Genomic DNA, 461,373 nt, shown 5'->3' with positions numbered 1-461,373 from the left:
GCTCAAGCTCCGCTTCGCGTTCGACCACCACGTCAACCTGCGCCCGTCGAAGCTCCTTCCGGGCGTCTCGACCCCGCTCGCGGGTGAGCCGGACATCGACTTCGTCGTCGTCCGCGAGGGCACCGAGGGCCCCTACACGGGCAACGGCGGTGTGATCCGCAAGGGCACGCCGGCCGAGGTCGCCACCGAGGTCTCCGTCAACACGGCCTTCGGTGTCGAGCGCGTGGTCCGTGACGCCTTCGCCCGTGCGCAGGCCCGCCCCCGCAAGAAGCTCACGCTGGTCCACAAGAACAACGTGCTGACCTTCGCGGGCCACCTGTGGACGAACATCTTCAACAAGGTGGCCAAGGAGTTCCCCGAGGTCACCACCGACTACATCCACGTCGACGCGGCGACGATCTACCTCGTCACCGACCCGGCGCGGTTCGACGTGATCGTCACCGACAACCTCTTCGGCGACATCATCACCGACCTCGCCGCGGCCGTCTCCGGCGGCATCGGCGTCGCGGCCTCCGGGAACATCAACCCGAGCCGCGAGTTCCCGTCCATGTTCGAGCCCGTGCACGGCTCGGCCCCGGACATCGCGGGCCAGGGCAAGGCCGACCCGAGCGCCACGATCCTCTCGGTCGCCCTCCTCCTGCGCCACCTCGGCTACGAGGCCGAGGCCGCCCGCATCGAGACCGCGGTCTCCGCGGACCTCGGCGAGCGCGGCGACGCCGTGCGCTCCACCGACGAGATCGGTGACGCCCTCGTCGCCCGAGTAGTAGCCGGCTGACCCGGCGCTCACCATCACGGCAGCAGCCGCCGGGTCGCACAGCGCACCCGGCGGCTGTTCCTGTGCGGCCCCTGGGTGCGACCATCAATCCCATGGGCCGCTTCACGCACCCGTACTCGTCAGGTCTCCACCGGGGCCGTTTCGAGCACACCGCTCCCCGCGCGATAATCGAACGTGGGGCCGCGGTGTACGGCGAAGCTCGGACTTCCTAGTACCGGAGTGCAAGCGTGAACGCGGTCCGTCACAACCAACGGTGAAGGACACGCAACCATGACGACGCCCACGATCGAGCTCAAGCCCACCGCCACCCCGCTGTCCGCCGCGCAGCGCGAGGAGATCCTGGCCAACCCGGGATTCGGCCGCCACTTCACCGATCACATGGTGACGGTCAAGTGGACCGAGGGGCGGGGCTGGCACGACGGGCAGCTGGTGCCCTACGGACCGCTCTCCCTCGACCCGGCCACGAACGTCCTGCACTACGCGCAGGAGATCTTCGAGGGCCTGAAGGCCTACCGCCGCCCCGACGGTTCGGTCGCCACCTTCCGGCCCGACATGAACGCCAAGCGCTTCCAGCACTCCGCCTGGCGCCTCGGCATGCCCGAGGTGCCGGTCGAGACCTTTGTCGAGGCCTGTGACCTGCTCGTCCAGCAGGACAAGGACTGGGTGCCCGCGCACGGCGGCGAGGAGTCCCTCTACCTGCGCCCGTTCATGATCGCGACGGAGATCGGGCTGGGCGTGAAGCCCGCCAACGAGTACCTCTTCATCGTCATCGCCTCGCCCGCCGGCGCGTACTTCCCCGGCGGCGTGAAGCCCGTCTCCATCTGGCTCTCCGAGGACCGCGTGCGCGCCGTCCCCGGCGGCGTCGGCGACGCCAAGACCGGCGGCAACTACGCGGCGTCCCTGCTCGCGCAGGCCGAGGCCGCGGCCAAGGGCTGCGACCAGGTCGCCTACCTCGACGCCGTCGAGCACAAGTGGGTCGAGGAACTGGGCGGCATGAACCTGTACTTCGTGTACGGCAACAAGATCGTCACCCCGACCCTCACCGGTTCGCTGCTCGCGGGCGTCACCCGTGACTCGCTCCTCCAGGTCGCCCGCGACCTCGGCTACGAGTCGGAGGAGCGCCGCGTCTCCATCGACGAGTGGCAGGCCGCCACGGAGTCCGGCGAGCTGACCGAGGTCTTCGCGTGCGGCACCGCCGCCGTCATCACGCCGGTCGGCACGGTCAAGCGCGCGGGCGCCGAGTGGACCCAGTCCGGCGGCGAGGCCGGCGAGGTCACCATGAAGCTGCGCAACGCGCTCCTGGACATCCAGCGCGGCAAGGCCGAGGACAAGCACGGCTGGATGCACGAGCTCGGCTAGTCCGGTTGATACGTACGAAGTCCGGCCCCCGTCCCGCGTCCGCGAGACGGGGGCCGGCGCATGTCCGGGGCCCGGTCAGTCCCCGTCGTCGGACGATCCGCTCGACCGGCTGCCCGAGCCCTTCCTCGAGGCCTGGCCCAGCGCGCCCAGAACGATGAGCAGGACCTGCGCGCAGCGCAGCAGTGCGGCGCCGGTGTACTTCGCCGCGCGGATCGCCTTCGTCCGGGCGGGGGATCTGGTGGTCTCCGTCATGGCTCGCATGGTCCCAGCTCCCGGCTGCCCCTGTCATTGGAATGGCGCTCTATGTGCACGCGGCCACCAGACAACCGGAAGCTGACTCTCCGGGTCCGATAGGTTTAGAGTGACGTTCTAAGAACGACGAGGAGGCGTGACGGCGTGAGACTGACCCCCACGGAACGCGACCGGCTGCTGCTGTTCGGCGCCGCCGAGCTCGCGCGGGCCCGCAAGGCCCGCGGGCTGCGGCTCAACGTGCCGGAGGCCACCGCCCTGATCGCGGACACCGTCTGCGAGGCCGCCCGCGACGGGAAGCGGCTCGCCGAGGCGATCGACGCGGCGCGCTCCGCGCTCGGCCCCGGCGACGTGCTGCCGGGCGTCGCCGAGGTGGTGACCGAGGTGCACGTGGAGGCGGTCTTCGACGACGGTTCGCGGCTCGCGGTCGTGAGCGACCCGATCGGCGCCACCGAAGGGGACGCGGGCCCCGGCGCCCTGCTGCCGGGCCCCGAACACGAGGACCCCCGGCCCGAGTTGACGCTGACCGTCACCAACACGGCGACCGTCCCCGTCTCCGTCACCTCCCACTTCCACTTCTTCGAGGCCAACCCGCGCCTGGACTTCGTACGGGACAAGGCCTACGGGATGCGGCTCGCGGTGCCCGCGGGTTCTTCGGTGCGGTTCGGGCCGGGGGAGACGCAGGACGTCGGGCTGCTGCCGATCGGCGGGGCCCGGGTCGCCATCGGGTTCGCGGGCCTCGTCGACGGACCGCTGGACGCGCCCGGCGCCCGCGAGGAAGCCCTGCGCCGCGCCGCCGCCTGCGGATACCTGGGCGTACCGGACACGACCGAAGAGGAGGCCGGTCGATGAGCCGCCCCGGAGGCCACGCCGCCGAAGCCCGCCGACTGACCCCGTACGAGTACGCGGGGACGCACGGCCCGCGCGCCGGTGACCGCGTCCGGCTCGGGGACTCGGGGCTCACCATCGAGGTCGAGTCCGACTCCCAGGCCTACGGGGACGAGTTCCTCGCCGGATTCGGCAAGACCGCGCGCGACGGGCTGCACCTGAAGGCCGCCGCGGTCCGCGACACCTGCGACATCGTGATCAGCAACGTCGTGGTGATCGACGCCGCGCTGGGGATCAGGAAGGTCTCCATCGGCATCCGCGAAGGGCGCGTCCACGCCGTCGGCCGGGCCGGAAACCCGGACACGTTGGACGGCGTCGACGTCGTGGTCGGCACGGGCACCACGATCGTCTCCGGCGAGGGCATGATCGCCACCGCAGGGGCCGTCGACACCCATGTGCACCTGCTGTCGCCGCGCATCATGGAGGCCTCGCTCGCCTCCGGCGTGACGACGATCATCGGCCAGGAGTTCGGCCCGGTCTGGGGCGTCGGCGTCAACTCGCCGTGGGCGCTCAAGCACGCGTTCTCCGCCTTCGACGCCTGGCCGGTCAACATCGGCTTCCTGGGCCGGGGTTCGTCCTCCGACGGCGCACCGCTGGTCGAGGCGCTCGCCGAGGGCGGCGCCTGCGGGTTCAAGGTGCACGAGGACATGGGCGCGCACACCCGCGCCCTGGACACGGCGCTGCGCGTCGCCGAGGAGCACGACGTCCAAGTCGCCCTGCACAGCGACGGGTTGAACGAATGCCTGTCGGTCGAGGACACCCTGAAGGTCCTCGAAGGCCGCACCATCCACGCCTTCCACATCGAGGGCTGCGGCGGCGGCCACGTCCCGAACGTCCTGAAGATGGCAGGCGTCCCGAACGTCATCGGCTCCTCCACGAACCCCACCCTCCCCTTCGGGCGGGACGCCGTCGCCGAGCACTACGGCATGATCGTCTCCGTCCACGACCTGAAGACGGACCTGCCCGGCGACGCCGCGATGGCCCGCGACCGGATCCGCGCCGGGACGATGGGCGCCGAGGACGTGCTGCACGACCTGGGCGCCATCGGCATCACGTCGTCCGACGCGCAGGGCATGGGCCGCGCGGGGGAGACCGTGCGCCGTACGTTCGCGATGGCCGGGAAGATGAAGGGCGAACTCGGCGACCCGGGCGTCGGCCACGACAACGAGCGCGTCCTGCGCTACATGGCGAAGCTCACCATCAACCCCGCCATCGCGCACGGCCTCTCGCACGAGATCGGCTCCCTCGAGCCCGGCAAGATGGCCGACATCGTGCTGTGGCGCCCCGAGTACTTCGGCGCGAAGCCGCAGCTCGTCCTGAAGTCCGGCTTCCCCGCGTACGGGGTGGTGGGCGACCCCAACGCCGCCACCGACACCTGCGAACCGCTCGTCCTCGGCCCGCAGTTCGGGGCGTACGGCGCGACGGCCGCCGAGCTGTCGGTCGCCTTCGTCGCGCAGGCCGCCGTCGACGACGGGCACGACACGATGCCCACCCGCAGGCGCCGCGTCGCGGTGCGCGGCACCCGCGGCATCGGCCCGGCCGACCTGCGCCTCAACTCCCGTACGGGAGCGGTCGACGTGGACCAGCGCACCGGCCTCGTCACCCTCGACGGCGACCCGCTCCGCTCCGAGCCGGCCGAGTCCGTCTCCCTCAACCGCCTCTACTTCCTCTAAGGGGTCACCTGATGTCGATGCCGTATGTGATGCCGCCCGAGTGGGCCCCGCACGAGCGCACGTGGATGGCGTGGCCGGGCCCCAACCCGACCTTCTCCGACGAGGCCGAACTGGCCGGGGCGCGGGCCGCGTGGGCGAAGGTCGCCAACACGGTGCGCCGCCACGAGCCGCTGACGATGATCGTCGGCACGGGCCAGTCGGAGTCCGCGAGAGCGCTCCTCGATCCGTCGGTGGAACTGGTCGAGCGGGACCTGGACGACGCGTGGATGCGCGACATCGGCCCTACGTTCGTGAAGTCCGCGGCCGGTGAACTGGCCGCCGTGGACTGGACGTTCAACGGCTGGGGCGCGCAGAGCTGGGCCCGCTGGGAGCACGACGCGAAGATCGCGCGCCATGTCGCGGACCTCGCCGGCGTGCCCGTGCACGCGACGTCGCTCGTCAACGAGGGCGGCGGCATCCACGTCGACGGCGAGGGCACGGTGCTTCTGACGGAGACCGTCCAGCTGGACGCGGGCCGCAACCCGGACCGCTCCAAGGAGGACGTCGAGGCCGAGATCCACGCCCGGATCGGCACGTCCAAGGCGATCTGGCTGCCGCGCGGACTCACCGCGGACTACGGCGAGTTCGGCACGCGTGGACATGTCGACATCGTGGCGGCCTTCGCGGCGCCGGGTGTCGTCCTCGTCCACTCCCAGCGGGACCCGGCGCACCCGGACTTCGAGGTCAGCCGCGAGATCATCGGCGCCCTCTCCGGGCAGACCGACGCGCAGGGCAGGCCCCTGGAGATCGTCGAGGTCCCCGCGCCGACCGTCCTCACGGACGAGGACGGCGACTGGGTCGACTACTCGTACATCAACCACTACCTCTGCAACGACGGCGTCGTGCTGTGCGGCTTCGACGACCCGAACGACGAGGAGGCCGCGGCCATCTTCCGCAAGCTGTTCCCGTCCCGGACCGTCACCCTCGTCGACGCCCGCACGATCTTCGCGGCGGGCGGCGGCATCCACTGCATCACCCAGCAGCAGCCGGTCGCGGGGGCCTGAGCGGTGACCGGGACGCAGCGCCGGCGCACACCGGCGCCGCCGCGCGAGGACGTGCTCGCCGCGACCATGGCGATGATCGCCGAACACGGTCTTGAGCGGCTGACCCTCGCCGCGCTCGGCCGCGAGGTCGGCATGAGCAGCGGACACCTCGCGTACCACTTCGGCAGCAAGGACGAATTGCTGCTGCGCACGCTGGAGTGGAGCGAGGGCCGACTCGGCGCGCGGCGGCGGGAGTTGCTCGTGCGCGTGGCCGGGGCGCGCGACCGTCTCGACGCGTACGTGGATCTGTACGTGCCGGACGCGCCGCGCGACCCGCACTGGACGCTGTGGCTGGAGGTGTTCAACCGCTCGCGGAACGCCGACGACGACGCGCGCGCCCGCCAGGCCGCCATCGAGGGGGCCTGGCACCGCGACCTCGTGGCGCTGCTGGCGGAGGGAATCTCGCACGGCGAGTTCCGCCCGCTCGACCCGGACCGCTTCGCGACCCGGCTGCGGGCGCTGCTCGACGGCTTCTCCATCGCGGTGGCGATCGGCCTGCGCGCGGACCGGGACCATGTCATGGGCCACGTACGGGAGTTCCTGGACGAGAGCGTGGAACGAACCTAGAGGGTGAACCGGAGCGGCGTGCCGGGCGCCGCCTGGGCCGCCGCGCCGAGGGCGTCCTCGTCCACGACGGCGATCACCGGGTAACCGCCGGTCGTCGGGTGGTCGTGGAGGAACACCACGGGCCGCCCGTCCGGCGGCACCTGCACCGCGCCGAGCACCATCCCCTCACTGGGCAGCTCACCGTCCAACTCCCGCTCAAGGGCGGGCCCTTCGGTCCGCAGCCCGATCCGGTTGCTGTTGCCCGAGACGGTGTACGTGGCGGTGACGAAGGTCCGGTGCGCGGCCTCCGTGAACCAGTCCGCACGGGGCCCGAACCGCACCGGCAGCACGAGTTCGACCGGGGGAGCGGGCCACGGCGCGGCCACCGGCGTGGCGGGCCGCGCAAAGGGTGCCTCCCCGACGGGCAGCACGTCCCCCGCGCTCAAGGGCGCCGGCCCGAGCCCCGACAGCAGATCGGTGGACCGGCTGCCGAGCACGGGCTCGACGGCGATGCCACCGGCGACGGCGACGTAGGACCGCACACCGGCACTGACGGCCCCCACGTCCAGGGTCGCCCCGGCCGGTACGTACACGGGAACTCCCCAGGCCGCGGGCGCGCCGTCGACGGTGACCGGGCAGGGCGCCCCGCCCACGACGACGGTGACGCCACGGTCGGGGCGCAGCGCGCACCCGGTGAGCGTGGTCTCGAGGACGGCGGCGTCCTCGGGATTCCCGACGAGCCGGTTGCCGAGCCGGACGGCCTCCACATCCAGCGCCCCTGAACGGGGCACCCCCAGATACGCATGACCGACGCGCCCAAGATCCTGCACGGTGGTGAGCGCCCCGGCCCGAACGACCCCGACCTTGAGCGTCATCACTGGTGCCCCGATCCAGGTATTTCAAGCCCCGCCGGCGATTGAGGCGCGGGGTCCGGGGCAGCGCCCCGAGTCGTCAACCCCGCAGCGGCGAAACGAACCCGGGTACCAGGGGCCAAAAGCGCCGCCGGCTCCCGCGACGGATCCCACAGCCCCGCAGGGTCCGGCATGGTTCCGATCAACTGCCACCCACCCGGCGTAGACCGGGGATACACAGCCGAGTACGGCCCGGCAAGGGCAACCGCCCCCGCGGGAACCCGCGTTCGCGGAGTCGCCCGCCGCGGCACACGCAACTCCTCCGGCAACCCGGCCAGATACCCGAACCCGGGCGCGAACCCGCAGAACGCCACCCGGTACTCGTACGAGGAGTGCAGCGCGGCGACCTCCTCCTCGGACACCCCCCAGAACCCCGCCACCTCGGCCAGATCCGGACCGTCGTACACGACGGGAATCGTCACGACGTCCCCGTCCGCCACGGCCCCCAACGGCACCTCCCACTCGCCCAGTTGACGCGCGAGCGCATCCCGCTCCGCCACCCCGTCGAGCAGCACCGTCCGCGCCCCCGGCACGATCTCCCGCACCGGCGGCAGCACCCCCGCGCCCCGCCTGCGCAGCACCTCCGCGTGGAACGCCCCCGCGTGCTCGGCGTCGGCGAACTCCACCAGCAGCGCGTGCCGCCCGGCGGGCCGTACGCGCAGGCCCGCGCGCTCGCTCACGCTCACGCGAACGCCCCGACCTTGACCCCGGCGCCCTCGAGCGCGACCCGCACCCGCGCCGCGATCGCCGCCGCGCCCGGGGTGTCACCGTGCACGCACAACGACCTGGCGGCGACGGCGACATGGGACCCGTCGACCGCCTCGACCCCGCCGTCCACCGCGAACGCGACGGACCGGCGCACCACGGCGTCCGCGTCCTCGACGACGGCGCCCGGCTCGCGGCGCGGCACGAGCGTGCCCTCGGGGGTGTAGGCACGATCGGCGAAGGCCTCACGCACACCCCGCAGCCCCAACTCCTCGGCAGCGCAAAGCAATTGAGACCCGGGAAGCCCGAGAACCGGCAGCCCCCCACCCGCGAGCCGGACACCCTCGACGACCGCGCGGGCCTGCTCCGCGTCGCGCACGGTCCGGTTGTAGAGCGCCCCGTGCGGCTTCACGTACGACACCTCGGCCCCGGCAGCCTCGGCGAACACCCGCAACGCCCCGATCTGGTACGCCACTTCGGCGGCGAGCTCGTCCGGCGGCACGTCCATCGCGCGCCGCCCGAACCCGGCGAGGTCCCGGTACGAGACCTGCGCCCCGATCCGTACGCCCCGCTCGGCGGCCAGGTCGCAGACCCGGCGCATCACGGAGGGATCGCCGGCGTGGAAGCCGCAGGCGACGTTGGCACTGGTCACCACGGAGAGCAGGGCCTCGTCGTCGGTGAGGGTCCACCGGCCGAAGCCTTCGCCGAGGTCGGCATTGAGGTCGATGACGTCCTGGATCACGGACTCAACGTAAAGGATTGTTGAACGATCCGACAAGGGTCGAGGTCGGCGCCTCTTTTGGATGTCCGAATTCCGGAACCTCTTGTTAGATCGTTGAACGATCCCCTAAGGTCCGTGCATCTCTCATCCACATCTCTCATCCATAAGTGCGTCCCTCATCGAAAAGGCCGCCGCATGATCGTTCTGCTCGGCGTGCTCGTGGTGATCCTCGGATTCGTCACGCGCCGCAATCCCGTTCTCGTGGTCGGTGTCGCCGGCATCGTCACCGGGCTGCTCGGCAAGATGAACCCGCTGGAGATCCTCGCCGCCTTCGGCACCTCCTTCGCCGACAGCCGCTCCGTCACCGTCTTCGCCATCGTGCTGCCGGTGATCGGCCTCCTGGAGCGCTACGGACTGCGCGAACAGGCCCGCACCCTCATCGGGAAACTCGGCAAGCTCAGCGCCGGCCGCTTCCTCACCGCGTATCTGCTGGTCCGCCAGGTCACCGCCGCCTTCGGCCTCAACAACCTCGGCGGCCCCGCCCAGGCGGTCCGCCCGCTCGTCGCGCCGATGGCCGAGGCCGCCGCCGAACGCAAGGCGGGAGCCGTGCTGCCGGACAAGCTGCGCGAGAAGGTCCGCTCCTACTCGGCGTCCGCCGACACCGTCGGCGTCTTCTTCGGTGAGGACTGCTTCATCGCGATCGGCTCGATCCTGCTGATCACCGGATTCGTGAACTCGACGTACCACGAGCACCTCGAGCCCACCCAGCTCGCGCTGTGGGCCATCCCGCTGGCCGTCTGCGCCTTCGTCATCCACGGCGCCCGGCTGCTGCTCCTCGACAGGAAGCTGGAGCGCGAGATGGCGCTCGCCGCCGCCGAACACGAGATCCCGCTGCCGAAGGAGCGCTCGAAGTGATCAAGGTCGAATGGCTCTACTGGCTGATCGGTCTCGTCTTCGTCGTCATGGCGGTGCAGATGGCGAGGGACCGGACCAACCCCAAGCGCTGGACGTCGGCCGCCTTCTGGGGGCTGCTCGGACTGACCTTCCCCTACGGCACCGGGGTCGCGGGCGGCTCGAAGGCGCTGCCCGCCGAACCGCTCGGCGTCGCGGTCCTCGCGCTGATCGCCCTGGCCGGGTTCAACTTCATAGGCAAGGGCGAACCGGTCACCACCACGCAGGAGCAGCGCGAGAAGTCGGCGGCGCGCCTCGGCAACAAGCTCTTCATCCCGGCGCTCACCATCCCGCTCGTCGCGATCATCTGCGCCTCCTTCCTCGACGACTCGGGCATCTTCGAGACGGGCCAGGCGACCCTCCTCGGGCTCGGCGTCGGCTGCGTCGTGGCGCTCGTCGTCGGGATGTTCGTCACCGGCGAGCGCAAGGTGTCGACGCCGATCCACTCCGGCCGCTCGATGCTGGAGGCGATGGGATCCGCGCTGCTGCTCCCGCAGCTGCTCTCGGTCCTCGGCTCGATCTTCGCGGTCGCCGGCGTCGGCACCCAGGTCGGGAAGATCACCAACGCGGTGCTGCCGGACAACTCCAAGTACTTCGCCGTGATCGCGTACTGCGTCGGCATGTTCCTGTTCACCGTGATCATGGGCAACGCCTTCGCGGCGTTCCCCGTCATGACGGCGGCGATCGGCTGGCCGGTGCTCATCCAGCAGATGCACGGCAACGAGGTGGCGATCCTCGCGATCGGCATGCTCGCCGGTTTCAGCGGCACGCTCGTCACGCCCATGGCCGCCAACTTCAACATCGTCCCGGCGACACTCCTCGAACTGAAGGACCAGTACGGGCCGATCAAGGCGCAACTCCCCACGGGGTTCGCGCTCCTCGGCTGCTGCACCGTGATCATGGCGTTCTTCGCGTTCTAGGAGGTCCAGAGATGACTCGGGTGCTGCTCACCGGGTTCGAACCGTTCGGCGGGGAGTCCGTGAACCCCTCCTGGCAGGCCGCGGAGGCGGTCGCCGCCGCGCCGCCGGAGGGCCTGTCCGTCTCGGCGGTCCAACTCCCGTGCGTCTTCGGTGAGTCGATCGCGGCGCTGCGGACTGCGGTGGCGGAGGTGGCGCCCGACCTGGTCGTCTGCCTCGGCCAGGCGGGCAGCCGCCCCGGCGTCACCGTCGAGCGGATCGCCATCAACGTCGACGACGCCCGCATCCCCGACAACGCCGGAGCCCAGCCGATCGACGTACCGGTGGTGCCGGGCGGCCCGGCCGCGTACTTCTCCACGCTGCCGGTGAAGGCGTGCGTGGCGGCGATGCGGGAGGCGGGGGTCCCGGCGGCGTTGTCCAACACGGCCGGAACGTTCACGTGCAACCACGTGGCGTACGGCCTCGCGCACCTTCTGGCCACGGAACTCCCGGGCGTCCGGGGCGGTTTCGTCCACGTGCCGTGGGCGCCGGAACAGGTCACGGACGGCACGGCGCCCGCCCTCCCGTTCGAAACGGTGGCCACCGGCATCCGGGCGCTGCTGCTCGCGGCGGCATCGACCACGGACGACCTCCGGGTAACGGAGGGCGCGACGCACTGATCTCTTGGGGGCGCGGGGAACTGCGCGAACCGGACCACAGCAGCACCGCACCCGGCGACGAACCGAAACGGACACGACATGCTCACCCGCGACGAAACCGCCAAGCTGGCGGCAGCCAACGTCACCCGCGAATACCCCAACTTCACCGCCCATCTCACCACTTCCCCAGACGACCAGCCCCGACCGTCCGACCTCCACCCCGCCTTCTACGGCGCCTACGACTGGCACAGCGCCGTGCACATGCACTGGCTGTTGCTGCGGACCCGGCCCGAGGTCCACTCCGACGTACTGGACCGCCACCTCACCCGCGAGAACCTCGCCCGGGAAGCCGAATACCTCCTCGCCCGGCCGAGTTTCGAGCGCCCCTACGGCTGGGCCTGGCTGATCGCGCTCGCGGCGCAGTGCCACGGGACGCGCTGGTCCGACGCCTTCGCCCCCGCCGTGGACGCCGTCGACCGCCTCCTCACGGACTGGCTCCCGAAGGCCACGTATCCCGTCCGCCACGGCAACCATCCCAACAGCGCCTTCGCCCTCGGCCTGATCCTCGACACGGGGGAGCGGGCCGGACTGCCCGCCCGCACGCTCGACGCCGTACGGGACCGTCTGCGCAGCTGGTTCGCCGACGACCACGACGCGCCCGCCCACTGGGAGCCCTCCGGCCAGGACTTCCTGTCGCCGTCCCTGACGGAGGCCGACGCGATGCGCCGCGTATTCGGGAACGCCGACGACTTCGCCGCCTGGCTGGACCGCTTCCTCCCGGCCCTCGCCGCCGACGCGCCCTGCCCCCTGCTCGACGTACCGGTCGTCTCCGACCACAGCGACCCGCAGATCGGCCACCTCCTCGGCCTCGCGCTCTCCCGCGCCGCCGCCCTCCGCGCGATCGCGAACGCGCTGCCCGACGGACTCGTACGCGAGCGGCTCACGAAGGCCGCGCAGGAGCACCTCGACGCGGGCCTCCCGGCCGTGGAGAGCGGCGATTTCACGACCGACCACTGGCTCGCGACGTTCGCCGAACTCGCCCGTGAACAGAATGAACGCAAGTAAGCGCGATCGTTGTCAGGTACACCCTTGCCCTGAGCAGGACGTTTCCCGCATCGTGCCGATCATGGGACGAGAACAATGGAAGAAGGTCCTGGTCGGCTCGGCCGGGAACATGGTCGAGTGGTTCGACTGGTTCGTGTACGCGAGCTTCGCGACGTACTTCGCGGGATCCTTCTTCCCGAGCGGCAATCCGACCGCCCAGCTGATGAACACCGCCGGCATCTTCGCCGTCGGCTTCTTCATGCGCCCCGTGGGCGGCTGGCTGCTCGGCCGGGTCGGTGACAGGAAGGGCCGCAAGGCGGCACTGACGCTCACGGTCACCCTGATGTCCGCGTCGGCGGTCCTCATCGCCGTCGCGCCGACCTACGCGGTGGCCGGATACGGCGGCGCCGTCGTGCTGCTCATCGCCCGACTGCTCCAGGGCCTTTCGGTCGGCGGCGAGTACGCGGCCAGCGCCACGTACCTCACCGAGGCCTCTTCGCCCGAGAAGCGCGGCTTCGCCTCCAGCTTCCAGTACGTGTCGATGACCGCCGGCCAGATCGTCGGCCTGGGCCTGCAGATCCTGCTCCAGAACACGATGTCCGACGACGCGCTGCACAGCTGGGGCTGGCGCATCCCGTTCATCATCGGCGCCCTCGGGGCGGCGATCATCTTCTACCTGCGCCGCAGCATGCTGGAGACCGACGTCTACGAGGAGTCGGCCGACGACGACGCCACCGTGGGCGGCGACGACAAGGGCACCATCAAGGCGCTGTGGGCGCACAAGCGCGAGGCGTTCCTGGTCATCGCGCTGACCATGGGCGGCACCGTCGCGTACTACACGTACACGACATACCTGACGAAGTACCTGTCCAACTCGGCGGGCCTGAGCAAGCAGACGGCCACGCTCGTGTCGTTCTGCGCGCTCGTCGTCTTCGCCTGCCTTCAGCCGGTCGCGGGCGCGCTCTCGGACCGGATCGGCCGCCGCCCGCTCCTGATCACCTTCGCGGTCGGCTCCACCTTCCTGACCGTGCCGATCATGACGCTGCTCCAGCACGCGGGTTCCTTCTGGCCGGCCCTGGGCCTGTCGCTGCTCGCCCTCGTCATCGTCACCGGCTACACGTCGATCAACGCCTGCGTGAAGGCCGAGCTGTTCCCGACGGGCATCCGCGCCCTCGGCGTCGCCCTCCCGTACGCCATCGCCAACGCGCTGTTCGGCGGCACCGCCGAATACGTGGCGCTCTGGTTCAAGGAGGCGGGCGTCGAGTCCGGCTTCTACTGGTACGTCGCCGGCTGCGCGGCCGTCTCGCTGATCGTCTACCTGTCGATGCGCGAGACCCGGGACATCGACCTGAACCGGGTCAAGTCCGGGGAAACCAGCACCGAACCGGCCAAGCAGGTCGCCTGACCGCATGGTGAGACCACAGCCCGGTCCTTGACCGGGCTGTGGCAGACTGCGGGCGTGCTCTCGTTCGCCACGATTATTGGCAGCAGGCGCGCCGGTCCGCAGTGACCACCTCGTACGACCCGGTACAGGTGGACACCGTCGTCCTCGACCCGCGCGCAGACCTCTCGCACCCGCGAGAGGTTTTTCTGTTTCTGGCCCACCCACAGCCAGTCGGAGAGCGCGAGGGATCATAGATGGACGGTGGAGCCGGTCATTCCGGTAGACCGAGAATCCCCATCAGGAGCCAGATCAGCATGAGCAGCAGCCTCAGTGAACGTCCCAGTGCACAGCCCACTGAACTCGACGATTCCTCCGACGCTTTCCACGTCTTCGACACCACGTTGCGCGACGGCGCGCAGCGCGAGGGCATCAACCTCACCGTCGCGGACAAGCTGACCATTGCACGGCACCTGGACGAGTTCGGCGTGGGCTTCATCGAGGGCGGCTGGCCCGGCGCCAACCCCCGCGACACCGAGTTCTTCGCCCGCGCGCAGGAAGAGATCGACTTCAAGCACGCGCAGCTCGTCGCCTTCGGCGCCACCCGCAGGGCGAACGCCAAGGCGAGCGAGGACCCGCAGGTACGGGCCCTTCTGGAGTCCGGCGCCCCGGTGGTCTGCCTGGTCGCCAAGTCGCACGACCGGCACGTCGAGCTGGCCCTGCGCACGACCCTCGAAGAGAACCTGGAGATGGTCCGCGACACGGTCTCGTACCTGGTCGCGCAGGGCCGCCGGGTCTTCGTCGACTGCGAGCACTTCTTCGACGGCTACCGCGCCAACGCCGAGTACGCGAAGTCCGTCGTCCGGGCCGCGCACGAGGCCGGCGCCTCCGTCGTCGTCCTCTGCGACACCAACGGCGGCTTCCTGCCCGCCCAGGTCCAGGCCGTCGTCTCCACCGTCCTCGCCGACACCGGCGCCCGGCTCGGCATCCACGCCCAGGACGACACGGGTTGTGCGGTGGCGAACACCCTCGCCGCGGTGGACGCGGGCGCGACCCACGTCCAGTGCACGGCGAACGGCTACGGCGAGCGCGTCGGCAACTCCAACCTCTTCCCGGTCGTCGCCGCCCTCGAGCTCAAGTACGGCAAGAAGGTCCTCCCCGAGGGCTCGCTGCGCGAGATGACCCGCATCTCGCACGCCATCGCCGAGGTCGTGAACCTCACCCCGTCCACGCACCAGCCGTACGTCGGTGTCTCGGCGTTCGCGCACAAGGCGGGCCTGCACGCCTCCGCGATCAAGGTCGACCCGGACCTGTACCAGCACATCGACCCGGACCTCGTCGGCAACCACATCCGGATGCTGGTCTCCGACATGGCGGGCCGCGCCTCCATCGAGCTCAAGGGCAAGGAGCTCGGCGTCGACCTCGGCGGCGACCGCGAGCTGGTCGGCCGGGTCGTCGAGCGGGTCAAGGAGCGCGAGCTCCAGGGCTACACGTACGAGGCCGCGGACGCCTCGTTCGAGCTGCTGATGCGCGCCGAGGTCGAGGGCAAGGAGCGCAAGTACTTCCGCGTCGAGTCCTGGCGCGCGATCGTCGAGGACCGCCCCGACGGCTCCCACGCCAACGAGGCCACCGTGAAGCTGTGGGCCAAGGGTGAGCGCATCGTCGCCACGGCGGAGGGCAACGGCCCGGTGAACGCCCTCGACCGAGCGCTCCGCGTCGGCCTGGAGCGGATCTACCCGCAGCTCGCGAAGCTGGAGCTGCTCGACTACAAGGTCCGCATCCTGGAGGGCAAGCACGGCACGTCCTCCACGACCCGCGTCCTGATCTCCACGGGCGACGGCACCGGCGAGTGGTCCACGGTCGGCGTCGCCGAGAACGTGATCGCGGCGTCGTGGGGCGCGCTGGAGGACGCGTACACGTACGGTCTGCTGCGGGCGGGCGTGGAACCGGTCGAGTAGGCCGGATCGGGCTCCGTTGAGCTAGCGTCGAGGGCATGAGGCCCTACCTCGCAGCCCTCGCCGCCCCGCTCCTCGTCCTGGGCGCCACCCTCGCGGTGGCGCCACCCGCCTCGGCCGCCACGGACGTCTCCACGGTGGCGGCCGCCTTGCAGAAGAGTCCCGTCTACGTCGCGCCCGGCGCGGCCGACGGGCTGACGTCGGACGACGTCGACGCGCTCAAGAACAAGATCAAGGACGCTGACAAGCCGGTGATGGTGGCGGTGCTGCCCGCCGACTTCCCCAAGCAGGACCTGTTCACCGACCTGCGGACGAAGACCGGGATCGTGGGCGTGTACGGGGTGCGGCTCGGTGACGCGTTCGACGCGCGAGCCGACCATGAGGTGATGTCGCAGCAGGCCGTCAAGAGCGCGGCGAGCAGCGTGCGGCGCCAGTCGGCCAAGAGCCAGCTCGACGATTTCGTCAGCATCTCGCTCCGCACGGCGAAGGGCTCCGCGCCCTCCTCCTGGGGCGGCGGCGACGACGACGGCGTCTCCGCCGGTCCCCTGATCGGCGTGGGCGCGGTCGTGGTGCTCGGCGGAGCCGGTGTGTACGCCCTGAGCAGGCGCAACCGGCGCAAGCGCGAGGAGGAGCGGCGCGAGGCCCTCGACAAGCTGCGGGTCGTGGTGGACGAGGACATCACGGCGTTCGGCGAGGAACTCGACCGGCTCGACTTCCACCCGGCCGAGGCCGGTGCCGACGACGCGATGCGCGCGGACTTCGAGCGGGCGCTCGACGCGTACGAGAAGGCCAAGCAGTACATGAGCGACGCCCAGCGCCCCGACGACGTACGCGGCGTGACGCAGGCCCTCGAGGACGGCCGGTTCTCTCGCGCAGCTCGCCGCGCGCCGCGAGGGCCGCCCGCTGCCCGAGCGCAGGGCGCCCTGCTTCTTCGACCCGCGCCACGGCCCCTCCACCGAGGACGCGCTGTGGACGCCGCCCGGCGGCTCGTCCCGCGAGGTCCCGGTCTGCGCGGCGGACGCGGCGCGGCTGCGGGACGGCGAGGACCCGCACGTGCGCACCGTCGACGCGGGCGCGGGGGAGCGCCGCCCGTACTACGACGCCGGTCCTGCCTACGGCCCGTGGGCCGGCGGCTACTTCGGCGGCGGCATGCTGCCGGGCCTGCTGGTCGGCACCGTGCTCGGCTCCATGCTGGCGAGCCCCGCCTACGCGTCGGACTACGGCGGCGGTGACTTCGGCGGCGGCTTCGAGGGCGGCGACGTCTCCGGCTCCGACTTCGACCCGGGTGATTTCGGTGGCGGGTTCGGTGACGGTGGGGGTGGCGGCGACTTCGGTGGTGGTGGCGGCGACTTCGGCGGAGGGTTCTAGCGGTCCGACGTCTCGGGGCTCCGCCCCGGACCCCGCGCCTCAATCGCCGGCGGGGCTTGATCGGCGAACATCCACCGCGACAGCGCCACCCGCAGCCGCCGCGCCGCCCGTACCCGGCGGCGTACGCCGTGCTCGTCCTCGGCCGGGAGGGGGTCCAGGGCGGCGGGCTGTTCGTGCTGGGTGAGACGGTAGGACTCGCCCTGGTCCAGGGGTTCGTGGACCTCGACGTACTCGCCGTGGGGGAGGCGCTTGATCAGGCCCGTCTCCCGGCCGTGGAGGACCTTCTCCTGGTCGCGCCGCTGGAGCCCGAGGCACAGCCGCTTCGTCACGACGAACGCGAGGACGGGTCCGGCGAACAGCGCCACCCGCGCGAACCAGGTGATGGCGTTCACCGAGAGGTGGAAGTGGGTGGCCCAGAGGTCGTTGCCGCCGGCCGCCATCGCGACGAGGAAGCCGGTCAGCCAGGCCACCCCGAGCGCCGTACGGACGGGGCGGTTCCGCGGCCGGTCCAGGAGATGGTGCTCGCGCTTGTCGCCGGTGATCCACGCCTCCACGAACGGGTACACCCCGATCAGCACCAGCCACAGCGGGAACGCCAGGAACGGCACGAGGATGCCGAGCGCGAGCGTGTGGCCGCCCACCACGACCTCCCAGCCCGGCATCACGCGCACGAGCCCCTCCGCGAACCCCAGGTACCAGTCCGGCTGGGCCCCCGTGGAGACATGGTCCGGGCGGTAAGGGCCGTACACCCAGACCGGGTTGATCGACGCGACCGCCGAGACGAGCGTCACCACGCCGAACACGAGGAAGAAGAAGCCGCCGGCCTTGGCGACGTAGTTCGGGAAGAACGGCTCGCCCACGACGGTGCGTTCGGTCTTTCCCGGGCCCGGATACTGGGTGTGCTTGTGGTAGAAGACCAGGATCAGGTGGAGGACGACGAGCGCCGCCATGATGCCGGGCAGCAGCAGGATGTGGATCGAGTAGAAGCGGGCCACGATGTCGTGCCCCGGGAACTCGCCGCCGAACAGGAAGAACGACAGATACGTGCCGACGACCGGGACGGCGAGCGTCATGCCCTCGATCAGCCGCATGCCCGCGCCGGAGAGCATGTCGTCGGGGAGCGAGTAGCCGAGCAGGCCCTCGAAGAGCGCGAGGAACAGCAGCAGCCAGCCGAACAGCCAGTTCAGCTCGCGGGGTTTGCGGAACGAGCCGGTGAAGAAGTGCCGCATCATGTGCACGAACATCGCCGCGACGAAGATCAGCGCCGACCAGTGGTGGATCTGCCGGATGAGCAGACCGCCGCGCACGTCGAAGCTCAGGTCGAGCGTCGACGAGTACGCCTCCGACATCCGGATGCCCTTCAGCGGCACGTAACTGCCGTTGTACGTCACCTCGTTCATCGACGGATGGAAGAAGAGCGTCAGGTAGACGCCGGTGAGGATCAGGATGAGGAAGGTGTAGAGACAGATCTCGCCCAGCATGAACGACCAGTGGTCGGGAAACACCTTGCGCAGATACGCGCGGCCGAGTCCGTGGATCCCGAGCCGCCCGTCGGCCCAGTCGGCGAGGCGTTCACCTGTGGCGGGGGTGTGGGTGGTGCGTTCCGTGCGTGCGGACATGCGGTTCCTCCCGTGAGCTGCTCACGGAGGAGACGGACCGGGGCGCGCGGATTGTGACACGGCGACGCGGGAATGTGGCACGCGTCACGTGCGGCTACCCCCTGCTGAGTGTCCGCGTCACCCCGGCGACGAGCGTCGTCGTCAGGATCCAGCCGACCGCGATCAGCGCGTACGCGAGGCCCTGCACGCCCGCCTCGGCCCAGTGCCAGCCGTCCCGCTGCCCGAGGCCGCCGACCGGCACCAGCAGATCGAGGGTGTACGCGACCGGGTTGAACGGAGCGCCCTCGCCCGGCTTGTTCGGCACGGGCCTGTGCGCGTGGAAGACGAGCGAGCCGAGGAGCGTGAGCAGCCCGAGCCAGATCCCGGCGATCCAGGGACGGTACCCGTACCCGACGGTCCCGTCGAGCAGCCGACCCCACGCCTTCCCGGCCGGTCCGAGCGTGCCCCGCCGTGTGCGCTCCCGTACGAGGAGGACCCGGCGCGCCTCGTCCTCGTGGCCGGACCGCCGGTAGTGCGCGGCGAGTTGCTCGTAGGGCTGCGGCGCGTAGACGGGCTGGCGGCGCAGCCAGGCGAGGCGGCGCGTGACGTCCTCGCGGCGGTTCGGGGCGACGTCGCCCAGCCAGTCGTACGTCAGTCCGTCGAGGCCCAGCGTCGCGGGCCAGGTGGAGGGGGAGTCCTGGAGCCTGACCACGTAGGCGTTCCGCAGGTTCACCCCGCCCGCAGGCGTGCGCGCGAACGCAAGGTCGAGGGCCTCGGCGCGCAGGCCGACGCACATCAACGACGAGCCGGTACCGCCGAGTTCGGCGTCCTGGAACGAGACGAGGTCCGTCACCCTCGCCCCGCGCAGCCGGACCCTGCCGTCCACCCGCAGGCCCTGGCACCGTACGTTCGAGGCGCTGAGACCGTCGCCCTGGAACGCGTACGCGTCTGCCGCTCCCACCCGTATCCGTGCCCCGCGCATCCACAGTCCGCCCGGCAACTCGGCGCCGGGGAAGCCGACTTCGCCCTCGGCGACGAATCCGGGCTCGCAGAACACGCCGCCGCGCACGACGGCCCCGCCGCCCTCCAGGGCGACCCGTCCCGGCGCCACCAGGTGTGCCCCGTCGAGCCGGACGCCGCCCGCGATGTCGGCGTGCACCAGGTCCACCGCGCTCTCGGCCCCGTCGCGCTCGCCGATCGTCGACCGCGGCAGGTCGACGCGTCCGCCGAACCGGGCCGTCGAGGCCCGCAGCCCCGGCAGTACGCATTCCGTGAACGCTATGCCGAGCGTGCTCGCGCCTTCGAGGCTCACCGCTTCGTCGAACCGGCACGTCTCGAACCGCACGGCCCGCCGGACCTCCGCGCCGTCGAGCCGCAGCACGCCGGTGACGCGGGTGTCGCGCAGCACGTAGGGTGCGGAGCCCGCGCCCTCGTCGAGGATCTCCCGTCGGACGCTCTCGGCGTCGACGTTCCGCTCACGTGCCGGCGTCATCGGGTCCAGGCGGGGTTCATCGTTCTCCGGGCGGTCGGTCCGACGGTGCCCGCAGCATTCCACACCCCCGCGCTCAGGTCACCCGTGCCGAACGGGACGCCCGCAACGCCGAGTTGGCGGCCACGCAATCCGTGACCGCCGCAACTCGTGGCTGAACCTCAGACCTCCTTGATGGCCGAGATGTCGAAGTTCAGCTTGATCTTGTCCGAGATCAGGACGCCACCGGTCTCCAGCGCGGCGTTCCAGCTCAGGCCCCAGTCCGAACGGAGGATCTCGGACTTGCCCTCGAAGCCCACGCGCTCGTTGCCGAACGGGTCCTTCGCGACGCCGTTGAACTCCAGGTCGATGCTGATCGGCTTGGTGGTGCCGAGGATCGTCAGGTCACCCGTGATGCGGTAGTCGTCGCCGCCCAGGGACTCGGCGGAGGTCGACCGGAAGGTCATCGTCGGGAACTCGTCGATCTTGAAGAAGTCGGCGCTCTTCAGGTGGCCGTCCCGGTCCTCGTTACCGGTCGAGATGCTCGCCATCTGCACGTCGAACGAGGCGGTGGACTTCGCCGGGTCCGAGCCGTCCAGGTGCAGCGAGCCGGTGAAGTCGCTGAAGCTGCCCTTCACGTTGGTCACCATGGCGTGCCGGGCGACGAAGCCGAGCGTGGTGTGAGCGGGGTCGACGGTGTACTCGCCGGTGACGGCGGCGAGGTCCGGGTTGGCCGCCGCGGCGGCGTCGGGGGTGGCGGTGGACTCGTTCTTGCGGCCGAAGATGCCCATGACGTGCTCCTTGGGGACGGGCGGCACGGGTGGTGCCAAAGGGAGTGATGCAGTGATGTTGAACGTTGAACCATCAACTGCTCCGACTGTAGCGCGATGATGTTCAACTTTCAACATCAAACAGTGCGTACTCCTTTGATTACAGCGCGATCCGGTCAAGGTCGCCCTTTCGGGTGTGCGCGGGTGCGCTGTCGTCGAGGCGGTGTGAGGCGGTGTGAGGCGGGTCTCAGGGCGCGGCTTTGTGTGACGTCTACAAGGCGGACCCGTGCTGAGCAGTCACTTCGGGCCTCTGGCGACAGGGTTCTGTTCAGGGCTACCAGGAAAACGGGCCGGAGACTGTACGGAGTCGACGGACCGTTTTCAGGGGTGCGTTTCGTAAGGTCACTACATGACCGTTTTGGACGACAGCGCCTCGAACCCGGGGGACGAGCCCACCGATGCCCGTGGACGTGTGGCCGAGCTGCACGCGATCCGTGCGCAGGCCATCGCCGGGCCGAGTGAGAAGGCGACCGACGCCCAGCACGCGAAGGGCAAGCTGACGGCGCGCGAGCGCATCGAGCTGCTTCTCGACGAGGGCTCGTTCAACGAGGTCGAGCAGCTGCGCCGGCACCGCGCCACCGGCTTCGGCCTGGAGGCCAAGAAGCCGCACACCGACGGTGTCATCACCGGCTGGGGCACGGTCGAGGGCCGCACGGTCTTCGTCTACGCGCACGACTTCCGGATCTTCGGCGGCGCCCTGGGCGAGGCCCACGCCACGAAGATCCACAAGATCATGGACATGGCCATCGCGGCCGGTGCCCCGCTGGTCTCCCTCAACGACGGCGCGGGCGCCCGTATCCAGGAGGGCGTCTCCGCGCTCGCCGGCTACGGCGGCATCTTCCAGCGCAACACCAAGGCGTCCGGCGTCATCCCGCAGATCAGCGTGATGCTCGGCCCGTGCGCGGGCGGCGCGGCCTACAGCCCGGCGCTCACCGACTTCGTGTTCATGGTCCGCGAGACCTCGCAGATGTTCATCACCGGTCCCGATGTCGTCAAGGCGGTGACGGGCGAGAACATCACGCAGAACGGGCTCGGCGGCGCCGACGTCCACGCGGAGACCTCCGGCGTCTCGCACTTCGCGTACGACGACGAGGAGACCTGCCTCGCCGAGGTCCGCTACCTGCTCTCGATGCTCCCGCAGAACAACCGGGAGAACCCGCCGACCGTCGAGTCCGACGACCCGGCGGAGCGTCGCGGCGACGTCCTGCTCGACCTGGTCCCGGCCGACGGCAACCGTCCGTACGACATGACCAAGGTGATCGAGGAGCTCGTCGACGACGGCGACTACCTGGAGATCCACGAGCGCTGGGCGCGCAACATCATCTGCGCCCTGGCCCGGCTCGACGGCCAGGTCGTCGGCATCGTCGCCAACCAGCCGCAGGCCCTCGCGGGCGTCCTGGACATCGAGGCCTCGGAGAAGGCCGCCCGCTTCGTCCAGATGTGCGATGCTTTCAATATCCCCATCGTGACCCTGCTCGACGTCCCCGGCTTCCTGCCCGGCGTCGACCAGGAGCACGGCGGCATCATCCGGCACGGCGCCAAGCTGCTGTACGCGTACTGCAACGCCACCGTGCCCCGGATCTCGCTGATCCTGCGCAAGGCGTACGGAGGTGCGTACATCGTCATGGACTCCCAGTCCATCGGCGCCGACCTCACCTATGCCTGGCCGACCAACGAGATCGCGGTCATGGGCGCCGAGGGCGCGGCCAACGTGATCTTCCGCCGGCAGATCGCCGAGGCCGAGGACCCCGAGGCGATGCGCCAGAAGATGGTCAAGGAGTACAAGGCCGAGCTGATGCACCCGTACTACGCGGCGGAGCGCGGCCTGGTCGACGACGTGATCGACCCCGCCGAGACGCGTGAGGTGCTGATCAGGTCCCTGGCGATGCTGCGCACCAAGCACGCCGACCTGCCGTCCCGCAAGCACGGCAACCCGCCGCAGTAACCGGCCCCAGTCGTAGGAGACCTGCCACATGTCCATGCCTGACATCCGTGTCGAGAAGGGCCACGCCGAGCCCGAGGAGGTCGCGGCCATCACCGCGATCCTGCTCGCCCGTGCCTCCGCCACCCCCGAGGCCGCTCCGGCGCACCACGTCCGCCAGAACCGCGCCGGGTGGCGCCGCCTGGAGCGCGAGCCCGGCTTCCGCGCCCCGCACAGCTGGCGCTGACCCGGTTACACGTCTGAGGCCCTCCTCCCGTTTCGGGAGGAGGGCCTCAGTGCGTTTCGGGCAAGCAATCAAGCCCCGCCGGCGATTGAGGCGCGGGGTCCGGGGCAGAGCCCCGCGACCGCACGCCCGTTGCCGTGAATGCTTACCGGAGCCGCGCCATCAACGCATGCTCCACCAGCGTGATCAACGTCGACTTCGCGTCCGCGCGGTGCCGGGCGTCCGTCGTGATGATCGGGGTGTCCGGGCCGATCTGGAGAGCCTCGCGCACCTCGTCCGGGTTGTACGGCTGCGCGCCGTCGAAGCCGTTGAGGGCGATGACGAACGGGAGGCCGGAGTTCTCGAAGTAGTCGACCGCGGGGAAGCAGTCGGCGAGGCGGCGGGTGTCGACGAGGACGACGGCGCCGATCGCGCCGCGCACCAGGTCGTCCCACATGAACCAGAAGCGGTCCTGGCCCGGCGTACCGAAGAGGTACAGGATCAGGTCCTGGTCGAGCGTGATGCGGCCGAAGTCCATGGCGACCGTCGTGGTCGTCTTGTCCCCGGTGTGAGTGAGGTCGTCGATGCCCGCCGACGCGGACGTCATGACGGCCTCGGTGCGCAGCGGGTTGATCTCGGAGACGGCGCCCACGAACGTGGTCTTGCCGACGCCGAAACCACCTGCCACCACGATCTTCGCCGATGTGGTGGAACGGCTTGGAGCAGCCGGCCCTCCGCTAGAGCTTGCGAAGTCCACTGAGCACCCTTTCGAGCAATGTCACGTCTGGCTGGCCGCCGGCGCTCTCGTCGCCGCCGGGCTGATGGATGGCGACCAGTCCCGCCTCCGCGAGGTCGGCGACGAGAATCCTGGCCACGCCGAGAGGGATCGTGAGCAGGGCCGAGATCTCGGCCACCGACTTGATCTCCCGGCACAGATTGCAGATCCGCTGGTGCTCGGGCAGTTGGCCCTGCAACTGGTGCGGCTGCGCGGTGGTGTGCACCAGCGCCTCGATGGCGAGCTGGTACCGCGGCCTGGTGCGGCCGCCCGTCATGGCGTACGGGCGCACCAGGGGGTTGTTCTTCGCGGCGGGTGCGGGATTCGCGTCGGGACGCGGCTGCGGCTGCACGGGCTGGATGCGCGGCGCGGGCGGCTGGTCGTAGGGACCGGGCTGCCGGGTCGGCCGGGCGTGGTTCGCCGACGAGGGGGAAGACGGGAAGTTGTACCGGTTCTGGGATCCGTCGTCACCCATGCCCGCCTGGCCGCGCCCCTGGCCGTGGCCGTAGGGCGGCCACCCGGCCGACGAACCGCTCGGGGGTGTTGCTGAACCAGACACGAACTTCCTCCTCCGACTGCGCTGGGCACCATCACTGTGGAGCCGCGTCCCGAAACCTTACGGCCCCGGGGCGCGAATACGCACTGCCTGTCTGTTAGTTGAGAAGGCTTCCCTGAAGCTCCGCCCGCAGGTCCGGCGTGAGAACCGTGCCCGCCCGGTCGACAAGAAGGGCCATCTCGTACCCAACGAGGCCAATGTCCGCCTCGGGGTGTGCAAGGACGGCGAGAGAAGAGCCGTCGGAGATGGACATGATGAAGAGGAATCCTCGCTCCATCTCCACAACTGTCTGGTTCACCGGGCCGCCTTCGAAGATGCGGGAGGCGCCCGCGGTCAACGAGGTCAGACCCGAGGCGACGGCCGCCAGCTGGTCGGCGCGGTCGCGGGGGAACCCTTCGGACATCGCCAGAAGGAGTCCGTCGGCGGAGACCACCACCGTGTGGGACACACCGGGGGTGTTGTCCACGAAGTTGGTGATCAACCAGTTCAGGTTCTGTGCCGCCTGGCTCATCGGGCTCACACTAACGCTCCTGGTTGTAGGTGCTGTCAGGGCCGAAGCCCTGGCCGTTCGTATCACTGCTGCCCTCGCTGCGTCCCCGCTGTACGCCGCGACGCAGGTTGCTGAGCCTGCCCCGGACGTCCTCGGGGGCGCGGGAGACCTGTGGGCCGCCCTGCGGCGTCGACTCCGCCGTGCCCTCGACCAGGTTGGCCTTGGGTACCCGGCGCGGCAGACCGGACGCGGTGACCCCGCCCGCCTTCGGCTTCTTGAGCTGCTCCGCGCGCTCCCACCGGGCGTCGTTGGCCGAGCGCCAGGTGGTGTCCTCGTCGGAGCGGGTCTCGGGAGCCTGCTGAGGGGTCGGCGCGGGCTCCTGAGGGGCACCGCCACCGCGCCGCGGCAGACCGGCGTCGGTCAGCGCGTGGGGGCTGGAGGGGGCCGGTCCGGTCGGATCCGCCGAGGGGGTGGCGCCGTGTCCGTCGAAGCCTACGCGTTCCCGGTCCGCCGCGGCAGTGCCCTGAGCGGATTCCGCTTCGGGACCGAACGGGCCCTGGAAATCACCCTGGTAGGGCTCCCGGTAGGCGTCCTGCGCCTGCCAGTCGGCCCGCGGAGAGGACGGCTCGAAGGGGTTGTACGTCTCCCGGGGAGCTTCCGCATAGTCGTCCTGCGGGGCGTACCCGGAGTCGAACCCGTCCGGCTGCCCGGTGTCGTGGGTCGGCTGCACCGGGACGAACCCGTCGAACCCGCCGAACCCATCGAAACTGCCCTGCTGCCGGCCGTCGTAGCCGGCCTGGTGCTCGTCGTAGACGCCCTGCTGCGGGTCGTCGTAGGCGAGCCGCTGACGGTTGTCGTACGGGGCCTGCCGGTTGTCGTACGCGTTCTGCTCCGCGAAGGGCGGTTGGTCCTGCTGCGGCTGCTGTGGCTGGAAGTCGTCCCGGAAGAGCGGGCGTTCCTGCGGGGGCTGCTGCTGGTCCTGCGCCGGGTCGTGCTGCTGCGCCTCCAGGGCCGCGCGGCGCTCCTCACGCATGAGGGAACGGCCGACCGGGTCCAACTCGCGGGCGTCGTCCGGGACTTCGTAGCGGCTGTCGTCGAAACCGAGCTCGGCGGCCGTGCGCAGCGGGGTGTGCTCGAACGCGGCCTGCTTCGGGATCATCGTCGAGACGGTGAACTCCGAAAGCTCGGAGTTCTCCTGGATCCCGCCACCGCCACCGTGCGTGATCGCCTCGGGCAGCATGACGAGCGACGTCGTGCCCGCCTGCTCGCCCGAGGGGCGCAGCTGCACGCGGATGCCGTGCCGGTCGGAGAGGCGGCCGACCACGAACAGGCCCATGCGCTGGGAGATCGCGGCGTCCACCGTCGGCGGGTTGGCCAGCTTGTGGTTGATGTCCGCGAAGTCCTCGGCGGTGAGGCCGATGCCCTTGTCGTGGATCTCGATCATCACGCGGCCGTCGGGGAGACGGGTCGCGGTGACGCGGACCTTGGTCTGCGGGGAGGAGAACGTCGTGGCGTTCTCCAGGAGCTCGGCGAGCAGGTGCACGAGGTCGGTGACCGCGCGGCCGTGGATCTCGGCCTCGGGGACGCCGGCCAGCTCGATGCGCTCGTACTGCTCCACCTCGGAGGTCGCGGCGCGCAGCACGTCGACCAGCGGGACCGGCTGGTCCCAGCGGCGGCCGGGCTCCTCGCCCGCGAGCACCAGGAGGTTCTCGCCGTTGCGGCGCATACGGGTCGCGAGGTGGTCCAGGCGGAAGAGGTTCTCCAGCTGGTCCGGGTCGGCCTCGTTGTTCTCCAGGTCGGTGATGAGGGTCAGCTGGCCCTCGATCAGCGACTGGTTGCGGCGCGACAGGTTGGTGAAGATCGCGTTGATGTTGCCGCGGAGCAGCGCCTGCTCGGCGGCGAGCCGGACGGCCTCGCGGTGCACCTGGTCGAAGGCGCGGGCGACCTCGCCGATCTCGTCCGTCGTGACGATCGGGATCGGCTGTACGCGGGTGTCGACCCGGCCGGGCTCGGTGCGCGAGAGCTGGTCGACGAGCATCGGCAGGCGCTGCTCGGCCACGTCGAAGGCGGCGGAGCGCAGCCGGCGCATCGAGCGGGACATCTGCCGGGCCATCTGGCCGGCGATCAGGACGGCGACGAGCAGGGCGATCACGACGGCGGCGCCGATGATGATCGCCTCGCGCTTGGCGTCGGCGGCGATCCCGGAGGCCTCGGTCACGGCCTTGTCCGCCAGGTTCGACTCGATCGTGCGATAGGCGTCGAACTTCGCGGTGTTGACCGCCCACCAGTTCTGGGGCGTGACACCCTGCTGGGCCAGCGCGAGCCGGGCGCTCGGCTGGGTGCTGGGCAGCGCCACCACGGCGGCGACCATCTTGGTGTTCTCGGGCGGCGGGACGTACGAGGGGTCCTTGGCCTTGGCCGTGGCGGCCTGCTTGGCGCCGTCCGACTTCAGCTTCTTGATGGTGTCCTGGAGCTTGTTGAGGTCCTCGGACGTACCACCGCCCTTGTACTCCTCGATGGCGATGTTCTCGAGGTAGGCGTAGCTGCCGAGCGCGGTGCGCTGACGGTTCAGGGTCGCGGCGCCGGGGCCCGGCTTCACCAGGAGGTGCATGCCGATGGACCGCTCCAGCGAGAGCGCCGCCTTGGTCAGCGAGATCGCGTAGACGGTGCGGCCGTAGCTGGTGATGTTGCCGGTGCCGAGGCCGAGCTCGTTGGCGAACTCCATCAGCGGGTGCTGGATGGCGACGTAGCCCTCTTCGGTCTGCACACCGGGCAGCTTCGAGGTGTAGGCGGCGGCGCGCAGCTTCTTCAGCTGGGGCTCGACCTTGGTGAACTGCGCCATGCGGCGCTCAAGGCCCTCCTTGCGCGGCATGTTCTCGGCCGCGGCGTGGAACTTGTCGGCGGCGGCGTCGGTGGCCGCGCGGACCTTGGCGACCTTCGGGTCGTCCGTCTTGCCCTGGAGGAGGGGCGCGGCGCTGACGTCGCGCTCCTCGATGAGGCGGTTGCCGTACGTCAGCGAGGCCTGCACGAGACGCGCGGTGCTCTCGGCGTCCTCGGCCTCCTGCCAGGTGTCGATCGAGTTCTTCACCTGGAAGCCACCCATGACGAGGCCGACGACCACGGGTATGAGGAGGATGGCATTCAGCTTGGTGGGTACACGCCAGTTACGGGGCGACATGCGTCCGCCCGACGACGCCGGCGCCGCGGCCTCGGCCGCCGGTGCGGTCCGCGCCGCGTCGCGCGGGGGCGGGGTGAAGTTGCCCCGCGCCGAGACCGGCTCGGGACTGTTCTTGCTTCGCCTCACTCGACCAACAACCTCTCGGCGTCGGCACCTACGTTGTGCCGCTGTATGTCTCCAGGCCCATTGCTACTGGGCAGTTCAGCGCATTCCAGCACGTCAGGAGGCGCACTTCCAAACAGTCGGAAGCGGAAGCTCCGCGTGACGCACACCCCAGATAAAACGGTCATAAAGAGCGAGCCCCGCCAAAAGGCGGGGCTCTTGTGAGCGCAGTGGAACCGGCTGTGCGCGACGTGTGTCGGTGCCCTGCGAATTCTCTTTCGAAACGTTATGAACAGCACGGCCCGGCGTGTCAAAGGCCACAGGAACCGCCGAAGAGGCTACGACAACTGCCGTATGGATCCAGCCACTTGATGACCGAGATCCGACCGCTTCTGACAGTCGCCGACTACTTCAAGCGGGCCATGAGGGCGTGCTCGACCAGCGTGATCAGACCGCTCTTCGCGTCGGCGCGGTGCCGGGCGTCGGTCGTGATGATCGGGGTGTCCGGGCCGATCTGGAGGGCCTCGCGCACCTCTTCGGGGGTGTACGGCTGGTGCCCGTCGAAGCCGTTGAGGGCGATGACGAAGGGCAGGCCGGAGTTCTCGAAGTAGTCCACGGCCGGGAAGCAGTCCGCGAGGCGGCGGGTGTCGACGAGGACGACGGCGCCGATCGCGCCGCGCACCAGGTCGTCCCACATGAACCAGAAGCGGTCCTGGCCCGGCGTACCGAAGAGGTACAGGATCAGGTCCTGGTCGAGCGTGATGCGGCCGAAGTCCATGGCGACGGTGGTCGTCGTCTTGTCTCCGGTGTGAGTGAGGTCGTCGATCCCGGCGCTCGCCGAGGTCATCACGGCCTCGGTGCGCAGCGGGTTGATCTCGGAGACGGCGCCCACGAACGTGGTCTTGCCGACGCCGAAGCCGCCCGCCACCACGATCTTCGCCGACGTGGTCGCGCGGGCGGTTCCCACGGAGCCGTCAGAGCTTGCGAAGTCCACTGAGCACCCTTTCGAGCAGAGTCACGTCCGGCGCACCGCCGTTGGCCTCGTCGCCGCCCGGCTGGTGAATGGCGACCAGCCCGGCCTCGGCCAGGTCCGCGACGAGGATCCGGGCCACACCCAGCGGCATCGAAAGCAGCGCCGAGACCTCGGCCACCGACTTCACCTCGCGGCACAGGTGGCAGATCCGCTGGTGCTCGGGAAGCAGCGTCATCAGGGCCGCGGGGTCGGCCGTCGTGCTCACCAGCGCCTCGATGGCGAGCTGGTAGCGCGGGCGGGTCCGGCCACCGGTCATCGCGTAGGGGCGGACCAGGGGCTGGTCGCCCTCGAAGCCGTACGCGGCGTGGGCGGTGGCGCCGTACGGGTCGTGTGAGTCGGTGGGCGGGGTCATGGATCCTCCGGGCGGGACGACAAGTGCGGGGGCCTGCCGTCTGGGGGTGGGCCGGTGGGGGGATTGTGACGGCGGAACATCGGGTGTGCGGATTGCGTGCGCTGACTGGATTCCTGGGCTGCCGATGAAGCAGACTGCGGGGGGCCGGGGTTACCGGCCGTAACGGACCTCAGTGCAGCAGGCTGCCCTGGAGCTCCGCGCGCAGGTCGGGGGTGAGCACGGAACCCGCCCGGTCGACCATCAGCGCCATCTCGTAGCCGACGAGGCCGATGTCGCAGTCGGGGTGCGCGAGCACGGCGAGCGACGAGCCGTCCGAGATGGACATGATGAAGAGAAAGCCGCGCTCCATCTCCACGACCGTCTGATTCACCGGGCCGCCCTCGAAGATCCGGGACGCGCCGGCCGTGAGCGAGGTGAGACCCGACGCCACGGCCGCCAACTGGTCCGCGCGATCGCGCGGGAACCCCTCGGACATCGCGAGCAGCAGCCCGTCCGCGGACACCACGACCGTGTGCGAGACACCCGGCGTGTTGTCCACGAAGTTCGTGATCAACCAGTTCAGGTTCTGTGCCGCCTGGCTCATCTGGCTCAACTAACGCTCCTGCTGGTGAGTGGGGCGGGGGTAGCTGCCGGTGTTGCCGGCCTGCCGCCCCTGCTGGATGCCCCGACGGAGATTGGTCAGCCGACCGCGCACCTCGTCGGGCGCGCGCGAGACCTGGGGACCGGTCTGAGTCTGCTGCTCCTGGGCGGTTCCCGCCACAAGGTTCGCCCTCGGCACACGGCGAGGCAGACCGGAGTGGGTGACGCCGCCCGCGGCGGGCTTGCGCACCCGCTCGGCCTGACGCATCAGGTCGTCGTTGGGGGACTGCCGCCAGTTGGCCTCGGCCGGGTCCGGGGACGCGGCGGGGCGCGAGGGGGCGGCCGAGGGAGCCTGTGCCTGCGGTCGCTGCGGGAGGCCCTGGTCGGGGCGCCCGCCCGGCGACTGCATGCTCTGGCTGCGGCCCTGGCCGTTCTGGTTCCGACCGTTCTGGCTCGGGTTCTGGTTCTGCCCCTGGTTCTGGTTCTGGCCGTTCTGGCCGTGGAACCAGTTCGTCTCCAGCGTGTCGTACAGCGGCGTACGGCCGTCACCGCCCGACGCGTCGCCCGGCGGCAGGAAGTCCTCCTGCGAGGGCTGCGCCGGGATGCTCGGGCCCTGACCGGCGTTGCGCTGAGGCGGCTTCGGGGGCGTGAACTCGAACTGACCGGTGGCCGAGCGGCCCTGCGGCGGCTGGCTGTACTGGCCGGTGTTCGCCGGGTCGCTCGGGGGACGGTTGTACTGGCCGCTGCCGGACGAGGGGTCCTGCGGGCGTTGGTGCCGACCGGTGGCCGACGGGTCGCCCTGCGGCGGCTGGCTGTACTGGCCGGTGTTGGCCGGGTCGCTCGGCGGGCGGTTGTACTGGCCGCTGCCGGACGAGTCCTGCGGCTGGCTGAACCGGCCGGTGGCGGACGGGTCGTCCTGGATGCGCGGGAACTGAGCGGTGCTCGACGGCTCCTGCGGGTTCTGGAACCGGCCCGTGGCCGACGGGTCGCCCTGCGCCTGGTTGAACTGGCCCGTGGCGGACGGGGCCTGCGGGCGCTGGTGCCGGCCGGTGGTCGGGCGGTCGCCCTGCGGCTGGTCGAACCGGCCGACGCCGGACGGGTCCTGGCGGCCGCCCGTGAGGCCGCCGTCCCGGAAGCCGTTCGCCGCGTCGGGGCCGCCGGCGTTGCCGTCACGCGGGCCGAAGACGTCCGAGCGGACGAACTGGCCGGAGTCCTGCGCCGGGCCGCGGCCACCCTGCTGGGGCGGGCCCTGGCGGTCGTCGCGGACGCGCGGGAAGGGGGCCGTGGAGTCCGGCTCGTCGTGACCGCGCGGAGCGTCCAGGTTCGGCTGCGCGTTCTCGTCGCCCCAACTGGGCGTACGGGGCTGCGGGTTGCCGCCCGGCAGCTCGGCGCGCGGGCCACCGCGCGGGGGCAGCACCGGGCGTCGGCCCTGCGGCTCGTTCGGGTCGCTGTGGGTGCGCTGCTGCGGCGGCACGGGACCGCCGGGAGCCTGCCCCTTGCCGAACGCGTCAGGAGCGGAAGGACCGGAGGAGGCCGAGGGGCCCACGGGGCCCGAAGGGCTGCCCGCACCGGCACCGGCCGACGCCTGCGGGCCACCGCCGCGCCCGGGCAGCGCCGCACGCGGCCCATTCGTACCGGCACCGACCTGCGGCCGCCCGCCGGGGGCACCGGAGCCGCCACCGAGGAGACCGGCCGGACCGCCCGCGTTGCCGGGCGCCTGGCCGCGCCGCGCGGCGGCGACGCCGGCCGCGGCCTGCGCGGCGGCCGGACCACCGGAACCACCGGGGCCGCCCTTGCCGGAAGGCTTCTTGCCGCCCTGCGCGACGTCCACGGGAAGCATGACCAGCGCGGTCGTACCACCGGAGTCGGAGGGGCGGAGCTGGATGCGGATGCCGTGGCGCTGCGAAAGGCGGCCGACCACGAACAGACCCATGCGGCGGGAGACGGAGACGTCCACGGTGGGCGGCGAGGCGAGCCGCTCGTTGATCGCGGCGAGGTCCTCGGGGGAGAGGCCGATGCCGGTGTCGTGGATCTCGATCAGTACGCGGCCGTCGGGCAGCGCGTGACCGGTGACCTTGACCTTGGTCTGCGGCGAGGAGAACGAGGTCGCGTTCTCGAGCAGCTCGGCGAGCAGGTGCACGAGGTCGTTGACGACGCGTCCGGCGACCTCGGTCGCGGGCACGGCGGCCAGCTCGATGCGCTCGTACTGCTCCACCTCGGACGCGGCGGCACGCAGCACGTCGACGAGCGGCACGGGCCGCGTCCAGCGGCGGCCGGGCTCCTCACCGGCGAGAACGAGCAGGTTCTCGCCGTTACGGCGCATGCGGGTCGCGAGGTGGTCGAGCTTGAACAGCGACGAGAGCTGGTCCGGGTCGGCCTCGCGGGACTCCAGCTCGGAGATGAGCGACAGCTGACGCTGGATGAGGCCCTGCGAACGGCGCGAGAGGTTGGTGAACATCGCGTTGACGTTGCCCCGGAGGAGGGCCTGCTCGGCGGCGAGACGCACGGCCTCGCGGTGCACGTCGTCGAAGGCCGCGGCGACCTTGCCGATCTCGTCGCGCGAGTGCACGCCGACCGACTCCACGGACGTGTCGATGTCCTGCGGGTCGGACTCGGACAGCTCGCGGACCAGCTCGGGCAGGCGGTCCTGGGCGACCTTGGTCGCGGTGTCCTGGAGCCGGCGCAGCGAGCGGATCATGGACCGGGCCACGACGAAGGCGCCGACGAGCGAGACGCCGAGCACGAGCAGGATCAGCGCACCGTTGATGATGGCCGAGCGCTCGGAGGCGTTGCGCAGCTCGCGGGCCTGCTGCTCCATCTGGTTGAGCAGCGTCAGCTCGATCTTGGACATTTCCTGGATGCGCGTGGTGTCCGCGTCGACCCAGTCCTTGTACGAGCGCTTGTCCTGCGACTTGATGCCGTCGGACTTCTGCAGCACACGGTTCGCGTAGGTGTCCGCGGCCTTGATCGTGGAGTTGTTCTCCTCGATCGGCTTCAGCAGCTCCTGCGCGGGCACCGCGCCGTAGACGGCCTTGAACGACTGGATCTGCGATTCCTGGTTCTCGGCTGCCGCGAGACCGTACTGCCGGTCGGTCTCCGAGAGCCTGCCGAACCGGGCGCTGTTCGGGGGCAGTCCGGCCGCGATGATGGCGCGCTGCTCGGAGGCGTACTCCTTGGCGGAGGAGAAGGCCGAGAGTGCGCGCGTGCGCTGGATCATCTCGGGGCTGCTGGTCGCCTGCGCCATGTCCGTGGACAGGGAGAGCAGTTCGTCGATGATGCGGGCGTAGGAGTCGACGGTCTGCGAGGAGTTCGACTTGTCCGCGTACGCCCCCTGCCGGATCTTGTTGAGGTTGATCAGCTCGTGGGCGATCTGCACCGCGTGCTCTCGCACACCGTTGAGGCTGCCGGTCTCGCCGTCGGCCTTGATGTCGGTGGTGCTCTGCAGGAACGTGTCCTGGGCGCGGTCGGTCTTCTCCCGCGTCGACTTGACGCTGAAGTCGCTCGCCGACGAGCCGTTCGACAGCGGGCCCGCCGCCTGGTCGCGCTCCTCCTGGAGCGCGGAGGCCAGCTCCGTGGCCTGCTTGGTCATCTCGGTCAGCAGCTTCATGTTGTCGAGCTGCTGGATGTCGTTCAGGGACTCGGCGATGCGCAGCGCGCCCAGCGAGGTCGCCGCGACCACGGGCAGCGCGAGCAGCGAGACGAGTCGCGTGGAGATGCGCCAGTTGCGCAGCGCCATCCGCGAACCGGGCCCCGAGGGGCCCTTGGGCCTCGCCGAAGGCGGCGTGGCCGAGCCCGGAGCGCCGCTCCGGCCGTCCGCCTCCGAGGTGTCGACGGACGCGGTGCGTCCCGGGTTCTGGGCGTGCGGGGGCCGGGTGCCGCCGGCTGTCGGACCGGTCCCGCCGCGCGGCTCCGGCTCCGCCGCAGCGCTGCCATCCCTGTTCTTACGTCCCTGCACTAGCGTCGCAACCTCTGGACCAGGCGCCCCGCCCGTATGCACGGACAAGACGGTGTCGGCGTCGTTCGGGGGGCGACCTGAAACGTCCCCCTGTGGTCGTGAGTGACCGGCGCTGGTTCCCCCTCTCCGCCGCTGCTCGGCGCTTGTGTTGCGCCCGTGCGCGCCGGTTCTGTACCTGCGGCGGTCCACGCGATTCCAGCACAGAGCAGGATCTCCAACAAGGCCCGAGGTGCCTGTCGCACCCTGTGTGACGCGACGTAAGAGGAGAGTCACGTGGCGTGCGATCCGACCTGCCCCAACCCGGTCATTGCGGGGCTTTCCGTGTACACCTGGGGGGTGTCCCGGCCGCCGTGATCGCGAGCGGAATAGTGGCTTCAGTCGGGTAATGTCCGTTTCCCGTGCGGGAGTTGGCGGCCCGATGTGCCCTATTTGCGAGGTGCCCCGTGAGCAAACTCACATGCGGGCGACCGCAACTTCCCGGCTTTCGGCGGGAATCAGATGTTTAGCCTGACGTTGAAAAGGGTTGGCCCAGCAGACTGCCCGACCAGACTACGGAGAAGGTTCCGAGCACAGTCATGACGAAGACGATGATGTTCCAGAACATTGCCAACCCGCGGCGCACGACGCTGGCGCACCTCGCGGACGCCGACGAGATCCAGGCCGCGCCGGCCGTCCCCGAGCACTCGGCGACGCTCCCCACGAACACGGCCAACCCGAAGCGCACGATCCTGATGAAGGCGCCGGAGACCGCCCCGGCGGCGTAACAACCGGTCCGACGGCGGCGGCCCCACCGCGTTAGCCTGGGTCGGTCACATCCCACCCGGGCCAACGCCAGAAAAAAGGGGCGCAGCAGACCGTGCGCATCGCCAGATTCTCCATCGACGGGAACGTCGCCTTCGGCGCGGTCGAGGGCGACAAGCCAGACGAGCTCGTCCTCGACATCATCAAGGGCATCCCGTTCGCGGACTGCGAACTCTCCGGTACCAAGGTCCCGGTCAGCAAGGTCCGGCTGCTGCCCCCCGTGCTCCCGAACAAGGTGATCGCCTTCGGCCGCAACTACGCGGAGCACGCGAAGGAGCTGGGCAACGAGGTACCGGACACCCCCTTCGCCTTCTTCAAGCCGTCGACGTCGGTGATCGGCCCGGACGCCGAGATCCAGTACCCCTCCTTCTCGCAGGAGCTGCACCACGAGGCGGAGCTCGCCGTCGTCATCGGCCGCATGTGCCGCGAGGTCCCGCGCGAGCGCGTCAAGGACGTCGTCTTCGGCTACACGGCCGCCAACGACGTCACCGCCCGCGACGTCCAGAAGCGCGAGAAGCAGTGGGCGCGTGCGAAGGGCTTCGACACGTCCTGCCCGCTGGGCCCCTGGGTCGAGACCGACCTCTCCCTGGAGCAGGCCTCCGACCTCACGATCCAGTGCACGGTCAACGGCCAGCAGCGCCAGCTCGGCCGCACGTCGCAGATGATCACGTCCATCGAGGACCTGGTCGTCAACATCTCCGAGGCCATGACGCTGCTCCCCGGCGACGTCATCCTCACGGGCACCCCGGAAGGGGTCGGCCCGCTCAGCGTCGGCGACGAGGTCGCCGTCAGCATCGAAGGCATCGGCACTCTCACCAACAAGGTTGTCAAGCGTGGCTAGCGCATCCTCCCCAGCAGTCCGTGTCCGTTTCTGCCCCTCGCCCACCGGTAACCCCCACGTGGGCCTGGTCCGCACCGCCCTGTTCAACTGGGCCTTCGCGCGCCACAACCAGGGCACTCTCGTCTTCCGCATCGAGGACACCGACGCGGCCCGCGACAGCGAGGAGTCGTACAACCAGCTCCTCGACTCGATGCGCTGGCTCGGCTTCGACTGGGACGAGGGCCCGGAGGTCGGCGGCCCGCACGCGCCGTACCGCCAGTCCGAGCGGATGGACATCTACAAGGACATCGCCGCCAAGCTCGTCGAGGCCGGCCGGGCGTACCCCTGCTACTGCTCCACCGAGGAGCTGGACGAGCGCCGCGAGGCGGCCCGCGCCGCCGGCAAGCCCTCCGGCTACGACGGCCACTGCCGTGACCTCACCGCCGAGCAGAATCAGGCCTACGAGGCCGAGGGCCGCAAGCCCATCACGCGCTTCCGCATGCCCGACGAGCGGATCACGTTCAACGACCTGGTCCGCGGCGAGATCAGCTACGAGCCGGAGAACGTCCCGGACTACGGCATCGTCCGGGCGAACGGCGCCCCGCTCTACACGCTCGTCAACCCGGTCGACGACGCGCTGATGGAGATCACCCACGTCCTGCGCGGCGAGGACCTGCTCTCCTCCACCCCGCGCCAGATCGCCCTCTACTGGGCGCTCAAGGACCTGGGGATCGCCAAGCTGGTGCCCGAGTTCGGCCACCTCCCGTACGTCATGGGCGAGGGCAACAAGAAGCTCAGCAAGCGCGACCCGCAGAGCTCCCTGAACCTCTACCGCGAGCGCGGCTTCCTCCCGGAGGGCCTGCTCAACTACCTCTCGCTCCTCGGCTGGTCCCTCTCCGCCGACCGCGACATCTTCTCCATCGACGAGATGGTCGCGGCCTTCGACGTCAAGGACGTCCAGCCGAACCCGGCCCGCTTCGACCTCAAGAAGTGCGAGTCGATCAACGGCGACCACATCCGCCTGCTCGACCCGAAGGACTTCGCGGAGCGCTGCGCCCCGTGGCTGAAGGCCCCCTTCGCGCCGTGGGCCCCGGAGGACTTCGACGAGGCGAAGTGGGCGGCGATCGCCCCCCACGCCCAGACCCGCCTCAAGGTCCTCTCCGAGATCACGGACAACGTGGACTTCCTCTTCCTCCCGGAGCCGGTCTTCGACGAGGCGAGCTGGACGAAGGCCATGAAGGAGGGCAGCGACGCCCTCCTCCGCACGGCCCGCGAGAAGCTGGACGCGGCCGACTGGAACTCGCCCGAGTCCCTCAAGGAGGCCGTCCTGGCCGCCGGCGAGGCCCACGGCCTCAAGCTCGGCAAGGCCCAGGCCCCGGTCCGGGTGGCCGTCACCGGCCGCACGATCGGCCTGCCCCTCTTCGAGTCCCTCGAGATCCTGGGCAAGGAGACGACCTTCGCCCGCATCGACGCGGCCCTGTCGAAGCTGACCGCGTAACCACGCGCGCGCAGCCCCCGAAAGACCCGGAAGCAAACCGCTTCCGGGTCTTCCGTGGTTACGGCCTCGGGGGTGCCCGCTCCGGTTACGGTCGTCGTATGTCTATCCGAGCCATCGTCTGGGACATCGACACTGCATTCTTCGGGGGATGACCCCCGAGCCCCCAGCCGGGGGCTGCGCGTGGGTCGGAGTCGTCGCGTGATCTCGCGGCCGGGCTCTCGGGGGTGCCGGCTGCGGTTACGGTCGTCTCATGTCTATCCGCGCCATCGTCTGGGACATCGACACTGCATTCTTCGGGGGATGACCCCCGAGCCCCCAGCCGGGGGCTGCGCGTGGGTCGGAGTCGTCGCGTGATCTCGCGGCCGGGCTCTCGGGGGTGCCGGCTCCGGTTACGGTCGTCGTATGTCTATCCGCGCCATCGTCTGGGACATCGACGACACACTCTTCGACTACGCGACCGCCGACACCGTGGGCATGCGGGAGCACCTCGCCGTGGAAGGGCTGCTCGACGGGTTCGGGAGCGTCGAGGAGGCGCTCGTGCGGTGGCGGGCCGTCACGCGGGAGAACTGGGCCCGGTTCGAGGCGGGGGAGGCCTCCTGGGAGGGGCAGCGCAGGGACCGCGTGCGCGGCTTCGTGGGGCGCGCGATGGAGGACGAGGAGGCCGACGGCTGGTTCGCCCGCTACCTCGGCCACTACGAGGCCGCGTGGAGCCTCTTCCCCGACACCGTCCCGGCCCTCGACACCCTCGCCGACGGCTACCGGCACGCGGTGCTGTCCAATTCCTCCCTGCACAACCAGGACCGCAAACTGCGCGCCCTCGGCGTACGCGACCGCTTCGAGGCCGTCCTGTGCGCCGCCGAACTCGGTGTCGCCAAGCCCGAAGCGGCCGCCTTCCACGCCGTCTGCGAGGAGCTCTCCCTGGAGCCGCACGAGATCGCGTACGTCGGCGACCAGCCGGACACGGACGCCCGCGGAGCCGTCGACGCGGGCCTGAGCGGAATCTGGCTCGACCGCGCGGAACTGGGCGGCAGGCCCGAACTCGTACGCATCACGGGGCTCGGGCAACTGCCTGCGCTGTTGGCCGGGGATACCCGTTTTGGAGCGCAGTCCACCTTCGGGTAATGTTCTTTCTGCGCCAAGGGGAGCGGGCCGAAAAGCCCGGGTCCCGGAAGCGCAAGCCAAGCAAGATCCCCCCGGGGGTTGCGTTTCGGTGGCCTATGGTGTAATTGGCAGCACGACGGTTTCTGGTTCCGTTAGTCTAGGTTCGAGTCCTGGTAGGCCAGCTCGCAGAGCTCATCTGCACTCGTGGACATGGCGTCCACAAAGCCCCCGTTGTGTAGCGGCCTAGCACGCCGCCCTCTCAAGGCGGTAGCGCCGGTTCGAATCCGGTCGGGGGTACAGATCCTTCCCGCGGGGACGGCCTGGGTAGCTCCCACCGACTCTGATGCAGGATCGCTAGGGCCCCCGTTGTGTAGCGGCCTAGCACGCCGCCCTCTCAAGGCGGTAGCGCCGGTTCGAATCCGGTCGGGGGTACGCACTGAGTTCGCAGGCTGCGAGGCCTTGAACTTCTGTGGTCTATGGTGTAATTGGCAACACTACGGTTTCTGGTACCGTCATTCTAGGTTCGAGTCCTGGTAGACCAGCTCGATCACGCAAGTGGTCAAGGCCCCCGTTGTGTAGCGGCCTAGCACGCCGCCCTCTCAAGGCGGTAGCGCCGGTTCGAATCCGGTCGGGGGTACTCGCGAACGATCAAGGCCCTTCCCGAAGTCGGGAAGGGCCCTTTTCGTGTGCGGTGCCATGCGCGGGCGTACGTACGGGAGTTGAAGCCAGGAGCGGACAACTCCGGCCGGTCGCTGCGGCGTTGGAGCGACCGGCCGGGAACGGGCGGGGAACGTAAGGGGAGTTGGGGCGGCCGGATCAACCGGTGCGGCGCAGGGCCTCGGAGAGGCGTCCCGCGGCGTCGATGACCGCCTGGGCGTGCATGCGGCCCGGGTGGCGCGTGAGGCGCTCGATCGGTCCGGAGACCGAGACCGCCGCCACGACGCGGTTCGAGGGGCCGCGGACGGGCGCGGAGACGGACGCGACGCCCGGCTCCCGCTCGCCGATCGACTGGGCCCAGCCGCGGCGCCTGACGCCCGACAGGGCCGTCGCCGTGAAGCGGGCGCCCTGGAGGCCGCGGTGCAGGCGCTCCGGCTCCTCCCAGGCCATCAGGATCTGCGCGGAGGAACCCGCCTTCATCGTGAGGGTGGAGCCCACCGGAACCGTGTCCCGCAGCCCGGAGAGCCGCTCCGCCGCGGCGACGCAGATGCGCATGTCGCCCTGGCGGCGGTAGAGCTGGGCGCTCTCGCCCGTGACGTCCCGCAGGTGTGTGAGCACCGGGCCCGCCGTCGCGAGGAGGCGGTCCTCGCCGGCCGCCGCCGAGAGCTCCGACAGGCGCGGGCCGAGAATGAAACGGCCCTGCATGTCGCGCGCCACCATGCGGTGGTGCTCCAGGGCCACCGCCAGGCGGTGGGCTGTGGGTCTTGCCAGTCCGGTGGCCGCGACAAGGCCTGCGAGGGTCGCGGGTCCGGACTCCAGGGCGCCCAGGACAAGGGCTGCCTTGTCCAGAACGCCGACGCCGCTACTGTTGTCCATGCGTCGATACTCCCGTCTCACTCTGTGAAACGCAAGTTCAATTTTCCGTGGAACTTGCCACCCTGTACGTCACACCGGCCCGTGGACCAAACGGGCCCGGCCGTTGACGTCCGGCACGAGGGGTACGGGCGACGGCGATCCGAAATCTCTAGTTGGGCCGGCGCACCTCAAGCCGGCCGGAGGGAAAGCGATGGGTAGGACACTCGCGGAGAAGGTCTGGGACGACCACGTCGTCCGGCGCGCCGAGGGCGAGCCCGACCTCCTCTTCATCGATCTGCACCTGCTGCACGAGGTGACCAGCCCGCAGGCCTTCGACGGCCTCCGCCAGGCGGGCCGTCAGGTGCGGCGCACCGACCTCACCATCGCCACCGAGGATCACAACACCCCGACCCTCGACATCGACAAGCCGATCGCCGACCCGGTCTCGCGCGTGCAGCTGGAGACGCTGCGCAAGAACGCGGCCGAGTTCGGGGTCCGGCTGCACTCGCTGGGCGACGTCGAGCAGGGCGTCGTGCACGTGGTCGGTCCGCAACTGGGTCTGACGCAGCCGGGCACCACCGTCGTCTGTGGCGACTCGCACACCTCGACGCACGGCGCCTTCGGCGGTCTGGCGTTCGGCATCGGCACCTCGCAGGTCGAGCACGTGCTGGCCACGCAGACGCTGCCGATGGCCCGCCCGAAGACGATGGCGATCACGGTCGAGGGCGAACTGCCCGAGGGTGTCACCGCAAAGGACCTGATCCTCGCCATCATCGCGAGGATCGGCACCGGTGGCGGCCAGGGCTACATCCTGGAGTACCGCGGCTCGGCCATCGAGAAGCTGTCGATGGAAGCGCGGATGACCATCTGCAACATGTCCATCGAGGCCGGTGCCCGCGCGGGCATGGTCGCCCCCGACGAGACCACCTTCGCGTACCTGGAGGGCCGTCCGCACGCCCCCAAGGGCGCCGAGTGGGACGCCGCGGTCGAGTACTGGAAGACGCTGAAGACGGACGACGACGCGGTCTTCGACGCCGAGGTCTTCATCAAGGCCGACGAGCTGTCCCCGTTCGTCACCTGGGGCACCAACCCCGGTCAGGGAGCGCCCCTTTCGGCGAACATCCCCGACCCGGCTTCGTACGAAGACGCTTCGGAGCGGTTCGCCGCCGAAAAGGCCCTGGAGTACATGGGGTTGGAGGCCGGGCAGGCGCTGCGCGACGTCAAGGTCGACACCGTCTTCGTAGGCTCGTGCACCAACGGCCGCATGGAGGACCTGCGCGCCGTCGCCGAGATCCTCAAGGGCCGCAAAATCGCCGACGGCGTACGGATGCTGGTCGTTCCCGGCTCCGCGCGCGTGGGCCTGCAGGCCGTCGACGAGGGCCTGGACAAGGTCTTCAAGGAGGCCGGCGCCGAATGGCGCTACGCGGGCTGCTCCATGTGCCTGGGCATGAACCCGGACCAACTCGCTCCCGGCGAGCGCTCCGCGTCCACCTCCAACCGCAACTTCGAGGGCCGGCAGGGCAAGGGCGGCCGTACGCACCTGGTGTCGCCCCAGGTCGCCGCGGCCACCGCCATCGTGGGTCACCTGGCCTCGCCCGCCGACCTGTCGGAATCGACGCACGCCCCCAAGCCTGCTGGAGTCTGAGAGTCATGGAAGCATTCACCACGCACACCGGCCGGGCCGTCCCGCTGCGCCGCAGCAACGTCGACACCGACCAGATCATCCCCGCCCACTGGCTCAAGAAGGTGACGCGGGACGGGTTCGAGGACGGGCTGTTCGAGGCCTGGCGCAAGGACTCCGAGTTCGTGCTCAACAAGCCCGAGCGCGAGGGCGCCACCGTCCTGGTGGCCGGTCCCGACTTCGGCACCGGCTCCTCCCGTGAGCACGCCGTCTGGGCCCTGCAGAACTACGGCTTCAAGACCGTCATCTCCTCCCGCTTCGCGGACATCTTCCGCGGCAACTCCCTCAAGAACGGTCTGCTGACCGTGGTCCTGGACCAGAAGGTCGTGGACCGGCTGATGGAGCTGGTGGAGAACGACCCGCAGGCCGAGATCACGGTCGACCTGCAGGAGCGCGAAGTTCGGGCCGAGGGCGTCACCGCGTCCTTCGAACTGGACGAGAACTCCCGCTGGCGGCTGCTCAACGGGCTCGACGACATCAGCATCACGCTGCGCAACGAAGAGGACATCGCCGCCTACGAGGCGAAGCGCCCGTCCTTCAAGCCGCAGACGGTCCAGGTCTGAACCGACCCGGTTCCTACGGCTCGCTAACGGATCCGTAGCCCGGCAAGGCTTATTCAGGCCACATCCGCAGGGCCCCGTACCCCCAATCGTGCATCGGTTGGGGGTACTTCCGTGTCGGGCTCCCGACCCCCTTCCGGGGCCCGCGGGCGGGGGTGCCGAGGTGCCTCAACTCCCTTGAATACCAAGGGTGTTCCCGGGGTACGCGTGCGTTGGCGACGCTTCGGGAGAGCGTGTCGTGCGAGGCCTCAGAAGGGCCTTCTGGGGCGGGAGTTGCACCCTGCGGAGGCGACAACTCGCCCCAGATGGCACAATCTGTGCATGGAACACGACGGCCAACTCCAGCTGTACGCGGCGGTCGCGGACCAACTCAAGGAAGCGCACGCCAGAGTGCGCACACTGCAAGTCCCGGAGGGCGTACGGATGGCGCTGACCCGGAAGCTGTTGGCCGTCACGGCCGCGGCCAAACACGATCTCGCCGGTGCGGCAAGACGTCTGGAGCGATTCATGACGGACCTCGACGACTTCGAAGAGGGCTCCATCACTGAAGAGGAACTCTGAGACTGTCCAGTTCGTTGCGGCACAAGGGTGATTAGCCCGTTTCGCGTTTGATTTGCGGTATATATCTGCCTAACGTGCGAAAAAGCCGGTGCGAAAGAGATTCGTTCCGGCAATGTCTCCGAAGGGGAAGACGTGAACAAGGCGCAGCTCGTAGAAGCCATTGCCGACAAGGTCGGTGGTCGTCAGCAGGCCGCTGACGCCGTCGACGCCGTACTTGACGCCATCGTGCGTTCCGTGGTCAGCGGTGACCGTGTCTCGGTCACGGGCTTCGGCTCGTTCGAGAAGGTCGACCGCCCGGCCCGCTACGCCCGCAACCCGCAGACCGGGGAGCGTGTCCGGGTCAAGAAGACGTCGGTGCCGCGCTTCCGTGCGGGCCAGGGCTTCAAGGACCTCGTCGCGGGTTCGAAGAAGCTCCCGAAGAACGACGTCGCGGTCAAGAAGGCGCCCAAGGGCAGCCTGAGCGGCGGCGCTTCGGCGACGGTCAAGAAGGCGGCGGCCAAGAAGGCCACGACCGCCAAGAAGGCCACGGCGAAGAAGACCACGGCCAAGAAGGCGGCCCCGGCCAAGAAGGCCGCCACCGCCAAGAAGGCCACGGCGAAGAAGACCACGGCCAAGAAGGCGGCCCCGGCCAAGAAGGCCGCCACCGCCAAGAAGGCCACGGCGAAGAAGACGACCGCCAAGAAGGCGGCCCCGGCCAAGAAGGCGACCGCCAAGAAGACGGCGCCCGCCACGAAGGCCACGGCCAAGAAGGCGCCCGCCAAGAAGTCGACGGCGCGCAAGACCACCGCCAAGAAGGCCACCGCCCGCAAGAAGTAAGTCGCTTCTCGGGCGTACGCCACAAGGTTGCTCACGCGTCGGGCCGGGCTCCCTCCGGGGAGACCGGCCCGCGGTGTGTCCAGGGGGCCTCAGCCGGGCCCTACGGGGGTTTTCAGAAGGTCTGCAGGGTTACGAGCGTGATCTGCAGTGCGTCGGCCGCGCCCTCGGTGTCCTGCACCTCGATGCGCACCCGCTGACCGGGGCGCAGCAGCCGCAGGCCGCCCGCGTCGAAGGCGGCGGCATCGAAGGGGACGGGCGTGCCGTCGTCCAGAAGGACGCTGCCGGCACGGGTTTCGGAGTCGTACGTGTAAGCGGTGGCCTGCATACGGGCAGCGTACTCAGTGCTTCGTTCCCTACGGGATTCAGTCCGTGACTCCGTACGGGATTCAGTCCGGGATCAGGAGCCCCGCCGCGGCCTTCGCGGTGTGCGGGCCCACGCCGAGGGCGAGCGCCGCTCGCAGGTCGTCGCCGGTGTCGACGTCCTGGCGTACGGAGTGGACGCCTTCGAGGGGGAGTTCCGCGGCTCCGGACGCCGTGTGGCGGGCGCGCGAGGCCCCGCCGAATGCGGGCAGCAATTCCGTGCCGGGGGCCGCGGACAAGAACGTTGTGCCGATTCCGGCGGCATCGGGCAGAAATGCGCGCGGAAATGCGGCGGCCGTCGCGAGAACGCGAGCCAATTCGGACGGGCGCAGCGCCGGCAGATCGGCGTTCAGGGCCGCCACGGCGGCGGCCGGGTGTCCGGAGCGCACGAACGCCTCTCCGTGCGCGAGAGCGGCGTTGAGGCCCGCCTGCGGGCTGTCCGGGACCACGTGGGCGCCCAGGGCCGCCAGTTCGCGCTCCGCGCGGGAATCGTCCGTGACGACCACCACATCCCGCACCGCCGCACAGGCCACCACGGCGGCCACGGTGTCCTGGGCGAACGCCAGGGCGAGGCTTGGGCGCAGGGCGTCTCCCGCCGTCGGGGCCAGCCTGCTCTTGGCCCGCACCAGCGGTTTCAGCGGTATCACCAGGGTCCACTGCACGCGCCCATTGTGACCTGTGCATGAGGTGCGGCTGTCCGCGCGGGCGTACGGTGTTCTCGACAGACCGGTGGGCCGGGGCGACACTTGCGCAGCCCCCGGGCTCCCCTAGAGGAAGGTGTCCGAGTGTCCCGCCGCAGAATCGGCTTCTGGTACCGCTTCGCCGCGGTCCTCTGCAAACCACCGCTGGTGGTTCTGTTCAAGCGGGACTGGCGTGGAATGGAGAACATTCCGGCCGACGGAGGCTTTATCACCGCGGTCAACCACAATTCGCATCTGGATCCGTTCCTCTACGCCCACTTTCAGTACAACACGGGGCGGGTCCCGCGTTTCCTCGCGAAGCACGGCCTCTTCAGGAAGGGGTTCGTGGGCGCCGCGATGCGTGGCACCGGGCAGATTCCCGTCTATCGCGAGTCCACGAACGCGCTGAGCGCCTTCCGCGCCGCGATCGACGCCGTGGAGCGCGGTGAGTGCGTGGCCTTCTATCCGGAAGGAACGCTCACTCGCGATCCCCAACTGTGGCCGATGACCGGTAAGACCGGTGTCGCGCGCGTGGCGCTGCAGACGAAGTGCCCGGTGATTCCGGTCGGCCAGTGGGGCGCCACCGAAGCACTCGCGCCGTATTCCAAGAAGCCGGACTTCTTCCCGCGCAAGACGCACCACGTGCTCGCCGGTGCCCCGGTCGACCTGTCCGCGTACTACGACAGGGAGATCACGCCCGACCTCCTGAAGGAGGTGACCGAGGTCATCATGACCGCGATCACCGCCGAGGTGGAGGAGCTGCGCGGCGAGAAGGCCCCGCAGAAGCGTTACGACCCGCGTGAAGCGCGCATCGAGCAGCGCCGCAAGGCGCAGGCGCGCAACGCCAAGTCGCAGGCGGAGACCGAAAGTTCGGCAGTGAGCGGCACGACCGAGGAGAGCAGCAAGTGACCCGACCCGTGAAGGCCGCCGTCTTCGGCACCGGCTCCTGGGGCACCGCCTTCGCGATGGTGCTCGCGGACGCGGGCTGCGACGTCACCCTCTGGGCCCGCCGCGCCGAACTCGCCGAGGCCGTCAACTCCACGCGTACGAACCCGGATTACCTGCCCGGCGTGGAACTCCCGGAGAACGTGCGGGCGACCGCCGACCCGGCCGAGGCCGCGGCGGACGCCGACTTCACGGTGCTCGCCGTCCCCTCGCAGACGCTGCGCCGGAACCTGGGGGAGTGGGCGCCGCTGCTCGCCCGCGACACCGTCCTCGTCTCGCTCATGAAGGGCGTCGAGCTCGGCTCGGCGATGCGTATGAGCGAGGTCATCGAGGACGTCACGAAGGTCGGCGAGGACCGCGTCGCGATCGTCACCGGGCCCAACCTCGCGCGCGAGATCGCAGCCCGGCAGCCCGCCGCCGCGGTCGTCGCCTGCCGCGACGAGTCCGTGGCCCAGCGGCTCCAAGTCGCCAGCCACACCCCGTACTTCAGGCCGTACACCAACACCGACGTGATCGGCTGCGAGCTCGGCGGCGCCGTCAAGAACGTCATCGGGCTCGCCGTCGGCATCGCGGACGGCATGGGGCTCGGCGACAACACGAAGGGCTCGCTGATCACGCGCGGGCTCGCGGAGACGACCCGGCTCGGGCTCGCGATGGGCGCCGACCCGCTGACGTTCTCCGGACTCGCGGGCCTCGGCGACCTGGTGGCCACCTGCTCCTCGCCGCTGTCGCGCAACCACACCTTCGGCACGAACCTCGGCAAGGGCATGACCCTGCAGGAGACCATCGCGGTCACCAAGCAGACCGCCGAGGGCGTCAAGTCCTGTGAGTCGGTGCTCGATCTGGCGCGTCGCCACGGTGTCGACATGCCGATCACGGAGACGGTCGTCGCGATCGTCCACGAGGGCAAGTCCCCGGTCGTCGCGGTGAAGGAGCTCATGTCGCGCTCCGCGAAGCCGGAACGACGCTGAGCGACGGCGGGAGTTTGACGACAGGCCCCAGGCTCTGCGGGCGCTGACTCTCGTACTACCAGCAGGTACGCTCAACGCGATATGAGCAGCGAGAACCTCCCCCAGAGCCCTGCGTCCGCTCCTTCATCGGCGAGCGGCAGCAAGCCGCGTGTGGCCGTCGTCTTCGGTGGTCGCAGCTCCGAACACGGCGTCTCCGTCGTCACGGCGGGCGCCGTGCTGCGCGCCATCGACCGCTCCAAGTACGACGTGCTGCCGGTCGGCATCACGCGCGAGGGGCGTTGGGCGCTGACGGCGGACGATCCCGAGCGGATGGCCATCACCGACCGCCAGGTGCCGGACGTCGCCGATCTCGCCGAGTCGCCCGAGGGCGGCGTGGTGCTCCCGGTCGACCCGAGTTCCCGTGAAGTCGTCTACAACGAGCCGGGATCCGTCCCCAAGGCCCTCGGCGAGGTCGACGTCGTCTTCCCCGTGCTGCACGGCCCGTACGGCGAGGACGGCACCATCCAGGGCCTTCTGGACCTCTCCGGGACCCCGTACGTCGGCTGCGGTGTGCTCTCCTCGGCCGTCGGCCAGGACAAGGAGTACATGAAGCGCATCTTCACGTCCTTCGGGCTGAAGGTGGGGCCCTATCTCGTCGTGCGTCCGCGCGAGTGGGAGCAGGACCAGGAAGGCGCCCGCCGCCGCGTCGCCGACTTCGTCGGGGACCACGGCTGGCCGCTGTTCATCAAGCCCGCGCGCGCGGGTTCGTCGATCGGCATCACGAAGGTCGACTCCTTCGACGGGCTCGACGAGGCGATCGAGACCGCCCGCGAGCACGACCCGAAGGTGATCATCGAGGCCGGCATCGTCGGGCGCGAGATCGAGTGCGGGGTCCTGGAGTTCGAGGACGGGCCGCGCGCCTCCGTGCCCGCCGAGATCCCCCCGGCCGACTCCCACGCCTTCTACGACTTCGAGGCGAAGTACATCGACTCCGCGGCCGGCATCGTGCCCGCGTCGCTGAGCGAGGAGCAGACCGCCGAGGTCCGCAGGCTCGCCGTCGACGCCTTCGAGGCCATGTCCTGCGAGGGGCTCGTGCGGGCGGACTTCTTCCTCGACGAGGACGGGGAGTTCGTCATCAACGAGATCAACACCCTGCCGGGCTTCACGCCGATCTCCATGTACCCGCGGATGTGGCAGGAGAGCGGGGTCGGCTACCCGGAGCTGGTGGACCGGCTCATCCAGGCGGCGCTGCGGCGGTCGACCGGACTGCGGTAGACCGCGCTTCCATGTCGGGTGTTCTAGTCGGCGATCCCCTTGGGGATCGCCTTCTTGATGGGTCCCGCCAGGTCGACCAGGGAGCCCGCCCCGTTCTTGGCGACCTCGTCCTTGGGGATCGTCACCTCCACGTAGGCGAGGCGGCCGCCCGTCGTCATGCGCTGCGCGCCGCCCGGGAGTTCGTCCGCCACCCAGCCGACGCCGTCGATCGTCGCCGTATTGCTGCTCGCCTTCAACGCAGCGTCGGGCCACGGCACGCCGCAGCGCAGTATGATCGCGGGGCTTCCCCATGCCGCGGTGAGCTCCGAGCCCGGTTCGGGATCGTTGCGCTCGAGTCCGTCGACCTTCTCCGGCAGGACCTCGTCCAGGTTCCGGCACAGCTTGGCGGCCTTCGCGTCCGGAGTGGGAACCGCCGCCTTGGGTGCCTCGTCCGTCGAAGCGCAGCCCGCGGTGGCGATCAGCAAGGAGAGCGAGGGCACCGCGATGGACAGGCGGCTCAGCCGGCCGTGCCGGATCCGGTGACGATATGACTTCACCGGCACAGCGTAGACGGGGGCTACAGGTGGACGACCGGGCAGGTCAGAGTGCGCGTGATGCCGTCCACTTGCTGGACCTTGGCGACCACCATGCGGCCCAGTTCGTCGACCGTGTCGGCCTGCGCGCGCACGATCACGTCGTAGGGGCCGGTGACGTCCTCGGCCTGGATCACTCCTGGAATCTTCCCGATCAGCTCGGCGACGGTCGACGCCTTGCCTACTTCGGTCTGGATCAGGATGTACGCCTGTACCACGGAACCTCCAGGGCGGCCACGAGGATCATCACGAGGATCATGTGGGGAGAAGGGACGCCACGTTATCGCGTCACCGCTCGCCGCGGGGAGACCCGGTGGCGGCTGTGGCGCCCGACGGACGTGGAAGGCAGGCCCGTGACAAGAACCGTACCCATGACAGAGTCGGCCCGCGACCGCAAGCGGGCCGGGGCATACGGCCCTGGCGGGCGGCAGCGAACCGGGGCAGAAAGGGCAGCACGCGCATGAAGGGCACCGTCGGCGAGTTGGGGGAGTTCGGTCTCATCCGAGAGCTCACCTCTCGGCTCACCACCACCCCGGCCGTACGCATCGGTCCCGGCGACGACGCCGCCGTGATCGCGGCACCGGACCGCAGGGTCGTCGCCAGCACGGACGTCCTGCTGGAGAACCGGCACTTCAGGCGGGACTGGTCCACCGCATACGACGTAGGACGCAAGGCCGCCGCGCAGAACCTCGCCGACATCGCGGCCATGGGCGCCGTGCCCACCGCGCTGCTCCTCGGCCTCGTGGTCCCCGCCGAGCTGCCCGCGTCCTGGCCGTCCGAGCTGATGGACGGGCTGCGTGACGAGTGTCAGGTGGCCGGCGCCGCCGTCGTCGGCGGCGATGTCGTGCGCGGCGACACGATCACCGTGGCGATCACCGCGCTCGGCGACATGCAGGGCCACGAGCCGGTGACCCGCTCCGGCGCACGGCCCGGCGACGTCGTGGCCGTGACCGGCTGGCTCGGCTGGTCCGCCGCCGGATACGCGGTGCTCTCGCGCGGCTTCCGCTCGCCCCGCGCCTTCGTGGAGGCGCACCGGCGCCCCGAACCGCCGTACCACGCGGGTCCCGCCGCGGCCGGACTCGGCGCCACCGCCATGTGTGACGTGAGCGACGGGCTGATCGCCGATCTGGGCCACATCGCCGAGTCGAGCAAGGTCCGCATCGACATCAAGTCGGGGCAGGTGGATGTGCCCTCGCAGATGAAGGACATCGGCCAGGCCGTCGGCGTCGACCCGCTGCAGTGGGTGCTGACCGGGGGAGAGGACCACGCGATCGTGGCCACCTTCCCGCCGGACGTGAAGCTGCCCGCCCGCTGGAAGGTGATCGGCGAGGTGCTCGGCCCCTCGGCGCTGTCCCAGGTGACCGTGGACGGGGCGCCCTGGGCGAACCAGGGTGGCTGGGATCACTTCGGGGACGGGTATCCCGGAGAGATCGAGTAGGCGAGGCCCGGGCGTGCAGGGGACGTGCGGGCATACGAAAGAGCCGGTCCCCGAGGGGACCGGCTCTTTCAAGCAACCAGCTAGGTGGCCGCGCTAGGCGTAACGTCAGCGCGAGACCTTGCCGGCCTTGATGCACGAGGTGCAGGCGTTGAGGCGCTTCGGCGTCCCACTGATCACGGCACGCACACGCTGGATGTTCGGGTTCCAGCGACGGGGCGTACGGCGGTGCGAGTGGGAGATGCTGTTGCCGAAGCCCGGCCCCTTGCCACAGACGTCGCAGTTGGCAGCCACGGGTCACTCCAAAGACTTCAGATGCTCTTACGGTTGATCCCGGCATGCCGGGATCAGGATCGGAGGATCTGAGTGGCGGTGCCAGGGGATGGCCCAATGAATATTGGGCAACCCGAGCAGCATACAACGGCTGCGTCGGTAGAACGAAACTACCATGGCTGGTCGGACGGCCCGCCCGCGCTCAGGACCAGGTCGGACCAGGTCGGACCACGCTTTCGGGCCCGGCCCTCTTTCCGGACTCTCACCTTCCGCGGTCTACTCTGCGGTGCCAGTCCAGCTGCTCTAGGAGGCGCAGGTGCCGCAGGTGCTCGACGTGATCGCGGTGCGCGCCTGGTGCTCACTCGCCCTGGAGGCGCTCGGCCGCGACCGCGCGGAGATAGACGCGATCAACGTGTATCCGGTCGCCGACGGGGACACCGGCACCAACCTCTATCTGACCGTCGAGTCCGCGCATCAGGCGGTCGAGGCGGTCTTCGCCGGTCTGGAGGCGGGGCCCGAACCGGCCGCTCCCGCGCTCCCCGAAGTGATGCGCGCCATGGCGCACGGCGCCCTCATAGGCGCCCGGGGCAACTCCGGGACGATCCTCGCGCAGCTCCTGCGGGGCATGGCGCAGGTCCTCACCGAGGGCGGGACAGGTGAGGGAGATCACGCGGCGGGGGCCGACGCCGACGCCCTTCGGCTTGCGCTGGGCCGGGCCGCCGAGTCCGCGCGCGAGGCCGTCGCCCACCCCGTGGAGGGCACCGTCCTGACCGTGGCGACGGCGGCCGCGGAGGCCGCCTCCGGGGTCGACGGGGACTGCCGGGACGTCGTCCGTGCCGCCTACGAAGGCGCGTGCGCGGCCCTGGACGCGACGCCGGGGCAGCTCGCGGCCCTGGGCAGCGCCGGGGTCGTGGACGCGGGCGGTCGGGGGCTCGTGGTCGTCCTGGGGGCGCTGAGTGAGGCGGTCTCGGGGGAGGCGGCGCCGGTGCGCCGGGGTGGAGGCGCCGTCCACGCGCGCGTGGACGCCGTACCCGATGGCGTGCTGCTCGAATGTCCCGAGGACGAAGGCGCCGCGGGCCCAGCCTTCGAGGTCATCTACCTGCTCGAAGCGGACGACGGGGCGGTGGCCCGGCTGCGGAGCCGGCTCGACGCCCTCGGGGACTCGCTGGTCGTCGTCGGCGGGGACGGCCTGTGGAACGTCCACGTACACGTCGACGACGCGGGCGCGGCCGTGGAGGCGGGCGTCGAGGCCGGGCGTCCGTACCGCATCCGCATCACCCACTTCGGGCTCGGCGACGTGCACGCGACGCATGCTTCCGCGCCGCGTGAGCGGGCGGAGAGGGCCGTTGTCGCGGTCGTGCCGGGCGACGGGCTCGCAGGGCTCTACCGGGAGGCGGGCGCCACGACCGTGCCGGACCGGCCCGGGGACCGCCCGCCAGCGGGGAGCTCGTCGACGCGATACGGCGGGCCCACGCGCGCGAGGTGGTGCTGTTGCCGAACGACGCCGAGCTGCGGCACACCGCCGCGGCGGCGGCCGAGCAGGCCCGTTCCGAGGGCATCCGGATCGCGCTCATCCCGACCCGCTCGGCGGTCCAGGGCATCGCAGCGCTCGCCGTCCACGAGCCCGACCGGCGCTTCGACGAGGACGTCGTGGCGATGACCTCGGCCGCGGGGGCGACCCGGTACGGCGAACTGGCCGTCGCCGAGCGGCAGTCGTGGACCATGGCGGGCATCTGTCAGGCCGGCGATGTCCTCGGCCTCATCGACGGCGACGTGGCGGTCATCGGCGGCGAGGTCCCGGCGACGGCCCGCACGGTCCTCGACCGGATGCTGGCGGCGGGCGGCGAACTCGTCACGCTCGTCCTCGGTGAGGAGGTCTCCGACGAGGTCGCCGCCGGGCTCGAACAGCACGTCCGCCGGTCCCACTTGGCCGTGGACACGGTCGTGTACCGCGGCGGGCGGCAGTCGGCGCTGATGCTGATCGGCGTCGAGTAGCGCGAGCGCGGCACCCCCGGAATCACATACGCAAGCCTTGTCTACGTACGTAGACGCGTGCCAGGATCCGGTCATGTCTGACTCTGAGAAGCACCGGATCTCCGAGGTGCGCGTGACGCCGGTGGCCTTCCGCGACCTTCCGCTGCTCAACTCCGTAGGTGTGCACGAGCCGTTCGCCCTGCGCTCGGTCGTCGAGGTGGTGACCGACAGCGGCCTGTGCGGGCTCGGTGAGTCCTACGGGGACCTGCCGCATCTGGGTCGCCTGGAGCGGGCGGGGCAGCGGCTGATCGGCACGGACGTCTTCGACCTCAACGGCGTCTGGCGCGCCGTCAACGAATCGCTGGCAGCCGACAGCGGTGTGGGCGGGCACGGGATGAGCGGGATGGTGACCGACAGCTCCCTCGCCGACCGGGTCGTCTCGCCGTTCGAGGTCGCCGCGCTCGACCTTCAGGGCAAGGCCGTCGGCCGCCCGGTGAGCGACCTGCTGGGCGGCGCCGTGCGCGACCGCGTCGCCTACAGCGCGTACCTCTTCTACAAGTGGGCCGGGCACCCCGGGCAGGACGAGGACGGGTGGGGTGCGGCGCTCGACCCCGAGGGCCTGGTCCGGCAGGCGCGGCGCATCATCGACGCGTACGGGTTCGGCGCGATCAAGCTGAAGGGCGGCGTCTTCCCGCCCGAGGAGGAGATCGAGGCGGTCCGGGCGCTGCGCGCCGCCTTCCCCGGGCTACCGCTCCGGCTGGATCCCAACGGGGCCTGGAACGTGGCCAGTTCGGTCAAGGTCGGCCAGGAACTCGACGGGGTCGTCGAGTATCTGGAGGACCCGACGCCCGGCATCGAGGGCATGGCCCGCGTCGCGCGCGAGGTGTCGATGCCGCTCGCCACCAACATGTGCGTGGTCGCCTTCAAGCACCTGCCGCCCGCCGTGCGGCAGGACGCCGTCCAGGTGGTGCTGTCCGACCACCATTTCTGGGGCGGCCTGCGGCGGTCCCAGCGGCTCGGCGCGATCTGCGAGACGTTCGGCATGGGGCTCTCCATGCACTCCAACTCGCACCTGGGCATCAGCCTCGCGGCCATGACCCACCTCGCCTCCGCCACCCCGAACCTCGACTACGCCTGCGATACGCACTGGCCGTGGAAGGACCCCGCGGAGGACGTCGTCGTGCCGGGCGCGCTCACGTTCGAGGACGGCGCGGTCGCGGTGCCCACCGCCCCCGGCCTCGGCGTCGAACTCGACCGTGACGCGCTCGCCCGGCTGCACGAGCAGTACCTCACCAGCGGCATCCGCGAGCGCGACGACACCGCCTACATGCGCCGCTTCCGGCCGGAGTTCGACCCGACGGTGCCCCGGTGGTGAGCGGGGGAGCGGTGCGGCCGCTGGAGGTCCTGGTCACCGAACCGGTCATGGAGCGGTTCAGGGACGTGCTCACCGAAGGCGGCGCACACCGCTGGACCTTCGCGTACGGGGACGATCCCGTGGCCCGCGCCGCCGCCGCGGCCACCGCCGACGTCCTCGTGTGCTCCGCGGCCGACCGCGAACTCCTCGCCGGGATGGACCGGCTGCGGCTGCTGCACGTCACCGGGGCCGGCTACGACAGGATCCCGCTGGCCGCGCTGCGGCCCGGGGTGCGGGTGGCGAACACCTTCCACCACGGCCGCTCCATCGCCGAGCACGTGGTGATGGTGTCGATGATGCTGCTGCGTGACGTCGCGCGCGGGGAGCGGGACCTGCGGGCCGGCGTCTGGCGCAACGTGGTCGTCGACCGGTCCTACCCCTTCGGAGGCGTCCTCGCGGGGCGCACGATCGGCGTCCTCGGCATGGGCGAGATCGGTGGCGAAGTGGCCAGGGTGGCGGGCGCGTTGGGCATGCGCGTGCGCACGGTGCGCCGCGACCCGGGCGCGCCGCCGCCTGCCGGGGTCGACCTGGAGTGGGTGGGCGGGCAGGACCGGCTGCACGAGATGCTCGGCGCCTGCGACGTGGTCGTGGTGACGGTGCCGCTGAGCGAGGAGACGCGCGGGCTGGTCGACGCCGCCGCGCTCGCCGCGATGAAACGGTCCGCCGTGCTCGTCAACGTCGCCCGGGGCGCGGTCGTCGACGAGAAGGCGCTGCACGCGGCGCTGAGCGACGGCACGATCGCGGGCGCCGGCCTCGACGTCTGGTGGCGCAACCCGCGCGAGCCCGCGGCGCCGCCGCCCTCGCACCTGGACTTCACCGGGTTCGACAACGTGGTGCTCACGCCGCACCAGTCGGGCCACACCGAGGAGACCTTCCGCGGCCGGGCCGAGGACATCAGGGCCAACGTCGACGCGCTCGCCGAGGGACGCCCGCTGCGCAACGTCGTAGTGGAGTGAGTGAGGCACCCCGCTGGGGGGGGGCCGGTCTCACACCAGCTGCTCCCCGATCAGCAGCACCGCCCCCAGCGCCGACACCCCGATCGCGGCCCAGCGCAGTCGGCGGGCGTCCATGAAGCGGTTCACGTAGCGCGAGAGGGCGTAGCCGATGACCGGCGCGGGGGCCAGCACGGCCGACATCAGGAGCGTGTGCGTACCGATGGCGCCCGTGGACGCGAGCGTCGCGACGGAGAGCACCGAGCCGATGAGGAAGAACCCGCTCATGGTGCCGCGCAGCACGGGTGCGTCCTTGCCCTGCCAGACGAGGGCCATCGGCGGGCCGCCGATCGAGGTCGCGGTGCCGAGGAGCCCGGACGCGGACCCGGCGAGCACCAGGGCCGGACGGCGTGGTCGCGGTGCCCAGCCGAAGCAGGTCAGTACGACGCCCAGGAGCACCACGCCGGACAGCATCAGGGCGAGGCTCTGGGGCGGCAGCGCGGCCACGAGCAGTGCTCCCGCGACGGTGCCTGGCACCCGGCCGACCAGCGCCCAGCCGGTGCCCCGCAGGTCGATGTGCTGCCGCTCGGCCACCGTCACGAGGAGGGTGAGCACGCCCGCCTGAATGATCAGCGTTCCCGGTACGAGGGACGGGTCCACGACGGCGACCACGGGCGCGGCGAGCATCCCCATGCCGAAGCCGATGGACGCCTGGAGGCAGGCGGCGACCACCATCGCGACCGAGACGACCAGATAGCCGGTGAGCGTCACAGGCCGCCCCCGCCCGCGGCCACCAGACCGGACGTGTCCTCCAGCGGATGGAAGCAGGCCGCCGTGTGGCCCGGGTCCTGTGGGTCGACGGCCGTGTCGGGCGCGGCCGAGGCGCACGCGTCGGTCGCCTTCCAGCAGCGGGTGCGGAACCGGCAGCCGGACGGCGGCGCCAGCGGCGAGGGCAACTCGCCCTGGAGGACGATGTGTTCGCGGCGCGCGTCGGCGTCGAGGGACGGCGCCGCCGACATCAGCGCCGAACTGTACGGGTGCAGGGCGCGCTCGAAGACGGACTCCGTGTCGCCCTGTTCCACGACGCCGCCCAGGTACATCACCATCACGCGGTCCGCGACGTGCCGGACCACCGACAGGTCGTGGGAGATGAAGAGATAGCTGACGCCGAGCTGTCGTTGCAGATCGTTGAGGAGGTTGAGCACCTGCGCCTGCACGGACAGGTCGAGCGCGGAGACCGGCTCGTCGCAGATGATCACGTCGGGGGAGAGGGCGAGCGCGCGGGCGATGCCGATGCGCTGGCGCTGGCCGCCGGAGAACTCCTGCGGGTAGCGCTGCTCGTCGCCCTTGCGCAGCCCCACGAGATCGAGCAACTCCCTTACGCGGGCGGCGCGTTCGACCGCCGTCGGGTGCAGGGACCTGTGGGTGCGCCACGGTTCGCCGATGATCTCGCCCGCCGTCATCCGGGCGTTGAGCGAGGCGAACGGGTCCTGGAAGACCATCTGCACCCGGCGCCGCCACGCCAGCAGCTCCGCGCCCTTGAGCGCGAACGGGTCCACGCCGTCGAAGCGGACCTCGCCGCTGTCGGGCCGCTCCAGCATGAGCAGCGTGCGCGCCAGCGTGGACTTGCCGCAGCCCGACTCCCCGACGAGGCCGAGGGTCTCGCCGCGCTTCAGATCGAAGGAGACGCCGTTCAGGGCGCGCAGCCCGCGCTTCTTGCCCGCGCCCTGGACCTGGAACGTCTTGGTGAGCTCGCGTACGCGGAGAAGAGGCTCGTGGTTCATCGGGTCACCTCGTCGGAGAAGTGGCAGGCGGCCGTGCGGCCAGGCGCGACCTCGGCAGGCTGGGGGCGTCGTTCCCGGCACAGGTCGCGCACCAGCGGGCAGCGGTCCTGGTAGACACAGCCGGACGGGATCGAGTGCAGGTCCGGCGGGGCGCCGCCGATGGACCTCAGCTCCTCGCCGCGGGCCGCGTGCACCGGCACCGAGTCCAACAGGCCCTTCGTGTACGGGTGGCGGGGCGCGCCGAACACCTCGCGCACGGGCCCGGACTCGACGACGGTGCCCGCGTACATCACCACGACCTCGTCGGCCTGCTCGGAGACGAGGGCCAGATCGTGGGTGATCAGTACGACACTCATGTCCCGCTCCTCGCGCAGGTCCCGCAGCAGCTGCATGATCTGCGCCTGCACGGTGACGTCGAGCGCGGTGGTCGGCTCGTCGGCGAGGAGCACGGACGGCGAGAGCGCGACCGCGATGGCGATCAGGAGACGCTGGCGCATACCGCCCGAGAACTGGTGCGGATAGGCGTCCACCCGGCTCTCCGGCTCCGGGATGCCGACCCGGTCCATCAGCTCGACGGCCTCCTTGCGGGCCTGTCGGCGGGACATCCCGCGGTGGATCCGGAACGGCTCGGCGAGCTGGGTGCCCACCGTGTAGACCGGGTTGAGGGCGGTGAGCGCGTCCTGGAAGACGATGGCGAGTTCGGGTCCCGCGAGCGCGCGCCGGGTCCGCTCGTCGGCCGCGACCAGGTCCGTGCCGTCGAGCAGAACCCGGCCCTCGCTCACCTCGGCGGCCGGGTCGAGCAGCGACATGACGGCCTGCGCGGTCATCGACTTGCCGCAGCCGGACTCGCCGAGCAGGGCGAGCGTACGGCCGCGCCGCGCCCGGAAGCTGACCTTGTCCACGGCGCGTACGGTGCCGTGCGGGGTGCGGATGTCGACGCTGAGGCCGTCGACTTCAAGGGCGGTTGCGGTCACGACGTGGCCTCCTGGCGAGCCGGGGCGGCGCGGCGCCGCGCCTTGCGGGGCAGCGCGAGACGCCAGCGCTGCGCGGGGTCGGTGGCGAGCCGCGCCCACGAGGCGAGCACGGTCGCGGAGACCGTCGTGACGATGATGGCGAGCCCGGGGAAGAAGGTCAGCCACCATGCGCTCTGCAAGTACGTACGCCCCTGCGAGACCATCAACCCCCAGCTCACGTCGGGTGGTTGGATGCCGATGCCGAGGAAGCTCAGCGAGGACTCCGCGAGCATCACGTAGCAGAATTCGAGGGTGGCGAGGGTCAGCAGCGTCGGCAGCACGATCGGGAAGACGTGCCGGCGGATGATCGCCCCGCTGGACGTGCCGAAGGTCCGCGCCGCGTCGACGAACAGGCGGCTCTGCAACTCCGACGACTCCGAGCGGGCGGTGCGCAGATAGACCGGGAGCCGGGTGACGGTCAGCACCAGGACGAGGTTGGCGATGCTCGGCGAGAAGACGTACAGCACGACGACCGCCATGAGCAGTGAAGGGAAGCTCATGATGACGTCGGCCACGCGCATCGCGACCGTCTCCCGGCGCCCGCGGTGGTAGCCCGCCCACATGCCGATCACCGAGCCGACGGCCAGCGCCAGCAGCACCGCGGGTACGGCCACGCTGAACGTGGTGCGGGCGGCGACGATCAGCCGGGCCAGCATGCTCTGGCCGAGCGGATCGGTGCCGAGGATCCCCAGCCAGCCGTGGTCGAGGGAGAACGGCGCCTGGTTGGCGTTCTTCAGGTCCTGGTCGGTGGCGGAGTCGCCGAGCAGCGGCGGGCCGAGGACCGCGGTGAGCGCGATCAGGACGAGCAGTACGGCGGCCACGGTGGCGACCCGGTCGCGCAACAGCATTCGCCACAAGGGGATTTGGCTGCCGCGCGGTGCGGAGGGCGCGGCAGCGGCGGGCTTGTCGGTCGAGGTACTCACGGCGTCCTCCTCAGGCCGTCGCCGTCTCGCGCACGCGCGCGTCGAGCAGCGCGTAGCAGACGTCGATGACGATGTTGAGCGCGAAGATGGTGATCGCGGTGATCAGCACCGCGGCCTGCAGCACCGCGAAGTCGCGGCCCAGGATGGAGTCGATCATCAGCTTCCCGATGCCCGGCCAGCCGAAGATCGTCTCCACCACCACGGCACCGTTGACCAGCGAGACGGCGAGGTCGCCCGCGACGGTGAGCGCGGGCGCGGCGGCGTTGCGCAGCGCGTGATGGCTGACCACGCGGACGCTGCCGGCTCCCTTGCTGCGGGCAAGGCGTATGTACGGGGCGGAGAGCGCGGAGACCATGGCGCCGCGCACCACCTGCGTGAGCACGCCGAGCGGCCGGATCACCAGCGTCGCCACGGGCAGCACCCACGACAGCATGCCGTCGGTGACGCCCGAGGTGGGCAGCGCGCCGAGGGTGACGGCGAAGATCCATACGCCGGTGATCGCGAACCAGAAGTCGGGGACGCTCGCCGCGGTCATGGACAGGAACGAAGAGACGCGGTCGGCAAGGGAGTTGGGCCGGAACGCGGCCCAGCTGCCGATGACCACCGCGCCGACGACGGCGATCAGCATCGTCGCGAAGGCGAGCTGAAGCGTGGCGGGGAAGGCCCGCAGCGCCATCGTCGCCGCGGACTCGCCGGTGCGCAGCGACTCACCGAAGTCGAGCTGGAACACGCCGCCGAAGTAGTCGGCGATCTGCTGCCAGATCGAGTGGTCGAAGCCGTTGCGGGCGGCGAACGCGGCGCGCTGGGCCGGGGTGGCGGATTCGGGCAGGTACAAGGACGAAGGGTCGCCGGTGAGCCGCGCGAGGACGAAGACCCCGAGGAGCACCGCGACCAGCGGCAGGATGCTGGTCAGCGTGCGGCGTCGAAGAAACTGGAACATCGCTGTCCCTAGGTCGGAGGGGCGGGCGGGCTTTCAAGCCCTGGCGGGCGGGTGGGTCCGGGCAGATCCAGCCCCGCCGGCGTTTGAGGCGCGGGGTCCGGGCGGAGCCCCGAGGGCGGGGTGGACGCGCCGCCCTGTCAGTCGGCGTGCGTGAACTCGGCCAGGCGCATCTCGTCGCCCGTCGCGGAGTCGGGCCGATACCGGACCCCGTCCGCGAGCGAGACGATCCCGTACATGTGCGCCACGTACGCGTACTGGGCGATCTCGGTCGGCTCCTGGCCGAAGATCCGGCCCAGCGCCTCTTGGCGCTCGTCCCCGGTGAGGGCCTCCGCCGCCCGGATCCTCCGGTCGAAGGCGGCCGTGCCACCGGAACTCTGGAACCCCTTGCTCAGCAGGTACTGATCCATGGAGAACGCCGCGTCACCGGCCTGGTTCCCGTGCTGGATGAGCAGCAGATACGGGCCCGTGTTCTTGGGAAACGGCCGCTCCTGGAACTCCGTGCTGCCCGCGGTGTCCTTCATCTGGATCTTGACGTTGAGGCCGAGCTTCGCCAGCTCGTTCTGGATGACCTGCACGGTCTCGTCGACCTTCGGGAAGAGCGCGGTCCGGCTGATCAGCCGGATCTGCTTCCCGGTATCGACGCCGTCGGCCTTCGCCTCTGCGAGCAGCTTCCGCGCCTTCGCGAGGTCGGTCGGCCAGGGCTTCAGCCCCTTGTCGTGGCCGGTGATCCCGGAGGGCACGAGCTGGGACGCGACCTTGGCGTCGCCCTGGTAGAGGGAGTCGACGATGCCCTTGCGGTCGATCGCGTAGTTGATCGCCTCGCGCACCCGCTGGTCGTTCAGCGGCGCCTCGCCGAGCTGCATGCGCAGCGCGGTGGTCTCGTTGTTCGGATACGTGACCGCGGTGTCGCCCGCCCCGTCCTGCGGACCGAGCGAAGTAGCCACGTCCGCCTCGCCGTTGGTGACCATGGCGGCGCGGACGCTGCCTTCGGGACGCCACTGGTAGAGGGCCTTGCGGTAGGCGGGGGCCTTGCCCCAGTACCGCTTGTTGGCGGCGAGGGAGAGCCTGAGGCCCGGCTCCCAGTCGGCAATCCGGTACGGGCCCGTGCCGATGGGCTCGCGCACCTTCTTCTTCGCGTCGGTCGACGTCGGCACCATCTCGATGAAGGAGAGCCGCAGCGGCAGGATCGGGTCCGCCTCGGGGGTCGACACCTTGAGGGTGTGAGCGTCGGGCGTCGACAGCTTCACGTCCATGTCCCCGAAGACGTAGCCCTCGACATTGCAGCCGAGCTTCGAGTTGACCGCGCGGTCGATGGAGTACGCCGCGTCCTTCGCGTCGAACCGCGAACCGTCGCTGAACCGGACGCCCTCGCGGATGGTGTACGTCCACTGGGTGGCGGAAGTGCGCTTCCAGGCGGTCGCGAGCTTCGGCCGGAGACTGCCCGACCGCGGATCGCGCTCGGTCAGCGGCTCGGTGATGTTGGAGCGCACCACCACACCGGTGGAGGTCAGCGAGGACTCGCAGGGTTCGAGTGTGGGCGGCTCCTCCGGCAGCACGACGCGCAGCGTGTCCTTGCCCGCCGTCACCGACGCGCTGTTGGCCACGGTGCAGCCGCTCGCGGCGAGTGTGCAGACGAGCGCCGACGCGAGTGCCGCCCGCCGGCGGAGCGCACCGGCGCGGGCCCGACCGGGTATGGGAACAGGGGGCATGGGGCTTCCTCCACCGCGACAGGCTCAGCATGTCTACGGATGTCCACGGATGTAGACGCCGTTTCGATTTGTGGACGCACGGTAAGTGTGGGTTCTGAGGCGCGTCAAGAGATCGCGCAGGCACGGAAGTTGGGCGCCCGGCCGCCGCGAGACAGGATCGGCGTTCTTATATGTAGACGTCATTCCCATCCGTGATCATCGTCTGTTAGCTTGCGGACGGCCGCCCTCATCCGCCAACACCCCGATCAGCCAATGCCCTTGGAGATCCCCATGGCCCGTTTCTCGCCCGATGATCTGCGCCGCGTCCTGGGCTCCGGTCTGCTGTCCTTCCCCGTCACCCACACCAGGCCCGACCACTCCTTCGACGAGCCGGCCTACCGCGCGCACCTGCAGCGCCTGTCCGGGTACGACGTGGCGGGCCTGTTCGCCCCGGGCGGCACCGGCGAGTTCTTCTCGCTCAGCCACACCGACGTCGACGCGGTGCTGCGGGCGACCGTCGCCGAGGCACGGGACGGGCTGCCGATCATCGGGGCGGCCGGATACGGCACGGCGACCGCCGTGGAGATGGCCCGGCGGGCGGAGGAGGGCGGCGCCGACGGCATCCTGCTGCTGCCGCCCTATCTCACCGAGGTCGGTCAGGAGGGGCTCTACGAACACGTGGCCCGGGTCTGCGCGGCCACCTCGCTCGGCGTGATCGTCTACCACCGGGCCAACGCCCGTTTCAAGGCGGCGACGGTCGACCGGCTCGTCGCCCGGTTCCCCAACTTCATCGGGTTCAAGGACGGCGTCTGCGACATCGACCTCATGGCCCGGCTGCACGCCGAGCACGACGGGCGGCTCGTCCTCATCGGCGGCCTCCCGACGGCCGAGACCTACGCGCTGCCCTACCTCGAACTCGGCGCCACCACCTACTCGTCGGCCATCTTCAACTTCGCCCCGCAATGGGCCTGCGACTTCTACGCGGCCGTGCGCGCCCACGACAAGACGCAGGTCTACGAGCGGCTGCGCGAGTTCGTCCTGCCGTACATCGCGCTGCGCGACCGGCAGCCCGGCTACGCGGTGTCGATCGTGAAGGCCGGCCTCACCGTCTCCGGCCACGGCGCGGGCCCGGTGCGCCCACCGCTGACCGACCTCACCGAGGCGGAGCACGCCGAACTCGCCACGCTCGTGAAGAAGGTGATCTGACATGGCTCCCACCGATGCGCGTACCGGCCGCGTCCTCGCCGTCGGCTCCCTCAAGCCCTCCCTCGCCCAGACGCTGAGCACCACGTACGACGCTCTCGTCCTTCCGAAGGAAGGACCGGAACGCGACAGCTTCCTCACGCGCTACGGGAGTGAGGTCGGCGTCGTCGTCACCTCGGGCCGCGCGGGCGTCGGCACCGAGCTCATGACCGCGCTGCCGCGCCTCGGCGCCGTCGTCAACTTCGGGGTCGGCTACGACACCACCGACGTCGAACTCGCCCTGGAACGCGGCATCCTGGTGAGCCACACCCCCGACGTGCTCACCGACTGCGTCGCGGACACCGCGCTCGGCCTCACCCTCGACGTACTGCGGGGGATCTCCGCCGCCGACCGCTACGTACGCGCGGGGCGCTGGCCGGGGGAGGGGCCCGTTCCGCTGGCGCGGCGGGTCAGCGGCGCGCGGGTCGGCGTGCTCGGGCTCGGCCGGATCGGGCGGGCCATCGCCAACCGGTTCACGGCGATGGGCTGTCCGATCAGCTACCACAGCCGCCGCGAGGTGCCCGGCGTCGACTACACGTACGCGGCCTCGCCCGCGGAGCTGGCAGCCGGCGTCGACGTGCTGGTGGTCGCCACCTCGGGCGGCGCCGCCACCAGCGGACTCGTCTCCCGTGAGGTCCTGGAGGCGCTCGGCCCCGACGGCTACCTCGTCAACATCGCGCGCGGCAGCGTGGTCGACGAGGAGGCGCTCGTCGACCTGCTGGCCAACGGCGGACTCGCGGGCGCGGGACTCGACGTCTTCGCCGCCGAACCGCACGTGCCGCAGGCGCTGCTCGCCCTGGACAACGTGGTGCTCACACCCCATCTGGCCAGCGGCACCGTCCAGACGCGGGACGAGATGGAGCGGTTGACCCTGGACAATCTGGCCGCCTACCTGGCGCACGGGAAGCTGGTGACGCCGGTGCCGGAGATGCCCTGACGGCAGCTGACAGCAGGGGATGTCGGGGGACGGTCGGTGATTGTCAGTGGTGTGGTGTGCAATGGATCTCGTGCCCGCGCTCGAAGAACCACTGAAGAAGGTGCTCGGCCCCGCCACCGCGAAGGTGATGGCCGAGCACCTCGGCCTGCACACGGTCGGTGACCTGATCCACCACTACCCGCGCAGATACGCGGAGCGGGGCGAGCTCACCCGCCTCGCCGACCTCCCGCTCGACGAGCATGTGACGGTCGTCGCGCAGGTCGCCACCGCCCGCATCCTGAAGTTCAACGGCGGCAGGGGCCAGCGCCTCGAAGTCACCATCACCGACGGCAGCGGCCAGCTCCAGCTCGTCTTCTTCGGCCGCGGCATCCACAAGCCGCACAAGGACCTGCTGCCCGGCACGCGCGCGATGTTCGCCGGCAAGGCCTCGGTCTTCAACCGGAAGATGCAACTGGCGCACCCCGCCTACCAGTTGCTCAACACCGAGTCGTCCGACGAGGCGGCGGAAGCCGTCGGCTCGTGGGCCGGGGCGCTGCTGCCGATCTACCCGGCCACGGCCAAGCTGGAGTCCTGGAAGATCGCCAAGGCCGTCGACCTGGTGCTGCCCAGCACGCGCGAGGCCGAGGACCCGCTGCCCGAGTCGCTGCGCGAGGGCCGCGGCCTCGTCCCGCTGCCCGAGGCCCTGCTCAAGATCCATCGGCCGCACACGAAGGCCGACATCGAGGACGCCCGCGACCGCCTCAAGTGGGACGAGGCGTTCGTCCTCCAAGTGGCCCTCGCCCGGCGCCGGTTCGCGGAGACCCAGCTGACCGCGGCCCCGCGCGTGCCGCAGGAGGACGGCCTGCTGACCGCCTTCGACGCGAAGCTCCCCTTCACGCTCACCGAAGGCCAGCAGAAGGTCTCCAAGGAGATCTTCGACGACCTGGCCACCGAACACCCGATGCACCGGCTGCTCCAGGGAGAGGTGGGCAGCGGCAAGGCCCAGCCACTCGACTCACTGGTCCTCACGCCGGAGGGGTACGCGAGGATGGGTGATATCGCCGCAGGGGACGAAGTCGTCGCGCCGAGCGGTGAGATCGCGGTGGTGGACGGTGTCTTCCCGCAGGGCGAGCGCGACGTGTGGCGGCTCGTTCTCTCGGACGACAGCGTGGTGGAGTGCGATGACGAGCACCTTTGGTACGTCGGTACCAGTCGTGCCTGGAGCGGAGGGCAGGCCCCGAAGATCCTGACGACCCGGGAGATCAGGAACGATCTGCACGAAGCCACCGGCTCACCGAAGTGGTACCTCCCCGTGATCACGCCCGTGGATCTGGGGGGCGGGGCGGAGCCTCCCTCGGACCCGTACCTGTTCGGGAGCCGCCTTCGGGGCTCGGCGTCGCACGAAGAGTTCCTCCCCGATGACTTCAAATACACCACGATCAAGAATCGCCTCGCGGTGCTCCAGGGGCTCATGGACACGGACGGCACTGTGGACACGCAGGGCCTGAGTGTCACCTTCTCCTCGGCCTCACGGAGGCCGGCGGACGACGTGGCGTGGCTTGTCAGGTCGCTCGGCGGCACGGCACGCGTGCTGGCGAACAAGGACGCCTTCGACGTGTCCATCGCTCTCCCGGATACGTACCCGCCCTTCCGGCTGCCGCGTAAGGCAGATCGCATGAAGGCGCGACCGGAGGACGACACGTTCCGACGGGGTGTTCGCGCGGTCGAGTACGTGGGGCGCAAAGCAGTTCAGTGCATCAGCGTCGCCCATCCGAGTCGGGCCTACGTCACGGACAACTTCACCGTCACGCACAACACGATGGTGGCGCTGCGCGCCATGCTCGCCGTCGTCGACGCGGGCGGTCAGGCCGCCATGCTCGCGCCCACCGAAGTCCTCGCGCAGCAGCACCACCGCTCCATCACCGAGATGATGGGCGAGCTGGCCGAGGGCGGGATGCTCGGGGGCACCGAGCACGCCACCAAGGTCGTCCTGCTCACCGGCTCGATGGGCATGGCCGCCCGCCGCCGGGCCCTCCTCGACCTGGCCACGGCCGAGGCCGGCATCGTCATCGGCACGCACGCGCTGATCGAGGACAAGGTGCAGTTCGACGACCTGGGCCTGGTCGTCGTGGACGAGCAGCACCGCTTCGGCGTGGAACAGCGTGACGCCCTGCGCTCCAAGGGAAAGCAGCCGCCGCACCTCCTGGTCATGACGGCGACGCCGATCCCGCGCACGGTCGCCATGACGGTCTTCGGCGACCTGGAGACGTCCGTCCTCGACCAGCTCCCGGCCGGCCGCTCACCGATCGCGAGCCACGTCGTACCGGCCGCCGACAAGCCGCACTTCCTCGCGCGCGCGTGGGAGCGCGTGCGCGAAGAGGTGAGCAACGGACACCAGGCGTACGTGGTCTGCCCCCGCATCGGCGACGACGAGGACGAGAAGCCCAAGAAGGGCGCCGCCAAGAAGCAGTCCGCCGAGGACGAGGCGGAGAAGCGGCCCCCGCTCGCCGTGCTCGACGTCGCGCAGGAGCTGGCGCACGGCCCGCTCCAGGGCCTCAAGGTCGAGGTCCTGCACGGCCGCATGCAGCCCGACGACAAGGACGCCGTGATGCGCCGCTTCGCGGCGGGCGAGACGGACGTCCTGGTGGCGACGACCGTCATCGAGGTCGGTGTGAACGTGCCGAACGCGACGGCGATGGTGATCATGGACGCCGACCGCTTCGGCGTCTCGCAGCTCCATCAGCTGCGCGGCCGCGTGGGCCGTGGCTCGGCGGCGGGCCTGTGCCTGCTGGTCACCGAGATGCCGGAGGCCGCCCCCGCGCGCGCCCGCCTCGGCGCCGTCGCCTCCACGCTCGACGGCTTCGAGCTGTCCCGGATCGACCTGGAGCAGCGCCGCGAGGGCGACGTGCTCGGCCAGGCCCAGTCCGGGGTGCGCTCCTCCCTGCGGATGCTCGCCGTGATCGAGGACGAGGAGATCATCGCCGAGGCGCGGGAGGAGGCGACCAGAGTGGTCACGGCGGACCCGGAGCTGGCCGGCCTGCCGGCCCTGCGCATCGCGCTGGACGCCCTCTTGGACGAGGAACGCGAGCAGTACCTGGACAAGGGCTGAACCCGCGCGGGTGACCGGAGCGCCCGGCAGGCGGCCGACGGACGTGCCCTGACAGACTGACCCCGCACCACAAGCCGCGAAAGACAAAGGACGTACCAGCGCGATGACCCGCGTGATCGCCGGAACCGCCGGGGGCCGCCGCCTCGCCGTGCCGCCGGGCAACGGCACCCGGCCCACCTCCGACCGGGCACGCGAGGCCCTCTTCTCCACCTGGCAGTCGCTGCTCGGCGGCAGCCTCGACGGCACCCGCGTCGCCGACCTGTACGCGGGGTCCGGCGCCGTCGCCCTGGAGGCACTCTCCCGCGGCGCCGCCCACGCACTGCTCGTCGAGGCCGACGCCCGCGCCGCCCGCACGATCCGCGAGAACATCCGCGCGATCGGCCTGCCGGGAGCGGAGGCACGTACCGGAAAAGCGGAGCAAATCGTCGCGGGCCCGCCGCCGGCCGCCCCCTACGACCTGGTCTTTCTCGACCCCCCTTACGCCGTCTCCGACGACGATCTTCGAGAGATCCTGCTCACACTCCGCACGCGGGGCTGGCTCACGGACGAAGCGCTCGTCACCGTGGAACGCAGCACCAGAGGCGGCGAATTCCGGTGGCCGGACGGCTTCGAGGGCCTGAGGTCCCGTCGCTACGGCGAGGGCACGTTTTGGTACGGTCGCGCCGCCTTGAACACCACCCTCACGTGCGACGACGCACGATGACCGGACCGGAGAGCGAGGGACTTCCCGTGCGCCGCGCAGTCTGTCCGGGGTCGTTCGACCCCATCACCAACGGCCACCTCGACATCATTGCCCGAGCCTCCAAGCTCTACGACGTCGTACACGTCGCGGTGATGATCAACCAGTCCAAGAAGGGGCTGTTCGAGGTCGAGGAGCGGATCGAACTGATCCGCGAGGTCACGGCCGAATTCGGCAACGTGGAGGTGGAGGCCTTCCACGGCCTCCTCGTCGACTTCTGCAAGCAGCGCGACATCCCGGCCATCGTGAAGGGCCTGCGCGCCGTCAGCGACTTCGACTACGAGCTGCAGATGGCCCAGATGAACAACGGCCTGTCCGGCGTGGAGACCCTCTTCGTCCCCACCAATCCGACGTACAGCTTCCTGTCGTCCTCCCTGGTCAAGGAGGTCGCGACCTGGGGCGGCGACGTCTCGCACCTGGTTCCGGAGCAGGTCAACGCGGCCCTGACGGAGCGCCTTCCCAAGAAGTGACGCGCACGCGCACGTTGGGCTTACAGTCGTCTCGTCCGTCTCCAACACCCCAGTCGTAACCGGCGTCTAGACGAGAGAGTGGCGAGCACACGGTGGACGTGCAGAAGAAGCTCGACGAGATCGTCGCAGCGGTCGGCGGCGCGCGCTCGATGCCCATGTCGGCCTCGTGCGTGATCAACCGCGCCGACCTGCTCGCGATGCTCGAAGAGGTGCGCCAGGCGCTGCCCGGCTCCCTCGCGCAGGCCCAGGAGCTCATCGGCGGCCGCGAGCAGATGGTCGAGCAGGCCCACGCCGAGGCCGAGCAGATCATCGAGAACGCCCGGGCCGAGCGCGGCAGCCTGATCTCCGACACGGAGATCGCCCGCCGCGCCCAGGCCGAGGCCGACCGGATCCTCGCCGAGGCCCGCCAGGAGGCCGAGGAGGTCCGCGCGGAGGCCGACGACTACGTCGACTCCAAGCTGGCCAACTTCGAGGTCGTCCTCAACAAGACGCTCGGCTCGGTCGGCCGCGGCCGCGAGAAGCTCCTCGGCACCGGCACCGGCCCCGGCGTCGACGAGGCGGGCTACGAGGACGAGGACGCCCCCGAGCGCAGCCACGACCCGGAGACGCTGCGCCGGGACGCCGACGCGTACGTGGACACCAAGCTCGGCGCGTTCGAGGCGGTGCTCGCCAAGACCCTGGACGCCGTCGGCAAGGGCCGCCAGAAGCTGCACGGCCGCATCGCCAGCGACGACCTCGGCACGCTGACCGTGGACGGCGAGGGCCAGGCGCACACCAGCGACGCCGACTACCTCGCGGGCCTCGCCGAGATCGGCGGCGCCCAGACGCAGCCGGTCGCGGCGCAGCCCCCGCAGGTCCCCCAGATCCCGGCCCAGGCCCCCGAGCCGGTGTACGCGCAGCACGGCCAGGATCACGGCCAGGATCCGTACGGCGGCTACCAGCAGCAGCCCTTCCCCCAGCAGGACGCCTACGGCACCTACCAGCAGGACCCGTACGCGGCGTACCAGCAGGATCCGTACGGGTACCAGCCCCAGCAGCAGGACCCGTACGCCTACCAGCAGCAGCATCAGCAGGCACAGCCGCAGCAGGCCCAGGACGGCGCGCTCGACGAGACGAGTCTCTTCGACACGAGCATGATCAGCCTGGAGCAGATGCGGCAGTACGAGCAGGGGCGCTGAGCCGGTACCGGGGGCAGATTGGGCCATGAGCGAAAGGTCCAGTACCCTGGTTCTTCGGTCGCGCGTAGCACGTGCGTTCCGAGCTGCCCGGAAATTCGGGGCAGCAATCCCCACATGAGCTTCGAAGAACGAAAGCAGGACCAGCCCTGAACACCCACCTCGACCACCGCAACCCGTTCGTGTTCGATACGCACGAGCTGGGTCGGCGTCCTGGTGCCATGCAGCGGCTGTCCCGCACGATCGACGCTCCCAAGGAGTTCGGCCTCCTGGGAGTCATCGAGGTGCCGGAAGGCGCCCCGGTGGAGCTCGACCTCCGCCTGGAGTCGGTCATGGAAGGGGTGCTTGTCACAGGCACCGCCCGTGCATCGGCCAAGGGGGAGTGCGTAAGGTGTCTGGAGCCGCTCGTCCAAGAGGTCGATGCGGACTTCCAGGAGATGTTCTCGTACCCTGACGCCGACGACCGGGGCCGTGTGAAAGCGGAACCGGCCGACGACGCCGAGGAAGACGAGGACAGGCTCTTTCTCGAGGACGGCCTGTTCGACCTCGAGCCGGTGCTGCGTGATGCGGTGGTGCTCGCACTGCCGATGCAGCCGGTGTGCCAGGAAGACTGTGAAGGTCTGTGCTCCGAGTGCGGAGTGCGGCTTTCGGACGAGCCGGGCCACCACCACGACGCCGTCGACATCCGTTGGGCGGCATTGCAGGGACTCGCTGAATCCATCCAGGACGGCGAGAAGGACGAGATGAGCGGCGCCGAAGCGCAAGCGGGCGTCGACGAGAAGCAGGAGAAGTAGCCGTGGCTGTTCCGAAGCGGAAGATGTCGCGCAGCAACACGCGCCACCGCCGGTCGCAGTGGAAGGCTGCGGTCCCCACCCTGGTTTCGTGTGAGCGTTGCCAGGAGCCCAAGCTGCAGCACATCGCGTGCCCGGCTTGCGGCACCTACAACAAGCGCCAGGTCCTCGAGGTCTGAGCGGCTGGTGAGAGGCACAGTGTCGAGCCCCAAGAAGGCGGATGACGCCAAGAAAAAGGTGGACACGACAGCCTCGTCCCACACGCTTCTGGAAGGGCGGCTCGGGTACAAACTCGAGTCCGCCCTTCTGGTGCGCGCGCTGACGCACCGTTCGTACGCGTACGAGAACGGCGGCCTGCCGACGAACGAGCGCCTGGAGTTCCTGGGCGACTCGGTCCTCGGCCTCGTGGTCACCGACACTCTCTACCGCACCCACCCCGACCTGCCTGAAGGCCAACTGGCCAAGCTGCGGGCCGCGGTGGTCAATTCGCGTGCACTTGCGGAGGTCAGCCGCGGGCTCGACCTGGGTTCCTTCATCCGGCTCGGCCGGGGCGAAGAGGGCACGGGCGGCCGGGACAAGGCGTCGATTCTCGCCGACACCCTTGAAGCGGTGATCGGTGCGGTCTACCTGGACCAGGGTCTGGACGCGGCGGGCGAGCTCGTCCACCGTCTCTTCGACCCGCTCATCGAGAAGTCCTCGAATCTCGGTGCCGGCCTGGACTGGAAGACCAGTCTCCAGGAGCTGACGGCGACGGAGGGACTCGGCGTGCCCGAGTACCTGGTCACCGAAACCGGCCCGGATCACGAGAAGACCTTCACTGCTGCCGCCCGCGTCGGAGGCGTCTCGTACGGCACCGGCACCGGCCGCAGCAAGAAGGAAGCGGAGCAGCAGGCCGCAGAGTCCGCGTGGCGTGCGATTCGCGCGGCGGCGGACGAGCGGGCCGCTGCCGCGGATGCCGCGGCGGTCGATACGGCCTCCGGAGCGTAACCGCTCCGCTTCCTGAGCCCGTTCCCACCGGCCTACCCGGTGGGAACGGGCTTTGCATATCCCCACGCCGCGGGGCTCCGCCCCGGACCCCGCGCCTCAATCGCCGGCGGGGCTTGATGGTCGGAGGACCCCTGTGCCTGAGCTGCCCGAAGTCGAGGTTGTTCGTCGCGGTCTGGAGCGCTGGGTGGCGCATCGGACCGTCGCCGAGGCCGAGGTGCTGCACCCGCGCTCCGTGCGCCGGCACATCGCGGGCGGCGAGGACTTCGCGTCCCGCCTCAAGGGGCGGACGATCGGCGAACCGAGCCGCCGCGGCAAGTACCTGTGGCTGCCGCTCGAGGGCACGCACACCTCCGTCCTCGCCCACCTCGGCATGAGCGGCCAGCTCCTGGTGCAGCCGCACGAAGCCCTCGACGAGAAGCACCTGCGCATCCGCGTCCGATTCGCCGACGGCCTCGGCACCGAGCTGCGCTTCGTCGACCAGCGCACCTTCGGCGGCCTCTCGCTGCACGACACCGACGACGCCGGTCTGCCCGACGTCATCGCGCACATCGCCCGCGACCCGCTCGACGAGCTCTTCGACGACGCCGCGTTCCACACCGCGCTGCGCGCCAAGCGCACCACCATCAAGCGGGCCCTGCTCGACCAGTCCCTCATCAGCGGCGTCGGCAACATCTACGCGGACGAGGCACTGTGGCGCGCGAAGCTGCACTACGAGCGCCCCACGGCGACGTTCACCCGCCCCCGCACGGCCGAACTCCTGGGCCACGTAAGGGACGTGATGAACGCGGCGCTCAGCGTCGGCGGGACGAGCTTCGACTCCCTGTACGTGAATGTGAACGGGGAGTCGGGATACTTCGACCGCTCCCTCGACGCGTACGGGCGCGAAGGGCTGCCGTGCCGGCGCTGTTCCACGCCCATGCGCCGACGGGCGTGGATGAACCGGTCCAGTTACTACTGCCCGCGCTGCCAGCGCCCGCCGCGCGTCGCGACGTAGGGACGACGGCAGGGACGCAGGGCGTCAGTAGCCGAAGTCCTGCGTCCACCACGGCCCGCCCGAGCCGAAGTGCACGCCGACGCCCAAGGTCTTGAAGTCGCAGTTCAGGATGTTCGCCTTGTGGCCGGGGCTGTTCATCCAGGAGTCCATCACCGACCGGGCGTCGGCCTGGCCGCGCGCGATGTTCTCGCCGCCGAGGTCCGCGATGCCCGCTTCCTTGGCGCGGTCCCAGGGCGTCGCACCGTCCGGGTCCGTGTGGTCGAAGAAGTCCCGCGAGGCCATGTCGTCGCTGAACGACGTGGCGAGCGAGGCGAGGCCGCTGTCCGCCGTCACCGGGGAGCAACCCACCTTCGTACGCTCCTGGTTGACGAGGGCGAGGACCTGGGTCGAGGCCGCCTTCTCCGTGGCGGTCGCCGAGCCGCCGCCCCCGCCGGAGGGCGCCTTCGTCGGCGCCGCCGACGAAGGGGCGGACGTCGCCGGGCTCGCGCTCTTCGTCCTCGTACCGCTGCCGTCGGCGGCGGACCGGGACGGCCGCGTGTGCTTCGACGGCTCGGAGGACCGCGGCGCGGCGTTGGACGCGGAGCGCGAAGGCGTCGCGGACGGCGTGGCCCGCTCGGTGTCGCGGCTCGCGGCGGACGGCGCCCGGTCGTCGACCGCACCGCTCGTGCCGCCCTGCGCCGTGACGTCGGGGGAGTCGGCGGCCTCCACCTTGCTGCCGCCGTCACCGCCGAACTTGAAGCTCCCGCCGCCGGGTATCAGCCCTGTGGTCACCGCGACCGCGCCCATCGCGACCGCGGCGGAGGCGCCGAGCAGGCCGGTGCGCAGCGGGACACCGTCGCGCCGCTTGCGGTGGTGGGAGGTGGCGGGCCGCGCCGGAGGCGAGGGGTGCGGTGGGTACTCCGCGTAGCCCTGCGCAAAGTCGCTCGCGTGCGGGCGGCCGGCGGCGGAGCGTCGGTGGCGTCCCATGTCCTGGCCTTCCTGGTCCTCTTGGTCCTCGCGGTCGTCACTGGGGTGCGTGCTTCTCACCCGTACGGGTGAGGTTCGATGGTCGGGGACGCTACCCCAACTCCCCAGTGGGCGAAGTGCTCCGAGTGCTTTTGGCCGGTTAGCGTGCACCCATGAACGAAGAAGTACGACTCACCGCCTGGGTGCGGGGACGCGTCCAACGTGTGGGTTTCCGGTGGTTCACCCGTGCACGTGCGCTGGAGATCGGCGGCCTGAGTGGTTTTGCTCTCAATCTGGACGACGGGCGTGTCCAGGTGGTCGCCGAGGGACCGCGCGTCGGATGCCAGCAACTGCTCGACTGGCTCCACGGTGACGACACACCCGGCCGGGTCGAGGGTGTGACTGAGATCTGGGACACGCCCCGCGGCGGCTACGACGGGTTTGCCATCCGCTGAGTCGTTACCGCAGGCGGGCCCGGGTGAGGGGGCGCGGGAAGTGCCGCGGGCACCTGCGGGCGGCAGAAACGCCCTGGTGGTTGCCAAGTACGGGGACTCGTGGCAGGCTCCCCGGGAACGGATGATCTCTACGCCCCCGGGCCCCGGACGTGAGGCCGTACCGCAGGTTCTGCGGCGCGAAGCCCCCGGTTTGCCCGCCAATACGGGGCGTGATCGTGTTGACCGTCAAACTTTTTGGTGAGACTCTGGAAGTCCCCGCGCACCTTAGCTGTTTGGCATGTGAGAACGGCAGCAAAACAAGAAGTGCCAAGCACCGCGGGTGCGAATCCCTCACGACCCACACCGCTTCGGTCGGTCACTCATTGTGGAGGACCATCCATCATGGCAAAGGCGCTTCTCGGTTACGTCGGCGGCAGCGACCCGCGACTTCTCGCCGAGATGCGACGGCTCCAGCAGCGCGTCCAGGACCTCGAATCCGAGCTCGGCCGTATTCAGGCCGAGAACGACGCGCTCGCGGCTGCCGCTTCTCACGACTCTCTCATCGAGGGTATCGACGTACCCCAGGCGGAGCCTGCGCTCACCTGACCACCCCCTAGCGACCCGGGTGGTCGGGCACCGCCCGTAACCAGCCGCTCGACAGAGTTATCAAGGGACGCTTCGGCGTCCCTTTTTCTTCCCGGCCGTACTTCCGGGACTCCGGTGCACCGGCTTTCCCTGACGTTCTTTACGTCTGATGTGCCCTGCATGTTCACGGGTGAAACCGTGGGTTCATGGAGTGAGACAGGGGTGCCGGGTAGAGTCCGACGGCGTGCACCTCAAGGCTCTGACCCTGCGCGGGTTCAAATCGTTCGCCTCGGCCACCACGTTGCGGTTCGAGCCGGGCATCACCTGCGTCGTGGGCCCCAACGGCTCGGGCAAGTCCAATGTCGTGGACGCCCTGAGCTGGGTCATGGGCGAGCAGGGTGCCAAGTCGCTGCGCGGCGGCAAGATGGAGGACGTCATCTTCGCCGGCACCACCGGGCGGCCGCCGCTCGGTCGCGCCGAAGTCTCGCTCACCATCGACAACTCCGACGGCGCGCTGCCCATCGAGTACGCCGAGGTCACCATCACGCGGATCATGTTCCGCAACGGCGGCAGCGAGTACCAGATCAACGGCGACACCTGTCGACTCCTCGACATCCAGGAGCTGTTGTCGGACTCCGGCATCGGCCGCGAGATGCACGTCATCGTCGGCCAGGGCCAGCTCGACGGCGTGCTCCACGCCGACCCCATGGGCCGCAGGGCCTTCATCGAGGAGGCGGCCGGCGTCCTCAAGCACCGCAAGCGCAAGGAGAAGGCGCTGCGGAAGCTGGACGCGATGCAGGCCAACCTCTCGCGCGTACAGGATCTGACCGAAGAGCTGAGGCGGCAGTTGAAGCCGCTGGGCCGACAGGCCGCCGTCGCACGGCGGGCCGCCGTCATCCAGGCCGACCTGCGCGACGCGCGGCTGCGGCTGCTCGCCGACGATCTCGTACGGCTGCGGGGAGCGCTCAGCGCCGAGGTCGCCGACGAGGCGGAGCTGAAGCGGCGCAAGGGCGCGGCCGAGGAGGCGCTGAAGAAGGCGCTGCTGCGCGAGGGGCACCTGGAGGACGCGGTCCGGCAGTTGACGCCCAGGCTGCAGCGGGCGCAACAGTCCTGGTACGAGCTGTCGCAGCTGGCCGAGCGGGTGCGCGGCACCGTGTCGCTGGCCGACGCGCGGGTCAAGAGCGCCACGTCCGCGCCCGCGGAGGAGCGGCGCGGGCGTGACCCCGAGGACCTTGAGCGCGAGGCCGCGCGGGTGCGCGAGCAGGAGGCCGAGCTGGAGGCCGCGCTGGAAGCGGCGCAGGTCGCGCTCGACGAGACGGTCACCCATCGGGCGGAACTCGAGCGGGAGTTGGCGGTCGAGGAGCGCCGGCTCAAGGATGTCGCGCGGGCCATCGCCGACCGGCGGGAAGGCCTCGCCCGGCTCCAGGGGCAGGTCAACGCGGCGCGCAGCAGGGCCGCTTCCGCGCAGTCCGAGATCGACCGGCTCGCGGCGTCCCGCGACGACGCGCAGCAGCGGGCGGTCGCCGCGCAGGAGGAGTACGAGCAGTTGCGGGCCGAGGTCGACGGGCTCGACGCCGGTGACGAGGAGCTCTCCACGCGGCACGAGGAGGCCAAGGCCGCGCTCGCCGAGGCGGAGGCCGCGCTGAGCGCCGCGCGGGAGGCCGCCACGTCCGGGGAGCGCAAGCGCGCGGCGCTCGCGGCCCGGCACGAGGCGCTCGCGCTCGGACTGCGGCGCAAGGACGGCACGGGTGCGCTGCTCGGCGCGAAGGACCGGTTGACCGGGCTGCTCGGCCCCGCCGCCGAGTTGCTGTCGGTGGAGCCGGGGTACGAGGTGCCGGTGGCGGCGGCGTTCGGCGCGGCGGCCGACGCGATCGCGGTGACCACGCCCACGGCCGCCGCCGACGCGATCCGCCTGCTGCGCAAGCAGGACGGCGGCCGGGCGGCACTGCTCCTGACCTCGGACCCGGCCGATCAAGCCCCTGCGGCGCACGCTGCGCCTCAAGGCGAACCCCGGACCACCCAGGACCCCCCACACGCGGCGGAGCTGATCCGCGGACCCGCCGAGTTGATGCCCGCGGTGCGCCGGCTGCTGCACGGCATCGTGGTCGTCGGAACCCTGGAGGACGCCGAGGACCTGGTGTACGCGCGGCCCGAGTTGACCGCGGTGACCGCCGAAGGGGATCTGCTCGGGGCGCACTTCGCGCACGGCGGGTCGGCCGGGGCGCCCAGCCTCCTGGAGGTGCAGGCGTCCGTCGACGAGGCCGCCGCCGAGCTCGAGGAGCTGGCGGCCCGGTGCGAACAGTGGGCAGAGGCGCAGCACGCCGCGGCCGAGCGGCGCGGCGAATGTGCCGCGCTCGTCGAGGAGTTGGGGCAGCAGCAGCGGGTCATAGAGCGTGAGCGTTCCGGGCGCGCCCAGCAGCTCGGCCGCCTCGCCGGGCAGGCGCGGGGCGCCGCGGGCGAGGCCGAGCGCAGCACCGCCGCCGCGGCCAAGGCGCAGGACGCGCTGGACAAGGCCGTACAGGACGCCGAGGAGCTGGCCGAGCGGCTGGCCGTGGCCGAGGAGCAGGCCCCCTTCGGGGAAGGAGCGGACGAGGAACCCGACACGTCCGCGCGCGACCGCCTCTCCGCCGACGGTGCCAACGCGCGGCAGACGGAGATGGAGGCGCGCCTCCAGGTGCGTACCCACGAGGAGCGGGTCAAGGGGCTCGCGGGGCGTGCCGACTCGCTCGACAGGGCCGCCCGCGCCGAGCGCGACGCACGCGCGCGTGCCGAGCGCCAGCGCGCCCGCCAGCAGTACGAGGCCGCCGTCGCCGAGGCCGTCGCCTCCGGCGCGCGCCGGCTGCTCGCGCATGTCGAGGTGTCCATCACCCGGGCCGACGAGGAGCGGACCCTCGCCGAGCGGGCGAAGGCGGCGCGTGAGCAGGAACTGGGGGCCGAGCGGGCCCGTGGCCGCGAGCTGAAGGAAGAACTCGACAAGCTGACGGATTCGGTCCACAAGGGCGAGGTACTCGGCGCCGAGAAGCGGCTGCGGATCGAGCAGCTGGAGACCAAGGCGCTGGAGGAACTCGGTGTCGAACCGGCCGGACTCGTCGCGGACTACGGTCCCGACCAGCTCGTGCCGCCCTCGCTCCCCGCCGAGGGCGAGGAGCTGCCGGAGGACCCCGAGCACCCGCGCAACAAGCCGCGCCCCTTCGTCCGTTCGGAGCAGGAGAAGCGGCTCGCCTCCGCCGAGCGCGCGTACCAGCAGCTCGGCAAGGTCAACCCGCTGGCTCTGGAGGAGTTCGCGGCGCTGGAGGAGCGCCACAACTTCCTCAGCGAGCAGCTGGAGGACCTGCGGAAGACCCGCGCCGACCTGCTTCAAGTGGTGAAGGAGGTCGACGAGCGCGTCGAGCAGGTCTTCACCGAGGCCTACCGCGACACCGCGCGCGAGTTCGAGGGCGTCTTCAGCCGGCTGTTCCCGGGCGGTGAGGGACGGCTCGTCCTGACCGACCCCGAGAACATGCTCACGACGGGTGTCGATGTCGAGGCCCGCCCGCCGGGCAAGAAGGTCAAGCGGCTCAGCCTGCTCTCGGGCGGCGAGCGGTCCCTGACCGCGGTGGCGCTCCTCGTCGCCATCTTCAAGGCGCGCCCGAGCCCGTTCTATGTGATGGACGAGGTGGAGGCCGCGCTCGACGACACCAACCTGCAGCGCCTCATCCGCATCATGCGGGAGCTGCAGGAGGCATCGCAGCTCATCGTGATCACGCACCAGAAGCGCACGATGGAGGTCGCCGACGCGCTGTACGGCGTCTCCATGCAGGGCGACGGCGTGTCGAAGGTCATCAGCCAGCGGCTGAGTTAGCCCCCTAGCCAGACCCCCTCTACCAGTGTTCAAGTCTTGAACACTGGGCGACACTCCCATGCCTGTAAATTCACAGGACCCGAAGTATTGACTTCAAAACATGAAGGCATAGTCTCTGCAACGTTGCTTTTACCTTCAGGTGGTGGGTGGCGTGAAGTTGTGCGCCACTGGTATCGGATCTGAAGGGCTCGCCCCCACCCCCGGCAGCGAGGCCGGTGGCCCGAGGAGTACATGTGACCAGTGCGGCACCAGTAGCGGGAGCCCGGCAGGAACAGCCGGGCAATCTCCGACGTGTCACCTTCATCGCGGCGGGTGCCGCCATGGGTGGCTTCCTTTTCGGCTACGACAGCTCAGTCATCAACGGAGCGGTCGAAGCGATCCGGGACCGGTACGACATCGGCTCCGGCACGCTCGCCCAGGTCATCGCCATCGCGCTGCTGGGCTCCGCGATCGGCGCGGCGACCGCCGGGCGGATCGCCGACCGGATCGGCCGCGTGCGGTGCATGCAGATCGCGTCGGTGCTCTTCATCATCAGCTCGATCGGCTCCTCCATGCCGTTCGCGCTGTGGGACCTGATGCTGTGGCGCGTCGTCGGCGGCTTCGCCATCGGCATGGCCTCGGTTCTCGGCCCGACCTACATCGCCGAGGTGGCGCCGCCCGCCTACCGCGGCCGGCTCGGCTCCTTCCAGCAGGCCGCCATCGTGCTCGGCATCGCGATCTCGCAGCTGGTCAACTACGGGCTGCTGAACGCGGCCGGCGGTGACCAGCGCGGTCAGCTGCTCGGCCTGGAGGCCTGGCAGGTCATGCTCGGGATCATGGTGATTCCGGCCGCGCTCTACGGCGTCTTCACGTTCATGATCCCGGAGTCGCCGCGCTACCTGCTCGGCAAGGGCCGGCCCGACCAGGCCCGCAAGGTCATCCGTCAGGTCGAGGGTGACGGCGCCGACGCCGAGGTGCGCATCGCCGAGATCGAGGAGGGCATGAAGAACGAGCGTCTGTCGACCTTCAGGGACCTCAAGGGCGCCTTCATCTTCAAGCCGATCGTCTGGGTCGGCATCGGCCTCGCGGTCTTCCAGCAGTTCGTCGGCATCAACGTCGCGTTCTACTACTCCTCGACGCTGTGGCAGTCGGTCGGCGTCGACCCGACGGACTCGTTCTTCTACTCGTTCACGACGTCGATCATCAACATCATCGGCACCGTCGTGGCGATGATCCTGATCGACCGGGTCGGCCGCAGGCCGCTCGCCCTCATCGGCTCCGTCGGCATGGTCATCGGTCTCGCCCTGGAGGCCTGGGCGTTCTCGTACGACCTGGTCGGCGGCAAGCTGCCGAACGCCCAGGGCTGGGTCGCCCTGATCGCCGCCCACTGGTTCGTCTTCTTCTTCGCGATGAGCTGGGGCGTCATCCTCTGGGTCATGGTCGGTGAGATGTTCCCGCCGAAGATCCGTGCCACCGCGATCGGTGTCGCGTCGATGTTCAACTGGCTGGCGAACTACACCATCACCGCGACGTTCCCGTCCCTGTCCGACTGGAACCTGAGCGGCACGTACGTCATCTACACGATCTGCGCGGCGCTCTCCATCCCCTTCACCCTGAAGTTCGTGAAGGAGTACAAGGGCCGGACGCTGGAGGAAGCGGCGACGATCTGACCGCCGCCCCCCTCCCCTGAACCCGGGGAGATGGATCAAACCCCCGCTGCCATCTCCCCGCTGTCGTCACTGCCCCGGCCGAAGGACCTACGACTGGTCCTTCAGCCGGGGCAGTACGTTTTCGCAGTACAGCTGGAGGCTGCGGCGCCCCTCGTCCAGGGGCATGCCGCCGGAGAGCGGGTGCAGGACGTAGTTGTCGAGGCCCTGGGCCAGGCACTCGTCGGGCGTGAGCACCCGGTAGACGCCCTCGGCGCGCAGCTCCTCCACCGACGTCGCCCCCGACTTCACGGCGGACTTGATGTCTCCCGACTGCCATGACGCGTACGTCTGCGCCTCGTGCAGGAAGTGCCGGCCGTGCTCGGCCCAGGTGCGGTCCGGGTCCTCGGACAGGTGCAGGAGCGGGGTCACCTTCCCGGGCATCATGGTCCAGCCCTCGGTCCCGTACTCCTGAAGGCGTTCGTTGTAGTACGTCTCGAGCTCCGGCAGATGGGCGCTCGGGAAGAAGGGGAGGCCGAGCCGGGCCGCCCGGCGCGCGGCCGCCTGCGAGGAGCCGCCGACCAGGAGCAGTGGGTGCGGCTGGGTGAAGGGGCGGGGCGTGACCCGGACCCGGCGTCCGCGGTACTCGAACTCCTCGCCGGTCCAGGCCTTCAGCAGCGTTTCGAGCAGCTCGTCCTGGAGCTTGCCGCGCCGCTTCCACTCCACGTCGAACTGCGCGTACTCCTCCGGCCGGTAGCCGATCCCGGAGACGGTCACCAGGCGGCCGCCGCTGAGCAGGTCGAGCACGGCGATGTCCTCGGCGAGGCGGAGCGGGTCGTGCAGCGGGCCGATGATCGCGGAGACGGTGACCGCGATGCGCTTCGTGGCGCCGAGGACCGCGCCCGCGAAGGTGAAGGGCGAGGACAGCCAGTTGTTGGCGACGCCGTGGTGCTCCTCGGTCTGCACCGTGTCGATGCCCTGCTCGTCGGCGTAGCGGGCCATCTCGACCGCCGCCTGGTAGCGGGCGGCGAGCGTTTCGGGTGTGCCGGCGGGGTCGACGAGGTTGAACCGTACGACGGACACGGGCATGGAAAAGTCCCCCTCCGCGAGGCGTGGAGCCGGATTCGTGGAGGGGGACGTTAGCTGACGGAGCATCAGGAGGCCATGGCTTCGGCGGCGTCGACCTCGTCCGGGGCCCTTGTGGTGTCGGCGGGCTTGGGAAGCGCCAGATACAGCAGGCCGGAGACGACGATCGTGACGACCCAGCCGAGGCCGTACTCACCGATGAAGTTGTTCGAGGCGAGCGGTCCCGAGAACCAGGTCGACGACGTGAACAGCAGGCCGACGACCAGGCCGACCGCCCAGGCGACGCACGCGGCGGGGGAGAAGCCGCCCTTGTACCAGTAGGCGCTGGTGCGGGTGGTGTCGATCAGGGCCGCGGCGTCGTAGTGCTTGCGCTTGAACATGTCCGCGCCGAAGACGCCGACCCAGGCGGAGAAGGCCACGGCGAGCAGCGAGAGGAAGGAGATGAACGAGCTCATGAAGCTCGTCGCCACCAGCATCAGGATGGCGCCGAAGACCAGCGAGATCACCGCGTTGATGGAGACGGCCCAGTGTCGCGGCACCTTGAAGCCGAGGGTCTGCGCGGTGAAGCCGGCCGAGTACATCGACATCGCGTTGATCAGCAGCATGCCGACCAGGGCGATCAGCAGATACGGCACCGCGATCCACATCGGCAGGATCTCGCCGAGGAAGGAGACCGGGTCCTGGGCGGAGGCCAGGTCCGGGGTGGAGACCGCCATCACGGAACCCATCAGGACCATCGGCAGCACGACGATGCCCGCGCCGCCGATCGAGTTCCCGATGATCCCCTTGGTGGAGGCGGTGCGCGGCAGGTAGCGGGTGAAGTCCGGGGAGGACGGGATCCAGCTGACGCCACCGGCGGCGATCATGCCGATGCCCGCGACCATCAGGGACGTCTTGCCCGCGGGCTGCCCGAAGACCTCGGACCAGTCGGTGTTGATGATCAGGTAGACGAGCACCAGGACCGAGAAGATGCCGAAGAGATACGTCGCGTACTTGTTGCACATCTGGACGACGTTGATGCCGAGGCCCGAGATCGCGAACGTGACGCAGACGAACAGCAGCAGGGTGACGATCACCAGGAAGTTGTTCTGCTTGATGCCGAACAGGATGTCCAGGACGGTGAGCACGGCGTACGCGCCGGTCACCGCGTTGATCGTCTCCCAGCCCCAGCGCGCGACCCAGATCAGCGAGCCCGGCAGCAGATTGCCGCGCTGCCCGAACACAGCGCGGGACAGCGCCATGCCGGGGGCGCCGCCGCGCTTGCCGGCGATGCCGATCAGGCCCACGAGGCCGTACGACACGATGGGCGCCGCGATGGCGACGACGATGGCCTGCCAGAAGTTCAGCTTGTACGTCACGACGAGGCTCGCGCCCATCGTGAGCAACAGCACGCTGATGTTGGCGGCGACCCAGGTCGGGAAGAGCTCGCGGGTCTTGGCGGTGCGCTCGGCGTCGGGGACGGGCTCGATGCCGCGTGTCTCCAGCGCGCCTTCGGCTTCGGCGGTCTTGCTCATGCGGTGGGGTTCCGTGCCTCTCGCTCGGCTCGGCCGTGGGGGACGGAGAGCCGGTGGGGGGTGACGGGCCCGCAGGGCCCTTGTGGAGTGGTGTCGCGATCCGGCGTGGTGTCCTGATCGCGTTGGACTCTACGCGCGTTGATGCGACGACTGCCATCGTACTTTAGTCCGAGTCGAACCCGTCAGAGGCCTTTGTCCTTTGGAGGAAGGCACGAACACGGCTTGGGCGGGGCCCATGACTGATACTGGACGGGTTATGGAAACCGTCATCCTTGCTGTAGTCATCGCCGTGGTCGTGATCGGCGCGCTCGGCGGGCTCGTGATCGGCAGCCGCAAGAAGAAGCAGCTGCCCCCGCCCCCGCCGTCGGCGCCCGACATCACCACCGCCCCGCCCACAGAGCCGCACGTCGGCGACGAGGCCGAGACGCCGCGCGACGAAGCGCGGCGCACGATCGAAGAGGTCGACCTCCCCACGGCCGAGCCGGCCGTCGAAGAGGAACCCGAGGCCCCGGCCGCCGAGGAGCCCGCCGCTCCCGAGGTCGAGGTACCGGAGCCGACCGCGGGCCGCCTCGTGCGGCTGCGCACCCGCCTTTCCCGGTCGCAGAACGCGCTCGGCAAGGGCCTGCTCACCCTCCTGTCCCGCGAGCACCTCGACGAGGACACGTGGGAGGAGATCGAGGACACGCTGCTCACCGCCGATGTCGGCGTGCAGCCCACCCAGGAGCTCGTCGAGAACCTCCGCGAGCGCGTCAAGGTGCTCGGCACCCGCACGCCGGACGAGCTGCGCGCGCTGCTGCGCGAGGAGCTCCTGAAGCTGCTCGTCCCCGAGTTCGACCGGACCGTGAAGACCGAGGGGTTCGCCTCCGAGGGAACGACGCCCGGCATCGTGATGGTCGTCGGGGTCAACGGCACCGGCAAGACCACCACCACCGGAAAGCTCGCGCGCGTACTTGTCGCCGACGGCAAGAACGTGGTGCTCGGCGCCGCGGACACCTTCCGCGCGGCGGCGGCCGACCAGTTGCAGACGTGGGGCGAGCGGGTCGGCGCGCGCACCGTGCGCGGCCCCGAGGGCGGCGACCCGGCCTCCATCGCCTTCGACTCCGTCAAGGAGGGCATCGAGGAGGGCGCCGACGTCGTCCTCATCGACACCGCGGGCCGGCTGCACACCAAGACCGGGCTCATGGACGAGCTCGGCAAGGTCAAGCGGGTCGTGGAGAAGCACGCCCCGCTCGACGAGGTGTTGCTCGTCCTCGACGCGACGACCGGGCAGAACGGTCTCATCCAGGCCCGCGTGTTCGCCGAGGTCGTCGACATCACGGGCATCGTGCTGACCAAGCTGGACGGTACGGCCAAGGGCGGCATCGTCGTGGCCGTGCAGCGGGAGCTGGGCGTGCCGGTCAAGCTCGTGGGTCTCGGCGAGGGGCCCGACGACCTGGCGCCGTTCGAGCCGGAGGCGTTCGTGGATGCGCTTATCGGCGAGTAGGCGCTCCGCTTCGACGCGGGAGACCGCGGTCGTGATCGCTCTTGTTCCGGGCGGCGCGGCCGCGGTCTTTTTCGTGTCCGGACCCGCGCCCCTGCCGGGTGTCCTACGCGCAGGGTGAGCGATGCGCCACGTACGCCAGGGTGCCCAACAGCAGCCGGGCCTGCGGCGGTTGGCTCGCCGTGTCCAGGGACGGGGGGCGCAGCCAGCTCGTCGGGCCCTGGCCGCCGCGGTCCGAGGGCGGGGCCGTGACGTACGAACCGGCGCCCAGCGCGTGCAGGTCGAGGGCCGCGTCGTCCCAGCCCATCCGGTAGAGCAGCGTGGGGAGTTCGGCGGCGGCGCCGGGTGCCACGAAGAAGTGGGCGCGGCCCTGCGGGGTGGCGATGACCGGGCCGAGGGGGAGGCCCATGCGCTCCAGGCGGATCAGTGCGCGGCGGCCCGCGGCCTCCGGCACATCGATCACGTCGAACGCCCGGCCGACCGGCAGCAGCACCGCGGCGCCGGGGAACCGGCCCCAGGACTCGGTCACTTGGTCCAGCGTGGCCCCTGCCCGCACCACCGCGGCCGGGTCGAGGGGGTGGGCCCCGGGGGCCGGGCAGCCGGCCTTACCGCAGGAGCACGTGGGATCCGCGGCGCCGGCGGCGCGGGCGCCGGGTACCACGTCCCAGCCCCAGAGGCCGGTGAACTCCGCCACCGTGGTGCAGTCCGAAGCGCGGCCGGACGTGCGGCCGCGGCGACGTGAGCCGGTGCGCATCTCACGCATGCCGCCGATCGTGAAGCCCATGCCCCCTCCAACACCTCCTGCGCGCCGGTGGTTACGCGGCGGAATTGGATCGTTACCCAACGCGCACGCCACCCGGTCGGACCGAAGCCGATTCGCACTGGGGGTGGTGCGCCCTGAGGCGCACGCCCCCGTCCACTCTGGTCCGCCTACTTCCGGCTGTCCTATGTCAAGTGAATCGTGTGGGGCCGCCGCTGGGTTCATTCGAAGGGGTGGCGAATGGTGGCGTTTCCGTGTTCGCCCTCGCCGGAGGGGTGATCGTAGGATTACTTTCAGTGCATGAGCTCTCGGGGTGCGTGCACCCGTGGGTATGCCGGAGGCAAGTCGGTTTCCTGTTCGAGGAGTGACAACTGCCGGACGGGGAGCCGGGTTTGACGGCATCCTGGTAGGGCTTGCGGGCAAGAGTGTGGAGAACAGTGGTCGTCGGGACTTCACACACGGCGGCCTATTCACACACAGCGGCTTAGATGGCTTTCAGGGAATGGGGGCGTTCCAGTGGGCGGCAGCGGCGGTGGCGTCACGAACGCCGAGAAGCGCCCGAACGAGCTGCTCGGTTCGTGGTTCGTGCGCAGTGGCTGGTCCAAGGGCGAGCTGGCGCGCCAAGTGAACCGACGGGCCCGGCAGTTGGGTGCGAACCACATCTCCACGGACACCTCGCGCGTACGCCGATGGCTCGACGGGGAGAACCCGCGTGAGCCGATCCCGAGGATCCTCAGCGAGCTGTTCTCCGAGCGCTTCGGCTGCGTCGTCGCCGTCGAGGACCTCGGCCTGCGCGCCGCGCACCAGGCGCCCTCGGTGTCCGGCGTCGACCTGCCCTGGACCGCCCCCCAGACCGTGGCGCTCATCGGCGAGTTCTCGCGCAGCGACCTGATGCTCGCGCGCCGCGGCTTCCTCGGCAGCTCGCTCGCGCTCGCCGCGGGCCCCGCCCTGGTCGAACCGATGCAGCGCTGGCTGGTGCCGACCCCCGGCGCTTCGGCCAGGTCCGAGCCGGAGTCGGCCACGCAGCGCCGTGGGAACCGGCTCTCGAGGCCGGAGCTCGACCTCCTGGAGTCGACCACGACGATGTTCCGCCAGTGGGACGCCCAGTGCGGCGGCGGTCTGCGCCGCAAGGCCGTCGTCGGCCAGCTGCACGAGGTGACCGACCTGTTGCAGGAGCCGCAGCCCGAGGAGACGACGCGCCGCCTGTTCAAGGTCGCCGCCGAACTCGCCGAGCTGGCCGGCTGGATGAGCTACGACGTGGGCCTGCAACCCACCGCCCAGAAGTACTTCGTCCTCGCGCTGCACGCCTCCAAGGAAGCGGGCGACAAGCCGCTGGGCTCGTACGTGCTCAGCAGCATGAGCCGGCAGATGATCCACCTCGGCCGGCCCGACGACGCCCTCGAACTCATCCATCTCGCCCAGTACGGCAGCCGTGACTGCGCCAGCCCCCGCACCCAGTCCATGCTGTATGCGATGGAGGCCCGCGCGTACGCGAACATGGGGCAGCCCGGCAAGTGCAAGCGCGCCGTGCGGATGGCCGAGGACACCTTCACCGACGCCGACGACTGGGACGACCCGGACCCCGACTGGATCCGCTTCTTCTCCGAGGCCGAACTGCACGGCGAGAACAGCCACTCGTACCGGGATCTCGCCTATGTGGCCGGTCGCAGCCCGACGTACGCGTCGATGGCCGAGCCGCTCATGCAGAAGGCGGTCGACCTGTTCGGGAAGGACGCCGAGCACCAGCGTTCGTACGCGCTGAACCTGATCGGGATGTCCACGGTGCACCTCTTGCAGAAGGAGCCCGAGCAGTCCACGGTGCTCGCGGGGCGGGCCCTGGAGATCGCCAGGAAGGTGCGCTCGGAGCGGGTCAACACCCGGATCCGCAAGACCGTCGACAATGCGACGCGCGATTTCGGTGACGTCGCCGAGGTCATCGATCTCACCGAACAGCTCGCGCTCCACCTGCCGGAGACCGCCGAAGCCGCGGTCTGACGGCCGGGGGAGCACCCCCACAAGCGCCGGCCACGACCACCGTCCCGAAACAGCCCGACTCGGCTCCCCTACGCCAGGTCATCGCGGACGGAGGCCGTGGCCGGTCTCTTTATCCGGTCCGGTCGCGTCACGGTAACGAGCGACCCGGACACAATCCGGCATTTCATCCACCCGTAACACCCGCGACCTCTTCGTCACTGCGGCGAAACACCGAGGGGCCCGAACGGAAACGGCGCTGCGCCAATGTCATGGCGCATAACCGGCCCACCCCTCATGACCGCTCAAGGCTTCGCCCGCACGGGGCCGTACCAACGACGAGGAGACGCCGATGGCATCAGCCATCACGCTGGCGGCAGACGCACCCACACTGTCGCCCGCCAACACAGGTTTCATGCTGATCTGTTCCGCCCTGGTGATGCTGATGACCCCGGGCCTGGCCTTCTTCTACGGAGGCATGGTCCGCGTCAAGAGCACCCTGAACATGCTGATGATGAGCTTCATCAGCCTCGGGATCATCACGATCCTGTGGGTGCTGTACGGCTTCTCGATGGCGTTCGGCACCGACAAGGGCTCGATCGTCGGCTGGAACGGCGACTTCGTCGGGCTCAGTGGAATCGGCATCACCCAGCTCTGGGACGGCTACACGATCCCGATCTATGTCTTCGCCGTCTTCCAGCTGATGTTCGCGATCATCACGCCCGCCCTGATCAGCGGCGCGCTCGCGGACCGCGTGAAGTTCAGCGCCTGGGCGCTGTTCATCGCGCTGTGGGCCACGATCGTGTACTTCCCGGTCGCGCACTGGGTGTGGGGGACCGGCGGCTGGGCCTTCGACCTCGGCGTGATCGACTTCGCCGGCGGTACGGCCGTGCACATCAACGCGGGCGCCGCCGCGCTCGGCGTGATCCTCGTCATCGGCAAGCGCGTCGGCTTCAAGAAGGACCCGATGCGGCCGCACTCGCTGCCGTGGACGATGCTCGGCGCGGGCCTGCTGTGGTTCGGCTGGTTCGGCTTCAACGCCGGCTCGTGGCTGGGCAACGACGACGGCGTCGGCGCGCTGATGTTCGTCAACACGCAGGTCGCGACGGCCGCCGCCATGCTGGCCTGGCTGATCTACGAGAAGATCCGGCACGGCGCGTTCACCTCGCTCGGCGCCGCGTCCGGTGCCGTCGCCGGTCTCGTCGCCATCACTCCTTCCGGTGGTTCCTGCTCGCCGCTCGGCGCGATCGCCATCGGCGCCATCGCGGGTGTGCTGTGCGCCATGGCCGTCGGCCTCAAGTACAGGTTCGGCTACGACGACTCGCTCGACGTCGTCGGCGTCCACCTCGTCGGCGGCATCGCCGGCTCCCTGCTCATCGGCTTCTTCGCCACGGGCGGCGGCCAGTCCGACGCCGCGGGCCTCTTCTACGGCGGCGGCCTCTCCCAGCTGTGGAAGCAGCTCGCCGGTGTCGGCGGCGTCCTCGCCTACTCGCTGATCGCCTCCGCGATCCTCGCCTTCCTCATCGACAAGACGATGGGCATGCGCGTCCCCGAGGACGACGAGGTCTCCGGCATCGACCAGGCCGAGCACGCCGAGACCGCTTACGACTACAGCGGCGTCGGCGGCGGCGCCCTGGCCCGCCAGGCGGTTCCCGCCCCCGTCACGCCGGTTTCCAAGGACAAGAAGGTCGACGCATGAAGCTGATCACCGCCGTCGTCAAGCCGCACCGGCTCGACGAGATCAAGGAAGCCCTCCAGGCCTTCGGCGTCCAGGGCCTGACCGTGACAGAGGCCAGCGGATACGGCCGTCAGCGCGGGCACACCGAGGTCTACCGTGGCGCCGAGTACACCGTCGACCTGGTACCCAAGATCCGGATAGAGGTCCTGGTCGAGGACGACGACGCCGAGCAGCTGCTCGATGTCGTGGTGAAGGCCGCGCGGACGGGCAAGATCGGCGACGGCAAGGTCTGGGCGGTCCCCGTCGAGACGGCCGTGCGGGTGCGCACCGGCGAACGTGGGCCGGACGCGCTGTAAGCGAATCATGGACGGAACGGGAGTCGCCGGGTGACGAGCGGGAACGACGTACGGACCGAAACAGCGGACGACGAGAACTCCACACCCGGCGGCTATGCGGCGGCCCGGCTGCGCCTCCTCCAGGGGGAGGCGCGGTCCGGGCCGCCGCGCCGTGCCGCCCTCGCGGAGCTGACCGACGACTGGCTCGTCGAGCTCTTCGGCGGCGGGGCGCCGGGCGTCTCGCTCGTCGCGGTCGGCGGGTACGGGCGCGGCGAACTCTCCCCGCGCAGCGACCTCGACCTGCTCCTGCTGCACGACGGCTCGGCGGACCCCGGGGAGGTCGCGGCGCTCGCCGACCGCATCTGGTACCCGGTGTGGGACCTGGGCCTCGCCCTCGACCACTCGGTCCGTACGCCGACGGAGGCGCGCAAGACCGCGGGTGACGACCTCAAGGTGCAGCTCGGCCTGCTCGACGCCCGGCACCTCGCGGGTGACCTCGGGCTCACGGCGGGCCTGCGCACCGCCGTGCTCGCGGACTGGCGCAACCAGGCCCCCAAGCGGCTGCCCGAACTGCGCGAGCTGTGCGAGGAACGGGCCGCGCGCCAGGGCGAGTTGCAGTTCCTGCTCGAACCCGACCTGAAGGAGGCGCGGGGCGGCCTTCGGGACGCCACCGCGCTGCGCGCCGTCGCCGCCTCATGGCTCGCGGACGCGCCCCGCGAGGGTCTCGCCGACGCGCGCCGCCGCCTCCTCGACGTACGGGACGCCCTGCATCTGGCCACCGGGCGGGCCACCGACCGGCTCGCGCTCCAGGAGCAGGACCAGGTCGCCGCGGAACTGGGCCTGTTGGACGCCGATACGTTGCTGCGGCAGGTGTACGAGGCCGCGCGCACGGTGTCGTACGCCAGCGACGTCACCTGGCGGGAGGTGGGCCGGGTGCTCAAGTCCCGGTCCGCCAAGCCGCGTTTGCGGTCCCTGCTCGGCGGCGGGAAGGCCGCGCCGGTCGAGCGGTCGCCGCTCGCCGAGGGCGTCGTCGAGATGGAGGGGGAGGTGGTGCTCGCCCGCGCCGCCAAGCCCGAGCGCGACCCGGTGCTGCCGCTGCGCGCCGCCGCCGCTGCCGCCCAGGCCGGGCTGCCGCTGTCGCTGCACGCGGTGCGCCGGATGGCGGCCGCCGCCCGCCCGCTGCCCGCGCCCTGGCCCGCCGAGGCCCGCGAACAGCTGGTCACGCTGCTCGGCGCGGGCCGCCCGACCATCGAGGTGTGGGAGGCCCTGGAGGCCGAGGGGCTGATCACGCGGCTGATCCCGGACTGGGAGCGGGTGCGGTGCCGGCCGCAGCGGAACGCCGTACACACATGGACAGTTGACCGGCACCTCGTCGAGACGGCGGTGCGGGCGTCCGAGCTGACGCGGCGCGTGCACCGGCCCGACCTGCTGCTCGTCGCGGCGCTGCTGCACGACATCGGCAAGGGCTGGCCGGGGGACCACTCGGTGGCCGGCGAGATCATCGCGCGGGACGTCGCCGCGCGGATCGGCTTTGACCGGGCCGATGTCGCCGTGCTCGCCTCCCTCGTACGGCACCACCTGCTGCTCATCGAGACCGCCACGCGGCGCGACCTGGAGGACCCGGCGACCGTACGGTCCGTCGCGGAAGCGGTCGGCTCGGCCGGCACGCTCGAACTGCTGCACGCGCTGACCGAGGCGGACGCGCTGGCCACCGGTCCCGCCGCCTGGTCGTCCTGGCGCGGATCCCTCGTCGCCGACCTGGTCAAGCGGGTCTCCGCGGTGCTCGCGGGGGACGAGCCGGTCGACCCGGACGCCGCCGAGCCGACGGCCGAGCAGGAGCGGCTCGCGGTGGAGGCGCTGCGCACCGGCGGGCCCGTCCTTTCGCTGCGGGCGCAGACGGACGCGGTGCCGACCGAAGGCGAGGGGGCCGGGGAACCGGAGCCGCTGGGCGTCGAGTTGGTGATCGCGGTGCCGGAGCAGGACGGGGTGCTGCCGGCCGTCGCCGGGGTGCTCGCGATGCACCGGCTGACCGTGCGGACGGCGGAGCTGCGGGCGTTGACGCCGCCGGAGGGGGTGGAGGGCGTCGCCCTGTTGCTCGACTGGCGGGTGGCCGCCGAGTACGGCTCGCTGCCGCAGGCCGCGCGGCTCCGGGCCGATCTCGTACGGGCGCTCGACGGCTCGCTCGACATCGCGGCGCGGCTCGCCGAGCGGGACGCCGCGTATCCGCGCAGGCGTGGTGTGGTGGCGCCGGCGGCGCGGGTGACGGTGGCCTCCGCGGGTTCGCGGCGGGCGACGGTGATCGAGGTGCGGGCGCACGACGCGCCGGGGCTGCTGCACCGTATCGGCCGGGCCCTTGAGGCGTCCGGGGTGCGGGTGCGCTCGGCGCATGTGTCGACGCTGGGCGCGAACGCGGTCGACGCGTTCTACGTGGCCGGGGGAGATGGAGGGCCGTTGCCTTCACAGGAGGCGGTGACCGTGGCGCGGGGTGTCGAGGAGGCGCTGCGGGGGTGACGGCCCGCCGGGGGGTGCGGGGGCCGGGGTGTGAACCCCGGCCCCTGTCGCGTCACTTGTGCCGCGTCACTTGCCGATGAAGCCGTTCGTCCGCAGGAAGTACAGCGCGGCCTGATCCGCGCTCTTGCCCTCCAGGTCGACCAGGCCGTTGAGCTTGATGATCGTCTTCTCGGTGAGCGCGTCGCCGAGCTTCTTCGCCAGCTTCGCGAGCTGCGGATTCTTCTTCGCGGTCTCGTCGCGCACGGTCAGCGCGGCCAGCTCCGTCGTGAAGTGCCCCTTGTCGTCGTCCAGGACCTTCAGGTTCAGGGACTCCAGGCGGGCGTCCGTAGTGAACACCTCGGCGAACTTGCAGGGGCTGCCCTTCGCCACGTTCACGAAGTTCAGCGCGAACGCGTTCTGGTACACCTGCGGCGCCGGGAACTTGAGCTTGTACGGGCTCTGTTCCATCGCCGTCAGCTCGCGGTCGAGGAACTCCGATGCCCCGCACAGCGTCGCGTCCTGCGGGTGCTCCTTCGCCAGCTTCGCCAGGTCGCTGATCGAGTCGACCTTGCCGGCACGCCCGGAAGCGTCGGCGGCGCGGGCCATCGCGTACTGGTCGCCGAACTTCGCGGGACCCAGCCACTTGATCTTGTGCTTCTTCAGATCCTCCTGGGACGTCGCCCGGAACTGCGCGGCGCTGCCCTGCACGGGCTTGTCGTGCTGAAGGAACTGGGTCCAGCCGGTGCCGGCGTAGTCCCAGTACATGTCGATGTCGCCGCTCTGCAGCGCGCTGCGCGCGATCGTGGTGCCCTGGAGGCCCGTCTGGTCCTTGGTCCTCGCCCCGGCGGCCTCCAGCGCGTACTTCGTGATCTTGCCGAGGATCTGCTGCTCGGTGAACTCCTTGGAGCCGACCGTGAAGTGCGCGCCCTTCAGGTCGACGTCCTTGGTGATCGAGCCGCCCTCGAGCTGCTTCTTGCTCGCCGTACGCGGCAGGTTGTCGGACCCGCCGGATCCACCGGTGGCCGTGCAGCCGGACAGCGCGGCGCTGCCGAGCAGGGCCGCGCACACTGCGACCGAGACCTTGGCGCGAGCCGTGGCCGGTCCGCTTCGCATGGGTGTCTTCACTTCTCTCACAGGCCCCTTCTCACAGACCGCGCGGGCGCAGCAGGTTCTCGACGATCCCGGCGACCCAGTCCACGAGCAGCGCGAGGACGGCCACGAGCACGCTTCCGGTGATCAGGACCAGGTTCCGGCTGGAGTTGATCCCGTTCGAGATCACGTCGCCGAGGCCGCCCGCCCCGATGAACGTCGCGAGTGCGACCGTGCCCACGGTGATCACCAGCGCCGTACGGATACCGGCGAGCATCACCGGCACCGCGAGCGGCAGCTCGATCCGGCGCAGCACCTCCCACCGGGTCATGCCCATGCCCTGGGCGGACTCGAGGATCGCCGGATCCACCTGCTGAAGGCCCGCGATGGTGTTCCGCAGCACCGGCAGCACGCCGTACGCGACGAACGCGATCAGCGCGATCTGCGTCACCCCGAGGCTGACGAACGCCACCGCGAGCAGCACGATCAGGCCGAGCGAGGGCAGCGCCTGCCCGATGCTGGCGATCGCGAGGACGGGCCCGGCGAGGGGGCGGGCCCAGCGGCGGGTGAGCAGCACGCCGAGCGGGATGGCGATCACCAGGATCAACACCGTCGCGGCCGCGGTCAGTTCGAGGTGCGTCAGGGTGCGGCTGAGCAGGTAGTCCGCGTTCAGGCTGCGCCGCTCGATCTGGTCCTTCTCCTGCCCGGCGACATACCAGGCGAGCAGCGCGAGGACCACGGCGAGGGCGAGCGGGGTGAGGGCGAGGCGCCACAGCGGCGGCAGGACGCGGGTGCGTTCGGTTCTCTTCGCCGCGGCCGGGACGTTGTCGACGAGTGCCTGGGTCACGGCCGGGCCCCCTGCAACAGGCCGGAGCCGCCGTCGGTGTGGATCAGCGTCCGCAGGGTGTCCATGGAGACGACGCCCCGGTAGCGGCCGAGGTCGTCCACGACCGTCAGCGCGGACGCGTTCACGGCGAGCATCTCGTCGAGCGCGTCGTAGAGGCTGGTGTCCGGGCCGAGCGGGGAGATCAGCGGCAGCCGGCTGCCGCCGTCGGCGGGCAGCCAGCCGACGGGGCGGCGGTCCTCGTCCAGGACGACCACGAACTCGCGGTCGCTGTCGGCGGCTGTGATCTCGGCTGCCTGCTGCTCCTCGGCGCTCGCCGACTCGGCGACGGTGGGCCACAGCGGGACGTCGACGTTCCCGAGCCGGGTCAGCGACAGGCGGCGCACGGCGGCGCCCGCGCCGATGAAGTCCGTCACGAACTCGCTGGCCGGCTCGGCGAGGATCTTCTCCGGGGTGTCGTACTGGACGACATTGCCGTGCTCGGCGAAGACGGCGATCTTGTCGCCCATCTTCACGGCCTCGTCGATGTCGTGGGTGACGAAGACGATCGTCTTGCGCAGCTTCGACTGGATCTTGAGGAACTCGTTCTGCAGCGCCTCGCGGTTGAGCGGGTCGATGGCGCCGAACGGCTCGTCCATCAGCATCACCTGCGGATCGCCGCCGAGCGCGCGGGCGACGCCGACGCGCTGCTGCTGGCCGCCGGAGAGCTGCTTCGGGTAGCGGCCGCGGTACGTGTCCGGGTCCAGGCCCACCATGTCGAGCAGCTCGTCCACGCGCGCGTGGACGCGTTTTTTGTCCCAGCCGAGCAGGCCGGGCACGGTGGCTATGTTCTGGGCGACCGTCTGGTGCGGGAAGAGTCCGGACTGCTGGATCGCGTAGCCGATGCGGCGGCGCAGTTCGTGCACCGGGATCTTGGTGACGTCCTCGTCGGCGAGGTGGATGCGGCCGGACGTCGGCTCGATCAGCCGGTTGATCAGCTTCATCGTCGTCGTCTTGCCGCAGCCGGACGGGCCGACGAAGACGACGATCTTGCCTTCGGGGATCTCCAACGTCAGGTCGTCCACCGCCGGACGCTCCTGCCCCGCGTAGGACTTGGTCAGCCGGTCGAGCCGGATCATCGGGTGACCCCCTTCGGAGTGGTCAGACGGTTGAGCAGGGCGAAGAGCAGATCGAAGAGCAGCGCGAGGACGACGATGGCGAGCGCGCCCTCGAGCGTCAGATAGACGGCGAACGGGGTGCCCGCGCTGGCGAGTCCGTCGAGGATGAGCTTGCCGAGGCCCGGTCCGTTCACGGCGGCGGCGATCGCGGCGATGCCGAGCAGCATCTGCGTCGCGACCCGCAGGCCGGTGAGGATCACGGGCCAGGCCAGCGGGAACTCGATGGTGGTGAGCACCTTCAGCCGCGTCATGCCCATCGCGTTCGCCGACTCGACGACGGCCGGGTCCAGCTCGCGCAGGCCGACCACCGTGTTGCGTATGACGGGGAGCAGCGCGTACAGCGTCAGGGCCACGATCGAGGGGCCCGTGCCCAGGCCGAGCGGCGTGATCAGCAGGCCGAACAGGGCGTAGGACGGGATCGTGAGCAGCAGCCCGGCCGCCCCGAGCACGGCGGCGCGCGGCGCCTTCGTGCGGTACGTCAGGATCGCCACCGGCACGCCGATGAGCACCGCGAGGGCGAGGCCTTCGAGGACCAGCAGGATGTGCGCGAGCGTGGCGTCGAGCACGTCGGGCCAGTTGCCCTGGAGGTAGTCGAAGAAGTTCACGCCGGCCTCCCTTGGGGTGCCGGTGGCCTACGGACCGGCCGTGGCGGCCGGTGCGTGGAGAGGGAGGTCATGGGTGAGTTCCTTGTTCACGTCAGAGGGGTGTACGGCGGTTCGCCGCACGGCTGCTGGTGGCGGTTCCGGGCACGACCGGGCACGCCCCGGCGAGGGGCGGAGGGGAGGGGTGGCGTCGAAACCTGGATGCGCCTACCCAGTCGGGCGGCACTGATGTGCACGGATTTACGGAACCGCTGAGGCCGTAATTATGGCGAACGCGCAGGTCATGCCGGGGCGCATGCGGCGGATATCGAGGGGTATGCGACCTTTTTTCGTACGCGGGTGCGGCCCGTGGGGCGCTTCGGGACCGGGCCACTGACCACGGCCCCGAGGGCGGATACCCTGGAGGGCGACCTGTCCGTAAGCCACCCCCGACCCGAGGATTCGCGACCGCCGTGTTCGACACTCTCTCCGATCGCCTCGCAGCGACATTCAAGAACCTCCGCGGCAAGGGGCGCCTCAGCGAGGCGGACATCGACGCCACGGCGCGCGAGATCCGGATCGCCCTCCTTGAAGCCGACGTGGCGCTGCCCGTCGTCCGCGCCTTCATCAAGCAGATCAAGGAGCGGGCGACCGGCGTCGAGGTCTCCCAGGCACTCAACCCCGCCCAGCAGGTCATCAAGATCGTCAACGAGGAGCTCATCGGCATCCTCGGCGGCGAGACCCGCCGGCTGCGCTTCGCCAAGACCGGCCCGACCGTGATCATGCTCGCGGGTCTGCAGGGTGCGGGTAAGACGACCCTCGCGGGCAAGCTCGGCCTCTGGCTCAAGTCCCAGGGCCACTCGCCGCTGCTCGTCGCCTGCGACCTCCAGCGTCCGAACGCCGTGAACCAGCTGAGCGTCGTCGCCGAGCGCGCGGGCGTCGGCATCTACGCGCCGGAGCCTGGCAACGGCGTGGGCGACCCGGTGAAGGTGGCCAAGGACTCCATCGAGCACGCCAAGGCCAAGGTCTACGACGTCGTCGTCGTCGACACCGCGGGCCGCCTCGGCATCGACCAGGAGCTCATGCAGCAGGCCGCGGACATCCGCGACGCCGTGAGCCCGGACGAGGTCCTCTTCGTCGTCGACGCCATGATCGGTCAGGACGCGGTCAACACGGCCGAGGCCTTCCGTGACGGCGTCGGCTTCGACGGCGTGGTGCTCTCCAAGCTCGACGGTGACGCGCGCGGTGGTGCGGCCCTGTCGATCGCGCACGTCACCGGCAAGCAGATCATGTTCGCCTCCAACGGCGAGAAGCTGGACGACTTCGACGCGTTCCACCCGGACCGCATGGCGTCCCGCATCCTCGGCATGGGCGACATGCTCACGCTGATCGAGAAGGCCGAGCAGACCTTCTCGCAGCAAGAGGCCGAGAAGATGGCCTCCAAGCTGGCCTCCAAGAAGGGCCAGGACTTCACGCTCGACGACTTCCTGGCGCAGATGGAGCAGGTCAGGAAGATGGGCTCCATGTCCAAGCTGCTCGGCATGCTGCCGGGCATGGGGCAGATGAAGGACCAGATCGCCAACCTCGACGAGCGCGACGTCGACCGCACGGCCGCCATCATCAAGTCGATGACCCCGGCCGAGCGCCAGGAGCCGACGATCATCAACGGCTCGCGCCGCGCCCGTATCGCCAAGGGCTCCGGCGTCGAGGTCAGCGCGGTCAAGAACCTGGTCGAGCGGTTCTTCGAGGCCCGCAAGATGATGTCCCGCATGGCCCAGGGCGGCGGCATGCCCGGGATGCCGGGCATGCCCGGCTCGGGCGGTGGCCCCGGCAGGCAGAAGAAGCAGCCGAAGAAGGCCAAGGGCAAGCAGCGCTCCGGCAACCCCATGAAGCGCAAGCAGCAGGAGCAGGAGGAGGCCGCCCGGCGCGCGGCCGCCGCGGAGTCGGGCGGCGCGCTCGGCCTGCCGGGCGCCGGCCAGCAGGACGCCAAGGACTTCGAGCTCCCCGACGAGTTCAAGAAGTTCATGGGCTGACACTTCAGCCGCTGTACGGGTAAGGGGCGTTCGCCATGGCGGACGCCCCTTACGCATGTCCACGAGTGGCGGCCCCCTGGCAACTGTGCGGTCATGGGCGGAAGGCCTCGGGGCCGTGACCGCCCCGGAGACGGCAGGCTGCAGGAGGAGAGACAGGCGTGGCGAACCCGGTACCCCCGCGCGATCGGACGGATCAGCCCTGGCGTTCCGAGGGCGCACCGCCCCCTCCGCCCCCGCCGGGACCCAAGCGCAAGATGCCCGGCGGCTGGGGCGGCCTCATTCTGACGGCCCTGATCGTCTACCTCATCGCCAACCTGGTGCTGTCGTTCTTCAATGAGGGCGACGAGCCGACGGTCTCGTACACCGAGTTCAGCAAGCAGGTCGCGGCCGACAACGTCACCAAGATCTACTCCAAGGGCGACGCGATCCAGGGCGAGCTCAAGAAGGAGAAGCCCACCCCCAAGGACAGCGACAGCAAGCGCAAGAACTACACCAAGTTCACGACGCAGCGCCCGGCCTTCGCCGACGACGATCTCTGGGCCAACCTGGAGAAGCACGACGTCACGGTGACGGCCGAACCCGTCGTCCAGGAGCGCAGCTTCCTGTCCAACCTGCTCATCTCGCTCGCTCCGATGCTCCTCCTCGTCGTGCTGTGGGTGTTCATCGCGCGGCGCATGAGCCAGGGCATGGGCGGCAGCGCGGGCGGCATGCTCGGCGGCCGCAAGCAGCCGCCGAAGCCGGTCGAGCTCGAACCCGGCAAGAAGCGCACCACGTTCGAGGACGTCGCCGGCATCGACGAGGTCGAGGGCGAACTCAACGACGTCGTCGACTTCCTCAAGAACCCCGACGAATACCGCATCATGGGCGCCAAGATGCCGCGCGGTGTGCTCCTCGCGGGCCCGCCCGGCACCGGCAAGACGCTGCTGGCGCGCGCGGTCGCCGGCGAGGCGGGGGTGCCGTTCTTCTCCGCCTCCGCCTCCGAGTTCATCGAGATGATCGTCGGCGTCGGCGCCTCACGCGTGCGTGAGCTGTTCGCCGAGGCCCGCAAGGTCGCCCCGTCGATCATCTTCATCGACGAGATCGACACCATCGGCCGGGCCCGCGGCGGCGGTGGCGGCGTGGGCGGCCACGACGAACGCGAGCAGACGCTCAACCAGATCCTCACCGAGATGGACGGCTTCAGCGGCTCGGAAGGCGTCATCGTCATCGCCGCCACCAACCGCGCCGACGTCCTCGACCCGGCCCTGACCCGCCCTGGACGCTTCGACCGCATCGTCAACGTCTCGCCGCCCGACCGCGGTGGCCGCGAGTCCATCCTCAAGATCCACACCCGCGACATCCCGCTCGCCCCCGACGTCGACCTCGGCCAGGTCGCCCGTACGACCCCGGGCATGACCGGCGCCGAACTCTCCAACCTCGCCAACGAGGCCGCCCTCCTCGCGGTGAAGCGCAAGCAGAAGCAGGTCAGCCAGTCCGACCTCTCCGAGGCGCTCGAAAAGGTCCAGCTCGGCGCCGAGCGGCCGCTGGTGATGCCCGACGAGGAGCGCCGCCGCACCGCCTTCCACGAGAGCGGCCACGCCCTCCTCGGCATGTTGCAGCCCGGCGCCGACCCCGTCCGCAAGATCACGATCGTGCCGCGCGGCCGCGCCCTCGGCGTCACGCTCTCCACCCCGGACGCCGACAAGTACGCGTACACGGAGGAGTACCTGAGGGGCCGCATCATCGGCGCCCTCGGCGGCATGGCGGCCGAACAGGTCGTCTACGGAGTCATCACGACCGGCGCCGAGAACGACCTGGAGCAGGTCACCAACATCGCCCGCGGCATGGTCGCCCGCTGGGGCATGAGCGAGAAGGTCGGCCGCCTGTCCGCCCTCCCGAACGACGCCCAGCAGGCGTACGGCCTCGCCGCCGCCCCCGACACCCTCGACACGATCGACGGCGAGATGCGCCGCATCGTGGACGAGTGCTACGAGGAGGCGTGCCAGAAGCTGCGCGACAACCGGCACAAGCTCGACGCGCTCGCCGAGGCGCTCATGGAGAACGAGACGCTGGAGGAGGCGGACGCCTACCGGATCGCCGGCGTCACGCGCTTCACCAAGGACTGAAAGGGACTGAACCGGCAGCCTGTCGCCCGGGCCCGCGCGCCGCACGGCGTGCGGGCCCTCGACTTGTGGGCTCTCGGCTCGTTGCGCCTCACGGCGTGCGGGCTATCAAGTACCTGAAGACGTTGGGCATCCACACGGTCCCGTCGCCGCGCACATGGGCCTGGAGCGCCTCGGACACCTCCTTGTCGACCTGCGTCGGATCCGTCGCCCCCACCGCGGCGTCGAACAGGCCCGTCGAGAGCAGCCCGCGCACCGCGCTCTCGGCGTCCGCGTACCCGAAGGGGCACGCCACCCGGCCGGAACCGTCGGGCCGCAGCCCCGCGCGCTGGGCGACCTCCTCCAGGTCGTCACGGAGCGCCGGGCGCCAACTCCCCGTGCTGCGCAGCGGGTCGGCGAGTTTCGTGGCCACGCGCAGGACGGACGACGTGGCACAGCGCTCCGGAGGACCCCAGCCGACGAGCACCACGGCGGCGCCCCGGCCCGCCAGCGGCACCACGCTCTCCAGGCGCGCGGAAAGCCCCTCGGAGTCCCCGGCCACACACCCGATCGGTTGAAAGTCGGTGATCACGTTGTACGGGGCTCCGCCGGGGTCGGTCGCGGTGAGGTCGGCGGGGTCGGCCGTCGTGAGCCGGGCGTCCGGGGCCTCCCGCGGCTCGGACGCGTCGGGCAGCAGCCGCTCCTCGGCCAGGGCGAGGAGCTCGGGGGCCGAGGGCTCGACGCCGGTCACGGCCGCGCCGCGCGACGCCGCCATGAGAAGCGCGAGCCCGGAGCCGCAGTCGAGCCCGAGGAGCCGGGTCCCCGAACCGACCTCCAGGCGCTGGTAGACCGCTTCGTAGAGCGGCACCAGCATCCGTTCCTGAATCTCCGCCCAGTCACGCGCGCGTGCGCACAAGTCCGTCCGCGGCGCGGGGGCCGTGTGAGGGAGGTGCCGCCGCACGAGCGTAGGTGTCATCGAAAGTGCCCCAATCCGCCGAGAGATGCCGAGAGATGCCGAGAGTTGTCGCCGTGCCGCCTGACCGTTCGCGTGGCGTCCGACCGTGTTCGCGCGCTGCTCGCACTCCCCCCGTATGCCAGAGAACTCCGCAACGTCCCCCGCGTCTAGGGGGTGTTTGGCAGGCGCGGCGACAATGCGCGTGTGCACCGTCGTGCGCCCCCGGGCGGTCATATGACGGGCGCACGCGGGCATCCGGGCGAAAAGGATTCGAGTGCTCCACGGCCCGCGCCGTAGCATCCGCGCCATGGCCAAACCCCGCGTTCTCACGCCCCGGACGGAAGACTTTCCGCGCTGGTACCAGGACCTGATCACCAAGGCCGAACTGGCCGACAACGGTCCGGTGCGCGGCACCATGGTCATCCGACCGTACGGCTACGGCCTGTGGGAGCGGATGCAGCGGGAGATGGACGACCGCATCAAGGAGACGGGTGCGCAGAACGCGTACTTCCCGCTCCTGATCCCGCAGTCGTACCTCACCAAGGAGGCCGACCACGTCGAGGGCTTCGCGCCCGAGCTGGCCGTGGTCACGCACGGCGGCGGCAAGGAGCTGGAGGAGCCCGCCGTCGTCCGCCCCACCTCCGAGATGATCGTCAACGCCTCCTTCGCCAAGTGGGTGCAGAGCTACCGGGACCTGCCGCTGCTCATCAACCAGTGGGCCAACGTGGTCCGCTGGGAGCTCAGGCCCCGCCTCTTCCTCCGTACGACGGAATTCCTCTGGCAGGAGGGCCACACGGCGCACGCGACCTACGAAGAGGCGCGCGCCTTCGCCGCGCGCATCCACCGGCACGTCTACGCGGACTTCATGGAGAACGTCCTCGCGATGGACGTCCTCCTGGGACGCAAGACGCCCAGGGAGCGTTTCGCCGGGGCCATCAACACCCTCACCCTCGAAGGGATGATGGGCGACGGCAAGGCCCTCCAGATGGGCACGAGCCACGAACTCGGCCAGAACTTCGCCAAGGCGTTCAACACGCGCTACCTGTCCAAGGACGGCGCGGAGGAACTGGTCTGGCAGACCTCCTGGGGCTCCACGACCCGCATGATCGGCGCGCTGGTGATGATGCACGGCGACGACAACGGACTGCGCGTCCCGCCCCGCCTCGCCGCCACCCAGGTCGTCGTGCTCGCCGTGAAGGACGACGCCGCGGTGCTCCACAAGGTGCGCGAGATCGGCGACCTTCTTAAGAAGGCGGGAATCCGCGTCCAGGTGGACGACCGCGTCGACACCCCCTTCGGGCGCCGCGCCGTCGACTGGGAACTGAAGGGCGTGCCCGTACGCGTCGAGGTCGGCCCCCGCGACCTGGAGAACGGCACCGCGATGCTCGCCCGGCGCATCCCCGGCGGCAAGACATCGGTCGCCCTGGAGGCACTGGTCGCGGTGCTGCCCAAGATCCTGGAGGAGGACCAGGCGCTGCTGCTCGCGCAGTCACGGGAGCGGCGGCAGCTGCGGACGGCCGATGTGACGACGGTCGCCGAGGCACTGGAGGCGACCTCCGCGGGCGGCTGGGCGCGCATCCCGTGGGCCGTCCTCGGGGAGGCGGGCGAGAACGAGCTGGCCGGTCACGGCGTCTCCGTACGGTGCCTGCTGACTCCCGAAGGGGCGGTGCCGGACGCCGATGACGCGGCCGGTAACGTCGCCGTCGTGGCACGCGCGTACTAGGCGCGTGCACCGGAGGGCGCCCGCGAGGGCGTACATGCCACTACGCACCACCTTGTTGTGAGCTGTGCGCCTTCTCCGTACATCTGCGCACCCGCCCTCCTCGGGACGCATCAGTGGGAACTGACTGGTACGTGCAAATTATTTGGGATGCCCCGGAATAGGAACACGGAGGCACCCCGGCTCGTTGTCACGACGTGAGCACGACACCACCTGTTCTCGCCGCAGAGCTGGCAGGGGCGTGGGCCGACATTCAGCGGCACCACCCCGAGCTGCCGGATCTTGCCGCGCCCGAATCCCTGATCGGCGAGTCGTCGTCCGCCTGTGGACGCGAGCTCTCCTTCGAGCGACTCCTCCACGAGGCAGTCCACGGCATCGCAGCCGCGCGCGGAATCCGCGACACCTCGCGCGCCGGCCGCTACCACAACCGCAGATTCCTGGCCATCGCCGAGGAGTTGGGCCTCGACCACCCCGAGGAGCCGCACCCCAGCAGCGGCTTCTCACTGGTCACGCTCAACCCGGAGGCGAAGCAGCGCTACCGGCAGACGATCGAGCGGATCCAGCGCGCCCTGAAGGCGCACACCGTGGCGACCGCCGCGGACACCAAGCGAAGCTTCCGCGGCCCCGCCGCGCGGCACGGCTCCTCCGGGGGCGGCGTCCGCGTCAAGGCGGTCTGCGACTGCGGGCGCAATGTCCGCGTCGTGCCGTCGGTGCTCGCGCAGGCCCCGATCATGTGCGGCGGCTGCGGAAAGCCGTTCCGGATCCCGGAGATCGTCGGTGTCGCCACGGGCTGAGCGCTCCTGGTCGGGTGACCGAGGGGGATTCGGCCGCTCCGGAGACGTGTGGCACAATGGCTAGCTGTACTCGACAGTCGCACAGGACCCCTCTCTCCTCCGGCTGACGCGTCCATCGGGCACTCGGGTACCGCAACCCCACGCGGCAATCTCGCCGTGCCCACCCACGTCAAGACCAGGAGACACCACTCCCGTGGCAGTCAAGATCAAGCTGAAGCGTCTGGGCAAGATCCGCGCGCCTCACTACCGCATCATCGTCGCCGACTCCCGCACCCGCCGTGACGGCCGTGCGATCGAGGAGATCGGCCTGTACCACCCGGTGCAGAACCCGTCGCGCATCGAGGTCGACTCGGAGCGCGCGCAGTACTGGCTGGGTGTCGGCGCGCAGCCGACCGAGCCGGTCATGGCCATCCTGAAGCTCACCGGTGACTGGCAGAAGCACAAGGGTCTGCCCGCCCCGGAGCCGCTGAAGGTCGCCGAGCCGAAGTCCGCCCGCCCCTCCTTCGAGGCGCTGGCCACCGAGGACGAGCCCAAGGGTGAGGCCATCACCCAGAAGAAGAAGGCTGAGAAGAAGGACGAGGCCGAGGCTGTGTCCTCTTCGGCCGAGTCGACCGAGGCCTGAGCATGCTCGAGGAGGCTCTTGAGCACCTCGTGAAGGGCATCGTCGACAACCCCGACGACGTGCAGGTCGCCTCGCGCAACCTGCGCCGGGGGCGCGTCCTCGAGGTCCGGGTCCACCCCGACGACCTCGGCAAGGTGATCGGCCGCAACGGCCGCACCGCGCGCGCTCTGCGTACTGTCGTGGGTGCCATCGGCGGCCGTGGTGTCCGCGTCGACCTCGTCGACGTCGACCAGGTTCGCTGAGAAAAGTTGAACACCGGCTCGGGCCGGGGAGGGCTTACGAGCCGTCCCCGGCCTGAGCTGTTTGTGCCCCTTGGTGGGCTGACAGGAGAGTTTCCGACGTGCAGTTGGTAGTGGGGCGCATCGGCCGCGCCCACGGCATCAAGGGCGAGGTCACCATCGAGGTGCGCACCGACGAGCCCGAGCTGCGGCTCGGCCCCGGCGCGCGACTCGCCACCGACCCGGCCTCCACGGGGCCGCTCACCATCGAGACCGGCCGGGTGCACAGCGGCCGGCTGCTGCTGCGCTTCGAGGGCGTACGCGACCGCACCGGCGCCGAGGCGCTGCGCAACACCCTCCTGATCGCCGAGGTGGACCCCGAGGAACTGCCCGAGGAAGAGGACGAGTTCTACGACCACCAGCTCATGGACCTCGACGTCGTCACGACCGACGGCACCGAGGTCGGCCGGATCACGGAGATCTCGCACCTGCCCTCGCAGGACCTGTTCATCGTGGAGCGGCCCGACGGCAGCGAGGTCATGATCCCGTTCGTCGAGGAGATCGTCACCGAGATCGACCTCGAGGAGCAGAAGGCCGTCATCGACCCGCCGCCCGGCCTGATCGACGACCGCGCCGAGATCGTGTCGTCGCGCGACGACCGGGAAGAGGGGGACGAGTCCGCATGAGGCTCGACGTCGTCACGATCTTCCCCGAGTACCTGGAACCGCTGAACGTCTCCCTCGTCGGCAAGGCACGCGCGCGTGGGCAACTCGACGTCCACGCGCACGACTTGCGGCAGTGGACGTACGACCGGCACAACACGGTCGACGACACCCCCTACGGCGGCGGCCCGGGCATGGTCATGAAGACCGAGCCGTGGGGCGACTGCCTCGACGACGTGCTCGCCGAAGGGTACGAGAACGGCGCTCAGGGGCCCGCCCTGGTCGTTCCCACGCCCTCCGGGCGCCCCTTCACCCAGGAACTCGCCGTGGAGCTCTCCGAGCGCCCCTGGCTGGTCTTCACGCCCGCGCGCTACGAGGGCATCGACCGCCGCGTCATCGACGAGTACGCGACCCGCATGCCGGTCTACGAGGTCTCCATCGGCGACTACGTCCTCGCGGGCGGAGAGGCCGCCGTGCTCGTGATCACGGAGGCCGTGGCGCGCCTGCTGCCCGGCGTCCTCGGCAACGCCGCCTCGCACGAGGACGACTCCTTCGCGCCCGGCGCCATGGCCAACCTCCTGGAGGGGCCCGTCTACACCAAGCCCCCGCTGTGGCGCGGCCGGGACATCCCCGATGTGCTGCTCAGCGGCCACCACAGCAAGATCGCGCGGTGGCGCCGGGACGAGGCACTGCGCCGCACCACGCGCAACCGGCCCGATCTGATCGAGCGCACCGACCCCAAGGCCTTCGACAAGAAGGACCGCGAAATGCTCTCGATCCTGGGCTGGGGGCCGCGTCCCGACGGACGATTTGGGCCGACGCCCGAGGTCGTGGAAGAATAGGCCGCTGCTGTACGTCCAGTCTGCGCCCCTGCCACAGGGGGAACGACGCAAGGCCCGACGCGATCAGCTACCGAAACTCATCGCATACCTCCCGTCGATGACCTGTGGCATCGGCGAAGAAAGCAGACGATCATGTCTCACCTTCTCGACTCCGTCGACTCCGCGTCGCTGCGCAGCGACGTCCCGGCGTTCCGCCCCGGCGACACCGTCAACGTCCACGTCCGCGTCATCGAGGGCAACCGCTCCCGTGTGCAGCAGTTCAAGGGCGTAGTCATCCGCCGCCAGGGCGCCGGCGTCCGCGAGACCTTCACGGTCCGCAAGGTCTCCTTCTCCGTCGGCGTCGAGCGCACCTTCCCGGTGCACACCCCGATCGTCGAGAAGATCGAGCTCGTCACCAAGGGCGACGTCCGCCGCGCCAAGCTGTACTACCTCCGTGACCTGCGCGGCAAGGCCGCGAAGATCAAGGAGAAGCGCGAGAACTGAGCCGCTCGGCGCCCTCAGGGGGCGCCGGCGCATCTCGCCTGCGGCGTCCACAGGGCGGCCGGATAGCATCTGGCCCCGATGGACACCGAAGCACAGCATGAGGAGCGCGACCGCTCCTCCGAGCCCCATGAGAACACCTCACAGGGCGAGGAGGACCGGTCGCGCTCCTCTTTGCTCTCCGGGGTGGTCGACTGGCTGCCGGGCGGCCGCGTCACCCTGACCCTGCTGCTGTGTCTGGCGTTGCTGCTGGCCTTCAGCGTCTTCGTGATGCAGCCGTTCCAGATCCCCAGCGGCTCCATGGAGAGCACATTGAGGGTCGGGGACCGCGTTCTCGTAAATAAGTTGGCGTACCGTTTCGGTGCCGAGCCGACCCGTGGCGACGTGGTCGTCTTCGACGGCAGCGGGTACTTCGGCGAGGGCGACTACATCAAGCGCGTCGTGGGCACAGGGGGAGACCGGGTGGTCTGCTGCGACAGCAGGGGGAGGATCGCGGTGAACGGGAAGTCCGTGGACGAGCGCTCCGTGCTGCACGCCGCGGACGCGCCTTCGGAGGCGCCGTTCAACATCGTGGTTCCGGAAGGCACCCTCTTCCTGCTCGGTGACCATCGCAGCGACTCCCGTGACTCCCGCGACTACTTGGGCGCACCCGGCGGCGGGTTCGTCCCCGTGGACCAGGTGATCGGCAAGGCCGAGTGGATCGCGTGGCCGACCGGACACTGGCACTCCCTGTCCCGTACGGACGTCTACGCGCGCGTGCCCGCCCCCGGCGGCGCCCATGGGTAGGCGGGGCAAAACGCGCAGCCACGGCGGCGACGAGCGGTTGCCCACCGGCAGCCGGCCCACCAGCGGACCCGAGCAGCAGGGGAGGGCGGAGCGGCGCAAGCTCGCCCGTAAGGTGAAGCGCCGCCGAAGGCGCTCCGTGCTCAAGGAGATACCCCTCCTCATAGGCGTGGCCCTGGCCATCGCCCTCGTCCTGAAGACGTTCCTGGTGCAGGCCTTCGTCATCCCGTCGGGCTCCATGGAGCAGACGATCAGGATCGGCGACCGGGTCCTGGTCGACAAGCTCACTCCCTGGTTCGGCGCGAAGGTGCAGCGCGGCGACGTCGTCGTCTTCAACGACCCCGGGAAGTGGCTCGAACAGGAGGCCGGTCAGAAGAAGGAGTCCCCGGTCGGCGTGAAGCAGGTCAAGGAAGGTCTGACCTGGATCGGACTGCTGCCGTCCGACAACGAACGCGACCTCATCAAGCGGGTCGTGGGCGTCGGCGGCGACACCGTGAAGTGTTGCGACACAAAGGGCCGCGTCACGGTGAACGGGACACCGCTCGAAGAGCGTGCGTACATCCATCCCGGCAACGCCCCCTCGGAGTTCGACTTCTCGGTGAAGGTGCCCAAGGGGCGACTGTTCGTGATGGGCGACCATCGCGCCAACTCCGCGGATTCCCGCTACCACCTCACCGAGGCGTTCAACGGGACCGTGTCCGAGGACTCCGTCGTGGGGCGGGCCCGGTTCATCGGGTGGCCGATCGGCCACTGGGCCTCGCTGTCGGAGCCGCCGACCTTCGCCGCCGTGGCCGACGCGCAAAGAGACCAGTCGACCGCAGCCTCAGAAATGTCGCATAGGGTGGCCCCCACGTACGGTGCCGGACCGGGCTCGAACGCTTCGGATTCGGACGGATTTATCCCCCTCCCGACCCCTGCGGAACTCCCGCTCGTTATGGGAGTGGTGGGCCTGCATCGGATACGGGTCAGGCAGCGGCACGGAGTGAGGAGTGGATGTGGGGGACTTGGCGGTCGGCGCACGGTCAGGGCATGGTCCCGAAGAGGAGCCCGGGCGATCCGACGACGCGGCGGGTCCGGTGGGCCGGGTGCCCGAGGCGGGTGACGCCTCGACGGCCGAGCCCGTGCGCGAGGAGGAGTCGAGCGGCGGGTCGACGACGGGTGGATCCAAGAAGCAGCGTTCCTTCTGGAAGGAGCTGCCGCTCCTCATCGGCATCGCGCTCGTCCTGGCGCTCGTGATCAAGACCTTCCTGGTCCAGGCGTTCTCGATCCCCTCGGCGTCGATGGAGAACACGCTGAAGATCGGCGACCGGGTGCTGGTCGACAAGCTCACCCCGTGGTTCGGTGCGGAGCCGGAGCGCGGCGAGGTCATCGTCTTCCACGACCCGGCGAGCTGGCTGGAGGGCGAGCCGACACCGGAGCCGAACGCGGTGCAGACGGTGCTCAGTTGGATCGGCCTGATGCCGTCCGCCAACGAGAAGGACCTCATCAAGCGCGTCGTCGGCGTCGCCGGCGACACCGTCGAGTGCAACGGAACGGGCCCGCTCAAGGTCAACGGCAAGGTGCTGAACGAGCCGTACGTCTACCCGGGCAACACCCCGTGCAGCGACGACAACGCCGGTGGAACGTTCAAGGTGAAGGTCCCCGAGGGCAAAGTTTGGGTCATGGGTGACCACCGCCAGGACTCCATGGACTCGCGCTACCACCAGAACGACAAGAACAGCGGCTTCGTCCCCGTGGACAACGTCGTGGGGCGCGCCATCGTCGTGGCCTGGCCGCCCACGCACTGGTCGACGCTGCCGGTGCCGGACACCTTCGACCAGTCGGGCCTGAACGCCATGGCGAACGTGGCACCGGGTGCGCTCGGACTCGTAGGCGCGGCGCCTCTGGTGCTGTGGCGCAGGCGCAAGATCAACCAGCGCGTTACCGAGGGGAACACCAGGGTTTCTGCGGCTGGTGGCGCCCGGTAGGGTGCCGTCCCAGATCGCCGATCTTCCGTGGTCCGCGCCGCTCTGGGGCTGGTTCGACGAGATCGACTTCTCCGAACCGCGGGAGCAACTGGGATGAGCAGGACGCGTCGTACGAATGAGGGTCACGGCAAGGTCGGCAGCGCGCTGTCCGGCATAGCTGTGGCCCTCGGCTGTGTGTTGTTCCTTGGCGGGTTCGTCTGGGGCGCCATCCTGTACCAGCCCTACACCGTGCCCACCGACTCCATGGACCCGACGATCAAGGCGGGCGACCGGGTGCTGGCGGAGCGGATCGACGGCAGCGAGGTCAAGCGCGGCGACGTCGTCGTCTTCCAGGAGAACTCCTGGGGAAACGTTCCGATGGTCAAGCGCGTGGTCGGCGTCGGCGGCGACAAGATCGCCTGCTGCACGGACAAGAAGCTGACCGTGAACGGCAAGCAGATCGACGAGCCGTACCTCCCGAAGGGCGAGAGTGCCTCGCTCACCGGCATCAGGACCACGATCGTCCCGCAGGGCCGGCTCTTCCTGCTCGGTGACCACCGGGCCGACTCCCTGGACTCCAGCGCGCACATCGGCGACAGCGAGAACGGGTCGGTGGAGCGTGGCGCCGTGAAGGGCCGCGTGGACGCCCTGGCGTGGCCCGTGGCGGGGATGCAGAAGCCGACCGGGTTCGAGGCCCTGCCGGGTGGCATCTCGCAGCCGGGGCCGGTGAAGGCGGTGCTCGCGGCCATCGTGGCGGGCGCGGTGCTGGTGCTCGGCGGGGCGGCGTACGGGCCGATCGCGAAGCGCTCGCGGCGCTCGCACGGCGCGTCCCCGGAGCCGGCCCGTGTCTGAACCCGGCCACGGACTGCGCAAGGTCGCCCGCGTCGTGCTGCTCGACCCCGAGGAGCGGATCCTGCTCCTGCACGGGCACGAGCCGGACGACACGGCGGACGACTGGTGGTTCACGCCGGGCGGCGGCCTGGAGGGCGACGAGACGCGTGAAGAGGCCGCCCTGCGGGAACTGGCAGAGGAGACCGGCATCACCGACGTCGAACTGGGGCCTGTGCTGTGGCAGCGGATCTGCTCCTTCCCCTTCGACGGCCGGCGCTGGGATCAGGACGAGTGGTACTTCCTGGCCCGTACGAGGACGACCTCGGCGGAGCTCGGGGAGCTCAACGGGACGGGCCTGACCGACCTGGAGCGCCGCAGTGTCGCGGGAGCGCGCTGGTGGACGTGCCGGGAACTGGCCGAGGCACATGAGACGGTGTATCCGACCAGACTCGCCGGGCTGCTGAAGCGGCTGCTCGACGAAGGTCCCCCGAGCCGGCCCGAGGTCCTCGACACGGAAATCGTCTAGAGGCGCACGAGGCTGGCGCACAATGGGGGGACGCACGGCTGAAGGGGAACATGCCATGAGCGCCGAGGACCTCGAGAAGTACGAGACCGAGATGGAGCTGAAGCTCTACCGGGAGTACCGCGACGTCGTCGGTCTGTTCAAATACGTGATCGAGACCGAGCGGCGTTTCTACCTCACCAACGACTACGAGATGCAGGTGCACTCTGTTCAGGGTGAGGTGTTTTTCGAGGTGTCGATGGCCGATGCCTGGGTCTGGGACATGTACAGGCCCGCTCGTTTCGTGAAGCAGGTCCGGGTGCTCACGTTCAAGGACGTGAACATCGAGGAGCTGAACAAGACCGACCTGGAGCTTCCTGGTAGCTGATCCGGCCCGTCGGATCGCCTCACCCACGGGTGACGAGGTTTTCCACAACTCGTAAGTAGTTCACCAAGATCCACTTCTTTCCGGCCCGGGCGTCAGCGTGGGCGTCGGAGGTGGTGCCGACGTGAACGCACGGGGAGCACTCGGGAAGTACGGCGAGGATCTGGCCGCGAGGCGGCTGACCGAGGCCGGGATGACGGTGCTCGCGCGCAATTGGCGCGCGGGCAGGTCCGGCGAGATCGACATCGTGGCGCGGGACGGCGACGCGATCGTCGTGTGCGAGGTCAAGACCCGCAGTGGGCCCAGCGGCGAGGCCGGGGCCTTCGAGCACCCGATGGCCGCGATCACGCCGGTCAAGGCGGCGCGGCTGCGCGACCTCGCGGAGCGCTGGGTGCAGGAGCACGGGGGAGCGCCGCCCGGCGGCGTCCGTATCGATCTCATCGGCGTGCTGCTGCCGGAGCGCGGAGCGCCCCGCGTCGAGCATGTGCGAGGGGTGTCCTGATGGGCTTCGCGCGTACGTGTTCCGTGGCCCTCGTGGGAGTCGAGGGCGTCGTCGTCGAGGTGCAGGCGGACCTGGAGCCGGGCATCGCCGCGTTCACGCTGGTCGGGCTGCCGGACAAGAGCCTGGTGGAGAGCCGGGACCGGGTCAGGGCGGCGGTGGTCAACTCCGGGGGCGACTGGCCGCAGAAGAAGCTCACGGTGGGGCTGAGCCCGGCGTCGGTGCCCAAGGGTGGTTCCGGTTTCGATCTCGCTGTCGCCTGCGCCGTGCTCGGTGCCGCCGAGCGGATCGACCCGAAGATCCTCGCCGACATCGTGATGATCGGGGAACTGGGCCTGGACGGGCGGGTGCGGCCGGTGCGGGGAGTGCTCCCGGCCGTGCTCGCGGCGGCCGATGCCGGTTACGAACAGGTGGTGGTCCCCGAGTGCACGGCGGGGGAGGCGGCCCTCGTGCCGGGCGTATCGGTCCTCGGCGTGCGCAGCCTGCGCCAGCTGATCGCCGTGCTCACGGACGAGCCGGTGCCGCAGGAGGAGGCGGCGGACGAGTCGGGGCGGCCCGATCCGATGCTCGCCGCCCTGAGCATGCCCGGCAGCGGGGTCGGCACCGGCTTCGGCAGCTCTGCGCACGACGGTCCGGGGCTCGACCTCGCGGAGGTCGTCGGCCAGCTGTCCGCCCGCACGGCGATCGAGGTCGCGGCGGCGGGCGGGCACCACGTGATGCTGTCGGGGCCGCCGGGCGCGGGCAAGACGATGCTGGCCGAGCGGCTGCCCGCCGTCCTGCCGCCCCTCACCCGTGAGGAGGCCCTGGAGGTCACGGCGATCCACTCGGTCGCGGGAATGCTGCCGCCGGGCAAGTCGATGATCGACACCGCGCCGTACTGCGCACCGCACCACTCGGCGACCATGCAGTCCCTCGTCGGGGGCGGGCCGGGAGTGGCTCGGCCAGGCGCGGTGTCGCTGTCGCACCGGGGCGTCCTCTTCCTTGACGAGGCCCCCGAGTTCAGCGGGCAGGCGCTCGACGCCCTGCGGCAGCCCCTGGAGGCGGGACATGTGACGATCGCGCGCAGCGCCGGGGTGGTGCGGCTGCCCGCGCGGTTCCTGATGGCGCTCGCCGCGAATCCCTGCCCGTGCGGGCACTACCGGGCGCTGGGCGGCGAATGCGACTGCCCGCCGGCCACGGTCCGCCGCTACCAGGCCAGGCTCTCCGGGCCACTGCTCGACCGGGTCGACCTCCGCGTCGAAGTGGACGCCGTCACGCGCAACGAGCTGGCGGGGTACGGGCCGCGGGGCGAGAGCACCAAGGTCGTCGCGGACCGGGTGCGGGGGGCCAGGGAGCGGGCGGCGGCCCGGTTCGCGGACACCCCGTGGCGCACCAACAGCGAGGTGCCGGGCCACGCCCTGCGCACGCGCTGGCCAGCCGCGCCCGGCGCCCTCGACGAGGCGGAGCTCGACCTGGAGCGCGGCTTCCTCACCGCGCGCGGCCTCGACCGTGTGCTGCGGGTGGCCTGGACCGTCGCCGACCTCGCCGGACGCGATCGCCCATTCGCCCAGGACGTGGCACTCGCCCTGCAACTGCGGACTGGGATCTCGCGGGGGGTACCGATGACGATCGGGGCGGGTTAGTGAGGGGGACGGTGGCTGGTGCTGGTGCTGGGGCCGTGCCGGGAGGGGTGTGCCGGGGTGGCTGTGGTGGGGCGGGGTTGTGCCTGGGGTGTTGGTGTTGGTGTTGAGGGAGGGGGCGTGATGGGTGGTGGGGCCGGGGAAGATGTGCGGCTCGCGAGGGTGCGGCTCACGAGGATCGTGGAGCCGGGCTGGGAGGTTGCCGGGCAGTGGCTGCGGGAGTTCGGGGCCGTGGAGACGGTGCGGCGCATCGAGGCGGGGGAGGCGGAGGGGCCGCTGCCCGGGGTGCGGGCCGGGCGTTGGGAGGGGCTTGTCGCGCGGGCCGCGGACGCACCGCCCGCCGAGCGGGACCTGGCGCGGGCGGCGGCGTCAGGGTCGAGGTTCGTGTGTCCGGGGGACGCCGAGTGGCCGGGACAGTTGGACGACCTGCGGGACGGGCGGCCGGTGGGGCTCTGGGTGCGGGGCGGGCCCAATCTGCGGATGTGGGCGCTGCGCTCGGTCGCCGTGGTGGGCGCGCGGGCCTGCACGGACTACGGCGTGCGGATGGGCGCGAGCCTCGGCGCCGGGCTCGCCGAGCGGGGCTGGGTCGTGGTCTCCGGCGGGGCCTATGGGGTCGACGCCGCCGCGCACCGTGGGGCACTCGGAGCGACCGGGGCGACGGTGGCCGTGCTCGCCTGCGGCATCGACCGGATCTATCCGCGGGGGCACGCCCAGTTGATCGACCGGGTCGCGGAACAGGGACTCGTGATCGGGGAGTTGCCGCCCGGGGACCATCCGACGCCCAGCCGGTTCATCCTCCGGAACCGGGTGATCGCCGCGCTCACCAGAGGAACGGTCGTGGTGGAGGCGGCCTATCGCAGCGGAGCGCTGGGCACGGTCCGCTGGGCGCAGCGCCTCGGGCGGCACGCGATGGGCGTCCCGGGGCCGGTGACCAGCAGCGTCTCCGCGGGAGTGCATGAACTGCTGCGCAAGGAGGCCGTGCTGGTGACCGACGCGGCGGAAGTCGTGGAGCTGGTCGGGGAGATGGGCGAGCTGGCGCCCGAGCGCCGTGGGCCGGTGCTGCCCCGCGATCTGCTGCCGGCCGGCGCGGCACGGGTGCTCGCCGCGCTTCCCGCGCGCGGAGCGTGCAGCGTCGCCGAGGCCGGTCGCGGCGCGGGGACGAGTCAGGACGAGACGATCGGGAGGTTGTACGAACTGCGCTCTTTGGGGTTCGTCGAACGACACGGCGAGGGCTGGCAGTTGACACGCCAGGCGATCGAATCGGTCTTTCCCGGAGGGGAGGTGCCCTGACGCGGTGCGTTGCGCCGTCCGGATGACCCCCCGATGACCTTGGCAATTCCGGCAGTTGACGCTCCGTCCCGATCGGCCGGGGCGACGGAACCGTCCACGCGAGTCGACGAAGGGAACGTATCTGCGCAACGGCGATCTCCCACCCTTCGCACACTGCGACGCTCCAGTCACGCTACGCTCACCAGGATCCGGGTTCGTCCCCTCCATCCGGAATCAGGTGGGTAGCTCGGAACCAGTCATCACCAGACGGGCAACACGGCATTTTCACAGGCAGAGCGATCACAGCGACCAGTACGTCAAGCACCCTCGGTTTCCTGGGTACGCAGCAGCAGAACGGCACAAGGCGGCGCATGCCACAACACACCTCAGGGTCCGACCGGGCGGCGGTACCCCCCGCCGCGCGCGGCTCCAGCGTGCGGCCTCCGGCTCCCTCCTCCCTCGAGGAGCTGTGGAGGTCGTACAAGGCGACGGGCGACGAGCGGCTGCGGGAACAGCTGATCCTGCACTACTCGCCGCTGGTGAAGTACGTGGCGGGCCGGGTCAGCGTGGGGCTGCCGCCCAATGTGGAGCAGGCGGACTTCGTCTCGTCCGGGGTCTTCGGGCTCATCGACGCGATCGAGAAGTTCGACATCGAGCGGGAGATCAAGTTCGAGACGTACGCGATCACGCGGATCCGCGGCGCGATGATCGACGAACTGCGCGCGCTCGACTGGATCCCCCGGTCCGTGCGGCAGAAGGCGCGCAACGTGGAGCGTGCCTACGCCACCCTCGAGGCCCAGCTGCGGCGCACTCCTTCGGAGAGCGAGGTGGCCGCGGAGATGGGGGTCGGGCTCGAGGAACTGCACGCGGTGTTCAGCCAGTTGTCGCTGGCGAACGTGGTGGCACTGGAAGAGCTGCTGCACGTCGGGAGCGAGGGCGGCGGGGACCGGCTCAGCGTCCTGGACACGCTCGAGGACCACGCCGCGGACAACCCGGTGGAGGTCGCGGAGGACCGGGAGCTGCGGCGCTTCCTGGCGCGGGCGATCAATACGCTGCCGGAGCGGGAGAAGACCGTCGTCACGCTCTACTACTACGAGGGTCTGACGCTGGCCGAGATCGGCAATGTGCTCGGGGTCACGGAGAGCCGGGTCAGCCAGATCCATACGAAGTCCGTGCTGCAGCTGCGGGCGAAGCTTGCGAGTTTCGGGCGCTGAGGGGGGTGCGGTCCGGCGGCCCGGCGAATCGTGCCTGCCGCGTGCCTGCCTCGGTGCCTGCCTCCGGTCGGGCGGCCTTGAGGCCCGACCGGCTCCCGTCGCGGGGCGCATCTTCGTAAAGTGGAGACGTGCCTAGGATTCGAGCGGCCTCCGTGGCCGAGCACCGGTCGATGCAGCGCGGCGCCCTTCTGGACGCGGCGCGCTCCCTGCTGTCCGAGGGCGGGACGGACGCGCTGACGTTTCCCGCGCTCGCGGAGCGGACGGGGCTCGCGCGCTCGTCCGTCTATGAGTACTTCAAGTCGCGCGCGGCCGTGGTCGAGGAGTTGTGCGAGGTCGACTTCCCGGTGTGGGCCGCGGAGGTCGAGGCCGGGATGGCCCGGGCCGATACGCCCGAGGGCAAGGTCGAGGCGTATGTGCGGGAGCAGTTGGCGCTGGTGGGGGACCGGCGGCACCGGGCCGTCGTCGCCATCTCCGCGAGTGAGCTGGACGCCGGGGCGCGGGAGAAGATCCGGGCCGCGCACGGCGGGCTCGTCGCGATGATCGTCGAGGCGCTCGAGCAGATGGGGCACGAGCAGCCGCGGCTCGCCGCGATGCTGGTCCAGGGCGTGGTGGACGCGGCCGTGCGCAGGATCGAGCTGGGAGCCGCGGAGGAGCCCGGCGTGATCGTGGACGCGGCCGTGGGGATGGCGCTGCGGGGCGTCCTCGGCTGATCCGCGTTCAGCCGAAGAGCGCACCCGGCCACGCGCCCGACCGCTCCCACGCTCCCGGCCACGCTCCCGACCGATCCCACGCCCCCGACCGCTCCCATATCCCCGACCACCCCCACACGGGCAGCAGCCTCGAAGGGCCCCCGCGCATGAGTGACGGGTCCAGGAGTGTCAGCGGGTTCAGGTAGGTGTCGCCCCGAAGCAGCCCCCAGTGCAGGCACGACGGGGCGGCGGGCGGGCAATGGCCGGTGGGGAGTTGCAGGGTGCCCACCACCTCGCCGGCCGTGACGTCCTCCCCCTTGTGGACCGTCGGCGTCACCGGTTCGTACGTCGTGCGCAGAGGCGGATCGCCGGTGTCCGGGAGCTCCAGGGACACCACGCCCCTGCCCGCGATCTCGCCCGCGAAGAGGACCCGTCCGTCGACCACCGCACGTACAGGGGCGTCGATGGGGGCCGCCAGGTCGACGCCGCGGTGGCCGGGTCCGTAGGGCGTCGCCGGAGGCGCCCAGGCGCGGACCACCGCGGGGCGCTCGCCCACCGGCCACAGGTGGGCGAGGTGGGCGTCCCCCGCTCGCGCCGAGGACGGGAAGGCCAGCATCACGAACAGGACGACCGTCACCGTGAGTAGTTTTCGCATGGCGATCAGGTTCCACCGCGGAGCGTCGCCGCGGGGATCATGGCCGGGAAACGTGGACTACCCAGCGGTTGTGGACAGCGGCGTCACCCGGTACCTCGCGGGTCCCGTACACTTCATGTGGCGATCCGGCCCACCGGATCGACTTCGCACGCCCCGACACCGGGCCTCACAGCTTCGTGTCAGTGGCCTATCGGTCCCGTACGACCGCCTCGCAGGAGCGCGAGCGTACGCGGCAGGCACACGCAGTGGGCGTCAGGAAACAACCGAGAAAACCAAGGAGTACGGCCATGGCCGTCGTCACGATGCGGGAGCTGCTTGAGAGCGGCGTCCACTTCGGTCACCAGACCCGTCGTTGGAACCCGAAGATGAAGCGCTTCATCTTCACGGAGCGCAACGGCATCTACATCATCGACCTTCTCCAGTCGCTGTCGTACATCGACCGCGCCTACGAGTTCGTCAAGGAGACCGTCGCCCACGGCGGCACGGTCATGTTCGTCGGTACGAAGAAGCAGGCGCAGGAAGCGATCGCCGAGCAGGCGACCCGCGTCGGCATGCCCTACGTGAACCAGCGCTGGCTGGGCGGCATGCTCACCAACTTCTCGACCGTCTACAAGCGTCTGCAGCGCCTCAAGGAGCTCGAGCAGATCGACTTCGAGGACGTCGCCGCGTCCGGTCTCACCAAGAAGGAGCTTCTCGTGCTCTCGCGCGAGAAGGCCAAGCTGGAGAAGACCCTCGGCGGTATCCGCGAGATGTCCAAGGTTCCCAGCGCCGTCTGGATCGTGGACACCAAGAAGGAGCACATCGCTGTCGGCGAGGCCCGGAAGCTCAACATCCCGGTCGTCGCGATCCTCGACACGAACTGTGACCCCGACGAGGTCGACTACAAGATCCCGGGCAACGACGACGCGATCCGCTCCGTCACCCTGCTCACCCGCGTGATCGCCGACGCCGTCGCCGAGGGCCTCATCGCCCGTTCCGGCGTCGCCACTGGCGACCAGAAGCCGGGCGAGAAGGCCGCCGGCGAGCCCCTCGCCGAGTGGGAGCGCGACCTGCTCGAGGGCGAGAAGAAGGCCGACGACAAGGCCGAGGCGAAGCCCGCCGAGGCCGACGCCAAGGTCGAGGAGAAGGCTGCGGAGGCCCCGGCCGCCGAGGCTGCCGCTCCCGCCGAGGCCCCCGTCGAGGCCCCGGCCGCGGACGCCGAGCAGGCCTGACCCGTACGGGATTCGGTTTCATGAGGTGACGGCGGGGGTCGACTGCGACCCCCGCCTTCACCCGTGACCGTCACCTTCGTTCTCACACTGCTTCAGACTTCGTAGAGAGAAACCAGGATCATGGCGAACTACACCGCCGCTGACGTCAAGAAGCTCCGCGAGCTCACGGGCGCCGGCATGATGGACTGCAAGAAGGCGCTCGACGAGGCCGACGGCAGCGTCGACAAGGCCGTCGAGGCCCTGCGCATCAAGGGCCAGAAGGGCGTCGCCAAGCGCGAGGGCCGTTCCGCCGAGAACGGCGCGGTCGTCTCCCTCATCGCCGACGACAACACCTCCGGTGTCCTCGTCGAGCTGAAGTGCGAGACGGACTTCGTCGCCAAGAGCCCGAAGTTCCAGGCCGTCGCCGACCAGCTGGTCGCCCACGTCGCCAAGACGTCCCCGGCCGACCTCGAGGCGCTGCTCGCCTCCGAGATCGAGGCCGGCAAGACCGTCCAGGCCTTCGTCGACGAGGCCAACGCCAACCTCGGCGAGAAGATCGTCCTGGACCGCTTCGCGCAGTTCTCGGGCGCGTACGTCTCCGCCTACATGCACCGCACCATGCCCGACCTGCCCCCGCAGATCGGTGTTCTGGTCGAGCTGGACAAGGCCGACGCCGAGCTGGCCAAGGGCGTCGCGCAGCACATCGCCGCCTTCGCGCCGAAGTACCTCTCCCGCGAGGACGTTCCGGCCGAGGTCGTCGAGTCCGAGCGCCGCGTCGCGGAGGAGACCACCCGCGCCGAGGGCAAGCCGGAGGCCGCGCTCCCGAAGATCGTCGAGGGTCGCGTCAACGGCTTCTTCAAGGAGGCCACGCTGCTCGGTCAGCCGTACGCCCTCGACAACAAGAAGTCCGTCGAGAAGGTCCTCCAGGAGGCCGGTGTCACCCTGAAGCGCTTCTCGCGCATCAAGGTCGGCATCTGAGTCCGTACCGCGCCAGACGCGAGACCCCGCTAGGGTCGACAGCAGTCGTCCGGGAACGCGCCGGACGACCGCAGTTGTGACGAGGAGGCCATTGCCGCGCATGGGATGCGAACCAGCCCACCGGCAATGGCCTTCTTCGTATGTGTGCCAAGCAAAAGAGGCGAGAATCCCATGACCACCACCCAGGCCGACAAGGGCGACAAGAGCGACGAAGGCAAAGGCGCGGGGCGCTTTCTGCTGAAGCTTTCCGGCGAGGCGTTCGCCGGGGGCGGGGGTCTGGGCGTCGACCCCGACGTGGTGCACGCCATCGCCCGTGAGATCGCGGCCGTCGTACGTGACGGCTGGCAGCTCGCGGTCGTCATCGGCGGCGGCAACTTCTTCCGCGGCGCCGAGCTGCAGCAGCGCGGCATGGACCGTGCCCGCAGCGACTACATGGGCATGCTCGGCACGGTCATGAACTGCCTGGCCCTCCAGGACTTCCTGGAGAAGGAGGGCATCGACTGCCGCGTGCAGACCGCCATCACCATGGGGCAGGTCGCCGAGCCGTACATCCCGCTGCGCGCCGTGCGGCACCTGGAGAAGGGCCGCGTCGTCATCTTCGGCGCCGGTATGGGCATGCCGTACTTCTCCACCGACACGACCGCCGCGCAGCGCGCCCTGGAGATCGACGCGCAGGCGCTGCTCATGGGCAAGAACGGTGTCGACGGCGTCTACGACTCGGACCCGAAGACCAACCCCGAGGCCGTGAAGTTCGACGGGCTCAGCTATGGCGAGGTCATCACCCGCGACCTGAAGGTCGCCGACATGACCGCGATCACCCTGTGCCGCGACAACAAGCTGCCGATCCTCGTCTTCGAGCTCATCACGTCGGGCAATATCGCCCGTGCCGTCAAGGGTGAGAAGATCGGGACCCTCGTGGGCGAACAGGGCACCCGCGCCTGACCCCCTCCCGTCCGCCTGGGAACCCCGTGTCCTCGAAGGTTCCCCGGGGGATGGACAATGTCCTGCCGGTCGGACACCGTGCAGGAAAGACACGCGACGCAGCCGACCGCGCCCCCGTGCCCGGCCGGGCCTCACTCAAGACACGCAGGAGCAAGTGGTGATCGAAGAGACCCTCCTCGAGGCCGAGGAAAAGATGGAGAAGGCCGTCGTCGTCGCCAAGGAGGACTTCGCCGCGATCCGCACAGGGCGTGCGCACCCGGCGATGTTCAACAAGATCGTCGCCGACTACTACGGCGCGCTGACGCCGATCAACCAGCTGGCCTCGTTCTCGGTGCCCGAGCCGCGGATGGCCGTGGTGACCCCGTTCGACAAGAGCGCGCTGCGCAACATCGAGCAGGCGATCCGCGACTCCGACCTCGGCGTCAACCCGAGCAACGACGGCAGCATCATCCGAGTGGTCTTCCCGGAGCTGACCGAGGAGCGCCGCAAGGAGTACATCAAGGTCGCCAAGGCCAAGGCCGAGGACGCCAAGGTCTCCATCCGTTCCGTGCGCCGCAAGGCCAAGGACACCATCGACAAGGCGATCAAGGACGGCGACATCGGCGAGGACGAGGGCCGTCGCGGCGAGAAGGAACTGGACGACACCACGACGAAGTACGTGGCCCAGGTCGACGAGCTGCTCAAGCACAAGGAAGCCGAGCTGCTCGAAGTCTGAGCGAGCGCGGAAGATCGAGGTTCGAGGAATCCGTGAACGACTCTTCCTGGGGTGCGCCGAGTGGGCCCGGACACTGGGGCCCGACCGACGACCAAGGGTCCGCCCCTGGTCAGGGGCCCGCGTACGGGCAGGTGCCGGCGTACGGCCAAGGGCCGTCGTACAACCAAGGACCGTCGTACGACCACGGGCGCGCTCCGGCGGGTCCCGCGTACGAACGGCACGCGGTCGATGAGACTCGGCCCATGCCCATCGTGCCCGATATGCCTGATACGCCTTCTGGTGACGGAAGGGGCGACGACCAGGACGACCGGGGGGCCGCCCGGCTGAGTGGTCCCCTGTTCCGCGACGAGGCGCCGCGTCGGCCGGAGCCGGCCGAGCGGCCCGCGCAGCCCTCGGACCCCGCCGGGTCCTCGCAGGCCCCGCAGTCCTCGCAGCCCGAGCCGCCCAAGAAGAAGAGCGCGGGCCGGGACCTCGGGGCGGCCATAGGTGTCGGCGTCGGGCTCGGTGCGGTGGTCATCGGTTCGCTGTTCATCGTCAAGGCCGTGTTCGTCGGCGTGATAGCGGTGGCCGTCGTCGTCGGCCTGTGGGAGCTGACCTCGCGGCTCGACGAGCGCAAGGGCATCAGGGCGCCGCTCGTGCCGCTCGCCGTCGGCGGCGCGGCCATGGTGGTGGCCGGGTACGTACGGGGCGCCGAGGGCGCCTGGGTGGCGATGGCGCTGACCGCGCTCGCGGTCCTCGTGTGGCGGATGACGGAGCCGCCCGAGGGTTACCTGAAGGACGTCACGGCGGGGGTCTTCGCGGCCTTCTACGTACCGTTCCTCGCGACCTTCGTGGCGATGATGCTCACCGCGGACGACGGGGCGTGGCGGGTGCTCACGTTCCTCATCCTGACGGTCGTCAGCGACACCGGGGCGTACGCGGTCGGCTGGCGCTTCGGCAAGCACAAGCTCGCGCCGCGCATCAGCCCCGGCAAGACCCGCGAGGGCCTGCTGGGCGCCGTGTCGTTCGCCATGGTGGCGGGCGTGCTGTGCATGCAGTTCCTGGTGGACGACGGCACGTGGTGGCAGGGCCTCGTCATGGGCGCGCTCGTCGCGGCCAGCGCGACCCTCGGCGACCTCGGCGAGTCCATGATCAAGCGGGACCTCGGGATCAAGGACATGGGGACGTTGCTGCCGGGTCACGGCGGGATCATGGACCGGCTCGACTCCCTGCTGCCGACGGCCCCGGTCGTATGGCTGCTCCTGGTGCTGTTCGTCGGTTCCTGAAGAACGCACATACGAAGAGCCCCCGTCCGTAACCGGACGGGGGCTCTTCGTATGTCCCCTGGCGGGACTTGTGAAGACCTGTCCGCGAAGGTGGGCGGGTTCGTTGAGGGGGGCTTGCGTGTGTTCTTTACGCTGAAGTAACAACATGCCTCATGAACATTTTCGGTCGCAGCTTCTCATCCCGGCGCGCAGAGGGATCCGCTGCTCCGGGGGCCGCCGGCACCGCAGTACTGCCCGACCCGCCCGGCCACGATCCCTCGATGTCGGCGCTCACCGGCACGTGGATGGTCGACCCCGCGCACAGCAGGATCGGGTTCTCCGTTCGGCACGCCATGGTGACGACCGTGCGTGGCGCCTTCACGGAGTACCAGAGTCGCCTCTACTTCGACGGCGACGACCCGTCCCGCTCCTCCGCCGAGCTCGTCCTCGCCACGGCGAGCATCGACACCGGTGTCGAGCAGCGGGACGCCCACGTGGTGGGCCGTGACTTCCTGAACGCCTCCCAGTACCCGCGGATGACCTTCAAGAGCACTGCCGTGGAACTGGCGGGCGACGATGTCTACCGGATGCACGGCGACCTCACCATCAAGGACGTCGCCCGCCCCGTCGTCCTCGAACTCACCTACATCGGCTTCGTCACGGACGCCTTCGGCGACGAACGCGTCGGCTTCGACGGCACCACCACCATCAACCGCACCGACTGGGGCCTCACGTACAACGCCCGCCTGGCCCAGGGCGGCAACATGGTCAGCGAAAAGGTCCGCCTCCAGTTCGACATCGCGGCCATCCGCACCCCGTCGGGCCCCTGATCGCGCGGGGGCGCAGGTCACCCTCGTAGATCTGCGACACTGGTAACGCTATGCCTAAGCCCGGAGAACTGACGTTTGTCGCCCCCCGCGGGGCCAAGAAGCCGCCGCGGCACCTTGCTGATCTTTCGCCTGCTGAGCGGAAGGAAGCCGTTGCCGCGATCGGTGAGAAGCCGTTTCGCGCGAAGCAGCTCTCGCAGCACTACTTCGCGCGGTTCGCGCACGATCCCGCGGAGTGGACCGACATCCCCGCGGGGTCGCGGGAGAAGCTGCGGGAGGCGTTGCTGCCGGAGCTGATGACCGTCGTGCGGCATCTGTCGACCGACCAGGACACCACGCGCAAGACGCTGTGGAAGCTGTTCGACGGGACGCTCGTGGAGAGCGTGCTCATGCGGTACCCGGACCGCGTGACGATGTGCATCTCGTCGCAGGCCGGGTGCGGGATGAACTGCCCGTTCTGTGCCACCGGGCAGGCCGGGCTCGACCGGAATCTGTCGACCGGTGAGATCGTGCATCAGATCGTCGACGGGATGCGGGCTCTCAGGGACGGGGAGATTCCCGGGGGACCCGCGCGGCTCAGCAACATCGTGTTCATGGGCATGGGCGAGCCGCTCGCCAACTACAAGAGGGTCATCCAGGCCATCCGCGCGCTCACCGACCCGGAGCCGGACGGGCTCGGGCTCAGTCAGCGCGGCATCACCGTGTCGACGGTCGGGCTCGTGCCCGCCATCAACCGGTTCACCGACGAGGGCCTCAAGTGCCGGCTCGCGATCTCGCTGCACGCGCCCGACGACGAGCTGCGTGACACCCTCGTACCCGTCAATACGCGGTGGAACGTGCGGGAGGTGCTCGACTCCGGGTTCGAGTACGCCGCGAAGTCCGGGCGTCGGCTCTCGATCGAGTACGCGCTGATCCGGGACATCAACGACCAGGCGTGGCGTGGTGACCGGCTCGGGCGGATGCTCAAGGGGAAGCCGGTGCATGTGAATCTGATTCCGCTCAATCCGACCCCGGGGTCGAAGTGGACCGCCTCGCGGCCCGAGGACGAGAAGGCCTTCGTCGACGCCATCGCCGCGCACGGCGTTCCGGTGACCATCCGGGACACCCGTGGCCAGGAGATCGACGGAGCCTGTGGACAGCTGGCGGCCACCGAGCGGTAGCCTGGCAGGCGTCATACATCTTCATATTCCGACAGGGGAGCGCCACAGCGCTGAGAGTGCGGTATCGACCGCAGACCCTCTGAACCTTGCCCAGGTCATTCTGGGTAGGAAGTTCGGTCACCACTCAAGCTGTTGCGCCCTGCCCGGAGCCTCGCGAGTAGCGAAGACTCCGGGCAGGGCCGCGTCTTCTCCTGGTCACCCCAGGAGGAATCGAAGTGAGCAAGAAGATCTACGTGGCCGTGGCCGTCGGCCTCGGTCTGGTCACGCTGTCCGCGTGCGGGTCGTCGGGCGGCTCCGGGGCCGGGAGCGGCGACTCCAAGACCGTCACCCTCGTCAGCCATGACTCGTGGGCGGTTTCGAAGAACGTACTGGCCGACTTCGAGAAGAGCTCCGGCTACAAGGTCAGGGTCCTCAAGGACGGCGACGCCGGCGAGGCCGTCAACAAGGCGATCCTGTCCAAGGACAATCCGCAGGGCGACGTCTTCTTCGGCGTCGACAACACCCTGCTCTCGCGTGCGCTCGACGACGGGATCTTCTCCTCGTACAAGCCCAAGGGCCTGGACGAGGTGAAGGGGCGGTATCAGCTCGACAAGGCGAAGAACCGGGTGACCCCCATCGACACCGGGTCGCTCTGCGTCAATTACGACAAGGCGTACTTCAAGAAGCACGATCTCGCGCCCCCGTCGTCCTTCGCCGACCTCACCAAGCCCGCCTACAAGAACCTGCTCGTCACGGAGAACGCGTCCACGTCCTCGCCCGGTCTCGGTTTTCTGCTCGGGACCGCCGCGAAGTACGGCGACGACGGCTGGCAGCCGTACTGGAAGAAGCTGAAGGCCAACGGGCTCAAGGTCGTCGACGGCTGGGACCAGGCGTACAACGAGGAGTTCAGCGGGAGTTCCGGCGGGAAGAAGGCCGGCGGTGACCGGCCGCTCGTCGTGTCGTACGCGTCCTCGCCGCCCGCCGAGGCCGTCTTCGCCGACCCGCAGCCGAAGACCTCGCCGGTCGGGGTCGCCAAGGGGACCTGCTTCCAGCAGATCGAGTTCGCGGGGCTGCTCAACGGCGCGAAGAACGAGAAGGGCGGCAAGGCGCTGCTCGACTTCCTGGTCTCCAAGAAGTTCCAGGAGGACATGCCGCTCAATATGTTCGTCGACCCCGTGACGAAGAACGCCGGTGTGCCCGCCGACTACAGCAAGTACGCGGTCAAGGTCGACGATCCCGAGACCATGAGCCCGCGCAGGATCGCGGACAACCGGGATGACTGGGTGAAGTCGTGGACGTCGCTCGTACTGAAGTAGCCAGGCCGGCGATACGGACCGGGAACGCGGCGCGGCTCGGGCTGATGGCCCTGCCCGTCGTGTTCTTCGGGCTGTTCTTCGCCTACCCGGTCGTCGCGATCGTCGAGCGCGGGCTGCACGTCGACGGTGCCTGGCAGTTCGGGCGGATGCTCGACGTCCTGGGGCAGTCCGACATCCGGCACGTCCTGTGGTTCACGGTGTGGCAGGCGGTCGCGTCCACCGTGCTGACGCTGCTGATCGCGCTGCCGGGGGCGTACGTCTTCGCGCGGTTCGAGTTTCCCGGGAAGCAGGTGCTGCGGGCGGTCGTCACCGTGCCGTTCGTGCTGCCGACCGTCGTCGTGGGCACCGCGTTCCTCGCGCTCGTCGGGCACGGCGGGCTGCTCGACGAGCTGTGGGGCGTCCGGCTCGACACGACGGTGTGGGCGATTCTGCTGGCGCATGTCTTCTTCAATTACGCCGTCGTCGTACGCACTGTCGGTGGGCTCTGGGCGCAGCTCGATCCGCGGCAGGAGGAGGCCGCGCGGATGCTCGGCGCCTCGCGGTTCGCGGCGTGGCGGAAGGTGACGCTGCCGGCGCTGGGGCCCGCTGTCGCGGCTGCCGCGCTCATGGTCTTTCTCTTCACGTTCACGTCGTTCGGTGTCGTGCAGATCCTGGGCGGGCCCGGGTTCTCGACGCTCGAGGTCGAGATCTATCGGCAGACCGCCCAGATCTTCGATCTGTCGACCGCTGCCGTGCTGACCATCGTGCAGTTCGTCGCCGTCGGGCTGATCCTCGGTGTGCACGCGTGGACCGTGCGGCGGCGGGAGAGCGCGCTGCGGCTCGTCGACGCCGCGCACACGGCGCGCAGGCCGCGCGGGACCGGGCAGTGGGCGCTCCTCGGCGGTGTGCTGGTGTCCGTCGCCCTGCTGATCGTGCTGCCGCTCGGGGTGCTCGTCGAGCGCTCGCTCGACGCTCCGGGTGGGTACGGGTTCGGGTACTACCGGGCGCTGACCTCGGCGGACGGCGGGACTTTCCTGGTGCCGCCGATCGACGCGATCTGGAATTCGCTGGAGTACGCGCTCGCCGCCACGGCCATCGCCGTGGTGATCGGCGGGCTCGCCGCCGCGGCGCTCACCCGGCGGGGCGGGCGGCTCGTGCGCGGGTTCGACGCGTTGTTGATGCTGCCGCTGGGGGTGTCGGCGGTGACCGTCGGATTCGGCTTCCTGATCACGCTCGACGAGCCGCCACTCGACCTGCGGTCCACGTGGATCCTGGTGCCGCTCGCGCAGGCGCTCGTCGGGGTGCCGTTCGTGGTGCGGACGATGCTGCCGGTGCTGCGGGCCGTCGACGGGCGGCTCCGGGAGGCCGCCGCCGTGCTCGGGGCCTCGCCGTTGCGGGCCTGGCGGGAGGTCGACCTGCCGATGGTGCGGCGGGCGCTGCTGGTGGCGGCCGGGTTCGCGTTCGCCGTGTCGCTCGGCGAGTTCGGGGCGACCGTGTTCATCGCGCGGCCCGACAATCCGACGCTGCCGGTCGCCGTGGCCCGCCTGCTCGGGCGGGCCGGTGACCTCAACTACGGGCAGGCGATGGCGCTCTCGACCGTGCTGATGGTCGTCTGCGCGGCCTCGCTGCTCGCCCTTGAACGGATTCGGCCCGCCAAGGCCTCGACCGGGGAGTTCTGATGTCGCTGCTGGAGTTGGACGACGCGACCGTACGGTTCGGTGGGCGCGCCGTGCTCGACGACGTGGGCCTTGAGGTGGCCGAGCACGAGATCGTGTGCGTGCTCGGGCCGAGCGGCAGCGGCAAGTCGACGCTGCTGCGGGCCATCGCCGGGCTGCAACCCCTGGACGGCGGGCGGGTGTTGCTCGGCGGCGCCGACCAGGCGGGGGTGCCCGCGCACAAGCGGGGCGTCGGCCTGATGTTCCAGGACCACCAGCTGTTCCCGCAGCGCGACGTGGGGCAGAACGTCGCCTTCGGGCTGCGGATGCACGGCGTCGGCAAGGGTGAACAGGCGGAGCGCGTACGGGAGTTGCTGGGGCTCGTCGGGCTGCCCGGCGCCGAGCGGCGGGCGGTCTCCGCGCTGTCCGGTGGGGAGCAGCAGCGGGTCGCGCTCGCCCGGGCGCTCGCGCCGCGGCCTCGGTTGCTGATGCTGGACGAGCCGCTCGGGCAGCTCGACCGTTCGCTGCGTGAGCGGCTCGTCGTCGAACTGCGGGAACTCTTCGGCGAGTTGGGGACGACCGTGCTCGCCGTCACGCACGACCAGGGCGAGGCGTTCGCGCTCGCCGACCGGGTCGTGGTGATGCGCGACGGGCGGATCGCCCAGACCGGGACGCCTCTTGAGGTGTGGCGGCGGCCGGCGGACGAGTTCGTGGCGCGGTTCCTCGGGTTCGACAACGTGGTGGGGGCGACGGTGACCGGGGCGGTCGCGGACACGCCCTGGGGCAAGGTTCCGGTGCCGGAGGGGTCGGAGCAGGGGGAGCGCCGGCTTCTCGTGCGGCCGGCGGGCGTACGCCTCGTCCCTGCCGCCGAGGCCCAGCTGACCTGCGCCGTCACCGCACGCACCTTCCGCGGTACGCACGTAGCGCTGCACCTGCAACCGGGGGACGCGCCCCGCCTGGAAGCGGCCTGCGCGCTGCGGGAGGCGCCGGAACCGGGGGACGAGGTCGGGGTCGCCTTCGACGCGGCGGACATCGTGGTGCTGGGGGCGGGCGCCGGACGGCTCACCGGCTGAGCCGAGTCGCCGAACGACGCCCGCGCCAGGCCTACTTCTGCGCCGCGCCCTTGCGGCGGAGCGCGAAGACCACGCCGCCGCCCGCGACGACCAGCAGGGCCGCGATACCGGCGATCATCGGGGTGTTGCTGCTCGCGCCGGTCTCGGCGAGGTTCGAATCACCGGCCGGGGAGGCCGAGTTGCTCGGGGCCGGAGCCGCGGCGGCACTCGTCTCGGGGGCCGACGGGGTCGGCTTCGCGGCCGGGGCCGAGGTGCTGGGCGCGGCCGACGTCGGAGGCGTCGACGGCTTCTCGGTGGCGCACGCCGTGGCCGGGGCGGTGACGCCGCCGGGGATGTCCTTGTCGACGTTGAAACGGTCGGTCTTCACGTGGACGCGGTAGGTCGCGCCCGGCTTCCAGTCCTCCTTGAAGGTGATCGTGGCACCCTCCTTCGCGCCCTTCACGACCTGCGAGCCGATCTGCTGCTCGGAGCCGCCGGACGTGCGGAAGACGGTGACGGTCGCCGGGGTGCCGGAGGTGTCCACGTCGGTGACGGAGATGACGCCGTGCTGGCCGTCGCAGCCGGCCTTGGCGGTGAACTCGCTGATGTCGCACGCCGATGCGGTGCCTGCGACGCCGAGCGTCAGGGCCGTCGCGGCGGCGGCCACGCCGGCGTAGCGGGCCGCTCTGGAGGAGATGCGCTGAGATATGCGGGGGGCTACGGACACAGCTGTCCTTCACATGTACTGGGAGAGAGGGGTGTGGCGCGGCGCGAACGCACCTCGAAGCTCAACACCCCCACGGTCACCGCTGGTTTATCGGTGACCGTGACGCACGGTCAATACGCGAAGCGCCTCACCGGCCACTCTTGACCCCCGCTTGACCCAAGGTGCTAGCCGAGCCGCTCGATCGCCGCGCCCGCCTCCTCGACCGTGTCGACCAGGGCGATCCGGTCCTCCATGGACCGCTCGCGGGCGAGCGCCTGGAGCAGTGGCCAGGTGGGAAGGCGTTCGGTCCAGTGGGCGCGGTCGACCAGGACCATCGGCGTCGGTTCGCCGCGCGACTCGTAGTAGTTGGGCGTCGCGTTGTCGAAGATCTCCTGGACGGTGCCCGCCGCGCCCGGCAGGAAGATGACTCCCGCGTTGGAGCGGGCCAGCAGGCCGTCCTCGCGGGTGGCGTTGGCGAAGTACTTGGCGATGTGCTCGGCGAACGCGTTCGGCGGCTCGTGCCCGTAGAACCAGGTGGGGATACCCACGGAAGGGCCGCCGCCCGGCCAGCGCTCCCGCACGGCGAAGGCCGCTTCCGCCCAGTCGGTGATCGACGGGGTGAACGACGGTGACTTGGCGAGGAGTTGGAGCGCGTCGTCGAGCATGGTGTCGGCGAACGGCGCCGCGTACGCGCCCAGGTTCGCGGCCTCCATCGCGCCGGGACCGCCGCCCGTCGCCACCGTGAACCCCGCGCGGGCCAGCGTCCGGCCGAGCCGGGCCGCGCCCGCGTACGCGTCCGTGCCGCGCGCCATCGCGTGACCGCCCATGACGCCCACCACCCGCGCACCGACGAGGAGTTCGTCGAGCGCGTCGGACACGGAGTCGTCGTGCACGGCGCGCAGCATCGACGCGAACACGTCGCCGTCGGTCTTGGTGCGCTGGAACCACTCGTACGCGCGGGCGTCGGGAGTGGCCGCGTAGCCGCCCTCCGAGGACAGGCCGTCGAAGAGCTCGCCGGGTGTGTAGAGGCGGCCGCGGTACGGGTCGAAGGGGAGGCCGGGGACCGGCGGGAAGACCAGCGCGCCGCGCGCCCTGACCTCGGCCGCGGCCCGCTCGTCCATCGGGCAGCCGAGGAATATGGCGCCCTCGACATCGGCCGCGAGGAGCCGCGTCGTACGGTCCGTCAGGTCGACGGCCTGCACGCGGTGCCCGGCGAGCGTGCCGTGCGCGGCCACCACCTCGTCGAACTCCGCGAGCGTCTCGATCTCGCGGTCGGAAGTGGTGCCGGGCACGGCCGGTTCGGATGAGTTCGCTGGAGTCGACTGCACCCGCCCATGCTAAGCAGGGCCGGCCGCGCGGCGGTTGCTCAGCCCTCGACGACCGACGGGTCCATCCATACGACCTCGAAGGTGTGCCCGTCGGGGTCGTCGAAGGACCGCCCGTACATGAAGCCGTGGTCCTGCTTCTCGCCGGTCTCGGCGCCACCCGCGGCGATCGCCCGGTCGACGAGCTCGTCGACCGCCGCGCGGCTCTCGGCGCTCAGGGCCAGCAGCGTCTCGCTGCCGGTCTTGGAATCGATGATCGTCTTCTTCGTGAACTCCGCGTACTTCGGCTTCGCGAGGAGCATGACCACGATGTGCTCGCTGATCACCATGGAGCTGGTGGAGTCGTCCGAGAACTGGGCGTTGCGCTCGTACCCCAGCTCCGTGAAGAACTTGGTGGACGCCGCCACGTCGTTCACGGCCAGGTTCACGAAGATCATCTGCTGGTACTCGCTCATGATGTGTCCGTCGCCTTCTCGGTGAAATGAAGTGGTGTGGTGCGTACGAACAGGTAGACGGCCGGTGTCGGCGAAACTCATCGCGGCGTCAGCGGAGCCGCCGAAAGTTCCGCGACGAGCCAGGTCAGCGGCCCGAACACGGCCAGCAGGGCGCAGGCCCTGAGCGCCACGGCCCCGCGCAGCGCCGTGGCGGGGGCACCGATCCGCAGCAGCGCCTCCGTCGTGTGCCGCCGCGCCTGGCGGGCCTCGAAGGACGCGGTCACCAGCGTCGCCACGGCGCAGCCGACGACGAGCACCGCGCCGAGCGTCGCCAGCGGGCCGACGCCGGACGCCGCCCCCGCGCGCTCCCCGTACACGACGCCCGCCGCGTACATGCCCGACGCCACCGCGCAGACCACGCCGAGCGGGCGGCCGACGCGCCGCGCCTCCTCCTGCAGCACCCGGCCCGCGAGCAGCCGCACCGCCGAGGGGCGTACGGATTGCAGCGCGCGCCCGCACAGATACGTGAGCCCGGGACCGGCGAGCGCCAGGCCGAGCGCGGTCAGCGTCCACCCGACGAGCACGCCGGTGGGGCTGCCGGTGAGGCCGCCGGGCAGCCGGGAGCCCGCGGCGCCGCGCGCGCTCGCCGCGTACGTCTCCACGGCGAGGCCGGCGGCGAGCACCGCGAAGCCCCACGGGAGTCCGGCCGGAGCGGCCGCCGGTTCCTGCGGTTCCCCGGCGTCCTTGGCCGGGCGGGCGAGCCGCGGGCGCAGCGCGAGGGCGCTGGCCGCGGACGCCGCGAGCGGCACCCAGGTCAGCAGGGTGAGCACGGCGGCGAGCGGAAGGGGCCGGTCGGCGGCGAGCAGTCCGCGGGCCGCGCCGTCGAACGGGAGGCCCGTGAGGTCGCCGCGCAGGTGCAGGAAGAACAGCAGCGCCAGCATCGAGCCGAGCGTGCAGGCGATCGCCGTGGAGATCGCGGCGAGCAGGGTGAGGCGGGCCGGGCCGAGGCCCACGGCGGACAGGCCCGCGCGCGGCTGCGTGCCGGGGTCGGAGCGGGCCACGGCGACCGCGAAGTACACCGTCGCGGCGATCGGCAGCGCGCACCAGGCGAGGCGCAGAAGGGAGTTGGCCGTCGCGGAGGGGTGGGCGAGGGCGTGGCCGAGCGTGCACAGGAGCAGGAAGCCGGTGCCGGCCGAGGCGGCGGCGACCAGGAGTCTGCGCAACTGGACCAGCGGGTGCGCGCCGCGCGCTAGACGGAGAGCGAGCACGCGGCCCGGCCTTCCCCTTCGGGAGCCTTCTCCGGGAGCGGCACGGTGTGCACGCGGCGCCCGTCGAGCAGCGACTCCGTGCGGTCGGCGAGCGCGCCCACCGCGGAGTCGTGGGTGGCGAGGACGACCGTGATGGCGTGCGAGCGGGCGGCGGCGGTGAGGGTGCGCAGGATGTGGGCGCTGTCGGCGCGGTGCAGGGTCGCGGTCGGCTCGTCGGCGAACACCACGTGCGGGGCGTGCGCGAGGGCGCGGGCGATGGCCACGCGCTGGCGCTCGGCGACGGACAGGGCGTGCGGGCGCTTGCGGGCGAGGCGGCCCACGTCGAGCCGGTCGAGCCACTCGTGGGCGGCGGTCTTGGCGGGGCGCCGGGGGGTGCCGCGCAGCATCAGCGGGAGGGCGGTGTTCTCCCACACGTTCAGCTCGGGCACGAGGACCGGCTCGGGGTCGATCCAGCCGAACCGGTCGCGGCGCAGCCGCTCGCGCACCAGGGGGCCCATGGTGTGCACGGGCGTGCTGTTGAACCACACCTCGCCCTGCTGCGGCAGGAGCTGACCGGACAGGCAGCGCAGCAGTGTCGTCTTGCCGCTGCCGCGGGGCCCGGTGACGGCGAGGATCTCGCCCTCGCGGACGCCGAGCGAGACGCCGGTGAGCGCGGGGGAGCCGCTGTCCGATCCGCTGTGTGCGTAGTGCAGGGCACGCGCCCACAGCACGTCGTTGTCCGGCGGGGCCACCATGACGTACACCTCGGTTCTGATCAGTTGCCTTCCCCCTAACGGGGGAACGAAGGCGGGGCCGATCGGTCACTGGGCACCGTATGGACGCGCGGGCGCGGGCCGGAGAAGGGCACGGCCCGGTTGCCTCCCATCTCACTCGGATGGGTGCAACCGGGCCGTGCGTCAAGCCAGTTGGCGGTCCGTGGCCACCTCTGGCTCAGACCTTGATCAGATCTTCGACCAGGCCTCCGTGAGGACCTGGCGGATGATCCCCTCGATCTCGTCGAAGGTTGACTGGTCGGAGACCAGCGGCGGGGAGAGCTGGATGACCGGGTCGCCACGGTCGTCGGCGCGGCAGTACAGGCCGTACTCGAAGAGCTTCTTGGAGACGAAGCCGTAGAGCACGCGCTCCGACTCCTCGTCCGTGAAGGTCTCCTTGGTGGCCTTGTCCTTGACGAGCTCGATGCCGTAGAAGAAGCCGTTGCCGCGGACGTCGCCGACGATCGGCAGGTCGTTCAGCTTCTGCAGCGTGTTGAGGAAGTTCGCCTCGTTGTCCAGCACGTGCTGGTTGAGGCCCTCGCGCTCGAAGATGTCCAGGTTCGCGAGGCCGACGGCGGCGGAGACCGGGTGGCCACCGAACGTGTAGCCGTGCAGGAACGTGTTGTCGCCCTTGTAGAACGGCTCGGCGATCCGGTCGGAGACGATGGCCGCACCGATCGGGGAGTAGCCGGACGTCATGCCCTTGGCGCAGGTGATGATGTCCGGGACGTAGCCGAACTTGTCACAGGCGAACATCGTGCCGAGGCGGCCGAAGGCGCAGATGACCTCGTCGGAGACGAGCAGCACGTCGTACTTGTCGCAGATCTCGCGCACGCGCTGGAAGTAGCCGGGGGGCGGCGGGAAGCAGCCGCCGGCGTTCTGCACCGGCTCCAGGAAGACGGCCGCGACCGTCTCCGCGCCCTCGAACAGGATCTCCTGCTCGATCTGGTCGGCGGCCCAGCGGCCGAAGGCCTCGGGGTCGTCGCCGTGGATCGGGGCGCGGTAGATGTTCGTGTTCGGCACCTTGTGCGCGCCCGGGACGAGCGGCTCGAAGGGGGCCTTGAGGGCGGGCAGGCCGGTGATGGACAGGGCGCCCTGCGGGGTGCCGTGGTAGGCGACCGCGCGGGAGATGACCTTGTACTTCGTGTGGTTGCCGTTGAGCTTGTGGTACTGCTTCGCCAGCTTCCACGCGGTCTCGACGGCCTCGCCGCCACCGGTGGTGAAGAAGACCTTGTTGAGGTCGCCCGGAGCGTAGTGGGCCAGGCGCTCGGCCAGCTCCACGGCCTTGGGGTGGGCGTACGACCAGATCGGGAAGAACGCCAGCTCGGACGCCTGCTTGGCGGCGACCTCGGCGAGCTCGCGGCGGCCGTGACCGGCCTGGACCACGAACAGGCCGGAGAGGCCGTCCAGGTACTTCTGGCCCTTGTCGTCGTAGATGTAGGTGCCCTCGCCACGCACGATGGTGGGAACGGGCGCGTTCTCGTACGACGACATGCGGGTGAAGTGCATCCACAGGTGGTCGTACGCGGTTCGGCTGAGGTCCTTGCTCACGGCTATCGGGTTCCCCACATGTAGGTCTGCTTCTTGAGCTTCAGGTAGACGAAGCTCTCGGTGGAGCGCACTCCGGGGAGGGCCCGGATGCGTCGGTTGATGACCTCCAGAAGGTGGTCGTCGTCCTCGCAGACGATCTCCACCATCAGGTCGAACGAGCCCGCGGTCATCACGACGTACTCGCACTCCGGCATGTCGGTGAGCGCGTCCGCCACGGGATCCAGGTCGCCCTCGACGTTGATGCCGACCATCGCCTGCCGTCGGAAACCCACGGTGAGCGGGTCGGTGACGGCGACGATCTGCATCACGCCCTGATCGAGCAGCTTCTGGACGCGCTGGCGCACGGCCGCCTCGGAGAGGCCGACGGCCTTGCCGATGGCGGCGTACGGACGCCTGCCGTCCTCCTGGAGCTGTTCGATGATGGCGAGGGAGACGGAGTCGAGCGGCGGATTGCTGCCGTTCCTCGAACTGGGTCCCTTGGGGTCTGCGCTGCGACTGGCCACGGCCTCACTGTGCACGAGGACTCGTCGGTTTCGCAAGCCCGGATCGATGAAATTCGTTGTCTACGACCTTCAACCTCACTAATTCCGTAGTTCAACAGGGGTGGGGGGTGTCGAAAACGTCGGTCCTCGGTCTAGGGTGGGCGTCTCAATCTTTGGACAGCGAACAGTCAGGAGGGCCGGCAGTGAGCACCAGTGAGCTGCGTCGTCTGCGCAATTACATCGACGGTGAGTTCCGGGACGCCGTCGACGGACGGACCACCGAGGTGGTCAACCCCGCCACGGGCGAGGCGTACGCGACCGCGCCGCTGTCCGGGCAGGCCGACGTGGACGCCGCGATGGCCGCCGCCGAGGCGGCGTTCCCGGCCTGGCGCGACCTGGTCCCGGGTGAGCGCCAGAAGTACCTCCTGAAGATCGCGGACGCGTTCGAGGAGCGCGCCGAGGACCTCATCGCCATCGAGTCGGAGAACTGCGGCAAGCCGCTCGGTCTCACCCGCAGCGAAGAGATCCCGATGATGCTCGACCAGATCCGCTTCTTCGCGGGCGCCGCGCGCATGCTCGAGGGCCGCTCCGGCGGCGAGTACATGGAGGGCCTGACGTCCTTCGTGCGCCGCGAGCCGATCGGCGTCTGCGCGCAGGTCGCGCCGTGGAACTACCCGATGATGATGGGCGTCTGGAAGTTCGCCCCGGCGCTCGCCGCGGGCAACACGGTCGTCCTCAAGCCGTCCGACACCACCCCGGCCTCCACGGTCCTGATGGCCGAGATCATCGGCTCGATCGTGCCCAAGGGCGTCTTCAACGTGGTGTGCGGCGACCGCGACACCGGTCGCACGATGGTCGAGCACAAGACCCCCGCGATGGCCTCCATCACCGGTTCCGTGCGCGCCGGCATGCAGGTCGCCGAGTCCGCGGCCAAGGACCTCAAGCGGGTCCACCTGGAGCTGGGCGGCAAGGCCCCGGTCGTCGTCTTCGACGACGCCGATCTCCAGAAGGCCGCCGAGGGCATCGCCGAGGCCGGGTACTTCAACGCCGGCCAGGACTGTACGGCCGCCACGCGCGTGCTCGTCCACGAGTCGGTGCACGACGAGTTCGTCACCGCGCTCGCCAAGATCGCCGCCGAGACGAAGACCGGCGCGGCCGACGACGAGGACGTCCTGTACGGCCCGCTGAACAATGCCAACCAGCTGAAGCAGGTCACCGGCTTCATCGAGCGGCTCCCGGCGCACGCCAAGGTCGAGGCCGGCGGCCACCGCGTCGGCGAGAAGGGCTACTTCTACGCCCCGACCGTCGTCTCGGGCCTCAAGCAGGACGACGAGATCATCCAGAACGAGGTCTTCGGCCCCGTCATCACCGTCCAGTCCTTCACGGACGAGGAGCAGGCGGTGTCGTACGCCAACGGCGTCGAGTACGCGCTGGCCTCCTCGGTCTGGACGAAGGACCACGGCCGCGCGATGCGGATGTCCAAGGTCCTCGACTTCGGCTGTGTGTGGATCAACACCCACATCCCGCTCGTCGCCGAGATGCCGCACGGCGGCTTCAAGAAGTCGGGCTACGGCAAGGACCTGTCGGCGTACGGCTTCGACGACTACACGCGGATCAAGCACGTGATGACGTCGCTGGACGCGTGAGCCTCACTTACGGAGAGGTCGGCGCGACCCTGGCGGCGGGTGAACTGCCGCCGGGGTACGCCCACTTGGACCGCCGTGTCCGGATCGGCTCGGGGCAGGAATGCTTCGAGCGGGCCGGCGCGGCGGTTCTTTCGTGGGGCGCGCAGCGCGGGGCCGGGCTCCGGGTGACGCCGGACGACGACGTCCGCGAGGGCGCCGATGTGGTGCTGCGGGCGCTGCTCCTGCGCATTCCCTGCCGGGTGGTCCGGGTCGTGCGCGAGCCGTCGCGCGTCGGATTCGCCTACGGGACGCTGCCGGGGCATCCGGAGCGCGGCGAGGAGGCGTTCCTCGTCGAGCGGGCGGCGGGCGGGGCCGTGTGGTTCCGGATCCGGGCGTTCTCGCGGCCGGGGCGCTGGTACACGCGGCTCGGCGGGCCCGTGGCGCGGGGCGTGCAGAAGTGGGTGACCGGCCGGTATCTGCGAGCCGTCGCGGACGCGGCGGGGTGAGCGGGGATCGACAAGGTGTCGGCCCCGGACCGCGGCGCTCGACGCAGCGTCCATTGTGGGGCCAAGTCGCCGGAAGAAAAGCTGAGTTCGTGCGAGCGAACCCGATATCTTCCAAGGTCACCCGTCGTTCCCTGCTGCGCGCCCTGGGCGGTGGTGCCGCGGCCGCGACGGTCGGCGGCCTCGCCACCGGTTGCGGGGTGCCCGCCGCGTACGTCGGACCCGGTGAGCGCGCCGCCGCCCAGGATCTGTCGTCCGACAAGAAGCTCACCTGGGCCAACTGGCCGCTCTACATCGACGTCGACGACCACAACCCGTCGAAGCGGCCCACCCTCGACGCGTTCGAGAAGCAGACCGGGATCCAGGTCAAGTACACCGAAGAGATCAACGACAACGACGAGTTCTTCGGCAAGATCAGTCCGTCGCTGATGAACCACCAGAAGACCGACCGCGACCTCATCGTCATCTCCGACTGGATGTGCTCGCGGTTCGTACGCCTCGGCTGGGTGCAGGAGATGGACCGGGCGCGGCAGCCGCACGTCACCAAGTACCTTGACCCGCTGCTGCGTTCGCCGCACTTCGACCCGGGCCGCAAGTTCACCGTGCCGTGGCAGTCCGGCATCACCGGCATCGCGTACGACAGGCGCAGGCTGGGCCGCGAGATCAAGCACGTCTCGGACCTCTGGGCCGACGACCTCGCGGGCCGGGTCACCCTCCTGTCCGGCCTCGACGAGTCCTTCGCCCTCCTCATGCAGGGCAACGGCGTCGACATCACCAAGTGGACCGCCGACGACTTCGACAAGGTCTGCGACCAGGTCGAGAAGCTGGTCAAGGCGAAGCACATCCGCCGCTTCACCGGCAACGACTACATCAAGGACCTGTCCAGCGGGGACGTCCTCGCCTGCCAGGCATACAGCGGCGACATCATCCAACTCCAGGCCGACAACCCGCACATCGAGTTCGTCGTCCCCGAGGAGGGCGCCGAACTCTGGGCCGAGTCCCTGATGATCCCGAACCTCGCCGACCACAAGGCCAACGCCGAGCGCCTGATCGACTACTACTACCAGCCGGAGGTCGCGGCGGAGCTGGCCGCCTGGGTCAACTACGTCTGCCCGGTGCCGGCGGCGCGCGAGGTGCTCGCCTCGTCCAAGGACAAGGACACCGCCGCGCTCGCCGAGGACCCGCTGATCTTCCCCGACGACAAGATGCGCTCGCGGCTCGCGATCGCGCGTGACATCAAGCCGGCGGAGCGGATCGAGTTCTCGAAGCGGTGGAACAAGATAGCGGGGCTGTGAGCGAGCCTCAGGGCGTACGCGTACGTGCGTATGCGTATGCGTACGCGTATGCGTTTACGTACGCGCGCGTGGCCGGGCCGCTGGGCCCGGCTCGGCGGTGACCTGCGAGGGGCCGAGGCCACCGTGTCCCCGCTCGCACGCGGCCGTCACGCGGACCGGGCTCCCGCAGTCGCGGTGCCGGATGTCGAGGACCGGGCCCTCGTCGGCGTCGCCGCCCGCGTACGTCTCGCCCCACTGCTTCAGCGCCACGAGGACGGGCCACAGGTCCCAGCCCTTGCGCGTGAGGCGGTACTCGTTGCGGGCGCGGCTGCCGGGTTCCTGGTAGGGGGTCGCCTTGAGGATGCCGGCCGCGGTGAGTTTCCGTAGCCGGTCGCTGAGCACCGCCTCGGACAGGCCGATATGGCGGCGGAACTCGTCGAAGCGGCGCACCCCGTTGCTCGCGTCCCGAAGGATCAGCAGCGTCCACTTCTCGCCGACCACGTCGAGCGTGAGCTGGACCGGACAGTTCTCGGTGCTCGTCTCAAGCCACTCCATGGAGCCATCGTAGGAGGCTCGCTTCGTAATTGACAGTCAGTTGACAGGGGTGCGGCCCAGGTCTAGCTTCGACATCCAAAGTCAGGCTTCATTGTCAGGTGTGGTGGACCGGGAGGAGCAGGGGGCGTGACGCGTTCGCGTACGTACGAATGGGAGGACCCGGCGGTCACGGCGGCCGGTATCGGGCGCGGCTCCGGCCTCGACTTCCTGCGGGAACTCCAGGAAGGGCGCCTGCCGAGGGCGCCCGTGGGTGCGACCGTGGGCTTCGACCTCGACGAGGTGGAGAAGGGCCGGGTCGTGTTCTCCTTCGTGCCGGGGGAGCAGCACTACAACCCCATCGGCAGCGTGCACGGCGGCGTCTACGCCACCCTGCTCGACTCGGCGGCGGGTTGCGCGGTGCAGTCGACGCTGCCGCAGGGTGTGGGCTATACGTCGCTCGACCTGACCGTGAAGTTCCTGAAGCGGATCACCGTGGACACGGGGAAGGTCCGCGCGGTCGGCACGGTGGTCAGCAGTGGCCGCCAAACGGCCCTGGCGCAGGCCCAGTTGCTCGATGCGACGGACCGCGTCCTCGCCCACGCGACGAGCACCTGCATGCTGTTCCCGCTGCCGTCCGCGTGAAGCCGTGAAGCGCTGATCCCGTCGGTCCGGGCGCCGTAGGGTGCGGGCCATGACGGACGATGACGACGGGGGCGGCGGGGCGGTCGGCGCGGCCGTGACCCTGGGGCTCCTCGCGGCCTGGGCGCTGCACGACACCGAAGAGGTGCTCACCGCTCCGCGCTGGGTCCGGGCGAACGTGCCGCGGCTGCGCGAGCGGTGGCCGGACGTTCCCGAGCGGGTGTGGCGGCTCATGGAGGGCGCCGACGAACGGGAGTTCGCCGTCGCTGTCGGCGTCATGGCCGGGATCGTCGGTGCGGGGGCGGTCGCCGGGTGGGTGAGCGGCGGACGCAGCGCCACGTACCAGGCGATGCTCAACGGCTTCGGGTTGCACGGGCTCGTGCACATCGGCCAGGCCCTCGCCGTGCGCGGCTACACGCCGGGCGCCGCCACCTCACCGACCCTCGTCGTGCCGTTCGCCGTGTGGGCGCGGCGACGGCTGGGCCGCGCCGGGGTGCTGCGGCCGACGCGCGGCCGGGAGGTCGTGGCGGGGGTCGCCTGGGCGGCGGTGGCGACGGCCGTGTCGCACGGGGTGGCGCGCCGGGTGGTCGGGCCGCGTTCCTGACCGGTGTCATGACGCCTCAGGTGACCTCGCGCAGTCCCGCCAACACATCCACACGGTTCGTCGTGATGGAGTCCGCGCCGATGTCGAGCAGGCGGCGCATCGAGCGCTTGGTGTCCGGGGTCCAGGTCGAGAGGAGGTAGCCGTCGCGGTGGACGCGGGCCGCCAGGTCCCGGGTCGCCAGGGGGAAGCGGTAGTTGAGCCAGCGGGGGGTGAGGGCCGCGAGCAGGGCGGGGCGGGGTGGGGCCAGGGAGGTCCAGGTGAGCGCGATCTCGGCGGAGGGCGACGCGGCGCGGACCTTGAGCATCGTCTCGGCGCCCGCGCAGTAGTAGACCCGCTCCTCGGCGCCGCAGTCGCGGACGGCGCCGACGACCGTGCGCACCGTACGCGCGTCCGCGCCCGGCAGGTCGATCATGACGCGGGCGTCACGGCACGCCTCCAGGGCGTCCGCCAGCGTCGGCACGCCGCCCGACGTCAGCCCGCGCACCTCGTCGCAGGACAGCGCGGACAGCGGGCGGTCGTGCTCCCAGAGGCGGTCCAGGGTGGAGTCGTGGAGCAGGACCGGGACGGCGTCCCGCGTCAGTCGTACGTCGATCTCCACCGCGTCCGCGCCACGTTCCAGCGCGGAGCGCAGGGACGGGAGGGTGTTCTCGCGGACACGGTAGGGGTCGCCTCGATGGGCCACGGCAGTCACGGTGCGCATGGCCACCATTGTGGCCTCGGTCGGGGTGAGTGGGCGTCACCCGGTGCCCGCTCACGGGGCTCCGCCCCGGACCCCGCGCCCCGATCGCCGGCGAGGCTCTACTGGGGCCAGTTCGCCGTGTACGTGTCGATTTCCGTGGCGATGCGTGCCTTGCCCGCCTCGTCGAGGAACGACTCCCGCACCGCGTTCTTGGCCAGCTCCGCCACGCCCCGCTCGTCGAGGTCGAGGAGGCGTGCCGCCACCGCGTACTCGGTGTTGAGGTCCGTGGAGAACATCGGCGGGTCGTCCGAGTTGATGGTGACCGTCACGCCCGCGTCCACGAACTGCTTGAGCGGGTGTTCGTCGAGGGTGCGGACCGCGCGCGTCGCGATGTTCGACGTCGGACACACCTCCAGCGGGATGCCGTGCTCGGCGAGGTGCGCGAGGAGCTTCGGGTCCTGTGCCGCCGACGTGCCGTGGCCGATGCGCTCGGCGCCCAGGTGGTTCAGCGCGTCCCACACCGTCTCGGGCCCGGTCGTCTCGCCCGCGTGCGGCACCGAGCGCAGGCCCGCCGCGCGCGCCCGGTCGAAGTACGGCTTGAACTGCGGTCGCGGCACGCCGACTTCGGGCCCGCCGAGCCCGAACGACACCAGGCCCTCCGGCCGCAGCGCGTCGTCCGTGGCGAGCCGCGCCGTCTCCTCGGCCGACTCCAGGCCCGCCTCGCCGGGGATGTCGAAGCACCAGCGCAGCACCGTGCCGAACTCGGACTCCGCCGACTTGCGCGCGTCCTCGATCGCCTCCATGAAGCCGCGGGCGTCGATGCCGCGGCGCGTGGAGGAGAAGGGGGTGAGGGTGAGCTCCGCGTACCGCACGTTCTGCCGGGCCATGTCGCGGGCGATCTCGTACGTGAGGAGGCGGACGTCCTCCGGCGTGCGGATCAGGTCGACGACCGACAGGTACACCTGGATGAAGTGCGCGAAGTCCGTGAACGTGAAGAACTCGGCCAGCGCCTCGGGGTCGGCCGGGACCTTCGAGTCGGGGTGCCGGGCGGCGAGCGCCGAGACGATCCTGGGGGAGGCGGAGCCCACGTGGTGGACGTGCAGTTCCGCCTTCGGCAGCCCGGTGATGAAGGCTTCCAGGTTCCGGCCCTGACTGTCACTGTGACTCGGGCTCTGGCTCACGGTTTCCTCCCCAGGAACTTGGGTGATCGGCTGATCGGGGTCCACGTCATCGTATGCGGGTGAGATCGCCCGCAGCGCGGGTACCTACTTGTCCTGATGACCGACTCCGACCCGTGGCGCACGCCGCCCGCGCCCTCGGCGTACGGGTACGCCAATCCGTACGCGGCGCCGGACGAGCCCGTGCCGCCACCGCCCGTCGGTCCCGAGGGGCCCACGCCGTTCCCGTACGCGGGCTACTGGTACGGCTACGGCGTGCCGGCCTCCGCGCCCCGCAACGGCCTCGGGCTCGCGGCCCTGGTCCTCGGGGTCGTCTCCGCCGTCGGCTTCGTGGTGTGGCCGCTCGCGATCGTGACGGGGGCGCTCGCGATGATCTTCGGCGTGCTCGGCAGGCGGCGGGCCGGGCAGAGGGCGGCGACCAACGGCGGCCAGGCGCTGGCCGGGCTCATCTGCGGTCTCGGCGGGCTGCTTTCGGCGGTGGGGGTCGGGATCGCCTTCCTCGCATGAGCCCGTGAACACGCACCACTGACAATCCGTCCTGCGTTTCCCAGGTCGACAGATTCCGTCGCGTAACCAAAAGGCAACAACGGAATCACTTGTTGGCGTGATGGTCCTCTGTCAGGATCGGCACTCAAATCGAGCTGGAGCCACGGCTGGAGCTGCGTCGGCCCTCGGGACGGTGCCGACGCAGGAGAAGCGAGAGCGAGCACTCATGCACCACCCCACCTCGGATCACCCCGCCTCGGCCGCGAACGTGGCCGCACTGGCACAGGAACTCTTCGCGGACGGCGCGAACTTCGTCGCGGGCCGCCTGGTCAAGGGAACGTCCGGCCGCACCCACGCCGTCGTCGACCCGGCCACGGGCGAGGAGGTCTACACGTACGAACTGGCGGGCACCGCCGACGTGGACGACGCCGTCGCCGCCGCCCGCGCGGCCTTCCCCGGCTGGGCGGGGGCCACGCCGGGCGAGCGGTCCGACGCCATGCACCGGTTCGCGGCCGTGCTCGACGAGAAGGCGGAGGAGTTCGCCCGGCTCGAGTCGTTGCAGTGCGGCAAGCCGCTCAAGCTGAGCCGCGAGTTCGACGTGCCCGGATCGGTCGACAACGCCGCCTTCTTCGCCGGCGCCGCCCGTCATCTGCAGGGGCAGTCCGCGGGCGAGTACAGCGCCGACCACACCTCGTACGTACGCCGCGAGCCCATCGGTGTCGTCGGCTCCATCGCGCCGTGGAACTACCCGCTCCAGATGGCCGCCTGGAAGGTGCTTCCGGCGATCGCGGCGGGCAACACGATCGTCCTCAAGCCCGCCGAGCTGACCCCGTTCACCTCGCTCCTGTTCGCGCAGGCCGCCACCGAGGCGGGCCTCCCGGACGGCGTCGTCAACGTCATCAGCGGCGCGGGCCGCGACGCCGGTGAGCACCTCGTCGGGCACCCGGACGTCGCCATGACCTCCTTCACCGGCTCCACGGGCGTCGGCAAGCGGGTCGCCGAGATCGCCACGGCCACCGTGAAGCGGATCCACCTGGAGCTGGGCGGCAAGGCACCGTTCGTCGTGTTCGACGACGCCGACCTCGACGCCGCCGTGCACGGCGCGGTCGCCGGTTCGCTCATCAACACCGGCCAGGACTGCACCGCCGCCACGCGCGCGTACGTGCAGCGCCCGCTCTACGACGCCTTCGTGGAGAAGACGGCCGCCCTGATGGAGACCGTCAGGCTCGGCGACCCGTTCGCCGACGGCACCGACCTCGGGCCGCTCATCTCGCACGCCCAGCGCGACCGCGTCGCCGCCTTCGTGGACCGTGCGCGCGGCTACGCGCGCGTGGTGACCGGTGGCGAGGCCCCCGGCGGTGACCTCGCGGACGGCGCGTACTACCGGCCCACCCTCATCGCCGACGCCGCGCAGGACAGCGAGGCCGTGCAGTCCGAGATCTTCGGCCCCGTCCTTGTGGTGCTGCCGTTCGACAGCGACGACGAGGGCATCCGGCTCGCCAACGACACCCCCTACGGGCTCGCCGCGTCCGCCTGGTCGACCAACGTGTTCCGCGCGAACCGTGCCACGCGCGAGATCAAGGCGGGCTGTGTGTGGGTGAACGACCACATCCCGATCCTCAGCGAGATGCCGCACGGCGGCTACAAGGCGTCCGGCTTCGGCAAGGACATGTCCGCGTACTCCTTCGACGAGTACACGCAGATCAAGCACGTCATGTTCGACAACACCGCGGTGGTGCGCAAGGACTGGCACCGCACGATCTTCGGGGACCGATAGCAGCTCGGCCGACCGACCAGCGGCCGCCAACCCTCCCGAAAGGGCAACCACGCGCATGGAGCAGTACGAGCCCGACCGCCTCTCACCGGCCCAACTGGCCGCCATGCACCGCAGCTTCAGGAACGGCAGGGCAAGAGCTTCCATGTCCCGCCGGTCCCTGATGCGGGCCTCGGCGGGCGGCGCGCTCGCCGTCGGCGGGCTCGGCGCCCTCACCGGCTGCGGCATTCCCGCGGCGAGCAAGTCCTCGGGCGGCGGCTCGTCCGAGGACCACTCGGCCGAGGAGAAGGTCATCAACTTCTCCAACTGGCCCGAGTACATCGACACGAGCAAGGACGGGAAGCACCGCCCGTCCCTCGAAGCCTTCACCGGGCGCACCGGGATCAAGGTCAAGTACACCGAGGACATCAACGACAACGTCGAGTTCTTCGGGAAGATCAAGCCGCAGCTCGCGGCGGGCCAGGACACCGGGCGCGACCTCATCGTGCTCACCGACTGGCTGGCCGCGCGGCTGATCCGCTACGGCTGGGTGCAGAAGCTCGACCCGGCCAACCTGCCGCACGCGTACACCAACCTGGCCACCCAGTTCCGCAACCCGGACTGGGACCCGGGCCGCGCGTACTCCTACCCCTGGCAGGGCATCGCGACGGTCATCGCGTACAACACCAAGGCCACCGGCGGCAAGGAGATCACCTCGGTCTCGCAGCTGCTCGACGACCCGAAGCTCAAGGGCAAGGTCGGCCTGCTCTCCGAGATGCGCGACACGATCGGCATGACGCTGATCGACATGGGCAAGGACCCGCGCGACTTCGAGGCCGACGACTTCGACGCGGCGATCGCGCGCGTCCAGAAGGCCGTCGACAGCAAGCAGGTGCGCCGCTTCACCGGCAACGACTACATATCCGACCTGAGCAGTGGCGACCTCGCGGCCTGCCTCGCCTGGGCCGGGGACGTCGTGCAGCTCCAGAAGGACAACCCGCACATCAAGTTCGCGATCCCGGAGGCCGGTTACATCTCGTCGACCGACAACATGCTGGTCCCCAACAAGGCGCGCCACAAGACGAACGCCGAGAAGCTCATGGACCACTTCTACGAGCCGGCGGTCGGCGCGGAGCTGGCGGCGGGGATCAAGTACGTCTCGCCGCTGGAGACCGGCCTCGTCAAGCCGGAACTCGCCAAGCTCGACAAGGGCCTCGCGAACGACCCGCTGATCGTCCCCGACAAGGCGATGTCGGCAAAGGCGCACGGTTTCCGCTCCCTGACGGCCAAGGAAGACACGGCGTTCGAGCAGAAGTTCGCCCAGCTCACCGGCGGCTGACCCGCTGCCCGGCGCCTCCGCCCGGCATCTCCACCCGGCACCGGCCCGGCACCCCGCCCTGTCACCTTCGCCCCCAGACCTCACCGACTCCTTGGACTCACCATGACGACCCTTACGACGTCGGAGACCGGCGGAGACGTCCGTCTCTCCGGGATCAGCAAGACGTACGACAACGGCTTCACGGCCGTCCAGCCGCTCGACCTCACCGTGCCGCAGGGCTCGTTCTTCGCGCTCCTCGGCGCCTCCGGCTGCGGAAAGACCACGACGCTGCGCATGATCGCGGGACTGGAGGACCCGACCACCGGCACCGTGCACCTCGGCGACCAGGACGTGACGTCCCTGCCGCCGTACAAGCGCCCGGTGAACACGGTCTTCCAGTCGTACGCGCTCTTCCCGCACCTCGACATCTACGAGAACGTCGCCTTCGGCCTGCGCCGGCGCGGCATCAAGTCCGTGAAGAAGCAGGTCGAGGACATGCTCGACCTGGTGCAGCTCGGCGAGCACATCCGCAAGAAGCCGCAGCAGCTCTCCGGCGGCCAGCAGCAGCGCGTCGCCGTGGCCCGCGCGCTCATCAACCACCCCAAGGTGCTGCTGCTCGACGAGCCGCTCGGCGCCCTCGACCTCAAGCTGCGCCGCCAGATGCAGCTGGAGCTCAAGCGCATCCAGACCGAGGTCGGCATCACGTTCGTGCACGTCACGCACGACCAGGAGGAGGCCATGACGATGGCCGACACCGTCGCCGTGATGAACCAGGGGACGGTCGAGCAACTCGGCGCCCCCACCGACCTGTACGAGAACCCGGGCTCGACGTTCGTCGCGAACTTCCTCGGCACGTCGAACTTCATCGAGGCCGAGATCGCGGGCCGCTCCGACGACGACCTCACGCTCAAGGCGGGCGGCGGCAAGCTCGTCCTGCCCACCGCCCGCAACTCCGCGCGCACCACCTCGACCGGCGACAAGCTGCTCCTCGGCGTGCGCCCCGAGAAGATCTCGCTCACGCACACCGACGACGCGGGCGAGATCCCCGAGGGCCGCAACCGCATCACCGGCCGCATCGCCGACTCTTCGTTCATCGGCGTCTCCACGCAGTACGTCATCGACAGCCCGCTGTGCGACTCCTTCGAGGTCTACGCGCAGAACATCGAGCGCGACAGCCGCCTCGCGCCCGGCGCCGAGGTCGTCCTGCACTGGAACCCCGCGCACTCCTTCGGCCTGGACGCCGCCCAGGATGTCGACGCGGGCGCGGCCAAGGTCTCGGAGGACGCCGCCGCATGAGCACGACACTCACCGACGCGCCCCCGGTGGCGCCCACGCCGACGCAAGAGCCCCGCAAGCCCCGCAAACGCGGCCGACTCGTCCCGTACTGGCTGCTGCTGCCCGGCATCCTGTGGCTGATCGTCTTCTTCGCGCTGCCGATGGTCTACCAGGCCTCGACCTCCGTGCAGCAAGGGTCACTCGAGGACGGCTTCAAGGTCACCTGGCACTTCGCGACGTACTGGGACGCGCTGTCCGAGTACTGGCCGCAGTTCCTGCGCTCCGTCCTGTACGCGGGTCTCGCCACGATCCTGTGCCTGCTGCTCGGCTACCCGCTCGCGTATCTCATCGCGTTCCGCGCGGGCCGCTGGCGCAACCTCATCATGATCCTGGTGATCGCCCCGTTCTTCACCAGCTTCCTGATCCGTACGCTCGCGTGGAAGACGATCCTCGCGGACGGCGGCCCGGTCGTGGGCGCGCTCAACTCGCTGCACGTCCTCGACGTGACGAGCTGGCTCGGCATGACGGACGGCAGCCGGGTCCTCGCCACACCGCTCGCGGTGGTGTGCGGACTCACGTACAACTTCCTGCCGTTCATGATCCTGCCGCTCTACACCTCCCTCGAACGGATCGACGGCCGGCTGCACGAGGCGGCGGGCGATCTGTACGCGCACCCGTTCACCACCTTCCGCAAGGTGACGTTCCCGCTGTCGATGCCGGGCGTGGTCTCCGGAACGCTGCTGACGTTCATCCCCGCGACCGGTGACTACGTGAACGCCGACCTGCTCGGCTCCACCGACACCCGCATGGTCGGAAACGTCATCCAGACGCAGTTCCTGCGGATCCTGGACTATCCGACGGCGGCGGCGCTCTCCTTCATCCTCATGGCGGCCATTCTCTTCATGGTCACCTTCTACATCCGTCGTTCCGGGACGGAGGACCTCGTCTGATGCCGCTGACACGCTGGCTGCGAAAGAATCTCGTGGTGATAGCGGGCCTGATCACGCTCGGCTATCTGCTGCTGCCGAACATTGTCGTGACGGTCTTCTCCTTCAACAAACCGAAGGGCCGCTTCAATTACGAGTGGCGGCAATTCTCGACGGACGCCTGGAAGAACCCGTGCGGCGTCGCCGACATGTGCGGCTCGCTCTCGCTGAGCCTCCAGATCGCCTTCTGGGCCACGATCGGCGCGACGGTCCTCGGCACGATGATCGCCTTCGCGCTCGTCCGCTACCGCTTCAGGGCACGCGGCGCGATCAACTCGCTGATCTTCCTGCCGATGGCGATGCCGGAGGTCGTGATGGCGGCCTCGCTGCTCACGCTCTTCCTCAACATGGGCGCCCAGCTGGGCTTCTGGACGATCCTCATCGCCCACATCATGTTCTGCCTCAGCTTCGTGGTGACGGCGGTGAAGGCGCGCGTGATGTCGATGGACCCGCGCCTGGAGCAGGCCGCGCAGGACCTGTACGCGGGTCCGGCGCAGACGTTCCTCAGGGTCACCCTGCCGATCGCGGCGCCCGGCATCGCGGCGGGCGCGCTGCTCGCCTTCGCCCTTTCCTTCGACGATTTCATCATCACGAACTTCAACGCGGGCTCGACCGTCACGTTCCCCATGTTCGTCTGGGGTTCGGCGCAGCGCGGAACGCCCGTTCAGATCAACGTCATCGGTACGGCCATGTTCCTCGTCGCCGTACTGTGTGTGCTGGTTGCAATGACCATCGGCAAGCGCAAGAACAAGGCTGCCTGAACCACTCGAATTTCTGAGGGAGTTGGAATCATGGCCGCACGCGCCATGAATCGCTGGACGAATTCACTCGCGGACGCCAAGCCGGTCGCCTACTGGCTCGACGACCCCGGCAGGCCCGAGGCCCGCCCCGCCCTGACCGGCGACGAGCGCTGCGACCTCCTGGTCGTCGGCGGCGGCTACAGCGGACTGTGGACCGCGCTGCTCGCCAAGGAGCGCGACCCAGGGCGTGACGTGGTCCTCGTCGAGGGCCGCGAGATCGGCTGGGCCGCCTCCGGGCGCAACGGCGGATTCTGCGCCGCCTCCCTCACGCACGGCACGGCCAACGGACTCGCCCGCTGGCCGAAGGAGATCAAGAAGCTGGAGGAGCTCGGCGCCGCCAACCTCGACGCCATCGAGGCGGCGGTCGCCCGCTACTCCATCGACTGCGACTTCGAGCGCACCGGCGAACTGGACGTGGCGACACAGCCCCACCAGATCGCCGAACTGCGCGAATTCCACACGGAGTTGACCGAGGCCGGTCTCGCCGACGGCGTCGAACTCCTCGACGCGGACGAGACCCGCGAACAGGTCGCGTCGCCCACCTTCCTCGGGGCCATGTACGACCGGCACGGCGTCGCCATGCTGAACCCGGCGAAGCTCGCGTGGGGCCTGAAGCGGGCCTGCCTCGACCTCGGCGTCCGCGTCTACGAGAACACGCCGGCCACGGAACTCGCCTCCAGCGGCGCAGGAGTGGCCGTGCGCACCCCGTACGGCCGGGTCTTCGCCCGGCACGCCGCGCTCGGCACGAACGTCTTCCCGTCGCTGGTCAAGCGCACCCGCTCGTACACCGTCCCGGTCTACGACTACGCGCTGATGACGGAGCCGCTCGGCCCCGACCAACTGGCCGCCATCGGCTGGAAGAACCGCCAGGGCCTCGGCGACTCCGCGAACCAGTTCCACTATTTCCGGCTGTCCGCCGACAACCGGATCCTGTGGGGCGGCTACGACGCGATCTACCCGTACGGCGGCCGGGTGCGGGCCGAGCACGACCACCGCCCGGAGACGTACGCGAAGCTGGCGGGCCACTTCTTCACGTGCTTCCCGCAGTTGGAGGGCCTGCGCTTCACGCACGCCTGGGGCGGCGCCATCGACACCTGCTCCCGCTTCTCCGCGTTCTTCGGCACGGCGCACGCGGGCCGGGTGGCGTACGCCGCCGGGTACACGGGCCTCGGCGTGGGCGCGACCCGCTTCGGCGCGGACGTGATGCTCGACCTGCTCTCGGGCGAACGCACGGAGCGTACGGAGCTCGAAATGGTCCGCAAGAAGCCGCTCCCGTTCCCGCCGGAGCCCTTCGCGTCCACCGGCATCGCGCTCACCAAGTGGTCGCTGGCCCGCGCCGACGACAACGGCGGCAGGCGCAACCTGTGGCTGAAGGCGATGGACACGGTGGGGCTCGGCTTCGACAGCTGAGCGCTACCGCGACGTCGGCGTTCCTTGATGGAAGTACAGCCGCCACCCGGCCTCCGGGTGGCGGCACCACACCGAACTCCGGTTCACCCGGCGCTCGCCGTCGTCCGTGCGGAACGTGAGGTGCACGACGCCGGGGGCGAGAAGCTTCCCCACCATCTCCGTGACCTGGACCGAAGGGCCGGGTGCGGCAGGGGAGGCAGGTGCGGCGCCGGTCACCTCCAGGATCGACTCCCGGTCCCAGCGCCGCCCGGAAGCGCCGAACTCGAAGAACTCCGGGTCGAGCAGCGGCAGTACGAGCTCGTCGCGCACCCGCACCGCGGGTTCGAGCAGCCGCAGCTCCCCGTCGATCGCCGCCTGGATCTGCGCCTTCTCGTCCTCGTCCATGTGGTCCATGGCTCGGGACTGTACGTGTGCGCCCGGTTCTGGTCACCCGGCGTACGCCCTGGTCGCACACCGGTCCGGAAATTCGCCACCTCCACGTGGCCGAAGTCGCGTAATGCTCGGGCCTCTTCCCCCTCTCGTTCGTGACGATCAGCGTCGACGTGAACGAGGAGGCCCCGTCATGACTGGCTCGGGGGACAAGGCCGCGGTCGAGTGGCTGGTGTCCGTGGCACCGAATCCGGACGCCTGCCGCTGGGAGTGGGAACGCAATCCGCACGGGGTGGCGCTGCTGCCCGCGGGCGAGCGGTGGGACGTGCTGATCCTGCCGGGAGAGCTGGGCTACCCGACCCTCGACGTGCTGCGCCGGGTGATCGACCGCCCCGGACCCGTGCTCGCGGACTTCGGCGCCGCCCGCATGGGCTTCTTCGTGCCCGCGGGCACGGCCGCCCGCTGGCTCGGCACCGGGGTGCGCGCGGCGGGCCGCGGCACGTGGATCGTGGTGCCGTATCCCGGCCGGCTCGCGGGCGGCGTGCGCTGGCTGGTGCCACCGGACGGCTCGGGCACCCTCACGGACCCGGCCCTCCTGGAACTCGCGATGCACGAGGCGGCGGCCCAACTGGCGAGGGACACGGAGGAGTAGTCACGGGCCCCGGCCGGCCCGGCCTGTCGCGTACGCCGCCGCGTACAGCAGCACCACCGACAGACACCAGCTCCCCACCACATCCACCGGCCAGTGATACCCCTGCCGTACGAGCCCCAGGCCCACGGCCGCGTTCAACAGGGCGCAGCCGTAGGCCAGTCGGGGCGAACGGAGGAGCAGGACGCACAGGCCGTACGCGACCGCCGCCGTCGCCGCGTGGCCCGACGGGTAGAAGCCCGTCGCCGGGGCCATCGGGGGCGGGCCGGGGCGGGCGATGAGGGCCTGGAGGGGGCCCACCAGAGTGGGGACCAGGGCCATCGTCACGACCGCGACGACCACGGGGAGCCAGGTCCGGGTGCGCCAGGTGACGTACGCGAGGGCGGCGGCGAGGACCGGGAGCGCGACCGCCATGTTGCCGAGGTCGGCGAGGAATTCGGCGGGCCCGGAGGGGATCGCGCTGGTGCGGATCGCGTCGCCGAGGCGCTCGTCGTACGCGAGGAGGGGGCCGTCGGAGGCGACCTGCCAGGTGAGCGCGGCGAAGACGAGCGCCGCGAAGAGGGTGAGAAAAATGGTCGGCCGGTCCGGAACAGGGGGGTAGTTCCGAACCGGCCGATCTGGCCGGCGTATCGCGCGCCCCGGGGGGTTTGGGGCGGGCGACCGTCCGACCGGTGAGGAGTTCCGGAGCCGGAAGCTCCGGGGGTGTGCGCGAGGGCACGACCAGGGCGAAGCTGGGGAGGCCTCGACCCGGTTTCGCCCGCAGTCGCCTGCGAGCGGGGTGTTTCTCTCATCTGCAGAAACCGTACGTCAGGGGCCGAGAGTGCGACAGCCGGTTGGGCAACATCCCATCGGCCTCGCACACCTTCTTCACACGGCCCGACCGTCGTCGCAGGTCACGGACGTGCCGTGGCCCGCGCCGTCACGATCGGGCGGTGTGGCTCCTGTTACCGGAGCGACGTCCTGGGAGCAGCTCAGAGCGCGGCGAACGCGTTCTCGATGATGTCGAGGCCCTCGTTCAGGAGGTCCTGGCCGATGACGAGCGGCGGCAGGAAGCGCAGCACGTTGCCGTAGGTGCCACAGGTGAGGACGAGGAGGCCCTCGGCGTGGCAGGCCTTGGCGAGGGCGGCGGTGGCCTCCGGGGCCGGCTCCTTGGTGGCGGGGTCCTTCACGAGCTCGACGGCGATCATGCCGCCGCGGCCGCGGATGTCGCCGATGACAGGGAACTTCTCCTGCATCGCCGACAGTCGCGACTTCATCGTCGTCTCGATCTCCTTCGCCTTGGCGTTGAGGTCGAGCTCCTTCATCGTCTCGATGGCGCCGAGCGCACCGGCGCAGGCCACCGGGTTGCCGCCGTAGGTGCCGCCGAGGCCGCCCGCGTGCGCGGCGTCCATGATCTCCGCCTTGCCGGTCACCGCGGCGAGCGGGAGGCCGCCGGCGATGCCCTTGGCGGTCGTGATCAGGTCCGGGACGATGCCCTCGTCCTCGCACGCGAACCACTGTCCCGTACGGCAGAAGCCGGACTGGATCTCGTCCGCGACGAAGACGATGCCGTTGTCGGCGGCGTACTGGCGGATCGCCGGGAGGAAGCCCTTGGCCGGCTCGATGAAGCCGCCCTCGCCGAGCACCGGCTCGATGATGATCGCGGCGACGTTGTCCGCGCCGACCTGCTTCGAGATCTGGTCGATGGCCTGCTTGGCGGCCTCCGGACCGGCGTTCTCCTCGCCGGTCGGCCAGCGGTAGCCGTACGCGAGCGGGGCGCGGTAGACCTCGGGGGCGAACGGGCCGAAGCCGTGCTTGTACGGCATGTTCTTCGCGGTCAGCGCCATCGTCAGGTTCGTACGGCCGTGGTAGCCGTGGTCGAAGACGACGACCGCCTGGCGCTTGGTGTAGGCGCGGGCGATCTTGACGGCGTTCTCGACGGCCTCGGCGCCCGAGTTGAACAGGGCCGACTTCTTGGCGTGGTCGCCCGGCGTCAGCTCCGCGAGGGCCTCGGCGACCGCGACGTAGCTCTCGTACGGCGTGACCATGAAGCAGGTGTGGGTGAAGTCCTGCAGCTGGGCGGAGGCGCGGCGGACCACGGCCTCGGCGGAGGCGCCGACGGAGGTCACGGCGATGCCGGAACCGAAGTCGATGAGGCGGTTGCCGTCGACGTCCTCGATGATGCCGCGGTCGACCTTGGCGGTGAACACCGGCAGCGTGGAGCCCACGCCGGCGGCGACGACCGCGGTGCGGCGGGCCTGCAGCTCCTGCGACTTCGGGCCGGGGATGGCGGTGACGACGCGGCGCTCCTGCGGGATGTCGCTCATGCGGGGCTCCTTATTTCTTGTGGGCCGGATCCGGCTCCCGGGTTCGATGTCGAGGTCGATGCCGCCGGGGCTGTTTTCGGGGGTTTCTCGCAGGTTAGGGGCGGGGGAGCGGAGCGGTCATGCTCCATCGGGGCAGGGTCGGCGGAGCGTGTTGTCCGTCTTGGACAGGTGTGGATCGGGCGCGGCCCCCGGACCGGACGGGCGCGCGCGCCGCGACGGGACCCGGCCACGGGGCGCGTAAGCGGTGAACTCCCCAGGTGCGGGCATTAGATTGAGGCGCGATCGACGCACACGGCACGAACGGACCGGCAGGTCGGGCAGGTCAGGGGGCTACGCCATGGACAGCGACAGCGGGATGCGGGAGACGCACGGGGCAGGAGGCGATCGGCGGGCCGCCGCGCCCGTGCCGCGTCCCGCGCGGCCGCCCCGCCCCGCCGCCCCGCCGATGCCCCGGCAGGCGCCCCCCGCGGCCCGCGGCTCGGTGGCCGAGTGGCTCGCCGCGCGCCGCCCCAAGGCCCAGCCGGGCGTGTGGCGGTACGAGTACGAGCCCCGGCCGCCCGAGCGGGACACGACCGCGATCGGGCGCAAGCTGCTCGTGTGGATGGCGATCTCCTTCCTCGTCGGCGTCCTGCTGTGGAGCCTGTGGCGGCGCGGCACGCTCCCGTACCAGTGGGCCCCGCTCAAGATCTTCACGCCGGACGGCTGGTGGTGGCCCGGCACGACCTCGCCCCGCGACCCGAAGGCGTACGACGCACTCGTCGTCTACGAAGGCGCGGCATTCGCCCTGCTCGTCTTCCTGGTGGGGCGGTTCGGGGCCTGGGCGGAGGGGATCCGGCACTTCGTCGTCCGCCGCCCGCAGCCCGCCCGCGCCCTCGTGGCCTCGGTCGCCGCCGTGTGCGTGCTCGTCTTCGTATGGCCGGACGCGCTGGGCCTCGACTGGCGGCCGCTGCCCATCGCCGACCCGATCCTCTCCCTCGTCGTCCTCGTCACCGGCGGCTACGGCTTCTTCCAGGTCCCGGTCCTCGCCTACCTCCTGTACGCCCTGATCACGGCGGGGGTCCTCTACCCGTTCGCCCGGCTCGGCGGCTGGCTCGACGTCTGGTCCGCACGCCGCAAGAAGGATCCGCGCAGGACGCCGCCCCGTCCCGCCGCGCCGCCCGCGCACGCGTCCTGGCCGCAGCTGCGCGAGGCGGGCCAGGACCAGGCCGCCGACGTGCTCAGCGCCGAGGTGGCGGGCGGCCGCATGAACGACGTCGACTGTGCCCGCGTCACCCACGCCTGGCGGCACACCGCCGACCCGGCCGCCTTCGCCAAGACCGTGCTCAAGCAGGGCGCGGGAGCCTGGGCGCACCCCTCGGGGCAGCGCGACCTGCCGACCCGCGCGGCGGCGCACGACCTGCTCGTCGGCCAGGTCCGGATCGGCTCCTACGCGCGCGACGAGCGCAATCCGTACGCGCTGCGGGGCGCGGGCGTGGCCCTCGACCCGGGCCTGCTCGGCACCTCGCTCCTCGCCGTCGGCCCGCCCGGCGCGGGAAAGACGGCGGGTGTCGTACGCCCCGTCGTCGAGTCCCTGGCGCTCCAGGCGCTCACCGGGCAGTGCGCCGTCCTCGCGGTCTGCGCGGAGGGCACCCCGCTCGGCCCCGACGACGCGTACGACGTCGTGGTCAGGCCGGGCGACCGGGCGTCGGTGCACGACCTCGACCTGTACGCGGACGCCACCGACGCGGACGAGGCGGCGGGCTTCCTCGCGGAGGGTCTGATCGGCGACCTGGAGGCGGTCGACACCCGACGCGCCGCCACCGCGCTCGCCCAGCTCCTCGGCCCCTACCGCGAGGCGCACGGCCTGTTCCCCACGGTGCCGGTGCTGCGCGAACTCCTTGAGGGTGAGCCGGAGGCCTTCGCCGACCTCAAGGGGCGCCTGCTCGCGGACTCCCCGATGCGCCGCGAACTCGACGCACGGCGGCGCCAGTTGGGCTCCGCAAGCGACCCGGGCCCGATGCTCGCCGACCGCCTCGCGCTCCTGGACCGCCCGATCTTCTCCGGCTTCTTCGACCCGGCCGCCGCCCGCCCGTTCTCCGTACGGGCCCTCGCGCACCACCCGCTGCGGGTCCGCGTCGACCTGCCCGAGCAGGGCCACGAAGAGGCGTCCCGACTGCTCGCCCGGCTCCTGCTCGCCCAGTTCACCTCCGTCGTACGAGGCCGGGCGGGGCGCTCCCACTTCGCGTGCCTGGTCCTCGACGACGCGGCGCGCACCGTCACCGCCGAGACCGTCCGCGGCATCCAGCGGCTGCGGTCCGCGCACGCCGGAGTGGTGCTCGGCCTGCGCACCATCGGCGAGGTCGCCGAGCCGCTTCAGGGCCCGCTGTACGCGGCGGTCGGCTGCCGCATGGCGTTCTCCGGGGTCACGACGTGGGACGGCCGGCGGTTCGCCGAGGCCTGGGGCACGGAGTGGGTGGAGACCGAGGAGGTCGCGCAGCACGCGGTGTTCGCGCAGCAGCCGCTGACCCGCGCCCTGCACAAGGCGCGCCAGATGGTGACCGGGAAGGCCGTCACGACGGACGCCGTCACCGTCCGCAGGGTGGAGCGCGAGCGGTGGTCGGCCTCCGACCTGGCGCACGCGGTGCCGCCGGGGCACGCGGTGCTCTCGCTCACCACTGTGCGCGGTGAGCATGCTCCGCCCCTGCTCGTGGACCTGCGGGGCTGAAAAGCGGCGGAAAAGCGTCTGAAGGTTGACTGAGCTTTCAGGGGGCCGGGCCCCAGGAGTACGTACGGTGAGGCAGAATCGGCACTGGTCGTTCATACGGACCGGCCAAAAGCTTCACAGGATCCCCGAAACCCGATCCCGAGAGCCGATCGCCGAGTACGACCAGTCGACCCCCGTACGCCCCCGCTGACCCGAAGGCCTGGCCCATGCCGCCCACGCTCGCCTCGCTCGTCCACCACTCGGCGCTCAAGCTCGGCGTGCGCGCGGGCGAGCAGCACCTGGACACGCCGGTTCGCTGGGCGCACGTGAGCGAACTCGCCGACCCCGTCCCGTACATGGAGGGCGGCGAGCTCCTCCTGTTCACCGCGCTCAAGCTGGACGCCGAGGACCCCGACGCCATGAGCCGCTACGTGAAGCGGCTCGTCGACGCGGGCGTCGTCGGCCTCGGCTTCGCCGTCGGCGTCAACTACGACGACGTCCCCGAGGCCCTGGTGAAGGCGGCGCAGGACGAAGGTCTCCCGCTGCTCGCGGTGCCGCCCCGCACGCCGTTCATCGCCATCAGCAAGGCCGTCTCGGCGGCGATCGCCGCCGAGCAGTACAAGGCCGTCACCTCCGGGTTCGCCGCCCAGCGCGAACTCACCAAGCAGGCGCTGGGCAGCGGCCCCGAAGGCGTGCTCGCGGTGCTCGCCGCGCAGGTCGACGGGTGGGCCGCCCTGTACGACGCGTCGGGCGCCGTCGTCGCCACCGCTCCGGACTGGGCGGGCCGCCGCGCCGCCCGGCTGACCGGCGACGTCGAGCGGCTGCGCGATCGGCCCGCGCCGGCCAGCGCGGTGGTGGAGAGCGGCTCCGACGACCGGGTCGAACTGCACTCCATCGGCACGGGGCGGCGGCCCCGCGCGGCGCTCGCGGTGGGCACGGCCGCGACCCTCGGCACGGCCGAGCGCTACGCCCTGCACTCGGCGATCGCCCTGCTGACCCTCACCACCGAACGCTCCCGGGCGCTGTACGCGGCCGAGCAGCGGATCGGCTCGGCCGTCCTGCGGATGCTGCTCGCGGGGGAGCCCGACCACGCGCGGGCCGTCGCGGGCGACCTGTACGGGGCGCTGCTCGACGCGCCGTTCCGGATGGTGATCGCGGACGCCGCGGCGCCGCCGAAGAACGGGACGGCGCGGCCGGCGGCGGCGCCGTCGAGCGGGACGGCGGCGTTGCTGGCCGAGGCGGTGACCGGGTCCCGGGAGCAGGGGGCGGGGCCGCTCCCCGTCCTCGCCGACGTCGTGGAGTCCGCGGCGGCGCGCTCCGGGGAGGCGCTGCTCGTCGTCCCCGACGGGGAGCGCCTCGTACTGCTCGCCGTCGACGGCGGGGCGGCGGCGGAGGCCTGCCTCCAGTACGCGGAGGCGCTGGAGTCGACGCGCGGCGAAGGCTCTTCCTCGTCGTCATCCTCGTCCTCGTCCGGTGACGAACTGGTCATCGGCTTCTCGGCGCCGGCCGGGCCGATCGCGGCGGTCTCCGCGTACAAGCAGGCCGAGCAGGCGCTCTCCGTCGCCCGCAGGCGCGGCCGCATCCTCGTCGAGCACGAGGACGTCGCGGCGGGCTCGGTTCTGCCGTTGCTGGGGGACGACGCGGTCCGGGCGTTCGCGGACGGCCTCCTGCGGGCGCTGCGCGACCATGACGCGACGGGCCGGGGCGACCTGGTGGCCTCGCTGCGGGCGTGGCTCTCCCGTCACGGCCAGTGGGACGCGGCGGCGGCGGATCTGGGCGTCCACCGCCATACGCTCCGCTATCGGATGCGGCGGGTCGAGGAGATTCTCGGCCGCTCTCTGGACGACCCGGACGTCCGCATGGAGCTGTGGTTGGCCCTGAAGGCGACGGGGGCGTAACGGCCGGGGCTCCGCCCCGGACCCCGCGCCTCAATCGCCGGCGGGGCTTGATTTGGGTAGCCCGATTCAAGCCCCTGCGGCGATTGAGCAGCGGGGTCCGGGGCAGAGCCCCGGGGGCCGCAACGCCGTCATGGTGCTCCAATTCGGCGAACGTGCACCCACGACTACGCCACACCGGCCAAAACGTGTGGCCGCACCCCCGCCCTACCGTGGTCACACCCACCGCAACATCCACGGAGAGGCCGGTACACACCCATGACCACCCACGCCTTCTGGCTCGCCGGCCGCCAGGCCACCGGTGACACGACGTTCGACGTCCACAACTCCTACGACGGCCACCTCGTCGGCACCGTCGCCGAGCCCACCGAGGCCCAGGTGGAGGAGGCCGTCGCCGCCGCCCACGCCGTGGTCGACGAGTTCGCCGCGACCCCCGCCCACGTACGGGCCAAGGCCCTGAACCACGTGGCCGACCGCCTGATCGAGCGCACCGAGGAGATCGCCCGGCTGATCTCCGCGGAGAACGGCAAGCCGATCAAGTGGGCCCGCGGCGAGGTCGGCCGCGCCGTCTCCGTGTTCCGCTTCTCCGCCGAGGAGGCCCGCCGCTGGAACAGCGGCGAGGCCCAGCGCCTCGACACCGACGCGGGCGGCACAGGCCGCATGGCGATCACCCGCCGCATCCCCAAGGGCGTCGTCCTCGGCATCGCCCCGTTCAACTTCCCGCTGAACCTGAGCGCCCACAAGGTCGCCCCGGCCATCGCGGTCGGCGCGCCCATCATCCTCAAGCCGGCGCCCGCCACCCCGATCTCGTCCCTCATCCTCGGCGAGCTGCTCGCGGAGACGGACCTCCCGGCCGGCTCCTGGTCGGTGCTCACGGTCCCCAACGACCGCATGCCCGCCCTCGTACAGGACGAGCGCCTGCCCGTCATCTCCTTCACGGGCTCAGGCCCGGTCGGCTACGCGATCATGGACAGCGTGCCGCGCAAGCACTGCACCCTGGAGCTCGGCGGCAACGGCGCGGCGGTCGTTCTCGCCGACTACGCCTCCGAGGCGGACCTGGACTGGGCGGCGAGCCGCATCGCCACCTTCTCCAACTACCAGGGCGGCCAGTCCTGCATCTCGGTGCAGCGCGTCATCGCCGACGCCGCCGTGTACGACCGGCTGCTGCCGAAGATCGTCGCGGCCGTCGAGGCGCAGGTCACCGGCGACCCGGCGGACGACGCCACCGACGTCGGCCCGCTGGTCAGCGAGGACGCCGCGAAGCGCGTCGAGTCGTGGGTCGACGAGGCCGTGAGCGCGGGCGCGAAGCTCCTCGCGGGCGGCAAGCGCGAGGGCGCCACCTACGCGCCGACCGTCCTCGCCGAGGTCCCGGCCGACGTCACGATCTCCTGCGAGGAGGTCTTCGGCCCGGTCCTCACGGTGAAGAAGGTGGACGGCGAGGCCGAGGCCTTCGCCGCCGTCAACGACTCCAAGTACGGCCTCCAGGCGGGCGTGTTCACCCACGACCTCCAGACCGCGTTCCGCGCCCACCGCGCGCTCGAGGTCGGCGGCGTGGTCATCGGCGACGCCCCGTCCTACCGCGCCGACCAGATGCCGTACGGCGGCGCCAAGCAGTCCGGCGTCGGCCGCGAGGGCGTCAAGTTCGCCATGGACGACTACACGTACGAGCGCGTCCTCGTCCTGACGGGCCTCGCCCTCTAGGACACCCGCGAAGACCCCGGCGCGCGCCTGATCCGCGCGCCGGTCACGACGGCCGGAGCCCACTGTGCGGGGGCTCCGGCCGTCGGCGTTCGGATGCGCGGGGACTGGTCGACATGCCCGTTATCGGGTACATACGATCCAGTAGCACCGGTCGGTAACCAGCCGGGCGGTGGACCCGACGCGCGGCGAGGTGAACCTCATGTCCGCAACATCCCCCGCTCCCCAGCACCGGGCGAAGGTCTCCGAGAAGGAGGCCCGCCAGGTCGCAGAGGCTGCCCGTGAACAGGACTGGCGAAAGCCCAGCTTCGCCAAGGAGCTGTTCCTCGGCCGGTTCAGGCTCGACCTCATCCACCCGCATCCGCTGCCCGCGGACGAGGACGCGCAGCGCGGCGAGGAATTCCTCGCCAAATTGCACGACTTCTGCGAGACGAAGATCGACTCGGCCCGCATCGAACGCGAGTCGAAGATCCCCGACGAGACGATCAACGGGCTCAAGGAGCTCGGCGCGCTCGGCATGAAGATCGACACGAAGTACGGCGGCCTCGGGCTCACGCAGGTCTACTACAACAAGTCGCTCGCCCTGGTCGGTTCGGCCTCGCCCGCCATCGGCGCGCTGCTCTCCGCGCACCAGTCCATCGGCGTACCGCAGCCGCTCAAGCAGTTCGGCACGCAGGAGCAGAAGGACACGTTCCTGCCGCGCTGCGCCCGCACCGACATCTCCGCCTTCCTGCTCACCGAGCCCGACGTCGGCTCCGACCCGGCCCGGCTCGCCACCACCGCCGTGCCCGACGGCGACGAGTACGTCCTCGACGGCGTGAAGCTGTGGACGACGAACGGCGTCGTCGCCGACCTCCTCGTCGTCATGGCGCGCGTACCGAAGTCGGAGGGCCACAAGGGCGGCATCACCGCGTTCGTCGTGGAGGCGGCCTCCGAGGGCATCACCGTCGAGAACCGCAACGCCTTCATGGGCCTGCGCGGCATCGAGAACGGCGTCACGCGCTTCCACCAGGTCCGGGTTCCGGCCGCGAACCGGATCGGCCCCGAGGGCGCGGGCCTCAAGATCGCCCTCACCACCCTCAACACCGGCCGCCTCTCGCTGCCCGCGATGTGCGTCGGCGCGGGCAAGTGGTGCCTCAAGATCGCCCGCGAGTGGTCGGCGGAGCGCGAACAGTGGGGCAGGCCGGTCGCGTTCCACGAGGCCGTCGGCTCGAAGATCTCCTTCATCGCCGCGACCTCCTTCGCCCTGGAGGCCGTGGTCGACCTCTCCTCGCAGATGGCGGACGAGAACCGCAACGACATCCGTATCGAGGCGGCCCTCGCCAAGCTCTACGGCTCCGAGATGGCCTGCCTGATGGCGGACGAGCTCGTCCAGATCCGCGGCGGCCGCGGCTTCGAGACGGCCGAATCCCTCGCCGCCCGCGGCGAACGCGCCGTCCCCGCCGAGCAGATCCTGCGCGATCTGCGCATCAACCGCATCTTCGAGGGCTCGACCGAGATCATGCACCTGCTGATCGCCCGGGAGGCCGTCGACGCCCACCTGTCGGTCGCCGGCGACCTCATCGACCCCGACAAGTCGCTTACGGACAAGGCGAAAGCGGGCGCGAAAGCGGGCGGCTTCTACGCCAAGTGGCTCCCGAAGCTGGTCGCGGGCCCCGGCCAACTCCCGCGTACGTACGCCGAGTTCCACCCGAAGGGCCACCCGGACTTGTCGGGACACCTCCGCTTCGTCGAACGCTCGGCCCGCAAACTCGCCCGCTCCACCTTCTACGCCATGTCCCGCTGGCAGGGCCGCATGGAGACGAAGCAGGGCTTCCTCGGCCGCATCGTCGACATCGGCGCCGAACTCTTCGCCATGAGCGCCGCCTGCGTACGCGCCGAACTCCTGCGCTCCACGGAGGCGTACGGCCGCGAGGCCTACCAGCTCGCCGACGCCTTCTGCCGCCAGTCCCGGATCCGCGTCGACGAGCTCTTCGACCGGCTGTGGACCAACACCGACGACCTGGACCGCAAGGTCGTCAAGGGCGTCATCGGCGGTACGTACACCTGGCTGGAGCAGGGCGTCGTCGACCCCAGCGGCGACGGCCCGTGGATCGCGGACGCGACGCCGGGGCCGAGCAAACGGGAGAACGTGCACCGTCCGATCCGCTGATGCGGGACCCAGAAGGCGCCAAGGTGGCCATCCCGTGTCGGACACACAGGGAGTTCACGCAAGAATGGGGGGATGAGCGACAGCCCATCCCCCCTCGCGGACCCGCATCTCGTCTTCGACCCGGCCCCGGCCGACGCCCCTCGCGACGTCGCCGTCCTGGGCTCCACGGGCTCCATCGGCACGCAGGCCGTCGACCTCGTCCTGCGCAATCCCGACCGGTTCCGCGTCACCGCGCTCAGCGCCGCGGGCGGCCGCGTCGAACTGCTCGCCGAGCAGGCGCGGCAGCTGCGCGTGCGCACGGTCGCCGTGGCCCGCGAGGACGTCGTGCCCGCGCTGCGCGAGGCGCTGGCCGCGCAGTACGGGGCGGGGGAGAAGCTCCCCGAGATCCTCGCGGGGCCGGACGCCGCCACCGAGATCGCGGGCCGCGGCGACTGCCACACCGTCCTGAACGGCATCACCGGCTCCATCGGCCTGGCCCCGACGCTCGCCGCCCTCGAAGCGGGCCGCACCCTCGCGCTCGCCAACAAGGAGTCGCTCATCGTCGGCGGCCCGATCGTCAAGCGCCTCGCGAAGCCCGGCCAGATCGTCCCGGTCGACTCCGAGCACGCGGCGCTCTTCCAGGCCCTCGCCGGCGGCACCCGCGCCGACGTCCGCAAGCTCGTCGTCACCGCCTCCGGCGGCCCGTTCCGCGGCCGTACGAAGGCGGACCTGGCGAACGTCACCGTCGAGGACGCGCTCGCGCACCCGACCTGGGCGATGGGCCCGGTCATCACCATCAACTCCTCGACCCTGGTCAACAAGGGGCTCGAGGTCATCGAGGCGCACCTGCTGTACGACATCCCCTTCGACCGCATCGAGGTCGTCGTGCACCCGCAGTCCTACGTGCACTCCATGGTCGAGTTCGTCGACGGCTCGACGCTCGCCCAGGCCACCCCGCCCGACATGCGCGGCCCCATCGCGCTCGGCATCGGCTGGCCCGAGCGGATCCCCGACGCGGCGCCCGCCTTCGACTGGACGAAGGCCTCCAGCTGGGAGTTCTTCCCGCTCGACAACGACGCGTTCCCCGCGGTCGGGCTCGCCCGACATGTGGGGGAGCTCGCGGGCACGGCCCCGGCGGTGTTCAATGCCGCCAACGAGGAGTGCGTGGACGCGTTCTTGAAGGGCGCCCTGCCGTACAACGGGATCATGGAAACCGTGACGAAGGTCGTCGAGGACTGCACCGCTGAGAGGCGTGGCACATCCGGAACGGGAACTTCGCTCACTGTCGCGGACGTCCTCGAAGCGGAGACCTGGGCGCGCGCCCGGGCCCGTGAACTGACCGCAACGGACAAGGCAGCCGCGGAGGCTCGTGCATGACGACCTTGATGATGATCCTCGGCGTAGTCATCTTCGCGGTGGGCCTGCTCATCTCCATCGCCTGGCACGAGCTGGGCCACCTGTCGACGGCGAAGCTCTTCGGCATCCGCGTACCCCAGTACATGGTCGGCTTCGGCCCCACGGTCTTCTCGCGGAAGAAGGGCGACACCGAGTACGGCGTCAAGGCCATCCCGCTCGGCGGCTACATCCGCATGATCGGCATGTTCCCGCCCGGCGCCGACGGCAGGATCGAGTCCCGCTCGACCTCCCCGTTCCGCTCCATGGTGGAGGACGCGCGCGCCGCGGCCTTCGAGGAGCTGCAGCCCGGTGACGAGACCCGGCTCTTCTACACGCGCAAGCCGTGGAAGCGCGTCATCGTCATGTTCGCCGGACCCTTCATGAACCTGATCCTCGCGATCGGCCTGTTCCTGACGGTCCTGATGGGCTTCGGCATCACCCAGCAGACGAACGTCGTCTCGTCCGTCTCCTCCTGCGTCATCCAGGCCAGCGCCAACCGCGACAACTGCAAGGCCTCCGACCCGGAGTCCCCGGCGAAGGCCGCGGGCCTGCAGCCGAAGGACAAGATCGTGTCCTTCAACGGGGTCGCGACGGACGAGTGGAACGCGCTGTCCGACGAGATCCGCAAGAGCGCGGGCGACACGGTCCCGATCGTCGTCGAACGCGACGGCCACCAGCAGACGCTCACCGCGAAGATCGCCACGAACCAGGTGCCGAAGAAGGACGCCAGCGGCCAGATCACCGACGGCTACGTCAACGCGGGCTTCCTCGGCTTCACCGCCGCCACCGGCGTCGTACGCCAGGACTTCGGCGACTCCGTGTCGTGGATGACCGACCGGGTCGGCGACGCGGTGGACTCCATCGTCGCGCTGCCCGCGAAGATCCCCGCCCTGTGGGACGCGGCGTTCGGCGACGGCCCGCGCGAGCAGGACTCGCCGATGGGCGTGGTCGGCGCGGCCCGGGTCGGCGGCGAGATCTTCACCATGGACATCCCGGCGACACAGCAGCTGGCGATGGCCTTGATGCTGGTCGCGGGCTTCAACCTCTCCCTCTTCCTGTTCAACATGCTGCCGCTGCTGCCGCTCGACGGCGGGCACATCGCGGGCGCCCTGTGGGAGGCCCTGCGTAGGAACCTGGCGAAGGTGTTCCGCCGCCCGGATCCGGGCCCCTTCGACGTGGCGAAGCTCATGCCGGTGGCGTACGTGGTGGCCGGGGTCTTCGTCTGCTTCACGATCCTCGTGCTGATCGCGGACGTGGTGAACCCGGTGAAAATCTCCTGATCAGACGCCGGACACACGCCCGTCGTCCGCTGTTCGGAACTGCCCGGCACCCTGAGTGCCGGGCAGTCCCTCTTTATGAGGGTTTGAGGGGGCGCGATGTGCTCGTGCACGCGCCGGTGACGTAATCTCGGAAGCCTCTGGACTCGATCCACACCTTGGGGTTGCACAGCAGATGACTGCGATTTCTCTCGGCATTCCGGATGTACCGGCCAAGCTTGCCGAGCGGCGCAAGAGCCGCCAGATCCAGGTCGGCACCGTGGCGGTCGGCGGGGATGCCCCGGTGTCCGTCCAGTCGATGACGACGACGCGTACGTCCGACATCGGCGCCACGCTCCAGCAGATCGCCGAGCTGACCGCCTCCGGCTGCCAGATCGTCCGTGTGGCCTGCCCCACGCAGGACGACGCCGACGCGCTGCCCGTCATCGCCCGGAAGTCGCAGATCCCGGTCATCGCGGACATCCACTTCCAGCCGAAGTACGTCTTCGCGGCCATCGAGGCCGGCTGCGCCGCGGTCCGGGTCAACCCCGGCAACATCAAGCAGTTCGACGACAAGGTCAAGGAGATCGCCCAGGCGGCGAAGGACCACGGCACGCCGATCCGGATCGGCGTGAACGCGGGCTCCCTCGACAAGCGCCTGCTCCAGAAGTACGGCAAGGCGACCCCCGAGGCGCTCGCCGAGTCGGCGCTGTGGGAGGCCTCGCTCTTCGAGGAGCACGGCTTCCGCGACATCAAGATCTCCGTGAAGCACAACGACCCGGTGGTCATGGTCAACGCGTACCGGCAGCTCGCCGCGCAGTGCGACTACCCGCTGCACCTCGGTGTGACCGAGGCGGGCCCGGCGTTCCAGGGCACGATCAAGTCGGCGGTCGCCTTCGGCGCGCTGCTCTCCGAGGGCATCGGCGACACGATCCGCGTCTCGCTGTCCGCCCCGCCGGTCGAGGAGATCAAGGTCGGTAACGCGATCCTGGAGTCCCTCAACCTCAAGCCGCGCCGCCTGGAGATCGTCTCCTGCCCGTCCTGCGGCCGCGCCCAGGTCGACGTCTACAAGCTCGCCGAGGAGGTCACCGCCGGCCTCGAAGGCATGGAGGTCCCGCTGCGCGTGGCCGTCATGGGCTGTGTCGTGAACGGGCCGGGCGAGGCGCGCGAGGCCGACCTCGGTGTCGCTTCCGGCAACGGCAAGGGCCAGATCTTCGTCAAGGGCGAGGTCATCAAGACGGTGCCCGAGTCGAAGATCGTGGAGACGCTGATCGACGAGGCGATGAAGATCGCGGAGCAGATGGAGGCGGACGGCATCCCCTCCGGCGAGCCGTCGGTATCCATCGCCGGCTGACCCCGACCACGCTCCAGGCCCGCTCATCCCGTCCCGGGTGGGCGGGCGCGTTCTTGATGCAGCGGCGTAGCCGCTGCCTTCAGGGGCGCGGCGGGGGCGCCGCGCGAAGGGGGCCGAAACGCCGACCCGACACACCCGCGGAGCGCCAGGTACAGTGCGGAGATCAGTAGCCCATCTGGTGAGGCCCCTCCGCACGTGTTGACACAGACCACCACTCGGGTGCTCGAACCGAGTGACCTCGACGCAGCGCTCGCCGTCCTCGACCGCGAGCCCGTCGCCAACGCCTTCGTCACGGCCCGGGTCAGGGCCGCGGGCCTCGACCCGTGGCGGCTCGGCGGCGAGATGTGGGGCTGGTACGAGGACGGGATGCTGGAGTCCCTGTGCTACGCGGGCGCCAACCTCGTCCCGATCTGCGCGACCGACCGCGCCGTCCGCGGCTTCGCCGACCGCGCCCGGCGCGCGGGTCGCCGATGCTCCTCCATCGTCGGCCCGGCGGAGCCCACCGCCCGCCTGTGGCAGCTCCTCGAACCGGGTTGGGGCCCGGCCCGCGAGATCCGCGCCAACCAGCCGCTGATGGTGACCGACCGGATGCCCACGGACGTCACCCCCGACCCGTACATCCGCCGCGTCCGCAAGGACGAGATGGAAACGATCATGCCGGCGTGCGTGGCGATGTTCACCGAGGAGGTCGGCGTCTCCCCGCTGGCCGGTGACGGCGGCCTGCTGTACCAGGCGCGGGTGGCCGAACTGGTCGGCTCGGGCCGCTCGTTCGCCCGCCTCGACGAGAACGGCAAGGTCGCCTTCAAGGCGGAGATCGGCGCCGCGACCGATCAGGTCTGCCAGATCCAGGGCGTGTGGGTGGCCCCCGAGTACCGGGGCCTCGGCCTCGCCGCCCCCGGCATGGCCGCGGTGCTGCGCTACGCCCTCGCCGACGTCGCCCCCGTGGTCAGCCTCTACGTCAACGACTTCAACACCCCGGCCCGCGCCGCGTACCGGCGCGTGGGATTCGAAGAGGTCGGGGCGTTCATGAGCGTGCTGTTCTAGAAAATCCCGTTTTAGCTCAAGTTTCACTGAATGTAGGTGCCTCACGATGTCTGCTCCCGGTTCCGGCATGGCCGCCTGGCAGGAATGGCGTGCCGACCGGCACCGCTCCCTGACCGCCCCCACCGGCAACCTCGCCCTCGTCGAGACCCGCTGGCTCCCGGCCGGCGAGACCCCCGACCTCGACGCGGCCCGTGCGGGGCAGCCCGGCACCGTCACCGTGACGGCCCTGGAGCGCACCGACATGGTCACCGGCGCCCCCGAGCACGGCCTGCGGTTCTGGGACGCGAACTCCCCGGCGATCCAGGCCTTCGAGCGCGTCGACGCCTTCGCGTACGACCCGTCCTGGGTCCTCGACGCCACGTACACGCCCGTCGAGGGCGCCCGCACCGTCGCCTTCGAGCACCTGCGGGACAACGGCGGCACACGGGAGAAGGTCGTCCCCGGCGACATCGCCCTGACCGTCGACGGCACCGACTACACGCTCTCCGCGTTCGACGACGACGGCACCCTCCTCCTCGTCTTCGGTGACCCCACCAACGGCGACAGCACCTACGGCGCGGGCCGCTTCCTCTTCGTGGAGCACACCGGCGAGGGCCGCGTCCGACTCGACTTCAACCGCGCCTTCGTGCCCCCGTGCGGCTTCTCCGACCAGTACAACTGCCCGATGCCGCCGCTGCAGAACCGCCTTCACCTGCCCGTCGAGGCGGGCGAGAAGCTCCCGGTCTTCCGCGACGACGCCGCGGCCCACTGACGGGGCGGGTGCCGCTCGGCCCGCCGGGGTACCCTCCCCGCATGCCGCACCGGAACCGCACGGACGACCGCGCCGTCACCATCGGCCCCCTGGACCTGCGCAGCCGTGTCGACGAGGCGCTCGCCGTGCAGGCCTACGCGTTCGGGCTCAGCGACGACGAGATCGCCGTCCGCCGCCAGATCGTGCTGCGGCACATCACGTACCCGGGAGCCCGCTCCCTCGGCGCCACCACGGACACCGGGCGGCTCGTCGGCTTCGTCTACGGGATGCCGAACGACCGCACCCACTGGTGGTCCACCGTCGTCGAGCCGTATCTGCGGTCCCGCGACGAGGACCACTGGCTCGACGACTCCTTCGTGATCACGGAGTTGCACGTGCACCCCGGCTACCAGAACCGCGGCATCGGCCGCACGCTCATCACGGCGATCACCGACGGCGCCGGCCAGCCCCGCTCGATCCTCTCCGCGATCGACTTCGACAGCCCGGCCCGCGGCCTCTACCACTCGCTCGGCTACGAGGACCTGGCCCGCCAGGTGCTGTTCCCCAGCGCCCCGCGGCCGTACGCGGTGATGGGCGCGCCACTGCCGCTCAGGCGCACTGTGGGATAACCGATTTCCGGCCGCCCCCGCGGCCCGGCTAACCTCCTGACATCACCCTCCCCCAAGCTCTCAACTACGTTCGAGCAGGGGGCACCCCCTGTCGCAGGAGTAAGAATCATGGCCAAGGTCCAGGTCCAGCGCATGTCCCGGTTGATGGTGAAGACACTGCGCGACGACCCGGCGGACGCCGAAGTCCTCAGCCACAAGCTGCTGGTCCGCGCCGGTTTCGTGCGCCGCACCGCCGCCGGTGTCTGGTCCTGGCTGCCGCTCGGCCGACGGGTCTACGCGAACGTCGAGCGCGTCATCCGCGAGGAGATGGACGCCATCGGCGGCCAGGAGGTCCTGCTGCCCGCGCTCCTGCCCAAGGAGCCGTACGAGGCGACCGGCCGCTGGGAGGAGTACGGCGCCGAGCTGTTCCGCCTCCAGGACCGCAAGGGCGGCGACTACCTGCTCGGCCCGACGCACGAGGAGATCTTCACCCAGCTGGTCAAGGACCAGTGCACGTCCTACAAGGACCTGCCGGTGATCCTCTACCAGATCCAGACCAAGTACCGCGACGAGGCCCGCCCCCGCGCCGGCATCCTGCGCGGCCGCGAGTTCCAGATGAAGGACTCGTACTCCTTCGACCTGACCGACGACGGCCTCGCCGAGTCGTACGGCCTGCACCGCGCCGCGTACCAGCGCATCTTCGAGCGCCTCGGCCTCGACTACCGGATCTGCGCCGCGACCGCGGGCGCCATGGGCGGCTCGAAGTCGGAGGAGTTCCTCGCCCCGGCCGCGGCCGGCGAGGACACCTTCGCGGACTGCCCGGCCTGCGACTACGCCGCGAACACCGAGGCCGTCGGCTTCGCCGTGCGGGCGGTCGACGCGGAGGGCGTGCCCGCCCTGGAGGAGACCCCCACCCCCGACACCCCGACCATCGAGACGCTCGCCGCGTACATGGGCGTCCCGGCGTCGGCCACGCTCAAGAACCTCCTCGTGAAGGTCGACGGCGAGATCGTCGCCGTCGGCGTCCCCGGTGACCGCGAGGTCGACATGGGCAAGGTCGAGGCGCACTTCGCGCCGGCCGCCGTCGAGCTCGTCACCGCCGAGGACTTCGTGGGCCGCGACGACCTCGTACGCGGCTACGTCGGCCCGCAGGGCCTGGAGAAGGTCACGTACATCGCCGACCCGCGGGTCGCCCCCGGCACCGCGTGGATCACCGGCGCCAACAAGGACGGCGTGCACGCGAAGAACGTCGTCGCGGGCCGTGACTTCGAGGTCTCCGAGTACGTCGACGTGGTCGTCGTCCAGGAGGGCGACCCGTGCCCCAACTGCGGCACCGGCCTCAAGCTGGACCGCGCCATCGAGATCGGCCACATCTTCCAGCTCGGCCGCAAGTACGCCGACGCGTTCCAGCTCGACGTCCTCGGCCAGAACGGCAAGCCGGTGCGCGTCACCATGGGCTCGTACGGCATCGGCGTCTCGCGTGCCGTAGCGGCGCTCGCCGAGCAGCACGCCGACGACAAGGGCCTGATCTGGCCGGAGGAGATCGCCCCCGCCGACGTGCATGTGGTCGCCGCCGGCAAGGCCCTCCAGACCGAGCTGGCCCTGGAGGTCTCCGACAAGCTGGCGGCCGCCGGTGTCCGGGTCCTGGTCGACGACCGTCCGGGTATCTCGCCCGGCGTGAAGTTCACCGACTCCGAGCTGATCGGTGTCCCGAAGATCCTGGTCGCGGGCCGCCGCAGCGCCGACGGCGTCGTGGAGCTGAAGGACCGTCGTACCGGCGAGCGCGAGGAGCTCACGGTCGACGAGGCGGTCGCCCGCCTCACGGCGTAGGGCCCCAGGGCGTCGCCCCTCCCGGCTGCATCACATCAAGCCCCTGCGGCGATTGAGCAGCGGGGTCCGGGGCGGAGCCCCGTGACGTCGACCACGGAGCCGGTCACAGCCACCCGGCGAACTCCAGCAGGTTCTCGCCGTCCTGGTGACGCCCCACGCGCAGTGCCCGCGCGCCCGATTCCACGGCGCGGAAGAGGGTCCAGCCGCGCAGGCGTTCCTGGTCGACCTCGAGGGACTCCGCGAGGCGCTTCACGCGGCGGCGGGTGATCGCGGGGCCCGACGGGGAGCCGATGAGGTCCTCCACGCGGTCGCGGACCAGCCGCGCCAGGTCGAAGGCGGTCTCGCCGACGACCGGGTCGGGGCCGACCGCCAGCCACGGCATCCGCTCCCCGGACAGCACCTTGGACTGCCGGAACGTGCCGTGCAGCAACCGGAGTTCGGGCGGCGAGGACACCAGCTCGTCCCGGGTCCCAAGGGCCGCGTCGACCAGCGGCGCCACATCGGGGAACGACTCCACCGTCGCCCGCATCCCGACCGCCTGGCGGCCCGTGCGCTCCGGAACGGTCTCGCAGTTGCGCCCCTCCGGCGGGTCCACCCACAGGCGGCGCAGCGTGCCCGCGGCCTCCAGGAGCGCCTTCGCCTCCGGCAGCGTACGGACGGAGACCTCCGGGTGGAGGCGCTCCAGGAGCAGGGCGCCGTCGTTCACGCCCGGGTCCAGCAGGCGCACCGCGCCGAAGCCGTCCCAGTGCGTCAGCGCCGCGCGCTCCGCCTCCGGGCGGAACCGGTCGGGCGCCAGCTTCAGGATCGCCGGTGAGCCGTCCGCCCTGCGGACGTGGGTGACCAGGCTGCTGCGGCCCCCGGGCACATGCACCCGCTCCACCGTCACCTCGCGCCGCGCCGCCGCCTCGTCGAGCAGCGCGCCGACCCGGCCGAGCCACGCCGACGCCCCGTCGTCACGCACCTCGCCGAGCGCGTTCACAAGACGCGGAGGCGGTTCGAATGCCATGGGCGGGGATGCCATGCGCGGGGATTTCCTTCCCAAGTCTGCCTACGTGCTGGGGTCCTGCGGCGGGGACGACGACGCGGACGGCGCCGCGGCCCGTTCGGAGAGCCCAGGGAAGGCTACGCTGCCGCCGCCCCAGCGCACGGCACGGACCGCCGCCTCGCGGAGCGCGTCGGCCGCGCTCCTGCGCCGCTCGCCGCTCGCCGCCCGGACGAGATCCGAGTAGACGCCCGCGACCCTGCTCTCGATGTCCGCGGCGAGCCGTGCCGCCGCCGCGGAGTCGGGTACCGGGAACGGCAGCGCGTACGCCCCCGCGGATTCCTCGGGATCGCCGCCCAGGTCGCGCACCGTGCGCCGCAGTTCGTCGCGGCGGGCGCGATGCGCGTCGTACGCGTCCCTGGCCTGGCCCCTGCGGTCCTCGCCGATCCGGCCGCCGACCACCCCGTAGCCGTACACCGCCGCGTGCTCGGCGCGCAGCGCCGCCTGCACCGCCGCGAGCAGCTGGTTCCCGCTGTTGTCCGAGCTCATTTCCGTCCGTCCTCCGCCAGCAGGTACGCGTGCCCGGCTCCGGCCGCCGCCACCGACGCGAGCAGCCGCGCCAGCTCGCCCGGGGCGTCCACGAGCGCGGACATCCGGCGGTCGGAGAGCCGCTGCTCGGCCACCGAGAGTGCCTTGAGGATGTCCTTCTCGGCGGCCGGCGCCGCGGCCGACCTGCCGCCCCGGGGCGCCGCGGCGCCCGACGGCCGGCGCGCCCCGCCGAACGCCTTCACATGCCGCTCGACCTCGGCCCGCAGCGGGTTCAGCCGCTCCGCGAGCGCCGGCCGGGCCGACACCGCCCGGTCGTACTCGCCGAGGAGGTCCGCGCTCTCCCGCGCCGCCTGCGTCCGCAGCCGCTTCTCCTGAGTGGCGGCGGGCGCCCCGCTGCCGCCGTCGGCGCCCCCGTCGGCGGCCGAGCAGCCGGTCAGCAGCGCGGCCCCGGCCAGCGAGGCGAGCAGGGTCCTACGACGTGGCCCGGAGCGGGCGAGAGGGGGCAGCGGCACGGCAGGCGTCCTCAGGAGGCGGCTCAATGACCGGAACTGATCGAGTCCGATCGAGGGGGAGTGGCGGTGATCACCGTACCGCCGCCCTCGTACGGGTGGACGGCAACACCCCCCTGGACCGGATACCCTTTGACCTGACGCGCAAGGAAAGTCAGTAACCACAACAGCACACGCGGCCGAGGAGTCACCCGGATGAGCACCACCCAGAACGAGAGGCTGCGGGAACTACTGGAACCGCTCGTCACCTCACAGGGGCTCGAACTCGAAGAGATCGAAGTGGCCTCGGTCGGACGCAAGCGTGTGCTGCGCGTCGTCGTCGACTCCGACGAGGGCGCCGACCTGGATGTGATCGCCGATGTGAGCCGCGCGCTCTCGGCGAAGCTCGACGAGACCGACGCGATGGGCGAGGGCGAGTACGAGCTGGAGGTCGGCACGCCGGGTGCCGAGCGCCCGCTGACCGAGCACCGCCACTACGTCCGCGCCACCGAACGCCTCGTGAAGTTCACGCTGAACGACGAGTCCGAGCTGGTCGCGCGCATCCTCAAGGTCGACGACGACGGCCTCGACCTGGAAGTACCGGGAGTGAAGGGGCGCAAGCCCACCTCCCGAAGGCTCGACTTCGCGGACATCGCCAAGGCGCGGGTCCAGGTCGAGTTCAACCGCAAGAACAAGCACGACGACGACAACGACAACGACAACGAAGAGGAGGCGTAGCCGTGGACATCGACATGAGTGCCCTGCGTGGGCTGGTCCGGGAGAAGGAGATCTCCTTCGATCTGCTGGTCGAAGCGATCGAGTCGGCTCTCCTCATCGCCTACCACCGCACCGAAGGCAGCTTCCGCCACGCGCGCGTGCGGCTCGACCGCGACAGCGGCCACGTCACGGTCTGGGCCAAGGAGGACCCGTCGGACCTCGAAGAGGGCCAGGAGCCCAAGGAGTTCGACGACACCCCCTCCGACTTCGGCCGGATCGCCGCCACGACCGCGAAGCAGGTCATCCTGCAGCGGCTGCGCGACGCCGAGGACGACGCGACGCTCGGCGAGTACGCGGGCCGCGAGGGCGACATCGTGATGGGCCAGGTCCAGCAGGGCCGCGACCCGAAGAACGTGCTGGTCGACATCGGCAAGCTGGAAGCCATCCTGCCGGTGCAGGAGCAGGTCCCCGGCGAGGAGTACCCGCACGGCCTGCGCCTGCGCTCGTACGTCGTGCGCGTCGCCAAGGGCGTCCGCGGCCCCTCCGTGACCCTGTCCCGTACGCACCCGAACCTCGTGAAGAAGCTCTTCTCGCTCGAGGTGCCGGAGATCGCCGACGGCAGCGTCGAGATCTGCGCCATCGCGCGCGAGGCCGGCCACCGCACGAAGATCGCCGTGCGCTCCACCCGGAGCGGGCTCAACGCCAAGGGCGCCTGCATCGGCCCGATGGGCGGGCGTGTGCGCAATGTCATGGGCGAGCTCAACGGCGAGAAGATCGACATCGTCGACTGGTCCGACGACCCGGGCGAGATGGTGGCCAACGCGCTGTCCCCGGCCCGCGTCTCCAAGGTCGAGATCGTGGACCTCGCGGCCCGCTCGGCCCGCGTGACCGTGCCCGACTACCAGCTCTCCCTCGCCATCGGCAAGGAGGGGCAGAACGCCCGGCTCGCGGCCCGGCTCACCGGCTGGCGCATCGACATCCGCCCGGACACCGAGCCGGACGGACCCGCCGAGCGGTCTCCCGAAGGGGAATAAATCCGAGCGCTCGGCGCTTGGATCACGACAGTATGTGACGAGCCAACCGTTCGATCTTTGCCCCAAAGGGGTGAGGTCGGTACGGGGAGGTAGACTTAACCGTGTCTGGTCGGACGCATGCCCGCGCATGCCCTGAGCGAACCTGCGTGGGATGCCGGGAGCGAGCGGCCAAGAGCGAACTGCTGCGGATCGTGGTGATCGAGGGACAGTGCGTCCCCGATGATCGCGGTACGCTGCCCGGCCGGGGTGCTTACGTGCATCCCGCCCTGGCCTGTCTTGACCTGGCGGTCCGCCGCCGGGCGTTCCAGAGGGCTTATCGGGCCCCTGGACCGTTCGACACGGCGGCCCTGCGCCACCGAGTCGAGCAGGCGACACCGTAAGAAGCGCCGCACGGAACCCCCGTGCGGCCCTGGTACCCCGCGAGTTGGAAGTAGGTCGAGATTGCGATGAGCACTCGATGAGCACGCGATGAGTACGCCCATGAAGTAGCGACGGTCCGGCGTAACCCGGACCTAAAAGGAGCGAAGTGGCTAAGGTCCGGGTATACGAACTCGCCAAGGAGTTCGGCGTGGAGAGCAAGGTCGTCATGGCCAAGCTCCAAGAACTCGGTGAATTCGTACGTTCGGCGTCCTCGACCATCGAGGCGCCGGTTGTACGCAAGTTGACTGACGCCCTGAATCAGGGCACCAACGGCGCGGCCAAGAAGCCCGCCGCCAAGAAGGACGCGCCCGCGAAGCCCGCGGCGCCGCGTCCCACCCCCTCCCCCGCGCAGGCCGCCAAGCCTGCCGCCCCGCGTCCGGGCCCGGCTGCGCCGAAGCCCGCCGCGGAGAAGCCCGCTGCGGAAACGCCCGCCGCGGAGAAGCCCGCTGCCCCGGCCGCTCCGGCGACCCCGGGTCCGCGGCCGACGCCCGGACCGAAGCCGGCCCCGAAGCCCGCTTCCCCGGCGCCCAGCACTCCGGAGTTCCAGGCTCCCGCCGCCTCGCAGGCCCCCGCGGCCCCGAAGCCCGGCAGCCAGTCCGCTCCCCGCCCCGGCGCCCCGAAGCCCGGTGGCCGTCCGGCCCCCGGTCAGGACCGTGGCCAGGGCCAGGGTGGCCAGCGCGGTGACCGTGGCGACCGTCAGGGCGCCCCGCGTCCCGGCGGCCAGGGCCAGCGCCCCGGCGGCGCCCGTCCCTCGGGCCCGCGTCCGGGCAACAACCCCTTCACCTCTGGTGGCTCCACCGGCATGGCGCGCCCGCAGGCGCCCCGTCCGGGTGGCGCCCCGCGTCCCGGTGGCCAGGGTGCCCCGGGCGGTCCGCGCCCGCAGGGTGGCGGCCAAGGTGGTCCCCGTCCGCAGGGTCAGGGCGGCGCAGGTCGTCCGAGCCCGGGCAACATGCCCCGTCCGCAGGCCGGCGGCGCCGGTGCGGCCGGTCCGCGGCCCGGCGGTGGCGGCGGCAACCGTCCGAACCCCGGCATGATGCCGCAGCGTCCCGCCGCGGGCCCGCGTCCGGGTCCCGGTGGCGGCGGCGGTCGCGGTGGTCCCGGCGGCGGCGGTCGTCCGGGCGGCGGCGGTGGCGGTCGTCCCGGCTTCGCCGGTCGTCCCGGTGGTCCCGGTGGCGGTGGCGGCGGCTTCGCCGGTCGTCCCGGTGGTCCGGGCGGCGGCGGTGGCGGTCGTCCCGGCGGCTTCGGCGGTCGTCCCGGCTTCGGTGGCCGTCCCGGCGGTCCCGGTGCCCGTGGTGGCACGCAGGGCGCCTTCGGCCGTCCCGGCGGTCCGGCGCGTCGCGGTCGCAAGTCGAAGCGGCAGAGGCGCCAGGAGTACGAGGCCATGCAGGCCCCGTCGGTCGGCGGTGTGATGCTGCCTCGCGGCAACGGCGCCACGGTGCGTCTGTCGCGCGGTGCCTCGCTCACCGACTTCGCGGAGAAGATCAACGCCAACCCGGCGTCGCTCGTCGCGGTCATGCTGAACCTCGGCGAAATGGTCACGGCCACGCAGTCCGTCTCCGACGAGACGCTGCAGCTTCTCGGCGACGAGATGAACTACACGGTCGAGATCGTCTCCCCCGAGGAGGAGGACCGCGAGCTGCTCGAGTCCTTCGACATCGAGTTCGGCGAGGACGAGGGCGGCGAAGAGGCCCTCATGGCGCGTCCGCCGGTCGTGACCGTCATGGGTCACGTCGACCACGGTAAGACGCGACTGCTCGACGCGATCCGCAAGACCAACGTCATCGCGGGCGAGGCCGGCGGCATCACCCAGCACATCGGCGCCTACCAGGTGGGCACCGAGGTCAACGGTGAAGAGCGCGCGATCACCTTCATCGACACCCCGGGTCACGAGGCGTTCACCGCCATGCGTGCCCGTGGTGCGAAGTCGACCGACATCGCGATCCTCGTGGTCGCGGCGAACGACGGCGTCATGCCGCAGACGATCGAGGCGCTCAACCACGCCAAGGCCGCCGAGGTCCCGATCGTCGTCGCGGTCAACAAGATCGACGTCGAGGGTGCCGACCCGACCAAGGTGCGCGGTCAGCTGACCGAGTACGGCCTGGTGGCCGAGGAGTACGGCGGCGACACCATGTTCGTCGACATCTCCGCCAAGCAGGGCGAGAACATCGACTCCCTGCTCGAGGCCGTGGTCCTGACCGCGGACGCCTCGCTCGACCTGCGGGCCAACCCCGACCAGGACGCGCAGGGTATTGCGATCGAGGCCCACCTCGACAAGGGCCGCGGTGCCGTCGCGACCGTCCTCGTCCAGCGAGGCACGCTCCGTGTCGGCGACACGCTGGTCGCGGGCGACGCCTACGGCCGTGTCCGTGCCCTGCTCGACGACAAGGGCGAGAACGTGCAGGAGGCGGGTCCCTCGACCCCGGTCCTCGTGCTCGGTCTCACCAACGTCCCGGGCGCCGGCGACAACTTCCTGGTGGTCGACGAGGACCGTACGGCCCGTCAGATCGCCGAGAAGCGTGCCGCCCGCGAGCGGAACGCGGCCTTCGCCAAGCGCGTGCGCCGTGTCTCCCTCGAGGACCTGGACAAGGTGCTCAAGGCCGGCGAGGTCCAGCAGCTCAACCTCATCATCAAGGGTGACGCTTCTGGTTCCGTCGAGGCTCTCGAGTCCTCCCTGCTCCAGCTGGACGTCGGCGAAGAGGTCGACATCCGGGTCCTGCACCGCGGCGTCGGTGCGGTCACGGAGTCGGACATCGACCTGGCCATGGGCTCGGACGCCATCGTCATCGGCTTCAACGTCCGTGCGGCCGGTCGTGCCGCACAGATGGCCGAGCGCGAGGGTGTCGACGTCCGGTACTACTCGGTGATCTACCAGGCCATCGAGGAGATCGAGGCGGCCCTCAAGGGCATGCTCAAGCCGGAGTACGAGGAGGTCGAGCTCGGCACGGCGGAGATCCGCGAGGTCTTCAAGTCGTCCAAGCTGGGCAACATCGCGGGTGTTCTCATCCGCTCCGGCGAGGTCAAGCGCAACACGAAGGCCCGGCTCGTCCGCGATGGCAAGGTCATCGCGGAGGACCTCAACATCCAGGGCCTGCGTCGTTTCAAGGACGACGTCACCGAGATCCGCGAAGGGTTCGAGGGCGGTATCAACCTCGGCAACTTCAACGACATCAAGGTCGACGACGTCATCGCGACGTACGAGATGCGCGAGAAGCCGCGCGTCTGACGCACGCAGTGAACGATCGGGGCCGGTCGGCGGGACTTATTTCCGTCGATCGGCCCCGGCCGTTGCGTGTACCGTTCCCGTATCGGCGGCCGGAAGCGGTCGCCCATACGACCCCGGACCGGCGGGACATCCGGACACACATGTATGTGGGGACTCTGTCCTTCGACCTGCTCCTCGGCGACGTCCACTCGCTGAAGGAGAAGCGCTCCCTCGTCCGTCCGATCGTGGCCGAGCTGCACCGCAAGTACGCGGTGAGCGTCGCGGAGACGGGCAACCAGAACCTCCACCGCAGGGCCGAGATCGGGCTCGCGGTGGTCTCCGGGGACACCGGCCACCTGACCGACGTACTGGACCGCTGCGAGCGGCTCGTCGCCGGGCGGCCCGAAGTGGAACTGCTCTCGGTTCGGCGCAGGCTCCACAGTGACGACGACTGACGCAGACTGAAGCAACAAGCAAGTAAGCACTTAAAAGGAGACGGACCAGTGGCCGACAACGCGCGCGCCAAGAGGCTGGCGGACCTCATTCGAGAGGTGGTGGCCCAGAAGCTGCAGCGTGGGATCAAGGACCCGCGGGTCGGCTCCCACATCACCATCACCGACACCCGCGTGACGGGCGACCTGCGGGAAGCGACCGTCTTCTACACGGTGTACGGGGGCGACGAGGAGCGGGCCGAGGCGGCCGCCGGTCTGGAGAGCGCCAAGGGCGTCCTGCGCTCGGCGGTGGGCCAGGCGGCCGGCGTGAAGTTCACGCCGACCCTGACCTTCGTCGCGGACGCCCTCCCGGAGAACGCCCGCACCATCGAGGACCTCCTCGACCGGGCCCGGCAGTCCGACGAGCAGGTGCGCGAGGCCTCCGCGGGCGCCGACTTCGCAGGCGGCGCTGACCCGTACCGGAAGCCGGAAGACGAAGACGACGCCGACGCCGCCTCCGACAAGGACGGCGACGCCTGAGCATGTCCGACCGCACCCCTCCGCCCGACGGGCTTGTCATCGTCGACAAGCCGTCGGGCTTCACTTCGCACGACGTCGTGGCCAAGATGCGCGGGATCGCCAAGACCCGCAAGGTCGGCCACGCAGGCACCCTCGACCCGATGGCGACGGGTGTGCTCGTGCTCGGCGTCGAGCGCGCGACCAAGCTCCTCGGCCACCTCGCGCTGACCGAGAAGGAGTACCTGGGCACGATCAGGCTCGGGCAGAACACGCTCACGGACGACGCGGAGGGCGAGCTCACCTCGTCCACCGACGCGTCCGGGGTCAAGCGCGAGGCCATCGACGCGGGCATCGCCGAGCTGAGCGGCGACATCATGCAGGTGCCGTCGAAGGTCAGCGCCATCAAGATCAACGGCGTCCGCAGCTACAAGCGGGCCCGCGAGGGCGAGGAGTTCGAGATCCCGGCGCGCCCAGTCAAGATCTCGTCCTTCGCCGTGTACGACGTCCGGGACGCGGTCGCCGAGGACGGCACGCCGGTCCTCGACCTGGTCGTCTCCGTCGTCTGCTCGTCCGGTACGTACATCAGGGCGCTCGCCCGTGACCTGGGCGCCGGACTCGGCGTCGGCGGGCATCTGACGGCGCTGCGGCGCACGCGCGTCGGCCCGTACAAGCTCGACTCGGCGCGCACCCTGGACCAGCTCCAGGAGTCGCTGACCGTGATGCCGGTGGCCGAGGCGGCCGCCGCCGCGTTCCCGCGCTGGGACGTCGACGGGCGCCGCGGGAAGCTGCTGCTCAACGGTGTGCGCCTGGAGGTGCCCGAGGAGTACGCGGGCGCGGGTCCCGTCGCCGTGTTCGGGCCCGACGGGCAGTTCCTCGCCCTGATCGAGGAGTCCAAGGGGAAGGCGAAGAGCCTGGCCGTGTTCGGCTGAGCTCGCGCCCTCACCGATTTCGATGGAGCGGCGGGTTCCGGTCTCTGGGTGGCCGCCGCTCCACCTCCCCCTCTCCAGGGTGTATCCAGCGTGCCCGTTCACTTCACCCTTCCGGGCGGGCGCTCGGAGTGAACAGGGGGAGCGCAAGGGGGCGCGTTCGCCTCTGACGCTGTCCTGCTGATCACCGCGCGCCTACCGTCGAGGGACAGGGCGTGGCAGAGGACGGCGGGAGGGTCGCGTCATGGTGGACCCGCCGCTGGTACGGATCAGTGATCTGGCCGGGCGGCCGCGCGGTGCGGGCTTCGCGGCGGACGACCGGGGGACGGTCGTCACCGGCCACGAGGTGGTGAGCGGGCTCGGGCGCCTGCTGGTGCACGGGCCCGGCGGCGCGACCTGTGTGGTGGAACCCGAGTCGATCGTCGAACTGCCCGGGGCGAACCTGGCGTTGCTGCGCACGGAGGGGCTCGGCGCCGTGCCGCTGCCGATGGCGGCCTCGGGACCGCCGACAGCCGGGGCGTATGTGCGGATTCCCGCGGGCGGATGGCGCGAGGCGCGCGTACTGGGGCGCTCGCCTGTCGCGTACGTGGCCGGGGGCCACCGGCACCTGTTGGACGGCGTCCTGGAGCTGGCCGTCGGCACGGCGGGCGCGGACGCGCTGCGTGTCGGCGGTGGGGCCGCGGGCGGCCCCGTGCTCGACGCGCGGACGGGCGCGGTGGTCGCGGTGCTCGCCACGGCGCTGCGGGCCGGGCACCGGGCGGCCGGGTTCGCGGTGCCGCTGCGGGCGGCGGCCGCGGGTGCGGGCGGTCGGGGGCCGCTGGCGGAGCTGCTCGCGCGCAATGCGGCGGCCGTTCCGGCGTACGGGGACGATCTGAATCTCGGCGGGGTGCTTCAGCTGGCCGGGATCTCGGTGGGCAGCGACGGGCCGGGGACGGAGGGGCCCGAGCCGGTCGAACGGCCGGATGTGGTGGGGGAGTTGTCCGCCTTTACGTCGGGCACGTCGGACGCGGACGGCGAGGCGCGGGTGCTGGCCCTTGTCGGGGATCCGGGGAGCGGCCGGACCACGGAACTGGCCGCGTTCGCCGCGCGGCGGGCCGAGGGGGACGGCGCCGCTCCCACCGTGTGGCTGCGGGGCGCGGATCTGAGCGAGGACGACGCGTCGGTCGCGCAGGCGGTGGGGCGGGCGCTCGCGCGGGCGGGGCGGATCGTGGCGGCGTCGCGGGAGGAGGCGGGCGCGCGGGACGTGGGGGACATCTCCGCCGAGCGGATCGCCGAGGTCGCCCGGGAGACCGGGCGGCCGCTCGTGCTGTTGCTCGACGGGCCGGAGGAGATGCCGCCCGTGCTCGCGCACCGGCTGAGCGCCTGGTCGCGGGGGACCGAGCGGTGGCTCGCGGCGTGCGGGGTGCGGTTGGTGGTGGCGTGTCGTGCCGAGTACTGGGAGCAGGCGGGCGCGCTGTTCGGCCGGGGTGTGCTGTACGGGCGGGTGGCCGGGGCGCTGCCGCCGTGCGTGGAGGTCGGGGACCTCGTGGGGGAGGCGGCGCGGCGGGCGCGGGAGCGGCTCGGGGTGCCGGAGGGGGCGCTCGCGGAGCGGGACGCCGGGCATCCGCTGTCGTTGCGGTTGCTCGGTGAGGTGCGGGCGGCGCTGCCAGGGGGTGTGACCGGGTGCCCCGACCGGGACGAGATCTTCGGGGCGTATCTGGACCTGATGTGCCTACGGGTGGCGGTCCGGCTCGCCGCGTCTTCGGGGGTACGGGGGAGTGGGGTGCGGCGGCTGGCGGCGCGGGTGGCCGGGCAGGTGCACGAGGCCGCGCGGCGCAGTCTCGGGCCGGGGCAGGGGGAGTTGGACCGGGAGTCGTTCGAGGAGCTGTTTCCGTGGGGGGTGCGGGGCGGGGTGTCCGGGTGGGCGTCGGCGGTGCTGACGGAGGGGGTGCTGGTGCCGGCGGGGGGTGGGTTCCGGTTCGCGCACGAGGAGGTCGCGGACTGGATCCAGGGGATGCATCTGGATGTGGACGGGGCGTTGGAGGCGTTGGTGTTCCGGCGGCGGGGGGACGGGTTTCCTGTGCCGCGGCATCGGGCGGGGCCCGTGGTGCGGGCGCTGTTGCTGATCGAGCGGCAACTGGGCTGCGCGGAACTGGAGGTTCGGCTGCGGGAGTTGTTGCCGTGGGTGGTACCGGGGCCTCGCGGCGGCGCGGAGCGTCTGCCTGGGACGGGGTTGGCGCCCGACGCGGGTGTGGGCGGCACCGGGGAGCGCTTGTCTGCGACGGGGTCGGCGCCCCACGCGGGTGCGGGCCGCACCGGGGGCCGCCTTGCCCACCCTGCCGCCCAAGGCGGCAGATTGCCCAAGGCGGTAGGCGCCGACCGTTCGGGGCGGGAAGCCGGGGTGGGGGGCGCGCCCAAGTCGGCGGGCGCCGACCGTTCGGGGTGGGGAGTCGGGGTGGGGGGCGCGCCTGAGGCGGTAGGCGCCGACCGTTCGGGGCGGAGGCGGGTAAATCCAGCCCCTCCGGCGTTTGAGGAGCGGGGTTCGGGGCGGAGCCCCGGGGCGTGGGAGGAAGGTGGCCGGGGGCGGGCGGTGCCCGAGGTGTTTGAGGAGGACGACCCGGGCCGTGCGGGGGCTGAGGCCCCGGCCAGTGCGGGGGCCGAGGTAGGTACCGGGGCACGAGCGGACGCGGAGTGGTGGGGGGCCGCGCTGGTGCGGGGGGTGTTGGGGCGGGTTCCGGATGCCGGGGTGTACACGGACGTGCTTGGCGTACTGGCCGACCGCGGACACTTCGACGGCGCGTTCTGGATGCGGATCGCCGTGGACGACGACACCCGGTTCGACCTGTTGCGGCGCGCCGTGGTGCACGACGGGGGCGAGGTCGGCGGACGGTGCCTGGACGCCGTCGCGGAGGCGCTCGCAGCCGAGCCGCGCCGCGTGCAGCGGAGGCTGACCGGGTGGTTCGACGACGAGCGGGCGTTGCCCGCCCTGCCGGACGCCACCGTCGCCGCCGCCGCACAGGCCCTGCTCCACACCCATCGGCACCGTGACATCGACGACCTGCTCGAGGCCCTCGTCGCATGCGGTCACCCGCGCGCCGACGAACTGCTCGCGACCCTGGCCGAGGAGGAGCCCGCCGCCCTGTGCCGCGCCGTCGACCGATGGGCCCACGAAGAGCGGCCCGAGCGACACGTCGCCGCCGCCGCGTACGGCGCCCGGGTCGCGCCACGGATCAGCGCCCCGGCCGACCGCGAGCTACTGCGGTACGCCGCGTTCGCGCTGCTTGAGGCGCCCGACCGCGCGCTGCACGGCGCCGCGCTCGCCGTCCTCGTACGGGACCCGGACTCACGGCCGGCGTATCTGGCGCGGGCGCTGGAGTGGTTCGCGGCGGGCGACGCACAGGTGACGGCCGACGCGCTCGCGCAGGCCGTGGCCACCCACCCGGAACCCGTGTTCGCCGCGTTCCGCGCGCGGCTGCGGGAACCGGGGCCCGCCCTCGGTGACATCCTGCGGGTCCTCGCCGAGCTGACCGGACCCGCGGAGACCCGGCGCGCCGCCGCGCTCGTCAAGGAGCTCGCAGAGGAGTGGCCGGATGCCGCGGCCCGGCACGTCGCGACGTTCGTCGACAGGCGTCTCGAAGGTGGGGACGGCGCGCGAGCCGTGATGTATCCGCTGGTCGTGGGGCTGGTCTCGGAGCGGCCCCTGGTCGTGCGGAGCGCCCTGGCGCGGGTGCTCGCCGCGCCCGGCACGACCGCGTCCCGCGCGCTGCGGGCCGAGCTGCTCGACGTACTGCTGGAAGAGGAGCGGGACCCCGCCGTGCTCGACGCGCTGCTGTGCGCCGCCGCGCGGGACGCGGCGCGGCGCGGACAGGCCAGGACGCGGGACCTGGTGCACCGCACGGGCATGCTGCTGGTGCGTACGCCGGAAGGGGCGTCCCGCTTCGACCTGCTGCTCGTGGAGCTCGCGCGGTCCGTACCGGGCTTCGCCGGCCTCGTGGCCGGGTGGCTCGCGGAGGCGCCCCGCGAATGGGCCGCGCTCGTCGGACCGAGCTCCCGGCGCATGATCGAGAACCTGGCCGGGGTGCGCGTCTCGGCATAGCCGTCGCGGCCCGCCCGATGCGAAGCGCGGGCGGGCGGCATGGCACTCTTAGACCTGCGTATTCGGTAGAGAGACGCAAGGTTCCAAACGGTCGGACACAGGTTTGCGAGGGGCAATCACCGTGCAGCGCTGGCGTGGCTTGGAGGACATCCCCCAGGACTGGGGGCGCAGCGTCGTCACCATCGGCTCCTACGACGGGGTGCATCGCGGGCACCAGTTGATCATCGGGCGGGCCGTGGAGCGGGCGCGTGAGCTCGGCATCCCCGCGGTCGTGGTCACCTTCGACCCGCACCCCAGCGAGGTCGTGCGCCCGGGCTCGCACCCGCCGCTGCTCGCCCCGCACCACCGGCGCGCCGAACTGATGGCCGAGCTCGGCGTGGACGCGGTGCTGATCCTGCCGTTCACCACCGAGTTCTCGAAGCTGTCGCCCGCCGACTTCGTGGCGAAGGTGCTCGTCGACAAGCTGCACGCGCGCGTGGTCGTCGAGGGCCCCAACTTCCGCTTCGGGCACAAGGCCGCGGGCAATGTCGACTTCCTGGCCGAGCAGGGCGAGACGTACGACTTCGAGGCCGAGGTCGTGGATCTGTACGTCAGCGGGTCGGCCGGGGGCGGTCAGCCGTTCTCTTCCACGCTGACCCGGCGGCTCGTCGCCGAGGGCGATGTGCTGGGCGCCGCCGAGATCCTCGGCCGGCCGCACCGCGTCGAGGGCGTCGTCGTGCGCGGCGCGCAGCGCGGGCGTGAGCTCGGCTTCCCGACCGCCAACGTGGAGACGCTCCCGCACACCGCGATCCCGGCCGACGGGGTCTACGCGGGGTGGCTGTACGTGAACGACGAGGCGATGCCCGCGGCGATCTCCGTCGGCACGAACCCGCAGTTCGACGGCACGGAGCGCACGGTCGAGGCCTACGCCATCGACCGCGTCGGCCTCGACCTGTACGGGCTGCACGTGGCCGTGGAGTTCGTGGCGTTCGTGCGCGGCATGGCCAAGTTCGAGTCGCTGGACGAACTCGTCGCCGCGATCGCGGACGACGTGAAGCAGGCGCGCGAGCTCATCGAGGCGTCCAAGCCCTGATCCACCCGGGGGTGACGCGGGTCACTTTCGCGTGTGTCACATCGGGGCGGGCGGTTCCGTCGTAGTGGTGTCACCACTTATGACGGAGTGCGAAGGAGCCCCTCATGGAACCGCGACTCGACCTCTTCACCAACCCGGTCCTCGGCAAGATGCTCAAGCACGTCATCGCGGCGGCCAAGTCCGCCGAGGGCTCGGGCGTGCCGACGCCGACGCTGAACCTGGTCATGATCAGGGCCAGCCAGATCAACGGCTGCTCGGGCTGTCTGGACATGCACGTCAAGGACGCCGCCGAGGCCGGTGAGACGGCGGTCAGGCTCGCCCTGGTCGCCGCCTGGCGCGAGGCCAAGGTCTTCACCGAGGCCGAGAAGGCCGCCCTGGAGCTGACCGAGGCGGGCACCCGCATCGCGGACAGCGTCGGCGTCTCCGACGAGGTGTGGGAGAAGGCCGCCAAGCACTACGACGAGGCGCAGCTCGGCGGCCTCGTCGGCTGCATCGCCATGATCAACACGTTCAACCGGTTCAACGTGATGACCCAGCAGCCGGCGGGCGACTACGTGCCCGGCATGTACGGCTGAGCCGACGCACACAGGGGCGGGGCCCGGTTCCACGGAACCGGGCCCCGCCCCTGTGTGCCTATTCGGCCCGCGCCGCCGCCCAATGGCACGCCACCTGCGACGTGGCCGCACCCGTCAGCACCGGCAGATCCACCGTCCGGCACGCGTCGGCGACCCCCGCCGCCTCCGCCCGGCCGTCCGCAAGGACCTGGCAGCGCGCGTGGAAGCGGCAGCCGCCAGGAATGCGCGACGGGTCCGGGGGCTCGCCCGTGAGCACCACCGGTTCGCCCGGCGCCTCCGGCAGGACCGACAACAGGGCTTGCGTGTACGGGTGTTGGGGTGCGGTCAGCACGTCCTCCACCTTGCCCGTCTCCACGATGCGGCCCAGGTACATCACCGCCACCCGGTCCGCGATGTTCCACGCGAGGCCGAGGTCGTGCGTGACGACCAGCGCCGACAGGCCCAACTCGTCCCGCAGGCGCAGCAGCAGGGCGAGGATCTCACCCCGTACGGACGCGTCCAGGGACGCCACCGGCTCGTCCGCGACGATCAGTTCGGGGTCGAGGACCAGCGCGCCCGCGATGACGACACGCTGGCGCTGGCCGCCCGACAGCTCGTGCGGATAGCGCAGGAAGAAGCGCTCCGGAGGGCGAAGTCCCGCGCGGGACAGGGCACTTGCGACCGCCTCGCGTTCGTCGCCCGCGTAGCCGTGGATCCGCAGGCCCTCGGCGACCGCGTCGTACACCGTGTGCCGCGGATTCAGGGAGCCGCTCGGGTCCTGGAGGACCAACTGCACGCGCTTGCGGTACGACTTGAGGGCCTTCGAGGCGTAGTCCAGCGGCTTGCCCGCGAACGTGACCCCGCCCGCCGTCGGCTTCTCCAGGCCGAGCAGGGTGCGCGCCAGGCTCGTCTTGCCGCAGCCCGACTCGCCGACGAGCGCAACGATCTCGCCCGGCGCGATGTCCAGGTCGACGCCGTCCACGGCCCGGGCCTCGGCGGCGCCGCGCCGGCCGGGGAACGTGACGTGCAACTGGTCGGCGCTGAGGAGGGTCTGCACAGAGCCGTCCGGCTTCTGCAGCGTTTCTGTCATGCCGTGGTGCTCCTTGCTTCGACTTCCGCGCCCAAGGCGTCACTTGACCCGACGTGGACACACGCCGCCTGCCGCTCCGGGCCCGCGATCCGCAGCACCTGGTCCTCGCTCGCACACACGTCGAGCGCCACCGGGCAGCGCGGGTGGAACGTGCAGCCGGACGGCAGCGCCGAGGGGTCCGGCGGGTCGCCGGGCAGTCCGCGCGGCGCGAACCGGGACGCCGGGTCGCCGATCGTCGGGAACGCCGCCGACAGCGCCTTCGCGTAGGGGTGCACCGCGTTCTCGTAGACCTGGAGGGCCGGGCCCTCCTCGACGACGCGGCCCGCGTACATCACCGCGAGCCGGTCGCAGGTGTCGGAGAGGACCGCCAGGTCGTGGCTGATCATGATGAGGCCGAGGTTCTCCTCCGTCACCAACTGCTCGATCAGGCGCAGGATCTGGGCCTGGATCATCACGTCGAGGGCCGTCGTCGGCTCGTCGGCGATGATCAGGTCCGGCTCGCAGGCGAGGGCCATCGCGATCATCACGCGCTGGCGCTGACCGCCCGAGAGTTCGTGCGGGTAGGCGTTCGCGCGCGCGGCCGGGAGGCCCACGTGTTCGAGGAGCTCGCCGACCTTCTTCTTCGCGCCCTCCTGCGTCGCCTTCTTGTGCAGGAGGATCGGCTCGGCGATCTGGTCGCCGATGCGGTGCACTGCGTTGAGCGAGTGCATCGCGCCCTGGAAGACGATCGAGGCGCCCGCCCAGCGGACGGCCCGCACCCGGCCCCACTTCATGGCGAGGATGTCCTCGCCGTTCAGCAGGATCTCGCCGGTGACCTTGGCGTCCTTGGGGAGCAGGCGCAGGAGCGCGAGCGCCAGCGTCGACTTTCCGCAGCCGGACTCGCCCGCGATGCCGAGCTTCTGGCCCGCCTCCACGGACAGGTTCACGCCGCGGACGGCCCGCGCCCCGCCGGCGTAGGTGACTTCGAGATCCCGAACCTCGAGAAGCGTCATGAGCGGGCCCCCAGCTTCGGGTTGAGGACGGACTCCACCGCGCGGCCGCACAGCGTGAAGGAGAGCGCGACGATGGCGATGGCGATGCCGGGCGGTGCCAGGTACCACCAGTCGCCCGCGCTGACCGCGCCCGCCTCGCGCGCGTCCTGGAGCATGCCGCCCCAGGAGGTGACCGTCGGGTCGGACAGGCCGAGGAACGCGAGGGTCGCCTCGGTCAGGATCGCCGACGAGATGATCATCGTGGTCTGGGCGAGGACCAGCGGCATCACGTTCGGCAGCACGTGCCGCGTCATGACGTGGCCGTGGCTGCCGCCGAGGGCCCGCGCGCGTTCGATGTAGGGGCGCGCCTCGACCGAGAGGGTCTGGGCGCGCACCAGGCGCGCGGTCGTCGGCCAGGTCGTCACGCCGATCGCGATGATCACGGTCCACATCGAGCGGTCCATGACGGTCGCGAGCGCGATGGCGAGGACCAGCGTCGGCATCACCAGGAACCAGTCGGTGATCCGCATCAGGACCGTCGAGTACCAGCCGCGGAAGTGGCCCGCGACGATGCCGATGACGGTGCCGATCGCCACGCACAGGAACGCCGCGAGCAGGCCCACGGTGAGCGAGACCCGGGCCCCGTACACCAGGAGGGCGAGCACGCTGCGGCCGAACTGGTCGGTGCCCAGCGGGAATTCGCCGCTCGGCCCCTCCAGAGGGCCGCCCGGCGCGTCGGTGACGCTCTGCGAGTCCGAGCCGACCAGGGCCGGCGCGAAGATCGCGATCAGGGCGATCAGGATGAGCAGGCCGAGGCCCCACAGTCCGCCGCGGTGCGCGCGGTAGGACTTCCAGAAGCGGGCCAGGGACTGCCGCTTGCGGGCGCGCGCCAGGGAGCGCGCGCTGGGCGCCTTGGGGGTTTCCGTGGGCGCGGTTTCGGTTTCGGTCGTCGTCATCGGCCCACCCTCGGGTCGAGCAGCGGATAGAGGATGTCGGCGAGGGTGTTCGCGAGGATCACCGCGGTGGCGAAGACGAAGAACAGGCCCTGGACGAGCGGGAGATCGGGCACGGAGAGCGCCTGGTAGAACAGTCCGCCGAGGCCCGGCCAGGAGAAGACCGTCTCGACGAGGATCTGCCCGGCGACCACGTGCCCGAGGTTCACGAACATCAGCGTGAACGTCGGCAGCATCGCGTTGGGCACCGCGTGCTTGCGGCGCACCACGTCGTCCCGCAGGCCCTTGGCGCGCGCGGTCGTCAGATAGTCGCTGCCCATCTCGTCGAGCAGCGAGGAGCGCATGACGAGGAGCGTCTGCGCGTAGCCGACCGCGACCAGGGTGATCACCGGGAGGATCAGATGGTGCGCGACGTCGAGGATGTACGCGAGGCCGGTCTTGTCGCCCGATTCGAGGCCACCCGTCGGGAACATGCCGGGGATCGGCCCGATGCCGACGGCGAAGACGATGATGAGGAGCAGGCCCAGCCAGAAGGCCGGCACCGAGTAGAGAGTGAGCGCGAACGCGGTGTTGAAGCGGTCGCTCCTCGACCCGTTGCGCCACGCCGTGCGCGTGCCGAGCCAGATGCCGAGCGCCGAGTACAGGACGTACGCCGTGCCCGTGAGCAGCAGCGTCGCGGGGAGCGCGTCGAGGATCTTGCCCATGACCGGGGTGTGGAACTGGTACGAGATCCCGAAGTCGCCGGAGAGCGCGTCCCCGATGTACGACGTGAACTGCTTCCACATCGGCTGGTCGAGGCCGTACTGGTGGCGGAGGTTCTGCAGTTGCTCGGAGGAGACCTTGCGGCCGCCGGTCATCTGCTTGACCGGGTCGGACGGGATGAGGCGGAACAGGAAGAAGCTGGTCACGAGGACGGCGAAGAGCGAGACGATCGCGCCGCCGATCTTCGCGAGCGCGTACTGGACGTACGCCTTGGTGTTGCGGGCCCGGGGCCCGCGGGCGGTCGACGACGCCCCGGCCGAAGCCGGGTCGCCGTCCGTGCCGTCCGCGGGCTGCACGAGCGCCGGAGTGCTGTCAGCTGTCATGGTTCACATGTCTTCTTACTCGCGTGGAGCCGGCTGTGCGTCGCCTACTCGCGGTCGTCCGCCGTCGTGCGACGCCGCCGCGCGAAGAACACGCCGCCGCCGATGACGACGAGCGCCGCGACCACGATGCCGATGACGAGGCCGGTGGAGCTGGACGAGCTGCTGTCTTCGCTGTCGGAGCCGGACGCGGGCACGGCCGACCACCAGCTCCAATACCCGTCCTGGCCGTAGATGTTGCCGGCCGCGGTGGGCATCGTCTGGATGGACTTGATCTGGTCGGTGCGGTAGGCCTCGACCGCGTTCGGGTACGCCATGACGTTCATGTAGCCGGAGTCGTAGAGCCAGGACTCCATCTTCTTCACGGTGTCCGCGCGCTTGGCCGGGTCGTACTCGGCGAGCTGCTGGTTGTAGAGCTTGTCGTAGGTCTTGTCGCAGATGCCGTTGTCGGTCTGCGCGACCTCCTTCGGCTTGCTCGGGAGGGCGGCGCAGGTGTGGATGCCGAGCACGAAGTCCGGGTCCGGGTTGACCGACCAGCCGTCGAAGGCGAGGTCGTACTCACCGGCGTACCAGGGCACGGAGACGTCGTCGACGCAGTTGAGCTTGAGGCCGATGCCGATCTTGCCCCACCACTCCTTGAGGTACTTGCCGACCGCCTTGTCGTTGGGGTCGGTGGCGTGGCACAGCATGCGCAGGTTGATCGGCTTGCCGTCCTTGCCGACGCGCTTGCCGTCCTTCATCTTGTAGCCCGCGTCGTCGAGCATCTTGCCCGCGGCCTGCGGGTCGTAGCCCAGTTGCTGGTCGCCCGAGGGTTGCCAGTAGTAGTCCTGGAAGCGCGGCGGGATGTAGCCCTGGCCGCGTACGGCGTGGCCCTGGAAGACCTTGTCCACGATCGTCTTCGTGTCGACGGCCTTGAACAGGGCCTGGCGCACCTTCTGGTCGAGCAGCGCCGGGTTGCCGTCGCCGAACTTCTTGCCGCTCTTGGTCTTCCAGCCGGGGTTCACGGCGATCGCGTAGAAGCGGCGGCCGGGGCCCTCGTTGACCTTGATGTCCTTCTCGCCCTTGAGGGACGCCGCCTGGGCGGGCGTCAGGGCGGGGGAGCCGGCCACGAAGGAGACCTCGCCCTTGCGCAGGGCGGCGACCGCGGCGTCCTGGTCCTTGTACGTCTTGAAGACGATGTTGTCGAACTGCGGCGTCTTCGTCTTGCGCCAGAAGTCCGGGTTGCGCTTCAGCTTCACGTACTGGTCGGTCTTGTAGCCGGTCACGACGTACGGACCGTTGCCGACGATCGGGAACTTGTCGTCGTTGTTGAACTTCGAGTAGTCCTTGACGTCCTTCCAGACGTGCTCGGGCACGATCGGGATGTCGAGGGCCGTCATCGTCGCCTGCGGCTTCTTCAGCTCGACGACGAGCTTGGTGTCGCTGGGCGCCGTGACCTTCTTGAAGTTGCCGACGAACGAGCCGTTGGCGGTCGCCGCGCCGTCGTCCGTCATCATCTTGTTGAAGGTGAAGGCGGCGTCGTGGGCGGTGGCCTTCTGGCCGTCGGACCACTTCGAGTTGGAGCGGATGGTGTACGTCCACGTCAGCTTGTCGGCCGAGGGCTTCCAGGCGGTGGCGAAGCCCGGGATGACGTGGTTGTCCTTCGGATCGTAATTGGTCAGGTACTCGTACATCAGACGGTGGATGCTCGTACTGACCAGGCGGGTCGCCAGGAACGGGCTCAGCGAGTCGACGCTCTGCGCGACGGCCACGGTGAGGGTCTTGTTCTTGCCGCTGTCCGCCTTGGCCGCGGCATCGCTGCCGGCCTTCGCCTCGGCCTGCTGCGGCGCAGGGTTGAGCGGCGTGGCGAGACCGGCCGTCAGGGCGAACGACGCGGCACCGGCCGCGAGGAGTATCCGCACTCCGCGCCGCGGGGGGCGGGCCGTTCTGTGGTCCATGTCTTGCTGAGCTGGTGTGTCCATCGGCGGTGACCTCGCGCATCGCTCGCACAGCTGGGCTGGATCTGGGTTCTCCGGGTTTTCGGGTCGATAGAAGTGTTGGTTTATCAGCGGCAGTTGAGGAACGTCAACGGTGGGTGAACCCCATGTGGCCTGCGGAAATAACGAGTTGACCTGCATTTCACGCACATTGGTCGAGACCTGTGACGCTTTGCAGGCCAGGGGATGGCACCCGGATGGGTGCAGAGCGGGCAAAGGGCCCGCACCGGCGTTCGACGGGTGCGGGCCCTTGGCGGGTGCGGGGGTGACCAATACTGCTTGCGGGGGTGACTAATACTGCTGCGGAGATGGCGGCAGCTGGGCACGGCCGAAGCCCTCGGCGACCATCGCGGACAGGTCGAAGTACGCCTCCCGCGTCTTCGGGCGCATCATGTCGAGGTCGACCTCGGCGCCGGCCGCCAGGTGTTCGTCGAAGGGGATGACGAGCACGCCGCGGCAGCGGGTCTCGAAGTGGCTGACGATGTCGTCGACCTTGATCATCTTGCCGGTGTCGCGGACGCCGGAGATGACGGTGAGGGAGCGCCGGACGAGTTCGGTGTAGCCGTGTGCCGACAGCCAGTCGAGGGTGGTGCTGGCGCTGCTCGCGCCGTCGACGGACGGGGTCGAGATGATGATCAACTGGTCGGCGAGGTCGAGGACTCCGCGCATCGCGGAGTACAGCAGGCCCGTCCCGGAGTCGGTCAGGACGATCGGGTAGTGCCGACCGAGTACGTCGATCGCGCGGCGGTAGTCGGCGTCGTCGAACGTCGACGAGACCTCCGGCTCGACGTCGTTGGCGATGATCTCCAGGCCGGAGGGGGTTCGGGAGGTGTACTGGCGGATGTCCGCGTACGAGTGCAGGTGCGGGATGTTGTGCACCAGGTCGCGGATGGTGGCACCGGTCTCGCGGCGCACGCGGCGGCCGAGGGTGCCGGCGTCCGGGTTGGCGTCGATCGCGAGGATCTTGTCCTGGCGCTCGGAGGCGAGGGTCGAGCCGAGGGCCGTCGTCGTGGTCGTCTTGCCGACGCCGCCCTTGAGGCTGATCACGGCGATCCGGTAGCAGGACGAGACCGGTGTGCGGATGAGGTCCAGCTTCCGCTGCCGCTCCGTCTCCTCCTTCTTGCCCCCGAACTTGAACCGCCCGCCACCGGCGCCGGGCGCCTTGCTCCGCTGCTTCTGCCGCTTGCTGTTGACCAGCCGATCCGCCGAGAGCTCGACGGCGGCGGTGTAGCCGAGGGGGGCGGGTGGGCTGTGCGGGTGGTGGGGCTGGTGCGGGGCGGGGGGTGCGGGTTGCTGCCAGGTGGGGGTGGCCGTGGGGCCGGGGGTGGGGTGTGGCTGGGGTTGGGCGTCGGGCATGGGTTGGGCGGGTGGCTGTGGTTGGCCGGGGTGGGGGGAGCCGTAGCCGGTTGGCGGGTGGTTCTGGGCCGGCGGCGTGGGTGGGGCGGGCGGTCGGCCTTGAACCGGCGACGGTGTCGGCTGAGGGAAGGCATAGCCGGGCTGCGGGGTGGCGGGGGTGGGCGCGTGTTGGCCCGGCGTGCCCTGGGGCGGTGCTGCGGGGTGAGCGGGAGACGGCGGGAGGCCGTAGCCGGGTTGCGGGGGCGGGGTTTGGGTCGACGGGGGGAAGCCGTAACCGGGCGGTTGTGTGTGTGGGGGGGGGTTGGGTGGCTGAGGGGAGTCGTAGGGGGCTGGTTGTGTGGGGGTGGTGGGTGGCTGAGGGCCTGTGGGTTGGGGGGAGTCGTAGGCGGCTGGTTGTGTGCGGGTGTTGGGTGGCTGTTGGCCCGAGGCCGGAGGCAGCGGGTGGCTGTAACCGGCCTGCGGTGAAGGCGCGTTGGGGGCGGCATGCGGGAATCCGTAGCCGGGCTGTGCGTTCGGCAGCGGGGGGCCGTATTCACCCTGCGACGGGATGGGCCGGCCGTTGGCCGGTGGTGACGGTTGGGTGGGTGGCTGCGGGAATCCGGATGGGGCCGCAGCGGGCGGGGCTGCCAGTGGCGGCTGGCCGGGCGCGGGGTCGGTCCACTGCGGGGCGGGGGCCGGTGCGGCCGGCCGGAACGACGGCGGCAACGGAGGAACGCCGCCTGCCGGAGGCGGCGGAGGGGCCCAGCCGGCCGGAGCGTGGGGCGCGTCGCCGGGATCCGGGGCGGCGGGGGTAGGCGCAACGGCCGAGATGTCGCCGGGAGTTGGGGCTGGCGGGGCGGCTGGTGCGGCTTGTGGCGGGGCGGGGGCGTCGCGGGGGACGGGCGCCGCCGGGGTGGCCGGGGCGTCGGCGGGGGCCGGGGTCGATGGAGCGGCAGGCGTTGGCACCGTGGAGGTCGGAGTTGCCGGGGAGTCGGCGACGGGATCGCGAGTGGGGGCGGTGGGCTGCGCGGAGGCATCGTGGGGAGCCGGGGCGGCTGGTGCGACGTGGGGGTAGCTGGATACGGGGGCTGCTGCGGCTTGTGGCGCTGTGGAGGGAGAAGTCGCGGGAGCCGTGGGGGCAGCAGTTGTCGGGGTGTCGGTGATGGGATCGCGGGTGGGTGCGATTGCCTCCACGGCGGGCTCGTAGGGCGTTGGGGCCGCTGGTGCAGCTTGTGAGGCCGTGGGGGCAGCGGCTGCCGGGGAGTCGGCGGCGGGGGCGAGGATGGGCGCGGTTGCGTCCGCAGCGGCCTCGTAGGGAGTCGGAGCGGCTGGTGCGGCGGGGGAGTTGGTTGCGTCGGCGGGAGCCGGAACCGTGGAGGTCGGAGTCGCCGGGGTGTCGGCGGTGGGATCTGGGGCGGTTGCCGTTGGCTCCGTTGTGGCAGGAGTGGTGTTCGGGGCGTAGGAGTGAGCCGGGTCCGTCGGTGCAGCCTGTGGCGCCATGGGAGCCGGAGTCGGCGGAGCGTCTTCGGTGGGAGCCGGGGCGGTTGCCGTCGGCTCCGTTGTGGCAGGGGTGGTGTTCGGGGTGTAGGAGAGAGCCAGATCCATCGGTGTGGGCTGCGGTGCCGTGGGTGCGGCAGCCGTAGGGTCGTCGGCGGCGGATGTCGTGGTCTCGTCGGGCGGCGTCGCGTCGGCCTTCTTCGCGTCCGGTGACGCGAGGGAGAAGTCCGTGTCCGGCGGGGCGGCATCGGTCGTGCCGGTCGTGTCGATGTCGACGTGCACCCGGTGGGCGTCGACCCATGCGCGGGCCCTCTCCTCGGGGCTCTGGTCCACCATCGGCGGCTCCCCGAGCGCTGCCAGCTCCTCGAAGTTCCGCTTCAGCGACGGCGCGGAGAAACGCAGGGTGGCGCCGCTCTCCAGGTCACCGCTGCCCAGGCTTTCGTTCTCGGGACCTCGCTCCCCTTGATCGCCACCCCCGCGGCCAGGCGCGGCCGCCGGAGCGGGCAGATCGGTCGGCGCACCCGGGTCCGGCTTCGCCGGACCCGGCGCACCCGGACCCGGCGAAGCCGCAGGCGCGACACCATCCGCCGCTCCCACCGCACCCGCCGGCCCAACCGGCTCTCCCGCCCCCCAGTTCACCCCACCGTTCCGCGAACTCGCCTGCTCGTACCAGGGCGGTGGCGCGTAGTCGATGGTGAACTCGCCGGTCTGCTCGGCACTGGGTCCCGCGCCGGAGGACGCGGCACCGGTGGGTGGCTCGCCGGCCCCGCGGACATCGTCCCGATCGCTGCTCACAATGCCTCCTGGTGTGGTCGAGCACCGGCGTGCCTCCCCCGTCCCCCGGGCACGTCCCGTCCCAGCCTAATCACCGAAACCGTCCGCACGGCAGGCCCGCCCACACCCCGTCGACTAGACTCGCCGCGCCACGACTGGGGAGGTCGTGGCTCGGACGGCGGCGGGGAGGACGTGGCGTGCGGAATCGGATCAGGGGCGGAGCCCCGCCCATGTGCACAAAGACCCCCAACTGACCCGCACCGCATCGCACTCCACCGCATCGCATTGCGCTGCAACTCACTGACCCGCACCGCACCGCATCGCAATGCGCACCGCACCCGACCCCGCGAGAACTCACCTCATGCCTACCGCGCTCACCCACGACGACCCCGTACACCTCGGCCCGTTCCGCCTCGTCGCACGGCTCGGCAGCGGCGGAATGGGGACGGTGTACGTCGCGCGGACCGCCGGCGGGCGCACCGTCGCCGTCAAGACGATGCACGCCGGGCTCGCCGCCGACCAGGCCGGACGGACCCGGTTCCGGCTCGAGATCGACGCCGCGCGGGTCATCGGCGGGCAGTTCGGCGCGAAGGTCGTCGACGCGGACCCGCTCGCCGAGACGCCATGGCTGGCCACCGAGTACGTACTCGGTCCGCCGCTCGACGAGGCCGTCGAGGCCGGCGGCCCGATGCCCGAGACGACCGTACGCGCGCTGGGAGCCGCCCTGTGCGGGGCACTTGGGCAACTGCACCGCAGCGACGTCGTGCACCGCGACCTCAAGCCGTCCAACATCCTCATCACGGCGTACGGCCCGAAGGTCATCGACTTCGGCATCGCTCGGGCCATCGGTGACGACCGGCTGACCCGCGTCGGATCCGCCGTCGGTACGCCCGCGTTCATGTCACCGGAGCAGGCCACCGGGCAGGAACACGGCCCCGCCGGCGATGTGTTCGCGCTCGCCGGCGTGCTGGTGTTCGCGGCGCGCGGCAGCGGACCCTTCGGGAACGGGCAGGCCGCCGACCTGCTCTACCGGGTGCGCTACGGCGAGCCGGACCTGACGGGGGTGCCCGCCGGGCTCGTCCCCGTACTGGCGAGGTGTCTCGAGAAGGATCCGGCGCGGCGCCCCACCACGCACGAGCTGTCGGCCCAACTGCACACGGGGGCGGGCGAGTTCGCCGACCACCTGTCCGCGGCGCTGCTCGGTGACATCGGACGCCGGGCCACCGACGTATGGCAGATCGCCCCGCAGCGGCTGCCCGCGCCCCCGGCCCACACACTCCCGCGGACCACCGCCGTGGACGCCACCGGAAGCGCCCCCGTGTCGCGGCGCCGCTTCCTCGCCGCCGGGGGAGTCCTCGGCGTCGGCGCGGTCGCGGCAGGCGGCGCCTGGTGGTGGACCGGCCGCTCCTCGGACGAGGAGAAGGCGGCGGACCCCAAGGCCACCGACACCCGCGACCGCCGCGATCTCGAACCTCTCTGGAAGGACGAGGGCTACTTCGAGAGCAGCGTCGTCGACGGCGGAAAGGCGATGATCCCCGCCATGGTCGGCGGCGTAGCCGTCGCCATGCGCGGATACGCCCGCGGCCTCGACGTGTCCGACGGCGCGAAGAAGTGGGACGATCACATCGGCGGCGGCTGGCAGTGGACCGCCGCGGACGGCAAGCTCTACCACCTCTCCTACAACGTCTACCAGGACGACCGCGCCGGAGCGCCCGTCACCGTCGAGTCGATCGCCCCGCGCACCGGCAAGAAGATCAAGACCCTGGCCCGCCTCGCCGACACCACCGACCAGCTGGAGGGGAACCAACTCCTCTGCGTCGCCGACGACATCGCCTACGTGGTGGTCGGCAAGGGCACGGGCGAGAAGCTCGGTTACGCGAAGGCGCAGAAGTGGACACTGCGCGCCGTGAACTGCGCGACCGGCAAGACCTTGTGGTCCAAGCCGCTGCCCCGGCGCGCCGAGCTCGACCAGTCCATGTACGTCCTCGCCGCGAAGGTGGCCGGCGGGCGCCTGGTCACGTACCAGCAGATGAAGGAGGACGAAGTCCACATCGTCGTACGGGACCTGAAGACCGGCGGCATCGTGTGGAACGTCCCGTACCTCGTCGAGGACGTCGCCCCCTTGTGGGCGGGGATCGCGGCCGACGACGCCCACCTCTACATCGGCGGCAGCCGGCTGCGCGCCGTGCGCCTCAAGGACGGAAAGGCGCGGTGGCAGACACCCGAAGGGCGCGCGTTCGGCCCGCCGACACTCGACGGCGGCGTCGTGTACGCGGTCGGTGAGGGCATCGGCCTCGCCGCGTACAAGGCGAGCGGCGGCGAGCGGCTGTGGGTGGAGAAGGACGGCAGCGCCGACGCGCAGTCCAGGGCGTGGCGGCCACTCGTCGGCAAACAGTGCGCGTACTACCGCAACGGCGGGCAGTTGCGCGGCGTCGACCTCAAGAGCCACGAGATCGCGTGGACGTACAAGACGGACGGCGACCGCTTCTACGCGAACCCGGAGCGCACGCGGATCCTCTCCCTGAGCGACAACGCCAAGCTCGCCGCGTACCCCATGAAGTGACCGACGCGAGCCCCACACACGTACGTTCCAAGACCGCCTCCCCGGCAGAAGGCCCCACATGAAACCCCTCGGCATCGGCGACCCCCTCCGCCTCGGTCCCTACCGCGTCCTCGGCGTGCTCGGCGAGGGCGGCATGGGGAAGGTGTACGTCGGCCAGGACGGCGCCGGGACGCTCGCCGCGGTCAAGGTGCTCAAGCCCGAACTCGCCCACGACACGAACCTCGCCCAGCGGTTCGTGCGCGAGGCGCAGGCCGCACAAGCCGTGCGCAGCAAGGGCGTTGCGAACGTCCTCGGCGCGTGGACCGAGGGCGGCCGCCCCTGGATGGCCACCGAGTTCCTGGCGGGCCTCACCCTCGACCAGGCCGTCGAGGCGCACGGCCCGCTGCCCGAACCCGCCCTGCGCGCCCTCGCCGCCTCCCTCGCGCACACCCTCGCCGACATCCACGCGGCCGGCTTCATCCACCGCGACCTCAAGCCGCCGAACATCGTGCTGACGTCGACGGGCCCGCGCATCATCGACTTCGGCATCGCCCGCCCCGAGCACGGACTGACCCTCACCACGACCGGGGAGGTGCCGGTCACCCCCGGCTACGGGGCGCCCGAGCAGGTCCTCGGCCGCCGCGTCACACCGGCCGCCGACATCTTCTCGCTGGGCGCGGTGCTCGTGTACGCGGCCACCGGACGGCGCGCGTTCGATGGCGGACATGTGGCGGCCGTGCAGTACGAGGTGGTGCACGGCGAGCCCCAACTCCAGGGAATCCCCCCGGAGTTGCTGACACTGATCGCCCCCTGCCTCGCCAAGGATCCCACCCACCGTCCCACGCCCGCCCAGATCGCCGAGGCGATGCGGCCGCCCAAGGGCGCCGAGAAGACCTGGCGGCGCGGCTCCATCGCCGACGCGATCACCGAGCGGGAGACCGGCGCCCGGCACCTCGCGACCACCGTCGTGGGCGGAGCGCAGCCGCAGCGGCCCGCCATGTCGCGAAGACGCCTGCTGACGACGCTCGCCGTCGGTGGCACCGTCGCCGCGGTGGGCGGCGGCACGGCCGCGTGGTGGTACGGCTCGCGGCCCGACAGCGCACTGTTCGACATCCCGGCCGCGGCCAGGACCCCCGTACAGGCGCTGAGGCCCAAACCGGGCGACGACTACGCCGAGAACGGCGGGTCCATGAAGCTGTGGACCGTCACCACCGCCGACGCCACCACACCCGAACTGCTGCCCGTGCGCGACGTGTTGGTGTTCGCGCTCGGCTCCGGCGGTATCGGGGCGTACAGCGTCAAGAACGGTACGCGACGGTGGTCCGCCGAGGGCCTGCGGGCCAGGTCCGGCTACGTGTCGCTGGCCGACCGGCTCGTCGTCGGCGCGGACGAACAAGGAACGCTGCACACCTTCGTACCCTCCACCGGAACCGCGAAGTGGACGTGCGAGCGGGCCGAGGCGCAGACCCTGCTCGCCGCAGGCGCCGACGCGGTGTACCTGATCACGAAGGACGGCCGGCTGCGCTGCGTCAACAGCGCTGACGCCGAGGTGCGGTGGACGGTCACCGTGCCCGCGAAGTTCCGCAAGAAGCTGCACGGCCCGGCCGCGGTGGGCGGCGGCGTCCTCGTCGTCCCGTCCACCGACGGCACGGTGCTCGCGGTGCGCACCAGCGACGGCCGCACGGCCTGGCAGCAGTCCGAGGGGTCCGAGTCCGTCGTCCGCCCCGCCATCGCCGACGGCATGGTCTACCTCAACGGCAAGACACTTGAGGCCTACAGGCTCCGCGACGGAAACCGTGAGTGGAGCACGCTCCAGCTCGGCGGCACCAACTCGGTCTACAGCAAGTGGGGGCCACCGGAGGTGCACGGGAACCGCGTGTACGCCAACGCCGTCGACGTCACCCGCTGCCACAACCGGACCAATGGCCAACAGGAGTGGTTCGCGGTCGGCACGTCCACGGCCAGCCGTGTGCTGGCGCAGGGCACCTGCGTCTGGTCCGTCGACGACGGCGGCGGAATCGGCGAACTCCAGCTGAAGGGCATCCCGCGGAAGGACGGCAAGAACGCCTGGACGACGCGGTACCCCCGCCCCCACTACACACAGCTCGCCGCCGCCGGCAATCGGGTCTTCCTGTTGCTGGACAGTTCCGTGCACGCGCTGAGCACCTTCTGAGGCCGAAGGGACCGACGACACATGCAGAGCGCCGCGCAGCAGGTGGGCCCGTACCACCTGCTCACCTCCATCGACCAGGCCACCGAGCGGGAGCGTCCGGCCCCGGCCGTCTGCCGCATCGCCCGCACACCCGGCGGCGACCGCACCGTCCTCCTCAGCACGCCCGCCCCCGGCGTCGACCCGAACCGCTTCATGGCCGAAGCGGACGCGGCGCGCTACCTGGTGGGCACCTGGACCCTGCCCACGGTCGAACTCGCGCCACCCGGAGGCGCCCCCTGGCACGCGCGCCCCTACGTCCCGGTACTGCCGCTCCCCACCGCGCTCGCACTCCACGGCGGACCGCTGCCGGAGCACACCGTGCGCGCCGTGGGCGTAGCACTCGCCGAGACACTCTCCGTCATCCACGGCCAGAGCCTCGTCCATGCCGGACTCTCCCCGGCGGCCGTACTGCTCTCGTTCGACGGCCCCCGCCTCGACTGCTTCGGCGCGGTACGGGCGGCGGCGCCCGACGGAGCGGTCCGGCGCGACCTGCCGGGCATCGACGTCACGGCCCTCGCACCGGAACAGGCGACGGGCGGCCGGCCACGCCCCCTCGGCGACGTCTACGCGCTGGGGGCGACCCTCGCGTACGCGGCGACGGGCCACACGGTGCCGGAACGCGAGGAACTCCCGCCGTCGCTGCGGTCGTTGGTGGGCAGGTGCCTGTCGCGGGACCCGGTACAGAGGCCACAACTGGCGGATGTGGTGGGCGAGTTGAGCGCGGGTGGCGCACCGCGTCCCGCCGGCTTCGGCTCGACCGACCACGCGTCGGCGCTTCTTACGCCCGGTTGGCTACCGGCTCGCCTCGTCGCCGCGCTGGCGCATCAGGCGGCGTCGGTGCTGGATGCGGAGATGCCGCCGGTGCAGTGAAGGGCTGGGACTGGGGCGGGGCTGGGGCTACGGTGCCGAGCGGGGGCTGGGCGTCGGCGCCGCTGTTGTTGAGTGGAGCGGGTCAGGCGTCGGCGCCGCCATTGCGCGGAGCGGGCTCCAGGTCGAACTCCCCGTCCCGGGCGCCGAGTACGAACGCCGTCCACTCCGCCTCGGTGTACCGCAGCACCGTCTCCGGCTCCAGCGACGAACGCATCGCCACGGCGCCGTCCGGCAGCTTCGCGATCTCGACGCGCTCCTCGTCCTGCTCGGTCCCGGGAGCGCTCTCCCACGTGACGCCGGAGATGTCGAGCGCGTACAACTCGTTCTTCTCACGCTCCTTGCGGGCCTCGATCTCCTCCGGCGTCTCGCCTGTGGTCCCCACGCCGCATCAGCCCTTTCCGTAGTCCTGGTAACAACACTCAGCTTAGTGAAAGTTGACCGTCGACCACGGTGAGCCGGTGGAAAGCGACTCTTTGGTGGGGGGGAAGCGGCCCGATGAACCCCGGGGTCCCGCGCGTCCGGGAGGATGTCCTGACGCATCACCACGGGAGGACTTCAGCAGTGAGCAGCAACCATCCGGGCCCGTACGCGGGCGGCCCCCACCAACCGGGACCGTACGGCGCGCAGCCGGGACCGTACGGGCAACAGGGGCCGCCGGGCCAGCCGTTCGGGCAACCTGGGCCGTATGGCGCGCAGCCGGGGCAACCGGGGCAGCCGCAGTACGGCGGTTACGGGTTCCCGCAGCAACCGGGTGGATATCCGCCGCCACCACGCCGTGGCGGTCTGGGAAGGACCTTGGCGTTCGTCGCGTGCGGGGCGGTGCTGATGGCGTTGGTCGGCTTCGGTCTGTTCTGGATCCGTGACGCGCAGGGCCCGGACGACGACGGCCCGCACAAGCTGACCGCGCCGTCGACGATGTCGTTCGCCACGTACTACCGCGCCGGCGACGAGTCGGACCCGCACCTCGCGACGGACGATCCCAAGGCGTTGGCGTGGTACGAGATGAAGAGGCCCACGGAGATCGCCACCAGCTACTCCGACGAGCTCCTCGACAACGCCAACACCTCTGATCCGGACGCGGCCCAGGACGCGCTGCAGCGCGCGCGGAACAGCAAGAGGTTCTCGGTCACGGGTGCCTACGGCCACTTCGACAAACCCGAACTGGCCTTGTCCTACTACTTCGGACTCGTGGAGAAGAAGCTCACCGAGGCAACGGACAAGGCCCCCGGCCACGTCGTCTCGTCGCTGGACGAGCCGGAGGAGACGGAGGCGGACTCACTCGACGGCGCGGTGATGAAGTGCGCGGACCTCAAGGTGGACAACTGGGACGACGACGACCCGGCCACTGAGACGACGGTGTGCGGCTGGGCCGACTATTCGACGGTCGGAGTGGTCACCCCGTACGACGGCACTCTCCAGGTATCGAAGGAAGACTCGGCGGAGCTCACGGGACACATCCGCAGCGAAATGCGCGTCGAGAACTAGCCAACAGCCGCGAGGCCCGAGACCAGCCGCCTGGTCACGGTCCTCGCGGCTGTGCAGGCACCTACTGGCGCGGGGGACCCCACTGCGGGGGCTGCTGCTGGCCGTAGGGGCCGGGCTGTTGGGGCGGGTAGCCGCCTTGCTGGTAGGCGGGCGGGGGCATGGTGCCGGGGCCGACAGGTCCGCCCGGGCCGCCGGGGCCGCCGCGGTTGTTCTTGTTGCGGGAGACGACGACGATGACGACGACCACCGCGATGATGACGAGCGCGGCGATGCCGATGCCGACGTAGAGCAGAGTGTTGGAGCTGCCGTCGTCCTTCGAGGAGTTGGACGTGCTGTCGGTGGCGGGCGACGAGCCCCCACCGGCCTTGTCCCCCGAGGCCTTCGGAAGCGCGGACAGGTCCCACGGGCCGTTGGCGCTGCCCTTGGGGATGTTCGCGGTGAGCGCCTTGAGTGGGCTCAGGTCGCCGTAGCCGTGATACGCGTCGGGGAGCTTCGACTTGTCGACGCCCTTGGCGATGTAGGTCGACTTGATGATGCGGTTGACCAGTTGGCCGGGGGTGTAGTCCGGGAACTTCTGCTTGAGGAGGGCGAAGGTGCCGGAGGTGATCGCCGTCGACATGGAGGTGCCGTCGCCGGTGACGTAGTCGCCCTTGATGAACTGGCCGTCGTCGGTCTCATATCCGCCGTCGCTGGTGGCGACGATGATGTCCTTGGCGGGGGCGGTGAACATGAGTTTCTTGGAGTAGTTCTCGTCTTCCCAGGGGGTTCCGTTCTGGACGGAACCGCCGACTTGGGTGACGCCAGGTAGGGAGCCGAGGCCGCGCTTCTCCTCGACGCCATCGTTGCCGGACGACTGGACGACTACGACGTTGTGGTCGAGCGCGTAGGCGATGGCCTTCTTATCGATTTCGTCTGCGTACTGTTGCTCGATGGAGATGCTGATGACGTCGGCGCCCTGGTCGACGGCGTAGCGGATCGCCTCGTCCCACTCGCAGGCAGTCTTGTTGTGGCTGCCGATGGCGCCGCCCTCATCGGCGTAGATGTCAACGGGCAGGATCTTCGCATCCGGGGCGATTCCCAGCACGCCTTCGCTGTTCCCTGGCCCATGACCGTGGCCGACGATGAGAGATGCCATACCCGAGCCGTGATCGTCGAGCTTCTCCTCGTTGGCGGGCTTGCCGTCCGAACAGCGCTTTCCGGGAAGAATGCTGCCAGTTAGGTCGGGATGTGTGCTGTCCACTCCGTCATCGAGCACGGCGACGGTGACGCCCTTGCCCGTGGCGACCTTGTGGACGGCGTCGATGTCGAACGCCTTGTTCTGCCACTGCTTGTCGCGGGTTGCGTCCGCCGAGGCGGCCGATGCGGTGCCGAGCACCAGGGCTCCCACCATGGCCGCACCGCCGATTGTGCGGAGCGTCCTGTGCGCGAAGCGCATGCTCTGACACCTCTCGTGGTGTATTCCGTGCTGATGTGTGTGGGGCCCACGACCGGAGTGGTCGTGGGCCCCACATGCGTATCTGGCTACCCTTCGCCGCTACCGCACCAGTCCAGTCGTCACCCTGTGGTGAACGCCCTCGAATCAAGGGGAGTTGACTGGCCGCTACGGGGACGCGTCACTGACGCGGGGGACCCCACTGCGGGGGCTGCTGCTGGCCGTACGGTCCGGGCTGCTGGGGCGGGTAGCCGCCTTGCTGATAGGCGGGCGGGGGCATGGTGCCGGGGGCGACAGGTCCGCCCGGGCCGCCGGGGCCGCCGCGGTTGTTCTTGTTGCGGGAGACGACGACGATGACGATGACCACCGCGATGATGACGAGCGCGGCGATGCCGATGCCGACGTAGAGCAGAGTGTTGGAACTGCCGTCGTCCGAGGAGGAGGCGCTGGGGGTGGAGCCGTCCCCGGTTGCCTTGCCCTTGCCGCTGGCGGAGGCCTTGGGGAGGGACGACAGGTCCCAGGGGCCGTTGGCGCTGCCCTTGGGGATGTTGGCGGTGAGGGCCTTGAGCGGGCTCAGGTCGCCGTAACCGTGGACCTTGTCAGGGAGCTTCGACTTGTCGACGCCCTTGGCGATGTAGGTCGACTTGGTGACGCGGTTGACCAGTTGGCCGGGGGTGTAGTCCGGGAACTTCTGCTTCAGGAGGGCGAAGGCGCCGGAGGCGATGGCGGCGGACATCGAGGTGCCATCGGTGGTGAGGTAGTCGCCCTTGTGGCTGTTGCCGTCGGCGTCCACGTAGTCGCCGTTGGCGGTGGCCACCGAGATGCCCTTGCCGGGCGCGGTGAAGAGCAGGTGCTTTGAGTAACTTGACTCTTCCCAGGGCGTCCCGCTCTGGGTCGAGGCGCCTACCTGGACGACGCCTGGGACGGAGCCGAGTCCGCCGTTGTCCTCGACACCGTCATTGCCGGAGGAGAGTACGAGGACGACGTTGTGCGCGAGCGCGTATGCGGCGGCTTCCTTCGAGTCCTGACCGGCAAAGCCCTGGTCGAGCGACATACTGATGACGTCGGCACCCTGGTCGACGGCGTACCGAATGGCTTCCGGCTTGGTGCACGCTGTCTTCCGCCCAATTCCGGAATCGTCGCCCTCGCCGCCGTCAGCGGAAAAGATGTCGATGGGAAGAATCTTTGCGTCCGGGGCCATTCCCAGCATGCCCTGGTTGTTTCCTGCTCCATGGCCGTGGCCCGCGATCAGCGACGCCATGCCCGTGCCATGGTCGTCGGTGATCTCACGGTTGGCAGGCTGGCCGTCCTTGCACCGCTTACCGGGGAGGACGCTGCCTGTCAGGTCGGCCTGAGTGCCGTCCACGCCGTCATCGAGTACGGCGACGGTGACGCCCTTGCCCGTGGCGACCTTGTGGATGGCGTCGATGTCGAAGGCCTTGTTCTGCCACTGACCATCTCTGGTCGCGTCCGCCGAGGCGGCCGATGCGGTGCCGAGCACCAGGGCTCCCACCATGGCCGCGCCGCCGATCGCGCGTAGCGTCCTGTGCGCGAAGCGCATGCTCTGACACCTTTCGTGGTGAATTCCGTGCTGATGTGCGTGGGGCTCACGACCGGAATGGTCGTGAGCCCCACGAACGGTATCTGGTTACTCGATGACGGGCGGGTTGGCTTTGCGGTCCTTCGGCTTCCAGGTGCTCTCGTCCTCGACGAGGTAGTCGGGGAGGCGGCTGTTGTTGCCGCCCTCGCCGCGCTGCTTCCCGGCACCGCGCCCGCCGGCGGCTCCGGCAGGCCCGAAACCGTTGCGCCCGTTCTGGCCCTTGCCGCCGGCGCCGGTACCGCCCGCGCCGCCACCACGATTGCGAAGTCCCGTACCGCCAGGGGTGAATGCCCCGCCTGTCTTGCCCTTGGCTCCGCCGATCACGCCGCCCTTCAGGCGTGCCCCGGCTCCGGTCTTGCCGCCGAGGCCGCCCTTGCCTGCGCCGCCGGCGCCATGGGCTCCTCCGCCCATGCCACCCATACCGCGGCCGGCGCCCGAGCCTCGACCTGTGCCTGCACCGGTGCCTCGGCCCGCTGCTCCCGAACGCCCGGCCGCGCCGCCGCCCGCCCCACGGGCAAGCCCCGCCGCGCCGCCGGCGAGTCCGCCCGCCATGCCACCGGCCATGCCGCCGCTCAGACCGGCGCCGCCGCCCATGCCGCCGCCGGCTCCGACGCCTCCGCCCATGCCACCGCCGGCCCCGAGGCCGCCACCTGCTCCGGTCGCGGAACCCGGGCCGCCTGTGAGGCCGGGGGCTGCGCTGTCCAGGCCCGTACCGATCTGGGACGGGGAGGGGCCCGAAGCGGTGGGCGACTTCAGACCGTTCGTGTCGAAGCCGGGGATGCCTTGGCCGGCTCCGCCTCCGCCGATGCCTGTGCCGCCGCTGATACCCGGGTTGGTGCCGCCGGCGCCGGGGACGTTCATGTCACCGGGGCCCTTGGTGTCGGGCCTGTTGGGGACCTCCGGCGGCTTGTAGCGGGTGTCATCCCCATTGAGCTGCTCGGCATTCGCCTTGTAGACCTGCCCCAACTGCTCCATGTGCGTCGCAGCCTGGAGCGCCGCCTGCCTCTTGGCGCCCATCTTGTCGCCCCACTTGTCCACGACGGCCTGGGTGTCCATGCCGCTGGCGAGGTCGGCGTCGATACTGCTCCCGGAGCTCCTGACGCTCTGGTACAGCTTGTAGTCGGTGTACAGCTGTGTGGCAGGGTTGGCGATCATCATGGCGTAGTCCTTGGCGGACATGTTGCTGAACATGTCCGTCGCGGTGTCCCACGCCTCGTCCCACCAGCTGACGTCGATGCTCTGGACCTGGTCCTGGATCTTGTAGAGGTGGTCCGCAGAGTTGTCCATCGCCTTGCCGGCGAGCTGGGCGAAGTTGCCGCCCTTGGCCATCTCCTGGCTGATCTTGTCAGCCTCTTGCTTGAACTTGTCCGCGGACGAGCCCTTCCACTTCTCCAGGACCTTCTTCACCGCGTTGTCGAACTGCTGCTTGAGGCCGCCGCTGCCGTCGGAGCCCACGAGGTGCTCGTGGACCTCGGTCCAGTTCTGCGCGACCTCCTTGACGGTCTGCGGCTTGGCGTCCGCGACCATCTGCTTCAGTTTGTCGAGGTCGTTCTGGTTGAAGTGGGTGTCCCAGCCCTTGCCCGACCCAGTACCACTCAAGCCGCCGCCCGACGGCGCGTCAGCCACCATCTCCCTGTCCCCCTTCAGGCGTTGCGGTTCGCGACGCCAGAGTCACCGGTCTCCTTGACCGCGTTGTCGGCCTCGGCGTCCTGGTACTTGCCACGAGCCGTGTCCGTCTTCTTGCCGAACTTGTCGACGAGCTTCTCGATCTTCGCGATCATCTCGACTTCGATCTTCTGCTTCATGTCCCCGTGCGCGTTGTACAAGTCGCTGGCCTCCGAGAAGTCGACCCCCAAGGCCCCCTCCGGGATGTACGTCCCGTACTTCGCCTTGTCCTTCGGGCCGCTCATGTCCGCCAGGACCTGGTTCAGCTCCTTGACCACCTGGTCAAGGGCGTCAAGATCGACCTCGTAACCGCCGTCAGCCATCGCAGGCCGCCTTCCCCGTTTTTCCCCTAATTCCTTTGTGTCGCGCGCAGTTCAGTGCGCAGACAGCGCCCCTAGAATCGCCTGCCGCACACTGAACTCACAAGTCGAGCACAGGTTCCCTCACAGAACGTCCCCCGCCGCGCCGCCTCAGAGAACGTCCTCGCCGCGCCGCCGCAGCCAGTCCCGCCGCGCCATCGCGCCGGCCGCGATCACCGCGAGGCCGAGGCCACCGCCGATCACCAGGTATGTGCCGTAGCGGGCGTCGCGTTCCTGAGGGGTTTCGCCCAGGGTCAGCTTTGCGGCGGTGATCTTCTCGCCGGGGCCGTTCGCCGTGCCGTTCTGCAGGTCGGCGTCGGTCGGTTGACGGGTCGGTTTCGTGTCGTCCTTGATCGCCGTGACCGGGTCGAGGACGCCCCAGCCGACGTTCTTGTCGTGGTACGCGTGCGTGCGCATCGCCGTCGACTCGAGGTGCCAGATGACCTGCTTGGGCTCCCAGTCCGGGTGCTGCTGCATGAGCAGCGCCGCCACGCCGGTCGTGTACGGGGCAGAGAAGCTGGTGCCCTGGTCGACGCACTGGCCGCCGACCGGGACCGTGGAGACCATGTCGACGCCCGGGGCGGCGATGTCGACGTGCTTGTTGGGGGAGGAGAACGGGGCGCGCTCGTTGTTGCGGTCGGAGGCCGCGACGGACAGCACGTTGGAGTTGGGAAGCGCGGCCGGGTAGCTGTTGGAGTCCTTGCCGCTCTCGCCGCTGTTGCCCGCGGAGGCGACGATGAGGACACCGGCCTGCTCGGCGCGGTTGACGGCCGTCAGTAGGGGGCCGAGCTGGGACTCGTCGGCGGTGGTGCCCTGGGAGATGTTGATCAGTTTGATGTCGTTCTGAATGGCGAAGTTGATCGCGCTGATCATCGAGCCCAGGTTGCCGCCGGCCTCCTTCGTGCTGGTCTGCAGCGGGACGATGGTGGCACCAGGGGCCATGCCGTGGAATCCGGAGCCGCGGATCTTGCGGGCGGCGATGATGCCCGCGACCTTCGTGCCGTGACCGACCTCGTCCTTCGTCGCGCTGGAGCCGGAGACGAAGGACTTGCCCTTGGCGACGGCGCCGCTGAGCTGGACGTTCTTCGTGTCGGTGCCGGTGTCGACCACGCCGACCTTGATGCCCTTGCCGTTGCCGTGCGCCCACAGTTGCTTGGTGAGGACGCGCTGCAGGGACCAGGGGGTGCCCTTGATGACCTTGCCGCCGAACTGGCAGTCGGTGCTGGCCAGTTGCGTGCCGTCGTCGGCGGCGGCGGGCGTGGTCGCCGGGCCCGCGACACCGAGCGCCGCGAGGGCGGCGGTGGCCGCGAGAACCGCCGCGGCGCGCCGGGTGGGCGAGGCCGTGGCGGTTGCCGGGGGAGCCATGGTGTCCATGCTGTATGCCGTCCCGGTCACGAGTTCTGCGTCTGCTTGGCGTCGCCCGTCGTCAAGTCCGGGCCCGACGGCAGGAGTTGCGACCAGACCTCGGGGACCTCGACCGCGTTGACCTCGCCGTAGCCGAGCCGCGCCTTGGACTGGTTGACTTCCTTCTTCGCCGATCCGGAGGTGTTGCCGGAGTCGTTGTTGACGGGCAGGTGGTACCGCAGGCCCGTGTCCGTGACCAGATAGTTGAAGCCGCTGGCCGAGGAACCCGTCTGCTCCTGGTACAGCAGGCCGCTGCCGGGGCTGACGTACGACGAGGCGCTCGCGGAGATCTTCCCGATCGGCAGGCTCTTGCCCGCCCACAGGTTCCGGGCGCCGCCGTTGTCGCCCTGGTAGACGGAGCAGGAGACGTCCTTGCCGCCGCCCGCTGCGGCGTTGGCGCGGGTGACCTTCTGCTTCGGCCAGTTGAGCTGCCCGCCGGCCTTCTTCACCGCCGGAGCGTTGTCGTACAGGGATCCCTCGGAAGGGTGGATGTCGGTCTGCTGGACCTTCTCGTACTCCGGCGCGCCGTCGGAGTACGCGGCGCCGACCGTCTCCTTGAGCAGGCTCGCCTCGAAGTCCGTGATGGCGATCAGGCGGTCCTTCTCGACCAGGTACTTCTGGTTCTGGGCGCCTTCGATCAGCGTGCCGACCTTGTTGTGCCCGGCGGGCAGGTCGGGGGCTGTCGAGGTGCTGGCAAGGCCGTCGACGCTCGGCAGGGAGATCGGGACGGGCGCGTGGCGGAGCGTGTTGAGCCAGTCGTCCGACACGGTCTGCGGCTTGGCCTCCGCGCCGAAGAGCGTGGCGATCAGCGAGTCGAACTTGCCGCCGGGGCCGTCGACCAGCCGGTAGGCGACACCGTTGCTGCTCACCAGGTACGGCTTGCCCGTCTTGTCCTGGACGTAGAGGGCCTGGGTGGAGCCGAGCCGACCCTTGCTCTTCGACGTGACCTGCGAGGCGTCGTTCTTGTCGAGGACGAAGACCGTCTGCTGTACGGAGGTGGCATCCGAACCGCCGCCCGGCTGCTGGCACAGCGCCCACGTCTTGGCCGTGCCGGCGTCCTTCGTGCTCGGCATCCGGTCGGGGGCGTACGGAATTCCGACCATGGAGCCCTGCGTGATGTCGGAATCGTCAAGGAACTTCTCCTTGACCTTCTTCACGGAATCTCCGCCGGTCTTTTTCGGGTCGAGCAGAAGCTTCGCCGAAGCGAGGTTCAGGACCGGGTGCAGGACGCCGACGGGCTTGCCGCTCTTGTCTTTCGTGTCCGACTTGAGCACCACATACCGGGTGGCCGACGGATCCGTGACGATGATTCCGGCCTCGGGCTTGTCCCAACCCTCCGGTGCCACGGGGCTGATCATGCCGCAGGCGCCGAATCCCGCCAGTACCACCACCGCCATGACGAGGCCCGGGACCGCGTGCTTGAGCGGCCGCGGGGCGCTGTCCACCGATCCATTGGGGAGTGGTTTGAGAAAAGCGGCAACGGTCCGCTTGCGTGCGAAATTGTAGGCATTCAGCTCATCACGACGTGATGCCATCGTTACGTTTTCTCCCCGTCCTCGCTGGACCGTGCCGGACTATTGCTGCGGGTCCACTTCTCGACCACCCCCGGCGCATGCGCCGCACGGGCCTCTACTATGCCGTGTGGTGATCGGGCCGTAGCGTACGGGTACGGTTTTTCCACGCGCCAGCCGACGTTGGGTCCCGATGGCCCGGGGCGGTCCGATTCCGACCGATTCAACCCAGCCGGCCATCACGATTCATCACAGCAGCGAGCGAAGGAGCAGGGCGGGGGATGTCCAGCGCCAGCAGGACCCGACAGCGGGGCAATCAGGGGCGACCGGCCCCGAACGGGCGCCGCGGAGGGGGCCGTTCCGGCGGTCGACCCACCGGCCGACCGGGCGGGCAGGGCGGGCAGGGCGGACGCGGTAGCCGTACCGCGCAGGTCGCTCCGTCGCCGCAGCAGCAGGCCGCAGGTCCGGTGAGGCCGAAGCTGCCTCGCAAGATCGGCAGCTTCGGACCGATCAGCACGCACCACTTGATCATCATCGAGATCGCGCTGGCGCTCGTCGTGGCGGCCGCCGCGATCAAGGCCGTGCTGATGCTGCCCGCCGCCATCATCGGCGGGCTTCTCGTCTTCCTTCAGCTCGGTCGGCGCCGCCGCCACCCGCTTCCCGAGTGGATGGCGATCGGCCGCGCCCTCAAGCGCCGCCGCCGCGCCTTCAACGGACCGCCGCCCGCCGACATCGACAGCGGCTTCGCGCCGCTCCTCGAGGCGGACCCGAGTCTGCGTACGTACGAGTACGAGGCGCGGGACCGGCGCCTCGTCGGCTTCGTCGGTGACGGCTCGTTCCTGACGGCACTCGTTCAGGTGGACTCCGCGCCCGGCCCGCTGCGTCCTCAGGGTGACGCGCGGCCGCTGCCCGTCGAGCTGCTCGCCGACGCCCTGGACGTCGAGGACATCCACCTCGAATCGGTGCAGTTGGTGCAGTACACCCAGCCCGCGCCCGCCCCGCACCTGCCGCCGCAGGCCCTCGCCGCCCAGGCGTACGCCGCGCTCCAGGCGCAGGCCGGAACGCCCGCCGTGCGGATGACGTGGGTCGCGCTCAAGCTCGACCCCGAGCTGTGCCCGGAGGCCGTCGAGGCGCGCGGCGGCGACCTGCGCGGCGCCCAGCGCGCCCTGCTGCGCGCCGCCGACCAGCTGATCAGCCGGCTCAACGGACAGGGCTTCGTCGCCGAGGTCCTCGACGAGAACGCCGTCCTCTCCGCGCTCTCCGTCGCGACCTGCGTCAACCCGCGCGCCAACCTCAACGCCCAGTCCCAGCAGGGCCGTTCGGGTCCGCGTACGGAGGAGAGCGTGCGCGCCTGGCGGTGCGACGACCGCTGGCACGCCTCGTACTGGATCGGTACGTGGCCGCAGCTCGGCCGCGGCGGCACGCCGCTCGGCGCGCTCGCTTCCGGCCTGTCCACGACCCGTACGCTCGCGACGACGTTCAGCGTCGCCCTCGCGCGCGCGGGCCGCGAGGATGTCGCCGTCAGCGGACATGTGCGCCTCTCGGCGCGGAGCGAGAACGAACTCGGTCAGGCCAAGCGCGAACTCGAGCGCGCCGCCTCCGGCCTCAAGGCCGGCCTCGTCCGTCTCGACCGGGAGCAGCTGCCCGGCCTCCTCGCCACCCTTCCCCTCGGAGGCACGCGCTGATGAGCACCCCCGGCAACCAGGACCCCCGCGGACAGATGACGCCCGAGCAGTACGCCGAGCAGGAGCGCCGCGCCGCGGAGGCGGCGGAACGGCGCAGGCAGTGGGAAGCGCAACAGGCCGCCACCCAACAGCAACAGCAGCAACAGCCGCAGGGGCAGCAGCAGTTGACGCCTGAGCAGCATGCGGAGAATGAGCGGCGGGCCGCAGAGGCGGCGGAGCGGCGCAGACAGTGGGAGGCGCAGCAGGCCGCCGGCCAGCAGCAGGACGGGTACGGATACCCGCAACAGCAGCAACAGCAGCAACAGCAGCAACAGCAGCAACAGCAGCCGACGCCCGAGGCGGGTGGCTACGGCTATCCGCAGCAACAGCAACACCAGCAGCCCACTCCCGAAGCGGGCGGCTACGGGTACCCGCAGCAACAGCAGCAGCCGACCCCGGACCAGAGCGGCTACGGCTACCCGCAGCAGCAGCCCGCACCCGATCAGGCGGCTCAACAGCAGGCCGCCCAGCAGCACGCCGCCGCCCAACAGCAGGCCGCCGCCGCCCAACACGCCGAAGAGCAGCGCCAGTTGCGCGCCCGCTACCAGGAGGAGCAGCGCCGCGCGGAGGAGGCCGAGGCGCGCCGCCGCGAGTGGGAGGATCAGCAGCGCCAGCAGCAACTGGCCGCCCAGCAGCAGCTCGCCGCCCAGCAACAGGTGGCCGCGCAGCAGCAGTACGCGCAGCCGCACCCGGACCAGCAGCCGCAGGACCCGTCCCAGGGTGTCGTCGGCGGCATCGCCCAGGTGCCGCAGCAGCAGGCCCCCGCGGCGGCCGGCACCACCATGACGTACGCGCCCGCCCCCGAGGTCGGCTCGGGCCGGCCCACGCACCGGGCGCTCCCCGACGAGCCCACGCACGAGGACGACTTCGCGGAGTTCGAGGAGGAGTTCACCAGCCCCGGCTACGGGCTGCGCGGCCCGCGCCGCCGTCGGCACGTCATGTCGAAGAAGTCCCTCGGCTCGCTCGGCGTGAGCGTCGGCGACGACGGCGTCGTCATCGGCGTCGACCCGCAGGGCGCGCCCGCCGTCCTCGATGTGCTGCGGCCGAAGCCCCGCGAGATCGTCGTCGTCGGTTCGATGTGGACCGCGCAGATCATCGCGCTGCGCACCGCGGCCATCGGCGCGCGGATCGCCGTCGAGTCGGTGCGGCCCGCCGCATGGGCGCCGATGGCGCAGGCCGCGGGTGGCGGATTGCAGTGCGTCTCGGTGTACGAGCCGCGTCAACTCGCCGCTCAGGGCGCGTCGGTGGCGAGCCCGGTCCTCGTCGTACGGGACCTGGGCGCGCAGCCCGGACGTTCCCAGATCGCGCCGACGCCCTGGCAGTCGACGCTCACCGTCGTGCCGTTCCTCGGCCCGCGCGCGCCGCGACTGCTCGCCCGCGCCGACGTCATCGGACTGCAGAACCTCTCCCCGCAGGAGGCGGAGGCCATCGGCCGGGTGCTGCGCCTTCCCGAGCAGCTCACCCAGACCCTGCCGACGCTCAGCGACGCGACGATGCTGTGGATCGCGGGCGACAAGCGCCAGTTCGTGATGGTGCAGCCGACGGAGCCGGAGACCGGGCTGCTCGGCGGCCCGCGCCGGATGGACTGACGCCCGGCGGACCCCCGCGTGCGGCGGGTGGTCCCGAAGAGGCGTGGGGTGGCCCCGTGGAGAGCGGGTACGTGACGTGTACCGACGGGTACGTGACAAGTACCGCCTTTACGGGGGCCGCCCCGAACCGTTTACGCTGTCCGGACGAACGGCTGAGACGCAAGTGACGCGGGGCCCGCCGCGACGGTCGGGGGCGACGACGCGCGACCCACCAGGTCCCGCCGGAACCGGTCGTTCAGGTGCACAGCAGAGACCAGGAGGCACAGTGACCAGTGACCGGGACCAGCGGAACCCGGACCCCGGCGACGGTTCGATCGAGACGGAGCTGACAGGAGAGTTCCGGCTCGATTTCGACGCGCCGTCCTGGTACGCGCAGCCAAGCGAGTCGAGTGCCACGCCGCCGTCCGGCACGCCCGCGACCCCCTCGTCCGACACGTCAGGGGGGAGCGCGACTCCTCCGCCGCCCGCGCCGGGTCCCCCGTCCGAGGGTTCCGCGCCGCCGCCGGCAGCTCCTGGGTTCCCGACACTTGGGGGTACGGGTACGGGTTCTGGGGAGGCCGCTCAGGCCGCGCCGCCCGCCGCACCGCCGGCCCCTCCCGCCGCCGATGCCGATCCCGCCGCGTCGAGCCGCCGGTCCGGGGCCGTCGATCCCACGGGTGACCTGTGGGGGGACGACGATGATGACGACGCCGCCGATGACGGCGTGGAGTCCGGAACGGCGACGTCCGAGACCGCGACGTCCGGGGACGCCGCCGAGGTGAACCCGGCGGCCGATCAGGCCGGTTCGGCCGCGCCTGGTGGTCCGGCGGGTACGGATGGTGCCCCTCCGGCGGCGCCGCCCGCGCCCCAGCCGCCTGCCGCTGCCGCTTACGGCTACCCGCAGCCCCCGGCGCAGCCGCAGCCCGCTCCCGGTCAGCCGGCCCCCGCCGCAGGTGGCTATGGCTACCCGCAGCCGCCCGCTCCGGGTTACGGCTACCCGCCGCAGCAGCCGGGCCAGCCGCAGCCCCCGGCACAGGCCCAGCCTCAGCCTCAGCCCCAGGCGCAGCCCGCTCCCGGCCAGCCGGGTCAGCCGATGCCTCCGCAGCAGCCGGGCCCGTACGGTCAGCCCGCTCCTCAACAGCCGGGCCCCTACGGTCAACAGCCCGGTCCGTACGGCCAGCCGGCCCCGCAGCAGCCGGGCCCCTACGGGCAGCCGCCGCAGCAGCCCGCTCCCGGTCAGCCGGGCGCGCCGCAGCCGCCTGCCGCTGGTTACGGCTACCCGCAGCCGCCGGCCCCGGGTTACGGCTACCCGCCGCAGCAGCCGGGCCAGCAGCAGCCGCAGCCCCCGGCCCAGCCGCAGCCCGCTCCCGGTCAGGAGCCGGGCCAGACGCCGCCCGCGCCGCAGGGCCCGTACGGTCAGCCGCCCCAGCAGGGCCAGCCGGCCCCCGGTCAGCAGGCCGTTCCCGGGGCCCCCGCCCCGAACGCGTACCCGCAGCCGGCCGTCGACCCGCGCGCGGGGTGGGACCCGGGCGCGGGCCAGCAGCGTTCGGCGCCGGGCGCGCCGCTCGGGTACAACGCGCAGGTGGAGCTGAGCTCCGACCGACTTCTGCGCAACCAGCCCAAGCGCAAGAACAACAACAAGGGCCCCAGCAAGTTCAAGCTGGGTGCCAAGGCGGCGGAGGCCGAGCGCCAGCGCAAGCTCGCGCTCATGCGCACCCCGGTCATGTCCTGCTACCGGATCGCCGTGATCAGCCTCAAGGGCGGCGTCGGCAAGACGACCACGACGATGTCGATCGGCGCGACCCTCGCCTCGGAGCGCCAGGACAAGATCCTGGCGATCGACGCCAACCCGGACGCCGGCACCCTCGGCCGCCGTGTGCGCCGCGAAACGGGCGCCACCATCCGCGACCTGGTGCAGAACATCCCGCACCTGCACTCGTACATGGACATCCGCCGGTTCACCTCGCAGGCCCCGTCCGGCCTGGAGATCATCGCCAACGACGTGGACCCGGCCGTCTCGACGTCCTTCAACGACGCCGACTACCGCTCCGCGCTCGACGTCCTGGGCAAGCAGTACCCGATCATCCTCACCGACTCGGGCACCGGTCTGCTCTACTCGGCGATGCGCGGAGTCCTGGACCTGGCCGACCAGTTGGTCATCATCTCGACCCCGTCGGTGGACGGCGCGAGCAGCGCGAGCACGACCCTCGACTGGCTGTCGGCGCACGGGTACGCGGACCTCGTCCAGCGGTCCCTCACGGTCATCTCCGGTGTCCGCGAGACCGGCAAGATGATCAAGGTGGACGACATCGTCAGCCACTTCGAGACGCGCTGCCGCGGCGTGGTCGTCGTCCCGTTCGACGAGCACCTGGCGGCGGGCGCCGAGGTCGACCTCGACATGATGCGCCCGAAGACGCGTGAGGCGTACTTCGAGATCGCGGCGCTGATCGCCGAGGACTTCGCGCAGCGTGCCGAGGCGCAGATGCAGGCGGGCGGCATGTACGGCGGCCAGCAGCCGGGCATGCCCCCGGCCGGCTTCCCGCCGCAGCAGCAGGGCTACGGTCAGCAGCCCCCGGCGCCCCCGCAGGGCTACGGCTACCCGCAGCAGCAACCGCCCCAGGCTCCCCAACAGCCGCAGCAGCAGCCGCCTCAGCAGCCGGGTGGCGGTGGCCTGCCGTCGGGCTGGACGACACAGCAGCCGCCGCAGTAGGCGACAGCAGTACGAGTACGAGGGGCCCCGTCCGACGCGGACGGGGCCCCTCGTACTCGTATGACGTCACACGCTGCTCACCGCTGAAAGCCCGCCCGCAGACGCCGATCGAGCCAGGCGTTCCACGGCATTCCCAACGCTCAACTCGACACGCACCGCGCCCCCTTGAGTGGGCCGCCCACCCCGGGAGCGCCGGGAACCCTAACGTGGGACGGTGCTCGGGGTGTTCGTCCTTCTTCAGGTCGAATAGACGACGATCGACGCGATGAGACCTACCAGGGAGACGAGGAAGCCCCAGCCCGACAATGCGTCCCGCATCGGGGCGGTGATGGAGTACCACTTGTCGGGAGACGATTCGGTCGTTTCCTTCATGCGCTTGAAGCCGTTCGGCAGTCCGCGCAGTACGAAGGAGAACGCGCCCAGGTAGAAGAAGGCCAGGCAGAACGTCCAAGCGGATTCCGACCAGTTCTGGACCGTGTACGAGCCGCCGGAACCGGAGACCGTGACCTTCTCCCCGTTCTCGTAGGCGTAACGCGGCTTGGCTACGGCGTCGTCCACCGCCTCCTGCCCGGAGTCGGACCGGAAGCGTCCCACGCAGGTGTTGCCCTGCGAGCCGCGCGGGTAGCAGTCCGTCACCGTCAGGGTTCCGGTCGAGCCGATGGCTCCGGACCGCTCCACGCCTTGGGCGAAATACATCGCGGCCATGAGGAGGGCCACGATTGAGATGACCGCGGCGGTGATCCGGCCCGCCCAGGCGGGCTCTTGTGTGCGCGTCGCTTTTTGAAGTTCAGGCATACCGGATGCTCCAACGGAGAGGGATCCACAGACCGGGAACGGGGAAAATCACTTCGCGATGGCAGCGGCGATGAATCCGACGACTCCGATGCTCGTGAAGACGATGACCGCGATGCGGCTCGGAGTTCCCAATACGTTGTTCCAGGCTTCCTTGACCTTCGGGCCGCCCCGCCGTGGCCAGTCCGCGACCAAGCAGAAGATGCCCATGCCGAGGAAGATGAATCCGCCACTGACCATGGCCGCCGCTTGCGCCGCGCGCTGGCCGTTGTCCAGCTCGTAGTCACCCGTGATGACATGTCCGACGAAGTCGGAGTCGAAGTGCTGGGCGGCGAGTTCGAGGTTCGACACGTCGGAGCCGAGCAGCCGCGCCACGTACGCGTTGCCGTCCTTGCTCGGCGCGTCGCCCGTGCCGATGGTGACCTGTGCGGTGTTGTCCGTATAGGAGCGGTCGTCGGAACGGAACGACCCCGTGCAGGTCGCGCGGAAACTGGACGGGCCCCGCGACGAACTGGTGTGGGATCTTGTCTGTTCGCACTTCTGCACAGTGAAAGTGCCGTGCGTGCCGAAATGACCCCAGGACGAAAGAGCTTGGAATCCGTACACGAGGGACATTCCCACGAAGCCTATGATGAGTAGGAATCCGAGCCCATTGCGCTGGCCAATGGGCGTCTTCTGCCGTGCCTTCGGGGGGCTGGTCATCGAAGTGGGTGCCCTTCGTGGGGTAAGGGGGCGTCGGGAAGGGCCTGGCAGAGCTGTGTGCAGCGCGCGTGCGGGCTGTGGGGGCTCCGTGGCGCCCGGGGCGTCGGCCGAGACCGCCGACTAATGTACGGTACGCAGCTCAACTGTGGTCGCGTGGTGCAGTGGATGACCGCGCAGGCGATCGAATCGACAACCAGGGGATGTGTGACATGGGGGGCTCTGGCTACGGGGTTCAGGCGGACGTGCTCAAGGAGCAGGGAGGCGCCTTCGGTCGCATCGCCGCCGACTTCGCCAAGCGGTCGAAGCAGTTCGACGACGCTCTCAAGGCGCTCGAGGACGGTTGGGGCGAGGACGACGTCATCGGTGTCACCGTCGCCCTCGACATGTACAAGGCGGCGAGCGGAGGAATTCTCGATTCGCTCGAACATCTCGGTGATGGGCTGAAGGGCATCGGCGAGAAGCTCACGTCCAACGCCAACCTGTACGAGCAGGCCGAACAAGGCAATGAGGACGCTCTCCGGCAGATCGGCCAATAGTCACCAAGCGGACGTAATGCGGCCGGGTCTCGGACCAGTTCGGCCGTCCGCGCATCGAACGTAATATTCACCGGAGGGTCATCACTCGTGGCGATCATGCTGCCTACCGAGGTCGACTGGGTTCTCGACCTGTTGGACTTCAAGTGGCCGAACATCGACGAGGACAAACTGCACGAGGCCGCGCAGCTTTGGCGCGAGTTCGGTCAGGCCGCCGCCGAGTACGCCACGCAGGGGGAAAGCGCGGCGCGCGCCGTCGCGGGCGCCCATGTCGGTGAGGCGGCCGAGGCATTCGTCCGCGAGTGGAAGAAGTTCGACGGCGGTGACGGCTATCTGGCCGACCTGGCGACGTCGGCCGATCTCCTGGCGGTCACCCTGGACATCTGCGGGTACGCCGTACTCGCCCTGAAGATGTACGTGATCGCTCAACTCATCTTCATCGCCGTCCAGTTCGCGATCGCTCAGGCCTCGGCACCGGTGACCCTGGGGGCCTCCGAAGCCGTGCTCGCCGGCGAGGTCGCGACCAGCCGGATGCTGTTGCAGCGGGCCGCGACGGAAGCGGCGCAGAAGATCATGGATGCGGTCGTCAACGCTCTCAAGGAGCGGGCGATCAAGAAGATCCAGGACATCGCCAAGGAGATCGCGACCGACATCGCCTCCAAGTTGGGTCAAGAGGTGGTGAGCCAGAGCCTCAAGACCTCGTTCGGTGCGCAGAAAGGCATCGACTTCCAGGGCCTCGGAGTCGCCGCCGGCAATGGCGCCATCGGCAAGGTCTTCGGTGAGTTCGAGGAGAGCGACGACGGCAAGGGGTACGACTTCAAGGCGAAAGCCTTGGGGAAGGTCGGAGCCGGCGGTATCGCGGCGGCCGGCGGTGACGCCGGTGGTCTGCGCGCGATGGAGCAGGGCGCCGGTGAGCTGTTCAACAACTTCACCGAGAAGCGCTCCACGGCGGGCAGCGGCGGCGAGGGCGGAGAGACCGCGGGGGACGGGACTCCCAGCGGCGGTGACTCGCCCAGCGGCAATGACTCGCCGGGCGGCAGCGAGTCACCGGGCGGGAACGCCACCCCGAGTGGCAGCGACGCGCCCAGTGACAACGGCACCCCGAGCGGCGACCAGGCCCCGAGCGGAGACGGCACACCGTCCGGCCAGGACGCCGCCGCCACTCCCGAGGCCCCGGAAGCGAGTTCGTCCTCGGCCGGCTACGAGAGCGCTGACATTGCCGAGAACAAGTCCGTCCGGGCTGTCTTCGGCTGATCCATCAACCATCGGTACCCATCGGCGAGATGCGATGAGAGGGAGGGAACCCCACACTATGAACACTGGAAGCGGCCGCGGGTACGACGCGCACGGCGAGCGCGAGTACCCCATCGAGGACAAGAACCTCACCGAGGAGCAGAACGAGCACCTCACGGAGAGCCTCCGCAAGGTGCGTGACATGAAGAACGCGCCGCCCGCGCTGCAGGATCTCGCGCGTCAACTCCTCAGTGGACGCATGGAGTTGAAGGACGTTCTGGACTCGCCGGCCGGACACCGTGCCTTGGGCGAGGGGCTGGCTCCCATGCGGGAGCAGTGGCGGAACATGTCGCCGCAGGAGCGGCAGCAGGTCCGTGACTACGACCCGGACGAGGACCCGAAGAACGCGCCCGGGCGCGACGGCCGGATTCGTTGAGGGCAGGAGCTGACGTGACATCAACGGGGGCCGCCGACCAGTACGTGGATCGGCGCAATTACATCTTCCGGCGCATGTTCGGCTGGATCGCGGGAGTCGGCATCGTGGTCATCGGCTGCGCGACGGCCTGGGTGGGCGTCGGGTACCTCGACGGACACGTGACGGTCTCCGCGCGGCCGGGATCCGTCGTGGTGCAGTCGTGCAAGCCCGCGGACCAGGGCTACACCTGCACCGGCACCTTCGAGGACGACAAGACGGGCGAGAAGACGCGGGGCGCCACCCTGGCGAACGACCGCGACGCCATCCCGAGTGCCGCACTCCCCGCGTTCAAGACGGACGACGGCTACACGGCCACGACCGACGGCGAACTCACCACGGCCAAGCTGTCCAGGGCACTGTTCTGGCTCGGCATCACGGACGCGCTGTGGCTCGTCGGCGCCTTCCTGCTGCTGACCGGCTACCAGCCGCGACCGCCCCTCCACTACGGCCCCTTCATCGGTGTCTGGCGCGAACGTGAACGCCGCTTCGGCCGGGTCACCCTGGGGGAGGGCTGGCACGTCGTGCGGCACGAGCGCGGCCCGGCGCTGCCGATCCTCGTCGTCGTGGCGGTGCTGTGTCCGGTGCTGTTCGTCGGGAGCTGGCTGGCGGGGAGCGCGTAGCCATGAGCCTCAGGCAAGACCAGTTGCTGGGGAACGTGGGGGAGCGCAGCACCTACGTCCTGCAACACCTCGGTGGCTGGCTGGTGGGAACCCTCGTCGTCCTGCTGGGCCTGTTCTTCGCGATCGCGGGGACCGGCGCACTCGACGGTCATGTGACCGTCACGGCGCACCCCGGCACGTTCCACATCCAGTCGTGCGCGTTCGCCGGCGACCACCAGGAGTGCGAGGGCACGTTCAAGGACGACGTCAACGGCCGGACCACGACCGGGGTTTCGGCCAAGATGCTCTGGCACGGCGACCCGGGAGATGTGGCTGCTTTCAAGGTCCCGGACGGGTACTCCGACTACGAAGGCGGCGAGCTGATCCCGAGCGAACTCTCCCGCGGCCTCTATCTGCTGGGGGCCGGGGCGTTCACGGTGGCCGTCGGCCTGTTCTGCGTCCTCACCGGCTACTCGCCGCGGTCCAGCTCCCGGAACCAGCGCTCCGTCCCCGCGTACGGACGCATCAGTCTCGGGCAGGCATGGCGAGGCGTCGGTCGCTGGGGGCCGGTGCGCCCGGCTCTCTGCGGTCTCGCGGGCCTGGGCGTGCTCGTCGCGGGGTGGAGCGCGATGGTCCCGCTCTTGTATCGCTGACGCAGCACATGCTGACGGCGCGTACGCGTAGTAGTAGGTGCCTCGTACTCGTATCGGTTACAGCGCAAGCCCCAGAAGCAGCGACACCACCACGCCCAGCGCGCCGAGCCCGGCCAGGCCGAAGAGGACCGGCCGGGTCGCGCCGCCGGCCGTGGACCGCCACGCGGCGCCGTACGACACCCTGCTGCGCGTACCGGTGCAGCCGGTCACCGTCATGAAGGCGCCCAGCGCGGTGCCGATCAGCATGCCGAAGGCGAAGGCGAACAGCAGCCCGGCGTTCCACGCGCTCGCCTCGACGTACGAGAACTGACGGCTCTCCAGCGTCGAGGCGGAGTCGGTCTGTGTCACCGGGATCTTCGCGCCCGTGGCGTGGACGGACGACGGCTCGAGATAGGCGTTGGGGTCGTTGCCGTGGCCGCCGTCCGCGGTGAACGTCCCGTGGCACTCCACCTCTTCACGGGTGCGGTGCTTGCCGTGCGAGCGATAGCCGACGGTGTGCGCCGAGCACTGGGAGACCGTGAACTCGCCGTGCGTGCCGCGCAGGCCGGCGGCGTACGTGGCCTGCCAGCCGAGGATGCCGCCGCCGATGAGCGTGACGAGCATGACGCCGACGCCGATCAGGCGCGCCATGAACGGGACTTGATGCTTCGGGGGTGCGGGTGCCTGCGGCGGAGGAGGCGGCGGCGGGTACGCCGCGGGGGCCGGGTTCCCACCCGGGTCGGGGTGCTGCTGGTAGTGGGACATCTTTCGGGTGATTCCCCCTGCGCCGAGCGGATCGCGGTGCGGCTCTCCCCGCTCCTCACGGATCTGGTTGTGGACAGTCGCGGAACGCTACCGCAGGTACATGGCAATCGTGCGTGGAGGCGGTGAAGACCGGCGCTTCGGGGCGAGTTCTGTGTCTCGGGATCACTAAGGTCGCGTTGTCGGACATCTGCGTCCGTGGGTCCGGGGGCGCCACGCACATCAACTACGCGTCACCGGGCTCCACTTGCGCGACACGCACGCACATTCATGGGGGAGCACATGGCAGGTTTCGGCTCAGGCAGCTTCGACGTCGACCCGGCGGTCCTCAAGGATCAGGGCACCGCCTTCGGCGACCTGGGCAAGTCGTTCAAGGCCGCCGCCAAGGAACTGAAGTCCGCCCTCGAAAGCGCCGAGAGCGACTGGGGCGAGGACATCATCGGGACCTTCAACGACATCTACGAGCCGGTGCGCGAAGGCATGATGACCTCGATGGAGCACCTCGCCGACGAGCTCGACAAGATCGGCGGCAACCTGACGGTCATGGGCACCCAGTACGAGGTGACCGAGGACGACCAGGCCCAGATCATGATCGGGCAGCAGTCGAGCCGCCCGGGCCTCGGCATGCAGTTCTGACCGCAGAGCGCATCTGCGAACCACCATCACACATACAACGGGGGAGTGACACGGCATGGCATTGACCCTGCCCGACGAGGTCGCATGGGTCCTCGACCTGCTCGGCTACAGCTGGCCCGACGCCGACGAGGACAAGATCCACGAAGCGGCGGAGGCGTGGCGGCAGTTCGCCACGGCGGTGCGGGACACCCAGAACGGCGGGACGACGGCCGCGAACGCGGTCCTCGGGTCCAACTCCGGTGACGCGTCCCAAGGTTTCGAAGAGGCGTGGAAGAAGTTCTCGAACGGCGGGGACGGTTACCTCGACGACGCCGCGACGGCCGCCGAGATCCTCGCCTTCGCGCTCGACGCGGTCGCCGTCATCGTCGTCGCCAGCAAGATCGCGGTCATCGCGCAGCTCATCGCGCTGGCCTTCGAGATCGCGGCGGCCCAGGCCGCGGCACCGGTGACGTTCGGGCTTTCGGAGATCGGCGCGGCCGGGGCGACCCAGGCGACCCGGCTCATCGTGCGCCGCATCCTCGACGAGTTGAAGCAGAAGCTCATCCAGCAGGTCACTCAGGCCGTCGAGCAGGAAGCGGTGCAGTCGGTCAAGGAGATCGTCCTCGACGTGGTGAAGGAGGCGGCGGTCGAGGCGGGCAAGGCGGCCGGTCAGAACCTCCTCCAGCAGGGCGTGCAGAACCACTTCGGTGCGCAGGACGGCATGAAGTGGGGCGAGGCGGCCGTGGTCGGCGCGGGCACCTTCGCCTCGGAGACCGTCAACGGCGCCGCGGGCGCCATCGACGAGGCCTCGGGACGGTTCGGCCCCGCCGGCCGGGCGCTCGGAGGGGCCGCGAGCGCGGGGCTCGGCGCGGTCGGCGAAGGCATCGGTGACGGCGTCCACGCGACGGGCGAGGGCGTGGGTCAGGGCGCGGGGGCCGCGGCCCAGGGCATCGTGGACAGCACTGCCGAGAGCTTGCCGGGCGCGGGTGAAGCCGTCACGGATGCGCTGGACCCGCGTTCGATGGTCTCGTCGCCGGGCGAGGCGGCCCAGGGTGCGGTGGACGGCGCGGTCGAGGGTGCGACCGGCGCTCTCGGGGACGCGGCTCAGGGAGGTCTCGAACGCCTCAGAGGGGACCAGCCGGCGGCGGACGAAGCGGGCGACGGGTCGGGCGACGGGGCGAGTGGTGGGCCGAGCGGTGGGTCCGACCGGTCGGGGCGGTCCGGGCGGACCTCGGAAGACGATCGCGCCAGATCAGTGTTCGGCTGACGCAGCCGAGGGGGCTGAAGCAGTTGCTGGCGCGGTAGTTGACGCGGTAGTCGACCCGGCAGCTGACGTGGCCGTTGACGTAGCCCATGTAACTGACGAAACGAATGTAACGGACGTAAGGGTCCTGTGTGAGCGCTGTGACGCCGTATCGATCCGTGACATTGTGTGGATCCTGTCACGGCACGGCCGGTCACCTGGGAACCGCCTTGGGTGACTGTGTCAGTTGTGGCTAAAGTACTGTCGCGGCACTATCGAGAAGTGCCACCCGTGCCCCAGTTCCTTCCGGGGACCGAGCGGCGCGGGGACCGAAGTCGAATTCTCATGGGGGCTAGTGGCCATGGCCGGTCAGTTTAATGTCACGCACGAGGAGATGGTCGCGTTCAGCGGCCGTATCTCCCAGGTGAACGAGTCCATCCAGGGTGAGATCCAGCGACTGCAGACGGTGGTCGACTCGATCACCTCTGGCTGGAAGGGCCAGGCGGCCACTGCGTACAACAACCTGCAGAACCAGGTGAACGAGGACGCCACGGCCCTCAACCGGGTGCTCAACGAGATCAAGGAAGCGATCGACTCGACCGCCCAGAACTACCAGACGTCCGAGGACGAGCAGGCCTCGTCGATCTCGCACGTCGCCTCTGGCGCGGAGGCCTCTCCCTTCGGATGAGCCGCCCCGACCGCTGATCCGGCGCCGCGAGCGGCCGACAGCGGGCAGCGCGTCACCGACGTAATCCTTCTTCACCTTTCCGTCCAACATCCCCCGGGGGAGACATCATGTCCGGTCAGGTTCTGGTCAATTTCCAGACCATTTCCCAGGCTTCGCAGGACGTCAAGTCCACGGCCAGCAACGTCCGCCAGCAGCTCGACGACCTCGAGGCTGGCGTCAAGCGCATCGCTTCGACCTGGGAAGGTTCGGCCCAGGAGGGCTACCAGGCCAAGCAGCAGGAGTGGGACCGTCGCGCCGCGTCCCTCCACCAGACGCTCGAGTCGATCGCCCGCGCGCTCGACACGGCCGCCCAGAACTACCAGGCGACCGAGAGCCGCAACACCAGCGTCTGGTCGTAACGCTCAGCGGTACGTGACGGGGGGCGGCGGGTGCGATTGCACCGGCCGCCCCCGGTGGCATGTACGGGCATATGCAGGCACGTACGAGGCGCATGCACGGGGCCCACTCGATGAAGCCGGAATCTGGAATATCCCGGATGCCATGAAGGCTCTCAAAGCGCTCGCCAGGACGAGCAGGTTCAGCACCGCGAAGCCGTGGACCTGGAAGCACGTCGGTGACCTCAAGACGGCCGACGGACTCTCCGCGTTCGCTGCCAAGAAGGTCGTCAAGGCGACCGGTAAAGCGGCGCTCGGCGCTGTCGGACTCACCGGGGACCCAGTGGGGCAGACCGCTCAAGAAGGCGCGACAGGTGCTGCGGGCAACGCCGCCGACGAAGCCGACGAAGCCGATGAAGCCGACGACTGGCTGTCCGGCAAAACCGCTTCGACTGAGGTACGTATCCGATGAACAAGGAATGCCGCAGCCAGGCCGAATCGCATCTGCAGGCTGGCGAGCCGCTACTCGCCGTCTGCGAGTGCGAGTTGGCGCCAGGGGCGCCGGACCGACCGGTATGGCTGCGTCGACCGCCGCAGGAATCCGATCTGGAGCGCCAGTTCAAGTCTCGGCTTCCGGGGGCAGTGCAACGGTTCCTGCAGCCGAGCGCTCCCCAGCCGGACTCCCGGATCGAGCGCACCATGGAAGGTGCCGAGCAGGCGGTCGACAACGGCCTGTCGAGGGCCGCACACGGCGAGGGGCTGCACGGCGGCTGGGAGAGCCAGGCCGGGGAGTTCTTGGTCAGGCACTACAGCGCCGCGCATCTTCCCGCTCCGCGGCTGGCGGTCACGTTCACCGACCGCCGTGTGCTCGTCCTGGCGGATCGCGCGAAACCATGGCAGTTCAAGCGGGTGCACGAACTCCAATGGGAGGCGCCGCGATCCACTGTCGCCGGTATCCGTGCCAATCCCAAGGGGGTCGTTCAGCGGGGGCGCTTGGAGCCGGCCTTTGCCGACGGCTCATGGATCGCCCTGGTGGCATCGGTCCCGACGCATGCGGAGCCGTTCGCCGCGCAGGTAGCCGCCTGAGGGTGGGGCGGTCCGCCGCATGCCTTGCGGGGTGTGGCCTTACCGACCTCCGGCGATGGCAGATCGACAGTCCTCACCCGAACATCGGCCCGTCCCCCAGCATCGCGATCCCCGCCCCCACACAAATCGCCGCGAACGCACACCGCGTCCGCCCGAACCGGGCCAGCAGGACCCCGCACCCGCTCACCACACCGCCCGCGAGGTAGAGGACCGTCCACGCCCCGGCCTCGCCGCTCTGGTCGAGACGGACGCCCGTGAGGACGATGGCGACGAGTGCGACCAGCGCGGAGATCCCACCGGACACCCGGCGCGCCTGCCGGGCCGCGCGCGGACGGTCCAGCACGAGTCCCTGCTGCCCCTGGCCCCGGAACCGCGTCTTCAGCGTCTTGGGCGCCTTCAGCTGTTCGTCGTATTCCGAGCCATAAGTCATGTCGCGGAGCCTAAACGCCACCGATCTCCCGGGTGATGGACGCGACAGCTTCCCTACACTCCCCGCCCATGTCGACACCTCACGGCCACGCACCTGCACCTACCGTCACCGTCATACGTACTGGTCAACGCGACGCGGTCCGTGGGCCGGCGACGGCAATGCTTCGGTACCCGTACCCCGGTACCCGTACCCCGGCACCCACACTCCGGGGCCCGTACGATGATCGCCGGATTCGAACCGTCGCCAGCGGTTCACAACGGGGGAGTCGTCCAACGCCCATGGCAGACATCGACATCAATGCCGCACGCGTACGCGCCACGGCCCACGACACCGAGTCCCTGGCCCGCCAGACGGCCAAGCGCCTCGGCCACGCACTCGACACCAGCGACGAGGTCCACGCCACCCACCGCGGCCACGGCTGGCAGGGCCCGGCCGAACTCAGGGCGTGCGCGCGCAAGTGGGAGGAACACATGGTGTCCCTCGCCGAGCGGATGGGCGAGCTGAGCGATAAGTTGCGGGATTCCGCGGACAGTTACGACCGCGCGGACGCCGAGGCCGCATCCCGCCTGCGCACCGGCCTGGCCGACCTCGGGAGGCCCTGACCATGGTCTCGTACGAGGGTGTGGCGGGCGCCCACCCGAGGACCTGGGCCACCGCGGCCGACGAATGGCACGCCCTCGCCAAGCACGCCCTGGGCGCGGCGAAGGACCTCCGCGAGTACGGCGCGAAACCGCTCGCCGACAACTGGACGGACGAGGTCGGCGCCAAGGCGGCCGCCGAGTTCGCGATCCTCGCCGACCAACTCGAGTCCGCGTACGACATCCTGCTCGCCGTCAACATGGTCGCCGACGGCATGACGACCACCATCGAGACCGCGCAGGGCACCCTGCACGCAGCGATGGACCTCGCCGCGCGCCACGGCCTGGAGATCGCCACCGACGGCACGGTCACCGATCCGTCGGAGGCGGTGGAGGAGGCGGAGACCAAAGACGTCGAACCGTACAAGTCCAAGGCGCCCAAGGCGTCCGAGGTGCAGGACCTCATCGATCAGGCGGTCCAACAGGCCACCACAGCCGACAGGTTGGCTGCGGCCGAGTTCGCCAGGCTCGCCGCCCAGACAAGTGTCACCGATCCGGACAAGGCGCTGGACGACCTCCAGGAGCACGCCTCGCACGTCCAGCTGCGGATGCTCGCCGCCGACATCCCGGTCGGCGCGGACAGTGCGACGGCCCGCCGCTGGTGGAAAGGCCTCACGCCCGAGCAACGCAAGGACATGATGCTGGCCCAGCCGGTCGCCCTCGCCAACCTGGACGGCATCCCCGCCGACGTACGCCAAGAACTGCGCGGCACCGACGGCAAGTAGGACCGCGTGAAGATGGTCGAGTACGCCCTCGCCAACTGGAACAAGGCCGACCCCACCGACTTCGGCAACAACTGCGCCAACTTCGTCTCCAACGCCCTGCTGCACTCGGGCATGAAGGAGAAGACGAGCTTCTGGGGCCCCGCGGACGACGACACCTGGATGATCGGCCACCGCACCGGCATCGACGCGATCGACAAACGCATCGCCTACTCCGACTCCTGGGCCGCCGCCGAGAATCAGCAGAACTTCCTGCTCGCGCACGGTGGTTCAGAGGTGACGCAGGCGGAGGCGAAGCCGGGCGACATCATCTACTACGAACAGGCCGGCGCGGCCGACACGGCCGAGAAGGGCAATACGCACCACGCGGCGATCATCACCGCGGTGATGCCGGACGGCGAGATCAAGTACACCCAGCACAACAGCGAGTACCAGAACGTCAGCCTGGAAGGCCGCCTCCCCTCGACCGAGAAGACAGAGGGCGACCAGAACCTGCGCATCGTCCGCCCCGACCCGGACTGGTACTGATGCCTTCCCGCCGGATGCCTCGTCCCGGTGCTCCTGCTGGTCCAACTCGCTGCCCTGTACTGGGTGTACGCCCGGATCCGGCGGGTGGGCGGGACTGTTCGGGGCAGAGGACAACCCGCGCTTTGCCCTGACATGACTCACTCCATGAGGAAGCGTCACCTCCGGACAACTACCCTTCGAACAACCGTCACAGATAGGGCAGTTGCGCCACGGGGATACAGGGGGAGCGCATGGCTATCGAGTTACCGGACGAGCTTGTCTGGGTCATGGACCTGCTGGGGCTGAACTGGCCCCAGGTGAACGAGGACGCGGTCAACGAGTTCGCGGGGCACGTCCGCACCTTCGCGGGCGACATCGGTTCGACGCAGGAGCAGGCCTCCGCGACCATCCAGGCCATGGCGGCCTGCTACGAGGGGTCGTCGTACGACCGCCTCGCCGAGACCTGGAGCCGGCTGGCGACCAGCCATATGACCGAGCTCATCCAGGGATGCGAGATGGCGGCGGTCGCCCTGGAGGTCGCGGCGGTCCTCATCGTCGCGGCCAAGATGGCCGTCATAGCCCAACTCATCTTCATAGCAGCACAGTTGGCCGTGGCCGCCGCGACAGCCGTGGTCACACTGGGAGTGGCCGCCGCGGCTGAAGCGGCACTGATTCAGGTCACTAAGAAGGTGGTGAACGAACTCCTCGAGCGCGCCCTTGAGGAGATAGTCGCGCACCTCGCGTCCCAGGCCGTCGAACCGCTCGAGGGCATCGTGGGACGCGCCCTGAAGGGCCTGGTCCTGAAGGGCGTCGAGTCCGCCGGCGAAGCGATCGCAGGCCCCGCCGACGCGGGCGGCGGCACCGGATTCTCCGTCCACCCGGACGAACTGCTCAAGCACGCCGACGACTTCAAGAAGCACTCCGAGACCGTCGCCGGACACGCCGTCAAATTCAGCAACGCGGCGTCGGGAGTGTCGTTCGGATGAGCCACCCGATAGCGAAGGCGCTGGAAGAGGCGGCCGAGAGGATCGGCACCAAGCTGTCCAAGGAGGCCGGCCGGGCTGTTGGCGATATGTATCAGCAGGTCGGCCATGGGACGGAGAAGGTTGTCAAACACATCGTCGATGCGGATAAAACCCACGCGGACGAGCTTGTTAAAATCGCGGAGAGGATTGGTAAGAACCACGGGAGGATTGGCCCTGGTTCGAGGGCTCGGCTAGTGAACCAGGCGCAGGCCCGGTCCGAAATATCTCAACACTTCGGAGTCAAAGGCGAATACGATGCCGAGATGGTCGTGGACAAGGCCAAGTACCCCCACTCCGCCAGGCATATCGAGGAAGCCCAGAACGGAGTGATCTGGAGAGGCGATCAGTCGGAGCGGCGGGCGCCCAAACCGTCCGTGCTCACCGTTGACAAGCCGAACGCGGGGAACAATAGAGAAGATTCCTTGCGAGGTATTGATACTCGCCCCCCGGACGACCGTGACGAGTATCCTCCCGCCATGTACAAGGAGGGAGGGGCCGGGGCGAGCGTCAAGTACATTCCGGCAGGAGACAATCAAGGGTCGGGCTCCAGTATGGGCAGTGCAGTCCGGGGGTTGAACGATGGAGCTCGCGTCAAAATCAGAGTGCAGTAACTGTGAGGAGTAGTACCAGGTGAATGCCGCAGAACAGTTGATCTCGCGAGCCCGGCATGGACGGTACCGCGAGTCACTACCGGAACTGTTGCGGATGGCCCGGTGTTCGGATGGTCCGCGTGACGAGGCCTGGGAAGCGGCTGCGGCGGCAATTCAGATTCTGTTCTGGCAGGGTCGGTTTACCGAGGCCGCGGATCTGGCTGAGGACATCATCACCCAAGACGGTCCGCTCGGTGGCGAACTCTGCGATCAGGACACGCCTTTCTGCAATGCCTTCTTGGCCGCTGAGGTCCATGCGGGGGTACCGGCCGGGCCGCGCCTCCTGGCCGCCGCTGAGCACGTACCCAACGGTCGTAACCTGCGTGAGAACCTGCTCTGGCTGGCGCAGACACCGGAGGATCTCTCTGTTGAGGAACTGCTGCCCAACCATGCCGACTGGGGTGGCGCGGTCAAGCCTCTGGAACGGACGGGTGCCGAGCTGGCAGGCCGGGAGTTCAGCGAGTTGAATGTGCGGGACAAGGAGCTTCTCTGGCAGGCCCTGGCGGAGGCCAACGATTTCGAACGGGCCCGCGAGCTGGCTGAGTTGTCCGGGGAGACACCGACCAGGTTTGCCGTCTGTACATGGATGGCGGGCTGGTATGTCATGCAGGGAGACAGCGAACGTGGGGGGCAGATGCTGTTGGCTGCCCACAGTCGGTGGTGGCCGTACATGAAGTGGGACGCAATTCCGAGCGCCCCAGTCTTGCAGCCGACCCTGGGTCGGGCGGTGGACGAACAGGTGCGAGAGTATTACCTGACGCGGCCGATCGGCCCTGAAGCAGCGGAGGGGAACGCATGACGGACAGTGCACTTGAGCGGCTCATGGGCCGCGCCCGCGGGCCGATGGGGCCTTCGGTTGAGCTGGACTTCGGTGTCGATCACGGCCCGCTCGTGGAGCTCGGCGGGATCATCACCAGGATGAACGGCTTCTTCCTTTTCAACGGTGGTGTCCAGGTTTTCCGCGTAGGCGATGAAGGGCTCGGGCCGGACATGCTGTCGTGGAACACCGGAGAGATCTGGAAGGATACTTACGGCGGCCTGGCCGATGATCTGTTCTGCTTCGGGCAGGACCTTTTCGGAGCCCAGTTCGCCATCGTCGGTGACGAGGAAGTTGTTCGGTTCGATCCGGAAACTGCTGATGTAGAGCCCATCGGTACCAGCCTTGAGGATTGGGCGGCTTGGCTCCAGTCGGATCCCGACGTCAATGGGGTCAACTCGTTCTCGTACGCCTTCCAGAAGGAGAATGGCGCACTGAAGCCCGAGGAACGTTTGATCCCGCTTCAATTCTTCGTCGGGGGCGGCTCCTACGACTTCGACAATCTGTCTGTCAAGGACGGGGCTGTCGCCATGCAGATCCGAGGCCCCATCGCGCAGAAGATTCATGACGCACCGGATGGCGCCACGATCCACCTCAGTACGGCCCTACCGCCCACCCCGAACCCCTTCGGCTAACTCGGGGTTGCATTACGGCGATCGCGGGGCAGGGGGGGATTGACAGTACGCCGTGGGTCTTACGCCTCTTTGTGTCGAATCTATGTTGAGTTCGTCCACGAATTGCCCCACATTGAGCCCTTCTCGGTAACGTTTCGTGTCCGCCGATGGCTTCATAGGGAGCCGAGATAGCGTTGAGCGCCTATTGGGCGGATGGCGCATACAGGGGCGCGTGAGCTGTGAGGGCACGGGGAGGCCACCAACATGTCAACGGGGTACGAGTTCGATCAGGACAAGGCGATGCAGGCCTTCAACCGGCTCAGTGAGGTCGCCGAGCGGATGCAGGCAGCTCGCAAGAGACTCAAGACGGTCGGCCCCAAGACGTTGGGGACCGACGGACTCGACGACGCCTGTGACACCTTCCAGGACGAGTGGGAGGACGGCATCACCCGTATTGAGCGCGCCTCTTCGGAGATTGCCGACAAGCTCAAGACCACGATGGACGAGGGTTGCCCAAGTTCCGGTATCTGTGCGAGATGCCGACGACGGCGGAACCGCTGACCTGCCGCGCGGTCTCCTGCAGACGTACGTTCCGTTGCCCGGCACAGCGGATTTGCTCCTTTTCGAGCTGAGTGTCTTCACCCCACAGGGCTGGGAAACACACTCGGAACTCTTCGCCGAGATTCTGCGAACCATTGACTGGGCGACGGACACGGAGACCGTCCAGTACACGAGTGCCCATCAGCCGGCGGTTGGGGTCGTGCCCCAGCAGCGAGTTGAGACCGGCCCTGCAACAACTCCGTTCGGATAATCGAGCGCGTCGTGGTCCGCCACCCCCTCCGCCCAGCTCACCCCAGGAGCCAAGCTCATGATCGACAGTGTCCGTGCAGCCGAGTTCGCCGAGGTAATGCGCCCGCGCGTTGCCGAACTGCTTGAAGCGCGGACACCCGTCGTCGCACTCTGCTTTATCGAACGTCTTCCGTTGTGGAAGGAGGCGGAACCAGCCGCCCCCACGGAGATGCGCCCTGAGGTGTTCAATAATCTCCGCCGGTCCGGAAACGTGTTCAGCAAGGTTTGGGCGGCTTCTTACCAGTTGTTCCTGGGAGGCGACAACAAACCGCCAGCGGGCCCGAACTTCAGCGGCGATCCGAATAAGCGGGAGAAGTACAAGCAGAGCAATCGCGCCTTCTGGGGCGGTTGGAACAGCCTGGCCGGGCAGTTGGAGGCCGCCACCCAGCCGCGTTCAGGCTGGCTGTGCATCCATTCCTTCCTGGTCCTCAGCCCCGAGCACCTGCAGGTCTTCTATGCCCCGAGTGCTCAGGCAACCGAGTACGAGGTCGGTGAAGGTGCCCAGGCCGGCCGGCAGATTCCACGCTCGCGTTTGAGCTGGATCCGGAAGCACCACAAGAAGGAAGGCTGCTTCGAGTTCGGCTTCGACGACGGTTCCTGGTGCACGCTCTACTTGCCGGCCCACGAGGAGGCCATGCCGCAGATTCCTGGGATTCTGGCGGCGGGGGCGTCTACGCCGTGAACGTGTGGAGGCCGTGAGTGAGCAATCCCCCCTATGTTCACGGTCCGCTGAAGCAGTGACCAGGTAGGCAACAGGTAAACGAAGCGGTACTCCGAGGAGTACAAGCGGGACGCGATCGAGCTCGTACGCTCGTCGGGCCGTACGGTGACCGACGTCGCGTGCGAGTTTGGGATCAGGAACAGGCGCTCGGTTGGTTCGCGGGAGACTGGGAGGCGTACGCAATGTGCGCTGAGGTGTGGCAGATGTCGCATTCAAGTACTTCGATGAGCTGGCAACAAGGATCACCGAAGTCGACACGTCGCTGAAGGATTTTCAGGGGGTGTGGATCCGTCATCAAATGAACGACGAGCTTTTCGAGTTCGGCTTCGCCGACGGATCCTGGGCCACCCTGCATCTCCCGGCCCACGAACCGTTCACCACTCAGGTGTCGGGCATCCTCCCGGCCGGAGCGGCGAGGCCGTAGAGCGGAGCGCGTCGTCCCGGTGCGTCGGCACACCCCGTCGGTCGCATCAGCACACGAAGAGCCTTGCGGTGATCGGTCTCGTACGCGTCGGCCGGTCCTGTCGGAGGCAGGTCAGCCGTTCGGTGCGGACGCAATCGCTCCCCCGGCGATCAACACCACAAGTCTGGCCGTACTGAGAGTGCCACGGACACGACGAATCCGCCGCGAAGCAGTGACACGCAGTTCACGAGCAGGTAGCGCACAGCGAAGACCAGGGTGACGGCGGCAGTACGCGGAGGGCCGGCCTTTCCGCTCTGGCGAGTTGTTGATCTCGCAGCTGAATCGGCGGATCCTGAGGCCTATGGGAAACAGATCGACCGTGCTGCGGAAGACGCGCAGTCCGTCGATGACTATATCAAGCGATACGGCGCGGCGCCTGGACAAGTCCAGTACGGAACAAGGCCTGTTGCTGGCGCCGCTGGAGTTGCACGACCAGGCGATGGACGAAGCTGGATGCTACGTACCCCTTCATCCCGCTTGAGCGTGCCGAGTGGGGGGGCTGGGCTCGCCCATTCACCCTGGCAGTTGCTGGACGAGGGCGTTACCCGAAGACGGAGCTCACGGATCCCGCAGTGCTCACACGGGTAGCCGTACCGTCCTCGGCCGCGAAATCGTCCACGGCGGCCCGGTCGACTTCCGTGGTCTCGGCGATTCCGGACAGGAGCGACGCGAAGTCGGGAAAGAGCTCGAGAGACGGGCTGCTGATATTGAGGACAAGGAGGCGGGATATCTCCGGCAGCGGAATGTACGCCTCAGCGGTGGCGATTGTCAGCTCAGTGGCCGGCTGCCCAGCGGACTGCGACAGCACCGTCGTTGTTGCGGAGAACACCACCACAGCAGGGCGTCCAGCAGCGGTCGTGCGGAAGACCTCTTTGGCCGGGTCCGCCGATAGTGCCTCCACGAGGCCTGTGACGGCGAGTTCGGCGTCCGAACTGTCTGCCGTTTCTGCACGGATGAGTAGCGTCGCGCTGCCCGGCTGTTCGTTCTCGGTGGCAACGAAGCACACGCCGGCGTAGAGCGCACCGTCATCCGCCGCCGAGTCGGCGAACTCGCGATACCAGGTGGCGACCGTCTCGCGCTGAAAGTCGGTTCCGGCCGACCAGAGGCCATCGGCCAGGTCATCGACGCGCTCGGCCCTTTCCTCCTCCGGTAGTTCGAGCCCCAGGGAATGGATACCGTCGGGGATCCACAGCGTGACGGCGTCATCGAACTCGACGGTGGACGACTCATGCCCGAACTCGGAACCCGGTGGATTCATCATCGGCTCCATGCGTGCAGGGTCGCCTGCGCGTACGCGATACCGGGATGCAGGTGGTTACCGGAATGGATGTACGTACTACTCACTCCTCGGTAGTCCAAGCCCCATTGTTCGCCTCGTCGCCACTTGGTTCGCGATGGCGGCTCCCAGTCCAACCACGTCGCGTCGTCGCCCAGCAATGAGAACACCAACGCCAGAGCAAAGACGACGAGCCAGAGAGGCGAGAGCAGCGCGAAGAGCAGCCAGGAATACCAGGTGCCCTTACGCCCGGTGAACGAGGCGTTTTCTTGCGTCAATTGGATGGTCCACCGTGTACGCCTCGGCCATGGCAGCAGGGTGCCGGGCGCGCGATTGATCCGTGCGAGGGGGGTTCCGTCGGGCGAGAACACGTCGTGTGCACTGTCGCCTGTCACCGGACGCACCGTGCACAGTGTTTCTTGCTGCGGCGAGGCCGAGACGATGGCGAACGCGCCGCTTCGTTTCTTGCGGATCTCCGGCAGGGCCCTCAGGGCAGCGGCCAAGTCCTCCGGCGGGGCCTCGAGAGCACCTTTGCCTGCACCGACCTGGTCGGCCTGCTGGACGACGAAGGCGAGTGGCAGCGACTCCTTGCCCCCACCCCGCGGAGAGAGCGTGTCGAAGGCCCCTGGGGGACAACCAGGCTGATCGCCCCTGGCATAGCCGAGGACCGAGAATCCGTGATTCTTCATTGAGTTCACCCCAGGGCTCCGGCTGCCGGAGCGTCGGAGTCCCCGCTTTCGAGGCCTTTTGTGACAGCGCCCTTGAGCTTGAGACCGATCTGTGTGCCGCGCGACCACCACGACATGGGGTCGAGTGAACCGTCGGCGCGGGTGGCGGCGACGACGCTGGGCACGTTCTTCAGCGGCGTACTGGTGAAGACGTGACTGACTCGGTCGGCCACGAGCCCACCTTCGGAGAACTTGGCCATGTGCGTCTGCCACGCCAGGTTCATGCGGTCGGCGACGCCCAGCCCCTTGGCGTCGAACTTGACGACGGCCTCCGCTCCGAGCCTTTTGGCGACGCCGGTGGCGGCACTCTCGACACCTTGGACGGTTCCGCCCATAGCATCGGAAATCTTGCTGACGGTGTTGACGCCCTTGAGTGCGCGCTCGCCATTCCCGGCCGTCCTGAGGGCCACCTTCGTTCCCTTGGCGGCGGTACCCAGAAACTTGCCGGCGGGCAGAACTCCCAGCCCGTCCAGCAGCAGCGTCTTGCCGCCCACGTCGGCCCCGCCCACCTTGGCGGCACCGTGGGCGGCCAGCGCTCCGACGGACAGAGCTCCACCGGCGAGGGCGAGTCCCCCGGACAGCGGCGGGCACCACATCGTGGCCAGGGCGAGGATCCCGAAGACGGCACCGGCGGTGCTCAGCCAGTCGCCGATGGTCTTGAGCAGGTCCGCGTGCTTGGTACACCAGTCCTGGATGGAATGACCAAGGCGCTGCATGGCGTCGCCGAGCCTCTCCCAGAAGCCGGTGTCCGGGGCGTTCTGGTTGGCCTTGCGCAGCTTGCCGGCGACGACGTTCGCCTCGTCCTGATGGGTTCTGAGCAGTTCCTCCGCCTTCTTGATGATGGCGTCGAAGTCGTCCTCGGCGGCGGTCAGTTCCTTGCTCGCCGCATCGAGCGCCTGGTCGGCCTGGGACAACCGCTGCTGGGCGGCATCGATCTGCGACTGTGCGGACTGGAGTGCGTTCTGGTCGGCGAAATTCTGGCCGACGTATCGGAATGCCGGGTCGTTGGCGGCGTTGTTGTAGGCCGTGGTGGCGCGGTCCTTGGCGGCACCCTGCTGTTCCTTGCGCTGCTTGGCAGCCTCGGCTTCCGCCTCGTAGCGGCGAGCGGTGTCCTGATACCCGGCAAGGGCGCCACGCCACGCGTCCAATTGGGCTCGGGCGCTGTTGAACGCCTCGTGGCTGTCGCGCAGCAGTTGCGGCAGGTCACTGACCTTCTCGGCGAAACGGCTGGCCGCCTCGCCCTCCCACGTCTTCTGCCCGGCGAGGGCGGTGAGAGTGCGTTGCGCTCCATCGAGCGAGGAGGCAGAGGAAGAAAGTTGTCGTACGAGTTCGTCGACGCTACTCAACTGGCCGGGGGCCGGATCGAAGCCAATGGCAGGGAAGGCTGTGCTCACGGCCGGCCTCCCGGCGGTGTTGGGGCCGGAGTGGGAGACGGGGAGGAGGGGGAGGCCGACGGTGTTGAGGAAGAAGGGGACAGAGGGGTCGGCGATGGCTGTGCCGAAGGTGTGGCGCCCTTGGACATCGCATCGCGGATGGCTTCCTCGGTCGCCTGGTAGTTGCTCTTCGTGGTGCGCAGCTTGTCCTCGATCTGCTGAGTACCGTCAGCGATCTTGGTAATGGCGTCGTCCCAACTGTCGTGGAACTCGTCGCACGCATTGTCCAGAGACTTGCTGCCGGTGCTCTTCGGCCCGGTGTCCCGCATGGAACTCAGTGCTTTACGCATACTGTCCTGGCTCTGATGCAGCTGCCGTATCAGTTGGTCGAGCTCATCGACCTCTACCTTGAAGTGGTCTCCCACGCTTTCGTCCCTCTTGGTAGCGGGTCGGCCGGGTGGCCAAGGGGGGTTTATGCCCAGAGCCACCCTATCGACGTGCATTGACGGGTCGTGCCACGGACTCTGACCACCACAGCCGTGGCAGCGTAGCCATGCCCAAACCGGGCCGGCGCTCGGTGACCCGCCCCCTGGCCGGCGGGACACGCATGAGGTGATTGACCGATGTATGCCCCTAGAGGGGCGTATCCGCCACGCCTGTCGCGGAGTTGTGACGGGTAGCACCGAGCGAGGTGCGGGTGCCGTTCGATAGGCTAAGGGCAGGCTTGTGACAGGGGACCGGACTTATCGCCCCCAAGGGGAAGAACGGGACTAGCGGGATGAACGGGGAGGGTCAGGCGCATGGCCAGTGACGGGTACAAGGTCGATCTGAGTGCGCTCGACAACGTCATCAAGAGGTTGAACGCGGTTATTGGTGACCTTGGCAAGGCGAACGCGGACACGGAGCACAGGACGTACCTGGCCGCGGGCGCGCTGGGCAGGAGCGTGGGCGGACACCGCTTCGAGGAGGCGGAAGATCTCGCCAAGGCGCACTCCGAAATGAGGGAGTACCTCAAGGACGTCGTCCGTCACCTGGAGTCGGTGATGGACGACTTCGGAGCCAAGACCAAGAAGGCGCACGGGGCGTATCAGGACGCCGAGGCAGACACGGCCGGCGGGATGCACGGGGCGGAGTCGGCTTCGGCACCGTCTTCATCGCCCAGGGCTTCCACGGGGTCGATGTCCGGTGTGTAGCAGGAAAAGCGCACGCGGTAGCGGGTATGTAGGGCATGAAGTGAGAGACGAAGGGGGCCTCGGGCGCAATGAGTGACGAGGGTACGGGCTACACCTACAACGCGCCGACCCAGTGCTACGTCGGCGACAACACGACTGACTTCAAGAACCTGGACATGGACACCATGAAGGCCATGGTCCAGGACGCCAAGCCGGACGACGTGCATGGCGCAGCCCGGGGCTGGAAGGGCGTCCACGAGCAGCTTGTCGGGATCAAGGAATCCTACGAGCATGCCGTGGCCGAGGTGATGCAGCACTGGGAGGGCTCGTCGGCCGACCAGTTCCAGGCCCGGTCGAAGGTGATCTCCAAGAAGATCCATGACACTTCCACGTACGCCTCGCATGTCTCCACTGCCATGACGAGCGCGGCGAACGTGCTCAGTGAAATCCAGCCCATCGTCAGGGACATGGAGAAGCCGAGCAGCGGCAGCAGCGCGGTGGACTGGGTGACCGACGGCGGCCGCGACACGGACGGCCTCGACCGGGACCTTGCCAACAAGAGTGTCTCTGCGCAGCAGATCGCTGACAGTCGCGAGGGTGACATGTCGGAGGGTCGCGAGGCGCAGATGAAGATGGCCGTGAAGATGGAGACGCTGGGGACGGCCTATAACGCGCAGAGTAAATCGATGGGGACGTGGAAGAAGAATCCACATGTGAGCGATGACGATGAATACCCGGGTGACCCTGGTGGAGTTGCCCCGGTGCCGATGCCCGCTGGGTCCGTAACCGCCCCCTCCGGCAGCGCCGGCACTGGGAAACTGGGTCGCTCCACCGGCTCAGGCGCACCGATCACGAATGTTAAGTCGCCGAAAACGAGCGGAATCAGCGGGGGAATCGGCTCGCAGAAGCCGACGGCCGGTTCGCAGATCGGCGCCGGCAACCTCAGTTTCAACGGCGGCTCGGGAACCGGAGCCGGCGGTATCGGTACGGGGGCCGGTGCTGGTACTGGTGGCATCGGTGGCGGCATGGCAGGTTCCGGAGCCGGCGTTGGCGCGGGTGGTGTCGGAGGAGCAGGGATCGGCGGCGGCATCGGTGCCGGTGCCGGCCTCGGTGCGGGCGCCGCAGGCCGTGGCGGCGCAGGCGCTATGGGGCGCGGCGGTCTCGGTGGTGGTGCGGGTGCTGGAGCCGCAGGCAAGGATGCCGCGAAGGGCCTGAAGGGCAACTCGCTCGCCCGTACCAAGGGTGGCGAGGTCGGCAAGTCCGTCGTCAAGCCGGGCTCAGGACAGCAGGGCGGTTCCGCTCTGCGTCAGAAGCCGAAGACCGCGACCGGTGGTGCCGGAAAGAACGCCGGACGGAATGGTCTCGCTGGGCACGGTGCTCAGACGGGCAAGGGCAAGGACAAGAAGGGTCGCGACAACTCTCGTCCGGACTACCTGGTCGAGGATGAGGAGACCTGGGCAAGCGGCCGCACCGTTAACCCCAAGGTCGTGGAATAGTCGGGTCTGCTGGTTAAGTATGCGGTGAAGACGAGACGGGGCCCGCAGCCTTCGGGCTGTGGGCCCCGCCCTGCGAGGGAAGGTGTTACGGCATGAGCTTCACGCGAGCGCTGCGCGCGATGGGCGCTGCAGCGGCGGCGGGAGCGCTGCTTTTCGCGGCCGCACCGACGGCGTCGGCTGACCGGGTAAGAGATGATCAATGGGCCCTGTCGGCCTTCTCTGCCGACAAGGTATGGAATGAGGCGACTGGAAAGGGCGTCACGGTAGCCGTCATTGACGGCGGCTTCAAGACGAACCACCCCGACCTCACTGGTCAGTTCCTCAAGGGCAAGAATTTCATCGACGGGGGTAACTCCGTAGCGCCCGACATGAATGAGGACAAGCCGCAGCACGGTACCGCAATGGCAGGCATCATCGCTGGGCACGGCCATGGTGCGGGCGGCGCGAGCGGAGTCAAGGGCCTGGCGCCGGACTCCAAGATCCTGCCCATTCGTGGCGACGGAACCAAGCCCGGAATTTTTGGCCCTGCGATTCGCTATGCCGTGGATCATGGTGCTGACGTCATCAACATCTCGCAGGGTTTTTGGTCGTCGACGGAATCGCCGAGGGATATTCAGGAACAGCGAGAGGCGATCAAGTACGCGGCAGATCACGAGGTTCCCGTCGTCGCCGCGTCTGGTAATGACGGGAAGACGGGGGACAGATACCTGAATAACCCGGCGAACCAACCGGGCGTGGTGACGGTTGGTGCTGTGGAATCAAGCGGTGAGATCTGGAGTAGGTCCAACTATGGTCCTCAGCTCATGCTTGCCGCTCCCGGGGTGAAGAACGTCGTTGCTGGTCTCGATGCCGACGGCTACGACTTGGGTAACGGCACCTCGGACGCCACCGCCTATACCTCCGCAGCCCTGGCTCTCCTCAAGCAAAAGTTCCCCGATCTTTCCGCAGGTCAGCTGGTCAACCGTCTCGTCAAGACCGCCGGGCTCCCCGCCTCCGCGAAGGGTACGTCGCTCCCCGACGAGCACTACGGCTACGGCTTTATCCAGCCGTTGGCCGCGCTCACGAAGGACATCCCGGCTGGCTCCAAGAACGGCCCGCTGAAGGTCGACGAGCTGAATGCCGCTATTGCCAAGGCCAAGGGTGGTAGTGCCTCCGCCCCGTCCTCCTCGTCACCCGACGCCGCCTCGGACTCCTCGGACTCCGGCGGCATCAGCACCGGCCTGATCGTCGGCATTGCCGCCGGCGTCCTCGTCATCCTGGCGATCGTCGTCATCGTGATCGTGCGCAGCCGCAAGAACAACGGCGGCGGCCCGCCCCCGCCCCCCGGCGGTGGCTGGGGCGGCGGTGGGCACCAGCCGTACCCGACGCAGCAGCCGTACCCGGGCTCGTACCCGCAGCAGGCGCCCCCCGCGCCAGGTTCGTACCCGCAGGCGCCCTCTCAACCGCTGTACGGGCAGCAGTAGTTATCGTCATCCACGCCCGCCTGGCCTTACGGTCCGGTCGCGCCTCGGTGGTTACTGGGACGAGAGGCGGGGTCCGCAGCCTTCGGGCTGTGGGCCCCACCCTGCGAGGGAAGGTGTTACGGCATGAGCTTCACGCGAGCGCTGCGCGTGGTGGGCGCTGCAGCGGCGGCGGGAGCGTTGCTTTTCGCTGCCGCGCCGACGGCATCGGCGGACCAGGTCAGAGACGACCAATGGCCCCTGACGGCGTTCTCCGCCGAGAAGGTTTGGGGCGAGGCGACCGGGAAGGGTGTCACGGTCGCGGTTATCGACGGTGGCTTCAAGACGGACCACCCCGACCTCGCGGGGCAGTTCCTCCAGGGCAAGGACTTCGTCGACGGGGACACGTCGGTCGAGCCGGACTCAGGTCAGGACAAGCCCGAGCACGGCACTGCGATGGCAGGAATTATTGCCGGGCATGGGCATGGGCATGGGCACGGGGCGGGTGGCTCTGCTGGGGTAAAGGGACTGGCGCCCGACGCCAGGCTTCTCGGCATCCGCGACGAAGGCGACAACAAGGACGGATTCGCGGCGTCGATCAAGTACGCGGTCGACAAGGGCGCCTCCATCATCAACATCTCGCAGGGTGGCCTCGATCCCGAGAATTCGCAGGGCAACCCGGCTGAACGTGAGGCGATCTCCTACGCCCTGGCCCATGGAGTGCTGGTCGTAGCCGGCTCAGGCAACGACGGCGTGGGTCCTGAGGAGTCACGGGATTTCTTCCCGGGCGCATACCCAGGTGTCCTGACGGTGGGGGCGATCGACGGTGGCGGGACGATTTGGAAGAACTCCAATTACGGCAGCCACCTGCTGTTGACTGCCCCCGGAGTCAAGATCGTCACTGCTGGTCTGGACTCCGATGGCTATGACGTGAACACCGGCACTTCCGATGCTACGGCTTACGTCTCTGCGGCTGCTGCCCTCCTCAAGCAGAAGTTCCCGGACTTGACCCCGGGCCAGCTGGCCAACCGCCTCGCCAAGACCGCAGGGCTCCCCGCTTCAGCGAGGGGGGCATCGCTTCCTGACGATCATTACGGCTATGGCTTTATCAAGCCGTACTCCGCCCTCACCAAGAACATCCCCGCTGGCTCCAAGAACGGTCCGTTGAAGGTGGACGCGTTGCATGCGTCCATCGCGAAGGACAAGGGCGGCGACTCCTTGGCCCCGCCGTCCTCGTCGTCCGGGAAGGCCTCCGACTCCTCGGATTCCGGCGGCATGAGCACCGGTCTGATCGTCGGCATCGCCGCCGGCGTCCTCGTCGTCCTGGCGATCGTCGTTGTGGTGATTGTGCGCAGCAAGAAGAACAATGGTGGCGGCCCGCCCCCGCCCCCAGGAGGTGGCTGGGGCGGCGGCGGGCATGCGCCGTATCAGGGTCAGCAGTACCCGGCGCAGCAGCCGAACCCGTATCAGCAGCAGGCGCCCGCCGCGCCGGGCTCGTACCCGCAGGCGCCGATGCAACCGCCGTACGGTCAGCGCTAGTTCAGTTGCACGCGGGCGGCCGCTCGGCCGATCAGGCGGGAAACGTGACGTGGGCTGTGCCCGCCAGGGCGACCCACTCCATCGGCCGTCCGGTCATCTCGGCGATCATGTCGTAGCCGCCGTTGTCGTGGACCTCGGCCGCCCGGTCCCAGACTTCGTCCGGGGTGGGTAGCCAGTCGAATCCGCGGAGGCCTTCTTGGGTGCGTTCGACGTCTGCCTTGGAACGGGCGCTGACCTGCTCGCGTCCCGAGCCGTCCGAGTTCTCCGTCGGGCCGGTGAGGTCGGCGGAGTGATGCCCCATGGGGTGAGGCGGACGACCGTCGAGACAGTCGTCCGCCCCCGCCGCTCGTCAGTCGTTCATTTTGATGAGGGAGGATTCGTGGGCCTGGTCCATCGTGGTTCCCTCCACGCGTTCGCCGCTGTTGGAGACCGAGGCCAGGAACAGTGAGCCGTCGTGCAGGTAGGGCATGGCCCAGGTGTCCTGGCCGAGTGCTCCGTCGAGGTGCCCGTAGTACTGCTTCTGCGTTTCCGTACCGGACTTGGGGTCGAGGCTGACGAGGTACATGGGGTAGCCGTCGCTTCCGAAGGTGTCCTCGCGCCAGCTGTTGTCGTCGTGCTTCACGGCCATCAGTTCGTCCCCGGTTCCTTGGACGAGGACGTACTGCACGTCGGTGCGGATGCCCGTGGACCAGATGCGCTTTCCGCTGTCGAGGTCGTAGGCGTCGATCGCCGACCACAGCGACGAGGTGTCGCGCACCTCGGCGATGTACAGGGTGTTGCCGATGACCTTCAGCGCGGCCTCCGGGTCACCTGCCGTCGCGCCCTCACGCTGCGAGAAGGAACTCTCGGCGGGCCGGGAACTGCCGGCCCCGCCCAGGACCAAGTCGCTCTTGACCTTGCCGTTGTCATCCAGGACGGTGAACCCGTTCTTCTTCACGGCCCAGGGGACGCCCACGATGACCGGGGACGTCGACACGATCGTCGCGTCGTCCCCGTAACCCCAGTCGCCCTTGCCCATGTCGTAGGTCCACTTGGCTTTGCCGGTCGCCGGGTCGACGCCTGCTGCCGTCGAGCTCTGTTCCTCCGGAGCGACGCCCACCCAGCGGGTCGTGCAGCGCTGAACCCGCACCAACTGCTTGCCGCCGACGTATCCCTCGCCCTTGCACGCCTTGCCGCCGTACGTCCCGTTCTTGCTGTCCTGCCAGAGCTGTTTGCCGGAACGCAGGTCGTACGCGGTCTTGTCGTTGACGACGACCGTGCCGCCGCTCACCGCCGTGCTGGGGCCGTCGTCACGCTTCGGGATCGTGTGCTGCCACAGCTTGTTGCCGGTCTTGAGGTCCAGGGCGAAGAGGCCGTTGCAGCTGTGGACGGTACCGACGGCGAGGACGGCGATGCCCTCGCTGGACACGGAAGAGGCGTGGCAGATCGTCGATGCGCCCTTTCCCGGAGCGGCCATGCCCCATTGAAGGTCGCCGCTGTCGGTGTCGAGCGCGCTGATGCCGTCGGTCTGGGCGCGGACGACCGTGTCCCCGGTGAACCAGGTGCCGAGGTAGTTCTGCGTGTCGGTCTGGCTTCCGTAGTAGGGAAGGCTCCACTCGACCGACGTCTTCGTGGGGTCCAGGAGCAGCCACGCCACCGACCCGAACACGGCCGTCACGATGATGCTGAGCACCAGCAGAAAGATCGTCAGGCCCTGGCCGCGCTTCTTCCCGGGCGCCTGGGATGCTGGATGCATCGGTCTGAACTGCGGTGGGGCGAAGGGCTGTTGGTGCTGCTGGGGTGGGTAGGCCTGTGGGGACGGGTACTGCGAACCGTAGGACTGTTGGGGCGGGTACTGCGAACCGTAGGGCTGCTGGCCCGGAGCGGGCGGCATGCCGTTGGAGTAGCCCGGGGTCGTCATGAGATCTGCTTCCTCACGTAGTCGGCCCAGGCGTCCTGGAACTCGTCCATACCCATACCGGTGGCCTTGGTCAGCTGCGCGTCCATCCCCTTGGGGTTCTTGTACTGCTCGGCCACGAAGGTGAGGGCCTTGTCCTCGCCGTACTTCTCGGCGATGAAGCGGATGGCCAGCCAGCCCAGGGCGTAGTGCGCGCTGTTCTCCTTGTCGATCGTGCTGTGGAAGTTCTCGCTGGTGGGGAGCTTGCCGTCGAAGGGGTCGACGAAGCGGTCCACGTAGTACGCCTTCAGGGTTCGCACCTCCCTGGACGCCTCGGCCGAGTCGTTCCGCATCGCCATGTACTCGGCGAAGCCCTCGACCACCCACAACTGCGCCTGGCCATCGGGGCCCGTCAGCGGCTCCACCATGGTGTGCGCGAGTTCGTGGTGGCTGATCTCGAGGACGCCCGACGCGTATGCGGGGCTGGTGAACCGGCTCTCCGCGGTGTCCATGACGATGCGGGCGCCACCGTTCTGAACGGTGACCTTCGCCTTGCTGCCACCCGCCGGTACCGCCGGCATCTGGATGGACACGCCCGCCTCGGAGATCGACTCGTCATCGCCGGTGCCCGCGCGGTACATGTTCTTGTACACCTTGCGGTTCTTCTCGAGGGTGACGACGAAGCCGGGCATCGTTCTGCCGCCCTTGGGGCCCTTGGCCTCCCAGACGGCGATATTGTCCTTCGCCGCCTTCTCGATGTACGGGGCGTAGCGACGGGCGTCGGCCACCTGCGCGGCGTCCGACATGATCACGATGTGCGGCTCGGTGGTGACGGCCATCGAGTCGTACGCGTCCCAGGGGGCCGGGTAGTTGGTCATCTTGCCGAACCCGGCGAGCTTCGGAGTGGCGGGCCCCACCGCGCTGACCTTGAGGCCCGAGTCCTCGGACTTCTTCTCGACCGTCCACCGGTACCACTCGGCGACGGGCGTGGCGTCGGCTCCCTTCACCTGGTGCACGAACGCCACGTCCACAGAGGCGGACGCGCCCGCGCCGTAGTGGTCGACGGCCCGGCCGTCGATGTTGAGGAACTGGTACTCGGACACCGCGAAGGGAACCTTGCGGAGGTTCGCGAACAGCGACGCCTGCTTGTTCTTCAGCGTCGGCGAACCACCGTCGAACGGAGCGAGATAGGTGTCCTTGTCACCGCCCGTGAGTGCCTCGGAGTGCTTCTTCAGGAGGCTCGACATGTCGGCCTGGGTGATCTCGGTGGCCTGTCCACCCTTGCCGGCCACGGGCAACGGGTCGTCGCTGACCGCCTGCACGATGCCGAACACCATCAGGATGAGCGACATGACGGCGATTCCGCCGAAGGCAACGGTCACCCACTTGAGGACCGGATTCACCGTGCGTGGTGCGGCACCTGCCTGCGGTGTGGCCGACGGCCCAGTGGGCGGCGTGGGCGGGGCGGGTGGCGGGGACGGTGGCCTGGGTGGCTGTTGCGGGGGATACGACTGCCCGTATCCCTGCGGCGGTTGAAACGACATGGATCCCTCGTTATAGGGGGGGGGCACACGTCCGTCCCCCGTGACGACGCTTGTCATGCATCCGACTTAGGGGACGCGAACCTCTTTCTTATCAGATGCTTACATCGGTAATGCTGGTAACTTCCGCAACGCCAGGCGCGGCCGTGGTGGGGCGTGGCGTTGCGGGGCGGTCACAGCAGAGGGCCGAGTGTGGCCACGGTGAAGGGATGCCGGGAGTGACTTCCGGGGAACGGTGAACTCTCAGGGCGGCATTACTACCGGTTCGCGGTCAAGCGGTTTGCCCTGCATTCGCCCTTGTCCGAGGCGCTGTCTGCTGCTCGGGCGGGAACGGGACCCGATGTGGACGATGCGCGCCCACAAAGCCTGTAGGCAGGGTGGCTGGCCGCACGACATCGGGGCCGGTCTGTGGTTCGCGGGTGACAGGCCCTTCGGCGGCTCCGCGTTCGTACCAGGAAGTGGCAGACCACTGGTCATGCAGTCGAACGGTTGGAAGCTCTGGGCCCCGAGAGAAGGAGGTGACGAGAGAGCGGCGGGGGAGCGGCGCGCGTGCTGCGTGAGCAGGACGTGTGCCAGGGGTGGTGCAGCCGGTGAACGCATTTCGCCGGTCAGCATGTTGCCCGCGATGTTGCCCGCGTCCGGTCGTCGAAGTGCGGTCCGCCTCAGAACAGCCCATGCCACATCTGCTCGATGATCAGTGACCACCAGTTGTCCGGTTCCGACAGGGCGTTCGGGTCGATGGTCAGGAGGCGGGTCTGGAGGTCGGCGACGATGTTGCCTGCCGTGTACGGGGTCGCGTCGACCATGTGGCTGCGCGTCGCGTACAGGGTGGCGAGGGAGTAGGCGAAGGCGGCGACCGAGGAGTTCACGTACTGGAGGGTGCCGTCCAGGGGCATGGCCGCCCAGACCTGGCCGCTGTCGCGCTGCACCGTGATCACGAACATGCCGTCGGTGCCGATGCGGGTGTGCGTGGCGAGGGTGTTGGCCGCGGCGGGGGACAACTGGGCGCCCGTGCCGATGAGGTGGGTACGGGCGTCCGCGAACATGCCGCCCATGACGGGCGGGGCGCCGGGCGCGTCGGTGTCCGCCAGGAAGAAGAGGGGGACGTCGGCGGGGAGGCCGGCCGTGGCCAGTGTTGCGCGTGCCGAGTCGGGGAGCGGTGCCGTGGCCAGGAGTTGGGGAGCGTAACGGCGGACCTTCTGTTCGCCGAAGGTCTGGCTGAGCAGTGGCCCGAGTTCCGCGTCCGGCAGGACATGCGTGGGCGGTACGGGGTAGGGGAGTGGGGTCCGGGACGGTTGCGGTGGCGCCTGCTGGCCCGCGAGTTGGGCCATCAGTTGGGCGTGCGAGGTGAGGGCCGCGATTCCCTCCGCGCGGGAGGCACGGTCCCGGCCGTAGGGGTGCGCGTGCGAGTGGGAGGCATTAGGGAACGTGGACAGCAGGACGTTCGCCGTGTAGCCGCCCGGGAAGTAGCCGGGGCACAGGTCCGTGTGGACCGCCACGACGTTCTCTACGGGCACCCTCAACTCGCCCAGCCGCTCCATTCCCTGGTACTCGGCCGGTGGCTTCCCGGGTGCCGCTGTGGCGGTGACGTAGGCCTCCTGCCCGGTGCGTGGGTCGACGTAGGTGAAGACCGCGGTGTTGCCCGGGCCGGTGGCCGGGCGGCCGGGCGGCTGACCGCCAGGCGTGGCGGAGGGCCGCGGAGCGGGCGGGGCCAACGGGTAGTCGACCATGGTGGGTGTGCGTTGCGCTGGTGTGGTGGTCGGGGTGCCGGGTGCTGAGGCGGTGGGCGCGGATGGTGCCTGTGCCTGTGCCTGGGCCTGTGACGGTACTGGTGCCGGTGATCGCGGTGCCGCCGTGCGTTGCGGGGCTACCGGAGTCGGGGAGGCTGCGGGGTTCGGCTCGGGCGCCCGCGCGGTGGAGCCCAACGCGCTCGCGTACTGCGTGAGTCCGTCCTCCTCGAACGCCGACGCCAGCATCCGTGCGCGCTGCGCCGGACTCGCCTGCGTACGTGTCAGCAGCGGGGCGATCCGCAGATACGTACGTCCCGGAGAGGGCAGCGACGCGCGTGCCCGGTCGTCCGGCGCGATCTCTTCCAGGGCGGCCCGCAGCGTCACCGGGTCCGTGTGCACCAGCAGCCACGGGTCCTTGAGCGCGCGCGGCAGTTGGCCCGCACCCAGGAGGTGGCCGACGATGCCGTCCCGTACGTAGGGGTCGGCCTGCTGCCAGCCCTCCTCGGGGACCCGCTCCAGCAGCTCCATCGCGAGGCAGAGGTGTGCGGCGCGCACATCGGGCAGCGTGGCGCGGATCGCCTCGCCGAGCGCCGGGTGGGTGAGGGCGATGAGGGTGGGCTGCGCCGCGTCCTCATCGTGCACCGTGGTGACGAACGGGCCGGCGAGTGCCATCCCGTTGGCGATCTCCTGCGACAGGTCGCGCGCGGCCAGCGCCGAGGCCAGCGGCGCCCACAACGGCAGCGGCAGCCCCTCGCCCTCGGCGAGGGCCAGCGGGGCGAGCATCGCGGACAGGAGCGTCGGGTCGGCGCCGAGGCGCTGGGCGTGCAGGACGACGGCCTCGGCGGGGCCGGCCGGGAAGAAGACGGCGTTCGGTGGCGGGTCCGGCGTCAATAGGTGGGCAGTGACCGCTAGTTGGGCGGTCAGGCGGCTGCCGCCGGGGCCCGTGGCCGTGCGCGACGCGATGCCCTGCGCCAGCCAGAGCCGCAGCTGCGGATCCTCGGTGAACGGGAGCCGGGGCGCCCCGAAGTTCGGGTCGAGCGCGGTCTGGGTCTGGAGGGTGAGGCCCTGGAGGTCGGCGTGCTCGGGCGCGTCGAGATCGATGACCTGTGCCGTCCCGGCGGGGAGCGCGGCGGCGATCTCGGCGGCCACCGCGCGCGGGACCTCGGCGAGGAGTCGTACGGAGGGGAGCCCCGCGAGCGGCACCAGCAACTCGCGCGCCATCCGATCGGGTCCGCGCCCGGCCCGAACGGGACCGGCCTCCGCCACATCGGGCACGACGATCACGCGCTCGCCCGCGCCCAACGCCTCGTACACCTCCGCATCGCGCGCGACGTCGATCCCGAAGTGGTCCGCGAGCACCCACAGCAGCTGTGCCGGTGTGAGCCCGGCGGCGCTCGGCACGGCGGGCGCGGGCAGCGGCGGCGGAACGGTCCACGGGTCGAGGCGCGAGAGGTCGATGCGCTCGCGGTAGCCAGGGTCGCACAGCATCAGGAAACCGGTCAGCAGGCGCGAACTGCCGCACCCTGGCGAGCCGGTGAGGAGAGCGACGCGCGGCGCGTCCGGCGCGGCGGCTCGCCAGGCGGCGAGCGCGCGCAGAGCGGAGGCACGGCCGCCGATGAACGGATGCGGCTCGTAGGCGACCTGCTGCGCCGCTGCCATGGGTGGCTGTCGCGGCGCTCCCATGGGGCTGTTCTGCCAGCTCACGACTCTCCCTGGTTCCCCGTTTTCACGTGCTTGCCCACCTTAAGGGCGACCTCTGACAACGGGACACGCGTGGCCGGTGAGGGTGCCCATGCGGACGGGTGGCTTGGTAAACTCCGCGCAAAATTACGTCTGTTGAGGCACTCGGGGCCCCACAGATGTACGGCGACACGGGGGAGATGCCGCCATGGCGATGATGCTGCCGGACGAGTTGGCCTGGCTGCTGGAGATGTTGGGCTTCGACTGGCCGACGGCCAACGAGGACCACATGATGCAGTGCGCGCAGACGTGGCGGGACTTCGGGGCGCAGGTCGGGGACATTCAGGCGGCCGCGATGCAGTCGGCGGGCAATGTCACGTCGGAGAACTACGGCGAATCCATCGACGCGTTCGTCGAGAAGTGGGACAAGTTCTCGGGCGGTTCGGGGTATCTGGACGACGCCCGGCAGGCGGCCGAGGTGATCGCGTCCGTCTTCGAGGTCGCGGCGTTACTGATCATCGGGATGAAGATCGCGGTGATCATTCAGCTAATTGTGCTGGCGATCCAGATCGCGGTGGCGGCGGCGACGGCGGTGGTCACGTTCGGCCTGTCGGGCGTGGCGTCCGCGGCGATGACGCAGGCGTCCCGGATCGCGATCCGCAAGATTCTGAAGGAGGCCGCGAAGGCGCTGATGGAAGCGGCGCTGGAGGCGGTGAAGGAGCCGTTCGTCTCCGCGTTGGAGGAGATGAGCAAGGACCTGGTCGCGCAGACGGTCAACCAGAACTTCGGTGCGCAGGACGGGTACAACCTGGGGCGTACGGCCGAGGCGGGGAAGTCTGCCGTCAAGGACGGGTTCGACAACTTCGGTTCTACGTTGGGTGAGTCGCTACGGGACGGGGGCGCGGGCCGCGCCGGGGCGCATGCGCGGGGCGGGTTGGACGGTGCGGCGGGGAACTCGTCGTCGGACGGGGCGGATGGCGGCGGGGATTCGGGGAGCGATTCCGGGGCCCGGGGCGGGGATTCGGGGGCTGGGGAGTCCGGCTCTGGTTCAAGTGCTGGGGTGGGTAACGGTGGTGGTGGCGCCTCCGGTGGGTCCGGCGTCTCTGGTGCCTCCGGTGGGTCCGGGAGTGACGGAGGGCGTACCGCTGGTGTGTCGGCCTCCGGTGACACCGGTGACACCGGCGGTGCGTCCGTCGCGGCATCCGTTGGTGCGAGCAGCGACGCCACTTCGGCCTCGGCGTCGACGCCGACATCGGCACCGGCCGCCCCCTCGACGCAGGCTTCCGATCGGCCGTTGACGCCCTTCGACGAGGGCTACCACGAGCAGCGCGCCGCGGCGGCGCAGACCTTGACGTCGACGGATGCCGGCGGCTCCCCAGGCCCGTCGAGTACGCCCGACACCTCGCCCGGACCGCAGCCTGGGCCGCAGTCCACGCCGGACACCCCGTCGGCCGCGACGCCAGACGTGTCGTCGGACGCGTCGTCGAGCCCGCAGCGTGAGGGCGGTGACCCGGCCACGCCCGCGGCCGCCGCGTCGGACCCGCAGTCCTCGGTCCCCCACGCGCGCGTGGAGGCGGAAGTCCCGCACGCGCGCGTAGAGACAGACACGAACACACCCGCCCCCACATCCACTCCGGATACGACTCCGGCCACCGGGCAGCCCGATTCGTCTCAGAGCATCAACACGGCATCGGAGAGCGCCACCCCGACCCAAGAGTCCAACGGCCCCCTGTCGCAACCGCCTTCACACGACCGCGCAACCGACCAGGCGACCGGCACGGAGACCAACACGGCGACCGGCACCGACCCACGTACCCAGGCCCAACAGCCCACCTCCAGCACGCCGGGCTCCATACCGAACCCGGGCACCGGCAACCACACGGGCTCCGACTCGACGTCGCCCTCACGCACGTCCGCTCCGACCTTCCACTCCCAGAGCGCGACCGCCACCGAAGCCCACGCCCCGACCCGGCCTGCACACACGGCTAACCCGACACCTGGCAGCGACCCCAACACCTCAACTCCGGCCCCCAACCAGGCCCCTCACGCCGCGCCGACCTCCACCCCGGGCCCGGCCGCGAACACGCCTCCCACGACCCCGGGCCCGTCGCGCCAGGCCACGCCAACGGCCCCTCCCCGTACGAACACACCCCGTACAGACGCCCCCCAACGCACGACACCCACGCCCCGACCCAGCCCCACCCCCACACCGACGTCACCCTCGGTGCCCAGCCCCACCACCCCAGGCAACCCCACCCCAGGCACTCCCAACCCCGCCGCCAACACCCCTGGCCCGGCCGGCGTCTACGCCGTACCCACCCCCACACCCACCCCGAACCAGCCCCCGAACAACAACTCCGGCAACCAGCACCCCGGTTCGAACAACCCGCCCACACCACCGCCACCCACCACGACACCACCCGAGCAGAACCAGCCGGCCCCCCTCTCCCAGGGCCAGAGCCTCCAGCAGATCCGCGACAGCCTGAACCACGCCCCCTACGGGCTCCTGCCACCCGACCCGGCCCATCAACAAGCCCTGGCGGACGCCGTCCCCCGCAACCCCGACGGCACCCCACAGCGCCACCCCGACCCCCACGGCGAATGGGCCCAACTCCAGAACGACGGCGGCCTCCAACAACCCGGCCGCTCCAACAACTGCCTCGACAATGCCCGCGCCGGCCTGTCGACCTGGTTCGGCAACCCCCAGGTCTCCGCCCCTCGCACCCCCGACACCACCGCGGACGGCAAGCTCGACACGATGTCGCCCGAGCGCGACTCGTACAACAACCTCGACGCCTGGGCGGGCCGCCCCCAGATCTGGGCCGGCGCCGACCACCCCAACCCCTACGCGCGAATAGCCCACCATCTCCAGGAGGCCGGCCCCGGATCCGCCGCCGTCGTCGGCGTCCAGTGGCCCGGCGGTGGCGGTCACGCCTTCAACGTCTACAACCACAACGGCCAGATCATCTGGGTCGACCACCAGACCGGCGAAGTCAGCCCGAACCCCATCCACACGGGTGCCGCCGGCGTCCGCTACGTCCCCTTCGACGCCAACGGCCAGACCATGGACGCCCCATGGGAGAAGAAGCAGGACACGGATTCCGACTCGTCCGAGTCGGCGGCTCAGGCCGGGGACAGCTCCGACCCCGCGGCCGCCTATGGCTCGGCCCCTGAACAGTCCAATCAGGAGCCCTCGCAGCAGGACCAGCAGGACCAGCAGGACCAGCAGGACCAGCAGGACCAGCAGGACCAGCAGGACCAGGATCAACAAGAGTCGCAGGACCAACAAGAGCCGCAATCCAGACGCGACTTGGACCCCACTCGCGCCGACCGGAACGGCGGCCTCATACCCGAGGGCAAGGGCGACCTCCAGCAGGGCGTGGCTCCCGACCCGATTCAGGGCGCTCTCCGGGAGTCTCACCCCGTGTATCGGACCGACCTGGACGCCGTGCACCAGTCCATGCGGGACTGGGTCGACCCGGAGAAGCACCCTGACGCCCCCCTATCCAGGCTCCTGGAAGAGGCAGCCGACCGTCGTCAGCGCTACGAGGCCGCGATGGAGCCGGTCGAGACGCCGCGACGAGCCCTGCAAGAGGCGCTCGCCGAGGAACGGGCGATCGAGAAGCAGATCAAGGATCACGAGAAGAACGGCGCGACGGACCAGGCGAGTGCGCTGAAGGACGGTCCGCTCGCCGAGGCCACGGCGCGCAGGGAAGAGGCCCAGCGTGTCTACGGCGAGGCCGTCGACAATCATCGGGGCAGGGAGGTTCCGCCGACCGCCTTCACCGACGCCGAGTTGAGAGACGCGCTCGGCGAGGATTTCGCCACGATGAACGACGGTGAGAAGTACGCCGTGATCGCGGCGATCGCGCGCATGAGCAATTCCTTCCATGCGGACAACGCGGTCGGCAACAGCCCGGAGCGCCCTCCGGACAGCCATTCCCCCTACGAGGGCACCACGAAGGGCAGCGGCGACAAGCAGGTGCCCAACCCCGCCGTGAACGACTATGAGTCCTCAGCGGCAAGGCGACGCAATGAGGCGGCGCCGGATCTGCCCGCGAAGTACCGGTCGGATTCCGATTCCAAGAAGGCGTTCGCCGATCTGCGGAGGGTCTTCAACGATTCCGTCGCCGACGACCTCTCGCCCGCGAAACGGCGGAGGATCAAAGACCTTCTCGAGGATGCGCTCGAGTCCGGCAACGGGCCCGATCTGTCCGGAAAGAACTATGCGGTGGTCGAACTGGTCGACGCCGACGGCAACAGCACCTACGTCGTCGATTCGTCCGTCCCCCCTGGTGGGGACGGCGTGAGCCCGCTGCACTCCGAATCGCACATCTTGAACTGGGTCGATACCGTCAACGGGGCCACCGAGCCCGGGGCCGATCCGAAGTACAAGATCGCCGGCCTGTATACCGAACGCGAACCCTGTGGTTCGAAAGAGCTCAACACGGGTTACGCGGAATGTTCCCGAACCATCGCCCGCCACGAGTCCATGAATGGTGTGCCGGTGTACTACAGCACGACGTACCGGCATTCGGGGACCGAGGAGAAGGCCAGGATGGACGAGGAGTTGGCGGACCACCTCGCCGTCGTTGCGGAAACGTGGATCCATGTGAGAACACAGATGGTCGGGCAATGAGGCCCACCCTCGGGTTGGGACGTGAAGGTGAGCAGCATGCACAACGGGGCACAAGAACCCGCACATGACCCCGCACATGACCCCGCACATGACGACGAGTTGTCTCCTGCGGCGGCGATCGACCGGATCGCCGACGGCTGGGAAACGCTCACGGGCTGGGGCGTCAACTGCGTCGTAGACCCGTCGGACCGCCAGGGCGAGGACCTCCTGCACGCTGTGCACGAGCGGGTGCCCGACAGCGTCCTCGTCGATGTGGACGGCTGCACCGCGGACGAAGCGCTCACCAAGGTTCTCAGTGCTCTCGGGGCGCGGGTCAAGGCCCCCAGGGCTTGGTCCCGGCGTGTGCCGAAGAAGCCGGCGCGGCTGGTTCTCGTTCCCCATCTCGAACTCGTGGGAAGCGTCCGCACCAGTGGCGAACCGCAGCGTCTGCTGCGCGCCTTGGGCAGCGTCGGCGGCAAGGGCCACGCCGTGATGGTCACCTCCCGGGACACCCGCCTCCTCGGCAGCGCCGACCGGCCGCTCCTGCTGTCGGCACCAGCCTTGTCGGCGGAGGCCGCACCGCACGAAGCACCCGTTGAGATCCAAGCGTTGGCGCAGGCAGAAGCGCGTACGGTGCCGTACGGCGTCTGGCAGGAACTGGTGACGGGCGTGACCGGCCGGCCCGTCGAGGTCGACCACTTGGCCCGGGTGGTTGAGCAGCACGGAGAACTTCTGGCCGCCGAGGGCGATGGCACGGTGGTCTCCTTCCGGGACGAGTCCGTCGCGCGGGTATTGCGCGGTCGGCTCCCGGCCGAGGACCGGGCACGGACCCACCGCCACCTCTACGGCCGTCTCAAGGAGTTGAGCACGCGGTGGGTGAACCGGGTGCACACGGAGGGACCGGAGTCGGAGGGCCGCCCCGACCTCGCCCCCGACCCGCTGGCCGACTACGCCGCGACAACGCTCGCCGCCCACTGCGCGGCGGCGGACCTCGCCACCGGAGCCACCGGAGACACCGGAGAAACTGGAGCCGCCGGAGCCACGGACTTCCCACTGTTCACCGCCCTGCTCCGCGACACACACCTCGTCGCACACATCCCCCCGACAGCACTGCTGGAGGCGGCCGAAGGCGCAGGCATGAAGGAAGCGCCTACGGGCTCGGTACTTGCCGACGCGGTGCATGCCCGGGAGTACGCCGTCCTGCCGTGCTCCCAGCCGACGTGGGTGGCCTGGTTGCATCTGCAGGCGACGGTCCGGGGTGACACGGAACTGGCGGAGGGGCTGGAGCACAGTGGTGTCCGGTTGCCGTGGCGGGTGCGGTGGTCGCGTTGGCGGCCGCCGGTCGGCCTGCACGTGTCGTATCTCGACTTCTCCGATGTCTACGACCTGTTGGAGATGCGCCTGCACGGCCGTCCGGTCGTGGCGGCCGTCGCCTACCAGGGCCGGGAGCGCCAAGTGACCCTGCACGAACCGCACACCGGGGAGGTGCTGGGCTCCGGTGCCTGGTCACGGAAGCAGCCGCCGGAGGAGGCGCTGCCGGGCCTGCGGTGGCCGACCCCGGGCGGTGCGGACGACCGGCCCGAGGTGGACCCGGCGAACCGCTATCTCCTGGAAGCCGGCCCGGTGACCGTCGGCGACACTGTCGTACTCGGCGGCTGGGGCGGCCTGTTCGGGATCGAGCCCGCGCCCCGGACAACGCCCCTCACCGACCTCGGCCCGCGCGATCGCGTCGAGGCCCTGTGCCCGTCCGTGCTCACCGCCCCGGCGACCGTCCCGGCCCACGGCCCCGCACCTCGGCCCTCGGACCTCGACACGATCTTCGGGGCCGAACCCGGGCCCCTGTACCCGGTGCGGGAGCCGCTGCTGCCCGAGGGCCTCGCCGACCCGACCACCCGCGAATTCCTCGTCACGCAGGGACTGCCGTCCTTCCGCGACGTACACGGCCTCGGCTTCTACGGCCTGGAACCGGACCACCGCTGGACCGACGTCGCGCAGGGTACGCACACGGGCCCGCTGCCGCCGCGCCCGGAACACCTTCTGCGCGAGGTGTCCTGGCCCGCCGACGTGCCGGACACCGACCACCGACACGAACCGATCACCCTCACTGGCCCGTACTACGCCATCGGCCGCTGGATGGGCGACGACGTAGTGATCGACGGCCCGACCGGGCGGATCCTGCACCTGCCCGGCGAGAACCGCGAGGATTCCAACCGGGCGGAGATCGTCGGGCGGAACCTGCACGACTTCCTCGCGATGGTCTCCGTCTGGCTGCTCGGCGTCCAGGTGTTCACGGGTTCGGGCGACGAGATCGAGACGCGCGACGTCGCGCGCCGAGTGAAGGACCGACAGGCCACGATCGACCCGATCGGGGCGGCGGCAGGGATCTGGGGTGTGGCGCTGATGGATCACTAGCTACCTACGGCCGGCTACGGCTCCATGCCACCCCCGAGCGCCTCGGGATGAGCCGCGTGCCGCTGGTCGGTTAGGGTCGCGGGCATGACACGTACGGGTGGAGACGGCACCGGTCTGCAGTGGGAGGCGGATTTCTCGCGGAAGTGGGAGACCGAGCTTCCGCCGGAGGAGCGCGCGCTCGCCGAGGAGCAGGCGCGGGCCGCTGAGGCGGCGCGGCGTGAGCGGCGGCGCGGGATCGTGTGCGCGGCCGTCTTCCTCGCGGCGGCCGTCGCGGCGCTCGTCGGGCAGGCCGTCGGGGGCGCGGGCACGGTCGCGATCGGTGCCAACGCCCTTGGTGTGGCGGCCGGTTGCGGCGCGTTGTGGCTCGCCGCGCGCGGGGCCGGCGGCATGGGGCGCCCGGGGCTGTGGCTGATGGTCGGCGCGCTGCTGGTCATCGGGGTGGGACAGGCGATCTGACCGCCCCTTTCGCCCTCCCTGTAGCCCCTAATAGAGCCCTGTAGACCTGCCGCCCGGTGAGCCGCTGCCCCTCACGTCATCTTCGTCATGTGAGACACGGTGCCGCCGCTGCCCGCCGCGAAGTCGACGTCGTTCTGCTCCTGGCGGATCAGCTGCTCGTTGAAGGACTCGTTCTCGTCGTGGTTCTTCGCCATCGCGCCGAGCGCGCCCCCGATGTTCGTCAGCTCCTGAGCCAGGTGCTTCATCGACTCGAACATGCCGGTCTGGAGACCCTCATAGGCGATGCCGAACTTCTCGCCGATCTCGTCGTCGCCCCACGGCGGCATGTCCGCCTTGTCGGCGAAGCTGGTCAGGCCCTGGACGAAGCCCTCCACCTGGCCCTTCTCGGGGGCGGGGGCCCCGCCGCTGGTGGGGGCGCAGGCGTTCACGGAGGCCAGGCCGTTCTGCAAGGAAGCCGCGGCCTTGGCGAACGCGGTGCCCAGGTCCTGGAAGGCGGTGCCTTCGGTGGCCAGGGACGTCGTATCGGTACGGAATCCTTCGCGGGGCATTGAGGGTCCTCTCGGGCTGGCGGACGGACAGTGGGTCAGAACAAGCCGTGCCACATCTGCTCGATGATCACCGACCACCAGTTCCCGGCGTCGTCGAAGCACGTGGGGTCGAGCTCGATCAGGCGGGCCTGGAGATCGGCGACCGCCGCCCCCGCTTCGTACGGGTTCATGCCCGGCATGCCGTCGCGCGTGGCGGCGAGCGTGGCGAGGCAGTGCGCGAAGGCGGCGACCGACGCGTTCACGTAACGGCCGCTGCCCGTGGCCGGGTTGGCCGCCCATACGGTGCCGGTCTCCCGCTGCACCGTGATCACGTACCGGCCGTCGGTGCCGATCCGGGTGTGGGCGCGGAGGATGTCGACGGCGGCGGGGGACAGCTCGGCCCCGAGTTCGCGCAGGTTGGTCGCCGCGTCCACGAACAGGCCGCCGCGCGGCGGGGTTTCGGGCCGGTCGGCGGTGAAGAAGAAGCGGACGTCGGCGGGGAGCCCCGGGCTCGCGAGGGCGGCGCGCGCCGACTCGGGGAGCGCCGCCGAAGCGAGCGCCTCCTGGCCGTACGCCTGAACCGGAAGGTCGCGGGGGAGGTCCGCCGGCAGCGGCGTCGGCGAGGTGGGCGCGTCAGGCAGCGGTACGCGGTGCGGGCGCGGCGGCGGCGCCTGGCCCGCGAGCCGCGCCATCGACTCCGCCTGTGCGGTGAGCGCGGCGACGCCCTCGGCACGCTCGGCCGGGTCCGTGCCGTACGCGTGGCCGGACGACAGCGTGGCGTTGGGGAAGCCGACGGTCAGCGCGTCGACGGTGTAGCCGCCGGGCAGCGACGCGGGACTCAGGTCCGTGTGGATCGCCACCACGTTGTCCGCGGGGACGTCCGCGCGGCGCAGGTCCGACCACGCCTGGTACTCGACGTGCGGCAGGCCGGGGCCCGAGACGCGGGTCAGGTACGTCTCCTCGCCGGTACGCGGGTCGACGTACGTGAACACGGCCGTGTTGCCCGGGCCCGTGGCCGCAGGGGAGCCGTCACCGGCCGGCTGTCCGGCTTGCCGTTGGTCCTGGTCGTGCGTGGTCACGGCTGGGTCTCCATCGGATCTCCATCGAACGGGGACGGTGGACGGTCAAGGGAGGCATCGAGGCGGCCGATCCGCCCACGAAGTCTAGTGTCGCCCGGTGACAGTGGGCAGGGCGAGACCTTGTGGGGTCCCGCGTCAGCCCCGCTCCACCTGCCGCCGGTACAGGCTGATCGCCGACTCCGGCGGGAAGTTCGGAACGTACATCGTCGAGCCGTCCGCCTTCGAGACGACGAGGTGGCTGCCGCCGTACGAAGGCGGCTCGGTCGGCGGGAAGGTCGCGTAGACCAGGAAGCCCAGGTCGAACTCCTGGACGTTGAGCGTCGCCGGGGTTCCGTCCGCGCACAGTGGCTGGAACGTCGTCCGGGCGATCGCGAGGGCCTCGTCGGCGGTGCGTGGCGCGGTGGTCAACTTCCGTCTCCTCAGGTCTCGTTGCACGTACGGCGCCGGGGATCGGTTGACCCGATCCCCGGCGCCGTACCGTACACACGTCACGCGGGCGCGACGCGGGCACTACGCGTTCGTCAGTTGTGTTCGTCAGTCACGTTCGTCAGCTGCTCCGCATCGGCAACCACGCCGTCTGCACCAGCTGCGCCCCGCCCTTGCGGGTGACGAGCATGCCTCGGCCCGGCGGCAGCTTCTGCGGCTTGAGCGGGCCGAAGATCTGGCCCTCGGCCGGGTCGCCGGAGAGCACAAGGCCCGTCGCGCCGAGCTCCTTCATGCGCTGCATGACCGGCTCGAAGGACGAACGCGCGGCGCCCGAGGAGCTGCGCGCGATGATGATGCGCAGGCCCAGGTCGCGGGCGAACGGCAGGTACTCGAGCAGCGACTGGAGCGGGTTGCCGGAGCTGGTCGCCACCAGGTCGTAGTCGTCGACGATGATGAACGCGTCCGGCAGGTCGTACCAGGAGCGGTTGCGCAGCTGCTCCGGCGTGACGTCCGGGCCCGGCATACGGCGGCCCATGGAGCCCGCGAGGCTCGTGACGACCTCCTGGAGCTGCGGACCCGAGGCACAGTACTTATAGAGGTGCGACTCGGGCAGCTCGCTCAGGTGCGCGCGCCGGTAGTCACCCGCGACGATGAGCGCCTTGTCGGTCGCGTACCGCTCGGAGATCTGCTTGGCGATCATGCGCAGGAACGCGGACTTGCCGGACTCGGACTCTCCGTAGACCACCATCAGCGGGTCGGTCTCGAAGTCGATGAACGACGGCGACAGCGTCGTCTCGTCGACACCGATCGCGACGCCCCGCTCGGGGAAGTCGTTGCCCTTGGGGACCTCGCTGATGTGCAGCTTGGTCGGCAGCATGCGCACCGGCGGGGCCGGCGGGCCCTGCCAGTGTTCGGCGATCGTCGTCACCATGTGCTCGATGGCCTGGCCGAGGGTCTCCACGTCGGAGGAGGCGTCGATCCGGGGCAGTCCGCCGAGCGAGCTGAGCTTGTCGGGGGTCAGGCCGCGACCGGGCATGCCCAGCGGCACGGCCTCCATCTTCTTGCGGTCGAACTCGGACTCCATCGGGTCACCGAGCTTGAGCTCCACCCGGTTGAGGAGCTGGTCGCGCAGGGCGGGCCGGACCTCGGTGTAGCGGCCGGAGCCGATGATCAGGTGGACGCCGAAGCCGAGGCCGCGCGAGGCCAGGTCGAGGATGACCGGGTCGAGCTGCTCGTAGTCGGTCTTGAAGGCGGCCCATCCGTCGATGACGAGGAAGACGTCGCCCCAGCGCTGGTCCGGGTACTGCCCTGCGGCGCGCCGGGACCGGAACGTACCGATGGAGTCGATGTTGTTGGCGCGGAAGAACTCCTCGCGCTCGTTGAGGATGCCGCGCACCTCGGCGACCGTACGGCGCACCTTCTCGGAGTCGAGGCGCGACGCGGCCCCGCCGACGTGCGGCAGGCCCTCCATCGCGAGCATGCCGCCGCCACCGAAGTCCAGGCAGTAGAACTGCACTTCGGACGGGGTGTGGGTGAGCGCGAACGAGGTCATGACGGTGCGGATCAGCGTCGACTTGCCGGACTGCGGACCACCGACGACGAGACCGTGACCGGCCGAACCGGAGAAGTCCAGGTACTGGATGTCGCGCCGCTGCTCGAACGGCTTGTCCACCAGGGCCATCGGCACGACCAGCTTGCCGAGCGCCGGGTAGTCGGCGGCGTGCAGGCCGCGCTCCGGGGTCGTCGACAGCGGCGGGAGCAGCGAGTCCACCGACGGGGACTCCTCCAGCGGCGGCAGCCACACCTGGTGCGCGGGCGGCCCCTGGCCGACGATCCGCGCCACGATCACGTCGAGGACGGTGTCCGCGAGCGCGTCGTCGACCTGGTCGGGAACGGCCTCGGGCTCCGGCTCGTGGATGATCTGCTCGGCGACCGGCGCCGCCGTGAAGAGCACCGGCTGCCGGTGGGTGCGCGATCCGCCGCCACCGGCGCCACCGGCCCGGTAGACGCCACCCACGTACGCCGCCTTGAACTGGATCATCGTCTCGGTGTCGTACTTGAGGATGCCCGAGCCGGGGACGTTCGGCAGGTGGTACGCGTCCGGGACGCCGATCGCGGTGCGGGACTCGGCGGCCGAGAACGTACGCAGGCCGATCCGGTACGAGAGGAAGGTGTCCAGGCCGCGCAGCTTGCCCTCTTCAAGGCGCTGCGAGGCGAGCAGCATGTGCACACCCATGGAACGGCCGATGCGGCCGATCTGGATGAACATCTCGATGAAGTCGGGCCGGGCGGTGAGGAGTTCGGAGAACTCGTCGAGCACCATGACGAGGGACGGCAGCGGGTCCAGCGGGGCGCCGGCCGCGCGGGCCTTCTCGTAGTCCGTGATGTTCGCGTAGTTGCCCGCCGAGCGGAGCAGCTCCTGGCGGCGCTGGAGCTCACCGGTGATCGAGTCGCGCATGCGGTCGATCAGGGTGAGGTCGTCGGCCAGGTTGGTGATCACGGCGGCGACGTGCGGGAGTTCGGACATGCCCGCGAAGGTCGCGCCGCCCTTGAAGTCGGCGAGGATGAAGTTCAGCGTTTCGGATGAATGCGTCACCGTCAGGGCGAGCACGAGGGTGCGCAGCACCTCGGACTTACCGGAACCGGTGGCGCCGACGCACAGGCCGTGCGGGCCCATGCCCTCCTGCGAGGCCTCCTTGATGTCGAGCATGACCGGCTGCCCTTCGCGGTCCACACCGAGCGGCACACGCAGCCGCTCGTGCAGGGTGCGGGGCCGCCAGGTGCGCGCGACATCCACCGAACCGGCGTCGCCGATGCCCATCAGCTCGGTGAAGTCCAGGTTGGCGAGGAGCGGTTCGTCGCCGTCCGCGGAGCCGGCCCGCAGCGGCGCGAGCTGGCGCGCGAGCGCCTCGGCCTCGGTGAGCGACAGGGTGTCGCAGGTGCCGGTGTACTGGGTGCCGCCCTGCGATTCGAGCAGCAGGCTGTCCGGCTGGACCTGCACGGACAGCGAGCCGCGCAGCTCCTCCACGATGCCGGGGACCACCTCGACGATGGTCACGCCCTGGAGGCCCTCGGCGCCCGCGATGAGCGAGTCGTCGGGCACGGTGCCGCCGTCCATGACGACGACGAGGTGCGGCTGGTCGACCACCGGCGGGCCCTGCGGGTTGAACCGGCCGCGGCCCTCCAGCTCGTCGGCGAGCATGTCCTCGACCTCACCGAGGTCGCCCACGATCACGCGCTGGGAGCCGGCGCCGTCGGTGCTGCTGTGCTGCACGTGCGGCAGCCACTTCGTCCACTCCCACTCGGCCATCGCGCCGGGCGACGCGACGACGGCGACCCGCAGGTCCTCGGGCGAGTGCAGGGTGCACAGTTGGGCGATCATCGCGCGGGCGGCGCCGTACGTGGTGTCCGGGTCGCCGGAGACGCTCACGTGGTAGAAGGAGCGCAGCGACACGGCCAACGGCAGTGCGTCCAGCGTGCCGTGGGTCTCCAGGAACGACTTCATCGCGTGCGCGGTGAGCGGTTCCAGCTCGTCGAGCGGCGCGGTCTCCGGCGCCATCAAGGGAGTTGCCAGCTGCTGCGGGCCGAGCCCGAGCCGCACCTGCGTGAAGTCCGAGTCGCTCCCGCGCCGTTCCCACACCCGGCGGCCCTCGGCGACCAGCGCCCACAGCTGTTCGGGGTTGGGGTGCAGGAAGTACTGCCCGTCGCGCTGCATGCGCGCGGTGGTCCGCACGTCACGCCGGACCTGCGTCAAGTACTTGAGGTAGTCCTGGCGTTCCTGGGCCATCTCGGCCCCGCCGCCCTGCCGGGCCTTGACCAGTTGCGCAAGGGCCATCGCCAGGGTGGAGACGATCATGACGCCACCCATGATCTTCATGATCGACTGGCCGGACGTGAAGAAGAACGCCGACGACGTGCCCATCCCCAGCATGGGCAGCAGGCTCATCATGAGGTTCTGGTCCTCGGCCCGCGCCAGCTCCGGCGGCGGCTCGAGACGCACCTCGTCCGTCGGTACGTCGGGTGGCAACACCCGAGGCGGTCGCTTGACGATGACCACGCTCACCGAAGCACCAGTCCTTAAATCTTCAGTCGTCGATCAGTTCAGCGCGCACGGATGTCGTGCACGTCGGGACATGTCGGACCGCCCCCGTTACTGGCGGTTCCCCCAGGCCGAAGGCAAAGAGCTCCGGCGTGCCCGGTGATCCTACTGACTCTCGTCAAGTCCCGGGGCCTGTGGGGTGAGATGGGCACAGGACGCTACGCTGTCGCACCGCGCGTGACGCCGTCCGGACGCCGCGCCGCCGCACCGACACCACACCAAGTCATGACATTAGGGGGAACCGAGAGGTGAGCACCACAGCTCTTGCCGGTGGCGGAACCGGCTTCTGCCGGGTCACCGTCGCCGCACCGGACGCACGTATCGATGTGGCCCTGCCCGAAGACGCCGCTCTCGCCGACATCTACCCGGAGATCCTCCAGCTCTCCGGGCAGAGCCAGGCCGAGGGCGACCCCACCGGGTACCACCTGGTCCGCCGCGACGGCACCGTCCTCGACGCCGGCCGCTCGCTCGCCGACCAGCGGGTCCTCGACGGCGACGTGCTGTTGCTGCGCCCGTTCTCCGAGTCGCTCCCCGCGGCCGTGTTCGACGACGTCTCCGACGCGGTCGCCTCCGCGGTCCGCCGCGACCGGCGCCGCTGGAGCGACGGCCTGATGAGCGTCGTCGGCCTCGGTGCGGGCGTCCTGCTGCTGACGCTGATGGCGTTCGCGCTCTGGTTCTCGAACCCGATCGACCGCGACATGCACAGCCTGCCCGGCATCATCGCCGGTGTCGTCGGCGTCCTGCTCGTGGCCCTCTCCGTGGTCCGCGCGCGGGTGTACGAAGACCGGGCCGCGTCCACCTCGCTCGGCCTCGCCGCCCTGCCGCACCTGCTGATCGCGGGCTCGGGGATCTTCCCGACCGAGGCCGACTCGGGCCCGGGCCGGCTGCAGCTGCTGTCCGGCTGTGTCGTGGTGCTGATCGCCTCCGCGCTGCTCGTGGTGCTGCTGCCGCACGGCGACGCCGTGTTCGTCGCCGCGGCCCTCTGCTCGGCCGTCGGCGCCCTGGCCACGTTCGGCGCACTGATCACCGAGGCGTCGCCGAGCGAGGTCGCCGCCGTCACCGCGGTCGTCGCGATCATCGCGATGGCCTGGCTGCCCGGCATGTCCGCCCGCTCCGCCCGGCTGCCCATCGGCTACCGCTCGCCCGACCAGATCTCCCAGGGCCGCGACTACGGGCGCGACGAGGAAGAGCACATCGACTTCGACCGCATCGGCGCCCAGGTCCGCCGCGCGCACGAGCTGCTCCTCGGCCTCGTCATCGGCTGCGCGGCCCTCGCCGTCGCCTCGGCCGGCGTGGTCCTCGGCTTCTCCGACGACGTCTGGGCGCAGCTGCTCGCCCTGGCCGCCGGCATCGCCGTCATGCTGCGCGCCCGTCTGTTCGACTACACCGCGCAGGTCGCGTCCCTGGTCGTCGGCGGCCTGCTGATTCTCGGTCTGCTGATCCTCGGCGTGACCCTGAACACCCCGCACGCCCTCCTGCAGAGCTTCGTCCAGGGCGACAGCGCCCCGCTCAACATCCACATCCTCTGGTTCGCCGCCGCGATCGGCGGGGGAGCGGCCCTGCTCGTGATCGTCGGCCTGTCCGTGCCGCGCAAGGGCGTCTCCCCGTTCTGGGGTCGCATGCTCGACCTGTTCGACGGCTTCGTGCTGCTGACCCTCGTACCGCTGTGCCTCGCGGTGCTCGGCCTCTACACGCAGGTGCGCAGCATGGTCAGCTGACCTCGGCCCGGCCGGCCGCCGGCAGGGCGGTCGCCGGGCTGCTGGTACGCTGTGTGACGGCCGTTTGTGTACGCGCCCCCGGCATTGCAGGACATTCCTGGGGGCAGCGCCCAGCGGATCCCCGCCTCCCGAGTTACGGAAGCTCTCCTGAGATGTAGACCAGGGGCACTCGGCGGCAATCAGACTCTACGAGGAGTAAGCGTGGCTCTCGACACCGCTACGAAGAAGCAGATCATGACCGAGTTCGGCACCAAGGAGGGCGACACCGGCTCTCCCGAGGTCCAGGTCGCCATGCTCTCCCGCCGCATCTCGGACCTGACCGAGCACCTCAAGACGCACAAGCACGACCACCACTCGCGTCGTGGCCTGCTCATCCTGGTCGGCCAGCGCCGCCGCCTGCTGCAGTACCTGGCCAAGAAGGACATCCAGCGCTTCCGTGTGCTGGTCGAGCGCCTCGGCATCCGCCGCGGTGCGGCCGGCGCCCGCTAAGACGCTGCGAGAGGGGGCGGTTCCCGATTGAGGGGGCCGCTCCCTTTGCCGTACGTGCGCACTGTCACTGTGGCTTTGTAGTCTGGTGACGTACGACTACGCAGATGAGGAGAAGCGCCTCCTCGCCGCCGCCGGTCCTCGGTAGTGGCCCCCGGAGACGAAAGAGGATCCCCGGGAGCTTCGATCGAAGACCGGCCCGCACCCCAGGCGCGCTTCTCCACCCGTCCCTCTGCCACACGGGCAGCAGTGGACAAAAGACGTAACAGACGAAAGTAACGGAGAAAACGCTAGTGGAGAACGAGACCCACTACGCCGAGGCCGTCATCGACAACGGCTCCTTCGGCACCCGCACCATCCGCTTCGAGACGGGCCGTCTGGCCCGCCAGGCCGCCGGCTCCGCCGTCGCCTACCTCGACGACGACACCATGGTGCTCTCGGCCACCTCGGCCTCGAAGAACCCCAAGGACAACCTCGACTTCTTCCCCCTCACGGTGGACGTCGAGGAGCGGCAGTACGCGGCCGGCAAGATCCCCGGCTCCTTCTTCCGCCGCGAGGGCCGCCCCTCCGAGGACGCCATCCTCACCTGCCGCCTCATCGACCGCCCGCTGCGCCCGTCCTTCAAGAAGGGCCTTCGCAACGAGATCCAGGTCGTCGCCACGATCATGGCGCTCAACCCCGACCACCTGTACGACGTCGTGGCGATCAACGCCGCGTCCGCGTCGACGCAGCTGGCCGGTCTGCCCTTCTCCGGCCCGGTCGGCGGCGTCCGCGTCGCGCTGATCAACGGCCAGTGGGTCGCGTTCCCGACGCACACCGAGCTCGAGGACGCCGTCTTCGACATGGTCGTCGCCGGTCGCGTCCTGGAGGACGGCGACGTCGCGATCATGATGGTCGAGGCCGAGGCCACCGACAAGACGATCCAGCTGGTCAAGGGCGGTGCCGAGGCGCCGACCGAGGAGGTCGTCGCCGCCGGTCTCGACGCCGCGAAGCCCTTCATCAAGGTCCTCTGCAAGGCCCAGTCGGACCTCGCCGCGAAGGCCGCGAAGCCGACCGCCGAGTTCCCGATCTTCCTGGACTACCAGGACGACGTGCTCGAGGCCCTGACCGCCGCGGTCAAGACCGAGCTCTCCGCCGCCCTCACGATCCCGGGCAAGCAGGACCGCGAGGCCGAGCTGGACCGCGTCAAGGGTCTGGCCGCCGAGAAGCTCCTCCCGGAGTTCGAGGGCCGCGAGAAGGAGATCTCCGCCGCGTACCGCTCGCTGACCAAGTCCCTGGTCCGTGAGCGCGTCATCAAGGAGAAGAAGCGCATCGACGGCCGCGGTGTCACCGACATCCGCACCCTGGCCGCCGAGGTCGAGGCCATCCCGCGCGTGCACGGCTCGGCCCTGTTCGAGCGTGGCGAGACCCAGATCCTGGGCGTCACCACGCTGAACATGCTGCGCATGGAGCAGCAGCTGGACACCCTTTCGCCGGTGACCCGCAAGCGCTACATGCACAACTACAACTTCCCGCCGTACTCCGTCGGTGAGACGGGCCGCGTGGGCTCCCCGAAGCGCCGCGAGATCGGCCACGGCGCGCTCGCCGAGCGCGCGATCGTGCCGGTCCTGCCGACGCGCGAGGAGTTCCCCTACGCGATCCGCCAGGTCTCCGAGGCCCTCGGTTCCAACGGCTCGACGTCGATGGGCTCCGTCTGCGCCTCCACCATGTCGCTGCTGAACGCCGGTGTGCCGCTGAAGGCCCCCGTCGCCGGTATCGCCATGGGCCTGATCTCGCAGGAGATCAAGGGCGAGACGCACTACGTCGCCCTGACCGACATCCTCGGTGCCGAGGACGCGTTCGGTGACATGGACTTCAAGGTCGCCGGCACCAAGGAGTTCGTGACCGCGCTCCAGCTGGACACGAAGCTCGACGGCATCCCGGCCTCCGTCCTGGCCGCCGCCCTGAAGCAGGCCCGCGACGCCCGCCTCCACATCCTCGACGTGATGATGGAAGCGATCGACGTCCCGGACGAGATGTCCCCGAACGCCCCCCGGATCATCACGGTCAAGATCCCCGTGGACAAGATCGGTGAGGTCATCGGCCCGAAGGGCAAGATGATCAACCAGATCCAGGAGGACACCGGCGCCGACATCACGATCGAGGACGACGGCACCATCTACATCGGTGCCGCGCAGGGCTCGCAGGCCGAGGCCGCCCGCGCCACGATCAACGGCATCGCCAACCCGACCATGCCGGAGGTCGGCGAGCGCTACCTGGGCACCGTCGTGAAGACGACGACCTTCGGCGCGTTCGTCTCGCTCATGCCGGGCAAGGACGGTCTGCTGCACATCTCGCAGATCCGCAAGCTCGCCGGCGGCAAGCGCGTGGAGAACGTCGAGGACGTTGTCGGCGTGGGCCAGAAGGTCCAGGTCGAGATCGCCGAGATCGACTCCCGCGGCAAGCTCTCCCTGATCCCCGTGATCGAGGGCGAAGAGGGCGACGACGACAAGAAGGACGACGCCGACAAGTGACGTCCCGTAGCACCAAGGCGGCGGCCCGCACCTCTTCGGAGGTGCGGGCCGTCGCCCGTACCCAAACCCTCATCAAGGGCGCGAACGGCATCGGCACGGTCCGCAAGACGACGCTGCCGAACGGACTGCGCATCGTCACCGAGACCCTGCCCTCGGTCCGCTCGGCCACCTTCGGCATCTGGGCGCACGTCGGCTCGCGCGACGAGACACCGACGCTGAACGGCGCGACGCACTACCTGGAGCACCTGCTCTTCAAGGGCACCAAGAAGCGCAGCGCGCTGGACATCTCGGCCGCCATAGACGCGGTCGGCGGCGAGATGAACGCCTTCACGGCGAAGGAGTTCACGTGCTACTACGCGCGCGTGCTCGACACCGACCTGCCGCTCGCCATCGACGTCGTGTGCGACATGCTGACGGGCTCGCTGATCGAGGAGGAGGACGTCGACGCGGAGCGCGGCGTGATCCTCGAAGAGATCGCGATGACCGAGGACGACGCCGGTGACGTCGTGCACGACCTGTTCGCGCACACGATGCTCGGCGACACCCCGCTCGGCCGCCCGGTCCTCGGCTCGGTCGACACGGTCAACGCGCTCAGCCGGGGCCAGATCACGCGCTTCTACAAGAAGCACTACGACCCGACGCACCTGGTCGTGGCCGCGGCGGGCAACGTCGACCACAACAAGGTCGTACGCCAGGTCCGCGCGGCCTTCGACAAGGCGGGTGCCCCGCAGGACTTCGCCGCACCGGTCGCCCCGCGCGCCGGTCGCAGGACCCTGCGCACCGCCGGCCGCATGGAGCTCCTCGACCGCAAGACCGAGCAGGCCCACGTCATCCTCGGCATGCCGGGCCTGTCCCGCACGGACGACCGCCGCTGGGCGATGGGCGTGCTCAACACGGCGCTCGGCGGCGGCATGTCGTCGCGCCTGTTCCAGGAGGTCCGGGAGAAGCGCGGGTTGGCGTACAGCGTGTACTCGTACACCTCGGGCTTCGCCGACTGCGGCCTCTTCGGCGTCTACGCGGGCTGCCGGCCCAGCCAGGTGCACGACGTGCTGAAGATCTGCCGCGACGAGCTGGACCAGGTCGCGCGGCACGGCATCAGCGACGACGAGATCGGCCGTGCCATCGGCCAGCTCGCCGGTTCCACGGTCCTCGGCCTCGAGGACACCGGGGCGCTCATGCACCGCATCGGCAAGAGCGAGCTGTGCTGGGGCGAGCAGATGTCGGTCGACGCGATGCTGGAGCGCATCTCGGCGGTGACCCCGGACGAGGTGCGCGCGGTCGCACGCGACATCCTGGGACAGCGCCCGTCCCTGTCGGTCATCGGTCCGCTCAAGGACAAGCAGGCATCGCGCCTGCACGAAGCGGTCGCGTAAGAACACGTGGGTCAAGGAAACGGACAGAACATGAGCAAGCTGCGCGTGGCGGTCATCGGAGCCAAGGGCCGCATCGGTTCCGAGGCCGTACGGGCCGTCGAGGCGGCCGAGGACATGGAGCTGGTCGCGGCCCTCGGCCGCGGCGACAAGCTCGACGTCCTCGTCGAGTCCGGCGCCCAGGTCGCGGTCGAACTGACCACGCCCGACTCGGTGATGGACAACCTCGAATTCTGTGTGCGGTCCGGAATCCACGCCGTCGTAGGCACCACGGGCTGGACCGACGAGCGCCTCGCGCGGCTGAACCAGTGGCTGGCGGACTCCCCGGGGACGGGCGTGCTCATCGCCCCGAACTTCTCCATCGGCGCGGTCCTGACCATGAAGTTCGCGGAGGCGGCGGCGCCGTACTTCGAGTCCGTCGAGGTCATCGAGCTGCACCACCCGAAGAAGGTCGACGCCCCGTCCGGCACGGCCGCCCGCACCGCGCAGCTGATCGCGGCGGCGCGGGAGAAGGCGGGCAGCGAGGCCGCGCCCGATGCCACGGCCACTGCGCTCGACGGAGCGCGCGGCGCGGACGTCGACGGCGTCCCGGTCCACTCGGTCCGCCTGCGCGGCCTCCTGGCGCACCAGGAGGTCCTCCTCGGCGCCGAGGGCGAGACGCTGACGATCCGGCACGACTCGCTGCACCACAGCAGCTTCATGCCGGGCATCCTGCTCGGCGCCCGCAAGGTCGGAGCGGCCCCCGGCCTCACCTTCGGCCTGGAACACTTCCTCGATCTGAACGGCTGACCTGCTGCGATGCGCGCGAAAATCACCTACGCCGTCACGGCCGCGGTCCTGGTCTTCTACTTCGTCCTGGCCGGCGACCGCGGTGTGATGCTCCTCCAGCAGGGCACGCTGCTGACGGTCACCTTCGGGATCGCGGTGCTGATCCTGCCGTTGATCGGCGTGTGGTTCCTGTGGGCGAACACCAGGTTCGTCACCAAGGCCAACCGGCTCGGCGAACTGCTCGAGGCGGAGGGCGGACTGCCCGTCGACGAGCTCCGTCGCGACCAGTACGGCCGCATCGACCGCGACTCCGCCGACGAGGTCTTCGCCAAGCGCAAGGCCGAGACGGAGGACGCACCGGGGGACTGGCGCTGCTGGTTCCGCCTCGCTGTCGCCTACCGGGACGCACGGGATACCCCGCGCGCGCGTAAGGCGATGCAGCGCGCGATCGCGCTCCATGAAGGCCGCTCCGTGGGCGTCTGATCCACGCGGCACGTACGAAGGGGCCGCACCGGCACGATGCCGGTGCGGCCCCTTCGTAATGCGTCAGCGCCGGGCGCGGTACTCCTCGGCCCAGACCTCGACGGTGTCGGCGGCCCGGTCGAACGCCGTGCCCCGCCCCAGGAAGTCCGCGCTGTGACTGGTGAGCAGCGTCGTCTGATCCCCCTGCTGATCCCGCTGTACGAGGATCAGCGCCTGCCCCTGCACGGTGCGCGGCAGCCCGAGCCAGCGCACGGGCTGCTGCACGGTGCGCGCGGTGGCGACCCGGTCCCACGGCGCCGTGCGAGTGACGAAGAAGGAGACGTGCCGCAGCCCGCGCGCGCTCACCCAGGTGCCCATGCGCAGCAGCCGCAGCGCCGACGCGATGATCAGCACCGCGAGGACCCCGCAGACCGTCGCGGCGGACGTGTCACCCGCGACGGCGATGATCACCGACGCGAACAGCACGTACGACGCCAGGAGCAGCAACAGCGCGGCCACACCCACCCGGTACGGACCGGGGCGGTAGGGGCGCCGCCACTGGTCGCGGTCGTCGAACGGCAGCGGGATGTCCGCGGCCTCGTCCAAAGCACGGTCGGCCGTCAGGAAGGGCAGGGGCACGACGGGTCCTCACTCGGTCCACGCGGTAACGGGGCTGTGCCCGGTGAGGTTATCCGGGGTCGCACCGGCCTTCCACCCCAGGGGGGCCGGAGGGGGAGCGGCCGTGCCGGCGACCGTCAGCGACCGTCGGCCGCCTCCGAATGCTGCGTGTGCTGCGTGGTCTGATCGATCGACAGGGCCGGCATTCCGATCAGCAGGGCGCCCACGAGGCCGGCCACGACGGTGAGGCCGACGAGCGCGCGTCCGGCGCGCTGCCCGGCGGAAGGACGCTCCCGCGCGGGTGGTGTGACGTTGCTTCGGAACTTGTCGGCTTCGGCTATGAAGGCGAACGGTACGGGCTCGCGCCGACGGAACATGGGGCTACTACTCCTCAAGCGACTGGTGATGCTCGATCCAGAAAGTGTGTTCATCTACACAGACGAGCGATCGCTTCAAAGGGTGCCCTGTTTCACCAAATTCACCAAACTTCGCTCCCGTTCGCCGGAGATCGACGGATGAAGGCCGTTGTCAGCGGCGGCCCGTAGAGTGGGCGCCGCCCTGGTGAAGTGATGGGAAGGACCCCGGCAGCATGACCGAAACCCCAGCTGAAGACCTCAAGCCGACGTTCCGCGGCGATGTCACCGTCGAGCTGGTGAAGCACACCGCGAGCGACACGGACGTGCTGTTCGCGGCCCGCGTCTCGACGCTCGGCGAGCAGTCGATCGACGAGCTGTCGAAGGACCCCGAGCGCTCCAAGGGCCTGATCAACTACCTGATGCGGGACCGGCACGGCAGCCCCTTCGAGCACAACTCGATGACGTTCCTGATCAGCGCCCCGATCTTCGTCTTCCGCGAGTTCATGCGGCACCGCGTGGGTTGGTCGTACAACGAGGAATCGGGCAGGTACAGGGAGCTCCAGCCGACGTTCTACGTCCCGGACGCCGAGCGCAAGCTGGTCCAGGAGGGCCGCCCGGGCAAGTACCAGTTCGTCGAGGGCACGCAGGCGCAGCAGGAACTGACGGGCCGCGTGATGGAGGACTCGTACCGCCAGGCGTACGAGGCGTACCAGGAGATGCTGGCCGCGGGCGTCGCCCGCGAGGTGGCCCGCGCGGTCCTCCCGGTCGGCCTGTTCTCTTCGATGTACGCGACGTGCAACGCGCGCTCGCTGATGCACTTCCTCGGCCTGCGCACGCAGCACGAGCTCGCCAAGGTGCCGTCCTTCCCGCAGCGGGAGATCGAGATGGTCGGCGAGAAGATGGAGGCGGAGTGGGCGACCCTCATGCCGCTCACGTACGCGGCGTTCAATGCCAACGGCCGCGTGGCGCCGTAACTCCGACCAGGCCCGCCCGTGCTGACCAAGCGCGGGCCGGGAGCCCCGGCATCGGCACAGATGTACGGGCACCCGACCGAAGTGTCCGTATTGCGGCTTTTCGGAAAGTTCATCTAGCCTGATCAAACGGACCCGGCACTGCTTGAACCCCCGAGCAGGCAGTGCCGGGCTCCACCTTTGTTCCGACTTGTCGCATCCCCCGAGGGGGGACCCGGTAGTGAGCAGCGAGTAGCGTGTTACCCATGGCTCCGACCTCGACTCCGCAGACCCCCTTCGGGAGGGTCCTCACCGCCATGGTCACGCCCTTCGCGGCGGACGGCGCACTCGACCTCGACGGCGCGCAGCGGCTCGCCGCCCACCTGGTGGACGCAGGCAATGACGGCCTGGTCGTCAACGGCACCACCGGCGAGTCCCCGACCACCAGCAACGCGGAAAAATCGGATCTCGTACGAGCCGTCGTCGAGGCGGTCGGTGACCGCGCCCACGTCGTCGCGGGCGTCGGCACCAACGACACCCGTCACAGCATCGAACTCGCCCGCCAGGCCCAGCAGGCCGGCGCGCACGGCCTGCTCACGGTGACGCCGTACTACAACAAGCCCCCGCAAGAGGGCCTGCTCCGCCACTTCACGGCGATCGCCGACGCGACCGAACTCCCCGTGATGCTCTACGACATCCCGGGCCGCAGCGGCGTACCGATCAACACCGACACGATCGTCCGCCTCGCCGAGCACCCGCGCATCGTGGCCAACAAGGACGCCAAGGGCGACCTCGGCCGCGCCTCCTGGGCCATCGCCCGCTCGGGCCTCGCCTGGTACTCCGGCGACGACATGCTCAACCTGCCGCTGCTCTCGGTCGGCGCGTGCGGCTTCGTCTCGGTCGTCGGCCACGTCGTCGCGCCCGAGCTGCGCGCCATGCTCGACGCCTTCTCGACGGGTGACGTGCACAAGGCGACCGAGATCCACCAGAAGCTGCTCCCGGTCTTCACCGGCATGTTCCGCACGCAGGGCGTCATCACGACGAAGGCCGCCCTCGCCCTCAAGGGCGTACCCGCGGGCCCGCTGCGACTGCCGCTCGTGGAACTCACCCCGGAAGAAACGGCTCAGCTCAAGATCGATCTTGCTGCCGGCGGGGTACAACTCTGATCACAGACTTGGCAAAGCTTCACAACTGAATGAACAGAATCACCAACTGAACAGCAAGACCCCAGGAACCACCACAACTGCTATTGCACGAACGTCATGCGCGCCACGTGCCTACAGGTACGTGGCGCGCGTGGTTGAGGAGAGTCTTTTGAGTCATCCGCATCCTGAACTCGGCGCCCCGCCGAAGCTTCCGAAGGGTGGCCTGCGCGTCACCCCGCTCGGCGGCCTCGGTGAGATCGGGCGCAACATGACCGTCTTCGAGTACGAAGGCCGTCTGCTGATCGTCGACTGCGGAGTGCTCTTCCCCGAGGAGGAGCAGCCCGGAATCGACTTGATCCTGCCGGACTTCACGTCCATCAGGGACCGTCTTGACGACGTCGAGGGCATCGTCCTGACGCACGGCCACGAGGACCACATCGGCGCCGTTCCGTACCTCCTGCGCGAGAAGCCGGACATCCCGCTGATCGGCTCCAAGCTGACCCTCGCCCTCATCGAGGCGAAGCTCCAGGAGCACCGCATCCGCCCGTACACCCTCGAGGTGTCCGAGGGCGAGCGCGAGCGCCTGGGCCCGTTCGACTGCGAGTTCATCGCGGTCAACCACTCCATCCCGGACGCGCTGGCCGTCGCCATCCGCACTCCTGCGGGCATGGCGGTCCACACCGGCGACTTCAAGATGGACCAGCTCCCGCTGGACCGTCGCCTGACCGACCTCCCGACCTTCGCCAGGCTCGGCGAGGAGGGCATCGACCTCCTCCTCACCGACTCGACGAACGCCGAGGTCCCGGGCTTCGTCCCGCCCGAGCGCGACATCTCGAACGTGATCCGCGGCGTCTTCGCCAGCGCGCAGAAGCGGATCATCGTCGCGTCCTTCGCCAGCCACGTGCACCGCATCCAGCAGATCCTGGACGCCGCGCACGAGTACGGCCGCCGGGTCGCCTTCGTCGGCCGCTCGATGGTCCGCAACATGGGCATCGCCCGTGACCTCGGCTACCTGAAGGTCCCCGCCGGCCTGGTCGTGGACGTCAAGACGCTCGACGACCTGCCCGACAGCGAGGTCGTCCTGGTCTGCACGGGGTCCCAGGGCGAGCCGATGGCGGCCCTGTCCCGCATGGCGAATCGGGACCACCAGATCCGGATCGTCTCCGGTGACACGGTGATCCTGGCGTCGTCGCTGATCCCCGGCAACGAGAACGCGGTCTACCGGGTGATCAACGGCCTGACCCGCTGGGGCGCGAACGTGGTCCACAAGGGCAACGCCAAGGTGCACGTCTCGGGCCACGCGTCCGCGGGCGAGCTCCTGTACTTCTACAACATCTGCAAGCCGAAGAACCTGATGCCGGTCCACGGCGAATGGCGCCACCTGCGCGCCAACGCCGAGCTCGGCGCCCTCACCGGCGTCCCGCACGACCGCATCGTCATCGCGGAGGACGGCGTCGTCGTCGACCTCGTCGACGGCAAGGCGAAGATCTCCGGCAAGGTCCAGGCCGGTTACGTCTACGTCGACGGCCTCTCGGTCGGCGACATCGGCGAACCCGCGCTGAAGGACCGCAAGATCCTCGGGGACGAGGGCATCATCTCGGTCTTCGTGGTGGTGGACTCCAGCACCGGCAAGATCACCAGCGGCCCGAACATCCAGGCCCGCGGTTCCGGCATCGAGGACTCGGCGTTCCACGCCGTGCTCCCGAGGATCCAGGACGTCCTGGAGAAGTCGGCCCAGGACGGCGTCGTCGAACCCCACCAGCTGCAGCAGCTCATCCGCCGCACGCTGGGCAAGTGGGTCTCCGACACGTACCGCCGACGCCCGATGATCCTCCCGGTCGTCGTCGAGGTCTGAGGCACGTAAGGAGCGGGGCGCCTCGATTTGCATCGGGGCGCCCCGCTCCAGTACGTTTACGGCTCCGCTCAAGGGGAACCCGGCGCACCAACGTGCTCGGACCAAGTCCCTGACACGGGCGGGAAATTCCGACTCAGAATCTCTGATAAAGTCGGCACCGCCGAAAGGCAAAGGCCCTCCAACGGCCACCGGAAATGAAATCCGCACCGGAAACGGAACGGAAAACGGATCTGGTAGAGTTGGAAACACGAAATACCGAAGGGAAGCGCCCGGAGGAAAGCCCGAGAGGGTGAGTACGAAGGAAGCGTCCGTTCCTTGAGAACTCAACAGCGTGCCAAAAATCAACGCCAGATATGTTGATACCCCGTCTCCAGCGTCTGCTGGGGATGAGGTTCCTTTGTAAAAAACACAGCGAGGACGCTGTGAACGGTCGGATTATTCCTCCGACTGTTCCGCTCTCGTGTGTGTCGCCCCGATCACGGGGAAACATTCACGGAGAGTTTGATCCTGGCTCAGGACGAACGCTGGCGGCGTGCTTAACACATGCAAGTCGAACGATGAAGCCCTTCGGGGTGGATTAGTGGCGAACGGGTGAGTAACACGTGGGCAATCTGCCCTTCACTCTGGGACAAGCCTTGGAAACGAGGTCTAATACCGGATAACACTCCTGTCCTCCTGGATGGGGGTTAAAAGCTCCGGCGGTGAAGGATGAGCCCGCGGCCTATCAGCTTGTTGGTGAGGTAATGGCTCACCAAGGCGACGACGGGTAGCCGGCCTGAGAGGGCGACCGGCCACACTGGGACTGAGACACGGCCCAGACTCCTACGGGAGGCAGCAGTGGGGAATATTGCACAATGGGCGAAAGCCTGATGCAGCGACGCCGCGTGAGGGATGACGGCCTTCGGGTTGTAAACCTCTTTCAGCAGGGAAGAAGCGAAAGTGACGGTACCTGCAGAAGAAGCGCCGGCTAACTACGTGCCAGCAGCCGCGGTAATACGTAGGGCGCAAGCGTTGTCCGGAATTATTGGGCGTAAAGAGCTCGTAGGCGGCTTGTCACGTCGATTGTGAAAGCTCGGGGCTTAACCCCGAGTCTGCAGTCGATACGGGCTAGCTAGAGTGTGGTAGGGGAGATCGGAATTCCTGGTGTAGCGGTGAAATGCGCAGATATCAGGAGGAACACCGGTGGCGAAGGCGGATCTCTGGGCCATTACTGACGCTGAGGAGCGAAAGCGTGGGGAGCGAACAGGATTAGATACCCTGGTAGTCCACGCCGTAAACGGTGGGCACTAGGTGTGGGCAACATTCCACGTTGTCCGCGCCGCAGCTAACGCATTAAGTGCCCCGCCTGGGGAGTACGGCCGCAAGGCTAAAACTCAAAGGAATTGACGGGGGCCCGCACAAGCAGCGGAGCATGTGGCTTAATTCGACGCAACGCGAAGAACCTTACCAAGGCTTGACATACACCGGAAACGTCCAGAGATGGGCGCCCCCTTGTGGTCGGTGTACAGGTGGTGCATGGCTGTCGTCAGCTCGTGTCGTGAGATGTTGGGTTAAGTCCCGCAACGAGCGCAACCCTTGTTCTGTGTTGCCAGCATGCCCTTCGGGGTGATGGGGACTCACAGGAGACCGCCGGGGTCAACTCGGAGGAAGGTGGGGACGACGTCAAGTCATCATGCCCCTTATGTCTTGGGCTGCACACGTGCTACAATGGCCGATACAATGAGCTGCGATACCGCAAGGTGGAGCGAATCTCAAAAAGTCGGTCTCAGTTCGGATTGGGGTCTGCAACTCGACCCCATGAAGTTGGAGTTGCTAGTAATCGCAGATCAGCATTGCTGCGGTGAATACGTTCCCGGGCCTTGTACACACCGCCCGTCACGTCACGAAAGTCGGTAACACCCGAAGCCGGTGGCCCAACCCCTTGTGGGAGGGAGCTGTCGAAGGTGGGACTGGCGATTGGGACGAAGTCGTAACAAGGTAGCCGTACCGGAAGGTGCGGCTGGATCACCTCCTTTCTAAGGAGCACTTCTTACCGAGTCCTTCGGGACGAGGTCAGAGGCCAGTTCATCAGCGAACGTCTGATGCTGGTTGCTCATGGGTGGAACGTTGATTATTCGGCACGATTGGTTGGCTTCACTAGTACTGCTTCGGCGTGGAACGTGTGAGTGAACTGGTCGGGCCGGGCACGCTGTTGGGTATCTGAGGGTACGGATTTGATCCCGACCTCAATGCCGGCCCCGGTGAAGCGCCAAGGTTCTTGGTGTGTGACGGGTGGTTGGTCGTTGTTTGAGAACTGCACAGTGGACGCGAGCATCTGTGGCCAAGTTTTTAAGGGCGCACGGTGGATGCCTTGGTACCAGGAACCGATGAAGGACGTGGGAGGCCACGATAGTCCCCGGGGAGTCGTCAACCAGGCTTTGATCCGGGGGTTTCCGAATGGGGAAACCCGGCAGTCGTCATGGGCTGTCACCCGCTGCTGAATATATAGGCAGTGTGGAGGGAACGCGGGGAAGTGAAACATCTCAGTACCCGCAGGAAGAGAAAACAACCGTGATTCCGGGAGTAGTGGCGAGCGAAACTGGATGAGGCCAAACCGTATACGTGTGAGACCCGGCAGGGGTTGCGTGTACGGGGTTGTGGGATCTCTCTTCTGTCGTCTGCCGGCGACAGGACGAGTAAGAAACCGTTGATGTAGGCGAAGGACATGCGAAAGGTCCGGCGTAGAGGGTAAGACCCCCGTAGTCGAAACATTAGCGGCTCGTTTGAGAGACACCCAAGTAGCACGGGGCCCGAGAAATCCTGTGTGAATCTGGCGGGACCACCCGTTAAGCCTAAATATTCCCTGGTGACCGATAGCGGATAGTACCGTGAGGGAATGGTGAAAAGTACCGCGGGAGCGGAGTGAAATAGTACCTGAAACCGTGTGCCTACAAGCCGTGGGAGCGTCGCGCATTGAGTTTACTCAATGCGTCGTGACTGCGTGCCTTTTGAAGAATGAGCCTGCGAGTTTGCGGTGTGTTGCGAGGTTAACCCGTGTGGGGAAGCCGTAGCGAAAGCGAGTCCGAATAGGGCGATTCAGTAGCGCGCTCAAGACCCGAAGCGGAGTGATCTAGCCATGGGCAGGTTGAAGCGGAGGTAAGACTTCGTGGAGGACCGAACCCACCAGGGTTGAAAACCTGGGGGATGACCTGTGGTTAGGGGTGAAAGGCCAATCAAACTCCGTGATAGCTGGTTCTCCCCGAAATGCATTTAGGTGCAGCGTCGTGTGTTTCTTGCCGGAGGTAGAGCACTGGATAGGCGATGGGCCCTACCGGGTTACTGACCTTAGCCAAACTCCGAATGCCGGTAAGTGAGAGCACGGCAGTGAGACTGTGGGGGATAAGCTCCATGGTCGAGAGGGAAACAGCCCAGAGCATCGACTAAGGCCCCTAAGCGTACGCTAAGTGGGAAAGGATGTGGAGTCGCAGAGACAACCAGGAGGTTGGCTTAGAAGCAGCCACCCTTGAAAGAGTGCGTAATAGCTCACTGGTCAAGTGATTCCGCGCCGACAATGTAGCGGGGCTCAAGCGTACCGCCGAAGTCGTGTCATTCATACAACAGCCCCAACGGGTGTGTGGATGGGTAGGGGAGCGTCGTGTGCCGGGTGAAGCAGCACCGGAAGGTAGTTGTGGACGGTTCACGAGTGAGAATGCAGGCATGAGTAGCGATACACACGTGAGAAACGTGTGCGCCGATTGACTAAGGGTTCCTGGGTCAAGCTGATCTGCCCAGGGTAAGTCGGGACCTAAGGCGAGGCCGACAGGCGTAGTCGATGGATAACCGGTTGATATTCCGGTACCCGCTGTGACGCGAAAGACATCGAATCCAGTGATGCTAAGGCCGTGAAGCCGTTCCGGACCCTTCGGGGAATGGAAAGTGGTGGAGCCGCCGGTCCAAGCTGGTAGTAGGTGAGCGATGGGGTGACGCAGGAAGGTAGTCCAGCCCGGGCGATGGTTGTCCCGGGGTAAGGGTGTAGGCCGTGCGGTAGGTAAATCCGTCGCACACGAGGCTGAGACCTGATGCCGAGCCGATTGTGGTGAAGTGGATGATCCTATGCTGTCGAGAAAAGCCTCTAGCGAGTTTCATGGCGGCCCGTACCCTAAACCGACTCAGGTGGTCAGGTAGAGAATACCGAGGCGTTCGGGTGAACTATGGTTAAGGAACTCGGCAAAATGCCCCCGTAACTTCGGGAGAAGGGGGGCCATTCCTGGTGATGAGTCTTGCACTCTGAGCTGGGGGTGGCCGCAGAGACCAGCGAGAAGCGACTGTTTACTAAAAACACAGGTCCGTGCGAAGCCGTAAGGCGATGTATACGGACTGACGCCTGCCCGGTGCTGGAACGTTAAGGGGACCGGTTAGTCACATTTCGGTGTGGCGAAGCTGAGAACTTAAGCGCCAGTAAACGGCGGTGGTAACTATAACCATCCTAAGGTAGCGAAATTCCTTGTCGGGTAAGTTCCGACCTGCACGAATGGCGTAACGACTTCTCGACTGTCTCAACCATAGGCCCGGTGAAATTGCACTACGAGTAAAGATGCTCGTTTCGCGCAGAAGGACGGAAAGACCCCGGGACCTTTACTATAGTTTGATATTGGTGTTCGGTTCGGCTTGTGTAGGATAGGTGGGAGACTGTGAACCCTGGACGCCAGTTCAGGGGGAGTCGTCGTTGAAATACCACTCTGGTCGTGCTGGATGTCTAACCTGGGTCCGTGATCCGGATCAGGGACAGTGTCTGATGGGTAGTTTAACTGGGGCGGTTGCCTCCCAAAGAGTAACGGAGGCGCCCAAAGGTTCCCTCAGCCTGGTTGGTAATCAGGTGTTGAGTGTAAGTGCACAAGGGAGCTTGACTGTGAGACCGACGGGTCGAGCAGGGACGAAAGTCGGGACTAGTGATCCGGCGGTGGCTTGTGGAAGCGCCGTCGCTCAACGGATAAAAGGTACCCCGGGGATAACAGGCTGATCTTCCCCAAGAGTCCATATCGACGGGATGGTTTGGCACCTCGATGTCGGCTCGTCGCATCCTGGGGCTGGAGTCGGTCCCAAGGGTTGGGCTGTTCGCCCATTAAAGCGGTACGCGAGCTGGGTTTAGAACGTCGTGAGACAGTTCGGTCCCTATCCTCTGTGCGCGTAGGAATATTGAGAAGGGCTGTCCCTAGTACGAGAGGACCGGGACGGACGAACCTCTGGTGTGCCAGTTGTCCTGCCAAGGGCATGGCTGGTTGGCTACGTTCGGAAAGGATAACCGCTGAAAGCATCTAAGCGGGAAGCCTGCTTCGAGATGAGTATTCCCACCCCCTTTGAGGGGTTAAGGCTCCCAGTAGACGACTGGGTTGATAGGCCGGATCTGGAAGCACCGTAAGGTGTGGAGGTGACCGGTACTAATAGGCCGAGGGCTTGTCCTCAGTTGCTCGCGTCCACTGTGTTGGTTCTGAAACCACGAACAACCCCGTATGTCGGGCCACGACTACGGTGCGGTTGACAGTTTCATAGTGTTTCGGTGGTCATAGCGTGAGGGAAACGCCCGGTTACATTCCGAACCCGGAAGCTAAGCCTCACAGCGCCGATGGTACTGCAGGGGGGACCCTGTGGGAGAGTAGGACGCCGCCGAACTAATTTTATAGAAGAGCTGGTCCCTGAACCTTTTGGTTCAGGGACCAGCTCTTTTTTGTTGCGCTTCACCCGTCGTTCACGTCGCCTGGACACGATCCCAGACATGGGCACAGTTGAAATGCTGCGAGCCGCAGGCGTCGGTACCGGAGACGAGGTCATCGTGCCGGCCTTCGGGAACGCCGAGGTGGCCGAGGACGTCGTGCGGGCGGGGGCCGTGCCGGTCTTCGCCGACATCGACCCGGAGACGTACTGCATCGATCCCTCCCACGTGGCCGCCGGCGTCAGTGGACGCACCGCGGCGGTCGTCGCCGTGCACCGCTTCGGGCACCGCGCGGATCTCGCCCGGCTGCGGGAGCTGGGGCGGCGGCACGGCCTGCTCGTGCTGGAGGAGCCGGGGGAGTCCGAGAAGTCGTACGACGAGGTGGCTCAACGCCGTGTGCACGCCGCCTATTTGAGCGCGCGGCTCACCGGAGTACGGACCCCCGTCGGGCAGGACGGGCACACGTATCAGCAGTACGTCGTGCGGGTGCCGGGTAATGGGCGGCCGGATCGGGATGCATTCGCCCGGGTATTGCGCGGCAAGGGTGTCGAGTGCCGGGTGCCGGTGAAGACTCCGGTGCACCGGCTGCCGGGTTTCCGGTTCGACATCGCGCTTCCGGAAACCGAGCGGGCCGCCGACGAGACGCTTGCCCTGCCGGTCGAAGCGACAATGTCGAGGCGGCAGTTGCAGCGGGTCGTGCATGCCTGCAACGCATTGGGCGGATTGCTGCAGCCGGCCTTCTAGAGCCGCCCTGGTCAGTGGTTCGGAGGGGCCTCAACATCAGGTATGCTTTATGTCGTTGCCGAGCGGGAAACCGCGAAAGCGACAGGCCCCTATAGCTCAGTCGGTAGAGCGTCTCCATGGTAAGGAGAAGGTCAGCGGTTCGATTCCGCTTGGGGGCTCGTTGAATTAAGGCCTCCGCCCAATGGGCGGAGGCCTTTTTTGTTGCCCCCGCCCCCGCCTCCGCTCCGGCGGGCTCAGTCGTGCTGGAGGCCCGGCACGCGCATCGCGAGGATCGCCATGTCGTCCGACGGGGCGTCCGCGGCGAAGCGCTCCACCGCGCGCATGATGCGGGCGGCAACAGCCCCTGCCGTGAGGCCCGTACAGGTGGAGAGGACGTCCGCCAGGCCGTCGTCGCCGAGCATGCGGCTGCCTTCGCGGCGCTCGGTGATGCCGTCCGTGACGCAGAGCAGGACATCGCCCGGGTCGAGCGTCAGCGTCTGCTCGTACAGCTCCAGGTCGTCCATGACGCCGAGCAGCGGCTGGGGCTCCGCGTACGGGGCGACGGAGCCGTCCTGGCGCAGGCGGAGGGGGAGCGGGTGGCCGGCGCAGACCATCTTCAGGATCGCCGAGCCGTCCTCCTGCGGCCACAACTCCCCGTAGAGCAGGGTCAGGAAGCGGCTGCGGGCGCCCTCGTCGAGGATCGCGGCGTTCAGGCGCTCCAGGACCGCGGGGCCGCCGAAACCCTCGCGGGCGAGCAGGCGCAGCGCGTGGCGGGCGAGGCCGGTGACGGCCGCGGCCTCCGGGCCTGTGCCGCAGACGTCGCCGATGGCGAAGCCGTACGCGCCGTCCCGGATGGGGAACAGGTCGTAGAAGTCGCCACCCACCTCGTTGCCCTCGCCGGCCGCGCGGTAGATGACCTCCACCTCGACGCCGGGGACGTCGGGGAGCTCCGGGGGCAGGAGGCTGCGCTGGAGGGACTGGCTGATCGCCATGCGCTCCGAGTAGAGGCGCGCGTTGTCGAGGGCGAGGGCCGCCCTGCGGCTCAAGTCCTCGGCCAGCTCCAGGATTTCCTGGCGGAAGTGTTCGTCCGTCGGCTTGCCGAGGGTCAGCATGCCGATGACGCGGTTACGGGCCACCAGGGGGAGCACGACGGTCTCGCCGCCGACCGCTGAGGCCGTCTGGAGCGTCGTGCCGATGCCGGAGCTGACGCTCGCCGGTTCGCCAAGTCCCAGGCTTCTCATGGACGTACGAAGGGCCGCCTGATGGGCGGCTTCCGCGGGGGCCGCCCAGACGCGGGCGCCCGGGGTCGGGACCGGGTCCGGTGGAGCGATCTTCGAGAGGAGCGCCTTCAGACCGTCGATCCGCTCCTCGTCCTCGTGCAGCACGTAGGAGAGATACGGCTCCGAGGCCTGGTCGGCGATCGTGTAGACCGCGCACCAGGTGGCGAGGGTCGGCACCGTCATCTGGGCCATGAGCGCCAGGGTTTGGTCCCTGTCGAGCGTGCCCGCCAGGAGGTCGGAGGCTTCGACGAGGAAGCTCAGCGAGCCACGGCGGAGCTTCTCGAGTTCGCCGAGGCGGGCCGACTCGACGGCCAGCGCGATGCGGTCGGCGGCGAACTGCAGGCGTAGCGCCTCTTCGTTCGAGTAGCGGTCAGGGGCCTCCGCCGCGACTCCCAGGGAGCCCGTGAGACGGCCCTCGACCTTGAGGGGGACGGTGACGACCGAGCGCATGCCCGTGCCGTTCAAGAGCGGGACCGCGCCGGGGACTTGGGTCAGGTCCTCGTGCACGGCGGGCATGCGGGCCGAGCCGTAGCGGTTGGGGCCGACTTCGACGGGCACGCGCGCGAAGCGCTGCCGGGCGGACGGCAGGCCGGTGGAGGCGCGGACCTCCAGCTCCGTCTCGTCGTCCGTGGCGAGCAGCAGGAACGCGGAGTCGCCGTCGAGCATGTCGCGGGCGCGCTCGACGGTGCGCTGGAGCAGCCCGTCCAGGTCGTCGGGGGCCGGCGAGCCGATGAAGACCTCGAACGGGTCGGAGCCCTGGCTGTCGGAGTGCGCCGCGGGATCGGGCGAGGGGAGGCGCAGCGGCGTCTGGAGGATGGCCCGCTCGTGATCGCGTACCAGGAGGCACACGGTCGACGGCTCGCCGTCGGTGTCGCGGACGCGCAGGTGCGAGGCGTACACGGGCGTCACGCGGCCGTTGGCGGTGCGGATGCCGTAACTGCCCTCCCAACGCGAGAGTTGGAGTGCGTCGACGATGCCCGTGCTGGTGCCGGGCGTGTGCGGCCAGGCGGCGAAGTCGGTGAGGGGCTTGCCGGTGACCTGCTCGGCCGCGTACCCGAAAAGTTCCTCCGCGTCCTCGTTCCACCCGGTGATCGCGCCGACCCGGTCGATCTGGACGACGGCCACGCGGACCCGCTCGTCCGCGAGCGGGAGGAGGTCGATGGGGAGGTTGGGGCCCGCGGCGCGGGTGCCCACCGAGCGCTCGGGCAGGTCGAGTTGGAACCAGACCCGCTTGTGCGTGGCCGAATAGTCGACGCCCCAGCGGCCGGCGAGCGCGGCGCAGAGCTGGAGGCCGCGGCCGCCCTCGCGGTCCGGGCTGCCCATGTTCATGGCCGACGACTGCAGCGGAATCTCGCGCTCCGGATAGCGGTCGGAGACCTCGATGCGGACGTGGTCCTCACTTCGCAAACACAGAACCTCCGCGGATGTGCCCGCGTGAACCACGGCATTTGTCACGAGTTCGCTGGTCAGAACGACGGCGTCGTCGATGATGTCCGCATGGCCCCACCCTTGGAGGGTGTCGCGTACGAAGGAGCGGGCGGTCGCGACGGAGCGTCCGACCGGCTCGAAAGTGGCAGCCGCGCGCGCGGTGATCACAGAACTCCCTGTACGAGTTGTACTCGATGTCCGAGTGTCGAGGCCCAGGTCTCCCGTACCCATGTCTCGGCCGCCCCTCCGATGCCCGCTCGTTTTCCGCCACCGCCCAGGCCGGGCAGACCGGGGTGGGTGGACAGCCGCATGCAAGGTTACTTACCTTCGCCGTCCATGCGGATGCCGGTCGTCTGTGTTTCCGCCCGGAGGGTGTGCGGACGGTGTGCGAAGCTGCCGAACTGTTATGGCCTGGTTCAGCCATGGTGAAACACTGGGCAAGCTTCCATAGAAGAACGCATTGAAGTGCTGATGCGGCGGTAGAAGCGAATCCGAAGAAACCCGAGCTACCCGAGCAGTACAGGTCGACCCCTGCGGGAGGGACACAGTGGAGTCTGGCGCAGCGACGCGGAGCAAGAAGACGCGCGCAGAAGACGGACAGTCCCTGGCGAAACAGCGCAAAACGCGCGGTGGCGGCGGCACGACGACCGTGGATACGGCGGCGCTGAACAGGCTGCTCGCAGGTCTTGTCGCGATGAGAGACGGCAATTTCCGCAAGCGCCTGACCGTCAGCGGCGACGGCGTGATGTCGGAGATCGCTGCCGTCTTCAACGAGGTGGCCGACCGAAATCTGCACCTGACGGGTGAGATGTCGCGCGTGCGCCGCATGGTCGGACGTGAGGGCAAGCTCACCGAGCGGCTCGAGACGGGCGCCTGTGAGGGCTCCTGGGCCACCGCGATCAATGCGTCCAACGCGCTCGTGGACGACCTCGTACGGCCCGTCTCAGAGGTCGGGAGGGTGCTCTCGGCGGTCGCGGACGGTGACCTGTCGCCGCGGATGGAGCTGCGGGCCCAGGTGCCGGAAGGGAAGCCGGAGGGGAACGGGCATCCGCTGCGCGGCGAGTTCCTGAAGGTCGGGCGGACCGTCAACAATCTGGTCGACCAGCTCTCCACGTTCACCGACGAGGTCACGCGCGTGGCCAGCGAGGTGGGTACCGAGGGCAAGCTCGGTGGGCAGGCACGCGTACGTGGAATGTCCGGTTCGTGGAAGGATCTCACGGATTCCGTCAACACGATGGCGTACCGGCTGACCGCACAGGTGCGTGACATTGCTCTCGTCACCACTGCCGTGGCCAAGGGCGACTTGTCCCGGAAGGTCACGGTTCACGTCGCGGGCGAGATGCTCGAGCTGAAGAACACCGTGAACACGATGGTGGACCAGCTGTCGTCGTTCTCGTCCGAGGTCACGCGTGTGGCCCGGGAAGTGGGCACGGAGGGTGAGCTCGGCGGCCAGGCGCAGGTGCCCGGTGTGGCCGGAGTGTGGAAGGACCTCACCGATTCGGTGAACCTCATGGCCGGCAACCTGACCGCGCAGGTGCGAGGGATCGCGCAGGTCACCACGGCCGTGGCCAACGGGGATCTCTCGCAGAAGGTCACGGTGTCGGCGCGCGGCGAGGTCGCCCAGCTGGCCGAGACCATCAACCAGATGACGGAGACCCTGCGTACCTTCGCGGACGAGGTCACGCGTGTGGCGAACGAGGTCGGCGCCGAGGGTCAGCTCGGTGGTCAGGCCAACGTGCCGGGAGCCGCCGGCACGTGGAAGGACCTCACCGATTCGGTGAACACGGTTTTCCGGAACCTCACAACTCAGGTGCGGGACATCGCGACTGTCACGACGGCGGTGGCGAACGGTGATCTGTCGCAGAAGGTCACCGTCGACGTCGCGGGCGAGATGCTCGAGCTGAAGAACACCGTGAACACGATGGTGGACCAGCTGTCCGCCTTCGGTTCCGAAGTCACGCGTGTGGCCCGGGAGATCGGTGTCGAGGGTGAGCTCGGCGGTCAAGCCCTCGTGCCGGGCGCGGCCGGTACGTGGAAGGACCTGACCGACTCCGTCAACACGGCGTTCCGGAACCTCACCGGACAGGTGCGCAACATCGCCCAGGTGACGACGGCGGTGGCGAACGGTGATCTGTCGCAAAAGGTCACCGTCGACGTCTCCGGCGAGATGCTCCAGCTGAAGAACACCGTGAACACGATGGTGGACCAGCTGTCGAGCTTCGCCGACCAGGTGACGCGGATGGCGCGTGACGTGGGCACGGAGGGCCGCCTCGGCGGTCAGGCCCGCGTGGACGGCGTGAGCGGCACGTGGAAGGAACTGACCGACTCCGTCAACTTCATGGCCGGGAACCTGACTTCACAGGTGCGGCAGATCGCGCAGGTCACGACGGCGGTGGCGCGGGGTGACCTGTCGCAGAAGATCGACGTGGACGCGCGCGGCGAGATCCTGGAGCTGAAGAACACCATCAACACGATGGTCGACCAGCTCTCCGCCTTCGCGGACCAGGTGACCAGGGTGGCCCGCGAGGTGGGCACGGAAGGTCGCCTGGGCGGTCAGGCGCAGGTGCCCGGCGTCGCGGGCGTGTGGCGCGATCTGACGGATTCCGTGAACGGCATGGCCGGCAACCTCACGGCCCAGGTGCGCAACATCGCCCAGGTGGCCACGGCGGTGGCGCGGGGTGACCTGTCGCAGAAGATCGACGTGGACGCGCGCGGCGAGATCCTGGAGCTGAAGAACACCCTCAACACGATGGTGGACCAGCTCTCCGCCTTCGCCGAGCAGGTGACGCGGGTGGCCCGCGAGGTGGGTACGGACGGCATCCTCGGCGGACAGGCCGAGGTGCAGGGCGTGTCGGGTACGTGGAAGGACCTGACGCAGTCCGTGAACGGCATGGCCAACAACCTGACGCTCCAGGTGCGGAACATCGCCGAGGTCACAACTGCAGTGGCGCGAGGCGACCTCTCCAAGAAGATCACCGTCGACGCCAAGGGCGAGATCCTCGAACTCGTCACCACGGTCAACACGATGGTCGACCAGCTCTCGGCCTTCGCGGAGCAGGTGACCCGGGTGGCCCGTGAGGTGGGCACCGAGGGGCAGCTGGGCGGACAGGCCCGGGTGCCGGGCATCACCGGCATCTGGAAGGACCTGAGCGACAACGTCAACCTGATGGCCAACAACCTGACCATGCAGGTGCGCAACATCTCCCAGGTCGCCAACGCGGTGGCCAACGGTGACCTGACCCGTCAGGTCACCATCGAGGCGCGCGGTGAGGTCGCGCAGCTCGCCGACACGTTCAACACGATGGTGCGGACCCTGAGTTCGTTCGCCGACCAGGTCACCAAGGTGGCCCGCGAGGTGGGCACGGACGGCATCCTCGGCGGCCAGGCCCGCGTACCCGGAGTCTCCGGTACGTGGAAGGACCTGACCGAATCCGTGAACGGAATGGCCTCGAACCTGACCGGACAGGTGCGCAACATCGCGATGGTCACGACCGCCATCGCCAAGGGCGACCTGACCAAGAAGATCGACATCGACGCGCGCGGCGAGATCCTCGAGCTGAAGACCACGATCAACACGATGGTCGACCAGCTGTCGTCGTTCGCCGAGCAGGTGACCCGGGTGGCCCGCGAAGTGGGCACCGAGGGGCAGCTGGGCGGCCAGGCACGCGTGCGTGACGTCGACGGCACCTGGCGCGACCTCACCGAGTCCGTGAACGAGATGGCCGGGAACCTGACGCGTCAGGTGCGCGCCATCGCGGCCGTCGCCACCGCGGTGACCCGCGGCGATCTCAACCTCAAGATCGACGTCGATGCCGCGGGCGAGATCCAGGTCCTCCAGGACAACATCAACAAGATGATCTCGAACCTGCGCGACACCACGATCGCCAACGAGGAACAGGACTGGCTCAAGGGCAACCTGGCCCGTATCTCGGGTCTGATGCAGGGCCGCCGCGACCTCGACGACGTGGCGGGGCTCATCATGAGCGAGCTGACACCGGTGGTGTCAGCGCAGCACGGCGCGTTCTTCCTGGCGCTGCCGCTGGACGACAGCGCCGACGCGGCGGTCGCTGATGAGGACGCGTACGAGCTGCGCATGTGCGGGAGCTACGGCTACTCCATGGGCTCCATGCCGACGGCCTTCAGGCCCGGCGAGACGCTCATCGGGACGGCCGCGCAGGAGCGGCGCACGATCCTTGTGGACAACGCGCCCAGCGGCTACCTGAAGATCGCCTCCGGGCTCGGTGAGGCGCCTCCGGCGCAGGTCATCGTGATCCCCGTGCTGTTCGAGGACACGGTGCTCGGTGTGATCGAGCTGGCGTCGTTCACGCCGTTCACACAGATCCAGAAGGACTTCCTCGGGCAGATCGCCGAGATGATCGCGACGAGCGTCAACACGATCTCCGTCAACACGAAGACGGAGGTCCTGCTGCGGCAGTCGCAGGAGTTGACCGAGCAGCTGCGTGAGCGTTCCGCCGAGTTGGAGAACCGGCAGAAGGCCCTCCAGGCGTCCAACGCTGAGCTGGAGGAGAAGGCCGAACTGCTCGCCCAGCAGAACCGTGACATCGAGGTGAAGAACACCGAGATCGAGGACGCGCGGCAGGTCCTGGAGGAGCGCGCCGAACAGCTCGCCGTCTCGATGCGCTACAAGAGCGAGTTCCTCGCCAACATGTCGCACGAGCTGCGTACGCCGCTCAACTCGCTGCTCATCCTTGCCAAGTTGCTGGCCGACAACGCCGACGCGAACCTCACCCCGAAGCAGGTCGAGTTCGCCGAGACGATCCACGGAGCGGGCTCCGACCTGCTCCAGCTGATCAACGACATCCTGGACCTGTCGAAGGTCGAGGCGGGCAAGATGGACGTCTCGCCGACGCGCATCGCCCTGGTGCAACTCGTCGACTACGTAGAGGCCACGTTCCGGCCGCTGACCGCGGAGAAGCAACTCGACTTCTCCGTAAGGGTGTCGCCGGAACTGCCCACTACGTTGCACACCGACGAACAGCGCCTCCTCCAGGTGCTGCGCAACCTGCTGTCGAACGCGGTGAAGTTCACCGACTCCGGTGCCGTCGAACTCGTCATCAGGCCGGCCGGCGCCGACGTGCCGAACGCGATCCGCGAACAGCTCCTGGAAGCGGGCTCGTTGACCGAGGTCGACGGTGATGTGATCGCCTTCTCGGTGACCGACACCGGCATCGGCATCGCGGCCAGCAAGATGCGCGTCATCTTCGAGGCGTTCAAGCAGGCGGACGGCACGACGAGCCGTAAGTACGGCGGTACGGGCCTCGGCCTGTCCATCAGCCGCGAGATCGCCCGCCTCCTGGGCGGCGAGATCCACGCGCAGAGCGAGCCCGGCCGCGGCTCGACCTTCACGCTGTACCTGCCGATGCACCCGAGCGAACTGCCGCCCCAGGGGTACGCGCAGCTTGCGCCGACCATCGAACCGGGGGAGCGGCTCGCCCTCGACGCGGCGCCCGAGCCCGAGCCCGCGGAGGTGGAGACCCCGGCCGAGGTGAGGTCCTACCAGGACACGCAGAACGGGCCCGCGGCGTTGTTCCGGCGCCGCCGCAGGTCGACCCCGGCGCAGCCCGAGCGGACGCCGCTGCAGGGCCAGCCGCTGCCCGCTCAGGAGCGCGCTGAGGAGCACTGGGACGGCGGCATGGGCAGCATGACGGGCGGGAGCGGCTCGGCCGAGAAGAGCGCCCCCACGCCCCGGCACGGGCTGTTGTTCGGCGGCGAGAAGGTGCTCATCGTCGACGACGACATCCGCAACGTGTTCGCGCTCACCAGCGTCCTGGAGCAGCAGGGCCTCTCGGTCCTGTACGCGGAGAACGGGCGCGAGGGCATCGAAGTCCTCGAGCAGCACGACGACGTGACAGTCGTGCTGATGGACATCATGATGCCGGAGATGGACGGCTACGCGACGACGACGGCGATCCGCAGGATGCCGCAGTTCGCCGGGCTGCCGATCATCGCGCTCACCGCGAAGGCGATGAAGGGCGACCGGGAGAAGGCCATCGAGTCGGGCGCATCCGACTACGTGACGAAGCCGGTCGATCCGGACCATCTGCTCTCTGTGATGGAGCGGTGGATGCATGGTGAGTGACAGGAAACCGAAATGTTCAGGATGAGTTGCTGACTGAGTGTGGTCGAATTCGTGTAGAGGCGCGGGATTCGGGGAACCTTCTGGTCTCCCACCGCGTTTCTGCTACGTGCACGGTGACATCGCGGTGACAGGGTGTGGCGACAGGCGGGGTGCGGCTACCATGACCGGCACAAGGACGGACGACGCAAGGGAGTCGTCCCCTGGGGCGGCGAAAGGAGCCTCCCCGAGTCCTGCGGACAGGGGCGGCCCCATGCCGGGGCGAGGAGGGCGGGCCATGGTGCAGAAGGCCAAGATCCTCCTGGTCGATGACCGGCCGGAGAATCTGCTGGCGCTGGAGGCCATCCTCTCCGCGCTCGATCAGACACTGGTACGGGCATCGTCCGGGGAGGAAGCGCTGAAGGCGCTGCTCACGGACGATTTCGCGGTCATTCTGCTGGACGTTCAGATGCCGGGAATGGACGGTTTCGAAACCGCTGCGCACATCAAGCGCCGCGAGCGGACCCGGGACATCCCGATCATCTTCCTCACCGCGATCAACCACGGACCGCATCACACCTTCCGTGGCTACGCGGCGGGGGCGGTCGACTACATCTCCAAGCCGTTCGACCCCTGGGTGCTGCGGGCGAAGGTCTCGGTGTTCGTCGAGCTGTACATGAAGAACTGCCAGCTCCGGGAGCAGGCGGCGCTGCTGCGGCTCCAGCTGGAGGGCGGCGGCAAGGCCATCGGCGACAGCAAGGAGCCCGCGGGGCTGCTCGCCGAGCTGTCGGCGCGGCTCGCCGCGGTCGAGGAGCAGGCCGAGGCGCTGTCGAAGCAGTTGGACGACGAGTCCGCGGACGCGGCGGCGGTGGCCACGGCGGCACACCTGGAGCGCAAACTCACCGGACTGCGCAGGGCGCTTGACGCCCTGGAGCCCGGGACGGGCAGCGGAGCGCCCTCACTTCCGTCCCAGAACTGAGGCTTCCGTCCCAGAGCTGAGGCGGTCGCCCCGGATTCGGGGGCTCCGCTCCGGCTTTGAGGGCGCGTCAGTTTTCGCCCCGTCAGTTCGCGACACGATCGGGTGAAGCAGTGGGCACACGTGTCCAAGGTCGGCTCCCCCGGTAACCTCACACCCATGGCCTCACGTCCCGCAGCCAAGAAGTCGCCCGCGAAGAAGACGGCGGCGCCGGCCAAGGCTCCGGCGAAGAAGGCAGCTGCCAAGAAAGCCCCCGCCAAGAAGGCCGCGGCCAAGAAGCCGGCGCCCAAGAGGGCCCCCGCCAAGAAGGCCGTGGCGAAGAAGCCCGCACCCAAGGCGGCGCCCAATCCGACCGGGGGCCTGTACAAGCTCGTACGCGCCCTGTGGCTCGGCGTCGCGCACAGCGTGGGGGCGATGTTCCGCGGCATAGGGCGTGGCGCCAAGGGGCTCGACCCGGCACACCGCAAGGACGGGCTCGCGCTGCTGCTGCTCGGGGTCGGGCTGATCTGCGCGGCCGGCACCTGGTCCAATCTGCAGGGCCCCGTCGGCGACCTCGTCGACATGCTGGTGACCGGCGCGTTCGGCCGCCTCGACCTGTTGGTGCCGATCCTGCTCGGGATCATCGCCGTACGCCTCATCCGGCACCCCGAGAAGCCCGAGGCCAACGGGCGGATCGTGATCGGCCTCTCCGCGCTCGTCATCGGCGTGCTGGGACAGGTCCACATCGCGTGCGGCTCACCCGCGCGCGGGGACGGCATGCGCGCCATACGGGACGCGGGCGGACTCATCGGCTGGGCCGCCGCGACGCCGCTGAGCTTCACGATGACCCAGGTGCTCGCGGTCCCGCTGCTCGTCCTGCTGACGGTGTTCGGGCTGCTCGTCGTGACCGCGACGCCCGTCAACGCCATTCCGCAGCGCCTGCACCAACTCGGCGTGAAGCTCGGCGTCGTGCACGAGGACGCCGCCTTCGCCGAGGGGGCCGCGGACGAGTACGACGACGAGTGGCGCGAGGCCACGCCCGTGCGCTCCCGCAAGCGCCCCTCGGCCCCGTCCCCGGAGTCGTACGACCCGGACCGGGCCGAGGAGGAGGCCTTCGCCAAGCGGCGCAAGCCGCGGCGGTCCGTGCAGCCCGCGATGGACCGGCCGATGGACGCGGTCGACGTGGCCGCCGCGGCGGCCGCCGCGCTCGACGGGGCCGTACTGCACGGCATGCCGCCTTCGCCGCTCGTCGCGGACCTCACGCAGGGGGTCTCCGGCGAGGGCAGCGGTGAGAACAGCGGTGAGGCGCCCGCAGAGGGCAGCTCGGCCCCCGTGCCGGGCGCTCGGGTCAAGAAGGCCCCGGCAGGCGCTCAGAAGGAGCCTGAGCCGACTCCCACGTCGCTCGCGGTGCCGGACCTCACCAAGGCCGCGCCTGAGTCGAGGGGGGACCTGCCGCCGCGCGCCGAGCAGCTCCAGCTCGCCGGCGACATCACGTACGCGCTGCCTTCCCTCGACCTCCTCACCCGCGGTGGTCCCGGCAAGTCGCGCAGCGCCGCCAACGACGCCGTCGTCGAGTCGCTGCAGACCGTCTTCACCGAGTTCAAGGTCGACGCTGGCGTCACGGGCTTCACGCGCGGCCCCACGGTCACCCGCTACGAGATCGAGCTCGGCCCCGCCGTGAAGGTCGAGAAGATCACGGCTCTGGCGAAGAACATCGCGTACGCCGTCGCCTCCCCGGACGTCCGGATCATCTCGCCGATCCCCGGCAAGTCCGCGGTCGGCATCGAGATCCCGAACACGGACCGCGAGATGGTCAACGTCGGCGACGTGCTGCGCCTCGCGGACGCCGCCGAGGACGACCACCCGATGCTGGTCGCGCTCGGCAAGGACGTCGAGGGCGGCTACGTGATGGCCAACATGGCGAAGATGCCGCACATCCTGGTCGCCGGTGCCACCGGTTCGGGTAAGTCGTCGTGCATCAACTGCCTGATCACCTCGATCATGATGCGGGCGACGCCCGAGGACGTCCGGATGGTCCTGGTCGACCCCAAGCGCGTGGAGCTGACCGCGTACGAGGGGATCCCGCACCTGATCACGCCGATCATCACCAACCCCAAGAAGGCCGCCGAGGCACTTCAGTGGGTCGTGCGGGAGATGGATCTGCGCTACGACGACCTCGCGGCCTTCGGCTACCGGCACATCGACGACTTCAACCAGGCGGTCAAGGACGGCAAGCTCACCACGCCCGAGGGCAGCGAGCGGGAGCTGAAGGCGTACCCGTATCTGCTGGTCATCGTCGATGAGCTCGCCGACCTGATGATGGTCGCGCCCAGGGACGTCGAGGACTCCATCGTCCGGATCACGCAGCTCGCGCGCGCGGCCGGTATCCACCTGGTCCTCGCCACGCAGCGTCCGTCGGTCGACGTCGTCACCGGCCTCATCAAGGCAAACGTGCCCTCGCGGCTCGCCTTCGCCACCTCCTCGCTCGCCGACAGCCGGGTCATCCTCGACCAGCCGGGTGCGGAGAAGCTCATCGGCAAGGGCGACGGTCTGTTCCTCCCCATGGGGGCGAACAAGCCGACCCGTATGCAGGGCGCTTTCGTCATAGAGGACGAGATCCACGCGATCGTGCAGCACTGCAAGGACCAGATGGCGCCCGTCTTCCGGGACGACGTCACGGTGGGCACCAAGCAGAAGAAGGAGATCGACGAGGACATCGGCGACGACCTGGACCTGCTGTGCGCGGCCGTCGAACTGGTCGTCTCGACGCAGTTCGGCTCGACCTCCATGCTGCAGCGCAAGCTGCGCGTGGGCTTCGCCAAGGCCGGACGCCTCATGGACTTGATGGAGTCGAGGAACATCGTCGGACCCAGTGAAGGTTCGAAGGCTCGAGACGTTCTTGTGAAAGCCGATGAACTGGAGGGAGTGCTCGCGGTGATCCGCGGGGAGGCTCAACCTTAAGGTGATCCCCTCGAACGACGTCACCCGTACGGGTATCGGAGCAACCGTTTCCTCGTCGGCTACGTCAAGTTGAGGGGGAGACAGCCGTGTACGTCGCCAGCGGGATGGCGGGCCATTCTGATGGCGTACAAAGTCCGACCGCCCGGTTGCCTCACCCATTCACACCCCCCCTACACTGAACCTCCAGCAGGTGGCTACACGCTCGAAAGGCGCCCTCGTGTCCATCGGCAACTCCCCTGAAGACGACCGCCCTTCGGAAGACCGCATCCCGCACGCGGACGACGACCGGCCGTCGATCGGTCGTGCCCTCCAGCAGGCACGCGTCGACGCGGGCCTGACCGTCGACGAGGTCAGCCAGTCGACCCGGGTGCGCATCCCGATCGTGCAAGCCATCGAACAAGACGACTTCTCGCGCTGTGGTGGTGACGTCTACGCACGTGGCCACATCCGTACGCTCGCGCGTGCCGTGCGCCTCGACCCCGAGCCGCTGCTCGAGCAGTACGGCGACGAGCACGGCGGGGGTCCCGCGCCGACGCCGGCCACGCCGCTGTTCGAAACCGAGCGGATCCGCTCCGAGCCGCGCCGGCCCAATTGGACGGCGGCCATGGTCGCCGCGATCGTCGCGGTCATCGCCTTCGTCGGCTACACCGCCTTCAGCGGCGGCGACAGCGACGGCGGCCAGCAGCAGGCCGCGGAGGGCTCCACCCCGGCGACCAGCAAGCCCACGACGAAGCCGAGCCCCAGCACCAAGAAGCCGACCGACCCGAAGCCGGACCCGACCGACAGCGCGATCGCCGCGGCCCCGGCGGACAAGGTCACCGTCAAGATCAGCGCGGCGGACGGCCGCAGCTGGATCTCCGCCAAGGACCACAACGGGCGGATCATGTTCGACGGGCTGCTCCAGGACGGCCAGACGAAGACCTTCCAGGACAACAAGAAGATCGACCTCGTCCTCGGTGACGCGGGCCCGATCAAGCTGTATGTGAACGGCAAGCAGATCGAGGACGAGTTCAAGGCCGGCCAGGTCGAGCGGCTGTCCTACACGAAGGGTGACCCCGAGGTCGGCTGAGGTCGGCTGAGGCCGGAGATCCGGCGGTAACCCCTCGCGGCGAGGGCTGTCGGTGGGACGAAGTAGTCTTGATTCCATGCCCGAACGCCGTACCGTCGCACTTGTCACCCTTGGCTGCGCCCGTAACGAGGTGGACTCGGAGGAGCTCGCAGGCCGCTTGGAGGCGGACGGCTGGGAGCTCGTCGAGGACGCCGACGCAGCCGATGTCGCCGTCGTGAACACCTGTGGCTTCGTGGAGGCCGCGAAGAAGGACTCCGTCGACGCCCTCCTTGAAGCCAATGACCTCAAGAGCCATGGCAGAACGCAGGCGGTGGTCGCGGTCGGCTGCATGGCCGAGCGCTACGGCAAGGAGCTCGCCGAGGCGCTGCCCGAGGCCGACGGCGTGCTCGGTTTCGACGACTACGAGGACATCTCCGGCCGCCTCCAGACGATCCTGTCCGGGGGCAACGTGGAGGCGCACGCCCCGCGCGACCGCCGAAAGCTGCTGCCGATCAGCCCGGCCGAGCGCCAGGAGGCGGGCTCCGGGATCGCGCTGCCGGGGCACGCTCCCGCGGACCTTCCCGACGGACTCGCGCCCGCGTCCGGGCCGCGTGCGCCGCTGCGGCGCCGGCTCGACGGCAACCCTGTGGCGTCCGTGAAGCTGGCCTCCGGGTGCGACCGGCGGTGCTCGTTCTGTGCCATCCCGTCGTTCCGCGGTTCGTTCATCTCGCGCCGCCCCAGCGACGTACTGAACGAGACGCGCTGGCTCGCCGAGCAGGGCGTGAAGGAGATCATGCTGGTCTCCGAGAACAACACGTCGTACGGCAAGGACCTGGGCGACATCCGGCTCCTGGAGTCCCTGCTGCCCGAGCTGGCCGGGGTCGACGGGATCGAGCGGGTGCGGGTCAGCTACCTGCAGCCCGCCGAGATGCGCCCTGGCCTGATCGACGTCCTGACGGGGACGGACAAGGTCGCCCCGTACTTCGACCTCTCCTTCCAGCACTCGGCGCCCGGCGTGCTGCGCGCGATGCGGCGCTTCGGTGACACGGACCGCTTCCTCGAGCTGCTGGACACCATTCGGGCCAAGGCGCCGCAGGCAGGTGTCCGGTCGAACTTCATCGTGGGCTTCCCCGGCGAGACCGAGGCCGACTACGCGGAGCTGGAGCGCTTCCTGAACGGCGCGCGCCTGGACGCCATCGGCGTCTTCGGCTACTCCGACGAGGAGGGCACGGAAGCGGCGACGTACGAGGACAAGCTCGATGAGGAGGTCGTCGCGCAGCGCCTCGCGCGCCTGTCCCGGCTCGCCGAGCAGCTCGTGTCGCAGCGCGCCGAGGAGCGCGTGGGCGAGACCGTGCAGGTGCTCGTCGAGTCCGTCGACGAGGAGGACGGTGTGGTCGGGCGCGGTGCCCACCAGGCCCCCGAGACCGACGGACAGGTGCGGCTCACGAGCGGCGCCGGTCTGACGATCGGCCGTATCGTCGAGGCGAAGGTGGTCGGCACCGAAGGTGTCGATCTCGTGGCCGAGCCGCTGGAGATCGCTGAGGAGGCGGACAGATGACCGGAGTCCCGGCGTCCGCTGCGGGCGGGACCGGCAGGCCGTCGCCCGGAAGCAAGCTGGGTACTGCGGCCGTCAATCAGGCGAGCCTGTGGAACATCGCGAACATCCTGACCATGATCCGGCTCCTTCTTGTGCCGGGGTTCGTGGCGCTCATGCTGGCCGGCGGCGGGTACGACCCGGCGTGGCGGGCCTGGGCATGGGCGGCTTTCGCCGTTGCGATGATCACGGATGTCTTTGACGGGCATCTGGCGCGTTCGTACAACTTGGTCACCGATTTCGGAAAGATCGCCGACCCCATCGCCGACAAAGCGATCATGGGCGCCGCGCTGATCTGTCTCTCGTCGCTCGGTGATCTTCCGTGGTGGGTGACCGGTGTCATTCTCGGGCGCGAGCTCGGGATCACGCTGCTGCGTTTCATCGTCATTCGCTACGGCGTCATTCCGGCCAGCCGTGGCGGCAAGATGAAAACGCTTGCGCAGGGCACGGCCGTCGGCATGTACATCCTGGCGCTGACCGGGCCGCTCGCGACGATGCGCTGGTGGGTGATGGCGGTCGCCGTCGCGCTCACGGTGGTGACCGGGCTCGACTACGTACGGCAGGCCGTCGTGCTGCGGCGCGCGGGTCTCGCCGAGTCCAGGGCGGCGGCGCGGGCGTCCGCGGAGGCTGCCGAGAAGTGACGTACGAGGCGGTCGAGGCGCTGCGCCTGTTGACGGAGCGGGGGGAGACCCTCGCCGTCGCGGAGTCGCTCACCGGGGGCCTGGTGGCCGCGGAGCTCGTGGCGGTGCCGGGGGCCTCCAAGGCCTTCCGCGGCTCTGTCACGGCGTACGCGACCGAGCTCAAGCACCAGCTGCTCGGCGTCGACGCGCAGCTGCTCGCCGCGCACGGGCCGGTGCATCCCGAGGTCGCGCTGGCCATGGCGGCCGGGGTGCGGGAGGCGTTGGGCGCGGACTGGGGCGTCGCCACGACCGGCGTAGCGGGGCCGGAGCCGCAGGACGGGCAGCCGGTCGGGACCGTGTACGTGGCTGTGGCGGGGCCGGGAGCTGATCATTCCGAAGGTGCGGCCGATTTCGCTGGTAGCCACAAAGTGGCCGCCCTGCGATTGAACGGCGACCGGACGGAAATCCGTAGGGAGAGTGTACGGAGCGTGCTCGGGCTGCTCGTCGAAGAGCTGGTCGGAGCGCATTCCGGTGAACGCACCGGGAAAGCGCGGGCACAGGATACGGAACAGAACGGGGGGTTTTGATGTTTGCAGCCCTGAGTGAACACGACATCGCTCCCCGCACGGCCGCGGCACGAGGCGGTACGGTGGGGCGTGAAGGATGCGGCTACGCGGTCCGAGGAGGGAGCCACCGATGATTCTGCTCCGTCGCCTGCTGGGTGACGTGCTGCGTCGGCAGCGCCAGCGCCAGGGCCGTACTCTGCGCGAAGTCTCCTCGTCCGCCCGAGTCTCGCTCGGCTATCTTTCCGAGGTGGAGCGGGGGCAGAAGGAGGCTTCCTCCGAGCTGCTCTCCGCGATCTGCGACGCGCTTGACGTACGGATGTCCGAGCTGATGCGCGAGGTGAGCGATGAGCTCGCCCTCGCCGAGCTGGCCGAGTCGGCAGCAGCGGTCCCGTCGGAGCCGGTGCCCGCACCGGTTCGTCCGATGCTCAATTCCGTCTCCGTGGCCGGTGTCCCGCCGGAACGCGTGACGATAAAGGCGCCTGCGGAGGCTGTGGACGTCGTAGCGGCGTAGCGCCTGCGCTCAGTGCTCTGAGTGAGCCCAGTTCAAATGTGGGGAAGCCCCGGCCGAGAAGATCGGTCGGGGCTTTCTGCTGTGCGTTTCGGGTGCGTGTTCTGAGTCTGCGTTCTGGGTGTGTGCGGGTGAGGGGTGGGGGCGATGTGTCCGTAATAGGTCATGTGTGCCATGGTTGATGGTGGTTTCGATACGGAGGTGACGTATGGACGTCATGAAGAGCCCGCTGCCCGATGCCGACCTGAAGACCGTGGGTGAAGCGCTGCAAGGTGCGCTCGTGGATCTGGTGGACCTGTCCCTCGTGGCGAAGCAGGTGCACTGGAACGTGGTCGGTCCGCGGTTCCGGTCCGTGCACCTTCAGCTCGACGAGGTCGTGGACACCGCGCGGCAGCACTCCGACACGGTGGCCGAGCGGGCCTCGACGCTGGGTGTCCCGCCGGACGGTCGTGCGAAGACCGTGGCGGACACCAGCGGCGTGGGAGTGGCCCCCGACGGCTGGGTGAAGGACACGGACGCGGTGGGGACGCTCGTGGACGCGCTCGGCGCGGTCATCGCGCGGATGCGCGCGCGGGTGGACGCCACCGGCGACCCGGATCCCGTGAGCCAGGACATCTTCATCGGGATCACGGCCGACCTCGAGAAGCATCACTGGATGTTCCAGGCGGAGAACCGGGGCTGAGGGTCCCGGCGCTTCGGTGCCCCGCGCGCTCCTGGGCGTGGCGCCGACGGCTCGGGGCAGATTGGCTGTGGTCGTGGTCCGTTGGTCCGGACGTCGTCGGGCGGAGGTGAGCGGTCGGTGGCATGGGCTGGGCGGCGGATGCTCCGGTGGGCGCCGGCTGTCGTGTGCGGGGCGCTGTGGTGGTGGGGCGCCCTGCGGCTCGCTTTCGCGCCGGGCGCCGGGGTGTTCGAAGGGGCGCTCGTCGCCGGGGGGTGGGGGCTCAGCCTGTTGCCGGTGCACGCGCTGCCGAAGGCGCGGGCGGCCGGTGTGGCCGGGGCACCCGGGAGGCACGGCGCGCGGCGCGTACGGACACGCGCCGTGCGCGCCGGGCGCGAGGCCGCAGGCGGGGTGTGGCGGCAGGTCACCAGGGCATGGCGACGCCTCCGTTCGGGCGGAGGATCTGGCCCGTCGTGAAGGATGCGGCGTCCGAGGCCAGGTGCAGCACCGCGTGCGCGATGTCCTCCGCCTCGCCGACCCGGCCGAGCGGTGACATGCGCACCATCAGGGCCTCGGTGTGGGCCTGTGCGCTCTCGTCGTGGCGGGTCGTCATCGGCGTACGGATCCAGCCCGGCGCCACCGCGTTGACGCGGATGCCGTGCGCGCCGATCTCCGTGGCGAGCGTCTTCGTGAGCTGGACGACGGCGGCCTTCGCCGCGCCGTAGCAGAGCAGCCCCGGGCCGCCGGTGTCGACCGCCCCGGACGCCATGGTGACGATGCTGCCGCGGGTGCCGGCCGCGATCATGGTGCGGGCCGCCTCCTGGCATGCGTACAGGACGCCCTTGAAGTTGATGGCGAGGACGCGGTCCAGGTCCTCTTCGCGGGTCTCCAGGACCGTGCTGTTGTGCATGACTCCGGCGATGGCGGCCATGATGTCGAGGCCGCCCGAGGTGGTCGTCGCGCTCGCGACGGCTTCCGCGATCTGGGCGCGGTCGGACACGTCGACGGTGTGGGTGTGGGCCGTGCCGCCGTTCTCCTTGATGAGGGCCGCGGTCTCGTGCAGGCCTTGTGTGTCGCGGTCGGCGCAGTGGACGGTGGCTCCCGCCTGCGCGAGGAGCGTCGCCGACGCGCGGCCGATGCCGCTCGCCGCGCCGGTGACGAATGCGGTGCGTCCGGTGAGGTCGTACGCGGTGAGGGGCATGCAGGTACCGTACGAAGGTGCCTGACGGGTCGTCAATTGCTGTGCGGCGGTTGTGTTTTGGTGCGGATGAGCGGTGGAGGTGTGCGGGCCGGTTACGCCGTGGGGGCGGGGCCCTGTTGGCAGTGCGGGCACCAGTACGTGGGGCGTTCGCGGGAGCCGTCGCCCTGGTCGGCCGTGCGGATGGGCGTGCGGCAGCGCAGGCAGGGGCGGTGAGTGCGGCCGTAGACGTAGACGCGCTCGTCGGGGCGGGGGCGGCCTGTGGTGACGCGGGCCGGGCGGTCACGGTTGGCCTCGAGCAACTTCTTCGCGAGGAGCGGGAGGAGGTCGGCGGCCTCGGTGGGCAGCTCGCCGACCGGGAGCCACGGGGTGACGCGCAGGAGGAAGCAGAGCTCGGACTTGTAGATGTTCCCGATGCCCGCGAGATTGCGCTGGTCGAGGAGGGCCTCGCCGAGGGGGCGGGCGGGGTCGCCGAGGAGGTTGCGCAGCGCGGTGTCGGGGTCCCAGTCCGGGCCGAGGAGGTCCGGGCCCAGATGGCCGACGGCCTTGAACTCTTCGGTGGTGCGCAGCAGTTCCAGGACCGGGAGCCGGTACCCGACCGCGGTGCGGGCCTCGGTGCCGAGGATCGCGCGGATCTGGTGGGTCGGGCCGCCGCGCCAGCGCTCGCCCGGCGCGTACACCTTCCACGAGCCGTCCATCCGCAGGTGCGAGTGCAGGGTGAGACCGCCCTCGATCCGGGTCAGCAGATGCTTGCCGCGCGGGGTGACGTCGAGGACCGTGCGCCCGGTGAGATCCGCCGTGGCGTACCGGGGGACGCGCAGGTCGGAGCGGGTGAGCACATGGCCCGCGAGGGCGCCGTGCAGCCGCTTCGCCGCCTGCGCGACCGTGTCTCCTTCGGGCATGGCGTCCAGGGTAGGCGGGCGGACGGCGTACGGGGGTGCCGTCACGCGCGCAGGCGCAGGCCGCGTGGTGTCGCGTGGAATCCGGCTCCTTCCAGGAGAGGGGCGTACGGGGAGGTGAGAGCGGATTCCGCGTTGACGCGCTCGACCGTGATGGTGCCGAGGGCGCCGGAGCGGGCCGCCTCGGCGAGCGCCTGCGCGGCGGCGGGCATACGGGGGTCCTCCGCGATCCGGGCGGGTGTGAGGGCGGGGCCCTGGGGGCGCGCTCCGGTCGTGGTGCCGGCCGCTTCGGAGGCGGAGGCGGAAGCAGAGGCAGAGGCAGGGGCGGAGTGGGCCGGGTCGGATGCGGACCAGGCCAGGAGGGTCTTGCCGCCGCGCTCCATGTAGAGCGTCAGCTCGCCGTCGACCAGGACAACGAGGGAGCCCGCCTTGCGGCCCGGCTTGTGTCCCGGCTTGTGGCCGGCGCCGGTGGGGGGATCCGGCCAGGGCAGGGCTGCCCCGTACGCGTTGGCCGGATCGGCCGCCGCCAGGACGAGGGCGCGGGGCGCGGTGGTCCTGCCCTTGTCGGTGGGGGCGTCGACCGGTGCGTACGGATCCGGGGGCGCGGCGCCGCGCTCCTGCGCGCTCGCCGCAGCGCGCAGGCGGTCCACGGCGCCGTCCATCGCGAACTGGGCCGCGCCGAGGCCCTCCACCACGTAGCCGCGCCGTGCCTGGCCGCTCTCCTCGAAGACGGACAGGATCCGGTACGTCGCCGAGAACCCGCCCTCGACGCCTTCGGCTGCGACCGCTCCCCGGGTGACCACTCCGTGGCGGTCGAGGAGCGTGCGGGCCAGGGCGTGGGCGCGCACGGTCGGGTCGGGCTCCTGGCCGGGCAGCAGCGACCAGCGTCCCGCGACGGTGGGCGGGCCGGTGCGTGACGTGGGTCGGGCCCCCGCGGTGAGGCCTCCGTAGCGGCCGCGAGGCACGGCTCTGCGGGCGCGGTGCGCGGTGGAGCCCGCGGTGCGGCCGGAGCCGAGGACGGCGCGCATCGGGGCCAGCGTGTCGTTCGTCAGGCGGCCCGACCAGGCCAGCTCCCAGAGGGCATCGGCCAGTTGGGGATCGGTGACCTCGAAGGGGACACCTCTCTGACCTTCGAGATCTTGGAGGAGAGGGGCGGCGCGGACCAGGTCGGCGATCTGGCGGAAGAACAAGCCGTAGCCGCCGGAGAGTGCGTCCAGGACCGCCTGATGCAGCGGCGTGAGCTCCAAAGGGTGCGGGGGTGGGAGGAGCAGGGGGGCCGTGTCGGCCAGGTAGAGGCTGACCCAGCCGTCCTTGCCGGGCAGTGAGCCCGCGCCGGCCCACAGGACTTCGCCGGATGCCGTGAGTTCGTCGAGGAGGGCGGGCGCGTAGCCGGAGACGCGCGAGGGCAGGACGAGCTTCTCCAGGGCGGAGGCCGGTACCGAGGCGCCCTGAAGCTGTTCGACGGCCCGGACCAGGCCGTCGACCCCGCGCAGGCCGTGTCCGCCCACGTGCTGCCACTGGGGCAGGAACTGGGCGAGCGCCGCGGGCGGCACCGGCTCCAGCTCGTGGCGCAGCGCGGCCAGCGAGCGGCGGCGCAGCCTGCGCAGGACCGTGGCATCGCACCACTCCTGGCCGATGCCCGCAGGGTGGAACTCGCCCTGCACGACTCGGCCACCCGCGGCCAGGCGCTGGAGCGCGCCCTCCGTGACCGCGGCGCCGAGGCCGAAGCGGGCCGCCGCCTGCGTGGAGGTGAACGGGCCGTGTGTGCGGGCGTAGCGGGCCAGGAGGTCGCCGAGCGGATCCTTGACCGGCTCGGTGAATGCTTCGGGGACGCCGACCGGAAGCGCCGTGCCCAGGGCGTCGCGCAAGCGGCCCGCGTCCTCGATCGCCGCCCAGTGCTCGGTTCCCGCGATCCGTACGCGGATGGCGCGCCGGGCACCCGCCAGGCTCTCGGCCCAGCCGGGCTCTGCGCCCCGCTCGGTCAACTCCTCGTCCGTGAGCGGTCCGAGGAGGCGCAGCAGGTCCGCGACGCCTTCTTCGTCCTTGACGCGACGGTCCTCCGTGCGCCACTGCAGCTCCTGCTCCAGGTCGGCGAGGACCTCCGCGTCGAGCAGCTCGCGCAGCTCGGCCTGGCCGAGGAGCTCGGCGAGCAGGCGGGAGTCCAGGGACAGCGCGGCCGCGCGGCGCTCGGCCAGCGGGGAGTCGCCCTCGTACAGGAACTGCGCCACGTAGCCGAAGAGCAGCGAGCGGGCGAAGGGGGAGGCCTCCGGGGTGGTGACCTCGACGAGGCGGACCTTGCGGGACTCGATGTCGCCCATCAGCTCGGCGAGGCCCGGTACGTCGAAGACGTCCTGGAGGCACTCGCGGACCGCTTCCAGGACGATGGGGAACGAGCCGAACTCGCTCGCCACCTGGAGCAGTTGGGACGCGCGCTGACGCTGCTGCCACAGCGGGGTGCGCTTGCCGGGGTTGCGGCGGGGCAGCAGCAGCGCGCGGGCGGCGCACTCGCGAAAGCGCGCGGCGAACAGGGCGGAGCCGCCCACCTGGTCGGTGACGATCTGGTCCACGTCACCCTTGTCGAAGGCGACGTCGGCCGCTCCGATCGGTGCCTGCTCGTCGTCGTACTCCATGCCAGGCTTGGCGGGCTCCTGGTCGAGGAGGTCCAGGCCCATCAGGTCGGCGTCCGGCAGGCGCAGCACGATGCCGTCGTCGGCGTGCATCACCTGGGCGTCCATGCCGTACTTCTCGCTGAGCCGGGCGCCGAGGGCGAGTGCCCACGGAGCGTGCACCTGGGCGCCGAACGGGGAGTGGACGACGACCCGCCAGTCGCCCAGCTCGTCCCGGAACCGCTCGACCACGATCGTTCGGTCGTCGGGGATGTGGCCACACGCCTCGCGCTGCTCCGCGAGATACGACAGGACGTTGTTCGCGGCCCACTCGTCGAGCCCCGCCGAGGTGAGGCGCACGCGCGCGTCCTCGGGCTTCTGGGAGCCGACCTCGCGCAGGAACGCGCCCAGCGCACGGCCCAGTTCGAGCGGGCGGCCCAGCTGGTCGCCCTTCCAGAACGGGAGGCGGCCGGGGACGCCAGGGGCGGGCGAGACGAGGACCCGGTCGCGCGTGATGTCCTCGATGCGCCAGGAGCTGGTGCCCAGCGTGAAGACGTCCCCGACGCGGGACTCGTAGACCATCTCCTCGTCCAGCTCGCCGACCCGGCCGCCGCCCTTCTTGGGATCGGCTCCCGCGAGGAAGACGCCGAAGAGGCCACGGTCGGGGATCGTGCCTCCAGACGTGACGGCGAGGCGCTGCGCCCCGGGGCGGCCCGTGACGGTGCCGGCGACGCGGTCCCAGACGACGCGCGGCCGCAGCTCGGCGAAGGCGTCGGAGGGGTAGCGGCCCGCCAGCATGTCGAGCACGCCGGTGAAGGCGGACTCGGGCAGGGAGGAGAAAGGGGCGGCGCGGCGGACCAGCGCCAGCAGGTCGTCGACCTGCCAGGTGTCCAGGGCCGTCATCGCGACCAGCTGCTGGGCGAGCACGTCCAGCGGGTTCGCCGGGAGGCGCAGGGATTCGATGGCGCCCGACCGCATGCGCTCCGTCACGACCGCCGACTGCACCAGGTCACCGCGGTACTTCGGGAACACGACCCCCGTGGAAACCGCGCCCACCTGGTGGCCCGCACGGCCCACGCGCTGCAGGCCCGACGCGACGGACGGGGGCGACTCCACCTGGACGACGAGGTCGACCGCGCCCATGTCGATGCCCAGCTCAAGGCTCGACGTGGCGACCACGGCGGGCAGCCGGCCCGCCTTCAGGTCCTCCTCGACCAGCGCGCGCTGCTCCTTGGAGACCGAACCGTGGTGGGCACGCGCGATGACCGGGGGAGCGCCCTTCGCGGCGCCCGACTCCGCCATCAACTCGGCCGGGGAATGGGCCTCGGGAAGGGGCTCACCGGTGGCGCGCTCGTACGCGATCTCGTTCAGACGGTTGCACAGGCGCTCGGCCAGGCGGCGGGAGTTGGCGAACACGATCGTCGAGCGATGGGCCTCGATCAGGTCCGTGATCCGCTCCTCCACGGAGGGCCAGATCGAGGGGCGCTCGGCTCCCTGGTCGGAATCGGCCACCGGGGAGCCGCCGAGCTCGCCGAGGTCCTCCACGGGGACGACCACCGACAGGTCGAACTCCTTGCCGGACGGTGGCTGGACGACCTCCACTCGGCGCTGCGGCGAGAGATAACGCGCCACCTCGTCGACCGGCCGGACCGTCGCGGACAGGCCGATGCGGCGGGCCGGGCGGGGCAGCAGCTCGTCCAGCCGCTCCAGGGAGAGGGCCAGGTGGGCGCCGCGCTTGGTGCCCGCCACCGCGTGCACCTCGTCCAGGATCACCGTGTCGATGCCCGCCAGCGCGTCGCGCGTGGCCGACGTCAGCATCAGGAACAGCGACTCGGGGGTCGTGATGAGGATGTCCGGCGGGCGCGTGGCGAGCGCGCGGCGCTCGGCGGGCGGGGTGTCGCCCGAGCGGATGCCGACCTTCACCTCGGGCTCGGGCAGCCCCAGGCGGACGGCCTCCTGGCGGATGCCGGTGAGCGGGCTGCGCAGATTGCGCTCCACGTCCACCGCGAGGGCCTTCAGCGGCGACACGTACAGGACACGGCAGCGCTTCTTCGGGTCGGCCGGAGGGGGTGTCGACGCGAGCTGGTCGAGCGCCGCGAGGAACGCGGCGAGCGTCTTGCCCGAGCCGGTGGGCGCGACGACCAGCACGTCCGAGCCCTCGCCGATCGCCTTCCACGCACCGGCCTGCGCGGCTGTGGGCGCGGAGAAGGCCCCCGTGAACCAACCGCGGGTCGCGGGGGAGAAGCCACTGAGGGCCTGCGAGGCGTTGTGGGCCCCTTGCCTGGACCTGACCATGCCCCCATCCTGCACCCCACCACTGACAATGGCGGTGACCTGCGGAAACGGGTGGTTCGTCGAGGGGCCCTGACGCAGAATGGGGCCATGGCACGGACACCGGCGGAGGGCGAATGGGCGCGGCACTGGCGATATGAGCGGCTGCCGGGGCTCGACCTGCTGCGGGCCCGCTACGTCCGGCACACCTTCCCGCGCCACAGCCACGACGGCTTCGTGATCGGCGCGGTCACGCGTGGGATCGAGGCCATCGGCCTGCCCGACGGGACCTTGAACGCGGGCCCCGGGACCGTCGTCATGCTCAATCCGGAAGTGGCGCACACGGCGCGTGCGGGAGGCCCCGACGGCTGGGCGTACGCCACCCTCTACCCCTCCGCCGGGGTCATCGCCGAGATCGCCGCGGAGACCGGCACGGCGCGCGGCACCACGGTCTTCGGTGAATCGATCATCACCGACCCACAGGCCTCGCAGATGATCAACGAGGTGCACCGGGCGGCGGAGCAGGGCAACGCGCTGGCCGCCGACAGCCTCCTCAGGATCGTGCTCGCCCGGCTGCTGCGGGCCCACGGGACCTCCCCGGCGGCGCGGCCCAGGCGATCCGCCGGGGCCACGGCAGCGGACCGTGCGCGTGAGCTCCTCGAAACGCGCCTGGCGGACCCGCCGTCCCTGGAAGCCCTCGCGGCCGAGCTGGGCACCAGCCCCTTCGCGCTGCTGCGCGCCTTCCGTGACACGTACGGGATGCCGCCGCACACCTGGCTCACCAACGCGCGGGTGCGCGTGGCACGACGGCTCCTGGAGGCGGGGACGGCGCCCGCCGATGCCGCCGTGGCCCTCGGCTTCACCGACCAGCCGCACCTGAACAGGCACTTCACCCGGATCGTCGGGGTGCCGCCGGGCGCGTACCAGCGCGAGCGCAAGAACGTACAAGAACAGGACTCGTCCCTCCTCGTACCGTGCGAGGCGTGGCAGACAAGACAACATCCACAGACATACGTGGAGCAGAGGCAGACTCTCCCGGGACCGGGCCTGAGGCCGGGTCCGGGCGGGACGGCGTGGTAGGCAAGCCGGACTCCGCCGTCGTCCGTGACGCGCTCGGTGTCGGCGTCGCGGTGGGGCTTTCCGGATTCGCCTTCGGAGTGACCTCAGCGGGGAGCGGGCTCAGCGTGCTGCAGACGTGCGCGCTGAGCCTGCTCGTCTTCACGGGGGCGTCGCAGTTCGCGCTCGTCGGGGCGCTCGCGGCCGGCGGCAATCCGCTCACCGCCGCCGCGGGAGCGTTCTTCCTGGGCGTGCGCAACGCGTTCTACGGACTGCGCCTGTCCCAGTTGCTCGCTCTCCCGCGCGTGGTGCGGCCGTTCGCTGCGCACTGGGTCATCGACGAGACATCGGCCGTCGCGCTGGCGCAGCCAGACCGGCGCAGTGTGCGGCTCGGGTTCACCGTCACCGGACTGACCCTGTACGTGCTGTGGAACCTCACCACGCTGCTCGGTGCCCTGGGCGCCTCGGCCATCGGCGACACCGACGCCTGGGGGCTCGACGCGGCCGGGCCCGCGGTGTTCCTGGCGCTGCTCGCACCGATGCTGAAGTCGACTACGGAGCGGACCGTCGCGGGCCTCGCCGTGCTTCTGGGCCTCGGCCTGCTTCCCGTGCTGCCGGCCGGCGTGCCGGTGCTCGTGGCCGCCCTCGCGGCCCCGGCCGCGCTCTACATAGAGGGGCGCCGCCGCGCCGCGGCGTCCGACGCACCACAAGACGCACCACAAGGAGAAGACCGTTGAACGTCTGGATCGCCATCGCGGTCACCGCGGTCGGCTGCTACGCCGTGAAACTGATCGGCCTGCTGGTGCCCGCGGGCGCCCTGGAACGGCCCATGGTGAAGCGTCTTTCGGCGCTGCTCCCGGTGGCGCTGCTGGCCGCGCTCACGGCGCAGCAGACATTCGCGGACGGGCGCGTGCTGGTCGTGGACGCCAGGGCGGCCGGGCTCGCCGCGGCCGCCCTGGCGCTCGTGCTGCGGGCGCCGTTCCTGGTGGTGGTCGCGGTGGCCGTGGTGGTCACCGCAGGGGTGCGCGCACTTACGGGGTGACCTGGTGCGCGGGGAGGGCGGCAGGGGTCTCCGGGACCCCGAGCCGCTCCGCCGTGCGCTCGGGGCGGCAGAAGACGGCCGCGAGGACACCGCCCGCGACCAGGAGGGCCGCGGTCAGCAGCCAGCCGTGCTCGTAGCCCGCCGACACGGTGGCGGCGCCGTCCACCAAGCGCCCCAGGACGAGCGGCGAGACGATGCCCCCGAGGGCGTAGACGCACGTCAACACGCCGAGCACCGTGCCCCGTTGAACCGGCGGCGCGATACGGGAACAGGCCGTCGCCGCGACCGTGAGCATCACCATGGCGAGCGCCATCGGCCCCAGCATCATCGGCACCTTCACGGCCTGCGAGTCGGACAGGCCGAACAGCGCGGTCGCGCAGCCAGAGAGTGCGACAAGGAGACCCGCACCCGCGCCTACGGGGAGTCGGGGCGGCGTGCCCTTCAGAGCCGCGCGTCGCGCCAGCAGGCCGTGCACCAGGAGGACGACACCATGGGCGACGGCGCCCGCGCCGACCATGGTGCTCGCCTGGTGCAGATCCCAGCCCATGACGTTCTCCATGTAGTCCGGCGCCCAGGTGAGCGTCGCACTCATCGACCAGTACGCCGCGAACGACCCGAAGGCCGCGGTCAGGAACGCGGGTGACAGCAGGACGCGGCGCAGCGGCACCGTGAGGCTGTCCTGCGGCGCCTGTCCCGCCTCCTTGCCGAGGCTCGGGGCCAGGGGGCCCTCCTTGCCCCACAGGCGCCATACAGCCGCCCAGACAAGGCCGGCCAGACCCACCGCGCCGAACGACCAGCGCCAGCCCCAGTGGGTGATCACCCAGCTCAGTGCGGGCGCGGCCACCGCGACCCCGGCCGCGGCGCCGACGAGCAGCAGCGCGGTCGGCAGCGCCCGCTCGCGCTGCGGGAACCAGCCGTGCACGTGATGCATCGCGACCGGCGCCGCCGGTCCCTCGGCGGCGCCCAGAAGGACGCGGGTGGCCACGAGCGCGCCGAAGCCGGCCGCGCCCCACAGCATCGGCAGCTGCGCCGCCGACCACAGCAGGGCGAGCCCCAGGAGCAACGGAGTCGTGCGCACCCGCTTCGTGAGGGCCGAGACGCCGAGCGCCGCGACCGAGAACAGTGCGAAGAACGCCGACTGCGCGGTGCCGAACTCCTGGCGGGTGATGCCGAAGTCCGCCCGGATCTCCGGACCGGCGAGCCCCAGAACCGCCTTGTCCGCGAAGTTCACCACCATGAAGGCGAGCAGGAGCCATGTGGTGCGCCATGCCCCGCGCATCAGCAGCATCCGTCCTCGTCGTCGACCACGCCGACGCTGATCGAGCCCCCGGCGCGCTTGCGGCCCTCGGGGGAGCGCGTCAACTCCGTGGCCACGTCCGTGCTTTCGGCCACCGCGGCGGACTCGGCGGCCGCCCAGGCGAAGACTCCGCGGGCCATGGTCGAGGTCTCCTTGCCGGCCCGCTGGGCGTACACCTCGGCACGCGTGCGTGCCACTTCGAGGTCAGTGGGGGCCGCCAGGGCCGCCGTTTCCGCCAGGTGTGAGGCGAGCCGTGCGTCGCCCGCAGCGAGCAACTCCCTTGCCCGCTCGGCCAGCGCCACGGCGCCGCCCGCCGCGCGCGCGTACTCGGCCGCGACGGCCGCCTCCGGGGCGGGCTTGAGGTGGGCCGGGTTCTGGTCGTACCAGCCGCCCCACAGGCGCCACAGGTTCCGGACGACGAACTCCGGCTCGTCATAGGCGGGGTGGAGGTACGGGCGGGACAGCAGCTCTTCGGGGACCTTCACCTCGTGGATGACCGTGTCGAGCCGGTGACCCGCGTTCATCAGCTCCCTCGTCTGCTCGCAGAGCGACTCCAAGAAGCGCGCGGTGTCGTCCAGGGCGCGGTTGACGCGTTCGACTCCCATGATGGGCACGCCGTGGCCCGGCAGCAGCAGCTCCGCGCCCAGTTCCTGCATGGAGCGCAGGGCCCGCGCCCAGTCCTCGGGGTAGCGCTGCACCTTCTGCGGGTTGCCCGCGTTCGGCGTGTTCCAGATGAACAGGTCGCCCGTGCACAGGGCCTTGAGTTCAGGCACCCACACATAGGTGTGGTCATCGGTCTCCCCGCGCGCGTGGACGAGCTCGAAGGTCAACTCGCCGCGTCGGAACGTCAGCCGGTCCTGGTAGACGGTGTCCGGGTAGCGGTACGTGGTGGGCCACTCCAGGGAGGGCACGCCGAACTGCCGCCGGTTGATCCATGAGTTGTAGCCGGCCGTCCTGATGTAGCGGTCGAAGCGGGCGGACACGGCCTCGTGCGCAACCACCTCGGGGCGTGCGGTGCCGGTGGTCTCCGCCTCCTTGTCGAAGGGGAACACTCCGAAGACGTGATCCACGTGGCCGTGTGTGTACACCACGGAGCGCACCGGGCCCGCCCCGAACCCCTGGACCGCCGTGTGCAGTTGCGCCGCCGTACGGAAGTCGCCCGAATCGACGAGCACCGCGCCGTCACCGGTGTCGAAGACGGTCACGTTGGCGAAGGCGGGGAAGAAGCCCACTCGCGGGCTCAGCCGCACCAGCTCGTCCCCCGTATAGGCGCCCGAGAGGTGCGGAAGCAGCGTCTCCGACCCCTGCCAGACCCGGTCCGCGTAGGCGGCGTAGTCCAGCGGCTTCCGCGAGGCTGTCTCCGGTGCGGTGTTGTGCTCGGTCATGGGTGCGGCTCCTCCGGGTAGGGGCGACTTTCGGCGTTACCCGAGTCAAGGCGCACGGGGAGGCCCGGAACAGCACTTGGCGTCACATCCCGGTCGTCCCAGAGCTGTGACGCGTCACAATGGGGCGCCCTGTAGCCGACGTCGGTGGAGGCCCCCGTGCCGTTGTCCCCGGAAGCGCGTTCTCTTGCCGCGCGCTGCGAGCCGCGCGTCAACGAACTGGCGCGGCGCATGGCCAGGGAGGCCTTCGAGGAACTCCCCGGCTACGCGGAACTGCCGGACGACGTGAAGGACCTGGAGGTCGCGGCGACCGCGCGGTACGGCGTACGGCTGTTCCTGCGCCACGTCGACGACCCGGACACGCAGCAGCCCGGAAGCCACCGGCTGTTCCGCGAGAGGGCCGCTCAGCGCGCCGAGGAGGGCATGCCGCTGCACCTCCTGCTGCGTACGCACGCGCTCGGCTCCTACGTCCTGTGGCGGGCGCTGCGCGAGGCGGCGGGGCCCGGCGACGAGGCGGCCCTCGTCGAGCTGGTCGACCTCCTGCTGCGGGCACAGCCCGGAGTCGTCGGATCGGTCGCCGAGACGTATCTGGACGAGCGGTCCGCCCTGGAGGCCGAACGGCACGCGCAGCGGCGGTCGTTGGTGCGCGGGCTGCTCGACGGGATGGTGCCGCCCGGACACGTCCTCCTCGACCAGCTCCGGCTCACGGGGCCTGCCCACGTGCTCGCACTGGGCACGGACGCGGCTCCCTCGGAGGGGCCCGTCGCGGTGCGCCGCCGGCTGCGCCGCCTACAGAGCGTCCTGGACCGCACCTTCGGTGCGGCTGTGCTCACCCTCCTGGACGACGAAGGGGGACGGGTCGTCGTCCCGAAGGACTGCCCTCCGCCCGACGATCTGCCGGACCATCTGAGCCGGGCGTGCGGCCTGCCCGTACGGGTGGCCGCTGTGCGGGCGGACGGCCCTGAGCTCATACCCGAGGCGGCCCGCACCGCGACCGACGTCCTGCGCATCACGCGCGCGTGCGGCCTGCCGCCGGGCCTGCACCGACTCGACGACGTCCTGCTCGAGTACCACCTCTCCCGGCGGAACGAGAGCAGTCACCTCATCGCCGCCCTCCTCGACCCTGTCGCCGAGCGGCCGGAACTCCTGGAGACGCTCCGTACGCACCTGACCCACCAACAGGACCGCAGGGCCACCGCCGAGGCACTCGGGCTGCACCCGAACACGGTCGACAACCGGCTGGCGAAGGTCGCCGAGTGGACCGGCATCGAACTGTCCTCACCGCGCGGCACGGCTCTGGCCATCGCGGCGTTGCTCCTGCGCGACGCGGATCACTGAGCGGGAACGCGGTACTGCCAAGGGTCGCCGCACGACGGCGGCCCTACGGGCGGAGGCCCTACAAGGGGCGGCACTACAAGGAACGTCCGTAGGCGCGCAGCGTACGCAGTGCGTCGATGGTCACCATGGGGCGTGCCTCCATGGCGATCGCCGGTGCCCATTGGCGCCAGTTGATCGGCCAACCGCCGTCCTCCTGCTGCTCGCTGACCAGATGGTCGAGCGAACGGGCCATCTCCTCGTCGGTGAACCAGGAGCGGGCCAGCGACTCGGGCGCCTTGGCGAAGTCGTACGGGAAGTGGTGCTCCTGCGGCGCGTAGCCGGGCGCGACCGGGTAGTCCTCCCTGCGCTCCGGATCGAGCACCGCGAGCCGCTGCTCACGCACGAGGCGGCCGAGCCGGTCGGCGGCGACCCGCGCGCGCGGACGGTCGGGTGCGCCGTCCAGGAAGGCGACCGCGGCCTGGACCTCGTACGGGTGGGACGTCTTCAGGGATTCGACGGCCGACCAGCAGAAGTCGGTGGCCCGGAACAGCCAGGCGTTCCAGACCTCGTTGCGGTGCAGCAGGCCGACGACGGGCCCGGTGGCCAGCAGCTCACTCGGCGGGTCGTCCACCACTGGGACGAACGGGGCGCAGGGGTAGCCGCGTTGGCTGGGACGCACCGCAGGAAGCGCGCCTTCCGGGGTGGAGACGGCGGTCAGGTAGCGGCACACCCGCTCCACGCGCTGCCCGGAGCACCGCCTGATCGAGTCGAGGACGCGCAGTGCGTGTCCGGTGTGCAGGGGCTGGCTGACCGGGCCGCGGAGGTCCGGTTCGAGGGCCAGGCCGTACCCCTCGTCATCGTTGCGGTACGCGTCCAGCGCCGTCTCGACGGCGTCGGCCGCCGTGGGTGAACCGTCCAGGAAGTGATAGGCGAAGCGGCGCTGTTCAAGGACGCGTGCGGTCAGCCAGATGAATGTCTCGGCACGGGAGAGCGGGGAGCGTGCCGGGGGCGACGGGGGGAGTGGGGAAGCTCCGGTTTCGGCCATGCACCGACCGTAGGACGGAAAGCGTTCTCGACAAGCCTCCCGGGCACGGCTGCACTCTCAGGGGCGGGATACTGGACGCATGCGGTTGACGGTCTTCTGGCAGCGAATGACGGATCACTTCGGATCCGGTTACGCCGACACATTCGCGCGTGATCATGTGATGGCGGGGCTCGGCGGGCGAACGGTCCACGAGGCGCTCGACGCGGGCTGGGAGGCCAAGGACGTCTGGCGTGTCGTGTGCACCTCGATGGACGTACCGGCCGAGAAGCGCTGAAGGGTGACGGAACCGGGGCGGCCGACGATTGTCGGCGGCGTGGGCGAGACTGGCAGCGTGGCACCGACAGACGAAACCTTCCAGGTGGCGGACGACGCCGCGCCGCCCGGCACGACGCCGCCCGAGCGGCCGCCGGGCTCGGCGCCGACCCCGCGCGCGGGGATGCCGCGCTGGCTGCCGCGCGCCATGGTGCTCGCCCTGGCCCTCATCGCCTGCTTTCAGCTGGGCTATTGGGCCTTCCACCAGCTGATCGGGCTGCTGACCAACGTATTGATCGCGTTCTTCCTGGCGCTCGCCGTGGAGCCCGCGGTCAGCAGGATGGCGGCGCGCGGGCTGCGCCGGGGCTTCGCCACCTTCCTGGTGTTCCTCGCGGTGATGGCCGTGAGCGCGGGTTTCGTCGTGCTTCTAGGGTCGATGCTCGCGGGCCAGATCGTGGACATGTTCGACGACTTTCCGAAGTACCTCGACCAGGTCATCAGCTGGGTCAACGACACGTTCCACACAGAACTCAACAGGGTCGAGGTGCAGGACAGTGTGCTGCACTCGGACTGGCTCCAGAAGTACGTCCAGAACAGTGCCACCGGCGTCCTGGACGTCTCCACGCAGGTGCTCGGCGGGCTGTTCCAGCTTCTGACGATTCTGCTGTTCTCGTTCTACTTCGCCGCCGACGGCCCGCGCCTGCGGCGTGCGCTGTGCTCGGTCCTGCCGCCCGCCAAGCAGGCCGAGGTGCTGCGCGCCTGGGAGATCGCCGTCGACAAGACCGGTGGCTATCTCTACTCGCGTGGCCTCATGGCGTTGATCTCGGGGATCGCGCACTACGTCCTGCTCGCGGCGCTCGGCGTCCCGTACGCGCCCGTGCTCGCCGTGTGGGTGGGCCTCGTCTCGCAGTTCATCCCGACCATCGGCACGTACCTGGCGGGCGCCCTGCCGATGCTGATCGCCTTCACGGTGGACCCCTGGTACGCGCTGTGGGTGTTCGTCTTCGTGGTCGTGTACCAGCAGTTCGAGAATTACGTGCTGCAGCCGAAGCTGACCGCGAAGACGGTGGACATCCACCCGGCGGTCGCGTTCGGTTCGGTCATCGCGGGCACCGCGCTCCTGGGGGCCGTCGGTGCCTTGATCTCGATCCCGGCCGTCGCGACGCTGCAGGCGTTCCTGGGGGCGTACGTGAAGCGCTACGACGTCACCGACGACCCGCGCGTGCACGGGCATCGCAGACGCGGGGAGTCTCTCTGGGTGCGGATGCGACGTGTTGTGAAGGAACCGGATTCCGGGGACCAGTAGCGGCCGGGGACCAGTAGTTCTGGTTCGCCTCAGTACGTGAAGGCGGCCCAGAGCGCGGACGCGAGCACAGCGGCCGCGTAGCAGCCGACCGCCAGGTACATGACGCGCAGTTTGAGGCGGTCGCTCCAGGCCGTGCGGGACATGAGCCAGGCCAGGACCGGAAGCACCAGCACCGCGTGCAGGCTGACACCGTGCAGCGGCTTGAGAGCGGCCGTCGAGCGGTAGGCCGCTTCCTGGTGCCCGGTCCGGGTCAGGACGACGCCGCGCGCGATCATCGCCGCGCCGGACGCGAGGGCCACCAGAAGGACGGCGAACCCGGTGCGCACGGCGAGGGGCATCCCCGTAGGGCCGCTCGGCCGGTTCCTGAAGGACACGACGGCGAAGGACGCCAGGAGCACCACCAGGATGCCGCCGCCCACCGCGAGGGACATGGAGACGACGCTGTCGAACGCGGTCTCCATGTCGAGATGCGACGGTACTTTGCGCCACGCCTGAAGGGTGATTCCGGCGACCTCCAGGACGCAGTCCGCAGCGAACACCACGAGCAGGGCGCTGCGCAGCCGGGCGCCGACCCTGAGGTACGACGTCACCCAGGTGATGGCCATGAGCGTCAGGCCGAAGGAGAGCCCGAACGTGATGGGCTTGCGCCAGGAGACAGGCCCGTACCAGGGGCCGCCGTCGACTGCGAAGACGACGAGGTGCACGAGGCCGGACGCGACCAGGACCACGCCGATCGCGTAGCAGAGGCGCTCGGCGGGTCGGCGGATCGGGACTCGGCCTCGGTTCGTGTGGGTGGCCATGGGGACAAGACTCGTCACATGGGCCCTCGTGGTCGTCGTCCGGCCGAAGACACTCGCCGTACGACGCGGGGAGTACGCGTGCGTCAGTGCACGGCCGACGCGACGAGACGACGCAGCGAGGCGTGTCCGGGCGGCCCCCAGGAGGGTTTGCCGCCGGGGTGGCCGTGGTCGCCGGCGTGCCCGATGAGGATGCACACCAGGGCCTTCATCACGGCCCACCCGCGGGCGCGGCGCAGAGTGGCGGCGTCGGGGGTCGGCCGATAGGCGCTGTGGAAGCGTTCGGTGGCGCCGTCCGGCAGCAGCAGCCAAGCGGCGGCGAGGTCGCAGGCGGGATCGCCCGCGCGGAGGTCACCGAAGTCGATCACACCGCAGAACGTGTCGTCCGCGGTGAGGACGTTGGCCGGATGCAGGTCGGCGTGGAGCCACAGTGGCGGTCCCGACCACTCCGGCGCACCGGCGGCGTCCTCCCAGATCGCGCGGACGGCGTCCGGATCGGGGATCAGGCCGCGCTGGGTGGCCTCGGTGAGCTGTCGGGTGAACTCCTCGGCATGGTCGGCCAGCGGGCCCCCACGGCCACGGTCGCGGCCGGTGGGCGCCCCTTCGGGGGCCGGCCGGTGGAGAACGGTCAGGAAGGCGGCCAGGGTGTCGGCCGACTCGGCGGCGGTGGCAGGGGCCCGGTCGGCAGGCGAGCCCGGTACCCACGTGGTGACGATCCAGGGGTGGGGGAACCGCTCGGAGGGCTCACCGAGGCGCTGGGGAACAGGAACCGGCAAGGGAAGGAGCGGGGCGAGCGCGGGGAGCCAGGCGTGCTCCTTGCGCAGCAGGGCGTCCGCGGACTCCGTGGCCCAGGGCAGCCGGACGGCGAGGTCGTCGCCGAGCCGCCACAGCTGGTTGTCCCACCCGCGGGCGCCGAGTCTCACGGGGTGCTCGGCCAGGTCGGGGTGCTGCTCGTGGAGCAGCTCCATGATCAGCTCCGCGCTGATCTCGATCGCCGTGTGGGTCATGCGGAGTCACGGTAGTCGAGGCGCGACGACCCGCGTGGTGCGCTTGACACCAAAATCGAACATCCATTCTTATGGAGTGTCCAGAGCCACTTTTCCCAGTGTTTCCAAGGGATTCGGGGAAGGTGGCCGGGCGAGGAGCCTCGAGTTATCCACAGGCGAGACAGGCGTCGAGGCCGATTGTCAGTGGCAGGCGTTAGCGTCTTTGGCGTGAAGCGATCGACTCAAGCAAACCGGGTGGAACCCATGGCAGGAACCGACCGCGAGAAGGCGCTCGACGCCGCGCTCGCGCAGATTGAACGGCAATTCGGCAAGGGCGCAGTGATGCGCATGGGCGAGCGGCCGAATGAGCCCATCGAGGTCATCCCCACCGGGTCGACCGCGCTCGACGTCGCGCTCGGCGTCGGCGGTATCCCGCGTGGCCGTGTGGTGGAGGTGTACGGGCCGGAGTCCTCCGGTAAGACGACCCTGACCCTGCACGCCGTGGCCAACGCGCAGAAGGCCGGCGGCCAGGTGGCCTTCGTGGACGCCGAGCACGCGCTCGACCCCGAGTACGCGAAGAAGCTCGGCGTCGACATCGACAACTTGATCCTGTCCCAGCCGGACAACGGCGAGCAGGCTCTCGAGATCGTCGACATGCTGGTCCGTTCCGGCGCCCTCGACCTGATCGTCATCGACTCCGTCGCCGCGCTCGTGCCGCGCGCGGAGATCGAGGGCGAGATGGGTGACTCGCACGTGGGTCTGCAGGCCCGCCTGATGAGCCAGGCGCTCCGGAAGATCACCAGCGCGCTCAACCAGTCCAAGACCACCGCGATCTTCATCAACCAGCTGCGCGAGAAGATCGGCGTCATGTTCGGCTCGCCCGAGACCACGACCGGTGGCCGCGCGCTGAAGTTCTACGCCTCGGTGCGTATCGACATCCGCCGTATCGAGACCCTGAAGGACGGCACGGACGCGGTCGGCAACCGTACCCGCGTCAAGGTCGTCAAGAACAAGGTCGCGCCGCCCTTCAAGCAGGCCGAGTTCGACATCCTCTACGGGCAGGGCATCTCCCGCGAGGGCGGCCTGATCGACATGGGCGTGGAGCACGGCTTCGTCCGCAAGGCCGGCGCCTGGTACACGTACGAGGGCGACCAGCTCGGCCAGGGCAAGGAGAACGCGCGCAACTTCCTTAAGGACAACCCCGACCTGGCCAACGAGATCGAGAAGAAGATCAAGGAGAAGCTGGGCGTCGGTGTCCGCCCGAAGGAGGAGCCGGCCGCCGAGCCGGGCGCGGTTGCGGAGGCGGTGGAGGCCGCTCCTGCCGAGGACGCGGCCAAGACGGTGCCCGCACCCAAGGTGGCCAAGTCCAAGGCCGCGGCGGCCAAGAGCTAGTCCGCCGTGACACGACGAACCGACTGGGCCGATGACGACGTGCGCTTCGCCGTTCCCGAGGACCGGGGGAGCGGGGGCGGCGGGGCGTACGACGACATGGCGTACGGCGAGGCCGGGGATGACGTCGAAGCGGGGAGCGACGCGGCGGACGGGCCGCGTCGTGGTGGACGCAAGCGGGGCGGGGCCGGGCCGCGTGGGCGTCGGCGCCGGGGTGGATTCGGGGATCCGCCCGGCGCCGCACAGGACGACGGTCCCCCTGACTCGTCGAGGGCCGAGCGGGGGGCGCCGTCAGGAGACCCGGCTGAGCGGGCGCGGAATATCTGTCTGCGTCTGCTCACCGGGACTCCGCGCACGCGCAAGCAGTTGGCCGACGCGTTGCGCAAGCGGGAGATCCCCGATGACGTGGCGGACGAGGTGCTCACCCGCTTCGAAGAGGTGGGGCTGATCAACGACAGCGCCTTCGCGGACGCGTGGGTGGAGTCGCGGCACCACGGCCGGGGGCTTGCCCGCCGGGCGCTCGCCCGTGAGCTGCGGACCAAGGGCGTGGACTCGACGGTGATCGACGAGGCGGTCGGGCAGCTCGACTCCGAGCGTGAGGAGGAGACCGCGCGTGAACTCGTCGCGCGCAAGCTTCGCTCCACGCGGGGCCTCGACCGCGACAAGAGGCTGCGCCGCCTCGCGGGGATGCTCGCCCGCAAGGGGTATCCGGAGGGCATGGCGCTGCGAGTGGTGCGGCAGGCCTTGGAGGAAGAGGGAGAGGAAACCGAGGACTTGGGGTTCGGGGAGTAACACTCCGCCGGGAGCCGGGAGCCGGGAGCCGGGAGCCGGGAGCCGGGAGCCGGGAGCCGGGAGCCGGGAGCCGGGAGCCGGGAGCCGGGAGCCGGGAGCCGGGAGCCGGGAGCCGGGAGCCGGGAGCCGGGAGCCGGGAGCCGGGAGCCGGGAGCCGGGAGCCGGGAGCCGGGAGCTTCGCGCTCGCGTGCCCCCGGACCAGCACGATCGTCTCCCTCACGTCTCCGTGACCGGCAGCCCCGCCGCTCGCCACGCCTGGAAGCCGCCCACCAGGTCCGTCGCGCGGTGCAGGCCCAGTTGGTGCAGGGATGCGGCGGCGAGGCTCGACGCGTACCCCTCGTTGCAGACGACCACGACGCGCAGATCGTGACCAGTGGCTTCCGGCGCGCGGTGGCTGCCCCGGGGATCGAGGCGCCACTCCAATTCGTTGCGCTCGACCACGAGGGCCCCGGGAATCAGACCGTCGCGTTCCCGCAGCGCCGCGTACCGGATGTCGACCAGTAGCGCCTCGCCGCGCGACGCCGCGTCGAACGCCTCCCGCGCCTCGACCCGGTCGAGCCCGGACCGCACGCGTTCGAGGAGCTCGTCGATCCCCACCGGTGAAGCGCTCACTGCCAGTCCTCCGGGCTCTCCACCGACTCCAGACGCAGCACCGGTCCTGTGCGGCTGTAGCGCCGGATCCGGGGGAGCGGCGGGTAATAGGCGTGGACCGAGACGGCGTGCTCGGTGAGGGACTCGTTCAGGACCTCGTGCACGTGGTGGCGGCCGAAGGCGCGCCCCACGCCCGCCGTCAACTTCCGTTCCCTGTCGACGTCTTCGGAGAGTTCCAGGGTCTTCCACCCGTCGGTGGGCAGGCGTGTGGCGAGCGAGTTCTCCGTGAGCGAGCCGCCCGCGGTCAGGAACGCGCCGACGGACTCGGCGTGGTCGTGCCAGCCCGTGCCGGTACCCGGCGGCCAGCCGATGAGCCAGGCCTCACTGCCGTCGGGCCCTTCGAGCCGCACCCACGTACGGCCCTCCGGATCGAGCGGCAGCGAGGCGATCAGGTCGCGGTCCTGGGCGACGCGACGGACGAATGCGAGGAGGTCGGCCTGCGTGGGCGCGGCCGACGGCGTACGAGAAGGAGCCGTACGCGAAGGAGCCGTACGGGAACGCGCAGCGGATTGCGCGGGAGCGGATTGCGTGAAACTGGACACCGGTACCGTCCTGGGAGTTCGCGAGCAGCACGCGCCGCCAAACGCCGGACGGCGTGGGCGCGTGAAAGGAAGGGATGCGAATTCAGCAGGAGGGGTGACACACGCAGCCCGCGTAGCGGATGAGGTCCATATGGACCCTCCGCCACAGGCGTACATCGGTGTCGACCGTCACGCTCCGGAGTACACCATGAGGGCAGGAGACGGTCAACTCACCGACAGGTCAACGCACCGACAGGCCGGCGAGCGGCTCAGCGGCCGGCGCCGCTCTTCACCGGACCCTTCTCCTCCGCAGGCCGGCCGAGGGCCGTGCGCGCCGCCTCGTAGAGCTCCGCCGGACGTACGCCGCTCAGGGCCGTGACGAGATGGCCGTCGGGCCGGATCAGCAGCACCGTGTGCGCCGGGGCCTGTGGGTAACGCTCCGCGACAAGCAGCTCGGCCTCGTGGGGGAGCGCCGCGACGGCCGCCGCGAGCCGTGGCATCAGACCCGCCGACATCCAGTGCTTGCGCTCCCACACCCCGGTCCCGGGGGCGACGAGGACGACGAGCAGCGGCCCGCGACCGAGCCGGTCCCGCAGGCGTACGAACGAGCCGTCGGGCGCGGTCACTTCGACATCGGCGATCGGCGCGCCAGGTGCCGTGCCGACCTCCACCTGCGACTCGGAGCGCGCAGGCGCGAGCGGCGAGTCGGAGTACGCCCCCGGCGCACCGAGCGGCCCGTGCCCCAGGTGACCGTCCGTGAGCAGCGCGTCGTGCCCGCGCGCGGCACCCGGGACGTACGCCCGCAGCCCGCCGCCACCGCGCAGTATCGGCAGCGCCTGGTCCGCGGCGCGCAGCCGCCCGGCCACCACGGCACGGCGCTCGGCCTGATAGCTGTCGAGCAGCGCGTCGGCGGCCGAGTGCGCCCCGTCGTGCCAGGCGAGGGCCAGCTTCCAGGCGAGGTTGTCGGCGTCGCGCAGTCCCTCGTCCAGGCCCTGTGTGCCGAGCGCGCCCAGCAGGTGCGCCGCGTCCCCCGCGAGGAAGACGCGGCCGACCCGCCAGCGGCGGGCGAGCCGGTGGTGGACCGTATGGACTCCGGTGTCGAGCAGTTCGTACGGCGGGGTGGACCCTCCGCACCAGCCCGCGAGGGTCTCCCGGATGCGGGTCACGAGGACATCCGGGGTGACCAGGTCGCTGCGGGGCGGCAGCAGCCAGTCCAAGCGCCAGACGCCGTCGGCCAGGGGGCGGCCGACGACCTCCGAGCCCGAGCGGCCCGAGGCCCGCCACGGAGGGTTCCGATGGAGCAACGCCTGACCGGGCCACGGAAGTTCCGCGCGCAGCGCGGCGACCGCGTGCCGTTCGACGGCGGTGCGGCCGGGGAAGCGGATGTCGAGGAGCTTGCGGACCGTGGAGCGAGGACCGTCGCAGCCCACGAGGTAACTTCCGCGCCACCACGTGCCCTTGGGGCCGCGGGTGTGCGCGGTCAGGCCCGTCTTCTCCTCCTCGAGCGAGTCGAGACGGCTGTCGACGGCGACCTTGATGAGCCGCTCGGCGTCAACGGCCCGGCGCAAAGCGTCGGTCAGATCGTGCTGGGCGATGTGCAGCGGCGCGGGCAGCGACTGGCCGGGAGAACCAGGAGAACCGGGAGAAGCATGTGAACCCGGTGCCCCCTGCGACACCGGCCCACCGGGTGACCCCGGTCCACCTGACGCACCCGGCTCACCCTCCGCGCTTCGCTCACCGAAGGTGAGCACACCCATCAATTGCTTGCGGCGCATGGAGCGCCAGCCGGTCCAGCGGGCGCCGATCCCCTCGAACGACGTACCCGCGAGCCGCTCGGCCAGCGCCGCGGTGTCCTCGCGCAGCACCACCGTGCGGGCGGGCCGCTGTTCGTCCTTGCCGGGGCCCTCGTCGAGGACCACGGAGGGTACGCCGTGCCGCGCGAGGGAGAGGGACAGCGCGAGTCCGACGGGACCCGCACCGACGACGATCACCGGGTCCACGGCGCGGCCCCTCCCGCCCCGAGAAACCCGCCGGGAAGTGTCCCGTACCAGGGCACGGGCGGCGTACTGGACGTGCAAGGGCGGGCAGTTGGAGCGGGGTGCGCGTTCACAGAGCGTATGCAACCCATTGCCGGTGCTTGCGTCAAGTGACGGCGGCAGTGGCGATCACGCCACTGCCGCCGTGCAGCTCAGGCCCCGCGCGCGGGGTGCGGGTCAACTCCTTGGCGAACCGGGTCCTTCGGATCGGTCATCGTTCCGCGGCCGCTCGGCGGCGGCCTCGGAACCGGCCGCGCCGTGGCCGGCCCCGCCGGGCAGGTCCACGGAGTCCATCAGACCGCCCTCGGCGACGGGTTCGGCGGCAGCGGCCACCTTGATGCCGGTCTTGGCGCGGCGGCCGCGCCGCTCGATCCAGTTGGCGAGGCCGGACAGGGCCAGACACATCAGGACGTAGATCGCGCCGGTCACGACGAGTACCGGAACGTACGGGTATTCGCCGCCGACCAGCGTGTTGTTGGCCAGCTTGCGGGCCGCGTACAGGAGCTCCGCGTACGTGATGATGTAGCCGAGCGAGGTGTCCTTGAGGGTGACCACCAGCTGGCTGATAATCGTCGGCAGCATCGAGCGGACCGCCTGCGGCAGCAGGAGCATGGTCATCACTTGATACTTGCGCAGACCCAGCGCGTACGCCGCCTCGACCTGGCCGCGCGGTACGGCCTGGAAGCCGGCCCGCAACACCTCTGCCTGAACCGAGCTGTTGTAGACCGTCAGGCCGATCACCAGAGCCCAGAAGGCGTTGTTCTCGCCGATGACGCCCAGGTCGCTCTTGTAGGTGAGGAAAAGAACCCACAGGGCGTAAATGGTGATCAGCAGCGGGATGGCGCGGAACAGCTCGATGAAGCCCGTGGCGAACCAGCGGATCGGCCGGTGCTCCGAGTAGCGGGCCACCGCCAGGACGACGCCGAACACCAGCGAGAGCGCACCCGCGGCGGCGAAGACCTTCAAGGTGGTCACGATGCCGTCGCGGATCGCCACGCGGACGTTGGCGTAGTTGAAGATGTCCCACTTGGCGGCGGCGAACTGGTCCTTGGACGCGAGCTGCGCGACCACGAAGACGATGAGGCCGACGACCGCGAGCGTACCGACGACGGTGTAGATCCGGTTGCGCGTACGGGCCTTGGGGCCCGGGGCGTCGTAGAGAACGCTGGCACTCATCGGGCGACCTCCAGGGTCCTCTCGAGCACCCGGAACAAGATGCTGATGGCGAAGGTGATGACAAGGTAGCCGAGCGCCACCCACAGGAAGACCCAGGCGATCGGGTACCCCTGGTCGCTCAACAGCTTCTGCCAGCCGAACAGTTCGGTGACGCTGAAGGCGCCCGCGATGGCCGAGTTCTTGGTCAGCGCGATGAAGATGGAGCTCAGCGGCGGCAGCACGGTGCGCACCGCCTGCGGCAGGATGATCAGGCCGAGCGTCTGGAAGAACGACATGCCGATCGAGCGCGCCGCCTCTGCCTGCCCGAGCGGCACGGTGCTGATGCCGGAGCGCACCGCCTCGCAGACGAACGACGAGGTGTAGCAGCTCAGCACGATCAGGGCCTTGACCCACGGGCTGAACCCGAAGTCGAGGACCTGGGGCACCGCGAACCAGATGACGAGGAACAGCAGCGTCAGCGGAGTGTTGCGGAACAGCGTGACCCAGGCGGTGCCGAAGTACCGCAGGGGCGGTACGGGCGAGACCCGGAAACCGGCGAGGATCGTGCCGAGCAGCATCGCGACGAGGCCGCTGGCCAGGGTCAGGCCTATGGTGCCGAGGAATCCCTCGCGGAATTCCGAAAGGTGGTCGAGCAGTACATTCACGGGGAGTTCCTCGTGTGGCGGCAGCGGTCGGGCAGGGGGAGCCGCGCCCCGTACGCCGTCACGGACGTCGTGCCCGGTGTGGCGGCGTACGGGGAAGCGGTCAACTCACTGCCTGCGAGAGACAGGCGGCTGGACGCTCAGCGACACTGAACGCTCAGTAGCGCTCCAGGGCCGGCGGCTCGACGTACGCGGAACCCGAGAGGCCCAGCGTCGCGTCGTAGGCCTTCTTGTAGTCGCCGTTTTTCTCGTGCGCCTCCAGGGCGTCGGCGACCGCGTCGCGCAGGGCCTTGTCGTCCTTGCCCATGCCGACGCCGTAGGGCTCCTTGGTGAAGGGCTTGCCGACGACCTTCAGCTTCTTCGGGTTCTGCGCGGCGTAGCCCTTCAGGATCGCGTCGTCGGTGGTGACGGCGTCGACCTCGTTGTTGAGCAGCTGCTGCACACACTCCGAGTACTTCGCCAACTCGACGGTCTCCGCGCCGTACTTGGGCTTCTTGATCTCCTGCAGCGGGGTCGAGCCCTTGATGGAGCAGACCTTCTTGCCCTTCAGAGACGTCGGGCCCGTGATTCCCTTCTCGTCCTTGCGGATCAGGAGGTCGGCGCCGGCCATCAGGTACGGGCCCGCGAAGCCGACCTGCTTCTTGCGCTCGTCGTTGATCGTGTACGTGCCTACGTAGAGGTCGACATCGCCCTTGGAGATGGTGGTCTCGCGGACGCCGGAGTCGATCGTCTTGAACGTGATCTGGTCGGCCTTGAAGCCGAGGTCGGCGGCGACCATCTTGGCGATCTCGATGTCGAAGCCGGAGCGCTTGCCGCCGGAGTCCTGGAAGCCCAGGTACGGCTGGTCGTCCTTGGAGCCAATGACGATCTTGCCGGCCTTCTGGGCCTTCTTCAGCGTCGCGGAGTCGACCTTCACATCGCTCTTCACCGCGTACGTGGGCAGCTTCGGCTGGTTCTTGCCACCCGAGGCCCCGGCGGGCTTGTCGCCGGCGTTGCCGGACTCACCGCCACAGGCGGTGGCGGTCAGCGCGAGCGCGGCGACGGCGGCGGCCGCTGCGGCGGACTTACGGAGCTTCATGGTGAACATCCTTCGTGTCGGCAGATTCGGCAGTAGGGAAAAGGCAACACGCGCGCGTGGGGAGCCAGTTGCGCCCCCGCGCGAGGCGCGCGTCTAGTGGTGCAGGATCTTCGACAGGAAGTCCTTGGCCCGGTCGCTGCGCGGATTGCTGAAGAACTGGTCGGGGACGGCCTCCTCGACGATCCGGCCGTCCGCCATGAAGACGACGCGATTGGCCGCGGAGCGGGCGAAGCCCATCTCGTGCGTGACCACCACCATCGTCATGCCGTCCCTGGCGAGCTGCTGCATCACTTCCAGGACCTCGTTGATCATCTCCGGGTCGAGCGCCGACGTCGGCTCGTCGAAGAGCATCACCTTCGGGTCCATCGCCAATGCCCGTGCGATGGCGACGCGTTGCTGCTGGCCGCCGGAGAGCTGCGCGGGGTACTTGTCCGCCTGCGCGGCGACACCGACCCGGTCGAGGAGCGCGCGCGCCTTGTCGTCGGCCGCCTTCTTGTCCGTCTTGCGGACCTTGACCTGCCCCAGCGTCACGTTCTCCAGCACCGTCTTGTGCGCGAAGAGGTTGAAGGACTGGAAGACCATCCCCACGTCCGCGCGCAGGCGGGCCAGTTCCTTGCCCTCCTGGGGCAGCGGCTTGCCGTCGATCGTGATGTCGCCGGAATCGACGGTCTCCAGGCGGTTGATCGTGCGGCACAGCGTCGACTTGCCCGAGCCCGACGGGCCGATGACGACGACGACCTCGCCTCGCGCGATGGTCAGGTCGATGTCCTGGAGCACGTGCAACGCGCCGAAGTGCTTGTTGACTCGGCTCAGTGCGACCAGCGCGTCGCCCGCAGGGGGAGTGGCGTCCTTGGTCACCGAAACTTCGGTCATCGGGGTCTTGCTCCGTCCTCCTCGGTTGGGAGGACAGTAGTAACCCCGTACGACCAGCGTCATTACATCTGAGGGGAAATTGAGGATAACGATCCGGTCGCAACCGGACACTATGCGTGAAGGGGGTGCGGGGCGCTCATACCGGCTGCGTAACGGAACACGGCCGTAACCGGAAGACTCTTGACGGCGTCCTTACTTTTCGGAGTGGATGCCCTTCGGAGCGGATGCCTTGATGAACCGCGCGGGAGAGGTGAGGGGGCGTAATGAGACTGCTTCTCGTCGAGGACGACGACCACGTGGCCGGAGCCCTTTCGGCGGTCCTGTCCCGGCACGGCTTCGAGGTGCGGCACGCGCGTAGCGGCGAGGAGGCCCTCCAGGCGCTGGTCCCCGAGGCGGACGCCTTCGGTGTCGTGCTGCTCGACCTGGGCCTGCCCGACCTGGACGGCTACGAGGTGTGCGGCAGGATCCGCAAGCGCACCACGACGCCCGTGATCATGGTGACCGCGCGCGCGGACGTACGGTCGCGCATCCATGGACTCAATCTCGGCGCGGACGACTACGTGGTGAAGCCGTACGACATAGGGGAGCTGCTCGCCCGCATCCACGCGGTGAGCCGCCGCACGGTGCACGAAGAACCTGCCGCCACCGTCGACCACGAGGTGCGGTTCGGGGACGTCAGCATCGACCTGCCCACCCGTAAGGTCGCCGTCGCGGGACAGGCGGTCCAACTCACCCGCAAGGAGTTCGACTTGCTCGCCCTCCTGGCGCAGCGTCCGGGTGTCGTCTTCCGTAGGGAGCAGATCATCAGCGAGGTGTGGCGGACCAGTTGGGAAGGTACGGGGCGCACCCTGGAGGTGCATGTCGCCTCGCTGCGCTCCAAGCTGCACATGCCCACGCTCATCGAGACCGTGCGGGGAGTCGGTTACCGGCTCGTCGCCCCGGCCGCGTAACAGAAGCCGTAGAGTCCTGGCGTGCGTGCCCGCCTGCTTCCCCTGCTCATCGTCCTCATGGCGGGCGTGCTGCTCGCACTCGGCTTTCCGCTGGCCGTGAGCGTGGCCTCCGCCCAGCAGCAGAAGGTGGTCGTCGACCGCATCGACGACACCGCGCGGTTCGCTTCCCTCGCGCAGTTCGTGGCCACGCGCCCGGACAAGGCGGCCAGGGGCGAGAAACTGGTGAGCGACGAGCGGCAGCAGACGTTGCGCACCGAACTCGCCCGCTACCACGACGTGTACGGCATAAAGGCGGGCGTCTTCTACCGGGACGAGCAGCCCATGGGGCGCGCGCCCGACGATTTCCGGGTGCCGCCGCCGGGCTCCGACGGTGTGCTGCGTGCCGCGTTCGACGAGGCGCTGTACTCGCGCGGCAGCCACGATCCGCCGCAGGTGTGGCCGTGGCAGCGGGGCCGGCTCGTGGTCGCGTCGCCAGTCATCCGGGACGGTGACGTCGTCGCGGTCGTGGTCACCGAGTCGCCGACCGGCGCGATGCGCAGCAAGACACTGCGCGGCTGGCTGGTCATCGGCGCCGGTGAAGTGGCCGCGATGCTGCTCGCCGTGGGCGCCGCGCTGCGGCTGACCGGGTGGGTGCTCCGGCCCGTACGGGTCCTGGACGCGACGACCCATGACATCGCCACAGGGCGACTGAAGTCGCGGGTCGCGGCCGCCGGCGGGCCGCCGGAACTCCGGCGCCTGTCCCACGCGTTCAACGAGATGGCGGACAACGTCGAGGACGTGCTCGAGCAGCAGCGCGCCTTCGTCGCCGACGCCTCGCACCAACTGCGCAACCCGCTCGCCGCCCTGCTCCTGCGCATCGACGTACTGGCACTCGAACTACCGGAGGGGAACGAGGAGATCGCGTCCGTGAAGGCCGAGGGCAAGCGCCTCGGCCGGGTCCTCGACGACCTGCTCGACCTGGCCCTGGCCGAGCACGCCGCCGCGGATCTTCAGCTCACCGACATCGGCGAGCTGGCCGCCGAGCGGGTGGAGGCCTGGCGCCCGCTGGCGGACGAGAAGGGCGTACGACTCGTGGCCGACTGCCCCGCGGTGACGGGCTGGGCCGATCCGGTCGCGCTGTCCAGCGCCCTGGACGCCGTGGTCGACAACGCCCTGAAGTTCACGCCCGAGGGCGAGCGGGTGACGGTCACGGCCAGGGCGACGGGCGACGCGACGGTGATCGAGGTCGCCGACGGCGGGCCGGGCCTGAGCGAAGAGGAGCTCGCGCGGATCGGCGACCGGTTCTGGCGCAGCGGCCGACACCAGAACATCAAGGGCTCGGGCCTCGGCCTGTCCATCTCGCGGGCGCTGCTGACGGCGGGCGGCGGCTCCCTCGGGTACGAGAGGCGGGAACCGCACGGCCTGGAGGTGACGCTGAGGGTGCCCAGGACGGCTCCGGTGCCGGTCCAGGAGGTCGCGGAGGCCCGTGGCGAGGCGAGCCGCGCGGAGCGCGGTTCGGGCCGGGAGACGACCGCTCAGGGCTTGACCGAGCGGTAGTAGCGGCGCGCGCCCTCGTGGAGGGTGAGCGGGTCCGTGTAGACGGCCGTTCTGAGGTCGACGAGCTGGGCCGCGTGCACCTTCGTCCCGATGTGGTCGCGGCTGTCGATGACGGTACGGGTGAGCGCCTCGGTCAGCTCAGGATCGACCCGGTCGGTCGTCACCAGCAGGTTCGCCACCGCCAACGTGTTGACGGGCTCGCCCTGTTGGGCCGCCGGGTAGGCGTCGGCGGGCATCACGGCGGCCCGGTAGTAGCGCGAGTAGCCGCCCATGGCGTGCAACTTGTCGACCAGCGAACCGAGTTCGACGAGCCGGATCGGGGCGTCCTCGGACAAGTCCCGTACGTGGTTGGTGGGCAGGCCCCCGGACCAGAAGAACGCGTCGATCTCACCGGACTCCAGGGCGCGCGGCATGGCGTCTATGCCGATGCCCACCTCGGTGACGTCCTTGTGGACGTCGAGCCCGGCCGCCTTGAGGATCTGCTCGGCGATCAGCCGCACCCCCGAACTCCGGCCTCCCACCGCCACCTTCATGCCGCGCAGGTCGGCGACCTTCCGCACGGACGAGGACCGCTTCACGACGAGCTGCATGTAGTCGTCGTAGAGGCGGGCGCAGCCGCGCAGGCGGTCCGCGCCGGCCCGGCCCTCGGACTGGTACTTGGCGACCGCGTCCGCCGCGGCGATGGTGAAGTCGGCCTTCCCGGTGGCCACGCGCTGCACGTTCTCCCAGGAGCCCTGGCTGCCGGTGAGCGTGACCCCCAGGTCGGGCAGGTCGCGGTCCACGGCACGCTTGAGGAGCTTGCCGTAGCGCTCGTACACGCCTGTGCGCGCGCCGGTGCTGAAGGTCACCTGGCCCTTGGGCGACTGTTCGCCCAGCGGCAGCAGCCACCACAACAGCAGGCCGAACACCACGAGTCCGGCGGCGGAACCCATGAGGGCCCTGCGGCGGGTCACGCGGAGGAACGGCTGTGGCATGGCGTGATCCTGCCAGCTGGGGGCGCGCGGTGGCCAGGTTCGGAACGTCCCCTTGTGGTCACGTTCGGTGACGTCGTTGCCGCAGCGCCGGGTCGCCGGGGACGGCGCCACAGAACCACTCCGGGAACCCCATACCCTTGTTGTTATGAGCAGCAGCGACCCGCGTCCGGCCGTGGACGACCGTTCACCCGACTCCCCGAAGACATACGAAGTACGCACCTACGGGTGCCAGATGAACGTCCACGACTCCGAGCGCCTGTCGGGTCTCCTGGAGGGCGCCGGTTATGTGCGCGCCCCTGAGGGCTCCGACGGCGACGCCGACGTCGTGGTCTTCAACACGTGCGCGGTGCGGGAGAACGCTGACAACAAGCTCTACGGCAACCTCGGGCGGCTCGCCCCCAGGAAGGTGTCCCGTCCGGGCATGCAGATCGCCGTCGGCGGCTGTCTCGCCCAGAAGGACCGCGACACCATCGTGAAGAAGGCGCCCTGGGTGGACGTCGTCTTCGGCACGCACAACATCGGCAAGCTGCCCGTCCTCCTGGAGCGCGCCCGCGTCCAGGAGGAGGCGCAGGTCGAGATCGCCGAGTCCCTGGAGGCGTTCCCCTCCACGCTGCCCACCCGCCGCGAGAGCGCGTACGCGGCCTGGGTGTCGATCTCGGTCGGCTGCAACAACACCTGCACCTTCTGCATCGTCCCGGCGCTGCGCGGCAAGGAGAAGGACCGCAGGACCGGCGACATCCTCGCGGAGATCGAGGCCCTGGTCGCCGAGGGCGTCTCCGAGATCACGCTGCTCGGTCAGAACGTGAACGCCTACGGGAGCGACATCGGCGACCGTGAGGCCTTCAGCAAGCTGCTGCGCGCCTGTGGCGGCATCGAAGGCCTGGAGCGCGTGCGCTTCACGTCCCCGCACCCGCGCGACTTCACGGACGACGTGATCGCCGCCATGGCCGAGACGCCGAACGTCATGCCGCAGCTTCACATGCCCCTGCAGTCCGGCTCGGACCCGATCCTCAAGGCGATGCGCCGCTCGTACCGCCAGGAGCGCTTCCTGGGCATCATCGAGAAGGTCCGGGCGGCCATCCCGCACGCCGCCATCACCACCGACATCATCGTGGGCTTCCCCGGCGAGACCGAGGAGGACTTCGAGCAGACCATGCACGTCGTGCGTGAGGCCCGCTTCTCGGCGGCCTTCACCTTCCAGTACTCGAAGCGCCCCGGAACGCCGGCGGCGACCATGGAGGGGCAGATCCCCAAGGAGGTCGTCCAGGACCGCTACATGCGCCTGGTCGCACTCCAGGAGGAGATCTCCTGGGAGGAGAACAAGAAGCAGGTCGGCCGCACCCTGGAGCTCATGGTCGCCGAGGGCGAGGGCCGCAAGGACGGCTCCACCCACCGCCTCTCCGGCCGCGCCCCCGACAACCGCCTCGTCCACTTCACCAAGCCCGAGGCCGAGGTGCGCCCCGGTGACGTCGTGACCGTCGAGATCACGTACGCCGCCCCGCACCACCTGCTCGCCGAGGGCGACGTCCTGGACGTGCGCCGCACGCGCGCGGGCGACGCGTGGGAGAAGCGCAACCAGGAGGAGCAGGACAAGAAGCAGGGCGTACTGCTCGGCCTCCCGCAGATCGGCGTTCCCGAGCCGCTGCCCGCGATGACCGGGGGCTGCGCCGTCGACTGACCGGCCCCGCCCACGCGCGCGTAGGGCTCGCAGTAGGCTGCTGATCATGCTTGTCGCCGCTGCCGCCTGCCCGTGCCCGCCCCTGCTCGTGCCCGACGTCGCCGCGGGCGCGGCACCGGAACTGGACGCCGCGCGCGCGGCCTGCGACGAGGCGATCGCGGCGCTGCTCGCGGCGGAGCCCGACGTGGTGTGGGTCATCGGCGAGGGCCCGCGCACGGGCATCCACGAACCGGGTGCCCGCGGCTCCTTCCGCCCCTTCGGCGTCGACCTCGATGTGCACCTGGGCGCGGCGCCGTCCGACGCCGTCGAGCCGACGCTCCCGCCGTCCCTCTCCGTAGGCGCGTGGCTGCTCACGCGCGCGGGATGGACCGGTGAGGCGCGCGGCTACGAGGTGGCGGGCGACGGCTCGGCCTCCGCCCACGCCGACGATGCGTACCGCCTCGCTGAGGGCGACAGCGGCGCGAAGCGCGTCGCGTTCCTCGTCATGGGCGACGGCACGGCCTGCCGCACGCTGAAGGCCCCCGGCTACCTGGACGAGCGCGCGGAGGGCGTGGACGCCGCCATCGCCGCGGCACTGCGCGACCTCGACGCCGACGGCACGCTCGCGAACCTCGACGCCGACCTCGCCCGCGAACTGAAGATCTCCGGACGCGCCCCGTGGCGGCTCCTCAGCGCCGCCTGGGACAAGCGGGACGGCACGGGCCGCCTCCTGTACGAGGACGCGCCCTACGGAGTGGGCTACTTCGTGGCGTCCTGGACCTAGGGTCTGCGTTTGGATCACGCCATAGAGCGTCACGCCCCCACACAACGGCGACGGCCGCGAAGCCCAAAGGGTTCGCGGCCGTCGCCGTTCTGTGGGGCGCGCGGGGTCACGATGCCGTGGAAGGGGGCGACGGCGGAGTGTTCCCGCCGTCGGTGTCCTCGGTGTTCCCGGCGTTCTTGCCGTCCGTCGCGGACATCCGGTCGACGGCGTCCTTCGCCTTGTCCGTGCCCATCTGGATCTTGTCGCTGTACTTGCCCTTGGTCTTTTCGTCGACCAACTTGCCGGCCTTGTCCAAGCCCTGGTCGATCTTGTCCCCGTGCTGCTGCGCGAGGTCGGAGACCTTGGCCCTGGCGGGGCCGAACTTGGCTTTCAACGAGTCCAGGATGCCCATGGCTCCACCTTCCGTCGCATCGAGCTCTCGGGAGCTACTTGCGGGCGCCCTCACCGGCCTCGTTGTCCGCCGCCTGCTTCGCGGACTGCTGCTTCGGGATCTCCACGCCCTCCGCGGCCGCGGCGTCGGCCGTGTCGCCGTCGGCAGCGGCCTCCGTGGCCTCCTGCTCCGCGTCGGGAGCCGCGGCGGTCTCGGTGGACTCCTCGGCGTCCGCCACCTCCGGAGCGGCCGTCAGAGTGGCGGCCTGGGCCTCGGCGGTTGACGCCTCGTCCGCAGCGTTGGCCTTCCGGCGAAACCTGGCAAAAACGCCCATGTCAACTCCATACGTTACTCGTGTGGGCGAAATCCCGCCCTACCCGGTGCGTCCCATTGCGGCGACCGGGGCGCCGGCTCTCGAAACCGGCGGCTGGAACCTCGCAACAGGCAACGAACCCGGACCTGTGGCGTCACGTAGCTCATTCGTGAACAGGTGCCCGGGTTTGCGAGACTGGGGCGGTGAGTAGCGCAGCTCCCGCCCCGCGGGTCATCGCCGTCGTCGGGCCGACCGCGGCAGGAAAGTCAGATCTAGGCGTGTTCCTCGCCAAGGAACTCGGTGGAGAGGTGGTCAACGCCGACTCCATGCAGCTGTACCGGGGGATGGACATCGGTACCGCCAAGCTGACGCCCGAGGAGCGCGACGGGGTGCCGCACCACCTCCTGGACATCTGGGACGTCACGGAGGCCGCCAGCGTCGCCGAGTACCAGCGGCTCGCCCGCGCGGAGATCGACCGGCTGCTCGCCGCGGGCCGCTGGCCCGTCCTCGTCGGCGGATCAGGGCTCTACGTGAGGGGCGCCGTCGACAAGATGGAGTTCCCGGGCACCGACCCCGAGGTCCGTGCCCGCCTGGAGGACGAACTCCGGTTGCGCGGCTCCGGCGCCCTGCACGCGCGCCTCGCCGCCGCCGACCCGGAGGCGGCCACGGCGATCCTGCCGAGCAACGGCCGACGCATCGTCCGCGCTCTCGAGGTCATCGAGATCACCGGCAAACCGTTCACCGCCAACCTGCCGGGACACGACTCCGTCTACGACACCGTCCAGATCGGCGTGGACGTCGCGCGGCCCGAACTCGACGAACGCATCGCCACGCGCGTGGACCGTATGTGGGACGCGGGCCTTGTCGACGAGGTGCGCGCGCTGGAGGCCCAGGGGCTGCGCGAGGGACGTACGGCATCGCGCGCCCTCGGCTACCAGCAGGTGCTCGCGGCGCTCGCCGGCGAGTGCACGCTGGACGAGGCGCGTGCGGAGACCGTCCGCGCCACCAAGCGCTTCGCGCGCCGTCAGGACTCGTGGTTCCGGCGCGACCCACGGGTGCATTGGCTCAGTGGGGCCGTGGCGGAACGCGGGGAACTCCCGGCTCGCGCAATGTCGTTGGTCGAACGACCGGTTACAGCCTGATCACGTGATGGCATCGGGACGCTCCGCCCGTCATCCCGGCCTCTTGGAGCGTGCCATCATCGACCATCGATCGACCAGTGGAGTCCGAAGTGGGAGGGCGCGTGGCGATGGAGGCCGGCCCTCGTGACACCGCACCAGGCGGAGAGCAGCTCAGTACCGATGGTCCTGAGGCGAGCGCCGACGGCGTGATCGCCGACGGTCCGACCGCGGAGGAACTCGCCGCGCAGGACGAGGGCCAAGAGGTCGAGGTCGAGCTGCGCCCGCAGCGCAGACTCCGCATCTGGCAGCTGGCACCCATCGTGATGCTGGCCACGATCGGCTCCCTGATGTTCGCCTTCCCGCTGTTCTTCGAGTTCGGCGACGGCGGCGCGGTCGTCGCGATGCTCGGCCTCCTGATCAGCTCCTGCGCCGCGGGCTGGGGCATGATGGCGGCCCGCCGGGTGGGCTACACGCTGCCGGGACTGCCGCCGCGCGGCTCGGGCCGCTGGCCGGACTGGCGGGTCGTGGGCGCGTACGTCGTCGTGGTCGCGGCCGTCGCGGTGCTCGCCGTGTGGCGCGTGGCACGGCTGCGCTGACCGCTCCGCGCACCCCCGGCAGCACTCCGCCGACCAGGTTGTCGCACCGATCTCGTACGATCGAGAAATGAGCACTTTCCTCAAGGGTCACGGGACCGAGAACGACTTCGTGATCATCCCGGACCCGGAGAACGCCATCGCGCTCTCGCCGACCGCCGTCGCCGCACTGTGCGACCGCCGGGCCGGCATCGGGGGCGACGGTGTGCTCCACGTCGTGCGCACCGCCGCGCACCCCGAGGCGCGGCACATGGCGGACGAGGCTGAGTGGTTCATGGACTACCGCAATGGCGACGGCTCGGTGGCCGAGATGTGCGGCAATGGAGTGCGGGTCTTCGCCCGCTACCTCCAGCACGCGGGACACATCGGCGAGGGAGACCTCGCCGTGGCCACCCGGGGCGGCGTCAAGGCGGTCCACATCGACAAGGAAGGCCTGATCACGGTCGGCATGGGCAGGGCGACGCTCCCCGAGGGCGACGTCACCGTCAGTGTCGACGAGCGGACCTGGCCCGCGACGAACGTGAACATGGGGAACCCGCACGCGGTCGCCTTCGTGGCCGACCTCGCGCACGCGGGTTCGCTGTACGACCCGCCCCCCTTCGCGCCGGCGAACGCGTACCCGGAGGGTGTGAACGTCGAGTTCGTCGTCGACCGCGGCCCGCGGCACGTCGCCATGCGCGTGCACGAGCGGGGCTCCGGCGAGACCCGCTCCTGCGGCACCGGCGCCTGCGCCGTGGCCGTCGCGGCCGCCCGCAGGGACGGCCTGGACCCTGCGGTGACCGGGGATCCTGTGACGTACGAGATCGATCTGCCCGGAGGCAGGCTGACGATCACCGAGCGTGCGGACGGCGAGATCGAGATGACCGGTCCCGCCGTGATCGTCGCGGAAGGTCGGCTCGACACCGACTGGTTCGCGGCAGTCGAAACCGTAAACCAGTGAACCTTCGCTCGAATGGGTGATCCGTTTCACGCTCGGCGAGAGCGGGACTGCGCCACGTGATGGGCTCGGTAGCATCAAGCACCGGTCCGGACGGGTGCCGCCGCCAGCCCGCCGCCGGTCGACAAAGCCGGAGGTGCTCATGAGTGCGGAGGCGACCAACCCCGCGAACCCGGGACCGATCACGCCCGGAACGCACCGTCGGCGTGGCCGCCCCCGGATCGACCTGCGCCGCCTCGGCCGCGCGGCGCTCCTCGGCCCCACCGCGCGCGGCCGCCTCCCGGACGCGATCGGGCACGTGGCGGAGGCCCACCGGGCCCACTACCCCGACGCCGTTCTGGAACCGCTGCACCGTGCCTACGTACTGGCCGAGTCCTCGCACCGCGGCCAGATGCGCAAGAGCGGCGAGCCGTACATCACACACCCGCTCGCGGTGACGCTGATCCTGGCCGAGCTGGGCGCGGAGACCACGACGCTGACCGCCTCCCTGCTGCACGACACCGTCGAGGACACCGAGGTCACGCTCGACCAGGTGCGCGAGGAGTTCGGCGAGGAGGTCGCCTATCTCGTCGACGGTGTGACCAAGCTGGAGAAGGTCGACTACGGGGCGGCGGCCGAACCCGAGACGTTCCGCAAGATGCTGGTCGCGACCGGAAGCGACGTGCGCGTCATGTCGATCAAGCTCGCCGACCGCCTGCACAACATGCGCACCCTCGGCGTCATGCGCCAGGAGAAGCAGGAACGGATCGCCAAGGTCACCCGCGACGTCCTCATCCCGCTCGCCGAACGGCTGGGCGTGCAGGCACTGAAGACCGAACTCGAGGACCTCGTGTTCGCCATCCTGCGCCCCGAGGAGTACGGACAGACGCGCGAGCTCATGGCGGCCTACGCCGAGCGCACCGAGAACTCCCTGGCGGGGTTCGCGGCGGAGCTGCGCTCAGTGCTGCGCGAGGCGGGCCTGAGCGCCGAAGTCCTCATCAGGCCGCGGCACTTCGTGTCCGTCCACCGGGTGCGGCGCAAGCGCGGCGAGCTGCGCGGGGCGGACTTCGGGCGCCTCCTTGTCCTCGTGAACGAGGACGCGGACTGTTACGGCGTCCTCGGTGAACTGCACACGTGTTTCACGCCGGTGGTCTCGGAGTTCAAGGACTTCATCGCCGTACCGAAATTCAACCTGTACCAATCGCTGCACACCGCGGTCGCCCGCACCGACGGCGAGGTCGCCGAAGTCCTCATCCGTACGCACCAGATGCACAAGGTGGCGGAGGCGGGCGTCGTGGCGCTCGGCAATCCGTACGCGCCCTCCGCCGAGGAGCACCTCGACACCGTGGGCGAGCGCTCCGACCCCACGCGTCCCGGCTGGCTGAACCGGCTGCTCGAATGGCAGCAGTCCGCGCCTGACACCGACACCTTCTGGTCGACGCTGCGCGAGGACCTCGCCCAGGACCGCGAGATCGCCGTCTTCCGGCCCGACGGCGGCACCATCGGCCTTCCCGCGGGCGCCAGTTGCGTCGACGCCGCGTACGCGCAGTACGGCGAGGACGCCCACGCCGTGATCGGCGCGCGGGTCAACGGCCGCCTGGCGACGCTCAGTACGGTCCTCGGCGACGGTGACACCGTCCAGCTGCTCATGGCGGGCGTGGAGGGCAGCGCCGCGTCCGAGCCGTCGGTCGCCTGGCTCGACCATGCCCGTACGCCCGCCGCCCGCATCGCCATCCGCCGCTGGCTGGCCACCCACCCGGAGGGCCCGAGCGCGCCCGCCTCGGCGCCCAGAGCCCCGTACAGCGGCCCCTCGGCGCGGCCCTCCGCGGCGAACGCCGTGGTCGACCAGCCGGGCGCCACGGTGCGCCTCGCGGGCTGCTGCACACCCGTACCGCCCGACGAGGTGACCGGGTTCGCCGTGCGCGGCGGCGTCGTCACCGTGCACCGTGTCTCCTGCTCCGGAGTGGCGCGCATGAAGGACGCGGGGCGCGCGGAAGTGGGCGTGCGCTGGGCGGACGCGGAGGCGGCCGAGTACCGGGTGACCCTGATCGCCGAGTCGTTCAGTCGCCCGCATCTGCTCGCCGACCTGACCGAGGCCATAGCGCTGGAGGGCGTCGCCATCATCTCGGCGACCGTCGACCCGCCCGACCAGGGCCGCGTCCGGCACACGTACACGCTCCAACTCCCGGACGCCGCGCACCTCCAGGGGCTCATGCGGGCGATGCGGAACGTGCCGGGTGTGTACGACGTGGGGCGCACGCGGCACGCGGCGGCGGGCGCCCTGTAGGCCCACCCGAAACCCTCGTTCGGGTGGTGCGGCGCGTGCCGCACCGTGCGCCGGGGCGCGCGCTGATAGCCGTAGTTCATGCTGCTCAGCTCCCGAACGCCCCGCGTCGCCGCGCTTCTGGCCGCCGGCGCCTCGCTCGCCCTTGTCGCCGCGGCCGCGCCCCCCGAGCCGCTCGGCATCGGCGACCGGCTCTTCCCGCATCTTGGCAATCCCGGCTACGACGTCACCGACTACGACATCTCCTTCACGTACCACGGTGACAACAGCAAGCCCCTCGACGCCGTCACCAAGATCGACGCACGGGCGACCTCCCGGCTCGACCGGATCAACCTCGACTTCTCGCACGGCACCGTGCGTTCGGTGACGGTCAACGGGGCGCGGGCGCACTACGCCACCACGGGCGAGGACCTGGTCGTCACGCCCGCCGCGGCCGTGGCTCCCGGCCAACCGCTGAACATCACCGTGCGGCACACCAGCGACCCCGTGCCTGGCAAGAAGGAAGTCGGCTGGGTGCGCACCAAGGACGGGCTCGCGATGGCCAACCAGGCCGACGCCGCGCACCGCGTCTTCCCGTCCAACGACCACCCCTCCGACAAGGCGTACTTCACCTTCCGGATCACCGCCCCCAAGGGATACACGGCGGTCGCCAACGGCCTCCCCGTCGCGACAACGCGGCAAGGAGGCGCCACGAAGTGGGCCTACCGCACCGCCCACCCGATGGCCACGGAGCTGGCCCAGGTCTCCATCGGCCGCTCCGCCGTGCTGCACCAGGAGGGCCCGGACGGACTTCCCGTACGCGATGTCGTGCCCGCCAAGGACGCCAAGGCGCTGAAGCCCTGGCTCAAGAAGACGCCGGGCCAGATCGCCTGGATGGAGAAGAAGGTCGGCAACTACCCCTTCGAGAACTACGGCCTGCTGATCGCCCACGCGTCCACCGGCTTCGAACTCGAGACGCAAACGCTCTCTCTCTTCGAGAGAGACCTGTTCACGGGCTCCGGGTACCCGAAGTGGTACGTCGAGTCGATCATGGTCCATGAACTGGCACACCAGTGGTTCGGTGACAGCGTCAGCCCGCGCACCTGGTCCGACCTGTGGCTCAACGAGGGCCACGCCACCTGGTACGAGTCCCTGTACGCCCAGGAGAAGGCGGACCGGTCCATGGTGAAGCGGATGCGCGCCGCCTACCGCGCGTCCGACACCATGCGCGCCGACGGCGGGCCGCCCGCCGCGCCCAAGAAGCCCACGGGCGGCAAGATCAGCATCTTCCGGCCGGTCGTCTACGACGGCAGCGCCCTGGTCCTCTACGCCCTCCGCCAGGAGATCGGCGCGGACACCTTCCAGCGCCTGGAGCGCACGTGGCTGGCCACGCACCGTGACTCCACCGCCACGACCGCCGACTTCGTGAAGCTCGCCTCGCGGCTGTCGGGACGCGACCTGAGCGGCTTCTTCGACGCCTGGCTCTACGGCAAGAAGACGCCGCCCATGCCGGGTCATCCGGACTGGAAGGCCGACCCGGTGTCGAAGCACTGACACGGGGAAACAATCCAGATGACGAGACGGCCCGTACCGTGCGAATATCGTCGACGTCGACGGCGCGGGCCACCGGATCGGCGCTCGCGGGAATCCCCGGAGCAGGCCGAGCGTTGTCAGAGATGACGGGTGGGACCCCCGTCGCGTATCCCGAATCCCACAGACGTAAGGACCCAATGACCTCCTCTTCATCCCCTTCCCAGGACGCGCAGAACATGGTGCAGAACCACACCGAGAGCCTTCGGGCCGATGCCCTGATGGAAGAGGACGTCGCCTGGAGCCACGAGATCGACGGAGACCGGGACGGTCAGCAGTTCGACCGCTCCGAGCGTGCGGCGCTGCGTCGCGTCGCGGGCCTCTCCACCGAGCTCGAGGACGTCACCGAGGTCGAGTACCGACAGCTCCGCCTGGAGCGCGTGGTGCTCGTCGGCGTGTGGACTTCGGGAACGGTTCACGACGCGGAGAACTCCCTCGCGGAGCTCGCCGCCCTCGCCGAGACGGCGGGCGCGCTCGTGCTCGACGGCGTGATCCAGCGCCGCGACAAGCCGGACGCGGCGACGTACATCGGCTCCGGCAAGGCCCAGGAGCTGCGCGACGTCGTGCTCGAGACCGGAGCGGACACGGTCGTGTGCGACGGTGAGCTCAGCCCCGGCCAGCTCATCCACCTCGAGGACGTCGTCAAGGTCAAGGTGGTCGACAGGACCGCGCTGATCCTCGACATCTTCGCCCAGCACGCCAAGTCCCGAGAGGGCAAGGCGCAGGTCGCGCTCGCGCAGATGCAGTACATGCTGCCGCGGCTGCGCGGCTGGGGTCAGTCGCTGTCCCGGCAGATGGGTGGCGGTGGCTCCGGCTCCTCGGGCGGCGGTATGGCCACCCGTGGTCCCGGTGAGACCAAGATCGAGACGGACCGGCGCCGGATCCGCGAGAAGATGGCGAAGATGCGCCGTGAGATCGCGGAGATGAAGACCGGCCGCGACATCAAGCGCCAGGAGCGCCGCAGGCACAAGGTGCCCTCGGTGGCCATCGCCGGATACACCAACGCCGGCAAGTCCTCGCTCCTCAACCGACTCACCGGCGCGGGCGTACTGGTGGAGAACTCGCTGTTCGCCACTCTGGACCCGACCGTGCGCCGGGCCGAGACCCCGAGCGGGCGGCTGTACACGCTGGCCGACACGGTCGGTTTCGTACGGCACCTGCCGCACCACCTCGTCGAGGCGTTCCGCTCGACCATGGAGGAGGTCGGTGACTCCGACCTGATCCTGCATGTGGTCGACGGTTCGCACCCCGCGCCGGAGGAGCAGCTCGCCTCCGTACGCGAGGTCATCCGTGACGTCGGGGCGACGGACGTGCCCGAGATCGTGGTGATCAACAAGGCGGACGCGGCGGACCCGTTGGTGCTGCAGCGGCTGCTGCGCGTGGAGAAGCGCGCGATCGCCGTCTCGGCCCGCTCGGGCCAGGGCATCGAGGAGCTGCTCGAGCTCATCGACGCCGAACTGCCGCGCCCCGCGGTCGAGATCGAGGCCCTCGTGCCGTACACGCACGGCCAGCTGGTCGCGCGTGCGCACGCCGACGGTGAAGTGATCTCCGAGGAGCACACCCCGGAGGGCACGCTTCTGAAGGCACGCGTCCACGAGGAATTCGCGGCGGAGTTCGCGCCGTACGTTCCGGCGGCGGTCGCGGGCTGACGGCTGGCCAAGTAGTACCGAATCACCGAACATGGCTGAGCCCCGCTCCGGTCCACCGGAGAGGGGCTCAGCCATGAGCTCGGCCGGTCGGGCCGCCCGCGCCTACTGCCCGGCGAACTTCCTGCTCACCGAGTCGTAGATCCCCTTGGCCTCCTTGCCGAGCCGCGGGCCCGCGAGCCAACCCGCCGTCACCGGGCCGATCGAGGTGTTGGACACCAGGGCCGGCTTGCCGTCGGCGCCCTGGCCGACCCAGCCGCCGCCCGACGAACCGCCCGTCATGGTGCAGCCGATGCGGTACATCGTCGGGTCCGTGTCGTTCAGCGAAAGACGGCCCGGCCGGTCCGCGCACTGGTACAGCCGCTGCCCGTCGAACGGCGCCGCCGCCGGATAGCCCTTCGCGGTCAGCTGCGAGACCTTCGGCACCGCCGGCGCGTTGAAGTTCACCGGGAGCGCCGAACCCACTGTCTCCTCAAGGGACTTGGTGGTGCCGCCCTTCTCAGGCGTCAGATGGATCACGGCGAAGTCGTACGAAGCGCCCGCCCCGCCGCTCGGGCCGCCCTGCGCGATCCACTGGTCGGACGTCAGCGCCGCGTCACCCCACCACACGCCGTACGGCGCGACCTCGCTCCGGGGCGCGTTCTGCATCTCCTGCGCGGACTTGCCGCTGTCGTTGTACGAGGGCACGAACGCGATGTTGCGGTACCAGCCGCCGTTCTTGCCCGCGTGCACGCAGTGGCCCGCCGTCCAGATCATGTTGGACCTGCCGGGATGCGCGGGATCGGTGACCACGGTCGCCGAGCAGACCATCGAACCCTTGGGGCCGTCGAAGAACAGCTTGCCCGCGTACGGGGCGTTCGCGTGGTACGGAGTGGACACACCGGCGGCCGCCACCGGCCTCGGCTCCGGGTCCGTCACACCCTGGTCGCCGGAGAGGTCGTTCTCGTCGACCTCGCCACCGGTGGGCTTGTCGGCGTCCCGCATCCGGCCGGAGTCCCACAGGCCGTCGATGATCGGGTTGACGAAGTCCTGCGCCTCACGCAGCCACTTGTCCTTGTCCCAGTTCTTCCACTCGCCGTCCTTCCACTTGTCCGGGTCGATCCCGTGCTCCTTGAGCCGGTCCTTGATGTCGTCCGGGATCTTGAACTTGCCATCGCCCGCGGACGCCGAGGCGGTCGGCTTGTCGTTCGCGTTGTTCTCGCTCGGCCCGCACGCCGTGGCGGTCAGAGCGACCACGGCACCGAGTGCGACCGCCGCCGCCACAGGGGATGTTCTGCTTCGCGCGCCTCGAGTGCGGCGCGCGGCGAACTGCGGGCGTATGGGTCGCATGTCGTGAATCCCCCTGGGCTTCGAAAAAGTTGAACTGCCGTACGTGTGCGGTCCAGCGGTACGTGTGCGGTCCAGAGGAGGCGGAACCTCGCCTCCGAACGGCACACCACCCTATGCCGGTGCCATCGGGGACGGCCGACGGAACAGCAACGGTTCCGTCACGGAGGGATCTTCCGGCCGGTACTGATCGTGACGGGGCGGCGCGCCTCTGACTCACGGTGGGGGAGCGGCGGCTGCGCCGACCCGCCGGCGTCGCGGACACCTGGCAAAGGTCTGCTCATCAGTCCTGTACGAGCCGTGTTCCTCCGCCCGTCCCGTCGTTGGTACGTACGGGGGAACCGCAGCCGGTGTTCAGCGCGCGCCGACTCGCCCCGCCGATCGGTGAGTCGAGGGGCCTTTTCGGCCGTATATCCAGCAGGAGGACCAACAGCCGTGGCGGTGACCGATCCTGTGCCCGTGACCGATCCTGAGATCTTGGCGGTGCCGGCCCCGTATGGCGGGGGGACACACACGACCCCTGCCCCGGACGCCGGCGCGCACGAGGGGATCCTGCGCCGTCAGTGCGCGCGGGAGTCCGCGGCGCGCACCTACGCGCGCGCCCTGCCGATCGTGCCGGTACGGGCCCGTGGGCTCACCATCGAGGGCGCCGACGGCCGCCGTTATCTGGACTGTCTGTCCGGCGCGGGGACCCTCGCGCTCGGCCACAACCATCCGGTGGTGCTGGAGGCCATCCGCACAGTGCTCGACTCGGGTGCGCCCCTGCACGTCCTCGACCTGGCGACTCCGGTCAAGGACGCGTTCACCACCGAGCTGTTCCGCACGCTGCCGCCCGGACTTGCGGACCGGGCCCGCATCCAGTTCTGCGGTCCCGCGGGCACCGACGCCGTCGAGGCCGCGCTGAAACTGGTCCGCACCGCCACCGGGCGCTCGGGCCTGCTCTCCTTCGCGGGCGCCTATCACGGCATGACCGCGGGGGCGCTCGAAGCGTCCGGCGGGGCGCAGGACGTCCGCGTCACGCGCCTGCCGTATCCGCAGGACTACCGGTGCCCCTTCGGCGTCGGAGGCCCGCGCGGCGCCGAACTCGCCGCCCGCTGGACCGAATCGCTCCTCGACGACACCAAGTCCGGAGTGCCGCAACCCGCGGGCATGATCCTCGAACCGGTGCAGGGGGAGGGCGGCGTCATCCCCGCGCCCGACGCCTGGCTGCGCCGGATGCGTGCCGTCACCGAGCACCGCTCGATCCCGCTCGTCGTCGACGAGGTACAGACCGGCGTCGGCCGCACCGGCGCCTTCTGGGCAGTGGAACACAGCGGCGTCGTGCCCGACGTCATGGTCCTGTCCAAGGCCATCGGAGGCAGCCTGCCGCTCGCCGTGATCGTCTACCGCGACGACCTCGACGTCTGGCCTCCGGGCGCCCACGCCGGCACGTTCCGCGGCAACCAGCTCGCCATGGCCGCGGGCGCCGCCACCCTCTCGTATGTCCGGGAGAACGCCCTCGCCGAGCGCGCCGCCGATCTCGGCGCCCGCATGCTCGCTCAACTCCGGGTTCTGTCCGATGAGTTCGCCTGTGTCGGCGAGGTCCGCGGGCGTGGCCTGATGATCGGCGTGGAGCTCGTCGACCCGGACAGCGGCGTCCCCGCGTCCGCCGCCGGGGAACTCGACGACGACCCCTTGCTCGCCGGGCCCACCCCGCTCCCGGCCGCGCCCCGACTCGCCGCGGCCGTGCGCGACGCCTGCCTCGACCGCGGCCTGATCGTCGAACTCGGCGGCCGTCGTTCCAGCGTCGTACGCCTGCTGCCGCCCCTCACCATCACCGACGAGCAGGCCGCGGCCATCGTGGACCGGCTCGCCGACGCCCTGGCGGCCGTCGCCCGCACGCGCCGTCACGAATCGCAGGAGCGCCCGACGACACACCACCCCCAGCGACGGCAGTGACACGCCGGACCGGCCGGACCACCGCCTCATGGAGCCCACCACCCCACGCAAGGAAGCCAGTTGAACGCCACACCCGCATCCGACGGCCGTTCCCGTCCCCCCGCCGGCGGATCCTGTGACACGCAAACCCCGCGCGCCCAGGAGCGCGACGCGATCCCGCGGCAGCAGGGCGGCGGCCAGGAGACCGAGCGTCCCCGCACTCCCGTCGTCGATCTCCTGGAACACCCGGACCCCGCGACTGCCGCCCAGGTGGCAGCGGTCGAGAACCTGTTGCGTTGCTGGGTGCGCGAGAACAACATCGCTCCTCCTTCCTTCGGCGCGCTTCGCATCCCGCTGCCCGCGAGCGGCACCGTCCTCCTCGTCCCGGTCCACTACTGGTCGCCCTCCGGCTGGCACCGCTTCGGCCTGCCCTGCCTGGAGAACGCGCCGCCGCACGCCCCCGGCGTGGACGCCGTCGCCCTCGCCGCACTCCTGAGCAGGGAATCGGCCCACGGCGCAGCCGACGCCCCTGCCTCCTCCGACGGCCCGGCGTCGGGAGCCCCCGCCGCCGACGGCGACAGCGGTGAACTGGTGGTCCGCGTCGCCGATTCGCTGCGTCGCACCACCGACTTCATCGCGGACCGCCGACACCGCCCCGCGGACCAGGCAGACCCCTTCCTCGCGGCGGAGCAGGCACTGCTCCTCGGACACCCGCTGCACCCGACTCCGAAGAGCCGCGAAGGACTCTCCGACACCGAAGCGGGCCGCTACTCACCGGAGTTGCGCGGCTCCTTCCCCCTGCACTGGATCGCCGTGGCCCCGGACGTCCTCGCCCACGACTCGGCCTGGACCGACGACGGCCGCGCCCGCACCGCCGCCGAACTCACCTCCCAACTGGCAGGCCCGGGGCTCCCCCTGCCCGCAGGGCACGCCGCGCTGCCCATGCACCCATGGCAGCTGCGTGAACTGCGTGAGCGCCCCGCCACCGCCGCCCTCCTGGACGCCGGCCTGCTGCACGACCTGGGCCCGCACGGCGACCCCTGGTTCCCCACCTCCTCCGTCCGCACGCTGTACCGGCCCGGCGCGCCGGCCATGCTCAAGCTCTCCCTCGGCCTGCGCATCACCAACTCCCGCCGGGAGAACCTCCGCAAGGAACTCCACCGGGGCGTCGAGGTCCACCGGCTCCTCGGCACCGGTCTCGCCGCGCAGTGGCAGGCCGCGCACCCCGGGTTCGACGTCGTCCGCGACCCGGCCTGGCTCGCCGTCGACGGCCCGGACGGCGTACCCGTGCCCGGTGTGGACGTGATGATCCGCACCAACCCCTTCCGCTCCCACGACGACGCGGCATGCGTCGCCGGCCTCGTCTCGCCCAGGCCGACGGCCGCCCCGGCCGACCCAGCCGTCCCGGCCGACCGCAGCGGTCACCCGGCTATGAGCTCCCGCCTCGCCGACACCGTGACCCGCCTCGCGGCCCGCACCGGGCGATCCCGCGGAGCCGTGTCCGCCGAGTGGTTCCTGCGGTACCTGGAACACGTCGTCCGACCCGTGCTCTGGTTCGACGGCGAAGCCGGTATCGCCCTGGAGGCCCACCAGCAGAACACCCTGGTGCTCCTGGACGCCGATGGCTGGCCCGTCGGCGGGCGCTACCGGGACAACCAGGGCTACTACTTCCGCGAGTCCCGCCGCGCCGAACTCGACCGGCGACTGCCCGGTATCGGCACGCACAGCGACACCTTCGTCGACGACGACGTCACCGACGAGCGCTTCGCCTACTACCTCGCCATCAACAACGTCCTCGGCCTGATCGGAGCCTTCGGCTCCCAACGGCTTGCCGACGAACAGCTGTTGATCGCCGCGTTCCGCCGCTTCCTCGGAGAAGCCGCCACCGGGCCGAACCGGCAGCGCAGCACACTGCCGAGCCTGCTGCTCGACTCGCCCACGCTGCGCTGCAAGGCCAACATGCTCACCCGGCTGCACGGCCTCGACGAACTCGTCGGCCCCGTCGACACCCAGTCCGTCTACGTCACCATCGCCAACCCCTTTCATTCCCGTCGTACCTGAGAGAGGAGCGTCGCCGTGCCTCCCACCGACGCCGACACCACTCCCACCACCACCGCCCACGCTCCGGCTCCACCCGCGCCGAACGCGGACGGAGCTGAGCGCGCCGAGCACGCCGAGCCGGCCGAACCCGCCGGGCACGCGGACCACGCCGGGCACGCCGAGCCGGCCGAGCCCGCCGGGCACGCGGACCACGCCGGGCACGCCGGGCACGCCGAGCCCGCGGGGCACGCCGGGCACGCCGAGCCCGCGGAGGATACGGAGAGCGCTGAGAACGCGGAGCACACGCGGAGCGCCGACGGTGCGGACAGCGCCGACTTCCAGGACACCCTGGACCTGCGCCTCCCCGACGAACTGCTCGCGCTCATCGCGGAGCAGACCGGCGGGCACCGCCTCGCTCCCGACCCCACGGCCCTGACCGAGCACGACCTGCTGGACGACGTGGGGGAGTGGGGACCGGTCACCACTCCCTCAGGCGTCTTCCAACTCGTCCCGGTGCGCATCGAGCGAGACCTGGCACTCATCAGCCGTTGGATGAACGACCCCGCCGTGGCCGCCTTCTGGGAACTCGCCGGACCCGACACCGTCACCGCGGACCACCTCGGCCCCCAACTCACAGGCGACGGACGCAGCGTGCCCTGCCTCGGCGTCCTCGACGGCGCGCCCATGAGCTACTGGGAGATCTACCGCGCCGATCTCGACCCGCTGGCCCGCCACTACCCCGCCCGCCCGCACGACACCGGAATCCACCTCCTCATCGGTGGCGTCGCCGACCGCGGACGAGGACTCGGCACCACGCTGCTCCAAGCCGTCGCCGACCTCGTACTTGATCATCGCCCGCGCTGTGCGCGCGTCATCGCGGAACCCGACCTTCGCAACACCCCCTCCGTCTCCGCTTTCCTGGGTGCGGGATTCCGCTTCTTCGCCGAGGTGGAACTCCCCGACAAGCGGGCCGCGCTCATGGTCCGTGACCGCGCCCTGCGCACCGTACTCCAGGCCAGTCACTCTCTGTAACGAACCTCGACCCGATCCGGTTCCCGTCCGAGGAGTCCCCGTGCCGAATCCGTCCGTCGCCCCGAGTTCCGAAGAGCCGACCGAGCTGTACGACCCGCCCGAGCTCACGTCCGGGAACTGGGACAGGGCGGGCGCCCGGCTGCTGGCCAAGCTGATCGGCGAGTTCGCCTACGAGGGCATCCTGCGGCCGACGGCCCTCGCCCCGGCCGGCCCGGGCCCCCGCCCTTACGTCCTGCCTCTCTCCGGCGGGCTCACCGATGGGGCCGACGGGCCCGGGACCGGCGCCCACGTGAAAGAGGCCGGCGGCACCTTCCACTTCCGCGCCCGCCGCGGCGCGTACGGCAGTTGGCAGGTCGACCCGGCGAGCATGGAGTGGGAACCCGGTCTGCCGGGCCAGGACGGGCCGACCGGACATGCGGAACTCGAGCCGACCGGAAATGCGGAACACGAGCCGACCGAGACAGCGGTAACGACAACGCCCCCGTCCGAAGGCGGACGCGAGCCCCTCACCGACCCGCTCGCCTTCCTCCTCCGTGCCAAGCACACACTCGGCCTCGACGGCAGCACCCTCGGCCACCTCATCCGCGAACTCACCGTCACCCTCGCCGCCGACGCCCGCCTCGACCACACGGCGCTCACCGCGTCACAACTGGCCGACCTCGGATATGCCGAACTCGAGGGCCACCAGACCGGCCACCCCTGGCTCGTACTGAACAAGGGGCGTCTCGGTTTCTCCGCGACCGACACCTCCCGCTGGGCACCGGAATCACGCCGTCCCACCCGTCTCCCGTGGATCGCCGTGCACACGGGCCTCGCCACTTACAGGGGTGTCCTGGGCCTGGAGGACCCTGCCACCCTCTATGACCACGAACTCGACGGACCGACCCGGGCGTTGTTCACGCAGGCGCTCCGGTCGCGCGGACTGGACCCGGCGGCGTATCTCTATCTCCCGGTGCACCCCTGGCAGTGGGACGACATCGTGCTCCCACTCTTCGCGCCGTCCATCGCCACGAACGACATCGTGGCGCTGCCCACGGACGGTGATCTGCGTCTGCCGCAGCAGTCCATCCGTACGTTCCTGAACACGACGCGCCCCGACCGGCACACCGTGAAGCTGCCGCTCTCCATCTTCAACACTCTTGTGTGGCGCGGGCTTCCGACAGAGCGCACCTGGGCAGCGCCCGCCGTCACCACATGGGTGCACGCCCTGCGCGACGCCGACCCCTTCTTGCGCGACGAATGCGGCGTCGTCCTGCTGGGCGAGGTCGCATCCGTGACCGTGGAACACCCCCTGTACGACGGGCTCGACGAAGTCCCCTACCAGTACAAGGAATTGCTGGGCGCGATCTGGCGCGAGCCCGTCACCCGGCACCTCGCCCCTGGAGAGCGCGCCCGGACGCTCGCCTCCTTGTTGCACATCGACGCTGAAGGGCGCGCGTTCGTCGCGGAACTAGTCGCCCGCTCGGGCCTGGAACCGAAGACATGGCTCCGCAGGCTCTTCGCCGCCTTGTTGCCCCCACTGCTGCGCTTTCTCTACCGCTACGGAACCGTCTTCTCTCCACACGGAGAGAACGCCATCGTCGTCTTCGACGACCAGGACGTGCCCGTGCGGCTCGCGGTCAAGGACTTCGTGGACGACGTCAACATCAGCTCGGAGACGCTGCCCGAGCACGACTCCATGCCCGACGACGTGCGCGAGGTCCTGCTCACCGAGGACCCCGCGTTCCTCACCCAGTTCATCCATTCGGGACTCTTCGTGGGCGTCTTCCGCTACCTGGCGCCTCTGTACGAGGAGCAACTCGGGCTCCCCGAGAACGAGTTCTGGTCCCTGGTGCGCGCCGAGATCCTGCGCCACCACGCGCGCTTCCCGGAGCTCAAGGAGCGGTACGAGATGTTCGACCTGCTCACCCCGGAGATCGAGCGTCTGTGCCTCAACCGCAACCGGCTGCATCTCGACGGCTACCGCGACCGCGCCGACCGCCCGCACGCGGCCGTGCACGGCACCGTCGCCAATCCGCTGCATCAGCCGTGATCGCCGGATTGTCAGTGGGTCCGTTTAGGGTGGTCGAGCTATGACGAAGCCCTCACTCCCCGAGCTCCTGCACGCCGCCGTCACCGCTGTCGGCGGCACGGAGCGCCCTGGCCAGGTCACCATGGCCGAGACCGTCGCCGAGGCGATCGACGACGGTTCCCATCTTCTCGTCCAGGCGGGCACCGGCACAGGCAAGTCGCTGGGCTACCTCGTGCCGGCCCTGGCCCACGGGGAGCGCGTCGTCGTGGCGACCGCCACGCTGGCGTTGCAGCGCCAGCTCGTCGAGCGGGACCTGCCGCGCACGGTCGAGTCGCTGCACCCGCTGCTGCGGCGCCGCCCGAATTTCGCGATGCTCAAGGGCCGGTCGAACTATCTGTGCCTGCACCGTCTCCACGAGGGCGTACCGCAGGAAGAGGAAGGCGGCCTCTTCGACCAGTTCGAGGCGGCAGCGCCCACCAGCAAGCTGGGCCAGGACCTGCTGCGCATGCGCGACTGGGCGGACGAGACGGAGACGGGCGACCGGGACGATCTCACACCCGGCGTCTCGGACAAGGCCTGGGCACAGGTCTCGGTCTCCTCGCGCGAGTGCCTGGGCGCGTCGAAGTGCGCGTACGGCCAGGAATGCTTCGCCGAGATGTCCCGGGAGCGCGCCAAGCTCGCCGACGTCATCGTCACCAACCACGCGCTGCTCGCGATCGACGCCATCGAAGGCGCGCCGGTCCTGCCGCAGCACGAGGTGCTGATCGTGGACGAGGCGCACGAGCTGGTCTCTCGGGTGACCGGGGTGGCGACGGGGGAGCTGACGCCCGGCCAGGTCAACCGAGCGGTGAAGCGCGCGGCGAAGCTCGTCAACGAGAAGGCGGCGGACCAGCTCCAGACCGCCTCCGAGGGCTTCGAGCGGGTCATGGAGCTGGCCCTGCCCGGCCGCCTGGAGGAAGTCCCAGAGGACCTCGGCTACGCGCTCATGGCCCTGCGGGACGCCGCGCGTACGGTGATCACCGCACTCGGGAACACGCGCGACAAGTCCGTCCAGGACGAGGACGCCGTCCGCAAGCAGGCCCTCGCCGCGGTGGAGAACATTCACGACGTGGCGGAGCGGATTTCGAACGGCTCGGAGTGGGACGTCGTCTGGTACGAGCGGCACGACCGCTTCGGCGCCTCCCTGCGCGTCGCCCCCATGTCGGTGTCCGGTCTCCTGCGGGAGAAGCTCTTCACCGACCGCTCTGTCGTCCTGACCTCGGCGACACTGAAGCTCGGCGGCGACTTCAACGGGGTGGGTGCCTCCATGGGCCTCGCCCCCGAAGGCACCGAGGGCGAGGACCTGCCGGTCTGGAAGGGCGTCGACGTCGGATCGCCGTTCGACTACCGCAAGCAGGGCATCCTCTACGTCGCGAAGCACCTGGCGAAGCCGACGCGTGACGGCACGCGTACGGACATGACGGACGAGCTGAGCGAGCTGATCCAGGCGGCCGGCGGCCGTACGCTCGGCCTCTTCTCGTCGATGCGGGCGGCCCAGGCGGCGGCCGAGGAACTGCGCACGCGGATTCCGGAGTTCCCGATCCTGTTGCAGGGCGAGGACACCCTGGGTGAGCTGATCAAGGCCTTCGCGGCCGATCCGGAGACCTGTCTGTTCGGCACCCTGTCGCTGTGGCAGGGCGTGGACGTGCCGGGCCCGAACTGTCAGCTGGTCGTGATGGACAAGATCCCGTTCCCGCGGCCGGACGACCCGCTGATGAGCGCGCGCCAGAAGGCGGTCGAGGACGCGGGTGGCAACGGGTTCATGGCGGTGGCCGCGACGCACTCGGCGCTGCTGATGGCGCAGGGCGCGGGCCGCCTCATCCGGGCGACGGGCGATCGCGGCGTGGTCGCGGTCCTGGACCCCCGTCTGGCGACGGCGCGCTACGGCAGCTATCTGAAGGCGTCGATGCCGGACTTCTGGTTCACGACGGACCGGAACCAGGTGCGGCGCTCACTCTCGTCGATCGACGCGGCCGCGAAGGCAGCGACGACAGAGAATGCAGCTACGGCAGCGAAGACGGTGGACGAGGAGTAGTCAGGGCGCGGACGGTGGCCCGGTGCGGACAGCGCTGGGCCCCGGAACCGGCGCAGTTGGTTCCGGGGCCCGGTCAGGGAGGTGCGTCAGACGCGCCGCAGAACGGCTACCACCTTGCCGAGGATCGTCGCCTCGTCACCGGGGATCGGCTGGTACGCGGAGTTGTGCGGCAGGAGCCAGACATGGCCGTCCTCCCGCTTGAAGCGCTTGACCGTAGCCTCGCCGTCGAGCATCGCGGCGACGATGTCGCCGTTCTCCGCGACGGGCTGGCGGCGGACCGTGACCCAGTCCCCGTCACAGATCGCGGCCTCGATCATCGAGTCGCCGACGACCTTCAGGACGAACAGCTCACCGTCACCGACGAGCTGCCGGGGCAGCGGGAAGACGTCCTCGACCGATTCCTCGGCGAGGATCGGGCCACCGGCGGCGATCCGACCCACCAGGGGCACATACGAAGCCGCGGGCTTTCCGGCGGTGTCCGTGGGCTGCGCGCTGGGCTGGTCCGAGCCACGGACCTCGTACGCGCGCGGGCGGTGCGGGTCACGGCGCAGGAAGCCCTTGCGCTCGAGTGCCATCAGCTGGTGCGCGACCGACGAGGTGCTGGACAGGCCGACCGCCTGGCCGATCTCCCGCATGGACGGCGGGTACCCCCGACGCTGCACCGAGTCCCGGATGACCTCGATGACGCGGCGCTGCCGATCCGTGAGCCCCGAGCTGTCCGCGCGGATCCCTGGGGGTCGGCCGGGCAGGGAGCGCCCCGGCTTGGGGCCCTCCTGGCTCATGGCTGTGTCATTCATGGCATGCACCGGCTCGAGTCGGCCCTGGGCGCGGCCCTGGGCAGTGATGGTGGCACTGTCTGCGGTCGTGGTCACGTCGGTAGGCCCCTCTCGAGAATGTCTCCCTAGCTAGCCAACGGTAGTTCCTTTCGAAAGGTTGCGCCAAACACACGTTCGAGTGAAAAACCGACGATTGCTTGTCGTGATCACGCACCTGGGTGTATGGCAACCTCGAAGCGGAGCGGCAATTCTGCTCAATCCGGTACGCTTCTGCGTCGGAGTCGAGGTTCGGCCCGCGGGTTCCCCAGTCTGCCACTCGCCTCCCCGTCAACCAGGCACTGCCCTCGTTCTTTCTCGTGTCGTGCCGGTGCGGACACCGGCGCCACGCGGCCCCGCCGCCCCTTGTGCGATGCGCGTTTCCCGCGCGCGACACGCGCGACACGCTCTGGGGCTCAAAATGCGGCCGAACCCCAGATGTAGTGGTTGGATTAGATCCGCAGCCCAGAAGTTGTGGTCCCCGGTCCATCTCGGTCCCGGTCATCGCCTATGCTTGGGGCTGCTTCGAGAGGCGTGATCCAGCCCCTCGGAGCTATCGAGTCGTGCCGTGAAGGAGGGTTGGGAGTTCATGCACTGCCCCTTCTGCAGGCATCCCGACAGCCGTGTCGTCGACAGCCGCACCACCGACGACGGCACGTCGATCCGCCGGCGCCGTCAGTGTCCGGACTGCTCCCGTCGTTTCACGACGGTGGAGACGTGTTCACTGATGGTCGTGAAGCGGAGCGGGGTGACCGAACCCTTCAGTCGCACCAAGGTCATCAATGGCGTACGCAAGGCGTGCCAGGGGCGTCCGGTCACCGAGGACGCCCTCGCCCAGCTCGGCCAGCGGGTCGAGGAGGCGGTGCGCGCCACCGGAAGCGCCGAACTGACCACTCATGACGTGGGCCTGGCCATACTCGGCCCGCTTCAGCAGCTGGACCTCGTCGCCTACCTGCGGTTCGCGTCCGTGTACCGGGCGTTCGACTCGCTGGAGGACTTCGAGTCGGCGATCGCGGAACTGAGGGAACAAGCGCCCGGCGCCGAAACGGACGGCGCGGGCGAAGAGCGCACACAGAGCGAGTGCGGGCCCGGAGGGACTGTAGAAGTCCCCGTGCCCGCCCACGCCGCCGACTGACGGCCACGGGCCGGGCGGCGGCGACCCCAAAGACCTGTTACGGGCGGCAAGAGCGGCGTCCGCAACACAAGACACACACCGTGCGCGGGAAGATCCGGGCACTTTAGGGCGTTTTAGCCCGATATATGGGAGGCGGCATGACAGAGACGGCGAGCGGCCCGGCACGAGGCTCCCGGGCCAAGGGAGCCAAGGCCAACAAGGGTCTGCGTGTCGAGCGCGTCCACACCACCCCCGGCGTGCACCCGTACGACGAGGTGGAATGGGCGCATCGTGACGTCGTCATGACCAACTGGCGCGACGGCTCGGTCAACTTTGAGCAGCGTGGCGTCGAGTTCCCCGAGTTCTGGTCGGTGAACGCGGTCAACATCGTCACCAGTAAGTACTTCCGGGGCGCCGTCGGCACCCCGCAGCGAGAGGTGAGCCTCAAGCAGCTCATCGACCGCATCGTGAAGACGTACCGGAAGGCCGGCGAGGACCACAAGTACTTCGCCTCGCCCGCCGACGCCGAGATCTTCGAGCACGAGCTGGCCTACGCCCTCCTGCACCAGATCTTCAGCTTCAACTCGCCGGTGTGGTTCAACGTGGGCACGCCTCAGCCCCAGCAGGTCTCCGCCTGCTTCATCCTGTCCGTCGACGACTCCATGGAGTCGATCCTCGACTGGTACAAGGAAGAGGGCATGATCTTCAAGGGCGGCTCCGGCGCCGGCCTGAACCTCTCCCGCATCCGCTCCTCCAAGGAGCTGCTCTCCTCCGGCGGCAACGCCTCGGGTCCCGTCTCCTTCATGCGCGGTGCCGACGCCTCCGCAGGAACGATCAAGTCGGGTGGCGCCACGCGCCGCGCGGCCAAGATGGTCATCCTCGACGTCGACCACCCCGACATCGAGGGCTTCATCGAGACCAAGGTGAAGGAAGAGGAGAAGATCCGCGCGCTGCGCGACGCGGGCTTCGACATGGACCTGGGCGGCGACGACATCACGTCCGTCCAGTACCAGAACGCCAACAACTCGGTCCGCGTGAACGACGAGTTCATGAAGGCCGTCGAGTCCGGCTCGAAGTTCGGCCTGCGTGGCCGCATGGACGGCGAGGTCATCGAAGAGGTCGAGGCCAAGTCTCTCTTCCGCAAGATGGCCGAGGCCGCCTGGGCCTGTGCCGACCCGGGCATCCAGTACGACGACACCATCAACCACTGGCACACGTGCCCGGAGTCCGGCCGCATCAACGGCTCGAACCCGTGCAGCGAGTACATGCACCTGGACAACACGTCCTGCAACCTCGCCTCGCTGAACCTGATGAAGTTCCTGAAGGACGACGGCAAGGGCAACCAGTCCTTCGACGTCGAGCGCTTCTCGAAGATCGTCGAGCTGGTCATCACCGCGATGGACATCTCCATCTGCTTCGCGGACTTCCCGACGCAGAAGATCGGCGAGAACACCCGCGCCTTCCGTCAGCTCGGCATCGGCTACGCGAACCTGGGCGCCCTGCTCATGGCGACCGGCCACGCCTACGACTCGGACGGTGGCCGCGCCCTCGCCGGCGCGATCAGCTCGCTGATGACGGGTACGTCCTACAAGCGCTCGGCCGAGCTCGCCGCGGTCGTCGGCCCGTACGACGGCTACGCGAAGAACGCGACCCCGCACAACCGCGTCATGAAGCAGCACGCCGACGCCAACGCCGAGGCCGTCCGCATGGACGACCTGGACACCCCGATCTGGGCCGCCGCCACGGAGGCCTGGCAGGACGTCATCCGCCTCGGCGAGAAGAACGGTTTCCGCAACGCCCAGGCGTCCGTCATCGCCCCGACCGGCACCATCGGTCTCGCGATGTCCTGCGACACCACCGGCCTCGAGCCCGACCTCGCCCTGGTCAAGTTCAAGAAGCTGGTCGGCGGCGGCTCGATGCAGATCGTCAACGGCACCGTGCCGCAGGCCCTGCGCCGCCTGGGTTACCAGGAGGAGCAGATCGAGGCGATCGTCGCCCACATCGCCGAGCACGGCAATGTGATCGACGCCCCGAGCCTCAAGCCCGAGCACTACGAGGTGTTCGACTGCGCCATGGGCGAGCGTTCCATCTCCGCGATGGGCCACGTCCGCATGATGGCGGCCATCCAGCCGTGGATCTCCGGCGCGCTCTCCAAGACGGTCAACCTGCCGGAGACGGCGACCGTCGAGGACGTCGAAGAGGTCTACTTCGAGGCGTGGAAGATGGGCGTCAAGGCGCTCGCCATCTACCGCGACAACTGCAAGGTCGGCCAGCCCCTCTCCGCCAAGAAGAAGGAGCAGGAGAAGGCCGAGGTCACCGAGAAGACCGAGGCGACGATCCGCGAGGCCGTCGAGAAGGTCGTCGAGTACCGCCCGGTGCGCAAGCGCCTCCCGAAGGGCCGTCCCGGCATCACCACCTCCTTCACGGTGGGCGGCGCCGAGGGCTACATGACCGCCAACTCCTACCCGGACGACGGTCTCGGTGAGGTCTTCCTGAAGATGTCCAAGCAGGGCTCCACCCTCGCGGGCATGATGGATGCCTTCTCCATCGCCGTCTCGGTCGGCCTCCAGTACGGCGTGCCGCTCGAGACCTACGTCTCGAAGTTCACCAACATGCGCTTCGAGCCGGCCGGTATGACGGACGACCCGGACGTGCGGATGGCGCAGTCGATCGTCGACTACATCTTCCGCCGCCTGGCGCTCGACTTCCTGCCCTTCGAGACGCGCTCCGCCCTCGGCATCCACTCCGCCGAGGAGCGCCAGCGCCACCTGGAGACGGGGTCCTACGAGCCGAACGAGGACGAGGTCGACGTCGAGGCCCTGGCCCAGTCGGCGCCCCGCGCCCAGGAGTTGAAGGCCGTCGAGACGCCGAAGGCCGCGGACGCCACCGCGCAGTCCGTGCCGCAGCAGGCGCACACCAGCGCCGAGCTCGTCGAGATGCAGCTGGGTATCCAGGCCGACGCCCCGCTCTGCTTCTCTTGCGGCACGAAGATGCAGCGGGCCGGCTCTTGCTACATCTGCGAGGGCTGCGGTTCGACCAGCGGTTGCAGCTGATCGGCTGAGTGCCTGATCCGGCTGAGCGCCTGAACTGAGGGGCGGCGGAACCATCACGGTTCCGCCGCCCTTCGGCATACACGGCGGGGCCCCGCGACGGACCCGCCCGATGTGCCTACAGCGCGCCCATCGCCGCCGCGAACGCATTCAGATCGCCGTCGTCGAAGCCCCGCACCGTCTCGTGGAACGACCACTCCCCGTCGGAGTCCCGGGTGAACTCCGCGATCGTCGTCGCGGAGGCGCCGGAGACCACCGCGAAGTCGTGCTGCGACAGGTCGGTGTAGCCCTCTCTTATGCGCACCGCCGTGTTCGAGACGTCAGCGAACACCTTGGCGCGACCGGTCGCCCGCTCGTCCTGCTGGATGGCCACACCCACGACCACGCGCGCGTACCTGGGCGCGAGCCGCTCCAGCTCGAGCGTCATGACCTCGTCGAAACCGAAACCCTGCCCGGTCCTGCTGTCCCGGTTGAGCGTGATGGTCCCGTCGGGCGAACGGCTGTCGAAATGGACGACGTACGCGGGGCTGCCGTGCGGGTCGTCGCCCGTGTACGTAGCGGCGATCAGGTCCAGGTCATCGGGAGGCGAGCCCAACGGGCTCGGGTCCCACTTCAGACCGACCTCGATCTTCTCGATCCCCTTGCGGAGGCTGCTCACCGAACTCCCCCTCCTCGGTGCGGCGTTGAGTACTACGGACACGCTACGTGGTCCCACTGACAACAACACGACCATCTCCTCTGAGGCGTCTCGACCGTGGGTTCGGGACCACCGCGGCAGGCGGCCGGTGCGCCGTACGATGGCGCGGTGCTGGTCAAGTGGATTCGTTGCACGGTGGTGGATCGTCGGGGTTTCGAGCGGGGGCAGCGGAAGTGGGCGGGGCTTCTGGGAGAGCCCGGATTCCGGGGACAGGGGGAGGCTGGAGCAGGCAACGGCCCGATGTGGCCCACGTCTTCGGCTTCTGGGAGAGCCGTGCCTTCTACGACTCCTTCATGGCGCGCTCCCACGACCGGCTCGCGGCCGCGCAGTCGGGGACGTACAAGGACATCCAGGTGAAGCTCTTCGACCACCGCTTCGATGTGAAGACCGGGTTCGAGCCGCGGTTCACGGACGCGGACGTCGTGCGGGTGGCGCACTGCACGGTGCACGCCGAGCGGGCCGAGCACTATACGTTGATGCAGCAGAAGGTGTGGAACCCGGCGATGGCCGGCTCGCCCGGTATGGTCCGGGGGCTGTTCGGCGACGCACCAGGAGACGAGTTCCTGGTCCTCTCCATGTGGCGCTCGGCGGCCGAGCACGGCAAGTACCAGGTCGACCGGGTGGAGCGGCTCTCGCAGCGCGCCCAGACGGACGTCGACATCGCGGCCATCACCGGGGACATCGTGGAACTGGAATCGACCTGGACGGTCTGAGCGTCCGACTACGCGCGCGTGCTACGCGCGCGTGCCCGTCGGGCCACCGCTCTGATCCACATGATCCCCGCCGCACACCCCGCACGGGTGCTCGAAGCCGCCCGGCGATCTAGGGTCGTGTGCATGGCACGACCGCGGCGCATCGTTCTTGTCCGGCACGGCGAATCCGAAGGCAACGCCGACGACACCATCTACGAGCGCGAGCCCGATCACGCCCTGACGCTCACCGACAAAGGATGGCGCCAGGCCGAGACCACCGGCGAGGACCTCCGGCGGCTTTTCGGACGCGAGCGGGTGAGCGTGTACGTCTCGCCGTACCGGCGCACCCATGAGACCTTCCGCGCCTTCCGGCTCGACCCCGATCTCGTACGCATCCGGGAAGAGCCCCGGCTCAGGGAGCAGGACTGGGGAAACTGGCAGGACCGCGAGGACGTACGGCTGCAGAAGGCGTATCGCGATGCCTATGGGCACTTCTTCTACCGGTTCGCCCAGGGCGAGTCGGGGGCGGACGTGTATGACCGGGTGGGCGCGTTCCTGGAGAGCCTCCACCGCAGCTTCGAGGACCCGGACCATCCGCCGAACGTCCTGCTCGTGACGCACGGGCTAACCATGCGGCTGTTCTGCATGCGCTGGTTCCACTGGTCTGTCGCGGATTTCGAGTCGCTGTCGAACCCCGGGAACGCGGAGATGCGGTTGCTCGTTCTCGGGGAGAACGGCAAATACACCCTGGACCGTCCGTTCGACCGCTGGCGCGAACCGGAATCGTACGGAGTCACCGGATAGAGTGGCAGAGCGATGACCGCTGACTCCTCACCCGACGGGCGCTTGAACCGCGCCCTGTCCAGCCTGCGCGGACTCTCCGTGGGAGACGCGCTGGGATCACAATTCTTCGTTCCCGTGAACTATCCGCTGCTGCAGACCCGCACGCTGCCGGACGGTATCTGGCAGTGGACCGACGACACTGAGATGGCCGCCTCGGTGGTGTCCGTCCTGGCCGCTCACGAGCGCGTCGACCAGGACGAGCTGGCGCGATCGTTCGCGGAGCGACAGGACGTCGACCGCGGGTACGGCCCTGCCGTGAACCGGCTGCTGCAGCAGATCCGGGAGGGCGACGACTGGCGCACCCTGGCCTCCGCGCTGTTCAACGGGCGGGGGTCGTGGGGGAACGGCGCGGCGATGCGGATCGCCCCGCTCGGCGCCTATTACGCCGACGATCCCGAGCAGGCCACGCATCAGGCCGAGATCTCCGCCTACCCGACGCATCAGCACCGCGAGGCCGTCGTGGGTTCGATGGCAGTGGCGGCCGCGGCCGCCCTGGTGGCGGATGCCGCGGGGCCTCCGAAGCCACAGGACCTGCTGGACGGCGTGATCTCTCTCGTGCCGCGCAGCGCGGTGGGCGCCGGCCTGCGCCGCGCCAAGGACATGCTCGACTACGGGGACGCGTCCACGGTGGCGGCCGTTCTCGGCTGTGGCCGGAGGACGACCGCGCACGACACCGTGCCGTTCGCCATCTGGTCGGCGGCGCGGGGCCTCGGCGACTTCGAGGGGGCCTTCTGGAGCACGGCCCAGGTCGGCGGCGACATGGACACGACCTGCGCGATCGTGGGCGGCATCGTCGCTTCCGGCGCGGACGGGGCGCCCTCGGCCGAGTGGCTCGGCCGGACCGAGCCACTGCCGGCCTGGGCGCCGACCGCGTAGGGCGTAGAACAGGTTCGGGGGAGTGCCCCCTCAGACCGAGGCCCCGGGCTTCCCGCTCAGCGCCTCCAGATCGCTCTTGCGTACCTGGATGACGAAAAGGGCAATGAGCGCCGCGATCACGGCCAGTGAGGCGGCCGCTATGAAGGCGTTGCCTATGCCGTGGGCGAGCACCGAGTCGTTCCACGGAGCGGGCAGCCGGTGGGTCTTGGCGAACGTGGCTTTCTGCTCCGGTGAGCCTTCGGCGAGGAACTTCGGGATCTGATTCTTGGCCTCGCTCGCACTGGCGCTGCTGAAGATCGTGGTGAGGATCGACAGGCCGAGGGCGCCGCCGACCTGCTGTGTGGTGTTGAGCATGCCGGACGCCGCTCCGGACTCGCTGTCGGCTATGCCGGAGACCGCGGTCAGGGTCAGCGTGACGAAGTTCAGGCCCATGCCGAAGCCGAACAGGAGCATCGGGCCGAGAATGCCGCCGACGTAGGAGCTGCTGGGGTCGATGAGGGTCAGCCAGCCCATGCCGGTGGCGGTCAGCAGGCAGCCCACGGTCATGAAGGGCTTGGGGCCGAGCCGAGGCAGCAGGTTCGTGGCTATCCCCGCGCCGAGCACGATGGCGGCGGTCACCGGGAGGAAGGCGAGGCCGGCCTTGACCGGGCTGTAGTGCAGCACGTTCTGCACGAAGAGCACGATGAAGAAGAACATGCCGAACATCGCTGCGGCGAGGCTCAGCATCATCGCGTAGGTGCCGGACCGGTTGCGGTCCTTGAACAGCTTCAGAGGCGTGATCGGCTGGCTGGTACGCCTTTCGATGGCGATGAAGGCGATCAGCAGGACCGCGGCGGCGCCGAAGGACGCGGCGGCGAGGCCGTCGCTCCAGCCCTCGGAGGCGGCGCGGATGAATCCGTACACGAGGGCGGCCATGCCGAGGGTGGAAGTGAGGGCTCCTGGCAGATCGAACCGGCCTGGGTGACGCTGCGACTCCTTGATGTAGCGCGGGGCGAGGAGGGCGATCAGTACGCCTATGGGTACGTTGACGAAGAGCACCCAGCGCCAGTCCAGCCAGTCGGTGAGCATGCCTCCCGCGAGCAGCCCGACCGCGCCGCCACCGGCGGAGACGGAGGCGAAGACCCCGAACGCCCGGTTCCGCTCGGGTCCTTCGGGGAACGTGGTGGCGATGAGGGCCAGTGAGGTGGGAGACGCGATCGCCCCGCCGACGCCCTGAAGCGCGCGGGCCGCGAGCAACTGCCAGGGTTCCTGGGCGAATCCGCCTAACAGCGATGCGAGGCTGAACAGGGCGATGCCGGTGATGAACATGCGGCGGCGCCCGAGAAGGTCGCCGGCCCGGCCGCCCAGGAGCAGCAGTCCGCCGAAGGTGAGCGCGTAGGCGTTGATCACCCAGGTCAGGTTGTTGGTGGAGAAGCCCAGTGCCGTCTGCATGTGGGGCAGGGCGATGTTCACGATGGTGGCGTCGAGCACGACCATCAGTTGGCACGCGGCGATCACTGTCAGCGCGATGCCGGGTCGGGGTGGGCGCGCGGTGGCGCGGGGTTTGCTGGGCGGAGCCGGATGTGCCTGGATCTGATCCTGTGTCACGAGCGATCCCCCATGGGCAAGGTTAGAGAACGGTCACGTTCCCTGTTCGGGATCGTAGCGGCCCGGACATAGTGAACACAAGCGTTCTTTACGGGAGTTGAGAATGTGCTGGAAGAACCTTGCGGTCGACCCATCGAAAGGAAGGAGGAAGCTTGAGATGCTCGGTGGTGGCTCCCCATCAGTGCACGTGAGCGTGTGCTGAGCCCGCTGCCGCGCGTTCGAACCGCTCTCGGACGGCTCAACGGAGAGATGATGATGGTTAGTTCACGTCGGACGGTCGCCCCCGCTCAGGCGGCCTCCGCGCTTCGCAGGCGTGGCCCCGTGCTCGAACGGGCCATTCTGGAAGCGGCGTTGGATCAGCTCAGTACGGTCGGCTGGAACGGCCTGACGATGGAAGGCGTTGCCGCGGGCGCACAGACCGGCAAGGCCGCGGTGTATCGGCGCTGGCCCTCCAAGGAGGACCTCGTCGTCGACGCGCTCCAGGCGGGCCTGCCCGCGCTGGACTCGGCGCCGGAGTGCGGAAGCGTGCGGGAGGACCTGCTGGAGCTGTGTCGACGGCTGCGGGCGGCCATGTACTCACGGCCCGGCTACGCGCTGCGCTCAGTGCTTCACGAATGCGACACCCTCACCGCCGAGCGCTTCCACAGCGTGATCACCGAAGGCGTCATCGAGCCCAGCGTCGAGCTGGTCAAGGAAGTCGTACGCCGCGGTGTCGAGCGGGGTGAGGTGCGCCCGGACGTCGACGAGGCGAGCGTCTGCGACGTGATTCCGGCGCTGATGATGTACCGCTCGAAAGTGTGCGGAAGCGAATGGGAAGAGGGGGATCTGGTGCAGATGATCGACCACGTGATGGTCCCGCTGCTGCGTCGACAGGCGCATTGAGGCGAGCCGGGTGTCGCGACGGTACCCGGGCGGCGTACGCTGTCTGCCGCCATGCCGTACGAAGCACCCACCCACACCGTCGAGCGCTCACTGCGCGCCACTACCGGTGCCAAGATCATTGCCGGTGTCGACGAGGTCGGTCGCGGTGCCTGGGCCGGTCCCGTCACCGTCTGCGCCGCCGTCACCGGGCTGCGCCGTCCGCCGGAGGGCCTCACCGACTCCAAGCTGATCAGCCCCAAGCGCCGCGAGGCTCTCGCGGTCGAGCTGGAGAGCTGGGTGTCCGCGCATGCCCTCGGGCACGCCTCGCACGAGGAGATCGATGACCTGGGGATGACGGCAGCCCTGCGGCTCGCCGCCGTGCGCGCCCTCGAGGGCCTGCCGGTGCGGCCGGACGCGGTCATCCTCGACGGGAAGCACGACTACCTGGGTGCCCCCTGGCAGGTTCGTACGGTGATCAAGGGGGACCGTTCCTGCATCGCCGTCGCCGCGGCGTCGGTGATCGCAAAGGTCCGCCGCGACAAAATGATGGCCGAACTGGGCATCGACCATGCAGACTTCGGGTTTGCGGCCAACGCCGGATACCCGTCGCCGGTGCATCGCGCCGCGTTGGAAGAGCGGGGGCCCACCCCGTTCCACCGGCTTTCGTGGGCGTATCTTGATGCGCTGCCCCAGTGGCGGCACCTCAAGAAGGCCCGCAGTTGGGCGGACGTCGGTGTTCCGGAGATCGAGGGCCAGCTCGGCTTCGACTTCTGACCACCACGCTCGCACTGACGTGCCACCCGTTGACGCGAGCCGCACCTGCGTTTGATAGATATCAGCTCATGCCTCTCAGTCCCGAGGAGCCTCAGATTCACGAGAGTGCCCAGGGTCCCCGCGCCACGCCCAACAGCGGCCGTACCGCGCCGACCCCCCGCCCCGTACCCGGCCCGCGTCCCGCGGCGCCACCGCGACCCGGACGTCCGGGTCCCTCCAGGCCCACGCCGCCCGCGCAGCGAACCTCGCGCGAGTCGACGGGTGCCCACAAGCCGGGGCCGAACGCCCCTGCCGCCACACCGACTTCGGCCTCCCAGCCGCAGATCCAGCTCATCCCGGCCCCGGCCGACGGCGCGCTGGACGCTGCGGAGGAGGCCCTCGACATGCTGCTCGACTCGGGCCGCGCGCCGGGCGACGTCCTGGTGGTCACCACCGGTGACCCGCACCCGTGGGCGGCGCACGAGCTGTCCTTCGGCGAGGACTCCTACTGGGCGCAGCACGACGCCCGTGACGATGTCTTCTACGCGGACGCCTCCGTCCTGGGCCGCGCCGCGTCCCGCCCGGTGGTCGTCGTCGCCGTGAACGGCGGAGCCGACGAGGTGGCCACCAACGCGCTGCCGATCGCGCTCGGCCGGGCGGGTGCGCTGCTCATCGTGTGCGGCGACCCGGAGCGCATCAACTCGTTGCTGGGCGCCGGAGTCTGACGTGCCGCTTGCCGGCTGCCCGCACCGCGAAGCGGTGTCCGGGGAGTCCGGCAGGCGGGCGCGCGACGGCCGCCGTGCCGTTCAGCGCGCCGCGGCGCGGCGGAGCACTTCTGTCGCGGCGCCGCCGGTGCGCGGCGCCGATGGCTCCCCGGTACCCAGGGCCTCGGCCACGGACCCCACGCTCGGGCGCCGACCGGCTCTGCCCTCTCCGAGTACCTGCCAGCCGTCCCGCGTCATCGTGATGTACGCGCCGCAGCGCAGGCCGTGCAGCGTGCACGCGTCACGCAGCCCCCACATCCAGGCCCCGTCCTCCTCCGTCCAACGGGTGTCACCCTCGCGGCAGTACAGCATCACCGCGGTGTGCACCGGCGTGCGGCGGCGCAGGTCGTGCGGGATCACCCGGCGCAGCTGGGACAGCAGGGCGTTGCGGAACGTCCAGCCGTCGGTGGCGCTCTCGCGGCGCACGAACGAGGCACTCGCCCGCAGCCGCTCGTCCGGGTCGAGCACGGCTACGACGACGGTCTGGGGGACCGGTCGGTGGCGGGAATGCAGCCCGCTGACGACCTCGCGCGGGTTGCGCAGCAGCGGGATGCCCGCTGCCGCCCACTCCGCGGGTTCGAGCAGCCTTGTCGGTCGGTTGACGGAATCGGCGGACCTCTCGGTGCGCCTCAAGGACGCGGACATCGATGCCGCCGAGGACGGAGCGAATCCGAAGGTCACGGTCCTCCCTTCGGCTACACGCCCACACTGAGGGCGGGGTCGGACTGGGGAGCGCACCGCGACACAGCTCTACCGCCCACCGGATCACGGGGAGCCGCGCGGGGAGCAGCCCCAATTCTTCCCGTCGCAGTGGCAGACGGCAACGAGCAATTGGGACCGCGTTCCTGTATCTGGCGATGCGTCGCCAATATCCCTGCCCAAAGGTTGGGTCGCTACGCGTTCCTCACCCCTGTACCGCCAGGACCAGTGGCAACACCGCCTCGGCGCCCGCCCGTCGCAACAGCCGGGCGGCCATCGCGAGCGTCCAGCCGGTCTCGGTGTAGTCGTCGACGAGTAGAACCGGGCCACCCGCGCGCGCGAGCGCCTCGGACAGCTCGGCCGGGAGCGTCAATGTGCCGTCGAGGGCCCGCAGCCGCTGTGCGCTGTTGCTGCGCGGGATGTGTGCGGTGTCGCTGCCCGGCGCGTACGACACGCTGCCCAGCAGCGGCATGCGGCCGACCTGCGCGATGCCTGCGCCCAAGGACTGGATGAGCTGCGGGCGGGTGTGGGACGCCATCGTCACCACGCCTACGGGGCGCGGCGAGGCATCAGCGGAACCGGACGCCCAGCCGCCCGGGCCCTTGGCCCAGTCGGCGAGCACGTCGACGACGGCTCCCGCCACGTCGTCCGGAACCGGTCCGTCCGGGGCCTGCGGCGCGAACATGGGGCGCAGTCGGTTCCCCCAGCCGATGTCCGACAGGCGGCCGAGCGCCCGACCGGATCCGGCCTGCTCACCCGCGGGGATGCGGCCCTTGAGGTCGATGCCGACGGCAGCGAGGCCGGTGGGCCACATCTTCCTGGGCTCCACCTCGACGCCGGGGCGCCCGAGTTCACCCCGCGCCGAGTTCAGTGCTTCGGGCGATACGGCGTCGGAGAACCGCGGTGTCGCGCAGTTGTCGCAGCGGCCGCACGGGGCCGCCTCTTCGTCGTCGAGCTGGCTGCGCAGGAACTCCATGCGGCAGCCGTCCGTCGTCGCGTAGTCCCGCATCGCCTGCTGTTCGGCCTCGCGCTGCTTGGCCACCCACGCATAGCGCTCGGTGTCGTAGGCCCACGGCTGACCCGTGGCGATCCAGCCGCCTTTCACCCGGTGCACCGCGCGGTCCACGTCGAGGACCTTGAGCATGGTCTCCAGGCGTGAGCGGCGCAGTTCCACCAAGGGTTCGAGTGCGGGCAGGGAGAGTGGCCTGTCGGACTGCGCGAGCACGTCCAGCGTGCGCCGCACCTGCTCCTCCGGGGGGAAGGCGAGCGACGCGAAGTAGCGCCAGATCGCCTCGTCCTCCTTGCCCGGGAGCAGCAGCACCTCCGCGTGGTCGACTCCGCGCCCGGCGCGTCCCACCTGCTGGTAGTAGGCGATCGGCGAGGACGGGGAGCCCAGGTGGACGACGAACCCGAGGTCCGGCTTGTCGAAGCCCATACCGAGCGCCGACGTGGCGACCAGCGCCTTCACGCGGTTCGCCAGGAGGTCCTCCTCGGCCTGCTGCCGATCGGCGTTCTCCGTCTTGCCCGTGTAGGAGGACACGGTGTGGCCGCACTGTCGCAGATAGGCCGTGACCTCCTCGGCCGCGGCGACGGTGAGGGTGTAGATGATCCCGGAGCCCGGAAGCTCGTCCAGGTGGTCGGCGAGCCAGGCCAAGCGGTGTGCGGCGTCCGGCAGCTGCAGGACCCCGAGGCTGAGGCTCTCGCGGTCGAGCGGGCCGCGCAGCACCAGGGCGTCCGAGCCGGATCCGGTGCCGAGCTGTTCGGCCACGTCCGCCGTCACGCGCGCGTTGGCCGTCGCCGTCGTCGCCAGGACGGGGACGCCCTGCGGAAGCTCGGCCAGCATCGTGCGCAGACGGCGGTAGTCGGGTCGGAAGTCGTGCCCCCAGTCCGAGATGCAGTGGGCCTCGTCGACGACGAGCAGGCCTGTGGCGGCGGCGAGTTGGGGCAGCACGTTGTCCCGGAAGTCGGGGTTGTTGAGCCGCTCCGGACTGACCAGGAGGACATCGACTTCGCCGGCCGCCACGTCGGCCCGCACGGCGTCCCACTCCTCGGTGTTCGACGAGTTGATGGTGCGGGCGCGGATCCCCGCACGCGCAGCCGCTTCCACCTGGTTGCGCATGAGCGCGAGCAGCGGGGAGACGATCACGGTCGGTCCGCCGCCGCGGCGGCGGATCAGCGCGGTCGCGACGAAGTACACCGCGGACTTGCCCCAGCCGGTGCGCTGCACGACGAGGGCCCGCCGATGGTCGGCGACCAGGGCCTCGATGGCGCGCCACTGGTCCTCGCGCAGTCTGGCCGTGCCGCTCGGATCGCCGACGAGACGGGCGAGAACGGTATCGGCGGCTGTCCGCAGCTCTTCGTTGCTCATGCCCCCATGCAACCCGATCGCACTGACATCACGCGAACGAGCCCTCCCGCTGTGGACAACTCGTGTCGTGTCCCTGACCGGGGTTATCCACAGGCCAAACCGGAGTGCTGTGTTCCGGTGCATGGTCGGCGCATGACGAATCACAGCAAGCCGGCCGGGCTGACCGGCGAAGCAAAGATCACCCTCCGCACGGCAGGTGAACTCGCGGAGGCACTCCCGTACTTGCTCGGGTTCCGGCCCGACGACAGCATCGTCCTCGTCGCCCTGCACAAGGGGCGTTTCGGCGGTCGTGTGCGCCTCGGCATTCCCGAGCGCACCGAGGACTGGCAGGCCGTGGCGCGACAGATGGCGCAGTGCCTGATCGGCGAGTGCGAGCGCAGGGACGGCCACCCCGACAGCGTCGTCGCGTTCCTCTGCCAGGACGCGGCGACTCCGGGCCCCGACGCGGGGCGGCGGATCATGCAGCGACTCCGGCCGCTGGCCCAGCTGCTGCGCACCGAGTGCGGCAGCCTCGACGTACCGGTCACGGAAGCGCTGTGCCTCTCGGAAGGCAGGTACTGGTCCTACTGCTGCGCACGCGCCGAGTGCTGCCCGGTGGACGGCAACGTGATCGCGACCGACGGCACCTCGGTGATGGCGGCCACTGCAGCCTTCGCGGGCATTCAGGTACGAGGTTCCCTGGGGAGGATGAGGGCGCGCCTGGCCCCCTTGGAGACAGCGCTCGCGACGGATCAGACGCGCGCCCTCGACGCGGCGGCGATGGACCTCGTGCCGAGGATCCTCGCCGGGACTCCCCGCGAGGAGGTGGAGGCGGCGACGCTGGATCTGGCCCGCCTGGTCATGCGACGCCTCGCGGACGAACCCGGAGCGGCCGACGCGCTCGCGGCCGACCTCAAGGACGACGAGCTGCTGGCGCACGATGAGGCCGCGTCGCTGATTCTCGGCCTCCAGGACCGGATGACCAGAGACCGGGCGGCGGAGTGGATGGAGGGAGAGGAGGCCGTTCATGCCCTGCGCCTGTGGCGGGCTCTGGCGCGCCGGTGCGTCGGTTCCTATGGGGAGTACGCCGCCGCGCCGCTGGCGCTCGTGGGATGGGTGGCCTGGTCGATCGGCGACACCGTTGAAGCGGACCAGGCACTGGAGATGGCCCTCGGCGCCGACCCGAGCTATATGTTCGCCCGCTTGCTCAACGAAGCGCGGGCCGACGGACTCGACCCCGAGCCCGTGCGGCGCTCCCTGCGGGCGAGGCGGATGGACCCGGACTCGGACCAGGACCAGGGTTCGGACCCGGTCCAGGGCTCGGAGCCGGACTCGGACACGCCGGCCGGGGTGGCCGCTGGCGAAGCCACCAATGGCGGCGGAGTCGACGGACCTCGCCCGTCGGCGGTGGCCGTCCCCGGAGGCGCCGCCGACCCAGGTGTGTCCCGTGCCGCCCGTGGCCTGGAAGCCGCCCTGCGCCGGCGGGGCGAGCGGCGTCCCGGAGCCGGGACGCGCCCTGCGCGGGCGGGCACGCGTGCACCCCGGCGGCCGACGGAGCTCCGCCGTCCCAGGCGGCGGAGCAGGGGCGACGGATGAGGACTGGACGCCCCGGCCCGCTATCTCGCTTCGCGGCTCTGTGGCGTTACTTGGAGTGGGCGCGCCCCGTTCATCTGAGAGAGCGGTGGCGGCGGTCGGGTCGCGCCGCCGAGGTGCAGAGCAGGTCGGCGGCGTGCCGTACCCGCAAGGGGAGGGGAGCGAAGATGACGACCAACGTTTCGCCGCAGTACGCACCTACGGTGCCTGACACTGATGCGTCCCGTGCATCCCTGGCGGCCCGTGAGGCACCGGGTGCGCCGGCTCTGCACGGCCCCGGCCCCGGTGCCGTGCCGCCCGAGCCTGTGCAAGGACGGCCACGTACGCCGCCGGGCCACCCCGGTCTCCAGGCTCTTTCGGTGGGACCGGCTCGTGCGCTGCGGCGGAGCACGGAACTCGCGCCGGTTCACCAGGCGTTGATCTGTGTCGACCTGCCCGGCCTCGCGATCTCCTCGAGCCAGGGCCAGTTGACGGGGCAAGGGCTCGAAGGCTTCTTCCACCGGGGCAGACGCCTCCTGTCGCGCTGCCAGATTCGAGTGGCGGGGCGAGAACCCCTCGCTGTGCAGGCGCGCATGATCTCCGCGGACCGGACCTGCTTCACGGCGACCCTGCGGGTGGCCTCGGACGCCGGGCCCGACCCGGATGTCGTCGTCGAGCGGATCCGGCACGCGGAGGGCACGGAGGACATCACGCTGCACAGCTCCGCGCGGCGGACGCTGCGGCTGCCGCTCGAAGTGGCACTGGGCACCGACCTCGCCGACCTCGGCGCCGTGGCGGCCGGGAGCGGTGGGCGTGAACTGCCCGCGATGGTCCATGACTGCGGACTGCGCTGGTCGTCGCCGACGGGCAGCGGGCCGACGGTTCTGGTCACGGTGACGCCCCCGCCGATGGACGCCCTGGCATCGGCGGGCCTGCTGCGCTGGGAGTTCGAGCTCCCGCCGGGCGGCAGACAAACGGTGCGGCTGCGGGTACGGGCAACCGGTGATGGCGGTGCCGGCAGAGCGGCGGGGCACAGCGCGATCCGACCGTTCGCCCCGGCCACGGCACAGGGGGACGATCCGCGCGTGGGCCCGCTGCTGCGCGTCGGCACCGCCGACCTGCAGGCGCTCCTGGTGCGTGATCCCACGCATCCGTCCGATGCCTGCGTGGCCGCGGGCGTTCCATGGCGCTGCGGTCCTGCCCCCGCCGAGGCGCTGGCGGCAGCTCGAATGGCCTTGCCACTGGGGACCGGGCTCGCCCTCGGCACCCTACGAGCGCTTGCCCGTACGCAGCTGCGCGAGCCCGGAGCGGCGTTCGGGAAACTGCCGGGTCCGCTGCGGCAGACGGGCGGGCAACTGCCGCCGAGTTGCACAGGCATCGAGGCCACTCTCCAGTTTCCGGTTCTGCTGGCCGAGGCCCGACGCTGGGGGCTGGGCGAGTGCGAGGTGGCGGAGTTGTTGCCGACCGCCGAGCGCTGTCTGCGGTGGCTGCGGACCACCGCCCGCGAAGGCCCCTACATCCCGGACCCCGGCCCGGGCGGCCCTCAGCGGTGCGAGACCCAGGCGTATGCCCACCGGGCCGCCATGCTCGGCGCCGACCTGTTGGACGCCCATGACAGACCCGGCGGAGCGGAACTGCGCCAGTGGGCCGAGGAACTGCGGCGGCGTTTCCAGGAGGACTTCTGGATCGAGGATCGCGGCGGCGGTCGACCGGCAGCGGCCCTCACGGCGGACGGGCGCAGGTCGGCGTGCCTGGGCAGCGGCGCCGCCCACCTTCTGGACACGGGACTGCTCGGCGCGGGCGCATGGGCGCCAGGTCTGCTGGACAAGGTGCGGACCGAGCACCTCGCGAGGCTGTTCGGTGGGCCGGGGCTCGACTCCGGGTGGGGGCTCAGAAGCCTGGGCGTGAAGGAGGCGTCGTACAACCCTTTCGGGCACCGCTCGGGAGCGGTGCGGGTGCACGAGACCGCCGTCGCCGTCGCGGGTCTGTCGGCCGCCGGGTACGAGAAGGAGGCCGCGTCGCTGATCAGAGGCGTCCTCGACGCGGCCGACGCCTTCGAGTACAGGCTGCCCGAGATGTACGCGGGGTTGCAGCGGGTCGAGGGAGGCGTTCCGCTGCCACACCCCGCGGCGTGCAGACCCGCTGCCGTCGCGTCCGCGGCCGGAGTGCACCTCCTGACCGCCCTCGCGGGCATTCGCCCCGACGTACCGGCCCGAACGGTGACACTGTCTCCGATGCGAAGCGCCCCGCTGGGCGAGATCGGCCTGACCGGGCTGCGGGTCGCCGGGCAGCCGTTCTCCGTGCGCGTCAGCAGGCTCGGACTCGCCATGGTGGAGGAGGCCGCGGACGAACTGCAGTTGGGGGTGTGAAGGGCGCGGACCCTGCCGGACCGGACCACTGCGCACCGCCCGACGAAGGGCGGAGCAGGGGCGCGAAGGGAGTGTTTATCGTCAGGCAGACGACTATGATCGTTCCATGTCGCCCTACGACCCGTCGGCCTTTCCGCCCTTCGCAGTCACCGTCGATCTGGTCGTGCTGACCGTCCGGCGTCACGCGCTGTGCGCGCTGGCGGTACGCCGTGGTGAACCGCCGTTTCAAGGGCGTTGGGCCTTGCCGGGCGGGTTCGTACGGGACGACGAGGACCTGACGGCGGCGGCCGCGCGCGAGCTGATCGAGGAGACGGGGCTGTGCGCCCACGACCCGATGGCACCGGCGCAGGACAACGGCGCGCACCTGGAGCAGTTGGCCACATACGGCGACCCGAAGAGGGACCCCCGGATGCGCGTGGTCAGCGTCGCCCACCTCGCGCTCGCCCCGGACCTGCCCGCGCCGCGCCCCGGCGGCGACGCGCACAGCGCACGCTGGGCCCCGGTGGAGGCGCTGCTGAAACACGGCGGCTACGGACGGGAGGACGAGCAGGCCGCACCGTTGGCCTTCGACCACGCCCAGATCCTGGCGGACGGTGTGGAGCGAGCGCGCTCCAAGATCGAGTACTCCTCGCTCGCGACGGCGTTCTGTCCGTCCGAGTTCACCGTCGGCGAGCTGCGCCGCGTCTATGAAGCCGTGTGGGGTGTCGCCCTGGACCCGCGGAACTTCCACCGCAAGGTGACGGGCACCCCGGGTTTTCTGGTGCCGACCGGCGGCACCACCACCCGGCAGGGCGGCCGGCCGGCCCAGCTCTTCCGTGCCGGTGGGGCCACGCTCCTCAATCCGCCGATGCTACGGCCGGAAGCCTGATCGATTCGCCGCTGAGGGAGTCGCCGCACGCGCGGTGTGGGCTGCGCCCGGTGGGCCACGGTGACACCGGGGAGGCCCGGAATCGTGGGCACTCACGTAGGCGCGATGCCCGAAAAGTACTGAATATCGCGTTATCTTGCTGAAGTACCCGAGGGGTCCGCCCGTCGCCCTGCCGGCGGGCGGGTCCCGGCCGCCGAGCGGTCGCCCATCCTGCGAGAGAAGCGATGATCCAGGCCACCGGACTGACGAGTAACGCACGCAAGGGGAGCCCGCCCGCGGTCGACGATGTGTCCTTCGACGCGCGCGCCGGCCGCGTCACCGCCCTGCTCGGCACACGGGGGTCGGGCAAGACGACAGCTGTACGCCTGATGCTCGAACTCCAACAAGGCCGTGGCGTCACCTACTTCAGAGGTCGTCCGCTGCACCGCATCGCTCATCCCGCGCGGGAAGTCGGCGTGCTGCTCGGTGACGTGCCGGGACACCCGGGCCGAACCGTCCGGGGGCACCTGCGCATGCTCTGCTCCGCGGCCGGCGTACCTGTGCGACGCGCGGAGGAAGTGCTTGAGGTGGTGGGCCTCGTGAGCCTTCGAGAGGAGCGCCTGGGCACCCTGTCGCGCGGCATGGACCGACGGCTCGGCCTGGCCTGCGCACTGCTCGCCGATCCGCACACGCTGGTGCTCGACGACCCCGCGGCCGGCCTGTCCGCCCGGGAGGGCAGATGGCTGCACGGCATCCTGAAGGCGTATGCCGCGCTCGGTGGCACGGTCCTTTTCACCACCGACGACGCCAAGGAGGCGGCCCGGGCCGCCGACAGAGTCGTCACGCTCGACGCGGGCAAGGTGGTGGCGGACCAGGAGGTCGCCGACTTCGCCCGGACCCGGCTGCGGCCCCGGGTCGTGGTCCGCAGCCCGCATGCCGCGCGGTTCGGCGTCCTCCTGGCGAAGGAGGCGCGCACAGCCAAGCGCTCGGTCGAAGTGGTCACGGAGGACGGCAGCCGGCTGTCGGTGTACGGCAGCACCTGCGCGGACGTGGGAGACATCGCGTTCCGCCACGGCATCCTCGTGCACCAACTCGCCGACGAGATCGGCGACGCAGGTCCTTCCGCGGCGGCACCGCCCGTCACCGAGGGCCGGCTGGGCAGCGCCGGTGACGGTGGCAGTGGCGCTGCCGACGCGGGCACCGACGCTCGATCCGGTATGCGGGCCGACGCTCGATCCGGCACCGGGCTCGACGCCCGGTCCAGCCTCGGTGCCGACGGCCGGACGCACACCCCCGAAGCGCACGCCCCTGATGCGCACACCCCCGAAGCGGACACTCCCCTCAACGCCCTCACCCCGACCAGCACGTTCGTGCCACTCGCCGATGCGGCGTCGCCCCCAGCGGCACAGCGTCGAGCCGCCTCGAACGGCCGTACGCCTGAAGCCGGTTCCACACGCGAGACGTCCGACACGCTGCCTGCGTTGCCGCCACCGATCACCGTGCGCACCGCCCGAGGCCCGCTGCGCCCGGTGCGTTACGAACTGCGTCGCGCGACCGGCATCGCCACCGGTCATGTCACCGTCGCGCTCGTTCTCGCCGTCTCCGCGCTCCTTTCCGTGCTGCTCGCACGTGCCGGGCACATGCCGCAGCCACGTCTGATCGCCGCCTGGCCGCAGGTACTTCCCCTGCCGCCGGCCGCCCTGGGCGCGGGACTGCTCGGCGCCTTCGCCTTCGGCGAGGAATTCCGCTACCCCGCACTCGCCGCCGACCGCGGAACCGTCCCCCGCCGCCTGGGACTTCTCGCCGCGAAGCTGCTCGTCGGCGCCGCGGTCGCCGTCCTCCTGGGGGTTCTCACCGTCGCCTGCGATACCGCGTTGCTGTACCTCGTATACGGATCGGAGCTCACACAAGTTCCCGCCGAGTGGCTGTCGCTGAGCGCGAGTTGGCTCGCTCTGGTCGTCGGGTGCGCCTGGGCGGGCGTTCTCGCGTCGGGTCTGTTCCGGTCCACGGCGGCCGGACTGGCCGCCGTGGTGGCCGTGCCGATCATCATCGTGCCGCTCGTACAGAAAGCCTTGGAGGGACCATCTGTGCGAACGGCGGCGGGACTTCCGGTGCGCTTGCGTGATCTTGCCCTGGTGGACTGGCCGTTCGGGATCGAGCGTTTCGTCGCTGCCGGAATGCGGATGATCACTCAACCCGTGGGTGGTGCACTGATGTTGTCGCTGAGTGCTCTGCTCTGCGCATATCTGTTCACAGCGCTGCGTACTCGGGTGCGGTGACGACCGGCCGACGCCTTCCGACGCCTCACTGAGCGCAACTCCCCGCGGAACGCCCACTTCTTTCCGATAAGGCGTCAAGTGCAGCGAGGAGGGAGATCACCCTTTCGTGTGCTTTTCACCAAAGACCTCAAGGGAGTTGGGGGTGACGCCGACAACAGATTCCGTGAGTACCCTTGCGCACACCATGATGACCGCCGCCCGCTCCGCCGACTCAGGCCTCGCAGGACCGGGCGAACTCGACCGCTACCCCTATGTGGAGTCGACCGCCGAGCGCGTCGGCAGCCCTGCATGGGAGAGCCCGGACCCTGATCTCGGCCGGGTGGGCCGACGCGCCGGGGGCAGCCGGGGACGCGGTCTGCACGGCCAACTCGTCCAGCAGCTCGGCCAGATGATCGTCTCCGGCGACCTGGGCGCCGACCGCCCGCTGGTTCCGGAGGAGATCGGCCAGCGTTTCGAGGTGTCCCGCACCGTCGTTCGCGAGTCCCTGCGCGTACTGGAGGCCAAGGGCCTGGTCAGTGCGCGGCCGAACGTCGGCACGCGCGTGCGGCCGGTCAGCGACTGGAACCTGCTGGACCCGGACATCATCGAATGGCGCGCCTTCGGGCCGCAGCGCGACGACCAGCGGCGCGAGCTGAGTGAGCTGCGATGGACGATCGAGCCGCTCGCCGCACGGCTCGCCGCGGGGCACGGCAGGGAGGACGTGCAGCAGCGCCTTGCCGACATGGTGGAGATCATGCGGCACGCGCTGGGTCAGGGAGACTCGATCACGTTCTCGCGCGCCGACGCGGAGTTCCACTCGCTGCTCATCCAGCTCGCGGGCAACAGGATGCTCGAGCACCTCTCCGGCATCGTGTCCGCGGCGCTGCACGTCTCCGGCGGCCCGGTCATCGGCTGCGACCGTCCGAACGAGACGGTCGTCGCGCACCACGCGCGCATCGTCGACGCCCTCGCCGCGGGCGACGGTGCGGCCTCCGAGGCCGCCATGCGGCAGCTGCTCACCGTCCACCCCGAGGTGGAGCGCGTGGTGCCGGCTCCCCGCGAGCACTGATCGCGCCAGGGGCGCGACAGGCGAGGGAGGGTGAACCATGGGTCGCCGGACGGTGCCGCATGTGCGACGTGGACACGGAGCATGTGCAGGAGGGCGCCATCCGGCGACCCGAGGCGTAGGCGGAAGGGCCCGTTCTCCTATAGGGGATCCGTTCTTCGAGGTCGTTGCACGCCCGGAGAGGTCACGCCCGGCGACGTCGTTACACGCCGGACGAGATCGGCCGCATGACCCGGTCTGTCCGTATCAGTCAGTCTTTGACCGATAGCGCGGTGTGACTCGGGCCACGCAGATTGGGCGTAACGCTCCTCGGGGTAGCGCGATGACCTAAGAGGTGACAGCCGAGGAGGGAATACAGCAGCCGCTTGTGGCGCTGTCCATCTCCCAGGCTCCTGCCCGCGCCGTCGGCCCATCCCCAAGCCGGCGGTCGTCGGCTCCGGTCCACACAGGACGGGGCCGGAAGCCGTTTTCCAACGTTCCGAGAGGTTGTTCGTGTCGGCCAGCACATCCCGTACGCTCCCGCCGGAGATCGCCGAATCCGTCTCTGTCATGGCGCTCATTGAGCGGGGAAAGGCTGATGGCCAGATCGCCGGCGACGACGTGCGCCGTGCGTTCGAAGCCGACCAGATTCCGGCCACTCAGTGGAAGAACGTTCTGCGCAGCCTCAACCAGATCCTCGAGGAAGAGGGTGTGACGCTGATGGTCAGTGCCGCTGAGCCCAAGCGTCCCCGAAAGAGCAGCGTCGCAGCCAAGAGCCCGGTCAAGCGCACCGCGACCAAGACCGTCGCGGCCAAGACGGTCACCGCGAAGAAGGTCGCCGCCACCACGGCTCCCGAGCCGCCGGCCGTAGAGGCCGTCGACGAGGAGGCCGAGCCGGCCAAGAAGGCCGTGGCGAAGAAGGCGCCGGCCAAGAAGGCCGCCGCGAAGAAGACGGTCGCCAAGAAGACCGCCGCGAAGAAGACCGCCGCCAAGAAGGACGACGACCTTCTTGAGGACGAGGCGACCGAGGAGACCCCGGCCGCTCCGGCGGCGAAGGCCGGCGAGGAAGAGCCGACCGAGGGCCAGGGCTTCGTCCTGTCCGACGACGACGAGGACGATGCGCCGGCCCAGCAGGTCGCCGCCGCCGGTGCCACCGCCGACCCGGTCAAGGACTACCTGAAGCAGATCGGCAAGGTCCCGCTGCTCAACGCGGAGCAGGAGGTCGAGCTCGCCAAGCGCATCGAGGCCGGCCTGTTCGCGGAGGACAAGCTGGCCAACGCCGACAAGCTCGCTCCCAAGCTCAAGCGCGAGCTGGAGATCATCGCCGAGGACGGCCGCCGCGCCAAGAACCACCTCCTGGAGGCCAACCTCCGTCTGGTGGTCTCGCTGGCCAAGCGCTACACCGGCCGCGGCATGCTCTTCCTGGACCTCATCCAGGAGGGCAACCTCGGTCTGATCCGCGCGGTCGAGAAGTTCGACTACACCAAGGGCTACAAGTTCTCGACGTACGCCACCTGGTGGATCCGTCAGGCGATCACCCGTGCCATGGCCGACCAGGCCCGCACCATCCGTATCCCGGTGCACATGGTCGAGGTCATCAACAAGCTCGCGCGCGTGCAGCGCCAGATGCTCCAGGACCTGGGCCGCGAGCCCACCCCGGAGGAGCTGGCCAAGGAACTCGACATGACCCCCGAGAAGGTCATCGAGGTCCAGAAGTACGGTCGTGAGCCCATCTCCCTGCACACGCCTCTGGGCGAGGACGGCGACAGCGAGTTCGGTGACCTCATCGAGGACTCCGAGGCCGTCGTCCCGGCCGACGCCGTCAGCTTTACGCTCCTCCAGGAGCAGCTGCACTCCGTGCTCGACACCCTGTCCGAGCGCGAGGCGGGCGTCGTCTCCATGCGCTTCGGTCTCACCGACGGTCAGCCGAAGACCCTCGACGAGATCGGCAAGGTCTACGGCGTGACGCGCGAGCGCATCCGCCAGATCGAGTCCAAGACGATGTCGAAGCTGCGCCACCCGTCGCGCTCGCAGGTCCTGCGGGACTACCTCGACTAGTCACAGGCGCTGTACGGCCCTCAGAAGGCCCGGCACTTCCCCGTTCGCGGGCGAGTGCCGGGCCTTCGCCGTAGGCGATCCTGGGTGGATCCTCGCGGTGCGCGGCGTGTCGCGCTGCCTGACTCTGGGTGTGCCGTTGCAACCCTGAGTGAGGAGACCGTATGCGTCGCTGTTTCGCGAGAGTGCTGACCGCTCCACTGGCCGTGCTGGCCGCGGCGTCGGTGCTGCCGATGGCTTCCCCCCAGCCCGCGGCCGCCGACGAGGGAATCGTCGGAGGCCATCGGGTCGACGCCGCCAAGAGCCCCTGGGTGGTGGCGCTCGCGAGTCGTGACCGATTCGGCGGTACCCGCGCGGGTCAGTTCTGCGGGGGAGTGGTCGTCGGGCGGTCGACGGTCCTCACCGCGGCGCACTGCCTGAGCGAGGACGTGCTCGGAGCGCCGCGCGATCAGGTGCGGGACCTCAAGGCGATCGTGGGCCGCGGCGACCTCGAGGCGTCAAACGGCGCCGAGGTGTCCGTGCGCAGCGAATGGGTCAACCCGGCGTACGACGGCCGGACCAACGCCGGTGATGTGGCGGTCCTCACACTGAACACACGGCTGCCCGAGGGATACGTGCTCCCGATGGCGGACGAGGGGGACCCGGCGTACCGGGCCGGCACCGGCGCGTCCGTCTACGGGTGGGGTGACACGACGGGAGCGGGCGACTACGCGCGTACGTTGCACGCCGCGCGGGTGCGGGTGCTCGCCGACGCCGAGTGCAAGCGGGCGTATCCGCCGGGCGGCACGGACGGGACGTACAAGCCCTCGTCGATGCTCTGCGCGGGCGAGTCCGCCGGCGGCAAGGACGCATGCCAGGGGGACAGCGGTGGCCCGCTGGTCGCCGGGGGCAAGCTGATCGGTCTCGTGTCGTGGGGGAGCGGGTGTGGGCGCGCGGGCAGCCCGGGCGTCTATGCGCGCGCCTCGGAGGCCCTGCGGGCTCTGCGGGAGCACGCCTGACGCGTCGTTCGAATACGAGGACGGGCGGCTGCTCCTGGGGTCAGGGGCAGCCGCCCGATCACCGGCCTGATGCCGGAGCTGGCTCGTCGTGTGTGCGAGGCGTCAGCGTTCCTCGGTCTCGGCGCTTGCCGGATCGGCGGTGAGCCGCTCCGTCTCGTCCTGTATCTCAGCGGCGATCTTCTTGAGTTCCGGCTCGAACTTGCGACCGTGGTGGGCGCAGAAGAGCAGTTCACCACCGCTGATCAGGACGACGCGCAGATATGCCTGGGCGCCGCAACGGTCACAGCGGTCAGCGGCCGTCAGGGGGGTCGCGGGGGTCAGAACAGTAGTCACGTCGCCTCTTCTCTAGCTCGACGAGCTGTCGTACCAGGGTCAACATCCAACCAGGCCGAAAACGTTCCCGCTCGCGGCTTTTCCTCGAAAAATTTCTTCGAGGCCGGCTGCCTGTCGCCGGGTGGCGGCGAATGTGCCGTATTGCGTCTCTAACGTCTTACGGGTTCGCGCGTTCTGTCAGGTCGGTCCTCCCCCGGCTGGTTGCCGGTTTGTTCATGAGGACGTGCCCGGAGCCTAAATGGTTCATGCCTGGAAGGGAACGTGATGTGGGCGTCACTCCTTCGAGGGATCGAACACTCATGCGATGCTGGACTAGTCTGGGCTGAGGTGAGGGTGGCGTGACAAAGGCTCTACCAGGCCTCGGTACCCTCTGAACGGCGACCGACGCCGGCCCTTCATTTATGAGGGCCCCATCTGAAATTCAGCGAGGAGCGAACCGCGTGACCGCCGATACGTCCGTGCCGTCCACAGCGCTGCTGACCGGAGCAGACCGGGACGGTTCCAACTACACCGCGCGGCACCTGCTCGTCCTTGAGGGGCTCGAAGCCGTACGCAAGCGTCCGGGCATGTACATCGGCTCGACCGACAGCCGCGGCCTGATGCACTGCCTCTGGGAGATCATCGACAACTCCGTCGACGAGGCCCTCGGGGGCTACTGCGACCGCATCGAGGTGATCCTGCACGACGACGCCTCCGTGGAGGTGCGGGACAACGGCCGCGGTATCCCCGTGGACGTCGAGCCCAAGACAGGACTCTCCGGAGTCGAGGTCGTCATGACCAAGCTCCACGCGGGCGGCAAGTTCGGAGGCGGCGCGTACGCGGCCTCCGGTGGCCTGCACGGCGTGGGCGCCTCCGTGGTGAACGCGCTGTCGGCGCGCCTCGACGTCGAGGTGGACCTCGGCGGGCACACGCACGCCATCAGCTTCCGGCGCGGCGTCCCCGGCGCCTTCGCCAAGCCCGGCCCCGACGCGCCGTTCGACCCCTCCGCGCGACTGAGCAAGGTCAAGAAGGTCCCCAAGACACGCCGGGGCACCCGCGTCCGCTACTGGGCGGACCGCCAGATCTTCCTGAAGGACGCCAAGCTCTCCCTGGACGATCTGCACCAGCGCGCGCGGCAGACCGCCTTCCTGGTGCCGGGCCTGACCATCGTCGTCCGTGACGAGTTCGGCCTCGGCGAGGGCGGCAGCAAGGGCGAGGAATCCTTCCGTTTCGACGGCGGTATCAGCGAGTTCTGCGAGTACCTGGCGCGGGACAAGCCGGTCTGCGACGTCCTCCGCTTCACCGGACAGGGCACCTTCAAGGAGACCGTCCCCGTGCTCGACGAGCACGGCCAGATGACGCCGACGGAGGTCCAGCGCGAGCTCGGCGTCGACATCGCGCTGCGCTGGGGCACCGGGTACGACACGACCATCAAGTCGTTCGTGAACATCATCGCCACGCCCAAGGGCGGTACTCATGTGGCGGGCTTCGAGCGCTCGCTCACGAAGACGATGAACGAGGTTCTGCGCGCCCAGAAGGTGCTGCGCGTCGCCGAGGACGACGTCGTCAAGGACGACGCCCTGGAGGGCCTCACGGCCGTCGTCACGGTGCGCCTGGCGGAGCCCCAGTTCGAGGGCCAGACCAAGGAGGTCCTCGGTACCTCGGCGGCCAACAGGATCGTCGCGAACGTCGTGGCCAAGGAACTCAAGGCGTTCCTGTCGTCCACCAAGCGCGACGCCAAGGCGCAGGCCCGCGCCGTCATGGAGAAGGCCGTCGCCGCGGCCCGCACCCGCATCGCCGCGCGTCAGCACAAGGACGCGCAGCGGCGTAAGACGGCCCTGGAGTCCTCGTCCCTCCCCGCCAAGCTCGCGGACTGCCGCAGTGACGACGTGGAGCGCAGCGAGCTGTTCATCGTCGAGGGCGACTCCGCGCTCGGCACCGCCAAGCTCGCCCGGAACTCCGAGTTCCAGGCCCTGCTGCCGATCCGCGGCAAGATCCTCAACGTTCAGAAGTCGTCCGTGACGGACATGCTGAAGAACGTGGAGTGCGGCGCCATCATCCAGGTCATAGGAGCTGGGTCCGGGCGGACCTTCGACATCGACGCGGCGCGCTACGGCAAGATCATCCTGCTCGTCGACGCCGACGTCGACGGCGCGCACATCCGTACGCTGCTGCTGACGCTGTTCCAGCGCTACATGCGGCCGATGATCGAGGCCGGCCGTGTCTTCGCCGCCGTGCCGCCCCTGCACCGCATCGAGCTGGTCCAGCCGAAGAAGGGCCAGGACAAGTACATCTACACGTACTCGGACCGAGAGCTGCGCGAGACGCTGCTCGAGCTCCAGCGCAAGGGTGTGCGGTACAAGGACTCGATCCAGCGCTACAAGGGTCTCGGCGAGATGGACGCCGACCAGCTCGCGGAGACCACGATGGACCCGCGCCACCGCACGCTGCGCCGGATCAACATCGGCGAGCTGGAGGCGGCGGAGCACGTCTTCGACCTGCTGATGGGCAACGACGTGGCGCCGCGCAAGGAGTTCATCAGCAGCTCCGCCTCGACCCTCGACCGGTCGCGCATCGACATGTAGTGACGAAGGCGGGGTGCGACCAAGCGGGGTGCGACGACGGCGGGGGCGTGGCGAGCGCGCCCCCGCCGCGCAGTTCGCATCATGCGGCTCCACCCACGGGTGGAGCCGCATGATCCACCCGCGATCCACCCTGGCTCCGATCCCCTGGCCTGCTGGTTTCCGTAGCGTCGAAGGCGTTGAACCACTTCGCTCCCGACCGCTCCGTGGAGGCAGTCATGTCCGGGCTCACCACCGTCTTGGCGATCGTCGCCGTCGCCGCACTCGTCCTGGTGCGCCAGTTCAGGACGGAGCGCCTGTCCAGCGACCGGAAGTGGTGGCTCCTGCCCGCGATCCTCGCGGTCGTCGCGGTGAAGGACGGCGCGGTGACGGATCCCCACCATGTGACGGGCTCAGTCGTCCTGCTTGCCGTTGAGGTGCTGGTGAGCCTGGGCATAGGCATCGGATGGGCGTTCACGACCCGCGTCTGGACGGACGAGCGGGGCGACGTGTGGACCAAGGGCACCGTCGCGACGGCCGGCGCCTGGCTCGGTGGTATCGCGGCCCGTGCGTCCGTGGCGGGCGTCGGTCTGGCGCTGGGCATCCACCTCGGCAGCTCCGGTCTGATGCTCGGCTTCGCCGTCTCCCTCCTGGTCCGCTCCGGCCTGCTGATGCTGCGGGCCGACCGGGAGCGCTCGGCGTACGTTGGTGCTGTCGCCCAGCCGGCGTGGGAGGGTCGTAGGTGATCCGCGGGAACTGGACGGAATGGCCCTCCCGGGAGGCGCTCTCCCGCGAGGGCGTCACCCGCGCCCGGCGGATGCTCGCCCGTACGGTGCGGGTGGCCGTGCTCGCCGTCCTGGTGTGGACCGCCGTGACACAGCGCGGCATCAGCGACCAGGCGCTGATCCTGGCCCCTGTGCTGCTGATCGCGTGCATGGCGGCGGCCTGGGCCTTCTACCGCACCACTCTCGACCATCGGCTGTGGCACTCTCTCGGGCTGCTGGCGTTCCTGGTGGCCGTCGCGGTGCTGGCCCAGTGGGCCGGATTCATCGGGCCGGCCCTCGTGTTGTGGTGCGGCTGTGCGGTCGCTGCGCTGGAGCGGCTTCCCCTGGCCGCTTCGGCGCCTGCCACCGCGGTGGCGCTCACGGGGTTCGCGATGGTCAACGACGACGCCTGGCTGACCACCGCCGTCGTCGCCATCGGCCTCGGCCTCTCCGGGTATGTGCTGCGCCTGGACGCCGAGGCGCGGGGGAACGCGCAGCGGGCCCTGGCCCAGGAGCGTGCCGCGCGTGCCGCCGAGGCGGAGTCGGCGGCGCTCGCCGAGCGGTCCCGGATCGCGCGCGAGATCCACGACGTCCTCGCGCACAGCCTCTCGGCCCAGCTCGTACATCTGGAGGCCGCCCGGCTGCTCATCGAGCGGGGAGCGGACCGGGACCGGATCCTCGAGCGCGTCGTCGCGGCGCGCGGCATGGCCCGGGACGGACTCGACGAGACCCGGCAGGCCCTGTCCGCGCTGCGGGGGGAGATGACACCGCTGGAGGACTTCCTGCGCGAGCTGGTCGCGTCCTCGGACGGGGTGACGCTCACGGTGGGAGGCGGGCGCCGGCCCCTGTCCGTCGAGGCGTCCCAGACTGTGCGCAGGGTCGCGCAGGAGGCGCTGACGAACGTACGCAAGCATGCGCCGGGCGCGAGGACGGACGTCCGGCTGGAGTACGGGGTCGGCGAAGTGGCCTTGGAGGTACGGGACTCGGGGGCGTCTCGGCCGCACGAGGAGCTCACTGTCAGTGGCGGCGGTTACGGTCTGTTGGGGATGAAGGAGCGCGCCGAGTTGTTGGGCGGCACGCTCGAGGTGGGGCCGTACGAGGAGGGTTTCGTGGTCAAGTTGAAGGTTCCCGTATGAGCGGGAGCGAGGCGGGGGCGCGCGCGGGGAGGCCACCGGCCCGCGTGGTGGTGGTCGATGACCAGACGGTGGTGCGCGAAGGCATCGTGATGCTGCTCGGACTGCTGCCCGGGATCGAGGTCGTCGGCTCCGGGGGAGACGGTGACGAGGCGGTGGCGCTCGTGGCCGAACTGTCCCCGGACGTCGTCCTGATGGACCTGCGCATGCCGCGTTGTGACGGCGCGGAGGCGACCAGACGGATCCGGCAGGAGTACCCGGGCACCCAGGTCGTCATCCTGACCACGTACGCCGACGACGAGTCGCTCTTCCCGGCCCTCAGGGCGGGGGCGCGCGGCTATCTCACGAAGGATGCCGATGGGGAAGAGATCGTCCGGGCGGTGGAGGGCGTGCTGTCCGGTGACGCGGGCCTCTCGCCGAGGATCCAGCGGAGGCTCCTGGAGAGGCTGACCCAGCCCGAGGCCACCGTGCCGGATCCGATAGAGCCACCCGACGGCCTCACGACGCGGGAGGCCGAGGTCCTGGTGCTGATCGCCGACGGTCTGACGAACCATGAGATCGCCCGCGCTCTGCAGGTCTCCACGGCGACGGTGAAGACCCACATCAACAATCTGTTCGCGAAGGCCGGGCTCAAGGACCGTGCCCAGGCCGTCCGTTACGCGTATCGGCATGGACTCGCGAAGCCGCCGGGGACGTCCATCACCTAATGGGGTGAAGGGTCTGCGGAGAGCGTCCGGGATCTTCCCGGTCTGTCCATCCTTGGTCCGCGGTCGCAGTGGGCCGCGGACAAGGAGAGCTCGGTGGACAAGCACGACGGGCGCGCGACCGCGCGGCCCAGGGCCGTTGCCATGAGGGGCGGCGGCGATCCCTGGTACGACGAGCCGGACTCGGAATGGGGTGAATGGCGCGGCCCGGGCGTGCGAGCGGCCGCGGTGCCTGCCCCGGCCCCGGCGTCGGAGCGGAGCGCGGCGGGGGTCTACCTGGAAGTGCAGCGCAGCGCGGCTTTTCAGGAGGTGCGCAGGCGCTACCGGCGGTTCGTCGTCCCCGCGGTCGTGCTCTTCTTCGCCTGGTACGTCACGTACGTCGTGGCCGCCACGACGGCGCCCGGACTGATGGCCCAACCGGTCGCGGGCGTCGTGAACGTGGCGATGGTGGCGGGCCTCGGGCAGTTCGCCAGCACGTTCCTGCTGACGTGGCTGTATGCGCGCCATGCGCGGCTGCGTCGCGATCGCGCGGCGCTCGAACTGCGGTGGGACACACAGGAGATGACGCGCGGCATCATCGGGCACGCGCGCGTGAACGGTACTGCGAGCGGCGAGGGTGGTCAGCGGTGACCGGGGCGCATCAGACTCTGGCCCTGGTCCTGTTCAGCGCGTTCGTGGCGGTCACGCTCGCCATCACGACCTGGGCGGGCCGCAAGCGGCACGGTACGGCGGAGGAGTTCTACGCGGGCGGGCGGCTGTTCTCGCCCATGGAGAACGGATTCGCCATCGCGGGTGACTACATGTCGGCCGCGTCCTTCCTCGGCATCTCCGGGCTGATCGCGCTGTTCGGCTACGACGGGTTGCTCTACTCGGTCGGTTTCCTCGTGGCCTGGCTCGTGGTCCTCTTCCTCGTGGCCGAACTCGTGCGCAATTGCGGCCGGTTCACGCTCGCCGACGTCGTCGCGGCCCGGATGCGGGAGCGGCCGGTGCGCATCGCCGCGGGAACTTCCTCGGTGACCGTGTCCGTTCTGTATCTGGTGGCGCAAATGGTGGGCGCGGGAAGCCTGGTCGCGCTGCTGCTGGGGGAGGCGAGTGGCGCCGCGCAGGCCTGGACTGTCGTCGGCGTGGGCGCGCTCATGGTCATCTATGTGTCGTTGGGAGGGATGCGGGCCACCACGTGGATCCAGATCGTGAAGGCCGTCCTGCTCATGGGCGGGGCGATCGCCCTGACGGTGCTCGTCCTGGCGCGCTTCCACGGTGACTTCGACCAGCTGCTGCGCACCGCCGCCGCACGCAGCGGGCACGGCTCGGACTTCCTCGTGCCCGGTCTGAAGTACGGCGGAAGCTGGACCGCTCGCCTCGACTTCATCAGCCTGGGCCTCGCGCTCGTGCTCGGCACGGCGGGCCTTCCGCACATCCTGTCGCGCTTCTACACCGTGCCGACCGCGCGGGCCGCGCGCCGCTCGGTCGTGTGGTCCATCGGGCTCATCGGCAGCTTCTACCTGATGACGATCGTGCTCGGTTTCGGCGCCGCGGCCCTCGTGGGGCCCGATGCCGTACGGGGCTCGAATGCCGCGGGGAACACGGCGGTTCCGCTGCTCGCCCTCGACCTTGGCGGCGGCGCGAACTCCGCGGGTGGCACGGTGCTGTTCGCGATCGTGGCCGCGGTCGCCTTCGCCACCATCCTCGCCGTCGTCGCCGGGATCACGCTGGCGTCCTCGGCCTCCGTGGCGCACGACCTGTACGCCTCACTCCGTAGAGGCGGCCCCGACGGGAAGCGCGATGGCAGGCAGTGGAGCGAGGTCGCGGTGGCGCGGGTCGCCGCGGCCGGCGTCGGCGTGGTCGCGATCGGGCTCGGGCTCCTGGCACGCGACTTGAACGTTGCGTTCCTCGTCGGGCTCGCGTTCGCGGTCGCCGCGTCGGCCAATCTGCCGGTGCTGCTCTACTCGCTGTTCTGGCGGGGCTTCACCACACGGGGCGCCGTCTGGTCGGTTTACGGCGGCCTGGTGCCCGCGCTGGCGCTCGTGGTGCTGTCCCCGGTGGTCTCCGGGAGCCCCGCATCGCTGTTCCCCGGCGTGGACTTCCAGTACTTCCCGCTGGAGAACCCCGGGCTCGTCTCCATCCCGCTCGGCTTCCTCGCGGGCTGGCTGGGCACCGTGACCTCGCCCGAGGAGCCGGACGAGGCCAAGCACGCGGAAACCGAGGTGCGGGCGCTGACGGGTGCGGGGGCGGTCTGACACGTCCCTGCGGGAGGTCAGCGGCTGGCGGCCCACTCGTAGCGGTGTTCGGGCCGCCCGGTGTCCCCGTACTTGAGGCTCAGCCGCACCCGCCCGGTCCGCTCCAGGAGCTTGAGATAGCGCTGGGCGGTCTGCCGGCTGAGCCCGGTGACGTCGGCCAACTCCTGGGCCGAGAGCGGGCCTTCGGCGGACATCATCGCCCGGCGGACCAACTCGGCGGTGGTGGGGGAGTGCCCCTTGGGCAGCTCGGGCGCGGGCCCGGCGGAGAGCGCGCCGAAGATTCGGTCGACCTCGGCCTGCTCCGCCTCGCCCCCGCCGTCGAGGGTGCGCCGCAGCGTCGCGTACGCCTCCAACTTGCCCCGCAGGCCCGCGAACGAGAACGGCTTGACCAGGTACTGCAGCGCGCCGTGGCGCATCGCGGCCTGCACGGTCCCTACGTCGCGCGCCGCGGTCACCATGATCACGTCGATCTGGTGGCCGCGTTCGCGCACCGTACGGGCGAGCGCCAGGCCCGTACGGTCCGGCAGGTAGTGGTCCAGCAGCACCAGGTCGACATGGAGCTGCTCGATCCGGTCGAGTGCCTCCGCCGCGCTGTGGGCCGTCGCCGCGACACGGAAGCCGGGAACCTTCGCCACGTAGGCGGCGTTGACGTCGGCCACGCGGGTGTCGTCGTCCACGACCAGTACGTCGATCATCGGGACTCCTCGGTCACGTCCGGCAGGTCAGGTACGTCAGGCTCGTCCACGGTGAGGGACTCCGGCAGGACGACGACGAATTCGGCGCCCCCGAGGGGCGATTGGGCCACCTCGGCAGTGCCGCCCTGTCGTTCGGCCAACCTGCGCACCAGGGCGAGCCCGATGCCACGCTTGCCGTGGGCCGGCGGCTCCTTCGTGGACCAGCCTTCCACGAAGACGGAATCCCGCTGGTCGGCGGGGACCCCCGGCCCCGAATCGCGCACCCTTAGGACCGCGCTGCGGCCTTCGGCCCGCAGAGCCACCTCCACGCGCGCGTGCTGCCCCGAACCGGCGGCCGCGTCCAGGGCGTTGTCCACCAGGTTGCCGACGATCGTGACGAGGCCGCGCGGATCGACGAGGCGGTCCGGCAGCCAGGTGTCCCCGGAGATGCCGAACGCGACACCGCGCTCCGCGGCCACGGTCGCCTTGCCCACCACCAGGGCCGAGAGCAGCGGGTCCGCGATCCGCTCGGTGATCTGCTCCGCCGTCACCCGGCTCGCCCCGGCCACCTCGCCGACGAAGTCCACGGCCTCCTCGTACAGCTCCAGCTCCAGAAGGCCCAACAACGTATGCATGCGGTTCGCGTGTTCGTGGTCCTGCGCGCGCAGGGCGTCGATCAGGCCGCGCGTGGAGTCGAGTTCGCGCCCCAGCTGCTCCAGCTCGGTGCGGTCGCGCAGGGTGGCGACCGCGCCCCCGTCGTCGGTGGGCATCCGGTTCGCGACCAGGACGCGCTGTCCGCGGACGGTGAGCAGGTCGGTCCCGGAGACGCGCCCCGCGAGCACGTCCGTCGTGCGGCCCGCCCCGAGCGCCTCGTCCAGAGGCTGTCCGATCACCGTCGAGTCCACGCCGAGCAGCCGCTGCGCCTCGTCGTTGAGCAGGCGTACCCGCCCGCCGCGGTCCAGCGCCACGACGCCCTCGCGAATGCCGTGCAGCATGGCCTCGCGTTCGGCCAGGAGCGCCGAGATGTCCGAGAAGGCCAGGTCGCGGGTCTGCCGCTGAACCCGGCGCGAGATCAGATACGCGGCGAGCGCCCCGACGGCCAGGGCCCCTCCCGCGTACGCGAACAGGCCCGGGATTGCGTGGATGAGGCGTGCGCGGACGCTGTCGTACTCGATGCCGACGGAGACGGCGCCCACGATGGCCCCGTCCGAGGCCCTGAGGGGCACTTTGCCGCGCGCGGAGCGGCCGAGCGTGCCGTCGTCGATCTCCATGACCGCGCGGCCCGCCAGCGCCTCGCTGGGGTCCGTCGACACGACCTGGCCGATCCGGTCTCGATCGGTGTGCGACCAGCGGACGCCTTCCTGGTTCATGATCACGACGTACTCGGCGCCACTGGCCCGGCGGATCCGCTCCGCCGCTGCCTGCACGGGACCGTCCGGACTCGGCCGTGAGGAACGCAGCTCCTCGGCGATCCGGGGCTCCGCCGCCGTGGTCTGCGCGATGGCCAGGGCCCGGCGCATCGCCTGGTCGTCGAGCTGGTCGCTCAGCGGCGCCAGGAAGAGCCCCGTGGCGAGCACCGCCACTCCCGCGGCGATCGCCACCTGCATCAGCAGCACCTGGGCGAACACCCGTTTAGGGAGGCCGAAGCGCAGCCGGCGGGCAGGGGAAGTCGAGCTCATGGCTCAGAACGGTACGGGCCCGTCGGCCCTGGTCGAAGGCCTTGTGGCACGGATCTCCTCGCCCCCTTCCGACCGAGAGTGCCGCGGTCAGTCGCACAGGGCGGAAGCCTCGCGCACCGCGACGACATCCATACGGGCCGGCGATCCGAGCGCGGCGTCACAGCTCTCCGGCCGGGGCGGGAGCGAGGCACCGCGAGCGACCGTGACCGTCCAGCGGCGGCCGTCCACATGGGCGATCGTCACGTCCCAGTACGCGTTGTACGCATGCGCATCAACAGGTGCATCGGTTGGTGGATCGGTTGGTGGATCGACTGGTGGATCGACTGGTGGATCCGTCAATGCCGTGTGTACGACGCTCAGGACACCGGCCCCGTACTCGGCGGTGGTCCGGCGCACGGCGAGCTCGGCGGCCTGCCCTGGACGGTCCCAGGCGGAATTGCCACGGCAGCCATGGAGCACGATCCGGTCCGAGCGCACCGCCTGAAGGACCTCCTTGACGTCGGCGGCCGACGACCTCCCGTAGGCGTAGCCGTAGGGCAGCACAAGGAGGGTGGGGGAGAAGCGGTGGCCGCCCAGGTGCGTGATCTCCCAGACACGCTCTCCTCCGGAGGAGGAGAGTTCGGAGGCCAGCGGGCGCCCCAGAAGTGCGCAGCACCGGTCGCGCTTCCCGTTCGTGCAGACGAAGGCAAGAGGCTCGCCTTCGTACGGTGCGCCGAAGCCGCCGTGCCGTCCTGCCCCCAAGGCGGCGAAGTCGAGCCGCAGAAGCTCTTCAGGAGCCTCGACCGTGGTGCTGCGCAGCCAGGTGTTTCCCGGAACTGTGTGGGCGACATACACCTGGTGGCGCTGCGAGGCATGGTGGTCCGCGTGCCGGCCCGGACGGCGCACGAGAGCGACGCGCACCCCCGTGCCGTCCGCCGCCGCCTCCAGAGCGCGGCCCACTGCTGGATCGAGATGGCTGGAGACCAGGGCCTTCGCGCCCCACGGCCCCGGCTGCTCGATCAGCAGCCAGGTGCGCGCGGTGGCCGCCGTACCGGCCAGAGGCTCCTCAAGATCCCGCGAGGCGGTCGTGCACGTATTCACAGCGGCGACCCTAACCCGCCTCGCCGGTCACTCCGCCGGGGAAGCGGACGGCAGGGGCTGCGGCGGGCGCAGGCCTACGTAGTGTCCCGACGGCCGCATACGGAGCGGACGTTCGCCGTACTCCTCCAAGGCGTGCGCGATCCAGCCCGCTGTGCGTGCGACGGCGAAGATCGTCTCGCCTGCTTCCGCCGCCATCCCGAACGATGCCGTGAAGGCGGCCAGGGCCAGGTCCACGTTGGCGTGCAGGTCCGTGTGGCGGGCGGTGGTCGCCACGACGTCGCGGGCCGCCGCAAGCGCCGGACGTGCCGCGGGCAGTTCCTCCAACGCGGCGAACAGCGCCTGTGCGCGCGGGTCCTCCCCCTGGTAGAGACGGTGGCCGAGCCCGGGCACGCGGTGGCCCGAACGCAGTTCGTCGGCCACCACGGAGCCCGCGCTGCCCCGGTCGAGGACGTCCAGCAGCATCTGGTGGGCCAGACCGCTCGCGGCCCCGTGCAGCGGCCCCTCAAGGACTCCCAGGCCCGCCGACACAGCGGCGTAGGTGTGCGCCCGCGCGGTCGCGGCCACGCGCACCGCGAGCGTCGAGGCCGCCAGGTCGTGATCGACCAACAGGCCAAGTGCCATGTCCAGAACGCGCAGTGACGCCTCGTCGGGCTCCTTGTAGGTCAGCCGTCCCCACAGGCGCTGGGCGATCGGCGAGCCGTCCACGTACGTCGTCCGTACGAGGGGCAGCGCGGCCGCGAGGGTGGGGATGAGGGACCGGGCGGCGCCGAGTACGGAGTCCTCGGACAGGTCGTAGCGCAACGGGTCCGCCGTCGCCGCGGCGACGGCGGCGACTCTCAACCGGTCGATGGGGCTGCTGAGTTCGGGCAGGGCGGCGATGGCCTTGCGGGCCGCGGAGAGCGACTCCTTGGGGGCGGTGAACCGGGCGTCGGGGCGCAGCCTGCCCGTCCACAGCCACTCCGCGACCTCCTCGTACGAGTGGCGGGCGGCGAGCTGTACCGCGTCGACCCCTCGGAAGAAGTACCGGTCGTCGCCGATGAGGGTGATCCGCGTGCGCACCGACAGCTCGCCCGTGCTCGAACCAGCCGTGGTCTCCCGCCTGTTGCGGCGGGCTAGTGCCTCGACCTCGGCGGCGTCGAAGGTGCTGCCGCGCGTGCTCTCCCCGCGCCTGCTGGTGAGCTGCCCGCGGCTCACGTACGCGTACACCGTCTCGGGCTTCACACCGAGGAGCTCGGCGGTCTCCTTGGTGGTCAGGCGGCGGGCCCGCTGCGTCGGTGCAGGTTCTTGATCCCTCATGCGCGTCACCGTATCCGGATCGCCATGAATTGATTCAATCAATATTGACAGTTAGTTAGTCAAGCATGGACAGTCGAATCAAGTCCAGGGAGGAAACATGTCGATCAACGGGACCATGTCTGCCGCGGCCGCCACGGCCGTCGACGTACCGCGCGGGCTCGCCGGTGTCGTCGTCACCGACACCGAGCTCGGGGATGTCAGGGGGCGCGAGGGCTTCTACCACTACCGCCAGTACTCCGCCGTCGAGCTCGCGGAGACCCGTGGGTTCGAGGACGTGTGGCACCTGATGCTCCACGGCGAACTGCCCGATACCGAGCGGTCGGCGGCCTTCGCGCGGGAGACCGCCGGGCAGCGTGGGCTGCCGCAGGACGTGCGGGCCGCGCTGCCGGCGATCGCCCGGGCCGGAGCGGTCTCGGGGCCGCTCGCCGGGCTGCGTACGGCGCTCTCGCTGTTCGGCGCGTCCCGGGGGTTCCGGCCGGTGTACGACATCGACGTGGACCGGCGCCGCGCGGATGCCGTGGCGGCCACGGCCGTGGTTCCCACGATGCTCACTGCGCTGCATCGGCTCGGTGAGGGGCTCGAGCCCGTGGAGCCGCGCGAGGATCTCTCGTACGCGGCCAACTACCTGTACATGTTGACGGGTTCGGAGCCCGACCCCGCACATGCGCGAGCCATCGAGCAATACTTGATCTCGACCATTGATCACGGATTCAATGCGTCAACGTTCACGGGACGTGTCATCGCGTCGACCGGTGCCGATGTCGTGGCTTCCTTGGTCGGGGCGGTCGGAGCGCTGTCCGGTCCGCTGCACGGCGGGGCGCCCAGCCGTGCGCTCGACACCCTGGACGCGATCGGCACGCCGGACCGCATCGACTCGTGGATCCGTGAGCGGGTGCTCGCGGGTGACCGGATCATGGGCTTCGGTCACCCCGTGTACCGCACGGAGGACCCGCGCTCGCGCATGCTGCGTGGCATCGCGGAGCGGTTCGGCGGCCCGCTGGTGGACTTCGCGGTCGAGGTCGAGCGACACGTGGAGGCGATCCTCGCGGAACTGAAGCCGGGCCGCGAACTGCACACGAACGTGGAGTTCTACGCGGGCGTGGTCATGGAACTGTGCGGCCTGCCGCGCACGATGTTCACGCCGACGTTCGCGGCGGCCCGGGTCGTCGGCTGGAGCGCCAACATCCTTGAGCAGGCGCAAGATTCAAAGATCATCCGGCCGGCGGCGCGGTATGTGGGGGTGGGGGCGCCGGTGGCGGTGCCACCTGCGGTCTGATGGCGCGCGACGGCCGCCGACCGGATCCACGGTCGAAGGCCGTCGCGCATGTGGCATGGTTCGCCCGAAGTGGTGTCAGACGTCGGGGATATCCTGCTTGGCACGCAGCAGCGTCTCTCGGGTCACGATGACGATGCGCTCGTAGTCGGCGACACCTGCGTCCGCCGGAAGTTGTTGCTTGAGATCGGCGGTTGCCTCTGTGCCGATGACGGCAAAGTTCCCGTCGCTGAGTTCAAAGACGTCGGGGCAGGTGGCGCCGGAGGCGCTGCCCCGGGCGCTCGGGGGCACCCCGATGCGGCGTACGATCTTCAAGGGAACCGGTTCCTTCTTGGGGGACGTCCTGAGACGTCTGTTACGGCTGAACCCCTGCGGGATCTCAGCCGTAACAGACGTCTCAGTATGGAGGCCGGTCGGCGTCGGTGTGTCGCGTTCCGAAGGCCTGCTCGTCGATTTCACCGCAAAGAGCGAGCGCGGTTGCCTTCGTTCAGGCGCCGACCCCCTGGCTGAGCTGCACGAGCCTTGCGGGGTCAATTTCGAAGCCCGGCACATGGCGCGCACTGGTGCTCCCAGAACGGCGGGGCGTCAACCCAATGGTGCAGGTCAGCTATCGGGTGAAGAGTCCGACATCGACTCGACGGCCTCAACGCCGAATTGGTGTCCGACCGCGATCAGTGCACCTCGCAGCAGGAGCTTTCCGACCTTGAGCGCGCCACCCAGCATCCTCTTCCCCCCGAGGGTGATGTACGGCGCGGCGTGTCGTCGGGCGGCCTTGGATCGGTACTGCCATTGTCGGCTCCTTCTCCAAGGGGAACGGTGGGCGATCGCTGCGGCTCCTCTGTTCCAGCAGGGGAGCCGCTCGCCGGTTCCGTAGAGTAGGCGCCATTGAAACCGGGGTGCCTCGTTCTCGCGGCTTGGTTCGTCAATTTCACCGAAAGGAGCGACCTACGTGCGGGCGTCACTCCTCCGGGGGCTCGCCCACGACCCACCACTGGTCCGTGTCTGCATCTTCCAGCTCCTGATAGAGCGCCTCGGCGATCCGGCCCATCTCTGCTTCCGCGGACGACGGCTCGAGTGCGGCACGGTGGTGCCGGGTGCTTTCCCAGTACTCCCGGATATACGCGCTCTGGAAGAGGTCGCGGAGATGGCCGAAGAGCTCGCGCGGATTGAGCAACCCGGCTTCGTGGAGATGGAAGGCGTTGATGTACCAGAGGTTGGCGTACAGGAGCTGACGCCGCTTCTCCGGGGAGACGTCCGCGGCGTAGGTGTCGATCACGACCGCGAGATCCGGATCATCGATCGCCTTGCTCAGCAACTCCCAGTGCATGCGCTGTTGATGCGCGCGGGCCAAGCGGTGGCGTTCCTTCGCGGCCCGCTTCGTTTCAGGGCCGAAGCGATGCCACAGATGCGTCGCGGCGCCACCCGCGAGTCCGCCCACGGCAGCGGCGACTACCGTTCGGCATATCCCTTGACTCTGTGTGGTCATGTCAACCCCCGATTCAGGCGACCGTGCGCCGGTCGTCGAATGAGGGGCGACGGAGACGGAGACCGGCGGCGGTGGGCGGCGCGCTTGCCGACTCCCAGGATGCCGAGCGGCTCTGATCGGCGGGGAGGCGGAGAGGAGGCGCACGGGTGGATGCTCAGTTCGCGAAAACCGGCGCCATGTCCAACGTGTGCCCAGCGGGCGCCGTTAGCAATCGTTCACTTCGCGGCCTTTCCACCCGCTCGTATCCTGGGGCGGCATTCATTCTTCGTACGAGAGCCGGACCCTGAACCGGCGTGCGCTGCGGCGCGCGCCGGGGCGTGCGATCCGGTGTGAGAGAGGTCGCGTTGAGCAAGGCCAGCCCGCAGCAGATCCCCGTCGTCGTTCTCGCCGGCTTTCTGGGTTCGGGGAAGACCACCTTGCTCAATCATCTGCTGCACCGCAGCGGTGGCACCCGGATCGGGGCGATCGTCAACGACTTCGGGTCGATCGAGATCGACGCCATGGCGGTCGCCGGGCAACTGGGCGACTCGACGGTCTCCCTCGGCAACGGATGCCTGTGTTGCGCGGTGGATGCCAGTGAACTTGACGTGTATCTGGAGAAGTTGACCCGTCCCGTCAATGACGTGCATGCCATTGATGTCATCGTGATCGAGGCGAGTGGCATCGCTGAGCCTCAAGAACTCGTGCGCATGGTGCTGGCCAGTGACAACCCGCGGATCGTGTACGGCGGGCTGATCGAGGTCGTCGACGCCGCCGAGTTCGACGCCACCCGCGAGAAACACCCCGAGGTGGAGCGGCACCTGGGGATCGCCGACCTGGTCGTGGTGAACAAGGGCGACCGCGTCGGCCCGGACGAGCGTGAGCGGGTCCTCGGCGCCGTGCGGGCCGCGGCCGGCCGGGCCGCCGTGGTGTCCGCGTCGTACGGGCGCATCGACCCGGCGCTGCTCTTCGACTGCCGCCCCACCGAGGAGCGGATCGGGCAGCTGTCCTTCGATGATCTGCATCGGCATGACGGCGATGGCGATGACGGCGAGGGTGACGACCATGGCAGTCACGCGGCGCATGACACACATCTTCACGCCGCCTACGACACCGTCGCGTTCACCTCCGAAGTGCCCATGGACCCCCGCGGGCTGATCGCGTTCCTCGACAGCAGGCCCGATGGGCTCTACCGCATCAAGGGGTACGTCGACTTCGGCGCACACGACACGGGCAACCGGTACGCCGTGCACGCCGTGGGGCGCTTCCTGCGGTTCTACCCGGAGCCGTGGCCGAGCGGCCAGGAGCGCCTCACCCAGCTCGTACTGATCGGATCAGGCATCGACACGGCTGACCTCGGCCAGCAGCTCGACGCCGCCAAGAGCGACGCCCCACACACCGTCGACGAGCACGGCATGTGGGGCGTTCTCCGCTACGTACAGGACAAGGGCGACGCGGAGGAAGTGGCGGACTACGCGTTCTAGATCGGGCCCGCCGTCGACGCCACCGTCTTCGGCAGCGACACGCCCGAACCGTCGCGGCGCGGGTCCATCTCGGGCAGCTCGGCCGGCGTGCCGTTCTTCTGCGCCGCACGCGCGGGTGCCGGGCCGGCCCAGGCCAGGCTCAGGCAGTCCTCGCCCTTCAGGAAGCGCTGGCAGCGGACGCCGCCCGTCGCACGCCCCTTCCTCGGGTACTGGTCGAACGGCGTGAGCTTGGCCGTCGTCTGCACCGAGTCGTCCAGCGTGCCGCGCGAACCGGCCACGGTGAACACCACCGCGTCGACCGCCGGGTCGACCGCGGTGAACGAGATGACCTTCGCGCCCGTCGCCAGCTTCACGCCGGACATGCCGCCCGCCGCGCGTCCCTGCGGGCGCACGATGGAGGCCTGGAACCGCAGCAGCTGTGCGTCGTCCGTGATGAACACCAGGTCTTCCTCGCCGGTGCGCAGCTCCGCGGCGCCGACGATGCGGTCACCGTCCTTGAGGGTGATGACCTCCAGCTCCTCCTTGTGGGACGGATAGTCGGGCACCACGCGCTTCACGATGCCCTGTTCGGTGCCGACCGCCAGACCGGGCGAGGACTCGTCCAGGGTCATGAGGCACACGACCGTCTCGTCCGCCTCCAGGGAGGAGAGGAACTCGGCGACGGGCGCGCCTCCGGAGAGGTTCGGCGCGGAGGCCGAGTCCGGGAGCTGCGGCAGGTCGACCACGTTCAGACGCAGCAGGCGCCCTTCGGACGTGACGACGCCGATCTCGCCGCGTGCCGTCGCGGGGACCGAGGACACGATCACGTCGTGCTTCGTGCGCTTGGTGCCTTCACCTTCGGTGAAGGGATCGCCGTTCGCCGTACGGGCGAGCAGACCGGTCGAGGAGAGCAGCACGCGGCACGGGTCGTCGGCCACCTGGAGCGGAACCGCCGACACCGGGGCACCGGCCGACTCCAGGAGCACCGTGCGCCGGTCGTCGCCGAACTTCTTGGCCACGGCGGCCAGTTCGGCGGAGACCAGCTTGCGCAGCTTGGAGTCGGACTCGAGGATGCCGGTCAACTCGTCGATCTCGCCGTTGAGCTTGTCGCGCTCTGCGTCCAGCTCGATGCGGTCGAACTTGGTGAGGCGGCGCAGCGGCGTGTCCAGGATGTACTGCGTCTGGATCTCGCTCAGGGAGAAGCGCTCGATCAGGCGCTCCTTCGCCTGCGCGCTGTTGTCGCTGGAGCGGATGATGCGGATGACCTCGTCGATGTCCACCAGGGCGACGAGGAGGCCCTCCACCAGGTGGAGCCGGTCCTGCTTCTTGCCGCGGCGGAACTCGCTGCGGCGGCGCACCACGTCGAAGCGGTGGTCCAGGTAGACCTCGAGGAGTTCCTTGAGGCCGAGGGTGAGCGGCTGGCCGTCCACCAGGGCCACGTTGTTGATGCCGAAGGACTCCTCCATGGCCGTCAGCTTGTAGAGCTGCTCCAGGACGGCCTCCGGCACGAAGCCGTTCTTGATCTCGATGACCAGGCGCAGCCCGTGCTCGCGGTCCGTGAGGTCCTTGACGTCGGCGATGCCCTGGAGCTTCTTGGAACCGACCAGTTCCTTGATCTTCGAGATGACCTTCTCGGGGCCGACCGCGAAGGGCAGCTCGGTGACGACGAGGCCCTTGCGGCGCGCCGTCACGTTCTCCACGGAGACCGTAGAGCGGATCTTGAACGTGCCGCGGCCGGTTTCGTACGCGTCCCTGATGCCGGACAGGCCGACGATCCGGCCGCCCGTCGGCAGGTCGGGGCCCGGAACGTACTTCATGAGCGTGTCGAGGTCGGCGCCCGGGTGCCGGATCAAGTGCCGCGCTGCGGCGATCACTTCGCCCAGGTTGTGCGGCGCCATGTTCGTCGCCATGCCGACCGCGATGCCCGACGCGCCGTTCACCAGAAGGTTCGGGTACGCCGCCGGGAGGACGAGCGGCTCCTGCTCCTGGCCGTCGTAGTTCGAGACGAAGTCGACGGTGTTCTCTTCGATCGACTCCGTCATGAGCGACGCGGCGGCGTCCATCCGGCACTCGGTGTACCGCATGGCGGCCGGGCGGTCGTCATTGCCCAGGGAGCCGAAGTTCCCGTGCCCGTCCACCAGCGGGACGCGCATGGAGAACGGCTGGGCGAGGCGCACCAGGGCGTCGTAGATCGACGAGTCGCCATGGGGGTGCAACTTACCCATGACCTCGCCGACGACGCGGGCGCACTTCACGTAGCCGCGCTCGGGGCGCAGGCCCATCTCGTTCATCTGGTAGACGATCCGACGGTGGACGGGCTTCATCCCGTCGCGGGCGTCGGGCAGGGCGCGTGAGTAGATGACCGAGTACGCGTACTCCAGGTAGGAGCCCTGCATTTCGTCGACCACGTCGACGTCGAGGATCTTCTCCTCGAAGTCGTCGGGCGGCGGGGTCTTCGTGCTGCGGCGGGCCATCGCGGCTGCGGCTCCTTCACCTACAAGAACGGTTACATGAACGGGAACTGTCGCGGACCATTGTGGACCGCCGCACTGACAACGCCGCTCGCGGCCCTTCAGTACCGGGTGTCGCGCGGCCCCGGGAGGGCCGCCTGCTCGCTCACGGCGTAGCCCCGGCGGGAACTTCGCCAGGTGCCAGCACGCTTGCATACAGTGGCAGCACTCGCGGCAGTTCAGTGTTCCAGGACCTGCCGCAGTGCAGAGCTCACCGCGTATTCGCGTTGTACCGCGATCGAAGGGACGTACATGCCCATGGGTCACACGGCCACCGCCGAGGCCGGCTCCGGCGGCCTGACAGCGACCGAGCACCGGCTGGCCAACGGCCTGCGCGTGGTGCTCTCCGAGGACCATCTGACCCCGGTCGCGGCGGTCTGCCTCTGGTACGACGTCGGCTCGCGCCACGAGGTCAAGGGCCGTACCGGCCTGGCTCACCTCTTCGAGCACCTGATGTTCCAGGGCTCGAAGCAGGTGCACGGCAACGGGCACTTCGAGTTCGTCCAGGGCGCGGGCGGCTCGCTCAACGGTACGACGAGCTTCGAGCGCACCAATTACTTCGAGACCATGCCCGCCCACCAGCTGGAGCTCGCGCTGTGGCTGGAGGCCGACCGCATGGGCTCGCTCCTCACGGCTCTCGACGACGAGTCGATGGAGAACCAGCGGGACGTCGTGAAGAACGAGCGGCGCCAGCGCTACGACAACGTGCCCTACGGCACCGCGTTCGAGAAGCTGACCGCCCTCATGTACCCCGAGGGACACCCGTACCATCACACGCCCATCGGCTCCATGGCCGACCTGGACGCGGCCACCCTCGAAGACGCGCGGAACTTCTTCCGCACGTACTACGCGCCCAACAACGCGGTGCTGTCGATCGTCGGCGACATCGACCCCGAGCGGACGCTGGCGTGGGTCGAGCGCTACTTCGGCTCCATCCCCGGCCACGACGGCAAGCCCGCCCCGCGCGACGGCGCCCTCCCGGAGGTCATCGGCGAGCAGCAGCGCGAGGTCATCGAGGAGGAGGTCCCGGCGCGCGCCCTGATGTCGGCCTACCGGCTCCCGCAGGACGGCACGCGCGCGTGCGACGCCGCCGACCTCGCCCTCACGGTCCTGGGTGGCGGCGAGTCCTCGCGCCTCTACAACCGGCTCGTACGCCGTGACCGTACGGCCGTGGCGGCCGGTTTCGGTCTGCTGCGGCTCGCCGGAGCGCCCTCCCTGGGCTGGCTGGACGTGAAGACCTCCGGAGACGTCGAGGTGCCGGTCATCGAGGCCGCCGTCGACGAGGAGCTCGCCCGGTTCGCTGAAGAGGGCCCGAGCCCCGAGGAAATGGAGCGCGCCCAGGCCCAGTTGGAGCGCGAGTGGCTGGACCGCCTCGGCACGGTCGCGGGACGCGCCGACGAGCTGTGCCGCTACGCCGTCCTGTTCGGCGACCCGCAGCTCGCCCTGACTGCCGTGGGGCGCGTCCTGGACGTGACCGCCGAGGAGGTCCAGGAGATCGCCAAGGCGCGCCTGCGCCCCGACAACCGCGCGTCCCTCGTGTACGAGCCGACCGCGCCCGCCGAGACCGAGTCCGCAGAGAACGCCGAGACCGCCGAGATCACCGAGGAGGCGGGCCAGTGACCGAGCAGCTCGCGAACATGGACTTCCACCCCCGGCCGCAGGCGGGCGAGCCCAAGCCCTGGGCGTTCCCCGCCCCGGAGCGCGGCGCGCTCCCCAACGGCCTGACGGTGCTGCGCTGCCACCGGCCCGGTCAGCAGGTCATCGCCGTGGAGGTGCACCTGGACGCGCCCCTGGACGCGGAACCCAAGGGCCTCGACGGCGTCGCCACGATCATGGCGCGGGCCTTCAACGAGGGCACCGACAAGCACTCCGCCGAGGAGTTCGCCGCCGAGCTGGAGCGCTGCGGCGCCACGATGGACGCGCACGCCGACCACCCGGGCGTCCGTGCCTCCCTCGAAGTGCCGGCCTCCCGCCTCTCCAAGGGCCTCGCCCTCCTGGCGGACGCCCTGCGCGCCCCCGCCTTCGACGACAGCGAGATCGAGCGCCTCGTCCGCAACCGCCTGGACGAGATCCCGCACGAGAGCGCCAACCCGGCCCGGCGGGCCGCCAAGGAGCTCTCCAAGCAGCTCTTCCCGGCCGACGCGCGCGTGTCGCGCCCGCGCCAGGGCACCGAGGAGACCGTCTCCGCCATCGACGCGGCGGCCGTGCGCGCCTTCTACGACCGGCACGTACGCCCCGCCACCGCCACGGCCGTCGTCGTGGGCGACCTGACGGGCATCGACCTGGACGCCCTCCTCGCCGACACGCTCGGCGCCTGGACCGGTGACACCACGGAGCCGCGCCCCGTGCCGCCGGTCGTCGCCGACGACACCGGCCGCGTGGTCATCGTGGACCGGCCGGGCGCCGTGCAGACGCAGTTGCTGATGGGCCGGGTCGGACCGGACAAGCACGACCGTGTGTGGGCCGCGCAGGTCCTCGGCACGTACTGCCTGGGCGGCACCCTCACGTCGCGCCTGGACCGCGTCCTGCGCGAGGAGAAGGGCTACACCTACGGCGTGCGGTCCTTCGCCCAGGTGCTGCGCTCCGCGCCCGACGGCAGCGGCGCCGCGATGCTCGCCATCAGCGGCTCGGTGGACACTCCGAACACCGGGCCCGCGCTCGACGACCTGTGGAAGGTCCTGCGCACGCTGGCGGCCGAGGGGCTCACGGATGCCGAACGGGACACCGCCGTACAGAACTTGGTGGGCGTGGCCCCGCTGAAGTTCGAGACCGCAGCGGCCGTCGCGAGCACCCTGGCCGACCAGGTCGAGCAGCACCTGCCGGACGACTTCCAGGCGCAGGTGTACCGGCAACTGGCCGCCACGGGCACCGTGGAGGCCACGGCCGCTGTTGTGAGCGCGTTCCCGGCGGACCGTCTGGTGACGATCCTGGTGGGTGACGCCGCGCAGATCGAGGAGCCGGTCAAGGCGCTCGGCATCGGCGAAGTCACGGTCGTCGCGGGCTGAGTTCGGCTCCCCAGGCACGCCACGAAGCCCCGGCGCCGGCATCGGCGGCCGGGGCTTCGTGGCGTCCGTCACGATCACCTTCAATCGCCACACGTTCGCAAATGTCCGAATTGGCGTAGAGGTTGCCTGTCTGCCCTGTGGCGTGCACTACAAAAGCCGGGTTCTGTTTGTTGATTCAAAGACGCCCCGCTTAGCGTTCCCTCCGGCTGTCCGCCAGACGTACGTCGCGCCCGCGACACCGGACAGTCATCGCCGAGTCCCCATGGTGTGAGCCAGGGGAGCCGGGGACCCACCGAAGTCCCTGGGGTGAATCGGGCGCTCTTCCCATCAGGGGAGGGGGCCTGTAGGAGACCTTCCTGCTCCGAACCCGTCAGCTAACCCGGTAGGCGAGAAGGAAGGAAAGGACCAGCCACTTCATGGGGTTCACCCGTGCCACCGGGAAGCACCGCCGTCCCAGCCGCCTGACGCGTACCACCGCTCAGGTCGCGGGCGTCGCCGCGATCACCACGACGGGCGTGGTGGGTGGCCTCGCCGCCCCCGCCCTCGCCGCCGACACCGCGACGGTCCCGCACGACGGCCTCACGCAGGCCGTCGCCATCGGCGACTCCCTCGCCGAGCAGATCGACGCGCAGGCCACCGCGCAGCACAAGGCCGCCGCCAAGGCGAAGGCCGAGGCGGAGGCCAAGAAGAAGGCCGAGGAGGCCAAGCGCAAGGCCGAGGCGGAGGCCAAGAAGCGGGCCGCCGAGAAGGCCGAGAAGGAGCGCGAGGCCAAGAAGCGCGCCGCCCGCGAGGCGGAGCGCAAGCGCCTGAACAGCTTCGTGTCGCCGATCTCCGGCTCGTACGTCTCCACCGCCTACAAGGCCGGCAGTGGACTGTGGTCCTCCGGCAGCCACACCGGCATCGACTTCCACGCCTCCAGCGGCACCTCGGTGCACGCGGTCGGCATGGGCACCGTCGTCGAGGCCGGCTGGGGCGGCGCGTACGGCAACAACGTCGTGATCAAGATGAAGGACGGTACGTACACCCAGTACGGTCACATGTCCTCGATCGGCGTCTCGGTCGGCCAGGACGTCACCCCCGGCCAGCAGATCGGCCTCTCCGGAGCCACTGGCAACGTGACGGGCCCGCACCTCCACTTCGAGGCCCGCACCACCCCCGACTACGGCTCGGACATCGACCCCGTCGCGTACCTGCGCCAGCACGGTGTGAACGTCTGACCCACCAGTCACACCTTCCCCGAAAGCCCCGGCTCCCCGAGCCGGGGCTTTCGCGTGCGCGGGTCTGCACTGTCCAAAAAATATCCCCGGATTCCGTCCCCTCGTCGGAAATTCAACTCCGGTGGAATAGAGTCTCCGGGTAAACGTTCCGGCCGCGTGTCATTCGCGCTTGACCGGGCGTCAATCGGCCGCGTATCGCGGGCATTGAGGCGGAGGTCGAGTCATGCGCATTCCCGCGCAGTCGGTATGCACAGCGATCCGCGACGACATCGTCGCCGGCGTCTACGAGCGCGGCGCCAGACTCACCGAGGAACTCCTCGCGCGTCGCTACGGCGTCTCTCGCGTGCCCGTCCGTGAGGCGCTGCGCACCCTGGAGGCGGAGGGGTTCGTCGTCACGCGCAGGCACGCGGGCGCGTGCGTGGCCGAACCCACCGAGCGGGAGGCGGCCGACCTCCTGGAGATCCGCATGCTGCTCGAACCCATGGGCGCCCACCGCGCCGCGCAGCGCCGCACCGAGGCCCACCTCAAGGTCCTTCGCGGCCTGGTCAGGCTGGGGCAGGAGCGCTCCCGGCGAGGTCAGAGCGAGGATCTGCGCTCCCTCGGCAGCTGGTTCCACGAGACGCTCGCCCAGGCCTCCGGCAGCCCCGGCCTGATCACCCTGCTCACTCAGCTCCGCCACAAGATCGCCTGGATGTACGCCGTGGAGAGCCCGGCCCGGCCGGCCGAGTCCTGGGCCGAGCACGGCGCCATCGTCGACGCCGTGGCGCGGGGTGACGCGGAGCGTGCCCGCGCCCTGGCCACCCTGCACGCGGAGCGCGCGACGGCCGCCCACAGGCTGCGCGTTCCCCGCGCCGGCGAGCGTGTGAGGACTTCGCAACATGCAGTCAACACAGTGGGGCGCCAGGTTTAACAACAGCGCCGTATACAAAGAAGTGCACTATTCGATGAATGGGTGGAACCGGGTGCGGATCAATTCCCGCTGCCTATTTCCTGTTGCCGTCCCTGCCGTCTTCCCTGTGGTCTTTCCTGTCGCCCAATTCGTGACGCAATAGCGAACGAAAAAGCCGCGCGCCCCGAAGGGGACGCGCGGCTCAGCCGTACTGCTTTTGGTCTTTGTGTCGGACCGTCTTTGTGTCAGACGGTTTCGGGAAGCTCCTCGAGCCCCTCGGCGACCAGCTTCGCCAGACGGTCGAGCGCGGCGTCCGCGCCCTCGGCGTCGGAGGCCAGCACGATCTCCTCGCCGCCCTGCGCGCCCAGGCCGAGCACGGCCAGCATGGAGGCGGCGTTGACGGGGTTGCCATCGGCCTTGGCGATCGTCACGGGAACGCCGGACGCCGTGGCAGCGCGGACGAAGATGGAAGCGGGGCGGGCGTGGAGGCCCTCGGCCCAGCCGACGTTGACGCGGCGCTCAGCCATGTGATGCTGCCCTTCAGGTGTCTCACGGTTGTCTAGACCAGTGTTCCATACCGGCAGGCGTGCGTGACGCGGACCCAGGTCCTCACCGGTACGGCCCTTCGGTCCTCCATAGGGTGCCTCCCGTACGCACGGGCCGCGACCCGTACGACCGACCGTCGTCTGTCGGTGCCCGGCCCTACCCTTGCGGCATGGAGACCCCGTCGGACCGGCATGCGTACCCCGCCCACTGGGAGGCCGACGTGGTGCTGCGCGACGGCGGCACCGCACGGATCAGGCCCATCACCACCGCCGACGCCGAGCACCTGACCAGCTTCTACGAGCAGGTCTCGGACGAGTCGAAGTACTACCGCTTCTTCGCGCCCTACCCCCGCCTGTCCGCCAAGGATGTGCACCGCTTCACCCATCACGACTACGTGGACCGGGTCGGTCTCGCCGTCACGGTGGGCGGCGAGTTCATCGCCACGGTGCGCTACGACCGGATCAACGCGCAGGGCATGGCGGCGACCGCGCCCGCCGACGAGGCGGAGGTCGCGTTCCTCGTGCAGGACGCCCACCAGGGCCGCGGCGTCGCCTCCGCCCTCCTCGAGCACATCGCGGCCGTCGCCCGTGAGCGCGGCATCCGCCGGTTCGCCGCCGAGGTGCTGCCCGCCAACAGCAAGATGATCAAGGTGTTCCGGGACGCCGGATACACGCAGAAGCGCAGCTTCGAGGACGGCGTCGTCCGCCTGGAGTTCGACATCGAGCCCACGGAGGCATCGCTCGCGGTGCAGCACGCGCGCGAGCAGCGCGCCGAGGCCCGCTCCGTGCAGCGCCTGCTCGCCCCCGGCTCCGTCGCCGTGATCGGAGTGGGGCGTGCGGCCGGAGGGGTGGGCCGCAGCGTTCTCGACAACCTGAAGGACGCCGGTTTCACCGGTCGGCTGTACGCGGTGAACCAGGCGTTCGGGGACGACGTCACAGAGGTCGACGGCGTGCCCGCCCACCGCTCCGTACGCGACATCGACCCGGCCGCCCCGGTCGACCTGGCCGTCGTCGCCGTGCCCGCCCCGGACGTCCCCGAGGTCGTCGCCGAGTGCGGCGAGCGCGGCGTGCAGGGCCTCGTCGTGGTCTCCGCCGGCTACGCCGAGAGCGGGGACGAGGGCCGCGAGCGCCAGCGCGCCCTGGTCCGCCAGGCCCGCAGCTACGGGATGCGCATCGTCGGGCCCAACGCCTTCGGGGTCATCAACACGTCACCGGGAGTACGGCTCAACGCCTCGCTCGCCCCCGAGATGCCGCGCCCCGGGCGCATCGGCCTGTTCGCCCAGTCCGGCGCCATCGGCATCGCGCTCCTGTCCCGCCTGCACCGCAGGGGCGGGGGCGTCACCGGGGCAAGCGGTGTCTCCACGTTCGTCTCCGCGGGCAACCGCGCGGACGTCTCCGGGAACGACGTCCTTCAGTACTGGTACGACGACGCGGACACCGACGTCGCCCTCATGTACCTCGAATCGATCGGCAACCCCCGCAAGTTCACCCGCCTCGCCCGCCGCACCGCCGCCGCCAAGCCCCTGGTCGTCGTACAGGGCGCCCGGCACAGCGGCATCGCCCCCACGGGGCACGCGGTGCGGGCCACCCGCCTCCCGTACGCCACGGTCTCCGCGCTGCTGCGCCAGGCGGGGGTCATCCGGGTCGACACGATCACCGAACTCGTCGACACCGGGCTTCTGTTGGCCCGCCAGCCGCTGCCCGAGGGGCCGCGCGTCGCCATCCTGGGCAACTCGGAATCGCTCGGCCTCCTCACGTACGACGTGTGCCTCTCCGAAGGACTGCGGCCCAAGCCGCCGCTGGACCTGACGACCGCCGCGTCCGCCGCCGACTTCCGCGCCGCGCTGGAGCAGGCACTGGCCGACGAGAAGACGGACGCCGTGGTGGTCACCGCGATCCCCGCCGTGGGGGAGGGCCCCTCGGAGGACGCGGAACTCGCGGCCGCCCTGAGCGCGGCAGCCGCCACCGGGCCCACGAAGCCGGTGCTCGTCGTCCACGTCGAGCTCGGCGGCCTCGCGGAAGCACTCTCCGCCGCGGCCAGCACGGGGCCCAACGCGCCCGACGCCCTGCCCCAGCGCTCCGGCCCCGAGCCCTCCGAGAGGCCCGACGCCCCCGAAGACACCCCGCCGCCCGTGGACCGCGCCCCGCGCCTCATTCCCGCCTACCCGGCCGCCGAGCGCGCCGTCCGTGCGCTCTCCCAGGTGTCCAAGTACGCCCAGTGGCGACGCGACGCCGCCGCGCCCGGCAAGGTGCCCGGCTACGACGCCATCGACGAGCAGGGAGCCGCCGAGCTCATCACGGAACTGCTCGCCAAGGAGGGCGACCCGCGAGGCGCCGACCTCGCCCCGGAGGACGCCCGCGCCCTGCTGTCCCGCTACGGCATCGACGTGCGCAGCACGCTGCCGGCGCCCGGCCCGGACGAGGCAGCGGCGGCGGCGCACACGCTCGGCTACCCGGTGGCCCTGAAGACGACAGCCCCGCATCTGCGGCACCGCCCCGACCTCGGCGGCGTACGCCTGGACCTGTCCGGCGAGGGAGAGCTGCGGCGCGCCTACGAGGACCTGACCCGGCGGCTCGGCAAGCCTGCCGAACTCCGGCCGGTCGTGCAGTCGATGGCGCCGCGCGGAGTCGACACCGTCGTACGCGCCGTCATAGACCCGGCCGCGGGCGCCGTGCTCTCCTTCGGGCTCGCCGGTGCCGCCTCCGAGCTGCTCGGTGACACCGCGCACCGGCTGATCCCGGTGACCGACAAGGACGCGCAGGCGATCGTGCGCTCGATCAAGACGTCCCCGATCCTGTTCGGCTGGCGCGGCGCGGCCCCGGTGGACACCCCCGCGCTGGAGGAGCTGTTGCAGCGGGTGTCGCTCCTGGTCGACGACCACCCCGAGGTCGTCGGCATCGCCCTCGAACCGGTCGTGGTGGCGGAGCGCGGACTGACCGTCCTCGGCGCCTCGGTCCGGCTCGCGCCGCCGCCCGCCCGCGACGACCTCGGCCCGCGCACCCTGCCCGCCGCGTACTGAACCACCTCGCACGAGGCCCTCACGCAGAGTTATCCACAGGGGCACCGACAGCCTCTTTGCGGGCCGTAGGATGGACCACATGGCCAAGACCAGTACGACGACCCAAGGGCTGCGAGCGGCGATCGAGCGCAGCGGCTACTACCCGGCTCTCGTGGCCGAGGCGGTGGAGGCCGCGGTCGGCGGCGAGCCGATCTCGTCGTATCTCGTGCACCAGGAGACCACGTTCGATGCGAACGAGGTGCGTCGTCATGTCACCGTCCTGGTCCTGACCGACAGCCGCTTCATCGTCAGCCACACCGACGAGCAGGCGGCCGACAGCACGTCCCCGACGTCGTACGCGACGACGTCGACGGAGTCCGTGCAGATCGGCCGGATCTCGTCGGTCGTGCTCAGCCGCGTCGTAGCCAACCCGGAGAAGTACGTCCCGGGTTCGCTGCCCCGCGAGGTCGTGCTCACCATCGGCTGGGGCGCCGTGTCCCGCATCGACCTGGAGCCCGCGACCTGCGGCGACCCCAACTGCGAGGCGGACCACGGATACACGGGCAACACGACCGCGGACGACCTGAGCCTGCGCGTCAGCGAGGCCGGGGACGGCCCGGAGACCGTGCGCCAGGCCCTCACCTTCGCCCAGTCCCTCTCCGAGGCCATCGCGGACGCGGGCCACCGATGACCCAGGCCGCCTGGGACGACGTAGAGCCGCTGCCCGTCCACTCCGCTCCCGTCCCGGCGTACGGCACCGGATCCCTCGCCGATCTGCTGCCCACCATCGGCGCCCACCTGGGCGTGCCCGGCTGCACCGCCGGCATCTCCGAGTTGCAGCCCGTCGACCGCGCCTGCGTGTTCCTGATCGACGGTCTGGGCTGGGAGCAGCTCAGGGCGCATCCGAACGAGGCCCCGTTCCTCAGCTCGCTCATATCGTCCTCGCGCGGCGGCACCGGCCGGCCGATCACGGCGGGCTACCCGGCGACCACCGCCACCTCCCTCGCCTCCGTGGGTACCGGCCTGCCCCCCGGCGCGCACGGCCTGCCCGGCTACACCGTGCGCAACCCGGAAACCGGCGAGCTGATGAACCAGCTCCGCTGGAACCCGTGGACGAAGCCGCAGGCCTGGCAGCCGTACCCGACGATCTTCCAGCGGGCCCACGAGGCGGGCGTGCGCACGGCCCAGGTGTCCGCGCCGCACTTCGAGTCGACACCCCTCACCAAGATCGCCCTCAGCGGTGGCACGTTCTACGGCCGCCTCTCCGGCGAGGACCGCATGGATCTGGCCGCCGAGCAGTTGGCCGCGGGCGACCGGTCGCTGGTCTACACGTACTACAGCGAGGTCGACGGCAAGGGGCACCGCTTCGGCGTCGACTCCGACCCCTGGCGCGGCCAGCTCATGTACGTCGACCGCCTCGCGCAGCGCCTCGCCGAGCAACTGCCGCCGCGCAGCGCCCTGTACGTCACCGCCGACCACGGCATGGTCGACATCGCCTTCGACGAGCAGTCCCGCATCGACTTCGACGAGGACTGGGAACTGGGCGCGGGCGTCGCCCTGTTGGGCGGCGAGGGCCGCGCCCGCCATGTGTACGCGGTGCCGGGCGCGGCGGGCGACGTGCTCACGGTGTGGCGCGAGGTGCTCGGCGAGCAGTTCTGGGTCGCCTCGCGCGAAGAGGCGATCGCGGCCGGCTGGTTCGGCCCGCAGGTTGATCAACGCGTGTACGACCGGCTCGGCGACGTCATCGCCGCCGCCCGTGACGACGTGGTCCTCATCGCCTCGCGCAGCGAGCCGAAGGAATCCCTGATGGTCGGCAATCACGGCTCGATGACCCCAGCGGAGCAGCTCGTACCGCTGTTGGAAGTACGGTCCTGACCCCTCCGGCCCCGCCTGCCACTTCGGCAACCCCCTCACGTCACGCGAAAGGTGCTCAACTTCCCATGCCCGAGCTGGTGTTCTTCTCCGGAACGATGGACTGTGGGAAGTCGACCCTCGCTCTGCAGATCGAGCACAACCGCTCGGCGCGCGGCCTCCAGGGCCTCATCTTCACCCGCGACGACCGGGCGGGGGAGGGCAAGCTCTCCTCACGCCTCGGCCTGGTCACGGACGCCGTGGAGGTCGCGGACGACCTGGACGTGTACGCGTACGTGGTCGAGCATCTGTCGCACGGCGGCAGGGTCGACTACCTGATCGCGGACGAGGCGCAGTTCCTCGCGCCCGGGCAGATCGACCAGCTCGCCCGCGTCGTCGATGAGCTGGAACTGGACGTCTTCGCGTTCGGCATCACGACCGACTTCCGCTCCAAGCTGTTCCCCGGGTCGCAGCGCCTGGTCGAACTCGCCGACCGCGTAGAGGTGTTGCAGGTCGAGGCGCTGTGCTGGTGCGGCGCCCGCGCCACCCACAACGCTCGTACGGTCAACGGCGCGATGGTCGTCGAAGGCGCCCAGGTGGTCGTCGGCGACGTGAACCACATGGCGGACGAGATCGGCTACGAGGTGCTGTGCCGGCGGCATCATCGGCGGCGAATGACGAGCGCCACAGCACACGCGGCGGCGCTCTCCCCGGACGTGCTGCCGGTCGGAACGGCCTGAGCGGACCAGCCTGAGCGGAACGCGGAACGCGGAACGCGGGACACGGGAAGCAGCCCGCCTACGCGGCCGGTGACGCCACCACCGAGAACTCCGCGCCCTCCGGGTCCGCCACCGTGGCCACCCGCCCGTGTGAACCCTCGCGGGCGGCGGACACCACGTGGCCGCCCAGGTCGGCGACCCGTTCCACGGCCTCGTCCACGTCGCCGACCTTGAAGTACGTCATCCAGTGCGGGCCCTGATCGCGGGGCAGCGCGTGGCCGACGCCGTGCACGGACGCCACGGGGTGGCCCTCCAGGTGCAGGGTCAGGAAGTCGAAGTCGGCGGAGACGACGGCCTCTTCGGTGTATCCGAAGACCGCCTGGTAGAACTTCACGACGCTCGCGGTCTCCCGCGTCACCAGCTCGTTCCACGCCATCGCGCCCGGCACCGCGGTCACCGCCGAGCCCACGTGCTCGGCGGCCTGCCAGATCCCGAACACCGCGCCCGCCGGGTCGGACCCGATCGCCATTCGGCCGGCCTCCCCGGCGTCCAGCGGGCCGACGCCCACCGTGCCGCCGCAGTGCCGCACCGTCTCGGCCGTCGCGTCCACGTCGTCCGAGGCCATGTAGGGGGTCCAGGCGATCGGCAGCTGGCGGTCGGGAGGCAGCTGACCGATCCCGGCGACCTCCTTGCCGTCGAGCAGCGCCCGCACGTACGGGCCGAGCTGCTGGGGGCCGGGACTGAACTCCCAGCCGAACAGAGCCCCGTAGAACTCCTGGGTCGCGGCCATGCCGTGCACCATCAGGCTCACCCAGCAAGGGGTGCCCGGTGCGCGCCGGGCTGCTGCCTCGCTCATCGTCACTCTCTCCTCGGAACGGAACCCTCGGAACCCTCGGGGCCCTCGGCTCGGGATCCCACATGTCAGATGGCGCCAGTGCTGATGGTGGCACTCCGTGCCGCGCGGCGCTCTTCGGCCGCGCCGAAACCATCGGACTCCCCGCTGAGGATGCCCGAAACGGTGTTGCGCTTGCGTTTCGGCGCCACGACCCTGCCATGTCCGGTCAATAGACGCTCGGTAGTCGATCGAGCACGCTATACGACCAGGAGCGCTCGGGCCAGAGCATGAGCAAGGATGGGCTCATGAATGCCATCATCTCCGCATCCGAACTCGCGAGCGAGTTGGCGGGCGAGCGGCCCCCCGTGCTTCTCGACGTCCGCTGGCAGCTCAGCCTCGGCAAGGCCGCGGGAGCGCCCGCGTTCGACGGCCGCGCCGAGTACGCGGCGGGCCATGTGCCGGGCGCCGTCTACATCGATCTCGATACGGAACTCGCCGGTCACGCCGGACCCGGGGAGGGCCGACACCCCCTGCCCGAGCTGTCCGCATTCGGCGCGGCGATGCGCGCCGCCGGCGTGTCGGCGGACCGTGACGTCGTCGTATACGACGGTGGTCAGGGCTGGGCCGCGGCGCGCGCCTGGTGGCTGTTGCGCTGGACGGGTCACCCGTCCGTGCGGGTACTCGACGGCGGGATCGCCGCCTGGGACGGCCCCCTGGAGACCGCGCCCCCCACGCCGCGGCCGGGCACCTTCGAGCCTGCACCCGGTGCCACAGGACTGCTCGACGCGGACGCCGCCGCGGCCCTCGCCCGCTCCGGTCTGCTCCTGGACGCCCGCGCCGCCGAGCGCTACCGCGGGGACGTGGAGCCCATCGACCGCGTCGGCGGCCACATCCCCGGCGCGGTGTCCGCCCCGACCACCGAGAACGTCGGCGACGACGGCCGCTTCCGCCCGGCCGCCGAACTCGCCGAGCGCTTCAAGTCCCTTGGTGCGAACGGTGATTCGGGTCAGGTCGGCGTCTACTGCGGCTCGGGCGTCTCGGCCGCGCACGAGATCCTGGCGCTCGCCGTGGCGGGCATCGACGCCCAGTTGTACGTCGGTTCCTGGTCCGAGTGGTCCGCCGACGAGGCGCGCCCGGTGGCCACGGGACCGGATCCGCAGTAGCCGCCGCTACGCGCAGAAGGGGCCCGCGCCGACTGAACGGCGCGGGCCCCTTCTGCGTACAAGAGCTTGCTACAGCCACAGCCAGTGGTGCTGTTGGTGCTGGAGGTGGTTACTCCTGCTTCTTGCGGCGCGTACCGAAGACGATCTCGTCCCAACTCGGCACGGCGGCGCGGCGACCGGGGCGCACGCCGTCGGCCTCCGCCTGGCGGTCGGTGGTGCCGGTGAGGCGGTCACGGTGGCCGGCGACGGCACGCGGCATCAGGATGTCCGCGTACGCCGATCCGGCCCCGGCCGACGCCGCGGGCGCCGCCGGTTCCTCCACCTCGGCGGCCGCGGGCGGCTCGGGCTCCTCCTGCGGCGGCTCGGGGGCCACTGCGGGGCGCTCGGGCACCGCGAGGTCGCCGCGGTAGCTGGGCACGGCCTCCAGGAGGCTCGTCAGCGAGTCGCGCTCCGGCGGGGCGGACGCGGACGCGGTGATCGCCGGCAGGTCGGTCTCCTCGGGCTCCGGCTCCGCGGGCGGCGCCGGCCGCTCGAGCTGCCGGTCCAGGGCGCGGTCGAGGGGACGGTCCCTGGGCAGCCGGGCGATGCGCGGCACGAACGGGAACGTGGGTTCGGGTGTACCGATGTCGTCGGACTCGCCGATCAGCGAGCGCGCCTCGTCATCGACGGCCTGGACGAGCCTGCGGGGCGGGTCGTACGTCCAGCTCGCCGAGTGCGGTTCGCCCGCGACCCGGTAGACGAGCAGGACTTCCCACGTGCCGTCGTCCCGGCGCCACGAGTCCCACTGCACCGAATCCTTGTCGGCGCCGCGCAGTACGAGGCGCTCCTGCACCGCCTCGCCCAGCTGAGGTCCGGCGTTCTCGCCGGGGCGGCGCACGGGGGTCTTCCTGGCGCGCTCGGCCATGAACGCGCGCTCCGCGAGCACGGGGCCCTCGAAGCGGCGCACCCGGTCGACCGGGATGCCGGCGAACTGCGCGACCTCCTCGGCGGTCGCGCCTGCCCGTATACGCGCCTGAATGTCGCGCGGGCGGAGGTGGCTCTCCACCTCGATCTCGATCTGGCCGAGGCGCGGACGGTCGCCACGTACGGCGGCCCGGAGGCGCTCGTCGATCGGCAGCGTGTACTCCGTGCTGTCCGCAGCCTTCAGCACCAGCCGTGTGCCGTCGTTAGAGACGGCCACGACACGCAGTTCGGGCATGGGGACCTCCCGGGTGGTGCCTGCCGACGTCACGTGCGTCGCTGCTTCCGCTAGTCGAGTGTGGCCTGCCCGGGTGCAGCCTGCCACAACCTTGCCGAGTTGCCCGGCGTGTCGGGCATGGGCCCGGGGTCGCCGTTATGGCACGGTTACCTATTCGCAACGCTAAGTGACGGACTCCGTCACCCTGTGCAGCGAACCCCCTCCCCACGGTCCTGGCAGGACCCGAGCACCCTGGCGGGAGACCGGACCCAGGGCTCGCAACAGTACTCCATTCGGGCCACTTGCGTGGATCGGCACGCCGCCGAAGTTCTCTCGAGGGACGGGAGTTGGGGCCGCTGCCCCACGATCCTTGCGGGTGATGTGTGGAGCCCGCGTGTTCTGCTTCACGAAATCTCCGGAACCGGAACTGATTCTTCCTCCGATACGTCCTTTCTCGTGTGGCCTAGGGAGTTCGCTTACTCTTGAGAGCTTCGCCGGGGCATGGGTGGTTTTGTCGAGAAAGGCAGGCAAGTTCCAACGATGGGCAAGAAGCCGGAGATATCCGAGGACATATCCGAGGACAGGGAGGAAGCGCCCAAGGGCAAGCGGCTGGATCTGAGCGTCGCGCAGGTGGCGGGCAGTGCGGTCGCCGCCGTCGTGGCCGCGAAGCTGGCCTCCGGCCTCGGTGTCTACGGGACGATCCTCGGCGCCGGCGTGGTCAGCGCCCTCGCCACCTGTGGCGGCACGCTCTTCCAGCACTTCTTCAGGCGCACCGGTGAGCAGATACGCGACGTCCGGGTGGTGAAGCCGAAGACCCGTCAAGTGCCGGTGACGGCCCAGGGCACGCCCGTGCCTCGTACGTTCCGCTCGGACTCCTCGATGGACGCCACGCGTTCCATGGTCACGGGCACCGAGCCGCCCGCGGCGAAGCCCGCCGTGACGGCGGTGCCGACGACCACGACCTGGGGGATGTCGCGGACTCGGGCCGCGGACGCCGACGACGCGACGGCGCTGCCGCAGGTCTCCGCGATGGAACAGGCCACCGCCATGGAGCGGATCTCCGTCACTCCCACCGAGGGGACCCAGCTGCTCGACACGGGCGCCGTGGCCGACCTGCTGCCCGACGAGGACGACGGGGGCGGCGAGGACACCGACAAGACCCAGTTGATCGACCCCGAGAAGACCCAGTTGATCAGGCCCGAGGCGATCGACGAGGCCACGCGGATGCTGCGCGTTCCGGACGGTGAGGATGCCGACGGCACAGCGGGCCTCGACGACGAGTTCACCGAGGGCACCGTGCACCGTTCGAGCGTCAAGAGCTGGAAGCGGCCGCTGATCGCCGCGGCGCTCGTGTTCGGCGTCACCATGGGCGGCATCACGACGTACGAACTGGTGTCGGGCCACACCTTCGGTGGTGGCGGCGGCACCACCATCGGCGACGCCTTCAAGGGGCGCAATTCCTCGTCCGGCGGCGACACCACCCCGGACACCACCCAGACGCCGTCCGACGGCGGCGGCACCGGCTCGGACACCGGAACGCAGCAGAACGAGGACTCCGGCACCACCGCCCCGGACCCGAGCGCCACCTCGACGACGGGCCACACCGGCGGCTCCGACAGCGGCTCGGACTCCGGTTCGGACAGCGGGTCCTCCGACTCGGGCTCCGATTCGGGCTCGGACAGCGGTTCGGACAGTGGCTCGGACTCCGGTTCGGACTCGGGTTCCGACAGCGGCTCGGACTCCGGTTCGGACAGCGGTGACACCAACCCGACGTCCGCGCCCTCGCAGGGCTCGGACGTCCAGCAGCAGTCGGAGTGACCCGACGCACGCCCCTCGAGGGCTGCCGGGTCAGTCGCCGAGGACCCGCCGCAGATAGGCGTTGCCGAACACGCGGTCCGGGTCCAGGCGGTCGCGCAACGCCGTGAACTCGCCGAAGCGCGGGTACGCGCGCGTGAAGTACTCCGCGTCGCGCGTGTGCATCTTGCCCCAGTGCGGGCGCCCCTCGTGGGCGGTGAGGATCTGCTCGGCCGCCGTGAAGTACCGGTGGTATGGCGTCCCCTTGTACATGTGCACGGCTACGTAGGCGGAGTCGCGGTCGGAGGCCGTGGACAGCGCGATGTCGTCGGCCGGGGCGGTGCGGACCTCGACGGGGAAGCTGATCCGCAGGCGTGAGCGGTCGACCATGGACTTCAGTTCGCGCAACGTGTCCACGAGGGCCGCGCGCGGAACCGCGTACTCCATCTCCACGAAGCGCACGCGGCGCGGCGATGTGAAGACCTTGTAGGGGATGTCCGTGTACGTCCGGGAGGACAGCGCCCGGCTGGAGACCTTGGCGATCGTCGGGATCGTGGCGGGCACGGCGCGGCCGACCGAATTGACCACCTGGAACAGGCCGTTGGAGAGCAGCTCGTCCTCGACGAAGCCGCTGAGCCTCGGGACGGGGGCCTCCGGGCCTGCGCTGCGGTTGTTGCGCTTGGTGTTGCAGCTGCCCGTGTGCGGGAACCAGTAGAACTCGAAGTGCTCGTTCTCGGCGTGCAGCTCCTCGAAGTCCGTGAGCACCCGGTCGAGGGGCATCGGCTCCTCGCGCGCGGAGAGCAAAAAGATCGGCTCCACGGCGAAGGTGATCGCCGTGACGATGCCGAGGGCGCCGAGTCCGACGCGGGCGGCCGCGAAGACCTCGGGGTTCTCCTTCTCGGAGCAGGTGAGGAGTTCCCCGCTCGCGGTGACCAGCTCAAGTCCCTTGATCTGGGCGGCGATCGACGCGGAGTCACGGCCCGTGCCGTGCGTGCCGGTGCTGGTGGCGCCGGAGACCGTCTGCTCCATGATGTCGCCCATGTTCGTGAGCGACAGGCCCTCGCGGGCCAAGGCCATGTTGAGTCGCTTGAGTGGGGTACCGGCCTCGACCGTGACGGTCCCGTTCGCACGGTCAATGCTGCGGATTCCGGTCAACAGTTGAGGGCGTATCAACACTCCGTCGGTCGCAGCCGCGGCCGTGAAGGAGTGGCCAGAGCCGACGGCCTTCACCTTCAGGCCGTCCTCCGCGGCACGTCGCACCGCGGCGGTCAGCTCCTCGACGGACGCCGGCGTCACCTCGCGCACGGGGCGTGCCGTGACGTTCCCCGCCCAGTTACGCCAGGCTTCGCTGCTCTTCCGCTTGCCCGTCCGCGTGCCCGGCGCGCCCGTCTGTGCCCTGCTCATCGGTGCTTCCTCCCCGCTGCGGAACCGGCCGCTTCAGCCGGCGATAGCCCAGGAGCCCGACAAGGACCGCGACGGCGCCGGAAACCCCCGGCACCGCGTACCCGGCATCCGCCCCGGCCGCGTCGATCACCCAGCCGGCCACGGAGGAGCCGAGCGCGACACCGACAGAGAGTCCGGTACTCACCCAGGTCATGCCCTCGGTCAGCTTCGCGCGTGGTACGTGCTGCTCGACGAGGGCCATCGTCGTGATCATCGTCGGTGCGACGGACAGGCCCGCGACGAAGAGCGCCACGGCCAGGAGTGGCAGGTTCCCGACCAGTTGGAGGGGGATCATACTCACGGCCATCGTGACGACACCCACCAGCCACCTGGGAGCGGGCGCTCCCTTGAAGTGCAACAGGCCGAACAGGGCGCCCGCGAGGCAGGAGCCGGCCGCGTAGACGGCGAGCACCACGCTGGCCATCGACTTGTGGCCGAGGTCCTCGGCGTAGGCCACCGTGACGACGTCGATCGACCCGAAGATCGCCCCCGTCGCCACGAAGGTCGCCACCAGAACCTGCAAGCCACGCGCGCGGAGCGCCGATCCACGGGTGTGCTGCGCGCGCGGGTGCGGCACCGGTTCCGTGGCCCGCTGCGACGTCAGCCAGAAGACGCCGACCGCGAGGAAGCCGCCCGCCAGAAGCGGCCCCGCCTCCGGGAACCACGCCGTGGACAGGCCGATCGAGATGATCGGCCCGAAGACGAAGCACACCTCGTCAAGGACCGACTCGAAGGAGTACGCGGTGTGCAGCTGCCGCGGGACGTCCCCGTACAGGGCCGCCCACCGTGACCGGATCATCGAGCCGACGCTCGGGACGCAGCCGACGAGCGCCGCGCACGCGAAGAGCGTCCAGTCCGGTGCCGCGTACTTCGCGCACAGCAGGAGACCGGTGACGGCGACGAGCGAGACGAGAGTGGCGGGCCGGAGCACCCGGCGCTGGCCGTGCCGGTCGACGAGGCGGGAGATCTGCGGCCCGATCAGCGCGGCGGACAGCGCCACCGTCGCGGACAGGGCCCCCGCGAGCCCGTAGCGCCCGGTCAGCTGGGAGACCATCGTGACGATGCCGATGCCCATCATGGACAGGGGCATCCGACCGAGGAGCCCGGCCGCGGAGAAGCTCTTGGTTCCGGGCAGGGCGAAGATGGCGCGGTAGGGGCTGGACAACTCGACTCCGGTAAGGCGTAAAAGCGGTGGATACAGCTTACGCGCGCCACGACCGGGGCACACGCGGTTTTCCGCCTGTCAGTGCCGGGTGGCAGGATCGATGACATGCCAGACGCGCACGCTGCCAGCCCCGATGCCCGCCCCTACGACGCCCTGCTGCTGCTCTCGTTCGGCGGCCCCGAGGGCCCCGACGACGTCGTCCCGTTCCTGGAGAACGTGACGCGCGGCCGAGGCATCCCCAAGGAGCGGCTCAAAGAGGTCGGGCAGCACTACTTCCTGTTCGGCGGGGTCAGCCCGATCAACGACCAGAACAGGGCCCTGCTCGACGCCCTGCGCAAGGACTTCGCCGAGCACGGCCTGGAACTGCCGGTCTACTGGGGCAACCGGAACTGGGCGCCGTACCTGACGGACACGCTGCGCGAGATGGTCACCGACGGCCACCGCCGCATCCTCGTCCTCGCCACCAGCGCCTACGCCTCGTACTCCGGCTGCCGCCAGTACCGCGAGAACCTCGCGGAGTCGCTCGCCGCGCTGGAGGCCGAGGGCCTGGAGCTGCCGAGGATCGACAAGCTGCGGCACTACTTCAACCACCCCGGCTTCGTACGCCCCATGGTCGAAGGCGTCCTGAAGTCCCTCGCCGACCTCCCCGAGGACGTGCGCGCCGGCGCCCACATCGCCTTCACCACGCACTCCATCCCGACCGCCGCGGCCGACACCTCCGGGCGCCCCGAGGAGCACGGGGACGGGGGCGCGTACGTGAAGCAGCACCTGGACGTCGCGCGGCTCATCGCGGACACGGTGCGCGAGGAGACCGGCGTCGACCACCCCTGGCAGCTCGTCTACCAGTCGCGTTCCGGCGCCCCGCACATCCCGTGGCTGGAGCCCGACATCTGCGACCACCTGGAGGAGCGCCACGCGGCGGGCGTCCCGGCCGTCGTCATGGCGCCCATCGGCTTCGTCTCCGACCACATGGAGGTCCTCTACGACCTCGACACAGAGGCCGAGGCGAAGGCCGCGGAGCTGGGCCTTCCGGTGCGCCGCTCCGCCACCGTGGGAGCCGACCCGCGCTTCGCCGCCGCCGTACGGGAGTTGGCCCTGGAGCGGGCCGCCACCGAGAGCGGCAGGAACGTCACACCTTGCGCCCTGGGCGCCCTGGGTGCGAGCCACAACCTGTGTCCCGTGGGCTGCTGCCCCGCGCGCACGCCCAAGCCGGCCGCCGCCGGCGCCGACAGCCCGTACGCGTAAGGACAGTGACGTGACCGACCCCAAGACCACCGAGGCCGACCACACCGCCGGCGACCTGGCGTCCCTCAAGGCGGAACTGCTCGAGATCGCCCTGGAGGCGGCGGCCCGGGCCGGTGTGTTCCTGCGCGACGGCCGGCCCGAGGACCTCGGCGTCGCCGCCACGAAGACGAGCGCCGTCGATGTCGTCACCGAGATGGACATCGCCTCCGAGAAGCTGATCACGGACTACCTGGCCGAGCGCCGCCCCGACGACGGGGTGCTCGGCGAGGAGGGCTCCTCCTCGGAGGGCACCAGCGGCGTCCAGTGGGTGATCGACCCCATCGACGGCACCGTCAACTACCTTTACGGGCGCCCCGATTGGTCCGTCTCCATCGCGGCCCGCAAGGACGGCGAGACGCTCGTCGGCGTCGTCGCCGCCCCGATGCGCGCCGAGACCTACCGCGCCGTCCTCGGCGGGGGCGCCTTCGTGAACGACCGCCCCGCGCACACGCGCGTGGCGCCGCCCCTGGAGCAGGCCCTCGTCGGTACCGGCTTCGGCTACCTGGAGGCGCGCCGCGCCCGCCAGGCCGAGGTCCTGGGGCACCTGGTGCCGCGCGTGCGCGACATCCGGCGCGGCGGCTCCGCCGCCATCGACCTGTGCGACGTGGCGCTCGGCCGTCTCGACGCCTACTACGAACGCGGCCTGAACCCCTGGGACTTCGCGGCCGGCGACCTCATCGCGCGCGAGGCCGGCGCCCTCACCGGCGGCCGCCCCGGGGAGCCCCTCTCGCCGGAGCTGACGATCGCGGCGCCCCCCGGCGTCTTCGAGCCGCTTCAGAACTGGCTGGAAGAACTCGGCGCCTGGCGCGACTGAGCGTCCCGGCTCACGGCACGCGGGCTCACGGCAGACGGGCTCACGGCTCACGAGCTCACGACATACGAAAGGGCCCCGGCGCCCGCCTGGGTCAACCAGGCGCCGGGGCCCTCGTACGTGCGTCAGACGCTCGAGGCGTGAACCTCCACGCCGTGCTCGGCGGCGAGGCGGTGGAGGTCGTCCAGCTCGCCCTGCTCGACCTCGGCAAGGAAGTCGTCACCTGTCTCGCGCGCCCGCGTCAGGTCGGTCTCGGCCGCCCTAATGCGCTGCAGAAGTCCTGCGGTGAATGCGTCCATGGTTGCGCCCCCTCGTCCTGGGTCGTGGGTCGATGGCACGGGGGTGTGCCCTAGGAAGGGGCGATCACGTCCCGAGGCGTCCCTGGCGGAGGGCGGTCTCGACAGCGGCTCGTGGCATGCCACATACAAAGCGTGATCGCGGATGTACAGCCGTCCTCCCCAACGTCCCTTCCGCAGAAACCTCGACCCACGCAGAAAATCCCGCATTCCCCGGGTCGCCCGTCCGTCTTACAGCCGGTTTATGGCCGAAAGGGGCAGGATGGTGGCCACAGCCCAAGACCTGACCTGCCCGCGTGCCCGAGAAACGCGCCGGTGGGCGACCAGAGGAAGGACAAGCGACGTGCGCGTACTCGTCGTCGAGGACGAGCAACTGCTCGCCGATGCGGTGGCCACCGGACTCCGCCGGGAGGCCATGGCCGTCGACGTCGTGTACGACGGTGCGGCCGCCCTGGAGCGCATCGGCGTCAACGACTATGACGTGGTCGTCCTGGACCGCGATCTCCCGCTCGTGCACGGCGACGACGTCGCCCGCAAGCTCGTCGAGCTGGGCATGCCCACTCGCATCCTCATGCTGACCGCCTCCGGCGACGTCAGCGATCGCGTGGAGGGCCTGGAGATCGGGGCGGACGACTACCTCCCCAAGCCCTTCGCGTTCAGCGAGCTGACGGCCCGCGTACGGGCCCTCGGGCGGCGTACGAGCATGCCGCTGCCGCCCGTGCTGGAGCGCGCCGGGATCAAGCTGGACCCGAACCGCCGCGAGGTGTTCCGGGACGGCAAGGAGATCCAGCTCGCCCCCAAGGAGTTCGCCGTCCTGGAGGTGCTGCTGCGCAGCGAGGGCGCCGTCGTCTCGGCCGAGCAGCTCCTGGAGAAGGCCTGGGACGAGAACACGGACCCGTTCACGAACGTCGTGCGGGTCACCGTGATGACCCTGCGCCGCAAGCTGGGCGAGCCCGCCGTCATCGTCACCGTGCCCGGCTCTGGCTACCGGATCTGATCCCTAGATGGCCGCCGCACCCGCGCCACCCTCCCCGGCGCCACCGAAGCCCACCTGGAAGCCCGGGACGAAGGCGGAGCCGCCCTTCCCTTGGCTCCGCCCGACCATCCGGATACGGCTCACGCTGCTGTACGGCGGCATGTTCCTCATCGCGGGCATCCTGCTGCTCTCGATCATCTACCTACTGGCCGCGCAGGCCCTCGATGTGGGCGGCGATCTGCCGTTCAAGGTCACCGACGGGCACGTCATCAGCGCCAGCTGCAATTTCCCGCCGGGGAACATCTCGGCGAGCGAGCTGAACAATCTGATGAACGACTGCGTCAACAAGCAGCGTCAGCACGCCCTCGACGTGCTCCTCAGCCGCTCCCTGATGGCCCTGATGGGCCTCGCCGTCATCGCCTTCGCCTTCGGCTACGCCATGGCGGGCCGCGTCCTGTCCCCGCTCGGCCGGATCACCCGCACCGCTCGCCGGGTCGCCGGCACGGACCTGACGCGCCGCATCGAGCTGGACGGTCCGGACGACGAGCTGAAGGAGCTTTCGGACACCTTCGACGAGATGCTGGACCGCCTGGAGCGCGCCTTCACGGCGCAGCAGCGCTTCGTCGGCAACGCCTCCCATGAGCTGCGTACACCGCTCGCGATCAACCGCACCCTCCTGGAGGTGCACCTCTCCGATCCGGGCGCCCCCGTGGAGCTCCAGCAGCTCGGCAAGACGCTGCTCGCCACGAACGAGCGCAGTGAGCAGCTCGTGGAGGGCCTGCTGCTGCTCGCCCGCAGCGACAACCAGATCGTCGAGCGCAAGCCCGTGGACCTGGCGGAGGTCGCCTCGCGGGCGATCGACCAGGCCAGGGCCGAGGCCGACGAGAAGGGCGTGGAGATCCGCGGAGAGTGCAAGGAAGCGGTGATCCAGGGCAACGGCGTGCTCCTGGAGCGCATCGCCCTGAACCTCGTACAGAACGCCGTCCGCTACAACATCCCCGAAGGGGGATGGGTCGAGGTGGACACCGAGGCACAGCACGGCCAGGCGGTCCTGGTGGTCGCGAACACGGGCCCGGTGGTCCCTGCGTACGAGATCGACAACCTCTTCGAACCGTTCAGGCGGTTGCGTACCGAGCGCACCGGCAGCGACAAGGGCGTGGGCCTCGGGCTCTCCATCGCACGGTCCGTCGCGCGCGCCCATGGCGGTCGTATCACGGCCGAGCCGCGCGAGGGGGGTGGGCTCGTGATGCGGGTCACCCTGCCGATCTAGGCCGGTTCGACGTGCGTCCGGCCCATGGATCTGACATGCTTCCGCCGACGCGCTGGGAAGTTCGCTTTTGGCTGAATTTTCCGGACCTGCGCCGGAGATCGCCGTGTGTGATCGATCACATGGGTATTTTTTCGGCCGTCCACTCTCCGTGATCGCAAAAGCCGTGTGAAAGCCGGGAAAGTCCGGGTTTTCGGGCGCCTTGATCACGGGAAGTACACGGGGTGGCGCCCGTGCAGTGCGTCAATCGGACCGTGTACGGTCCCGTTCGCCACCCAAGACGATCACTCACGAGGGGTCCAGTTGGGTGTCGATTGAGTAACAGACCTTGATGTGAGGCAAAATCTCCGCCTCAGGTCGGGCACAAGTCCGGCCTCTCATGCGTTACGGCGCTTGAGACACCGCAGACACCCAGAGGGGGAGAGCGACATGGCAACGGATTACGACACCCCACGCAAGACCGATGACGACCTCAACGAAGACAGCATTGAGGAACTGAAGTCCCGGCGTAACGACAAGTCGGCTTCGAACGTCGACGTGGACGAGTTCGAGGCGGCGGAGGGCCTGGAGCTTCCGGGCGCCGACCTCTCGAACGAGGAACTGGCCGTCCGTGTCCTGCCCAAGCAGCAGGACGAGTTCACCTGCATGAGCTGCTTCCTGGTGCACCACCGCAGCCAGCTCGCGCGGGAGAAGAACGGGCAGCCCATCTGCCGCGACTGCGACTGAGGCAGGGTCGGGCATGACCAGCTCGACCCCGCCCTGGAAGCGCCGCTCCCGCGACAAGAAGGTCCGCGGGACGGCTCAAGGCCCGTCAGAGGCCGTGCGTGACGACGAGCGAGGCTCTTTCCCAGGAGCACCCGGTTCATCCGGTGCCCCCGGAGAAGACGCCTCGCTCGAATCGGCGGACGACCACGAGTCGACGGGCGACCTGCCGGTGGCACCGGCGGCCGACAGCGACGGTGCACGCAGAGGTGGCGCAGTCGCGAGAAGCGCCAGAACAGCCAGAACGGGGCTGGCCAAGGGCGGCGCGGCCGCCAAGGCCTCGATCGGCTATCTCGCCGATCGCATCATGGAGAACGCGCCGCGGGTTCCCGTGCGGGACCTGGCGACCCTCCGCAAGCAATTCCCCGGTCTCGACCCCGAACAGCTCGCGGACAAGCTGGTCACGGGCGCGGCCGCCGCGACATCCACCGTGGGCGCGGGAATCGGCGCCGCCGCGATGCTGCCCGTACCGCCCGCGATGCCGACCGAACTCGCCGCCGAAGTGACCGGTGTGGCCGCGATCGAGCTCAAACTGATCGCCGAGCTGCACGAGGTCTACGGACTACGGCCACCAGGGGCCCTGAAGGCCCGCAGCAGCGCCTATCTCACCGCGTGGACGGAAGAGCGCGGCATCGACGTCGCGAAGCCGACCACGGTCAACTCGGCGCTCGGCGTACAGATGAAGCGCGAGCTTCGACAGCAGATCATGAAGCGGATGGTGCGGAACCTTCCGAGCCTGACCCCGTTCATGATCGGCGCGGCCGTGGGGGCGTTCATGAACCGGCGCGACACCAGGAAACTGGCCGACCGGGTACGCCAGGACCTGCGCCGGCACCAGGTGCCCTGGGAGGCGCTGAACGAACTGCCGCCCCTGGAGGAGCCGCCCGACGCCCTGGAGATCGGGGCCTGAGGCGCCCTTCTCGTACAGGCGCCTCGTCAGCCTCTCGGTCAGGCGCGGCTCAGAGCCTTTGCCAAAGCTTCAGGTTCGCGCGTCGACACGTAGACGTACGGCGTCGGGTCCGACGGATCGGTGATCTCCGCCCGCACCGCGGTCGTGACGTAGCTGCGCAGCAGCATGAAGGCGCGCGGGTCGGACTTGTAGGTGCGCCACGCGCGGGCCTCCTCCGCGTCCAGGACGTGCACCTCGCCGAGCGCCGACAGCGGGATCTTCGCGTCGCCCGCGACCAGCGAGTCGGCGACGACACGGACCCGGACCGAGCCGTACGAGCTGGTGATCACGGACGCGATGAGCAGGCCGCCGACGAAGCCGCCGAGCAGCGGCAACGGGCCGAAGGGCAGCAGGATGATGGCCCCGACGACCCCCACCATGAACGTGATCAACCACCACGAACGGGGTGCGGTGAGTCGTTCGTCGTAAGGCGTCGTCGAGAGCTCCATGGGGTCAAGCTTGGCACGATGCGTGCACTGATAGGACGCGCGGGTAAGGTCTGCGGCTGTGAGTGGTACTTCTGCAGCTCTGACGCCCCCCGCCGACGCCATAGCCCCGGTGCGGCACCCCGACGCCCCCGCGCCCGGTGAGCTCCTCGGCGCGCACTACGGACACTGTTTCGGGTGTGGCGGCGAGCAGCCGCACGGGCTGCACCTGGAGGCGCGGGCCGGCGAAGGCGTCTCCGTCACCGCCGAGTTCACCGTGCGCCCCGCGCATCAGGGCGCGCCGGGTCTCGCGCACGGCGGGGTCCTCGCGACCGCGCTCGACGAGACGCTCGGCTCGCTGAACTGGCTGCTCCAGGCCATCGCCGTGACCGGCCGCCTGGAGACCGACTTCGTGCGGCCCGTTCCCGTGGACACCGTGCTGTATCTGTCCGCCGAGGTGACGGCCGTCGCCGGCCGCAAGATCTACTCGACCGCGACCGGCCGGATCGGCGCCCCCGACGGGCCGGTGGCGGTGCGCGCCGACGCCCTCTTCATCGAGGTCAAGGTCGACCACTTCATCGAGAACGGCCGCGAGGAAGAGATCCGGGCGGCCATGAGCGACCCCGACCAGGTCAGGCGCGCCCGCGCCTTCGAGGTGAACCCGTGAGCATTGCCCCCAGCGGTCCCGGCAGCGAACTCGGCGTGCTCGTGCGGCGCGTCGACCCCGATGTGCCGCTGCCTTCGTACGCGCACCCCGGTGACGCCGGAGCCGACCTGCGGACCACCGAGGCGTGCGAAATCGCGCCCGGTGAGCGGGTCGTTCTGCCCACCGGTGTGTCGGTCGCCCTGCCCGAGGGGTACGCGGCCTTCGTGCACCCCAGATCCGGCCTCGCAGCGCGCTGCGGAGTGGCTCTGGTGAATGCCCCGGGGACGGTGGATGCCGGGTACCGTGGGGAGATCAAGGTGATCGTGGTGAATCTCGACCCGCGCGAGAGCGTGCGGTTCGAGCGTTTCGACCGGATTGCCCAACTGGTGGTCCAGCAGGTCGAGAGGGTCCGCTTCCAGGAGGTCGCGGAGCTTCCCGATTCGGTGCGGGCCGAGGGGGGCTTCGGGTCCACCGGCGGGCACGCTGCCGTGGGTGACCCGGCCGTCGCCGGTGTCGGCGCGGACGGTCAAAAGGGTGGGAATCGATACGCTTCGGTCGTATCCGACCGGGAAGGACAGTGACGTGTTCGGACGTCGTAACAAGGACGGCGCCGCCGAGGATGCGGCCGGCGAGGCCGAGCAGTTCGCTGAGGACGCTGCCGGCGTCGACACGGACGCACAGGAGTCGGAGCGCGTCCGGCTCGAGCCCGAGCCCCGTCCCGACGGCCCCTGGGACGCCTCCGAGGTCCGCGAGCCCGGCGAGGGCCGGGTGGACCTGGGTGGAATCTTCGTCCCGGGCGTGGAGGGCATGGAGCTGCGTGTGGAGGTCGCGGGCGACGCGATCGTCGCGGCGACCGTCGTCCTCCAGGACAGCGCGATCCAGCTCCAGGCCTTCGCCGCCCCCAAGAAGGAGGGCATCTGGGGCGAGGTCCGCGAGGAGATCGCCTCGGGCATCACCCAGCAGGGTGGCGTGATCGACGAGGTCGAGGGCTCGCTCGGCTGGGAGCTGCGGGCCCAGGTGCCCGTGCAGCTGCCGGACGGCACGGGCGGCTTCCAGGTCGTGCGGTTCATCGGCGTGGACGGCCCGCGCTGGTTCCTGCGCGGCGTGATCTCGGGCCAGGGCGCCGTGCAGCCGCAGGCGGCCGGCCTCCTGGAGCAGATCTTCCGTGACACCGTCGTGGTGCGCGGCGAGGGCCCGATGGCCCCGCGCGACCCGATCGTCCTGAAGCTCCCCGACGACGCGCAGATGGTCGCCGAGAGCTCCCAGGGCGAGGGCCAGGAAGCCTCGCGCTTCTCCGGCGGCATGGGCCAGCTGGCCCGCGGCCCGGAGATCACCGAGGTCCGCTGAGGCGCTCACACCGTCGTACGAGGCCGGGGCCGCGCATCCTTCAGGGTGCGCGGCCCCGGTTTCGCGTATCAGGGTTGCGTCAAGGCCACCCGCCCGGCCGCCGTCCGTCCCATTTGCGCAGATCGCAGGCCGTAGGCTCGACGCTGCGTGGAGCAGTCACGGGAAGACAATGAGGCCATGGGACGCGGGACGCGCGGCAAACTACGTATCTACCTCGGTTCGGCGCCGGGCGTCGGCAAGACGTACGCGATGCTGTCGGAGGCGCACCGCCGGGTGGAGCGGGGCACGGACTGCGTCGTGGCGTTCGTCGAGCATCACGACCGGCCGCGCACCGAGGTGATGCTGCACGGCCTGGAGCAGATCCCGCGCCGGGAGCTCGGCTACCGGGGGACGGTCTTCCACGAGATGGACGTGGACGCCGTGCTGCGGCGCGCCCCCGCCGTCGCCCTCGTCGACGAACTCGCCCACACGAACGTGCCGGGCTCGCGCAACGCCAAGCGCTGGCAGGACGTCGAGGAACTGCTTGGTGCGGGCATCGACGTCATATCGACCGTCAACATCCAGCATCTTGAGTCGTTGGGCGATGTGGTTGATTCGATCACTGGTGTACGTCAACGCGAGACGGTCCCCGACGAAGTCGTCCGCCGTGCCGACCAGATCGAGCTCGTCGACATGTCGCCCCAGGCGCTGCGCCGCCGCATGGCCCACGGCAACATCTACAAGCCCGACAAGGTCGACGCGGCGCTCTCCAACTACTTCCGCCCCGGAAACCTCACCGCGCTGCGGGAGTTGGCGCTCCTGTGGGTCGCCGATCGGGCCGACGAGTACCTCCAGGAGTACCGGGGCGAGCACAACATCCGCTCCACGTGGCAGGCCCGCGAACGCATCGTCGTCGGCCTGACCGGAGGACCCGAGGGCCGTACGTTGATCAGGCGCGCGGCGCGGCTCGCAGAGAAGGGCGCGGGCGGCGAGGTGCTCGCGGTCTACATCGCCCGCAGCGACGGCCTCACCGCCGCCTCGCCCAAGGAACTGGCCGTCCAGCGCACCCTGGTCGAGGACCTGGGCGGCACGTTCCACCACGTCATCGGCGACGACATCCCCGCCGCCCTCCTGGAGTTCGCCCGCGGCGTCAACGCCACGCAGATCGTCCTCGGCTCCTCGCGGCGCAAGACCTGGCAGTACATGTTCGGCCCCGGCGTCGGCGCGACCGTCGCACGCGAGTCCGGGCCCGACCTGGACGTGCACATCGTCACGCACGACGAGGTCGCCAAGGGGCGCGGACTGCCCGTCGCCCGCGGCGCCCGGCTCGGCCGGTCCCGGATCATATGGGGCTGGCTCATCGGCGTCGGCGGCCCCGCGCTGCTCGCGCTGATCCTCACGCACGCCAGCAGCGACCTCGGCCTCGCCAACGACATGCTGCTGTTCCTGTCGCTCACGGTCGCCGCGGCCCTGGTCGGCGGGCTGATTCCGGCGCTGGCCTCGGCGGCGTTCGGCTCGCTGCTGCTCAACTACTTCTTCACGCCGCCCCTGCACCTGTTGACCATCGCCGACCCCCGCAACATCGTCGGCATCGCGATCTTCGTAGGCGTCGCGGTCTCCGTGGCCTCCGTCGTGGACCTCGCGGCGCGGCGCACGCACCAGGCGGCCCGGCTGCGCGCCGAGTCCGAGATCCTCTCGTTCCTGGCGGGCAGCGTGCTGCGCGGCGACACCAGCCTGGACGCGCTCCTCGAACGCGTGCGGGAGACGTTCGCGATGGAGTCCGTGGCGCTCCTGGAGCGGGAGGGCGACACCGAGCCGTGGACCTGCGCGGCGAGCGTCGGCGCACAGTCCCTCGGCCGGCCCGAGGACGCCGACGTCGACATGCCAGTCGGGGACCACATGGCGCTCGCCCTGACCGGGCGGGTGCTGCCCGCGGAGGACCGGCGCGTGCTCGCCGCCTTCGCCGCGCAGGCCGCCGTCGTGCTCGACCGCCAGCGCCTCAAGTCCGAGGCCGACCAGGCCCGCACCCTCGCCGAGGGCAACCGCATCCGTACGGCCCTGCTGGCCGCCGTCTCGCACGACCTGCGGACGCCGCTGGCCGGCATCAAGGCGTCGGTGTCGTCGCTGCGCTCCGAGGACGTCGACTGGTCGCCCGAGGACCAGGCGGAACTGCTCGCCGGGATCGAGGAGGGCGCCGACCGGCTCGACCACCTCGTCGGGAACCTGCTCGACATGTCGCGCCTCCAGACCGGCACCGTCACCCCGCTCATCCGCGAGATCGACCTCGACGAGGTCGTGCCGATGGCGCTGGTCGGTGTGCCGGACCCGGATCTCAGCGTCGACCTTGACGTGCCCGAGACGCTGCCCATGGTCAGCGTCGACAAGGGGCTCCTGGAGCGCGCCGTCGCCAACGTCGTCGAGAACGCGGTCAAGTACAGCCCGCCCGACCAACCCGTCCTCGTCTCCGCGAGCACGCTCGGTGACCGCCTGGAGCTGCGCGTCGTCGACCGCGGGCCCGGCGTCCCGGACGAGGCCAAGGACCGGATTTTCGCGCCCTTCCAGCGCTACGGTGACGCTCCGCGCGGCGCCGGTGTGGGCCTCGGGCTCGCCGTGGCGCGCGGCTTCGTGGAGGCCATGGGGGGCACGCTCGACGCGGAGGACACTCCAGGAGGCGGCCTCACCATGGTCCTCACCCTGCCGGCCGCGACCCGCACCACTCGCACCACTCCTCCGGACCCGGCCCCCGAGGCCGCGCGGACAGCCGTACAAGAAGCCGTACAAGAAGCAGCCGGACAGGCAGCTGGACCCCAGAGAGGCAGGCACGCATGACCCGGGTGCTCGTGGTCGACGACGAGCCGCAGATCGTGCGCGCCCTCGTCATCAACCTGAAGGCGCGCAAGTACGAGGTGGACGCCGCCGCGGACGGGGCGCAGGCGTTGCAGCTCGCCGCCGCCCGCCACCCCGACATGGTCGTCCTCGACCTGGGCCTGCCCGACATGGACGGCGTCGAGGTGATCAAGGGGCTGCGCGGCTGGACGCGCGTACCGATCCTCGTGCTGTCCGCGAGGCATTCGTCCGACGAGAAGGTCGAGGCGCTCGACGCGGGCGCCGACGACTACGTGACCAAGCCCTTCGGCATGGACGAGCTGCTCGCCCGGCTGCGGGCGGCCGTGCGGCGGGCCGAACCCACGGGCGGGCCCGAGGACGAGGGCATCGTCGAGACCGCGGACTTCACGGTCGACATGGCCGCGAAAAAGGTCAACCGGGGCGGGCACGACGTACGGCTGACCCCCACCGAATGGCACCTCCTGGAGGTCCTGGTGCGCAACACGGGCCGCCTGGTCAGCCAGAAGCAGCTGCTGCAGGAGGTGTGGGGGCCGTCGTACGGGACGGAGACCAACTATCTGCGGGTGTACATGGCGCAGTTGCGACGCAAGTTGGAGACCGACCCCTCGCATCCGCGGCACTTCGTCACGGAACCGGGGATGGGGTACCGATTCGAGCGGTGAGCACTCCGAAAGCGGGGTACACCAGCGAGTACGACCCTGTCGCAGGGCCCAGGTACGCTTCCAGTATGAGTGCTGTTCCGCGTTCCGACAGGGCGTCCGAGAAGCCGGCGGGCCGGTTCCGGCGCATGCTCGACCGGCTGTCCAGTTCCCAGGAGGACCTGGAGTCGGAGGAGCTGCGCGAGGACTCGGAGACCACCGGCTGCACGCGCATCGGCGACTGTTCGGACCGACAGATGGTCACCGTTACTGGTACGTTGCGCACGGTAACCCTGCGACCACGCGCCGGAGTTCCCGCGCTGGAGGCGGAGTTGTTCGACGGCTCGGCCGCGGTGGACGTGGTGTGGCTCGGCAGGCGCTCGATCGTCGGGATCGAGCCGGGGCGCAAACTCATAGCTTCGGGACGGATCTCGATGAGTCGGGGCCGTAGGGTGCTGTTCAACCCGAAGTACGAACTCAGACCGCTCGGACGGGAGTAGCCGGTGACGTCCCTCGACAAGCCGACCGATCGTGAACCCGGAGTCGACCAGGACACCGTGACGGACAAGTCCGTGACCGAGGCCGCACTCTTCGAGGCCTTCGGCGGCGTGCGGGGCATGGTGGAGACCGTTCTGCCCGGCCTCCTCTTCGTGAGCATCTTCACGGTCAACAAGGACCTGCACATGTCGGCCATCGCGGCGATCGCGGTGTCCCTCGTCATGGTCGCCGTGCGTCTCGTCATGAAGGACACCGTCAAGCACGCCTTCAGCGGCGTCTTCGGTGTCGCCTTCGGTGTCGTCTTCGCGATGATGACGGGCAACGCCAAGGACTTCTATCTGCCGGGCATGCTCTACACCTTGGGGCTCGCGCTCGCGTACATCATCACGACGCTGTGCGGCGTTCCCTTGATCGGCCTGATCCTCGGGCCCGTCTTCAAGGAGAACCTGTCCTGGCGCACCCGCAATCCGGGCCGCAAGAAGGCGTACGCGAAGGCGAGTTGGGCCTGGGGGCTCATCCTCCTGGCCAAGTGCGCGATTCTGTTCCCGATGTACTTCTGGGCGGACACGGACTCGGCCAACACTCAATTCGGCTGGGTGCTCGTCGCGTTGAAGATCCCGCCGTTCCTGCTGGCCGTGTGGCTCACCTGGGTGTTCCTCGCGAAGGCGCCCGCGCCCATCGACGTGTTCGCGGAGATGGAGGAGGCGGATCGCCAGAAGAAGGCCGACCGCGAGGAGGCGGAGGAGTCCCGAGCCGAGGGCGGCCGCGCGCGACACCGCCGCGAGGCCTGATCCTCGTACGGCACTGAACGACAAAGGCGGCGGCCCCGAGCATCTCGCTCGGGGCCGCCGCCTTCGTTCAACGCGTCAGGCGTCCTCGCGTCGCACCGACAGCAGGTCCTCCAGCTGTTCCTCGCGCGCCTGCGCCGCGACGAACAGCAGCTCGTCGCCCGCCTCCAGGGAGTCCTCCGGGGTGGGGGCCAGGACGCGGGTGCCGCGGATGATCGTCACCAGGGACGTGTCCTGCGGCCACTGGACGTCGCCGACCCGCGTGCCGGCCAGGGCCGACTCCTCCGGGAGCGTCAGCTCCACCAGGTTCGCGTCGCCGTGGCTGAAGCGGAGCAGGCGGACGAGATCGCCCACGCTGACCGCCTCTTCGACGAGCGCCGACATGAGGCGTGGCGTCGAGACGGCCACGTCCACGCCCCACGACTCGTTGAACAGCCACTCGTTCTTGGGGTTGTTGACGCGGGCGACGACCCGCGGGACCCCGTACTCGGTCTTCGCGAGCAGCGAGACGACCAGGTTGACCTTGTCGTCGCCGGTGGCCGCGATGACCACGTTGCAGCGCTGCAGCGCCGCCTCGTCCAGGGAGGTGATCTCGCAGGCGTCGGCGAGCAGCCACTCCGCCTGCGGCACGCGCTCGACCGAGATGGCCGTCGGCGCCTTGTCGACGAGGAGCACCTCGTGACCGTTCTCCAGGAGCTCGCCCGCGATCGAGCGGCCGACCGCCCCGGCTCCGGCAATGGCGACCCTCATCAGTGACCGCCCTCCTCGTCGGGGCCCTCGGCGAACGACGCCTCGACCTTCTCGACGTCGTCCGTGCGCATCATCACGTGCACGAGGTCGCCTTCCTGCAACACCGTCTGCGACGTCGGCAGGATCGCCTCGCCGAGCCGCGTCAGGAACGCGACGCGTACGCCCGTCTCCTCCTGGAGGCGGCTGATCTTCTGGCCGATCCAGGACTCCGACGCGTGCACCTCGGCGAGCTGGACGCCCCCGGTGGGATCGCGCCACAGCGGCTCGGCGCCGGACGGCAGCAGGCGCCGCAGCATCTGGTCGGCGGTCCAGCGGACCGTGGCGACCGTCGGGATTCCGAGGCGCTGGTAGACCTCCGCGCGGCGGGGGTCGTAGATACGCGCCGCCACGTTCTCGATGCCGAACATCTCGCGCGCCACGCGCGCGGCGATGATGTTCGAGTTGTCACCACTGGAGACGGCGGCGAAGGCGCCGGCCTCCTCGATGCCCGCTTCGCGCAGGGTGTCCTGGTCGAAACCGACTCCGGTGACGCGACGGCCGCCGAAACCCGAACCCAGACGACGGAACGCCGTCGGGTCCTGATCGACCACGGCGACCGTGTGGCCCTGCTGCTCCAGGGTCTGGGCGAGTTGGGACCCTACTCGGCCACAGCCCATGATCACGATATGCACGGCCCTACCCCGCACTCCTCATAGGCCTTCTGACCTGCGTAAACGTCCTGCTCATGGCTCTCTCTCGCGGGATGGTCCAGCCGGTGCGGCTCGATCTCGGGCACGATGCGGGCTGCTGTGCGGCTCGCGCTCGGGACCACCGTATCGGCTCTGTAAGGGAACTCCTCCTCCGCGTCGGCGGCGAGATCGTCGAAGGCGTGGCGCAGAGCACGAAGCTGAATGGGGGTGGTGGGTGGGCGACCCCCCGTTCGAACGCTTACGATCCTCTCCGTGTCCAAACTGACCGACGTGCCCAAACGGATCTTGATCGGGCGCGCACTGCGCAGCGACCGGCTGGGAGAAACGCTCCTGCCGAAGCGCATCGCTCTCCCCGTTTTCGCCTCCGACCCGCTGTCCTCCGTGGCCTACGCGCCCGGCGAGGTCCTGCTGGTCCTCTCCATCGCGGGCGTGTCGGCGTACCACTTCAGCCCCTGGATCGCGGTCGCGGTCGTGGTGCTGATGTTCACGGTCGTCGCCTCCTACCGCCAGAACGTCCACGCCTATCCGAGCGGCGGCGGCGACTACGAGGTGGCGAACACCAACCTCGGGCCGAAGGCCGGGCTCACCGTCGCGAGCGCGCTGCTCGTCGACTACGTCCTGACGGTGGCCGTGTCGATCTCGTCCGGCATCGAGAACCTCGGCTCCGCGATCCCGTTCGTGGTCGAGCACAAGGTGCTGTGCGCGGTCGTCGTGATCGTGCTGCTCACCCTGATGAACCTGCGCGGGGTGAAGGAGTCGGGGAAGCTCTTCGCCATTCCCACGTACGTCTTCGTGGCCGGCGTCTTCATCATGATCGCCTGGGGCGCGTTCCGCGGGCTCGTCCTCGGTGACGCCATGCACGCGCCCACCGCCGGCTTCCACATCAAGGCGGAGCACCAGGGACTCGCGGGCTTCGCGCTCGTCTTCCTGCTGCTGCGCGCCTTCTCCTCCGGATGTGCGGCGCTCACCGGCGTCGAGGCGATCTCCAACGGTGTGCCGGCGTTCCGCAAGCCCAAGTCGAAGAACGCGGCGAGCACGCTCGCGCTGATGGGCGGCCTCGCCGTCACGATGTTCTGCGGCATCATCGTGCTCGCCCTCGTGACCGATGTGCGGATGGCCGAGAACCCGGCGAAGGACCTGATCCACAACGGCGTCGCGGTCGGCTCGGGCTTCGTGCAGGACCCGGTGATCTCGCAGGTCGCCGAGGCCGTCTTCGGCGGCGGCAGCTTCATGTTCCTGATCCTCGCGGCCGCCACCGCCCTCGTCCTCTTCCTCGCCGCCAACACCGCGTACAACGGCTTCCCGCTGCTCGGCTCGATCCTCGCCCAGGACCGCTACCTGCCGCGCCAGCTGCACACCCGCGGCGACCGCCTCGCGTTCTCCAACGGCATCGTGCTGCTGGCGGGTGCGGCGGCCCTCCTGGTCGTCATCTACGGGGCCGACTCGACGCGGTTGATCCAGCTGTACATCGTGGGCGTCTTCGTGTCGTTCACGCTCAGCCAGATCGGCATGGTGCGGCACTGGAACCGGCATCTCGCCACGGAGCGGGACCCCGCCAAGCGCCGCCACATGATCCGCTCCCGCGCGATCAACACGTTCGGCGCGTTCCTGACCGGCATGGTCCTCGTGGTCGTCCTCCTCACGAAGTTCACGCACGGCGCGTGGGTGGCGCTGCTCGGCATGTGCATCTTCTTCGTGACGATGACCGTGATCCGCAAGCACTACGACCGGGTCGCCGAGGAGATCGCCGCCCCGGAGACCCCGACGGACGACAGCGTGCGCCCCTCGCGCGTGCACTCCTTGGTGCTCGTGTCGAAGATCCACCGGCCGACGCTGCGTGCGCTCGCGTACGCCAAGTTGATGCGTACGGACACGCTTGAGGCCCTGAGCGTCAATGTTGATCCAGTAGAGACGAAGACCTTGAGGGAGGAGTGGGAGCGTCGAGGTATTGACGTTCCGCTCAAGGTTCTCGACTCGCCGTACCGGGAAATCACCCGGCCGATCATCGAGTACGTCAAGAGCCTCCGCAAGGAGTCCCCGCGCGACGCGGTCAGCGTGATCATCCCCGAGTACGTGGTCGGCCACTGGTACGAGCACCTGCTGCACAACCAGAGCGCGCTCAGGTTGAAGGGCCGGCTGCTGTTCACCCCCGGGATCATGGTGACCTCCGTCCCGTACCAGCTGGAGTCCTCCGAGGCCGCGAAGAAGCGGGCCCGCAGGCGGTCCGAGTGGAGCGCGCCGGGTGCCGTGCGACGCGGTCCGGTCGAGAAGCGCCCGAAGGAGCCCAGCTCCAAGTAGTCGGGACCGTGCCCTGGTGAGCGACCGGGCGACAGCCACGTAAACTGGTCGGTTGTTGTCCGGTCGCTTTTCCGTGGCCGCGACGCCCAAGATTTCCCCCTTACGTACTGGAGCCCCCGCCATGCAGGCAGAACCGACGACGTCACTGGTGGGGGAGGAGTACGAGGTCGAGGTCGGCCCCGTCGCGCACGGCGGCCACTGCATCGCGCGTACGTCCGAGGGTCAGGTGCTGTTCGTCCGGCACACGCTGCCCGGCGAGCGGGTCGTGGCCCGGGTGACCGAGGGCGAGGAGGGCGCGCGCTTCCTGCGTGCCGACGCCGTGCGGATCCTGGACGCGTCCAAGGACCGCGTCGAGGCGCCCTGCCCGTACTCCGGGCCCGGCCGCTGCGGCGGCTGCGACTGGCAGCACGCGAAGCCCGGCGCGCAGCGCCGCCTCAAGGGCGAGGTCATCGCCGAGCAGCTGCAGCGCCTCGCGGGCCTCACGCCCGAGGAGGCCGGCTGGGACGGCACGGTCATGCCGGCCGAGGGCGACAAGCTCCCGCCGGGCGAGGTCCCGCAGTGGCGCACGCGCGTCCAGTACGCGGTCGACGCCGACGGCAACGCGGGCCTGCGCCGGCACCGCTCGCACGAGGTCGAGCCGATCGAGCACTGCATGATCGCCGCCCAGGGCGTGTCCGAGCTGGGCATCGAGAAGCGCGACTGGTCCGGCATGGAGTCGGTCGACGCGATCGCGGCGAGCGGCTCGCAGGACCGCCAGGTGATCCTCGCCCCGAAGCCCGGCGCGCGCCTGCCGATCGTCGAGCTCGACAAGCCCGTCTCCGTCATGCGGGTCGAGGAGAAGGACGGCGGCGTGCACCGCGTCCACGGCCGCCCCTTCGTGCGCGAGCGCGCCGACGACCGTACGTACCGGGTCGGCAGCGGTGGCTTCTGGCAGGTGCACCCGAAGGCGGCGGACACGCTGATGCGCGCCGTCATGCAGGGCCTGCTGCCGCGCAAGGGCGACATGGCGCTCGACCTGTACTGCGGCGTCGGCCTGTTCGCGGGCGCGCTCGCGGACCGGATCGGCGACAAGGGCGCGGTCCTCGGCATCGAGTCCGGCAAGCGCGCGGTCGAGGACGCCCGCCACAACCTCGAGTCCTTCGACCGGGTCCGCATCGAGCAGGGCAAGGTCGAGGCGGTCCTGCCGCGCACCGGCATCTCCGAGGTCGACCTCATCGTCCTGGACCCGCCGCGCGCGGGCGCGGGCAAGAAGACGGTCACCCACCTCACGACGCTCGGCGCGCGCCGCATCGCGTACGTGGCCTGCGACCCGGCCGCCCTCGCGCGGGACATCGGGTACTTCCAGGAGGGCGGGTACCGGGTGCGGACGCTGCGGGCGTTCGATCTGTTCCCGATGACGCATCATGTGGAGTGCGTCGCGATTCTTGAGCCTGCTGAGAAGGGTCGCTGACCTGACTGCCTTGCATTCCACGTGATCGAACGGCCCCGGACCAACGTGTTCGGGGCCGTTCTGTATCCCACGCTGTCTGTACCCCACGCTGCACGAGAAGTCGGCGGCAACCGGCGCACGGTCGGCGTGCAACATCCATTGACGTCTCCGGCACGCGAGTATATGCATTCACACATAGGTGAAGTTGCACATAGCCAATGCTCGTCCGGAGGAGTCCGCGCCCGTGAAGTTCGAGTACGTCCTGCTGGGCCTGTTGGCCCGTTGTCCCTACAGCGGCTATGACCTGCGCAAGTGGCTGGAGACCGAGGGGCAGTTCTTGTGGGCGCGAGCCCACCACAGCCAGATCTACCGCAAGCTCGGGCAGATGGAGGCGGACGGCTGGGTGCGGCATGAGGTCGACGCGCGCGAGGGCCGTCCCGACGCCAAGACGTACCGGCTCACGCCGCGCGGCCGCGAGGTCCTCCTGGAGTGGGTGCGCTCGCCCTACGAACCGCCCGGCCGCTTCCAGGAGATCGACTTCATCGCCCGGTTCAGCGTCGCGGCGCCGCTCGACAAAGGGGCGGCGATCCGGCTCGTCGAGACCGAACTCGAACACCGCCGCAAGCAGATCGCCAAGAACCGGAACCGCGATCGCACCCTGCGCTACGAGGATCCGGCGCCCGGACTCGACCAGGAGCTGGACCTGCAGATCCACAACGCGCTGCACCGTCTCGGGGCGGCGGCCGTGGACCGCTGGGTTGACTGGCTGGAAGAGACCCGGCGCAGCCTGACGGAAGGGAAGCCCGTTCGATGAAGGCCATCATGGTGATGTTCGACAGCCTCAACCGGCACATGCTGCCGCCGTATGGGGCCGACTGGACACACGCGCCGAACTTCGCCCGGCTCGCCGAACGGTCCGTCACCTTCGACAACGCGTACGCGGGGTCCATGCCCTGCATGCCGGCCCGCCGCGAGATCCATACCGGGCGGCACAACTTCCTGCACCGCAGCTGGGGGCCGCTGGAGCCGTTCGACGACTCCATGCCCGAACTGCTCAAGCAGAACGGCGTCTACACCCATCTCGTCAGCGACCACCCGCACTACTGGGAGGACGGCGGCGCCACCTACCACGGCCGCTACAACACCTGGGAGTTCTTCCGCGGTCAGGAGGGCGACCCGTGGAAGGGACAGGTCGCCGACCCCGTCATACCCGAGGACCTGAAAAGGATGCGCTTCGACGTCTACCGTCAGGACTGGGTGAACCGCCCCCACATGGCCACCGAGGACCGGCACCCACAGACCCTCACCTTCGACGCCGGTCTGGAGTTCGTCCGCACGAACGCGGACGCCGACCGCTGGTTCGTCCAGATCGAGACCTTCGACCCGCACGAACCGTTCTTCAGCCACCAGCCGTACAAGGACCTCTATCCGCACGACTACGAAGGACCGCACTTCGACTGGCCCGACTACAAGCGGGTCGTGGAGAGTGACGACCAGGTCGAGCACGGCCGGTTCGAGTACGCGGCCCTCCTGTCGATGTGCGACCACTCGCTGGGCCGCGTCCTGGACACCATGGACGAACTGGAGCTGTGGGACGACACGTTGCTGATCGTCTGCACCGACCACGGACTGCTGCTCGGCGAGAAGGGCTGGTGGGGCAAGAGCGTCCAGCCGTGGTTCAACGAACTCGTCCATCTGCCGCTGTTCGCCTGGGATCCGCGCGCCGCCACCGCCGGAGTCCGGCACGAGGCACTCGTACAGACCGTCGACCTGGCCCCGACGTTCCTCGAGTTCTTCGGCGTCGCCCGCCCGCGCGACATGCGGGGCGAGCCGCTGCCGATCGCCGAGGACACCCCCGTACGGGAGGCGGGTCTCTTCGGCATGCACGGCGGGCACGTCAACGTCACCGACGGCCGGTACGTCTACATGCGGGCACCTGCCTCGCCCGACAACGCGCCCTTGTACGAGCACACGCTGATGCCGACGCACATGCGGGGCCGCTTCTCGCCCGCCGAACTCGTGGACCTCGAACTGGCCGAGCCGTTCACCTTCACCAAGAACGTCCGCACCGTGCGCGTGCCCGGCCGCACCCTGGTCAACCCCTACCACCACGGCACGCTTCTCTTCGACCTGGAGACCGACCCCGAACAGAGCACGCCCCTGATCGACGACGACGCCGAACTGCGCATGGCCACCTTGTTGGTGGAGCTGATGCGGGCCGAGGACGCGCCGCCCAGCCAGTACGAACGCCTCGGGCTGCCCGCCGAGGGGCCGGTGACACAACATCACCTGCTGCTCCGCTCCCAGCGTGAACAGGCGCAACGGTCCGCTCTGCCGCTGCCCCGCGCCGAGGACTACCCACAGGGACGCCTCTCACTGCGTACGCCCCTCAAGGCGCTGCTCTCCGACCCGGTCGCCGTCGAAGTGCTGCGCAGGCACCTGCCCGGTGTCGTCGACTCCGAGTTCCTTCAGATGCTCGGCGCCACACCGCTCATCGACGCCGCCGCTATGGCGGGAGCGATGTTCCCTGTGCCGGGTCTCCGTCGTGTCGCCGAGGAACTCGCACAACTCTGAGCCCGCCGCGGCCGCTTGAGCCGGTGACGGGGTTGCAGCCCCGTCACCGGCAGTCGGCCTTCCACCTCCCCGCCGATCTCCCGCCAAGAAAATCGCGGAGAAACGAGAGGGCCCGATGACCGAGCTTAACCAGAGCACCGTCATGGCCACAGCCGAGGCCCGGATCGAAGGGCGCTGGCGGCAGCTGTCCCTGCTCGGCGGCACCCTGCTGGTCGACAGCACGGAGGCGAGCCTGGTCAGCAGCCTGTTCCCGCTGATCCGGCAGTCCCTCGGGGTCTCGCTCGGCGCCCTGGGGATACTGACCGCCTCCAGCAAGATCGTGGGCGCGTTCACCGGCCCCTTCTGGGTGTGGGCCGCGCAGCGCTGGTCGCGCAAGAGCGTCCTCGTCGTGGCCACCGGGCTGTGGGGAGTCTGGGGGATCGCCGCGGGCTTCTCACAGAACTTCGCCCAACTCCTCGTCCTCTACACCGTCCTGGCGGCGGGCTACGCCGCCGCCCATCCGGTCATCACCGAGGTGATCGGCGACCTCTTCGGCGGATCGTCCCGCGGCCGCGCGGTCGGTCTGGTCTACGGCGCGGTCTCGCTGGTCAGCGCCGGGGTCGGCCCGCTCCAGGGGCAACTGGCCGGCGTCGACGAGGGCTGGCGCTGGGGCCTGTGGGGTATCGGCACCTTCAACATCCTGCTCGGCATCGCCCTTTGGATCTGGTTCCGCGACCCGGGGCGCGGAGCGGCCGAGCAGCAACTGGCCGATCTCGACCGCGCCACGCGGGACGCCCACTCGAAGCTCACCTGGGACAAGGCGCTCTCGCTGCTCAAGACCCGCAGCCTGGTCATCCTCCTCGTCTCACGACTCCTCTCGGGCCATCTCCTGGTGGGCGCCTTCGGGGTGGTGTTCCTGGTGGACGAGTACGGCTTCAGCACGCAGGAGGCGTCGATCGTGCTGCTGCCCTTCGGCATCGGCTACTTCCTGGGCACGCTGCTGGGCGGCGTCGCGGCCGACTGGGCCACCCGGCGCAGCCCGCGCCACGGACTTGTCGCGGTCCTGCAAGCGGCCCAATTGGTCTTCGCGCTCGTCGCCTTCCTCGGCACACAGTTCGACTACGGCAGCATCGCCCTGTTCGGCATCTTCTTCGCCCTCATGGGCGCCATGCAGGGGGTCAACCCCAGCGTCAACCGCCCCATGGTCATGGCCATCACCCCGCCCGAGCTGCGGGGCGCCGCCTTCGCGCTCTACGTCTCCATCTTCGAGGCGATCGCCTGGGCCGCGTTCAGCCTCGGCGCCGGCTTCCTCGGCGACGCCGTCGGCCTGCGCACGGTCTTCCTGTGGGCCCTGGTGATCCTCATGCTGATCAACGGCGCGTTCCTGACACTCCTCTACCGCTCGTACGCCGATGACGTGGCCCGTGTCCAGCGGGAGCTGGAGGCCCGACGTGATCAGGCGCTCGGGCGCAGCGCCTGATCGCATCGGGCGAGGACAGTCATACGGCCAACCGGTACCTGCGCGAGGATCAGCCGGGCAGGCCGGCCACCACGATCTTCGTCGTCCCTCCGTCCTTCACGTCCGTGGCGTAGAACGCCACCTGGTCACGGTTGTTGATGCCGATGCCCTCGGTCGGGATCCAGTGGGAGGTGTCGACCATCGCGTTGAGGTCGTACATCCGGCCCTCGGGGTCCCAGACCACGGCCGTGGTCGTGTCGGGCGCGGTCTCGGCGGTGCCGACGATCCAGCCCGCGTCGTTCACCTTCAGCGCCTTGGCGTCGAAACCGAAGTCGGGCAGCCGGGTCATCGTGCCGCCCGGTGCGAGGACGAAGGCGTCGTCGCCGCTGGTGCCGACGATCGTGCCGGAGGAGTTGACCGACTCGGCGTAGCTGTCGGTCATGCCCGGGAGCGTGCCCAGGTCGGTGATCGTGCCGTCGGTGTTCCAGCGCACCGCGCGCCGCTTGCCGTCCTTGGAGGAGTGGCCGACCGCTACGCCCGCGTCGTTGAGGGCGAGCGGCTCGGTCTGGGACCGGCTCGCCGTCAGGTGGGCGAGCTTGCGGTAGCCGTCCTTCGCGGTCCAGATGTACGGGTCGTTCACGGTGATGTTGCGGCCGGTCGCCGGGTCCTTCACGTACCCGGTGGCGTTGCCCACGACCGTGCCCTCGCTGTTGACGGCGAAGCCGCGCGCGAAGGTGTACGCCTCCCAGTCGGGCAGCGGCAGCGTGGTGAGGTCGCCGTCCGCGTTCCAGAAGGCGGCATGGGTGACCTTGTCGACCGTCAACTGGCCTGTTGCGTAACCGTTCTTCGCGCTCTGGCCCAGCGCGTAGCCGGTGCCGGTGCCGGAGTTGCCCAGCAGGGAGACACCGCTGTCGGGTGACCAGCGGATGGGCCGGGTGACGCTGGAGACCTGCTGGGAGCCAACGACCCGTCCGCTGTCGTCGAGGGCGAACCCGACCGCGGGCCCGAACGAGGCGGTGACGTCCGCCTGCGGCTGGGTGACCTTGCCGAGCAGGACGTCGGCGCTGCCCAGCGTGGTGCCCTTCTCCGTCGCCAGCGAGAACCGGCCCACGAGCCGTCGGCCGGCCGGTGGCGCGACGTCCGGGACCAGGCGGCCACGGATCTTCGTGGACTTGCCCGGGGCGAGCGCGACGGGCTTCGCGTCGTCCACGGTCACCGAGCCGAGCGACTTCGAGAACAGGGTGTCCTGGATGTCGAACGTGGTGCTGCCGGAGGGGATGTCCGTACCGCCGACGTAGATCAGGTAGTAGCCGGGGGCCGGGTCCTTGAGGGTCAGTGACTCGCGGGCGCCTCCGTTGGTGGAGGAGGCGATCAGGGCGCCGGACTGGCTGATCAGGTACAGGTCGAGGTCGGCGTTCTTGTCGGAGGCGTTGCCGAGGTTCACCTCCAGACGCGTCGCGTCGCGCGGCACCGCGATCTGCTTGCCCGTCATCTGCTGGTCGGCCAGGGTCGGGTGGGCCTCGGAGAGTGCGCCGACGCCGCCGCCCACCGCGTGCGCGGTCACCGGGGCGAAGCGGTTGACGGCTGTGTAGGTCCGCTCGACCGGGGAGTGCAGCGCCGCCTCGTCGACCACCGTGGACGCCGGGTCGAGCTGTGCGCCGAGCACGGTCGCCGACAGCTTGTAGGGGTTCTCCAGGGCCGGGGAGGTGCGCCGTGCCTCCACCTCGAACTCCCAGACGCCGGGCATCGGTTGCTCGTAGGTACGGGTGTCGGTGGCGCAGTCCTTGGTGTCCGAGAAGTGGGTGTAGCAGCGGCTGACGGCGGTGTCCTCCACCGGCATGCCCTGCGGGTCGACGGCTAGGAAGCGCGCCTGGCTGTCGTCGGCGACGCCCGACAGGTCCATGGTGAGCGCCGAGGCGCCCTCGGGTACGGCGACGAACAGCGAGCGGGTGGCGTTGCGGTCCACGCTGCCCTTGGCGGACACGGCGTACGACGGCTTCGCCGGATTCGCGGCGGCCACGACGGTGACCGGGACGAGCCGGTCGACGCCCGGTGTGGCCGGGTCGTCCACGCGCAGCAGCGCCGAGTGGGCGCCGGTGGACTTCGCCTGGGCCCGGACGGTGACCGTGGTGGCCTCGCCCTCGCCGAGCGCCACGCTGCGCGGCGCGCTGAACGTGCTGTCGTTGCCCAGCCACGACAGCTGGGCCGTACCGCTGCCGGAGCCGGTGCGGGTCAGTTGCACCGCGTACGTCCGGGGACGGTTGAGCTCCTGCCCGCCGTCACCCGGCGCGCAGCGATTGTACACGCCGGCGCCGGACTTGGGGGTGGGGAGCAGCCCGGCGAGCGCACCGCACACCGGGGCCTTCACGTCGTACGCGGTCGGCTCGGCGTTCTTCGCCAGCAGCTTCCAGGCCGCCGGGACGGAGATCAGACCGGCGCCCTGTGCGTACGCCGGCTGGTCGTCGAGGAACTCGGCCGAGCTGGTCAGGGCGGTGCGCAGGGCCGCAGGGGACGCCTTCACGCCGGAGTGCGAGGCCGCCGAGAGGAGTAGGGCGACGGCTCCCGCCGCCTGGGGCGAGGCCATCGACGTACCGTTGAACATGCCGTAGCCCGGCGGGAGTTCATAGCCGGTGTCCGGCACGCCCTCGCCCGGCATCCAGGTCGGTATGGAGGACACGGCGGCGCCCGGTGCGACGACCTCCGGCTTCATGCCGCCGTCCTCGCGCGGACCGCGCGAGGAGAAGGGGAACAGCGACTGACGGTCCTTGACCTGGGAGCCGTAATCGGCCCACCAGGTGTCCTTGCTGACGGAGGCGCCCACTGCGAGCACCTTGTCGGAGACCGCAGGGTCGGCGACGGTGTTCATGCCGGGGCCGTCGTTGCCGGCCGACGACACGATCTGCACGCCGTACTCGTCGATGAGGCGGTTGTAGAGGACCGCGCGCACGTTGTCGCCGTCGTTGAGCGCGGGCAGCCCGCCGATCGAGAGGTTGACGACGTCGACGCCCTTGTTCACCACGGCGTCGATCATTCCCTCGGCGAGGGCGTAGGAGGTGCAGCCGGAGGCGAAGAGACAGACCCGCTCGGAGACGATGCGGGCGCCGGGCGCGGCGCCGTTCATCTTCCCGCCGAACAGCCCGTGACCTGCGGTGATTCCGGCGACATGGGTGGCGTGGGAACCGGAGACGATGCCGATGTTCACGAAGTCTGCGCTCTTGCCGACACTGGTGCCGCCGCGCGCGGAGAGGTCCACGCCGTCGCGGTACTCGACCGTGAACGGCATCGACTCGGCGACCGCCGTCTTCGGGTCGTCGGTGCCGAAGGTGCCCCACTTGCCGCTCTTGGCGTACGGCTCGACCACGTCGGCGTCGGTGAACTTCCGGTCGAGGTCGGCGTCGACCCAGATCCGGTGATCCGACTTCCGGTACAGGACGCCGAACCGGTCCTTGTAGTGGCCGTCGCGGTTGACGTCGCCGCCGAGTTCACTGCTGTACGTCGTGTCCTCGTCGAACAGCCGGAACTCGTAGTCGCCGTCGGGCGCGGAGTAGGTGACACCGCCGGACGTGAAGGCACCGCCGCTCGCGGTCACCTTCAGGTTCATCTCCAGCCACGTCGGGTCGGCGTCGGTGACCGGGTCGGTGGCCGTCACCCAGTCCTGGATCTTCGGCTCACCCGTCGTGGTCGTCCGCAACGCCGGGTGGGAGGCGTCGACGCCGGTGTCGAGGATGCCGACCGTGACGCCGCGGCCGTCCCAGGTGGGGTGGTCGGCGGTGAAGGAGGCGGCGCCGGTGTCCGCGACCGGCAGATACGGGTTGTCGGCCGGGGTGTCCTTGCCGGGGGCGGCCGGGGCGGGGGAGCCCGTCTTCCCAGCGGCCTTGGCGGCCTTGGTGTCCGCGGCGGTGACCGGCGACGGGTCCGGGATCTTGTACGTCTCGCTCAGGTCGACGGCACGCACCGAGGAGAGCGCGGCCAGCGCGGTGACCTTGCCGGTCGGCACCGTCGCACGGACGTAGCCGAGCTTGTCGTCGGCCTTGCCGACGTGGCCGCCGAGGTCCGCGATCTTCGCGCGCAGGGCCTTCGTGCCGCCCTCGCCGGTGGCGAGCATGACGGTGACGGTGCGCTTCTTGCGGCTCTCGGCCTTCTGCAGCAGCGTCCGGTCGTGGGAGCCGAGCTTGTCCTTGTCGGAGGTGAGCGCCTTCTTGGGGGAGTCGGGCGCGGGCGCGCCCAACGGGTGCGGCACATCGGCGGCTTGGACGGGCAGGGCGGACAGGCTCAGCAGCGAGCCGGTCAGGCCGGCCGCCAGGACGACGGCGGTGAACCGTCTTCTGCGGCGGGTGGCGGAGCGTGGCATGGGTGGCCTCTCGGGCGACGCGGAAGACCTCCGGGGGATCACCGGAGGCCGTGGTGACGGGTCTACCTAGCGAGGCGGCGTCCCGCACCGGAGATGCGTGGCGGGTATATGACAAGGCGCCAAATCGCCACGCTCGTACGCAGATGCGCGCCCCGACCCGTGGCGAGTAGCTGCCACGTCGTAATCCCGTCACCTGCTGGGCTTCTCCGCGGGCCGCCCGGCGGCCCATGATCGGGCGATCCCCCACCTCCCCGCGCCGGTGCGACGGCGGGAGGCCCTTCACCGTCCAGATGCGGAGCACGCCATGCCGACGCAGGCCCCGGGGCACGGACGCCTCGCCTTGACCGCCGCTGCCGCCGTGCTCGCGCTCCTGGCCGCCGCGGCGCCCAACGCCCTTGCCACGCAGTCCACTTCGGCCGGGTCGACGAGCGCCCGCGACGTGCTCGCCTCCCTCGACGACCAGGAACTGCGGGCGTTGCACCAGATGGCGGACCTGGACGCGGGCGGCCTGCATGTCACGGACAAGGCGGCCCTGCGCAGCGCCGCTCCCGTCGACGTCATCGTGCAGCTGCGCACCCCGCCGGCCCGGACCGCCCGGCTCCTGGCCGCCGCCGAGGGGCGCCCGCTCAGCGACGCCGCCGCCCAGGGTGCGGTGAAGAAGGCCCAGAGCAACTTCCGTTCTGCGCTGGACGGGATGTTCCCGCGGACCGGCGCGGCGAGCGGCGGCAAGAAGGCCGCGGTGCCCCGTCCCGGCCGCACCTTCACCCACAGCTTCGACGGCATGAGCCTGCGGGTGCCCGGCAACCGGGTCGCGGACCTGCTGGACCACGACGAGGTCTCCGCCGTGTGGCCCGACACCACGGTGAAGGCGCTCGCCGACCCGAAGCCCTCCGCCTCCACCGCGAAGGCGGGGTCCGGTGCGGCGGACGACGGCGTCGACCGGCTGCACGCCGAGGGAGTCACCGGCAAGGGCGTCAAGGTCGGCATCATCGACACCGGCATCGACTACCACCACCCCGACCTCAAGGACGCCTACGCGGGCGGACACGACTTCGTCGACGACGACTCCGACCCGATGGAGACCACGTACGCCGACTGGAAGGCGTCCGGCAAGGCCGAGACCAATCAGGGCGCGACGTACTACACCGAGCATGGCACCCACGTCGCCGGCATCGTCGCGGGGCGGGGCGCGGCCTCCAAGGAGCGTGCCGCGCACGGCGTCGCGCCCGGCGCCTCCGTGTACGCCTACCGGGCGCTCGGGCCGTACGGCAGCGGCCGCACCAGCGACATCCTCGCCGCGATGGACCGGGCAGCCGACGACGGCATGGACGTCGTCAACATGTCGCTCGGGGCAGCGGTCAACGAGCCGCTCAGCCCGCAGGCGCTGGCGGCCGACAACATGGTCCTCGACGGCATCACCATGGTCATAGCCGCCGGCAACAGCGGACCCGACGCCCAGACGCTCGGCACCCCGGGCGCCGCCGCCCTGCCGCTCACGGTCGGGGCGCACGACGAACCGATGACCCTGCCCGCGTACACCCTGAGCGCGGGAACGGCGAAGGCAGAGGGCCGGCTGCTCGCCCGGTCCTTCGACGACGCGCTCGACGAACTCGCCGACGGCACCTGGCCCGTCGCGGACGCGGGCACCGGCACGGCCGCCGGCTACACCGACAAGGACGTCACCGGCAAGGCCGTCCTGATCGCGCGCGGCGGCATCAGCCTCGACGAGAAGGTGAGACGCGCCAAGAGCAAGGGCGCCGCCGCCGTCCTCCTCGTCAACTCCGACGCCGACGAGGGCCACATACCGTCCTACCTCGGTGAGAGCCAGGCGTACGTCCCTGCGTTCTCGGTGACCTCCGCCGACGGGGCAGCGCTCGCCGCCGCCGGTTCCTCCGCACGGCTGTCGCTCGCCCCGGCGGGAACGTTCACCCTGGGCGACGGCGCCCTCGCGGACTTCAGTTCACGCGGCCCCGTCTACGGCACGGGCGCCATCAAGCCGGAGGTCGCGGCGCCCGGCGTCAGCGTCCTGTCCTCCGTCCCCGCCGACACGGTCGACCCCGAGGGCGGCGACTACACCTACGCGTACGCACGTCTGAGCGGCACCTCCATGGCGTCCCCGTACGTCGCCGGAACCGCGGCCCTGATGCTCCAGCACGACCCGGGCCTCGACCCCGACGCCGTCAAGACGGCGATGATGAACACCGCGGCGCCGCTGCCCGGTGACAACAGCGTCTTCGAGGAAGGGGCGGGCGCCGTCGACCCGTACGCCGCCGTGCACACCGCGGCCACCGTGGACGCCGCGGCCCACACCCCCTACGTATCCGTCGACAAGACACCCGGCGAACTCGCCTACAGGACCGGTGCGTTGGACCTCGGGGTCCTGCCGCTCGGCCGCAGGACGGCCGAGGCGCACACACTGCGCCTCGCCAACGACAGCGGTGAGCGGGCCACCTACCGGGTGACGACCGAGTTCACCCGAGGCTCCGGCGCATCCGGTGACGCCGCCGCCGCGCACATCACGCTGACCACCGCCACGACGATCGGTGTCGCGAAGCACGGTGACGCGAAGGTGCGCGCCGACCTGAATGTGCCCTCCTCGGCGCCCGCCGGATACTACGAGGGCCACATCACGCTGACACCCGTCTCCGGCAACGGGCTCGGCACCCTGCGCGTCCCCTTCGGCATGCGGGTAGCCAAGTCCGGCTTCCAGGCGATCGACATGACCAAGTCCCTCGTGTCCACGAATCAGTTCTCCGACGCCGGGTCCGTGGGCGGCGGCGCCGCCACCTTCGACGTGACGATGGCGGGCCAACTGCGCACCGTCGAGGTGTTCCTGGCCGACGCCCACGGCAAGGATCTCGGCTACATCGGCGGGGTGAGCACGGCGGGTCTCACCGAGGGGGTCCGGTACGGGCCGGTGAACGTCCCCGGCTGGTACTACCCGTTCACCGGGCGGTCCGCCACCCCCGTCGACCCCAGGGGCCGCTGGATCGGCGACGGCCACTACCGGCTCCGCATCGTGGGCACCGACGCCCAGGGCGGCACCGACACCGAGACACGCGACATCTACGTCGACTCCCACGCGCCGTCCTACGACGACGCCTACGGAGCCTGGGACCCGTCCCACCCCACAGTCGCCGAACGCCCCGCCGACGCCTCCTCGTTCACCGTCTCCGGCACCCTGCGCGATGCCCAGACCGACGCGATCCACGACGCCGGACTCGACATCGGCCAGGACGACAACGCGCTCTACTACTCCGCCTACAGCCCCAACGCCCCTACGGGCCACGCCAACGCGGACGCCCAGGGCAAGGTCAGCGCCTCGATCCCCCTGACCGCCGCCTCGCCGACCGCCTACGTCAAGCTCTGGCCGACGGACGCCGCGGGCAATATCGGGGACGTGCGCGTGCTCAACGTCGTCAAGGCGGGCCTGCCCTATGTGGTCGGCGACGCGGACGCCCCGGCGGCCCGCGCCGGGGACCGCGTCACGTACACCCTCACCGCGCACGACCTCGCCCACTGGAAGTCCTTCACCTCTCAGATCCGCTACGACGACCGCAACGTCAAGCTGGTCGACGTCGAGCCGACCGCCGAACTCGCCGCGCACAGCCCCTCGTCGATCCGGCGCACCGACGTGTCCAGCGGGGCGGGCTCCTCCAGCACCGTCTCCTTCGACGTCCTCGGCGCGGACGGTCTGAGCGGCAGCGACATGCCGCTCCTGAAGGTGACGTACGAGGTGACCGGCGAGCACTGGACGACGTCCGCGGGCCTGACCACCGGTACGACGTACGCCTTCGACACCGCGGACACGAAGGTGCCGCTGAACTTTCAGTTCTACGGCGCGGTCCGCATGCTGAACCCCACGTCCTCCTTCGCCGCGCGGCCCGCCGCCGAAGGGCTGCTGACCAAGGACTACGCGTACGACGACGCTCGCGACTACAGCCTCGACGGCTTCCAAGCGTCGCTCACCGCACCGGACGGCACCCGCAGCACGCTGACGGCCGACGCGGCCGGCCGGATGGCCGACAGCACGCTCGCCCCCGCCGGGAAGCCGTACCGCTTCGAGGTCAGGGTCCCCGGCCACTTCACCTGGTACGAGGACGTCGACCTGGGCCTGCACGGGTACGGGAGCGTGGCGGGCACCAACGCCTCGTCCCAGGCAGCGCTCGTCGCCGGTGACGTCAACGGCGACGACGTCATCGACGTACGCGACGCCGCGGCGGTGTACGCGGCCCGCGGCAGCGCGGAACGGGCGGCGGACATCGACCACGACGGCACGGTCGACGCCAGGGACCTGTCCTTCGTGGAGCTCAACTACCTCCGGCAGAACTCCACTGCCGACCGCGTCACCGATCCGGTGCGCTCCCTGCACGGCCGGACACTGAAGTACTACGTCGACCGGATGTGACCACCCAAGCGGCCCCGCCTCACACCCAGTTGTTGCGCATCGCGTACCAGCCGAGCTGCACCCGCGAGGTCACCGCGGTCAGGTCCATCAGGGCGCGCACCCGCCGCTGCACCGTCCGCGGCGACGTGCCGAGCTGGTTGGCCGTCGCCGCGTCGGTCAGCCCCGAGAGCATGAGTTGCAGGATCCTGCGGTCCATGGGGCTCAGGTCGCCTTCCTCGCGCAAGTACGGGCGCGAGCGCCGCCACACCGACTCGAAGAGCTCGACGGCCAGCAGCGTGAGCGGCGCCCGCAGTTCCATCGACCGGCCCGGCTCCAGCTGCACCAGAGCGGTCTCGCCGTCCGCGACGATGAGCTTGATCAGCGGCTGGTCCACGACACGGATCTGGTGGCCGTCGGCGAGGCGTTCGTCCAGTGCGCGCAGCGCCGCCGGCTCGGCGAGGAAGGCGGGGTCGACGACGACGCGGTAGGCGGCCTCGTGGTTGCCGTCGTGGCGCAGCGCGTCGGGCGCGGTGTCCGGCGGCGGGGCCCCCTCCAGCAACGTGGTCGGGACCGGGGCCACCGTGTTCGCCCCGGACTGGAAGAGCAGCAGCGACGAACGCGCCCCGTACTCGATCTCGTTGACGCGGCGAGCCTGCTCCTCGCGGCTCGACCAGGTTCTGACGAGCCGCTCCGTGTCCGGCCCGGGACCCGGCTCCCACTGGTTGAGCAACCGGGTCAGCGTCCCTTCGGCCCGGCGCAGATCCTCCTGGAGGTCGGCGAAGCGGGAGCGCAGCGCGGAGTCGGCACCGGCGGTGGGGCGGAACGGTATTCCAAGGTCGGACGACATGGGCCCAGTCTCGCCGCCATCCCCCCTGTCGCGCCATCCTCTCCTGCCCCAACGCGTGTGCGGTGCGGCCCCGGGCGGCGGCGCAGGCGCTGGCGAATTCACGCCAGGGCACTACTCGCCACCTCCATCTCCCCTGTTCCGTACCGGAATTGGCGAGTCTGTTGCGCACCGGATCCCTCCCCTCCTCCTGGAGTGCACCTGTGAGACGCAGCAGACCATGGCGCCGAACCGCCGCCGGACTGGCGGCGGTCGCCCTGTTGGGTGTCGGCACCCCCGCGGCGACCGCCGCCGACTCCGCGGGCGGTAACCCCGCCACCGCGGATCACGCCGACGCCGGGCGGCCCGTCGCCGTCACCCTGATCACCGGCGACGTGGTCGACGCACGCGTCGGCACCGACGGCCGGGTCCTGTCGGCGGCCCCGCGCACCACCGACGCCACCGACCACCCCGCCGCCGTCTGGCAGGACGGCACGCACACCTACGTGTTCCCGCAGGGCACCGAGAAGCTCGTCGACGCCGGCACGGTCGATGCCGCGCTGTTCGACATAGGCAAGCTCGTCGCCGACGGATACGACGACGCGCACACCGACGCCGTACCCGTCGTCGTCTCCTACGAGGGCGGGCGCACCCCGCGCAGCGCCGCCCCCGGCACCAGGACGACCGCGAGCCTCGACTCGATCGGCGGCGCCGGTCTGGCCGTCGCCAAGAAGTCCGCCGCCGACGCCTGGAAGGACCTCGCCCCGCACGACGCACGGTCCAAGTCCGCCGGCGGCGTACGCAAGATCTGGCTGGACGCCAAGGTGCACGGCACGGCCGCGCCGGTCCTCGGCAGCCCGACCGTCCCGCTCACCGGCGCCACCACCGCGCACCGCGCCGGGCTCGACGGCTCCGGAGTGAAGGTCGCCGTGCTGGACACCGGAGTCGACGCCGACCATCCCGACCTGGCAGGACGCATCGCCGCCAGCAAGGTGTTCGTCACCGGCCAGGACGGCGTGGACCGCACCGGCCACGGCACGCATACCGCCTCGACCGTAGCCGGTACCGGAGCCGCCTCGAACGGCCGCTACGCCGGCATGGCCCCCAAGGCCGACCTTCTCATCGGCAAGGTGCTGGGCGACGACGGCTCGGGCACGCTGAGCGGCATCGTCGACGGCATGGAGTGGGCCGTCGCCCAAGGCGCCGGGGTCGTCTCCATGTCCCTGGGCGCGGACGGCGCCACGAGCTGCACGGGCCCGGACGTCGACGCCGTCGAACGGCTCGGCGACAAGGCACTGTTCGTCATCGCGGCGGGCAACGCCTCGCTGCACGGCACCGTCTCCACGCCCGGCTGCGCACCGAAGGCGCTGACCGTCGGCGCCGTCGACCGGAAGAACGACACGGCGTCCTTCTCCAGCCGCGGCCCGTCCGTGGACGGCATGAGCGCGAAGCCCGACATCGCCTCGCAGGGCGTCGACGTCGTCGCCGCGAAGGCGGGCGGCCGCGGCGATCAGGCCTACCAGTCGATGTCCGGCACCTCGATGGCCACCCCGCACGTCGCGGGCGGCGCCGCGCTGCTCCTCCAGAAGCACCCCGACCTGACCCCGGCGCAGCTCAAGGCGGTGCTGACCGACTCCGCGGCGCACACCGACGCGCCCGTTCTCGACCAGGGCTCGGGCCCGCTCGACGTCGCACGCGCGATCACCCAGCCGGTGCTCGCAGGACCGGCTCCGCTGCTGGGCGACTTCGCGTACCCGCAGGCCGGACTCGACCGAGTCGAGAAGCCGGTCACCCTGACGAACATCACGGACAAGCCCGTCATCCTCGCCCTGACCGCGCAGGACGTGCGCGGCGACGACGGCTCCCGGCTGTCCGGCTTCGCCGCGCCGGCCGAACACAGCGTCACCGTCCCCGCGAACGGCACCGCCGACGTCCCGGTCCGCATCGACCCGTCGGCCCGGCTCGACGCCGGTGACTACGGCACGGTCACCGGACGCCTCGTCGGCACCGGCGCCCACGGCACCCGCGTCACCGTCCCGTTCGGCGTGCACATGGAGGAGCCGTCCGCCGACCTCACCGTCAAGGGCATCGACCGGCACGGCGACCCGGCGGAGAACCCGTCGACGTTCCAGCTGTTCGACGACCACCGGGACACCGCGAAGGTGTACACGCTCGGCTCCCCGGACGCGGGCAGCACCACGATCCGGGTGCCCCTGGGCACGTACGCGCTCGGCGGCATGATCATGACGCGGGACGCGGCGAGCAACGTCGGCAGCGTCGACTCCGTCTCCCAGATGTACGACTCCGAGGTGAAGGTCACCGGCGACACCGTCGTCACCCTCGACGCACGGGACGCCCAGCCGCTCACCTGGGACACCGACCGGCCCAGCCGGCCGGCCGGGTTCGCGCTCGGCACGACCTTCGGTCTCGACGACACCGGGAAACTGAAGGCGGGCTACGCCACGGCCGTACCGTCCTACGTGAAGGGGGTGTACGCACAGCGGGTCTCCCACGACGACCGGCTCACCTTCCTCGCGTCGGCCCGCCAGGTTGCCCCGCCCGCCGAACTGAGCACCCCTGACGGCCGGGTCCTCGACTCGCTGCCGATGCAGCAGGGCACGGAGTTCGACGGGAAAGGCTCCGCCGAGGTCGTCCCCGTGGGCAAGGGCACCGACGAGAACTTCGCCGCCCACGACCTGACGGGGAAGATCGCCCTGGTCGACGCGGGCACCGGCGGAGGCAACGGGTACCTGTGGGCGGCGGCCGCGGCGAAGGCCGGTGCCGTCGGCGTGCTGGTGGCGGTCCCCGACAGCGAGGGCCGCTTCCAGTTCAGCGCCACCGACGGCGTGCCTCAGGCCTCCATCACCTGGGCCGACTCGCTCGCGCTCAAGAAGCTGGCCGAGCAGGGCACGGCCACGGTGCGCTGGTCCGGCACCGCGACCGCGAAGAGCCCGTACGTCTACAACCTCGCCTACGTCGGTCGCGGCGCGATCCGTCCGGGCACCCAGCGGGTGCACGACTCCGACCTCGCCGTCCGCGACGCCCGCTACCACGTGCAGAACCCGGACGACACGACGTACTGGTCGGACGTCCAGGTGGGGATCCCCGGCGTGAGTTCGGTCTGGGCCGGCGGCACCACGCTGCCTCTGCAAGCACCGCAGTCCCGCACGGAGTTCTTCACGCCGACCGGCTCGCAGGGACTGACGTGGACGACGCTGATGCGCCGGAACCTCGGCCCCTACGGCGGCACCGCCTACGACGGCCCGCACACGGTCGACAAGGGCCGCGCGACGGCCGACTGGTACAAGTCGCCCTACGGCCCGGTCCGCAACACCTACGACCGGCCGCTGATGACCCGCAACAGCGACCGCCTCTCGTACGTCGTCGCACCCTTCGGTGACGCGGGCGGGCACGACTCGACCATCGGGCAGCGGGACTATGGCACCCGCCAACTCCTCGTGAACGGCGAGCCCGTGGCGTCCACCTCGGGCATGTTCACGCTGCCGCAGGAGAAGACGGAGGTCACGTTCCGCCAGACCTGGCGGCGTACCGCGACGGCCGCCGACCGCACCGGTCTGGCCTACGGCACCGAGTGGACGTTCCCCTCGGCCGCCGCGGACCAGGGCGCCCAGCGCCTGCTCGTCCCGGTGATCGACGTGCCCAGCGACCTGCGCAACACGCGGCCGGCCGGTGAGACGACCACGATCGGGATCGGCGCCGTCGTCGACGGCACCGCGGGTCCCGTCGACCTGGACGGGGCGACGCTGGAGTACGCGTACGGCGACCAGAGCACCGTCGAGACGGTCTCCGGCTGGCACACGGCCCGCCTCGTGCGCACGAACGGCACCTGGCAGGCGACGCTCCCCGCGGACGCGCCCGCGGGCAGCTTCGTGCACCTGCGGGTCACGCTGTCCGACAGCCACGGGGCACGGGTGACCCAGACGGTCGTCCGCGCCTACGAGGTGCGCTGACACGACGTTCCCCCGGCCGACTCCGCGTCGTGCGGAGCCGGCCGGGGGAACGCGTCATACCGGCCCATGAAGAACGCGATGGGCATCGTCCCGGATCGCAGACCCGTCCCGTCCTTTCTATGCTGGTTACACCCGAATCGGCCAACAGGTCACTGCACGGTGTGCCCTCGGTCCGTCCGTTGCGGTCCTGATCCGGTGGCGAGCGTGCAGGAGGCGCGGCGATGCAGTGGCTCCGAGCCGTCAGGTCGTTGAATCCTTCGCCGAGCGCGGTGCCCTTGGGCGTCATGTTCGGTGTCGCGGTGGTGGACGCTTTCACGGGGCAGGAGTACAACCTGCTGCCTGTGTACGCCGCAGGAACCGGCGATCGCCGCAGCGCGGGGAACCATCCGGAACGTCGTGGCGATGGGGGGTGTCGCCGTCCTCCTCTGTCTCGTGTTCGCGGCGAAGGCAGACCGGTTCGGCGCCCTGCGGATGTACATCGCGCTGGTCGCCATCGCGTACGTCACACTCGGCGCCGTCTACGCCGCGTGGTCCAGGCTCAGGACCGAACAGCGCCTCGTGGACGTGCAGGAAGTGGCCAAGACGCTGGAGGACGTGCTCTTCGCCCCCCTGCCGCCGGTGATCGGCCCGGTCCGCCTCGGGGCCTCCTACGTCAGCTCGAGTCGGGCCACCCGCGTCGGCGGGGACCTGTATGAGGCGGTGGCCTCTCCCCGTGGAGTCCGCTTCGTGATCGCCGATGTCCAGGGCAAGGGGCTGGGCACCGTTCGGTGCGCGGCCGTGGTGCTGGCCGCGTTCCGGGAAGCCGGCCCCGAGCTCGACGACCTCGCGGAGGTCGGCCGCCGCATCGAGAACGCCCTGGACCGCAGAACGGACGGCCAACGGTTCGTGACCGGCATCCTCGCCCAGGTCGACCCGGCCGGGCGGCTCGTCGTGTTCAACCATGGTCACCCCGCGCCCTTGCTCGTCACCACCGACGGCCGAGTCCGTTATGTCGAGTCGGACGAGCCTGTGCTCCCCTTCGGGCTCGCCGCGCTGGCAGGCTCCGGCGACCAGCAGGACAGTGTCATGCAACTGACCCTGCACCCTGGGGACCGGCTCTTCTTCTACACCGACGGCCTGAGCGAGGCCCGGGACGGCGAAGGGCGGTTCTATCCCGTGAGCGAGCGGGCCGGACCGCTGCTGAGCGACGGCAGTCCCGAGGAAGCTCTGCGTCGAGTGCGCGTCGATGTCGCCGCCTTCACCGGGGCGCCACCTGACGACGACTCCGCCTTGCTGCTGGTGGAGTTCACCGCGGGGCCGACCGGTGAAGCCGTGGGACCTGAGCTTCGGAGTGCTCGCTCGGCGTCATGATGCGCGGGCAACTGCCGCGTCCCGACCAGGGATTAGCGGCGCCGGACAGGGCGGGCGCCACAGGTTGTGGGGTCAAATCCCGGGATGGCAAAGGAAAAGAAGGGGTCAAGTGTGCGTTCATGATCCAATCTGAGGTGCGTGCGGTGGGGCAGGGGAGTTAGCCTGGGAGTTGGTTGTCTGGGGCAACCAATGCGTCCGGGCGTGTGCCATTCGTGCCGGGCGCGGCGCCATGCGCCGACGGCCCCCGGACCGCCATCCCCCCCAACAAAGCACCACCACCATCGGCGCGCACGGAAACGAGCGGGCCGGTGATGTCAGGAGGACAGCCCATGCCTGCCGAGGCATCCGCACCTGTAGCCACCCCCACAGCTGCCCCCGCAACACCCCACGCGTCAGAACCCTTCCGTACCTTCGTCGAGGACAACCTCGACGCCCTCGTGGCCGACCCGGAGCGTGAGCTTCTGGTGTACGAGGACCGGAGGTTGACGGCGGGTCAGTTCCACTCGCTGGTGCACCGCATGGCCCACGCGATCACCGCCCAGGGTGTCGCGCGCGGTGCCACCGTCACCCTGCTCAGCGGCAATCTGCCCGAGACCATCGCGGCCCGCTACGCCGCCAACCTCGCGGGCTGCCGCGTCAACCACCTCTACAACAAGCTGTCGGCCGACGTGCAGGCGGCGATCGTTCAGGACGTCGAGACCGAGGCGCTGATCGTCGACCCGCGGTACGCGGACCGCGCCGAGGAGATCACGGGGAACGCGCCCGTGCCGCACGTTCTCGTACTGGGCGAGGACAAGCGCGAGATCGGGCAGGACCTGCTCGCGCTCGCCGCCGAGCAGCCCGCCGAGCCGTTCGAGTCCCGCGCCCGCCCCGACGACATATGCACCATCCGGCACACCGGCGGTACGACGGGCCACCCCAAGGGCATCGTCACCACCTTCGGGCAGGTCACCCGGATGAGCCGGATGATGACCCAGGTGCGGCCCGCCGAGGAGGAGTCGCCCCGGCAACTCGTGTGCACCACCATCGCGCACGCCGCGGGCATGCTGGCCGACGTCGTGATCCGGGCCGGCGGCGCCGTCGTGCTGCACGACGATTTCGACGCGGGGGACGTGCTCGACACCATCGAACGTGAGCGCATCACGCGCCTCTTCCTGCTGCCGCCGCTGATCTACCAGCTCCTCGACCACCCGGACTCCGCGCACCGCGACCTGAGCAGCCTGCGCGGCCTGACGTACGGCGGCTGCCAGGCGTCGCCCGCGCGGATCGCGGACGCCGTGCGCCGACTCGGGCCCGTGCTCGTGCAGTTCTACGGGCAGAACGAGGCCGGCGGGATCAGCGTGCTCACCGCCGAGGACCACGACCTGGACCGGCCCGAGCGGATGCGCTCCGCGGGCCGGGTGCTGCCGAGCGTGGAGGTCGCCATTCGCGACACCGACGGAAAGGACCTGCCGGTCGGCGAGTTGGGCGAGATCTGCGTCCGCTCCGAGGGCACGATGACGGGCTACTGGAAGCAGCCGGAGCTGACGGCCGAGGTGCTGCGCGACGGCTGGCTGCACACCGGTGACATCGGCTTCCTCGACGACGAGAACTACATCACCGTCGTGGACCGGCTCAAGGACATGATCGTGGTCGTCGGCGGTCACGTGTACACCACCGAGCTTGAGGACCTGCTCAACTCGCACCCGAAGGTGCTGCAGAGCGCGGTCTTCGGGGTGCGGGACGCCGACCGCATGGAGCAGGTGCACGCCGCGGTCGTGGCCGCGCCGGGCGTCGCCGTGGAGGCGGAGGAGCTGCGGGCCGCGGTGCGCGCGCAGCGCGGCGCGATGTACGAGCCGGCCCGCATCACCTTCGTCGACGCGCTGCCGCTGACGGACGCCGGCAAGCCGGACAAGAAGCTGCTGCGGCAGCGTGCGGAGGACGCGGTCTAGGCGGATGAGGGGGCGCCGTCTCACTGCACGCTGTAGCAGCGGATGACGATGGTGACCCCCTCCTCCGGGTTGCCCTCGTCGTGCGCGTGGCCGACGAAGACCGTGCGCGCGAGCCAGAGGTGGGCGGGGGCGTCGGTGCGGAACACCGGCGCGGTGCGGAAGTAGCCGGAACCGTCCACGTAGTAGCCGCGGTTGACGATGTCGATGACCGCGCCGTCGTCCGCCTTGAGGAGGTAGCGGGCCTCCAGCTCGCAGACGTCGCCGCGGGTGTTCGACCAGTCGCCGCCGCCGGGCAGGACCGTGCCGTTGAGGCGGGGGCCGCGCACGGTGCCGCCCGTGATGGGGGTGAAGTCGGTGCGCTCGCCGGCGCCGTGGCCGATGTGCAGCGGTTCGGAGACGTCGGCGCGGATCTCGAAGGCGTAGGAGAGGGAGGGGGCGTCGGTCATGGTGGTGTCAACTCCAGGTCGGGGGAGGGGGTTTGGGAACTAGCTGTTGCGGCTCGGTTTCCATCCCGGGCGGGGTACCGAGTCGAGCAGGGCGCGGGTGTACGGGTCCCGGGGCTGGGTCAGGACAGTGCGGGCGCGGCCTCGTTCGACGACGCGGCCGTGGCGCATGACCGCGATGTCGTCGCAGACGTGCTGGACGACGCCCAGGTCGTGCGTGATGAACAGGTAGGCCACGGGCGTCCGTGCGCGGATCTCCGCGAGCAGGGTGAGGATCTGCGCCTGTACGGATACGTCGAGCGCGGCCACCGCCTCGTCGAGGACGAGGATCTTCGGCGAGACCGCCAACGCCCGTGCGATGGCTACGCGTTGGCGCTGACCGCCGGAGAGTGCGCGCGGCAGCGAAGCGGCCTGGCGTTCGTCGAGGCCCACCTGGTCGAGGTGTTCCGCGACGCGCCGGTCGAGTGCGGAGCCGCGCAGGTCCGTGTGGAGGGCGAGGACCTCGGCCACGCAATCGCGCACCCGCTGGCGGCGGTCCAGGGAGGCGTACGGGTCCTGGAAGACCATCTGGACCTCGCGGGCGGCCCGGCGGCGTTCAGCGGTGCGGCGGGGTGGGCGTGGACGCTCCCGGCCGGCGAGGCGGATGGTGCCGGCCGTGGGGCGTTCCAGGCCCGCGATCATCCGCGCCGCGGTCGTCTTGCCCGAGCCGGATTCGCCGACGACGGCGAGGGAGCCGCCCGGCGCCAGCGTCAGGTCGATGTCCTCGACCGCGACGAGATCGCCGAACTCCTTGCGCAGTCCGATGACTTCGAGCGCGGCGGAGGGGTGCGGTTCGGCGGTGTCAGGCGTCATCCGTGGGCTCCTCGGGGTAGTGGCAGGCGGCGACGCCGTCACCGACGGGGCGGGGCTCCGGGCGCTCGACGCGGCAGAGGTCGCGGGCCGCGGGACAGCGTGGCGCGAACGCGCAGCCCGCGCCGGTCTCGAACGCGGACAGCGGCCGGCCCGGGATGGCCCGCGGCGGCCTGGCGTCCGCCCCCGGAGCCGGGCGGGAGGCGAGCAGCGCCCGGGTGTACGGGTGCCGGGCCGACTTGTGCAGCCGGTCGGCCGGGACCTCCTCCACCACCGAACCCGCGTACATCACGGCGATCCGGTCGCACACGGCCGCCGCCAGGTCCAGGTCGTGCGTGATGAACAGCATCGCCAGGCCCCGGTCCTTGCGGGCCTCGTCGATGATCGCCATCACCTCGGCCTGCGTCGTGACGTCGAGCGCCGTCGTCGGCTCGTCCGCGAGGAGCAGCCGGGGCCCGCCCGCGAGCGCCGCCGCGATCATCACCCGCTGGAGCAGCCCCCCGGACAGCTCCGGCGGGCGCTGCCGCAGCCGGCGCTCCGCGTCGGGGATGCCGACGTCGCGCAGCAGGGCGGTGACCGTGGCGGTGGCCTCGCGCGGCCGGGTGCCGCGCGCGATCAGGCCCTCGGTGAGGAAGTCGCCGACCGTGCGTACCGGGTTGACGTGGGCGCGCGGGTCCTGGTGGATCATCGCCACGTCCGTCGAGCGCAGGGCGCGCAGCGCGGCGGGACCCATGGCCGGGACGGACGTGCCGTCGACGCGTACGTCGCCGTCGAGCCGGGCCCCCGGCGGCAGCAGCCGCAGCACGGCCCGCGCGGTGAGCGACTTGCCGGAACCCGACTCGCCGACCAGGCCCACCGCCGTACCGGCCGGCACGGACAGGTCGACGTGGTGGATGACGGGCCGGTCGGCTCCGCCCACCGGCAAGGTGACGCGCAGCCCGCGGATGTCGAGGAGCGTCATCGGGTGGCCTCCTGCCCCAGGGGGTGTCGGGACGGCCGCTTGTCGGGCAGGCCGGTCCGGGCCCTCGGCGGCAGCGGCAGTCCCAGTACGGCGCGTGGTTTGACCGGAGTGTCAACTCGCGGCACCAGTACGGTGGTTGGCAAGTCGTGGATGTCGAGGAGCGTCATTGGGAGGCCTCCTGCCCCAGGGGGTGTCGGGACGGCCGGTTGTCGAGCAGGCTGGTCCAGGCCCCCGACGGCAGTAGTAGCCCCAGTACGGCGCGTGGTTTGACCGGAGTGTCAACTCGCGGCACCAGTACGGTGGTTGGCAAGTCGTGGATGTCGAGGAGCGTCATTGGGAGGCCTCCTGCCCCAGGGGGCGTCGGGACGGCCGGTTGTCGAGCAGGCTGGTCCGGGCCCTCGACGGCAGCAGTAGCCCCAGTGCGGCGCGTGGTGGTCGGCAAGTCGTGGATGTCCAGGAGCGTCATCGGGTGGCCTCCTCTCCCAGGAGCCGTCTGGACAGGCCGTTACCGAGCAGCGTGCAGGCGATCACGAACACGACGATCACGAGGCCCGCGTACAGCGACTGCTCGGCCCGGCCGGCCAGCACGCCCGACGAGCCCTGCGCGACCATCAGCCCCCACTCGGCGGTCGGTGGCTGCGCGCCCAGGCCGATGAACGAGAACGCCGCCACGTCGAGCAGCGTGTAGCCGAACGACACCGTCACCTGCACCAGGACGAGCGGCAGCAGCGCGGGTGTCAGATGGCGCAGGCAGATCCGCCACCCCGACATGCCGAGCATGCGCAGCGCAGACACGTACGGCAGATGCACCTCGCGCACCGCGGCGCCGCGCACGGTCCGCGCGACGTACGGGAGGTAGGCGACGGACAGCGTCACCACCGCGACCTGGAGGCCCGCGCCGAAGACGGCCGCGCCGACCACGGCGAGGATCAGGCCGGGGAAGCCGAACACCACGTCGAGCGCGGCCGAGACGGCGCTGTCGTACCAACCGCCCAGCCACGCCGCCGAGATGGCGAGCGCCGTGCCCACGAGGCTCGCGGCGAGCGTCACCACGGCGGGCGCGAACAGGCTGAGCCGGGCCCCGTACAGGATGCGGGAGAGGATGTCCCGGCCGGTGTCGTCGGTGCCGAGCCAGTGCGCGGCCGTACTGCCCTGGTACACCGCCAGCGGGTCCACGGCCTCGGGGTCGTACGGGGCGAGGAGCGGCGCACACACGGCGGCGACGATGACGAGCGCCACCACCGTGCCCGAGGCGATGAGCACTCCGTTGCCGCGCGCCGCGGCCCGGCTGCGGCTCAACACACCGGTTCTTGCGGCCAGTTGGAGAGTCGTCATGCCGACGCCTCCAGTGGTGTACGCCGGTCGAGCAGCGCCGATACGACGTCCACCACGGTGTTCACGCCGATGAAGAGGACGACGCTGATCAGCGCGAGCGCCTGCACCACCGCCAGGTCCTGCTTCGCCGCGCTCTGCACGAGCAGCGCCCCGATGCCGTTGACGCCGAAAGCCTGCTCGACGATCGCGCAGCCCGCGATGAGGCCGGCGACCGCCACCCCGGAGACGGAGAAGATGGGCGCCGACGCGTTGCGCAGGACGTGTTTGCGCACCACGAGACGCTCCGGGAGGCCCCGCCCGCGCGCGGTCTGCACATGCTCGGAGGCCAGTTCGGCGCGCACCGCCGAGCGCGTCACCTGGGCGACGTACGCCAGCCAGGTCGCGGCCAGCGCGAGCGCGGGCAGCGTGAGGTGTTCGAGCCGGCCGGCGAAGCCCTCCCCGCTCCCGTACGCGGGAAACAGCCGCCAGCGGACCGAGAGCCCCCAGATCAGCAGCACCGACATCACGAAGGTCGGCACCGCCATCAGCGTCGTCGTCACGACGGTCACGACCGTCTCGCCCCAGCCGCCGCGCAGTGCCGCGAGCGTGCCGAGGGCCACGCCCACCACGATGATCAGGACGGCCGCGAAGGCGACGAGGAACAGCGTGTTGCCGAGGCGGTCGCCGACGAGGTGCGCGACGGAGTCGCGATAGCTGAGGGACTGGCCGAGGTCGCCGTGGAAGAGCGCGCTGAACCAGCGCCAATAGCCTTGCAGGAACGGGTCGTTGAGGTGGTACTGGCGGTGGATCTCGGCGAGCAGCCGCTCGCTGGGCGGCTTGCCGCCGCCCACCAGGAGCGTCGCCGGGTCGCCGGGCGAGAGGAACAGCGCCCCGTACACGGCGACGCTCGCGACGAACGCCGTCGCGGCCAGCATCGCGGCCCGCCGCGCCATGAAGCGCCAGATCATGAGGACTCCCGGCCGGTGCCGCCGATCAGCGCCGCCCACGGCATGTTGATGTAGGCGAAGGAGGCGGGGGCGCCGCTGAGCCGCTTGTTGAGGAACATCCGCTCGTAGGGGCAGGCGATCGGCACGATCGGGTAGTCCTTCGCGTACAGCGCCTGCGCCTCGGTGAACTCGCGCGCGGCGGTGTCCGGATCGGTCGTCGCCCTGGCGGCCATCAGATGTGAAGTCACCTTGCTGTTGCGGTAGTTGATCCAGTTCATCGGGGACTTCGGGTTGGTGAGCATGTCCGCGTAACTGAGCGGATCGGGGATGTCGACGAAGCCGATGGCCATGGTGGCGTCGAGGCCCTTGCGCAGCGCCGGGTTGAAGAACAGGCCGGACATCTGGGTCGGCTGGAGCTGCCGGATGACGACCTTCAGGCCGATCTTCTTGGTGGCGGCCTGGAGGAAGGTGAGCGTCTGGAGGGACTGCTGGTCGCCCGCGGCCATCGCGATGGTGAGCGTGCGGCGCTTCGGCGCGGCCCCGTCGACGAGCTTCTTCGCCTTGGCGGCGTCCGGCTCGGGCGGCTCGGGCAGCGCGGCGTACCCCTTCGCGTACACGTCCTTGGCCTCGCTGTTCTTCCAGACCAGCGACGGCATGAAGGTCTTCTGCCGCTGGGCGGCGCCGTCGAAGACGTTCTTGATGAGGGCATCGCGGTCGAGGACGAGGGAGAGCGCCTGCGTGATGCGGTGGTCGGCGACCGGCGAGTCGGGGCCTGTCGCGCTCAGGAACACGGTCTGTGCGGAGGGCCCGTAGTAGAGCTTGCCGGTCTTCGCGCCGCGCAGCGCCTTGGCGGATGTCGACGGCAGCTCGTAACTCCCGTCGATCTGACCGGACATGAGGGCGCTGGTGAGCGTCCCGTTGTCGGTGATGAAGCGGAACGTGAGCTTTTTGACCTTGGGGCGCAGCGCGCTGTCCCAGTACGCCGGGTTGCGCACGGCGGTGATCGACTCGCCGGGGTGCCAACTCGCCAGCTTGAAGGGCCCCGTGCACATCAGGCCGCCGCGCGCGGTGCCGTACGACGTCCCGGCCTTCTTGAGGTACGTGGCCTTGCCGACGGCGCCGAACCCGTTCACCAGGAACTTCAGGAACAGTGAGTCGGGGGCGCTGAAGCGGACGGTGACCTGGTGCTCCGAACTCGCCCTGATGGTCGTGACGTTGGCGAGGACCGGGGCGTTGACGCTCTGCGTGGCGGGCACGCGCTGGCGCTCCAGGCTCGCGACGACGTCGGCCGCGGTCATCGGGCTGCCGTCCCAGAAGCGCACGCCGTGTCGCAGGTTCAGGACGAGGGTCTTCGGGTCGGGCTGCCGCCAGGACGTGGCGAGGCCGGGCGCCGTGGAGTAGTCGGGCTTCAGGCGGATCAGCGGCTCGCAGAGGTTCGAGGCGGCCGTGCTGGGGGAGTAGTCGCCGGCCTTCGCCGGGTCCAGCGTGGTCGGCTCGCCCATCGGCAGGTTCCACGTGACGTGGTCGACGGTGCCGCGCGCGGGAGGAGTGGTGGGCGTGAGCCTGATGGCGCCGGGGCGGTCGGAGGTGCCGTTGCCGCCGGAGGAGCAGGAGGTCAGCGCGAGCGCGGTGGCCAGGGCGGCGAGAGGGAAGACGGTGAGTCGGGGAGCGTGCATGAGTGTGCTCCTGAGGAGTGGAGTGCAGGGGTGGTACGGGGCCTCCGCTGTGGGGGTGCGGGTGCGGGTGCGGGTGCGGCGGGTGCCGGTGTGCGTGGGCGCGGATCAGCCGCGTCCGGGGACGACCGAGACGGTGAGGCGCGAGGGTGCGGCGCCGCCGGTGCGCAGCGTCTGCGTGGCGGGCTTGGCCGCGGAGGTGGTCCACGGGTTCTCCTCGCTGCCCGACGAGGGGAGGAACAGCGGGTAGTCGCTGGAGGCGAGGAGGATGCCGAGCCGGTGTCCCGGGCGCATCCGGTAGCCGGTGTGCCCGAGGTCGACGCGGATCTCTTCGGGCGCGATGTCGGTGCGTACGGAGACCTCGCCGCGCGCGATCAGGCGGGCGCGCCCGTCGGGTCCTACGTCCATGAGCCGGGCGAAGACGTCGAACGTCGGGGCCGTGCTGGTGACATGGAGGTGCAGGGCCAGGGGTCCGGCCAGGTCGAGCGCTCTCGTGAGCGGCGCCCCGGAGAAGACGAGGGTGTCGTCGCGGCCTGCCGTCCCGGCGAGGTCCGGGTAACTGTGCAGGTATGCGAACGAGTTGGGCACATCGGAAGGAACGAGCGCCTCGGGGTCGTACGCCCATTGGGTCGAACTCGGCTCCTTGGGCGGGGAGTCGGTGAGGGCACCGCCGGGAAGCGGGCCCGCCGCCTCCTCGGGTGCGGCCAGCCAGAACGTGCGGTCGGTGCTCTCGGGCGGCGGCCAACAGCTGGACGTACGCCACCCTGCGTGCCCCAACTCCCAGCGCACTTTGGGCAGTTCCGAGGCCGGCCGGTCTCCCTTGAGGAATACGTCGAAGAACTCGATCGCGGGGCCGACGTACTGCGGAAGCATCCGGTCGAGGGCCGCGGGGTTCTCCGCATGATCGGTGTCCTCGGTGGCGGGTGCCTCGGCGAGGCGGTAGTTCTCGTGGTCGACCGCGCCCGCCCACAGGTACTGCACCGCGTCCCAGCCGGGGCGCGCGGCCAGCGCCGCGTAGTCCCGCAGGTGCGGGATCAGGATGTTGTCGAACCAGCCGACACAGTGCAGCACCGGCACCGGGCGCGCGTCGTAGGGGTGCCTGCCCCGCGCGGGGAACAGGTCGGTGAAGTGCGGCACCAGCGTGTCGAACCAGGCGGAGCGGGCGCCGATGGCCCGGAACGCCTCCTCGTACTGCTCGACGACGGGCCGGACGGCGCGGTCCGGCTCGAAGTCGTACAGGCCCTGGTCCACCCAGTAGTGGGCGTAGTACTCGATGCCCTCCAGCCAGACGGGGCGGCCCACGCCGGGCGGGTCGTGCGGGCCGCCGCCCTGGGTCGTCGCGTTGAAGTCGACCGTGGTGACACGGGGCACGACGGCGCGCAGCGCGGGGTGCTCGGACGCCACCGCCGCCCACTGCGTGAATCCGTAGTACGAGTCGCCGAACATCCCCACCAGGCCGTCGGACCAGGCCTGTTGGACGATCCAGTCGATCGTGTCGTAGCCGTCGTCGCACTCGCGCAGGAACGGCAGCGTCTGGCCCTCGGAGCGGAACTTGCCGCGGACGTCCTGCACGACGACCGCGTAGCCGTGGGCGGTGAAACGGGCCGCGATCTCGTCGAAGTACACGTAGCGGCTGTTCTTGTCGTACGGCAGCCGCACCAGGACGGTCGGGAACTCGACCTCCGGCCCGCCGGGCAGATAGAGGTCCGTGGCGAGCCGGATCCCGTCGCGCATCCGGACCCGGAACTCCTGGGCCCGTGGGCACCTGGGGGCCGGGCCGACACGCGTGAAGGTGAAGGTCATGAGGGTGGTCTCCCGGAGCAGGGATGGACAACGTCGTGATGCAACAATGTTGTATGACAACATTGCAGCTCCGTGTGAACGCGGTCAACCCATTGCGTTAAGGTCGGCGACATGCCGATCGAGGTAGACGAGGCCAAGCGGCTCGACGAGATCGCGACCGCCACCATTCAGGTCGCAAGGGACCGGGGCGTGCGCTCCGTGACCATCAGGGCCGTGGCCCAGCAACTCGGCGGCTCCACGGCGATGGTGACCAACTACGTCTCCAGTCGCGCCGCCCTGATGATCAACGCGCTGCACCGTGCGGAGGCCGACTGGACCCGCGAGATGGAGCGGGCCCTCGAGGGCGTCGAGGGCGAGGAGAAGCTGCGCGCGGCCGTCCGCTGGATGTGCACCACCGAGCAGGACGACGAGGTGCTGCGTCGGCTGATGATGGAGATCGCCGGAGCGGGGCCCGGCACCGGCGTCGACGAGGTGCGCGTGGCGAGTGCGCGCAGCGACTACAAGGGGCTCGTCGAGCTGGTCGCCGAAGCGGGCCTGCCCGACGCGGAGTTGAGCGGGGACGTCCTTCATCTGATCCTGCGCGGCTACTGGCTGGCGACCCTGGAGGACGCCGAGAGCTGGCCGGCAGAGCGCGGCGAGCGGGCGATCCTGGCGGTCGTCGACCGGCTGCGCGGATCGGGCGGCTGAACTCCCGCCTCCCGGTGGGCTGTTGACATTGCCAGACGTGGGGCCGCGCTCTGTCCGCGTCATGCAACGCCGTTGTATGACGCGGCAGTGGCCGGCAGGCAGCGGGCAGTGGAAGAGGTGCGCCATGGAAAATCCGGGCCGAGACACCGAGTTGTGGCAGCGCTCAGCGACGGAACTGGCCGCCGCGGTGCGGGCGAGGGAGGTCACGTCCTACGAGATCGTCACCTCCTGTCTCGACCGCATCGAGAAGACGAACCCCGAGGTCAACGCGCTGGTCGAGGTCCGTCCCGAGGAAGCGGTCGCCGCCGCGAGACGGGCCGACGCCGCCGTCGCGGCAGGTGAGGAGCTGGGTCCGCTGCACGGCGTGCCCGTCTCCATCAAGGTGAACACCGAGCAGCGCGGCCACGCCACGACGAACGGTGTGGCCGCACTGGCCGGTGCCACCGCCGCCGAGGACGCGGCCTGCGTCGCTGCGCTGCGCTCCGCCGGGGCGATACCGCTGGGGCGCAGCAACGTCCCCGCGTTCTCGCTGCGTTGGTTCTCCACGAACGACCTGCACGGGCGGACCCTCAACCCGTGGGACGCCGCGCGCACGCCCGGCGGGTCCAGCGGGGGAGCGGCGGCCGGAATCGCGGCGGGGATGACTCCCCTCGCGCAGGGCAACGACATCGGCGGCTCGATCCGCTTCCCGGCGGCCTGCTGCGGCGTGGTCGGGCTGCGGCCCACCGTGGGGCGAATCTCCGGCTGGGCGCCGCCCGCGTACGCCGACACCCCCGAGGGGCGGGTGCCGGTCCATCTCCCGCCCACCGTGCAGGCCTGCGCGGTGCAGGGGCCGCTCGGCAGGACCGTGGCGGACACCCGGCTCGCCCTGCACGCCATGAGCGCGTCCGACCTGCGCGACCCCTACGGCGTCCCGGCGCTGCCCGGCGCCCGCGGCAGGGGCCCGACACGGGTCACGCTCGTCCGGGGCAACGAGGACGCGAAGAACCACCCGGCCGTCGACGCGGCCCTCGACGCCGCCGCCGCGCGGCTCGCCGACGCCGGGTACGAGATCGACGAGGTGCCGGCCGAACCGCTGCTCGCCGAGGCCGCGCGGCTGTGGCTGCTCCTGCTCACCGAGGACACCCGTCCGTTGCTGCGGGTCGTGGAGCAGATCGGCGACGACGCCATCCGCACCGCGCTGGCCCGGCACTTCGAGGCGGCCGCCGCGGTGTGGGGCGAGCGGCCCGACCTGGAGACGTACATCGACGGTTGGGCACGGCGCGGCACCCTCGTCACCGCCTTGCAGCAACTCCTCGGCGCCGACCGCCTGTTGCTGACCCCGGTGTGCGCCGAGCCGCCCTTCGAGCAGGACGCCGACCTGGCGGACGAGGCACGGGCCCTGGAACTCTTCCCGGCGATGTGGCCGATGACGTCGGTACCGATCCTGGGATTCCCCGCCGTGACCGTGCCGACGGGCACGCACGACGGGGTACCGCTCGGAGTGCAGCTCGTGGGCGGCCGCTTCACCGAGGACGCGCTCCTCGACGCCGCACAGGCAGTGGAGGAGCGGTCGCCGGCGAGCAGGTCGTGGACGTAGACCCGTCCACGATCCGCCCACGACCCACCCCCGACCCGCCCCGTACCCG

At 70.2% G+C, this 461,373-nt stretch carries 380 protein-coding genes, 6 tRNA genes, 3 rRNA genes, 6 pseudogenes and 1 riboswitch (1 of these 396 running past the window's edge); of the genes and pseudogenes, 258 read left to right on the top strand and 137 right to left on the bottom strand.

Annotated features, from left to right (window positions below; translation table 11 throughout):
- Together ACP4E5_RS15895 and ACP4E5_RS15890 are read left to right on the top strand one after the other, a co-directional pair.
- Positions 1–775 carry the 3' portion of a 3-isopropylmalate dehydrogenase gene (locus tag ACP4E5_RS15895; RefSeq protein WP_425829155.1) on the top strand. Its footprint begins 269 nt before the window's first position, so 775 of the gene's 1,044 nt are visible here — the last part of the coding sequence; its start codon lies off the left edge, out of view; the stop codon is at positions 773–775.
- A gap of 270 nt (positions 776–1,045) precedes the next feature.
- Complete coding sequence (locus ACP4E5_RS15890) at positions 1,046–2,134, top strand: branched-chain amino acid aminotransferase (RefSeq protein ID WP_425829153.1); 1,089 nt, start codon at positions 1,046–1,048, stop codon at positions 2,132–2,134.
- Between the two features lie 75 nt (positions 2,135–2,209).
- On the opposite strand, the gene ACP4E5_RS15885 is transcribed toward ACP4E5_RS15890, so the two are convergent.
- Positions 2,210–2,386 carry a hypothetical protein gene (locus ACP4E5_RS15885; RefSeq protein WP_425829151.1) on the bottom strand — a complete coding sequence of 59 codons (177 nt, stop codon included), beginning with the start codon at positions 2,384–2,386 and terminating at the stop codon, positions 2,210–2,212.
- 144 nt (positions 2,387–2,530) lie between these two features.
- Between ACP4E5_RS15885 and ureA the strand changes: the two genes are divergently transcribed.
- The 4 genes from ureA to ACP4E5_RS15865 all read left to right on the top strand — a co-directional run bounded on the left by ureA (position 2,531) and on the right by ACP4E5_RS15865 (position 6,593).
- Entirely contained in the window at positions 2,531–3,235 is a 705-nt protein-coding gene (ureA, locus tag ACP4E5_RS15880; protein ID WP_425829149.1) for an urease subunit gamma, read from the top strand.
- Positions 3,232–4,944 (top strand): urease subunit alpha, encoded by a 1,713-nt coding sequence (locus ACP4E5_RS15875; RefSeq protein ID WP_425829147.1) that lies wholly within the window; start codon positions 3,232–3,234, stop codon positions 4,942–4,944. The genes ureA and ACP4E5_RS15875 overlap by 4 nt, the downstream gene beginning before the upstream one ends.
- A 17-nt stretch (positions 4,945–4,961) precedes the next feature.
- Positions 4,962–5,987, top strand: a complete 1,026-nt coding sequence (locus ACP4E5_RS15870) for an agmatine deiminase family protein (RefSeq protein WP_425841367.1) — start codon at positions 4,962–4,964, stop codon at positions 5,985–5,987.
- A 66-nt stretch (positions 5,988–6,053) separates the two neighbouring features.
- A complete protein-coding gene (locus tag ACP4E5_RS15865) occupies positions 6,054–6,593 on the top strand; it encodes a TetR/AcrR family transcriptional regulator (RefSeq protein WP_425841365.1) in 540 nt (179 codons plus the stop codon).
- Here the strand turns inward: ACP4E5_RS15865 and ACP4E5_RS15860 are convergent.
- The 3 genes from ACP4E5_RS15860 to ACP4E5_RS15850 are packed head-to-tail and all read right to left on the bottom strand — an operon-like array spanning position 6,590 to position 8,930.
- Positions 6,590–7,447 carry a 5-oxoprolinase subunit C family protein gene (locus tag ACP4E5_RS15860; protein ID WP_425829145.1) on the bottom strand — a complete coding sequence of 286 codons (858 nt, stop codon included), beginning with the start codon at positions 7,445–7,447 and terminating at the stop codon, positions 6,590–6,592. The two genes, ACP4E5_RS15865 and ACP4E5_RS15860, sit on opposite strands and share 4 nt — an antisense overlap.
- Complete coding sequence (locus ACP4E5_RS15855) at positions 7,447–8,163, bottom strand: 5-oxoprolinase subunit B family protein (RefSeq protein WP_425841362.1); 717 nt, start codon at positions 8,161–8,163, stop codon at positions 7,447–7,449. The genes ACP4E5_RS15860 and ACP4E5_RS15855 overlap by 1 nt, the downstream gene beginning before the upstream one ends.
- Before the next feature lie 2 nt (positions 8,164–8,165).
- Positions 8,166–8,930, bottom strand: coding sequence for a LamB/YcsF family protein (locus ACP4E5_RS15850; protein ID WP_425829143.1), 765 nt, complete (start codon positions 8,928–8,930; stop codon positions 8,166–8,168).
- 174 nt (positions 8,931–9,104) lie between these two features.
- Between ACP4E5_RS15850 and ACP4E5_RS15845 the strand changes: the two genes are divergently transcribed.
- From ACP4E5_RS15845 to ACP4E5_RS15815, 7 genes and pseudogenes are all read left to right on the top strand, one after another.
- Complete coding sequence (locus ACP4E5_RS15845) at positions 9,105–9,824, top strand: DUF969 domain-containing protein (protein ID WP_425829141.1); 720 nt, start codon at positions 9,105–9,107, stop codon at positions 9,822–9,824.
- Entirely contained in the window at positions 9,821–10,780 is a 960-nt protein-coding gene (locus ACP4E5_RS15840) for a DUF979 domain-containing protein (protein WP_425829139.1), read from the top strand. The genes ACP4E5_RS15845 and ACP4E5_RS15840 overlap by 4 nt, the downstream gene beginning before the upstream one ends.
- Positions 10,781–10,791: 11 nt before the next feature.
- Positions 10,792–11,436 carry a pyroglutamyl-peptidase I gene (pcp, locus tag ACP4E5_RS15835; RefSeq protein ID WP_425829137.1) on the top strand — a complete coding sequence of 215 codons (645 nt, stop codon included), beginning with the start codon at positions 10,792–10,794 and terminating at the stop codon, positions 11,434–11,436.
- A gap of 78 nt (positions 11,437–11,514) precedes the next feature.
- Positions 11,515–12,480 carry a DUF2891 domain-containing protein gene (locus ACP4E5_RS15830; protein WP_425829135.1) on the top strand — a complete coding sequence of 322 codons (966 nt, stop codon included), beginning with the start codon at positions 11,515–11,517 and terminating at the stop codon, positions 12,478–12,480.
- 61 nt (positions 12,481–12,541) lie between these two features.
- Positions 12,542–13,864 carry an MFS transporter gene (locus ACP4E5_RS15825; protein WP_425829133.1) on the top strand — a complete coding sequence of 441 codons (1,323 nt, stop codon included), beginning with the start codon at positions 12,542–12,544 and terminating at the stop codon, positions 13,862–13,864.
- A 293-nt stretch (positions 13,865–14,157) separates the two neighbouring features.
- Positions 14,158–15,798, top strand: coding sequence for a citramalate synthase (cimA, locus tag ACP4E5_RS15820; protein ID WP_425829131.1), 1,641 nt, complete (start codon positions 14,158–14,160; stop codon positions 15,796–15,798).
- A 35-nt stretch (positions 15,799–15,833) separates the two neighbouring features.
- Positions 15,834–17,163 (top strand): annotated as a pseudogene (locus ACP4E5_RS15815) (hypothetical protein).
- Here ACP4E5_RS15815 and qcrB read toward each other — a convergent pair.
- The 3 genes from qcrB to ACP4E5_RS15800 form a co-directional block, all read right to left on the bottom strand.
- Entirely contained in the window at positions 17,160–18,782 is a 1,623-nt protein-coding gene (gene qcrB / locus ACP4E5_RS15810) for a cytochrome bc1 complex cytochrome b subunit (RefSeq protein WP_425829129.1), read from the bottom strand. The pseudogene ACP4E5_RS15815 and the gene qcrB sit on opposite strands and share 4 nt — an antisense overlap.
- Positions 18,783–18,876: 94 nt before the next feature.
- The gene (locus tag ACP4E5_RS15805; protein WP_425829127.1) at positions 18,877–20,253 is read right to left on the bottom strand and encodes a pentapeptide repeat-containing protein; all 1,377 of its coding nucleotides are present in this window, start codon (positions 20,251–20,253) and stop codon (positions 18,877–18,879) included.
- Between the two features lie 158 nt (positions 20,254–20,411).
- On the bottom strand, positions 20,412–21,020 hold the full coding sequence (locus ACP4E5_RS15800) for a YceI family protein (protein ID WP_425829125.1): 609 nt from the start codon (positions 21,018–21,020) through the stop codon (positions 20,412–20,414).
- A 388-nt stretch (positions 21,021–21,408) separates the two neighbouring features.
- On the opposite strand from ACP4E5_RS15800, the gene ACP4E5_RS15795 reads away from it, so the two are divergent.
- Both ACP4E5_RS15795 and ACP4E5_RS15790 read left to right on the top strand, forming a co-directional pair.
- Entirely contained in the window at positions 21,409–23,004 is a 1,596-nt protein-coding gene (locus ACP4E5_RS15795) for an acyl-CoA carboxylase subunit beta (protein WP_425829123.1), read from the top strand.
- A 28-nt stretch (positions 23,005–23,032) separates the two neighbouring features.
- Complete coding sequence (locus ACP4E5_RS15790; protein WP_425829121.1) at positions 23,033–23,227, top strand: acyl-CoA carboxylase subunit epsilon; 195 nt, start codon at positions 23,033–23,035, stop codon at positions 23,225–23,227.
- A 142-nt stretch (positions 23,228–23,369) separates the two neighbouring features.
- Here ACP4E5_RS15790 and ACP4E5_RS15785 read toward each other — a convergent pair whose 3' ends face one another.
- The 8 genes from ACP4E5_RS15785 to ACP4E5_RS15750 form a co-directional block, all read right to left on the bottom strand.
- Complete coding sequence (locus tag ACP4E5_RS15785) at positions 23,370–23,960, bottom strand: GTP-binding protein (RefSeq protein WP_266714479.1); 591 nt, start codon at positions 23,958–23,960, stop codon at positions 23,370–23,372.
- Positions 23,941–24,537 (bottom strand): DUF742 domain-containing protein, encoded by a 597-nt coding sequence (locus tag ACP4E5_RS15780; RefSeq protein WP_425829118.1) that lies wholly within the window; start codon positions 24,535–24,537, stop codon positions 23,941–23,943. Before ACP4E5_RS15780 ends, ACP4E5_RS15785 begins: the two co-directional genes overlap by 20 nt.
- 94 nt (positions 24,538–24,631) lie before the next feature.
- Positions 24,632–25,045, bottom strand: a complete 414-nt coding sequence (locus tag ACP4E5_RS15775; RefSeq protein WP_266714481.1) for a roadblock/LC7 domain-containing protein — start codon at positions 25,043–25,045, stop codon at positions 24,632–24,634.
- A gap of 10 nt (positions 25,046–25,055) precedes the next feature.
- The gene (locus tag ACP4E5_RS15770; protein WP_425829116.1) at positions 25,056–28,328 is read right to left on the bottom strand and encodes a sensor histidine kinase; all 3,273 of its coding nucleotides are present in this window, start codon (positions 28,326–28,328) and stop codon (positions 25,056–25,058) included.
- A gap of 382 nt (positions 28,329–28,710) precedes the next feature.
- Positions 28,711–29,298, bottom strand: coding sequence for a GTP-binding protein (locus ACP4E5_RS15765; protein WP_385761308.1), 588 nt, complete (start codon positions 29,296–29,298; stop codon positions 28,711–28,713).
- Positions 29,279–29,689 carry a DUF742 domain-containing protein gene (locus ACP4E5_RS15760; protein WP_425829115.1) on the bottom strand — a complete coding sequence of 137 codons (411 nt, stop codon included), beginning with the start codon at positions 29,687–29,689 and terminating at the stop codon, positions 29,279–29,281. The genes ACP4E5_RS15765 and ACP4E5_RS15760 overlap by 20 nt, the downstream gene beginning before the upstream one ends.
- Positions 29,690–29,858: 169 nt before the next feature.
- On the bottom strand, positions 29,859–30,272 hold the full coding sequence (locus ACP4E5_RS15755; protein WP_306318913.1) for a roadblock/LC7 domain-containing protein: 414 nt from the start codon (positions 30,270–30,272) through the stop codon (positions 29,859–29,861).
- 9 nt (positions 30,273–30,281) lie between these two features.
- On the bottom strand, positions 30,282–34,223 hold the full coding sequence (locus tag ACP4E5_RS15750; protein WP_425829114.1) for a sensor histidine kinase: 3,942 nt from the start codon (positions 34,221–34,223) through the stop codon (positions 30,282–30,284).
- 575 nt (positions 34,224–34,798) lie between these two features.
- Between ACP4E5_RS15750 and ACP4E5_RS15745 the strand changes: the two genes are divergently transcribed.
- The 9 genes from ACP4E5_RS15745 (at position 34,799) to ACP4E5_RS15705 (ending at position 39,080) form a co-directional block, all read left to right on the top strand.
- Complete coding sequence (locus ACP4E5_RS15745; RefSeq protein WP_425829113.1) at positions 34,799–34,987, top strand: hypothetical protein; 189 nt, start codon at positions 34,799–34,801, stop codon at positions 34,985–34,987.
- 92 nt (positions 34,988–35,079) lie between these two features.
- Positions 35,080–35,865, top strand: coding sequence for a fumarylacetoacetate hydrolase family protein (locus ACP4E5_RS15740; RefSeq protein WP_425829112.1), 786 nt, complete (start codon positions 35,080–35,082; stop codon positions 35,863–35,865).
- Positions 35,858–37,342 carry a glutamate--tRNA ligase gene (gene gltX / locus ACP4E5_RS15735; protein ID WP_425829111.1) on the top strand — a complete coding sequence of 495 codons (1,485 nt, stop codon included), beginning with the start codon at positions 35,858–35,860 and terminating at the stop codon, positions 37,340–37,342. The genes ACP4E5_RS15740 and gltX overlap by 8 nt, the downstream gene beginning before the upstream one ends.
- 402 nt (positions 37,343–37,744) lie before the next feature.
- Positions 37,745–38,464, top strand: a complete 720-nt coding sequence (locus ACP4E5_RS15730) for an HAD family hydrolase (protein WP_425829110.1) — start codon at positions 37,745–37,747, stop codon at positions 38,462–38,464.
- An 89-nt stretch (positions 38,465–38,553) separates the two neighbouring features.
- Positions 38,554–38,625: transfer RNA gene (locus ACP4E5_RS15725), tRNA-Gln, on the top strand.
- 42 nt (positions 38,626–38,667) lie between these two features.
- Positions 38,668–38,740: transfer RNA gene (locus tag ACP4E5_RS15720), tRNA-Glu, on the top strand.
- 62 nt (positions 38,741–38,802) lie between these two features.
- Positions 38,803–38,875, top strand: a tRNA-Glu gene (locus ACP4E5_RS15715).
- A gap of 38 nt (positions 38,876–38,913) precedes the next feature.
- Positions 38,914–38,985 (top strand) — tRNA-Gln (locus tag ACP4E5_RS15710).
- 22 nt (positions 38,986–39,007) lie between these two features.
- Positions 39,008–39,080, top strand: a tRNA-Glu gene (locus ACP4E5_RS15705).
- A 179-nt stretch (positions 39,081–39,259) separates the two neighbouring features.
- Here the strand turns inward: ACP4E5_RS15705 and ndgR are convergent.
- Positions 39,260–39,976 (bottom strand): IclR family transcriptional regulator NdgR, encoded by a 717-nt coding sequence (ndgR, locus tag ACP4E5_RS15700; RefSeq protein WP_326015364.1) that lies wholly within the window; start codon positions 39,974–39,976, stop codon positions 39,260–39,262.
- Between the two features lie 190 nt (positions 39,977–40,166).
- Here ndgR and leuC point away from each other — a divergent pair, with 190 nt between their 5' ends.
- From leuC to ACP4E5_RS15680, 4 genes are all read left to right on the top strand, one after another.
- Positions 40,167–41,600 carry a 3-isopropylmalate dehydratase large subunit gene (gene leuC / locus ACP4E5_RS15695; protein ID WP_425829109.1) on the top strand — a complete coding sequence of 478 codons (1,434 nt, stop codon included), beginning with the start codon at positions 40,167–40,169 and terminating at the stop codon, positions 41,598–41,600.
- Between the two features lie 5 nt (positions 41,601–41,605).
- Positions 41,606–42,199 carry a 3-isopropylmalate dehydratase small subunit gene (leuD, locus tag ACP4E5_RS15690; RefSeq protein ID WP_425829108.1) on the top strand — a complete coding sequence of 198 codons (594 nt, stop codon included), beginning with the start codon at positions 41,606–41,608 and terminating at the stop codon, positions 42,197–42,199.
- Positions 42,200–42,517: 318 nt separating this feature from the next.
- Positions 42,518–42,757, top strand: coding sequence for an SCO5555 family protein (locus tag ACP4E5_RS15685; protein ID WP_425829106.1), 240 nt, complete (start codon positions 42,518–42,520; stop codon positions 42,755–42,757).
- A gap of 132 nt (positions 42,758–42,889) precedes the next feature.
- A complete protein-coding gene (locus ACP4E5_RS15680) occupies positions 42,890–43,573 on the top strand; it encodes an HU family DNA-binding protein (protein WP_425829104.1) in 684 nt (227 codons plus the stop codon).
- A 112-nt stretch (positions 43,574–43,685) separates the two neighbouring features.
- Here ACP4E5_RS15680 and ACP4E5_RS15675 read toward each other — a convergent pair whose 3' ends face one another.
- Positions 43,686–43,898 (bottom strand): hypothetical protein, encoded by a 213-nt coding sequence (locus tag ACP4E5_RS15675; protein ID WP_425829102.1) that lies wholly within the window; start codon positions 43,896–43,898, stop codon positions 43,686–43,688.
- Between the two features lie 61 nt (positions 43,899–43,959).
- On the bottom strand, positions 43,960–44,595 hold the full coding sequence (gene cofC, locus ACP4E5_RS15670; protein ID WP_425829100.1) for a 2-phospho-L-lactate guanylyltransferase: 636 nt from the start codon (positions 44,593–44,595) through the stop codon (positions 43,960–43,962).
- Between the two features lie 123 nt (positions 44,596–44,718).
- Between cofC and ACP4E5_RS15665 the strand changes: the two genes are divergently transcribed.
- The 3 genes from ACP4E5_RS15665 to ACP4E5_RS15655 all read left to right on the top strand — a co-directional run bounded on the left by ACP4E5_RS15665 (position 44,719) and on the right by ACP4E5_RS15655 (position 47,783).
- On the top strand, positions 44,719–45,522 hold the full coding sequence (locus ACP4E5_RS15665) for a lysophospholipid acyltransferase family protein (RefSeq protein ID WP_425829098.1): 804 nt from the start codon (positions 44,719–44,721) through the stop codon (positions 45,520–45,522).
- Positions 45,519–46,529, top strand: coding sequence for an NAD(P)H-dependent glycerol-3-phosphate dehydrogenase (locus ACP4E5_RS15660; RefSeq protein WP_425829096.1), 1,011 nt, complete (start codon positions 45,519–45,521; stop codon positions 46,527–46,529). Before ACP4E5_RS15665 ends, ACP4E5_RS15660 begins: the two co-directional genes overlap by 4 nt.
- 81 nt (positions 46,530–46,610) lie before the next feature.
- On the top strand, positions 46,611–47,783 hold the full coding sequence (locus ACP4E5_RS15655) for a D-alanine--D-alanine ligase family protein (protein ID WP_425829094.1): 1,173 nt from the start codon (positions 46,611–46,613) through the stop codon (positions 47,781–47,783).
- A gap of 23 nt (positions 47,784–47,806) precedes the next feature.
- Here the strand turns inward: ACP4E5_RS15655 and ACP4E5_RS15650 are convergent, their stop codons facing one another.
- Entirely contained in the window at positions 47,807–48,319 is a 513-nt protein-coding gene (locus ACP4E5_RS15650) for a DUF3515 domain-containing protein (protein ID WP_425829092.1), read from the bottom strand.
- 20 nt (positions 48,320–48,339) lie between these two features.
- Positions 48,340–48,573, bottom strand: coding sequence for an Lrp/AsnC family transcriptional regulator (locus ACP4E5_RS15645; protein WP_016642988.1), 234 nt, complete (start codon positions 48,571–48,573; stop codon positions 48,340–48,342).
- A gap of 242 nt (positions 48,574–48,815) precedes the next feature.
- Here ACP4E5_RS15645 and ACP4E5_RS15640 point away from each other — a divergent pair, with 242 nt between their 5' ends.
- Positions 48,816–49,793 carry a thiamine-phosphate kinase gene (locus ACP4E5_RS15640; protein WP_425829089.1) on the top strand — a complete coding sequence of 326 codons (978 nt, stop codon included), beginning with the start codon at positions 48,816–48,818 and terminating at the stop codon, positions 49,791–49,793.
- Between the two features lie 105 nt (positions 49,794–49,898).
- Here the strand turns inward: ACP4E5_RS15640 and rpmB are convergent, their stop codons facing one another.
- Entirely contained in the window at positions 49,899–50,084 is a 186-nt protein-coding gene (gene rpmB, locus ACP4E5_RS15635) for a 50S ribosomal protein L28 (protein ID WP_266714523.1), read from the bottom strand.
- A gap of 295 nt (positions 50,085–50,379) precedes the next feature.
- Between rpmB and ACP4E5_RS15630 the strand changes: the two are divergent.
- From ACP4E5_RS15630 to ACP4E5_RS15620, 3 genes and pseudogenes are all read left to right on the top strand, one after another.
- Positions 50,380–52,058 (top strand): annotated as a pseudogene (locus ACP4E5_RS15630) (DAK2 domain-containing protein).
- A gap of 73 nt (positions 52,059–52,131) precedes the next feature.
- A complete protein-coding gene (locus ACP4E5_RS15625) occupies positions 52,132–53,412 on the top strand; it encodes a glucarate dehydratase family protein (RefSeq protein WP_425829086.1) in 1,281 nt (426 codons plus the stop codon).
- Positions 53,409–54,407 (top strand): 2-hydroxyacid dehydrogenase, encoded by a 999-nt coding sequence (locus ACP4E5_RS15620; protein WP_425829084.1) that lies wholly within the window; start codon positions 53,409–53,411, stop codon positions 54,405–54,407. Before ACP4E5_RS15625 ends, ACP4E5_RS15620 begins: the two co-directional genes overlap by 4 nt.
- Positions 54,408–54,437: 30 nt before the next feature.
- Here the strand turns inward: ACP4E5_RS15620 and ACP4E5_RS15615 are convergent, their stop codons facing one another.
- The 6 genes from ACP4E5_RS15615 to ACP4E5_RS15590 form a co-directional block, all read right to left on the bottom strand.
- Complete coding sequence (locus ACP4E5_RS15615) at positions 54,438–55,154, bottom strand: sulfite exporter TauE/SafE family protein (protein WP_425829082.1); 717 nt, start codon at positions 55,152–55,154, stop codon at positions 54,438–54,440.
- Positions 55,151–56,167, bottom strand: coding sequence for an ABC transporter ATP-binding protein (locus ACP4E5_RS15610; RefSeq protein WP_425829080.1), 1,017 nt, complete (start codon positions 56,165–56,167; stop codon positions 55,151–55,153). Before ACP4E5_RS15610 ends, ACP4E5_RS15615 begins: the two co-directional genes overlap by 4 nt.
- The gene (locus ACP4E5_RS15605) at positions 56,164–57,141 is read right to left on the bottom strand and encodes an ABC transporter ATP-binding protein (RefSeq protein WP_425829078.1); all 978 of its coding nucleotides are present in this window, start codon (positions 57,139–57,141) and stop codon (positions 56,164–56,166) included. Before ACP4E5_RS15605 ends, ACP4E5_RS15610 begins: the two co-directional genes overlap by 4 nt.
- Positions 57,138–58,103 carry an ABC transporter permease gene (locus tag ACP4E5_RS15600; RefSeq protein WP_425829076.1) on the bottom strand — a complete coding sequence of 322 codons (966 nt, stop codon included), beginning with the start codon at positions 58,101–58,103 and terminating at the stop codon, positions 57,138–57,140. The genes ACP4E5_RS15605 and ACP4E5_RS15600 overlap by 4 nt, the downstream gene beginning before the upstream one ends.
- Before the next feature lie 10 nt (positions 58,104–58,113).
- Positions 58,114–59,043: an ABC transporter permease gene (locus ACP4E5_RS15595; protein WP_425829074.1), complete on the bottom strand. Its 930-nt coding sequence runs from the start codon at positions 59,041–59,043 to the stop codon at positions 58,114–58,116.
- A gap of 137 nt (positions 59,044–59,180) precedes the next feature.
- Complete coding sequence (locus ACP4E5_RS15590; protein ID WP_425829072.1) at positions 59,181–60,752, bottom strand: ABC transporter substrate-binding protein; 1,572 nt, start codon at positions 60,750–60,752, stop codon at positions 59,181–59,183.
- 270 nt (positions 60,753–61,022) lie between these two features.
- Between ACP4E5_RS15590 and kdgD the strand changes: the two genes are divergently transcribed.
- From kdgD to mutM, 10 genes are all read left to right on the top strand, one after another.
- The gene (gene kdgD, locus ACP4E5_RS15585) at positions 61,023–61,937 is read left to right on the top strand and encodes a 5-dehydro-4-deoxyglucarate dehydratase (protein WP_425829070.1); all 915 of its coding nucleotides are present in this window, start codon (positions 61,023–61,025) and stop codon (positions 61,935–61,937) included.
- Between the two features lies 1 nt (position 61,938).
- Positions 61,939–62,910, top strand: a complete 972-nt coding sequence (locus ACP4E5_RS15580; protein WP_425829068.1) for a 2-hydroxyacid dehydrogenase — start codon at positions 61,939–61,941, stop codon at positions 62,908–62,910.
- A 61-nt stretch (positions 62,911–62,971) separates the two neighbouring features.
- A complete protein-coding gene (locus ACP4E5_RS15575) occupies positions 62,972–65,998 on the top strand; it encodes a helicase-related protein (RefSeq protein ID WP_425829066.1) in 3,027 nt (1,008 codons plus the stop codon).
- A gap of 103 nt (positions 65,999–66,101) precedes the next feature.
- The gene (gene rsmD, locus ACP4E5_RS15570; RefSeq protein ID WP_425829064.1) at positions 66,102–66,701 is read left to right on the top strand and encodes a 16S rRNA (guanine(966)-N(2))-methyltransferase RsmD; all 600 of its coding nucleotides are present in this window, start codon (positions 66,102–66,104) and stop codon (positions 66,699–66,701) included.
- Positions 66,702–66,727: 26 nt separating this feature from the next.
- Positions 66,728–67,207: a pantetheine-phosphate adenylyltransferase gene (gene coaD / locus ACP4E5_RS15565; RefSeq protein ID WP_425829062.1), complete on the top strand. Its 480-nt coding sequence runs from the start codon at positions 66,728–66,730 to the stop codon at positions 67,205–67,207.
- 92 nt (positions 67,208–67,299) lie between these two features.
- Positions 67,300–68,385 (top strand): ATP synthase F0 subunit B, encoded by a 1,086-nt coding sequence (locus ACP4E5_RS15560; protein WP_425829060.1) that lies wholly within the window; start codon positions 67,300–67,302, stop codon positions 68,383–68,385.
- Positions 68,386–68,531: 146 nt separating this feature from the next.
- A complete protein-coding gene (locus tag ACP4E5_RS15555; protein WP_266718907.1) occupies positions 68,532–69,176 on the top strand; it encodes a YceD family protein in 645 nt (214 codons plus the stop codon).
- 2 nt (positions 69,177–69,178) lie between these two features.
- Positions 69,179–69,352 (top strand): 50S ribosomal protein L32, encoded by a 174-nt coding sequence (gene rpmF, locus ACP4E5_RS15550; protein ID WP_030361955.1) that lies wholly within the window; start codon positions 69,179–69,181, stop codon positions 69,350–69,352.
- Between the two features lie 7 nt (positions 69,353–69,359).
- Positions 69,360–70,160: a ribonuclease III gene (gene rnc / locus ACP4E5_RS15545; protein ID WP_327661406.1), complete on the top strand. Its 801-nt coding sequence runs from the start codon at positions 69,360–69,362 to the stop codon at positions 70,158–70,160.
- A 133-nt stretch (positions 70,161–70,293) separates the two neighbouring features.
- A complete protein-coding gene (gene mutM, locus ACP4E5_RS15540) occupies positions 70,294–71,154 on the top strand; it encodes a bifunctional DNA-formamidopyrimidine glycosylase/DNA-(apurinic or apyrimidinic site) lyase (protein ID WP_425829057.1) in 861 nt (286 codons plus the stop codon).
- Between the two features lie 24 nt (positions 71,155–71,178).
- Here mutM and ACP4E5_RS15535 read toward each other — a convergent pair whose 3' ends face one another.
- Positions 71,179–72,120 carry a CAP domain-containing protein gene (locus ACP4E5_RS15535; RefSeq protein WP_425829055.1) on the bottom strand — a complete coding sequence of 314 codons (942 nt, stop codon included), beginning with the start codon at positions 72,118–72,120 and terminating at the stop codon, positions 71,179–71,181.
- Positions 72,121–72,272: 152 nt separating this feature from the next.
- Here ACP4E5_RS15535 and ACP4E5_RS15530 point away from each other — a divergent pair, with 152 nt between their 5' ends.
- The 4 genes from ACP4E5_RS15530 to ACP4E5_RS15515 all read left to right on the top strand — a co-directional run bounded on the left by ACP4E5_RS15530 (position 72,273) and on the right by ACP4E5_RS15515 (position 78,608).
- Complete coding sequence (locus tag ACP4E5_RS15530; RefSeq protein WP_425829053.1) at positions 72,273–72,554, top strand: acylphosphatase; 282 nt, start codon at positions 72,273–72,275, stop codon at positions 72,552–72,554.
- Between the two features lie 381 nt (positions 72,555–72,935).
- A complete protein-coding gene (locus ACP4E5_RS15525) occupies positions 72,936–73,139 on the top strand; it encodes a hypothetical protein (RefSeq protein WP_306318751.1) in 204 nt (67 codons plus the stop codon).
- A 223-nt stretch (positions 73,140–73,362) separates the two neighbouring features.
- Positions 73,363–76,959, top strand: a complete 3,597-nt coding sequence (gene smc / locus ACP4E5_RS15520) for a chromosome segregation protein SMC (RefSeq protein ID WP_425829050.1) — start codon at positions 73,363–73,365, stop codon at positions 76,957–76,959.
- 233 nt (positions 76,960–77,192) lie between these two features.
- A complete protein-coding gene (locus ACP4E5_RS15515) occupies positions 77,193–78,608 on the top strand; it encodes a sugar porter family MFS transporter (RefSeq protein WP_425829048.1) in 1,416 nt (471 codons plus the stop codon).
- An 87-nt stretch (positions 78,609–78,695) separates the two neighbouring features.
- Here ACP4E5_RS15515 and ACP4E5_RS15510 read toward each other — a convergent pair whose 3' ends face one another.
- Both ACP4E5_RS15510 and ACP4E5_RS15505 read right to left on the bottom strand, forming a co-directional pair.
- Positions 78,696–79,673, bottom strand: coding sequence for an LLM class flavin-dependent oxidoreductase (locus ACP4E5_RS15510; protein WP_425829046.1), 978 nt, complete (start codon positions 79,671–79,673; stop codon positions 78,696–78,698).
- Positions 79,674–79,738: 65 nt separating this feature from the next.
- On the bottom strand, positions 79,739–81,184 hold the full coding sequence (locus ACP4E5_RS15505; RefSeq protein ID WP_425829044.1) for a cytosine permease: 1,446 nt from the start codon (positions 81,182–81,184) through the stop codon (positions 79,739–79,741).
- Positions 81,185–81,419: 235 nt separating this feature from the next.
- On the opposite strand from ACP4E5_RS15505, the gene ftsY reads away from it, so the two are divergent.
- Complete coding sequence (gene ftsY / locus ACP4E5_RS15500) at positions 81,420–82,667, top strand: signal recognition particle-docking protein FtsY (protein ID WP_425829042.1); 1,248 nt, start codon at positions 81,420–81,422, stop codon at positions 82,665–82,667.
- A gap of 103 nt (positions 82,668–82,770) precedes the next feature.
- Here ftsY and ACP4E5_RS15495 read toward each other — a convergent pair whose 3' ends face one another.
- Positions 82,771–83,448, bottom strand: a complete 678-nt coding sequence (locus ACP4E5_RS15495; protein ID WP_425829040.1) for a bifunctional DNA primase/polymerase — start codon at positions 83,446–83,448, stop codon at positions 82,771–82,773.
- Positions 83,449–83,940: 492 nt separating this feature from the next.
- Here ACP4E5_RS15495 and nsdA point away from each other — a divergent pair, with 492 nt between their 5' ends.
- The 4 genes from nsdA to ACP4E5_RS15475 all read left to right on the top strand — a co-directional run bounded on the left by nsdA (position 83,941) and on the right by ACP4E5_RS15475 (position 89,919).
- Positions 83,941–85,419, top strand: coding sequence for a transcriptional repressor NsdA (gene nsdA / locus ACP4E5_RS15490; RefSeq protein WP_425829038.1), 1,479 nt, complete (start codon positions 83,941–83,943; stop codon positions 85,417–85,419).
- A 328-nt stretch (positions 85,420–85,747) separates the two neighbouring features.
- A complete protein-coding gene (locus tag ACP4E5_RS15485; RefSeq protein ID WP_425829036.1) occupies positions 85,748–87,094 on the top strand; it encodes an ammonium transporter in 1,347 nt (448 codons plus the stop codon).
- Positions 87,091–87,429 (top strand): P-II family nitrogen regulator, encoded by a 339-nt coding sequence (locus tag ACP4E5_RS15480; protein WP_266714579.1) that lies wholly within the window; start codon positions 87,091–87,093, stop codon positions 87,427–87,429. Before ACP4E5_RS15485 ends, ACP4E5_RS15480 begins: the two co-directional genes overlap by 4 nt.
- Positions 87,430–87,459: 30 nt before the next feature.
- Positions 87,460–89,919 (top strand): [protein-PII] uridylyltransferase, encoded by a 2,460-nt coding sequence (locus tag ACP4E5_RS15475; protein WP_425829033.1) that lies wholly within the window; start codon positions 87,460–87,462, stop codon positions 89,917–89,919.
- 66 nt (positions 89,920–89,985) lie between these two features.
- On the opposite strand, the gene ACP4E5_RS15470 is transcribed toward ACP4E5_RS15475, so the two are convergent.
- Genes ACP4E5_RS15470 through ACP4E5_RS15455 form a run of 4 tightly spaced genes read right to left on the bottom strand, consistent with a single transcriptional unit; the run spans position 89,986 to position 93,593 of the window.
- The gene (locus ACP4E5_RS15470) at positions 89,986–91,011 is read right to left on the bottom strand and encodes a glycine betaine ABC transporter substrate-binding protein (RefSeq protein WP_425829031.1); all 1,026 of its coding nucleotides are present in this window, start codon (positions 91,009–91,011) and stop codon (positions 89,986–89,988) included.
- Between the two features lie 31 nt (positions 91,012–91,042).
- A complete protein-coding gene (locus tag ACP4E5_RS15465; protein WP_425829029.1) occupies positions 91,043–91,834 on the bottom strand; it encodes an ABC transporter permease in 792 nt (263 codons plus the stop codon).
- Positions 91,831–92,949 (bottom strand): ABC transporter ATP-binding protein, encoded by a 1,119-nt coding sequence (locus ACP4E5_RS15460; RefSeq protein WP_425829027.1) that lies wholly within the window; start codon positions 92,947–92,949, stop codon positions 91,831–91,833. Before ACP4E5_RS15460 ends, ACP4E5_RS15465 begins: the two co-directional genes overlap by 4 nt.
- On the bottom strand, positions 92,946–93,593 hold the full coding sequence (locus ACP4E5_RS15455; protein ID WP_425829025.1) for an ABC transporter permease: 648 nt from the start codon (positions 93,591–93,593) through the stop codon (positions 92,946–92,948). Before ACP4E5_RS15455 ends, ACP4E5_RS15460 begins: the two co-directional genes overlap by 4 nt.
- 449 nt (positions 93,594–94,042) lie before the next feature.
- On the opposite strand from ACP4E5_RS15455, the gene ffh reads away from it, so the two are divergent.
- The gene (ffh, locus tag ACP4E5_RS15450) at positions 94,043–95,602 is read left to right on the top strand and encodes a signal recognition particle protein (RefSeq protein ID WP_425829023.1); all 1,560 of its coding nucleotides are present in this window, start codon (positions 94,043–94,045) and stop codon (positions 95,600–95,602) included.
- A 158-nt stretch (positions 95,603–95,760) separates the two neighbouring features.
- A complete protein-coding gene (gene ftsH / locus ACP4E5_RS15445) occupies positions 95,761–97,707 on the top strand; it encodes an ATP-dependent zinc metalloprotease FtsH (RefSeq protein ID WP_425829021.1) in 1,947 nt (648 codons plus the stop codon).
- 88 nt (positions 97,708–97,795) lie between these two features.
- Here ftsH and ACP4E5_RS15440 read toward each other — a convergent pair whose 3' ends face one another.
- Positions 97,796–98,659, bottom strand: coding sequence for a class I SAM-dependent methyltransferase (locus tag ACP4E5_RS15440; RefSeq protein ID WP_425829019.1), 864 nt, complete (start codon positions 98,657–98,659; stop codon positions 97,796–97,798).
- Between the two features lie 286 nt (positions 98,660–98,945).
- Between ACP4E5_RS15440 and proS the strand changes: the two genes are divergently transcribed.
- From proS to ACP4E5_RS15350, 18 genes are all read left to right on the top strand, one after another.
- Positions 98,946–100,361, top strand: a complete 1,416-nt coding sequence (gene proS, locus ACP4E5_RS15435; protein WP_425829017.1) for a proline--tRNA ligase — start codon at positions 98,946–98,948, stop codon at positions 100,359–100,361.
- A gap of 194 nt (positions 100,362–100,555) precedes the next feature.
- Positions 100,556–101,152: a hypothetical protein gene (locus ACP4E5_RS15430; RefSeq protein ID WP_425829015.1), complete on the top strand. Its 597-nt coding sequence runs from the start codon at positions 100,556–100,558 to the stop codon at positions 101,150–101,152.
- A 193-nt stretch (positions 101,153–101,345) separates the two neighbouring features.
- Positions 101,346–101,774 carry a 30S ribosomal protein S16 gene (gene rpsP, locus ACP4E5_RS15425; RefSeq protein ID WP_425829013.1) on the top strand — a complete coding sequence of 143 codons (429 nt, stop codon included), beginning with the start codon at positions 101,346–101,348 and terminating at the stop codon, positions 101,772–101,774.
- A 2-nt stretch (positions 101,775–101,776) separates the two neighbouring features.
- Positions 101,777–102,016: an RNA-binding protein gene (locus tag ACP4E5_RS15420; protein WP_014176063.1), complete on the top strand. Its 240-nt coding sequence runs from the start codon at positions 101,777–101,779 to the stop codon at positions 102,014–102,016.
- A 98-nt stretch (positions 102,017–102,114) separates the two neighbouring features.
- Positions 102,115–102,678, top strand: coding sequence for a ribosome maturation factor RimM (rimM, locus tag ACP4E5_RS15415; RefSeq protein WP_425829010.1), 564 nt, complete (start codon positions 102,115–102,117; stop codon positions 102,676–102,678).
- A complete protein-coding gene (trmD, locus tag ACP4E5_RS15410; protein ID WP_425829008.1) occupies positions 102,675–103,496 on the top strand; it encodes a tRNA (guanosine(37)-N1)-methyltransferase TrmD in 822 nt (273 codons plus the stop codon). The genes rimM and trmD overlap by 4 nt, the downstream gene beginning before the upstream one ends.
- A gap of 132 nt (positions 103,497–103,628) precedes the next feature.
- Positions 103,629–103,979, top strand: coding sequence for a 50S ribosomal protein L19 (gene rplS, locus ACP4E5_RS15405; RefSeq protein ID WP_128435180.1), 351 nt, complete (start codon positions 103,629–103,631; stop codon positions 103,977–103,979).
- A 78-nt stretch (positions 103,980–104,057) separates the two neighbouring features.
- Positions 104,058–104,762, top strand: a complete 705-nt coding sequence (gene lepB, locus ACP4E5_RS15400; RefSeq protein ID WP_425829006.1) for a signal peptidase I — start codon at positions 104,058–104,060, stop codon at positions 104,760–104,762.
- Positions 104,755–105,861, top strand: a complete 1,107-nt coding sequence (gene lepB, locus ACP4E5_RS15395; protein WP_425829004.1) for a signal peptidase I — start codon at positions 104,755–104,757, stop codon at positions 105,859–105,861. The genes lepB (ACP4E5_RS15400) and lepB (ACP4E5_RS15395) overlap by 8 nt, the downstream gene beginning before the upstream one ends.
- Positions 105,862–105,880: 19 nt before the next feature.
- Positions 105,881–106,726, top strand: a complete 846-nt coding sequence (gene lepB, locus ACP4E5_RS15390; protein ID WP_425841357.1) for a signal peptidase I — start codon at positions 105,881–105,883, stop codon at positions 106,724–106,726.
- Positions 106,727–106,819: 93 nt separating this feature from the next.
- Positions 106,820–107,557, top strand: coding sequence for a signal peptidase I (gene lepB / locus ACP4E5_RS15385; RefSeq protein WP_425829002.1), 738 nt, complete (start codon positions 106,820–106,822; stop codon positions 107,555–107,557).
- The gene (locus tag ACP4E5_RS15380; protein ID WP_425829000.1) at positions 107,550–108,062 is read left to right on the top strand and encodes an NUDIX hydrolase; all 513 of its coding nucleotides are present in this window, start codon (positions 107,550–107,552) and stop codon (positions 108,060–108,062) included. Before lepB (ACP4E5_RS15385) ends, ACP4E5_RS15380 begins: the two co-directional genes overlap by 8 nt.
- Positions 108,063–108,117: 55 nt before the next feature.
- Positions 108,118–108,426, top strand: coding sequence for a DUF2469 domain-containing protein (locus ACP4E5_RS15375; RefSeq protein ID WP_008737534.1), 309 nt, complete (start codon positions 108,118–108,120; stop codon positions 108,424–108,426).
- Positions 108,427–108,547: 121 nt separating this feature from the next.
- The gene (locus ACP4E5_RS15370) at positions 108,548–108,925 is read left to right on the top strand and encodes a YraN family protein (RefSeq protein WP_425828997.1); all 378 of its coding nucleotides are present in this window, start codon (positions 108,548–108,550) and stop codon (positions 108,923–108,925) included.
- On the top strand, positions 108,925–110,544 hold the full coding sequence (locus ACP4E5_RS15365; protein WP_425828995.1) for a YifB family Mg chelatase-like AAA ATPase: 1,620 nt from the start codon (positions 108,925–108,927) through the stop codon (positions 110,542–110,544). Before ACP4E5_RS15370 ends, ACP4E5_RS15365 begins: the two co-directional genes overlap by 1 nt.
- A 120-nt stretch (positions 110,545–110,664) precedes the next feature.
- The gene (gene dprA / locus ACP4E5_RS15360; protein ID WP_425828993.1) at positions 110,665–111,831 is read left to right on the top strand and encodes a DNA-processing protein DprA; all 1,167 of its coding nucleotides are present in this window, start codon (positions 110,665–110,667) and stop codon (positions 111,829–111,831) included.
- A gap of 350 nt (positions 111,832–112,181) precedes the next feature.
- Positions 112,182–113,024, top strand: a complete 843-nt coding sequence (gene whiG, locus ACP4E5_RS15355; protein WP_425828991.1) for an RNA polymerase sigma factor WhiG — start codon at positions 112,182–112,184, stop codon at positions 113,022–113,024.
- Between the two features lie 152 nt (positions 113,025–113,176).
- Positions 113,177–113,734 carry a TetR/AcrR family transcriptional regulator gene (locus ACP4E5_RS15350; RefSeq protein ID WP_425841354.1) on the top strand — a complete coding sequence of 186 codons (558 nt, stop codon included), beginning with the start codon at positions 113,177–113,179 and terminating at the stop codon, positions 113,732–113,734.
- A 7-nt stretch (positions 113,735–113,741) separates the two neighbouring features.
- Here ACP4E5_RS15350 and ACP4E5_RS15345 read toward each other — a convergent pair whose 3' ends face one another.
- Complete coding sequence (locus ACP4E5_RS15345) at positions 113,742–114,329, bottom strand: murein hydrolase activator EnvC family protein (RefSeq protein ID WP_425841351.1); 588 nt, start codon at positions 114,327–114,329, stop codon at positions 113,742–113,744.
- A gap of 326 nt (positions 114,330–114,655) precedes the next feature.
- Here ACP4E5_RS15345 and rpsB point away from each other — a divergent pair, with 326 nt between their 5' ends.
- The 10 genes from rpsB (at position 114,656) to ACP4E5_RS15295 (ending at position 125,426) form a co-directional block, all read left to right on the top strand.
- Positions 114,656–115,579, top strand: a complete 924-nt coding sequence (rpsB, locus tag ACP4E5_RS15340) for a 30S ribosomal protein S2 (protein WP_425828989.1) — start codon at positions 114,656–114,658, stop codon at positions 115,577–115,579.
- 120 nt (positions 115,580–115,699) lie between these two features.
- Positions 115,700–116,536, top strand: coding sequence for a translation elongation factor Ts (gene tsf, locus ACP4E5_RS15335; RefSeq protein ID WP_425828987.1), 837 nt, complete (start codon positions 115,700–115,702; stop codon positions 116,534–116,536).
- Positions 116,537–116,707: 171 nt separating this feature from the next.
- Positions 116,708–117,478: a UMP kinase gene (gene pyrH / locus ACP4E5_RS15330; RefSeq protein WP_425828985.1), complete on the top strand. Its 771-nt coding sequence runs from the start codon at positions 116,708–116,710 to the stop codon at positions 117,476–117,478.
- Between the two features lie 157 nt (positions 117,479–117,635).
- Positions 117,636–118,193, top strand: coding sequence for a ribosome recycling factor (frr, locus tag ACP4E5_RS15325; protein ID WP_326015300.1), 558 nt, complete (start codon positions 117,636–117,638; stop codon positions 118,191–118,193).
- Positions 118,194–118,225: 32 nt separating this feature from the next.
- Complete coding sequence (locus ACP4E5_RS15320) at positions 118,226–119,458, top strand: phosphatidate cytidylyltransferase (protein WP_425828983.1); 1,233 nt, start codon at positions 118,226–118,228, stop codon at positions 119,456–119,458.
- Between the two features lie 152 nt (positions 119,459–119,610).
- Entirely contained in the window at positions 119,611–120,267 is a 657-nt protein-coding gene (locus tag ACP4E5_RS15315) for a YceI family protein (RefSeq protein WP_425828981.1), read from the top strand.
- A gap of 50 nt (positions 120,268–120,317) precedes the next feature.
- A complete protein-coding gene (gene rlmN, locus ACP4E5_RS15310; protein WP_425828979.1) occupies positions 120,318–121,424 on the top strand; it encodes a dual-specificity RNA methyltransferase RlmN in 1,107 nt (368 codons plus the stop codon).
- A gap of 215 nt (positions 121,425–121,639) precedes the next feature.
- A complete protein-coding gene (locus ACP4E5_RS15305; protein ID WP_425828977.1) occupies positions 121,640–122,719 on the top strand; it encodes a thiamine ABC transporter substrate-binding protein in 1,080 nt (359 codons plus the stop codon).
- The gene (locus tag ACP4E5_RS15300) at positions 122,695–124,377 is read left to right on the top strand and encodes an ABC transporter permease (RefSeq protein WP_425828975.1); all 1,683 of its coding nucleotides are present in this window, start codon (positions 122,695–122,697) and stop codon (positions 124,375–124,377) included. Before ACP4E5_RS15305 ends, ACP4E5_RS15300 begins: the two co-directional genes overlap by 25 nt.
- The gene (locus ACP4E5_RS15295) at positions 124,377–125,426 is read left to right on the top strand and encodes an ABC transporter ATP-binding protein (RefSeq protein WP_425828973.1); all 1,050 of its coding nucleotides are present in this window, start codon (positions 124,377–124,379) and stop codon (positions 125,424–125,426) included. The genes ACP4E5_RS15300 and ACP4E5_RS15295 overlap by 1 nt, the downstream gene beginning before the upstream one ends.
- A 31-nt stretch (positions 125,427–125,457) precedes the next feature.
- Here the strand turns inward: ACP4E5_RS15295 and ACP4E5_RS15290 are convergent, their stop codons facing one another.
- The 7 genes and pseudogenes from ACP4E5_RS15290 to ACP4E5_RS15260 all read right to left on the bottom strand — a co-directional run bounded on the left by ACP4E5_RS15290 (position 125,458) and on the right by ACP4E5_RS15260 (position 131,959).
- Positions 125,458–126,132, bottom strand: a complete 675-nt coding sequence (locus tag ACP4E5_RS15290; RefSeq protein WP_425828971.1) for an LAETG motif-containing sortase-dependent surface protein — start codon at positions 126,130–126,132, stop codon at positions 125,458–125,460.
- A 164-nt stretch (positions 126,133–126,296) separates the two neighbouring features.
- On the bottom strand, positions 126,297–127,439 hold the full coding sequence (locus ACP4E5_RS15285) for an LOG family protein (RefSeq protein ID WP_425828969.1): 1,143 nt from the start codon (positions 127,437–127,439) through the stop codon (positions 126,297–126,299).
- A gap of 38 nt (positions 127,440–127,477) precedes the next feature.
- Positions 127,478–127,891, bottom strand: a complete 414-nt coding sequence (locus ACP4E5_RS15280; protein WP_425828967.1) for a VOC family protein — start codon at positions 127,889–127,891, stop codon at positions 127,478–127,480.
- A 77-nt stretch (positions 127,892–127,968) separates the two neighbouring features.
- Positions 127,969–129,138, bottom strand: coding sequence for a hypothetical protein (locus tag ACP4E5_RS15275; protein ID WP_425828965.1), 1,170 nt, complete (start codon positions 129,136–129,138; stop codon positions 127,969–127,971).
- Positions 129,120–129,776, bottom strand: a pseudogene (locus ACP4E5_RS15270) (ABC transporter ATP-binding protein); the annotation flags it as partial. The pseudogene ACP4E5_RS15270 and the gene ACP4E5_RS15275, both read right to left, overlap by 19 nt.
- 303 nt (positions 129,777–130,079) lie before the next feature.
- Positions 130,080–131,459, bottom strand: coding sequence for an aspartate aminotransferase family protein (locus tag ACP4E5_RS15265; RefSeq protein WP_425828963.1), 1,380 nt, complete (start codon positions 131,457–131,459; stop codon positions 130,080–130,082).
- Positions 131,444–131,959: an Lrp/AsnC family transcriptional regulator gene (locus ACP4E5_RS15260; RefSeq protein WP_266714722.1), complete on the bottom strand. Its 516-nt coding sequence runs from the start codon at positions 131,957–131,959 to the stop codon at positions 131,444–131,446. The genes ACP4E5_RS15265 and ACP4E5_RS15260 overlap by 16 nt, the downstream gene beginning before the upstream one ends.
- 167 nt (positions 131,960–132,126) lie before the next feature.
- Here ACP4E5_RS15260 and ACP4E5_RS15255 point away from each other — a divergent pair, with 167 nt between their 5' ends.
- The 3 genes from ACP4E5_RS15255 (at position 132,127) to ACP4E5_RS15245 (ending at position 135,346) form a co-directional block, all read left to right on the top strand.
- Positions 132,127–133,569 (top strand): gamma-aminobutyraldehyde dehydrogenase, encoded by a 1,443-nt coding sequence (locus tag ACP4E5_RS15255; protein WP_425828961.1) that lies wholly within the window; start codon positions 132,127–132,129, stop codon positions 133,567–133,569.
- Entirely contained in the window at positions 133,566–134,054 is a 489-nt protein-coding gene (locus ACP4E5_RS15250) for a DUF1990 family protein (RefSeq protein WP_425828959.1), read from the top strand. Before ACP4E5_RS15255 ends, ACP4E5_RS15250 begins: the two co-directional genes overlap by 4 nt.
- Positions 134,055–134,143: 89 nt before the next feature.
- A complete protein-coding gene (locus ACP4E5_RS15245; protein WP_425828957.1) occupies positions 134,144–135,346 on the top strand; it encodes a polyamine ABC transporter substrate-binding protein in 1,203 nt (400 codons plus the stop codon).
- Positions 135,347–135,400: 54 nt separating this feature from the next.
- Here ACP4E5_RS15245 and ACP4E5_RS15240 read toward each other — a convergent pair whose 3' ends face one another.
- Positions 135,401–135,880, bottom strand: a complete 480-nt coding sequence (locus ACP4E5_RS15240) for a winged helix-turn-helix transcriptional regulator (protein WP_425828955.1) — start codon at positions 135,878–135,880, stop codon at positions 135,401–135,403.
- Between the two features lie 126 nt (positions 135,881–136,006).
- Here ACP4E5_RS15240 and ACP4E5_RS15235 point away from each other — a divergent pair, with 126 nt between their 5' ends.
- Positions 136,007–136,501, top strand: a complete 495-nt coding sequence (locus ACP4E5_RS15235) for a PaaI family thioesterase (RefSeq protein WP_425828953.1) — start codon at positions 136,007–136,009, stop codon at positions 136,499–136,501.
- Between the two features lie 49 nt (positions 136,502–136,550).
- A complete protein-coding gene (locus tag ACP4E5_RS15230) occupies positions 136,551–137,102 on the top strand; it encodes an HXXEE domain-containing protein (protein WP_425828951.1) in 552 nt (183 codons plus the stop codon).
- A gap of 16 nt (positions 137,103–137,118) precedes the next feature.
- Here ACP4E5_RS15230 and ACP4E5_RS15225 read toward each other — a convergent pair whose 3' ends face one another.
- Complete coding sequence (locus ACP4E5_RS15225) at positions 137,119–137,802, bottom strand: glycerophosphodiester phosphodiesterase (RefSeq protein ID WP_425828949.1); 684 nt, start codon at positions 137,800–137,802, stop codon at positions 137,119–137,121.
- A gap of 98 nt (positions 137,803–137,900) precedes the next feature.
- Entirely contained in the window at positions 137,901–138,962 is a 1,062-nt protein-coding gene (locus ACP4E5_RS15220) for an adenosine deaminase (protein ID WP_425828947.1), read from the bottom strand.
- A gap of 96 nt (positions 138,963–139,058) precedes the next feature.
- Between ACP4E5_RS15220 and ACP4E5_RS15215 the strand changes: the two genes are divergently transcribed.
- From ACP4E5_RS15215 to ACP4E5_RS15185, 7 genes are all read left to right on the top strand, one after another.
- Positions 139,059–139,466 (top strand): DUF4190 domain-containing protein, encoded by a 408-nt coding sequence (locus ACP4E5_RS15215; protein WP_425828945.1) that lies wholly within the window; start codon positions 139,059–139,061, stop codon positions 139,464–139,466.
- A gap of 205 nt (positions 139,467–139,671) precedes the next feature.
- The gene (locus ACP4E5_RS15210; protein ID WP_425828943.1) at positions 139,672–141,222 is read left to right on the top strand and encodes a gamma-aminobutyraldehyde dehydrogenase; all 1,551 of its coding nucleotides are present in this window, start codon (positions 139,672–139,674) and stop codon (positions 141,220–141,222) included.
- 55 nt (positions 141,223–141,277) lie between these two features.
- Positions 141,278–142,537: a polyamine ABC transporter substrate-binding protein gene (locus ACP4E5_RS15205; protein ID WP_425828941.1), complete on the top strand. Its 1,260-nt coding sequence runs from the start codon at positions 141,278–141,280 to the stop codon at positions 142,535–142,537.
- 102 nt (positions 142,538–142,639) lie between these two features.
- Positions 142,640–143,812, top strand: a complete 1,173-nt coding sequence (locus tag ACP4E5_RS15200) for an ABC transporter ATP-binding protein (RefSeq protein WP_425828939.1) — start codon at positions 142,640–142,642, stop codon at positions 143,810–143,812.
- Positions 143,809–144,741 carry an ABC transporter permease gene (locus ACP4E5_RS15195; RefSeq protein ID WP_425828937.1) on the top strand — a complete coding sequence of 311 codons (933 nt, stop codon included), beginning with the start codon at positions 143,809–143,811 and terminating at the stop codon, positions 144,739–144,741. Before ACP4E5_RS15200 ends, ACP4E5_RS15195 begins: the two co-directional genes overlap by 4 nt.
- A complete protein-coding gene (locus tag ACP4E5_RS15190; RefSeq protein ID WP_425828935.1) occupies positions 144,741–145,538 on the top strand; it encodes an ABC transporter permease in 798 nt (265 codons plus the stop codon). Before ACP4E5_RS15195 ends, ACP4E5_RS15190 begins: the two co-directional genes overlap by 1 nt.
- Positions 145,539–145,568: 30 nt before the next feature.
- Entirely contained in the window at positions 145,569–146,987 is a 1,419-nt protein-coding gene (locus ACP4E5_RS15185) for an NAD(P)/FAD-dependent oxidoreductase (RefSeq protein WP_425828933.1), read from the top strand.
- Positions 146,988–146,990: 3 nt separating this feature from the next.
- Here the strand turns inward: ACP4E5_RS15185 and ACP4E5_RS15180 are convergent, their stop codons facing one another.
- Entirely contained in the window at positions 146,991–147,371 is a 381-nt protein-coding gene (locus ACP4E5_RS15180) for a nuclear transport factor 2 family protein (protein WP_425841350.1), read from the bottom strand.
- Between the two features lie 178 nt (positions 147,372–147,549).
- Between ACP4E5_RS15180 and ACP4E5_RS15175 the strand changes: the two genes are divergently transcribed.
- Complete coding sequence (locus ACP4E5_RS15175; RefSeq protein ID WP_425828931.1) at positions 147,550–148,008, top strand: hypothetical protein; 459 nt, start codon at positions 147,550–147,552, stop codon at positions 148,006–148,008.
- On the opposite strand, the gene ACP4E5_RS15170 is transcribed toward ACP4E5_RS15175, so the two are convergent.
- Together ACP4E5_RS15170 and gabT are read right to left on the bottom strand one after the other, a co-directional pair.
- Positions 148,009–148,419 carry a phosphatase PAP2 family protein gene (locus ACP4E5_RS15170; protein ID WP_425828929.1) on the bottom strand — a complete coding sequence of 137 codons (411 nt, stop codon included), beginning with the start codon at positions 148,417–148,419 and terminating at the stop codon, positions 148,009–148,011. It lies immediately after the preceding gene.
- Between the two features lie 557 nt (positions 148,420–148,976).
- Positions 148,977–150,311 carry a 4-aminobutyrate--2-oxoglutarate transaminase gene (gene gabT / locus ACP4E5_RS15165; RefSeq protein ID WP_425828927.1) on the bottom strand — a complete coding sequence of 445 codons (1,335 nt, stop codon included), beginning with the start codon at positions 150,309–150,311 and terminating at the stop codon, positions 148,977–148,979.
- Positions 150,312–150,648: 337 nt separating this feature from the next.
- On the opposite strand from gabT, the gene ACP4E5_RS15160 reads away from it, so the two are divergent.
- From ACP4E5_RS15160 to ACP4E5_RS15110, 11 genes are all read left to right on the top strand, one after another.
- Entirely contained in the window at positions 150,649–153,015 is a 2,367-nt protein-coding gene (locus tag ACP4E5_RS15160) for an ATP/GTP-binding protein (protein ID WP_425828925.1), read from the top strand.
- Positions 153,016–153,221: 206 nt separating this feature from the next.
- A complete protein-coding gene (locus ACP4E5_RS15155) occupies positions 153,222–154,892 on the top strand; it encodes a PucR family transcriptional regulator (RefSeq protein ID WP_425828923.1) in 1,671 nt (556 codons plus the stop codon).
- A gap of 255 nt (positions 154,893–155,147) precedes the next feature.
- Positions 155,148–156,590: an aldehyde dehydrogenase family protein gene (locus ACP4E5_RS15150; RefSeq protein WP_425828921.1), complete on the top strand. Its 1,443-nt coding sequence runs from the start codon at positions 155,148–155,150 to the stop codon at positions 156,588–156,590.
- Positions 156,591–156,789: 199 nt separating this feature from the next.
- On the top strand, positions 156,790–158,739 hold the full coding sequence (locus ACP4E5_RS15145; protein WP_425828919.1) for an acyl-CoA dehydrogenase family protein: 1,950 nt from the start codon (positions 156,790–156,792) through the stop codon (positions 158,737–158,739).
- Positions 158,740–158,811: 72 nt separating this feature from the next.
- Positions 158,812–160,095, top strand: a complete 1,284-nt coding sequence (dxr, locus tag ACP4E5_RS15140) for a 1-deoxy-D-xylulose-5-phosphate reductoisomerase (RefSeq protein ID WP_425828917.1) — start codon at positions 158,812–158,814, stop codon at positions 160,093–160,095.
- The gene (locus ACP4E5_RS15135; protein WP_425828915.1) at positions 160,092–161,393 is read left to right on the top strand and encodes a M50 family metallopeptidase; all 1,302 of its coding nucleotides are present in this window, start codon (positions 160,092–160,094) and stop codon (positions 161,391–161,393) included. Before dxr ends, ACP4E5_RS15135 begins: the two co-directional genes overlap by 4 nt.
- Positions 161,394–161,565: 172 nt before the next feature.
- Positions 161,566–162,723 carry a flavodoxin-dependent (E)-4-hydroxy-3-methylbut-2-enyl-diphosphate synthase gene (ispG, locus tag ACP4E5_RS15130; RefSeq protein WP_425828913.1) on the top strand — a complete coding sequence of 386 codons (1,158 nt, stop codon included), beginning with the start codon at positions 161,566–161,568 and terminating at the stop codon, positions 162,721–162,723.
- A 195-nt stretch (positions 162,724–162,918) separates the two neighbouring features.
- Positions 162,919–163,767, top strand: a complete 849-nt coding sequence (locus tag ACP4E5_RS15125; RefSeq protein ID WP_425828911.1) for a GNAT family N-acetyltransferase — start codon at positions 162,919–162,921, stop codon at positions 163,765–163,767.
- 46 nt (positions 163,768–163,813) lie between these two features.
- Complete coding sequence (locus tag ACP4E5_RS15120) at positions 163,814–164,518, top strand: DUF1684 domain-containing protein (RefSeq protein ID WP_425828909.1); 705 nt, start codon at positions 163,814–163,816, stop codon at positions 164,516–164,518.
- Between the two features lie 41 nt (positions 164,519–164,559).
- Entirely contained in the window at positions 164,560–165,126 is a 567-nt protein-coding gene (locus ACP4E5_RS15115) for a GNAT family N-acetyltransferase (RefSeq protein ID WP_425828907.1), read from the top strand.
- A 108-nt stretch (positions 165,127–165,234) separates the two neighbouring features.
- On the top strand, positions 165,235–166,935 hold the full coding sequence (locus ACP4E5_RS15110; RefSeq protein WP_425828905.1) for a proline--tRNA ligase: 1,701 nt from the start codon (positions 165,235–165,237) through the stop codon (positions 166,933–166,935).
- Positions 166,936–167,038: 103 nt separating this feature from the next.
- On the opposite strand, the gene ACP4E5_RS15105 is transcribed toward ACP4E5_RS15110, so the two are convergent.
- The 3 genes from ACP4E5_RS15105 to ACP4E5_RS15095 are packed head-to-tail and all read right to left on the bottom strand — an operon-like array spanning position 167,039 to position 168,978.
- Positions 167,039–167,941: an aminoglycoside phosphotransferase family protein gene (locus ACP4E5_RS15105; RefSeq protein WP_425841348.1), complete on the bottom strand. Its 903-nt coding sequence runs from the start codon at positions 167,939–167,941 to the stop codon at positions 167,039–167,041.
- 42 nt (positions 167,942–167,983) lie between these two features.
- A complete protein-coding gene (locus ACP4E5_RS15100) occupies positions 167,984–168,466 on the bottom strand; it encodes a ferritin-like domain-containing protein (protein ID WP_425828903.1) in 483 nt (160 codons plus the stop codon).
- Entirely contained in the window at positions 168,463–168,978 is a 516-nt protein-coding gene (locus ACP4E5_RS15095; RefSeq protein ID WP_425828901.1) for a hypothetical protein, read from the bottom strand. The genes ACP4E5_RS15100 and ACP4E5_RS15095 overlap by 4 nt, the downstream gene beginning before the upstream one ends.
- A 192-nt stretch (positions 168,979–169,170) precedes the next feature.
- Between ACP4E5_RS15095 and rimP the strand changes: the two genes are divergently transcribed.
- The 10 genes from rimP to ACP4E5_RS15045 all read left to right on the top strand — a co-directional run bounded on the left by rimP (position 169,171) and on the right by ACP4E5_RS15045 (position 181,925).
- Positions 169,171–169,692, top strand: a complete 522-nt coding sequence (gene rimP / locus ACP4E5_RS15090; RefSeq protein WP_425828899.1) for a ribosome maturation factor RimP — start codon at positions 169,171–169,173, stop codon at positions 169,690–169,692.
- 2 nt (positions 169,693–169,694) lie between these two features.
- Complete coding sequence (nusA, locus tag ACP4E5_RS15085; protein WP_425828897.1) at positions 169,695–170,705, top strand: transcription termination factor NusA; 1,011 nt, start codon at positions 169,695–169,697, stop codon at positions 170,703–170,705.
- Positions 170,706–170,806: 101 nt separating this feature from the next.
- Positions 170,807–171,085 (top strand): YlxR family protein, encoded by a 279-nt coding sequence (locus ACP4E5_RS15080; RefSeq protein ID WP_266714798.1) that lies wholly within the window; start codon positions 170,807–170,809, stop codon positions 171,083–171,085.
- A 146-nt stretch (positions 171,086–171,231) separates the two neighbouring features.
- Positions 171,232–174,348: a translation initiation factor IF-2 gene (gene infB, locus ACP4E5_RS15075; protein WP_425828895.1), complete on the top strand. Its 3,117-nt coding sequence runs from the start codon at positions 171,232–171,234 to the stop codon at positions 174,346–174,348.
- 140 nt (positions 174,349–174,488) lie between these two features.
- Positions 174,489–174,782, top strand: a complete 294-nt coding sequence (locus ACP4E5_RS15070; protein WP_403851844.1) for a DUF503 domain-containing protein — start codon at positions 174,489–174,491, stop codon at positions 174,780–174,782.
- A gap of 48 nt (positions 174,783–174,830) precedes the next feature.
- Entirely contained in the window at positions 174,831–175,298 is a 468-nt protein-coding gene (rbfA, locus tag ACP4E5_RS15065) for a 30S ribosome-binding factor RbfA (protein WP_425828892.1), read from the top strand.
- A 2-nt stretch (positions 175,299–175,300) separates the two neighbouring features.
- A complete protein-coding gene (gene truB / locus ACP4E5_RS15060) occupies positions 175,301–176,206 on the top strand; it encodes a tRNA pseudouridine(55) synthase TruB (protein ID WP_425828890.1) in 906 nt (301 codons plus the stop codon).
- 241 nt (positions 176,207–176,447) lie between these two features.
- The gene (locus ACP4E5_RS15055; protein WP_425828888.1) at positions 176,448–180,278 is read left to right on the top strand and encodes a serine protease; all 3,831 of its coding nucleotides are present in this window, start codon (positions 176,448–176,450) and stop codon (positions 180,276–180,278) included.
- 121 nt (positions 180,279–180,399) lie between these two features.
- Complete coding sequence (locus ACP4E5_RS15050) at positions 180,400–181,350, top strand: bifunctional riboflavin kinase/FAD synthetase (protein WP_425828887.1); 951 nt, start codon at positions 180,400–180,402, stop codon at positions 181,348–181,350.
- A gap of 104 nt (positions 181,351–181,454) precedes the next feature.
- On the top strand, positions 181,455–181,925 hold the full coding sequence (locus tag ACP4E5_RS15045) for a carboxymuconolactone decarboxylase family protein (RefSeq protein ID WP_425828886.1): 471 nt from the start codon (positions 181,455–181,457) through the stop codon (positions 181,923–181,925).
- A gap of 58 nt (positions 181,926–181,983) precedes the next feature.
- On the opposite strand, the gene ACP4E5_RS15040 is transcribed toward ACP4E5_RS15045, so the two are convergent.
- From ACP4E5_RS15040 to ACP4E5_RS15015, 6 genes and pseudogenes are all read right to left on the bottom strand, one after another.
- The gene (locus tag ACP4E5_RS15040; RefSeq protein WP_425828885.1) at positions 181,984–182,994 is read right to left on the bottom strand and encodes an oligopeptide/dipeptide ABC transporter ATP-binding protein; all 1,011 of its coding nucleotides are present in this window, start codon (positions 182,992–182,994) and stop codon (positions 181,984–181,986) included.
- Positions 182,991–183,986 (bottom strand): ABC transporter ATP-binding protein, encoded by a 996-nt coding sequence (locus ACP4E5_RS15035; protein ID WP_425828884.1) that lies wholly within the window; start codon positions 183,984–183,986, stop codon positions 182,991–182,993. The genes ACP4E5_RS15040 and ACP4E5_RS15035 overlap by 4 nt, the downstream gene beginning before the upstream one ends.
- Positions 183,983–184,921 carry an ABC transporter permease gene (locus ACP4E5_RS15030; protein ID WP_425828882.1) on the bottom strand — a complete coding sequence of 313 codons (939 nt, stop codon included), beginning with the start codon at positions 184,919–184,921 and terminating at the stop codon, positions 183,983–183,985. Before ACP4E5_RS15030 ends, ACP4E5_RS15035 begins: the two co-directional genes overlap by 4 nt.
- Positions 184,918–186,003, bottom strand: coding sequence for an ABC transporter permease (locus ACP4E5_RS15025; RefSeq protein ID WP_425828880.1), 1,086 nt, complete (start codon positions 186,001–186,003; stop codon positions 184,918–184,920). The genes ACP4E5_RS15030 and ACP4E5_RS15025 overlap by 4 nt, the downstream gene beginning before the upstream one ends.
- Positions 186,004–186,047: 44 nt before the next feature.
- Positions 186,048–187,937 (bottom strand): ABC transporter substrate-binding protein, encoded by a 1,890-nt coding sequence (locus tag ACP4E5_RS15020; protein ID WP_425828878.1) that lies wholly within the window; start codon positions 187,935–187,937, stop codon positions 186,048–186,050.
- Between the two features lie 357 nt (positions 187,938–188,294).
- Positions 188,295–190,348: pseudogene (locus ACP4E5_RS15015) on the bottom strand (MinD/ParA family ATP-binding protein); the annotation flags it as partial.
- Between the two features lie 587 nt (positions 190,349–190,935).
- Here ACP4E5_RS15015 and ACP4E5_RS15010 point away from each other — a divergent pair.
- Positions 190,936–191,274, top strand: coding sequence for a hypothetical protein (locus ACP4E5_RS15010; protein WP_425842182.1), 339 nt, complete (start codon positions 190,936–190,938; stop codon positions 191,272–191,274).
- Between the two features lie 197 nt (positions 191,275–191,471).
- On the opposite strand, the pseudogene ACP4E5_RS15005 reads toward ACP4E5_RS15010, so the two are convergent.
- Positions 191,472–191,603, bottom strand: a pseudogene (locus ACP4E5_RS15005) (SCO5717 family growth-regulating ATPase); the annotation flags it as partial.
- Positions 191,604–191,943: 340 nt separating this feature from the next.
- Here ACP4E5_RS15005 and ACP4E5_RS15000 point away from each other — a divergent pair.
- From ACP4E5_RS15000 to ACP4E5_RS14990, 3 genes are read left to right on the top strand one after another with little or no spacing between them, the layout of a single operon-like run.
- Complete coding sequence (locus ACP4E5_RS15000) at positions 191,944–194,145, top strand: protein kinase domain-containing protein (RefSeq protein WP_425828876.1); 2,202 nt, start codon at positions 191,944–191,946, stop codon at positions 194,143–194,145.
- Between the two features lie 58 nt (positions 194,146–194,203).
- Complete coding sequence (locus ACP4E5_RS14995) at positions 194,204–196,297, top strand: protein kinase domain-containing protein (RefSeq protein ID WP_425828874.1); 2,094 nt, start codon at positions 194,204–194,206, stop codon at positions 196,295–196,297.
- Between the two features lie 21 nt (positions 196,298–196,318).
- The gene (locus ACP4E5_RS14990; RefSeq protein ID WP_425828872.1) at positions 196,319–197,206 is read left to right on the top strand and encodes a protein kinase family protein; all 888 of its coding nucleotides are present in this window, start codon (positions 196,319–196,321) and stop codon (positions 197,204–197,206) included.
- 82 nt (positions 197,207–197,288) lie between these two features.
- Here the strand turns inward: ACP4E5_RS14990 and ACP4E5_RS14985 are convergent, their stop codons facing one another.
- Positions 197,289–197,588 carry a DUF397 domain-containing protein gene (locus ACP4E5_RS14985; protein WP_425828870.1) on the bottom strand — a complete coding sequence of 100 codons (300 nt, stop codon included), beginning with the start codon at positions 197,586–197,588 and terminating at the stop codon, positions 197,289–197,291.
- A 413-nt stretch (positions 197,589–198,001) separates the two neighbouring features.
- Here ACP4E5_RS14985 and ACP4E5_RS14980 point away from each other — a divergent pair, with 413 nt between their 5' ends.
- On the top strand, positions 198,002–198,691 hold the full coding sequence (locus ACP4E5_RS14980; protein WP_425828868.1) for a hypothetical protein: 690 nt from the start codon (positions 198,002–198,004) through the stop codon (positions 198,689–198,691).
- A gap of 61 nt (positions 198,692–198,752) precedes the next feature.
- Here ACP4E5_RS14980 and ACP4E5_RS14975 read toward each other — a convergent pair whose 3' ends face one another.
- The 6 genes from ACP4E5_RS14975 to ACP4E5_RS14950 all read right to left on the bottom strand — a co-directional run bounded on the left by ACP4E5_RS14975 (position 198,753) and on the right by ACP4E5_RS14950 (position 206,686).
- Positions 198,753–200,126, bottom strand: a complete 1,374-nt coding sequence (locus tag ACP4E5_RS14975; RefSeq protein WP_425828866.1) for a S8 family serine peptidase — start codon at positions 200,124–200,126, stop codon at positions 198,753–198,755.
- Between the two features lie 178 nt (positions 200,127–200,304).
- Positions 200,305–201,684: a S8 family peptidase gene (locus ACP4E5_RS14970; RefSeq protein WP_425828864.1), complete on the bottom strand. Its 1,380-nt coding sequence runs from the start codon at positions 201,682–201,684 to the stop codon at positions 200,305–200,307.
- Between the two features lie 87 nt (positions 201,685–201,771).
- Complete coding sequence (locus tag ACP4E5_RS14965; RefSeq protein ID WP_425828863.1) at positions 201,772–203,322, bottom strand: hypothetical protein; 1,551 nt, start codon at positions 203,320–203,322, stop codon at positions 201,772–201,774.
- Positions 203,323–203,366: 44 nt separating this feature from the next.
- Positions 203,367–203,711: a hypothetical protein gene (locus tag ACP4E5_RS14960; protein ID WP_425828861.1), complete on the bottom strand. Its 345-nt coding sequence runs from the start codon at positions 203,709–203,711 to the stop codon at positions 203,367–203,369.
- A 147-nt stretch (positions 203,712–203,858) separates the two neighbouring features.
- A complete protein-coding gene (locus ACP4E5_RS14955; RefSeq protein ID WP_425828859.1) occupies positions 203,859–205,112 on the bottom strand; it encodes a S8 family serine peptidase in 1,254 nt (417 codons plus the stop codon).
- 26 nt (positions 205,113–205,138) lie between these two features.
- Entirely contained in the window at positions 205,139–206,686 is a 1,548-nt protein-coding gene (locus tag ACP4E5_RS14950; protein ID WP_425828857.1) for a type VII secretion protein EccB, read from the bottom strand.
- 443 nt (positions 206,687–207,129) lie between these two features.
- On the opposite strand from ACP4E5_RS14950, the gene eccE reads away from it, so the two are divergent.
- The 3 genes from eccE (at position 207,130) to ACP4E5_RS14935 (ending at position 212,664) form a co-directional block, all read left to right on the top strand.
- Positions 207,130–208,347 (top strand): type VII secretion protein EccE, encoded by a 1,218-nt coding sequence (eccE, locus tag ACP4E5_RS14945; protein ID WP_425828855.1) that lies wholly within the window; start codon positions 207,130–207,132, stop codon positions 208,345–208,347.
- Positions 208,347–209,975 carry a hypothetical protein gene (locus tag ACP4E5_RS14940; protein ID WP_425828854.1) on the top strand — a complete coding sequence of 543 codons (1,629 nt, stop codon included), beginning with the start codon at positions 208,347–208,349 and terminating at the stop codon, positions 209,973–209,975. The genes eccE and ACP4E5_RS14940 overlap by 1 nt, the downstream gene beginning before the upstream one ends.
- 313 nt (positions 209,976–210,288) lie before the next feature.
- Entirely contained in the window at positions 210,289–212,664 is a 2,376-nt protein-coding gene (locus ACP4E5_RS14935; RefSeq protein WP_483030479.1) for an AAA family ATPase, read from the top strand.
- A gap of 237 nt (positions 212,665–212,901) precedes the next feature.
- Here the strand turns inward: ACP4E5_RS14935 and ACP4E5_RS14930 are convergent, their stop codons facing one another.
- Together ACP4E5_RS14930 and ACP4E5_RS14925 are read right to left on the bottom strand one after the other, a co-directional pair.
- Positions 212,902–213,459, bottom strand: a complete 558-nt coding sequence (locus tag ACP4E5_RS14930) for a hypothetical protein (RefSeq protein ID WP_425828850.1) — start codon at positions 213,457–213,459, stop codon at positions 212,902–212,904.
- Between the two features lie 48 nt (positions 213,460–213,507).
- Positions 213,508–214,002, bottom strand: a complete 495-nt coding sequence (locus ACP4E5_RS14925; RefSeq protein WP_425828848.1) for a hypothetical protein — start codon at positions 214,000–214,002, stop codon at positions 213,508–213,510.
- A 365-nt stretch (positions 214,003–214,367) separates the two neighbouring features.
- Here ACP4E5_RS14925 and ACP4E5_RS14920 point away from each other — a divergent pair, with 365 nt between their 5' ends.
- From ACP4E5_RS14920 to ACP4E5_RS14900, 5 genes are all read left to right on the top strand, one after another.
- Positions 214,368–214,694: a WXG100 family type VII secretion target gene (locus ACP4E5_RS14920; protein ID WP_425828846.1), complete on the top strand. Its 327-nt coding sequence runs from the start codon at positions 214,368–214,370 to the stop codon at positions 214,692–214,694.
- Between the two features lie 96 nt (positions 214,695–214,790).
- Complete coding sequence (locus ACP4E5_RS14915; RefSeq protein WP_483030478.1) at positions 214,791–215,945, top strand: WXG100-like domain-containing protein; 1,155 nt, start codon at positions 214,791–214,793, stop codon at positions 215,943–215,945.
- Between the two features lie 58 nt (positions 215,946–216,003).
- Complete coding sequence (locus ACP4E5_RS14910; protein ID WP_425828842.1) at positions 216,004–216,360, top strand: hypothetical protein; 357 nt, start codon at positions 216,004–216,006, stop codon at positions 216,358–216,360.
- A 14-nt stretch (positions 216,361–216,374) separates the two neighbouring features.
- Positions 216,375–217,019 carry a hypothetical protein gene (locus ACP4E5_RS14905; protein ID WP_425828841.1) on the top strand — a complete coding sequence of 215 codons (645 nt, stop codon included), beginning with the start codon at positions 216,375–216,377 and terminating at the stop codon, positions 217,017–217,019.
- Positions 217,020–217,021: 2 nt separating this feature from the next.
- Positions 217,022–217,651 (top strand): hypothetical protein, encoded by a 630-nt coding sequence (locus ACP4E5_RS14900; protein WP_425828840.1) that lies wholly within the window; start codon positions 217,022–217,024, stop codon positions 217,649–217,651.
- Positions 217,652–217,708: 57 nt separating this feature from the next.
- Here ACP4E5_RS14900 and ACP4E5_RS14895 read toward each other — a convergent pair whose 3' ends face one another.
- The gene (locus ACP4E5_RS14895; protein ID WP_425828838.1) at positions 217,709–218,281 is read right to left on the bottom strand and encodes a hypothetical protein; all 573 of its coding nucleotides are present in this window, start codon (positions 218,279–218,281) and stop codon (positions 217,709–217,711) included.
- 393 nt (positions 218,282–218,674) lie between these two features.
- On the opposite strand from ACP4E5_RS14895, the gene ACP4E5_RS14890 reads away from it, so the two are divergent.
- From ACP4E5_RS14890 to ACP4E5_RS14865, 6 genes are all read left to right on the top strand, one after another.
- Positions 218,675–219,028 carry a WXG100 family type VII secretion target gene (locus tag ACP4E5_RS14890; RefSeq protein ID WP_425828837.1) on the top strand — a complete coding sequence of 118 codons (354 nt, stop codon included), beginning with the start codon at positions 218,675–218,677 and terminating at the stop codon, positions 219,026–219,028.
- Positions 219,029–219,083: 55 nt separating this feature from the next.
- Complete coding sequence (locus ACP4E5_RS14885) at positions 219,084–220,274, top strand: WXG100-like domain-containing protein (protein WP_425828835.1); 1,191 nt, start codon at positions 219,084–219,086, stop codon at positions 220,272–220,274.
- Positions 220,275–220,611: 337 nt separating this feature from the next.
- A complete protein-coding gene (locus ACP4E5_RS14880; RefSeq protein ID WP_425828833.1) occupies positions 220,612–220,938 on the top strand; it encodes a WXG100 family type VII secretion target in 327 nt (108 codons plus the stop codon).
- 107 nt (positions 220,939–221,045) lie between these two features.
- A complete protein-coding gene (locus ACP4E5_RS14875; RefSeq protein WP_425828831.1) occupies positions 221,046–221,336 on the top strand; it encodes a WXG100 family type VII secretion target in 291 nt (96 codons plus the stop codon).
- 142 nt (positions 221,337–221,478) lie between these two features.
- Positions 221,479–221,784 (top strand): hypothetical protein, encoded by a 306-nt coding sequence (locus ACP4E5_RS14870; RefSeq protein ID WP_425828829.1) that lies wholly within the window; start codon positions 221,479–221,481, stop codon positions 221,782–221,784.
- The gene (locus ACP4E5_RS14865; RefSeq protein ID WP_425828827.1) at positions 221,781–222,398 is read left to right on the top strand and encodes a hypothetical protein; all 618 of its coding nucleotides are present in this window, start codon (positions 221,781–221,783) and stop codon (positions 222,396–222,398) included. Before ACP4E5_RS14870 ends, ACP4E5_RS14865 begins: the two co-directional genes overlap by 4 nt.
- 73 nt (positions 222,399–222,471) lie before the next feature.
- On the opposite strand, the gene ACP4E5_RS14860 is transcribed toward ACP4E5_RS14865, so the two are convergent.
- Positions 222,472–222,828: a hypothetical protein gene (locus ACP4E5_RS14860; RefSeq protein ID WP_425828825.1), complete on the bottom strand. Its 357-nt coding sequence runs from the start codon at positions 222,826–222,828 to the stop codon at positions 222,472–222,474.
- A 278-nt stretch (positions 222,829–223,106) separates the two neighbouring features.
- Here ACP4E5_RS14860 and ACP4E5_RS14855 point away from each other — a divergent pair, with 278 nt between their 5' ends.
- The 10 genes from ACP4E5_RS14855 (at position 223,107) to ACP4E5_RS14810 (ending at position 229,795) form a co-directional block, all read left to right on the top strand.
- Positions 223,107–223,430 (top strand): type VII secretion target, encoded by a 324-nt coding sequence (locus ACP4E5_RS14855; RefSeq protein WP_425828823.1) that lies wholly within the window; start codon positions 223,107–223,109, stop codon positions 223,428–223,430.
- A gap of 2 nt (positions 223,431–223,432) precedes the next feature.
- Complete coding sequence (locus tag ACP4E5_RS14850) at positions 223,433–224,191, top strand: hypothetical protein (RefSeq protein WP_425828821.1); 759 nt, start codon at positions 223,433–223,435, stop codon at positions 224,189–224,191.
- 12 nt (positions 224,192–224,203) lie between these two features.
- Complete coding sequence (locus tag ACP4E5_RS14845) at positions 224,204–224,716, top strand: amidase domain-containing protein (protein WP_425841345.1); 513 nt, start codon at positions 224,204–224,206, stop codon at positions 224,714–224,716.
- Positions 224,717–224,946: 230 nt separating this feature from the next.
- On the top strand, positions 224,947–225,681 hold the full coding sequence (locus ACP4E5_RS14840) for a WXG100-like domain-containing protein (protein ID WP_425828819.1): 735 nt from the start codon (positions 224,947–224,949) through the stop codon (positions 225,679–225,681).
- Positions 225,678–226,331: a NucA/NucB deoxyribonuclease domain-containing protein gene (locus tag ACP4E5_RS14835; RefSeq protein ID WP_425828817.1), complete on the top strand. Its 654-nt coding sequence runs from the start codon at positions 225,678–225,680 to the stop codon at positions 226,329–226,331. The genes ACP4E5_RS14840 and ACP4E5_RS14835 overlap by 4 nt, the downstream gene beginning before the upstream one ends.
- A 19-nt stretch (positions 226,332–226,350) precedes the next feature.
- Entirely contained in the window at positions 226,351–227,169 is an 819-nt protein-coding gene (locus ACP4E5_RS14830) for a hypothetical protein (protein WP_425828815.1), read from the top strand.
- Entirely contained in the window at positions 227,166–227,822 is a 657-nt protein-coding gene (locus tag ACP4E5_RS14825; protein ID WP_425828813.1) for an SMI1/KNR4 family protein, read from the top strand. Before ACP4E5_RS14830 ends, ACP4E5_RS14825 begins: the two co-directional genes overlap by 4 nt.
- 243 nt (positions 227,823–228,065) lie before the next feature.
- Positions 228,066–228,362, top strand: coding sequence for a hypothetical protein (locus ACP4E5_RS14820; RefSeq protein ID WP_425828811.1), 297 nt, complete (start codon positions 228,066–228,068; stop codon positions 228,360–228,362).
- A 307-nt stretch (positions 228,363–228,669) separates the two neighbouring features.
- Positions 228,670–229,332 carry a hypothetical protein gene (locus ACP4E5_RS14815; protein ID WP_425828809.1) on the top strand — a complete coding sequence of 221 codons (663 nt, stop codon included), beginning with the start codon at positions 228,670–228,672 and terminating at the stop codon, positions 229,330–229,332.
- A 235-nt stretch (positions 229,333–229,567) separates the two neighbouring features.
- The gene (locus ACP4E5_RS14810) at positions 229,568–229,795 is read left to right on the top strand and encodes a hypothetical protein (RefSeq protein ID WP_425828807.1); all 228 of its coding nucleotides are present in this window, start codon (positions 229,568–229,570) and stop codon (positions 229,793–229,795) included.
- Between the two features lie 580 nt (positions 229,796–230,375).
- Here the strand turns inward: ACP4E5_RS14810 and ACP4E5_RS14805 are convergent.
- From ACP4E5_RS14805 to ACP4E5_RS14790, 4 genes are read right to left on the bottom strand one after another with little or no spacing between them, the layout of a single operon-like run.
- Entirely contained in the window at positions 230,376–231,104 is a 729-nt protein-coding gene (locus tag ACP4E5_RS14805; protein WP_425828805.1) for a hypothetical protein, read from the bottom strand.
- Positions 231,092–231,808 (bottom strand): hypothetical protein, encoded by a 717-nt coding sequence (locus tag ACP4E5_RS14800; protein ID WP_425828803.1) that lies wholly within the window; start codon positions 231,806–231,808, stop codon positions 231,092–231,094. Before ACP4E5_RS14800 ends, ACP4E5_RS14805 begins: the two co-directional genes overlap by 13 nt.
- A complete protein-coding gene (locus ACP4E5_RS14795) occupies positions 231,805–233,232 on the bottom strand; it encodes a putative T7SS-secreted protein (protein WP_425828801.1) in 1,428 nt (475 codons plus the stop codon). The genes ACP4E5_RS14800 and ACP4E5_RS14795 overlap by 4 nt, the downstream gene beginning before the upstream one ends.
- Positions 233,229–233,636, bottom strand: a complete 408-nt coding sequence (locus ACP4E5_RS14790) for a WXG100 family type VII secretion target (RefSeq protein ID WP_425828799.1) — start codon at positions 233,634–233,636, stop codon at positions 233,229–233,231. Before ACP4E5_RS14790 ends, ACP4E5_RS14795 begins: the two co-directional genes overlap by 4 nt.
- Before the next feature lie 375 nt (positions 233,637–234,011).
- Between ACP4E5_RS14790 and ACP4E5_RS14785 the strand changes: the two genes are divergently transcribed.
- From ACP4E5_RS14785 to ACP4E5_RS14770, 4 genes are all read left to right on the top strand, one after another.
- Positions 234,012–234,404: a hypothetical protein gene (locus ACP4E5_RS14785; protein WP_425828797.1), complete on the top strand. Its 393-nt coding sequence runs from the start codon at positions 234,012–234,014 to the stop codon at positions 234,402–234,404.
- 68 nt (positions 234,405–234,472) lie between these two features.
- Positions 234,473–235,879: a WXG100 family type VII secretion target gene (locus ACP4E5_RS14780; RefSeq protein ID WP_425828795.1), complete on the top strand. Its 1,407-nt coding sequence runs from the start codon at positions 234,473–234,475 to the stop codon at positions 235,877–235,879.
- Between the two features lie 92 nt (positions 235,880–235,971).
- The gene (locus ACP4E5_RS14775; protein WP_425828793.1) at positions 235,972–237,342 is read left to right on the top strand and encodes a S8 family serine peptidase; all 1,371 of its coding nucleotides are present in this window, start codon (positions 235,972–235,974) and stop codon (positions 237,340–237,342) included.
- A gap of 123 nt (positions 237,343–237,465) precedes the next feature.
- Positions 237,466–238,857 (top strand): S8 family serine peptidase, encoded by a 1,392-nt coding sequence (locus ACP4E5_RS14770; protein WP_425828791.1) that lies wholly within the window; start codon positions 237,466–237,468, stop codon positions 238,855–238,857.
- Positions 238,858–238,888: 31 nt separating this feature from the next.
- Here the strand turns inward: ACP4E5_RS14770 and ACP4E5_RS14765 are convergent, their stop codons facing one another.
- The 4 genes from ACP4E5_RS14765 to ACP4E5_RS14750 form a co-directional block, all read right to left on the bottom strand.
- Complete coding sequence (locus ACP4E5_RS14765) at positions 238,889–239,158, bottom strand: PIN domain-containing protein (protein ID WP_425828789.1); 270 nt, start codon at positions 239,156–239,158, stop codon at positions 238,889–238,891.
- 48 nt (positions 239,159–239,206) lie between these two features.
- Positions 239,207–240,757, bottom strand: coding sequence for an outer membrane protein assembly factor BamB family protein (locus ACP4E5_RS14760; RefSeq protein WP_425828788.1), 1,551 nt, complete (start codon positions 240,755–240,757; stop codon positions 239,207–239,209).
- Positions 240,754–242,115, bottom strand: coding sequence for a hypothetical protein (locus tag ACP4E5_RS14755; protein WP_425828786.1), 1,362 nt, complete (start codon positions 242,113–242,115; stop codon positions 240,754–240,756). The genes ACP4E5_RS14760 and ACP4E5_RS14755 overlap by 4 nt, the downstream gene beginning before the upstream one ends.
- 821 nt (positions 242,116–242,936) lie before the next feature.
- Positions 242,937–245,708 carry an SUKH-4 family immunity protein gene (locus ACP4E5_RS14750; protein ID WP_425828784.1) on the bottom strand — a complete coding sequence of 924 codons (2,772 nt, stop codon included), beginning with the start codon at positions 245,706–245,708 and terminating at the stop codon, positions 242,937–242,939.
- Between the two features lie 184 nt (positions 245,709–245,892).
- Here ACP4E5_RS14750 and ACP4E5_RS14745 point away from each other — a divergent pair, with 184 nt between their 5' ends.
- The 3 genes from ACP4E5_RS14745 (at position 245,893) to ACP4E5_RS14735 (ending at position 253,170) form a co-directional block, all read left to right on the top strand.
- Positions 245,893–250,323 (top strand): toxin glutamine deamidase domain-containing protein, encoded by a 4,431-nt coding sequence (locus tag ACP4E5_RS14745; RefSeq protein WP_425828782.1) that lies wholly within the window; start codon positions 245,893–245,895, stop codon positions 250,321–250,323.
- Positions 250,324–250,359: 36 nt separating this feature from the next.
- The gene (locus ACP4E5_RS14740) at positions 250,360–252,714 is read left to right on the top strand and encodes an SUKH-4 family immunity protein (RefSeq protein WP_425828780.1); all 2,355 of its coding nucleotides are present in this window, start codon (positions 250,360–250,362) and stop codon (positions 252,712–252,714) included.
- Positions 252,715–252,798: 84 nt separating this feature from the next.
- A complete protein-coding gene (locus ACP4E5_RS14735; protein ID WP_425828778.1) occupies positions 252,799–253,170 on the top strand; it encodes a hypothetical protein in 372 nt (123 codons plus the stop codon).
- Between the two features lie 71 nt (positions 253,171–253,241).
- Here ACP4E5_RS14735 and ACP4E5_RS14730 read toward each other — a convergent pair whose 3' ends face one another.
- The 4 genes from ACP4E5_RS14730 to eccCa form a co-directional block, all read right to left on the bottom strand.
- Positions 253,242–253,718 carry a hypothetical protein gene (locus ACP4E5_RS14730; RefSeq protein WP_425828776.1) on the bottom strand — a complete coding sequence of 159 codons (477 nt, stop codon included), beginning with the start codon at positions 253,716–253,718 and terminating at the stop codon, positions 253,242–253,244.
- 35 nt (positions 253,719–253,753) lie between these two features.
- Positions 253,754–254,776, bottom strand: coding sequence for an SUKH-4 family immunity protein (locus ACP4E5_RS14725; protein WP_425828774.1), 1,023 nt, complete (start codon positions 254,774–254,776; stop codon positions 253,754–253,756).
- Positions 254,777–254,911: 135 nt separating this feature from the next.
- Positions 254,912–255,184, bottom strand: a complete 273-nt coding sequence (locus ACP4E5_RS14720; protein ID WP_425828772.1) for a hypothetical protein — start codon at positions 255,182–255,184, stop codon at positions 254,912–254,914.
- Positions 255,185–255,323: 139 nt separating this feature from the next.
- A complete protein-coding gene (eccCa, locus tag ACP4E5_RS14715; RefSeq protein WP_425828770.1) occupies positions 255,324–259,265 on the bottom strand; it encodes a type VII secretion protein EccCa in 3,942 nt (1,313 codons plus the stop codon).
- Between the two features lie 284 nt (positions 259,266–259,549).
- Here eccCa and eccD point away from each other — a divergent pair, with 284 nt between their 5' ends.
- The 6 genes from eccD to ACP4E5_RS14685 all read left to right on the top strand — a co-directional run bounded on the left by eccD (position 259,550) and on the right by ACP4E5_RS14685 (position 266,639).
- On the top strand, positions 259,550–261,019 hold the full coding sequence (gene eccD / locus ACP4E5_RS14710; protein ID WP_425828768.1) for a type VII secretion integral membrane protein EccD: 1,470 nt from the start codon (positions 259,550–259,552) through the stop codon (positions 261,017–261,019).
- A 201-nt stretch (positions 261,020–261,220) separates the two neighbouring features.
- A complete protein-coding gene (gene rpsO / locus ACP4E5_RS14705) occupies positions 261,221–261,508 on the top strand; it encodes a 30S ribosomal protein S15 (protein ID WP_266714890.1) in 288 nt (95 codons plus the stop codon).
- A 290-nt stretch (positions 261,509–261,798) separates the two neighbouring features.
- Positions 261,799–264,018: a polyribonucleotide nucleotidyltransferase gene (locus ACP4E5_RS14700; protein ID WP_425828766.1), complete on the top strand. Its 2,220-nt coding sequence runs from the start codon at positions 261,799–261,801 to the stop codon at positions 264,016–264,018.
- Positions 264,015–265,391 (top strand): M16 family metallopeptidase, encoded by a 1,377-nt coding sequence (locus ACP4E5_RS14695; RefSeq protein WP_425828764.1) that lies wholly within the window; start codon positions 264,015–264,017, stop codon positions 265,389–265,391. Before ACP4E5_RS14700 ends, ACP4E5_RS14695 begins: the two co-directional genes overlap by 4 nt.
- A 30-nt stretch (positions 265,392–265,421) precedes the next feature.
- Entirely contained in the window at positions 265,422–266,177 is a 756-nt protein-coding gene (gene dapB / locus ACP4E5_RS14690) for a 4-hydroxy-tetrahydrodipicolinate reductase (protein WP_425828762.1), read from the top strand.
- Between the two features lie 9 nt (positions 266,178–266,186).
- The gene (locus ACP4E5_RS14685) at positions 266,187–266,639 is read left to right on the top strand and encodes a hypothetical protein (RefSeq protein WP_425828760.1); all 453 of its coding nucleotides are present in this window, start codon (positions 266,187–266,189) and stop codon (positions 266,637–266,639) included.
- A 63-nt stretch (positions 266,640–266,702) separates the two neighbouring features.
- Here ACP4E5_RS14685 and ACP4E5_RS14680 read toward each other — a convergent pair whose 3' ends face one another.
- Together ACP4E5_RS14680 and ACP4E5_RS14675 are read right to left on the bottom strand one after the other, a co-directional pair.
- On the bottom strand, positions 266,703–267,257 hold the full coding sequence (locus ACP4E5_RS14680; protein ID WP_425828758.1) for a hypothetical protein: 555 nt from the start codon (positions 267,255–267,257) through the stop codon (positions 266,703–266,705).
- Between the two features lie 116 nt (positions 267,258–267,373).
- Positions 267,374–267,613, bottom strand: coding sequence for a hypothetical protein (locus tag ACP4E5_RS14675; protein ID WP_425828756.1), 240 nt, complete (start codon positions 267,611–267,613; stop codon positions 267,374–267,376).
- Positions 267,614–267,825: 212 nt separating this feature from the next.
- Between ACP4E5_RS14675 and thyX the strand changes: the two genes are divergently transcribed.
- The 8 genes from thyX (at position 267,826) to ACP4E5_RS14635 (ending at position 278,133) form a co-directional block, all read left to right on the top strand.
- Positions 267,826–268,566, top strand: a complete 741-nt coding sequence (thyX, locus tag ACP4E5_RS14670) for an FAD-dependent thymidylate synthase (RefSeq protein WP_425828754.1) — start codon at positions 267,826–267,828, stop codon at positions 268,564–268,566.
- 242 nt (positions 268,567–268,808) lie between these two features.
- Complete coding sequence (gene dapA / locus ACP4E5_RS14665; protein WP_425828752.1) at positions 268,809–269,708, top strand: 4-hydroxy-tetrahydrodipicolinate synthase; 900 nt, start codon at positions 268,809–268,811, stop codon at positions 269,706–269,708.
- A gap of 148 nt (positions 269,709–269,856) precedes the next feature.
- Positions 269,857–271,542 carry a ribonuclease J gene (locus ACP4E5_RS14660; RefSeq protein WP_425828750.1) on the top strand — a complete coding sequence of 562 codons (1,686 nt, stop codon included), beginning with the start codon at positions 269,857–269,859 and terminating at the stop codon, positions 271,540–271,542.
- A 489-nt stretch (positions 271,543–272,031) separates the two neighbouring features.
- Positions 272,032–273,557: ribosomal RNA gene (locus tag ACP4E5_RS14655) — 16S ribosomal RNA — on the top strand.
- 303 nt (positions 273,558–273,860) lie between these two features.
- Positions 273,861–276,983, top strand: a 23S ribosomal RNA gene (locus tag ACP4E5_RS14650).
- 91 nt (positions 276,984–277,074) lie between these two features.
- Positions 277,075–277,191: ribosomal RNA gene (gene rrf, locus ACP4E5_RS14645) — 5S ribosomal RNA — on the top strand.
- Together the 16S, 23S and 5S rRNA genes form the textbook arrangement of a ribosomal RNA operon.
- Before the next feature lie 118 nt (positions 277,192–277,309).
- Positions 277,310–277,975 carry a DegT/DnrJ/EryC1/StrS family aminotransferase gene (locus ACP4E5_RS14640; RefSeq protein ID WP_425841342.1) on the top strand — a complete coding sequence of 222 codons (666 nt, stop codon included), beginning with the start codon at positions 277,310–277,312 and terminating at the stop codon, positions 277,973–277,975.
- Positions 277,976–278,060: 85 nt separating this feature from the next.
- A tRNA-Thr gene (locus tag ACP4E5_RS14635) sits at positions 278,061–278,133 on the top strand.
- A gap of 75 nt (positions 278,134–278,208) precedes the next feature.
- Here ACP4E5_RS14635 and ACP4E5_RS14630 read toward each other — a convergent pair.
- The gene (locus tag ACP4E5_RS14630) at positions 278,209–280,830 is read right to left on the bottom strand and encodes a SpoIIE family protein phosphatase (protein ID WP_425828748.1); all 2,622 of its coding nucleotides are present in this window, start codon (positions 280,828–280,830) and stop codon (positions 278,209–278,211) included.
- A 379-nt stretch (positions 280,831–281,209) separates the two neighbouring features.
- Between ACP4E5_RS14630 and ACP4E5_RS14625 the strand changes: the two genes are divergently transcribed.
- The 10 genes from ACP4E5_RS14625 to ACP4E5_RS14580 all read left to right on the top strand — a co-directional run bounded on the left by ACP4E5_RS14625 (position 281,210) and on the right by ACP4E5_RS14580 (position 296,125).
- Entirely contained in the window at positions 281,210–286,762 is a 5,553-nt protein-coding gene (locus tag ACP4E5_RS14625) for a HAMP domain-containing protein (RefSeq protein WP_425828746.1), read from the top strand.
- A 274-nt stretch (positions 286,763–287,036) separates the two neighbouring features.
- Entirely contained in the window at positions 287,037–287,717 is a 681-nt protein-coding gene (locus ACP4E5_RS14620) for a response regulator (RefSeq protein ID WP_356378009.1), read from the top strand.
- A gap of 156 nt (positions 287,718–287,873) precedes the next feature.
- Positions 287,874–290,654 carry a DNA translocase FtsK gene (locus tag ACP4E5_RS14615; RefSeq protein ID WP_425828744.1) on the top strand — a complete coding sequence of 927 codons (2,781 nt, stop codon included), beginning with the start codon at positions 287,874–287,876 and terminating at the stop codon, positions 290,652–290,654.
- Between the two features lie 217 nt (positions 290,655–290,871).
- Positions 290,872–291,723: a helix-turn-helix domain-containing protein gene (locus ACP4E5_RS14610; protein ID WP_425841339.1), complete on the top strand. Its 852-nt coding sequence runs from the start codon at positions 290,872–290,874 to the stop codon at positions 291,721–291,723.
- Between the two features lie 76 nt (positions 291,724–291,799).
- Positions 291,800–293,260 (top strand): 30S ribosomal protein S12 methylthiotransferase RimO, encoded by a 1,461-nt coding sequence (gene rimO / locus ACP4E5_RS14605; RefSeq protein ID WP_425828742.1) that lies wholly within the window; start codon positions 291,800–291,802, stop codon positions 293,258–293,260.
- Complete coding sequence (gene pgsA, locus ACP4E5_RS14600) at positions 293,257–293,937, top strand: CDP-diacylglycerol--glycerol-3-phosphate 3-phosphatidyltransferase (protein WP_425828740.1); 681 nt, start codon at positions 293,257–293,259, stop codon at positions 293,935–293,937. The genes rimO and pgsA overlap by 4 nt, the downstream gene beginning before the upstream one ends.
- Positions 293,934–294,503, top strand: coding sequence for a CinA family protein (locus ACP4E5_RS14595; RefSeq protein ID WP_425828738.1), 570 nt, complete (start codon positions 293,934–293,936; stop codon positions 294,501–294,503). The genes pgsA and ACP4E5_RS14595 overlap by 4 nt, the downstream gene beginning before the upstream one ends.
- 109 nt (positions 294,504–294,612) lie before the next feature.
- Positions 294,613–294,993 (top strand): helix-turn-helix domain-containing protein, encoded by a 381-nt coding sequence (locus tag ACP4E5_RS14590; protein ID WP_188336490.1) that lies wholly within the window; start codon positions 294,613–294,615, stop codon positions 294,991–294,993.
- Positions 294,994–295,198: 205 nt separating this feature from the next.
- A complete protein-coding gene (locus tag ACP4E5_RS14585) occupies positions 295,199–295,672 on the top strand; it encodes a Dps family protein (protein ID WP_425828735.1) in 474 nt (157 codons plus the stop codon).
- A 138-nt stretch (positions 295,673–295,810) separates the two neighbouring features.
- Complete coding sequence (locus ACP4E5_RS14580) at positions 295,811–296,125, top strand: hypothetical protein (protein ID WP_425841336.1); 315 nt, start codon at positions 295,811–295,813, stop codon at positions 296,123–296,125.
- Here ACP4E5_RS14580 and ACP4E5_RS14575 read toward each other — a convergent pair.
- The 3 genes from ACP4E5_RS14575 to ACP4E5_RS14565 all read right to left on the bottom strand — a co-directional run bounded on the left by ACP4E5_RS14575 (position 296,073) and on the right by ACP4E5_RS14565 (position 302,646).
- Positions 296,073–296,849 carry an SDR family NAD(P)-dependent oxidoreductase gene (locus ACP4E5_RS14575; RefSeq protein WP_425828733.1) on the bottom strand — a complete coding sequence of 259 codons (777 nt, stop codon included), beginning with the start codon at positions 296,847–296,849 and terminating at the stop codon, positions 296,073–296,075. The two genes, ACP4E5_RS14580 and ACP4E5_RS14575, sit on opposite strands and share 53 nt — an antisense overlap.
- Before the next feature lie 92 nt (positions 296,850–296,941).
- Complete coding sequence (locus tag ACP4E5_RS14570; RefSeq protein WP_425828731.1) at positions 296,942–297,748, bottom strand: DNA-formamidopyrimidine glycosylase family protein; 807 nt, start codon at positions 297,746–297,748, stop codon at positions 296,942–296,944.
- Positions 297,749–297,789: 41 nt separating this feature from the next.
- Positions 297,790–302,646 (bottom strand): ATP-dependent helicase, encoded by a 4,857-nt coding sequence (locus ACP4E5_RS14565; RefSeq protein ID WP_425828729.1) that lies wholly within the window; start codon positions 302,644–302,646, stop codon positions 297,790–297,792.
- 87 nt (positions 302,647–302,733) lie between these two features.
- On the opposite strand from ACP4E5_RS14565, the gene ACP4E5_RS14560 reads away from it, so the two are divergent.
- Genes ACP4E5_RS14560 through ACP4E5_RS14550 form a run of 3 tightly spaced genes read left to right on the top strand, consistent with a single transcriptional unit; the run spans position 302,734 to position 304,720 of the window.
- The gene (locus ACP4E5_RS14560; protein ID WP_425828727.1) at positions 302,734–303,702 is read left to right on the top strand and encodes an AraC family ligand binding domain-containing protein; all 969 of its coding nucleotides are present in this window, start codon (positions 302,734–302,736) and stop codon (positions 303,700–303,702) included.
- Positions 303,606–304,415 (top strand): AzlC family ABC transporter permease, encoded by an 810-nt coding sequence (locus ACP4E5_RS14555; RefSeq protein ID WP_425828725.1) that lies wholly within the window; start codon positions 303,606–303,608, stop codon positions 304,413–304,415. Before ACP4E5_RS14560 ends, ACP4E5_RS14555 begins: the two co-directional genes overlap by 97 nt.
- Positions 304,412–304,720 (top strand): AzlD domain-containing protein, encoded by a 309-nt coding sequence (locus ACP4E5_RS14550; RefSeq protein ID WP_425828724.1) that lies wholly within the window; start codon positions 304,412–304,414, stop codon positions 304,718–304,720. The genes ACP4E5_RS14555 and ACP4E5_RS14550 overlap by 4 nt, the downstream gene beginning before the upstream one ends.
- Here ACP4E5_RS14550 and ACP4E5_RS14545 read toward each other — a convergent pair.
- Positions 304,710–306,008, bottom strand: coding sequence for an MFS transporter (locus ACP4E5_RS14545; protein ID WP_425828722.1), 1,299 nt, complete (start codon positions 306,006–306,008; stop codon positions 304,710–304,712). The two genes, ACP4E5_RS14550 and ACP4E5_RS14545, sit on opposite strands and share 11 nt — an antisense overlap.
- On the bottom strand, positions 305,999–307,402 hold the full coding sequence (locus tag ACP4E5_RS14540) for an alkyl sulfatase dimerization domain-containing protein (RefSeq protein WP_425828720.1): 1,404 nt from the start codon (positions 307,400–307,402) through the stop codon (positions 305,999–306,001). The genes ACP4E5_RS14545 and ACP4E5_RS14540 overlap by 10 nt, the downstream gene beginning before the upstream one ends.
- Before the next feature lie 156 nt (positions 307,403–307,558).
- Here ACP4E5_RS14540 and ACP4E5_RS14535 point away from each other — a divergent pair, with 156 nt between their 5' ends.
- Complete coding sequence (locus ACP4E5_RS14535) at positions 307,559–308,737, top strand: PucR family transcriptional regulator (RefSeq protein WP_425828718.1); 1,179 nt, start codon at positions 307,559–307,561, stop codon at positions 308,735–308,737.
- Between the two features lie 73 nt (positions 308,738–308,810).
- On the opposite strand, the gene ACP4E5_RS14530 is transcribed toward ACP4E5_RS14535, so the two are convergent.
- Positions 308,811–309,761: a hypothetical protein gene (locus tag ACP4E5_RS14530; protein ID WP_425828716.1), complete on the bottom strand. Its 951-nt coding sequence runs from the start codon at positions 309,759–309,761 to the stop codon at positions 308,811–308,813.
- 79 nt (positions 309,762–309,840) lie between these two features.
- On the opposite strand from ACP4E5_RS14530, the gene ACP4E5_RS14525 reads away from it, so the two are divergent.
- Both ACP4E5_RS14525 and ACP4E5_RS14520 read left to right on the top strand, forming a co-directional pair.
- Complete coding sequence (locus ACP4E5_RS14525; RefSeq protein ID WP_425828714.1) at positions 309,841–310,035, top strand: DUF3046 domain-containing protein; 195 nt, start codon at positions 309,841–309,843, stop codon at positions 310,033–310,035.
- Between the two features lie 57 nt (positions 310,036–310,092).
- Positions 310,093–311,319, top strand: coding sequence for an AI-2E family transporter (locus ACP4E5_RS14520; protein WP_425828712.1), 1,227 nt, complete (start codon positions 310,093–310,095; stop codon positions 311,317–311,319).
- Between the two features lie 29 nt (positions 311,320–311,348).
- Here the strand turns inward: ACP4E5_RS14520 and ACP4E5_RS14515 are convergent, their stop codons facing one another.
- Together ACP4E5_RS14515 and ACP4E5_RS14510 are read right to left on the bottom strand one after the other, a co-directional pair.
- Positions 311,349–312,119 carry a hypothetical protein gene (locus ACP4E5_RS14515; RefSeq protein WP_425828710.1) on the bottom strand — a complete coding sequence of 257 codons (771 nt, stop codon included), beginning with the start codon at positions 312,117–312,119 and terminating at the stop codon, positions 311,349–311,351.
- A gap of 83 nt (positions 312,120–312,202) precedes the next feature.
- Complete coding sequence (locus ACP4E5_RS14510) at positions 312,203–313,123, bottom strand: aminoglycoside phosphotransferase family protein (protein ID WP_425828708.1); 921 nt, start codon at positions 313,121–313,123, stop codon at positions 312,203–312,205.
- Positions 313,124–313,366: 243 nt separating this feature from the next.
- Here ACP4E5_RS14510 and recA point away from each other — a divergent pair, with 243 nt between their 5' ends.
- Both recA and recX read left to right on the top strand, forming a co-directional pair.
- Positions 313,367–314,494, top strand: coding sequence for a recombinase RecA (gene recA / locus ACP4E5_RS14505; RefSeq protein WP_425828706.1), 1,128 nt, complete (start codon positions 313,367–313,369; stop codon positions 314,492–314,494).
- 6 nt (positions 314,495–314,500) lie between these two features.
- On the top strand, positions 314,501–315,283 hold the full coding sequence (gene recX / locus ACP4E5_RS14500; RefSeq protein ID WP_425828704.1) for a recombination regulator RecX: 783 nt from the start codon (positions 314,501–314,503) through the stop codon (positions 315,281–315,283).
- A 216-nt stretch (positions 315,284–315,499) separates the two neighbouring features.
- Here the strand turns inward: recX and ACP4E5_RS14495 are convergent, their stop codons facing one another.
- The 8 genes from ACP4E5_RS14495 to ACP4E5_RS14460 all read right to left on the bottom strand — a co-directional run bounded on the left by ACP4E5_RS14495 (position 315,500) and on the right by ACP4E5_RS14460 (position 322,259).
- Positions 315,500–315,901: a rhodanese-like domain-containing protein gene (locus ACP4E5_RS14495; RefSeq protein ID WP_425841333.1), complete on the bottom strand. Its 402-nt coding sequence runs from the start codon at positions 315,899–315,901 to the stop codon at positions 315,500–315,502.
- On the bottom strand, positions 315,892–316,476 hold the full coding sequence (locus ACP4E5_RS14490; RefSeq protein ID WP_425828702.1) for a cupin domain-containing protein: 585 nt from the start codon (positions 316,474–316,476) through the stop codon (positions 315,892–315,894). Before ACP4E5_RS14490 ends, ACP4E5_RS14495 begins: the two co-directional genes overlap by 10 nt.
- Positions 316,477–316,558: 82 nt before the next feature.
- The gene (locus ACP4E5_RS14485) at positions 316,559–316,606 is read right to left on the bottom strand and encodes a hypothetical protein (protein ID WP_375915856.1); all 48 of its coding nucleotides are present in this window, start codon (positions 316,604–316,606) and stop codon (positions 316,559–316,561) included.
- A gap of 118 nt (positions 316,607–316,724) precedes the next feature.
- On the bottom strand, positions 316,725–318,455 hold the full coding sequence (locus tag ACP4E5_RS14480; RefSeq protein WP_425828700.1) for an FAD-dependent monooxygenase: 1,731 nt from the start codon (positions 318,453–318,455) through the stop codon (positions 316,725–316,727).
- A 213-nt stretch (positions 318,456–318,668) separates the two neighbouring features.
- Entirely contained in the window at positions 318,669–319,667 is a 999-nt protein-coding gene (locus ACP4E5_RS14475) for an amino acid ABC transporter permease (RefSeq protein WP_425828698.1), read from the bottom strand.
- A complete protein-coding gene (locus tag ACP4E5_RS14470; protein WP_403844316.1) occupies positions 319,664–320,311 on the bottom strand; it encodes an amino acid ABC transporter permease in 648 nt (215 codons plus the stop codon). The genes ACP4E5_RS14475 and ACP4E5_RS14470 overlap by 4 nt, the downstream gene beginning before the upstream one ends.
- Positions 320,312–320,465: 154 nt before the next feature.
- Complete coding sequence (locus ACP4E5_RS14465) at positions 320,466–321,386, bottom strand: glutamate ABC transporter substrate-binding protein (protein WP_425828696.1); 921 nt, start codon at positions 321,384–321,386, stop codon at positions 320,466–320,468.
- Positions 321,387–321,479: 93 nt separating this feature from the next.
- Entirely contained in the window at positions 321,480–322,259 is a 780-nt protein-coding gene (locus ACP4E5_RS14460; RefSeq protein ID WP_425828694.1) for an amino acid ABC transporter ATP-binding protein, read from the bottom strand.
- Positions 322,260–322,522: 263 nt separating this feature from the next.
- Here ACP4E5_RS14460 and ACP4E5_RS14455 point away from each other — a divergent pair, with 263 nt between their 5' ends.
- Together ACP4E5_RS14455 and ACP4E5_RS14450 are read left to right on the top strand one after the other, a co-directional pair.
- Positions 322,523–323,209, top strand: a complete 687-nt coding sequence (locus tag ACP4E5_RS14455; protein ID WP_425828692.1) for a response regulator transcription factor — start codon at positions 322,523–322,525, stop codon at positions 323,207–323,209.
- Between the two features lie 21 nt (positions 323,210–323,230).
- Positions 323,231–324,745, top strand: coding sequence for a sensor histidine kinase (locus ACP4E5_RS14450; RefSeq protein ID WP_425828690.1), 1,515 nt, complete (start codon positions 323,231–323,233; stop codon positions 324,743–324,745).
- On the opposite strand, the gene ACP4E5_RS14445 is transcribed toward ACP4E5_RS14450, so the two are convergent.
- Positions 324,724–325,719: a TAXI family TRAP transporter solute-binding subunit gene (locus tag ACP4E5_RS14445; protein ID WP_425828688.1), complete on the bottom strand. Its 996-nt coding sequence runs from the start codon at positions 325,717–325,719 to the stop codon at positions 324,724–324,726. The genes ACP4E5_RS14450 and ACP4E5_RS14445 overlap by 22 nt on opposite strands.
- Before the next feature lie 145 nt (positions 325,720–325,864).
- Here ACP4E5_RS14445 and miaB point away from each other — a divergent pair, with 145 nt between their 5' ends.
- Together miaB and ACP4E5_RS14435 are read left to right on the top strand one after the other, a co-directional pair.
- On the top strand, positions 325,865–327,397 hold the full coding sequence (gene miaB, locus ACP4E5_RS14440) for a tRNA (N6-isopentenyl adenosine(37)-C2)-methylthiotransferase MiaB (protein WP_425828686.1): 1,533 nt from the start codon (positions 325,865–325,867) through the stop codon (positions 327,395–327,397).
- Positions 327,398–327,443: 46 nt separating this feature from the next.
- The gene (locus tag ACP4E5_RS14435; protein WP_425828684.1) at positions 327,444–328,160 is read left to right on the top strand and encodes a class III extradiol dioxygenase subunit B-like domain-containing protein; all 717 of its coding nucleotides are present in this window, start codon (positions 327,444–327,446) and stop codon (positions 328,158–328,160) included.
- 106 nt (positions 328,161–328,266) lie between these two features.
- Here the strand turns inward: ACP4E5_RS14435 and ACP4E5_RS14430 are convergent, their stop codons facing one another.
- Positions 328,267–328,551: an antitoxin gene (locus tag ACP4E5_RS14430; RefSeq protein ID WP_425828682.1), complete on the bottom strand. Its 285-nt coding sequence runs from the start codon at positions 328,549–328,551 to the stop codon at positions 328,267–328,269.
- Positions 328,552–328,585: 34 nt separating this feature from the next.
- Positions 328,586–328,864, bottom strand: coding sequence for a hypothetical protein (locus ACP4E5_RS14425; protein WP_425828680.1), 279 nt, complete (start codon positions 328,862–328,864; stop codon positions 328,586–328,588).
- A gap of 182 nt (positions 328,865–329,046) precedes the next feature.
- Here ACP4E5_RS14425 and miaA point away from each other — a divergent pair, with 182 nt between their 5' ends.
- The 6 genes from miaA to hflX all read left to right on the top strand — a co-directional run bounded on the left by miaA (position 329,047) and on the right by hflX (position 336,975).
- The gene (gene miaA / locus ACP4E5_RS14420) at positions 329,047–329,985 is read left to right on the top strand and encodes a tRNA (adenosine(37)-N6)-dimethylallyltransferase MiaA (RefSeq protein WP_425828678.1); all 939 of its coding nucleotides are present in this window, start codon (positions 329,047–329,049) and stop codon (positions 329,983–329,985) included.
- 107 nt (positions 329,986–330,092) lie between these two features.
- Positions 330,093–330,560, top strand: coding sequence for a hypothetical protein (locus ACP4E5_RS14415; protein ID WP_425841329.1), 468 nt, complete (start codon positions 330,093–330,095; stop codon positions 330,558–330,560).
- A 67-nt stretch (positions 330,561–330,627) separates the two neighbouring features.
- The gene (dapF, locus tag ACP4E5_RS14410; protein ID WP_425828676.1) at positions 330,628–331,497 is read left to right on the top strand and encodes a diaminopimelate epimerase; all 870 of its coding nucleotides are present in this window, start codon (positions 330,628–330,630) and stop codon (positions 331,495–331,497) included.
- Between the two features lie 139 nt (positions 331,498–331,636).
- Entirely contained in the window at positions 331,637–333,760 is a 2,124-nt protein-coding gene (locus tag ACP4E5_RS14405) for a RelA/SpoT family protein (protein WP_425828674.1), read from the top strand.
- A gap of 78 nt (positions 333,761–333,838) precedes the next feature.
- Positions 333,839–335,290, top strand: a complete 1,452-nt coding sequence (locus ACP4E5_RS14400) for a M1 family metallopeptidase (RefSeq protein WP_425828672.1) — start codon at positions 333,839–333,841, stop codon at positions 335,288–335,290.
- Positions 335,291–335,466: 176 nt separating this feature from the next.
- The gene (gene hflX / locus ACP4E5_RS14395) at positions 335,467–336,975 is read left to right on the top strand and encodes a GTPase HflX (protein ID WP_425828670.1); all 1,509 of its coding nucleotides are present in this window, start codon (positions 335,467–335,469) and stop codon (positions 336,973–336,975) included.
- Between the two features lie 102 nt (positions 336,976–337,077).
- Here the strand turns inward: hflX and ACP4E5_RS14390 are convergent, their stop codons facing one another.
- Positions 337,078–338,301: a trypsin-like serine peptidase gene (locus tag ACP4E5_RS14390; RefSeq protein ID WP_425828668.1), complete on the bottom strand. Its 1,224-nt coding sequence runs from the start codon at positions 338,299–338,301 to the stop codon at positions 337,078–337,080.
- A gap of 480 nt (positions 338,302–338,781) precedes the next feature.
- On the opposite strand from ACP4E5_RS14390, the gene ACP4E5_RS14385 reads away from it, so the two are divergent.
- Genes ACP4E5_RS14385 through ACP4E5_RS14365 form a run of 5 tightly spaced genes read left to right on the top strand, consistent with a single transcriptional unit; the run spans position 338,782 to position 347,372 of the window.
- On the top strand, positions 338,782–340,236 hold the full coding sequence (locus tag ACP4E5_RS14385; protein WP_425841327.1) for a diaminobutyrate--2-oxoglutarate transaminase family protein: 1,455 nt from the start codon (positions 338,782–338,784) through the stop codon (positions 340,234–340,236).
- 60 nt (positions 340,237–340,296) lie between these two features.
- The gene (locus ACP4E5_RS14380; RefSeq protein WP_425828666.1) at positions 340,297–342,276 is read left to right on the top strand and encodes an IucA/IucC family protein; all 1,980 of its coding nucleotides are present in this window, start codon (positions 340,297–340,299) and stop codon (positions 342,274–342,276) included.
- Between the two features lie 15 nt (positions 342,277–342,291).
- Positions 342,292–343,287: a GNAT family N-acetyltransferase gene (locus ACP4E5_RS14375; RefSeq protein WP_425828664.1), complete on the top strand. Its 996-nt coding sequence runs from the start codon at positions 342,292–342,294 to the stop codon at positions 343,285–343,287.
- A 40-nt stretch (positions 343,288–343,327) separates the two neighbouring features.
- Entirely contained in the window at positions 343,328–345,319 is a 1,992-nt protein-coding gene (locus ACP4E5_RS14370; protein WP_425828662.1) for an IucA/IucC family protein, read from the top strand.
- A 40-nt stretch (positions 345,320–345,359) separates the two neighbouring features.
- Entirely contained in the window at positions 345,360–347,372 is a 2,013-nt protein-coding gene (locus ACP4E5_RS14365) for an ATP-dependent DNA helicase (RefSeq protein WP_425828660.1), read from the top strand.
- 86 nt (positions 347,373–347,458) lie between these two features.
- Here ACP4E5_RS14365 and lexA read toward each other — a convergent pair whose 3' ends face one another.
- The gene (gene lexA, locus ACP4E5_RS14360) at positions 347,459–348,244 is read right to left on the bottom strand and encodes a transcriptional repressor LexA (protein WP_267068935.1); all 786 of its coding nucleotides are present in this window, start codon (positions 348,242–348,244) and stop codon (positions 347,459–347,461) included.
- A gap of 529 nt (positions 348,245–348,773) precedes the next feature.
- Here lexA and nrdR point away from each other — a divergent pair.
- Together nrdR and ACP4E5_RS14350 are read left to right on the top strand one after the other, a co-directional pair.
- Positions 348,774–349,319 (top strand): transcriptional regulator NrdR, encoded by a 546-nt coding sequence (gene nrdR, locus ACP4E5_RS14355; RefSeq protein ID WP_425828657.1) that lies wholly within the window; start codon positions 348,774–348,776, stop codon positions 349,317–349,319.
- Between the two features lie 137 nt (positions 349,320–349,456).
- Positions 349,457–352,351 (top strand): vitamin B12-dependent ribonucleotide reductase, encoded by a 2,895-nt coding sequence (locus ACP4E5_RS14350; protein ID WP_425828655.1) that lies wholly within the window; start codon positions 349,457–349,459, stop codon positions 352,349–352,351.
- A 115-nt stretch (positions 352,352–352,466) separates the two neighbouring features.
- Here the strand turns inward: ACP4E5_RS14350 and ACP4E5_RS14345 are convergent, their stop codons facing one another.
- Positions 352,467–353,006: a TerD family protein gene (locus tag ACP4E5_RS14345; RefSeq protein ID WP_425828653.1), complete on the bottom strand. Its 540-nt coding sequence runs from the start codon at positions 353,004–353,006 to the stop codon at positions 352,467–352,469.
- Between the two features lie 147 nt (positions 353,007–353,153).
- Between ACP4E5_RS14345 and ACP4E5_RS14340 the strand changes: the two are divergent.
- The 3 genes and pseudogenes from ACP4E5_RS14340 to ACP4E5_RS14330 all read left to right on the top strand — a co-directional run bounded on the left by ACP4E5_RS14340 (position 353,154) and on the right by ACP4E5_RS14330 (position 355,456).
- Positions 353,154–353,758, top strand: a pseudogene (locus tag ACP4E5_RS14340) (YdbC family protein).
- 123 nt (positions 353,759–353,881) lie between these two features.
- A complete protein-coding gene (locus tag ACP4E5_RS14335) occupies positions 353,882–354,541 on the top strand; it encodes a histidine phosphatase family protein (RefSeq protein WP_425828651.1) in 660 nt (219 codons plus the stop codon).
- Positions 354,542–354,553: 12 nt separating this feature from the next.
- Positions 354,554–355,456, top strand: a complete 903-nt coding sequence (locus ACP4E5_RS14330; RefSeq protein ID WP_425828649.1) for an ADP-ribosylglycohydrolase family protein — start codon at positions 354,554–354,556, stop codon at positions 355,454–355,456.
- Positions 355,457–355,486: 30 nt separating this feature from the next.
- On the opposite strand, the gene ACP4E5_RS14325 is transcribed toward ACP4E5_RS14330, so the two are convergent.
- Positions 355,487–357,043, bottom strand: a complete 1,557-nt coding sequence (locus ACP4E5_RS14325; protein ID WP_425828647.1) for an MFS transporter — start codon at positions 357,041–357,043, stop codon at positions 355,487–355,489.
- Positions 357,044–357,298: 255 nt separating this feature from the next.
- Here ACP4E5_RS14325 and ACP4E5_RS14320 point away from each other — a divergent pair, with 255 nt between their 5' ends.
- The 3 genes from ACP4E5_RS14320 (at position 357,299) to ACP4E5_RS14310 (ending at position 359,382) form a co-directional block, all read left to right on the top strand.
- Entirely contained in the window at positions 357,299–357,925 is a 627-nt protein-coding gene (locus ACP4E5_RS14320) for a TetR/AcrR family transcriptional regulator (protein WP_425841324.1), read from the top strand.
- A 51-nt stretch (positions 357,926–357,976) separates the two neighbouring features.
- A complete protein-coding gene (locus ACP4E5_RS14315; RefSeq protein WP_425828645.1) occupies positions 357,977–358,678 on the top strand; it encodes a ribonuclease HII in 702 nt (233 codons plus the stop codon).
- Positions 358,679–358,746: 68 nt separating this feature from the next.
- On the top strand, positions 358,747–359,382 hold the full coding sequence (locus tag ACP4E5_RS14310) for a hypothetical protein (protein ID WP_425828643.1): 636 nt from the start codon (positions 358,747–358,749) through the stop codon (positions 359,380–359,382).
- Positions 359,383–359,463: 81 nt separating this feature from the next.
- Here ACP4E5_RS14310 and ACP4E5_RS14305 read toward each other — a convergent pair whose 3' ends face one another.
- A complete protein-coding gene (locus ACP4E5_RS14305) occupies positions 359,464–360,102 on the bottom strand; it encodes a hypothetical protein (RefSeq protein ID WP_425828641.1) in 639 nt (212 codons plus the stop codon).
- 223 nt (positions 360,103–360,325) lie between these two features.
- Entirely contained in the window at positions 360,326–362,488 is a 2,163-nt protein-coding gene (locus tag ACP4E5_RS14300) for a RecQ family ATP-dependent DNA helicase (RefSeq protein WP_425828639.1), read from the bottom strand.
- A gap of 132 nt (positions 362,489–362,620) precedes the next feature.
- Here ACP4E5_RS14300 and ACP4E5_RS14295 point away from each other — a divergent pair, with 132 nt between their 5' ends.
- The 7 genes from ACP4E5_RS14295 (at position 362,621) to ACP4E5_RS14265 (ending at position 373,611) form a co-directional block, all read left to right on the top strand.
- The gene (locus tag ACP4E5_RS14295; RefSeq protein ID WP_425828637.1) at positions 362,621–364,063 is read left to right on the top strand and encodes a DUF4192 domain-containing protein; all 1,443 of its coding nucleotides are present in this window, start codon (positions 362,621–362,623) and stop codon (positions 364,061–364,063) included.
- 164 nt (positions 364,064–364,227) lie between these two features.
- The gene (locus tag ACP4E5_RS14290) at positions 364,228–366,408 is read left to right on the top strand and encodes a glycogen debranching N-terminal domain-containing protein (protein WP_425828635.1); all 2,181 of its coding nucleotides are present in this window, start codon (positions 364,228–364,230) and stop codon (positions 366,406–366,408) included.
- Between the two features lie 106 nt (positions 366,409–366,514).
- Positions 366,515–367,276: an NUDIX hydrolase gene (locus tag ACP4E5_RS14285; protein WP_425828633.1), complete on the top strand. Its 762-nt coding sequence runs from the start codon at positions 366,515–366,517 to the stop codon at positions 367,274–367,276.
- A gap of 224 nt (positions 367,277–367,500) precedes the next feature.
- A complete protein-coding gene (locus ACP4E5_RS14280; protein WP_425828631.1) occupies positions 367,501–369,534 on the top strand; it encodes an ABC transporter ATP-binding protein in 2,034 nt (677 codons plus the stop codon).
- Between the two features lie 163 nt (positions 369,535–369,697).
- Positions 369,698–370,582 carry a FadR/GntR family transcriptional regulator gene (locus ACP4E5_RS14275; protein WP_425828629.1) on the top strand — a complete coding sequence of 295 codons (885 nt, stop codon included), beginning with the start codon at positions 369,698–369,700 and terminating at the stop codon, positions 370,580–370,582.
- A gap of 489 nt (positions 370,583–371,071) precedes the next feature.
- Entirely contained in the window at positions 371,072–372,616 is a 1,545-nt protein-coding gene (locus ACP4E5_RS14270; protein WP_425828627.1) for an RNA polymerase sigma factor, read from the top strand.
- A 161-nt stretch (positions 372,617–372,777) separates the two neighbouring features.
- Positions 372,778–373,611 (top strand): S1 family peptidase, encoded by an 834-nt coding sequence (locus tag ACP4E5_RS14265; protein WP_425828625.1) that lies wholly within the window; start codon positions 372,778–372,780, stop codon positions 373,609–373,611.
- Positions 373,612–373,713: 102 nt separating this feature from the next.
- Here the strand turns inward: ACP4E5_RS14265 and ACP4E5_RS14260 are convergent, their stop codons facing one another.
- A complete protein-coding gene (locus ACP4E5_RS14260; protein WP_266714963.1) occupies positions 373,714–373,944 on the bottom strand; it encodes a DUF7455 domain-containing protein in 231 nt (76 codons plus the stop codon).
- A 440-nt stretch (positions 373,945–374,384) separates the two neighbouring features.
- Between ACP4E5_RS14260 and ACP4E5_RS14255 the strand changes: the two genes are divergently transcribed.
- The 6 genes from ACP4E5_RS14255 (at position 374,385) to ACP4E5_RS14230 (ending at position 381,322) form a co-directional block, all read left to right on the top strand.
- A complete protein-coding gene (locus ACP4E5_RS14255; RefSeq protein WP_425828623.1) occupies positions 374,385–376,508 on the top strand; it encodes a DNA gyrase/topoisomerase IV subunit B in 2,124 nt (707 codons plus the stop codon).
- A 215-nt stretch (positions 376,509–376,723) separates the two neighbouring features.
- Positions 376,724–377,230: a DUF1453 domain-containing protein gene (locus ACP4E5_RS14250; RefSeq protein WP_425828621.1), complete on the top strand. Its 507-nt coding sequence runs from the start codon at positions 376,724–376,726 to the stop codon at positions 377,228–377,230.
- The gene (locus tag ACP4E5_RS14245) at positions 377,227–378,384 is read left to right on the top strand and encodes a sensor histidine kinase (RefSeq protein WP_425828619.1); all 1,158 of its coding nucleotides are present in this window, start codon (positions 377,227–377,229) and stop codon (positions 378,382–378,384) included. Before ACP4E5_RS14250 ends, ACP4E5_RS14245 begins: the two co-directional genes overlap by 4 nt.
- Positions 378,381–379,088 (top strand): response regulator, encoded by a 708-nt coding sequence (locus ACP4E5_RS14240; RefSeq protein ID WP_425828617.1) that lies wholly within the window; start codon positions 378,381–378,383, stop codon positions 379,086–379,088. Before ACP4E5_RS14245 ends, ACP4E5_RS14240 begins: the two co-directional genes overlap by 4 nt.
- A 93-nt stretch (positions 379,089–379,181) precedes the next feature.
- Positions 379,182–379,715, top strand: coding sequence for a DUF485 domain-containing protein (locus ACP4E5_RS14235; protein WP_425828615.1), 534 nt, complete (start codon positions 379,182–379,184; stop codon positions 379,713–379,715).
- On the top strand, positions 379,712–381,322 hold the full coding sequence (locus ACP4E5_RS14230) for a solute symporter family protein (protein ID WP_425828613.1): 1,611 nt from the start codon (positions 379,712–379,714) through the stop codon (positions 381,320–381,322). The genes ACP4E5_RS14235 and ACP4E5_RS14230 overlap by 4 nt, the downstream gene beginning before the upstream one ends.
- 17 nt (positions 381,323–381,339) lie before the next feature.
- Here ACP4E5_RS14230 and ACP4E5_RS14225 read toward each other — a convergent pair whose 3' ends face one another.
- From ACP4E5_RS14225 to ACP4E5_RS14210, 4 genes are all read right to left on the bottom strand, one after another.
- Positions 381,340–382,017, bottom strand: a complete 678-nt coding sequence (locus ACP4E5_RS14225) for a response regulator (RefSeq protein WP_425828611.1) — start codon at positions 382,015–382,017, stop codon at positions 381,340–381,342.
- Positions 382,014–383,675 carry a sensor histidine kinase gene (locus ACP4E5_RS14220; RefSeq protein ID WP_425828609.1) on the bottom strand — a complete coding sequence of 554 codons (1,662 nt, stop codon included), beginning with the start codon at positions 383,673–383,675 and terminating at the stop codon, positions 382,014–382,016. Before ACP4E5_RS14220 ends, ACP4E5_RS14225 begins: the two co-directional genes overlap by 4 nt.
- A gap of 87 nt (positions 383,676–383,762) precedes the next feature.
- Entirely contained in the window at positions 383,763–384,755 is a 993-nt protein-coding gene (locus ACP4E5_RS14215) for a sucrase ferredoxin (protein WP_425828607.1), read from the bottom strand.
- A gap of 27 nt (positions 384,756–384,782) precedes the next feature.
- Positions 384,783–386,051, bottom strand: coding sequence for a citrate synthase (locus ACP4E5_RS14210; protein WP_425828605.1), 1,269 nt, complete (start codon positions 386,049–386,051; stop codon positions 384,783–384,785).
- Positions 386,052–386,148: 97 nt separating this feature from the next.
- On the opposite strand from ACP4E5_RS14210, the gene ACP4E5_RS14205 reads away from it, so the two are divergent.
- Positions 386,149–387,327: a citrate synthase/methylcitrate synthase gene (locus tag ACP4E5_RS14205; protein WP_425828603.1), complete on the top strand. Its 1,179-nt coding sequence runs from the start codon at positions 386,149–386,151 to the stop codon at positions 387,325–387,327.
- A gap of 75 nt (positions 387,328–387,402) precedes the next feature.
- On the opposite strand, the gene ACP4E5_RS14200 is transcribed toward ACP4E5_RS14205, so the two are convergent.
- Both ACP4E5_RS14200 and ACP4E5_RS14195 read right to left on the bottom strand, forming a co-directional pair.
- Positions 387,403–387,639: a hypothetical protein gene (locus ACP4E5_RS14200; RefSeq protein WP_425828601.1), complete on the bottom strand. Its 237-nt coding sequence runs from the start codon at positions 387,637–387,639 to the stop codon at positions 387,403–387,405.
- 643 nt (positions 387,640–388,282) lie between these two features.
- Positions 388,283–388,762, bottom strand: coding sequence for a DUF6082 family protein (locus ACP4E5_RS14195; RefSeq protein WP_425828599.1), 480 nt, complete (start codon positions 388,760–388,762; stop codon positions 388,283–388,285).
- Between the two features lie 392 nt (positions 388,763–389,154).
- On the opposite strand from ACP4E5_RS14195, the gene ACP4E5_RS14190 reads away from it, so the two are divergent.
- On the top strand, positions 389,155–390,273 hold the full coding sequence (locus ACP4E5_RS14190) for a CobW family GTP-binding protein (RefSeq protein WP_425828597.1): 1,119 nt from the start codon (positions 389,155–389,157) through the stop codon (positions 390,271–390,273).
- Here the strand turns inward: ACP4E5_RS14190 and ACP4E5_RS14185 are convergent.
- Positions 390,270–392,726 (bottom strand): DNA gyrase/topoisomerase IV subunit A, encoded by a 2,457-nt coding sequence (locus tag ACP4E5_RS14185; RefSeq protein ID WP_425828595.1) that lies wholly within the window; start codon positions 392,724–392,726, stop codon positions 390,270–390,272. The two genes, ACP4E5_RS14190 and ACP4E5_RS14185, sit on opposite strands and share 4 nt — an antisense overlap.
- 294 nt (positions 392,727–393,020) lie before the next feature.
- On the opposite strand from ACP4E5_RS14185, the gene ACP4E5_RS14180 reads away from it, so the two are divergent.
- The 4 genes from ACP4E5_RS14180 (at position 393,021) to ACP4E5_RS14165 (ending at position 397,894) form a co-directional block, all read left to right on the top strand.
- Positions 393,021–394,382: a M16 family metallopeptidase gene (locus ACP4E5_RS14180; protein WP_425841321.1), complete on the top strand. Its 1,362-nt coding sequence runs from the start codon at positions 393,021–393,023 to the stop codon at positions 394,380–394,382.
- 17 nt (positions 394,383–394,399) lie between these two features.
- Positions 394,400–395,767 (top strand): M16 family metallopeptidase, encoded by a 1,368-nt coding sequence (locus ACP4E5_RS14175; RefSeq protein ID WP_425841318.1) that lies wholly within the window; start codon positions 394,400–394,402, stop codon positions 395,765–395,767.
- Between the two features lie 240 nt (positions 395,768–396,007).
- Positions 396,008–396,171: riboswitch (cyclic di-AMP (ydaO/yuaA leader) on the top strand.
- Positions 396,172–396,183: 12 nt separating this feature from the next.
- Positions 396,184–396,984 carry a M23 family metallopeptidase gene (locus ACP4E5_RS14170; RefSeq protein WP_425828593.1) on the top strand — a complete coding sequence of 267 codons (801 nt, stop codon included), beginning with the start codon at positions 396,184–396,186 and terminating at the stop codon, positions 396,982–396,984.
- Positions 396,985–397,207: 223 nt separating this feature from the next.
- Entirely contained in the window at positions 397,208–397,894 is a 687-nt protein-coding gene (locus ACP4E5_RS14165) for a GntR family transcriptional regulator (protein ID WP_425828591.1), read from the top strand.
- A 224-nt stretch (positions 397,895–398,118) separates the two neighbouring features.
- On the opposite strand, the gene ACP4E5_RS14160 is transcribed toward ACP4E5_RS14165, so the two are convergent.
- Positions 398,119–398,400: an HPr family phosphocarrier protein gene (locus tag ACP4E5_RS14160; RefSeq protein ID WP_003981826.1), complete on the bottom strand. Its 282-nt coding sequence runs from the start codon at positions 398,398–398,400 to the stop codon at positions 398,119–398,121.
- Between the two features lie 188 nt (positions 398,401–398,588).
- On the opposite strand from ACP4E5_RS14160, the gene ACP4E5_RS14155 reads away from it, so the two are divergent.
- The 4 genes from ACP4E5_RS14155 (at position 398,589) to ACP4E5_RS14140 (ending at position 404,008) form a co-directional block, all read left to right on the top strand.
- Positions 398,589–401,438, top strand: a complete 2,850-nt coding sequence (locus ACP4E5_RS14155) for a bifunctional acetate--CoA ligase family protein/GNAT family N-acetyltransferase (protein WP_425828587.1) — start codon at positions 398,589–398,591, stop codon at positions 401,436–401,438.
- Between the two features lie 70 nt (positions 401,439–401,508).
- Positions 401,509–402,108 carry a DUF5998 family protein gene (locus ACP4E5_RS14150; RefSeq protein WP_425828585.1) on the top strand — a complete coding sequence of 200 codons (600 nt, stop codon included), beginning with the start codon at positions 401,509–401,511 and terminating at the stop codon, positions 402,106–402,108.
- Positions 402,105–403,292 carry an alkaline phosphatase family protein gene (locus tag ACP4E5_RS14145; RefSeq protein WP_425828583.1) on the top strand — a complete coding sequence of 396 codons (1,188 nt, stop codon included), beginning with the start codon at positions 402,105–402,107 and terminating at the stop codon, positions 403,290–403,292. Before ACP4E5_RS14150 ends, ACP4E5_RS14145 begins: the two co-directional genes overlap by 4 nt.
- A gap of 65 nt (positions 403,293–403,357) precedes the next feature.
- Complete coding sequence (locus ACP4E5_RS14140) at positions 403,358–404,008, top strand: thymidine kinase (protein ID WP_425828581.1); 651 nt, start codon at positions 403,358–403,360, stop codon at positions 404,006–404,008.
- Between the two features lie 58 nt (positions 404,009–404,066).
- Here the strand turns inward: ACP4E5_RS14140 and ACP4E5_RS14135 are convergent, their stop codons facing one another.
- Positions 404,067–404,843 (bottom strand): VOC family protein, encoded by a 777-nt coding sequence (locus ACP4E5_RS14135; RefSeq protein ID WP_425828579.1) that lies wholly within the window; start codon positions 404,841–404,843, stop codon positions 404,067–404,069.
- Positions 404,844–405,127: 284 nt separating this feature from the next.
- Between ACP4E5_RS14135 and ACP4E5_RS14130 the strand changes: the two genes are divergently transcribed.
- Positions 405,128–405,985 (top strand): sulfurtransferase, encoded by an 858-nt coding sequence (locus ACP4E5_RS14130; protein WP_425828577.1) that lies wholly within the window; start codon positions 405,128–405,130, stop codon positions 405,983–405,985.
- Between the two features lie 109 nt (positions 405,986–406,094).
- On the opposite strand, the gene sepH is transcribed toward ACP4E5_RS14130, so the two are convergent.
- Positions 406,095–407,183, bottom strand: a complete 1,089-nt coding sequence (gene sepH, locus ACP4E5_RS14125) for a septation protein SepH (protein ID WP_425828575.1) — start codon at positions 407,181–407,183, stop codon at positions 406,095–406,097.
- A 519-nt stretch (positions 407,184–407,702) separates the two neighbouring features.
- Here sepH and ACP4E5_RS14120 point away from each other — a divergent pair.
- Positions 407,703–408,980: a hypothetical protein gene (locus ACP4E5_RS14120; protein ID WP_425828573.1), complete on the top strand. Its 1,278-nt coding sequence runs from the start codon at positions 407,703–407,705 to the stop codon at positions 408,978–408,980.
- A 30-nt stretch (positions 408,981–409,010) separates the two neighbouring features.
- On the opposite strand, the gene ACP4E5_RS14115 is transcribed toward ACP4E5_RS14120, so the two are convergent.
- The gene (locus ACP4E5_RS14115) at positions 409,011–410,360 is read right to left on the bottom strand and encodes a D-arabinono-1,4-lactone oxidase (RefSeq protein WP_425828571.1); all 1,350 of its coding nucleotides are present in this window, start codon (positions 410,358–410,360) and stop codon (positions 409,011–409,013) included.
- Positions 410,290–411,564, bottom strand: a complete 1,275-nt coding sequence (locus ACP4E5_RS14110; RefSeq protein ID WP_425828569.1) for an MFS transporter — start codon at positions 411,562–411,564, stop codon at positions 410,290–410,292. The genes ACP4E5_RS14115 and ACP4E5_RS14110 overlap by 71 nt, the downstream gene beginning before the upstream one ends.
- A 105-nt stretch (positions 411,565–411,669) precedes the next feature.
- On the opposite strand from ACP4E5_RS14110, the gene ACP4E5_RS14105 reads away from it, so the two are divergent.
- Both ACP4E5_RS14105 and ACP4E5_RS14100 read left to right on the top strand, forming a co-directional pair.
- Positions 411,670–412,809: a ferrochelatase gene (locus ACP4E5_RS14105; protein ID WP_425828567.1), complete on the top strand. Its 1,140-nt coding sequence runs from the start codon at positions 411,670–411,672 to the stop codon at positions 412,807–412,809.
- Between the two features lie 55 nt (positions 412,810–412,864).
- Positions 412,865–413,662 (top strand): inositol monophosphatase family protein, encoded by a 798-nt coding sequence (locus tag ACP4E5_RS14100; RefSeq protein ID WP_425841315.1) that lies wholly within the window; start codon positions 412,865–412,867, stop codon positions 413,660–413,662.
- Between the two features lie 122 nt (positions 413,663–413,784).
- Here ACP4E5_RS14100 and ACP4E5_RS14095 read toward each other — a convergent pair whose 3' ends face one another.
- Positions 413,785–413,958, bottom strand: coding sequence for a hypothetical protein (locus ACP4E5_RS14095; RefSeq protein WP_425828565.1), 174 nt, complete (start codon positions 413,956–413,958; stop codon positions 413,785–413,787).
- A gap of 340 nt (positions 413,959–414,298) precedes the next feature.
- Here ACP4E5_RS14095 and ACP4E5_RS14090 point away from each other — a divergent pair, with 340 nt between their 5' ends.
- The 4 genes from ACP4E5_RS14090 (at position 414,299) to ACP4E5_RS14075 (ending at position 417,870) form a co-directional block, all read left to right on the top strand.
- Positions 414,299–414,952, top strand: coding sequence for a response regulator transcription factor (locus ACP4E5_RS14090; RefSeq protein ID WP_266714992.1), 654 nt, complete (start codon positions 414,299–414,301; stop codon positions 414,950–414,952).
- 7 nt (positions 414,953–414,959) lie between these two features.
- Entirely contained in the window at positions 414,960–416,201 is a 1,242-nt protein-coding gene (locus ACP4E5_RS14085; protein WP_425828563.1) for a sensor histidine kinase, read from the top strand.
- 426 nt (positions 416,202–416,627) lie between these two features.
- Entirely contained in the window at positions 416,628–416,924 is a 297-nt protein-coding gene (locus ACP4E5_RS14080) for a DUF4193 domain-containing protein (RefSeq protein WP_018535993.1), read from the top strand.
- A gap of 13 nt (positions 416,925–416,937) precedes the next feature.
- On the top strand, positions 416,938–417,870 hold the full coding sequence (locus ACP4E5_RS14075) for a hypothetical protein (RefSeq protein WP_425828560.1): 933 nt from the start codon (positions 416,938–416,940) through the stop codon (positions 417,868–417,870).
- A gap of 38 nt (positions 417,871–417,908) precedes the next feature.
- Here the strand turns inward: ACP4E5_RS14075 and ACP4E5_RS14070 are convergent, their stop codons facing one another.
- Entirely contained in the window at positions 417,909–418,358 is a 450-nt protein-coding gene (locus tag ACP4E5_RS14070) for a DUF3093 domain-containing protein (protein WP_425828558.1), read from the bottom strand.
- A 58-nt stretch (positions 418,359–418,416) separates the two neighbouring features.
- Between ACP4E5_RS14070 and ACP4E5_RS14065 the strand changes: the two genes are divergently transcribed.
- The 7 genes from ACP4E5_RS14065 to ACP4E5_RS14035 all read left to right on the top strand — a co-directional run bounded on the left by ACP4E5_RS14065 (position 418,417) and on the right by ACP4E5_RS14035 (position 425,080).
- A complete protein-coding gene (locus ACP4E5_RS14065; protein WP_425828556.1) occupies positions 418,417–419,001 on the top strand; it encodes a PaaI family thioesterase in 585 nt (194 codons plus the stop codon).
- A 35-nt stretch (positions 419,002–419,036) separates the two neighbouring features.
- Positions 419,037–419,561: a dUTP diphosphatase gene (gene dut / locus ACP4E5_RS14060; protein ID WP_425841312.1), complete on the top strand. Its 525-nt coding sequence runs from the start codon at positions 419,037–419,039 to the stop codon at positions 419,559–419,561.
- A gap of 1 nt (position 419,562) precedes the next feature.
- Positions 419,563–420,327, top strand: a complete 765-nt coding sequence (locus tag ACP4E5_RS14055) for a DUF3710 domain-containing protein (RefSeq protein WP_425828554.1) — start codon at positions 419,563–419,565, stop codon at positions 420,325–420,327.
- A 177-nt stretch (positions 420,328–420,504) separates the two neighbouring features.
- Positions 420,505–423,135: an ATP-binding protein gene (locus ACP4E5_RS14050; RefSeq protein ID WP_425828552.1), complete on the top strand. Its 2,631-nt coding sequence runs from the start codon at positions 420,505–420,507 to the stop codon at positions 423,133–423,135.
- Positions 423,132–423,815 (top strand): response regulator, encoded by a 684-nt coding sequence (locus ACP4E5_RS14045; RefSeq protein ID WP_425828550.1) that lies wholly within the window; start codon positions 423,132–423,134, stop codon positions 423,813–423,815. Before ACP4E5_RS14050 ends, ACP4E5_RS14045 begins: the two co-directional genes overlap by 4 nt.
- Positions 423,816–423,880: 65 nt before the next feature.
- Complete coding sequence (locus ACP4E5_RS14040; protein WP_425828548.1) at positions 423,881–424,291, top strand: OB-fold nucleic acid binding domain-containing protein; 411 nt, start codon at positions 423,881–423,883, stop codon at positions 424,289–424,291.
- A gap of 3 nt (positions 424,292–424,294) precedes the next feature.
- On the top strand, positions 424,295–425,080 hold the full coding sequence (locus ACP4E5_RS14035) for a DUF3159 domain-containing protein (protein WP_425828546.1): 786 nt from the start codon (positions 424,295–424,297) through the stop codon (positions 425,078–425,080).
- A 75-nt stretch (positions 425,081–425,155) separates the two neighbouring features.
- Here the strand turns inward: ACP4E5_RS14035 and ACP4E5_RS14030 are convergent, their stop codons facing one another.
- Entirely contained in the window at positions 425,156–425,827 is a 672-nt protein-coding gene (locus tag ACP4E5_RS14030; protein ID WP_425828544.1) for a potassium channel family protein, read from the bottom strand.
- Positions 425,827–426,498, bottom strand: a complete 672-nt coding sequence (locus ACP4E5_RS14025; RefSeq protein WP_425828542.1) for a potassium channel family protein — start codon at positions 426,496–426,498, stop codon at positions 425,827–425,829. The genes ACP4E5_RS14030 and ACP4E5_RS14025 overlap by 1 nt, the downstream gene beginning before the upstream one ends.
- 270 nt (positions 426,499–426,768) lie before the next feature.
- On the opposite strand from ACP4E5_RS14025, the gene ACP4E5_RS14020 reads away from it, so the two are divergent.
- From ACP4E5_RS14020 to ACP4E5_RS14000, 5 genes are all read left to right on the top strand, one after another.
- Positions 426,769–428,814, top strand: a complete 2,046-nt coding sequence (locus ACP4E5_RS14020; protein WP_425828540.1) for an APC family permease — start codon at positions 426,769–426,771, stop codon at positions 428,812–428,814.
- A gap of 121 nt (positions 428,815–428,935) precedes the next feature.
- Positions 428,936–430,264: a class I SAM-dependent RNA methyltransferase gene (locus ACP4E5_RS14015; protein WP_425828538.1), complete on the top strand. Its 1,329-nt coding sequence runs from the start codon at positions 428,936–428,938 to the stop codon at positions 430,262–430,264.
- 223 nt (positions 430,265–430,487) lie between these two features.
- On the top strand, positions 430,488–431,057 hold the full coding sequence (locus ACP4E5_RS14010) for a PadR family transcriptional regulator (RefSeq protein ID WP_425828536.1): 570 nt from the start codon (positions 430,488–430,490) through the stop codon (positions 431,055–431,057).
- On the top strand, positions 431,054–432,817 hold the full coding sequence (locus tag ACP4E5_RS14005; protein ID WP_425828534.1) for a sulfatase: 1,764 nt from the start codon (positions 431,054–431,056) through the stop codon (positions 432,815–432,817). The genes ACP4E5_RS14010 and ACP4E5_RS14005 overlap by 4 nt, the downstream gene beginning before the upstream one ends.
- Positions 432,818–432,932: 115 nt before the next feature.
- Positions 432,933–434,276, top strand: coding sequence for an MFS transporter (locus tag ACP4E5_RS14000; RefSeq protein ID WP_425828532.1), 1,344 nt, complete (start codon positions 432,933–432,935; stop codon positions 434,274–434,276).
- 49 nt (positions 434,277–434,325) lie between these two features.
- Here the strand turns inward: ACP4E5_RS14000 and ACP4E5_RS13995 are convergent, their stop codons facing one another.
- On the bottom strand, positions 434,326–438,606 hold the full coding sequence (locus ACP4E5_RS13995) for a S8 family serine peptidase (RefSeq protein ID WP_425828530.1): 4,281 nt from the start codon (positions 438,604–438,606) through the stop codon (positions 434,326–434,328).
- A gap of 304 nt (positions 438,607–438,910) precedes the next feature.
- On the opposite strand from ACP4E5_RS13995, the gene ACP4E5_RS13990 reads away from it, so the two are divergent.
- Positions 438,911–443,014 carry a S8 family serine peptidase gene (locus tag ACP4E5_RS13990; protein WP_425828528.1) on the top strand — a complete coding sequence of 1,368 codons (4,104 nt, stop codon included), beginning with the start codon at positions 438,911–438,913 and terminating at the stop codon, positions 443,012–443,014.
- A gap of 19 nt (positions 443,015–443,033) precedes the next feature.
- Here ACP4E5_RS13990 and ACP4E5_RS13985 read toward each other — a convergent pair whose 3' ends face one another.
- The gene (locus ACP4E5_RS13985; protein ID WP_425828526.1) at positions 443,034–443,840 is read right to left on the bottom strand and encodes a helix-turn-helix transcriptional regulator; all 807 of its coding nucleotides are present in this window, start codon (positions 443,838–443,840) and stop codon (positions 443,034–443,036) included.
- 200 nt (positions 443,841–444,040) lie between these two features.
- Here ACP4E5_RS13985 and ACP4E5_RS13980 point away from each other — a divergent pair, with 200 nt between their 5' ends.
- From ACP4E5_RS13980 to ACP4E5_RS13970, 3 genes are all read left to right on the top strand, one after another.
- Complete coding sequence (locus tag ACP4E5_RS13980; RefSeq protein ID WP_425828524.1) at positions 444,041–447,787, top strand: S8 family serine peptidase; 3,747 nt, start codon at positions 444,041–444,043, stop codon at positions 447,785–447,787.
- A 402-nt stretch (positions 447,788–448,189) separates the two neighbouring features.
- A complete protein-coding gene (locus tag ACP4E5_RS13975) occupies positions 448,190–449,137 on the top strand; it encodes a PP2C family protein-serine/threonine phosphatase (protein WP_425828522.1) in 948 nt (315 codons plus the stop codon).
- A 329-nt stretch (positions 449,138–449,466) separates the two neighbouring features.
- Positions 449,467–451,068 carry an AMP-binding protein gene (locus tag ACP4E5_RS13970; protein WP_425828520.1) on the top strand — a complete coding sequence of 534 codons (1,602 nt, stop codon included), beginning with the start codon at positions 449,467–449,469 and terminating at the stop codon, positions 451,066–451,068.
- 20 nt (positions 451,069–451,088) lie between these two features.
- On the opposite strand, the gene ACP4E5_RS13965 is transcribed toward ACP4E5_RS13970, so the two are convergent.
- The 7 genes from ACP4E5_RS13965 to ACP4E5_RS13935 form a co-directional block, all read right to left on the bottom strand.
- Complete coding sequence (locus tag ACP4E5_RS13965; RefSeq protein WP_425828518.1) at positions 451,089–451,514, bottom strand: DUF3237 domain-containing protein; 426 nt, start codon at positions 451,512–451,514, stop codon at positions 451,089–451,091.
- A 39-nt stretch (positions 451,515–451,553) separates the two neighbouring features.
- Complete coding sequence (locus ACP4E5_RS13960; protein ID WP_425828516.1) at positions 451,554–452,363, bottom strand: ABC transporter ATP-binding protein; 810 nt, start codon at positions 452,361–452,363, stop codon at positions 451,554–451,556.
- Positions 452,353–453,321: an ABC transporter ATP-binding protein gene (locus ACP4E5_RS13955; protein ID WP_425828514.1), complete on the bottom strand. Its 969-nt coding sequence runs from the start codon at positions 453,319–453,321 to the stop codon at positions 452,353–452,355. Before ACP4E5_RS13955 ends, ACP4E5_RS13960 begins: the two co-directional genes overlap by 11 nt.
- A gap of 462 nt (positions 453,322–453,783) precedes the next feature.
- Positions 453,784–454,656, bottom strand: a complete 873-nt coding sequence (locus tag ACP4E5_RS13950) for an ABC transporter permease (RefSeq protein ID WP_425828512.1) — start codon at positions 454,654–454,656, stop codon at positions 453,784–453,786.
- Positions 454,653–455,603 (bottom strand): ABC transporter permease, encoded by a 951-nt coding sequence (locus ACP4E5_RS13945; protein ID WP_425828510.1) that lies wholly within the window; start codon positions 455,601–455,603, stop codon positions 454,653–454,655. Before ACP4E5_RS13945 ends, ACP4E5_RS13950 begins: the two co-directional genes overlap by 4 nt.
- On the bottom strand, positions 455,600–457,258 hold the full coding sequence (locus ACP4E5_RS13940; protein ID WP_425828508.1) for an ABC transporter substrate-binding protein: 1,659 nt from the start codon (positions 457,256–457,258) through the stop codon (positions 455,600–455,602). The genes ACP4E5_RS13945 and ACP4E5_RS13940 overlap by 4 nt, the downstream gene beginning before the upstream one ends.
- A gap of 105 nt (positions 457,259–457,363) precedes the next feature.
- Positions 457,364–459,058, bottom strand: coding sequence for a CocE/NonD family hydrolase (locus tag ACP4E5_RS13935; protein WP_425828506.1), 1,695 nt, complete (start codon positions 459,056–459,058; stop codon positions 457,364–457,366).
- A gap of 111 nt (positions 459,059–459,169) precedes the next feature.
- Between ACP4E5_RS13935 and ACP4E5_RS13930 the strand changes: the two genes are divergently transcribed.
- Both ACP4E5_RS13930 and ACP4E5_RS13925 read left to right on the top strand, forming a co-directional pair.
- Complete coding sequence (locus ACP4E5_RS13930; RefSeq protein WP_425828504.1) at positions 459,170–459,745, top strand: TetR/AcrR family transcriptional regulator; 576 nt, start codon at positions 459,170–459,172, stop codon at positions 459,743–459,745.
- A 124-nt stretch (positions 459,746–459,869) separates the two neighbouring features.
- Positions 459,870–461,324 (top strand): amidase, encoded by a 1,455-nt coding sequence (locus ACP4E5_RS13925; RefSeq protein WP_425828502.1) that lies wholly within the window; start codon positions 459,870–459,872, stop codon positions 461,322–461,324.
- Positions 461,325–461,373 lie beyond the last annotated feature (49 nt).

The organism is Streptomyces fractus, from assembly GCF_049844455.1.
GTDB classification, from domain to species: Bacteria; Actinomycetota; Actinomycetes; order Streptomycetales; family Streptomycetaceae; genus Streptomyces; species Streptomyces fractus.
The sequence above is the reverse complement of the archived record's forward strand: the minus strand, read 5'-3'. Positions and strand labels throughout refer to the sequence as shown.

Coding starts and splice junctions, on each gene's coding strand:
- ACP4E5_RS15890 (WP_425829153.1), top strand. CDS start 1,046: ATGACGACGCCCACGATCGAGCTCAAGCCCACCGCCACCCCGCTGTCC.
- ACP4E5_RS15885 (WP_425829151.1), bottom strand. CDS start 2,386: ATGACGGAGACCACCAGATCCCCCGCCCGGACGAAGGCGATCCGCGCG.
- ACP4E5_RS15875 (WP_425829147.1), top strand. CDS start 3,232: ATGAGCCGCCCCGGAGGCCACGCCGCCGAAGCCCGCCGACTGACCCCG.
- ACP4E5_RS15870 (WP_425841367.1), top strand. CDS start 4,962: ATGCCGTATGTGATGCCGCCCGAGTGGGCCCCGCACGAGCGCACGTGG.
- ACP4E5_RS15865 (WP_425841365.1), top strand. CDS start 6,054: ATGGCGATGATCGCCGAACACGGTCTTGAGCGGCTGACCCTCGCCGCG.
- ACP4E5_RS15860 (WP_425829145.1), bottom strand. CDS start 7,447: ATGACGCTCAAGGTCGGGGTCGTTCGGGCCGGGGCGCTCACCACCGTG.
- ACP4E5_RS15845 (WP_425829141.1), top strand. CDS start 9,105: ATGATCGTTCTGCTCGGCGTGCTCGTGGTGATCCTCGGATTCGTCACG.
- pcp (WP_425829137.1), top strand. CDS start 10,792: ATGACTCGGGTGCTGCTCACCGGGTTCGAACCGTTCGGCGGGGAGTCC.
- ACP4E5_RS15830 (WP_425829135.1), top strand. CDS start 11,515: ATGCTCACCCGCGACGAAACCGCCAAGCTGGCGGCAGCCAACGTCACC.
- ACP4E5_RS15825 (WP_425829133.1), top strand. CDS start 12,542: ATGGGACGAGAACAATGGAAGAAGGTCCTGGTCGGCTCGGCCGGGAAC.
- cimA (WP_425829131.1), top strand. CDS start 14,158: ATGAGCAGCAGCCTCAGTGAACGTCCCAGTGCACAGCCCACTGAACTC.
- qcrB (WP_425829129.1), bottom strand. CDS start 18,782: ATGTCCGCACGCACGGAACGCACCACCCACACCCCCGCCACAGGTGAA.
- ACP4E5_RS15805 (WP_425829127.1), bottom strand. CDS start 20,253: ATGACGCCGGCACGTGAGCGGAACGTCGACGCCGAGAGCGTCCGACGG.
- ACP4E5_RS15800 (WP_425829125.1), bottom strand. CDS start 21,020: ATGGGCATCTTCGGCCGCAAGAACGAGTCCACCGCCACCCCCGACGCC.
- ACP4E5_RS15795 (WP_425829123.1), top strand. CDS start 21,409: ATGACCGTTTTGGACGACAGCGCCTCGAACCCGGGGGACGAGCCCACC.
- ACP4E5_RS15790 (WP_425829121.1), top strand. CDS start 23,033: ATGTCCATGCCTGACATCCGTGTCGAGAAGGGCCACGCCGAGCCCGAG.
- ACP4E5_RS15775 (WP_266714481.1), bottom strand. CDS start 25,045: ATGAGCCAGGCGGCACAGAACCTGAACTGGTTGATCACCAACTTCGTG.
- ACP4E5_RS15760 (WP_425829115.1), bottom strand. CDS start 29,689: ATGACCCCGCCCACCGACTCACACGACCCGTACGGCGCCACCGCCCAC.
- ACP4E5_RS15755 (WP_306318913.1), bottom strand. CDS start 30,272: ATGAGCCAGGCGGCACAGAACCTGAACTGGTTGATCACGAACTTCGTG.
- ACP4E5_RS15745 (WP_425829113.1), top strand. CDS start 34,799: ATGACGAAGACGATGATGTTCCAGAACATTGCCAACCCGCGGCGCACG.
- ACP4E5_RS15730 (WP_425829110.1), top strand. CDS start 37,745: ATGTCTATCCGCGCCATCGTCTGGGACATCGACGACACACTCTTCGAC.
- ndgR (WP_326015364.1), bottom strand. CDS start 39,976: ATGGACAACAGTAGCGGCGTCGGCGTTCTGGACAAGGCAGCCCTTGTC.
- leuC (WP_425829109.1), top strand. CDS start 40,167: ATGGGTAGGACACTCGCGGAGAAGGTCTGGGACGACCACGTCGTCCGG.
- leuD (WP_425829108.1), top strand. CDS start 41,606: ATGGAAGCATTCACCACGCACACCGGCCGGGCCGTCCCGCTGCGCCGC.
- ACP4E5_RS15685 (WP_425829106.1), top strand. CDS start 42,518: ATGGAACACGACGGCCAACTCCAGCTGTACGCGGCGGTCGCGGACCAA.
- ACP4E5_RS15675 (WP_425829102.1), bottom strand. CDS start 43,898: ATGCAGGCCACCGCTTACACGTACGACTCCGAAACCCGTGCCGGCAGC.
- ACP4E5_RS15655 (WP_425829094.1), top strand. CDS start 46,611: ATGAGCAGCGAGAACCTCCCCCAGAGCCCTGCGTCCGCTCCTTCATCG.
- ACP4E5_RS15640 (WP_425829089.1), top strand. CDS start 48,816: ATGAAGGGCACCGTCGGCGAGTTGGGGGAGTTCGGTCTCATCCGAGAG.
- ACP4E5_RS15625 (WP_425829086.1), top strand. CDS start 52,132: ATGTCTGACTCTGAGAAGCACCGGATCTCCGAGGTGCGCGTGACGCCG.
- ACP4E5_RS15610 (WP_425829080.1), bottom strand. CDS start 56,167: ATGAACCACGAGCCTCTTCTCCGCGTACGCGAGCTCACCAAGACGTTC.
- ACP4E5_RS15595 (WP_425829074.1), bottom strand. CDS start 59,043: ATGTTCCAGTTTCTTCGACGCCGCACGCTGACCAGCATCCTGCCGCTG.
- ACP4E5_RS15590 (WP_425829072.1), bottom strand. CDS start 60,752: ATGCCCCCTGTTCCCATACCCGGTCGGGCCCGCGCCGGTGCGCTCCGC.
- kdgD (WP_425829070.1), top strand. CDS start 61,023: ATGGCCCGTTTCTCGCCCGATGATCTGCGCCGCGTCCTGGGCTCCGGT.
- ACP4E5_RS15580 (WP_425829068.1), top strand. CDS start 61,939: ATGGCTCCCACCGATGCGCGTACCGGCCGCGTCCTCGCCGTCGGCTCC.
- ACP4E5_RS15575 (WP_425829066.1), top strand. CDS start 62,972: ATGGATCTCGTGCCCGCGCTCGAAGAACCACTGAAGAAGGTGCTCGGC.
- rsmD (WP_425829064.1), top strand. CDS start 66,102: ATGACCCGCGTGATCGCCGGAACCGCCGGGGGCCGCCGCCTCGCCGTG.
- ACP4E5_RS15535 (WP_425829055.1), bottom strand. CDS start 72,120: ATGGGACGCCACCGACGCTCCGCCGCCGGCCGCCCGCACGCGAGCGAC.
- ACP4E5_RS15530 (WP_425829053.1), top strand. CDS start 72,273: ATGAACGAAGAAGTACGACTCACCGCCTGGGTGCGGGGACGCGTCCAA.
- ACP4E5_RS15525 (WP_306318751.1), top strand. CDS start 72,936: ATGGCAAAGGCGCTTCTCGGTTACGTCGGCGGCAGCGACCCGCGACTT.
- ACP4E5_RS15510 (WP_425829046.1), bottom strand. CDS start 79,673: ATGCCCGTGTCCGTCGTACGGTTCAACCTCGTCGACCCCGCCGGCACA.
- ACP4E5_RS15505 (WP_425829044.1), bottom strand. CDS start 81,184: ATGAGCAAGACCGCCGAAGCCGAAGGCGCGCTGGAGACACGCGGCATC.
- ftsY (WP_425829042.1), top strand. CDS start 81,420: ATGACTGATACTGGACGGGTTATGGAAACCGTCATCCTTGCTGTAGTC.
- ACP4E5_RS15495 (WP_425829040.1), bottom strand. CDS start 83,448: ATGGGCTTCACGATCGGCGGCATGCGTGAGATGCGCACCGGCTCACGT.
- ACP4E5_RS15485 (WP_425829036.1), top strand. CDS start 85,748: ATGGCATCAGCCATCACGCTGGCGGCAGACGCACCCACACTGTCGCCC.
- ACP4E5_RS15480 (WP_266714579.1), top strand. CDS start 87,091: ATGAAGCTGATCACCGCCGTCGTCAAGCCGCACCGGCTCGACGAGATC.
- ACP4E5_RS15470 (WP_425829031.1), bottom strand. CDS start 91,011: ATGCGAAGCGGACCGGCCACGGCTCGCGCCAAGGTCTCGGTCGCAGTG.
- ACP4E5_RS15460 (WP_425829027.1), bottom strand. CDS start 92,949: ATGATCCGGCTCGACCGGCTGACCAAGTCCTACGCGGGGCAGGAGCGT.
- ACP4E5_RS15440 (WP_425829019.1), bottom strand. CDS start 98,659: ATGACACCTACGCTCGTGCGGCGGCACCTCCCTCACACGGCCCCCGCG.
- proS (WP_425829017.1), top strand. CDS start 98,946: ATGGCCAAACCCCGCGTTCTCACGCCCCGGACGGAAGACTTTCCGCGC.
- ACP4E5_RS15420 (WP_014176063.1), top strand. CDS start 101,777: ATGCTCGAGGAGGCTCTTGAGCACCTCGTGAAGGGCATCGTCGACAAC.
- trmD (WP_425829008.1), top strand. CDS start 102,675: ATGAGGCTCGACGTCGTCACGATCTTCCCCGAGTACCTGGAACCGCTG.
- rplS (WP_128435180.1), top strand. CDS start 103,629: ATGTCTCACCTTCTCGACTCCGTCGACTCCGCGTCGCTGCGCAGCGAC.
- lepB (WP_425829006.1), top strand. CDS start 104,058: ATGGACACCGAAGCACAGCATGAGGAGCGCGACCGCTCCTCCGAGCCC.
- lepB (WP_425829004.1), top strand. CDS start 104,755: ATGGGTAGGCGGGGCAAAACGCGCAGCCACGGCGGCGACGAGCGGTTG.
- lepB (WP_425829002.1), top strand. CDS start 106,820: ATGAGCAGGACGCGTCGTACGAATGAGGGTCACGGCAAGGTCGGCAGC.
- ACP4E5_RS15375 (WP_008737534.1), top strand. CDS start 108,118: ATGAGCGCCGAGGACCTCGAGAAGTACGAGACCGAGATGGAGCTGAAG.
- ACP4E5_RS15365 (WP_425828995.1), top strand. CDS start 108,925: ATGGGCTTCGCGCGTACGTGTTCCGTGGCCCTCGTGGGAGTCGAGGGC.
- dprA (WP_425828993.1), top strand. CDS start 110,665: ATGGGTGGTGGGGCCGGGGAAGATGTGCGGCTCGCGAGGGTGCGGCTC.
- whiG (WP_425828991.1), top strand. CDS start 112,182: ATGCCACAACACACCTCAGGGTCCGACCGGGCGGCGGTACCCCCCGCC.
- ACP4E5_RS15345 (WP_425841351.1), bottom strand. CDS start 114,329: ATGCTGGCCTTCCCGTCCTCGGCGCGAGCGGGGGACGCCCACCTCGCC.
- rpsB (WP_425828989.1), top strand. CDS start 114,656: ATGGCCGTCGTCACGATGCGGGAGCTGCTTGAGAGCGGCGTCCACTTC.
- tsf (WP_425828987.1), top strand. CDS start 115,700: ATGGCGAACTACACCGCCGCTGACGTCAAGAAGCTCCGCGAGCTCACG.
- pyrH (WP_425828985.1), top strand. CDS start 116,708: ATGACCACCACCCAGGCCGACAAGGGCGACAAGAGCGACGAAGGCAAA.
- ACP4E5_RS15315 (WP_425828981.1), top strand. CDS start 119,611: ATGAACATTTTCGGTCGCAGCTTCTCATCCCGGCGCGCAGAGGGATCC.
- rlmN (WP_425828979.1), top strand. CDS start 120,318: ATGCCTAAGCCCGGAGAACTGACGTTTGTCGCCCCCCGCGGGGCCAAG.
- ACP4E5_RS15295 (WP_425828973.1), top strand. CDS start 124,377: ATGTCGCTGCTGGAGTTGGACGACGCGACCGTACGGTTCGGTGGGCGC.
- ACP4E5_RS15280 (WP_425828967.1), bottom strand. CDS start 127,891: ATGAGCGAGTACCAGCAGATGATCTTCGTGAACCTGGCCGTGAACGAC.
- ACP4E5_RS15240 (WP_425828955.1), bottom strand. CDS start 135,880: ATGGAGTGGCTTGAGACGAGCACCGAGAACTGTCCGGTCCAGCTCACG.
- ACP4E5_RS15230 (WP_425828951.1), top strand. CDS start 136,551: ATGACGGACGATGACGACGGGGGCGGCGGGGCGGTCGGCGCGGCCGTG.
- ACP4E5_RS15225 (WP_425828949.1), bottom strand. CDS start 137,802: ATGCGCACCGTGACTGCCGTGGCCCATCGAGGCGACCCCTACCGTGTC.
- ACP4E5_RS15215 (WP_425828945.1), top strand. CDS start 139,059: ATGACCGACTCCGACCCGTGGCGCACGCCGCCCGCGCCCTCGGCGTAC.
- ACP4E5_RS15210 (WP_425828943.1), top strand. CDS start 139,672: ATGCACCACCCCACCTCGGATCACCCCGCCTCGGCCGCGAACGTGGCC.
- ACP4E5_RS15205 (WP_425828941.1), top strand. CDS start 141,278: ATGGAGCAGTACGAGCCCGACCGCCTCTCACCGGCCCAACTGGCCGCC.
- ACP4E5_RS15200 (WP_425828939.1), top strand. CDS start 142,640: ATGACGACCCTTACGACGTCGGAGACCGGCGGAGACGTCCGTCTCTCC.
- ACP4E5_RS15195 (WP_425828937.1), top strand. CDS start 143,809: ATGAGCACGACACTCACCGACGCGCCCCCGGTGGCGCCCACGCCGACG.
- ACP4E5_RS15190 (WP_425828935.1), top strand. CDS start 144,741: ATGCCGCTGACACGCTGGCTGCGAAAGAATCTCGTGGTGATAGCGGGC.
- ACP4E5_RS15185 (WP_425828933.1), top strand. CDS start 145,569: ATGGCCGCACGCGCCATGAATCGCTGGACGAATTCACTCGCGGACGCC.
- ACP4E5_RS15180 (WP_425841350.1), bottom strand. CDS start 147,371: ATGGACGAGGACGAGAAGGCGCAGATCCAGGCGGCGATCGACGGGGAG.
- ACP4E5_RS15175 (WP_425828931.1), top strand. CDS start 147,550: ATGACTGGCTCGGGGGACAAGGCCGCGGTCGAGTGGCTGGTGTCCGTG.
- ACP4E5_RS15170 (WP_425828929.1), bottom strand. CDS start 148,419: ATGGCGGTCGCGCTCCCGGTCCTCGCCGCCGCCCTCGCGTACGTCACC.
- gabT (WP_425828927.1), bottom strand. CDS start 150,311: ATGAGCGACATCCCGCAGGAGCGCCGCGTCGTCACCGCCATCCCCGGC.
- ACP4E5_RS15160 (WP_425828925.1), top strand. CDS start 150,649: ATGGACAGCGACAGCGGGATGCGGGAGACGCACGGGGCAGGAGGCGAT.
- ACP4E5_RS15155 (WP_425828923.1), top strand. CDS start 153,222: ATGCCGCCCACGCTCGCCTCGCTCGTCCACCACTCGGCGCTCAAGCTC.
- ACP4E5_RS15150 (WP_425828921.1), top strand. CDS start 155,148: ATGACCACCCACGCCTTCTGGCTCGCCGGCCGCCAGGCCACCGGTGAC.
- ACP4E5_RS15145 (WP_425828919.1), top strand. CDS start 156,790: ATGTCCGCAACATCCCCCGCTCCCCAGCACCGGGCGAAGGTCTCCGAG.
- dxr (WP_425828917.1), top strand. CDS start 158,812: ATGAGCGACAGCCCATCCCCCCTCGCGGACCCGCATCTCGTCTTCGAC.
- ACP4E5_RS15135 (WP_425828915.1), top strand. CDS start 160,092: ATGACGACCTTGATGATGATCCTCGGCGTAGTCATCTTCGCGGTGGGC.
- ispG (WP_425828913.1), top strand. CDS start 161,566: ATGACTGCGATTTCTCTCGGCATTCCGGATGTACCGGCCAAGCTTGCC.
- ACP4E5_RS15120 (WP_425828909.1), top strand. CDS start 163,814: ATGTCTGCTCCCGGTTCCGGCATGGCCGCCTGGCAGGAATGGCGTGCC.
- ACP4E5_RS15115 (WP_425828907.1), top strand. CDS start 164,560: ATGCCGCACCGGAACCGCACGGACGACCGCGCCGTCACCATCGGCCCC.
- ACP4E5_RS15110 (WP_425828905.1), top strand. CDS start 165,235: ATGGCCAAGGTCCAGGTCCAGCGCATGTCCCGGTTGATGGTGAAGACA.
- ACP4E5_RS15105 (WP_425841348.1), bottom strand. CDS start 167,941: ATGGCATTCGAACCGCCTCCGCGTCTTGTGAACGCGCTCGGCGAGGTG.
- ACP4E5_RS15100 (WP_425828903.1), bottom strand. CDS start 168,466: ATGAGCTCGGACAACAGCGGGAACCAGCTGCTCGCGGCGGTGCAGGCG.
- rimP (WP_425828899.1), top strand. CDS start 169,171: ATGAGCACCACCCAGAACGAGAGGCTGCGGGAACTACTGGAACCGCTC.
- ACP4E5_RS15070 (WP_403851844.1), top strand. CDS start 174,489: ATGTATGTGGGGACTCTGTCCTTCGACCTGCTCCTCGGCGACGTCCAC.
- truB (WP_425828890.1), top strand. CDS start 175,301: ATGTCCGACCGCACCCCTCCGCCCGACGGGCTTGTCATCGTCGACAAG.
- ACP4E5_RS15055 (WP_425828888.1), top strand. CDS start 176,448: ATGGTGGACCCGCCGCTGGTACGGATCAGTGATCTGGCCGGGCGGCCG.
- ACP4E5_RS15045 (WP_425828886.1), top strand. CDS start 181,455: ATGGAACCGCGACTCGACCTCTTCACCAACCCGGTCCTCGGCAAGATG.
- ACP4E5_RS15040 (WP_425828885.1), bottom strand. CDS start 182,994: ATGACAGAAACGCTGCAGAAGCCGGACGGCTCTGTGCAGACCCTCCTC.
- ACP4E5_RS15035 (WP_425828884.1), bottom strand. CDS start 183,986: ATGACGCTTCTCGAGGTTCGGGATCTCGAAGTCACCTACGCCGGCGGG.
- ACP4E5_RS15030 (WP_425828882.1), bottom strand. CDS start 184,921: ATGACGACGACCGAAACCGAAACCGCGCCCACGGAAACCCCCAAGGCG.
- ACP4E5_RS15025 (WP_425828880.1), bottom strand. CDS start 186,003: ATGACAGCTGACAGCACTCCGGCGCTCGTGCAGCCCGCGGACGGCACG.
- ACP4E5_RS15020 (WP_425828878.1), bottom strand. CDS start 187,937: ATGGACCACAGAACGGCCCGCCCCCCGCGGCGCGGAGTGCGGATACTC.
- ACP4E5_RS15000 (WP_425828876.1), top strand. CDS start 191,944: ATGCCTACCGCGCTCACCCACGACGACCCCGTACACCTCGGCCCGTTC.
- ACP4E5_RS14995 (WP_425828874.1), top strand. CDS start 194,204: ATGAAACCCCTCGGCATCGGCGACCCCCTCCGCCTCGGTCCCTACCGC.
- ACP4E5_RS14990 (WP_425828872.1), top strand. CDS start 196,319: ATGCAGAGCGCCGCGCAGCAGGTGGGCCCGTACCACCTGCTCACCTCC.
- ACP4E5_RS14975 (WP_425828866.1), bottom strand. CDS start 200,126: ATGCGCTTCGCGCACAGGACGCTCCGCACAATCGGCGGTGCGGCCATG.
- ACP4E5_RS14970 (WP_425828864.1), bottom strand. CDS start 201,684: ATGCGCTTCGCGCACAGGACGCTACGCGCGATCGGCGGCGCGGCCATG.
- ACP4E5_RS14960 (WP_425828861.1), bottom strand. CDS start 203,711: ATGGCTGACGGCGGTTACGAGGTCGATCTTGACGCCCTTGACCAGGTG.
- ACP4E5_RS14955 (WP_425828859.1), bottom strand. CDS start 205,112: ATGGCTCCCCCGGCAACCGCCACGGCCTCGCCCACCCGGCGCGCCGCG.
- ACP4E5_RS14950 (WP_425828857.1), bottom strand. CDS start 206,686: ATGGCATCACGTCGTGATGAGCTGAATGCCTACAATTTCGCACGCAAG.
- ACP4E5_RS14940 (WP_425828854.1), top strand. CDS start 208,347: ATGAGCACCCCCGGCAACCAGGACCCCCGCGGACAGATGACGCCCGAG.
- ACP4E5_RS14930 (WP_425828850.1), bottom strand. CDS start 213,459: ATGCCTGAACTTCAAAAAGCGACGCGCACACAAGAGCCCGCCTGGGCG.
- ACP4E5_RS14920 (WP_425828846.1), top strand. CDS start 214,368: ATGGGGGGCTCTGGCTACGGGGTTCAGGCGGACGTGCTCAAGGAGCAG.
- ACP4E5_RS14915 (WP_483030478.1), top strand. CDS start 214,791: ATGCTGCCTACCGAGGTCGACTGGGTTCTCGACCTGTTGGACTTCAAG.
- ACP4E5_RS14910 (WP_425828842.1), top strand. CDS start 216,004: ATGAACACTGGAAGCGGCCGCGGGTACGACGCGCACGGCGAGCGCGAG.
- ACP4E5_RS14900 (WP_425828840.1), top strand. CDS start 217,022: ATGAGCCTCAGGCAAGACCAGTTGCTGGGGAACGTGGGGGAGCGCAGC.
- ACP4E5_RS14895 (WP_425828838.1), bottom strand. CDS start 218,281: ATGGCGCGCCTGATCGGCGTCGGCGTCATGCTCGTCACGCTCATCGGC.
- ACP4E5_RS14890 (WP_425828837.1), top strand. CDS start 218,675: ATGGCAGGTTTCGGCTCAGGCAGCTTCGACGTCGACCCGGCGGTCCTC.
- ACP4E5_RS14885 (WP_425828835.1), top strand. CDS start 219,084: ATGGCATTGACCCTGCCCGACGAGGTCGCATGGGTCCTCGACCTGCTC.
- ACP4E5_RS14880 (WP_425828833.1), top strand. CDS start 220,612: ATGGCCGGTCAGTTTAATGTCACGCACGAGGAGATGGTCGCGTTCAGC.
- ACP4E5_RS14875 (WP_425828831.1), top strand. CDS start 221,046: ATGTCCGGTCAGGTTCTGGTCAATTTCCAGACCATTTCCCAGGCTTCG.
- ACP4E5_RS14870 (WP_425828829.1), top strand. CDS start 221,479: ATGAAGGCTCTCAAAGCGCTCGCCAGGACGAGCAGGTTCAGCACCGCG.
- ACP4E5_RS14865 (WP_425828827.1), top strand. CDS start 221,781: ATGAACAAGGAATGCCGCAGCCAGGCCGAATCGCATCTGCAGGCTGGC.
- ACP4E5_RS14860 (WP_425828825.1), bottom strand. CDS start 222,828: ATGACTTATGGCTCGGAATACGACGAACAGCTGAAGGCGCCCAAGACG.
- ACP4E5_RS14855 (WP_425828823.1), top strand. CDS start 223,107: ATGGCAGACATCGACATCAATGCCGCACGCGTACGCGCCACGGCCCAC.
- ACP4E5_RS14850 (WP_425828821.1), top strand. CDS start 223,433: ATGGTCTCGTACGAGGGTGTGGCGGGCGCCCACCCGAGGACCTGGGCC.
- ACP4E5_RS14845 (WP_425841345.1), top strand. CDS start 224,204: ATGGTCGAGTACGCCCTCGCCAACTGGAACAAGGCCGACCCCACCGAC.
- ACP4E5_RS14840 (WP_425828819.1), top strand. CDS start 224,947: ATGGCTATCGAGTTACCGGACGAGCTTGTCTGGGTCATGGACCTGCTG.
- ACP4E5_RS14835 (WP_425828817.1), top strand. CDS start 225,678: ATGAGCCACCCGATAGCGAAGGCGCTGGAAGAGGCGGCCGAGAGGATC.
- ACP4E5_RS14825 (WP_425828813.1), top strand. CDS start 227,166: ATGACGGACAGTGCACTTGAGCGGCTCATGGGCCGCGCCCGCGGGCCG.
- ACP4E5_RS14820 (WP_425828811.1), top strand. CDS start 228,066: ATGTCAACGGGGTACGAGTTCGATCAGGACAAGGCGATGCAGGCCTTC.
- ACP4E5_RS14815 (WP_425828809.1), top strand. CDS start 228,670: ATGATCGACAGTGTCCGTGCAGCCGAGTTCGCCGAGGTAATGCGCCCG.
- ACP4E5_RS14805 (WP_425828805.1), bottom strand. CDS start 231,104: ATGGAGCCGATGATGAATCCACCGGGTTCCGAGTTCGGGCATGAGTCG.
- ACP4E5_RS14785 (WP_425828797.1), top strand. CDS start 234,012: ATGGCCAGTGACGGGTACAAGGTCGATCTGAGTGCGCTCGACAACGTC.
- ACP4E5_RS14780 (WP_425828795.1), top strand. CDS start 234,473: ATGAGTGACGAGGGTACGGGCTACACCTACAACGCGCCGACCCAGTGC.
- ACP4E5_RS14775 (WP_425828793.1), top strand. CDS start 235,972: ATGAGCTTCACGCGAGCGCTGCGCGCGATGGGCGCTGCAGCGGCGGCG.
- ACP4E5_RS14770 (WP_425828791.1), top strand. CDS start 237,466: ATGAGCTTCACGCGAGCGCTGCGCGTGGTGGGCGCTGCAGCGGCGGCG.
- ACP4E5_RS14765 (WP_425828789.1), bottom strand. CDS start 239,158: ATGGGGCATCACTCCGCCGACCTCACCGGCCCGACGGAGAACTCGGAC.
- ACP4E5_RS14760 (WP_425828788.1), bottom strand. CDS start 240,757: ATGACGACCCCGGGCTACTCCAACGGCATGCCGCCCGCTCCGGGCCAG.
- ACP4E5_RS14745 (WP_425828782.1), top strand. CDS start 245,893: ATGGCGATGATGCTGCCGGACGAGTTGGCCTGGCTGCTGGAGATGTTG.
- ACP4E5_RS14740 (WP_425828780.1), top strand. CDS start 250,360: ATGCACAACGGGGCACAAGAACCCGCACATGACCCCGCACATGACCCC.
- ACP4E5_RS14735 (WP_425828778.1), top strand. CDS start 252,799: ATGACACGTACGGGTGGAGACGGCACCGGTCTGCAGTGGGAGGCGGAT.
- ACP4E5_RS14730 (WP_425828776.1), bottom strand. CDS start 253,718: ATGCCCCGCGAAGGATTCCGTACCGATACGACGTCCCTGGCCACCGAA.
- dapB (WP_425828762.1), top strand. CDS start 265,422: ATGAGCAAGCTGCGCGTGGCGGTCATCGGAGCCAAGGGCCGCATCGGT.
- ACP4E5_RS14685 (WP_425828760.1), top strand. CDS start 266,187: ATGCGCGCGAAAATCACCTACGCCGTCACGGCCGCGGTCCTGGTCTTC.
- ACP4E5_RS14675 (WP_425828756.1), bottom strand. CDS start 267,613: ATGTTCCGTCGGCGCGAGCCCGTACCGTTCGCCTTCATAGCCGAAGCC.
- thyX (WP_425828754.1), top strand. CDS start 267,826: ATGACCGAAACCCCAGCTGAAGACCTCAAGCCGACGTTCCGCGGCGAT.
- dapA (WP_425828752.1), top strand. CDS start 268,809: ATGGCTCCGACCTCGACTCCGCAGACCCCCTTCGGGAGGGTCCTCACC.
- ACP4E5_RS14640 (WP_425841342.1), top strand. CDS start 277,310: ATGCTGCGAGCCGCAGGCGTCGGTACCGGAGACGAGGTCATCGTGCCG.
- ACP4E5_RS14620 (WP_356378009.1), top strand. CDS start 287,037: ATGGTGCAGAAGGCCAAGATCCTCCTGGTCGATGACCGGCCGGAGAAT.
- ACP4E5_RS14615 (WP_425828744.1), top strand. CDS start 287,874: ATGGCCTCACGTCCCGCAGCCAAGAAGTCGCCCGCGAAGAAGACGGCG.
- rimO (WP_425828742.1), top strand. CDS start 291,800: ATGCCCGAACGCCGTACCGTCGCACTTGTCACCCTTGGCTGCGCCCGT.
- pgsA (WP_425828740.1), top strand. CDS start 293,257: ATGACCGGAGTCCCGGCGTCCGCTGCGGGCGGGACCGGCAGGCCGTCG.
- ACP4E5_RS14590 (WP_188336490.1), top strand. CDS start 294,613: ATGATTCTGCTCCGTCGCCTGCTGGGTGACGTGCTGCGTCGGCAGCGC.
- ACP4E5_RS14585 (WP_425828735.1), top strand. CDS start 295,199: ATGGACGTCATGAAGAGCCCGCTGCCCGATGCCGACCTGAAGACCGTG.
- ACP4E5_RS14580 (WP_425841336.1), top strand. CDS start 295,811: ATGCTCCGGTGGGCGCCGGCTGTCGTGTGCGGGGCGCTGTGGTGGTGG.
- ACP4E5_RS14575 (WP_425828733.1), bottom strand. CDS start 296,849: ATGCCCCTCACCGCGTACGACCTCACCGGACGCACCGCATTCGTCACC.
- ACP4E5_RS14570 (WP_425828731.1), bottom strand. CDS start 297,748: ATGCCCGAAGGAGACACGGTCGCGCAGGCGGCGAAGCGGCTGCACGGC.
- ACP4E5_RS14565 (WP_425828729.1), bottom strand. CDS start 302,646: ATGGTCAGGTCCAGGCAAGGGGCCCACAACGCCTCGCAGGCCCTCAGT.
- ACP4E5_RS14560 (WP_425828727.1), top strand. CDS start 302,734: ATGGCACGGACACCGGCGGAGGGCGAATGGGCGCGGCACTGGCGATAT.
- ACP4E5_RS14545 (WP_425828722.1), bottom strand. CDS start 306,008: ATGCTGCTGATGCGCGGGGCATGGCGCACCACATGGCTCCTGCTCGCC.
- ACP4E5_RS14540 (WP_425828720.1), bottom strand. CDS start 307,402: ATGACCGAGCACAACACCGCACCGGAGACAGCCTCGCGGAAGCCGCTG.
- ACP4E5_RS14530 (WP_425828716.1), bottom strand. CDS start 309,761: ATGGCCGAAACCGGAGCTTCCCCACTCCCCCCGTCGCCCCCGGCACGC.
- ACP4E5_RS14525 (WP_425828714.1), top strand. CDS start 309,841: ATGCGGTTGACGGTCTTCTGGCAGCGAATGACGGATCACTTCGGATCC.
- ACP4E5_RS14515 (WP_425828710.1), bottom strand. CDS start 312,119: ATGGCCACCCACACGAACCGAGGCCGAGTCCCGATCCGCCGACCCGCC.
- ACP4E5_RS14510 (WP_425828708.1), bottom strand. CDS start 313,123: ATGACCCACACGGCGATCGAGATCAGCGCGGAGCTGATCATGGAGCTG.
- recA (WP_425828706.1), top strand. CDS start 313,367: ATGGCAGGAACCGACCGCGAGAAGGCGCTCGACGCCGCGCTCGCGCAG.
- ACP4E5_RS14475 (WP_425828698.1), bottom strand. CDS start 319,667: ATGAGTGCCAGCGTTCTCTACGACGCCCCGGGCCCCAAGGCCCGTACG.
- ACP4E5_RS14465 (WP_425828696.1), bottom strand. CDS start 321,386: ATGAAGCTCCGTAAGTCCGCCGCAGCGGCCGCCGCCGTCGCCGCGCTC.
- ACP4E5_RS14460 (WP_425828694.1), bottom strand. CDS start 322,259: ATGACCGAAGTTTCGGTGACCAAGGACGCCACTCCCCCTGCGGGCGAC.
- ACP4E5_RS14455 (WP_425828692.1), top strand. CDS start 322,523: ATGAGACTGCTTCTCGTCGAGGACGACGACCACGTGGCCGGAGCCCTT.
- ACP4E5_RS14445 (WP_425828688.1), bottom strand. CDS start 325,719: ATGCCACAGCCGTTCCTCCGCGTGACCCGCCGCAGGGCCCTCATGGGT.
- miaB (WP_425828686.1), top strand. CDS start 325,865: ATGAGCAGCAGCGACCCGCGTCCGGCCGTGGACGACCGTTCACCCGAC.
- ACP4E5_RS14435 (WP_425828684.1), top strand. CDS start 327,444: ATGCTTGTCGCCGCTGCCGCCTGCCCGTGCCCGCCCCTGCTCGTGCCC.
- ACP4E5_RS14430 (WP_425828682.1), bottom strand. CDS start 328,551: ATGGGCATCCTGGACTCGTTGAAAGCCAAGTTCGGCCCCGCCAGGGCC.
- ACP4E5_RS14425 (WP_425828680.1), bottom strand. CDS start 328,864: ATGGGCGTTTTTGCCAGGTTTCGCCGGAAGGCCAACGCTGCGGACGAG.
- ACP4E5_RS14415 (WP_425841329.1), top strand. CDS start 330,093: ATGGAGGCCGGCCCTCGTGACACCGCACCAGGCGGAGAGCAGCTCAGT.
- dapF (WP_425828676.1), top strand. CDS start 330,628: ATGAGCACTTTCCTCAAGGGTCACGGGACCGAGAACGACTTCGTGATC.
- ACP4E5_RS14405 (WP_425828674.1), top strand. CDS start 331,637: ATGAGTGCGGAGGCGACCAACCCCGCGAACCCGGGACCGATCACGCCC.
- ACP4E5_RS14400 (WP_425828672.1), top strand. CDS start 333,839: ATGCTGCTCAGCTCCCGAACGCCCCGCGTCGCCGCGCTTCTGGCCGCC.
- hflX (WP_425828670.1), top strand. CDS start 335,467: ATGACCTCCTCTTCATCCCCTTCCCAGGACGCGCAGAACATGGTGCAG.
- ACP4E5_RS14390 (WP_425828668.1), bottom strand. CDS start 338,301: ATGCGACCCATACGCCCGCAGTTCGCCGCGCGCCGCACTCGAGGCGCG.
- ACP4E5_RS14365 (WP_425828660.1), top strand. CDS start 345,360: ATGACGAAGCCCTCACTCCCCGAGCTCCTGCACGCCGCCGTCACCGCT.
- nrdR (WP_425828657.1), top strand. CDS start 348,774: ATGCACTGCCCCTTCTGCAGGCATCCCGACAGCCGTGTCGTCGACAGC.
- ACP4E5_RS14350 (WP_425828655.1), top strand. CDS start 349,457: ATGACAGAGACGGCGAGCGGCCCGGCACGAGGCTCCCGGGCCAAGGGA.
- ACP4E5_RS14335 (WP_425828651.1), top strand. CDS start 353,882: ATGGCACGACCGCGGCGCATCGTTCTTGTCCGGCACGGCGAATCCGAA.
- ACP4E5_RS14330 (WP_425828649.1), top strand. CDS start 354,554: ATGACCGCTGACTCCTCACCCGACGGGCGCTTGAACCGCGCCCTGTCC.
- ACP4E5_RS14320 (WP_425841324.1), top strand. CDS start 357,299: ATGGTTAGTTCACGTCGGACGGTCGCCCCCGCTCAGGCGGCCTCCGCG.
- ACP4E5_RS14315 (WP_425828645.1), top strand. CDS start 357,977: ATGCCGTACGAAGCACCCACCCACACCGTCGAGCGCTCACTGCGCGCC.
- ACP4E5_RS14310 (WP_425828643.1), top strand. CDS start 358,747: ATGCCTCTCAGTCCCGAGGAGCCTCAGATTCACGAGAGTGCCCAGGGT.
- ACP4E5_RS14300 (WP_425828639.1), bottom strand. CDS start 362,488: ATGAGCAACGAAGAGCTGCGGACAGCCGCCGATACCGTTCTCGCCCGT.
- ACP4E5_RS14295 (WP_425828637.1), top strand. CDS start 362,621: ATGACGAATCACAGCAAGCCGGCCGGGCTGACCGGCGAAGCAAAGATC.
- ACP4E5_RS14290 (WP_425828635.1), top strand. CDS start 364,228: ATGACGACCAACGTTTCGCCGCAGTACGCACCTACGGTGCCTGACACT.
- ACP4E5_RS14285 (WP_425828633.1), top strand. CDS start 366,515: ATGTCGCCCTACGACCCGTCGGCCTTTCCGCCCTTCGCAGTCACCGTC.
- ACP4E5_RS14280 (WP_425828631.1), top strand. CDS start 367,501: ATGATCCAGGCCACCGGACTGACGAGTAACGCACGCAAGGGGAGCCCG.
- ACP4E5_RS14265 (WP_425828625.1), top strand. CDS start 372,778: ATGCGTCGCTGTTTCGCGAGAGTGCTGACCGCTCCACTGGCCGTGCTG.
- ACP4E5_RS14250 (WP_425828621.1), top strand. CDS start 376,724: ATGTCCGGGCTCACCACCGTCTTGGCGATCGTCGCCGTCGCCGCACTC.
- ACP4E5_RS14240 (WP_425828617.1), top strand. CDS start 378,381: ATGAGCGGGAGCGAGGCGGGGGCGCGCGCGGGGAGGCCACCGGCCCGC.
- ACP4E5_RS14225 (WP_425828611.1), bottom strand. CDS start 382,017: ATGATCGACGTACTGGTCGTGGACGACGACACCCGCGTGGCCGACGTC.
- ACP4E5_RS14220 (WP_425828609.1), bottom strand. CDS start 383,675: ATGAGCTCGACTTCCCCTGCCCGCCGGCTGCGCTTCGGCCTCCCTAAA.
- ACP4E5_RS14210 (WP_425828605.1), bottom strand. CDS start 386,051: ATGAGGGATCAAGAACCTGCACCGACGCAGCGGGCCCGCCGCCTGACC.
- ACP4E5_RS14205 (WP_425828603.1), top strand. CDS start 386,149: ATGTCGATCAACGGGACCATGTCTGCCGCGGCCGCCACGGCCGTCGAC.
- ACP4E5_RS14185 (WP_425828595.1), bottom strand. CDS start 392,726: ATGGCCCGCCGCAGCACGAAGACCCCGCCGCCCGACGACTTCGAGGAG.
- ACP4E5_RS14180 (WP_425841321.1), top strand. CDS start 393,021: ATGGGTCACACGGCCACCGCCGAGGCCGGCTCCGGCGGCCTGACAGCG.
- ACP4E5_RS14175 (WP_425841318.1), top strand. CDS start 394,400: ATGGACTTCCACCCCCGGCCGCAGGCGGGCGAGCCCAAGCCCTGGGCG.
- ACP4E5_RS14170 (WP_425828593.1), top strand. CDS start 396,184: ATGGGGTTCACCCGTGCCACCGGGAAGCACCGCCGTCCCAGCCGCCTG.
- ACP4E5_RS14165 (WP_425828591.1), top strand. CDS start 397,208: ATGCGCATTCCCGCGCAGTCGGTATGCACAGCGATCCGCGACGACATC.
- ACP4E5_RS14160 (WP_003981826.1), bottom strand. CDS start 398,400: ATGGCTGAGCGCCGCGTCAACGTCGGCTGGGCCGAGGGCCTCCACGCC.
- ACP4E5_RS14155 (WP_425828587.1), top strand. CDS start 398,589: ATGGAGACCCCGTCGGACCGGCATGCGTACCCCGCCCACTGGGAGGCC.
- ACP4E5_RS14150 (WP_425828585.1), top strand. CDS start 401,509: ATGGACCACATGGCCAAGACCAGTACGACGACCCAAGGGCTGCGAGCG.
- ACP4E5_RS14145 (WP_425828583.1), top strand. CDS start 402,105: ATGACCCAGGCCGCCTGGGACGACGTAGAGCCGCTGCCCGTCCACTCC.
- ACP4E5_RS14140 (WP_425828581.1), top strand. CDS start 403,358: ATGCCCGAGCTGGTGTTCTTCTCCGGAACGATGGACTGTGGGAAGTCG.
- ACP4E5_RS14135 (WP_425828579.1), bottom strand. CDS start 404,843: ATGAGCGAGGCAGCAGCCCGGCGCGCACCGGGCACCCCTTGCTGGGTG.
- ACP4E5_RS14130 (WP_425828577.1), top strand. CDS start 405,128: ATGAATGCCATCATCTCCGCATCCGAACTCGCGAGCGAGTTGGCGGGC.
- sepH (WP_425828575.1), bottom strand. CDS start 407,183: ATGCCCGAACTGCGTGTCGTGGCCGTCTCTAACGACGGCACACGGCTG.
- ACP4E5_RS14120 (WP_425828573.1), top strand. CDS start 407,703: ATGGGCAAGAAGCCGGAGATATCCGAGGACATATCCGAGGACAGGGAG.
- ACP4E5_RS14115 (WP_425828571.1), bottom strand. CDS start 410,360: ATGAGCAGGGCACAGACGGGCGCGCCGGGCACGCGGACGGGCAAGCGG.
- ACP4E5_RS14105 (WP_425828567.1), top strand. CDS start 411,670: ATGCCAGACGCGCACGCTGCCAGCCCCGATGCCCGCCCCTACGACGCC.
- ACP4E5_RS14095 (WP_425828565.1), bottom strand. CDS start 413,958: ATGGACGCATTCACCGCAGGACTTCTGCAGCGCATTAGGGCGGCCGAG.
- ACP4E5_RS14085 (WP_425828563.1), top strand. CDS start 414,960: ATGGCCGCCGCACCCGCGCCACCCTCCCCGGCGCCACCGAAGCCCACC.
- ACP4E5_RS14080 (WP_018535993.1), top strand. CDS start 416,628: ATGGCAACGGATTACGACACCCCACGCAAGACCGATGACGACCTCAAC.
- ACP4E5_RS14075 (WP_425828560.1), top strand. CDS start 416,938: ATGACCAGCTCGACCCCGCCCTGGAAGCGCCGCTCCCGCGACAAGAAG.
- ACP4E5_RS14070 (WP_425828558.1), bottom strand. CDS start 418,358: ATGGAGCTCTCGACGACGCCTTACGACGAACGACTCACCGCACCCCGT.
- ACP4E5_RS14050 (WP_425828552.1), top strand. CDS start 420,505: ATGGGACGCGGGACGCGCGGCAAACTACGTATCTACCTCGGTTCGGCG.
- ACP4E5_RS14045 (WP_425828550.1), top strand. CDS start 423,132: ATGACCCGGGTGCTCGTGGTCGACGACGAGCCGCAGATCGTGCGCGCC.
- ACP4E5_RS14040 (WP_425828548.1), top strand. CDS start 423,881: ATGAGTGCTGTTCCGCGTTCCGACAGGGCGTCCGAGAAGCCGGCGGGC.
- ACP4E5_RS14030 (WP_425828544.1), bottom strand. CDS start 425,827: ATGAGGGTCGCCATTGCCGGAGCCGGGGCGGTCGGCCGCTCGATCGCG.
- ACP4E5_RS14015 (WP_425828538.1), top strand. CDS start 428,936: ATGCAGGCAGAACCGACGACGTCACTGGTGGGGGAGGAGTACGAGGTC.
- ACP4E5_RS14005 (WP_425828534.1), top strand. CDS start 431,054: ATGAAGGCCATCATGGTGATGTTCGACAGCCTCAACCGGCACATGCTG.
- ACP4E5_RS14000 (WP_425828532.1), top strand. CDS start 432,933: ATGACCGAGCTTAACCAGAGCACCGTCATGGCCACAGCCGAGGCCCGG.
- ACP4E5_RS13995 (WP_425828530.1), bottom strand. CDS start 438,606: ATGCCACGCTCCGCCACCCGCCGCAGAAGACGGTTCACCGCCGTCGTC.
- ACP4E5_RS13990 (WP_425828528.1), top strand. CDS start 438,911: ATGCCGACGCAGGCCCCGGGGCACGGACGCCTCGCCTTGACCGCCGCT.
- ACP4E5_RS13985 (WP_425828526.1), bottom strand. CDS start 443,840: ATGTCGTCCGACCTTGGAATACCGTTCCGCCCCACCGCCGGTGCCGAC.
- ACP4E5_RS13975 (WP_425828522.1), top strand. CDS start 448,190: ATGGGGGGTGTCGCCGTCCTCCTCTGTCTCGTGTTCGCGGCGAAGGCA.
- ACP4E5_RS13970 (WP_425828520.1), top strand. CDS start 449,467: ATGCCTGCCGAGGCATCCGCACCTGTAGCCACCCCCACAGCTGCCCCC.
- ACP4E5_RS13965 (WP_425828518.1), bottom strand. CDS start 451,514: ATGACCGACGCCCCCTCCCTCTCCTACGCCTTCGAGATCCGCGCCGAC.
- ACP4E5_RS13960 (WP_425828516.1), bottom strand. CDS start 452,363: ATGACGCCTGACACCGCCGAACCGCACCCCTCCGCCGCGCTCGAAGTC.
- ACP4E5_RS13955 (WP_425828514.1), bottom strand. CDS start 453,321: ATGACGCTCCTCGACATCCGCGGGCTGCGCGTCACCTTGCCGGTGGGC.
- ACP4E5_RS13950 (WP_425828512.1), bottom strand. CDS start 454,656: ATGACGACTCTCCAACTGGCCGCAAGAACCGGTGTGTTGAGCCGCAGC.
- ACP4E5_RS13945 (WP_425828510.1), bottom strand. CDS start 455,603: ATGATCTGGCGCTTCATGGCGCGGCGGGCCGCGATGCTGGCCGCGACG.
- ACP4E5_RS13940 (WP_425828508.1), bottom strand. CDS start 457,258: ATGCACGCTCCCCGACTCACCGTCTTCCCTCTCGCCGCCCTGGCCACC.
- ACP4E5_RS13935 (WP_425828506.1), bottom strand. CDS start 459,058: ATGACCTTCACCTTCACGCGTGTCGGCCCGGCCCCCAGGTGCCCACGG.
- ACP4E5_RS13930 (WP_425828504.1), top strand. CDS start 459,170: ATGCCGATCGAGGTAGACGAGGCCAAGCGGCTCGACGAGATCGCGACC.
- ACP4E5_RS13925 (WP_425828502.1), top strand. CDS start 459,870: ATGGAAAATCCGGGCCGAGACACCGAGTTGTGGCAGCGCTCAGCGACG.